The following is a 455,030-nucleotide window of genomic DNA, read 5'->3' on the forward strand; positions in this document are numbered from 1 at the left end:
GTCCGAGCCGAGCAGGATGCCGTGGCTGAGGCAGTTGCGGAACGCCGGCCGGTCGAACAGCGCGGTGGCCAGCACGTGCATGGTGTAGAACCAGCCGCGGGTCTGCCCGATGTACTCGACGATGAAGTCACCCGGGTAGTGGTGCTCGAACCAGTCCGCGTTCTCGAACGGGTAGTGCACCTGGGCGAACGGCATCGACCCGGACTCGAACCAGCAGTCCAGCACCTCCGGCACCCGGCGCATCATCGACTGACCGGTCGGGTCGTCCGGGTTGGGGCGGACCAGGTCGTCCACCGCCGGCCGGTGCAGGTCGGTCAGGCGTACGCCGAAGTCCCGCTCGATCTCGGCGAGCGAGCCGTAGACGTCCAACCGGGGGTAGTTCGGGTCGTCGGACTTCCACGCCGGGATCGGCGAGCCCCAGAACCGGTTCCGGCTGATCGACCAGTCCCGGGCGTTGGCCAGCCACTTGCCGAACGAGCCGTCCTTGATGTGCCCCGGCGTCCAGTTGATCTCCTGGTTCAGCTCGACCATCCGGTCCCGGAACGTGGTCACCGCGACGAACCACGACGACACCGCCTTGTAGACCAGCGGGGTGTCGCAGCGCCAGCAGTGCGGGTACGAGTGGGTGTAGGTGTCCTGCTTGAGGACCACCCCCCGCTCCTTCAGCTCCCGGATCACCGGCTTGTTGACGTCGAAGACCTGCTCACCCTGGTACGGCGGGACCAACGCGGTGAACCGGGTGTGGTCGTCGACCGTGACGATGGTGGGGATGCCGGCGGCGTTGCAGACGTTCTGGTCGTCCTCGCCGAACGCCGGGGCCAGGTGCACGATCCCGGTGCCGTCCTCGGTGGTGACGAACTCCGCGCCGAGCACCTGGTACGCGTTCTCCCCGGCCTGCTCGACGAGGAAGTCGTACAGCGGGGTGTAGCGGCGCCCGACCAGGTCACGGCCGTACACCGTGCCGACCTGCTCGTAACCGTCCAGTTCCTTGGCGTACGCGGCCAGCCGCGCGGCACCCACGACGTAGCGCTGGCCGTCGCGTTCCAGCACCGCGTACTCGATGTCCGGGCCGACGGCGAGCGCCAGGTTCGACGGCAGGGTCCACGGCGTGGTGGTCCAGACGCCCAGCTTGACCGGCCCGCGCACCAACTCCGGGGCGGACTCGTCGGCGGTCAGCCCGAACCACACCGACAGCGTCGGGTCGTGCCGGTCCCGGTAGACGTCGTCCATCCGGGTCTCGGTGTTCGACAGCGGCGTCTCGCAGCGCCAGCAGTACGCCAGCACCCGGAAGCCCTCGTAGATCAGACCCTTGTCGTGCAGGGTCTTGAAGGCCCACATGACGCTTTCCATGTAGTCCAGGTCGAGGGTCTTGTAGTCGTTGGCGAAGTCGACCCAGCGGGCCTGCCGGTTGATGTACCGCTCCCAGTCCTGGGTGAACTCCAGCACGGAGGCACGGCAGGCCTCGTTGAACCGGGCCACGCCCAGATCGATGATCTCCGCCTTGCTGGTGATGCCGAGTTGCTTCTCGGCCACCACCTCGGCGGGCAGGCCGTGACAGTCCCAGCCGAAGCGCCGCTCGACGTGCCGACCGCGCATGGTCTGGTAGCGCGGCACCACGTCCTTGACGTAGCCGGTGAAGAGGTGGCCGTAGTGCGGCAGGCCATTCGCGAACGGCGGGCCGTCGTAGAAGACGTACTCGTTCTTGCCGTCGTCGCCGGCCGGACGGGCCTCGACGCTGGCCTCGAAGGTCTTGTCGGCCGTCCAGTGCTCCAGCACCCGGCGCTCGACCGCGGGCAGGTCCGGGCTCGCCGGGACACCGGCGGCAGTCGGGTCGTGCAGTGGATAGGCCATCGGGGGTCGCTCTCCTCGCGCAGCTCACTCAACAGTGGGTCTGCGAGGACGAACCTTCCGGGTACGCCTCAGACGGCGCTCCCGGGTGGTCCGCGGTACCACCCCGCTTGGCGGTCAGGATCGACCGCCCGCTCATTGCCGGCTGTGACGGGCCGCACCCGTCCGGTTCTACTGGGCCGGTTGCCCGGCTGTTCTTCCGGAGGCTCACCGGTGATGGCCGGGTCATCGCCTTACGGTGCTCAACGATACAAGACCACCCCACCACCCCGCCCCCGAGTAATCCCACCCACCCCGGCCCGCACCCCGGCCTCACCCCACCCCGACCCGGTTGATCATGAAGTTGTTGCCCGCCGCAGCGGCGTGTCGTGACAACAGCTTCATGATCAACGCAGGAAGGGCGGGGTTAGGGGGGCGGGCGGGAGGGTGGTGGACCAGAGGGAGGCGCCGTCGCGGTTGACCCCGTCGGTCTACCGGCCGGAGATTGCCGCGATCGGCGGTCCGGGTGACGCGGGTCGGAACGCCGGTTGTCCGGACGGGACGGGGTGCGGTCGGCGCGGCTTGACCCCGGTGGCGCGCTCGCGCAAACTTCGCCGGTGCGTTCGCTGCGATACGACGAATTCCAGGCCATGCGCCGATTCCCCGCGCTGGACGGGCTGCGGGCTCTGGCCGCTGTCATGGTCATCGCCTTCCACTACGGCGGCCCGTCCTGGAAGTGGCTGACCGGCTGGATCGGCGTACACCTGTTCTTCGTGCTCTCCGGCTTCCTGATCACGACGTTGCTGCTGCGCGAGGAGCACCGCTACGGCAAGGTCTCGCTGCGCGCGTTCTACCTGCGGCGGTTCTTCCGGATCATGCCGGTCTACCTGGTGGTGCTATTCCTGTACTGGGGGCTGGCCCGGATCAACGGCACCGCCGAATCGGTCGAGCGGGGAATGAAGTACTACCTGCTCTTCCTCAATGAACTTCTGGCGCCGGACGCACCGTTCCTGCACTCCTGGACGATCGGCATCGAGCAGAAGTTCTACCTGTTCTGGCCGGCCATCGCCTTCGTGGCGGTCGCCGCCGTCTTCCGCCGCCGCCTGGTGCTGACGCTCTGCCTGCTCGTAGTTCTCATCGCACTGATCCCGCCGGACATCGCCTGGCTGAACTGGCCGATCCACTACGTGGCGATCCTGCTCGGCTGCCTGGCGGCGATCATCATGCACAACCCCCGAGGCTTCGCCCTGATCCGGCCGCTGACCCACCCGGTGACCGCCACCGTCGTCATCCTGGCGTTCGTCGTGGTCCAGGTGTGCGTGCAGTTCTGGCCCACCCGCCTCGGTCAGGAGGCGTTGATCGGCAGCTACGCCGCGGCGACAGCGGTGCTGCTGCCGGCCCTGCTCTCCCGCAGCGTGCTCGCCCGCGGGCTGGGGTTGCGACCACTGGTCTTCGTCGGCGAACGCTCGTACTCGTTGTATCTGATCCAGGCGATCGCCGCGCGGGCGGCGGCCGGAATGATGCCCGCGATCGCGGGCCGCAACACCGCCTTCTTCGTAGCGACGACGGTGGTGGCGCTGCTCTTCGCCGACCTGATGTACCGGTGGATCGAAGTGCCCCTGATCGAGGTGGGCCGGCGGCTGGCCGCCCGGGTGACCCGGCGCGGTCCGCACGGCAGCGACAGCACCGGTCAGCCCGGTACGACAGGTGACGTCGCTGAGACTCGCACGGCCGCGCTGATCCCCCGTCAACGTGAGGTGCTGGCGGACACCGTCCCGGCGCCGCGCGGCTGACCTCGTCCCGGTCCGCCCCGACGGCATGAGCGGGCTCACACCCGCCGGCTGTCACGGCGCACCCCGGCCGACCGTCGTGAGGGTGTCGGACCGATCAGGGAGGTTGTCATGCAACGGATGAACCCGTCCGAGGTGGTACCGCAGGCGTACAAGGCCGTGATGGGGTTGGAGAAGTACGTCCAGACGAACGTCGACCACACCGTGCTGGAGCTGATCAAGCTCCGGGCGTCGATGATCAACGGATGCGCGTTCTGCGTGGACATGCACAGCCGGGACGCGCTCGCCAGCGGGGAGTCGAGCCGCCGGCTGTTCGCGGTCGCCGCCTGGCGGGAGGCCCCGTTCTTCGACGAGCGGGAGCGGGCCGCTCTGGCGCTCACCGACGCGGTCACCAAGCTCGGTGAGCACGGGGTGCCCGACGAGGTGTGGGATGACGCCGCGAAAGTCTGGTCGGAGAAGGAACTGGCCGACCTCGTCGTCGCGATCGCCACAATCAACGTGTGGAATCGGATCGGCGTGACGATGCGGTTGGAGCCTCCGGCCCAGGCGTGACCACCACCGAGGCAGCAGAGGCGGCCGGTGCGCTCCAGGCGCACCGGCCGATGCTGCTTGGGCTCGCGTACCGCCTGCTGGGCAGCCGGCACGACGCGGAGGACGTGCTCCAGGAGACATACCTGCGGTGGCTGGGTGTGGACCGCTCGACGGTCGAGGAGCCGCGCCGGTACCTGTCCCGGGTGGTCACCCGTCTGGCTCTGGACCGGTTGCGGGCCCGGCAGGCGGCCCGCGAGACGTACGTGGGCACGTGGCTGCCCGAGCCGGTCCCGACCACGCCCTCGCCGTTCGGGCCGTTGGACCGCGTGGAACTACGCGACTCGCTATCCACCGCGTTGTTGCACGTCCTGGAGCGGCTCACCCCGCCCGAGCGGGCGGTCTACGTCCTGCACACGGCCTTCGAGCTGCCGTACGCCGAGATCGCCGAGATCCTGGACCGGTCCGTTGAAGACTGTCGGCAGCTGCACCACCGGGCGACCGCCCGGGTACGGCAGGAGCAGCGCCGGTTCACCGCCAGCCGGCTCGACCGGGAGCGGTTGCTGGAGGCGTTCCTCGCTGCCGCCCGCGACGGTGATCTGGCGACGCTCACCGACCTGGTCGCCTCGGACGCCACCGCATGGAACGACGGCGGTGGTCGGGTACGGTCCGCCCTCAACCCGGTCCTGGGCGCGGACCGGATCGCCCGGTTCTACGCTGGGATCTACGGCCCCCGCCGTCGGTGGACGATGCGCCCCCTGGAACTCAACGGGGAACCCGCCGCTCTGCTGACCAACGCGAACGGCAACCACTACACGCTGACCGTCGCCGCGGCCGACGGTCGGATCACCGGGATCTACGTGGTCGGCAACCCGGCGAAACTGCCGCCGGTCGACTGAACCCCGGCGCCGCCGGTCGGCCCCGGCCGGTGCGCGGGCGTCAGCCCAGCTCGGGGAACCAGAGCGCGATCTCGCGCTTGGCGCTGTCCGTCGAGTCGGAGGCGTGCACCAGGTTCTCCCGGTTGGACAGGGACAGGTCACCCCGGATGGTGCCAGCGGCGGCCTTGCGCCCGTCGGTGGCACCGACCAGCCCACGGACCACGTCGATGACCTGGTCGCCGGAGAGCACCAGGGCGACCAGCGGGCCGCCGGTCATGAAGTCCTTCAGCGGCGGGTAGAACGCCTTGTCGACGTGCTCGGCGTAGTGCTCGTCGGCGAGCGCGGCGTCCATCGTCCGGTGCGCCATCGCGTCGATCCGCAGCCCCTTGCGCTCGAAGCGGGAGAGGACCTCGCCGACCAGGCCGCGGCGAACCGCGTCGGGCTTGATCAGAACGAGGCTGCGCTCATCCGGGCTGTTGCTGGACACGCTGGGTTCCTCCTGTACGCGCTGAACGCTTGGGGTCGGTACGGTCAGCCTAGCGACCCGGTCCCGGCGCCGGCGCGGCGGCCGGTCCTTCCTCCGGTGGCCGATCCGGCCTAGCCTGGCCCTGACCCCCGGGAGGTCCACTGTGGCGAATGGCGGGAACCGACCCATCGCGCCGGTACGCAAGCTGATCGGCACGGTGCTGGGCACCGTGGCCACGTTCGTCGTCCTCTTCGGGCTGGGCATGACCAGTTGGGCCATCGTGGCCCTCGGGGTCGCCCTGCTGGTGCTGGCGATCGCGCTGGCGACCGTACGGGGCGGCGGGCGCACCTGGGTGATCGGCGTCGGGCACGTACACAGCGCGTCCGAACCACCCACCCAGTACGCGTTCGGCCGCTGCGAGCTGCAACTGGTGATCGACGCGCCTGGTCTGCCGCCGCGATCCAAGAAAATCATCGAGCCGCGGGTGCCGGTGTCCAAGTGGCCGACGCTGGGCCAGACCCTGCCGATCCGGGTCGCGTTGGATGACCAGCGGCACGTCAAGGTCCTCTGGGACGAGGTGCCGACCCACGCCGAAACCGCCGCCGCCGTCGCCGACCTCCCCCCGGAGTTCGCCGACGCCGACGCGATGGACGAGGTGCTGATCCAGCAGGATGCCCCGCCGTGGGCCGACCGCGCGCCGGACGACGACTTCCGGGACGACTTCCGGGACCCGCTCGGCGACCCGCTGCGTGACCCGCTTGGCCCGGACCACCTGCGCCCCGACCACCTCCGCAGCGACGCTCTGCGCCCCGACCACCTGCGCGACGACCCGGGCGTCGTGCCCGAGGAGCGCGAGCCTGTGGTGATGCACCAGAGTCCGGGCGGCCCGGTGGTCTTGGAGGGCGTCCTCGTCGAGCAGGCCAGTGGTGGGCTGCCCCGGCGGGCCACCCCGGCACCGCGCCCACCCGCCGAGGAGCGCTTCGACGAGCCCGCCGCCGACCGGTTCGACCTGCCGGAAGACGACCGGGTGGGCCCCGCGCCCGCCGCGGAGCGCGTCGACGAGCCCTCGGCGCAGCGTTTCGACCCGCCGCCCGCGCAGCGGTCCGGTCCGGGCGCGGCCGACCCGCTGGACCCACTCGACCTTCCGCTGGACGATCCCTCCCCCGCCGGGGCGGCGCGCGAGACCATCACCGATGAGGAGCTGGACAAGGCGATCTTCGGCTTCGACGCGGGCGCGGCCGCGGACCCGGCCGCACCGATCAGCGGGGTCGGGCTCACCCTGCTGGTGACCGACCTGTCCCGGTCCCTCGGTTTCTACCGGGACGTGCTCGGCTTCAGCGAGGTCGACCAGGGCGCCGGCAACGCCATCCTCGCCTCCGGCACGACCCGGCTCGTCCTGCGCGAGGTGACCGGGGCGGCCCCGATCAGCCGCCGGCTGGTGCACGTCAACCTCGAGGTGAACGACATCGAAGCGGCGTACGAGCGGTTGCGTGAGTCGGGCGTCCGCTTCACGTACGCCCCCCGGGTGGTCAACCGGGGCACCAAGCTGGAGGTGTGGGCGGCGGCTTTCCGAGACCCGGACGGCCACGGCATCGCGCTCACCCAGTGGCGCGAACGCGCCGACGCCTGACCCCCGCCCGGGTCGGGCGTCAGCCGAGGATGACCCGGCGAACGTGCAGCGCGTACGCCCAGACCAGGGCGAAGATGATGCCCAGCCCGAGCAACGACCAGTGCAGCAGACCGCCCAGCATGAGCAGGCCCTGGAGCACGGTGCCGGCGTGCCAGGCCCAGGGGCGGCGCATCATGCCGGCGAGCACGACGGCGGCCACCGCCAGTGCCACCACGGCCCCGATCGCGGCACCGCTCAGATCACCGCCGACCACCCGGATCGGCTGGATCGCCAGCAGCAGCACCAGCGCCTCCAGGCTGAGCGTGCCAGCACCCAGGCCGCGTACCGCCCGCTCCGGGTTGCGCAACCCGGAGCGTCGCGGCTGGTCGGCCGCGTGCTCTTCGCCGGCGGGCTGATCGGCCGGCTCGCCGGCCAGGCCCTCGGTGGTGCGGGGCTCCCGCTCCGGGCCGGTCATCGCTTCAGCAGCCGACGGGCGTCGGCGACCGTCACCACCGAACCCGTGACCAGCACCCCGACCCCGCTGAGCTCGCCGGGGACGTCCTCCTCGGCCAACGCCACCGCCAGCTCGATGGCGTCCGGCATGTCCTCGGCCACCGCCACCCGGTTTTCGCCGAAGACCTCGACGGCCAGCGCCTCGAGTTCCGTCGCCGGCAACGCCCGGGGCGAGGAGTTGGTCGTCAGCACCAACTGGTCGACGACCGGCTCCAGCAGCTCCAGCAGGCCGGTCGCGTCCTTGTCGGCGAGCACTCCCAGCACCGCCACCAGCTTGCTGAACGCGAACTCCTCCTGGAGCGCCTTGACGGTTGCGGCCATGCCGTGCGGGTTGTGCGCGCCGTCCAGGAGGATGGTCGGGGCGTTGCGTACCCGCTCCAGCCGACCCGGGGAGCTGGTCGACGCGAAGCCCTCCCGGACCGCCTCCAGGTCGAGCTGCCGCCGAGCACCGGCACCCAGGAACGCCTCGACGGCGGCGAGCGCCACCGCCGCGTTCTGCGCCTGGTGCGCGCCGTGCAGCGGGATGAACACCTCGTCGTAGACGCCGCCGAGCCCCTGCAGACTGAGCACCTGGCCGCCGACCGCGATGGACCGGCTCAGCACACCGAACTCGGTGCCCTCGCGGGCGATCGTCGCGCCCACCTCGGCGCAGCGATCCAGGAGGGGACCGGCAGCCTCCTCCTCCTGTGCCGCCGCGATCACCGTGGCGCCCGGGTGGATGATGCCGGCCTTGGCCAGCGCGATGTCCTGAAGTGTGTCGCCGAGCCACTCGGTGTGGTCCAGCCCGATCGGGGTGATCACACAGACCCCGGCCTGGATGACGTTGGTGGCGTCCTCGGCACCGCCGAGGCCCACCTCGACCACCGCGATGTCGACCGGCGCATCGGCGAAGGTGGCGAACGCCAGCGCCGTGGTCATGTCGAAGTACGTCAGCGGCTCGTCCGACCGCGCGTCGACCAACTCGGCCAGGGGTTTGATCTCCCGGTACACCGACGCGAACCGCTCCTCGCTGACCGGCTCCCCGTCCAGACTGATCCGCTCCCGGACGGTCTCCAGGTGCGGGCTGGTGTACCGGCCGGTGTGCAGCCCGTGCGCGCGCAGCAGCGAGTCGATCATCCGCGCGGTGGAGGTCTTGCCGTTGGTGCCGGTCAGGTGGATCGCGGGGTACGCCCGCTGTGGGCTGCCGAGCAGGTCGAGCAGCGACTCGATCCGGTCCAGCTCGAAGACCATGCGGGTGAAACCCCGAGCGGCCAGCTCAGCCTCGACGGCGGCGAAATCGGTACGGTCGGTCACGAGGGAAGCGTCTCCAGAGCAGCGTCGATCCGGACCAGGTCGGCCTCGGCGGTGGCGAGCCGGTCGCGGATCTTCGCGACCACCGGCTCGGGGGCCTTGCCGATGAAGGCAGGGTTGTCGAGCTTCGCCCGAGCCTGCGCGACCTCCTTCTCGGCCGCCGCGCGGTCCTTCGTCAGCCGGGCCCGCTCGGCGGCCACGTCGATCGACCCCCGGGTGTCCAACGCGACACCGACCGCGCCGGGCATGGCCAGCGTGGCGCTGGCCTGGAAGTCGTCACCGGCCGGGTCCAGCCGGACCAGCGAACGGATCAGCGGCTCGTGGGCGGCGATGCCCGCGCCGGACAGGCCGTCCAGCCGGGCGGCCACCCGCTGCGTGGGGCGCAGCCCCTGGTCGGAACGGAACCGGCGGATCTCGGTGACCACCCGCTGGACAATGACCAACTCGGCCTCGGCGGCGTCGTCGACCAGCGAACTGTCGGCCACCGGCCAGGCAGCGGTCTGCACCGTCTCGCCGCCGGTCAGCGCGAGCCACAACTCCTCGGTGACGAACGGGATGACCGGGTGCAGCAGCCGCAGCAGCTGGTCCAGCACGTGCCCGAGCACCCGGCGGCTGGTCTCCGCCCGCTCACCGCCCTCGGCGAGCACCGGCTTGCTCAGCTCGACGTACCAGTCGCAGACGTCGTCCCAGGCGAAGTGGTAGAGCAGGTCGCACACCTTGGCGAACTCGTACGCCTCGAACTGCTCGTCGACCTCGGCGGTCACGTGCGCCAGCCGGGACAGGATCCATCGGTCGACGGTGGAGAGCTGCTCGGTCGGCGGCAGGTCGCCAGTGGTGTGCGCACCGTTCATCAGGGCGAACCGGGTGGCGTTCCAGAGCTTGTTGCAGAAGTTGCGCGAGCCCTGGCACCACTCCTCGCTGACCGGAACGTCCTGGCCGGGGTTCGCGCCGCGCGCCAGGGTGAACCGGGTCGCGTCGGCACCGAACCGGTCGATCCAGTCCAGCGGGTCGACCACGTTCCCGAACGACTTCGACATCTTCTTGCCGTGCTCGTCGCGGACCATGCCGTGCAGGGCCACCACGTCGAACGGCTGCTTGCCGTCCATCGCATAGAGGCCGAACATCATCATCCGGGCGACCCAGAAGAAGAGGATGTCGTAGCCGGTGACCAGGACGCTGGTCGGGTAGAACTTGGCCAGGTCCGGGGTCTGCTCGGGCCAGCCGAGCGTGGAGAACGGCCAGAGCGCGCTGGAGAACCAGGTGTCCAGCACGTCCTCGTCCTGCCGCCAGCCGTCGCCGGTCGGCGCCTGCTCGTCGGGGCCGACGCAGACGATCTCGCCCGCCGGGCCGTACCAGACCGGGATCCGGTGGCCCCACCAGAGCTGGCGGGAGATGCACCAGTCGTGCATGTTGTCGACCCAGGCGAAGTAGCGCTTGGACAGCTCGGCCGGCTCGATGCGGACCCGACCGTCGCGCACCGCGTCACCGGCGGCCTGGGCCAGCGGGGCGGTGTTGACGAACCACTGCAGCGACAGCCGCGGCTCCACGGTCGTCTTGCAGCGCGAGCAGTGCCCGACCGCGTGCACGTACGGGCGCTTCTCCGCCACGATCCGACCCTGCTCGCGCAGCGCCGCCACGATCGCGGGCCGGGCCTCGAACCGGTCCAGCCCCTCGAACGGGCCGGGCACGGTGATCACGCCCCGCTCGTCCATCACGGTCAGGGCGGGCAGGTCGTGGCGCTGGCCGATCTCGAAGTCGTTGGGGTCGTGCGCCGGGGTCACCTTGACCATGCCGGTGCCGAAGGACGGGTCGACGTGCTCGTCGGCGACGATCGGGATGCGGCGGCCGGTGAGGGGCAGCTCGACCTCCGTGCCAATCAGGTGCTGGTACCGCTCGTCGTCGGGGTGCACCGCCACGGCGGTGTCGCCCAGCATCGTCTCGGCCCGGGTGGTGGCCACCACGACCTCGTCGCTGTACCGGATGGAGATCAGCTCACCGTCGTCGTCGGTGTGTTCGACCTCGATGTCGGAGAGCGCGGTGAGGCAGCGCGGGCACCAGTTGATGATCCGGTTGGCCCGGTAGATGAGGCCCTCGTCGAAGAGCTTCTTGAAGATCGTCTGGACGGCGCGGGTCAGCCCCTCGTCCATGGTGAAGCGCTCGCGGTCCCAGTCGACGGAGTCACCGAGGCGCCGCATCTGCCCCAGGATCGCCCCGCCGGACTCGGCCTTCCACTGCCAGACCCGTTCGACGAACTTTTCCCGGCCGAGATCGTGTCGGGACAGACCCTCGCCGGCGAGCTGCCGCTCCACCAGGTTCTGGGTGGCGATGCCGGCGTGGTCCATGCCGGGCAACCACAGCGCCTCGAAGCCCTGCATCCGCTTACGCCGGGTCAACGCGTCCATCAGCGTGTGCTCGAACGCGTGGCCCATGTGCAGCGAGCCGGTGACGTTCGGCGGCGGGATGACGATGGCGAATGGCGGCTTGTCGCTGTCGGCGGAAGCCCGGAAGTGCCCGGCGGCTACCCACTGCTCGTACCGTCGCTGCTCTACCTCGCCGGGCTGGTACTGGCCGGCAAGGGTCGGGGCGTCGGGGCGTCGGGCATCCAGTCTCTCGGTCACCTGACAAGTCTACGGAGGGCTTCGGCGGACCTGACGTGCGCCACCTGTGGTTCGCGTACGGTGTCGGCTATGTCCGACGCACATCTCACTGAGCGGTCGCTCGACGGCGGCCGCGAGCCGGTGGAGCTGACCGAAGAGCCGATCCAGCTCAGCACCCGGGACTCCGGGGGCGATCCCGATGAGGGGCCGGGCGGCTGGTCCCGGCGGCGCAAGATCGGTTGGACGGTCGCCCTGCTCGTCGGTCTCGCGGGTGCCGGCGTGCTGGGTGTCGGTGGGTGGCGCGTGGCGCAGCAGAAGGACACCCAACTGACGTCGCCCGAGCAGGTGGCGGGCCTGACCCGGGACGACAGCGAACGGGCGAAGAGCACGGCCGACTACCTGCGCAGCGGCCTCGCCGCGGACATCGAGCTGGACCGCAGCTTCGGTACGGTCTACCGCGACCCGGCCGACGACAAGCGCTCGGTGCTCATCTTCGGGGGCTCCACCCTGCTCTGGCAGCCGGAGCGCGACCTGGACAGCCTCTTCCGCCTCATGTCGGACGAGACCGGTGCGGTGAGCGGCCTGCGCGAGGTTCCGGCCGGCGACCTGGGCGGCGTGATGAAGTGCGGCAGCACCAGCGGCGAGGGTGGCGACTTCGCGGTGTGCGGCTGGGCCGACCACGGCAGCGTGGTGATGGCGATGTTCCCGGGGCGGTCGGTCAGCGACGCCGGCGGCCTGCTGCGCAACCTCCGCGCCGACATTCAGACCCGAGACTGACCAGCGGGCCTGACATCAGGCGCCCCGTCGCTGATTGCCCTTGGCGCCCTGGCGACACGCGGATACGCAGAAAGGGCCACCCTCACGGGTGACCCTTTCTGGAAAGATTGTCCGGCGGCGTCCTACTCTCCCACACCCTCACGAGTGCAGTACCATCGGCGCTGGAGGGCTTAGCTTCCGGGTTCGGAATGTGACCGGGCGTTTCCCCTCCGCCATGACCGCCGTAACTCTATCGACATATCAAACAACACCACACACACAGTGGGTCTGTTGTTCGTTTATCGAGAGTTGCACAGTGGACGCGTAGCAGCTTAGTAGTCAAGTCCTCGGCCTATTAGTACCGGTCAACTGAACCCGTTACCGGGCTTACATTTCCGGCCTATCAACCCAGTCGTCTAGCTGGGGGCCTTACCCCACAAAGTGGGTGGGATACCTCATCTTGAAGCAGGCTTCCCGCTTAGATGCTTTCAGCGGTTATCCCTTCCGAACGTAGCTAACCAGCCGTGCCCTTGGCAGGACAACTGGCACACCAGAGGTTCGTCCGTCCCGGTCCTCTCGTACTAGGGACAGCCCTTCTCAAGTATCCTACGCGCACGGCGGATAGGGACCGAACTGTCTCACGACGTTCTAAACCCAGCTCGCGTACCGCTTTAATGGGCGAACAGCCCAACCCTTGGGACCTGCTACAGCCCCAGGATGCGACGAGCCGACATCGAGGTGCCAAACCATCCCGTCGATATGGACTCTTGGGGAAGATCAGCCTGTTATCCCCGGGGTACCTTTTATCCGTTGAGCGACACCGCTTCCACTCGCAAGTGCCGGATCACTAGTCCCGACTTTCGTCCCTGCTCGACCTGTCAGTCTCACAGTCAAGCTCCCTTGTGTACTTGCACTCAACACCTGATTGCCAACCAGGCTGAGGGAACCTTTGGGCGCCTCCGTTACCTTTTAGGAGGCAACCGCCCCAGTTAAACTACCCACCAGACACTGTCCCTGAACCGGATAACGGTCCGAAGTTAGATACCCAAATCAACCAGAGTGGTATTTCAAGATTGCCTCCACCCATACTGGCGTATGGACTTCACCGGCTCCCACCTATCCTACACAAGCTAATTCGAGTACCAATGTCAAGCTATAGTAAAGGTCCCGGGGTCTTTCCGTCCTGCCGCGCGTAACGAGCATCTTTACTCGTACTGCAATTTCGCCGGGCCTGTGGTTGAGACAGTGGGGAAGTCGTTACGCCATTCGTGCAGGTCGGAACTTACCCGACAAGGAATTTCGCTACCTTAGGATGGTTATAGTTACCACCGCCGTTTACTGGCGCTTAAGTTCTCCGCTTCGCCCCCGAAAGAGCTAACAGGTCCCCTTAACGTTCCAGCACCGGGCAGGCGTCAGTCCATATACATCGAATTACTTCTTCGCATGGACCTGTGTTTTTAGTAAACAGTCGCTTCCCCCTGCTCTCTGCGGCCATACAACGCTCCACCCGCGCGGGGCTTCACGTCTCCGGCCCCCCTTCTCCCTAAGTTACGGGGGCAATTTGCCGAGTTCCTTAACCACAGTTCGCCCGATCGCCTCGGTATTCTCTACCTGACCACCTGTGTCGGTTTGGGGTACGGGCCGCTAAGAACTCGCTAGAGGCTTTTCTCGGCAGCATAGGATCACTGACTTCACCTGAATCGGCTCGGCATCACGTCTCAGCCTTATATGTGTTGCGGATTTGCCTACAACACGGCCTACACGCTTACCCCGGCACAACCACCGGCCGGGCTCAGCTACCTTCCTGCGTCACCCCATCGCTTGACTACTACCCATCAGGTTCCCACGCTCCCCACCATCCGTCCGAAGACATCAGGCAGCTCGGGTGGTTAGCACAACGAGGTTCATCAGGGACGCTCTTTCGCGGGTACGGGAATATCAACCCGTTGTCCATCGACTACGCCTCTCGGCCTCGCCTTAGGTCCCGACTCACCCAGGGCGGATTAGCCTGGCCCTGGAACCCTTGGTCATCCGGCGGAAGGGTTTCTCACCCTTCTTTCGCTACTCATGCCTGCATTCTCACTCGTGCCGCGTCCACAACTGGGTCACCCCGCTGCTTCACTCGCGGCACGACGCTCCCCTACCCATCCACACACCTGCACAAGGAATCAAGTCCAAGCGAGGTTAAAATGTGAATGCCACAGCTTCGGCGGTGTGCTTGAGCCCCGCTACATTGTCGGCGCGGAACCACTTGACCAGTGAGCTATTACGCACTCTTTAAAGGGTGGCTGCTTCTAAGCCAACCTCCTGGTTGTCTGTGCGACCCCACATCCTTTTCCACTTAGCACACGCTTAGGGGCCTTAGCTGGTGATCTGGGCTGTTTCCCTCTCGACTACGAAGCTTATCCCCCGCAGTCTCACTGCCGCGCTCTCACTTACCGGCATTCGGAGTTTGGCTGATTTCGGTAAGCTTGTGGGCCCCCTAGACCATCCAGTGCTCTACCTCCGGCAAGAAACACGCGACGCTGCACCTAAATGCATTTCGGGGAGAACCAGCTATCACGGAGTTTGATTGGCCTTTCACCCCTAACCACAGGTCATCCCCCAATTTTTCAACATTGGTGGGTTCGGCCCTCCACGCGGTCTTACCCGCGCTTCAGCCTGCCCATGGCTAGATCACTCCGCTTCGGGTCTAGGACACGCGACTGAATCGCCCTATTCAGACTCGCTTTCGCTACGGCTCCCCCACACGGGTTAACCTCGCCACATGCCACTAACTCGCAGGCTCATTCTTCAAAAGGCACGCCGTCACCCCGCAAGGCTCCGACGGATTGTAGGCGAACGGTTTCAGGTACTATTTCACTCCCCTCCCGGGGTACTTTTCACCATTCCCTCACGGTACTTGTCCGCTATCGGTCACCAGGAAGTATTTAGGCTTACCAGGTGGTCCTGGCAGATTCACGGCAGATTTCAGGGGTCCGCCGCTACTCGGGAACACCCACAGAAGGTCAGCAACTTTCACCTACCGGACTTTCACCGTCTACGGTCAGCCATTCCAGACTGTTCGACTAGCCACTAACTTTGTAACTTCTCGAACAAGTGTCAGCTTGTTCAGCAGGGTCCCACAACCCCGACCACGCAACCCCTGACAGGTATCACACGCAGCCGGTTTAGCCTCGATCCGCTTTCGCTCGCCACTACTCACGGAATCACTAAATTGTTTTCTCTTCCTACGGGTACTGAGATGTTTCACTTCCCCGCGTTCCCTCCACACACCCTATGTGTTCAGGTGTGGGTGACACCACATGACTGGTGCCAGGTTTCCCCATTCGGACACCCTGGGATCACAGCTTGGTTGACAGCTCCCCCAGGCCTATCGCGGCCTCCCACGTCCTTCATCGGCTCCTGGTGCCAAGGCATTCACCGTTCGCCCTTGACAACTTGACCACAAAGATGCTCGCGTCCACTGTGCAATTCTCAACAAACGACCAACCCACAACCCGATCCGCCCCACACCAAACCCGACAACCGCCGGCGGTATATGAGGCCAGGCCATGCCTGGCAACCTCGCGAAGCTATAACGCTTCGCTCAAGGCTCTGAAACAACAACACGATGGTTGTTCCTTCAGGACCCAACAGGGTGCTAGCGCCTCCACCCAGCCGCACCAGGACCCACCCGTTCCCACCACCCCAAAAGGGTGGCTGTACTAGGAAGTCCCGGCCGTTGCCGAGGAAAAACTTGCCAGTGTCTCCGCCATCTGAGCACCCCACCACCACAGACGGGCAGCGCGGGCTCCATACCGGCTTTCACCGGATGGTGCTCCTTAGAAAGGAGGTGATCCAGCCGCACCTTCCGGTACGGCTACCTTGTTACGACTTCGTCCCAATCGCCAGCCCCACCTTCGACGGCTCCCTCCACAAGGGTTGGGCCACCGGCTTCGGGTGTTGCCGACTTTCGTGACGTGACGGGCGGTGTGTACAAGGCCCGGGAACGTATTCACCGCAGCGTTGCTGATCTGCGATTACTAGCGACTCCGACTTCACGGGGTCGAGTTGCAGACCCCGATCCGAACTGAGACCGGCTTTTTGGGATTCGCTCCACCTCGCGGTATCGCAGCCCATTGTACCGGCCATTGTAGCATGCGTGAAGCCCTGGACATAAGGGGCATGATGACTTGACGTCATCCCCACCTTCCTCCGAGTTGACCCCGGCAGTCTTCGATGAGTCCCCGCCATAACGCGCTGGCAACATCGAACGAGGGTTGCGCTCGTTGCGGGACTTAACCCAACATCTCACGACACGAGCTGACGACAGCCATGCACCACCTGTGACCGCCCCCGAAGGACCTCACATCTCTGTGAGTTTTGCGGCCATGTCAAACCCAGGTAAGGTTCTTCGCGTTGCATCGAATTAATCCGCATGCTCCGCCGCTTGTGCGGGCCCCCGTCAATTCCTTTGAGTTTTAGCCTTGCGGCCGTACTCCCCAGGCGGGGCGCTTAATGCGTTAGCTGCGGCACAGGAAACCGGAGAGGTCCCCCACACCTAGCGCCCAACGTTTACAGCGTGGACTACCAGGGTATCTAATCCTGTTCGCTCCCCACGCTTTCGCTCCTCAGCGTCAGTATCGGCCCAGAGACCCGCCTTCGCCACCGGTGTTCCTCCTGATATCTGCGCATTTCACCGCTACACCAGGAATTCCAGTCTCCCCTACCGAACTCTAGCCTGCCCGTATCGACCGCAGGCTTGGGGTTGAGCCCCAAGTTTTCACGGTCGACGCGACAAGCCGCCTACGAGCTCTTTACGCCCAATAAATCCGGACAACGCTCGCACCCTACGTCTTACCGCGGCTGCTGGCACGTAGTTGGCCGGTGCTTCTTCTGCAGGTACCGTCACTCTCGCTTCGTCCCTGCTGAAAGAGGTTTACAACCCGAAGGCCGTCATCCCTCACGCGGCGTCGCTGCATCAGGCTTCCGCCCATTGTGCAATATTCCCCACTGCTGCCTCCCGTAGGAGTCTGGGCCGTGTCTCAGTCCCAGTGTGGCCGGTCGCCCTCTCAGGCCGGCTACCCGTCGTCGCCTTGGTAGGCCATTACCCCACCAACAAGCTGATAGGCCGCGAGCCCATCCTAGGCCGAAAAACTTTCCACCCAACCTCATGCGAGACCAAGTAATATTCGGTATTAGCCCCCGTTTCCGAGGGTTATCCCAAAGCCTAGGGCAGGTTGCTCACGTGTTACTCACCCGTTCGCCGCTCGAGTACCCCGAAGGGCCTTTCCGCTCGACTTGCATGTGTTAAGCACGCCGCCAGCGTTCGTCCTGAGCCAGGATCAAACTCTCCAACAAAAAATTAGTTGAACAGCATCCTGACAACAAACAAATGTTGCCAAAGGAATCCCAACCAGCCAGACAAAAGCCTGACCAGTCCGGGGTATAAATCATAATTGGCACTGGCTTTTAAAGCACCCTGTTGAGTTCTCAAAGAACAACCACACACCGATCAACAAGCCCCACTCCGTGGGGCCCCATCCCGGGGCTTATTTGTTAAGCGTTCCAGCGCTTTCCAGCGCCAGGCACTTTTACTACGTTACCCGCTGGTTTCCGCCGTGTCAAACCGGTGTTTCGCGGTTCGTCGTGCTTCACCCGATAATGCGGATATCATTGCTCGTTCGCATCCACGATGACGCACGCCGTTACCGGCGGTCGTTTCTTTCGTGGGAAGCCGCAGACCGGCCGATCACCGCTTCGCGGCTCTCCGCCCGGCTCCTGCCGGCTTCAGAACTCTACCCGGTCGGCTTCGCGTTCGCAACTCCGTATCCGGAGTGTTCCGCACCGCCCGATCCTCAGTCTCGCTCGGCGTTCCCGCCACGATCCTGGCGCCCGTTCTCGGCCGGTTTGTCCGGCCTCCCCCGTGCAGAGAGAAAGTTACGCGGACGGCCCGTAGAAGGCAAATCAGGGTTCATCACTGGTTTGACCGACCGGCTCGCGATGGTCTTCGGCGCAGGGCATGCGATGGTCCTCGGCGCAGCCGGCGACGCGGAACCTTCTGACATGCCAGAGTGTCAGGCATGGATGAGTCCGGGCTCCGCGCCAGGGTGTTCGCCGAGGAAGCGCTGCTCGGCATTCTCCTGCCGTTCTGGCAGGTGGTGATCGGTGCGGTGGTGCTGGTCGTCCTGGTGCTCTCGGTGGGACGACTGGCCCGACGGGGTAAATCCCGGATGACCACCGCGCTGCTGGTCACCGCCGTGGCCATCGCCGGGTTCGCAGTGATCGGTGTGCTGCTCGAGGGTTGAGACTCAGAGCCGGCGGTTGGTCAGGCTCGGCAGCTCGGCCCGGATCACGGCGAGCCGATCGAGGTCCAGGTCGACGACGGAAACTCCTGGGCCATCCGGCAACTGGGTGAGGACCGTCCCCCACGGGTCGAGCACCATGCTGCGCCCGAAGCAGGTGCGACCTGGCTCGTGATCGCCGGTCTGGCCAGCCGCCGCCACGAAGCACTGGTTCTCGATCGCTCGGGCCCGCAGCAGGACCTCCCAGTGGTCCCGCCCGGTGTGCATCATGAATGCCGCCGGAACCACCAGCAGCTGTGCGCCGCCATCGGTGGCCAGCAGCCGGTACAGCTCCGGGAAGCGCAGGTCGTAGCAGATCGACAGGCCGACCCGCAGACCCTCGACGTCCACCACTACCGGTTGAACCCCGGGCGCGACACTCGCCGACTCCCGGTAGGAGACACGACCGGGGATCTCCACGTCGTACAGATGGATCTTGCGGTAGCTGGCGGCCAGATTGCCGGAGCGGTCGAAGACCAGCGACGTGTTCCAGGTGTGCTCCGGGTCCGGGCCGGCCTCGTGGAACGAGCCGGCCACCAGCCAGATCCCGAGCCGCCGGGCGATCCCGGCGAAGAAGCTGCCAACCTCCCCGTCCACGGGCTCCGCCTCGGGTAACCCGGCGGCGGGGCCGAGGTAGTCGACGTACTCCGGCAGGACGGCGAGGTCCGCGCCGCCGGCGGCGGCGCGTTCCAGCAGGACCTCCGCGGCGGCCAGGTTGGCCTTGCGGTCGTCCCGGGCGTTCAGCTGGCAAACGGCGACGCGCATGAGCACAGGGTACGGCCGGAAGGGCCAGCGCGGACAGCGTCAGAGGCTGGCCAGCACCAGAGCCCCGGCCGCGAAGCCGAGCCCGGCGATCTGTGCTCCGCGCAGCCGCTCCCGGTCGACGGCCAACGCCAACAGCACGGTGCTGGCCGGGTAGAGCGCGGCGACCGCCGCGATGATGCTCAGGTGGCCACGGGCGGCGGCCGCCAGAAAGAGCGCGTTGGCGGCGCCGTCGAGCAGACCGGCGACCGCCGCCCAGCCCAGCACCCGTCGCCCGAGCCGCAGCCGCACCCCCGTACCGACGGCCAGCGCGAGGCCGAACGCGATCGAGCTGGCTCGAACCGCCGCCACCGGCCACATGCCAGCGCTCTCGTCGGCCTGCCCGAGGAGGGTGTAGAAGACACCGAACAGCGCCCCGGCGGCGAGGGCGAGCCCGATCAGCCGTGCCGGGACGACCCGTCGGCCGCCGCTCTCCCCGAGGCTGACGAGGGCGATCGCCAGCACCGCGAGGCCGGCGCCGGTGAGTGCCAGGGCACCCGGGAAAGACGCGGTGAACAGGCCTGCGACGATCGGCACCACTGCGGCGGTGATCGCGGTGATCGGCGCCACCACGGCCATCATCCCGCCGGCGAGGGCTCGGTAGAGCAGCATGACGCCGCCCGCGCCGGCCACCCCCGCGAGCAGCCCCCAGCCGACGTCTCCGAGGTTTGGGGACCCGGGCACGACCAGGAGCAGGACGACCAGCAACGGGACGCTCAGCAGCTGGGAGATCACGGTGACGGCAATGGGGTCGGCGTAGCGGGACGCCTTACCGCCGGAGAAGTCCGCGGTGCCGAACGCGACTGCGGACAACGCAGCTAGGACAATGGGGAACATGCGCCTGTCGTACCATAATAGTGACCGTGAAGGATAGTATGATGACCGAGCTCGGATCGGATCGGGTGGGAGCGGTAACCGCCGCGGTGGCCCGACAGGTGCGCGAACTACGGGCCGCCCGAGGCTGGTCCTTCGAGGAGTTGGCGGGCCGGTCCGGGGTGAGCAAGGGGATGCTCGTGCAAATCGAGGGCGCGCGCACCAACCCGAGCGTCGGCACGCTGTGCCGGGTCGCTGACGCGTTCGGCGTCAACATCGCCCGGCTGGTCGAGCCGACCGAGGAACGGCCCGTAAAGATCACCTCGACCGCCGAGGCGCCCGTGCTCTGGCAGGGCGAGCACGGCGGCACGGCCCAGCTGTTGAGCGGGTTGGGCGAGCCGGACCTCGTCGAGCTCTGGGACTGGCGGTTGGAACCCGGCGAGGCGCACCGCTCCCCCGACCACCCGCGCGGCACCCGGGAGGTGCTGCACATCCTCGCCGGCAGCGTGGTCGTCAGGGTCGACGGGCAGGACCACCCCGTCCGGTCCGGCGAGACCATCGAGTTCCACGCGGACCGGGAGCACGGCTACCGCAACGACAGCGACGAACAAGCCCGGCTGATGATGGTGACGATCACCCCGTCGGGCGAATGGGACCGCCGAACGCGTTCACGCCGGCCGCGTCAGGACTGAGCGACCGGCGTGACACAGGGAGGATCAGGCCGACTTCTCCTCGCGGTCCCGCCGGGCCCGACGCCCGGTGAACTCGCGCGGCACGATCGTTGGGTTGACGTTCTCCAGGACCACCTCGCGGGTGATCAACACCCGGGCGGCGTCGGGGTTGCTCGGCACCTCGTACATCGCGGAGAGCAGAACCTCCTCGATGATGGCCCGCAGGCCACGGGCACCGGTGCCCCGCAGCATCGCCTGGTCGGCGATCGCCTCCAGAGCCGGCTCGTCGAACTCCAGCTCCACGCCGTCCAGCTCGAAGAGCCGCTGGTATTGCCGGACCAGGGCGTTGCGCGGCTCGGTGAGGATGCGCACGAGGGCGCTCCGGTCCAGGCTGCGCACGTTGGTGATCACCGGCAGTCGGCCGACGAACTCGGGGATCAGCCCGAACTTGAGCATGTCTTCCGGCATGACCTGGCTGAAGATGTCATCGGTCGACCGATCGGAGACCGACCGGAGCCGGGCACCGAAGCCGGTGCCGCCCTGACCGGTGCGGGACTCGATGATCTGATCGAGACCGGCGAAGGCGCCACCACAGATGAACAGCACGTTGGTGGTGTCGATCTGGATGAACTCCTGGTGCGGGTGCTTGCGACCGCCCTGCGGTGGCACGTTGGCCACCGTGCCTTCGAGCATCTTGAGCAGAGCCTGCTGCACGCCCTCACCGGAGACGTCCCGCGTGATCGACGGGTTCTCCGACTTGCGGGCGATCTTGTCGACCTCGTCGATGTAGATGATGCCGGTCTCGGCGCGCTTGATGTCGTAGTCGGCGGCCTGGATCAGCTTGAGGAGGATGTTTTCCACGTCCTCGCCGACATAGCCCGCCTCGGTGAGCGCGGTGGCGTCGGCGATGGCGAACGGCACGTTCAACATCCGCGCGAGGGTCTGCGCGAGGTGGGTCTTGCCGCACCCCGTCGGGCCGAGCAGCAGGATGTTGGACTTGGCCAGCTCGACGGCGTCACTGCCGGAGCCCGGCGCGTTGGCCGCCTCTGCCTGGATCCGCTTGTAGTGGTTGTAGACCGCGACGGCGAGCGCCTTCTTGGCCTGGTCCTGTCCCACGACGTAGTTGTCGAGGAACTGGCAGATCTCCATCGGCTTGGGAAGCTCTTCCCACTTCACCTCGCCGGACTCGGCCAACTCCTCTTCGATGATCTCGTTGCAGAGATCGATGCACTCGTCGCAGATGTAGACCCCTGGGCCCGCGATGAGTTTCTTGACCTGCTTCTGCGACTTGCCGCAGAAGGAGCATTTCAGTAGGTCGCCGCCGTCACCGATCCGTGCCACCTACGTTCTCCCTGCACTCATCGGCCGGAGACCCGGCCCTGACCTGCGGGCGCTGCGCGCCGCCCGGCTTAGTTCACCCCACCGGCTCAACCGGCGAAGCGGTACGGACCCGACGTTACCCGCTGGCGGAGCATTCTCCGACCCCCAAAACGGGTGTGTCAGAGGTCGGCCGGGAACGGAGCCCCGGCCAACCTCTGACCCGGTATTGCTCAGCTGGCGGCGTGGGTCGCCAGCAGACCCTTCTTGCGGCTGGTCAGGATCGTGTCGACCAGCCCGTACTCCTTGGACTCCTCGGCCGTCATGATCTTGTCACGGTCGATGTCCTTGCGAACCTGCTCGATCGGGCGGTTGCAGTGGCGGGACAGCATGTCCTCCAGCTGCGTACGCATGCGCAGGATCTCCCGGGCCTGGATCTCGATGTCCGAGCCCTGCCCGTAGCCGCCCTCGGTGGCCGGCTGGTGGATGATGATCCGCGAGTTCGGAAGAGCCATCCGCTTACCCGCAGTGCCCGCCGACAGCAGCACCGCTGCCGCGCTGGCGGCCTGCCCGAGGCAGACCGTCTGGATGTCCGGGCGGACGTACTGCATGGTGTCGTAGATCGCCGTCATGGCGGTGAACGAGCCACCCGGCGAGTTGATGTACATGATGATGTCGCGGTCCGGATCGGTGCCCTCAAGCGTCAGCAGCTGGGCCATCACGTCGTTGGCCGACGCGTCGTCCACCTGGACGCCGAGGAAGATGATCCGGTCCTCGAAGAGCTTGTTGTACGGGTTCGACTCCTTGACCCCGTACGACGTGCGCTCGACGAACGACGGCAGCACGTAACGGTTGTGCACGGCCGCGAACTGGGGCGGCAAGCTCAGATCGGTCATCGTCAGCTCCTCAGCTCAGGGTCCCGGCGCCATCCGGAACCTGAGCGGCTCCGATGATCACCTTGTCGATGAAGCCGTAGTCCATGGCCTCCTGGGCGGTGAACCAACGGTCCCGGTCCGAGTCCGCCTCGATCTGCGACTGGGCTTGGCCGGTGTGGTGCGCGACCCGCTCCTGGAACATCCGCTTCGTGTAGAGCATCTGCTCCGCCTGGATGGCGATGTCGGACGCCGTGCCACCCAGACCACCGGACGGCTGGTGCATCATGATCCGTGCGTGGGGCAGGGCGTAACGCTTGCCCTTGGTGCCCGCGCAGAGCAGCAGCTGGCCCATCGAGGCCGCCATGCCCATCGCCACGGTCGACACGTCGTTGTCGATGAACTGCATGGTGTCGTAGATCGCCATGCCGGAGTAGACCGAGCCACCCGGCGAGTTGATCCACAGGTTGATGTCGCGGTCCGGGTCCTCCGCGGCGAGCAGCAGCAGCTGCGCGCAGATGCGGTTGGCGACCTGGTCGGTCACCTCACTGCCCAGGAAGATGATGCGTTCCTTGAGCAACCGGTTGTAGACCGAGTCGTCGAGGTTGCCAATGGAGTCGCCACCGCGCGCGTCAATCGCCCGGAGCGACTTCTTGGGGATGTGCATGTCGGTCATGGCAGCCCTTCGCTCTCCGTACCGTCTTTCCCGACACTAACCGCTGTGCGGGGCGGCAGAGTCCCGGTCGGGGCACTGTTCGCTCTCAGCGCAGCTGTGTCGGGCGTACCCGCGGCGCGGGCTCCGGGCGTACCCGGAAAAGGATTCGGCCGCCATCCACCGCACAGCGGCGGATGGCGGCCGCACCCGACGATCAGTGGTTGTGCTCGGCCTCGTTGGCCGCACGCAGCGCGTCGAGGGTGACCTCGTTGCCGGCCGAGTCCTTGATCTTGATCCGCTCCATGACGGCCGCGAGCGCCTTGCCCCGCCGCACATCCCCGAAGACCGCGGCGGCTGCGCCGGAGCGCACCAGCTGGTCGTAGTACTGCTGAGGGGCCATCCCGGCGCGCTGCGCCCGGTGCACGATCTCGTGCCCGAACTCGTCGTCGGAGACCTGCACGTCCTCCGCGTCGGCCAGAGTGTCCAGCAGGAGCTGGACCTTCACGCCCTCGGTCGCCGCCTCGGTCAGCTCGGCGTCGATCTGCTCCTCGGTCTTGTCCTCGGCGGCGAGGTATTCCTCCATCGAGGCGCCGATCCGCTCCAGCTGGTCGACCATCGCCTGCTTGCGGCTCTCGACCTCCTCGCGGACGACACCCTCGGGGGCCGGAATCTCGGCGGCCTCGACCAGCTGCGCGAGCGCCTTGTCGCGAGCGGCGTAGATCTGCTCGACCTGCTTGCCCTGGGTGACCCGCGCCCGCAGGTCGCCGCGCAGCTCCTCGATCGTGTCGAACTCGCTCGCCATCTGGGCGAACTCGTCGTCCAGCTCCGGCAGCTCCTTCTCCTTGACCGTGCGCACGGTCACCGCCACCTCGGCGTCCCGACCGGCGAAGTCGCCACCGACCAACTGGGTGGTGAAGGTGGTGTCCTCGCCGGCGGCGAGGCCGACCACGGCCTCGTCGAGGCCCGGCAGGAGCTGCTTGCTGCCCACCTCGTGGGAGATGTTGCTCGCCTGGCCGCCCGGCACGTCCTCGCCGTCGACGGTGGCGTTCAGGTCGATCTGGACGTAGTCGCCCTCGGCGGCGGCCCGCTCGACGGTCTTCAGGGTCGCGAAACGCTCCCGCAGGCTCTTCACCTGCTCGTCGATCTCGCTCTCGTCGATCTGCAGCTCGTCGACGGTCACGTCGATGGTCGTCGCGTCCGGGATGGTGATCTCCGGACGAACGTCGACCTCAGCGGTGAAGTTCAGCGAGTCACCGTCGTTGAACTCGGTGATCTCGACCTCGGGGCGCCCCAGCGTCTTCAGGTCGTGCTCACGCACCGCGGCGAGGATGTTCTCCGGGATGGCCTCCTGGACCGCCTCATTGAGGACGGTGCCCCGGCCCACCCGCTGGTCGATCACCGCGGTCGGCACCTTGCCCCGGCGGAAGCCCGGAACCTGGACCTGCGAACCGATCTCCCGGTACGCCTTCTTGAGGCTCGGCTCGAGCTCGACGAACGGCACCTCGATGGCGAGCCGCACGCGCGTCGGGCTCAGAGTCTCGACGGTGCTCTTCACAGGCGTACTCCTTGACGGATCTCAGTTGAGTCTGGGCGTGATTCAGCCCATCGAGTGTAGGTGAGCCGGCCTGACGCACCGGCAGCGCCCGGGGACCGCACTGGGCGGCACCCGGGGCGACGCGGCCGCGGACGACAGTCGGGGTGGCGGGATTTGAACCCACGGCCCCTCGCTCCCAAAGCGAGTGCGCTACCAAGCTGCGCCACACCCCGTGGCGACGTGCAGTCTATGCCGTCGCCACGGCTCAGGCGGTGCCGGGGCATCCCCCTCCCGGACAGATCCCCCAAAAGCACCCTTACCGCCCACCTGCGCCCTCCCCCGCCACCCCGCCTCGCCCGGCCCTCGCGCTCTGGCGTCAAGATCCGCGCAACTTCGGGGAAAGTGCTGCTTCCGAACCGCGTCGAGGCCACAACATCCCTGATGTTGCGTGGATCTTCAGGCCGGCGCGGTGGTGCGGCTGCGCGGTCGGCACCGGGATTGGGTACGCTGTCAGCGCGTCCCGCACTGGCGGGGTGCACGCGGGCGTAGCTCAATGGTAGAGCTTCAGTCTTCCAAACTGACTACGCGAGTTCGATTCTCGTCGCCCGCTCAACGCTCGAAAGCCCAGGTCAGAGGCGGGGCAAGCCTCCGAGCCTCGCCCGCTCGACCACTCCCCCGCTTCGATCTTGCGGGCCCGTCCGTGGTCACCTTGGACCGCCCGGAGAAGAGCGCCAACCATGATCCTTCCGAAGGTTCGGGACTCGCGCTTCATCACGCTTCGTCGTGGCGGAACGCTCACCGATTCGGATCACCATCTCCTCGCAAGCTGCCGCGCCGGAAGGCGAGCGTGGGGCTCAGAGCCCACCCCAGGCTCATCCGAATCTGCCGCTGGCCGGGCGTCCGGAATGTGATCTTCGCCGATACGGGTCCTGCGGAGACCACGCCCGATGGCCGAGACTGTAGCGATGTCGCGAGATGTCGGGGGTGCGCCGCGTAGGCAGGTAGCGATCGCCGCTCTCCTCATCGGCGCTGGCGTGCTCATCCTCTTCGTCCCCGCCAGTGGCGAGGGCAAGGTCCTCGTGCCCCTCAGCGAGGGCCACGGACTCTCCGCCGTGGACGCGGTCGGCGCAGCATTGCTGGCGTTGGGCGGCACCTGGCTGGAAGTGCTCGTGGTCCGGCGCATGCCGCACCTCGCCCTGCCCCCACGGGTCTTGTTCGCACTCGGCCTGCTGGCCGGCCTCGGCATCGGGCTTCTGATCGCCTCGGTCTTTTCGGGGTTCTTCTGGTGGTGGGCTGTCGGTGCCACCGCGCTTGGCGTTGCCGCCCTCGTCCTCGTGCCCCTTACGGCACGCCGTTGAGGTCGCTGGCCGACCGTGGGTCGCGCCTCGACATCTGGCGCAGCCGCTCGTGATGAACGGCCACTGCCGCCGTCACGGATCAGCCGTCCCGTGTCACTAGGCGCGCGGCAGCGCGAGCCAGTCCTGCCAGGTGATGTCACGACCCAGACAGCGGGGCTGCTGGAAGGGCCAGTCGGCGGCGATCCACTGCGGCACCAACGCATCCAGCGCGCGTTCCACCTCACTGCCGACCAGGTCGTCCACCACCCACCAGGCGACCTCGCCGTCGGAGCCGCTGCGCTCGGGCGGGTCGATGTAGACGCAGCCGAGGATCGCCGTCTCCTCCTCGTCCAGCAGCGCGTAGTTGAACGACTGGTGCGCGGCTATCTCCTTCTCGTGCCGCAGAAGGTCGATGCGGTCCTCTTCGTAGGTCATCGACTCCGGGGGCCACGCCCAGGCCGGGCCGAAGATCTCCCACAAGCGCTCGCGGGAGCCCATTACGGCGGGGTAGTCGAGCGCGGTGTCCGCCTCCCGGATCGGCCGCAGGTGCAGCGTGGTGTCGGGCACGGGCACGTAGACCGGGTGGACGAAGTCGTCAGGCAGCCAACTCACAAGGGCCGAGGCTACAAGTCGCAGTCGAGCAGCCCGAGCCGGAAGGCGAGCCAGTCGACAGTGTCCTCCGGGCGGCCTCCGGCAGGAGCAACCGCCGCCCACGGTGCCGGTAGTCGGGTCGCCCCGACGCGCGAGCCCGTCGAACCGCCGTGCGAACAGCGGCTCAACGAGCCTCGCGTGTCACTTCAGGTGGAACCGTTCGTCGACCGCGAGGGCCGCCAGCTGAGGCACGGAGAACGGCAACCGCGTCAACGCCGGACGGCTCTCGTCGAGCTTCGCGCCCTGCGCCACGAAGACCACCACACCATCCGGGTGCCGGTAGGCCGACCACTGGTCGAGCCGATCGTCGTTGCCCGGACGGGCCACCACACCGACCTGCGCCGCGCCGACGGTCTCGACCCGGCAGTCGCCCTGCATGCCCCAGAAACCTCGGGCCAGCGCGCACGGGTCGGTCGGCAGTTGGTTGCCGGCGTCGTGCACCTCGACGAGCACTCGCCCGGTGCCCTTGCCCTGGGCCACGGCGACCGAGGACAGGTAACTCCACAGGTCGACGCCGTTCACCTTGTCCTCGAATTGCGCCTGGTGGGTCCGCAGCGTCCTCTGCTCGGCGGGCTGGTTGGCTGGGTCCTCCGGCTTGGTGTAGCCGGCGGGTACGACAGCGACGACCTCACTGAGCAGGCGGAGTCCCTGGTCGTGCTTGGACCCGGCCCGCGCGGTACGGTCCTCCTGCGGGCGACCGTCCGGCCCGGTCGGCCACGCCTCCTTGGTGTCCGCCGACGAATCCGGGGTTGCCAGTGGCCCGGAACCCGCCGGTTGGTAGACGTGACCGCCCGGAGTGGCGATGGCCGCGAAGCCGGTGACCGCCAGGACGACGGCCGCCGACCCGAGAGACGCCCACACGGCACGGCGGCGGAACTGCGCCCGCCGCGCCGCGCCGAGCGTGGCCCCCGTACTCGATGGTGGTGGTGGGGTGGTGTTCGCCATTTCGCTGCGCAGCCCCTCGCGCAACTCTTCTTCCTTCATCGCTCCCCCATCTCGGTCCCGCTGTAGGTGGGTGCCAGGAGGCCGCGCAACGTGTCGAGCCCGCGTGCCGACTGGCTCTTCACCGTCCCTGGAGAGCACTCCAGCAGCGTCGCGACATCCTCGATCGACAGGTCCTCCCAGTACCGGAGAACCAGGACGGCCCGCTGGCGCGGCGCCACGGAGGCCAGCGCCTGGAGCAGCAGCAGTCGGCTCTCCGGCGAGTCGGGCGGGGCCACCTGTTCGGTGCTCTCGCCCCCCACCCGTTCACGCCGCCACCAGCCGCGACGCCGCTCATCGAGGAATGTCCGGATCAGGATCTGGCGCACGTAGCTGTCGAGCACCTCGTGTCGGGAGATCCGGCTCCAGACGCGGTAGAGCTTGACGAACGTGGTCTGGACCAGGTCTTCCGCCCGGTGCCAGTCGCCGCACAGCAGGTACGCGGTGCTGCGCATGGCGCCGGACCTTGCCGCGAAGTACTCGGCGAACGCCTCGTCGCGATCGCTCATTCAGGCCTCCGATCCCCGTTTCGAGATAGTCACGCGGGGTCTGGCTCGCAGGGTTGCTCCTGAACTCGCGCACATGTCACGGGGATCAACGCCGAACGGCGTCCGGAGGCTACAACCGCGTAGGTCCAGATGTTTGGATCATCGACGAGATTCCTTGACAGATAACGATCTATGCACTGGTGTAAGGACCAGAGACATCGATGTCCGTCAGGAGGGCACATGATCGTCCGACGACGGTGGACAGCTGCCGCCACCACAGCGATCCTGTTCAGCGCAGTGTTGTCCCACCCTGGTCCGGGAACCGCGGCCCCCGCCGATCCGGCCCCACCGATCACCCTGAGCGCCACCGAAACCGCCCTGGTCCGGGTGCAGTTACGCGATCAGGCGCAGCTCGACCGGCTGGTCGCCTCCGGTGCGGACCTGGCCAACCGACCCCGGGCCCGGGACGGGCGGGTCATCGCCGACCTGGTGCTCACCGGCGCGCAGCTCGCCGAGCTGACCGCACAGGGCGCCACGGCCGTGCAGATCGTGCAGCGCGCCGAGGACGGCAGCCGGAACTACGCCGACAGCGTCCGCGCGGCGCAGGCCCGCACCGCAGCCGGGCTACGCGCCTCGGCCACCAGCCAGCGGACGACCGCTGCCGCCACGGCGGTGGACACTCTCCAGGTCCAGCAGGCGTACTGGTGGACAACGGGTGGACAGACGTTCCTGCAGGCGCAGGTGGCCACCACCGCCACCGACGACCCGGATGTCGAGATCACCGTCAACTGGCGAGCGGCGGACGGCACCACAGGGTCGTTCCCGTTGTACCGGTTCGAGGACTCCGGCGAGTACCAGTACCACTACACGCTCCCCCAACCCGTACCGAGTCGACCGGTCCAGCTCAGCGCCACGTCCAGCCTCGGCGGGGTCAGCCGCGTGGTCACCCCGACGCTCTGGCCGAACGCCACCCCACCGCCGCTGCCGGCCGGCTACCAGAAGGACTTCATCGACGCCTACCTGACGCCGGTCGACATCCAGGCGCGGATCAAGCGGCTGGCCCGCCAGTACCGGGACCTGGTCGACGTGATCGACCTGCCGAACCGGACCCAGGGGTACCGACGCACCGCCGCCGCGTACCTCGGTGACCCGACGGTGGCCGCCGTGGTCGTGGAGTCGATCCGCTTCGGCGACCAGAACATGAACGGCGTACAGGTGCGGACGATCGACCCGGGCCGGCCGAACCGGCCGCTGACCGTCGGCTACCGCGATCGCGTTCTCACGGTGTCACTGGCAACCGACACCGCGGGCAAGACCGTGAGCACCACCGACGAGGTGGCGGCCGCGATCAACGCCCGCCAACCGAACCGGTTCCGGGCCACCGTCGAGGACGGCTCGACCGGGCTGCCGATGCCGGTCGCCGGTCCGGCCCGGCTCGACGACGGGCTGCAGGGCACCGAAGTTCCGGCGCGGCCGTGGACCGTACAGGCGCTGCGCCTCGGCGTGCACCGCGACGGCTCCCGGGTCGGGGTGCTGGCGTACTCGCAGGAACACGCCCGGGAGTGGGCCACCCCGCTGGTGACGCTGGAGTTCGCCGAGCGGATGCTGGCCAACTACCGCACCGACCCAGCCACCCGTGAGCTGCTGGAACAGGTCGACGTCTTCGTCATCCCGACGGTCAACCCGGACGGCGCGAACTATTCGTTCAACGACTTCAACTTCCAGCGCAAGAACCTGGTCAACCACTGCACCGGGCCGGCGCGCGACCCGAAGAACCGCACCGCGTGGGGCGTCGACATCAACCGCAACTACACCGTCGGGTCGTACTTCGACGGGTACGTGGGCGCGAGCGCCAACTGCCTCTCCGGCAACTACGCGGGTCCGGCGGAGTTGTCCGAGGCCGAGAGCGGCAACGTGATCGCACTCGCCAAGGACCACCCGAACATCAAGTTCGCGATGAACGTGCACTCCTACGGCGGGTACTTCATGTGGCCGCCGGGGGCGTACCGGGCCGACGGCAGGGTCACCCTGCCCCGGCCGTCGATCGACGAGTCGACGCTGTTCCTGAACAGCGCCCGGCGGATCGTCGGCGCCATCGCGCAGGAACGCGGCACCGTCACCTGGCCGTCGCAGACCGGGCCGGTCGCCGACGTGCTCTACTCCGCCGCGGGCAACTCGGCCGACCAGCTCTACTACGAGCTCGGCATCTTCGCCTGGGACTTCGAGGTCGGCAACGACCGGTGGAACCCGGCCACCAGCCAGTGGGAGGGCGTCGGCTTCCAGCCGCCGTTCGACGAGGCGCACGGCGAGTCCCAGGAGTACGCCGGCGGGCTGGTCGAGCTGGTGCGGGTGGCCCGCGACCACGCGGCGGCCCAGCCGGCTGGCTGATCCCTCAGCGGTGCCGTGTCCGCCGGGCGCGGCACCGCTGGCCGGATTTCAGTCGTTTCCGCCAATGGCTGGAGGGTAGGGCCTTCACATGGACACGGACACCACGGCCCACCTGCTTGGCGGCCCCCGAGACGGCAGCACCCACGAGACCGGCAATGAGGCACTCGTCGAGGTGGAGATCGACGGCATGATGCATCGCTACATCAAGACCACCAAGCAGCACGACGACGGCCGACCGCTCTACAACTACGACGGGATGGTCGCCCCCGACGGCGGCGAGCCCGGCGTCGAGGACCCGGCCGCCCGGGTCGCGTCGCCCCGAGCCGACGCCGAGGGGCACGGCGGCACACACTGACCGTCGCACCGGCGGAACCGAGCAGCCCCGGACGGGGTACCAGTCGGACCGGCCGGCCACGGATGAACCGTGGCCGGCCGGGTAAGCAGCGGCCTGGCCTGGTGGGGAGACGACCGGTGTCGCGGTGTGCCGCGACGGGGCGCGCGGGCGGGCGGCGGATGCCGACCCGCCCCGCGTTTCCCCGGTCGTCAGTTCGACGAGATCCAGTTCCAGGCCGACACGACCCACTCGGTCTGCTGGAGCCAGGTCACACCGAGGCCGGCGAGGAACACCGCGGTCGCCAGGTGGGCACCTCGGGCGCTGCGGCGGACCCGTCCCAGCTGCCGCTCCAGCACCACCCGGCCGATCAGACGGAACAGGGCGAACAGGCCGATCGCCACCAGCAGGCTGAGCACCAGCACCAGCAGCGGACCGGACAGGTCGCCCTGACCGGAGAGCGCCCAGATCCCCCAGCACACGAACGCGAAGAGCCCGGCCACCGTGCTCCACTCACCGCCGCGACGCAGCTGGGCCATCCGCGAACTCAGCGATCGGCGCGGCGGGACCGGCCCGCCCGGCCAGCCGGTGCCGGTCGGCTCCTGCTCGACCACCGGGAACGGCTCGGTCCGCGGCTGCGCGGCTGACCCACCGGGGCCACGCCCCTGCGGAACCCGTCGCGCTGCTGCGGCACCCCGACGCCCGCCTGCGGTGGCACCTCCACCGTCCGCTCCGCCCACGGCTGCGTCTGGTCTGCCATCTCGTCCTCCCCCTGACCGACGACATCACCGCCGCCTGAATCCGAGGGTAGCCAGCCGGCAAATCGGTCGCCGAACCCGCCCGAGACGCCGACCGACGCGACGGTGCCGATTCCCACGCCGGGCAGGGTACGGTCGGCTGATGGGTGACCCCGACCGACGACGGCGACGACTGCGCCACCACCCCGACCCCGAGCCGGCCGGAAGGGGCACCGACGGCCCGACGGCCAGCACCGCGAGCGTGCACGACGGTGACGACCCGCCGCCGCGCCGCAGGAGCCCAGGCGGCGACGAGCGTGACGGCGAGCGGGGGCTGCGCGGGTTGGTCGGTTCCGGCTCGTCCCAGGTGGGGCTGAGCGCCGCGCTGCGGGCCCGGGACGCGGCCCGACCCAGCGAGGACGACCTGGCCGAGGCGGAGGCCCGGGTGGTGGTCGTCCGACGTAACTGGGTGCCCCGCGAGGAGCTGCCCCGCTCGCCGCGCTGACCGACAGGTGGGTCAGGGCAGGTCGGGCAGTTGCCTCGTCCGCTCGTACTCGGCCACCTGGTTGATCCGACGGGCATGCCGCTCGTTGCCGGAGAACGGGGTGTTCAGGAACGCCTCGACGATGGCGGTGGCCTCGTCCAGCGTGTGCTGGCGGGCGCCGACCGCGACCACGTTCGCGTCGTTGTGCTGGCGGGCCAGCTGAGCGGTCTCCACGTTCCAGGCCAGCGCGGCGCGAACCCCGGCGACCTTGTTCGCGGCGATCTGCTCACCGTTGCCGGACCCACCGATGACCACCCCGAGGCCCGTCCCGTCGGCCACCACCTGGTCGCCGGTGTGCAGGCAGAACGTCGGGTAGTCGTCGTCCGGGTCGTAGCCCCGCGGACCGACGTCGACCACCTCGTACCCCTGCATGGCCAGGTGGTTGGCCAGGTGCACCTTCAACTCGAAACCGGCGTGATCGGATCCCAGGTAGACGCGCATACCGGGCAGTCTGTCAGGCCGCGCTCGGGGACGTCGCAGGGGCGGCGTCCCCGAGCCGGGTTCGTCACACGGTCGTGGGTGCGGCAGCTCAGCGCGGCAGCTCAGCGCGGCAGCTCAGCGACGACCAGGCCGCCGCGCGCCTTCGGGGTGAACCAGGTGCTCTTGCGGGGCATCTTCTCCCGGGCCAGGTTCACCGCGACGAAGTCCGACACGGTCACCGGCGCGATCAGAATCGCCAGCTCCGCCCGACCGGCGTCGACCTCACCGGTGAGCCAGCTCGCCGGGTAGTCACCGCCGACGTACGTGATCCGCTTGTCGCCCGGGTCCAACCCGAGCGCGTCGCGCAGCAGCAGCCGTTCGACCAGGGCGTGGTCCAGGTTTTCCAGGCGCCCGGAGGCCGTGGCGGGCAGGCGCACCGCGTACCCCTGGCCGTCGAGGCGGAGGTGCACGGAGCCGCCGGCCGCCGGGACCTCGACCGGGCCGTCGATCGGCTCGACCTCGGCGCCCGCGGCCCGCAGCCGGTCGAGCAGCTCGGCCGGTGTGGTGGTCAGCTCGCTGACCAGCCGGTTGTACGGCTGGATGGCCACCGACGCGGGCGTGGTGACCACGGCCAGGAAGCGCGACAGCCCGCCGGTCTGGGCGGCCAGGCTGCGGTGGTTGCCGTCCGCGACGACCAGATCGCCGCCGCCGGCGAGGGCAGTCAGCGCGGCCTGCTCCGGGCCCGGGCCGAGCAGCCAGATGGCGTGCGTGCGCCCCGCCTGGTCGGTGTCCGTTGCGGCGGGCACGCCGGCCGTGTCGGTCGCCGCCGCGAGCGCGGCGTGCAGCTCGTCGCCACGCCCGGTCTGCAGCAGGAGTACGGGTGAGAGCAGGTGGCCCAGCGCCTCGGCCAGCGCAACCCGCTCGCGCACCTTGGCGATGAAGACGTCCTCGTTGCGGATGACCAGGCCCGGCTCGTCGGCCCGGGTGGAGATCTGGTCGGTGTCCACCATCGCGAACAGCCCGTACGCCGGCTCTTCACCGGGCGCGCTGATCCGGTAGAGCACCACCACCTGCTCGGCGGGGGTGTAGCTGCCGTCGGCCTTGGCCTCGGCGAAACGGGCCACCGCGTCCGGCAGCGCGTCGAGGAACGACTTGCCCAGGCTCTGCGGGGCGCGATGCGGCATCTCGATGCCGAGGGCACTGTGCGGGTTCGACTCGATGATCGCGGTGATCTCCGCGTCGTCGGCGAACTCGTCATAGTTTTGCGCGCCGGTGCCACCAGTGGTGACCCAGGCCCGGGAGATCGGATGCACGACCGTCATGCCCACTGACGCTACCGGCGACGGTGCCGCCGCCGCCGGGGACCCACGGGGCGTCCACCAGATGAAAGCGCCGAGCCGGGCAGGGTGCTCAGCCGGCGCGGCCGGATGTGCCCCGACGGTGCCGGCCAGCGGATGCCGGCCCACCGTTGCCCCGTCGGCCAGTCGCGGCCGGGCCGGTGGGCACGGTGCGGCGGGGTGACGCGGGCGGCCCCGGCACGGGACGTTCGGGGGCGGCGACGGCACGGGCCGCGGGCTCAACGGCGGCGTCGGCACCGGACGCGGGGCGGCGGGTGCCGGCGGAGGCGGCGCGGGTTCGGCCGGTGCCGCCGCCGACGGCGCGAGTTCGGCCGCTGCCGGCGCGAGTTCGGCCGCTGCTGCCGGCACGGGTTCGGCCGGTGCCGCCGGCACGGGCAGATCTGGAGCGGAGGTCGGGAGATCGACCGGCACGGTGTCGACGGCCGACGTCAGCGGGTCGGCCGACACGGGCGGGGTGAGCCGGGAGGTCACCGGCACCCGGGCCACGCCCACCACGATGGGCGGGGCGAGCAGGTCCACCAGGTGGGCGGGTAGGTCCGGGCGGACCGCCGGCCAGCGGGAGTCGTCGACGGACCAGTAGGCCGCGCCGGGAGTCTCGATCACCCCCTGCCGGGTCAGCTGATCGTCACCGGACGCACGGTGCTTGGCCATCGGGATTGCCTCCACGAACTGCGGGGTGCGGCCCTGCGGGTCGCTGCGGCGGACACCGAGGGAAACGACGCCGCCCGCCCACCGGTGACGCCACGACCGTCCTCCGACCTCACAGCCGCACTCGGCGTCCGACCTGACGCGCCCCCGCCCGGGCAGCCGATGCAGTCCGGACGGGGGCGCGTGGTGGTCGTGGATCAGTCGAAGATCGGGCCCTGCTCACGGGTGCGCTTGAGCTCGTAGAAGCCCGGGGTGCCGGCGACCAGCAGTACGCCGTCCCAGAGTCGGCCGGCGGCCTCCCCCTTCGGAGCCGGGGTGATGACCGGGCCGAAGAACGCGACCGGGCTGCCGTCCGGGCCGGGCGCGTGGACGACCGGGGTGCCGACGTCCTGCCCGACCGGGCGCATGCCGGCCTCGTGGCTGGCGCGCAGCGCCTCGTCGTAGTCGGTGCTGTCCGCGGCTGCGGCCAGCGCCGGGTCCAGGCCGGCGTCGGTCAGCGCGGCGACGTAGAGCTCCGGACCCCGCTCCTCCTTGCCGAGGTGGATCCGGGTGCCGAGCGCGGTGTAGAGCGGGCGCAGGACATCGCCGCCGTACCGCTGCTCGGCGGCGATGCAGATCCGCACCGGGCCCCAGGCGGTACGCAGGAACGTCCGGTATTCCTCGGGCAGCTCGTCCCGGCCCTCGTTGAGCACGGCCAGGCTCATCACGTGGAAGCGGATGTCCACGTCACGGACCTGCTCGACCTCCAACAGCCAGCGGGACGTGATCCACGCCCACGGGCAGGCCGGGTCGAACCACATGTCGGCGGTGACACGATCGGTCACGGTGAGGTCCCTTCGCGACGGGTGGCGCCGGCAGTCCGGCGTCTCACCGAATCTTCACCCCGCAGCGCATCGACCGGCACCCGAATGAGAGCGTGACCTCGGCCACCGCGGGCTGCCCGTACGTGGAAGACTCGAATCGGGCTGGCCGTCACGAGCGGTTGGCAAACGGGCGCCGCCGGGCGTACGGCGAGATGTGGGATGGAGACGAACAGTGCCGGGAGTGCGTAACCTGACGCAGGTCGAGGCAACCGAGCGGGCGCGCCTGCTCAACGTGACGGGGTACGACATCAGTCTGGACCTGTCGACCGCTGTGCTGGCGGCTGACGGCCGCACGTTCCGGTCGACGACCGAGGTCCGCTTCCGTTGCGCCGAGCCGGGCGCGAGCACGTTCATCGAGCTGGCCGCCGAGTCCGTGCGCTCCGCGACGCTGAACGGCGCACCGGTCGACCTCTCCGACTGGTCGGCCGAGAAGGGCCTGATCCTGTCCGACCTGGACAGCGACAACACCCTGGTGGTCGACGCCGACTTCGGTTACTCCAACAGCGGTCAGGGTCTGCACCGCACGGTCGACCCCGTGGACGGCGAGACGTACCTCTACAGCCAGTTCGAGACGGCCGACGCACAGCGGGTGTTCGCCTGCTTCGACCAGCCCGACCTGAAGAGCGTCTACACCTGGCACGCCACCGTGCCGGCGCACTGGCGGGCGGTGTCCAACATGCCGGTGCAGCGGGAGGAGCCGGCGGGTGAGGGCCTCAAGACGCTGCACTTCACCGAGTCGCCCCGGATGAGCACCTACATCACGGCGATGTGCGCCGGGCCGTACCACGAGGTGCGCGACAGTCACGACGGCATCGAGCTGGGGGCGTTCTGCCGGGCGTCGATGGCGCAGTATCTGGACTCCGACGACCTGTTCCTGATCACCAAGCAGGGCTTCGACTTCTTCCACGAGAAGTTCGGCGTGCGCTACCCGCTGCCGAAGTACGACCAGCTCTGGGTGCCCGACTTCAACGCCGGCGCGATGGAGAACTTTGGCTGCGTGACGCACGCCGAGTCGCACTACCTGTTCCGCTCGCAGGTCACCGACTTCGAGTACGAGCAGCGGGCCAACACGATCCTGCACGAACTGGCCCACATGTGGTTCGGCGACCTCGTCACCATGCGCTGGTGGAACGACCTGTGGCTGAACGAGTCGTTCGCCGAGTGGGCGAGCCACTGGTGCAACACCAACGCGACCCGGTTCACCGAGGCGTGGACGACGTTCCTGTCCATCCGGAAGAACTGGGGCTACCGGCAGGACCAGCTCTCCTCCACCCACCCGGTCTACACCGAGATGCCGGACATGGAGGCCGTCGAGGTCAACTTCGACGGCATCACCTACGCCAAGGGCGCGAGCGTGCTCAAGCAGCTCGTCGCGTACGTGGGCGAGGAACCGTTCGTGGCCGGGCTGCGGGCCTACTTCGGCAAGCACGCCTGGGGCAACGCCACCTTCGACGACCTGCTCACCGAGCTGGAGGCCGCGTCCGGCCGGGAGCTGCGCAAGTTCGCCGCGCAGTGGCTGGAGACCGCGCAGGTCAACACGCTGCGGCCGGAGGTGACGATCGGCGCGGACGGGACGTACGAGCAGGTGGTGGTGCGGCAGGAGGCGCCAGCGGAATATCCGACGCTGCGGACGCACCGGATCGGCGTGGGCCTGTACGACCTCACCGACGGGCGGCTTGTCCGTCGTGAGCGGCACGAGGTGGACGTGACCGGCGAGCGGACGGACCTCGCCGAGCTGCGCGGCGTCCGTGCGGCCGACGTGCTGCTGCTCAACGACGACGACCTGAGCTACACCAAGCTGCGCCTCGACGACCGCTCGATGGCGACCGTGGTGCAGCACATCGGCGGCTTCGAGTCGTCGCTGGCGCGGGCGCTGTGCTGGACCGCGGCTTGGGACATGATCCGCGACGCCGAGCTGTCGGCCCGTGACTACGTGGCGCTGGTGCTGGCCGGGCTGCCCGCGGAGACCGACATCAACCTGGTCATCGCGACCCTGCGGCAGGCGACCACCGCGATCACCCTCTACGCCGACCCGGCGTGGGCGCCGACCGGCTGGGCCGATCTGGCCCGTACCGCCCGTGACGCGCTCGCCGCCGCCGAGCCGGGCAGCGGGTTCCAGCTGGCCTGGGCCCGCGCGTACACCTCGGCGGCCCGCTCCGAGGAGGACCTGGCCACGCTGCGCGGCTGGCTGGACGGCACCGGCATCCCGGCCGGGTTGACCGTGGACACCGAGCTGCGCTGGTCGGTCCTCGGGTCGCTGGTGGCCAACGGCGCGGCCGGTGCCGCCGAGGTCGAGGCCGAACTGGCCGGCGACCGCACCGCCAGCGGCGAGCGGGAGGCCGCGTACACGCACGCGCTGGTGCCGACGGCCGAGAACAAGGCCGCCGTGTGGGCGCTGCTCACCGGCGCGGAAACGCTGCCCAACTGGCGCCACCGGGCGCTGTTGCAGGGCTTCACCCACCCGGCGCAGGTGGAGCTGGTCGCCCCGTACCGGGAGCGGTACTTCGCGGCGGTGGGCCAGGTGTGGGCCACCCGGGACAGCGAACCGGCGCAGGAGTTCGCCCAGCTGGCATACCCGACCTACCTGGTGGAGGACGACACGGTGGCGGCCACCGACGCGTGGCTGGCCGGTGACGGGCACCCCAGCCCACTGCGCCGGCTTGTCGCCGAGGGCCGCGACGGCGTGGTGCGGGCGCTCAAGGCCCGCGCGAAGGACGCCCAGCAGAGCTGAGCAGGGAGTACGCGGCCCGGTGCCGGCGTGGACGCGAGTCCTCGCCGGCACCGGGCCATTATGGTTGCGGAAGGAGGTGGACGTGATGGCACAGCCGACCTACCAGTGGCAGCCCCCGGAGCGGGGCTGGCGCGAGCAGGATCTGTTCGACCTGCCTGAGAACGGCAACCGCTACGAGATCATCGACGGGAGCTTGCACGTGACCCCTCCAGCCGGTCCCGAGCATCATGAGCTGGCGGACGAGATCCGGATGGCGCTTCGCCAGGCGGCTCCCACCGACTGGCGTGTGATCCGGGAGATCGGGGTGCGGGTCCCCGGCGGCAATCTCATCCCGGATCTGACCGTGCTACGACCAAGCGCACCGCGCGAGCGGATGTGGGCCGAACCGGTGGACATCGCGCTCGTCGGAGAAGTCGAGTCGACGGGGAGCCGTCGTCATGATCGCTTCACCAAACCGGCCCTCTACGCCGAGGCAGGCATCCCGCACTACTGGCGGGTGGAACGGGGCGACTTCGGCCCGGTGGTCTATCGCTATCGGCTCGGCAAAGGCGACCATTACGAGCTGTTGGGCACCATCGGTCCGGACGACGCGGTGACCGTGGACGAGCCGTGGACGATGAGGTTGGACCCGAGCGCCTGGCCGCGCTGAGGCAGCCCAGACACACCGAAGCCCGGCCCGCTGGAAAGCGGGCCGGGCTTCGTCGTACGAGGAAGGGCTCAGCCCTTGCCGGCGTGGCTGGCGAGCTGGTCGAGGCCGTTGATGATGCCGCCGGCCAGGTCGCCGCCGCTGAACGCGCCGGCCATGGAGAGCGCGGCCAGCTTGGCGTACGTGTCGGGGATGCGCTTGCGGGCGTACCGCCCGGTGACGATCTCCAGCTGGCGCTGGTTGGGTGACACGGCGATCAGCACCGACTTGTCGGGGTCGGCGAGCTGGCGGTGCATCCGCTGGGCGTGCTCACGGATGGGCTCGTCCAGTCCGCCGACGAAGACCGAGAAGACCAGGCCGGTGCCCTGGTCGGCCAGGCGCAACGCCTCGTCGATGCGCAGCAGCTGGCGGGTTGAGAACGGCCCGTCCAGCACCTCGGGCGGATTCTCCGACCCGGCCTGCTTCTCACCAACGGTCACTTGCGCCTCCGGTTCCACCGGCCGGCGCCTCGACGCTGGCCTGCTCAAGCTTGTGGCTGGTCAGCGCGGGCGCCTGCGCCCCCGCCGTCAGCGCGGTGCCGGCCGAGTCGGCCAGCTGCTCCGGGCGGCCCAGGAACCAGACCGGAGTGAAGTCGAAGGGTCGGCCCGGCCGGTAGCGCTTGGTGCCACCACCGCCGCCGGTGGCACCACCACGGCTACCGGCGTACGACAGGCCGGCGATGACCAGCACCGCGGCCAACGGGATGCCGACGAAGACCAGCAACGTCTCGGTAACAGACAATCCCAACGCCCCCAGGCGGAAGAAGGACGACCTTGAACAACCGGGTCGGATGGACGATCATGACGCCGACCGCCCGACTCCGTCGCCATTCACGTTAGCGGAGTCAGCGGCCCGCCAGATTGCGGGGTGGCGATCCCATCCGTCACTGGAGTTCTCCAGTTGCGCAGCAGTCGCGATGAGCCGCGCGTCGTCACCGTACCGGCCGGTGAGCAGCACCCCGACGGGTAGCCCGTCGGTCGTGGTGCCCAGCGGCAGGGAAACGGAGGGATCGCCGGTGACGTTGAAGATGGCGCAGTAGGGCGAGAACCGGCGTTGCCGGTCGAAGTCGGCCGCCGGATCACCGTCGGCGGTGAACCAGCCGACGGGCGCCTGCGGGGCGGCCAGGGTGGGACAGAGCAGCAGATCGAAGCCGGCGGTGCGGTGGGCACCGAGGCGGACCTGCGCCTGCAACTCCCCGAGAGTGGCGGCCAGGGTGCCGGCGGAGATCTCGGCGCCCCGGGCCCGCAGCAGCCGGGTCAGCGGCAGCAGCTCCGCCTCCCGCTGTGGCGGCACCGGGGCGAGCGCCAGCACGTACCAGAGGATCTCGAACAGCGGCCACGCCGCCGGCCCGAGCGGCGGTGGCACCTCGACCACCTCGTGGCCGGCCGCGGTGAGCAGCTCGGCGGCCCGGTCCACGGCGGCCACGCAGTCGGGGTGCACCGGCTCGTCGGCGAGCATCGGCGTGGTGAACCGGCCGACCCGCAACGGGCCGGGCTCGGCCCGGCGTGCGGCGGCAAGGTAGCCACCGGGCGGCGCGGGCGGCGGCAGGTAGGGCTCGCCGGGGACCGGGACGGCCATGACGTCGAGCAGCGCGGCGACGTCGGTGACGGTCCGCCCGAGCGGGCCGCTGGTGGGCAGGCCGAACGCGCCGGAGCCGAGCGGCCCGCCGGAGACCAGGCCGCGGCTGGGCTTGTAGCCGACGAGGCCGCAGAGCGACGCCGGGATGCGCAGCGAGCCGCCGCCGTCGGACCCCTGGGCGACCGGGACCAGCCCGGCCGCGACCGCCGCCGCCGCGCCGCCGCTGGATCCGCCCGCGGTGTACGCCAGCTGCCACGGGTTGCGGGCCGGGGGCGCGACCCGGCCCTCCGAGTAGAGCGAGCAGCCCAACTCGGAGGTGGTCGTCTTGCCCAGGCTGACCAGGCCGGCGGCCTTGATGAACCGGACCACGTCGGCGTCGACCGGCGGGACGAAGTCGATGAAGGCGGCCGAACCGAAGGTGGTGCGGACCCCGGCGGTGAGCGTCAGGTCCTTGATCGCGGTCGGTACGCCGTGCAGCGGACCGCGCTCCTCGACGGGCACGGCGTCGGCTGCGCGTGCGGCTTCTCGGGCCAGGTCCGGCGTGACCGTGACGAACGCCCCCACGGTGTCGCCGATGGCTGCCACCCGGCGTAGGTGGTGCTCGACCAGGTCGACGCTGGACAGCTCGCCGCGAGTGATCGCGGCGGCCTGCTCCAACGCGGTCAGGTCGTGCGGCTCGGCCATCCCCTCATCCTGCACGCTGGGAGCGGCCGTCGGCGGCCGACACGGCGTCGGCATTCCCGCGGCGACTCTCGTATCCAACTGACACACCGCCGACCCCGCAGCAGCACCGTGCGATGGCGGCGCGCGCTCCTCAGCCGCGCAGGAAGCGCAGGGCGTTGGCGGACAGGAGCTTGGCGCGCTGATCGTCGGTGAGGAAGTCGGCGTCGTGAACGACCGCGCCGGCCGGGCGTTCGCCCAGCGGGTACGGGTAGTCGCTGCCGACCAGCACCCGGTCCTCCCCCAGCGTGTCGACCAGCAGCCGCAGCGCGGGCGGCGCGAAGACCACCGAGTCGACGCTGAACCGGTCGAGGTAGCTGCTGGGCGGGCCGACGGAAGCCCCACGGACCAGGTCGCCCCGGCGGTGCCAGGCGTTGTCAGCGCGGCCGAGCCAGAACGGGAAGCTGCCGCCGCCGTGCGCGAAGCAGATCCGCAGCGTCTCCGGCACCCGGTCGAAGACGCCGCCCAGGATCATCGCCAGCACCGACAGGTGCGTCTCGGCGGGCATCCCGGTGAGCCAGCGGGCCATCCACCGGTCCAGCCGTGGACCGCCCGGCATGTCCCACGGATGGACGAAGACCGGCGCACCCACCTCGGCGCAGTGCTGGAGGAACGTGACCACACCGGCGTCGTCGAGGTCCCGATCGCCGACGTGGTTGCCGATCTCGACCCCCACGTGCCCGGCGGCCAGGCTGCGGTCCAACTCGGCGCAGGCGGCGTCCGGGTCCTGCAGGGGCACCTGGCAGAACGGCACCAGTCGGTCACCACCGGCCGCGGTGACCTCCAGGGTCAGGTCGTTGAAGATCCGGGCGACCTTCACCGCCTGGTCGGCCGGGCGTTCGTAGCTGAAGAAGACCGGCGTGGGCGAGACCACCTGCACGTCCACGCCGTCGGCGTCCATGTCGGCCAGGCGTCGCGACGCGTCCCAGCACTCGGCGCCGACCGGGCGGAACTCCGTCTCCCCCACCATGATCATTGCGGCGCGCTCGGAGTCGACCCGCAGCCACGGCCAGCCGGACCCACCGCACGCCGCGCCGAGGTCCGGCCACCCCTTCGGTACGACGTGCGTGTGCACGTCGACCACACCTGCCGGCATCAGCCCTTGCCCGGGTGCAGGGTGCCGCAGTTGGCGCAGGTGCGTGCCTGCTCGTCGGCGTAGAACGCCTGGAACACCGGCGGCAGATCGGCGGCGATGTCGCGGACCTGCAACTCGACCTCGTGCACCTTGCTACCGCACTCGGGGCAGTACCACTGGAACGTCTCCAGCGTGCCCTCCTCGCGGACCCGCTCGACGACCACACCGATCGAGCCGGCCTCCGGCCGCTGCGGCGAGTGCGGGGTGTTGCGCGGCAGCATCCACATCTGACCCTCGCGCACGTGCACCGTACGCGGCCCCTCCGGGGTCATGAGGTTGATGTGCATGTTGCCCTTGACCTGGTAGAAGAACTCCTCGTACGGGTCCACGTGGAAGTCGGTGCGCTGGTTGGGCCCGCCCACGACCATCACGATGAAGTCGTCCCCGCCCGGGAACATCTCCTTGTTGCCCACCGGCGGCTTCAACAGGTGCTGGTTGTCCGCGATCCAACCCGGAAAGCTGAACGGTTCGGCGATCTCACTCACGACTGACCTCCCGAGGGAAGAAGGGCCACGGCCTGGATCTCGATGAGCAGGTGCGGGTGCGGCAACTGGTGCACCGCCACCGTCGTGCGGGTCGGCCCCGACGCGTCGAAGAACTCCGCCCACACCTCGTTGTAGCCACCGAAGTCATTCATGTTGACCAGGTACGACGTCACCTGGACGAGGTCGGCCAGGTCCGCGCCGACCGAGCGCAGCAGGTCCCGCACGTTCTCGATGACCGCCCGCGTCTGTACCCGGATGTCGAGGTTGGTCGTACCGAACTCGTCGACCGACACACCCGCGAAGCTGTTGTCCGGTCGCCGCGACGACGTACCCGACACGAAGACGAACCCGCCCGCGACCTTGACGTGCGGGAACGCCCCCCGCGGAACGGCCTTGCCGGCCACCACCCGCGCGGTCACGACGAGGCCCGCAGCGAGGCCGTGCCGAGCTTCTCCACGACCGCACGGACATGGGCGCCAGGACGAAGCGGGACAGCCGCGGTGGCGGCGCCGGCCAGGAAGACCCAGCCGGCCTGCAACCGCACCCCGTGCCGGCCGGCCAGCCGGATGCCCTCGTCGAGGGCCCGACGCGGATCGCCGAGGATCGCGGCGGTCGAGCCGACCTGCGCGACGCGCCCGTCGACCTCCAGCAGCACGCCCAGGTTGTCCAGACCCGCCGGCACCGGCGACCACGGCCCGATCACGAACGCGGCGGCGGAGGTGTTGTCGGCGATCACGTCCGGCAGCGAGAAACGGAAGTCGGCGTACCGGGAGTCGATCAGCTCGATGGCCGGGGCGACCGCGCGGACCGCGCTGGCGAAGTCGCCGACCGGTTCACCCGGCTCGGGCAGCCGGTCCAGCAGGAACGCCACCTCCGGCTCGACCCGGGGATGGATGTACGCGGAGGGGTCAACGGCACCCCCGTCGGGCACCCGCATCGCGTCGGTGAGCCGTCCCCAGATCACCTCGTCCACGCCGACCTGGACCATCTTCGCCCTGCTGGTCAGCCCCATCTTCAGCCCGACCAGCCGCTCGCCCCGGTCCAGGCGGCGCTGCACCAGCGCCGCCTGCACCCCGTACGCGGTCGGCACGTCGAGCCCCACCTCGGCGGCGAGCTGCGGAATCGCGCTGGCGGTGTCCGCCGCCTCGCCCAGCTTCGCCGCGATACCCGCGGTGTCCACGCCGATCATCGAACGATCTCCTCCTTACGCTGACCCACCAGATCCAGCGCCACGTCCACGATCATGTCCTCCTGGCCGCCGACCATCCGGCGCCGGCCCAGCTCGACCAGGATCGACCGGACGTCCACGCCGTAGCGCGCCGAGGCCCGCTCGGCGTGCCGCAGGAAGCTGGAGTAGACCCCCGCGAACCCCAGGGAGAGCGTCTCCCGGTCCACCTGGACCGGCCGGTCCTGCAGGGGGCGGACGATGTCGTCGGCGGCGTCCATCAGCGCGAACACGTCGCAGCCGTGCCGCCAGCCGTGCAGCTCGGCGACGGCGACGAAGACCTCCAGCGGCGCGTTGCCGGCGCCCGCGCCCATGCCGGCGAGGGAGGCGTCGACGCGGACGGTCCGGCCGGGGGGTGCGTCGGAGCCGGCCGGGCCGGACCCGGTGACCCGGCCGTGCTCCACGGCGAGCACGCTGTTGGCCACTCCGAGCGACAGGTTGTGGTGGGCGTGGATGCCGATCTGCGTCTCCGGGGCGAGGACCTGCCGGTACGCGTCGACCCGCTGCGCCACGTCGGACATCAACAGCCGACCGCCGGAGTCGGTGACGTAGACGCAGTGCGCCCCGTACGACTCCATGAGCTTGGCCTGCCCGGCGAGCCCGGCCGGGTCGTTCATGTGCGACATCATCAGGAACCCGGCCACGTCCATGCCGTTCTCCCTGGCCCAGGAGATGTGCTGGGCGGAGATGTCCGCCTCGGTGCAGTGGGTGGCGATCCGGACGCTGGTCACCCCGAGCGCCTTCGCGGCCTTCAGGTCGGCGATCGTGCCGATGCCCGGCAGCAGCAGGGTGGTCAGCTTCGCCGTGGTGAGCACCTCGGCAGCCGCGGAGATCCACTCGGCGTCGCTGGCGGCACCGTGGCCGTAGTTGACGCTGGAACCGGCGAGCCCGTCACCGTGCGCCACCTCGATCGCGGCCACACCGGCGGCGTCCAGCGCGGCGGCGATGGTGCGTACCTGCTCGACGGTGTACTGGTGGGCGATGGCGTGCATGCCATCGCGCAGCGTCACGTCCTGGATGTACAGCTCGGTCATGCCACCGCTCCCTTCACCCGCAGCGCCACCAGTCGCTCGGCGGTGCGCAACGCGGCGGAGGTCATGATGTCCAGGTTGCCGGCGTACGCCGGCAGGTAGTGCCCCGCACCGGAGACCTCCAGGAAGACCGACACCTGCAACGCGGTGAGCTGCCGCCCGAGCGTCGGCAGGTACGCCTCGACCCGCTCGAACTGCACGTCCTGCTTGAGCCGGTAGCCGGGGACGTACTCCTGCACCGCCGCCACCATGTCCGCCACCGAGGCGGCGATGGCGTCGGTGTCAGCGTCGGCGTCCGGGCAGAGGCAGTAGACGGTGTCCCGCATGAGCAGCGGCGGGTCCGCCGGGTTCAGCACGATGATGGCCTTGCCCCGTTCGGCGCCGCCGACCACCTCGATGGCCCGGGCCGTGGTCTCGGTGAACTCGTCGATGTTGGCCCGGGTGCCCGGGCCGGCCGAGCGGGACGCGATCGACGCGACGATCTCCCCGTACGCCACCGGGGTGATCCGGCGCACCGCGGCGACGATCGGCACGGTCGCCTGCCCGCCGCAGGTCACCATGTTGACGTTCGGCTCGTGCAGGTGCTCGTCCAGGTTGACCGGCGGCACCACGTACGGGCCGACCGCGGCCGGGGTCAGGTCGACGAGCGTGCGGCCGTGCGCGCGCAGCACCTCGTCGTGGCGCCGGTGCGCGCCGGCCGAGGTGGCGTCGAAGACCAGCTCGACGTCGGCGAACTCGGGCATCGCGACAAGCCCGTCCACGCCGTCGGCGGTGGTGGCCACGCCGAGCCGGCGGGCTCGGGCCAGGCCATCGGAGGCCGGGTCGATACCGGCCATCGCCACCATCCGCAGCTGACTACTGAGGCGCAACACTTTGATCATCAGGTCGGTGCCGATGTTGCCGGAACCGAGCACCGCCACTCCGGTCACCGAGGCTGTTCCATCTTTCGTTCGCGACTGCGGGGCTCGCAAAACCGGCTCACTCCTCGCGCTCACTGGTCCGCCTTGCTGAAACAGGTCCGTACCGAGCCGAGCCCGGAGATCCGCGCCTCGTACGCGGCACCGGGGGTGACCGGCACCATCGGGCCGAGCGCCCCGGAGAGCACCACGTCCCCGGCGCGCAGCGGGTCACCGGCGCGGGCGAGGGTGTCGGCCAGCCACTGCAGGGCGTGCAGCGGGTTGCCCAGGCAGGCGGCGCCCGCACCCACCGAGACCGGCTCGCCGGCATGCTCCAGCACCATCCCGCACAGCCGCAGGTCGACGTCGGCGAGCCGGCGCGGCGTGGTGCCGAGCACGAAGAGCCCGCTGGAGGCGTTGTCGGCGACGGTGTCCACGATGGAGATGTCCCAGCCGGCGATCCGCGAGTCGACGATCTCGATCGCCGGCAGCACGTAATCGACCGCGCGGATCAGGTCGACCGTCGTGATCTGCGGGTTCGGGAGATCCTTGGCGAGCACGAACGCGATCTCCGCCTCGACCCGCGGTTGGAGCAGCCGGTCGATGGCCACCTCGACGCCGTCGCCGACCGCCATGGCGTCGGTCAGCATGCCGAAGTCCGGCTGGAACACCCCGAAGGTCTCCTGCACCGCCCGGGAGGTCAGCCCGATCTTCGCGCCGACCCGACGTTCGCCGCGGCCCTGCCAGGCCCGCGCCTGGAGCTGCTGCACACGGTACGCGGACTCGACGTCGCCCTCCGCCAGCAGCCGGCCGCGTAGCGGTGGGCACGGCTTGCCGGTGTGGCGGGCGTCGGCCAGCTCCCGGTTGGCGGCCTCGATGTCAGGTTTCATGCCCGCTCCTCGCTGCGGTGCGCTCACGACAGGTCCACGCAGACGTTGGTGAGTTCGGAGTAGAAGTTCAGCGAGTGCACGCCGCCCTCGCGGCCGATGCCGGACGCCTTCACCCCGCCGAACGGGGTGCGCAGGTCACGCAGGAACCACGTGTTGACCCAGACGATGCCAGCGTCGAGCTGCGCCCCGGCGCGGTGCGCGACGCCCACGTCCCGGGTCCACACGGTCGCCGCCAGGCCATACTCGGTGCCGTTCGCCAGGGCGTACGCCTCGTCCTCGGTGTCGAACGGGGCGACGTGCACCACCGGGCCGAAGATCTCCTCCCGGTTGGTGCGGGCGTCCGGGCCGAGCCCGGTGAGCACCGTCGGCTGCACGTACGACCCGCCGTCGCGGGCGTCACCGAAAGTGGGCGTGCCGCCGCCGGTGAGCACCTCGGCGCCCTCGGTCCGGGCCAGCTCGTACGCGCCGAGCACCTTCGCCCGGTGCTGGTGGGAGATCAGCGGCATGGTGGCGGTGGCCTCGTCGGTCGGCCAGCCGTACGCCAGTTCGCCGGCCCGCTTCGCGAGCCGGGCGGTGAACTCCTCGAAGACCGGGCGCTGCACGTAGAGACGTTCCGTGCAGAGACACACCTGGCCACCATTGGTGAAACTGGAACGCACCGAACCGGCCACCGCGGCGTCCAGGTCGGCGTCGGCGAAGACCAGGCCGGCGTTCTTGCCGCCCAGCTCGAAACTCACCGCCTTCACCCCGTCGGCGGCGGCCCGCATGATCGCGCCGCCGGTGGCCGACTCGCCGGTGAAGGTGATCGCGTCGACCCCCGGGTGGCGGGTGAGGAACTCACCGGCCGAGTCCGGCCCGAACCCGTGCACCAGGTTGAACACCCCGGCCGGTACGCCGGCGGCGGCCATCACCTCGGCGAGCAGCGTCGCCGAGGCGGGCGTCTCCTCGCTGGGCTTGACCACGACGGCGTTGCCGCAGGCCAGCGCCGGGGCCACCTTCCAGGTGAGCAGCAGCAGCGGCAGGTTCCACGGCACGATGACCGCGACCACGCCGACCGGCTTGCGGAGCGCGTAGTTGAGCGCCCGGCCGCCGGTCGGGGTGACCGTCGTGAACGACTCGGTGGGCGCGGTCGCCACGATCTCCGCGAACGCCCGGAAGTTCGCCGCACCGCGCGGGATGTCCAGCGTGCGGGCCTGGGAGATGGACTTGCCGGTGTCGGCGACCTCGGCGGTGACCAGATCGTCGAAGCGGCGCTCCAACTCGTCGGCGACCCGGCGCAGCACCTCGGCGCGTTCCCGCTCGCCCATCCGGCCCCACGGACCGCGCATCGCCGCCCGGGCGGCGGCCACCGCGTCGTCCACGGTGGACTTCGACGCCTCGACCACCTCGAAGACCGGCTCCCCGGTCACCGGGCTGGCCTTGGTGAACGTCGGCCCGCCGTCGACGAACTCGCCGGCGACGAAGTTGCGCAACCGCTCCGGACCACTCGGTGCGTGGCCGGTCATCAACCGCGAATCCCAGGTGCCGGTCATGCGCGCCTCCCTCGGCTCAGTGCAGCGCCGACCGCTCCGACCAGCAACAACGCGGCCCCGCCGACGACCGCGCCGAGCACCGAGTGCTGTCGGCGCACCCGGCGGCGAACCTCCGCGTACGGCGTGGTGGAGAAGGACACCAGCTCGTACTGGGAAACGTACCGGCCGGGCAGTGCCCGTTCCAGTGCGTGCTCCACCCGCCGCCCGAGCTGGAAGACCGGGGAGGCGACCTTGTCCCGCATCTCCACGAAATTGGTCAGCGCCATCGTCGCGATGGCCTCGGCGTTCTCCTGCCGGCGGCGCTGGAACAGCGGCAGCGCCGCCAACCAGTCGTCGGCGCACTCGTCCAGGCAGCGGTCCAGCTCGACCACGTCCTCGAAGGCGCAGTTCGCGCCCTGGCCGTAGAAGGGCACGATCGCGTGCGCCGCGTCGCCGAGCAGGCCGACCTTCCCAAAGACCTGCCAGGGGGTGCAGCGGACCGTGCCGAGCACGCCCACCGGGTTGTGCTGGTAGTCGTCGACCAGGTTCGGGGCCAGCGGAACGACGTCCGGGTAGTGCTCCGCGAAGTGCCGTTCGATCTCCGCCGGGCTGCTGAGTGAGGCGAAGCTGCCAGCACCATCGTTGGGCCAGAACAGCGTGCAGGTGAAGGAGCGGTCCGGGTTCGGCAGCGCGATCATCATCGAGGTGCCGCGCGGCCAGATGTGCAGCGCGTCCGGGTCCAGGGCGAAGTCCCCACCCAGCGGGGGGATCGTCAGCTCCTTGTAGCCGTAGTCGAGGAAGTCCACGCTCTCGTTCAGCAACCCGTACGCGAGCAGCTGCCCGCGCACCGCGGAGCCGGCGCCGTCGGCACCCAGCACGACCGACGCCTTGGCGGCGACCGGGCCCTGCGGGGTTTCGAAGCTCAGGGTGCCGTCGGTCGGATCGAGCCCGACCAACCGGTGGTCGAAGACGATCCGCACCCCGGGCAGCGCGGCGGCCTCGTCCAGCAGCGCGTTGTTCAGCGCACCCCGACTGATCGAGTTGATCGCCCGGTCACCGGCGGCGCTGTACGACTGGAACTGCTGCTCCCCCTCGACCGGGTGGATCATCCGGCCGCGCATCGGCAGCGCGTCGGTCATCACCTGCTCGGCCAGCCCGATCCGACGCAACGCGTCCAGCCCACGCTCGGAGAGCGCCAGGTTGATGGAACGACCTCGCTCCGCCGAGCCCGAACGCGGGTCGGACCGGCGCTCGTAGAGGGCCACCGGGTAGCCACGCCGGGCCAGGAAGCAGGCGGCCAGACAGCCGGCCAGCCCCGCACCGATGATCGCGATCTCGTCGCGGCGCGCGGTCATCGGGCCACCTGCCCAACCGTCGCCGCGAGCGCTGCGGCGGCCCGCCAACAGTCGTGATACGTGGAGTAGAGCGGCACCGGTGCGAACCGGATGATGTCCGGCTCACGGGCGTCGGCGATGACGCCGTGTTCGTACCGCAGGCGTTTGGTCAGCTCGGCGGCGCTGCCGGAGCCGATGCGCACCGAGAGTTGGCAACCCCGGCGGGCCGGGTCGCGCGGGGTGACCACGCGCAGCGGCCGGTCCGTGACGACCTCGTCCAGCAGCGACTCCAGCCAGGCGGTGAGTCGCAGGCTGCGTGCGCGCAACGCCGGCATGCCGACCGCGTCGAACAGCTCCAACGAGGTGCGCACCGGGCCCATCGCGAAGATCGGCGGGTTGGAGATCTGCCAGGCCTCCACCGTGGCCGGCGGCCGGGACACCGGGGTCATCTCGAAGCGGGTGGCCGTCGAGGTGCTCCACCAACCCTCGAAGCGGGGCAGGTCCGGGTCGCCGAGGTGTCGCTCATGCACGAAGACGCCCGCCAGGGCACCCGGGCCGGAGTTCAGGTACTTGTAGGAGCACCAGGCGGCGAAGTCGACGTCCCAGTCGTGCAGGGCCAGCGGCACGTTGCCGGCCGCGTGGGCCAGGTCCCAACCGACCACCGCGCCGGCCGCCCGGCCGGCTGCCGTGATCGTCGGGATGTCCAGCAGCTCACCGGTGAGGTAGTTGACCCCGCCGAGCAGCACCAGCGCCACCCGGTCGCCCTCGGCGGCCAGGTAGTCGGTCACGTCCTCGGTGCGCAGGGAGTCCTCGCCGACGCGCGGGCGCAGCCGGACCACGGTGTCGTCCGGGTCCAGGCCGTGGAAGCGGGCCTGACTGCGCACGGCGTAACTGTCCGAGGGAAACGCGGAGTCCTCGATGACGATGCGGGTGCGGGCGCCGGCCGGGCGGTAGAAACTCACCATCAGCAGGTGCAGGTTGACCGTGAGCGAGTTCATCACCACGGTCTCCGCGGGCCGGCCGCCGACCAGTCGCGCGGCCGGCGCGGTCAACAACTCGTGGTACGGAAGCCAGGCGCGCTCCGCATCGAGGTGCCCCTCGACGCCGAGCCGCCCCCAGGCGTCCAGGTCGGCGAGGAGTTCATCGCGGGTGGCCCGGGGTTGCAGGCCGAGCGAGTTGCCGGCGAGGTACGCCGATTCGGGATGGTCACCGCCGTCGGCCGGTGGCACGTGGAACAGGTGCCGGTGGCCCGGGTCGGCTTCGTCGAGGCGGTGCGCCTCGTGTTCTGGGGTGTTCACAGGGGTGTCTCGCTCTCCGGTCACATCGCCGTGCGGGCCGACCACAGCTCCGGGAAAACCACCCGGGCCATGCTGCGCTGCAACCACGCCAGGCCGGCGGAGCCGCCGCTGCCCACCTTGGCACCCATCGTCCGCTGCACCGCCTTGACGTGGTTCCAGCGCCAGTCGCCGAACTCCTCGGCGACACCGCTCAGCGCCTCGCCGAGCAGTCGCAGGTGATTGTCCGGGCCGGTGTCGGTGTAGATCTGCACCCAGGCGGCCTCGACCGACGGCTGCGGGTCGTGCTCGATGGCCACGTCCCGGTCGAGCAGGTCGGCGGGGAGGTCGAAGCCACGCCGGGCGAGCAACGCGAGCACGTCGTCCCAGAGGCTCGGGGTGGCCAGCGCAGCGGTCAGCGCGGCGTGCACATCGGTCTGCCGGCGGAACGGGCGGATCAGCGTCGGGTCGCGCAGCCCGAGCAGGAACTCCAAATGCCGGTACATGGCCGACTGGAAGCCGGAGCCTTCGCCGAGCAGGTTGCGAAACCGGTTGAAGTCGGCCGGGGTCATCCAGCGCAGACCCTGCCAGGCGGCGTTGAGCCCTTCCAGGTGCAGCGCGGCGCGGCGCAGCGGGGCCAGCGCCTCCCACACCTGGTCGGCGCGGATCAGCCGCTGCGTCTCCCGCAGCTCGTGGCAGGTCAGCCCGAAGTACAGCTCCATGATCTGGCTGACCATCAGGAAGGACATCTCGCCCGGGTCGCTGCTGAGTGGCTGCTGTAGCTGGTGCAGGGTGCTGGCCTGCACGTACACGTCGTACGGCACCCGCTCGGCGAACTCCAGTGTCGGCTCGCCACCGTTGCGTACGGCGCGGGCGGCCCGCTGCCGCGGGGTCACCGGTCGCACCAAGGCAGGGCGGTTCGGCGCCTGCCGCTCCGTCTGATCCACCATTTGTCTCCCTCCCCGGACTAGCGACGTCATGATCTCGCGGTCGGATCGGCTTACGGAATGCCGGATCAACGGCTCTGACCTCGTTCTCCTGGCAAACCAAAGGCAACTAGGCGAAGTCGGTTCACGAAAGTAAGGTCTGAGCGTGGACGACATGGACTGGGCGCTGCTGCGCGAGTTGCAGGCCGACGCGCGGCTCTCCTTCAGCGAGCTGTCGCGGCGGGTGCACCTGTCGCCGCCGGCGGTCGCGGAGCGGGTTCGCCGGCTGGAGGAGACCGGAGTCATCACCGGCTATCACGCCCATGTCGACCTGAGCCGAGCCGGCCGGACCGTGGTCGCGCTGATCAGGATGTCCTGCTACGGCGCGCGATGCATCCTGCACGATCCGGCGGTGACCGGCTGGCCGGAGATCCTGGAGATCCACCGGATAACCGGGGACGCGTGCAGCATGCTGAAGGTGGCCGCCGGTTCGATCGGCGCGTTCGAGGGGGTCATCGACCGACTCGCACCGTACGGCCAGCCCTCCAGCACGATGGTCCTCTCCTCCCCCCTGGACTGGCGCCCCATCACCCCGCTCCCCTCCACCGGCGCCACCCCGCGCCAGCGCTGACCCGCCTTCCACCCCCGCGACCTTGCATTTTGTGTCGGTGAAATGCCGGGTGTGGACGTCTTTGTCAGGACAGGAAGTGCAAGATCGCGGCAAATCGGGGACACGGCCCCTCGGGGCGGTCCGGGTTTGCCTCCGCGCCAGCGGGAAAGCAGCGCGCGTGCCCAGGGGAGGGTTCCGGCGGTCGTCGCCGGTTGGGGGGAAATCATGCAGGGTATCCGCACGATCAACCGCGCGCTCTCGTCCGCACTGACACTGGTGGGACTGGTCGGGGCGTTCGTCCTGATGTCGGTCGCGCCGGCGCGTGCCGGCGAGAACGTCTTCGTCGAGGTGACGCCGAACAGCGCCCAGGCCGGTAGCCGCGTCTCCATCAAGGCCAGCTGCGACAACGACAACAACAACCGGCAGTCCAGCGTGCACTCCGATGCGTTCGGGAACGTGACGCTCAGACCGGACAAGGGCTTCCTGACCGCTCAGGTCACCATTCCGCGTGACAAGCAGGCCGGTGACTACCCGGTCGACCTGCGCTGCGAGAACGGCCAGACGGCCTCGACCACGCTGACCGTGCTGAACATGGCCTCGCCCAGCAAGGGACCGGCGACCGGGGGCGGCGGGACGGCCGGCGGTCGCGGTACCGGCTCACTGCTGGTGCTCGGCGGCGTGGCGCTGGTGGCCACCGCGATCGCGCTCGGAATGGCGGGCGGCCGGCGCCGGACCGGAGCCGGCTCCTGAGCCGGATGACCCATGACCCGCAGATCCGCGCGTGCGCGGCGGGACCGCCGCGCCCGCTTCCGGGCCTGGCCGGCGCTGCGCGCTTCCGGCCGGCTGGTGGCCCGCGCCTCCAGCCGGCTACGCCGGGTCGCCGGGCAGGCCGTGTCGGCCAGCGTCGCCACCACCGATCCGGCCGTCCGCCCGCTGCCACCGCGCCGCCCGACCGGGTCACCGCTGGCCCGACGCCGTCTCGGTAGGGGACCGGGGTTGCCGGTGCTGGCCGTCGCCGCGCTGATGGTGCTGATCGTGGCGATGCTCGGCGTCGAACAGGTGACCGGAATGAGCCTGTTGCCGGACCAGCTGAGCGCCGGCCTGCGACCGCCACCGAAGAAGTTCCCGGTGCTGTCGGCCAGCCATCCCACCAGCCTCGCCATCGAGAAGATCGACCTGGAGGCGCCCGTGCACGACGTGGGCATCGCCCCGGACGGCACGATTGCCGTGCCGGACGCGGCCCGCGCCCAGGAGGCCGGCTGGTACGACCAGGGGCCAACCCCCGGCCAGTACGGCCCAGCGGTGATCGTCGGGCACGTCGACACCACCAGCGGGCCGGCGGTCTTCCACAAACTCCGCGAGCTGCGCGACGGCGACCAGGTCGAGGTCACCCGCACCGACCGGAGCGTGGCGATCTTCGAGGTGAATTCGGTGGAACGGTTCGACAAGGGGCGACTACCGGTGGACGAGGTGTACGGCGACTTCAGCCGCCCGAGCCTTCGGCTGATCACCTGCGGCGGCCAATGGGTCGGCGGTGAGAGGGGCTACTCGGACAACGTCGTGGTCTTCGCTTCGTTGGTCAAGGCGCGTGCTGGTTGAGGATTGGGGTTTCGCTGCGACAGGAACGTACGGCCATCAGTGCGTTCGCACGGTGGGCCTGGTGTCGGCGTCGATGTGTTCGGCGAGCCGGGCGGCCCCGGTGAGCATTGCCTGGCCGCGCTCGCTGAGCCGTTCACGCCACTGGCGCAGCGACGTGGCGAGAGGTCCGGCGCCGCCGGCGTCGCGCACTCGACGCAGCACGTCGGCGATGTGGTCGAGCCGATACCCGCCGCGACGCAGCAGGTGGGCGAGTTCGGCGTCGCGGACGTCGTCCGCTGAGTAGACGCGGTAGTCGGTCACCGGATCACGCACCGGCTGCAGAATCCCGGCCCGCTCCCACTTCCGCAGGGTGGCGGGCCGTACACCGAGGCGGTGTGCCAGCACGCTGATCGGCACGGCTTTCCGGCTCTCCGGCTGTGGCGTCGTCTCGGTGAGAATCGCAACCGCCGCCTCGACCGCGTCCAGGGTCTCCCGGTCGCGCTGCAGCAGGGCGTGGCTGTGGTCGATCGTGCGTAGTGCCGTGTCGATCTCGCCCCGGTTGACGGCACGCATGATGTCGCCGCTGGCCGCGTAGCCGTGGCCCGCGATCAGCGCGAGGTAGGCGCTCAGCGCCGTGGCGTGCACCTCGGTGTACCGGCGGTAGCCGTTCGAGGTGCGCTCAGCCGGCGGCAGGACGCCATCTCGTTCGTAGTTGCGCACGGCCTGCGCGGACAGCCCGTGTACGCGCGCGAGGTCGACTGGTCGGCGTACCCCGTGATTTGAGGGTTTCGTGGTTGTCACCGCGCTCCATCGCTCGTAAGCCTCAACCGCTGGTTCAACGATACGGTTGATGGAGTGACTAACCTTCTCGACCTGCTTGCTGGATCTCCGACCCTGCTCGCGCTCGGCGAGCCGACACATGGTGAATCCGCCTTCCTGCAGATCCGCAATGAGGCCTTCCTGTCGTTGACCGAGCATGGCTACCGGTCGATAGCGCTGGAGAGCGACCGGGCGGCGGGACTGATCGCCGACGAGTTCGTGAAAGGTTCCGACGCCGTCACGCTGGACCGTGCGCTCACCGAAGGGTTCAGCCACGGGTTCGGCGCCGCCCCGGCCAACCGCGACCTGCTGCTGTGGATGCGCGAGTGGAACGACGGACGGCCCGTCGCCGAGCGCCTGACGTTCCACGGCTTCGACGCTCCGCTGGAGATGGAGAGCGCTCCGAGTCCACGGCGCTACCTCACCCGGGTCTGTGACTTCCTCGGCCTCGACCGGTCAGCGGAGATCGACGACCTGATCGGGGACGAGGCTCAGTGGAGCGATACGGCCGCGATCTGGGAGCCGGGCAGGTCGATCGGGCGCTCGCCCGACGCCCAGCGTCTGCGGGTGATCGCCGACGACCTCCTGACCGAGTTGTACCTGCAGGCACCCCGACGGCCCGAGGGCTGGCAGGCGGCGTTCACACACGCCACGTCCGCGGTCGCGTTGCTGCGCTACCACGCTGCGGCCGCCGCACCACTGGCGCAGGAGGAACGTTTCGCGCGCCTGGCCGGGGTCCGGGACGCGCTGATGGCCGAAAACCTACTCGCGATCCGGGCGACCGAGGCACACCGCGGGCCCACGCTGATCTTCGCGCACAACACGCACCTCCAGCGCCATCCGAGCACGATGACGATGGCCGGAACCGAGGTGTCGTGGGCCGGCGCCGGCGCGATCATCGCGTCCTTGCTGAATGACCAGTACGTGCTGATCGTCGGCAGCCTCGGCGCGAGTCCCGCGCTCGGCATCGGAGCACCCGCCACGTCGACATACGAAGGCAGACTCCAGCAGAAGACCAGCCAACCCGGCTACGTCCACGCGTCCGAGATAGGACCGGCCGAGCAGAGAGCACACGACTACCGCTACTTTCCGCTGGATCAGGCCACTGTCGCGCACGCCGACGCGGTGCTGCACATCCCGACCGGCGTCAACGCGACCATGCTCGCCGATCGGATTCTCGCGCTGCCAGGCGTCGAACACGTCGTGGCGAGCGAGGAGAACGGAGCACCCGAGGGGGCCTGGGGCGACCGGTTCTTCTACGTCGGCCAGGACCGCCGCCAGCCGTTCGCCACCATCGTCGAGCACGACGTGCCCGGCTTCGACGAGGCCTCACAGCTCGACCGTCCCGGTGTCTTCCGCCTCAACCTGGACCTGGGTCGAGCCGAGTTCGAGAGGCTGTTCGGTTTCCCGCCCAAGGCATTCGAGGACCACCGGCACACATTCGACTTCGCCCGGCTGGACACCCTCGTGCCGCACCCGGGTTACGCGCTATACGGCTTCGGCAGCATCGTCATGCCCGGCCCGCAGATGCTGCCCGAGGTCGACCGGCTCCTCGCGATCGCTCACAGCCGAGCGGCCGGCCGCCACGAGCGCGCAGCCCGCCGAGCGGCCGACCAGCTGGACTGAGCCGGTGACCAGCACCGGCGACGCTGACCAGTCGTACAGCCACCAGTCAGCGGCGGTCAGGCGGCGACTTCGGGCTCCCGCAGGTCCAGCCAGTCGGCCCAGCGGGGGTCGGGGGCGCGGTGCCCGAGGACCCGCCAGGCGGTGCCCTTCGGCGCGGCGGGCGACGCGTGTAACCGCCAGCCCATCTCGGCCGGGGTCTTGTCGCCCTTGCTGTGGTTGCAGCGGGCGCACGCGGCGACCACATTCTCCCAGGCGTGCCGGCCACCGCGGCTACGCGGGAACACATGGTCGATGGTCTCGGCCGGGCCCCGGCAGTAGGCGCACCGCCAGCCGTCCCGAGCGAAGATCGCCCGCCGGGACAGCCCGACATGCGTTCTGTACGGCACACGGACGAAGCGGGTCAACCGAACCACGGACGGCACCGGAAGCGCGTCGCGAGCGCTGTGCAGAATGCCGTCACCATCGGCGACACAGACCGCCTTGGCGGAGAGGACGAGGATCGCGGCACGGCGCACCGACACGACACACAGCGGCTCGTAGGTGGCGTTGAGGACCAACGCGCCGGAGCCCACCGTGGGTCGTATGTCAGGCATCGCGCTCACCCTCCCGGTTCAGCGGCTGTTGCGTACCGCCGCCGACCGGGTCCGGGCACGACGGCCCACACGGTCGACGCCGGCCGATCACCGACGTCCGTTGGGCCAATAGTCCCTGATCGGACCCCGGATTGCACGTACTAATCTTGCTTCTGATAAGCGGATCACCCGGATCGGGACGGATCGCCGCTCCGGCCGCCGGAGGCATGCCCACCCATGGCCACTCCTGCTCCTGGCGCAGAGGCGAGCAACAAGCGGCACTCCTGCCGACCGGGCTCGGCATCATGCCTTGGGCGCCAGGTAGCCCGGCCGGTGGGTCGGCGACGGGCGCGCGGGCTCCTTGCGGTACGAAGACAGGGTGAGTGCCGCCAGCGTGACGCCCCTAGCCCTGTCCGACGCCGTATCGGTGAACTGTCAGGGCAGCACCTCCTGCGAATGGATTTACGGGATCACCAAGTCCGCCTGGTTCGCTGAGGGCAGTTACTGGATCGTGCTCAAGCCTCTACGGGTGCTGCTGATCGTGGCGCTGGCGATGGTGGCCCGCTGGGCGCTGCACCGGACGATCGACCGGTTGGTCCGGACGACCACCGACGGCGCGGTGCCGACGATGCTGCGGCCGCTGCGCGAACGGGTGCCCAGCGCCGCGGTCGATCCGGCCGAGTTCGTGCCCGAGCGGCGACGGCAGCGGGCCGAGGCGATCGGTTCCGTGTTGCGCAGCCTGACCACCGCGTTCGTCTTCGGCATCGCGCTGCTGATGATCCTGCGCGAGTTCAGCTTCGACCTGGCTCCGCTGCTGGCCAGCGCGGGGATCGCCGGCGTCGCGCTGGGCTTCGGCGCGCAGAGCCTGGTCAAGGACCTGATCGCCGGTCTCTTCATGTTGATCGAGGATCAGTACGGCGTGGGCGACAACGTCGACCTGGGCGAGGCGATGGGCGTTGTCGAGTCGGTCGGGCTACGGGTCACCACCGTGCGCGACGGTCGCGGTGTGCTCTGGTACATCCGCAACGGCGAGATCATCCGGGTGGGCAACAAGAGTCAGGGCTGGGCCCTCGTGGTGGTGGACCTGCCGATCGGTTTCAGCAGCACCGAGGAGGCCACCGCCGTTCTGCGTACCGCGGCTGCCTCGATCGCCATGGACCCGGAACTGTCGCCGGAGATCGTGGAAGCACCGGAGGTATTGGGTGTCGAGCAGGTGACGGTGGACGGCGCGGTCATCCGGACGGTGGTGAAGACGACCGCGGACGGACAGTTCGCGGTGGGCCGGGAGTTGCGTCGGCGGCTCGCGGAAGCGTTGGAAAATTCGGGAATCACCGCGCAGATCGCGGCCGCCCGCATTTATCCAGGGCTGCCGACCCGGCCGCTGCCCGACGGTGAGACTGGTCAGGGCGGCGCTACCTGACCCAGCCGGCACTGTCCTCCAATTCAGGGGTCGCGGGCCTCCCGGCCCCTCAGGTATCGTCCGTTCGTTTAGTCGGGGAAGCGACGAACGATCCGTTCGGCCTAGCCAGTTGTCAGACGATCGGGCAGAATCCGGAACACGCGTTCCCGCCGGAGCGTGATCACATCCTCGCTGATCCGCAGATCTGACGAGTGCTTCCGGCCGGGCTGCCACGAGCGGCCGACCCGGGGGCCCATGGAGGCGACGGTGCCCGACGAGCGACCTTCCACGGAAGGCCCCGCCACATTTCGCGAGGTGTTCGCCCAGCACGAGTTCCGGGCCGTGCTGGTGGCCGGTGCGCTCTCCTGGGTCGGCGACTACGTCGCGAAGGCCGCCGTCACCCTGCTCGTCTACCAACAGACCAGATCCGTCGCGCTCTCCGCGGCCGCCTTCGCGGTCAGTTTCCTGCCCTGGTTGCTCGGTGGTCCCGTGCTCGCCGCGCTCGCGGAGCGGTACCCGTTCCGACGGGTGATGGTGGCGTGTGACGTCATCCGCATGGTGCTGATGCTGCTCATCGCCATCCCGAACCTGCCGTACCAGGCGGTGTTGGTGCTCATCTTCGCCGCCACGCTGGCCAATCCGCCGAGCCAGGCGGCGAAGTCCGCACTGATACCGCAGCTGCTCACCGGGGACCGGCTGGTGCTGGGGCTGTCCCTGAACAGCAGCGTCGGGCAGGCCGCCCAGGTCGTCGGCTACGTGTCCGGCGCCGCTGTCGCCGCGATCAGCCCGGAGATGGCGTTGCTGTTCAACGCGGCCACCTTCGGCCTCTCGGCGCTGCTGGTCCGCCTCGGCGTGCGGGACCGCCCGGCGATGCTGAACCCGGAGCACCGCAGCCACCTGCTGCGGGAGACGTACCAGGGGTTCACCATCGTTTTCCGTACACCGGTGTTGCGGGCGATCGCGGTGCTGGTGTTCAGCGCGATGCTCTTCTCGGTCGTTCCCGAGGGACTGGCCGCCGCCTGGGCCAACGAGGGGGGCCGCGGCGACATGAGCGCGGGCACGGCCCAAGCAGTGATCATGGTCGCCAACCCGGTCGGTTTCATCCTCGGCGGGTTGTTGGTGAGCCGCCTGTTCGGGCCGGCCCGCCGACTGAGGCTGATGCGGCCGCTCGCGGTGATCGCCCCCCTGGTGCTGGTGCCCGCGCTGCTCGACCCGCCACCGCTGGTGGTGGCATTGCTGGCCGGCCTCTGCGGTTTCGCGGTCGCCGGCATGCTGCCGATGGCCAACGGGCTGTTCGTTCAGGCACTGCCCAACGGTTTCCGAGCCCGCGCGTTCGGTGTGATGGCTACCGGCGTACAGGTCATCCAGGGTCTCGCGGTGCTGGTCACCGGGTTGCTCGCCGAGCGGATCCCCATCCCGGTGGTGGTCGGGGTGTGGAGCGCAGCCGGGGTGGTGCTGATGGCGGTGGCCACGCTGCGCTGGCCGGACCGGCAGACGGTGGATGACGCGATCGCCGCAGCCTCCGCGGCCAACGCCGAGCCACCTCCCCGCCCGGCCACAGGCGCTCCCGAGCCGCGCGCTGACGACGGGCACCGCCGGCACGCGGTCACCTGACCCGGAGAGCCGACGTCGACACGAGCAGGCCGGACGCACGGCCTCCGGGCGCCGTCGGCCCGGCGTGATCCGACGCACGGTGTGCGGGTCGGGCCGGTACGGAGCGCACCTGGCAGGATGGAACGGTGAACCCCGCAGGTGAATCCGACCGTCCCGGTGCGTCGATGACCCTCTTCGAAGCGGTCGGTGGCGAGCCCACCTTCCGCAAATTGGTGGACGAGTTCTACGTCGGCGTCGCCAGCGACCCCCTGCTGCGGCCGATGTACCCGGAGGAGGACCTGGGGCCGGCCGCGGACCGGATGACCCTGTTCCTCATGCAGTACTGGGGTGGGCCGAACACGTACTCCGCCCAGCGCGGTCACCCGCGGCTGCGGATGCGGCACGCGCCCTTCCGGATCGGCGCGGCCGAGCGGGACGCCTGGCTGCGGAACATGCGCCGCGCCGTGGACCGGCTCGACCTGGAGCCGGAGATCGCCGGCACGCTCTGGGACTACCTGGAGCGGGCCGCGTACTTCATGGTCAACGCGACGGACGACCCGGCCGACGGCGTCTGACCCGCCCGCACCACGGGCAGCGTCAGAGCAGCGCGCCCTCGTCGTGCAGCCAGTCCACGAAGCTGGTGGCGACCGCCGCGCCGCAGTCGAGCATCTCGACCAGCAGCGCGTCGTGGGTGCCCGCGCCGAGCGGCACCTGAAGCTCGGCGTAGATCGGTAGCTGCCCGCGCTCGGTCGGGTCGCCAATGTATGCCTTGCAGAACCGGCGGGTGTGGTTCCACTCGTTGACCACCCGGTATGCCCGGTCAGCCCAGTCCGGTGGGACGGTGGCGTGCGGACGTGCCCGCATGACCAGGATCTCGTCCTCCGGCCCTTCGAGGGTGACCAGCACGGCGTGCCGCTCCCACATGGCCAGCAGGTTGCCGTCGCCATCGGCCAGGTAGCGCACGTCGAGCAGGTCGAGTGCGTCGCAGACCCGGCGCAGACTCACCGGTTCGACGGTGGCGGGCATCTCGGTCAGGGCAGGCCGCTCGTTGGCCGGGCAGTCGTCCCCCGGCTGGCGAGGGCTCGGCGGCCCGACCCGGACCGCGCTCTCCATTGTGATCCCGCTTCGGGTTTCCGGATCGCCGCCGTCGGCGGGACCGGGGCGCCATGACCACCACGGCATCGCTCGCGCACCTCACTCCCCAGCGGATCCAGCCGCCTACGGTGCGTTGGATCCGAGGATGGACGGTACCCGGACAGCCGAGTTGAAGCACCCCCCCAACGACCGCCCCAGCCCAGAAGAATGATCCCGGGTCATCCGTTCGGACGAGTACCCACGGGTGTCACGGCAAGATCCGTGGCCTTCTGCAACCATGCCGCTCCGTATGGTCCCACCAGGCCGACCCAACGACCGGCCACCCGCACCTGAACGGCGGGCTCATCGTGGCCGGCGACCGGGCCGGCGACCGGGCCGTCGGCGGCGCCGAGGAAGCCCATCCGGACCACCCCCTGCACCAGCCGCTGCGGCACCTCCACCGGCGACGCGGGCGCCCCGTCCGGAGTGACCCGCACCGCCACATGGTCGAGCAACGCGTCGCGCAGCGCCCGCTGACCCACCGCACGGCCGGCCACACCCTGCTCGCTCGCCGTACGGAGGGTGCCCGCCGCCGCGTCCGCGATCCGTCGCAGCTCGGCAACGGGCAGCGCCTCCACCTGCCGGCTGTGCGCCGGCGGCAGCGGCCACCGCCACTGCGCGTCCCGGCGGGTCGGCAGGGCCGCGCCACCACGCTCCAGCTCGGCCAGCAGCTCTGCGGCGGCCACCGTGACATCCTCGGCGGGGCCGTCGGCCGGCCCACCGGCCACCGTGCGGACCACCAGGACCTGCCACGGCAGCCGGGCCCAGAGGGCGACCCGGCCGGGACCACCGGCCGGCCGCAGCCGGACCGGTGCGATCGGATCCAGCCGGACCAGTCGGGCCAGGAAGGCACCCGCGTCCGCCACCCCGGCGACACCGTGCGTCGGCACCGACGCACGGCCAGGCTCAGCCGTACCCGGCCGAGTCATGCCACGTCGCTCTGCGGTGCGTACGTCAGCAGGAACTCCCGCTCCTCGGGGGTGATCCGCCGGGGCACCTGGCGGGTCAGGTCGAACGGCACCAGCACCGAACGGGCGCGGCTGGCCAGCACCTCGCCGTCGTACAGCTCGTAGGCGACGGTGAACCGGGAGGCCCGGATCTCCTCCACCCACAGCTCGATCCGAACCGTGGGCGCCGCCTCCGCGGTGGCCCGGCCCAGCGCGTAGTCGACCGGGCGCAGGTAGTCGACCTCGTGGCGGCGGATCACCACCCCGTCGGCGAACGAGCCGACTCCCCAGGCCCGGCCGCCGGCGAACATCAACGCCACCCGCGCCTCCTCGTACAGGGTGAGGAAGCGCGAGTTGTTGATGTGGCCGTACGCGTCCAGGTCGGACCAGCGCAGCGTGCAGTGGTAAACGAACCGGTCAGACACCTTCTCGGCCGGTCAGTCGCGGGTCAGCTTGCGGTAGGTCACCCGGTGCGGCCGGGCGGCCTCCGCGCCGAGGCGGTCGATCTTGTTCTTCTCGTACGCCTCGAAGTTGCCCTCGAACCAGAACCACTTGGCCGGGTCCTGGTCGTCGCCCTCCCAGGCCAAAATGTGCGTGGCGACCCGGTCCAGGAACATCCGGTCGTGGGAGATGACCACGGCGCAGCCGGGGAACTCCAGCAGCGCGTTCTCGAGGCTGGACAGCGTCTCCACGTCCAGGTCGTTGGTCGGCTCGTCGAGCAGGATGACGTTGCCGCCGATCTTCAGGGTCAGCGCCAGGTTGAGCCGGTTGCGCTCGCCGCCGGAGAGCACCTTGGTCGGCTTCTGCTGGTCCGGCCCCTTGAAGCCGAACGCGGCGATGTACGCCCGCGACGGCATCTCGACCTTGCCCACCATCAGGTAGTCCAGCCCGTCGGAGACGACCTCCCAGACGGTCTTGTCGCCGTTGAGGCCCTCCCGGTTCTGGTCGACGTACGACAGGGAGACGGTCTCGCCGACGCGCACCTTGCCGTCGGTCGGCTGCTCCAGCCCGACGATGGTCTTGAACAGCGTGGTCTTGCCGACGCCGTTGGGGCCGATGATGCCGACGATGCCGTTACGCGGCAGCGAGAACGACAGGTCGTCGATGAGCACCCGGTCGCCGAAGCCCTTGGTGAGGTGGGCCGCCTCGATGACCGTGCTGCCCAGTCGCGGACCCGGCGGGATCTGGATCTCTTCGAAGTCCAGTTTGCGGGTCTTCTCCGCCTCGTTGGCCATCTCGTCGTACCGGTCCAGGCGGGCCTTGGACTTGGTCTGCCGGGCCTTGGCGTTGGAGCGGACCCACTCCAGCTCCTCGGTGAGGCGCTTCTTCATCTTGGCGTCGCGGCGACCCTCGACGGCGAGCCGAGCGGCCTTCTTCTCCAGGTAGGTGGAGTAGTTGCCCTCGTAGCCGATGGCCCGGCCGCGGTCCAGCTCCAGGATCCAGCCGGCCACCTTGTCCAGGAAGTACCGGTCGTGCGTGATCGCCATGACGGTGCCGGCGTACTTGGCCAGGTGCTGTTCCAGCCAGGAGACGCTCTCCGCGTCCAGGTGGTTGGTGGGCTCGTCGAGCAGCAGCAGGTCGGGTGCCTCCAGCAGCAGCTTGCAGAGCGCGACCCGCCGGCGCTCACCACCGGAGAGCTGGGTCACGTCGGCGTCCGGCGGCGGGCAGCGCAGCGCGTCCATGGCCAGTTCGAGCTTGGAGTCGACGTCCCAGGCGTCGGCGTGGTCCAGCTCCTCCTGGAGCTTGCCCATCTCCTCCATCAGCTCGTCGGAGTAGTCGGTCGCCATCTGCTCGGCGATCTTGTTGAACCGCTCCAGCTTGGCCTTGGTCCCGGCGACCGCCTCCTCGACGTTGCCGAGCACGGTCTTGGCCTCGTTGAGCGGGGGCTCCTGGGCGAGCATGCCGACGGTGTAGCCGGGCATGAGCCGGGCCTCGCCGTTGCTCGGCTTGTCGAGCCCTGCCATGATCTTGAGGAGGCTGGACTTACCGGCGCCGTTCGGACCGAGCACACCGATCTTGGCCCCCGGCAGGAAGCTCAACGTGACGTTGTCGAGCACGACCTTGTCGCCGTGCGCCTTGCGCGCCTTTTCCAGGACGTAGATGTACTGGGCCACGGTGCGGGCTACCTCCGTCGGTTGGTGTCGCTGATCGGCGGCGCGGCGCGGGCTGCGAGGACCGCCCGCCGCCGCCGGCCGGTAGCCGGCCGCGCGCACGCCATCGTCAATCCTGACAGGTACGGCGCGCTTCGCCCACATCACCCCGCCCCAGGAGTACGCGGGCAAGCCCCGTTGCCTCTGGCTGACCAGCTCCCCACCGGTGGTTGTCGACAAGATCACCTTCAGGATTCGGCGCATACGAGGCGGGTAGGAGACTCCGGCACGGGGCACCAGACGCCGCAGCTACGCTCAGTACGCTCATCGCGGTGGACCCGTCAGTACCCGGAGGTGGCCGATCGTGACCGTCCGTAGCTCCTTTGTCGTAGTGGCGAATCGTCTGCCGGTCGACGAGGTGAGCACACCCGAAGGACGGCAGTGGCGTCGCAGCCCCGGCGGGCTGGTCACCGCGCTGCATCCCGTTCTCGCCGAACACCAGGGCACCTGGGTCGGCTGGGCCGGTGGCACCGGCGCAGCCCCGGAGCCGTTCGACCTGGAGGGGATCCGACTACACCCGGTCCCCCTCAGCGCCGAGGAGTTGGAGCGCTACTACGAGGGCCAGTCCAACGCGACGATCTGGCCGCTCTACCACGACGCGGTGGAGACGCCGGCCTACAAGCGCCGGTGGCGGGAGGCGTACCGCCTGGTCAACGCGCGGTTCGCGGAGGCCGCGGCGGACGTGGCGGCCGAGGGCGCGACGGTCTGGGTGCAGGACTACCAGCTCCAGCTGGTCCCGGCGATGCTCCGTGAGCTGCGCCCGGACCTGCGGATCGGGTTCTTCCTGCACATCCCGTTCCCGCCGATCGAGCTGTTCATGCAGATGCCGTTCCGCACCGAGATCCTGCGCGGCCTGCTCGGCGCCGACCTGGTCGGTTTCCAGCAGCGGCTGGCCGCGCAGAACTTCGTCCGGCTGGCCCGGCACCTGCTCGGGCTGCGCTACGAGGGGCAGATGATCCAGGTCGACGGTCGGCAGGTGAAGGCGGGCGCCTTCCCCATCTCGATCGACACCCAGGAGATGGAGCGGATGGCCGCCGACCCGGCGATCCAGGCCCGGGCCAAGCAGATCCGCGCCGAGTTGGGCGATCCGAAGACGATAATCCTGGGCGTGGACCGGCTGGATTACACCAAGGGCATCGAGTTGCGCCTCAAGGCCTTCCGCGAACTGTTGGCTGACGGAAAGTTGACAGTTCCGGACGCGGTTATGGTGCAGGTGGCCACACCCAGCCGAGAGCGCGTCGAGCACTACCAGGCACTTCGGGTCAAGGTAGAGCGCGAGGTTGGTCGGATTAATGGCGAATTCGGCAGGGTCGGCGTGCCGGCCGTGCATTACCTGCATCAGTCGTACAGTCGCAGTGAGCTGGCCGCGATGTATGTCGCTGCCGATGTGATGATGGTGACCCCGCTGCGAGACGGTATGAATCTGGTCGCCAAGGAGTACGTCGCGTCGCGCGCAGACCAGGGTGGCGCGCTCGTGCTCAGTGAGTTCGCCGGTGCCGCAACGGAGCTGCGCCAGGCATTTTTGTGTAACCCGCACGATCCGGACGCGGTCAAGGACGCCCTGCTCCGGGCAGTGCACGTGGAGAAAACCGAGGCACGCCGCCGGATGCGGACAATGCAACGTCACCTGCGTACCCACGACGTGGGCCACTGGGCCAAGTCTTTCCTCTCCGAGCTCGGAGATTCCGAGGCGGAGGCCGAGTGAACACGACCGTCAACGATGGAGCGGCAATCGCCACCGGGGTGATGGACCCCGAGTTGCGCTCCGCCATCGGCCGGATAGCCCGGGTTCCCCAGCTCCTGATCGCCTGTGACTATGACGGCACGCTGGCGCCGATCGTTGAGGACCCGAGCACGGCCGTCCCGCTACCCGAGTCGGTGGCCGCGGTTCGCGCGCTCGCCGCGCTGCCGCAGACCACCGTGGCGGTCGTCTCCGGCCGGGCACTGCGCGACCTGGCCGCACTCTCCCGGCTGCCCAGCGAGGTGCACCTCGTCGGCAGCCACGGCTCCGAGTTCGACATCGGCTTCGTCGAGCGGCTCTCCCCCGAGCTGGTCGCGGTGCGCACCCAGGTCCGGAACGCGCTGCGCGAGATCGCCTCCGAGCACCCTGGCATCCGGCTGGAACGCAAGCCGGCCAGCGTCGCGATGCACACGCGCGGAGTCGACCCGCAGGTGGCCGCCGCAGCCATCGAGGCGGTCCGCAACGGCCCGGCCACCTTCGACGGCGTCACGGTGACCCAGGGCAAGGAGGTCATCGAGCTCTCCGTCGTGGCCACCCACAAGGGCACCGCGCTCGACCAACTGCGGACCCAGCTCGCCTCCAGCGCGGTGCTGTTCATCGGCGACGACATCACCGACGAGAACGCGTTCGGCCACCTGCACGGTCCCGACCTCGGCATCAAGATCGGCCCCGGGGACACCCAGGCCGGCTACCGGGTGGCCGATCCGCTGGAGGCTGCGCGCACGCTGGCGCTGCTGCTGGAAACCCGGCGGCACTGGCTGTTCGGCGAGCGGGCGGTGCCGATCGAGCGGCATTCCATGCTGGCCAACGGTCGTACCGTCGCACTGCTCACCCCGGAAGCCAAGGTGAGCTGGCTCTGCCACCCCAAACCGGACTCGGCGGCGATCTTCGCCGACCTGGTCGGTGGCAGCCCGGCCGGTCACTTCAGCGTCGCCCCGGAACGTGGCGGCATCCCGCTGGGCCAGCGCTACCGTTCCGGCACGATGACCGTGGAGACCCGGTGGTCCGGGCTCACCGTCACCGACTGGCTGGACAAGCCGGCCCGGGAGACCACCCCGGACGGCCCGGCGGTCGTCACCGGTGACTCGACTCTGATACGGGTGCTCACCGGCAGTGGCAAGGCCCGGGTGGAGTTCGCGCCGAGGCCCGAGTTCGGTCAGGTCGCCGTGCAGTTGCAGCCGCTCGGCGACGGCCTGCTGGTGCTCGGCTCCAACGAACCGGTCGCGCTCTACTCCCCCGGCCTGCAGTGGGAGGTCGGCAACGACGGTGGGTACGAGACCGCCAAGGCGGTCGTCGACCTCTCCGCCGCTGGCGGGCAGGTCGTGCTGGAGCTGCGCTTCGGCACGCACAGCCTGGAGCACCACCGGGTGCCGATCCACGAGCGGCAGGCCGCCGCCGAGCAGCCGTGGAAGGACTGGGTGGCGTCGCTACGGCTGCCGTCCACCGCCCGTGACCTGGTCGCCCGCAGCGCGCTCACCCTGCGTGGGCTCTGCCACGAGGCCACCGGCTCGATCCTGGCCGCGGCGACCACCTCGCTCCCGGAGGAGTTGGGCGGCGTCCGCAACTGGGACTACCGCTACTGCTGGCTGCGCGACGCCGCGCTGACCGCCCGCGCGTTGGTCGACCTGGGCTCCGTCGAGGAGGCCGAGGCGCTGCTGCGCTGGGTGGACGGCTGCATCGAGCGCACCGGCGGTCACCCGGAGCGACTGCATCCGCTCTACACCATCGACGGCTACGAGCTGGGTGCCGAGGCGGTCATCGACACGCTGCCCGGGTATGCCGGCTCCCGGCCGGTCCGGGTCGGCAACCTCGCCAACCACCAGTTGCAGCTGGACGTCTTCGGTCCGATCGCCGACCTGATCGCGGCCGTCGCCGACGCTCGCGGCTCGGTCCGCGACGACGAGTGGCGAGTCCTGGAAAACATGGTCGAGGCGGTCCGTCGGCGCTGGCACGAGCCCGACCACGGCATCTGGGAGGCCCGGCTGCCACCTCGGCACCACGTCTTCTCCAAGGTGATGTGCTGGATGACCGTCGACCGGGCGCTGCACGTGATGCGCGAGCACGGCGGCGAGGACCGGCCCGAGTGGAAGGACCTGCGCGACCGGATCGGCGCCAACGTGCTGGAGCACGGCTGGCACTCCGACGTCGAGGCGTACAGCGTCGCGTACGGCGACGAGGACATGGACGCCTCGTCCCTCTGGATCGGGCTCTCCGGCCTGCTCCCGGGTGACGACCCGCGCTTCCTGTCCACCGTCCTCCGGATCGAGGCGGACCTGCGCAGCGGCCCGGTCGTCTACCGCTACCACTGGGACGACGGCCTGCCGGGCCGTGAGGGCGGTTTCCACATCTGCACGGCGTGGCTGATCGAGGCGTACCTGCGCACCGGCCGCCGCACCGACGCCGAGGAACTGTTCGCGCAGATGGTGCTCACCGCCGGCCCGACCGGGCTGCTCCCCGAGCAGTACGACCCGCTCGCCGAGCGCGGCCTGGGTAACCACCCGCAGGCCTACAGCCACCTCGGTCTGATCCGCTGCGCATTGCTGCTCGACAACATGCTCAAGCAGTAGTTCGACCGCACGTGAGGCAGGGCCGGAGCGCAATCGCTCCGGCCCTGTCGTCGCTCGCGGGCCGGGTCGGCTCAGCGATCTTGCAGTTTCGGTCGTCGTTCTGCGCGGAATTTCCCCCTTATTCGAGGGCGGAAAGTGCAAGATCGCGCTGGGGAGGGGGGCTCACAGGGCTCGGGCGTCGAGTGCACCCACCACGTCACCTACCACCACTACGGCGGGCGGGCGCAGGCCGGCGGTGAGCACGTCGGCGGCCACCGCGCCCAGCGTGGATCGCAGCGCCCGTTGCGCGCCGGTGGTCGCCTCCTGGACGACGGCGGCCGGCGTCTGCGGCGACCGGCCGTGGGCGATCAGCCTGGCCGTGATGGCGGCCAGGTTCTTCAGCCCCATCAGGATCACCAGCGTCCCGCGCAGACCGGCGAGGGCCTCCCAGCTCACCAGCGAGGCCGGCGAGTCGGGTGCCACGTGCCCGGAGACCACGGTGAACTCGTGCGCCACCGCCCGATGGGTGACCGGGATTCCGGCCGCCGCCGGAGCGGCGATCGAGCTGGTCACCCCGGGGACCACGGTCACCGGCACACCGGCGGCCGCGCAGGCCAGCAACTCCTCGCCGCCCCGGCCGAAGACGTACGGGTCGCCGCCCTTGAGCCGCACCACGAAGGCACCAGCCAGGGCACGGTCGACCAGGATCCGGTTGATCTCCTCCTGGGTCCGGGACGGGCCGTAGGGGATCTTCGAGGCGTCCACCAGCTCGACGTCGGCGCGTAGTTCGTCCAGCAGCAGGCCGGGCACCAGCCGGTCAGCCACCACCACGTCGGCCTCGGTGAGCAACCGCCAGCCCCGCACGGTGATCAGCTCCGGGTCACCCGGCCCCGCCCCGACCAGCGCCACCCGCCCGCCGACGGTGTCAATAAGGGGCCCCTGCCCCACCTGAGGCGTCAATCGGGTGCCGCTCCGTGCGGCGAGGAGGTCGCGGATCGCGTCGCGGACGGTCATCGCACGGCGGGGGTCGCCGCCGCCGAGCACCGCCACGGTGACGGGGCCGTGGCGGGTCACCGCGGGGTCCAGGCCGTGGCGGCCGTCCGGTCGTCGGCCCGGACGCAGAAGATCCGCCGTTCGGCGGCGGCGACGCTGACCGACTCCGCCGCGGCCGGGTCGTCGATCGCGACCTGGACCAGCCACGCCCCGTCCAGGTCCTCGGGCGCGAACCGGCGCGGCACCCAGCGCAGTCGGCCCGCGTCGGCCCGGGCGCGCAGCGCCGGGGTCAGCTCCGGTGCCACCAGCAGGACGTCCGCACCGGCGTCCAGCAGCGCGGGCACGCGCCGGGTGGCGACCGCCCCACCGCCCACCACGACCACCCGCCGCCCGTCGAGCCGCAGGCCGAGGGGGTACGGATTGGTGGTCACTTCTCGGCCACACCGGCGGAGTCGAAGGTGGCGACCTCGTGCAGCACCCGGACCGCGCCGGTGACCACGGGCAACGCCAGCAGCGCGCCGGTGCCCTCACCGAGGCGCAGTCCCAGGTCGATCAGCGGGTCGAGGCCGAGGTGACGCAGTGCCACCGTCGCGCCCGGCTCGGCCGAACGGTGGCCGGCGACCATGGCGCTGACCGCCGCCGGGGCGAACGCGGCGGCGGCGAGCGCGGCCGAGACCGCGATCACGCCGTCCAGCAGCACCGGCGTGCGACGGGCCGCGGCGCCCAGGATCAACCCGGCCAGGGCGGCGTGCTCCAGCCCACCGACGGCAGCCAGAACACCCAGCGGGTCGGCCGGGTCCGGCAGGTGCCGGGCCAGCGCCGCCCGCACCACCCCCACCTTGCGGGCGTACGTCGGGTCATCGACCCCGGTGCCCCGGCCGGTGGTGTCGAGTGGGTCGGCGCCGGTGAACGCGGCGATCAGCGCGGCCGCCGGGGTGGTGTTGCCGATGCCCATGTCGCCGGTGAGCAGGATGCCGGCCCCGGCGTCGATCAGCTCGTCGGCGATCCGGATCCCGGTCCGCACCGCCGCCAGCGCCTCGTCCCGGGTGAGTGCGGCGGTCACCGCGAGGTCGCGGGTGCCCCGGCGGACGGACGCGACGACAAGTCGGGGCGCGGACGGGTCGAGGACGGCCGCCTCGGCGGCGGGCTGAGCGGGCAGGGGCGTGGCCACACCGACGTCGACCACGGTGACCGAAGCGCCGGCCTGCCGCGCGAACGCGTTGACCACCGCACCGCCGGCCAGGAAGTTGCCGATCATCTGCCCGGTGACCTCCTGCGGCCATGGGCTCACCCCTTGGGCGTGCACCCCGTGGTCACCGGCGAAGATCGCCACCGCGGCCGGCTCGGGCAGCGGTGGCGGGCAGGCCCCGGCCAGGCCGGCGAGGCGTACCGAAAGCTCCTCCAGTGCGCCCAGCGAGCCCGCCGGCTTGGTCAGTCGGCCGTGCAGCTCGCGGGCAGCGGCCATGGCCGTCTCGTCCGCCGGGCGGATCGCCGCGATCGTGGTCTCCAGCATCATGCCTCCATGGTCTCGCGCAGCACCTCGATGAACGCGTCGGTGGTGTTTCGATCGCGCACCGCCACCCGCAGCCAGTCCGGCCCCAGGCCGGGGAACGTGTCGCCTCGGCGCACCGCCCAGCCCCGCTCCCGCAGGGCGGCCCGGATCGGGGTCGCGCCCGGCAGGTGCAGCAGGACGAACGCGCTGGCAGGGCGGCCGACGACGCGTACACCGGGCAGGGCGGCGAGGCGGGCGACCAGGTGGTCGCGGTCGGCGGCGAGGTCGGCGGCGATCGCGCGTTCGGCCTGGACCGCGACGGCGCTGGCGCAGGCCGACGCGGCGGCCAGCGCGGGTGTGGACACGGCCCAGAGCGGCTGGACGGCGGCCAGTCGGGACAGCAGCTCCGGAGCGCCGAGCAGGTAACCGATCCGTAGGCCGGCCAGGCCCCACGTCTTGGTGAGGCTGCGCAGCACGAGCAGCCCGGGTAGGTCGCGCCGCTCGGCCAGCGACTCCGGCTCGCCGGGGTGCCCGGGGGCGATGGTGGTGTCGGCGAACGCCTCGTCGACCACCAGCACCCGGCCGGGGCGGGCCAGCGCGGCCACCGTCTGCGCCGGGTGCAGCACCGAGGTCGGGTTGGTCGGGTTGCCGATCATCACCAGGTCGGCATCGTCGGGCACCCGGGACGGGTCGAGGCGGAAGTCGTCGGCGGGGTCCAGCAGCACCCGCTCGACCGGGTGTCCGGCGGCTCGCAGTGCCGCTTCCGGCTCGGTGAACTGGGGGTGCACCACCACCGGCCGACGAACGCCGCGCAGCGCCTGGGCGATCAACACGAAGCCCTCGGCGGCGCCGGCGGTGAGCAGCACCTCGTTCGGGTGACGGCGGTGTCGGGCGGCGACCGCCGCCCGGGCCTGCGCCGGGTCCGGATAGTGGGCCAGGTCGGTCAGGGTCGCGGCGATCGGACCGGACAACCAGGCGGGAGGTCGCGCCTGACGGACGTTGACGGCGAGGTCGATCAGGCCGTCGCCGACCTCCGCGTCGCCGTGGTGCGCCAGATCTGGCTCGGGGTAGGCCGTCGGCACGACCTCGGCGACCGGCACCGCTCCGTTCGGCTGATCAGACATGTCCGCGATCCTGCCGGGAAGGTGGCCGGCGGGACAGTCGATCTCGGCGTAAGCCGCGTCACCACCCACCGGTTTAAGAGTTCTTCTCAGGTATGAATCGGAAATGTCATAACTTGTCCATGTGAGCAACCGACCCCTTGCTGCCGCTGGTCGACTCGTCCCTCTACTCCGCGCCGGACTGATCGCCGCAATCGTGATCGCCGCAGCCGCGTACCCACTCGTGGCCCTCACCGGGCTCGGCGCGAAGGCCACCGCGCACGCCGTGGACCAGAAAACCAGAGTGCTGGCCACCGCCATGCCCGCCGAGACCTCCTACGTCTACGCCCCGGACGGCAAGACCGTGCTGACCATGTTCTACGAGGAGTACCGGCAGTACACCAAGCTGTCGGACATGTCGCCGAACATCCAGCAGGCGATCGTCGCCGCCGAGGATTCGCGCTTCTACCAGCACCACGGCGTCGACCCGAAGGGCGTCGCCCGTGCCTTCGTCTCCAATGCCCGCTCCAGCGGGGTCTCCCAGGGTGCCTCGACCCTGACCATGCAGTACGTCCGGATGGCCCTGCGGGACAGCGCGACCACACCCAAGGAGGTCCAGGAAGCCACCCAGCAGACCAGCCTGCGCAAGGTCAAGGAAATGCGGATGGCGCTGGACCTGGAGAAGGAGATGAGCAAGGAACAGATCATGGAGCGGTACCTGAACTCGGCGTACTTCGGGCACCGGGCGTATGGCATCTACGCGGCCAGCGAGATCTTCTTCTCCAAGACCCCGAAGAACCTCACCCCGGTCGAGGCCGCCACCCTCGCCGGGCTGGTCAAGTCCCCGTCGGAGTACGACCCGGCCGACTCCGACCAGAAGGAGGCCACCGGGCGGCGCAACTACGTGCTGGACCGGATGAGCCAGCTCGGGTACCTCTCCCCCGACTCGGTCGCCGCCGCCAAGTCCGAGCCGATCCGGCTGAAGCTGACGACCCCGCCGCACGACTGCGCCGCAGTGTCGGAGAAGTACAACAGTTGGGGCTTCGCCTGCGACTACCTGAAGAACTGGTGGAGTACGCAACCCGCATTCGGGGCGAACCGGCTGGAGCGGATGGACAAGCTGCGCCGGGGCGGCTACCGGATCGTGCTCAGTCTCGACCCGAAGATCCAGGAGGCGGCGGAGAAGAACGTCGGTACCAAGGAGGCCACCGGCAGCCCGTTCGCCAACGGAATCGTGGTCTCCGAGCCGGGCACCGGGCGGGTCAAGGCGATGGCGGTGAACCGGACGTACTCACTGGACCTGAGCGAAAACCCACAGAGCTCCAACCCCGAGGCCGGGCCAAAGGTGAAGGCCAACTACCCGAACACGGTGGCGCCCCTGCTCGGCGGCGGTGACCTGGCGGGCTACCAGGCCGGGTCGACGTTCAAGATGTTCCCGATGCTGGCCGCGCTCGACTCGGGGATGACACTCTCGACATCGTTCAACGCCCCGTACCGCTACAAGTCAGCCGTCTACGACGGTTGGGCTCCCTCCAACGCCAGCGGCGCGATGACCGGCCAACAGACCATGTGGTCCGGCTTCGGCAAGTCGGTCAACACGTACTTCGTATGGCTGGAGGAGAAGGTCGGAGCGGACCGGGCGGTCCGGCTGGCCGAGCAGCTCGGGCTGCGGTGGCGCACCGACGTCGACCGGGAACAGGCGTCCCCGACCAAGGTGAAGAAGTGGGGCGCGTTCACCCTGGGTGTCTCCGATGCCACCCCGCTGGAGATGGCGAACGCCTACGCCGCCGTCGCGGCCGACGGCCGCTACTGCGAGGCGATCCCAGTGTCGGCGATCATGAACCGGGACGGCACGCCAGCCACGTACGCCACCCCTGGCGGCATCCATCGCGAGGTGGCCAAGCCACGCTGCCGTCAGGTGGTCAGCGCGGACGCCGCTCGGGCGGCCACCGACGCGGCCCGCTGCCCGACCGGGGACACCCCGGCGCGCGGCAGCTGCGGCGGCTGGTCCACCGCCGACAGCGTGCGGGGCACGGTCGGGCGCCCGGTGGCCGGCAAGACCGGTACCACCGACAGCACCCGGTCCGCCTGGTTCGTCGGCTACACCCCGGAGTTGGCCGCGGCGAGCTTCATCTCCGACCCGGACAATCCGTTCAACGCCGTCGGTGACGGGCAGTCCCAGATCCCCATCAAGGCGGTCTCGGAGACCCTGCGCGACGGACTGAAGGGCACACCGACCCGGCAGTTCACCCCACCATCGGACGCGATCGTCGGCTGACGTCAGCGCAGGTCGGCGGCGACGAACGACCAGACCTCGAGATCCACCCGTCCACCGCTGACGAACCCGGCGTTACGCAGCAGACCCTCGTAGCTGAACCCAGCCTTCTCGGCGACCCGGCGCGAGGCCAGGTTGCCGGGCGCCACCCGCAGCTCGACCCGTTGGAAGCCATGCTCCAGGATCAACGCGATGGCCACCGCGTCGACGGCTTCGGCGGCGAGACCGAAGCCCCGCGCGTGTGGTGCCATCGCATAGGAGATCTCGGTGAGGCGGGCGCCCCAGTCGGTGCGCCGCGTCCACAGCGACCCCACCATCTGGTCGTCCTCCCGCCGGAGGACCGCGTAGTGGTCACCCTCACCGCTGTCCCGCCGCTGCCGGGCCAGCTCGGTGCACCAGGCGTGCCCGTCGATCGGACCGGAGTCGCCGGGCAGCGGCAGCCAACGCCGGGTCAACTTGTCGGCGAAGATCTCCCCGGCCGCCGCCGCGTCCGCCGCGGTGAGCCGGCGCACCTCGGTGCGGGGAGTGGAGACGGTCAGGGCCGGGAACCGGCGCACCGCCACCTGACCGATCACACCGACACCCCGCCGGGCTGCGCGGGCACCACCTCGTTCGTCGGGTCGGCCGCCGCCGCGGCGACCAACCGGGCGGCCGTAGCCGGATGACCGGCCCAGTGCAGGGTGAGCTGCGAGGCGTGCACATTGCGCCAGACGAAGCCCTCCGGCGCGCCACCATCCCAGCTCCACGCCGGGCGCTGACCGGCGCGGGGGGTGAGCACGGCACGGTGCGCCTTGTGGCCGACCAGCACCGTGCCGTGGGCGGCCACAACACTGTCGGTCTGGGCGGTCGCCTCCCGGTAGCCGGCCACCAGGCCGTCCCGGCTGACACCGACCGCGTCCAGGACACCGCACATCGGCAGCCCGTCCAACTCCCGGGCCAGCCAGAGCAGCCCCGCGCCCTCGGCGACCACCGGACGCCCGGTACGCGCCAACTCGGCCACCGCGATGCAGAGCCGCCGGTTGGCCGACAACTGCTCGGCGTACGTCTCGGGCAGCGCGCCCCCGACGACAAGCGCACGGGTGCCGACCGGCAGTGCCTCGTCGCGCAGCGGATCGACGGTGACGACCTCGGCGCCGGCGGCCCGCAGCAACTCGGCGGTCTCCGCGTGGCTGAAGCTGCCGCCCGGCCCACCCGCCACTGCCACCAACGGGCGCTCCGCCGGGGCGGTGAACGCACCCAGGGCCTCCTCGGGAGACCAGGCCGGTGCCGGCAGTGGCGGGGCGGAGCGGGCCAGCCCGAGCAGCCGCTCCAGGTCGACCGTGGCGGCGACGGCCTCGCCCAACCGGCGGACCGCGCGGACGGCGTCGGCGGACCCGTCGACCACCGGCGCCACACCATGCCGCCGCGACGGCAGCACCGCCGGCAGGTCGTGGCGGCGCAGCGCGCCGTAGACCGGCACACCGACGTCGTCCAACGCCTCACGCAGCATGTCCTCGTGCCGGGAGGACGCCACCCGGTTGAGGATCACCCCGCCAAGCCACAACTGCTCGTCGTACGAGCGGAAACCGTGCACGAGGGCCGCCACCGACTGACCCATCGCGGCAACATCGACGACGAGCACCACCGGGCTGCGTAGCGCGGCGGCCGCGGCGGCCGTGGACTCCTGCTCCGGGCGGCCACCGACGGAGTCGTACAGCCCCATGCTGCCCTGCACCACGGCGAGCCCGGCACCGGCGGCGCCGTGGGCCACCAGCGGAGCGAGCCGGTCGATGCCGACCAGCCGGGGATCGATCACCCGACCTGGCCGGCCGGAGGCGAGGCCGAGGTAGGCGGCGTCGACGTGGTCCGGCCCGAGCTTGAACCCGGCGACGTCGACACCCCGCTCGGCCAGGGCGGCGAGCAGCCCGATCGCCAGCGCGTTCTTACCGTGCCCGGAGGACGGCGCGCTGAGCACCAGGCGCGGCACGACGGTCATCATCGACTCCTCGCGAGCGGCAGCGGGTACGCGACGGGACGACCGGGGCCGATCCGTCGGCGTGACGATACCCGTCCGACTGAAGACGCGAGCACCGCCAACCGGGGCCAGCGGACCGCTCCCGGCACGGATCCGGCCCGGTCCAGCTCAGTGGCGCCGGTCATACGAGTAGCCTCGGTGCCGTGTACCGGTTCCTGCTGAGCCCACGCTGGCTGGGCGCTCTCGCGCTGACCCTGGTAGCGGCTGCCGTCATGGTGTTCCTCGGCAACTGGCAGCTGGACCGCTACCGGGGGCGTACCGAGGTCAACGAACAGATCGACGCGGGCCAGCGGATGGCCCCGGCACCGCTGGCCAACGCGCTGCGCGTCCCCACCGGCGGCGCCGGGACGGTGGGCCCGGCCCCCGCCAAGGACAAGGTCTGGACCCGGGTCACCGTCACCGGCCGGTACGACCCGACGAACACCGTGCTGGTCCGTGGCCGGACGGTGGACAGCCGGGTCGGCTTCGAGGTGCTCACCCCGCTGGTGCTCGCCGACGGCTCGGCGCTGCTGGTGGACCGGGGCTGGATCCCGCCGGCGCCGGGTGGGGCGACCGCCCAGCCGCCGGTGCCCGCCTCGCCGACCGGCGACGTGACGGTGGTCGGTCGGGTGCACGAAACGGAGAGCGGCGCTGGCGCGGTGGCGCGGCGCGACGGGCGGCTGGAGATCCGACGGATCGGGGTGTCGCGGCTGGCCGGCGAGCTGCCCTACCCGGTCTACGGCGCCTACCTGCTGCTCGACGAGCAGACCCCGGCGGCTGACCCGGTGTTCAAGGCGGTGCCGGTCGGGCACGCCAACAACTGGCAGAACTTCGGCTATGTCGTGCAGTGGTGGCTCTTCGCGGTGATGGCCCTGTTCGGCTACGGCTGGGTGGCTCGCCGGGAGGCCCGCCGCGCCGCCGGCATCGGCGCCACCCCGGTTCCGCTGGACCGGGCGGCTGAGCCGACGCCGAGCGCGTCCGCCTGACCCGGCCCGCTCCGCTCGGTCAGTCGGTGGGGCGGCCGGTGTGGATGGCACGGACCGCGTCGATGGTGTCGGCCTCGGCGGCGGACTTGTCGTCGCGATACCGCGCCACCCGGGCGAACCGCAGCGCCATTCCCCCGGGATAACGGGAGCTTGTCTGCACCCCGTCGAAGGCGATCTCCACCACCTGCTCGGGGCGGACCCGGACCACCCAGTCGCCGCGCTCCACGGCCAGGTCGAGGAAGCGCTCGGTCTGCCAGCGCAGCAACTCGTCGGTGAGCCCCTTGAACGTCTTGCCGAGCATGACGAAGTCGCCGGTGTGCGGGTCACGCGCGCCCAGATGCAGGTTGGACAGCCAGCCCTGTCGTCGGCCACTGCCCCACTCGACGGCGAGCACCACCAGGTCGAGGGTGTGCCGGGGCTTGACCTTGACCCAGGCGGCACCGCGCCGGCCGGCGTCGTAGGGGGCGTCCGGTGCCTTGACCACCACGCCCTCCTGCCCGGCGTCGAGCGCGGCGGCGAACGCGGCTGCGGCCTGCTCGGGGGTGTCGACCTCCATGCGCCCCACCAGCAGCGAGGCGTCCACCGCACCGGCGAGGGCAGCCCACCGCTCCCGGCCAGGCAGGTCGATCAGATCCTGACCGTCGAGGTGCAGCAGGTCGAAGAAGTACGGAGTGAGCACGGTCGTGCCGGTGCTGGCGGCCGCCGCGAGCACCGCCGGGGCGACCGGTGTGCGCCCGGTGGTGCTGGGGGTGGTGCGTCGGGCGGCCCGGCTCGACGTCTGCTGGAACGGCAGCGGGCGGCCCGTCTCGTCCAGGCCGATCGCCTCGCCGTCGAGCACCAGCTCCCGGCCCGGCAGGGCACGGACCGCGGCGACCACCTCGGGCACCCGGGCGGTGATCTCGTCGAGGCTGCGGGTGAAGACGGCGATGTCGGCGCCGGAGCGGTGCACCTGGATGCGGATGCCGTCGAGCTTCACGTCGACCACCGCCGGCGTGCCGGTCGCGGCGAGCGCCTCGTCGACCGAGGGGGCGCTCTGCGCGAGCATCGGCGCCAGCGGCCGGCCGACCTGCAGACCGAACCCGGCCAACTCGGCGGCCCCTCCGGCCAGCGCGGCCACCGCGACGGCCCGCAGGTCACCGGCGAGGAGCAGGGCCCGTCGGACCGTCGCCACCGGCACTTCGGCGGCCCGGGCCACCGCGTCGGCGAGGAGCCCGGCCTGGGCACCCTGGCGCAGCTCACCGCTGAACAGGCCGGTGAGCAGGCGCTGCTCGTCGGCCGTCGCCGCCGCGTAGAGAGCGCCGAGCAGCGCCCGACGCCGAGCCTGCGAGCCCGAACCATGCACCGCGGCGATCTGCGCGATGGCCGCGTCGACGGCGGCCACGGTCAACGTCGGCTCGTCGGCCGGTGGCGGCAGGTCACGCAGGCTCGCGTAGCCGACCCCGGTCTGCCGTTGGCGCAGCTCACCGGCGAGATAGCCGGCGCCGGGCTCGACCTCGGCCGGGTCGAGGCGGCGCAACGCATCAGCGAGCAGCTCCACCTTGGCCCGCCGGCCGCTGGTGGCGCCGACGGCGGCGGAGGTGGCTGCCAGGTCGAGGAACCGCACGCAGCCCATCCTGCCAGTCACCTCCGACACCGCCCGGGCATTGCCGTGCCCGGGCGGTGTCGGCAGGGTGCCGCCCGCCTCTGCGCGGACGACGGATCAGGCGGAGACGGGCTCCTCGATGCGCAACCCCCGGGCACGAACCTCCCCGGCGACCCGGGAGAGCACCGAGTCGAGGGCGACCAGGGCGGCGGAGAGCTCACCGAGCTGTTCGTTGAGCGTGTCCTCGGACCACGCGGAGACGTCGACGTCTCCCAGCGCGCTGACAGCGGCCCCCAACCGGGCCATCACCTCGTTCGTACTCATGTTCGAAAGGCTATAACAACCAACCGTTCGACACGCCGTAAACTCCCAGATCAGGGCCAAAGTTGCCGTTCCGACACCTAAATGCCCACTGCCGCCACCTTGCCCAGCAGCAGCGCCTCGGCGAGGCAGACCCGGGCAAACTCCCCCAGGTGCAGACTCTCGTTCGGGCCATGCGCACGGGCGTGCGGGTCCTCCACGCCGGTCACCAGGATCGCCGCCTTCGGGAACATCTCCTGGAAGGTGGCGATGAACGGGATCGAGCCGCCGACGCCGATGTCCACCGGGTCGGTGCCGTCCCAGGCGGCCCGGAAGGCCGAACGGGCGGCGTCGAACATCGGCCCCGACGCGTCGATCACGCACGGGTCACCGTCGTGCTCGAAGCTGACCGTCACCTGGGCGCCCCACGGCGCGTGCCTCTCCAGGTGCGCGCGCACCGCCGCGTACGCCCGCTTGGGGTCGTCGCCCGGAGCGAGGCGGACGCTGAGCTTCGCCTTCGCGGCCGGGACCAGGGCGTTCGGCGCCTCGCCGGTCGACGGCGCGTCGATGCCGAGGACCGCCAGGGCGGGCTTGGTCCAGAGCCGGTCGGTGATCCGGCCGGTGCCGATGAACTGCACGCCATCGGCCAGCCCAGCCTCGGCCCGGACCCGGTCCTCCGGGTAGTCGACGACGGCGCCCTCACGGCCCACCAGCCCGTCCACGGCCACGTCACCGGCGTCGTCGTGCAGGGTCGCCAGCAGCCGGACCAGCGCGGTGAGCGCGTCCGGCACGGCACCGCCGAACATTCCGCTGTGCACCGCGTGGTCCAGCGTGCGCACCTCCACGAAGCAGTTGACGATGCCGCGCAGCGAGGTGGTCAGTGCCGGCACGCCGATGTCCCAGTTGCCGGAGTCGGCGATCACGATGACGTCCGAGGCGATCTCGTCGCGGTGCTCGATCAGCAGCTGCTCCAGCGAGTCCGAGCCGTACTCCTCCTCGCCCTCGATGAAGAGGACCACGCCGACCGGCAGCGCGTCACCGTACGCGCGCAGCGCCGCGACGTGCGCCATGATGCCGGCCTTGTCGTCGGCCGCGCCCCGCGCGTAGAGCCGGCCGTCCCGCTCCACCGGCTCGAACGGGTCGGACTCCCACAGCGACCGGTCGCCGACCGGCTGGACATCGTGGTGGGCGTAGAGCAGCACGGTGGGCGCACCGGGCGGGGCGGCCCGACGGCCGATCACCGCAGGCTGGCCGCCGGAACGCACGATGTCGACGTCCAGGCCACAGCCGCGCAGCAGCTCGGCGACCGCCTCGGCGGAGCGTTCCACGTGCGAGTGGTCGAAGCCCTCGAAGGCGATGCCGGGGATGCGGACGAGGCGCTCCAGGTCGGCTCGTACGCCGGGCATCTCCCGCTCGATGGCAGCCCGCACCTCGGGCTCGGACATGATCGGAGAGGTCATGACCGGCATCGTATGCCGGCCTTACCGTGGCGTGCCGGCGGAGCCCGCACCGTCACCGAACCGGCCGCCCATACGCCGCTCAGCGGATGCGCACGTAGTAGCGGTCCGCATCGTGCGGCAGCGTCGGCGCGCCATCCACCAGCAGGTCCGCCCGGGTCGCCGTGTCGTCGACGGCGAAGTGCGCCTGCTCCCCGGCGTGCCAGCGACGCAGCTCCGGCAGGATCCCCGGCCCGTCACGGACGACCGCGCGGGTCAGCCGCAACGACGCGGGTGCGGTGACGAACACGGCCAGGGTCAGCTCCGGCCGGACGACGGCACGCGCGGCGCTGACCCCCTCCAGCACCAGTACCGGCGCCACCGGCACCGGCACCGGCCGCGGCAGAAAGCGTTGCCGGACCCAGCTGTAACGCCGGTAGGCACCGGGCTCCGCCCTGCGCAGCGGGGCGAGCACCCACTCGTCGAGCCGGGGCCAGAAAGTGACCTGGTCGTCCCAACCATCGAGCAGGTCGTCGGTGTGCACCACCGGCGGTCGGCCGCCGGGCAGCGCCGCCAGGGCATCCGCGAGATGCGCCGCGAACCGGCTCTTGCCCGCGCCGCTCGGCCCGTCGACCGCGACAAGCCGGGTCCGCCCCAACCGCGCCGGGCCCGCGAGCACCCGACGAGCCAACTCGGCGTACGCCTCGACGACCGCCACGGGCGGCCTGCCGGGCAGTTCCTCGACGGTCCCGGCCCCATCCGGCAGCCCTCCGACGTCCACGGCCTCGGGGCCCGATGTCGACCAGCCGGGTTCGGGGCCCCCGGCCCCATCCGGCAGCCCACTGACGTCCACGGCCTCGGGGCCCGATGCCGACCAGCCGGGTTCGGGGCCCCCGGCCCCATCCGGCAGCCCACTGACGTCCACGACCTCGGGGCCCGAGGCCGACCGACCGGGTTCGGGGGGCACCGCGGCCTCGTCTCGGGGGTCACCGCGGCCTCGCGTGGTCCCTCGGCTGGCGGGTTCGTACACGACCGAAGTATGCCGCCGCCACCCGCAGCCGGGGTGATCGACTCCAGATCACTGATAGCGCGGTATCCCGCCGACAGGGATACCGCGCTATCGCAGAAGCCGAGTGGATCACGCCGCAGCAGCCGCCAGAGTGGGCCGGGCTGACACGTCCGGCTGACCGCCCTCGTCGGGCACCATCACGTCCGGGGGAATTGGGGCGGCGACGGGTGACGGGCGGCCCGTTCGCCGCCCGTGGTGCTACCGAATCGGCATGATCGGGTGGTGCTCCGAGACGTGATGAGCCCCGGTATTGACGCCCTGCTCGAACAGGCCCGCGCCGGGTTGCACCGACTGACTCCGCAGCAGACCGTCGAGGCGGTCCGCGGCGGTGCACTGCTGGTCGACACCCGTACCGAACTGCAGCGCCGCGAACAGGGCGACCTGCCGGGCGCGGTCGTCGTCGACCGGACCGTGCTGGAATGGCGACTCGATCCGGCCAGCGCCTGGCGGATCCCGGAAGCCACTGGCTACGACCGGGAGATCGTGCTGGTGTGCCGGCAGGGCTACAGCTCCAGCCTGGCCGCCGCCAGCCTGCAGACCCTCGGGCTACGCAGGGCCACCGACATGATCGGTGGCGTCGACGCCTGGCTCGCCGCCGGCCTCCCAACAACCGACCGCCCCGCCGACATCCGCCCCTGACCCCCGACCCCCAACCACCCACCCCGTCCCGGTCCCTCCCCTCCGTCCCGCCCCACCCCCGGTCCCCACCCCACCCCACCCCCACCCCTGCGTCGATCATGGAGTTGTGGTGGGGGATGAAGGTAACTAAACAGGGCAGGCCGGGCACCATTACTCCATGATCGACGCGGTCCGGGAAGGGCGGTCGGCTTTACGGATGGCTGATGGGGCGATCAGGACGGTGGGGGCCGGGTGGGATGAAGGGGAGGTTCCCGGGCGGGCCGGTTTCGATGAGGCGCCAGAGGGCGCCGGTGTCCAGGTGTTCCTCGACCAGGTCACCGAGCAGGTCGAGCGAGCGTTCCCGGGCGGCGGCGAAGCTGGTGGCCGGTGCGACCCGGAAACCGGTGCGGCCGGCCAGGCGAGCCGCCTCGGTGAGGAACCACCGGCGGAACCCGTCGGACTCGAACGTTCCGTGCCAGTGCGTGCCGTGCACCACGCCGAGCACAGCTCCCTCGCCGATGCCGTCGTCGCCGGTCAGCAACGGGGCCAGGGTGGGGTCGGTCTGCGAGACGTACCCGTGGTGGATCTCGTAACCGCGCACCGGGAGGTCGCCGTGAGCGGTGCCCACCGACTGCCGGACGGTCTTACGTGGATCGAAGGTGACCTCGATGGGCAGCATGCCGAGCCCTGGCACGCTGCCCCGTCGGCTCTCCACCGGGTCGTGGATGGCGCGACCGAGCATCTGGAAACCGCCGCAGAGGCCGAGCAGTGGCTTGCCGGCTGCCACGTGTGCGGCCACCGCGTCGGCGAGGCCGGTTTCGCGCAGCCAGGCGAGGTCGGCGACGGTGGACTTGGAGCCGGGCAGGACGACCAGGTCGGCGGCGGCCAACTCGGCCGGTTCGATGGTGAGCCGTACGCGGACACCCGGCTCGGTGGCGAGCGCCTCCACGTCGGTGGCGTTGCTGATCCGGGGTAGGCGGACGACGGCCACGTCCAACCACTCGGTGCCGTGCGGGGCGGCGGGACGGCCCAGCACCCGGCCGTAGGCGAGTGAATCCTCCGCGTCGAGCCACAGGTCCAGTGCCCAGGGCAGCACCCCGTACGTGGGACGGCCGGTGACGTGACGCAACATGTCCAGCCCCGGCTGGAGCAGCCCGAGGTCACCGCGGAACTTATTGATCACGAAGCCGGCGATCAGCGCCTGGTCGGCCGGGTCCAGCAGGGCCACGGTGCCGAACATCGAGGCGAAGACGCCGCCCCGGTCGATGTCGCCGACCACGATGGTGGGCAGGTTGGCGTGCCGGGCCAGCCCCATGTTGACGTAGTCACCGGCCCGCAGGTTGATTTCCGCAGGGCTGCCGGCGCCCTCACAGATCACCACGTCGTACGTGTCCCGCAGCTCGGCCAGTGCCGCGTACGCGGTCTCGGCGAGCCGGGGACGCAGATGCCGGAAGGTGCCGGCGGTGATCGTGTCGACCGCCTCGCCGAGCAGCACCACCTGACTGGCCAGGTCGCTGCCCGGCTTGAGCAACACCGGGTTGAACCGCAGATCGGGTGCGAGCCCGCAGGCGGCCGCCTGCATGGCCTGGGCTCGTCCGATCTCGCCGCCGCGCCCGTCCGGACCGACGACCACGGCCGAGTTGTTCGACATGTTCTGCGCCTTGTACGGCGCCACCTTCACGCCCTGCCGGTGCAGCCAGCGGCAGATGCCGGCGGTGAGCACGCTCTTGCCGGCGTCGGAGGTCGTGCCGGCGACCAGCAACCCGCCGCTCACCGACCGCTCCCCCGCCCCGCCCCACCAGCCCGGCCCGGCCCGACGCCCCGCGCCCCGCGCTCTCCGGCGGCGGCCGCGACCGGCCCACGCCGCCCCCGGTCGCGGCGACCAACCCGCGCCGGCCCAGAGCGCCCACGAGACGGCCGAGGGTCACCGGGTACGCGGCGGCCAGCCCGAGCGCGGCCAGCCCGACCGCGCCGGAGATCTGGGCGGCCCGCTTCAGGTGCCGCCCTTCCGGACGGGGGCCGTCGCCGAGGAACGGCCGGACCTCGGAGCGCCCGAAGTAGACGTTGCGGCCACCGAGGCGGACGCCGAGCGCACCGGCCATCGCCGCCTCGCACTGGCCGGCGTTGGGGCTCGGGTGGTCGTTGCGGTCACGTCGCCACACCCGCCAGGCCCGCTGCCGATCCCCGTTCGCGACCGGCGCGACGGCGATGGTCAGCAGCCCGGTCAGCCGGGACGGCACCAGGTTGAGCACGTCGTCCAGCCGCGCGGCCGGGGTGCCGAACCGCGCGTAGCGCGCCGACCGGTGCCCGACCATCGCGTCGAGGGTGTTCGCCGCGCGGTAGCCCAGCAGCCCGGGCAGGCCGGCGACCGCACCCCAGACCAGCGGAGCGACGACCGCGTCGGAGGTGTTCTCCGCGACCGACTCGACGGTGGCGCGGGCCAACTCCGACTCGCCCAGCGTCGACGGGTCCCGCCCACAGAGGTGACCGAGGCGTCGCCGGGCAGCGGGCAGGTCACCGTCGCGCAACGTCCGACCCATGACGGTGGCTTCGTGCCGTAGCGTGCGGCCGCCCAGCACCGTCCAGGTGCCGGCGGCCACGAGCACCGCCCGGGTCACCGGCCGGTGCCGGGTAGCCGCCGCGGCGACCGCCCCGAGCAGCACCGGCCCACCCACGGCCAGCGCGGTGAATGCCGCACCCGCCGTTCGGTCCGGTCGGTAGAGGCGGTGCTCCAACGCTCCCGCGGCCTGCCCGAAGCCGGCCACCGGGTGCCACCGGCGTGGGTCGCCGAGCAGCCTGTCCAGCGCGTATCCGGCCAGCAGCCCCACCGCGTTCGCCATCGGCGCTGTCCGTCGCACCCGCACCACCCCCGGCCGGCCAGCCTAGACGAGCGCCCCGTGAACCCGGCCCGACCCACGGCGCTCCAAGAAACGACGAGCGCTTCGTGAACCAGCCCGACCCCGGTGCTCTAACAGACGACGAGCGCCCCGTGAACCAGCCCGACCGGCCTTCACCAGCACTGACCCTGCCGTCACGCGGGGTGACGACGCTGGTCGCGCCGCCACCCCGCCCCCGTCGTGCGGTGTCGTGTGCTGCCGCGCCGCCGGAGCGCCCGCGACCGGCACGGGACCTCAGGCAGCTCGGTTGCCGCCCGAACCTCGATGGCCGATCCGATCGGTCACGCTGGCTGCGGAACCCGGCCCCGACCACGCCGTCCCCGACCGGACTGCGCGGGCTCCGGCTGACCCTCGTCCGGAACCGGCCCCAACTCGTCGTCCAGGTCGTCGTCGGCGTTGTCGTCGTTCTCCTCGGGTGGAGGGGCCAGCTCGTCGTCGAGGCCCGACGGGACGGTGGCCTGCCCGATCTGCCCGCCGTTCGGGGAGAGATCGTCGTCCACCGGACCGTCGGCGAAGGCGCTGGTTCGCAGCGCGGCGTAGTCGGGCGGCTCGAAGTCGTCGTCCATCGGGCGGTCGTCGGGCAGCACGGGCGCCTGACCGGCCAGCACCGGCTCGGTGGGCTCGCCGCGCACCCGACTCTCGGCCTCCGAGTCCTCCACGGTGCTGGTCGTCATGCTCGGCCGGTTACGCAGGAACCGGGCCCGGCCCCGGGACAGGTCGTGGCCGACGGCGACCGCCTCCAGCTCGTAGAGGGTGCGGTGGTTGCCGGCGTCGTCGGTCCAGTCGCGGGTGTAGAGCCGGCCGCAGACCACGACCGGATCGCCGACCATCACGGAGGCGGCCACCCCTTCGGCGAGCTTGCGCCAGCAGTTGACGCGGACGCGGAGCGAGTTGCCGTCGACCCATCGGCCGCTGTCCCGGTCCAGCCGACGGGCGGTCGAGGCGACCTTGAAGTTGGCCACCAGGGTGTTGCTCTGGGTCGTACGCCGCCACTCGGGCGTAGTCAGTACATTGCCGACAATTGTTACGTAAGTGTCGAACATCGTCCCTCCAGGGGATCGGGGCTTGCTGCCAGCGCGAGTCGACTCGACACCGAGCCTGTGCCCTGAGGGCGACCATCACCAGCGCCCTCCCCCGCCCTGTGGACGACGAAGCGACCTGTGGACAACGCCCTGATCACGCCCCGATGTGGTAGGGCCGACGCGCCCGGGTGGGCGTCGGCGGTTTCCAAGTCCGACCAGAGTGGGTATGTACATGATCAACGCACCACCGACAGCTCCACGTCGACGAGAGGTCAGCGCCATGATGATCACTAAAATCGGCTCCGCGAACGCTTCCGAGGCGCAGCGATGAGCGCCGTGGCGAACCCGGCCACCGTTGCTGAGTGCCTGCGTGTGGGTGCCGGGTTCTCGCAGGGTGACCGCAACTGGATCGCCGAGCAGTTCGCCACTCTCGACGCCCGGCTGGCCAGCTTCCACGCTGACGCCACCGAGCTGGAGGTGTCGGTGAAGGACCGGGAGGCCCGCGGCCAGAAGGTCACCCTGGAGTGCTGGATCGCCGGCCGACAGAAGATCGTCACCACCTCCGCGGAGGAGGACCTGCACGCCGCGCTCAACGACGTCCGCGACGACCTGCGCCGCCGGCTCAACGACGCCAAGACCCGCCAGGAGCCGCGGCACAACAAGCACCTGCGCGACGTCCCGCAGCCCCAGGTCCCGACCGACGACCAGGACCAGGACCCCGTAGCCGACCCAACCCGAGCCGACGCAGAAACGGCCTGACCCACCCACCCCCGTCCCCGCGATCTTGCACTTGCGGACCCCGAAACGCGGCTATCGCGCGTTATGCCACGGCACCAAGTGCAAGATCGCGGGGCAGGGACGGGGGCGGGGCAGGGGCGGGGGTGGGCGCGGGCTACCGCTGGGTAGGTTGGCGGCGTAGCGTCGCGGTCGTGGAACCGGACGTGTTGGGGCCGCCGTACGAGCGGCAGACGATCGACCTGGGCATTGACGACGAAGGACCTGTCGTCGCGACCCTGGTCCGGCGGCGGGCCGAGCGCCCCACCGGGCGGGCCGTGCTCTACGTGCACGGCTTCGTCGACTACTTCTTCCAGACCCACCTGGCCGATTTCTTCGCCGAGCGGGGTTGGGACTTCTACGCGCTCGACCTGCGCAAATACGGCCGCAGCCTGCTCCCGGGCCAGACCCCGAACTTCTGCCGCGACATCAGCGACTACTTCCCTGAGCTGGACGCCGCCGCCGAGATCATCCGCAAGGACGACGGGCACGACACCCTGCTGGCGATGGGCCACTCCACCGGCGGCCTGATCATCTCGCTCTGGGCGGACGCCCGCCGCGACGCCGGCACCGTCGACGGCCTGGTGCTCAACAGCCCGTTCTTCGACCTGAACGCCCCCTGGGCGGTGCGCCGACCCCTCGCGGCCGCCGTCTCCCGCCTCGGCCGCAGGGCGCCGCACCGCATCGTGCCGTTCGGGCTGGGCACGGTGTACGGCGAGAGCCTCCACGCCGACCACCGCGGCGAGTGGACCTACGACCTGGCGTGGAAGCCGCTGGCCGGGTTCCCGGTCACTGCCGGCTGGCTGAACGCGATCCGTACCGGTCAACGCCGGCTGCGCGCCGGGCTGGACATCCAGGTGCCGGTGCTGCTGGCCTGCTCGACCCGATCGTTCCGGGGCACCAAGTGGCACGACAACGCGACCCTGGCCGACGCCGTGCTGGACGTCGAGCACATGGTCCGGTACGCGCCCCGCCTCGGCCGCCACGTCACCCTGGCCCGCTTCGACGGCGGGATGCACGACCTCACGCTCTCCGGCCCCGCCGTACGCCGAAAGGTCTTCGACGAGGTCGGCCGCTGGGCCGAGGCGTTCCTCGCCGCCGGCCCCACCGCCCCGGCCGAGACGGGAACAGCCGACCCCGCGCCAGCGGAAACGGCCACAGCCGACACGGCCCCGACCGGCACGGCCAAAGCCGACCCCCCGCCGGCCGACCACCCGCCGGCCGTCGGAGCCCCGACTGACACCGACTCGACCGCTGGGGAGGCCCGACCGCCGGAGAGCCGACGTCCCACGGCCGACACGGCAGGTGCGGCGACGCCCAGCGGCTGACCAGGTCGGAAGGCGAATCGCGGCTCAGACGTCGCCGGGTGTCGCCGGGAGGACGGCGCGGATCCGGTCGAAGGTCGCCACCGGGTGACCGCCGACGCCGGGTAGCACCAGGCCGAGGCAGTACAGCGAGACCTCCCCGGTGGCGTCGTGCTGAACGACGAAGACCGGCGCGCCTACGTAACCCGGCGGCAGTTCCGTGGTGATCCGCACGGCGTCCCCGTCGCGGACCACCCGCTCGATCGCGACCTCCAGCGGACGCGACCCGTCCTCGCGTACCCCATGGGCCAGCACGAAAGCGGAACCGGCGTCGGCGCCGAGGCGGGCGACCACCTCGGGCCCGGCGGCGATCCCCGGGCACCGGCTGGACCCGCCACCGCCAGCCGCCATCGCCGGCGTAGCGGTGCAGGCCGGCGGTCGGCAGCACCGCGACCCCGTCGCCCGGGAAGCGGGCCCAACCGGGCACGATCTCGACCTCGGAGACGGCGGCCGGGGCAACCCCGGCCGGCTCGGTGACGCTCGAGCGCAGCCCCAATTCACCGCCAGACGTGCCGACCAGGTCGGCCGCCGTCAGCAGCGACTCCCCCACCGGGTCGTCGCCGCCCTGGAAGAAGAACGCGGTGCCGTACGCGTGGTCGTCGCCGTCCGACGACCGGTACGGCAGGATGGCGCGACCGACGATCTGGCACAGCTCGTAGGCGACGTCGTTCTCGGCGTCAGGATCCAGCAGCACCAACCAAAGGTACGGTCCGAGGCCAGGCCGGCCCGTGGGAACCCAGATGCCCGCCGCACGGCCGACGTGAGACCCTGCTCGGCGACGTGGACGCGGGCACCCTTTTCGCCACCGGGCAGCGGGACGGCGGTACCCTCTGGGCGCGACATCCACGCCACACGCGCCCGTAGCTCAGCGGATAGAGCAGGGGACTTCTAATCCCAAGGTCGTAGGTTCGAACCCTACCGGGCGCACCCCTCATCACCGCAGGTCGGCGGCTTCCCGCCTCCGGCCCGAATGATCACCACGACGCTCGTACAGCCGTTCGTACAGCGAAGTCAGCCGAAGAGAGGTCCTTAGCGGCCTCGTCCGATGCCGTCACCAAAACCTGGTCCATCCTGGACTCCACCAGCACGGTCCTGCTCGGTGACGTTACAAGCCGGATCGCGGGGATGTCATATCGCCTGGCGGCCTGGCAGAACCCGCCGATGACCTCGTTGGTCTCCCCCGGATTCGAGGCTATGCCAACAGATCTCTCCGCAGGAGTACCGCCGCTTGGCGCCGACGCGTGCTCGGACCCTCCGGCAACGTGTTGCGCCATCAGACGAAGATCGGCTGGTGGAGAAGCGACGGCGCGCCCCGACGAGACCGCCCGCGAATGGCATCCGTCCGCGAATGCAGGTCCTGGGCATGGGGCTGGCCATGCTGCTGCCGGGTCTGGGCCTGGCCGGTGGTGCCCTGGCCTACCGGTGGCATGTGTCGTCCGAGGCGGACCGGTTGCGCTCCGACGGTGTACCGGTCACGGCCAACGTGTCCGACCGGGCCGGGGGCAGCGGTCGAGGCAGCGGGATCGACCGGATCGAGGTCTCCTATCTGTACGAGTCGAAGCAGTACAGCACGTGGATCCCCTGCGCTGGCGGGACCGGCTGCCGGAAGACTCCCGGGCCGAAGATGGCCGTCTGGGTCGACCCGGCCGCCCCGGAGAAGTTCGTGGCGGAGAACGGGCACACCAACGGCTCGCTGTCGTTCCTGATGTCCTGGACCGCCATCCCGGGTGGACTGGTTTTCGCCGCGGTCGGGACCGTCATGCTGGTGATTGTCATCCGCTCCAAGGACGACGAATGGGTGCGGCGATAGACCGGGACAGGCCAGCCGCCGGCCCGGACTCGCCCGTCAGGCTGCGGTCGCGGCGACGCAGAACTCGTTGCCCTCGGGGTCGGCCATGACCACGTGGTGCTGGTCGACCTCTTCCAGGACACTCCCGCCGGCCGCCACCAGCCGCTCGGCCTCGGCCCTGATCCGCGCCCACCGCTCGTCAGGGCTGCCGTTGCCCGGCACCCGGATGTCCATGTGGAGCCGGTTCTTCGCCGTCTTGGGCTCGGGGACGTTGAGGATGGAGAGGTAGGGGCCGACGCCATCCGGGTCGCACAGCCACGCGCCGTGCTCGGGAAGGTCGTCCTCTGGCGGGTCGAACTGGGCGAACCACTCCTCGCGCGTCGCGAAGGGCGGTGGCGGCGGCTCGTCGATGTAGCCCAGGGCCGTCTTCCAGAACGCGGCGAGCACCTGCGCGTCGGTGGAGTCGAGTGTCAGAGTGATTCTGGCTGCCATGAACGGACCGTAGCGCGCACCTCCGACTTTCCCGGGTTCACCGCTACCGCCGGCTCAGAGAAGCCCCAGCAGAGCGGCCAGCGTGTCGTCGCCCTGGCCGAGTTGCGCCCCACCCGTCGGCGGTGCGACCAGGAAACGTTGACAGCCGTCGAGTTCCACGTAGCGGTCGGGACCGACGTCGTTCAGCGGGCGCAGCACCGCGAAGCGGGACGCCGGGGTGGCACAGTCGGCCACCGCTCGACGGTTGGCCAGCCCTCGGAGCACGCCCGCCTGGCGCTCGGGCGGTAGTGGCCCGCCGTACACGAAGTCGCCCGCCGGTTTTGCGCTACCCCGCTCCGACGCGGGCACCTGGTAGACGCAGAGGCGCAGCGGCCCGGCGGCCAGAGACGTGGGCGGCCCGGGGCGACCGTTTGTGGTTTCCACCCACACCATGTCCGCCCACTGCTGCGCGCACCCGGCGGCCTCGGCCGCCGGGGATTCGACCTGCCCGACGGTACGAGTGTCCACCGTGGTCCACGGCAGCCCGGCCAGTGCGGCGTTCACCTCGGCGCGCGGCTTGTCGCAGGAGTCCGTCGGCAGGTACGGCCGCAGCCAGCGCCCCCGCTCGTCGAGCAGGGCCAGCCACGGCGGGATGACCATGTCGAGGGTGCAGGCGACGTCACCGTCCACCTGCTGGTGGGGCAGGCGCAGCGCGGTGAGCAGCGGTGCGATCTCCTCGGTGTGCCGCTCGGTGGCGACCTGTTCCTGGCCGCCGGTGGCGCCTGGCCGGATCTCGCGCCCGCAGAGCACGGCGGCGATCGGGGTGAACGCGGGGTCGATGCGCCCGATCTCCGGCTCGTCCACGGCCGGTGCCGGCGTCCCTGTGCCGGGCACCGTCAAGACCTCGCCGGCCCGTGGTGCCGCCTTGGCGCAGGAGGTCCACGCATCGACGATCTGAGCTGGGCCGGGCTCGTCCGCCGCGCCCGGCCCGATGTCCGCGCCCCCACAGCCAGCAAGCGCCACGCCGAGCACCACCACCGCCAGTACCGTCCGACCCGAGCGCATCCGGCTCACCACCCTTCCGCCAGCAATGGGACGGACACCCGGCACGCCCGGTTCCGGCAAGGGGCAACGGAACCGACACCCGCCGTTCGGCGTCACAGCGGGATGGACAGAAACGTCTTCCTGCGTGCCGCGGTCCTCAGCGGTACGGCGTTCGTTGCCGTGGTGGGCTGCGCCGGGCCGAGCGCAGCGCCGGATCCCCCGTCGACAGACGCGGCGCCGAACCCAGCGATATCAAGCCTGACCGCGCCCGCCGTCCGCCTCGTCGAGGAGCACCAGGCCGACCTGCACCTCTGGGTGAGCAACCAGTCGTTCACGGACGACCCGGTCGTCCTCACGGTCAGCATCGACGGCACCGAGATCGTCGATCGACGATTCGCGGTCGAGGGCCAGCACAACTTCGTTCTGTTCCCGGTGCAGGTCCCACCGGGTCGCCACGTCGTGCGCGTCGTCTCGGGCACGGGCGTCGACGTCCAGGAGACCTTCACGATGCCCGAGGCCGGGCGCCAGTACGCGGCGATCGGCTACGTGAACAGCGTCGACGGCCGTGGTCGGGACGTCGACTGGTTCATCCAGTCCACCCCGATCGCGTTCGCCTGAGTGACCGGCGGCGTGACGCGGGTGACCGGCGGGGACGCCGTCAGGTGGGCCCGGAGCACCCGCCGGCAGAATGACCGAATGGCACATCTGGGACTTGTCGCGCTGCTGGTGAGGGAGTACGACGAGGCGATCGACTTCTACGTCGGCGACCTCGGTTTCGAGTTGCTGGAGGACACCGCCCGACCGGACGGTTCACGCTGGGTGGTGGTCCGTCCGACGGGCGCGCGGGAGACGGCGTTGCTGCTGTCCCGGCCGAGCACCGCGGAGCAGCGTGCCCGGGTCGGCGACCAGACCGGCGGTCGGGTCGGGCTGTTCCTGTACACGGAGGATTTCGCCCGGGACCACGCCCGGATGGTGGCGGCCGGGGTGCGTTTCCTGGAGGAGCCGCGCCACGAGGCGTACGGCTCGGTAGCGGTCTTCGCCGATCTCTACGGCAACCGGTGGGACCTGCTCCAGCCCCGCAGCACAGAGTGACGCATTAGCGACACTCCGCACACGGCGGGTCATCGCTCGTTGCGGAACATGCTATTGTCCGATGTCGATCTCCGTTGTGCGGACCCGGACCGGGTCGTTGTCGGAAGGACACTTCCCGATGCCGGCCGTTGCCACCCGAACCGTGCCGCCACCCACGCTGGACAATCCGGCTGGTGGCGCGTTCGGCCTCATCTTCACCACGCTGCCGGCGTTGCTGCGGCTGACCTGCGGGTTGGTCGGCGCGGTGGTGGCTTTGTCGGTGCAGGGTCCGCCGGTCGAACCAGCCCTGCTGTTCCCCGGTGTGGCCGCGCTGACCGGCTGGTCGCTCTGGTACGCGCACCGCGCGTTGCGCCACGGGATCACCCCGGTACTGGTCGCCGGTGACGTCGCGGTCACCGCGGCGGCCTGCCTCCTCATCCCCGTGCTGGTGGCACCCGGAGTGCTGCCCGGCGAGAGCAGTTGGATCGCGGTGCTGGCCAGCACCACGGTGATCAATACACAGGCCACCGCCCCGGCGCGCTGGTCGATCCCGGCGGGGCTGCTCATCGTCGCCACGTACGCGACGGGCGCGCAGGCCGCCGGCAACCCCACGGAGGCTCGGGCGCACGCGACCACTCTGCTGGTGCAGACCGCCTGCACGGCGATGATGACGGGGGTGATGCGGCGACGGATCGGTCGTGCGGACCGCGCGTTCGCCGAGCATCAGCGGCTGACCCGGGAGGCGTTGGTCGCCCGAGCCGCCCGCGACGCCGAACGCCAGCAGAATCGTGACCTGCACGACACTGTGCTCGGCACGCTGACCATGGTGGGGCTCGGCGCGGTGGCCGGGCCCTCAGCGGCCTTTCGTGACCGATGCGCGGCCGACCTGCGTACCCTCGTCGCGCTCACCGACGTCGGCCCGGTGGCCGGTGACGGCCCGGTGCCGCTGGACGGGCGGTTACGGCTGGTGGCGGGCCGTCTGCCCGAGCTTCCGGTGAGCCTGGACCTGGCCTCGTGCACGGTCCCCGCCGGGGTGGCCGACGCCATCAGCGAGAGCGCCTACGCGGCGTTGTCCAATGTGGTCCGCCACGCACCGGGCGCGCGGGCCACGCTGCGGCTGAGCCGGGACGCGATCGGCGTCGTGGTCGAGGTCGCCGACGACGGCCCCGGCTTCGACCCGGCCACCGTCCCGCCCCACCGGTACGGGTTGCGCGAGTCGATCCGCGGCCGGATGGCGGCGGTCGGTGGCCGGGCCGCCGTGCACTCGGCAGCCGGCGCGGGCACCCGGATCCGACTGGAGTGGCCCGGTGTCGGCTGACCTCGGCGCCCCGGCGCACCCGACCCGCGTACCGGAGGCACCGGACCTGACCCGCGTGCCGGCGCCCCGGGAGCCGGTGTCCACGGCCGAGCTCGCCGCGCCGGCCGCCGTGGCGCACGCGTCCGACCGGGGTGCCCGGATCGTCGCCGTCGCCATCGCTCTGGCCTGGCACATCGCGATCGGGCTGCCGGCGGTGCTGGCCGCCCGCGCGGAGTTCGCCGCGCCAGCTGTGGTGCTCGGCGCCTGGGCGCTGGTCGCCCTGGCCGGCGCGGTGGCCGGGGTGCGGCTGCTGCGCGGCTCGCCGCTGCCGCCGTGGCCGTTGGCCGGGCTGCTCCTGGCCGTCGACGCCGCCGTCTTCCTCGCGGTCGGCGAGCGACAGTTGTTCGCCGCCGCCAACTGGGTGTGGGGCACGCTCGGCTGGTTCTTCGTGCTGGCGCTGTGGGGTCGGCGGATCGCGGGGCTCGTCGCGCTGCTGAGCACGCACGCGTTGATCGCCCTGGTCGCCGTGCTCGGGCACGGCCCCGGCCCGGCCGACGTGGCCCGTTACGTGATGTACGTCTACGGCACGTTCTCGCTGCCGGTGGCGGTGTTCGTGGGCAGCGCGGCGATCGTGGGCCTGGCTCGGGAGCGGGCCGCCGTCTCGGCCGCCGGCCACACGATGGCCGCGGAGCGGGATGCAGCCGAGCGTGGCCGGCGTGAACGCCACGAGCGGCTCGCGCTGGCCAGCTCAGCAGCCGGGCGGGTGCTCGGGGAGTTGGCCGCCGGTCAGGCCAACCCGGACGACCTGGAGGTGCAGCGCCGGTGCATGCTGGCCGCCGCCCGGCTGCGCCGACTGATCGCCGAGTCCGACGACGTGCCCGACCCGCTGCTGCACGAACTGCGGGCCGCCGCCGACCTGGCCGAACGCAACGGTCTGCCGATCGACCTGGTCACCATCGGCACCCCGCCTCCGCTGCCGGTGGAGATCCGACGCCGGCTGGCCGACCCGCTCACGGGCATCCTCGCCGACGCCCAGGGCTGGGCCCGACTGACCGTGGTCTCCGACTCGAGTGAGGTGGTGGTCAGTCTGGTCACACCGGACCGGGAGGGGCCGGAGGCGACCGGCCCGCCGCTCGGGGAGCATGACGATGGGCCGGTGCAGCACCTCTACGAACGGGACGGGAACATCAGATGGGCGCAGACCCGGTGGCGGCGGTGACCGGCGACCGGCCGGTCGGGGTGGCGATCGTCGACGACCACCCGGTGGTGGTCGAGGGGGTTCGCGCCTGGCTCGCCACCGAGCCGCGGCTGACGGTGCTGGCCACCGGGGACGACCCGGACGAGGTGCTGCGGGCCGCGCCGGACGCCGACGTCGTGCTGCTCGACCTGCGCCTGCACGGGCGGATGGCGCTGGACAAGTTGGCCGAGCTGAGCGCCGCCGGGCGGCGGGTGGTGGTCTATTCGGAACACACCGATCCGCAGACGATGCTCGCCGCACTGGACGCCGGGGCGGTGGCGTTCCTGGCCAAACACGAGGGCCGGGAGCACTGCGTGGCGACCGTGCTGGCCGCCGCGAGCGACCGCCCGTACGTGCCGCCCGCGCTGGCCGGCGCGATGGTCGGCGACCCACGGCCGGACCGGCCGATGCTGTCCGACAAGGAGCGTGAGGCGCTGCTGCTCTGGTTCCAGTCGATGTCCAAGGCGTCGGTGGCCCGCCGGATGCGGATCAGCGAGCACACGGTGAAGCAGTACGTCGACCGGGCGCGGATCAAGTACACCCGGGCGGGGCGGCCAGCCGCCACAAAGGCGGCATTACTCGCCCGGGCGATCGAGGACGGCCTCGTCCGCCCGGAGGAAATCGGCATCTACCGGTCACAGGCGGCGCACGACCAGCCGACCCCCTAACAGGCGTCATGACAGCGGCCCACAGGTCCGTCAGGCTTGACCACACAACCAGCTGACCGGGAGGTCGTGACGATGCAATCCGACGCGTCCCCCTTCTTCATCGGTCCCCACCGGTTCGACGCTCCGGACGACGACATGGGGCCGAGCCTGGATCGCCGCTACAACCTGCGTCCGGTGCCCGGTGAGCGGGTGCTCGGGCAGCACCGACTACGGGTCGCGGGTTACCTGCTCGGGCCGACGGAAGCGCAGCGCGGCTGGTGGTTGCCCGGGCCCGTCACGGTGACCGTCACCGACCAGCGGATCTGCTGGGTGGGCAGCGGCTCGCAGTTGTCTCTGGTCGTCGACGACACACCCCGGTCCCGGCCGCCCGCCCGGCTGAACGGTCTGATGAGCGGGCAGATCCGCTGGCAGTGGCCGTCCCGGTTGGAGCTGCCGGCAGCCGAGCAGGACGCGTCGGCGCAGTTGCTGATCGTCTGTGACGCGTTGCGCACCATCCAGCAGCCGGCGTTGGCCCTCGGCGGGCCGGCCGGTGAGGTCGCCGCGCTGGCCCGGCAGGTCCGCCGGGCGGTTGCCGAGTTCCGGCTCACCCGCCCGGAACTGGTCGACCTCTCGGCTCAGGAACGCGACGTGCTGCTGCTGCGGGCCGGCCCCGGCCTGCTCGCCGGGGACACCCGGGTCACGCTGCCCGGCTCACTGCCGGTGGAGTTCCACTCCCGGGACGACTACTACCGCTCGGGACCGGAGCCGACCTCGTGGAGCGGGCTCGCAGGCGGCGCAGCATCCGGGCATCGGTGAAGCCGACGATCCGCGCGGCCGCTTCCACGGTCGCGCCGTGCCCGATCAGGTGCTCGGCACGTTCCACCCGCAGCTGCTGCTGGTAGCCGAGCGGGGTGAGCCCGGTCGTCGCACGGAACAGCCGGGTCAGCGTCCGTTCGGCCACGCCGCCGGCGGCGGCCAGATCGGCCAGTGGCAGTGGCTCGGCGTAGCGGCTGTCGATCAGATCCTGCACCCGGTGCACCGAGTCGGACAGATGGGAGCGGTGCCGCATCAACGCGCTGGCCTGCGGCTCGTTCCCGTTGCGGCGGGCGTAGACGACCAGCGTGCGGGCGATCTGCGCGGCGGTCGCCGGGCCGTGCCGGGTAGCCACCAGGTGCAACGCCACGTCGATGCCACTGGCGATGCCCGCCGAGGTGACCACCCGGTCGTCGACGACGTACAACACGTCGCGGGTGACCCGGGCCGCCGGGTGCCGGCGGGCCAAATCGTCCTGCACCTCGTGGTGCGTGGTGCAGCGTCGGCCGTCGAGCAGCCCGGCCCGCCCGAGGGCGTACGCCCCGGCGCAGACGCTGGCCACCGTGCCACCGGCCGCGTGGTGCTCGGCCAGCCGCCGCAGGTCGCCGGGCGACACCGGCCCCTCCGGCCCGTGCGCCGCCGGCCGCCAGCCGGGCACGATCACCAGGTCGTCCGGGGCCAGCTCAGGCCACCCCGTGTCGGCGACAAGTGGTACGCCCTGCACGGTCGGCACCTGCTCCCGCTCGGCGACGTAGTGCAGCCGATAGTCGTACCCGAGGTCGGCGGCGGTGGAGAAGACCTGGGCCGGCCCGGCGAGGTCCAACAGGTGCAGTTGCGGGACCAGCAGGAAGACGACCCGGGTCATCGCGTCAGCCCCGAGCGCCGGCGAGGGTCGCGCCGGTCACCTCGTCCACGGTGCGGATGGTCGCGAAGCGGCCAGCCAGCGCGTACTCGGTGCGGGTGACGATCTCCTCGTTGGTCAGGGTGCGCGGGTCGGCGAGGATCTCCGCGACCGTGGCGGTCTCCGGCAGGTCCCGGTGTGGGATGGGGAAGGTCAGCGTGGCGTCGGTGACGAAGGTCATCCGGTAGCCGAGGTCCGCGCCGACCCGGGTGGTGGTCTCCACGCACTGCTCGGTACGGATGCCGCAGACGGTGATGTCGTGGATGCCGCCCTGGGTGAGCAACTGCTGGAGGTTCGTGGTGGTGAACGCGTTGTGCGCGGTCTTGATCAGCGTCGGCTCGCCCTCGGCCGGGACCAGCCCGTCGATCAGCCGCACGTGCCCGAGTGCGGGATCGAACAACCCGCCCGAGCCGGGCTCGGAGTGCAGGACCCAGACGACCAGGTCGCCGCGCTCCCGGGCAGCGGCGACCAGCCGTTCGACCTGTCGGATCATGTCGGGGTTGGAGCCGTGCGCCCAGATCGGGCGTTGGCGGAAGGACTCCTGTACGTCGATCACGACGAGTGCTGCTCTGTTCATGACTGAAGATCCTGGCCGGACGGGGGCCGCGCCGGCAGACACCATCATGCCCGGGTGCGGAACGATCCGGCCAGATCGGCGTCAGGCGCTGGGGGTGCGGTGCTCGGCGGCGGCGTCCAGAGCCATGGCCTCCTCCGGCGTGGGCGCGCTGCCGCCCAGGTGCGCGGGCAGCCACCAGGTGTCGTCCGGGCCGGCTGGCACGTCCGGGTATTCCCGCTGGGCCCGGTCGACGAGCGCGCTGAGCCGGGTGGTCAGCTCGGCGGCCAGCACGTTCGGGTCCGGGAAATCCGGAGGGTTGATCGGTTCGCCGACCAGGATGGTGATCGGCGTGTGCCGGCGTGTGAGCGTGCGCGGGCGGCCCTTGGTCCAGAGCCGTTGGGTGCCCCACACGGCGACCGGCAGCACCGGCACCTTCGCCGAGCGGGCCATCCGGACCGTGCCGCTCTTGAGCTCCTTCACGGTGAACGACCGGCTGATCGTCCCCTCGGGGAAGACGCCGACGACCTCGCCGCGCTTGAGCGCGTCCACCGCAGCGCGGAACGAGGCCGCGCCGGCCTGCCGGTCCACCGGGATGTGCTTCATCCCGCGCATCAACGGGCCACCGATCCGGTCCGCGAAGACCGACTGCTTGGCCATGAACCGGACCAGCCGACCCGAGGGGTTCGCGCCCAGGCCGGCGAAGATGAAGTCGAGGTAGCTGACGTGGTTGCTGGCCAGCACCGCCCCGCCGGTGCGGGGTACGTGGTGGGCGCCCTCAATGTTGATCTTCAGGTCGAGGACCCGGAACATCGTCTTGGCGGCAGCGATAACGGGCGGGTACACGAGCTCCGGCATTCGCAGAATCTACCCTGCCGGTCTGTGGATCGCCTGGGTGGAGACCCGACGGCGACGCCGGACTGCGCGTCGCCGCCGGGTCTGCTTCGAGTCGGTCAGTCGGCGAGGTTGCCCAGGTCCAGTCGGCCTCGGGCGAACGCGTCCACCCGCCCCCAGCGACCCGGGATGTCCAGCACCTCGATCCGGCCCATCCCCACCGGCAGCCGCGGCTCGACCGCCAGGTGACCCTCGTGCGGCTCCAGACCGAGCATCGTCCGCAGCAGCAGCAGTGGCGTGCCGGTCGACCAGGCCTGCGGGCTGCACGCCGTCGGATACTCCACCGGGAACTTGGTCAGCTCCCGCGGATAGCCGCCGAACGCCTCCGGCAACCGACCATCGAAGTACGTGGCCGCGTCCAGGATGCCGCTGGCGATGGTGGCGGCCTCCTCGGCGAAGCCGTACCGGCGCAGGCCCCAGGCGATGAACGAGTTGTCGAACGGCCAGATCGTGCCGTTGTGGTAGCCGATCGGGTTGTACCGGGCCTCACCCTCGGCCAACGTACGCACCCCCCAGCCGGTGAAGAGCCTCGGCCCCACCAGGTGTTGCGCGAGCTTCTCCGCCCGCTCGGGTTCGGCGATCCCGCTCCACAGCAGGTGGCCGATGTTGGAGCTGAGGACGTCGCACTGACGACCGTCCGGGTCCAGGGCCAGTGCGTAGTACTCACCGTCGGCCACCCACCAGTCCCGGTTGAACCGCTCCTTCAGCTGCATCGCCTCCCGCTCCAGCTGGTCGGCGAACTCCGGGTCGTCCCAGAACTCGCGGGCCATCCGGGCCGCGCGGATCTTCGCGTCGTACGCGTACCCCTGCACCTCGCAGGTGGCCCGCGGAAACGGTGGCAGCGTGCCGTCGGAGTAGGAGATCGAGTCCCAGGAGTCCTTCCAGCACTGGTTCTCCAGGCCGGTGTCGGTGTTGCGCCGCTCGTACCAGATGTAGCCGTTGCCGACCAGGTCGGCGTAGGTGTCGATCCATCTCAGCGCCGCCCGGGACTCCTGCTCCAACTCCTTGACCAGCGCGACGTCCCCGGTCCACCGCTCGTACTCGTCGAGCAGCACCACGAACAGCGGCGTCGCGTCCACCGAGCCGTAGTAGGGCGAGTGCGGCTGCTCCTCGAAGGCCGCGGTCTCGCCGTAGCGCATCTCGTGCAGGATGCGCCCCGGGTCCTCGTCCCGGAAGTCGTCGAACCGGCTGCCCTGCAGGGAGGCCAGGATGCGCAGCGTCGTCTTCGACAACTGCGGGGTGAACGGCAGCGTCTGCAGGCAGGTGAGGATGCTGTCCCGGCCGAACATGGTCATGAACCAGGGCAGGCCGGCGGCCGGCAGGGTGGCGCCGCCCAGCGACAGCGGCGAGAAGCGCAGCGCCGCCAGGTCGATCAGACTGCGCCGGTACGTGCTGGCCACCCGGCCGTGCTCACTGTTGACCTTGGGTGCGTCGGCGATCCACTGCTCCAGGTCGTGCTGGAGGGCGAGCCGCTCGGTGCCGTGCACGCGCAGTCCGAAACGCAGGTCCCGGCCGCCGGGCCCGACTGCGTGCGTCTGGACGTCGATCGAGGCGTCCCACTGCTCGTTGGGCTCCAGGTGGACGGTGTACGCGAACCCCTTGCTGTCGTACCGGGCCGACATCGACGACGAAATGGTCGTCTCGCGCCGGTAGTTGCCCCGGCGGTATCCCAACCGCAGCCGGTCCGACTCCACCTCGGAGTAGATCTCGCCCTTCTTGTTCAGAATCTCGTCCTTGACCTGGAACAGGTCGGCGAAGTCCGCCGCCGCGTCCATCCGAACTTCCAGGTCGACCGGCTTCTCGTCGTGGTTGAGGATGGTGAGCTGCTCCCGGAAGCTGCCGCCCACCGCGCGTTCTCGGATGATCGACAGCTTCGCGTCCACGTAGTGCGTGGCCATCCCCGGCACCAGGAAGAATCGGGACTCGAAGTACTGCAGGTCGTCGTACGAGAGCGAGTTGAGCCGCTCACCGTTGATGGTCAGCACCCACGTCGACAGGAATCGGGTGTCGAGGGAGAAGAGCCCGGTCGGCTCGCTCGGCGTCGCCTCGATGTCGCCGGTGTCCTCGCAGACGACGAACGTGTTGCCGTCGAGGATCCGGACCGTGTTGCTCTGGCCCATCAGTGGCCCTCCCCTACGAAGCGGCGACGGGGCCCACGGGCATCCGGGGACCCAGGGAAGATGCGTTCCACCTGCACGACCAGCCGGGCGTCACCCGACACCGTCATGTCCCCGCGAAACAAGGCGGCCAGGCCGTGCTCGCGGCCGGCCGCTATGTCGTCGAAGAGCGCCGGGCTGGCCCCGATGACCGTGTCGGCCTCCTGGTCCTCCTGACTGACGTTCAGCCGGCCGTGGTCGATCCTCAGCAGCCAATGCCGGGTCTGCGCCCCCTCGTGCAGGTCGATGCGCAGTGTCCCGGAGGTCTTCGCCAGCAGGGGTTCGTACCCCCGCCGGTCCAGATCCTCGAAGAACCTCGTGGTCGCGTCCACCATCGGGTCCACTCCTCCCAGTTGCCGGGCCCGGGATCCCACCCACCGCGCTCGCGTCGCGCGGACGGCCGGCGTTGCACGTCCCCGCACGGGTCCCCGCCGGTTCCCCGGTCAACCTCGCCCGGATCGGGTGAGCGGCCGGGCGTTGTCCGGCCAGCCGGGTAGCGTCCCGGGCGAAGAGGGGACGTCCAGGACGGGGGCACATGCCGGTGCAGACGCCAGAGGTCGACCGGCGGCAGGTGCTCGCCTACCGGGTAGCGGCCCAGCAGCTCGACCGCTCTGGCGACTTCCGTCCAGGCGACCTGGCCGTATTGGGTCTCGGCGTGCAGGACACGCCCTACGGCAGCGCGCGGCAAGCGCTGGCGGCACGCGGCGTGACCGGGCCGGACGACCGTCTGGAGCTGGTCTGGTCGATGCGCGGCGCCCCGCACCTGCACCGCCGAGCCGAGCTGCCGGGGCTGGCCGCGGCGCTCTGGCCGCTCAGCGACACCGATGCCACCCGGCGGATCCCGGGCCAGATCCGCGCGGGGGCGCGGCTCGGGCTCGCCGCGTTCCGGGCCACGGCCGAGGCGTTCCACTCGGTGGTCACCACCGAATTGGACCGCGGCGTGGTCAGCCGGGCCGTCTCCGATCGAGTTCCCGTCGAGCTGACCTACGACTGCCGGGTGTGCCAGGCCCGACACATCTCCGGGGCGGTCTTTCAGCAGGCCGGGCTCGCCGGCGGGGTGCGCCTCGTCGTGTCCGGCCGGGCCGCCAGGCTCGCCCCGTTGCCCGAGCGCCCCGACCCGCCCGCCGCCGCCGCGCACACCGCTGAGCTGGTCACGACATACCTGCGGCTGCTCGGCCCGGCCACCCCGGCCGACGCCGCCGGCTTCCTCGGTTCCTCGGCGACGGAGCTGCGTCGGGTCTGGCCGACGGGCCTGGTCGAGGTCCGGGTGGACGGCCGACCCGCCTGGCTCCCGGCCGACGCGGCCAAGGCGCTGACGAGCACGCCGCCACCCCGGCTGGTGCGGCTGCTGCCGCCGGGCGATCCCTTCCTCGCCGGCCGTGACCGTGACCTGCTGGTGCCCAGACGGGAGCACCAGCAGCAGTTGTGGCGGGCCATCGGCAATCCTGGCGCGCTGCTGGTGGACGGGGAGGTGACCGGCACGTGGCGGGCGCGGCAGGCCGGAAAGGGGCGGCTGACGCTGACCGTCAGCCCGTGGTCGCCGCTGTCCGCCCGGGTCCGGCGGGAGGTCGACGCCGAGGCAGCGACGGTGGCCGCCGCCCGCGCTGTCACCGACGTGCGGCTCGAGTTCGACCAGCCCTGACCACTCGACCAGCCCTGACCACTCGACCTGGTCCCGACACCGCAGCGCCGGCCCTCCCGCAAGGGGAGGGCCGGCGCGCACGCGGCGGATGGTCAGTTGTTCGGGTCGTCGGCGCTGATGTCCGCGAGCACCGACTGCGGTTCGCGCTCGACCGCGAGGTCACCCATCGAGACCAGGCCGACAAGGCGCCCGTCGTCAATCACCGGGAGCCGGCGTACGGCGTACGTACGCATCAGGTCCGCGGCGGCCACGACATCGTCGTACTGACTCACGGTGATCACATCGCGGGTGGTGATCTGGCTCAGCCGGGTCGAGCCCGGATCCATGTTCTCCGCGACACCTCGGACCGTGATGTCCCGGTCCGTGACGATGCCGACCACGCTGTCGCCGTCGGTCACCACCACGTCACCAATGGCACTGTCACGCATCTCCTGCGCGGCTGCGATGAGCGTGTCGTTGCCGTCCATCGTCACCAACCGGGTCGTCATGAACTCTCCGACCGTTGTCATGGTGCTCCCCTCTCGGTGTCGGCACGGTCCGTCTACCCGCCGCCCGGGACGGGGTAACGCCGACTGCCGGTGGCTATCCGGGGAGTGCCGCAGGCGCCCATCCCACCCCTCCCCCGATGTCCCGCGACGGCGATGCAGGCACGGGAAGGGCCGTATACCCGTCAACGCGCCGCACACCCGGTGGAGGGCGGCACGCCCCGGCTTCGCTGCCTACCCTGAGGGGATGACGGGCGAGGGGGAGCTGCGGGAGTTGGTCGCCGGCAGCGGTTGGCTCACCCGGGCGCTGACCGTGACACGTGACTCCGGACTGCCGGATGCCTGGATCGGCGCGGGTGCCCTACGCGACCTGGTCTGGGGCGAGCGGTACGGCGACGGGTTCGACCCGACCACGGTCCGGGACGTGGACGTGGTCTTCTTCGACCCGACGAGGCTGACCCGCGACGACGACCACCGAGCCACCGCCCGCCTGATGGCGGCCTGGCCGGAGCCTCCGTGGCAGGCACGCAACCAGGCGGCGGTGCACACCTGGTACGCGGCGAAGTTCGGCGGCGACCCGATCGAGCCGTACCGCAGCGTGGCCGAGGCGATCGCCACCTGGCCGGAGTACGCGACCGCGGTGGCTGTCCGGCTGGACCCCGCCGACCGGCTGGAGGTCTGCGCCCCGTACGGCCTGGAGGATCTGCTGGGCGGGATCTGGCGGCACAACCCGGCCCGGGTGGACGTGGCCCGGTCCCGGCAGCGGTTGGCCCGGCACCGGCCGGCGCAGCGCTGGCCCGGGGCGACCGTGATCGAACCGGGCTGACCGTGCGGCGGCGGGCGCGTCAGCTGCGGGGCGGCATGCCGTAGATCCGCTCCACGTGCAGGCGCAACACCAGCCGCCCCTCGTCGACCATGGCCTGCCGGTACTCGTCCCAGTTGGGGTGTTCGCCGCGCAAGCCCCGGTAGAGCGCCACGAGTTCCTCGACAGTCTCATCGGCGGGCTCGGCGGCCGGCGTGGTCAGCTCGGCGCGACCCTCGACCACCGCGTACGCCCAGCCGTCGTCGCTGCCGACGTGGAAGCTGGCCCTCGGGTCCCGGCGCAGGTTGGCGGTCTTGGCCCGGCCGTCGGTGACCGAGACCCGGATCAGGCCCGCGTCCCGGTCGAAGGAGTAGACCACGGTGGACAACTGTGGCCGCCCGTCCCGCTTGATCGTCGCGAGGACGCCCATCGAGCGACCGGCGACCAGATCGGTCAACGCCTGCTGGGTGCGGTCATCCGGCACGGTTTCCTCCAGGTGGGACGGTCGGCTTCGATCCCATCCAAGCACGCCCGACCGCCGCGCCCGACACCATCAGCGGCCAGCCGGAACGAACCCGAGCCCCCGCCGACGTACGGCGAGGGCTCGGTGATGGTGACAGCGACGGCGACGGTCAGCGACGTTCGGCGGCGACCAGCTCGGCGATTTGCACCGCGTTCAGCGCGGCGCCCTTGCGCAGGTTGTCGTTGGAGCAGAACAGAGCGAGCCCGTACTCGGCGGTCTCGTCGGCGCGGATCCGCCCGACGTAGGTGGGGTCCTGGCCGGCGGCCTGCAACGGCGTCGGCACGTCGGTCAGCGCCACCCCGGGCGCGTCGGCCAGCAGCTCGTGGGCGCGCTGCGGGGTGAGCGGCCGGGCGAACCGGGCGTTGATCTGCAGCGAGTGGCCGGTGAAGACCGGCACCCGGACGCAGGTGCCGGAGACCAACAGGTCGGGGATCTCCAGGATCTTGCGGCTCTCGTTGCGCAGCTTCTGTTCCTCGTCGGTCTCGAACGAGCCGTCGTCGACGATCGAACCGGCCAGCGGGAGGACGTTGAAGGCGATCGGCTGGGCGAACGAGCGCGGCGCGGGGAACTCCACGGCCGACCCGTCGAAGGCCAGCCCGGCGGCGTGCTCGGCGACCTTGCGGACCTGCTCGTCCAACTCGGCGACGCCGGCCAGCCCGGCACCGGAGACCGCCTGGTACGTGGAGATGACCAGGCCGACCAGGCCCGCCTCGGCGTGCAGCGGGCGCAGCACCGGCATCGCGGCCATCGTGGTGCAGTTGGGGTTGGCGATGATGCCCTTCGGGCGGTCGAGGGCCGCGTGCGGGTTGACCTCGGCGACCACCAGCGGCACCTGCGGGTCCATCCGGAAAGCCGAGGAGTTGTCGATCACCACGGCACCGGCTTCGGCGACCCGGGGTGCCAGCTCCAGGGCGGTGCCCTTACCTGCCGAGAAGAGCACGATGTCCAGCTCGGAGTAGTCCGCGGTCGCGGCGTCCTCGACGGTCACCTCGCCATCGCGCCACGGCATCGTACGCCCGGCGGACCGCGCCGAGGCGAACAACCGCACCTGCTCTGCCGGGAACTCCCGCTCTGCCAACACCTGCCGCATGACGCCACCGACCTGGCCGGTGGCCCCCACAATGCCGATCCTCATGCCCGCGAGGCTACCCAGCCCACCCCCACAACCGGGACCCCTTTCCCACCCCCCGGGTCCCGCATCACACCCACCCCCACCCCCAACCCGCCGAACCTCCCCCTCCGTTGATCATGAAGTTGTTGTCCCGACACGCCGCTCCGGGTGACAACAACTTCATGATCAACGAGGCGGGTGGGGTGAGGCAGGAGGGTTGGGGGGTTGGGGGGTGGGGGTGGGGTGGGGTTAGGGGTGGTCGATCAGGTCGCCTAGGGCTGCGGCGGTGAGGTTGTCGCGGATGAGGGCCGCGTCGCCCTCGATGACCAGGGTCAGCGCGTCCGGGTGCAGGTGGGTGGCGGCCGCCGCCGAGACCTGGTCCACGTCGGCGGCGAGCAGCGACTCCCGCAACCGAGCGTGGTAGTCGTCCGGCAGGTCGTGCACGACCAGCGTGGTCAGCGCGGAGGCGATCGCCCGAGGGCTCTGCAACTCGACCGAGAGCTGCCCGGCCCGCCAGGAGCGGGCCACCGCCAGCTCGTCCTCGGTCACCCCGGCGGCCTGGGTACGGGTGATCTCGCCCACCGCCTCGACCAGGGCCGGCGCGGTGACCGCGGTCTGCACGCCGGAGCTCACCGCGAACCGACCGAACCGGCGGGACGAGGCGAAGTCACCCCGGATCCCGTACGTGTAGCCGTGCACCTCGCGGAGCAGGTGGTTGAGCCGGGACGTGAACGCCCCACCGAGGACCGTGCCGGCGAGCGTCATCGACACGTGGTCGGGGTGCGCCCGGTGCGGCGACGGGTGACCCAGCCGCAGCGTGGACTGCACCGAGCCGGGCCGGTCCACCAGGATGATCCGCCGGCCGGTGTGCAGCGGCACCTCGATGGGGCCGCCCCGCTGGGCCGGGCCGCCACCGGTGCCGGCGAACGCCGCGGCGGCCAGCGCGTCCAGGTCGATCCGCTCCAGGTCGCCGGCGACGATCAGGGTGCCGGGGCGCAGGAACCACTCGGAGTGGAAGACCGTCACGTCCTCCACGTCCAACCCGGCGACCGACTCCGGGTCGCCGTGCATCGGCCGCCCCCAACGGTTCTCCGCGCCGAACAGGTCGGCGCGCAGCGCGGCGTCGGCGCGCGGGCCGGGGTTGGCCCAGTCCATCCGGAGCGCGGTCGCCTCGTCGTCACGGACCCGACGCACGTCGGCGGGATCCAGCTTGGGCGTCCGGACCGCCTCGGCGAGCAGCTCCACGGCCGCACTGAGCCGGTCCACCGGGATCACCACACTGGCCTGGAACGAGTCCCAGTCCAGCCCGGTCATCAGCGCGGTGCCGAGCCCTTCGACGGCCAGCGCGTACGCGGCGGCGTCCCGCTGTGCGGTGCCCTCCTCCAACGCCTTGGCCAGCACCCCGGAAAGGCCCTCCTTGCCGACCGGCTCCTGGCCCGCGCCCACGTCGAGCAGCAGCAGCGCCACGGCGAGGTTCTGCCCGGGCAGGTGCGCGGCGACAACCTGACCACCGGCCACGGCGCGGCGGACCACCGGCGGGAACCGGTACGGGCGGGCCGCACCCGGGCCGGGACGGTCGGCGATCAGCGTCATGAGGTCTCCTCGGGCAGGTAGGTGAGGGTCACCCGGTCGGTGGCGAGCACCTCGGCGGCGGCCTCGGCGATCTGCTCGGCGGTGACCGCGAGCAGGCCCGGCAACTGGTCCGCGAGGCGGGCCGGGTCACCGAACTGCGTGGCGTACCGGCCGAGCAGGTCCGCGCGGCCGTCCACCGTGGACAGTTGACGCCACCAGCCGGTGCTCAGCAACGCCTTGGCCCGATCCAGCTCCGAGGCGGTGACCGGCACGGTGGCCAGCTCGTCGACGACCTCGGCCAGCCCTTCGGCCAGCCGCTCGGCGCTCACTCCGGGGCGGGCGGTGGCGGTGGCGATCAGCGGTGCCGGGGCGTGCGCGAGGTCCACCCCGTACGCCCCGACCAGGTCCGGCTGGGCGATCCGCTCACCGTCGGCGAGCCGCTGGTAGAGCCGACTGCCCCGGCCACTGCCGAGGACGGTGGCGAGCACGGTGATCACGTTGTATTCCGGGCTGCCGAACGCGTAGGTGCGGTGGGCGATGTACACCCGTGGCGCCGGCACGTCCGCGCTCACCGACTCGGCGGCCGCCTGCCCGGTCGCCGGGACGCTACGGCCGTCCGGGGCTGGCGGGATGTCATCGCGCGCGGGCAGCGCGCCGAAGTATTTGTCGGCGAGCGCGAACACATCGGAGGCGGTGGCGTCGCCGACCACGGTGAGCACCGCGTTGTTGGGCGCGTAGTACGTCTGGTGGAACGCCTGGAAGGTGGCGAGGTCGGCGGCGTTCAGGTCGGCCATCGAGCCGATCGTCGCGTGATGGTACGGGTGCCCCGACGGGTACAGCAGCGGCAGCAACCGCAGCCAGGCGTCCCCGTACGGGACGTTCTCGTAGCGCTGCCGGCGCTCGTTCTTGACCACGTCCCGCTGGTTGTCCAGCGTCTCCTGGGTGAGCGCGGGAACCAGGCCGCCCATCCGGTCGGCCTCCAACCAGAGCGCCAACTCCAGGTGCTCGGCCGGGACCGTCTCGAAGTAGTTGGTGCGGTCCGGATTGGTGGTGGCGTTCAGTGAGCCGCCGGAGCCCTGGATCAGCTTCATGTGCTCGGTCTTCGCGACGTTCACCGAGCCCTCGAACATCAGGTGCTCGAAGAGGTGGGCGAAGCCGGTCTGCCCGGCCGGCTCGTGCCGGGAGCCGACGTCGTACCAGAGGTTGACGGCCACGGCGGGCGCGGTGCGGTCCTCGCTCACCACCACACGCAGGCCGTTGTCCAGTCGGGACGTCTCGATGGGCCAGGGGTAACCACTGTCGGGCATGCCCCGACGCTATCTGATCTCGCAGGCGGAAAGGTGACGCGCGGTCGGTCGGCGAGCCGACCCGCTGGCATCGAGGCCGTCGGTCGGGGTACCGGAGGGGAATGACCCCGCCGACCGCCACCCCGCCCGCGTCCCCGACCGTCGAGCGGGCCGCCACCGCCGTCGAACGCGCCAGCGCCGCGCTCAGCCGGCTGCGCCGCGGCCGCCTGCTGCATCCGGCCGGTCGCTCGTTCGCCGGCGAGATGATGATCTGGGGTACGCCCGGACCACCCACCGGGGTCGGTCTGCTGGACGACCCCGGCCGGTACCGGGCCACCGTGCGCCTCTCCAAGGGAACGCCCACGCCCGGCAGTTGGCCGGACGTGCTGGGCCTCGCGCTGCGCCTGCACGATGACGCCGGCCGCCCGTTCGACCTGCTGGTCAGCTCCAGCGGCGCGGCTCCCCTGCTACGGAACCTGCCGCTGCCCCGACGCTGCTTCACCGGGACGTACAGCACGATCATGTGCTACCGCGTGGGCCCACGCCGACTCTGGCTGGCCGCGCTGGCCGACCCCGACTCGGTGAACCTCGGCCGCAGCCTGGCCACCGTCGCCGCCGCGGCCCGGACGGACACGCCACGCCTGGTGCTCGCGGTCGCGTCCGCCGTGGGGCCGTGGCGGCCGTTCGGGCAGGTCAGCATCGGTACCCAGCTCAGCACCGAGGAGGACGCGGCGCTCGCGTTCGACCCGGTGCGCAACCTGCCACCCGAACTGCGGGTGGCAGGCCCACTGGCCTGGCTGCGCGAGCAGACCTATCGGGGGTCACGCCGGGCCCGCGGGGCGAGCGCTCAGTCCGGGGGTTCGACGGCGACCACCGTCTGATCCGAGGTACGACGTTCCAGCACCGTGTCCGGTGCCGCGTTCTGGTCCTCCTCACGGATGTCGGACTCGGTGAGGATGGCCTCGGCCTGCGCCTCCGGGTCGTCGCTGCCCACCGCCGCCTCCTCGGGCAGGAGGTGCGCGCGGGACTCCACCCGGCTCTGATCGCTCTGCTCGTCAGTCATGGCACCCCTGTTACCCCGACCTCGCCCTCGGCACGCGATGTCCGCCCCGCATCTTGGGACGACGCGGCCGGCGTCCGCGACCGGTCGGGTAGGCTGGGCGACGTGACGCGTTCGTATCGATGGTTTAGGCAGCCGGCTGGCACGCCGGTGACTTCACCATGAACTGACGTCACCACGGACCAAGCCGGCTGGGCAGGAGCTGTCGTTCCTGCCCTTTTGCGTACGAGCAGCCGGCTCGTCCCGGGCACCGGCCCCGGGCACGGTCGGCGGAAGGATGCCCACCGTGACGACCCCGGAGACCGATCGGGTCAGTGATCAGCGGATCGACCGTGTCGTGCCGCTGACCACACCCGCCCTGCTGCACCACGAGCTGCCCCTGGACGCTCCGCTCGCCTCGGCCGTGCTGAACGGCCGTCGCGCGGTGGGTCGCGTGCTGGACCGCGAGGACGACCGCCTGCTGGTGGTGGTCGGCCCCTGCTCGGTGCACGATCCGGCCGCCGCGCTCGACTACGCCCAGCGCCTGCGCACGGCAGCCGACCAGCTGGCCGACGACCTGCTGATCGTCATGCGGGTCTACTTCGAGAAGCCGCGCTCCACGGTTGGCTGGAAGGGCCTCATCAACGACCCGGGCCTGGACGGCAGCGGGGACGTCAACACCGGCCTGCGGCTGGCTCGGGCGCTGCTGCTCGACGTGCTGCGCCTCGGCCTGCCGGTGGGCTGCGAGTTCCTCGACCCGATCACACCGCAGTACATCGCGGACACGGTGGCCTGGGGTGCGATCGGCGCCCGCACCGTGGAGAGCCAGGTGCACCGCCAGCTCGCCTCCGGCCTGTCCATGCCGATCGGCATGAAGAACCGCCCGGACGGCAGCATCGGCACCGCCGTGGACGCGATCCGCGCCGCCGGGGTGCCGCACGTCTTCCCCGGCATCGACTTCTCCGGCACCCCGGCGATCATGCACACCCGGGGTAACACGGACGGCCACCTGGTGCTGCGCGGCGGGGGCGGCCGGCCCAACTACGACGCGGAGTCGGTCGCCGGCGCGCTCGACCTGCTCCGTGCGGCCAATTTGCCGGAGCGGCTGGTGATCGACGCCAGTCACGCCAACAGCGGCAAGGACCACCGCAACCAGCCGAAGGTCGCCGCGGACGTGGCCGCCCAGTTGGCGGCCGGCCAACGCGGAATCACCGGCGTGATGCTGGAGTCGTTCCTGCTGCCCGGCCGGCAGGAACTCGACCCCACCCGGGAGCTGGTGTACGGCCGGTCGGTCACCGACGCCTGCCTCGGCTGGGACGACACGGCCGAGGTGCTCGACCACCTGGCCTCCGCCGTGCGGGCCCGCCGGGCCACCCTGCCGACCACGGTCTGACGGTGTGACGGCCGACACCGACGGCCGCGGAACACGGGCGGGGGTCGGCTCGTTGACAGGGGTGTCGGTGTGTCCAGTGTCCCCGGGCCTCACCTAAATAGCCTTCGCGGAATACCGTCCGGCTGGAGCCGCGTAGTGCCACTCGCCGAGAGGCGACCTGCACGCCGACACCAGCGCCGCCCCCGGCCCACCAGCCGGGGGCGGCGCTGTCTGTACGCCCAGACCCACGTGGACGGCACCCTGGCGTGACGTTTGACCGATTCCGGCCCGGGTAGCTGATCGGCGTGACCGACGACGCATCCGTGGCCGGCGAGCCGGACACCCGGGCCCTCGACGACCTGCTCGACGACATCTACCGGGGTCAGGAGCGGGTCACCCAGGCGGACATCTACCGCCGGGCGGTCGCCGCCGAACTCCCGCCGGGCCTGCTCGCCCGGATCGACGCGCTGCCCGAGGGCGAATACGCGGTGGACGAAGCCAGCGACCTGCTCGGCGGCTCCATCGCATGAGCGACCCCAGAAGGGACACCGACATGACGCACCACGAGGACCACGACGAGAAGATGCCGGCGCTGGGTCAACCGCCGAAGGGCAGAGACACCACGCCCGAGCCGGACTTCGCCAACGAACACGACCGCACCGCTGTGGACCGGGACATCATCACCGGGGCGGACGAGGACGAACGGGAGCCGGAGTCGCCGCACGGCTGGTCCGGCATGCAACGCTGAGGCGTACGTGCAGTGGGGGCCGGCGGAAGCCGGCCCCACTGCGTTCAACCCGTCAGTCGTCGTCGTGCCCGCCCTCGGCGGCCTGCTGCGCTGACGCGTACGCCATCTGCAGGAAGTCGGACGCGGCGACCGCTGTCAGCGCGGTGGCCACCAGCCGGGTCAGCCGGGGCGCGAGCACCAGGCCACCGGTCAGCCCGGTGGCCACCCAGACCGCCAGGCAGAACGGGCAGCTCAGCAACTCGCCGATGGCGTGCCGGGTAGGGCTGCCCGAGTCGCGGACCTGCTCCATCACCTCGCCGCTGCCGATCGGATGGTCGTAACGGGTGAACGGTGCCCGTAGAGGGCTGGTCACCGCGTCCTTGGACAGCAGCCGACTCAGCTTGTGCGTGGCGATGGAGAGCAGCACCACGTCGGACGGGGCGGGACGCTCCGGCACCGGCCGACCGGTGACCTTGACCAGACCGGCGAGCGCGCCGGTCACCCCGGCGTAGGCGCCCATCGCCACCAGGTAGCCGCCGAGCGGCCGGTGTTCGTGCGGCGCGTACGCCCTTCTCAGCCGCGCAGCCTTCTGTCGCAGGCCAGTGTCGCTCACCCGATCTCCTCATATCTTGTGGTGGTGCGGGAGCGGCGTCCCGCGCGGCCGGCTCAGCCGGCCTGGAGGTTGTCGGCGACCTCGCGAGCCAGGTTGGTGAGCGCCTGGTCGGCCAACTGGTCCGGGCCCGACCCGCCCGACCCGTCGGTCAGGTCGAGCTCGATCCGTGCGCCGCCGGAATCCGCCGGCTCCACCCGGATCTCAGCGGACCAGGCATCGGTGCCGTCGGCACCCCATCGGGCCCGCAACTCGTCACCGCTGATCTCCGCGGCGGGGCTACCGTCGCCGCGCAGCGGCTCCGGTAGCCAGGCCGAGGCGCGGTTAGGGTCGGTCGCCGTGTTGAAGACCACCTCGGGTGGCGCGGACATGCCGCGCACGGCACGCGCCGGCATCACGCGTCCCGCAGTCGGCTGGGGTCGACCTCCCGGCCCGGGTGACGGGCCAGGTACTCGGTCTCCAACTCCGCCGTGCGGCGCAGGTGGTTGGCGAGGGCAGAGTCCGCCGCGTGCCGCAGGGTGTCCAGGCGGGTGCGGTGCAGGCTGTGCATCTCGCGGATGAGATCCTCGTCGGTCAACTCCGTCGGGTCGATGCCGAGCAGGTCGCCGTCGAGATTCGTGGCGCCCGCCGGGTCGGCGAGTTGATCGCCGTCCCACTCGGGCACCCGCTGCTCGGGGCTCATATCCGCGCTGCCGCTGGACGCAAAGCCGTCCTCACGTATCGATCCGGTCATCGTCGCCCCCCTTGATCTCGTTTGGGCTGGCGTCTAGACGAATGCCCAGGCGTGGTGACGCCAAACCATCCCCGCCGACGTGGCAACTACGACACGGTGTCGGAGACCGGCAGCGCCCCCGGTACCCTCGATGCCATGAGGCGGCTCTGGACCCCGGCGTGGATCGCGCGTCACGTGGCCATGGTCGTGCTGGCCGTGAGCTTCCTCGGGCTGGGCTGGTGGCAGATCAGCCGGGCCACCGCCGGCAACAGCCTGAGCTGGGGGTACGCGGTCGAGTGGCCGATCTTCGCCGGCTTCGTGGTCTACGTCTGGTGGCGCGAGGTGAAGCTGGCCCGCCGCAGGGCGGCGGAGGCCGACGCGCCGCCGGCGAACCCGGCCGATGTCCCGGCCTCCGAGCCGGCGCCGGCTGTCACCATCGGGTCCCGACCGGCGGTACGCCGACCGGTGCGGGTGTCCCGGGTGCCGGCCACCGGCGACGCCGTCGAGGACACGGACCTGGCCGCCTACAACCACTACCTGTCATGGTTGAACGCCAATCCGGGCGCCCGGCCCGGTGACTATCCCGGCTGAAGCCGGGCTCGGAAGGACGGACGAAGGTGGGCGCTGCCCTTACCCGGTACCGCGTGATCGCCTGGATCGTGGGCGTGGTGCTGATCGTGCTGGTCGTGATCGGCATGCCACTGAAGTACGTGTTCGACAACCCCGTCGTGGTGGAGACGGTGGGGCAGGCGCACGGCTTCCTCTACATGGTCTACCTGCTGGCCGCGTTCGACCTGAGCCGCCGAGCCGACTGGCCGCTGAAGCGGATGCTGCTGGTGATGTTGGCCGGCACTGTGCCGTTCGTCTCGTTCTTCGCCGAGCGCCGAGTCAGCGCCTGGGTGGCCGCGCCGCAGGAGGAACGGGCTCCGGAGCCCGTCGCCCACTGAACGGCCGGTGGGCCGACGCCAGCTCGGCGCCGGCCCACCGTCTTCCGGTCAGCGGCTGGGCCGCCACGGGTCGGCTGAGGCGAGCGGGTCGACCCAGCCGCCGTACCGGTTGACCTCCCGGGCCCGCAGCAGCGCCCGGGTGACCTGGCCGAACTGCCGCTCGTCGTCGGCGCTGAACAGCAGCGCCTCCGCTCCCTGGTACCACCCCCACAGCTCGTACGACGGTGGGCGCCAGCGATCGCCGACCAGGGCGAGCGCAGCCGGAATCAGGAACACCGCACCGAGGATGAGGTACGCCCCGGCGGTCAGGTGTTGCAGACCTCCGGTGAAGCCGAGCAGCAGCCCGACACCGCCGAGCATGGTGGCGGTGATGACGACGGCCCGGACGGCGATCCGATCGTGCGGGCCCCGGGTGGTACGCAGGTGGGTCAGGTCGGCGACCCGGTAGCTGGTCCGGCCGACGGTGAACCGGTCGACGGTCACGATGATGCCGGGCCGCGCGTAGAGCAGGGTCGACCGGGCGCCCGGCACCGTTCGCGGCGGTCGCATCTTTGCGCCTTCACGATTCACGGTTCCTCCCGATTGGGACGGTTGGCCGAGTTGATCCGCTGGTCAGAGGCATCACTGCCTGTCGACGGGATTCCCGGCTCCGGTCCTCATTGTGTTGGGGCACCGCCAGCCGGTCTGGGCATTTGCGGGCTTTCGACAGCTCCCCCAACCGGGGACATCGCCGAGAAACAGCATCCATTTCAGGTTTTATCCGTTATGGACGGCAGCATTCCGACGGCATGCGTCCGGAACGACGAAAGTCGTATATCCGTCAGTCGCTCATGAAGCGGGCGTCGCACGCTCTGCCGGAGGTGTCATGAGCCACGATGACGCCACCCAACACACGGGCACGACGAGCCACTCTCCCAACTTTCGCCCCTGCTTCAACTGCGGGCGACAGCCGTCCCGGGTTAGGTTGGGCAGGCCGGTCCGGCCCAGTGCCGTCCGCCCGGGTGGCCCCGGCCGGTGTCGCCGAGGGCATCAGCAGCCCCGGCGGCCGTGGGAGAGGGGCCTTCCGCTCTTGTCATCCCTGAGAAACCTGCTGCGCACCGTGGCGCTGGCCGGCATGTCGGCCGCGCTGATCGCCCCGACGGCGGTGGCCCGCGCCGAGCCGTCCCCCGCCGACCTGACCCGCCGGATCGAGACGTCCTCGGCCGAGTTGGAGCGGGTCGTCGAGTCGTACAACAAATTGCGCGAGGACATGAAGACCAACGAGGCCGCGGTGGCCCGATTATCGGCCCGCATCGGCCCACTCGAACAGCAGGCCGAGCAGAGCCGGGCCGATGTGGCCGAGTTGGCCTCCACCGCGTACAAGAGCGGCACCCTGCGCACCGCGGACGCCCTGCTGCGTCCCGGCGGCTCGGCCGCGCTGCTGGACCGTCTTGGCACCCTCGACCAACTGACCCGCCAGCGGCAGGAGCGCATCTCCGGCTTCACCGCCGACCAGCAGCGGCTGCTCGACGAGAAGTCCCGCCTGGACACCACGCTGACCCGGCAGGCCGCACAGGCCCGTCAGCTCGCGACGGGCAAGAAGCAGATCGAGCGGGACCTGGCCGAGCTGTACGAGCTACGCCGGCAGGCGTACGGGGCGGCCACCGAGCGACCCGAACCCAAGACCGCGGCGACCGAGGCCAAGAACGTGCCCACGGTGGCCGGTGCTGCCGGCACCGCGGTGCGGTACGCGTTCGGTGCGCTGGGCAAGCCGTACGTCTGGGCAGCCGACGGGCCGAACGGCTACGACTGCTCGGGGCTCACCTCGGCGGCCTGGCGGGCGGCCGGGAAATCCCTGCCGCACAACACCCGGCTCCAGTGGGGCGCGGTCGCCCACATCAGCCGGGGCGACCTGAGCCCGGGTGACCTGGTCTTCTACAGCGGGCTCGGGCACGTCGCCCTCTACGTGGGCGGCGGCCAGGTGATCGACGCGCCGAGCGCGGGACGCAACGTGCTCAAGCGGGGCATGAACATGATGCCCATCCAGGGTTACGGCCGGGTTCGCTAGCTGCGACCGGCTACGGCGAACGGCCGGCGTCCCCCTATCGGACGCCGGCCGCTCGCCGTAATTAATACCAGGTCAGGCTGCTTGCAGCCCCTCCGCCCGAGCCAGCTCACGCAGCCGACCGAGGGCCTGGATCTCCAGCTGCCGGATCCGCTCGCGGGACAGCGAGAACCGGGACGCGACCTCGGTGAGCGAGTGCTCCCGGCCGTCCTCCAGCCCGTAGCGGGCCCGCATGATGCCGGCGGAACGGTCGTCGAGGTGGTTGAGCAGACCCTCGATGCGCTGCCGCTCCAGGCCGCTGAGGACGATGTCCTCCGGCGACGGCGCGTCACTGTCGGCGACCAGGTCGCCGAGGCTCGTGTCGCCGTCGTCGCCCACCGGGGTGTCCAGCGAGACGGTGTCCTGCGACCAGCGGCGCAGCTCGTTCACCCGCTCGACGGTGACGCCGAGGGATGCCGCGATCTGCTCCGGCTCCGGGTCGGCGCCCAGCTCGCGGGTCAACTGCCGGGCCACGTTGCGCATCCGGTTGACGTCCTCCACGAGGTGCACCGGCAGACGGACGGTGCGCTCCTGCTGAGCGATCGCCCGGCTGATCGCCTGGCGGATCCACCAGGTGGCGTAGGTGGAGAACTTGTAGCCACGCTCGTAGTCGAACTTCTCGACCGCCCGGACCAGGCCGGTGTTGCCCTCCTGGATCAGGTCCAGCATGGGCATGCCCGAACGCACGTAGCGACGGGCGATCGACACGACCAACCGGAGGTTGGCGCGGATGAAGAGGTCCTTCGCACGCTCTCCCTCGACGACCAGCCACTCCACGTCGGCCCGATCGACACCGGCGGGAACGGCGTCCTCACCGAGCAGGTGCTCGGCGTAGAGGCCGGCCTCGATTGCCCTGGAGAGATCGACCTCCATGGCGGCGTCCAGCAGTGGCGTCCGAGAGATCTCGTGCAGGTAGACGCCGACCAGGTCGCGCTCCTCGGCAACCTCGTCGGTTCGCATGCCGATTTTCTTGTCCACGTTGCCCACGGTCCCCTCGCTCGCGCCGGTTGCCCGGTTCCTTGCCATTCCCCACGTCCGTCAGCCCCTGGTAACTTCTGCTGTGCCCATCGGTGCTGACACCTACACAACAGATGAGACGTGTCGGGGATTCCATCGCGTGAGTCGAAAGTGTCACGAATGCCTGAGTGATAGCTGAGAGCACGGTCCATGTTTGCTGTCAGCACCCCGTCGGGTGGCTCGCCGCTGGGCACACCACGCACGGGTCCCAACCATGGCAACACCGCCCGCCGCGGGGGCACAGCGACCCGGGTCACCACCACGCTGCGATCCTGGTCACTGCCAGATACGCACCGGTGGCCCGGTCGGTTCATCCATGGAGGTGTTATTACCCCCCGGCCAGATGAACAATCCGGAGCCCCGTTCGCTTCCCGAGGCGCGGGAGGCTAAGAGGCGAGCAGGGCGAGGGCACCCCGGACCTGGTCGGCGGATCTGGCCAGCGCGGCTCGGGCGGCGTCCACCTCGGCGCCGGAGACCAGGGAGACGAGCGCGGTCTTCAGGTCACCGTCAGCCTCGGCGAAGGCCCGCTGGGAGACCTCCTCCGAGCAGCCGGTGGCCTCCATCAGAATCGAGATCATTCGTCCGCGGAGCTTCGCGTTGGTCGCCACCATATCGATCATGAGGTTCGAGTAGACCCGCCCCAGGCGCACCATGACGGCGGTCGAGAACGTGTTGAGCACCAACTTCTGCGCCGTGCCCGCCTTCATCCGGGTCGACCCGGTGACCACCTCGGGTCCGGTGTCCACCCCGATGAACACGTCGACCGACCGGGCGGCCTCCGCTTCCGGATTGGCGCAGAGCAGCACCGTCGAGGCGCCCTTGGCGCGGGCCGCGGCGAGCGCCCCGAGGACGTACGGGGTGCGTCCGCTGGCCGCCAGACCGACCACCAGGTCACCGGCACGCACACAACTGGCCGCCTCGGCCGCCCCGCCCCGATCGTCGTCCTCGGCGTCCTCCACGGCCCGCCAGATGGCGTCCGGGCCACCGGCGAGGTGGGCGCAGAACCAGTGCCGGGGCGAATTGAACGTGGGGGCCAGCTCGGCCGCGTCGAGGACACCCAGCCGGCCGGAGGTGCCGGCCCCGAAGTAGTGCACCCGGTGACCGCCGCGCAGTGCCGCGACCGCCAGGTCGACGGTGGCGGCGATCTCGTCGAGCACTGCGGCGACCGCCGCCGGCACCCGCCGGTCCGCCTCGTTGATCACGGTGAGCACGTCCCGGGTCGACATCAGGTCGAGGTCGACGCTGAGCGGGTTGCGCCGTTCGGTGGGGGCGCCCACCCGGACCGCCGGGCGGGCGGGCGGTGCTGGCACGTCCTCGTCCGGCTCCACCGAACCGGGCGTCATGCCCGCCTCCGGTTGGCACCCACCCGGTGCGACTGGACCGCCTCGGCGGTCGCCTCGAGGGCCTTGCGGGCTCGTGCCCGGTTACGGGCGGCCACCCCGACGAAGAGGCAGTCGACCACGGTGAGCTGGGCCAGCCGACTGGCCGTCGCGCCGGAGCGGTAGGTGGTCTCCCGGGCCGCCGTGGTCAACACGAAGTCCGCCACCTCGGTGATCGGCGAGCGCGGGAAGTTGGTCAGCGCCACGGTGGCCGCGCCTCGCGTACGGGCCTGCTCCAGCACCTCGATGACGTCGGAGGTGGTGCCGGTGTGCGAGATGCCGATCGCCACGTCTCCGCGACTGAGAAGGGCGGCCGAGGTCAGCGCGGTGTGCACGTCCGGGAAGTAGAAGGCGATCCGGCCGATGCGGTGCAGCTTCTGCTGGAAGTCCGAAGCGACGAACCCACTGGCGCCGGCGCCGTAGATGTCGATCCGACCGGCACCATTGATCGCCTCGACGACCTGCTCGCAGACGGCGGGGTCGAGCTGCTCGGCAGTCTCCTCGACCGCACGGGCGTCGTTGAACGCGATGGTGGCGATGATCTGGGCGAGGTCGGCACCGGGCGGGATGTCACCGCCGACCACCCGGGCGTCCGGCGGCTCGATCCGGCGGGCGGCCTCGGCGGCGAGCCGGATGCGCAGTTGGGGGTAGCCGTCCATGCCCACGGAACGGCAGAACCGGATGACTGTCGCTTCCGACGTCTCCGCCGCGGTGGCGAGGTCGGTGATGGTCCGCCGGGCGGCGGCGGCCGGATCGGACACGACCAGCCGGGCAACCCGCTGCTCGGCGGGCGACAGCGACGGCAGCAGTCCACTGATGTGGACGATCAGCCCACCGGGCTCCTGGCTCGCAGAAATCTTCGGACTCTTCGCCACGGATGAAACTTACTTTCACCAGGCGTGAGCGTCAACTATGACGGTCCGGAGTGGGAGAAACTCCCGTCGGCTGGGATCACCGGCTTCGCACAGCCTGCCACTCCCGCAGTACCGCCACCTCATCCGCCGGGTCGAGTCCGCCCTGCCGTACGGCGGCCGGGTGTGCTGTCATCCAGGACGCGGTCGCCCGAACGGTGTCGGCCAGCGGACGGACCGCCAGCCCGGCGTCCAGAGCCGGTCGGGCGTCCCGGTCCATCAGGCCGCCCCACTCCGGTAGCCGCACCCAGAGCGGCAGCGCCCGCTCCCCCGACCACTCGCGTACGTCCTGGGACAGCAGGAACTCCTGATCGACCCAGGTGAGGTCCGGATCGGCGACGCCCAGCCCGGCGGCAACCCCGGCCAGCAGGTCGGCCCGGGACATCGCCGGCCCGGTGCCGTCGTACGTGCCGCTGAGGCGGGTGCCGGCGGCGCGCAGCAACCAAGCCGCCAGATCGGCGACGTCCACGAACTGCACCCGGTCGGTCGGCCGTCCAGGCGCGAGAACCTCTCCCCCGGCCGACAGCCGCCGCACCCAGTAGGGAAAGCGGTCGCTCGGGTCCTCCGCGCCGACGATCAGCCCCGCCCGGCAGATGAACGAGCGGTCCACGCCCACCCGCTCCCGAACCGCCTGTTCGATGCTCACCTTGCACTCGCCGTACCAGCGGTTGTCCGGGCCGACCGGACCATCGACGTCCGGCGGGGCCGGTGCCAGCACCGGCGCGTCCGCCGCGGTCTGACCCGGGGTGGTGTTGTCCGCGTACACCGAGATCGTCGACACGAACGACCAGTTGTCGACGTGGTCAGCCAGGGCGGCGAGCGCGTACCGGGCGTGGCTGACCTGGCGGGTCACATCGACCACGGCGTCGAAACCCTCATCGGCGAGCGGCACCAGCGCCTCGGAATCGTCTCGGTCGACCGGCACGAAGCGGGCCTTCGCCGGCGCGACGCCGGACACGCCCCGTGCCGCGCAGGTCACGTCGTGGCCCTGCTCGATGGCGAGCTGCGCCACCGCCCGGCCGAGGAATCGGGTGCCACCAAGAATAAGGATCCGCATCCGCTGATCCTGCGCGGTCGACGGGCGATTCGGCCAGCCAGTCTGCTCTCGGCAGAGCGCCGGCAGCGGGCCACCGGGCGATGCCCAGTAACCGGGGCACTAGCGTGAGCGCATGGCGGAGCGCAGCGTGTTGGTGACCGGAGGTACCGGCGGGCTCGGCGGGGCGGTCGTCGCCGCGTTCGTCGAGGCGGGCTGGCGGGTGGTCGTACCGGGACGGGAAGCCCGGCCCGGCTCGGAGCCGGCGGCGGACGGCGTGGTCCGGCTGGTCGCGGACCTGAGCGACCCGGCGGGCGCCGCGCGGGTGGTCGAGGCCGCCGCCGGTGAGCCGGCAGCGCCGCTGCGGGCGGTGGTCAACCTGGTCGGCGGGTACGCCAGCGGTGGACTGGTGCACGAGACGCCGGTCGAGGATTTCGAGCGGATGCTCACCGTCAACCTGCGACCGACCTACCTGGTCACCCAGGCCGCGCTGCCCCACCTCGTGGCGGCCGGCGGCGGCGCGGTGGTCTGCGTCTCGGCCCGCGCAGCGGTCGCCCCGTTCCCCGGTGCGGCCGGCTACGTGACGGCCAAGGCGGCGGTGCTGGCCTTCGCCAACGCGGTCGCGGTGGAGTACCGGTCGCGCAACGTGCGCTGCAACACCGTGCTGCCCAGCGTCATCGACACCCCGGCGAACCGGGTCGCCCAGCCCGACGCCGACCACTCCCGCTGGGTGACCCCGGACGAGATCGCGCCGGTGATCCGGTTCCTCGCGTCAGCGGAGTCCGCCCCCACCAGCGGTGCCACCGTCCCGGTCTACGGGCGGGCCTGAGCCACCAACGGGCCGCTGTCACCCGGCGCCGGATCGGAGGACGGGGGCAGCCAGGTCTCCAGGTGAGCCTGGATCTGCTCGGTCACCTCCTCGGTCGGGCGGCCCGCGTCGACCAGCACGAAGCTCGGGTACTCAGGAAGGGTTCGGTAGGCGGTGTCCGCCGCGGTCAGCCAGCCCATCGTCTCGTGGTCGGTGCCGCGCTCCTCGATGCGCCGGTACGCCTCCGCCGGGTCGACGGCGAGCAGGAAGGTCACCTGCGGCGTCGGGAACAGGCGGTAGCCGGCGCGGGCCAACCGCTCCCAGCGGTGCCCACCGTGCGCCCGGATGCTCGCGTACTGGCAGGCCGAGTAGCGATCCATCACGGCCGTCCGGCCGGTGAGCAGGCAACTGAGCAGGGCTACGGCGATGGCGAGCCAGCGCAGCACGGACTCCACGGCCAGCACACCGTCGCGCCCGACGAGGCGCTGAGCGTCCGGCCGCCCGAGCCGGTGGGCGAGCCGTCCGAGCCACCGCCGCCCGCTGGCGTTGCGTCGGTATTTCGCGGGGCGGCCGGCGGCGGTCAGTGCGTCGGCCAGCCGGTGCGCCTGAGTGGTCTTGCCCGAACCGTCGATGCCGATCAGGGCAACGGTGCGCAACCGGGCCCTGCCGCGTCGCATCCCTGATCTGGCCACCCTCGACAGGTTATCCGACCCACGCACCGAGTCCGCGAGGTTTGTGGTGCTTCATCCCGGTTGGGGCCCGACCGGGACGCGCGCAGGTGTGGCCGACCGGAATGCCGGGTACCGGAGTTCGAAATCCAACCGCCGGTCCACCAACATGACGACGGGAGAACCAGATGGCTGAGCACGGGGACGAGAGTCTGGTGCACACCCTGAAAAAGGTCGCCGCCGTGCTCAAGCAGTCCGAGATCCCGTTCGCCCTGGGCGGCAGCTTCGCCGTCTACGCCCACGGCGGCCACTCCAGCGAGCACGACGTCGACTTCCTGATCCGGGAGTCGGACGTGGAACGGTCGCTTGAGGCCCTGGTGTCCGCCGGATTCGTCGCCGAACGTCCACCGGAGGACTGGCTGGTGAAGGTCTTCGACGACGGGCGCATGGTGGATCTGATCCACCGGCCGATCGAGACGCCGGTGACCGAGGAGACGTTCGCCGACACGGTCATCCGGCCAGTGGACGCGATCCAGATGCCGGTCCTGTCCGCCAGCCAGCTGATGGTGCACAAGCTGCTCAGCTTCTCCCAGCACTACTGCGACTTCGCCCGCGGCCTGCCACTGGCCCGGTCGCTGAGGGAGCAGATCGACTGGGAAAGGGTACGCAAGGAGACGCAGCACTCGCCGTACGCCGAGGCGTTCCTGGTGCTGCTGGACCGACTGGAGGTGGTGCCGGCCGCCGGCACCCAGCCAGGAGAGGGGACATCGTGACCCACCATCGGGACATCGGCGCCGGGCCACCGGACGAGTACGTCGAAGCGGAGATCCAACGGCTGCTCGCCGAGGACCCCGCCGTCGCCGAACAGGGGATCACCGTGGTCCGACGGGAACGCGCCCTCGTGCTCCACGGCGAGGTGGAGAGCCCGCACCGGCGGGAGGAGATCCTGCGCCGGGTGTCCGAGCGCTTCCCGGACGTGCCGATCACCAGCGACATCGGGGTGATCCGCGTCCAGGCGCCCACGGAGATCGAGCAACTGCCCTGAAGGAGGTTTCATGGTGATCCGGATCGCCGCCGTGGGCGACGTGCATCTGGACCAGGACGTGGTCGGCCGATTCCGTCCCGCATTGGAAGAACTGCCGGACTGCGCCGATGTGCTGCTGCTGGCCGGGGACCTGACCCGGCACGGCACCGAGGCCGAGGCGCGCTGCGTGGCAGAGGAGTTCGGTGGGTTGGCCGTGCCGGTGGTGACCGTGCTGGGCAACCACGACCACCAGTGTGACCAGGTGCCGCAGGTGGTCAAGGTGCTCGAGGACGCGGGCATCACCGTGCTGGAGGGCAACGGGGTGGTGCTGGACTGCGCGGGCGGCCGGCTCGGCATCGCCGGCGTCAAGGGCTTCGGCGGCGGGTTCGCCGGGCGGTGCGCGAGTGACTTCGGCGAGCCGGAGATGAAGTCGTTCGTGCGGACCACCACCGACAGCGCGGACCGCCTCGGTGCGGCGCTGCGCTCGCTGGACTGCGACATGCTGGTGGCGCTCACCCACTACGCGCCGGTGCCGGACACGCTGGTCGGCGAACCGCTGGAGATCTACCCGTTCCTCGGCTCGTACCAGTTGGGTCAGGCGATCGACTCGGCGCCCACGGCGCTGGCCCTGCACGGGCACGCGCATGCCGGCACCGAGCGCGGCACGACCCCCGGCGGGGTACGCGTCCGCAACGTCGCGCACCCGGTGATCAAGCAGGCGTACAGCGTCTTCCACGTTGGCGATCAACTTGACACCGACCAGGTTTCCCCGATCGGCCAGTCGGGTAGTCAGAGGTCATGGAGCTGATTCTCTGGATTCTCGCAGTCGTACTCGTGGTCGCCGGCATCCTCGCGCTGTTCCGCCGGCAGATCCTGTGGGGCATCGTCCTCATCGTTGTCGGGCTGTTGGTCGGCCCGGGTGGTGTCAGCATCTTCAATTAGCGATCGCACCTTCAACACCGGGACCCGCCGGGGTCGCCGCGACCGGAGCTTCGTCCTCCCGACAGGAGCACCGGACACGGCGATCCCGGCGCCTTCTTTTCCGCGTGTTCGACGGGCGGTCGAAGGGAGATATCTCGACCATGAAGACATTGCAGAGGACGCGACCCACCTCCGGCCGGCGGTCCTGGTGGGCCCTCGCCGGTTTCGCGGCGGCCGTGTTCGTCGCGGCCGCGATCGGCGGGCTGGGCGTGCAGGGCACCACCGGCGAGTACGCGAGCCTGCGGCAGCCCGGTTGGGCGCCGCCCTCGTGGTTGTTCGGCCCGGTCTGGTCGCTGCTCTACGCACTGATCGCGGTGGCCGGCTGGCTGGTGTGGCGCCGGGTCGGCTTCGGTCCGGCCCTCTGGGCATGGACCGCCCAACTGGTGCTCAATGCGATCTGGACCCCGCTGTTCTTCAGCGCGGGGCAGTACGGGCTGGCGTTCGCCGAGATCGTGGTGATGTGGCTGGCGATCGGGCTCACCGTGGTGCTGTTCGCCCGGGTGTCCCGAGCTGCGGCTGCGCTGCTGCTGCCCTACTGGGCCTGGGTCACCTTCGCCGCCGCGTTGAACCTGTCGATCTGGCGGCTGAACGCCTGACCGCCGGTCTCCGGCGAGCACCGCCCACCGGAGACCGCCGTCGTTGCGTGGTCAGCAGCGGGGCACGCCGGGGATGTAGCCGTCGTGCCCGGTGTACACGTACGCGTCCGCGATGAACCTGCCGGAGCCGATCCGGTCCCAGATCGAGCTGGTGCCGTACGTGCCGGTGACCGTGGTGCCGCTGGTCTGGCAGGCGATGGTCACCCGGGCGCCGTCGGCGACGGTGCCCACCGAGGCGTACCCGGTGCCGGGGCCGGAGCGGACGGTCAGCGGGGTGCCGCTGGTGTCGACCGTGCCGTTGCCGCTGCCCGAAGAGCACCCGTTGTCACTGGTGTAGGTCTTGGTGCCCCAGTACAGGCCCAGGGCGCCGTTGAAGCGGACCTGGATGTCGGCGCCGTTGAGGCGCTGCTCGTAGTGCAGGTGCGGGCCGGTCGAGCCACCGGTGCTGCCGACCCAGCCGAGCACCTTGCCGTAGCCGACCGTCTGCCCGACCGAGACATTGAAGCCGTTGAGGTGGGCGTAATAGGTGCTGTAACCGCCCCCGTGGTTGATCCGGACGTATTTGCCGTAACTGGTGCCGCCGAGGTCGGTCACCCGGTCGACGGTGCCGGGGGCGCTGGCCACCACCGGGTCCCCGAGGTCGTCGGTGCGGTTGAAGTCGACGGCGTTGGCCGGACTGTGACCCGACCGGGTCTGCCCGGACCAGGACTGATTGCACGGGAACGGCACCTTGAAGGTCGGCGCGGCCAGGGCCGGGCTCGCCGGCACCAGTGCTCCCCCGACGAGCAGACCCGTCACCAGCAGGCTGATCCATCGCTTAGGCATACAACCCCTCCTATGTCGAAAACCTTCGATGCGAGGCGTTCAGCCTGACAGATATCGTCATTCTTCGAAAGACTCGAAGATCTGGCTCGGGAGCGCGCCCACGAGGCGGCCCGGAGGTTTCTGGATTGTTACTCGCTCGTGTCTGACAGGGGCTGGACCGGACCGGATGCAAGCGCTTACATGTGTGCACGCCCATCGGGACCGGCGCCGGGCCTCTGAGCACGACCGCGCCGGCTAGAAAGGAGGACGGCATGGCGGTCTTCACCAGACCACGCCAGGCCTTCGCGATCGCCGGCGTACTCGGGCTGGCGCTCAGCGCCACCGCCTGCGGTACCGGCGACGACAAGAAGAGCGACAACGCGGGCTCCGCGGAGTGTGCCGCATACGACAAGTACGAGGGCCACGACGGCAAGAAGGTCTCCATCTACGCGTCCATCCGTGACGCGGAGGCCGACCTGCTGGAGCGGTCGTGGGCGCAGTTCACCGACTGCACCGGCATCGAGATCGACTACGAGGGCAGCGGCGAGTTCGAGGCGCAGCTCCCCGTCCGGGTCGACGGCGGCAACGCCCCCGACATCGCTTTCGTGCCCCAGCCGGGCCTCGTGAAGCGGTTCGCGGACGCCGGCAAGCTGAAGTCCCTCGGTGCCGACACCAAGGCCCTGGCCGAGCAGAACATGCCGGCCGACTGGCTGAAGTACGGCACCGTGAACGGGACGCTCTACGGTGTGCCGCTCGGCGCCAACGTGAAGTCCTTCGTCTGGTATTCGCCGAAGACGTTCAAGGAGAAGGGCTGGGAGGTCCCGACCAGCTGGGACCAGCTGATCGCCCTGAGCGACAAGATCGCCGCCAGCGGCATGAAGCCGTGGTGCGCGGGTGTCGAGTCCGGTGACGCCACTGGCTGGCCGGCGACCGACTGGATCGAAGACATGATGCTGCGGACGCAGACCCCCGAGGTCTACGACCAGTGGACGACCCACGCCATCCCGTTCAACGACCCGAAGGTTGCCGAGGCGGTCGACCGCGCCGGCACCATCCTCAAGAACGAGAAGTACATGAACGGCGGGTTCGGCGGCGTCAAGAGCATCACCACCACCTCCTTCCAGGAGGCGGGCGTGCCGGTCACCAACGGCAAGTGCGCCATGCACCGGCAGGCCTCGTTCTACGCCAACCAGTTCCCCGAGGGCACCAAGGTGGCTGAGGACGGCGACGCGTTCGCCTTCTACTTCCCGGCCATCGACCCGGCCAAGGGCAAGCCGGTGCTGGGCGCGGGCGAGTTCGTCGTCGCGTACGCCGACCGTCCCGAGGTCCAGGCGGTGCAGACCTACCTCGCCTCCGGCGAGTACGTCAACAGCCGCGCGAAGCTCGGCAACTGGGTCACGGCGAACAACAAGCTGGACATCGCCAACGTGGCCAGCCCGATCGACAAGCTGTCCGTCCAGATCCTCCAGGACAAGACCGGCGTCTTCCGCTTCGACGGCTCCGACCTGATGCCGGCCGGTGTCGGGGCGGGAACGTTCTGGAAGGGCATGGTCGAGTGGCTGAACGGCAAGGCGACCGCCCCGGTGCTCCAGGGCATCGAGAGCAGCTGGCCTAAGTGATCCCGGCGGTGGCCCGGCCCGCGCTCGCGGGCCGGGCCACCGGCCGAGTAGACCCGGAAGGGAGGGTTGATGGAGTTCGACTTCGCCGATCAGCAGCCGAAGCTCCTCATGCTGATGTACGGGCTGATCGCCTTCGTGGTGGTGGTGGGCGGTCTGCTCCTGCTGCTCGACGTCGTACCGGCCTGGTTCGCACGGCGACGCGAGGCGCAGCTCGTCGCCGCGTCCGCGAGTGGAGCGCCGATCACCCGGCGACTCAAGCAACGCGAGGGTCTCTTCGCCCTCTTCTTCCTGCTGCCGACGCTTCTGCTGCTCGCCATCGGCCTGGTCGTGCCAGCCATCCGCACCGTGTCGCTCTCCCTGATGGACAGGGAAAGCAACAACTGGGTGGGGCTGCGCAACTACGGCTGGATGTTCTCTGACGACTCCATCGTCCGGGTCCTGGTCAACAGCCTGGTCTGGGTGCTCCTGGTCCCTCTGGTGGCGACCGCGTTCGGCGTGATCTACGCCGTTCTGGTGGACAAGGCCCGGTTCGAGGTCGTCGCCAAGTCCCTGATCTTCCTGCCGATGGCGATCTCCTTCGTCGGCGCGAGCATCATCTGGAAGTTCGTCTACGCCTACCGCGGTGAAGGCGACCAGATCGGTCTGCTCAACCAGATCGTGGTCACCCTCGGCGGTGAGCCCAAGCAGTGGCTGCTCGAATCACCCCTGAACACGCTGCTGCTGATCGTCATCATGATCTGGATCCAGGCCGGTTTCGCCATGGTGGTGCTCTCCGCCGCGATCAAGGCCATCCCCGGGGACATCGTGGAGGCCGCCCGGCTCGACGGGGTCAGCCCGTGGCAGATGTTCTGGCAGATCACCATGCCGAGCATCCGGCCCGCGCTGATCGTGGTGGTGGTGACCCTCTCGATCGGCTCGCTCAAGGTCTTCGACATCGTCCGGACCGCCACCAACGGCAACTACGACACCAGCGTGATCGCCAACGAGATGTACAACCAGGCATTCCGGTACGGCGAGAACGGCCAGGGCTCCGCGCTCGCGGTCTTCCTCTTCATCCTGGTCATCCCGATCGTGATCTACCAGATCCGCAACCTCCGTCAACAGCGGGAGGGCTGAGATGACGACCGCAACGCCCACCGTCGCCGTTGGCACGCAGAAGACCGACGGCCCCACGTCGACCGCCGGGCGGGTTCGCAAGCGGTTGAACAGCCGTACCGCGACGCTCGTCTCGATCGTCATCGCGGTGGTCTGGACCATCCCGACCTTCGGCCTGCTCGTCTCCTCCCTCCGGCCGGAGGACGAGATCAAGACCACCGGCTGGTGGACCGCCTTCACCAACCCGCAGTTCACCCTGGAGAACTACCAGCAGGTCCTGTTCGGACGGTCGTCCTCATCCGGGCAGCTCGCCGGGTACTTCATCAACTCCCTGGCGATCACCATCCCGTCGGTGCTCTTCCCGATCGCCTTCGCGTGCCTGGCCGCGTACGCGCTGGCGTGGATCAACTTCCGCGGCCGGGACTGGCTCTACATCGCGATCTTCGCGCTGCAGATCGTGCCGTTGCAGATGGCCCTGGTCCCGCTGCTGAAGTTCTTCTCCACCGGCGTCTCCCTCGGCGGCGTCACCATCATGCCGGCCTGGGATCTGGTCGACGAACAGAAGTTCGCCCAGGTGTGGTTCGCGCACACCTGCTTCGCACTCCCGTTCGCCGTCTTCCTGCTGCACAACTTCATCTCGCAACTACCGGGAGACCTGATGGAGGCGGCCCGGGTCGACGGTGCCACCCACCCGAAGATCTTCCGCACCATCGTGCTTCCACTGATCACCCCCGCGCTGGCGGCGCTCGGCATCTTCCAGTTCCTCTGGGTCTGGAACGATCTGCTGGTCGCACTGATCTTCGCTGGCGGCAGCGACGAGACCGCCCCGCTCACCGTCCGGCTCGCCGAGATGGCCGGCACCCGGGGCAACGAGTGGCAACGACTGACCGCTGGCGCGTTCGTGTCGATCGTCGTACCGCTCATCGTGTTCCTGTCCCTGCAGCGCTACTTCGTGCGAGGCCTGCTCGCCGGCAGCGTCAAGGGCTGACCCGCTTGCCCGCCGCCGCCTGGCCCCTCGGGCGGCGGCGGGCGCTCCGGGCACCGAGCGGGGGAACCGTGACGAAGATTGATGATGTGGCCCGGCTGGCCGGAGTGTCCACGGCCACCGTCTCGCGGGCCCTGCGCGGGTTGCCGACGGTTTCGGCCGCCACCCGCCGTCGGGTGCTCGCCGCCGCCGAGCAGCTCGACTACGAAGTCTCGCCGAGCGCGTCCCGGCTCGCTGGTGGCCGGACCGGCACAGTCGCGGTGGTGGTTCCCCGGATCACCCGCTGGTTCTTCAGCACCGTCGTCGAGGCGGTCGAGGAGTATCTCCACCAGTCCGGCTACGACCTGTTGCTCTACAACCTGGGCGGCCGGGAACAGGTCCGCCAGCGAGTCCTGCGTACGGCCAACCTGCACAAGCGGGTGGACGCGATGATGCTGGTCGCCACGCCACTGCGGCCGGCCGACCTGACCGCGCTGGCCACTCTGGACCTGCCCGGAGTGACCATCAGCTCGGGGAGCAGGGTGCCCAACTGGCCGTGCGTACGGATCGACGACGTCGCGGCCGCCCGAGCCGCCACCCGGCACCTGATCGACCTCGGCCACCACCGGATCGCGCACATCTCCGGCGATCCGGACGACGAGTTGGCCTTCACCACCCACCTCGACCGACGCCAGGGATACCAGGCGGAGCTGCGGTCCGCCGGCCTGCGGCCCGAGCCGAGCCTGGATGTCGAGTCCAGCTTCACGATCGACGGCGGCAACCGGGCCACCGCGGAGTTACTGGCCCGCGGCGAGCCGCCGACCGCGATAGTCGCCGCCTGCGACGAGATGGCGATGGGCGCGATGACCGCGCTGCGCGACGCCGGGCTGCGGGTGCCGCAGGACGTCAGCGTGATCGGCATCGACGACCATGACCTGGCCGGTGTGCTCGGGCTCAGCACCGTCGCGCAGCCCGCCGCCGAGCAGGGCCGGCTGGCCGCCCGAATGCTGCTCGACCCGCTCGGGGCACGCCCGCTGGGCCCAGTCGTGGGTCGACAGAACACCGGTTGCGACACGCCGGTGATCCTGCCCACTCGGTTGGTGGTCCGAGACTCGACCGCACCGCCCCGGGCAGACTGAACTCCAACCATCCGCCGACGGCCGACGGCTGGCGGCGACGCGGCCGGCAGCAGCACCGCCGGCAGTCCACCCACAGCTCCGACACGGGAGACCACCCTGAACACCGATCCGACGCAGCAGGCCCCCTCCGATCACCCGATCACGGGCTGGTGGACCGAGGCGACCATCTACCAGATCTACCCCCGCTCGTTCGCCGACTCGGACGGGGACGGGATCGGTGACCTGCCCGGCATCACCGCCCGACTCGACCACCTGGTCGAGCTGGGCGTGGACGCGGTGTGGCTCTCCCCCTTCTACCCGTCGCCGCAGGCCGACGCCGGCTACGACGTGGCCGACTACCGCGACATCGACCCGCTCTTCGGCACCCTCGCCGACGCGGACAAGCTGATCGCCGAGGCCCGGTCCCGCAGCCTGCGGGTGATCGTCGACCTGGTGCCGAACCACACCTCCTCGGCGCACCGCTGGTTCCAGGCCGCGCTGCCCGCCGCGCCCGGCAGCCCGGAACGCTCCCGATACATCTTCCGGGACGGCCTCGGCCCGGGCGGCGACCAGCCGCCGAACGACTGGCAGAGCGTCTTCGGCGGCCCCGCCTGGACCCGGACCGTGGACCCGGACGGGCAACCCGGCCAGTGGTACCTGCACCTGTTCGACACCGGCCAGCCGGACCTCAACTGGGACAACCCGGAGGTGCACGCGGAGTTCCTGGACGTGCTGCGGTTCTGGCTGGACCGTGGGGTGGACGGCTTCCGCGTCGACGTGGCGCACGGCCTGATCAAGCAGGCCGACCTGGCCGACTGGCAGGAGCCACAGGAGATCCTCTCCGGCAACGAGGTCGACAAGCCGCGCCCGCCGATGTGGGATCAGGAGGGCGTGCACGAGATCTACCGGCAGTGGCGGCAGGTTCTGGACAGCTACCCCGGTGAGCGGGTGCTGGTCGCCGAGGCATGGGTGGAGCCGGCCGAGCGGCTGGCCCGCTACGTCCGCCCGGACGAGATGCACCAGGCGTTCAACTTCGAGTATCTGCTCGCCTCCTGGACCGCACCGGCCCAGTACGCGGTGATCACCCGCTCGCTGGAGGCGACCGACTCGGTCGGCGCGCCGACCACCTGGGTGTTGTCCAACCACGACGTGGTGCGGCACGCCTCCCGGCTCGGCCTGCCGATCGGCACCGTACGACCCAACGGCATCGGCATCGGCGACCCGCAGCCGGACGCCGCGCTCGGCCTGCGCCGGGCCCGGGCGGCCACCCTGCTGATGCTCGCCCTGCCCGGCTCGGCATACCTGTACCAGGGCGAGGAGTTGGGGCTGCCCGAGCACACCACGATGCCCGACGAGGCCCGACAGGACCCGACCTGGGCGCGCAGCGGGCACACCCAGCGCGGCCGGGACGGTTGCCGGGTGCCGATCCCGTGGGAGGCCGACGCCCCGTCGTACGGCTTCGGGCCCACCGACGCGAGTTGGCTGCCGCAGCCTTCGCTCTGGGCGGAGTACGCGCTGGACCGCCAGCGCGACGTGCCCGGCTCGACGTACGAGCTGTACCGCACGGCGCTGCGGCTGCGTCGCGCCCACGGGTTGGGTCGCGGCACCCTGGAGTGGTTGTCCTCCGGCGACGAGGTGCTGACCTTCCGCAACGCGGAGCTGACGGTGCTGACCAACTTCGGTGACGCCCCGGTGCCGGTGCCGGCCGGCGCCGAGGTGCTCGCCAGCAGCGCGCCTCTGAACGACGACGGCGCAATCTCGACCGACGTGACGGTCTGGCTGCGCTCCGCCTGATCAACGCTGCGGGGAAGGGCCTCTCGTCAACGAGAGGCCCTTCCTCACAGGCGGTCGGCGCGGGCGTGCAGCAGGTCGTGCACGTTGTCGATGTCCGCCGGTGAGGTCCGCGAGGCGAGCCAGTACATGACACCGGTGGGTATGAAGAAGAGCTGGAACGCGGCCAGCCCCACGGCGAAGTTCAGCGGCGGCGGGAAGGCCGCTCGCAACCCCTGGAACGCCACCCCGACCAACCCGTTGCCGGCGGCGCGACCGACTCCGTTGACCAGGTTGCCCAGGCTGTAGACCGTGCCCCGGTGCTCCGGTGGGTTGACGTCGGCGATCAGCGCGAACCAGTTCGGCGAGTTGGCCGAGGTCAGCGCGAGCGCCACGATCGCGGTGAGCAGGCTCAGCCCCACCGACGGCTCGGTGAACACACTCGCCAGCACCGCACCGACCACCGCACCGCCGCTCGCGCCGTCCGGCACGTCGATGGTCACCGGAACGAAGAACAGCACCAGGTAGAAGGGCAACGCGGCGAGGATGCCGACCGCGGCGACCAAAGCCCGCCCTCTCGGCGTACGCCGCTGCACCGCGTCGCCGATGAGCCCACCCACGATGGAGAGCACCCCGCCGAGCTGGAACAGCGTGGCGAACACGCTGCCCACCACCACTGCGGTCGACGCCGAGTAACCCTGGGCCTCGGCCCGTTCGGCGAAGAGCACCGGCAGCCAGACCAGCGAGCCGAACGCCGCCTGCGCGGTCAGACCCTGCAGGATCAGCCACCGGTTGGTCCGGCGGGCCAGGATGCGCGGCAGGTCGGCGCGGCTGATCCGATAGTCGTATTCGGCGCCGGCGTCCAGCCTGTCGGCCAGCTCCGGCTCGCTCTGGCCACGCTGTATGTCGTACGTGAACAGGTAGGCCAGGGTGGCGACCAGGCCGACGCCCGCCAGGAGCAGGAACGGCCGCCGCCAGTCGGTCGCCCCGAGCAGCCCGCCGACGAGCGTGCCCGCCAGGGTGCCGACCCCCTGGGAGAGCCCCCAGAAGCTCATCACCAGCCCTCGCCGGGTCGGTGAGATCAGGTCGGTGACCACGGAGAAGCCCACCGAGCCGACCGCGCCCAAACCGACCGCCGCGACCAGCTGCGCGGCGAGGAACGTCAGGTACCCGCCGGCGAGTGCACTGCCGCCGGTGCCCGCCGCCCAGAGCAGCGTGCCCACCATGAGCAGCGGCTTACGGTTGGTCCGGTCGCCGACGTACGCCCAGCCGACCGCTGCCACCGCGCTGACCAGGAAGCTGCCCGCGGTGACCAGACCGAGCAGCCGTCCCGACACGTCGAACGCGTCGGAGATCGGGCCGTACAGCGGCGGGACCAGCCCGATCGCCACGTTGTCCAGTGAGGCGAGCAGCACGAACACCACGACGCTGTACAACCGGTGCGCCGGGCCACCGCCCCGACCGTGCGGGCGTTGGCCGGGCTCCGCCCGGCCCCGGCCGGGCCCGCCACTGGTCACCGTCATGACGGGCAGCCAATCAGACTCCGCTGACGAGGTCGTCACGCGGGTGGGTGCCGGTCAGCTTCCCGCCGGCACCCACCCGCGTCGATCCCGACGGTCAGCGCCGGTCGAGGACCAACCCACGAGCCGCGGCGTACTGGTCACGGACGGCGGGGACAGGCTCGCCCGCGTACTCCTCGGTGCCCTCGACCGCCCAGACCGGCGGCGTGGGACCGCCCAGGGCGACCCAGGCGGCCTGCCGTGCGGCGCCGTCGGCGACGTACTCGCCGGCCGGCGGGACGACGACCGGGCAGCCGAAGACCTGCGGCGCGATCCGACGCACCGCGGCCGACCGGGCCCCGCCGCCGACCAGGATGACCCGGCGGACGGTGGCACCCTGCGCGGTCAGCGCGTCCAGTCCGTCGGCGAGCGCGCAGAGCATGCCCTCCACGGCGGCCCGCGCCAGGTGCGCGGGGGTCGACGTGCGCAGGGTCAGCCCGTGCACCGCGCCGGTGGCGAGCGGCCGGTTCGGCGTCCGCTCACCCTCCAGGTAGGGCACCATGACCAGCCCGTCCGCGCCGGCTGGCGCGGAGAGCGCCAGGTCGGCCAGCTCGTCCAGGCTGACGCCGAGCATCGCGGCGGCGGCATCCAGCACACGGGCCGCGTTGAGCGTGCAGACCAGCGGCAGGAAACGACCGGACGCGTCGGCGAAGCCCGCCACCGCACCGCTCTCGTCGGCAGCCGGCACGTCGGCGACGCTGAAAACGGTGCCGGACGTGCCGATCGAGACGACCACGTCACCCGGGCCGGCACCGACGCCGAACGCGGCGGCGGCGTTGTCCCCGGTGCCCGCACCGAGCAGCGCGCCGCCCGGTCCACCCAGCTCGTCGGCCAGCTTGCCCGCCGACTCACCCGGACCGAGCACCTCGGGCACCACCAACCGCCGGCCGAAGCCCCGCTCCAGCAGGTCCAGTCGGTAGTCGCCGATAGCCGGCGACCAGTAACCGGTGCCGCTGGCATCACCCCGGTCGGTACGCAGCGCGCCCAACCCCGGCGCGCCGGCCAGCCGCCAGGTCAGCCAGTCGTGTGGGAGGCAGACGGCGGCCACCCGGGCGGCCAGCTCCGGCTCGTGCCGGGCCAGCCAGCGCAGCTTCGTGATGGTGAAGCTGGCCACCGGCACACTGCCGACTGCCTCGGCCCAGAACCGACGCCCGGCCGCGCCGCCGCCGGCCTCCTCAACGAGATCGGCGGCGGCGTCGGCGGATCGGGTGTCGTTCCACAGCAGCGCCGGGCGGACCACCCGGCCGTCCTCGTCGAGACACACCATGCCGTGCTGCTGGCCGGCGACGGAGATCGCCGCCACGTCGGCCAACCCGCCGGCCTGGTCGGCGGCGCTGCGCAGCGCCTGCCACCAGGCTTCCGGGTCGACCTCGGTGCCATCCGGGTGCGGTGCCCGGCCCTGCCGGAGCAGGGCACCGGTCTCCGCGTCCCGGATCACCACCTTGCAGGACTGGGTGGACGAGTCAACGCCTGCGACCAACGGCATGGCGGGCCTCAGCGAGCGCCGAGCAGGTGCTCGACGGCGAGTTGGTTGAGCCGGACGAAGCCGAAGCCCCGGGCGGCCACCGCGTCGACGTCGACATCCTCGAACGCGGACCGGTCGGCCAGGAACTCGTCGTAGCCCTCGCCCGCGTTCAACGTGGGGGTGTTCAGCTCGCCGACCTTGCTGGCGGCGAGTGCCTCGACCACCTCGGGGTCAGCGCGGAACGCCGCGGCCCGCTCCTTGAGCAGCAGGTAGGTGCTCATGTTGGCCGCCGCCGACGCCCAGACCCCGTCCATGTCCTCGGTGCGGGAGGGCTTGTAGTCGAAGTGCCGTGGCCCGTCGTAGGTCGGCCCGCCGTTCGGGCCGCCGTTCTCCAGGAGGTCCACCAGGGCGAACGCGTTCATCAGGTCACCGTGGCCGAAGACCAGATCCTGGTCGTACTTGATGCCGCGCTGGCCGTTGAGGTCCAGGTGGAACAGCTTGCCCTGCCAGAGCGCCTGGGCGATGCCGTGGGCGTAGTTGAGCCCGGCCATCTGCTCGTGGCCGACCTCCGGGTTGAGGCCGACCATCTCCGGGTGGGCCAGCTGGGAGATGAAGCCGAGCGCGTGCCCGATGGTGGGCAGCAGGATGTCGCCGCGCGGCTCGTTGGGCTTGGGCTCCAGCGCGAACCGCAGGTTGTAGCCGCGGTCGATGACGTATTGGGTGAGCAGGTCCACCGCCTCGCGGTAGCGGTCCAGCGCGGCGCGAACGTCCTTGGCGACGTCGTACTCGGAGCCCTCGCGGCCACCCCACATCACGAAGGTGCTCGCGCCCAGCTCGGCGGCCAGGTCGACGTTGCGCAGCACCTTGCGCAGCGCGTACCGGCGGATGTCGCGGTCGTTGCTGGTGAAGCCGCCGTCCTTGAAGATCGGGTGGGTGAAGAGGTTGGTGGTGACCATGGGCACCACGAGGCCGGTCTCGTCGAGGGCCTTGCGGAACCGGGCGATGTGCTGGTCACGGGTGGCGGCGTCGACGCCGAACGGGATCAGGTCGTCGTCGTGGAAGGTGATGCCGTACGCGCCGAGCTCGGCGAGCCGGTGCACCGCCTCGACCGGGTCGAGCTCGGGGCGGGTCGCGTCACCGAACGGGTCGCGGGCCTGCCATCCGACGGTCCAGAGCCCGAAGGAGAACTTGTCGGCGGGAGTGGGACGGGGTGCCATGAGCGACCTCCGGGGTGGTGTTGTCCGCTATTTGTTCAGCGATTGAATTATTTGCTCGACCTATGGCACTGTCAAGGGGTGAGCCTCACCCACGCCCCGGCCGGCGCAGTCCGTCAGGGCAGCCTGCGCGAGCTCAACCTCGCCCTGGTGCTCGGCCGGATCGCCGCAGCCCACCGCCCTCCGTCCCGGGCCGACCTGGCGACCGCGACCGGCCTGACCAGAGCCACGGTGTCGGCGGTGGTCGAGGACCTGCTCGCCGGCCGGCTGGTCTGCGAATCCGACCCGGCGCCCCGCTCCGGCGCCGGCCGCCCGGCACGCGGGCTGGTCCTGGCCGACCAGGGGCCGGCCGGGCTCGGCCTGGAGGTCAACGTCGACTACCTGGCGGTCTGCGTCGTGGACCTCGCCGGCCAGGTCCGGCACCGCACCGTGCACCGGGCCGATCTGCGCCCGGTGGCCCCCGCCGACGCCCTGGCCCGGCTGGTCGAGATGGCCGAGGCCGCCCGCGACGACGCTGCCGAGCAGGACCTCACGCTGGTCGGGGCCGCGCTCGCGGTGCCCGGCCTGGTGGACGACGCCGGGCTGGTCCGGCTCGCGCCGAACCTCGGCTGGCGCGACGTGCCGGTCCCCGCGCTGCTCGCCGAGCACCCTCCGCTGGTCGAGCAGGTGCCCGGTATCCCCGCGCTGGTGGTGGACAACGAGGCCAACCTCGCGGCGCTCGGCGAGCTGCACTCCCAGCCACCCGGCCCGTCCAGCTTCCTGCACATATCCGGTGAGGTGGGCATCGGCGCCGGCATCGTGCTGGACGGGGCGCTGTTCCGCGGCGCCCGCGGCTGGAGCGGCGAAATCGGGCACCTTCCGGTCCACCCCGAGGGCCGCCCGTGCCGCTGCGGCGGGCAGGGCTGCCTGGAGCAGTACGCCGGTCAGGAGGCGATCGTGACTGCCGCCGGGCTGGCCCGGGCGGAGCTTCCCGCGGACACCGCGACGGCGCGGCTGGCCGAGTTGGCCGAGGCCGGCGACGCTGACGCACTGCGGGCGCTGCACGACGCCGGAACCGCGCTCGGCGTCGCGGTGGCCAGCGTCGTCAACCTGCTCGACCTGGACACCGTGGTGCTCGGTGGGGGTTACGCGGCGCTGGCACCCTGGCTGTGCCCTCCAGTGCTCGCCGAGATCGCCGGCCGGGTGCTGACCGCCGCCTGGTCGCCGGTCACGGTCCGGCCGTCGAGGCTCGGCGCGGAGGCCGCCGCGGTGGGCGCCGCCGGCTCGGTGGCCCGCCGGATCGTCGCCCAGCCCGCCGGCTGGCTGGCCCGCTCCGGCTGACCGACGCCCCACGCTCTGTGCCTCCGTCGGAGTGGATCGGTACCCTTGCACCCAGGCAACGATTTCCGGGTGAGGAGTCGAGAAGCAGCATGCGCACAGGTCGTCAGACGCGGGCCGACGTCCAGCGGTGACCACGACCGGGCAACCCGGCGGCACTCCGCTGCCGGCCGACTCGCAGTTGGCCCGTGAGCTGCTCGACGGGCTCGCCGAGGCCGTGCTGACGACGGACGAGACCGGCCGGGTCACCCTGGTCAACGCCATGGCGGCGGAGCTGCTCCCGGAGATCAGCGCCGGCGCCGAGCTGTCCCGATGCGCGGTGGCGGGCCTGGCCCGGGCGGTCGTCGGCGACGCCGACCGCTTCGACGCCGACCACCACGGCCGGCGTCTGCGCGGCGCCCGGCGGCAGCTCGCCGGCTCCCGGTACGCGTGGTACATCCGCGACGTCACCGAGGAGCAGGTCCGCACCGACGCCCTGCTCGCCGAACGCTCCCGCACCGCGTTCCTCGCCCAGGCCGGCAGCCGACTCGGGCTGTCCCTGCGCCGGGACCAGGTGCTCCTGGCCACCACCACACTCGCCGTTCCATACCTGGCCGACGTCGCCGTGACGCTGCCCCGACCGGCCGCGCCGGCCGAGCCGCACGCCCGTTGGATCCGGTACGCCGACGGTGAGCCGGCCCCGGTCGCCGGCCTGGCCGGGTCGGCGCTGACCAGCACCGTGCCCGGGCTCGCCGAGGCGCTGGCCGGCGGTCTCGCCGAGCCGAGCCCCTGGCTGGACGCCCAGCCCGCCGAACTGGCAGCCCTGCTGCCACCCGGGTTCGGCCCCCCGGGCATGGTGCTGGTCAGCCCGATGCCCAGCGCCGGTGGGTCGGCCGGTGCTCTGCTGCTGATCCGCCGAGCCGGACGGGCCGGCTTCAACCGGCGCGACACGGAGTTGGCCCGCGAGTTCGCCGCCCGGGCCGGTGCCGCGCTGGCCACGGCCGATCTCCACGGCGAGCAGGCTCACCTGGCCCGGGTGCTGCAGACCAGCCTGCTTCCGCCCGAGCTGCCGAACGTGCCCGGCGTTACCCTGGCCGGCGGCTACCGGGCAGCCGAGGACACCCTGCGCATCGGCGGCGACTTCTACGAGGTGTTTCCGCACCCTCGCGGCGCGCTGTTCGCGCTCGGCGACGTGTGTGGCAGGGGCGTGGGCGCGGCCGTGCTGACCGGCCGGGTCCGTCAGTCGTTGCAGACGCTGCGGCTCGTCGAGCAGCGCCCGCTGGAGCTGGTCCAGCTGCTCAACCAGGCGCTGTTCGACGCGCCGGACGCGGCGCGACGCAGCCAGTTCACCACCCTGCTACTCGGCTCTCTGGAGCGCGGGCCTGCCGGCGTGGACGTCCGGATCGCCGGCGGGGGGCATCCGGCGCCACTGCTGGTCACCACCGACGGCACGGTCACCCCGGTCCCGGTCGGCGGCATGCCGGTTGGCGCACTGACCGCCGCGCGATTCGCCGAGGCTCGGGTGCACCTCGACCCGGGCGACCTGCTGCTCGCGTACACCGATGGGGTTACCGAGGCGCGCGGCCCGCGCGACGCGGCGACGTTCGGCGAAGCCCGGCTACGTGCCACGCTCGCGGCGGCGGCCGGGCAGCCGCCGGCGGCGCTGATCGACCGGGTGCTCCAGGCGGTCGACGACTGGCTGGACGGGCAGGCCCACGATGACATCGCCATGCTGGCCGTGTGCGCGTCGGCGCCGGTGTGATCGGCGGCTCCGACCAGGGCGGGATGCCGGCCCGAACGGCTTGATCAGGCGGTCCGCGCCACCGGCGGGTCGCCGGCCGGCCAGTCCCGAGTGGTGCCGAGCGACCGTTCCGCGCCGCCCGCCGGACCCGTCCACACCGCGCGGGTCTTCCGGTCCGGATCGACCGGCCAGTCCCCTCCCGACCGCCCACCGGGCCCGTCCGGGCCGTCCGGCACGTCTCCCTGCCCCGTCGACGCGCCCGGTGCCGATGCGCTCCGCGCCTGCTGTCGGCGAGCGCTCTCGTCGAATGCCCGCATCCCGCGCAGCAGCGCGTCGCGGCCCTCGGAGCTCATCCCGGCCAGCACGGCGGCGAGCTGCGCCTGACGGTCGGCCCGCAGCTCGGCGAGGAGCCGGCGGGCCTCCGGGGTGAGGTGCAGGGAGATCTCCCGCCGGTCGAAGCGGCCCGGCTCACGCTCCAGCATGCCGGAGGCGACCAACCGGTCGCAGAGGCGACTCGCTGAGCTGAGCAGCATGTCGAGCCGGGTGGCGAGCCGCCGCAGGTTGATCCCGTCGTACTGCTCCACCACCATCACCGCCCGTAGCTGGGCACCCGACACGCGGTTGGCGGTCCCCTCCCGGGCGGATTCCCAGATGCCCAACAGGGCAGCGGCCGCCTCGTCCAGCGCGGCAGCCATACTCGTCTCAGGGTCCGACGGACCGTTCAGTTCGGCCATGGTGGCCCGAGACTACTCCGAACCCACAGGTGGTCGAGCTTTCAGTAAGGGAGTGATGATGAGCGAACCGGTCAGTCAGGCACGACGTGCCCTGAACGAGACACCAGCCGACCGGCTCGTCGGCGGCGTCGGGGACGTGCTCGTCCGGTCGTACGGAATCACCGACGTCGAGCTGTTCCAGGTCGACTACCGGCTCTCGGAGCTCCTGCCGCTCACCGAGGGTGACCCGATCACGAGTCCCGGGCATCCCGCCTGGCGCGCCTTCGACCACCAGTCGCCGATCCACACCGACGGCACCGCCTGGTTCCCGGTCACGATGCGTGGCGAGCGCCGGGGCGTGCTGCGACTGTCGCCCGTTCCGGACGACCAGGAAGTCCTCGCTGCGCTGGCCGAGATCGCCACCGCACTCGCCCACGAGCTGGCGGCGGTCTCCGCCGGCACCGACGTCTACCGGGCGGCGCGGCGCTCCCAGCGCCTCACCCTGGCGGCCGAGATGCAGTGGGACCTGCTCCCCGGCCGCAGTCGGATCCGACCCTCGTTCAGCCTGGCCGGGCAGTTGGAGCCGGCGTACGCGGTGCACGGCGACAGCTTCGACTGGTCCGACGACGGGCAGCGGCTCTGGTTGTCCACCATCAACGGCACCGGTGAGGGTGTCGCCGCCTCCCTGCTCACCTCGTTGGCCACCCACGCGCTGCGCAACGCGCGCCGGGCCGGGCTGAGCCTGGCCGACCAGGCCGCCCTTGCCGACCAGGCCCTCTACGACCTGTACCGGGGCAAGCAGCACCTCTCCGCGTTGCTGATGGAGCTGGACCTGCGTTCCGGGATGATGACCGTGGTCGACGCGGGCTCACCACGACTGGTCCTGCTGCGCCACGGGGAGGTCACCGAGCAGCCCCTGGAGGCGCAGTTCCCGCTCGGCATGTTCGAGGCGACCGACTACCACGAGCAGAAGTTCCCGATGCAGCGCGGCGACCGGGTCTTCGTCGTCAGCGACGGGGTGGTGGAGGCCACCGGGCAGCAGGTGCGCTACGGCGAGACGGCACTGGACCGGTTCCTGCGACGGACCGGGCCGATGGCGCCACTGGACGCCGTCCGGTCGTTGATCGGTGATCTGCGCGCGTTCGTGGCCGGTGACCTGGTCGACGACGCGGTGGTCGTCTGCCTGGACTGGACCGGCCCGCAACCGTGACCGTGACCGGGGGTCAGTAGGCTCCGCGACCGTTCAGGACCGCGCCGAAGGTCTTCCAGAGGATGGTGAGGTCGGCGGCGAGGGACCAGTTCTCCACGTAGTAGAGATCGAGCCGGATGCCGTCCTCCCAGCTCAGGTCGGAGCGCCCACTGACCTGCCACAGGCCGGTCATGCCGGGCTTGACCAGCAGCCGCCGAGCGACGTCGCCGTCGTAGCGGGCCACCTCCGAGGGCAGCGGCGGGCGGGGCCCGACCAGGCTCATCTGCCCCAGGAGCACGTTGACCAGTTGCGGCAGCTCGTCCAGCGACCACTTGCGCAGCAGCCGGCCGACGCGGGTGACCCGGGGGTCCTGGCGCATCTTGAACATGAGGCCGTCGGTCTCGTTGCGGGCGGTCAGCTCGGCGAGCATGGCGTCGGCGTTCACCACCATGGTGCGGAACTTGAACACGCCGAACTCCTGCCCGCCCCGGCCGACGCGGACCTGTCGGAACAGCACCGGCCCCCGGCTGTCCAGTTTGATGGCCAGGGCGATGAACGCGATCAGCGGCAGCAACACCGCCAACGCCAGCGATGAGACGGACCGGTCGACGAGGCCCTTCACCAGCTTGCGCGCACCGCGGAACTCGGGCGCCTCGACGTGGATCAGCGGCAGGCCGGCAACCGGGCGGGTGTGGATCCGCGGGCCGGCGACGTCGGTCAGCGCGGGTGCCACGACCAGGTCGACGCCGGTGCCCTCCAACTGCCAACCGAGGCGGCGCAGCCGGGTCGCGGTCAGCTCGCCCGAGGCGGTCACCGCGACAGTGTCCGCGCCGATCGCGGTGGCGGCCTCCGGGATACCCCGGAACGACCCCACCACCGGAACGTCGCCCAGCCGCTGCGCCACCGGCGCCAGCAGCGCGTCGGGGATGCAGGCGCCAACGACCTGGTAGCCGGCGTACGGCTCGCGGCGCAGCGTGTGCACCAACTCCAACACGTGGGCGGTGTCGCCGACCACCAGCACCTTGCGGGACCAGCCGACGCCCAGCGAGCGGGCCCGGTGCAGGCGCTTACGGGCGGCGAACCGCGCCACCTCCAGCCCGACGGTGCCCACCGCGAAGGAGATGCCCAGGAAGCCCCGGGAAACGCCGACGTCGGCGATGTAGCCGAAGATGGCTATCGCACCGGCCAGTCGCAGGCTGGCGGAGCTGACCCGCCGGTACTCGTCCGCCCCGTAGCCGATCACCCGGTCGTCGTAGCAGCCGAGCGCCTTGAGCGAGATCAGCCAGGCCAGCACCAGCCCGGGGGCAACCAGCACGTACGGGATCTCCGAGCCGGTCGGCTCGTCGTCACCGAAGCGGGTGACATACCCGATGAGCAGCGCGAGGATGAGGACGGTGGTGTCCAGCACCACCAGAACCCGGACGTAGGACCGTTCGTCGGCACGGGCCACCAGCCCGGCACGACGGCCGTTCGGCTCCGCCGACGTGGCGGGGGTCAACAGTGTCGCCGCGCTCACCGGCCCTCCCACTCTGTTCAGGATGGCCCCGGTCGACGGGTCGGACCGGAGGCGGACCGAATCTGCCGGAACAGTAGGCATCCTGCCTCGACAACTATGACGGCCGATTGCTTCGGACGTATTGCCGTCACTTTTCTTCAACCTGGTGGCCGAAAAGGGGCCTGCCACACCGGATCGACGGTACGGCAGACCCCTTCGCGTCTGAGCTTCGGATCAGCGCGGTGCGGGCGGACGCCGCGCGATGGCGCTGAGGAAGATGCTGCCGATCTCGCTCGGGTCCTTGGTGACGAAGACGTCGCCACCGGTCACCTTCGTGATCGACTCCAGCTCGGCCTTGCTGACGCCCTCGCCGATACCGATCATGATGACCTGGACCGGCCGCTCCGGGTCGGCGGTCTGCTTGAGCTTGGCGAGCAGTTGCTGCTGGTTGAGGCCGTTGTCGTCCTCGTTCTTGCCGTCGGTGAACAGCACGATCGAGTTGACCCGGCCGGGTTGCCAGTCTTCCTGCACCGCCTGGTACGCGGCCAGCGTGGTGTCGTAGAGGCCGGTGTCGCCGCTTGAGGGCTTGACGGTGGCGAGCGCCGCCTCCAACTGGGCCCGCTGGCCGGAGAGCGGCCCGATGGGGATCAGCTGTCGGTAGTCCCGGTTGCCGACCAGTTTGGTGGAGAAGGTCCAGAGGCCGATGGACCAGGAGTCGTCGAAGAGGCCGAGGCCGCGACGGGCCGCGTCCACGGTGACCTCCTCCCGGCTTCGGTTGTTGGCGGAGGGCACCGGCTCCTTCATCGAGCCGGAGACGTCGATGACGGCCAGCATCCGGCCGGACTGGGTGGCGATCGACCAGCTGGAGACGACCCGCTGGATCGCGGCCGGGTCCAGGCCGCCCGCCGCACTGCCGCCGTTCGCCGGTGCGGTCGGCGCGCCGCCGGACGGGCTCGGGGCACCCTGCGGCGCCTTGAAGCCATCGCCCCAGTTGCCGTCCGGCGAGCGCAGCGACTGCGCCGCGAGCCGGTCACGGAAGGCGGGCCCGGTGAGCAACTCGAACAGCACCCGGGCCGCCGACGCCTTGCTCGGCTCGATACCGGGCAGCACCGCGTACGGGTAGTCCAGCGGCATCGGCGCCGGCTCCATGTAGAGCGCGGCGAGCGGCACCGGCGGCTTCTTGCTGTTGTAGGCGATCACGTCTTCTTCGGACAGGGCCGCCGCGCCGAGACCACTGGCGATGGATGTCGCGTCGTTCGCGGTCGGGAAGCGGGCCAGCAGATCGTTGCGGAGCGAGGAACGCCCGGTGGCCAGTGCCCGAAGCGCACCGACGGTGTTGCGCTGGGCGTCGCCGCCGGCACCGTTGGCGGCCGCGGTCAGCGAGAGCAGGCCGGACAGGCCCGCCGCGTCGCGGGTCGGCTCGACGATCCCGGTGCGCAGGGGCGCGCTGCTGTTGTTGACCTGCTTGAGGAGGTCGGTCCAGTTGAACTTCTTGTCCGGCCAACCCAGCCGGGTCGCGATCGGCTCGGGCATCGCGACGACGATGGGGCTACGCGCGATGGACGCGCCGTTGGTCGGAGCGAACGCGGTCGCGTCCTTCTTCAACCGCAGCAGCCAGGTCGAGGAGTCAGGCACCCAGACGTCTGGGCTGACGGCCGTGCCGCTGGCCTGCCCCACGCCGGCCAGGACAGCGCCGTGTTTGGCCGCCACCACGGCAGCCACGTCGACCGGGTCGGACGCGGAGACGTCCACCCGGATGCAGGTGGGGCCTACCGCAGCGCCGTCCTTGACCCATTGGGACGCGGCGGCGTCCACCGCCGGCGCAAGCTCGGAGGCGACCGCCACGGCGAGCCGGATCTCCCCCGAGCAGCTGGGCTGGATCAACTCACGGTAGCCGAACCACGCGCCGGTCGTGACGACGAGCACCGTCGCCGTCGCGGCGGCGGCTGCTAGATGGAGTTTCGAACGCATGCGATGGCGGCCTGCTGACACGGTGACCATCTTGCGTACAAGGTGCCGTCTCTGCCACACCCGTTCGGACGAAAGTTACGGAGGAGAAACAGTTGACCGCCAATTAGCGACGCAGAGTGACGCACCGGCCCCAGGGCGTTGCCGAATCAGTGCCACCCTCACTTTTCGACTCTCGGGTTCATGGCAGCACGCACGTCGGGCTCGGCACCGCCACCGGCTCACCGACTGCCTCGGGGACGCCGGTTTCGGCGTCACGCCGAAACACCCGCACCATGTCCGCCCGTTCATCGGCGACGTAGAGGTGCTCACCGATCAGTGCGAAGTGCCGGGGCCACCCGCCGCCGGTGTCCACTTCGGCCACCAGTTCCGGCAGCTCGCCGGCCAGGGTGAAGACCGCCAGGGTCCCCACCCCGCGGTTGGCGACATAGAGGAACCGACCGTCCGGGCCGACCGCGACCTCCGACGGCTGGACATGACCGGACCGTTCGCTCGCCTCGACCCGACCGCGCTGGTGCAACGCGCCGTCGTCGGTCAGCTCGTACGCGGTGACCGAGGCGTCCAGCTCACCGACGAGGTAACAGCGCCGTCCGTCTGGGTGACGGGCCAGGTGCCGGGGCCCGGTGCCGGGCGCCGTGCGGATCCGCGGCGCACGGGGCACCAGTCGCCCGCTCGCGTCGTCCAGGTCGTACCGGTAGACCGAGTCGGTGCCGAGGTCCACCGTGAGGAGCGGCCCCCGGCCCGCGCCCGGGGACACCATGTGGGCGTGCGCGTGGTCCTGGCGCTCCGGGTCCGGGCCGTGCCCCTCGTGCACCACCAGGTCGGTGCGCTCGCCCGGCACGCCCTGCGGGTCGAGCGGGAAGACCGCGACGCTGCCGCTGCCGTAGTTGGCCGCCGCCAGGTGGCCGCCGCCGGGCAGCACCGCCAGGTGGCAGGGCTCGGCACCGCCGGTCGACCAGTTGCCGAGCGGATCCAGCCCGCCGTCCGGCCCGACCTGCCAGGCGCTGATCTCCCCGTCCGTCAGCTCGTTGACCGCGTAGAGCACCGGGTGGGTGGGGTGCCGCGCCAGGAAGGAGGGGGACGGAGTGACCGCCACCGTGCCGAGTGGGGCCAGCGCCCCGGTTGCCGGGTCGCGATGAGCCGCGATGATGCCGCTGCCCCGCCCGCCACTCTGCGCGGTGTAACCCCCGATGTGGACGACCTCACCCTGAGCACTCACGTCCAACTCCTCTGCCGGCATCCTCCGTTGATCCAATCAGAGGCTGCCCGCCATGCCCGCCCGTTAACCCGCTTTCCAACCCGGAACTCAGGCCGCCGGCACCGGCTCTCCGCGCTGACGGGCGACGTGTTCGACCAGAGAGATCAACACCATCTTTCCCGACTGCCGGTCCCGGGCGTCGCAGAGCACCATCGGCACGTCCGGGTCCAGGTCGAGCGCCCGGCGTACGGTCTCCAGGTTGAAACGGCGGGAGTCTTCGAAGCAGTTCACGCCCACCACGAACGGGATACCACGCTGCTCGAAGTAGTCGATGGAGGGGAAGCAGTCGGCCAACCGACGGGTGTCGGCGAGCACCACCGCTCCGAGTGCGCCGAAGGCCAACTCGTCCCAGAGGAACCAGAACCGATCCTGACCCGGGGTGCCGAACAGGTAGACCTGAAGGTCGTCGTTGATGGTGATCCGGCCGAAGTCCATCGCCACCGTGGTGGTCGACTTTCCCTCCACCCCGGAGATGTCGTCGGTGCCGATCCCGGCACCGGTCAACACCTCCTCGGTCTGCAGCGGACGGACCTCGCTCAGGGCGCTCACCAACGTCGTCTTGCCTGCCCCGAACCCTCCCGCGATGAGGATCTTCAGTGCCAGCGGGATGGTGGTGCTGGTGCCCGCATGGTCATAGCGCACGGAGTCCACTGACCACCGCCTTGAGGATGTCGTCGTCGGGAAGGATGCTGGCGGCCGGCGGCTCGTGCACCGCGACCAGGCCCTCAGCCAGGAGATCGCCGAGCAGTACCCGCACGACACCGACCGCGAGGTCCAGCTCGGCTGCCAACTCGGCCACCGACACCGGACGGCGGGCCAACGCGACCAGCCGTCGATGCTCCGGGAGCAGGTGCGGATGGCTCTTCGCGTCGACGTCCGACCCGGCCAGCACGAACGCGACCAGGTTGAAAGCGTCGACGGCGGAGCGTACCCGGCCTCCGGTGAGGGTGTACGGCCGCACTACCGGGCCGGCGTCGCCGTCCAGCCACTCGTGCTGCGGCCCGGGCGGCTCAGCCCGCATCACCGGCTCCCGTCGATGATCGGGCCGGCGCGGCGAGGCTCTCCCCCACCCGGATGACCAGCATCGCCATCTCGTACGCGACCAGGCCGATGTCCGCGTCGGCATCGCTCACCACCGCCAGGCAGGCACCCTGCCCGGCGGTGGTGACGAAGAGGTACGCCGACTCCATCTCCACCACCGTCTGCCGGATCGGTCCGCCGTCCACGTGCCGGCTCGCGCCCCGGGCCAGGCTGGAGAAGCCGGCAGCGAGCGCACAGAGGTGCTCCGCGTCGGAGCGCTCCTGCTCGGCCGAGCAGCCGAGCAGCAGCCCGTCAGCGGAGAGCACCACCGCCTCCCGGGCGGCCGGGACCCGTTGCACCAGCTCGTCGAGCAACCAGTCGAGGCCGGCGCTCTGCTTCGTCGAATGCCGCACTAGGCGTCCCTCTCAGTCGCGGTCGGGGATTTCGGGGGTCGTCGCCGGGTTGGTAGGGGCCGCCGGGCCGGTTGGCGCCGCCGGTGCTGCTGGTGCCCCCGTAGCCGCCGGAGCCGCCGGCATGATGACGGTGGCGCGTCCGCGAGCCGTGCCGGCCTGCAGAGCAGCCATCACCCGACGCACCTCCTCGGGAGATCGAGGTGTCGGGGTGTCGGTAACTGTCGACCGGGGCTGGGCTGCTGGGGTCTGACGTCGCACCCGGCGGGGCAGGCCGTCCAGCTCGTCGGCCGTCTCGTCGGAGGACGCCGCATCAGCGAGCTCCACGACCGGCGACGTGTCCGAGGTCGGTGCCTCGGTGGACGGGGCGGGCGGGGCTGCGGCGGACGGGGTCGTGGGCCGCCGGGTGCGGGGCACGGCACCCCGGCGAGCCGTCCGAGCCAGCCGCCGGCCCGGGTCGGCCGACACGGCACCCAACGTGGCAGGGTCGGGGCCGGCCGGCGGCTCGGTCGTGACCAGGTCGGTAGGGACCAGCACCACGGCGGTCACCCCACCCTCCCCGGAGGAGCGCAACCGGACCCGTACGCCGTGCCGGGCCGCGAGCCGTGCCACCACGAACAGCCCGAGTCGGGCGCTCTGCGCCGGGTCGAACTCGGGCGAGCTGGCCAGCCGGGTGTTGGCGGTCTCCAGCGCCGCGGCGGACATGCCCAGCCCCTGGTCGGTGATCTCCAGGGCGTACCCGTTGGCCACCTGTTCCCCGGCGACGGCGACCCGGGTGTCCGGCGGGGAGAAGGCGGTGGCGTTCTCGACCAGTTCGGCGAGCAGGTGGATGATGTCGCCGACTGCCCGGCCCAGCACGCCGGCCGGCTGCACGGCGGGAATGTCCACCCGGTCGTACGCCTCGACCTCGGAGATCGCGCCGCGGACCAGGTCGACCATCGCGACCGGGTTTCGCCAACCGCGGCCGGGCGCGGAGCCGGCGAGGATGACCAGGTCCTCGGCGTGCCGGCGGAGCCGGGTTGCCAGGTGGTCGACCTGGAACAGCTCGGCCAGCTCGTCCGGGTCCTCGGCGCGCCGCTCCATCCGGTCCAGCAGGTGCAGCTGACGGTGCACCAGGCTCTGGCTCCGGCGGGCGATGTTGAGGAAGACCTCGTTGAGCCCGCGACGCAGGGTGACTTCGTCCACCGCGGCCTGGACGGCGGTGCGCTGCACCTCGGTGAAGGCCCGCCCGACCTCACCGATTTCGTCGTTGCCGTACTCCAGCGGCGGCGCCTCCCGGGCGACGTCGACCTGCTCGCCCCGACGCAGCCGGGTCACCACGTCCGGCAGGCGGTGCTCGGCCAGCTCGATCGCGGCGGTGCGGACGCCGCTGAGCCGCTGCACCAGGGTCCGACCGACCCGCAGCGCCACCAGCACCGAGACCACCACGGCGACGAGCCCGAGCACGCCGGCTGCGCCGAGCCGCACCAGGATGCGGACCGCCATCGGCACCGAGCGGTCGGTGAGACCGTCGGCCTCGGCCAGCTCGAAGTCGCGCAACTGCTGTTGCACCGCGTCGTGGCTGGCCTGCCAGGCCGTCGCGTCGACCGAAGGCCGACCGGACCGGTTGGGCGCGACCAGCGCATCCTGCATCGTGCGCAGCCGGGTGAACGCCTCGCCCTCGGTCAACCGTTGGTAGGCGACCCGGCTGGTTTCGGGCAGGTCGGCCACGGCGCTGTCGGTAAGCCACCGTTGGTTGCCGATGGCCTGCACGAGCTGGATGTGCTCCCCCTCGGCGAACCGTCCGGCGGCCAGTGCTCCCGCCAGCAGCGCGTCGCTCTGGCCGAGGAGCTCCCGGGAGCGACCCAACGCGGTGAGTGCCAGTGCCTGCCGGTTGAGGTCCGGGTCGCTCAGGGTCGCCATGCCGGCGAACGCCTGGAAGGCCGAGGCGACCATGCCGCTGTACAGGCCGAGCGCACCGGCCCGGTCCATCTTGCGGTCGTCGATGAAGTCCCGGCCGGCCGGCAGCGCCGCCAGGGCGGTGACCAGTTGGTCGACCCGGGCCTCCAGCAGGTCGTCCGCGGCGTCGCGCAGAGCCTCCCCGTCGACCCGGCGGCGTAGCTCGGCGACCGCCCGGTCGGTGCGCTCGCGCTGCTCGACCAGGGCGGGCAGCTCGGTGGTGCCGGCGAGCTGCACCATCGAGAGTCGGCGTTCCCGTTGCAACTCGGTGACCACGGTCTCGCCGGGGCGACCCAGGTCGTACAGCAGGGTGCGGGCGGAGAGCAGATTCAGGGCGGGACCGAAGGTCAGCGTGGTCGCGAAGATCCACAGTGCCAGGAGCGCGGTCACCGGCGCGACGACCAACGCGGTCAGCTTCGAGCGGATCGGCCAGTCGCGGGTTCTCATCAGACCTCGCCCGTACAGGGGTGGCAGGAGGGGTGCCGGCACCGCCGGGCAACGCGCCCGGCCGGCTGTGTGCCCGGCCGTGACGCCGGGCACCGGCGCGAGCGCCTTGGGCAGGATACGTAATCGAGGGCCGTTGCACTACCGCCTGTCGCGCCGACATCGACGCTCCGGGAGCCGCTCCGGGGCAACGGCGAACGCCCCGCCGGCGGACCGGCGGGGCGTTCGTCGTGCTGCGGGACGGATCAGGCGTTGTCGGCGATGCCGAGCCCTTCGGCGACCCGCCGGCCGTAGGCGTCGTCGCACTGGCTGAAGTGCCAGACCATCTTCTCCTGGATGTGCTTGTCGCACTGACCCAACAGGTTGATCATGTTTTTCACCAGGTCGTCGCGCTCCCACTGCGGCATGGTGCGGAAGCGCTCACCGGCCTGGGCGTAGTTGTTCTGCCGCTCGATCGGCGCCCGCATGACCTGGCCCGAGACGAACGGGCGGTACTCCCGGTACGACTCGTCGGCCTGTTGGAGACCGGCCACGGACGACGGCTCGAAGTTGATGTGCGGGTTACCGCCCCGGTTGTCCACCCCGTACGACATCTGGCCGCCGTCCTGGTTGGTGTTCACCTGGACGTCCTCGCGCGGAGCGTTGATCGGCAGCTGGAGGTAGTTCGGGCCGACCCGGTAGCGCTGGGCGTCCGAGTAGGAGAACGTCCGCCCGACCAGCATCTTGTCGTCGGAGAAGTCGAGGCCGTCGACCAGCACGCCGGTGCCGAACGCGATCTGCTCGTTCTCGTTGTGGAAGTTGCTGACGTTGCGGTTGAGCGTCATCATCCCGACCGGGCGCAGCGGGAACGCGTCCTCCGGCCAGGTCTTGGTGTCGTCCAGCGGGTCGAAGTCCAGCTCCGGGTGCTCGTCGTCGCTCATGATCTGGACGTTGAGCTCCCACTGCGGGCACTCGCCGCGCTCGATCGCCTCGTAGAGGTCCTTGGAGGCGTGGCCCAGCTCGCCCGCCTGGATGGCGGCGGCCTGCTCCTCGGTCAGCGACTCGATGCCCTGCTGCGACTTCCAGTGGTACTTGACCAGCACGCCCTCGTCGGCGGCGTTGACCATGCGGTACGTGTTCACGCCGAAGCCGTCCTGCGTCCGGTAGTTGGCCGGGATACCGCGTGGGCTGAACAGCCAGGTCAGCATGTGCATCGACTCGGGGGTGTTGGCCATGAAGTCGAAGATCCGGTTCGGCTCCTGACGGAAGGTCACCGGGTCCGGCTTCAGCGAGTGGATGACATCGGGGAACTTGATCGCGTCCCGGATGAAGAAGACCGGGAGGTTGTTGCCGACCAGGTCCCAGTTGCCGTCCTCGGTGCGGAACTTCACGGCGAAGCCACGCGGGTCGCGGGTGGCTTCGGAGGAGTCCCGGCCGCCGATGACGGTGGAGAACCGGAGGCTCACCGGGGTCTTCGTGCCCCTGGTCTGGAACAGCTTGGCCCGGGTGTACGTCGCGGCCGGCTCATCGCCGATGGCCCCGTACGCCTCGAACTCGCCGTGCGCGACGAAACCGCGCGCGTGCACCACCCGCTCCGGGATCCGCTCCCGGTCGAAGTGGCTGATCTTCTCGAGGAAGTGGTAGTTCTCCAGCGTCGCGGGGCCGCGCGAGCCGACCGTCCGCTGCTGCTGGTTGTTGTGCACGGGGTGACCCTGCCGGGTGGTGAGGATCGGCTTGCTGGTCTGTGGGTGCATCACCCCACCCAAGCGCGTTTTCTGGAACGAGTCAAGTTTTAGCCGTGCCCCGGGCTGTGGCCCTCGTCATCACCCCCGCACGAAACCACGTCTGCCGACCCCGGAACGCGAATCGGGCGAGGAAAGTCCCCCGGATCGGGATTGGCGATCAGTGCGCGGAGGGAATACCAGGTGACGAAGGAGGAGCCCATGTCGCCCACGCAGGTAATCGTCATAGTGCTCGTCGTGCTGGTGATCGTCGCGGTGCTGGCCCTGGCCGCCCGCGCGCTCAGCCGCCGCCGCGCGCTGCGCAACCGGTTCGGGCCGGAGTACGACCGGGTGGTGGCGGAGCAGGACAGCCGGTCCGCCGCGGAGCGCGAACTGCGCGACCGGGAACGCCGGCACGCCGAGCTCACGCTCACCCCACTCAGCCCGGAGTCCCGGGCCCGCTACAGCGCCGCCTGGGAGGAACTCCAGGTCCGCTTCATCGACTCGCCCGGCGAGACCGTGGGCGACGCGGACGAACTGGTCACCCGGCTCATCGAGGAGCAGGGTTACCCGACCGGGGACTTCTCCGACCAGATCGCCCACCTCTCCGTCGAGCACGCCCGCACGCTGACCAACTACCGGGACGCGCACGAGATCCACCTGCGCAACTCCCGGGGCGAGGCCAGCACCGAGGAGCTACGGCAGGCGGTCGTGCACTACCGGGCGCTCTTCGCCGACCTGCTCGGCGAGGAGCCGGTCGGTCACCATACGCCCGAACAGCGCCACCACCCGGACCACGACGCCACGAGCCGCTGAGGAGGCCCATCAATGCGCCAGGAAGAGCAGCAGGTGAGCAACGACCACCCGGAGGCCGTCCGGTCCGCGCCCGTCCCGGTACCGCCGTCAGGCGACCGGGCCGGCCGCTCGGACGTACCCGAGGACGCCCTCGACGAGCGGGGCACCTTCGACGACCAGACCGACGGCCCCGAGCGGACGAACCGCACCGAACCGGATGCCATGCACGACACGGCTGACGACGAGCGGGCCGACGACTCCGATCCGCGCCACCCGCGGGACGACCGGTCCACCGACGAGGGCGGTTTCAACGAGCCGGGGCCACTGCCGACGGTGTTCGGCGCCACCACGGTGGCCGACGCGGTAGCCGCCTCCGCGCTGGCCAGCCCCAACCCGCAGGACCAGCCGGACCCCCGGGCCGAGCGGACGGCCCAGCCGGACGACGGTGTCGACGGCGGCGAGCGGGTGGGTCTGCGGGCCGACCCCACGGCCGAGTTGCACCGCCGCGACACGGACGTCGATGCCGACGGCCACGTCGATGACGACGACCACGTCGATGACGACGACCACGTCGATGACGACGACCACGTCGATGACGACGACCACGTCGATACGGTTGGCTACGGCAGCGCGACACCGGACATGGTCGATCCGGACGCGGACGGCGAGCCGGTCACCACCGCCGGCACGGCAACCTCGCTGGAGTCGGCCGGGACGTCCCGAGACGCCGGGTCGACCGTCGCGGCGGAGCCGGCCACCCTCCTGGACGCGGACACCGCGCAGGGATTCCAGGACCGTTGGCGGGACGTGCAGCTGCGTTTCGTGGACGATCCGCAAGCCGCAGCCGGCGAGGCACAGTCGCTGGTGGAAGAGGCGATCCAGGCGCTCGCCTCGGCCCTGGCCGCGCAGAAGAACACGCTGGGCGGATGGCAGGACACCGGCTCGGCGGACACCGAGGAACTGCGGATGGCGGTACGCCGCTACCGGGACTTCCTGGACCGCGTACTGGGTCGCTGAGCGACGCACCCGAAGACGCCCCGGCCAGTCGGCCGGGGCGTCTTGGTGTCGGTGATCGGTGGTGTCTGACCGATTCGACAACCGGGAGTGAAACCGTGCGTACGGGGTAATACGGCGCGCGCGTTCCACCACGGGTCAGCGGGACGAAGGGTGACGGGGATGGACGATGGTGGCGGTCTTCGCCTGAACATGAACGGCCTGGACTACCTCATCCTGGGTCTGTACTTCGTCACCGTCCTCGGGGTCGGCTTCGCCGCGCGTCGGGCGATCCGGACCAGCGTCGACTTCTTCCTCTCCGGCCGTTCCCTGCCGGCCTGGGTGACCGGTCTCGCCTTCGTCTCAGCGAACCTGGGCGCGTTGGAGATCATCGGGATGGCCGCGAACGGGGCCCAGTACGGTGCCATGACGCTGCACTACTACTGGATCGGCGCGGTCCCGGCGATGGTCTTCCTGGGCATCGTGATGATGCCCTTCTACTACGGGTCGAAGGTCCGCAGCGTGCCGGAGTACCTGCGGCTGCGCTTCAACCGCCCCACCCACCTGTTCAACGCGCTCAGCTTCGCCGTCGCCCAGGTGCTGATCGCCGGGGTGAACCTCTACGCGCTGGCCCTGGTCATGCAGGCACTGCTCGGCTGGCCGCTCTGGACGGCGGTCGTGGTCGGCGCGGCGATCGTGCTGGCGTACATCACCATCGGTGGTCTGTCCGGGGCGATCTACAACGAGGTGCTCCAGTTCTTCGTCATCCTGGCCGGTCTCATCCCGGTCACCGTGATCGGCCTGGTCAAGGTCGGCGGAGTGAACGGCCTGATGGACGCGGTGCGCGACTCCAAGCTCGGTGAGGCCGGGCTGCACACGTGGCAGGACACCGCGAGCACCGCAAACCCCCTCGGCGCGCAGTGGATCGGCATCGTCTTCGGCCTCGGCTTCGTACTCTCGTTCGGCTACTGGACGACGAACTTCGCCGAGGTGCAGCGCGCCCTCTCGGCGAAGAACATGAGCGCCGCCCGGCGTACGCCGATCATCGCCGCGTACCCGAAGCTGTTCATCCCCCTGGTCACGGTGATCCCCGGCCTGGTGGCCCTCGTCACCGTGAAGGGTCTCGGCGCGGAGAGCGGCGACCTGCAATACAACAACGCGATCCCGCTGCTGATGCGCGACCTGCTCCCCAACGGTGTGCTCGGGGTGGCGGTCACCGGCCTGCTCGCCTCGTTCATGGCCGGCATGGCAGCCAACGTGAGCGGCTTCAACGCCGTCTTCACCTACGACATCTGGCAGGCGTACATCCGTCCCGGCCGGTCGGACGAGTACTACCTCCGGATCGGCCGGTGGGCGACGGTCGCCGCCGTGGTGGTCGGGATCGGCACCGCGTTCATCGCGGCCGGGTTCAGCAACATCATGAACTACATCCAGGCGCTCTTCTCGCTGTTCAACGCGCCGCTGTTCGCCACGTTCATCATCGGCATGTTCTGGAAGCGGATGAGCGCCCTGGCCGGCTTCTGGTCGTTGCTGTTGGGCACCCTGGCGTCGCTGGTGACGTATCTGCTCTACAAGGGCGGGGTGATCGGCTTCAACTCCGACCTGGAGGAGAGCTTCTGGGGCGCCGGCATCGCGTTCGTCACGGTGGCGATCGTCGCCGTGATCCTCACTCCGCTCACCGCGCCCAAGCGCGACGAGGAGCTGCGCGGGCTGGTGTACGGGATGGGCGGCGTCGACGTGAAGGGCGACGTGCTCGCTGGGGACGCCGTCTGGTACCGGTCCCCCGTGCTGCTCGGTGTGATCGCGGTCGTGCTGGCCGCCCTCTTCTACATCCCGGTCTTCTAGGAAAGGGGTCGGCAGATGGACAACCACAGCCAGCCGGCACAGGATCCGCTGATCGACGAGGCGCAGGCGGAGCAGCGGCGGTCCGCCGCGGCCCGGCTGTTCGACATCCGCCGGGTGATCGGCGGGCTCTTCGTCGCGTACGGGATCATCGTGACCTTGATCGGCGTCTTCGACAGCCGGGCTGAGATCGACAAGGCCGAGGGTGTACGGATCAACCTGTGGGCGGGGTTGGCGATGCTCGTCTTCGGCCTGCTCATGCTGCTCTGGCAGTGGCTGCGCCCGGCGGAACCGCCGGCCCCCAACGAGCAGCAGCCCGGCACCTGAGGGCCGGTCCGTGCGGCATGAGCGCGGCACCAGGGGGTACGCGAGGGAAATCAGGCACCGTGTCGGACCCAGGAGGCAGCACCATGACCGATCGCGATCGCCAACCGCCGTTGGAGGACAGCCCGGAGGTGGCCTCGGCGGTGGATGATGACGCCAGCGTCCCGCAGCTGCGGACCGGCGGTGGCCCGGACCGGGACACCCCGGCCTTCTCCGAGCCCCGCAGCCGGCCGGACGACCTCGCGCCGGGCACCGACGAGCTGATCGGTGACCCCTACGCTGCCGGCACCGGGGCGACCGGCACCGGCACCGGCGCTGGCGGGGACAACATCCGCACCGGGGCGGAGCAGCCCTGGGAGCCGGAGGACCTGGTGATGGCCCGCGGGCAGGACCTCACTCCGGAGAACCTGGACAAAGCCCGCCGCGACCTGGCCGAGCAGGGTCGGGCGGCGATCGAGCGCACCGTGCCCTGACCGGGCACGAGGGGGGTCCCCGACCCGACCGTGATGGTCGGGCCGGGGACCCGGGGGAACCTGCCGCCGGCGGTGCCTCACCTACCGCCGGCGGCGGGTGGTTGCGGAAGCGATCCGGTCAGAGCGCCGGGTACGCGTTGCGCATGAGCTCCTGGAACTGGGCGGAGAACCACGCGCCGGAGATCGGCGCGTTCGCCAGCGCTCCGGACGGGTTGTTGCCGTTGCGGGCGTTGCCGCCGTACGTCGGGTCACACATCCGGTCGAAGCCCTTGCCCTCGTTGTTCGGGATCTCCTTGCTGGAGCCGTCGGACTCACCCGGCGGCTTCACCCAGACGTAGGCGTCGATGCCGGGCTCCGGGTTGGCCCGGGGACGCTCGCCGAGGCCGGCACCGGACTGGTTGCACCAGTTGCCGAGGTGGCCCCGTCGGTCGATGCGGCCCCCGTTGACATACGTGTCGACACTGGTCGTCGCGCCCGGTCCGGTGGGCCGCGCGGAGCCACCCCAGCCGTTGCGGGACGTGTCGATCAGCATGCCGATGCCGGAGTTGAAGCCGATCGAGACGAGCTTGTCGCGGAACGCCTGGGCAAACGACAGCTCGTCGACGTAGTAGTTCCAGTCGACCCACTTGGACTGCCGCACCGTCTGGCCGTTCACGTTGTCGGTGACCTTGAAGTACGGCTCGCGCAGCGCCGAGTAGTTCGCCGTGTTGACGATGAACCCGTGCACGTTGTTGACCGTGCTGCCGGAGGCGACCGCGGCGGTCTTCAGGATGTCGGCGGTCGGGCCGAAGTTGGTGTCCCAACCGAGCCAGCCGTGGTGGCCGGCGTCGATGTAGTTGTAGACGTTGCCGATCGAACCGAGCTTGGCGAGGGCGTAGCCGACACCGTTGACGTACGCGCCGTTGGCCTTGACCGTGTCGCACATGACCGTGCCACCGGCCTGACCGGAGGTGTTGGTGATCAGGTTCGGCAGCGAGTCGATCTCGATGACGTTGATGATCCGCAGGCTGCTGTACTTCGACTCACCCTGGATCGCGGCGATCGGGTCGATGTACTCGGCCTTGTACCGGGGCAGCTCGTTCGGGCCCAGCTCACCGTTGGAGGCGAGCGCGGAGCAGTCCCGGCCGGGCAGGTTGTAGATCACGAACTGGATGTACCCGGCGCCCTGACGCAGCGCCTCGTCCAGGTGCTGACGCACCCCGAAGGCGCCGTTGGAGCTGCTGTCCGGCGTGCCGTTGATCGCGGCGATCCGGTCCAGCCAGACGGCGGTGGGGTTGTTGGAGACCCGACTGCCGCCGGACTCGGCGTCCGCCTTGGCCTTCCACTCCGGGTTCACGTACCCGCGCACCCCGGCGTAGGGGTTGTCGACCTTGGTGCCGGGCGGCGGGGTGGTGGGCGGAGGCGTGGTCGGCGGGGGCGTGGTCGGCGGGGGCGTGGTCGGCGGCGGGGTCGTGGGCGGCGGGGTCGTGGGGCTGCCGCCGTTGCAGACCACGCCGTTCACGGTGAACGACGTCGGCTTGGGGTTGCTGCCGCTCCACGCGCCGTTGAAGCCGAGGCTCGTCGACGCACCGGTGGCGAGGTTGCCGTTGTAGGACAGGTTGCGCGCGGTCACCTGGCTGCCGGACTGACTGAACTCGGCCGACCAGCCCTGCTGCACCCGCTGACTGGAGTTGGGGAAGGTCCAGCTCAGCGTCCAGCCGTTGATCGGGTCACCGAGGTTCTTGATGGTGACGTTCCCGGTGAAGCCGCCGGGCCAGTCGTTGGTCGTGTAGGCGACGTCGCACTGCGTCGCGGCCTGCGCCGCGGTAACCGGGATCATCACCATGCCGCTGGCGACCAGGACGCCCGCGCCGGCGAGCGCTAGGCCCCGGCGTGGGCCGGACAGCCTTCTCCACACATTCATGCCACTGATCTCCTTGGGCGAGACCGGGCTCGCATACGGCCCGGCGAGACGGCCCGGTGGGCGTCCTGCACGGACGGCCGCCGGCACCAACAGGATTCTTCGGGGTGCCCGACCCGGACGGGCATTGGTGGTGGTGGCGCATGACCGGCGCAACGACCGGTCGATCTGCGGCGGGACGTCGCCCGGTGAACCGGTGCCCTCGACTCCCCTGCCTGCGCGGTTTGGCTTCCCGAACCGCGTGCGCCGATTCTCGCATGGGAGCGCTTCCATGGCAATGGCTCGATGCGTTGGCGGGCGGACGGCCAACCCGAACCCGTTTCGGACGATACCCCCGAGCGCGCCCGACCGGCACGTGCGAGACCGGCACCGCCGCTACCGGATGAGCCAGGCAGGCGGGGAACGGCGAGCACCGAACACCGTGGGCCGCGCCTAAAGACGTTCGGCGCCCGAGACGACGTGTGACACGGCGGAAAGCCGCGTAGCACCCCTTCATCTCTTACTTGGCCCAAAGGTTAAAACGCGAATCTTTCACTTCATAAGTCGTGAAACGGTCTAACGTCGGTCTTAGCTCGGTTGTCGCCGGGCTCAGGACAACAGGGATGGAGTGACGCAGGTCATGGCTAAGAAGATGCTCGGGAAAGTCGTTGCGGGTGCTGCGCTCGGCGGCGCATCGCTTCTGGTGTTCGCGCCGGGGATCGCGTTCGCCGACGGCCACAACGACGGCAAGGTCTACGCCAAGCCGCACGTCGTCAAGGCCGGCGACGAGGTCAAGCTCCTCGAGATCTGCCCGGATCGGCAGGAGCACGCGTACGTGTGGTCCAAGGTCACCGGCAAGGTCAAGCTCAAGCCGGCCGACGAAGACCGGGGCGAGGACCGCGAGTGGCGCGAGGAGGACTCCAAGGGCCACGAGGGCAAGGACGAGAACGGCAAGGACGAGCACGGCAAGGACGACAAGGGCAAGGACGAGAACGGCAAGGACGAGCACGGCAAGGACGACAAGGGCAAGGACCACGAGGGCAAGGACGAGAACGGCAAGGACGAGCACGGCAAGGGCGAAGACGGCAAGGGCGAAGACGGCAAGGACAAGCCGCAGCCGCCCGCCGCCCAGCCCGGCGGCCAGGGTGGCGGCGCTGCCGCCGACGCCCATGGCGACGAGGACAGCAAGGACTGGAAGGGCGAGGAGCACAGCCAGGACGCCGAAGACAGCCGCGACAAGAAGGACTCGGACTCCAAGGACGAAGGCAAGAAGGACTGGGAGTCCAAGGACGAAGGCAAGAAGGACTGGGAGTCCAAGGACGAGGGCTCGAACGAGTACGGCTCGGACAAGGGCTGGGAGAACAAGGGCCACGGCTCCGACGAGTACGGCTCGGACAAGAGCTGGGAGTCCAAGGACGAAGGCTCGAACGAGTACGGCTCGGACAAGAGCTGGGAGTCCAAGGACGAAGGCTCGAACGAGTACGGCTCGGACAAGGGCCGGGAGTCCAAGGACGAGGGCTCGAACGAGTACGGCTCGGACAAGGGCTGGGAGAACAAGGGCCACGGCTCCGACGAGTACGGCTCGGACAAGAGCTGGGAGTCCAAGGACGAGGACGAGCGCGGCTCCGACAAGGGCTGGGAGAAGGAGCGCGAGTTCGTCTACTACGGCGAGGCCAAGGTCGACGAGGACGCGAAGCCGGGTCGCTACGAGCTCAAGGGCTCGTGCGGCGAGGGCGAGCTCGTCGTGCTGCCGCACGGCGGTGTCGACGGTGGTGACGGTGGCGCCAGCACCGGCACCGACCGTGGCCTGGCCACCGGCGGGGCGAGCGTGCTCGGCGCTGCCGCGCTGGGCGGGATCGTGCTGATGCGTCGTCGGCGGACCGATGGTTCGCTCGTCTGACGTGACGACGACACGGGCCGGCGGCCGTCACGGGAGACCGTGGCGTGCCGCCGGCGCGGCCGTCGTCGTCACCATGGCCATGATTGGCGCCGGCATGATCGGCGCCGCCCTGAAGACCACGCCCGCTCCCCGACCGCCGCAGCCGCTGGCCCAGGCCGGTCCCGAGGTCACCGGGGGGTCCACCGCAAATGACGCTCCGGCGATCGACGGGCAGCCCGTCGGCCAGGGGGACCCGCCAGCCGGGCTGGCCCGTTCGGCACCGACCAGCATCGAGATCCCCCGGATCGGTGTCGACGCGACGATCATGTCGTTGGGCACCAACCCGGACGGCACCGTCCAGGTTCCCCCGCTCGAACAGGCCGAGCAGGCCGGTTGGTACGAGCCCGGCGCGAGCCCCGGCGAGACCGGCAACGCGGTGATCGTCGGGCACGTGGATTCGGCGGTGCTCGGCCCGGCCGTCTTCTTCGACCTCGGCGCTCTCACCCCCGGCGACACCGTCATTGTGCGGCGGACCGACGGACTGGCGGCCACCTTCAAGGTCGACTCGGTGAAGTCGTACCCGAAGACCGCCTTCCCCACCGAGTTGGTGTACGGACCCAGCGACCGGCCCAGCCTGCGGGTGGTCACCTGCGGCGGCCAGTTCGACAAGGCCGCCAAGAGCTACCCGGACAACGTGGTCGTCTTCGCCACCCTGGTGGCGTGACCCGCGACGAACGAACGCGGCCCGGCCGGTCGGGGTGACCCGATCGGCCGGACCGCGTCCGGCGTACCTGACTCAGGCGGCTGCGGAGGTCCGCACCAGGGTGCGGATCTGGCGCAGCAGCACCGACAGGGCGGCGAGATCCGCCCGCGACTCGTCGAACTCCCCCATCGCCCGCCGGGCGCGGTGGATCGAGGTCGCGTTCGACTGCTCCCACTGCTGCACCCGCTCGTGCGGCGGCAGGTCGTCCGGAGTGGAGTCGAGCACCTCCGCGGTGAGCGCGGCCAGCGCGGCGTACAGGTCGTACCGCAGCGCCATCCGGGCCAGCGTCTGCCAGCGGTCCTCCCTCGGCAGCAGGGAGATCTTCGACAGCAGCGAGTCCACCCGGAACAGGTCGGACAGCACGAAGTAGACCGAGGCCACCTCGCCGACGTCCCGTCCGCTGCTGTTCGCCGTCTCCACCACGTCCATCAGGCCGAAGCTGTACATCAACCGGGTCGCCCGCTCCGCCAGCTCGCGGGGCAGCCCACGCTCGGTCATCGAGTCCATGTGCGCGACGATGCCCTGCCGCTCGTTGCCGTAGAACAGCTCCTCGAGCCCTGGCAGCAACCGAGCGACCCCGTCGCGCAGCCGGGCAATCTCGGCCGGCACGTCGATCGGCGAGCGCCGGTTGGAGACCAGCCACCGCACCGCCCGGTCGAGCAACCGGCGGGTGTCCAGGTAGACGCTGGTCTGCAGCTCCGGCGCAACCTTGTTGTCCAGCGCCTCGACCGCGTCCCACAGGTCGCGCAGGCCGAACACCTCGCTGACCACCACGTAGGCCCGGATCACGTCCGCCGCGCTGGCCGCGGTCTCTTCGACCACCCGGAAGATGAACGAGATGCCACCTCGGTTGATCGCCTCGTTGACGAGCACGGTGGTGACGATGTCCCGGCGCAGCCGGTGCCGGCCCATCCGGTCGGCGAACCGCTCGCGCATCGGCGTCGGGAAGTAGTTGACCAGGACCTCGGTCGTCCACTCCTCGTCGGCCAGACCCTCGGTGAGGATCTCCCGCTCCAGAACGATCTTCACGTACGCGAGCAGCACCGCGAACTCCGGCGCGGTCAGGCCGGATTCGTTGCGGACCGCCAGTTCCTCGTCCGGCGGCAGCGCCTCCAGCGACCGGTCCAACGCACCCGAGCGCTCCAGCTCGTTGATCATCCGCCGGTGCACCGGGAGCAGCGAGGCGGCCTGGGCCTGGGCGTTGTTGATCGCCCGAGCCTGGTCGTAGTTGTCCCGCAACACCAGCTCGGCGACCTCATCGGTCATCCCGGCCAGCAGCTCGTCCCGGTCGGCCGTGGTCAACTCCCCGTCGGCCACGGCGGTGTTCAGCAGGATCTTGATGTTCACCTCGTGGTCGGAGGTGTCCACCCCGGCCGCGTTGTCGATGAAGTCGGAGAAGATCCGGCCACCGGTCAACGCGTACTCGATCCGGCCGAGCTGGGTCCAGCCCAGGTTGCCGCCCTCGCCCGCCACCCGGCAGCGCAGGTTGCGCCCGTCCACCCGGATCGCGTCGTTGGACTTGTCGCCCACCTCGGCGTTGGTCTGCGTCGACGCCTTGACGTAGGTGCCGATGCCACCGTTCCAGAACAGGTCCACCGGAGCGGTGACGATCGCCTTCATCAGCTCCTGCGGCGAGAGCTGCGTGACGTCGTCGTCCAGGCCGATCGCCGCCCGGACCTGCGGCGTGATCGGGATGGACTTCGCGGTACGCGGGAAGATGCCGCCGCCAGCCGAGATCAGCTCCGGGTTGTAGTCCTCCCACGAGGACCGGGGCAGGTCGAACAACCGCCGACGCTCCGCGTACGAGGTGGCCGCGTCCGGCTCCGGGTCGAGGAAGATGTGCCGGTGGTCGAAGGCCGCCACCAGCCGGATGTGCTCGGAGAGCAGCATTCCATTGCCGAACACGTCACCGGACATGTCGCCGACGCCGACCACCGTGAAGTCCTGGGTCTGGGTGTCCAGGCCCAACTCCCGGAAGTGCCGCTTGACCGACTCCCAGGCGCCCCGGGCGGTGATGCCCATCTTCTTGTGGTCGTAGCCGGCCGAACCGCCGGAGGCGAACGCGTCGCCCATCCAGAAGTTGTGGGCCTTGGAGATCTCGTTGGCGATGTCGGAGAACGTCGCCGTGCCCTTGTCCGCCGCCACCACCAGGTACGGGTCGTCGCCGTCGTGCCGGACCACATCCTCCGGCGGCACGATCTGCCCGCTGACGATGTTGTCGGTGACGTCCAGCATCGCGCCGACGAACTCCTGGTAGCAGGCGACCGCCTCGTCCCGGTCGCCCGGCTTCTGCTTCAACACGAAGCCGCCCTTGGCGCCCACCGGCACGATCACGGTGTTCTTCACCATCTGCGCCTTGACCAGGCCGAGCACCTCGGTGCGGAAGTCCTCCCGACGGTCCGACCAGCGCAACCCGCCCCGGGCCACCGGCCCGAACCGCAGGTGCACACCCTCGAACCGGGGCGAGTAGACGAAGATCTCGAACTTCGGTCGCGGCGCCGGCAGGTCCGGGATGGTCTGTGGGTCGAGCTTGAACGCCACGTACGCCTTCGGCCGCCCGTTGGCGCGCCTCTGGTAGAAGCTCGTCCGCAGGGTCGCTTCGATCAGCGTCAGGTACGAGCGCAGGATCCGATCCTGGTCGAGGCTCGCCACGTCGTCCAGCGCACCCCGGATCGTCTCCACCAGCTCACCACTGCGCTGCTGACGTTGCTCGGCACTGAGCCCGCCCGGCGCGAACCGGGTCTCGAACAGCTCCACCAACAGCGCGGCGATCTTCGGGTAGGCGATGAAGGTCTGCTCCATGTAGTCCTGTGAGAAGACCGTGCCAGCCTGCCGCAGATACTTCGCGTACGCCCGCAGCACCACCACCTGCCGCCAGGTCAGCCCGCCCCGCAACACCAGCTCGTTGAACCGGTCCACCTCGGCCTCACCGCGCCAGGCCGCCGCGAACGCGTTCTCCACGTGCGGGCGCACCTCGGACAGCTCGTGGTGCCCCTCGGGCAGCATGAGGCCGAAGTCGTACAGGTAGACCCGACCGTCGATCCGGTCCACCTCGTACGGGTGCTCGTCGACGACCCGTACGCCGAGTGAGTGCAGCACCGGCAGCACGGCGGAGAGCATCATCGGTTCGCCGTACCGGTAGACCTTGAACCGGACGTCCATGGCCTCGGCCAGGTCCGCACCGGGAACCCGGGTGCCGGGTCGGGGCGCGAGCTGCTTGCGGAACAGGTGCATTTCCAGCTGGCCGGGCTCCTCCAGCAGCTCCAGCTTCGCCAGGTCCTTCATCGCCTCGTACGGCGTGTGCCCGTCCTTGTAGCCCTCCGGAAACGCGTCGGCGTACCGGGTGAACAGGTGCTTGGCCTGCTCGTCGCCGAGCTTGCGCTCCAGCACCAGCCGGTAGTCGTCGTCCCAGAGCCGGGTCGCGTCGGCCAACTCCTCGGCCAACAGGTCGGCGTCGATGTCGCCGGGCGGCCGGGTCGGGTCGGTACGGACGATGAAGTGCACCCGAGCCAGCATCGACTCGGTGACCCGGGTGGTGTAATCCACCCCGACACCGTTCAGCTCACGCAGCAGGATGTCCTGCATCCGTAGCCGGTTCTGCGTGGTGAACCGGTCCCGGGGCAGATAGATCAGGCAGGAGATGAACCGTCCGTACGCGTCCCGACGCAGGAACACCCGCAGCTGCCGGCGGCCGGCCATCCGCAGCACACCGATGACCGCGTGGTACAGGTCGTCGGTCTTGATCTGGAACAGCTCGTCGCGCGGGTAGGTCTCCAGGATCTGGATCAGATCCTTGCCGGAGTGGCTGCGCTGACTCAGACCGGAGCGGTCCAGCACCTCGGCCACCTTGCGGCGTACCACCGGCAGCTCGCGGACGCTGGTCCGGTAGGCGGCCGTGGAGAACAGGCCCAGGAAGCGCCGCTCGCCGATCACCTCGCCGTCGGAGTTGAAGACCTTGAAGCCGATGTAGTCCAGGTATGCCGAGCGGTGCACGGTTGCCCGCGAGTTGGCCTTGGTGATGATGAGAAGGCGCTTTTCCAGCACCTTCTCATGCGCCTCGGGCGTCATTGACGCCAGCGACCGCGCCTCCGGCGAATCGGAGCGCAGGATGCCCAGACCGGTGCCGAGCACCGCCTCCAACGCCTTGCCGTCGACGGGGTCGGTGGCGTCACCGCCGGGGACGTCCACCAACCGGTACTCGCGGTAGCCGAGGAAGGTGAAGTGGTCGTGCGCGAGCCAGCGCAGCAGTTCCACCGAGTCCGTGATGTCCTTCTCCGGCACCGGTGGGCGGTTGTCGGAGGTGCGGGCCGAGGCCAGCTCGTCGGCGAGCGCGAGGGCACGCTGACGCATCTTCGGCCAGTCCTCCACCGCCTCCCGCACATCGGTGAGCACCCGCTGCAACTCGCGGCGCAGCCGGTCCCGCTCAGCCGCGTCCCGGACCGGGTCGATCTCGACCCGCATCCAGCTCTCGATGATGTCACCGGCGATCGCGTCGTCCGGCTCCACGTCCGCGGAGACCTCGGTGAGCCGGCCCAACGGCTCACGCCGGACCACCACGAGCGGGTGCACCAGCAGGTGCACATCCAGGTGGTACGAATTGAGCAGCGCGGTCACCGAATCGACCAGGAATGGCATGTCGTCCGTGACGATCTCGACGACGGTGTGATGCTGGTCCGCGTGCGGTTCGTGGATCCGCAGCTTCAACTCGCCAGGCACCCGCTGCTGGGCGAGGTCCCGGTGCGCCCGGGCCGCGTCGAGCATTTCTTCCGCCGTGAAGCCGACCAGCTCCTCGTCCGGGGCGAACCGCCAGAAACGGCCGACAAGTGTCGCCGCGTCATGGTCGTCCCCGGCGAGCGCGACAGCCTGGGCCACCAGGCGCTCCGCGTTGGGAACTGGTTCGTCGAGCTCGGCGTCCTCCACGTCGTCGGCCAACGCCTCAGCGGGCAGGCCCAGATCGTAGAGGGTGTCGATGCTCGACCCCGTCAGCCCGGTGACGCCCGTGTCGAGCCGGCCGTAGCCGTCCCCGTCGGTCGCCGAATCGAAGCTGTCGTCATCCCGGCCGGAGTCATCCTGCCGGAGGTCGGGTTCCGGTTTGATCGCCGGACGCCGGTCCATCGGTGCCACTCCCCTCGACCCACCGCGTTGTGGGTCACTCTGCCGCCCAGCCTAGGCCCTGCCGCTCTGCGCCTTCGTCGGCGGACCACTGACCAGACGTCCGGATCGGGACTTTGTCCTTTCACCCGTTGCGGGTCCGAGGTTGGCCGGCTCCGGGATACCCGCCACGCGATGTTCATCACACGGGTGCGGCCTGTCTTTAGGCGCGGCCGCCCCGCTGCGGGACGCTGCGGACATCGTTCGCGTACTACCGTGCGGAGGCAGCCTGAGATCGGAAGGACCAGCTCCATGCCCCTGTCGTACCCCCGGCCCCACCGGCCGAATCCCGCACGCCGGCTGGTCGCGGCCCTCAGCACGGCGCTGCTGACGGCCGGCGTTCTGGCCGGCTGCTCGGGAGACGACGGGCCGCAGCGCACCGTCGACGCCTTCCTCAGCGGTTGGCGCAGCGGCGATCTCCAGGCGGTCGGCCTGATCAACCCGACCGGCACCAAGCTGCCGGCGGCCGAGGTGACTCGCGAGATCAAGGAACTCTCCGGTGAGCTGGCGGCCACCCCGCCCACGCTGACGCGTCGCGGCGAGCCGAAGGTCGAGGCGGACATCGCGACCGCGACCGTCCAGGTGGAGTGGAACCTGCCCGGTCAGACCCGTTGGGCGTACGACCGGCAGGTACGTCTCGCCCAGGGCGACGGCGACCAGTGGCAGGTGATCTGGGAGCCCAGGGTGCTGCACGAGCAGCTCACCACGGGCGACCGGTTGGCGCTGCGCCGCGACGCCAGCACCCGGGCCGGGGTGCTGGACGCCGCTGGGAACCCGATCGTGACCCCCCGCCCGGTGGTCCGGGTGGGCGTGCAGCCCAACGCTGTCGCCGATCTCAAGAAGCTGGTCAAGGACCTCGACGCGGCGTTCAAGGCGATCCGCCCGGCGCTGGTCCCCGCCGTCGACCTGGCCGACCTGCCCGAGCGGGTGGCCAAGGCCGACCCGGGCGCCTTCGTCGAGGTGGTGTCGCTCCGCGAAGAGGCATACCTGCAGATCAAGCCCCGGATCTACGACCTGCCCGGCACCAAGTTCGTCTCCGACAAGGTCGACCTGGCGCCGACCCGGGAGTTCGCCCGGGCGGTGCTCGGCACGGTCGACCCGGCACAGGCCGACGACCTGACCGCGCACCCCGACCGGTACGTCGTCGGCGACCTGGTCGGGCACGGCGGGCTGCAGGGCCGCTACGACGAGCAACTGCGCGGCGGCCCCGGGCTGACCGTGGTGGTCGAGCGTCCCGCCGAGGGCGGCAAGCTGGAATCCACCGGCACCGAGTTGTTCCGCCGGGAGCCGCAGCCCGGGCAGGCGCTGAAGACCACGCTGGACGTCGCCGTCCAGAACGCGGCCGACGGTGCGCTACGCGCCGAGTCGCGCCGATCCGCGCTGGTGGCGCTTCGGATCAGCGATGGCGCGGTGCTCGCCGCCGCCAACGGCCCCGGACCGGTCGGGGAAAATCTGGCCTTCAACGCCCAGGTGCCGCCGGGCTCCACGTTCAAGATGGTCAGCACACTGGGCCTCCTGGACCGCGGCGCGGTCACTCTGGACGGGCCGGTGGACTGCAAGAAGACCTTCACCGTGGACGGTCGGTCCTTCAAGAACTCGGACAACTTCGAGCTCGGCTCGGTGCCGTTCCGCACGGACTTCGCCAAGTCCTGCAACACCGCGTTCGCCTCGCTGGCACCGAAGCTCGACGGCGACGGGTTGGCCGCCGCGGGCCGCTCGTTGGGCCTGGAGGGTCAGTGGGACCTCGGCACGGACGCCTTCACCGGCAAGGTGTCGACGGGCGGCAGCCTGGCCGAGCAGGCAGCGGCCTCGTTCGGGCAGGGCACCACGCTGGTCAGCCCGCTGGCCATGGCCGGTGCCACCGCCGCCGTCGCCCGTGGCCACTTCGAGCAGCCGAAGCTGCTGATCGACCCGGCGCCGGCCAAGCCAGCCCCGGCGGGTGAGCAGCTCAAGCCAGAATCGGTCGCTGCGCTGCGCGCGATGATGCGCGAGGTGGTCACCACCGGCACCGGCAGCGCGCTCAAGGACGTGCCCGGCGAGGTCTACGGCAAGACCGGCACCGCCGAGTACGACGACAACCCGGCGAACACCCACGCCTGGTTCGTCGGTTGGCGGGGCGACGTGGCGTTCGCCGTCTTCGTGGAGAAGGGCGGCGCCAGCACGGCCTCAGCCGTCCCGATCGCCGAGCGCTTCCTCCGCGCCCTCCCCACCCCCTGACCACCAGTGCCACTCAAGCGCCTGACCCCGCCTACCGCTCACGCGTTGATCCACTCCGGCTCAATGAAATCGGGGTATCCCGCCAACCGGATACCCCGATAACACCAAAGCCGTGACGATCATGCCCCCGCGCGGGTGGGACGGCCTATGGCCGGGCGGCCCCAGCGGCGTGAGGCCGCACGGACGCAGCCGCGGTAGCCGCGTGGCCGGGCGGGTGGATCAGGCCGTGTCGGCGTTGGGGTGGTCGGCGGCGTCCGGAACGGGCGGCGACGGGCGCCGCAGCATGCCTGGGCCTGCCGACGCGGGTGGGCCGACCGGCTCCCGCTCGGCCGCACCCGGGACGCCGGCCGACCCGGAGTGGCTCGGGCCGAGGATGCCGAGCGGGTCCGACTCCGCCGGGGCCAGGCCACCGAGGGGCAGCCGGCCCGCAACGTCGGCACCGGCGCGCTCGGCCGCACGCACTCCGGAGAGCCCGCCCGGACGCACGCCGGAGGGCTCCTCCGCGCCTTCGCCCGACAGCTCGGCCGGACGCACGCCAGACGGCCCAGCCGCACGCACGGCAGACGGCTCTCCCGCACGCACGCTGGTCAGCTCCACCGCCCGCACACCAGACGGCTCTCCCGCACGCACGTCGGACGGCTCTCCCGCACGCACGTCGGACGGCTCGTCGTCGGCCGTCGAACCGGCATCGACGGAGAAGTCCGGGGCGGCGTACTCAGACTTGTCGCTGGGCGCGGTGCGCGGGCCGTTGAGTCGCTCGCTGGCGGCCGTGTTCCGGCCGTTACCGCGCCGCGGGCCAGGGGTCGTCCGGGCTGACAGCAGCCGGGGCGGCACCGCTTCCGGGGCGGTGACCGGGGCGAGGCCGGCGACCACGGTGTTGACGATCTCGGCCGCGTACGAGCCGTCCGGGTCGTAGTCGGGGTCGAAGACGGTCAGCTCCACGCCGAGGCAGTGCGGGGTGTCGACCAGGCCGGCGAGCAGGATCTCCAGCTCGGCGAAGGCGATCCCGCCCGGGTCGGGGGCGTCCACGGCGGGCATCACCGCGGGGTCGAGCACGTCCACGTCGATGTGCACCCAGTATCCCGCGCAGTCGGCGAGCTGCTCGTGAGCCCACTGTGCCGTCCGGGCGGCGCCTTCGGCACGCAGCGCCGGCACCGGTCGGGTGGTGATCCCGGCGGCCTGGAGATCGAGCCGGTACTCGTCCTGTGCACGAATGCCGAGCACCACCACGTCGATGTCGCGGAAGTAGGGCCGGCGCCCCTCCAACGCGGCCAGGTCGGCCTGCCCGCGCCCGGTGACGAGGGCCAGGTCCTCACCGGCGGCCGCGCCGACGTAGGAGGCGTTGCCGGGGTGCCGGAAGTCGGAGTGCCCGTCGACGAAGACCAGCCCGATCCGCCCGCCGACGGCCTCACCGAGACGGTGCATGGCCAGCGCTGAGCCGAGCAGCACGGAGCAGTCGCCGCCCAGCACCACCGGGAACTCGCCCCGGTCGATGATCGAGCCGATCCGTTCGGCGAGGGCCAGCGAGTAGTCGGCGATCTCCCGGGCGTGGCACACCCCGTCGCCGGGTCGCCAGTCGCCCGGGTCGTACCGGGCCGGGGTGACGCAGCCGGCGTCGCGGGCGCGCAGCCGGGCCAGCAGGTCATGGTCGCGCAGCGCGCCGGGCGCCTTGGCGCAACCGGGGACCGACGTGGACGTCGGCGGCCGCAGACCGAGATTTGTCGGCGCGTCGAGGACGGCGATCCGGCGCATCATGAGCTCCCGTCCTCGGTGGTCGGGCGGGCCGGCCGGAACGCCGGCCCGCGCTGGCGTGCTACGAACTCAGAACAGGGCGCTGGCCAGTGCCCGGCGTGCCGAGGCGACCGCCGGATCGTCCGGGCCTGCGATGGAGAAGAGCGAGACCAGGTGCTGACGGACCGTCTCGCGGTCCTCTCCGGCGGTGCGCCGGACCAGACCGACGAGCCGGGCGTACGCCTGCTCGGCCAGGCCGCTGAGCACCTCGATGTCGGCGGCCAGCAGCTGGGCGGCCACGTCGTCGGGGGCGCTCTCGGCAGCGGCCAGCGCGGTGGCAGGGTCGGCGCCGGCCACCCGGCGGGCCACCCCGACCTGGGCCAGCCCCGCCGTGGCCGCGGCGTCCGCCGGTGCGTCGGCCAGGATCTTCCGGTACGCCTGCTCGGCGGCGTCCAGATCGCCGCTCATCAGGGCGTCGTCCGCCTCGTCGAGGCGGGGGTCCTCCGGCTCGGCCACGGCCACTCCGCCGGCCTTGAGCACGGCCTGGAGCCACTGCCGCAGCTGCGCCTCGGGCACCACTCCGGAGAAGGCATCGACCGGCTGACCGCCAACGACCGCGTAGACCATGGGGATGCCCTGGACCCGGAACATCTGGGCGATTCGCGGGTTTTCCTGCACGTCGACCCGTGCCAGCACCCAGGTGCCGCCGCCCTCGGCGTTCAGCCGCTCCAGGACCGGGGCGAACTCGTCGCTCTCCGGGAAGCCGGCCGCGCCGAAGAACACGACGACGGGTGTGGCCATCGACCGATCGAGCACCTCGGACTGGATTGTCGCTTCGGTGACGTCGACGATGGCGGTGTCACCGCCGGCGGTTGACGCGCCGGGGGTGCCGTTGGACGGGCCGCCCTGCGGGGGCGTGCCGGGGCGGGTACTGGCTGGTGCGGGGCCACGCAGCGTGCTGAGGTCGACCGCGCCGCGGGTGAAGATCGACGAGGTGATCCGTGGGTCGCTCATGGTTACCTAGTCTCGCACGTGAGCCCCCGATCTCTGCTCACCCGCAACCCCGACGTTGCAACTCTCACCCCGCCATCCCGCCCCACCCCCAAACCCGCCCCGAGCCCCACCCCAGACCCCGGCCCACCCACGCGATCTTGCACTTTCTGCCGCCAGAAAGCGGCATTCACACCGTTTGCCGGGACAGCAAATGCAAGATCGCGGGGGTGGGGTGGGGTGGGGTGGGGTGGGGTGGGGTGGGGTGGGTTAGAAGCGGGCGGGTTCGCGGTAGGTGCCCCATTCGGCGCGGAGCGCGTCGCAGATCTCGCCCAGGGTCGCTTCGGCGCGGACCGCGTCCAGCATGGCGGGGATCATGTTCTCGTCGGTACGGCTGGCGTCGACCATCCGGGTCACCGCCGCGCGGACCGCCGACTCGTCCCGGGCACCCTTGCGCTCGGCGAGCACCCGGCGCTGCTCCAGCTCCACCTCGTGCGAGATGCGCAGGATCTCCAGTTCCTTGGCGACCGTGCCGGCGTGGCAGTTGACCCCGACGATCTTCTTGTCGCCCTTTTCGAGGGCCTGCTGGTAGACGAAGGCCGACTCGGCGATGTGCCCGGTGAACCAGCCGTCCTCGATGCCACGCAGGATGCCCGAGGTCATCGGACCGATCTGGTGCGGCCCGTCCCCGCCGAGCTGCCGGATCCGGGCGAAGATCTCCTCCGCCTCGGCTTCGATCTTGTCGGTCAGCGCCTCGACGTACCAGGAGCCGCCGAGCGGGTCGGCCACGTTGACCACGCCCGTCTCCTCCATCAGCACCTGCTGGGTACGCAGGGCGATCTCGGCGGACTCGTCGGTGGGCAGCGCCAGGGTCTCGTCCAGCGCGTTGGTGTGCAACGAGTTGGTCCCACCGAGCACCGCCGCCAGTGCCTCGACGGCGGTCCGTACGACGTTGTTGACCGGCTGCTGCGCGGTCAGCGACACTCCGGCGGTCTGCGTGTGGAACCGCAGCCAGAGGGCCTTCTCGCTGGTCGCGCCGTAGACGTCGCGCAGCCAGCGGGCCCAGATCCGGCGGGCGGCGCGGAACTTGGCGATCTCCTCGAAGAAGTCGAGGTGCGAGTCGAAGAAGAAGCTCAGCCCCGGCGCGAAGACGTTCACGTCCATGCCTCGCGAAAGGCCCAGCTCCACGTAGCCGAAACCGTCGGCCAGCGTGTACGCCAACTCCTGTGCGGCGGTCGAGCCGGCCTCGCGGATGTGGTAGCCGGAGACCGACAGCGGCTTGTAGCGCGGGATCTCCCGGGCGCAGTATTCCATCAGGTCGCCGATCAGGCGCAGGTGCGGCTCCGGGTCGAAGAGCCACTCCTTCTGCGCGATGTACTCCTTGAAGATGTCGGTCTGCAGCGTGCCGTCCAGCTTGGACAGGTCGGCGCCCTGCCGCTCGGCGGCGACCAGGTACATGCAGAACACCGGCACGGCCGGGCCGGAGATGGTCATCGAGGTGGTGACGCCGGCCAGGTCGATGCCGTCGAAGAGCGCCTGCATGTCGGTGGCGGTGTCGATGGCGACGCCGCAGTGGCCGACCTCGCCGAGCGCCTGCGGGTCGTCGGAGTCGCGGCCCATCAGCGTCGGCATGTCGAACGCGACCGAGAGGCCACCGCCGCCGGCGCCGAGGATCATCTTGTAACGCTCGTTGGTCTGCTGGGCGTTACCGAAGCCGGCGAACTGACGGATCGTCCAGGTCCGCCCGCGGTAGCCGGTCGGATACAGACCCCGGGTGTACGGGTATTCGCCCGGCCAGCCGATCCGTTCAAAGCCCGGGTACGCGCTGCCCTCCGGCGGCCCGTAGACCGGCTCCACCGGCATCCCGGAAAGCGTGGTGAAGTCCGCGTCCCGTTTGCGCGCGGCGTCGTACCGGGCCTGCCAGCGCGCCCGTCCGGCGTCGATCTCGTCGGCGTCCATGAGCAGGGCTCCTCCTCGGGTCCTCGACTGCACGTCGAGTGTAAGGCCCCCACCTGAACGATCGCTAAGTCACGTCGTACCCGTGGGTAACGTGAATTCCAGGTCGGCCGGCAGGCCGAGTACGTGGGCCCGACCAGAGTCCAACTCCCGCCAGGTGCCGGTGCGACGGTGGCCGTTGCCACCGTCGCACCGGAATGAGGCGTCTCCGGTGCCACGACGGACGGACGTATGTCATCCCCGCACGATTGCCACCGGCGGCCCACCGCCAGCCGAGGTCAGGAGACCGATCTCAGTAGCGGGTCTTCACGAGGAACATGTAACCAACCACCACGGTGCCGTTGTAGTTGTACATCGGCCAGCACTGCTGGGGCGACGTCCACGACGACACGTACGTCGGCCGCGCCGCCTTGCACGCCGCCATCGTCGGGTACATCGGGCTGTTGTAGTCCGCAAGAGCGGGCGAGGCGGTGCCCAGCACCAAGCCGCCGGCCAAGGCGGCAGCAGCGATGAGGGTGCGGCGGCGGGGATGACGCGAACTCTTCGCCATCTTTACTCCATCCTGGTGAGATCGTCCATTAAGGATCTTGACGCCAGGAGCATAGGGGCACCCACCGGGACACGCACGCTGGGCGGCTACCTCTACGGCCGACGCTGTCTTCGCCGCCCTCACCGCAGCATGGAGCCCACCGTCACGCCCGACAAGCTTCTTCGGCCGGCATCTAGCCAGTCCGACCTGTCGTGGGTCAGGCCGTCGGAGCTGCGGGCGCGTCCATCGCCACGTCGTCGACCCGGATGTTGACCTCGTCGACCCGCAGCCCGTACGCCTCGACCGCCTCGGTCACCCGGGCCCGCACCTGGCCGGTGATCTCCGGCACCGGCTGACCGGCCTGGATCACCAACACCAGGTTGACCACGGCGGCGTCCCCGGTCACGTGGGCCGAGCAGCCACGCCGGGCGTCGCCCACCTGATCCAGCCCGACCCGGTCGAGCACCGAGTTGAAGAACCGGGCCACGTCCCCGCCCAACTCGGCCACACCAGGCACCGCGCGGGCCGCCGCGACGGCGATCTTCTCGATCACCTCGTCGGAGACCTGCGTCGTCCCGCCGGCCGCCGCCGACGCCGTGGTCAGCTCCTGCGTCGCCTCGTGGTCCACGTCCCGCTCCCGCCCTCACCAACGACTGCCGGCCTCCGGCCGCACGCGAAGCGACCTCGCGCATCCGCGAGCTTACCGCCTCGTCGATCTAGGGACTATCGTCGTTCGTGGAGATCAACTCACGACAACCAGCCCTAGATCGGCGCGGCGGGGGTCAGCGGGCTAGCTGGGCGAGCAACTCGTTCGCTGCCGTGTACGGGTCATTCGCGCCCTCGGCCACCTGGGCGGCGAGTGTGGACAACTGCGTACCGTCGCGCAGTGAACCGATCCGGGCGCGGAGCACGCCGAGCGCGATCGCCTCGACCTCGGCGGCGGCCCGCGCCTCCTGGCGGCGGCGTAGCTCGCCGTGCTCGACCAGCCAGCCCCGGTGCTTGTCGATCGCCGCGGCGATGTCGTCGATGCCCTCGCCCCGCGAGGCGACCGCGCGGACCACCTGCGGTCGCCACTGCCCCGGGCCGCGCTCACCGAGGGCGATCATGCCCTGGATGTCACGGACCGTGGCGTCGACGCCGTCCCGGTCGGCCTTGTTGACCACGAACACGTCGGCGATCTCCAGGATGCCGGCCTTGACCGCCTGGATCGCGTCGCCCATGCCGGGGGCGAGCAGCACCAGCGTGGTGTCGGCCAGCGAGGCGACCTCCACCTCGGCCTGCCCGACGCCGACCGTCTCCACCAGCACTACGTCGCAGCCGGCGCCCTCAAGCACCCGGACCGCCTGCGGCGTCGCCGCCGCCAGCCCGCCGAGGTGCCCCCGGCTGGACATGGACCGGATGTAGACGCCCGGATCGGTGGCGTGGTCCTGCATCCGCACCCGGTCGCCGAGGATCGCCCCGCCGGTGAACGGACTGGACGGGTCGACCGCCAGCACGCCGACCCGGTGCCCACGCGCCCGCAGCGCGCGGACCAGCTCGTTCGTGGTGGTCGACTTACCCACCCCGGGCGAACCGGTCAGCCCCACGACCTGCGCCTGCCCGGCGTACGGTGCCAGCGCGGCGGCGATTGCCGGCAGCAACGCGTCGCCGTTCTCCACCAACGTGATCAGTCGGGCCACCGCGCGGGGGTCGCCCGTGCGGGCACGTTCGACCAGCAGCGGTACGTCCCGACTGCGGCGCACCGACGTGGTGCCCGCTGCCGGGACGTGCTCAGCCGCTTCGCTCACTGCGCCGTCTCTGTTCGCGACTGCGGGGCTCGCAAGATCGGCTCACTCCTCGCGCTCACTGGTTGTTCTCAGCCTTGCCCGGAACGTGGATGATCAGCGCGTCGCCCTGGCCACCGCCGCCGCAGAGCGCCGCCGCGCCGGTGCCGCCGCCGCGCCGCTTCAGCTCCAGGGCGAGGGTGAGTACGAGACGCGCGCCGGACATGCCGATCGGGTGCCCCAGCGCGATCGCGCCGCCGTTGACGTTGACCTTGTCCGGGCTGATGCCGAGGTCACGGGTGGACTGCACACCGACCTGCGCGAACGCCTCGTTGATCTCGATGAGGTCCAGGTCCGCGACGCTCAGGCCGCCCTTCTTCAGGGCGTGGTTGATCGCGTTCGACGGCTGCGAGTGCAGGGAGTTGTCCGGGCCCGCCACGTTGCCGTGCGCACCGATCTCTGCGAGCCAGGTCAGCCCCAGCTCCTTGGCCTTGGCCTTGCTCATGACGAGCACCGCGGCGGCGCCGTCGGAGATCGGCGACGAGCTGCCGGCGGTGATGGTGCCGTCCTTGGCGAAGGCGGGGCGCAGCTTGGCCAGCGACTCGACGGTGGTGTCCGGGCGGATGCCCTCGTCCTCGCTGATCACCAGCGGGTCACCCTTGCGCTGCGGGATCACCACCGGGGCGATCTCCTCGGCGAAGTGGCCGTTCTTCTGCGCCGCGGCGGCCCGCTGGTGGCTGGCCGCGGCGAAGGCATCCTGCTCGGTGCGGGAGATGCCGTGCTTGGTGCCGAGCCGCTCGGTCGACTCGCCCATCGAGCAGCAGTCCCACGCGTCGCTGAGCCCGTCGTGCGCCATGTGGTCCTTGACCACCACGTCGCCGTACTTGTAGCCGGTGCGCTGGCCCATCAGCAGGTGCGGGGCGTTGGTCATCGACTCCATGCCACCGGCCACCACGATGTCGAACTCGCCGGCACGGATCAGCTGGTCGGCCAGGGCGATGGCGTCCAGGCCGGAGAGGCAGACCTTGTTGATGGTCAGCGCCGGCACGGACATCGGCACGCCGGCCTCGACCGCGGCCTGCCGCGCCGGGATCTGACCGGTGCCGGCCTGCAGCACCTGTCCCATGATCACGTATTGGACCTGGTCCGGGCTGACGCCGGCACGCTCCAGCGCCGCCTTGATGGCGATCCCGCCGAGCTTCGTGGCCGGGAGGTCCTTGAGGTTGCCCAGCAGCCGGCCCATCGGGGTCCGCGCGCCGCTGACGATCACCGAAGCCATGCCTGCCTCCGAAGGGGTGCCGAGCTGTACGCCTTAACGATTGTTCGGTCAGACTAGCGCCATGGCTGAGAACTCCCCCGTCGAGCCCGGTGCGGACTACGTCACAGACATCGGGCTCCGCAAGATTGACCACGTCGGGATCGCCGTGGCCGACCTGGACGCCGCGATCGACTTCTACCAGCGAACGTTCGGGATGCGCTGCGTACACATCGAGACCAACGCCGAGCAGGGCGTCCGGGAAGCGATGCTCTCTGTCGGGCCGACCACCGAGGGCGGCTGTGTGCAGCTGCTCGCCCCGCTCACCCCGGAGTCGACGATCGCCAAGTTCCTGGACCGTAACGGGCCGGGCGTGCAGCAGGTCGCGTACACCGTGGTGGACATCGACGCGGCCTGCGCGGCGCTGCGCGCGCGGGGGATGCGGCTGCTCTTCGACGCACCGCGACGTGGCACCGCGGACTCGCGAATCAACTTCGTGCACCCGAAGGACGCTGGCGGCGTCCTCGTCGAACTCGTCGAGCCCGCCGCCTCCCACTGACCGCCCGAGCGCGCTCGCCCCGACCTCGGGCGGACCCGCGCCGGGCCCCGACGTCAAGATCCGCACAACTTCAGGGATGTAGTGGCCTCAGGCGCGGCGGAGGCACCTACATCCCTGAAGTTGTTGGCACCCGTACCCCCGTGAAGTCCGTTTGCGCGCACGTCAGTGCGCGGTTGGCGGGGCGGCCGGACACCTTCACGCATCGGCCGATGCAGTTTTTCACAGAGGACTTCCCGGCCTAGCTACCGTTCAGTAACGTCCGGCCCCACAGGAGCGCGACCGGTGCCGGATGTGTCGAATGCCGACATGGCGGTCGTGCCCACCGGCGCCGACGATGGCAGCACCCAGGCCCGTGCGGGTGCGGACGAACCGGAGGTCACCGTGCAGGACATCCTCGAAGCGATCATGGCGGCGGAGGAATCGAACGATCCAGACCGCGAGCTCGCCAGCGTCGCCAGGCTGCCCGTACCAGAGAGCTACCGGGGTGTGGTGGTCCGCGCCGAAGAGGCCCGGATGTTCGACGGCATGGCCACCCGGGACAAGGACCCCCGCAAGGCGCTGCACGTGCAGGAGGTGCCGACGCCGGAACTCGGGCCGGGCGAAGCCCTGGTCGCAGTGATGGCCAGCGCCATCAACTACAACACGGTGTGGACCAGCATCTTCGAACCGCTGCCCACCTTCAAGTTCCTCCAGCGCTACGGCCGGATCTCCGAGCTGACCCGCCGGCACGATTTGCCGTACCACGTGGTCGGCTCGGACGCGGCCGGCGTGGTGCTGCGCACCGGCCCCGGGGTGACCCGGTGGGCACCCGGCGACGAGGTGGTCGCGCACTGCCTCTCCGTCGAGTTGGAGGACGCGGCGGGGCACGACGACACCATGCTCGACCCGCAGCAGCGGATCTGGGGCTTCGAGACCAACTTCGGCGGGCTCGCCGAGCTGGCCATCGTCAAGGCCAACCAGCTGATGCCCAAGCCGCGGCACCTGAGCTGGGAGGAGGCCGCCAGCCCCGGGCTGGTCAACTCCACCGCGTACCGGCAGCTCGTCTCGCACCACGGGGCCAACATGAAGCAGGGCGACGTGGTGTTGATCTGGGGCGCCTCCGGTGGCCTCGGCGGGTACGCCACCCAGATGGCGCTCAACGGCGGCGCGATCCCGGTCTGCGTCGTCTCGTCGCCGGAGAAGGCCGAGTTGTGCCGCAAGATGGGCGCTGAGCTGGTCATCGACCGGGCGGCGGAGGGCTTCCGCTTCTGGAAGGACGAGGAGACCCAGGACACGGACGAGTGGCGGCGCTTCGGCGAGCGGATCCGTGAGTTGACCGGCGGCGAGGACCCGGACATCGTCTTCGAGCACCCGGGTCGGGAGACGTTCGGTGCCAGCGTCTACGTGGCCCGGCGCGGTGGGACCATCGTCACCTGCGCATCCACGAGCGGCTTCTTGCACCAGTACGACAACCGCTACCTGTGGATGCACCTCAAGCGGATCGTCGGCAGCCACTTCGCCAACTACCACGAGGCGTGGCAGGCCAACCGGCTGGTCGCGCTCGGCAAGGTGCACCCGACGGTGTCCCGCACGTACCCGTTGGAGCAGACCGGCCAGGCGGCGTACGAGGTGCACCGCAACGCCCACCAGGGCAAGGTCGGGGTGCGCTGCCTCGCACCCACCGACGGGCTGGGCGTACGCGACGGGGAGTTCCGGGCCCGGCACGAGGACGCGATCAACCGGTTCCGGGGGCACTGACCGGCACCGCCGGTTCCAGAGGCACTGACCGGCACCGCCGGTTCCAGAGGCACTGACCGGCACCGCCGGTTCCGGGGGCGCACCGGCACTGCCGGTTCCGGGGCACTGACCGGCACCACCGGACGGACGGTTGAACGCTGGATGGCCAATGCGGTGATCGGCCATTGTTCTTCCGCCCCATTAGCGGAAACCCGCACGGATCGAACAAAGGGCCTCGGGGTAACCCCCCGGGGCCCTTTTCCGCGTCACGCTCCGTGGCGTCCGACCTGCCCGGGACCTGCCAAGATCGCCGATTGGTCCACCCCCGCCGATCGCGGCAGTTGACCATGTAAAGAGGGCACGAAAGCTTCGCACCGCTCTTGCGAAGCACCCTGGGGCGTCTGCCAGTATGTCCCAATGCCCCAGCAGCAGTCCTCCCCTCTCGCGTTCTTCGATAACGCGAACTCGCAGCCAGATTTCACCGTCGGCCTGCGCGGATACAACACTCACCAGGTCGACGACTTCCTCGGCCGGATGACCGCCGCGCTGACCCAGTCCGAGCAGGCCCGTGCCGAGGCCGAGCAGCGGATGAACGACGCCCAGCGTCGGCTCCGCCAAGCCGAGCAGCGCATGAGTGCGCTGGAGCAGAAGCTCACCGACACGAACAAGCAGCTCGAAGAGAACAGCCGACCCACCCTCTCCGGGCTCGGCACCCGCGTCGAGCAGATCCTCCGGCTCGCCGAGGAACAGGCCAACGACCACCGCAACGAGGCGAAGCGCGAGTCGGAGGGCATCCTCTCCGCCGCCCGCCTCGAGGCCCGCGAGATCACCGACAAGGCGCGCGCCGAGGCCGCGGCCATGAAGGCCAGCGCCGAGCGCGAGGCGGGCAACCTGCGCACCGCTGCCGAGCGCGAGGCCGCCGAGGTCCGGGTGCAGGCCCGCCGTGAGGCTGACACCCTGCGCGCGGACGCCGACCGCGAGACCAAGCAGCTGCGTACGGTCACCGCGCACGAGGTGGCCGAGCTGAAGTCGACCGTCGAGCGGGAGGTCGCCACCCTCCGGGCCACCGCCGAGCGGGAGATCACCCAGCAGCGGGCGAAGGCCGCCCGCGAGGCCGAGGAGAAGCGCGCCGAGGCGACCAAGCTGCTGACCGACGCGCGGGACAAGCGTGACAAGGACCTCCAGGCTCTGGAGCTCCAGCTGGCCGAGCGCCGTGAGAAGTCCGAGCGTGAGGAATCCGAGCGGCACGCCGCCCAGGTGTCGCAGACCCAGAAGATGGTCAGCGAGGCCGAGCAGCGTGCGCGGGCCGCGCAGGAGCGGGCCAAGGAGATCGAGCAGCGTGCCGAGGCTCGGCGGGTCGAGTCGGAGCGCAACGCCGCCGAGACGGTGGACAAGGCCAAGGCACACTCCGAGAAGACGCTCAACGAGGCGAAGGCCGAGTCGCAGCGCCTGCTCACCGAGGCCCGCACCGAGGCCGAGCTGACCACGCAGGCCGCCCGCCGCGAGGTCGACGACCTCACCCGGCAGAAGGACGCGGTCACCTCGCAGCTGGGCCAGATGCTCTCCGGGCTCGCCGGCATCGTCCCGGGTATGCCGGCGGCGGCCGCTCCGGCGGCCAAGCCGGAGGCGAAGAAGACCGAGGGCGGTCAGGAGCGGGTGCCGGCGGAGACCGCCGGCTGACCCGAGGGCGTCGAGTTTGGGGCATCGACGGCGCGAGGTGACACTGGGTAACCGGTGCCACCTCGCGCCGTATGCGTTTCCCAGCCCGTGGTCTCCCCTGGCCGGAATGGAGTGAAGTAGCTCCCACAAGGGGCGTCCGTATCGCCCCAGCAGGGCCCGTTGCGTGTGAGGATGGGGGCATGTCGCACGGCGAGGAACTGTTCGCTCTCGGCGGGGACGTGACGACGGAGCCCAGCTTCGAGTCCGCTCTGCGGGGGTATGAGAAGAAACAGGTCGACCGGTATGTCGCGCGTGCCGAGCACGAGATCGCGACCCTCGCCTCCGAACGGGAACAGGCGTATACACAGATCCACAAGCTCGCCGGCCAGGTCGAGGTGCTCCAGCGCGACCTGACCCAGGTGCGCAAGCAGATGAACGTGGTCGACCGGGCCTCGTTCAAGCACCTCGGTCCCTTGGTCGGCTCGATCGTCACTCAGTCCGAAGAGCTGGCCGAGCAGATCCTGTCCGATGCGAACGTGGAGATCGAGGCCCGCCGTGCCGCGGCCGAGCACATCATCGAGGAGGCCCGCGAGCAGGCCGCGCGGGCACTGAAGGACTTCGAGATCGCCCTCGCCGCACGGCGTACCGAGGAGGAGCGGCACAGCGCCGCCCGCCGGGCCGAGGCGGAAGCGACCCTGCGGTCAGCCAAGGACGAGTCGGCGCAGCTGCTCAAGACGGCGCAGGACGCCCTGGCAAAGGCCCAGCAAGAGGCCACCCAGCTGCGGGACACCGCCAAGGAGATCCACACCCGGGCCCAGCAGGAGTCGACCAAGCTGCGCGAGACGGCCCGCGAGACGCTGGCCAACGCTCGGCAGGAGGCCAACGACCTGCGGGAGACCGCCAAGGAGGTGCACGCCAAGGCCCTGCAGGAGGCCAAGCGGCTCACCGACACGGCGACCGAGGCCGGTCGGGCCACCCACGCCAAGGCGCAGCAGGAGGCCAAGCAGATCATCGACGACGCGTCGATGGCAGGGCGGGCCACGCGCGCCAAGGCGCAGCAGGAGGCGGAGCGGCTGACCACGCAGGCCTCCGAGTCGGCCAAGCGCAGCCGTGCCGACACCGAGGCGTACGTGCAGCGGATGCGCGCCGAGACTGAGGCGTACGTGCAGCACTCCCGGGCGCAGACCCAGGAGGAGCTGGGCGCGTGGCGGGCCGGCGTGGAGCAGGAGGTCAACTCCCGTCGGGAGGCCGCCGACCGGGAGCTGGCGCAGCGGCGGTCCACGGCCGAGCAGGAGTTCGCCAAGCGCCGCGATGAGCTGGACAAGCAGCACACGTCCCGCCAGCAGGAGCTGGAGACCGCGTTCACCAGCCGTCAGCAGGAGTTGGATACGGGTTTCACCACCCGCCGCGACGAGCTGGAGGCCGAATACTCCGGCCGCAAGAACGAGCTGGAGACCGAATACTCGACGCGCAAGGACGAGCTGGAGACCACGTACACCGCTCGTAAGAACGAGATCGAGCAGGGCGCGGCCGGAATCCGCCAGGCGGCCGAGCAGGACGCGGCGGCGCTGCGTCAGCGGTCGGAGGCGGAGGCCACCGAGTTGCTGCGCGGGGCCGAGACCGAGGCCGGTGACAAGCGCCGCAAGGCCGACGAGCATGTCGCGGCCTCCCGTCGGCAGTTCGAGGAGTACGCGGCCACCACCCAGCAGCACCTGGCCACCACCCAGCAGCACCTGGCGGCCACCCAGCAGGAGTCGGCAGCGGGCCGGCAGCAACTTGCCCAGGTGATGTTGGAGATCGCCCAGGCCCAGCAGCAGCTTGCGGACCTGCGGCAGGAGACCTGGAAGTCCCGGCAGGAGTCCGACGAGCTCCAGCGGCAGATGGCCGAGCAGCGGTTGCAGAGCGTGGCCGGCCCGATCGACGGCCCGACCGCGAGCGCGCCGGCCACCGGCGACGGCGTGGGCAGGAGCGTGCCCGGCGGCGGGGACGACGGCGCGACGGTGACCGCCGACGTCGATTCGGTGACCGCCGATGCGGGCACGGCGTCCGGCTCGGGTGTGGGCACCGGACTCAAGGCCGAGCCCACCGACGTCAGGCAACCGGTGAATGCCGGTTCGGGGGACGCCGGGCAGTCCACGACCCGGCCGGTCGCCGAGCCGGTGACCACGGTGGACGGCGGCACGGCGAGCGCCGGGGTGGACGGCGAGCCGACAGTCGCCGCTGTTCCGGGCGTGGGTGGCCGAGACGCCAAGCCCACCAAGATCACCAGCACCGGCGAGAACGGCAAGCGGCCCACCAAGCCGACGACCGACGAGCGCAGCGCCAAGCCCAGCAAGGTCACCATCGAGAAGGATTGACCGCTGTCCGACGTGGCGCGGTGAGCCCCGGTCGCGGCCCAGAGTCATGATCGACACGACATTGCCAATGTCGGGGTATCCCGCTGCCCGGACACCCCGATATCAGCGATGTCGAGTGAATCCGGTCATGGTGTGGTGCGGTCCGGGGGTGGGTCGATAATCGGGCGACGGAATGGGCCCCACGCCACGAAGCGCTCGAACAGCTCCCTGGGCGCCGGCCCGTCGTAGGGGTTGAGCTGGTACAGGTCGTGCGCCGCCTCGTGGTAGAGCCCAGCGAGATAGATGGTCAGCGCCGCCGGGTCCGCGTCGAACTCGGCCTTGAGCAGCAGCCGGGCGTCCGCACAGGGCCAGGGCTGGCCGTCGGCGCGGCAACACCACATCGGGCGCAGCGGGGTGTGCGGCGTCCGGGCGCCGCAGGGTCGGGGAAGCATGGGGTACGGCCCGAGCCGCGGCTGCGGCAGCCCGGACATCGGCAAACGCGCCTGACCACCTGGTCTGGAGCCCGGCGGTGTGCAGCCGCTGGACGACCGCGACGACGAGGTGACGGTGACGGGCAGCGACCGGCCGGCATGGCGAGACGTGGGCATGAGGTGACCTCCTCGACAGGAAACACAGGTGTCGCCGGGCGACAGGGCTTCGGCACGGCGGAAGCCGGTCATCCGGTACGTGACAGTCTGCTGAGGACACCGCTACGGTCGGAAGGCATCGTCGCGTCTGGCGGCGTGACTGCGTCAATGACGTGGCCCGCCGGGCCGGCCGGTGGAGACAACCCCCCAACTGCGGAGGCACTGTGGAAGGCGACGCCGCGCCGACGGCCGACATGATCCGCGCCCAGTTGCGCCGGCTACGGACCGCCGCCGGGATGAGTCAGGAGGACTTCGGCCGGCTGGTGCACTACTCCGGCTCGATGGTGTCCGCGCTGGAGCTGGGTCAGCGTCCGCTGGACCGGCTCTTCCTGGCCCGCGCCGACGAGGTACTGACCACCGGCGGCCTGCTCGTCTATCTGCTCAAGCTCGCCGAGCGGGACGGCCAGCCGAGCTGGTTCCGGCCCTGGCTGGACGCCGAGCGCAGCGCCCGCCAACTGCGCTGCTTCCAACCCACGCTGATCCCCGGCCTGCTTCAGACCGAAAACTACGCCCGCGCCGTCATCCGCTGCGACGATCTACTCAGCGACGAAGAGGTGGAACGACGGGTACACGCCCGCCTGGATCGCCAGTCGCTGCTGGTTCAGCCGGAGCCGCCGCAGTTCATCGCGGTCATTGACGAGTTGGTGCTGCGGCGTAGCGGAGAAGACATTCGAGGACTGATGGTCGAGCAGATCACCCAACTGGTCGCCAGCCTGGCACGACCCCACGTCAGCTTGCACATCGTTCCGGCCGAGGTCGGATTGCACGTTGGCCTGTCGGGTCCGTTCAACCTGGCCCGCGGCGCGGACGGCGGTTGGGTGGGGCACATGGAGCACCAGATTGACGGCCTCGTGGTCGATGGCGACCATGAGGTGGCTACGCTGCTGGCGCGTTGGGAGATGATCAGAAACACTGCACTGCCCCGCCAGCAGTCGATCGAACTGATGAAGGAAGTTGTGACGTCATGGACCTGACCGACGCACGTTGGCGTACGTCCAGCCGCAGCGGTAACGGCGAGTGCGTCGAGGTGGCGGACAACCTGCCCGGGGCCGTCGGCGTACGGGACAGCAAGGACCCGTCCGGTGCGGTGCTGGTGTTCGCGCCGGCCGCCTGGCGGGCGTTCGTCGCTGTCGCCCGTCGTCCCACCGCCTGACCAGGGAGTCGTGATGCCTCAGCACGGCCCGTCAGCCGACGATCCGGACGCGCCCCCCGGTCCTCCGCCAACTGGAGCGCCGACGGCCGAAACACCACCGGCGGAAACGCCGCCTCCGGTGCCGGTCCCCGCGCCGGGGATCGACCCGGATGAGCCGCCAGCCGTCCCGTCCGGAAAGTTCGGTACGCCGGGCCGTCCGCTGCGCCGCAGCAGTTTCCTGATCGGCTTCACGGGTGCGCTGGGCGTGCTGCTGGCGTACACCCTCTATCTGGGGATTCGCAATGCCGGCGGCATCCTGGTGCTGGTGGTGATCGCGCTCTTCCTCGCGGTCGGCCTCAACCCGGCGGTGGTCCGGCTAACCCGCTGGGGCGTGCCGCACGGCCTGTCGGTGGCGGTGGTCGCGTTGACCGTGGTGCTGCTGCTCTGCGGTGGCGTGGTGGCGCTGGTCCCGCCGATCGTCACTCAGTCGGGGCAGTTCATCGACCAGATCCCGAGCCTGCTCGACGAGTTGCGCCGCAACCCGACGGTCAATGACCTGGTGGAGCGGTACGACGTGGTGGAGCGGGTGCAGAGCGCGGCCAACGCCCAGACGGTGGGTCGGGCGCTGGGCGGGGTGCTGGGCGGCGCGCAATTGATCTTCGGCACGGTGTTCCGGACGCTGACGGTGCTGGTGCTGACCATCTACTTCCTGGCGTACTTCAACCGGCTGCGTTCCCTGGGCTACTCGTTGGTGCCCCGGTCGCGGCGGGAGCGGGTGCAGCTCATCGGCGACGAGATCCTGGCCAAGGTGGGCGCCTACATGGTCGGCGCGCTGAGCATCGCGGTGCTGGCCGGCGCGACCACCTTCGTCTTCGCGCTGATCGTCGGGCTGCCGTACCCGTTCGCGCTGGCCGTGGTGGTCGCGGTGACCGACCTGATCCCGCAGATCGGGGCCACCCTGGGCGCGGTGATCGTGAGCCTGGTCGGCTTCGCCTCCGACCTGCCCATCGGCATCGCCTGCGCGGTCTTCTTCCTCATCTACCAGCAGGTGGAGAACTACCTGATCTACCCGAAGGTGATGCGGCGCTCGGTGGAGGTCAACGAGGTGGCCGCCCTGCTGGCCGCGCTGCTCGGGGTGGCGCTGCTGGGCGTGGTGGGCGCGCTGATCGCCATCCCCACGGTGGCCGCGCTGCAACTGATCCTGCGCGAGGTGGTGCTGCCCCGTCAGGAGATCCGCTGACGGCCCGGGTCAGTCAGCCTGATCCGCGAGCGGACCGGGGACGGGCGTGTCGGCGAACGAGGCGACCGTCCGGTCGGCGTACGCGCTGACGTCACCGGCCTCCATCGGGCCGTCCCAGGTCGTTGGCAGCGGCACCTCGACGGCGGGATTGACCCTCCGGACGATCTCGTCGAGCACCGTCTCCGCGTCGCCCACCCAGAGGTGCTTGGCATCCGGCACCCCGACGACCTCGGCCTGCGGCACCGCGGCGAACCGCTCCCGCGCCTCGGCCGGACGCAGGTAGTCATCGAACTCCGGCACCAGCGCCACCACCGGCCGACCGGAGGCGGCCCAGGTGGCCAGGTCCTCCGGGGCCGAGAAGCGCAACGGCGGGGAGAGCAGGATCGCCCCCGCGATCGCCGGATCGCAGCCGTACTTCAAAGCCAGGTCGGTGCCGAACGACCACCCCACGAGCCAGATGTTGGGCAGCTCGGCGAACTCCGCGTACTCGATGGCGGCGGCCACGTCGTACCGCTCCCCCACCGCGCCGTCGAACGCTCCCTCGCTGGTGCCGCGCAGGCTGCTGGTGCCCCGGGTGTTGAACCGCAGCACGGCCAGGTCGGCCAGCGCGGGCAACCGCCAGGCCGCCTTGCGGAACACGTGGCTGTCCATCATCCCGCCGTGGGTGGGCAGCGGGTGCAGGCAGACCAGGGTGGCCACCGGCGGCCGGTCGGCCGGCAGGGCCAGCTCACCGACCAGCCGTAGACCGTCGGCGGTGTGCAGCTCGATGTCCTCCCGGCGGCCGGGCAGGATCGACGACGCGCGGATCGCTGTGCTCACCACCCAAGTCTGTCCCGAACTCGCCGCCGCCGCCCGCCCAGGCACGAACAGGGTGATCCAGGTCGCTAAGCCCGGGGCGCGGGGCCCCAGCCGGGATCGCTCAGTAGCGCGGGGCGCCCCGGCCGCGCTGCACCGCCGGGCCGCGTCGCTCCCTGGCACGCCAGCAGCCGCTGTGCCAGTGCCGCCGGTCGGTCAGGTCACCCAGGCCGTCCGCCGGCCAGGCCACCAGGTGCGCCACCCCGGGTGGGATCTCCTGGTTACAGCCGGGGCATCGGTACGTCTTGACCGACGCGCCCGCGCCGATCCCGCGTACCTGCCAGGCGCCGTCGGTCCACTGCTGCACCGAGGCGACGCCCTGCCGGACGCGGTCGGCGTCCAGGTTGGCGTTGTCGTCCCGGCGAGGGCGATTGCGACGGGGGCTCACAGTCACCAAGCGTACGGTCCGTCGGGCGGGACCGACCCGGGGCGGTCACCAGGTCTCGGGCTGGTCCAGGTGCTCGGCCACCTGCGCCCCCTCCAGCACGGTGGCCGCGTCCTCCTCGGTGTACCCCTGCGCTGGCCAACCGAAGTCGACGCTCAGATGAGAAGCCTCGGAGAGGCCCAGCAATTCGAGGTAGTCGCCCTGGGGAGAGCGGTAGACCGGTTTGCCGCCGATCGTTCGGTTGCCCTTGTTGCGGGCCTCGGCGACGCCGATCGTGTGACCCAGATCGACCCGGATCCCGGGCGCGCTGGCCCGGGCGACCATCAACAGAACGGCGAGCCGGCCCGGGAGCTCTCCCACCCACGCCTCGCAGCCGGTGATCTGGGTGCCCGGCGGCAGTGCCGTGAGCCGCAGCGGCCCCCCGCAGCGGTACGCCTGGTCCAGCCGCAGCGCGGCGGCGACGTCGAACAGGTCCCTCTGGTCCTTGGCGACCACGCCCGCCCGGGCATACACCCCGGGGGCTGGCTGCCAGTGCCGCAGCCAGATCGGCACACCGTTCAGGCCATCGTCGCGCGACACCGATCCGTCGAAGACGCCGTTCCTGGACAGCTCCGGCACCATCGCCAACACGCCCTGGGCGCCCCTGCGCAGTACGTCGGCCGACGCGGCCAGCTCCAGGGTGACCGTTCGCCCGCCTACGTCGAGTTCGGCGCTCTCCACACCGTCCCGCACCGACCAGTTGAGGTACCGGGGCCCGTTCGGGGCGAACCCGAAGTGCAACACTCCCGCGTCGGCGCCAACCAGGTCCGGGCGGTCGGCCGCTCCCGCTACGCCGTCGGCCCGGGGCGGCATCGCGGCAACCACGGCGTCGGCCGGCCGGCCGAGCCCTGGCGGGACGTCGTCCGAGTCCGAGCCGTGGAGCCCCATCGGACCGATGGCCACGCCCACGCCGAGCACGGCCACCAGGCCGAGGGCGGTGCCAGCGGCGGTACGCCGGCGGCGTAACCGGGTGCGACCCCGGCCCACTGCGGCGGCCAGCAGCCGGTCGGTGTCCACGCTGCCGTCGGCGCGCTCCCGCAGCGTCCGGTTGATCCGCTCGTCGAGGTCGGTCACGATCGGCTCCCGTTCGTGGCCGGGGCACCGCAGCGCGCCCGGAGGTTGGCGAGCGCCCGCATCGCGTGGGTGCGGACGGTGATCGGCGAACACTCCAGGATCTGGGCGATGGTCGCGTCGTCGAGGTCCTCGTAGTAGCGCAGCACCAGCACCGCCCGCTGGCGGTCGGGCAGGCCGAGGATCAGCCGCCACATGGCGTCGCGGTCGGCCGCCTCCCCGCCGACGTCCGCACGGTGTGGCCGGTCGGCGAAGGTGTCGACGGCCACTTCGCGGTTGGATCGGCGGCGCCACCAGGAGTTGTTGGCGTTGACCAGCATCCGGCGCACGTACAGGTCGGGCCGGTCGGCGCGGGAGATCCGACGCCAGTGCACGTACGCCCGGGACAGCACCTCCTGGGTGAGGTCCTCGGCCCGGTGCTCGTCACCGGTCAGCAGCCGGGCCAGCCGGAACAGGGCCGGGCCGCGGCTGCCGACGTACTCCTCGAAGGTCACACCCAGCAGACGCCGCCGGAGCCCTCGGGCGTTGACCTGGTCAGCGGTGCGAGTGGTCGCGGAAGCCGCGGCGGGTCTTGCGGCCCAGGTAGCCGGCGGTGACCAGGTGCTCCAACAGCGGCGCGGGCGCGAAGCCCGGCTCGCGCAGCTCCAGGTACAGCTCGCGCTGAATGGCCAGCGAGACGTCCAGCCCGACCACGTCGAGCAACTCGAACGGGCCCATCGGGTAGCCGCAGCCCAACTTCATCGCGTGGTCGATGTCGTCGGCCGTCGAGTAGCTGGCCTCCAACATCTTCACCGCGTCGTTCAGGTACGGGAAGAGCAGCGCGTTGACGATGAACCCGGACCGGTCGCCGCAGACCACGCCGGTCTTGCCGAGCGTGGCGCAGACCGCCCGGGCGGTGGCGGTGGCCTCCGGCGAGGTGCGGATGGTGCGGACCACCTCGACCAGCGGCATGATCGGCGCCGGGTTGAAGAAGTGCAGCCCCACCACGTCAGCCGGCCGGTGGGTGGCCATCGCCACGTCGATCACCGGCAGCGACGAGGTCGTGGTGGCGAGCACCACGCCCGGCTTGCAGATCTCGTCGAGGCTCGCGAAGAGCGCCTTCTTCACGCTCAACTCCTCGACCACCGCCTCGACGACCAGGTCGACGTCGGCGAGGTGGTCGAGCGCGGCCGACCAGCTGATCCGGCCGAGCGCGGCGTCCCGGTCGGCTTCGGCGAGCTTGCCGCGCACCACGCCCTTGTTCAGCGAGGTCTTCACCGCCTCGCAGACCTTCGCGGACTTCTCCATGCCACGGGTCACCGAGACGACCTCGTAGCCGGCCTTCGCGAAGACCTCGATGATCCCGGTGGCCATCGTCCCGGAGCCCACCACGCCGACCTTGGTGATGGCTCGCGCACCGTCGGCGACCGCCGCCTCCGTGGCCACCGGCGTCGCCTCATCCGGTACGACCACCGGCGAGCCGGGCCGCTCGTAGGTGTAGAAACCCCGACCGGACTTCCGGCCGAGCAGCCCCGCCGTCACCATCTGCTTCAGCAGCGGCACCGGGGCGTGCCGGCGGTCCCGCCCGCCGCGCCGGTACATGGTGTCGAGGATTTCGTACGCGGTGTCCAGGCCGATCAGGTCCATCAGCGCCAGCGGGCCCATCGGCAGGCCGCAGCCGAGCTTCATGGCGGCGTCGATGTCCTCCCGGGTCGCGTAGTGCGACTCGAACATGCTGACGGCGTGGTTGAGGTAGCCGAAGAGCAGCGCGTTGGCGATGAAGCCGGCCCGGTCGTTGATGGTGACGTCGACCTTGCCGAGCCGGGCGCAGAGCGCCTCCACGTCGGCGACCACCTCGGGCGAGGTGACGACCGTGCGGACCACCTCGACCAACTTCATCACCGGCGCCGGGTTGAAGAAGTGGATGCCGATCACCTGGTTGGGCCGGGTGGTGGCCACCGAGATCTCGGTGACGCTCAGCGACGAGGTGTTGGTGGCGAGAATGGTCTCCGGCCGGCAGACCCGGTCCAGCTCCGCGAAGATCCGCTGCTTGAGGTCCAGGTGCTCGGGCACCGCCTCGATGACCAGGTCGACGGAGTGCAGCGCGTCCAGCCCGACCGCGAAGTGCACCCGCTCGTGCAGGGCGTCGCGGTCCGCCGCGGCGAGCTTGCCCTTGGCCACCGCCCGGTCGGTGGAGCCGGTGAGGGTGGCCCGACCACGTTCCAGCGCCGGCTCGGAGATCTCGACCGCCAGCACATCGATGCCGTTGCGGGCGAAGACCTCGACGATGCCTGCACCCATGGTGCCCAGCCCCACCACGCCCACGGTGCTGAACTCGCGCGCCATGACCAGCCTCCCCAGAGACTCCGCACGACCACTGAACGGCCGCTAAGGTTATGCGCGCGAGTCTGCCACGTGACGCTGGGTTGTCGAGGCGCCGTGGCATATTTCACCCACGGCTGCGCCCCGTGACCCGGGCCCGCCTCTAGGCGGCGGGCACGGTGGTGAGGGCCAGCAGCTCCGCGACGAACTCCGCCGGGCGCTCCAGGTGCGGGCTGTGACCACAGCCGGGCAGCACCACCTCGTGGTACGCACCGCCGGCCGCCGCGTACCGCTCCAGCACCGCCCGGGTCTGGCCGACCATCGGCTGCGGCGGGCAGGCCTCCTCGCCGGGCCAGCCGGGCACGAGACCCAGCGAACCCAGGTACGCCAGGTCGAACAGCGAGGTGTCCGAGACGATGACGTCGGCGTCGCCGCGTACCCAGGTGATCGAGGGTTTGTCGGCGACGGCCACCAACTCGTCGGCGAGCCGGAACCAGGTCGGCGCGAGCGCGTTGAGCACGCCGCGCTCCCCCGGCGCGGTGCCCGGCCAGTTATCCGAGGGCACCGCCGTTCCGGGGTAGTTGTCGTCCCCGGTGGCGGTGGAGAGCACGGTGTCCAGCAGCAGTTCCTCGTCCGTGCCCAGCGAGGCCGGATCGGCCACGTAGGTGGCCCGCAGCACGGCGCGCGGGCTCGCCGGAGCCTCGGTCTCACGGTCGCCGGCGGCGAGCCGGGCGACGAAGTCCGGGTTCGCCGTGCCGGCGCCGGTGCCGGCGAAGTCGGGGGTGGTCGGCGTGCCGGCCAGGTCGCGGGTGCCGCCGAAACCGTACGGGGAGACCGGTGCCGCGAGCAGCAGCGCGCCCACCCGGTGCGGATGGTCGACCAGCAGTCGCATCGCCACTCCGCCACCGAGGGAGTGCCCGACCACCACCGGACGAGCGTCGGCACCGAAGAGCGTCGGATCGTCCAGCAGGGCGGCTACATCGTCGGCGAAGTCCCGCAGGCCTCGGGTGGCGTCAACCGGGGCCGTCTCGGAGTCGCCGTACCCCCGCAGGTCGGGGGCGACCACCCGCAGCGTCGGCGGCAGACGCCGGACCAGCGGCTCCCAGAACAGCGCGGACGAGCAGTTGCCGTGGATCAGCAGCACCGGTGTGCCATCCGGCGGGCCGGCCACCCGTACCGCCTGGGTGATGCCGTTCGCCGTCACGGTCCGCTGCTCGGTCTCCATCCGCGGCATGCTGCCACGCCGGCCTTCGCCGGTCCAGGTGCCGGAGAGCCACCCGGCGGCGCTGCCCGGTGTGGCCGACCGCCAGGACATCCCGGCGGGTGCCGGCGCGCGGTCAGCGCCGCGCGCTGGGCGGCGTGGCCAACGGCAGCGGCAGTGTCGGTCGGACGTCCCGCCGGGACGGACCGAAGCTGAGCCCCACCGGATCGGTGTGCGCCACCCCGGGATCGAACAGGCGCAGCTCGGTACGGCCGAGCCGGATCACGTCGCCGTCGGAGAGTCGTTCCACCTCGGTGATCCGGCGATCGTTGAGCCAGGTGCCGTTGGTGGAGCCCAGGTCCCGCAGTGACGGGCCTTCCGGGGTCAACCACACCTCAGCGTGGCAACGGCTCAGGTGCGGGTCGTTGATCACCACGTGGCAGGTCGGCGCCCGGCCGATCACCTGCGCTTCGACCCGCAGTCGAAAGCTCGCCCCGCGCATCGGCCCACCCGCGACCGTCAACAGCGGCATCAGTTCCGGACGTTCCTCCATGGACAGTCAGCCCTCCACCCCGCACCGTCACTCCGCGCGTCAGCTTGCCATCAGACAGTAGTCGGCAATACCGACCGGCCGGTCAGCTCCTCGTCACCTCCCGGCCATCTACCGTTCGACGATTCGGGCGGGCCGCACTCGTCATCACTTCCCTGACCTGCACTGATCAACGATCGGTCGGGGCGGTGCGACGCCGGTCACACCGACCCGGATCGGAGACCTACCGGCGAGTAATTCTCGGGTCTAGACTTCCGCCATGACGGCTGTGCATGTCCCGGGTGTCCCGGTCATCGAGGCGGGCCGGCTGGTTTCGACCAGCCCGGCCACCGGCGCTGAGGCCGGTCGCCTCCCGGTCGCCACCGACGACGACGTGCGGCGGGCTGTCGACCGCGCCCGCGCGGCCAGCGAGTGGTGGGCCGGGCTCAGCTTCACCGGCCGCCGCGAACGGCTGCTGCGGTGGCGCGCTCTGCTCGCCAAGCGGATCGAAGAGTTGGCCGAGCTGGTGCACGTCGAGGGCGGCAAGCCGATCGCCGACGCCATCGTCGAGATCGTCACCGCGATCGAGCACATCGACTGGGCCGCCCGCAACGCCGGCCGCGTGCTCGGCCCGCGCCGGGTGCGGTCCCGGCTCATCCTCGCCGAGTTCTCCGGGCACCTCGAATACCAGCCGTACGGCGTGGTCGGCGTGATCGGGCCGTGGAACTATCCGGTCTTCACGCCGATCGGCTCCGCCGCGTACGCGCTGGCCGCCGGCAACGCCGTGGTGCTCAAGCCGAGCGAGTACACGCCCGCCGTCGGCCAGTGGCTGGTGGACAGCTTCGCCGAGGTGGTGCCCGAGCAGCCGGTGTTCACCGCCGTGCACGGGTTGGGCGACGTGGGCGCGGCGCTGTGCCGGTCCGGCGTCAACAAGCTGGCCTTCACCGGCTCAACCGCCACCGCCCGGAAGGTGATGGCCGCCTGCGCGGAGACGTTGACCCCGGTGCTGATCGAGGGCGGCGGCAAGGACGCCATGATCGTCGACAGCGACGCCGATCTGGACGCCGCCGCCGAGGCGTGCGTCTGGGGCGGCATGACCAACGCCGGTCAGACCTGCATCGGCATCGAGCGGGTGTACGCCGTCGACTCGGTCTTCGACGCCTTCGTCGACAAGGTGGTGGCCCGCGCCGGTCAGCTGACCGTCGGGGCGGAGGGCACCGACATCGGCCCGATCACCATGCCCAAACAGCTCGACGTGATCCGCCGGCACATCGACGCGGCGATCACCTCGGGCGGACGTGCCGTGCTCGGCGGCCCGAGCGCGGTGCAGCCGCCGTACGTCCACCCGACCGTGCTCGTGGACGTCCCGGAGGATTCGGCCGCCGTCCGCGAGGAGACCTTCGGCCCCACGCTGACCATCAGCCGGGTCCGCGACGCCGACGAGGCCGTCGCCCGCGCCAACGCCCTGTCGTACGGCCTGGGCGGTTCGGTCTTCGGCCGACGGCGCGCGGTGGCCATCGCCCGGCGGCTGCGCTCCGGAATGGCCTCGATCAACTCCACCCTGACCTTCGCAGGCATGTCCACCCTGCCGTTCGGCGGGGTCGGCGACTCCGGTTTCGGGCGGATCCATGGGGAGGACGGGCTGCGCGAATTCGGCCGGGCCAAGGCGATCACCCGGCGTCGCGCACGATCGCTACTGCCGTCGATGACCTTCGAACGGACCCCGACCGACGTGGCCCGACTCGTCAAGGCCATCAAGGTGATGTACGGAAGGTGATTGTCGGATAGCCGATCTTCAACAAAGATCGGCGTATCCGCATGTTTGTACCCCGTGTTCACGGCGGTACATTGCGTTAAATGGGCCACAATCGATTGCGCTACCGCCTTGTCGACAGTGACCAGTCATGGAGCGCCCGGCGGCGTCGCCACCGCGCGGACTGGCTGGCACGCACCTTCCCCGACATCGGCGACATGCACGTGGTCGATCTCGGCGGCCGGCTCGGCACCTGGCACCGCGCCACCGTCCGGCCAGCCCGGGTGACCGTCGTCAACCTGGAGCAGCCGCCCGCCGTCGTGCCGGACTGGGCCCACGTCGAACAGGCCGACGCCTGCGACCTGCCGTCGCACCTCGCCAAGGGCGACTACGACATGGTCTTCTCAAACTCCGTGCTGGAGCATGTGGGCGGGCACGAACGCCGGCTGCGCTTCGCCGCCACCACCCGCTCACTGGCCGACCGGCACTGGGTGCAGACGCCCTACCGCTACTTCCCCATCGAGCCACACTGGATCGCACCCGGGATGCAGTTCCTACCGGTACGCCTACGCACCGCGCTCGCCCAACGCTGGCCGTTGGGGCACAAGCCGACCCGCAGCCATGACGTCGCCATCCACCAGGTGCTCTGGACCGAACTGCTGGACCGCTCGCAGATGCGCCACTACTTCCCCGACTCGAGCATGCTGGTCGAGCGGGTGTTCGGCCTACCCAAGTCTCTGATCGCGGTGCGTACCGGGAGCTGAGCCGATCAGAAGAGGGTCAGCTCGTCCTTCTCGATGCCCCGCAGCTTGTCGTAGTTCACGACCACACACCGGATGCCCCGGTCGGTGGCGAGCACCCGGGCCTGCGGCTTGATCTCCTGGGCTGCGAAGACGCCGGCAACCGGGCTGAGCAGCGGGTCACGATTCATCAACTCGAGATAGCGGGTCAACTGCTCCACCCCGTCGATGTCGCCACGCCGCTTGACCTCCACGGCGACCGCACCGGAGTTCGCGTCCCGGCAGAGCAGGTCGACCGGGCCGATCGCCGTCATGTACTCGCGGCGGACCAGCGTGAACCCCTCGCCCAGGGCGCCAGGGTTGGCGGCCAACAACTCCTGCAGGTGCGCCTCCACCCCGTCCTTGCGCAGGCCCGGATCAACACCCAGCTCGTACGAGGTGTCCTGGAAGATCTCCTCCAGGGTGATCCGTAGCTCCTCGCCAGCCTTGTTGACCACCCGCCACACACCGGGGGCCTCCTCCAGCCGACACGGGGGGCTCATCCAGTTCAACGGCTTGTACGCCCGGTCGTCGGCATGAATCGACACCGACCCGTCCGCCTTCACCATCAGCAACCGGGTGGCCAGCGGCAGGTGAGCCGAGAGCCGTCCGACGTAGTCCACCGAGCACTTCGCAATGACCAACCGCACCCGACGAGGGTAACCGAGTACCCACCAGTCGCCAGCGAGCGGCACTGGCGCGTCGATGCGATGCTGGGTTCGTGTTCGAAGTCCTCACCGGCACTGGCCTCGCCGCATCGGCGGGCCTGAACGCCTACATACCCCTGCTCATCCTCGGTCTCCTCGGCCGCTACACCGACCTGATCGACCTCCCCAGCGGCTGGACCTGGCTCGGCAACGGCTGGGTCATCGTCATCCTGGCCGTGCTGCTGGTCGTCGAGACGGTGGCGGACAAGGTGCCCGTGGTCGACCACATCAACGACGTGGTGCAGACCATGGTCCGGCCCACCGCCGGCGGCCTGGCCTTCGGCGCCGGATCCTCGTCGGAGACGGTGACGGTCAGCGACCCGGGGAGCTTCTTCTCGTCCCATCAGTGGGTGCCGGTCGTCACCGGCGTGCTGCTGGCGTTGGGTGTGCACCTGCTCAAGTCCGCGGCACGACCCGTCATCAACGCGACCACCGCCGGGTTCGGCGCCCCGGTCGCCAGCACCGCCGAGGACGCCACCAGCGTGGTGGTCTCCCTGGTGGCGATCATCCTGCCGGTGTTGGTGCTGGCTTTCCTGCTGGGCCTGGTGGTCTTCATCTTCTGGTTCTTCCGCCGACGCTCCGAACGCCGCCGGGAACGCGAAGCGGCTCGCGCCGCCGGTTTCCGAGTCTGACAAGGTCGTACGCCGCTGGCCGGCACCCGGGACCGGGCGGGATGGCTTGATCGACTCGGGTTCCTGGAATCCGGGGCGTCCCGGGCGTCGGGACACCGCGCCGTCAAGGAAAGCGAGTCGATCAAGTCGTCGCGGGGCGTTCGGGCGCGGATCTGCCGATCGGCCGGGGGCCATATCGGGGCAGGAAAGAGCGACAAAAGCCTACGATCGGGCAAAAGACTAGAGGAGGTTGGCATGACTGCAGCGTTGGAGATGCCCCGAGTCCAGGAATGTGTGGTCGCCGCGTGCGCGTACAACCAGTCGGGTGACTGCCACGCCTTCGCGATCACGATCGGCAGCATGGATCACGCGCACTGCCACACCTTCGTCGAGTCGCCGATCCGGGGCGGTGTGGACAGCCTGATCGCCCAGGTTGGCGCCTGTCAGCGCTCCGACTGCCGGCACAACGAGCAGTTGGAGTGTCACGCGGCGTCCATCCGGGTCGGCCCGGACAACGACATGGCCGACTGCATGACGTACGCCGGCCGCTGACCCAGCGAGCTCTGAAGCAGAGCCGGATCAGGGCAGGTCGTTGGCGCTCCGGATGACCGTCACCAGGTCGTCGATGATGCCGGTGAGGGCGAAGTCCCTCGGGGTGAAGACCCGGGCAACCCCGGCGGCCCGGAGCGTGTCCGCGTCACCGGCGGGGATGATGCCGCCCACGACCACCGGTAGGTCCGCCCGGCCGGCGGCGCGCAGCCCGTCGAGCACCGCGGGCACGGCGGCCAGGTGCGACCCGGAGAGCACGGACAGCCCGACCAGGTCGACGTCCTCCTCGACGGCAGCGGCGACGATCTGCCCTGCGGTCAGCCGGATGCCCTGGTAGATGACCTCGAAGCCGGCATCGCGGGCGCGTACCGCGATCTGCTCCGCGCCGTTGGAGTGCCCGTCCAGGCCGGGTTTGCCGACCAGGAGCCGCAGCCGACCGCTGCCCAACTCCCGGGCGGTGGCGGTGACCCGCTCGCGGACGGCCGCGAGGCCCGGGTCGCCCGCGCTGCCGGTGGCGCCGGCCAGGCCGGTCGGCGCCCGGTACTCACCGAAGACCTGACGCAGCGCGCCGGCCCACTCGCCGGTGGTCACCCCGGCACGCACGCACTCCAGGGTGGCCGGCATCAGGTTCGTGGTGGTCGCGGCGTCCGCGCGCAGCCGGGAAAGAGCCGCGTCGACGGCGGTCGCGTCCCGGTCGGCCCGCCACCGGTGTACGCCGTCAGCGGCGGCCGCCTCGACCGCGGGGTCGACCTGCTCGACGGCTTCCGCACCGGCGGCGGTCAGCGGGGAGGGTTCCGTCTCGGCGTACCGGTTGACCCCGACCACGACGTCGGCCCCGGACTCCATTCGGCGACGGCGCTCGGCCAGTGCGGCGACCAGGGCGCTCTTGAGGTAGCCGGTCTCCACGGCGGCGACCACACCGCCCAACTCCAGCACCTTGTCCAGTTCGACCCGCGCCCCGGTGACGATCTCGTCGACCAGCGCGGTCATCACGTGCGAGCCGGCGAAGAGGTCGGGGTATTCGAGCAGATCCGACTCGTACGCCAGGACCTGCTGCATCCGCAGTGACCACTGCTGGTCCCAGGGGCGGGGTAGGCCGAGCGCCTCGTTCCAGGCTGGCAGTTGCACCGCACGGGCCCGGGCATCGCGGGACATCGTCACGCCGAGCATCTCCAGCACGATGCGCTGGATGTTGTTCTCCGGCTGCGCCTCGGTGAGGCCGAGCGAGTTGACCTGCACGCCGTAGCGGAACCGACGTTGTTTGGCCTCGGTGACCCCGTACCGGTCCCGGGTGATCTGGTCCCAGAGCACGCCGAACGCGCGCATCTTGGCGATCTCCTCGACGAAGCGCACCCCGGCGTTGACGAAGAACGAGATCCGCTGGACCACGTCGCCCATCCGCTCGGCCGGCACCTGACCGGAGTCGCGGACCGCGTCGAGCACGGCGACGGCGGTAGCTAGCGCGAAGCCGACCTCCTGCACGGGCGTGGCGCCGGCCTCCTGGAGGTGGTACGAGCAGATGTTGACCGGGTTCCACCGCGGCATCTCGCTCAGCGTGTATGCCACGACGTCGGCGGTCAGCCGCAGCGACGCCGCCGGCGGGAAGATGTACGTGCCCCGGGACAGGTACTCCTTGATGATGTCGTTCTGCGTGGTGCCGGCGCAGCGGGCCAGCTCGGCGCCCTGCTCCAGCCCCACGGTGCCGTAGAGGGCGAGCATCCACATCGCCGGGGCGTTGATGGTCATCGAGGTGTTCATGTCGGCGAGCGGAAGGCCGTCGAAGAGGGCCCGCATGTCGCCGAGGTGGGCCACCGGCACACCGACCCGGCCGACCTCACCGGCGGCCAGTTCGTGGTCCGGGTCGTACCCGGTCTGGGTGGGCAGGTCGAAGGCGACCGAGAGGCCGGTTTGCCCCTTCGCCAGGTTGCGGCGGAAGAGGGCGTTGGTCGCCGCGGCCGACGAGTGGCCGGCGTAGGTGCGCATCACCCACGGGCGGTCCCGCTCGGGCAGTCGAGGCGAAGATGCCGTCTCATCCATGGCCGGAGTTTAAGTTACCGTTCAGTAAAAGGGGCTGTGGAAAACCACACAGGTCCATGTCGGGGACGTCCGGGTGCCAAACGGGCGCAATGGCGCGGACCGCCATACCCGGGGCACCAGGCAGCCCTGGTCAGGCGCACACTGGACGCCATGGATGATGAGTTGGCGATCTCCGTACGGGGGCTGCGCAAGGCGTACGGCGAAAACGTGGCGGTTGCTGGCGTGGATCTCGACGTGCACCGTGGCGAGGTGTTCGCGTTGCTCGGCCCGAACGGCGCCGGCAAGACCACAACCGTGGAGATCCTGGAGGGTTACCGACACCGGGATGCCGGCGAGGTCTCCGTGCTCGGCGCGGACCCGGCCAAACCTGACGCCGACTGGCGCTCCCGGGTCGGCATCGTGCTCCAGGGCACCGGCGAGTTCGACGAGCTGACCGTGGCCGAGGTGATCCGGCACTTCTCCGGCTTCTACCCGGACGCCGACGACCCGGAGAAGGTGATCGAGCGGGTCGGGCTGGCCGGCAAGGCGAAGGCCCGCACACACACTCTCTCCGGCGGGCAGAAGCGCCGCCTGGACGTGGCCCTGGGCATCATCGGCCGCCCCGAGTTGCTCTTCCTCGACGAGCCGACCACCGGCTTCGACCCGGAGGCCCGCCGCGAGTTCTGGGAGCTGATCCGCGACCTCGCGGCGGCCGGCACCACCATCGTGCTCACCACCCACTACCTGGACGAGGCCGAGTCCCTCGCCGACCGGGTCGGCGTGATCGCCGGCGGTCGGCTGGTCGAGGTGGCCGCTCCCAACCGGCTGGGCAATCGGCAGGAGGCCCTGGCGACGGTCTCCTGGCGTACCCCGGAAGGGACGCTGGAGAGCGCGCAGAGCGCGACGCCGACGGCCTTCGTGGCCGACCTCGCCGCGCGTCACGGCGGCGAGGTCCCCGGGCTCACGGTGACCCGGCCAACCCTGGAGGACGTCTACCTCACCATGATCGGACACGCGCGATGACGACCACGACGAAGCCGGCGACGCCGGTCACCGCGACCCGCGGCCGGCGGCCGGGGGCGGGCGCGCTCGCCCTGCGCCAGGGTCGGCTGGAGATCACCCAGTTCCTGCGCAGCCGGGAGTCCGTGGTCTTCACGATGGGCTTCCCCATCATCATGATCCTGATCTTCGCGGCGATCTTCGACGGCACGATCGGCGGCGGGGTCAAGTTCACCCAATACTTCATCACCGGCATGATCGCGACCGGCCTGATGACGGTGAGCTTCCAGAACCTCGGCATCTGGATCCCGATCGAGCGGGACCGGGGCGTGCTCAAGCGCTACCGGGGCACGCCGATGCCGAAGTGGGTCTGGTTCGCCGGCAAGGTGATCATGGTGGTGGCGATCGGCATCGCCGAGACCGCGCTGCTGCTGGCCGTCGCGGTGGCGCTGTTCGACCTCGACCTGCCGGGCACCGCCGGCAAGTGGCTCACCTTCGGCTGGGTCGCCGTGCTCGGGGTGACCGCGTGCACGCTGTGCGGCATCGCGATCTCGTCGCTGGCCCGCACCGCCCGCAGCGGCTCGGCGGTGGTCACCCCGGTCGCCCTGGTGCTCCAGTTCATCTCCGGGGTGTTCTTCGTCTTCACCGACCTGCCCACCTGGATGCAGCAGGTGGCGGCGCTGTTCCCGCTCAAGTGGATGTGCCAGGGGCTGCGGTCGGTCTTCCTGCCCGAGAGCTTCGGCGCTCAGGAGCCGGGCGGCTCGTTCGAGCTGGGCCGAGTCGCGCTAGTACTGGCCCTGTGGTGCGTGATCGGTGTGGTGCTCTGCATGACCACCTTCCGCTGGACCACCAAACGAGACGGCTAACCGCCCCACCCCCACGCCCCGCCCCTCCCCTCCCCGCGCCCGCGCCCCTCCCCGCCGATCTAGGGCTCGTTGTCGTTTGTTGATCTCCAACGACAGCGCTTTGCCCTAGATCGACGGGGAGGGGCGGCGGGGAGGGGCGGCGGGGCGCGGGGCGGTGGGTTTAGTACGTGTAGAAGCCCTTGCCGGTTTTGCGGCCCAGGTCACCGGCGGTGACCATCCGCTGGAGCAACTCCGGCGGGAAGAACTTCTCGTCGGCGGTGTCGGTGTAGATGTTCTTCGAGGCGTGCAGGAGCACGTCCACGCCGGTCAGGTCGGTGGTGGCCAGTGGGCCCATCGCGTGACCGAAGCCCAGCCGGCAGGCCGTGTCCAGGTCTTCTGCGGACACCACGCCGGACTCGACCAGCTTGACCGCCTCCACCACCAGGGCGGAGATCAGCCGGGTGGTGACGAAGCCGGCGATGTCCCGGTTGACCACCACCACCGTCTTGCCGATCTCCTCGGCGAAGGCCCGTGCGGTGTCCAGCGTGGCGTCGCTGGTCTTGTAACCGCGAACCAGCTCGCAGAGCTGCATCATCGGCACCGGGGAGAAGAAGTGGGTGCCGACGACCGCCTCGGGCCGCTCGGTCACGGCGGCGATCTGGGTGACCGGAATGGCCGAGGTGTTGGTGGCGAGCACCGCGTCCGACTTGCAGATCTTGTCCAGGGCGCGGAACACCTCGTGCTTGATCTCCAGCCGCTCGAAGACCGCCTCGACCACGATGTCCGCGTCCGCCGCCGCCTCCAGATCGGTGGTCGGGGTGATCCGGGCGAGCGTCTCCTCGACCTCGGACGCCTCGATCCGGCCCTTCTCGGCGAACTTCTCCAGCGACTTCCGGATGCCGCCGAGCCCTCGGGTGGTGGCGGCCTCGTCCAGGTCGCGCAGCGTCACCTGCCAGCCCGCCTGCGCCGCCACCTGGGCGATGCCAGAACCCATCAACCCAGCCCCGACGACCGCGAGTCGACCCGCCATCTACTTCTCCCTCGCTGCGATTGAGTGCCTGCCTGCACCCTAGTCGGCGAGCCTGAACGACGACTAAGGGGCTGTCGGGAGACCCAACAGCCCCTGGCCTGGTCGGCGTCGGCGTCAGATGTCCAGCGAGGGTTCCTCCGGCGTGGTGCCCCGCTCGACCGCCACCCCGAGTGCACGCAGGTCGGCCACGAAGTCCGGGTAGCCCCGGTCGACGTGGTGCACGTGGGAGACCTCGGTGACCCCCTCGGCGCAGAGCCCCGCGATGATCAACCCCGCGCCCGCGCGGATGTCGGTGGCCCGCACCGGGGCACCGGAGAGCCTGTCCCGTCCGCGGACCACCGCGTGGTGCCCGTCGGTCTTGATGTCCGCGCCGAGCCGCATCATCTCGTTGGCGAACATGAACCGACCGTCGAAGATGTTCTCGGTGATCAGGGAGGCTCCGTCGCTGACCGCCGCCAGCCCGATCGCCATCGGCAGCAGGTCGGTGGCGAAGCCGGGATACGGCAGCGTCACCACGTCCACCGCCCGGGGTCGGTCGTCCATTCGTACGCGGAAGCCGTCCCCCCGGGTCTCCACCAGGCCGCCGGCCGCCACCACCTTGTCCAGCGCGACCTCCAGGTACGCCGGATCCAGCCCGGTCACCGTCACGTCTCCGCGGGTCATCGCCGCGCCGAACGCCCAGGTGCCGGCGACGATCCGGTCCCCCACCGTGGCGTGCCGCACCGGGCGCAGACCGGGCACCCCGGTGATCCGCAGCGTGGATGTGCCCGCGCCGGAGATCCGCGCGCCCATCTCGTTGAGCATCGTGCAGATGTCGACGATCTCCGGCTCCCGGGCCGCGTTGTCGATCATCGTGGTGCCCTGGGCCAGCACCGCCGCCATCACCAGGTTCTCGGTCGCACCGACACTGGGGAAGTCCAACACGATGTCCGCGCCGCGCAGCCCGTGCGGGGCGGAGGCGATGACGAACCCATGTTCACCGGAGATCTCCGCGCCCATCCGGGTCAGCCCGGAGACGTGCATGTCCAGCCCACGTGACCCGATGGCATCGCCGCCGGGATGGGCCACCCGCACGTACCCTCGGCGGGCCAGCAGCGGGCCGAGCACACAGATCGACGCCCGCAACCGTCGGACCAGGTCGTAGTCGGCTTCCGCGCCCGGCTGGTCGGGCACGTCGATGGTCACCGAACGGGACCGGGCCACGCCACCGCGAGCGACCATCGGGTCGACCGGGTCGTCCGCGTCGAACTGGACGTCGCAGCCCAGCCGGCGCAGCACCTCCCCCATGATCGCGATGTCGGTGATCCGTGGGACGTTCGTGATCACGCTGCGGCCCGGTGCGAGCAGCGCGGCGGCCATCAGTTTCAGCGCCGAGTTCTTGGCGCCAACCACGTGCACCGTGCCGGCCAGTCGGGCGTCACCGTGGACCCGGATGACGTCGACATCGTTGACCGCCGCATCGCCAGCGTCGCCAGGGCCCGCCACCACCGGCCAACTGGCGGTGCTGTCCGGCCGCACCGGGATCGTCAGATCGGGAATCCGTAGGCTGTGCGTCATGGCCGTCCACCTCACGCGCATCTACACCAAGGCCGGCGATGCCGGCATGACCAGGCTGAGCAACAACGAGCAGGTGCCGAAGACCGATCCACGGATCGCCGCGTACGCGGATGTCGACGAGTGCAACGCGGCGATCGGCGTCGCGCTCGCCCTGGGCGAGCTCGACGACGAACTGCGCGGTGTGCTGGGGTCGGTGCAGAACGACCTGTTCGACGTCGGCGCCGACCTGTCCACCCCGGTCGAGCCGGAGCCGAAGTATCCGCCGCTGCGGGTGACCGAGGAGTACGTCGAGCGCCTGGAGGGCTGGTGCGACGAGTACAACGCACGCCTGAGCAAGCTCGACTCCTTCATCCTCCCCGGCGGCACCGCGGGTGCGGCGCTGCTGCACGTGGCGCGGACCGTCGCCCGGCGTGCGGAACGGGCGGCGTGGGCGCTGGTCAGCCACGATCCGGAACGGACCAGCACGCTCCCGGCAAAGTATCTCAACCGGCTCTCCGATCTGCTCTTTATCCTGTCAAGAACGGCAAATCCGGCTGGAGATGTGTTATGGGTGCCGGGCGGCAAGCGCTGAACGTCGGTGCTCTGCACCACGTCGAGGTGTGTGTTCCCGATCTGACCGCCGCCACGCGTAGCTGAGGCTGACTCCTCGCCGTACGGCTGACGCTGCTCCAGGGCTGGCGGTCCCGTGATCAACTCCCGATCAGCAATGTCGGGGTGTCCAAGCCACCAGGACACCCCGACATCGCCAATACCGTGTTGATCACGCCCGCTCGACAACCCCGGCGCGAGGGGTCAGGCAGCCGGCCAGTCCTGGGAGGCCACACGCGGCGAGACCGCCCCCGGAGGGGCGGCCTCGAGCCAGGAGAGGAAACCGGTCACGGTCGACCGCGCCATGGCGATCTCCACCGGTGCGTGGTGACTGGTACAGCGGAGGATCACCCAGTCGGCCGGCATGGAGAGCCGTTCCTGACCCTCGGGCAACCGGCGGCGCTCCACCGCCAGCCCCTTGCGCGACAGCACCCGCTTGGGCCGGATCGCGAAGCTGAACATCCGGTACCAGCGCAGCTCGTCACCGGCGAACCGGCCGAAGCCGGGCGACCAGCCACGGCCGTCGAGCATAGTGGTGACCCGGACGCTGAGCCGGATGATGCCGCCGCTGCGGGTGACCAGAGCTCGCCGGCCGAAGAGGATGAGCAGCGCGCCGAGGATGACGAGAACGCCGATCCCGAACCCTTCGACGATCTCCATCCCCGGTATGACTCAGCGGCTCTGTGCGGAAACCGGGGTTGCGCTCTCAGCCAGCACGGTGACGCCGTCTGCGCTCACCGAGAGGAAGCCGCCGGCCACGTCGTAGGAGACCTGCTCACCGCCAGCAAGCTTGATGCGTACCTGGCCAGGCTCGGCGAGTTGGCCGAGAAGCGGCGCGTGCCCCGGCAGGACACCGAGCTCGCCTTCGGTCGTCCGAGCGACGACCATTTCGGCGTCACCCGACCAGACCTTCTCCTCGACGGCGACGAGCTCGACGTGAAGCTGCTGTGCCACGCTGTCTCCTTGCTGCGGCTACGGATTGCCGAAAGTCTAGCCTGACGCCGCCGCGCCCCCAACACGGGTTGGGGAGAACTGCGCCACGCCTACTTGGTCTTGTTCAGGAATTCCGGGTGCTCCAGCAGGAACGGGTCGAGTTGCTCGCCATGCAGGGCGGTGAAGAAGTCTGGGACACCTGCTTGGAACTGCTCGCCCAGGTATTTCTTGCCGTCGAAGACCCCACCACCGGGGAGCTTGATCATCTGGATGGTGTTGGGGCGGATGTCCTTCAGGGCGAGCCCGAAGTCGACCACGCTGTTGCCCCGCCCGTTGAAGATCAGCGACTGGCCCGCCGCACGGAGCACCTTGTCCAGCTTGATCGGGTTGGCCACCACGTCGGAGCTGAACGCCTGGCCGACCATCGCCTTGACGAACTGCTGCTGGTGGCGCTGCCGGCCGTAGTCGGAGTCCGGGACGCCGTTCTTCGGGTAACGCTGCCGGACGTAGTCCAGCGCCTGCCACCCGCTGAGGTGGTGGTTGCCCTTCTTGTAGATCGCCTGCGGGCCGACGTAGCCCTCGCCGCGCGTATTGCCCGGCCGTGGCTTACCGTCCGGCTGCTTGTGCTCGGACTTCACGTCCCGCTCGATGTACATGTCGACGCCGCCCATGGCATCGACGATCTTCTGGAACCCGGTGAAGTTGATGATCGCGCCGGCGTCGAAACGCTTGATGCCCGTCACGTTCTGCACCGTGGTGGCCAGCAGCTCGAAGCCCCGCGCCGCGTCGGGGTTGCCCCCCGGCACCTTACTGCCGAACGACATGGCCGCGTTGATCTTCGTCGTCTCGCCGAGGAAGTCGGCCTTCTTGAACGCCGGGATGTGCACGTAGAGGTCTCGCGGCAGCGAGAACAGGTAGGCGCGGTCCATCGACGCCGGCACGTGCAGCACCATGATCGAGTCGGCAAGGGGCGCCGCCGTCGGCGTACGCGGGTCGATGCCGACGAGCAGGATGTTGAGCGGGCCCTTGATTTCGCTCTTCTTCGCCTGGGCACCCGCCGCCTGATCGCCGAACAGGTCGGCCTTGCCGACCGCTCCCTCGTAGCGCGCCATGAGCACCTCAGTGCCGACCAGCACCGCCCCGCTGAGCACGGTCAGCACAGTGCCGAACACCGTGCAGATCCTGGCCCAGCGCGGCACACCCCGCCAGACGGACCTCTTGCGGCCACTCTTGCCGGCCTTACCCACGAGCATCTCCGTTCGTTACGCCCACGAGGAGGAAGACGGGCGCACGTCGCCGAAAGGTTGCAAAGATCAACGCTCGTTCAGGTGAGCGCGCGGACCGACCGTATCTCGGGTGGGTCGGGACCGACGACCACGAGTAACGGACCGCGACGATGGTAAGACGCGAACATGAACAAAAGACTGCCCCGGCATTGCCGGGGCAGTCTTTTTGTTGCAGATTCGATCGAGCTGTCAGTCCTTCATCAGCTCCGCAGCCTTGGCCTCAAGGTCCTCGAGACCGCCACACATGAAGAACGCCTGCTCGGGGAAGTGGTCGTACTCACCCTCGCTGATCTTGCGGAACGCCTCGATGGTCTCCTTGATCGGGACCGTCGAGCCCGGCACGCCGGTGAACTGCTCAGCAGCGTAGGTGTTCTGCGAGAGGAAGCGCTCGATCCGCCGGGCCCGAGCCACGGTGATCTTGTCTTCCTCGGAGAGCTCCTCGATACCGAGGATGGCGATGATGTCCTGCAGGTCGCGGTAGCGCTGCAGGATCCGCTTCACCTCGGTGGCGACCTGGAAGTGCTCGGCGCCGACGAACTCCGGGGCGAGGATCCGGGACGAGGACGCCAGCGGGTCCACGGCCGGGTAGATGCCCTTGTCGGAGATCGACCGCTCCAGGTTGGTGGTCGCGTCCAGGTGGGCGAACGTGGTGGCCGGGGCGGGGTCGGTGTAGTCGTCCGCCGGCACGTAGATCGCCTGCATGGAGGTGATGGCCTGGCCCCGGACGGAGGTGATCCGTTCCTGGAGCTCGCCCATCTCGTCGGCCAGGGTCGGCTGGTAACCCACGGCGCTCGGCATACGGCCGAGCAGGGTGGACACCTCCGAACCGGCCTGCGTGAAGCGGAAGATGTTGTCGATGAAGAGCAGCACCTCCTGCTTCTTCACGTCCCGGAAGTACTCCGCCATGGTCAGCGCGGAGAGCGCCACCCGCAGCCGGGTGCCCGGCGGCTCGTCCATCTGGCCGTAGACCAGCGCGGTCTTGTCGATGACGCCGGACTCGGTCATCTCGGCGATGAGGTCGTTGCCCTCACGGGTGCGCTCACCCACGCCGGCGAACACCGACGTACCACCGAAGTTGCGGGCCACCCGGGTGATCATCTCCTGGATGAGCACCGTCTTGCCCACGCCCGCGCCGCCGAACAGGCCGATCTTGCCGCCCTTGACGTACGGGGCGAGCAGGTCGATGACCTTGATGCCGGTCTCCAGCATCTCGGTCTTCGGCTCCAGGTCCGCGAAGGCCGGGGCCTTGCGGTGGATGCCCCACCGGTCGTCGGCCTGGAGCGTCTCACCCTCGGTGAGGTTGAGGCACTCGCCGATCGCGTTGAACACGTGGCCCTTGACCGCGTCGCCCACCGGAACGGTGATCGGCTCACCCCGGTCCTTCACCTCCGCGCCACGAACCAGGCCGTCGGTCGGCTGCATCGAGATGGCACGGACCAGGTTGTCACCCAGGTGCTGGGCAACCTCCAGGGTCAGCGTCTTCTCACCGCCCGACAGGTTCACCTTGACGTTGAGGGCGTTGAACAGGGCCGGCATGGCGTCGCGCGGGAACTCGGCGTCGACGACCGGGCCGATGACCCGGACCACGCGACCCGTGGCCGTCTTGGTCTCTACTGGTGCAGTCATCACACTTCACTTCCCGACGCGGCCAGCGCGTTCGCGCCGCCGACGATCTCGCTGATCTCCTGGGTGATCCCGGCCTGCCGGGCCGAGTTCATCTCACGCGTGTACTTGTCGATCATGTCTTCGGCGTTGTCGGTGGCGCTCTTCATCGCCCGCCGCCGTGCCGCCGACTCACTCGCCGCCGACTCGATCAACGCCGCGTAGATCCGCGTGTTGATGTACCTCGGAAGGAGCGCGTCGAGCAGCGCCTCCGCCTCCGGCTCGAACTCGTACGCCGGCAGCAGCCCCTCGGAGCGCGGCCGGTCCTCCACCTGCATCGGACCGATGACCTTGGTGACCGGGGTCTGCGTCATCAGCGAGTGGAACTCGGTGTAGACGATGTGCAACTCGTCGACGCCGAGCACCCCGTCCGCCCCGGCACTGCCGTCGACGTCGTCCGCACCGGCCGTGAACGCCTTGATCAGCGTCTCACCAACGGTACGGGCGTCCTCGAACGACGGCTGCTCGCTGAACCCGGTCCAGTTCGCCTCGATCGACCGGTCGCGGAACCGGTAGAACCCGACGCCCTTACGCCCGATGACGTAGAGCACCGGCTCCTTGCCGTCCGCCTTGAGCCGAGCGATCAGCGACTCCGCCATCCTGATCGCGTTGGAGCTGTAGCCGCCGGCCAGGCCACGGTCGCTGGTGACCACCAGGACGCCCGCCCGCCGCACCCGCTCGCGCGGGGTCAGCAGCGGGTGGTCGATCCGCGCGTTGGACGCCAGCGCCGTGAGCACACCGGTGATGGCCTGGGCGTACGGCAGGGACGCCTGCACCCGGGCCTGAGCCTTGGCGATCCGGCTCGTCGCCACGAGCTCCATCGCCTTGGTGATCTTCTTCATCGACTTCGCCGAGCGGATTCGTTGACGAAGAACGCGTACCTGAGCGGCCATGGGATCAGCTCTCGGCCGGGCGGTCGGTCGCGCCGTCGCGGAAGCGGGTCACCGTCTCGCGGTTCTCGTCGCCCTCGAGCGGCTTGGCCGGCTCGTCGTTGACCCGACGCTCGTCCTCCTTGCCGAGGAAGACCTGCTTGAACTCGCTGATCGCGGTGTCCAGGGAGCCGATGATGTCATCGTTCCACTGGTTGTCGGCGATTCCGGCCAGCACACCCGCGTGCTTGTGACGCAGGTACTGGAGGAACTCCGACTCGAAGCGCTTGACCTCACCCACCGGGATGTCGTCCAGCTTGCCCTCGACGCCGGCCCAGACCGAGACGACCTGCTCCTGCACCGGGTACGGCGAGTAGTTCGGCTGCTTGAGCAGCTCCACCAGGCGCGAACCGCGGTTCAGCTGGTTCTGCGAGGCCCGGTCCAGGTCGGAGGCGAAGGCGGCGAACGCCTCCAGCTCGCGGTACTGGGCAAGGTTGAGCCGCAGCGAACCAGCGACCTTCTTCATCGGCTTGACCTGCGCGGCGCCGCCGACCCGGGAGACCGAGGTGCCGACGTTGATCGCCGGACGAACGCCCTGGTTGAACAGGTCGGTCTCCAGGAAGATCTGGCCGTCGGTGATCGAGATGACGTTGGTCGGGATGAAGGCCGAGATGTCGTTGGCCTTCGTCTCGATGATCGGCAGGCCGGTCATCGAGCCGCCACCCAGCTCGTCGGAGAGCTTCGCGCAGCGCTCCAGCAGGCGGGAGTGCAGGTAGAAGACGTCACCCGGGTACGCCTCACGGCCCGGCGGACGACGCAGCAGCAGCGACACGGCCCGGTACGCCTCGGCCTGCTTGCTCAGGTCGTCGAAGACGATCAGGACGTGCTTGCCGCCGTACATCCAGTGCTGCCCGATGGACGAGCCGGTGTACGGGGCGAGGTACTTGAAGCCGGCCGGGTCGGAGGCCGGGGAGGCCACGATGGTGGTGAACTCCATCGCGCCCGCCTCCTCGAGCTGCCCCTTGATGGAGGCGATCGTGGAGGCCTTCTGGCCGATGGCGACGTAGATGCAGCGAACCTGCTTCTTCGGGTCGCCGGTGCGCCAGTTGTCCCGCTGGTTGAGGATGGCGTCCAGGGCGACCGTGGTCTTACCGGTCTTCCGGTCACCGATGATCAGCTGCCGCTGACCCCGACCGATCGGGGTCATCGCGTCGATGGCCTTGATGCCGGTCTGCAGCGGCTCGGAGACGGACTGCCGGGACATCACGTTCGGAGCCTGCAGCTCCAGCTCGCGGAAGCCCTCGTTGGCGATGTCGCCAAGCGCGTCGATCGGCTCGCCAAGCGCGTTGACCACGCGGCCGAGGAAGGCATCGCCGACCGGAACGGAGAGAACCCGCTCGGTGCGCTTGACGCGCTGCCCCTCCTCCAGCTTGGCGGAGTCACCGAGAACGACGACACCGATCTCCCGGACGTCGAGGTTCAACGCCACGCCGAGCGTGCCGTCCTCGAACTCCAGGAGCTCGTTGGTCATGGTCGAGGGCAGGCCCTCGACGTGGGCGATACCGTCGCCGGTGTCGGCGACGGTGCCGACCTCCTCGCGGGAGACGTCGGACGAGTAAGAGGAGACGTAGCGCTCCAGGGCGCCGCGGATCTCCTCCGTCGAGATGGTCAGCTCGGCCATCCTCTGCTTCCTTAAAATTCAGGGGCCCGGGATACCTAGTACCAACCGGTCCGAATGGCGTCTGTCAATCCGGGCGCTGCGCGGCGGGCCGCCCCATCGCTGGGCGGCAGAGCCGCTCAGCGCTTCGCGAGCGCGTTGCGGGTCTCGTTGAGGCGGCGCAGGATGGTGCCGTCGTACAGGTCGGAGCCGACCCGAACGCTCACGCCGCCCAGGACCGCGGGGTCGACCGTCTGCTTGACGGAGACCTCTCGACCGTATATCGCGGCGAGGCTCGCACCGAGCCGGCGCTCTTCCTCGTCACTCAACGGGGCCGCCACGGTGACGTACGCCACCTGCCGGTCCCGCCGTTCGGCGGCGAGTTCCACGAGCCGGGTGAGCGATCCGCCGAAGGAGCGCCCCCCGAAGCCGGACAGCGCCACCTCGATGAGACGGACGGTGGCCAGGCGAGTCTTGCCGGCCAACAGCTCGCCGACCAGGACCCCCCGCTGGTCCACCGGAGCCGCGGAGTTGGACAGCACCGCCGAGAGCGCGGGCTGGCCGGCGACGACCTGCCCGAAGCGGAACAGCTCGTCCTCGACCTCGCCCAGGTCACCGGCGGCTTCGACGCTGGCCAGCACCGCCTCCACGCCGAGCCGCTCGACGGCGTCGAGCAACTCCGACGGTGCAGACCAGCGGCCGGAGACCAGCGTGGCGAGCAGTTCGAGCGCGCCATCGCCGACCTTGCCGCGCAGCATCCCGCCGAGCAGTTCGGCGCGGTCCGCGCCGGACCGGGCCGGGTCCGAGAGCGCCCGGCGCAGCCGAGGCTCCCGTCGCAGCAGCCCGGCCACGGCAAGCAGGTCGTTCGCGGCATGAGCCACGGCGACCGCGTCGGTGCCGCGGACGTACGCGTCGAGGCGCTCGGCCGCGACCTTGTACGACTCCCGGCTGGCGGCCTGCATCAGCGGGCCCCCGTGCTCTCAAGGCCGCCCAGGAACCGATCGACGGTGCCCTTGCGCCGCGCCTCGTCGGCCAGCGACTCACCGACGATCTTGCTGGCCAGGTCCACCGCGATCGTGCCGACCTCGATGCGCAGCTCACGCACGATGGTGGCCCGCTCGGCGGCGAGCGCGTCCTTGCCAGCCTGGATGACCCGGTCGGACTCTTCCCGCGCCTTGGCGAGGATGTCCTGCCGGATGCCCTCGGCGTCGGCCCGAGCGTCGTCACGGATCTTGGCGGCGTCGGTCCGAGCCTCAGCGAGCTGGGCGCGGTATTGCTCGAGCAGCTGGTTCGCCTCGGCCTGGGCGGCCTCGGCGCGCTTGATGCCGCCCTCGATCGCGTCGACCCGAGCCTGGAACGTCTGCTCCATGCGCGGGAAGACGAACTTCATCAACACGAAGCAGAGCACGGCGAAGGCGACCGAACCAACCACGATCTCCTGCCAGAGCGGGATGATCGGGTTGTGGGTCGACTCACCACCCTCAGCGGCGAGGAAAAACATGGTTACCTCCCGGTCGAAGGGCGGAATCAGGCTGCAGTGCCGGCCCAGATGAAGCCGAAGGCGATGCCCAGCAGCGCCAGCGCCTCGATGACGGCGAAGCCGATCCAGACGTAGGGCAGGGTCATCCGGGACGACTCCGGCTGACGGGCGGTCGACTGGATGTAGGCAGCGAAGACCAGGCCAACGCCGATGCCCGGGCCGATGGCGGCGAGACCGTAGCCGATGGCAGCGGTGCTACCGGTGACCTCGGCGAGAACGCTAGCGTCCATTGGTGTGGTTCCTCCTGGTTATCACACGTGACTCTCACGCGGGACGACAACGGATGGTGCGGTGGATCAGTGCTCGTCGGCGAGCGCGCCCTGCACGTAGCTGGCAGTGAGGACGGTGAAGACGTATGCCTGCAGGCAGATCACCAGGAACTCAAGGAAGGTGAGCGCGATGGTCATCACCCAGGAGAGCACCGAAACCGGAGCCAGCCAGGCGTTTGCGCTCAGCATGGCGAAGCCGCCGAGCGTGAAGACCAGCAGGAGCATGTGACCGGCGAACATGTTCGCGAAGAGACGAACCGCGAGCGAGAACGGCCGGACGATGAAGGTCGAGAAGAGCTCGATCGGGATCAGCAGCGGCAGGATGTACCACGGTGCCGGCGGGATCAGCGAGTTCTTGAAGTACTTCACGAAGCCGTGGTGCCGGATGCCGATGTAGTTGAACAGCACGTAGCTGATGATCGCGAGGATCGCCGGGAAGGCGATGTGCGAGTTCGGCGAGATCTGGAAGAACGGGATGATCGCGAACGCGTTCGTCAACAGCACGAAGCAGAACAGCGTCGTGAAGTAAGGGGCGAACCGCACACCCGCGTGACCGATCATGTCGACCGCGATGTTGTTCCGCACGAAGCCGTAGATCGACTCGGCGAACCACTGCTTCTTGGTCGGCACCAGCTGCGGGTTCCGGTAGGTCGCCAGGAAGAAGATGATCAGGACGCCGACCGCGATCCAGACCATCGCCGTGATCTTGGTGAACCAGTACGAATTTTCTGCACCCCAGGGCAGGATGCTGGGCAGGTAGAAGTCCTCCACACTGGGTGGGAATGCCGCCTGGCCCGCTGCCAGAACGTTCGCCTGTCCGAACACCGCGTCCCTTCCTAAGTAGGCGTGCCGAGCCGGCGGACGACGAGGATGATCCCCCCGGCCATGCCGAGCACGACGCCGATCCCAGTGGCGACGCCACCGGTGTCGAGCCACTGGTCAACCAGCCAGCCGATGAAACCCCACACGAGCATGCCTCCGATGAGGTAGCTGAGCGCGGTCCAACCCTGACCGGCGCCGGACGGATAATCGTCCGGTTCACCGGCGGGACGGGGGGTTTGGTCACCAGCCATGACGGGGCGAACGATATCAGCCGGGAAGACGAGGCTGTGCCTCACCCCCCGCACAACCGTGGTTGTGTGGGCATCTCGTGGGCGCCGTCGTCTGTGGGCACGCTACTCCCCTTCCGCCCGTCGGAAAATGACCGGAGGCCGACACATTGCGGCGCGTCCGCTGGTTGGGACGACGACCGGCCGACGGCCAGGTCAGCCCCGCGGCCGACGGGCGTGCACCGTGGTCAGCCACCAGATGTGCACCGCCGTCCACACTGCCACCCCGGCGACGATGCCGAGGCAGAGCGGGATCAACCCGGGCCAGCCGGTGGATGCCACCGCCACCATCACCACACCCAGCAGGGTGAACTTCAGCACGTACAGGCCCAGCCCGAGCGGCAGCAGCAACTGCGGGTTGATCTGGTCGGCCCGGGCCAACACCACTGTGGTGAGGGTGTAGCTGAGCACCGTGACGCCGACGCCGGCCGCCCCGCCGAGCGCGGCCGTCGCGCCGCCGGTCACCCCGCCCACCACGGCGGCGACCGCGGCGAGCGCCGCCGACGCGGCCAGGAGCACCGGCAGGTGTCGCAGCCGCCAGCGCCGGTCGGCGTCCGCCTCGACCATCCCGGGCTCAGCCACGGGGGTACGCCGGGAACGCCGCAACCAGCTCAGCCACCTCGGCACCGACCCGGGTCAGCTCGTCGGCGCCGCCCGGTGCCCCGGGATCGGCCCGCACGGCACGGGCGATCAAGGTCGCGACCTGCCGCAACTCCCCCTCCCGCATTCCCTGCGTGGTGACGCTCGGCGTGCCCACCCGGATGCCGGAGGCCACCATCGGCGGCTGCGGGTCGTACGGGATGGCGTTCTTGTTCAGGGTGATCGACGCGGCGTCGCAGCGTCGCTCGGCGTCGGCGCCGGTCACCCCCAGCTCCCGCAGGTCGATCAGGGCGAGATGGGTGTCGGTGCCGCCGGACACCGGGCGCATCCCCTCGTCGGCCAACCCGGCGGCGAGCGCCTGGGCGTTGCCGACCACCTGCCTGGCGTACGTCTGGAACTCCGGTTGGGCGGCCTCGCGCAGCGCGACCGCCTTCGCGGCGACCGCGTGCATCAGCGGGCCGCCCTGCGTGAACGGGAAGACCGCCTTGTCGATCCGCTGGGCCAGCGACTCGCGGCAGAGGATCATGCCGCCGCGCGGGCCGCGCAGCACCTTGTGGGTGGTGGCGCAGACGACGTCGGCGTACGGCACCGGGGACGGGATCGCCCGGCCGGCGACCAGGCCGATGAAGTGCGCGGCGTCCACCATCAGGTACGCGCCGACCTCGTCGGCGATCTCCCGGAACCGGGCGAAGTCGATCAGGCGGGGGTACGCGGTGGCACCACAGATGATCAGCTTGGGCCGGTGCGCCCGCGCCAGGTCCCGTACCTCGTCGTAGTCGAGCTGCTCGGTGTCCGGCCGGACCGGGTAGCCGACCGGGTGGAACCACTTGCCGGAGAAGTTCACCCGGCTGCCGTGGGTGAGGTGCCCACCATGCGGCAGGTCCATCGCCAGCACCGTGTCCCCCGGCTGCACCAGCGCGGCGTACGCGGCCAGGTTGGCGCTCGCCCCGGAGTGCGGCTGGAGGTTGGCGTGCTCCGCCCCGAAGAGCTCCTTGGCACGGGCGATGCCGATCTCCTCGGCCCGGTCCACCTCGGCGCAGCCGCCGTAGTAGCGCCGGCCCGGGTAGCCCTCGGCGTACTTGTTGGTCAGCGTCGAACCGAGCGCGGCCAGCACCGCCGGCGAGGTCAGGTTCTCGCTGGCGATGAGCTGCAGGCCGCCCCGCAACCGGTCCAGCTCGCCGAGGACCACCCCGGCGATCTCCGGGTCGGTGGCTCTGAGCTGCGCGAAATCCGGCCCCCAGAAGGTGCTCGTCTCGGTGTCCACAGCGAACGAGTCTAGGGGGCAGCACACTGGAACCCGTGAGATGCCTCGTCACGGGAGCCACGGGATACATTGGCGGGCGGCTGACGCCGCTGCTGCTCGCCGACGGGAACACCGTCCGCTGCCTCGCCCGCAAGGCCGGGCGGCTGCGCGACGTGCCCTGGGCCTCAGCGGCCGAGATCGTCGAGGGGGACCTGAGCCGGTCGGAGACGCTGCCCGCCGCGTTCGCCGACGTGGACGTCGCCTACTTCCTGGTGCACTCGCTGGGCCGGCCCGACTTCGAGGAGGCCGACCGGACAGCGGCGACCAACTTCGCGGCGGCGGCCCGCGCGGCCGGCGTACGCCGGATCGTCTACCTGGGCGGCCCGGAGCCGGCGTCCGACGAGGAGGTCCCCTCCCCGCACCTGCGGTCCCGGGCCGAGGTGGGCCGGATCCTGCTGTCCAGCGGGGTGCCCACGGCGGTGCTCCGCGCCGCGGTGATCATCGGCTCCGGCTCGGCGTCGTTCGAGATGCTGCGCTACCTGACCGAACGGCTGCCCGCCATGGTCACCCCACGCTGGGTCCGCAACCGGATCCAGCCGATCGCGGTCCGAGACGTGCTGCGCTACCTGGCCGGCTGCACGTCGCTGCCACCGGAGGTCAACCGGGGCTTCGACATCGGCGGGCCGGACGTGCTGACCTTCCTCGACATGATGCAGCGCTACGCGCGGGTGGCCGGGCTGCGACGGCGGATCATCGTGCCGGTCCGTCCGCTCACCCCGTCGCTCTCCTCACACTGGGTCGGCCTGATCACCCCGGTGCCGAACGCGATCGCCCGTCCCCTGGTGGAGAGCTTGATCCACGAGGCTGTCGCACACGAACACGACATCGCCCGGTACGTGCCCGACCCACCCGGAGGGCTGACCGGTTTCGACGAGGCGGTGGCTCTGGCGCTCGCCAAGGTGCGCGATGCCCAGGTGGAGACCCGCTGGTCGACCGCGAGCGGCCCGGACGCGCCCGCCGAGCCGCTGCCCACCGACCCGGACTGGTCCGGCGGCACCGCCTACACCGACGTCCGGGAGAGGGCAGTGGATGCGCCACCCGCGGCGCTCTGGCGGGTCATCGAGGGCGTCGGCGGCGAACACGGCTGGTACTCGTTCCCGCTCGCCTGGTCGATCCGGGGCTGGCTGGACCGGCTGGTCGGCGGCGTCGGGCTGCGTCGGGGCCGACGCGACCCGCATCGCCTACAGGTCGGCGAGGCGCTGGACTTCTGGCGGGTCGAGGAGATCATTCCGGGCGAGTTGCTGCGGCTGCGCGCCGAGATGCGGCTGCCCGGCCGGGCCTGGCTGGAGATGCGGGTGCTACCGGCCGACGGCGGCCGCAGCCGCTACCAGCAACGCGCGGTCTTCCTGCCACGCGGGCTGAGCGGGCACGCGTACTGGGGATCGGTGGCACCCTTCCACGCGGTGGTCTTCGGCGGAATGGCCCGCAACATAGCGCGCAACGCAGAACAAACCCCCTGATCCCCCCACCCCACCCACCGCTCCCCGCCGCCCCCCCACCGCTCCCTGTGTCGATCATGGAGTTGTGGTGCCCTACAAAAGGGGTGTTTGTGGAGCTAGCGCCCACCACAATTCCATGATCGACTGGACTGGACTGGGCGGGGGGCTGGGGGGTTAGTTGCCGGCGCGGGCTTCGGTTACCTGGAAGGCGGTTCGTTCGCTCGGCGGGACGAAGTCGCGGACCGGTTGGTTGCGCAGGGCGGCGGCGAGCACCTCGCCCACCGCGTTCACCATCTGGGCCTGCACCGCCTGACCGACCGCGTCCCGGGGATCGTCCGGGTTCGCCGCCATCGAGGCGACCGCGAGCTGCGGCGTGAACGCCACCACCGTCTCCGTCTCGTAGCGCTCCGAACTGCCGGTCTTACCCGCCACCGGACGACCGAGCTTCGCGCGCAGGCCGGATGCGGTGGCACCGTCGCAACGCCCGTACATCGACTGGTCGCCGACCGGGCAGCGGGCCGCGTCGGTGGCCGCCCGGGCCACGTCGGCGTCGAGCACCTGCCGGCAGTCCGGCTTGGCGGCGTCGACCGGCCGCCCGCCCGAGTCGGTGATCGAGACCACCGGCAGCGGCGCGCACCAGGTTCCTTCGGCCGCCACCGTGGCGTACGCGCTGGCGAGGTCCAACGGTGTGGTCGCGGCCACGCCCAGGGTGAACGGACCCCAGTTCTTCGCGCCGTAGCGGGCCAGCTTCGCGTCGGAGTCGGCCCGCAGCATGATGCCGAGCCGCTCGGCCATCTCCACCACCCGGTCGGCGCCGACCTTCTCGGTGAGCCAGGCGAAGTACGTGTTCACCGAGCGGCCGAACGCGCTCCACATGTTCCGGGGACCATCCATCGACGACGGGTTGGCGTTCGCCGGGCACCAGTGACCGTCGCAGCTCGCCTCTCCGGTCACCGGGAAGCGGGTGAGCAGTTGGGTCGGAGCCACGAAATCGGTCGACAGCGGCAGGCCGGACTCCAACGCGGCCAGCATGGCGAAGAGCTTGAACGTGGAGCCGCCCTGGTACCCCTCGATCGCACCGCCGCCGGCGATCAACTGGTTGACCGTGTTCGGGCGGTTCTTCTGCCCGACCGGGTTGTCCGCCACGCTGTAGGTGCGGTTCACCGACATCGCCAGCACCCGCCCGGTGCCCGGTTGCACCACCGCGGTCGGCGCCGCCTCGGCACTCGTCGGCCGGTAGATCTTCAGCACCTGCTCGGTGGTGACCCGCTGCACCCCCGGATCCAGCGACGAGACGATGGAGAACCCGCCCCGGCGCAGGGTGCGCTGCCGCTCGTCGGCCGTCGCCCCGAACGCGGACTGGTTGCTCCACCAGCGGGTGAACCAGTCGCAGAAGAAGCCCCAATCATTGTGGGCTTCGGGCACCCCCGTGCAGTCGTTCGGGGTCTCACTGGGCCGTAGCTGCAATGGCTCGTTGTGCGCCGCCGCCGCCGCGTCCGCCGGCACCTGCCCCGACTCCACCAGCCGCTCCAACACGTACGACCGCCGCACCAGCGCGCTGTCGGCGTCGCCGTTGATCGGGTCGTCGCTGTCCGGCGACCGGACGAGGCCGGCCAGCAGCGCCGCCTGGGCCAGGGTCAGCTCGGCCGGGGACCGGGAGAAGTAGCGCTTGCTGGCCGCCGCGATGCCGTACGCCCCGGCGCCGAAGTAGGCGATGTTGAGGTAGCGGGCGAGGATTTCCTCCTTGTCGAGCTCCCGCTCCAGCGCGAGCGCGTACCGCATCTCCTGGATTTTGCGGACGGTGGTGACCTCGGTGGCGGCCTCGCGCTGCGCCTCGGTCAGCCGGGGGTCGTTGCCGAGCACGTTGCGGACGTACTGCATGGTCAGCGTGGAGGCACCCTGCCGGGTCCGGCCGTCGCGCTTGTTGACGGTGAACGCCCGCACCACGCCTCGCAGGTCCACCCCGCTGTGCTGGTAGAACCGGACGTCCTCGGCGGCCACGATCGCCTGGCGCATGACCGGGGCCACCTCGCGCAGCGGCACGTCCACCCGGTCCTCCTGGTAGAAGGAGGTGATCAGGGTGGTGCCGTCGTTGGCGTAGAGGTTGGATCGCTGGGCAGTGGGTGGCGTACGGAGCGTGTTCGGCAGCTCCGAGTACGGCGTGGACAGGGCGCTGAAGCCGATCCCGAGGACCAGGGCCGCCGGCAGGGCGGCTGCGGCCAGCAGCAACCCGGCCAGTACACCGGCGATCGCCACGGTCAGCAGTTTGTCGAGTCGGGCCCGGATCATCAGCTCTCCCCGCAGGAGCCGGTCACGCTAGGACCCGTTCAGAATGACCCGGAACGCCCCTTTAGCCCTGGGTTTTCCCCAAACCCGGAGGAAACTCGCACCGCGCTCAGGGCAGCAGTGCGCCGGCCAGCGGGTGGACTGTCTCCTCGATCTCGTCAGCGACCCGGCTGAAGCACTGGTCGCCGCGACCCCACGGGTCGTCCAGATCATCGGTGGGCAGCGCCGAAGCGCCCAACCGGGCATCGTGCGCCGCCGCCACCAGGGCCACACCCCTGGCGTACACGGCCTCCGGGGTCGCGTCGCCCGGCGGCAACGCGGCGGCGTCCACCGCGGCCAGCAGCCGGCCGAACTCACCCAGCACGAACGTGCGGGCGGCCGCGTCCGGGCGCAGCGCCACCACGTACTCCTGCTGGTCGGCGGTGGCGGTCAGGACCAGGTCGGCGGCGTCGATGTGGTCCGAGCGCAGCTTGCGCGCGGCGAACCCCTCGACGTCCCCACCACGGCCGGTGACCTGCCGCGCCGCCGGCGGGTTCATCTCCTCGCCCGCGTGCCAACCACCCGTGCCGGCGCTGTGGCTGTGCACCAACTCCTCGGCCCCAGCGGGGTCCTGGGCACGCCGCGTCAACCGTTCCCGCACCGCGAGGGCAAGCAGCCGCTCCGCCATCGGCGAGCGGCAGATGTTGCCCATGCAGACGTGCAGGACCGTGAACGGGGGCACTCAGACCCCCCGGCCGTCGATGAGATCCGGCACCACGTCGCGCAGCTTCTCCAGTGGGATCGCCCCGGCCCGCAACAGCTGCGGCACCTCACCGGTCAGATCCACGATCGTGCTGGGCACCGGGTCCGGGCACGGCCCGGCCTCCAGGTATGCCCGCACCGAGTAGCTGAGCTGGTCACGCGCCTCCTCGGCGGTCACCGCGGCGGGCTGGCCGGTCTTGTTGGCCGACGAGACCGCCATCGGGCCGGTCTCGCGCAGCACCTCCAACGCCACCGGGTGCAGCGGCATCCGCACCGCGACCGTGCCCGTCTTGTCGCCGAGGTCCCACTGCAGGCTCGGCGAGTGCTCGACCACGATGGTCAACGCGCCAGGCCAGAACGCCTCCACGAGGTCCCGTGCGGCCGTGGGCAGCGAGAAGACCAACCCGTCCAGGGTGTGCCGCGAGCCGATCAGCACCGGCGGCGGCATCTGCCGCCCCCGGCCCTTGGCGTCCAGCAGCGCCTTGACCGCGTACGGGGTGAACGCGTCCGCGCCTATCCCATACACGGTGTCCGTCGGAAGAACGACCAGCTCGCCGTTCTTGACCGCCTCGATCGCCGCAGCGATGCCGCGGTCCCGATCGGCGGGGGACCGGCAGTCGTAGAGCATCACGAGGAGTCAGTCTGCCACGCCGCGCCGATCGGGGCGTGCTGGCCGTCCGCCCGTCGGGACGCGGTGGCGTAGCGGGGGCGTCCGGTGAGGTCCTGATGCTCCGTGACGGCGGTGAACCAGCCCTCCTCGGCGAGCAGCCTGGGCACCGCCGCGCCGTGTGTGTCGTCGTGCTCGACACCGAACACGCCGCCCGGCCGCAGCAGCACCGCCGCCCGGGTGACGACCGGCCGGATCACCGCCAGCCCGTCCGCTCCGCCGAAGACCGCCTCCGCCGGGTCGTGCCCGGCGACCTCCGGCGGGACCACCACAGCGTCCGGCACGTACGGCGGGTTGCAGAGCAGCACGTCCACCCGGCCCACCAGGGCCTCCAGCAGGTCCGGCGCGGTCACGTCGGCCTCGACCACCTCGATCGGCCGGTCCCCCGCCGCGGCCCGCTCCGCCGCGTTGCGCCGCAACCAGACCAACGCCGCCGGGGACCGCTCCACCGCGATCACCCGTGCCCCCGGCAGCTCCTGAGCCACCGCCAGCGCGATCGCGCCCGAGCCGCTGCACAGGTCGACCACCACCGGGTCGGGCCGGCCCTGGGCCTGCTCGACGCCCCAGCCGGCCAGCAGCTCGGTCTCCGGCCGCGGCACGAAGACACCCGGGCCGACCGCCAGTTCGAGGTGTCGGAACCCGGCCCGGCCGGTCAGGTGCTGCAACGGCTCGTGCCCGGCACGACGGCGGGTCAGGCCGTCGAGCCGCGCCACCTGATCGGCGTCGAGGTCGTCGGCGAGCGCCAGCCGACCCCGGGGCACCCCCAGCACGTACGCGGCCAGTAACTCGGCTTCCACCCGGGCCGAGCCGACCCCGGCGGCGGCGAGCGCGCGGGCCGCTCGGGCCACTGCGGCGGACGGGCGGGTGGGACCTGTCCCTTCGGGGGGGTGTTGCGGCAGAGTACTCACGACATAATCATGAAGCGTCGCGGGCGACGTGACGAAAGGTGCGCCCAGGCGCGCACGACAGGAGGTTCGCGAGTGGGCTGGCTCGACCGGGTCGATGACCAGGTTGACGCCCTCACGCACGCCCGGGCGTTGCAGGAGGCCAGTCGTTCCGCAGAGTCGTACGTCCTGCTGGAGCGTGTGATCCGCACCACAACCGACCCGGCGGCGCGAGCGGACGCGATGGTGCAGCGACTCTCCGCGCTGATCAATCTCGGTCGGACAGCGGAGTTCACCCGAGCCATCGAGGAGGCGTCGGCGGCGGTCCGTGACCTCGCCGAGCCATACCTGCACGGGCACCTCAACGCGCTGGCCGCGCTCGCCGCCCACCACCAGGGTGCACTGGACCGCTGCGTCACGCACCTCGTCAGAGCCGCCCGGGCACTCGGCGCCGTGGAAGACCCGGACCGGGACACCGCCTGGGGCTGGCACGACCTGGCCATGGCCTACAGCTACCTCAGCTTCCACGGGTACGCGCTGGGCGCCATCGAGCGGGCCCGGCAGCTCGGGCTGACCGCCGGAATCCCGGAGGAGACGTTCGCCGCGCCGGGCATCCGGCTGCGTAACGCCGTGGCACTGGACCACAACGGCGACAGCGACGGCTGTCTGCGGGTGCTCCGGGACGTGGCCGCCGACCTGGCCCGCTTCGTCCGCACCGGGCGGGCCGGCCGGTTGCGCCCGAGCAGCCTCGCCGCGTACGGCTACGCGGCGGCCCGACAGGCCGCGCTCGGCGACCAGGTGGAAACCGACGGGGACGCCGAGCCAGCCCGGTTGATCAGCCACGGTGGGGACAGCGCCCGCGCCCGCGACATGCGTCAGCTCGGGCAGGTGTGCCTCGCCGTCGCCGACGGGCGGCCGATCGAGGCGGTCACCCGGTTGGACACGATCCAGGTGTCCACCGAGACGCTCGGGGCGGCCGAGCCCGCGCGGCTGCGCAGCATCGCGCTGGCCCGCGCCGGGGACCACGCGGCGGCGCATCGGGCCGACCGGCTGGCGTTCCGGCTCGCCGCCCAGCGCAACGACCGCCTGCGGGACGTCTACATCGACGGCATCGCCGCCCGCATCGACCACGAGGAGATGCGCCGCGAAGCGGCGCGGTTCGAGGGCGAAGCGTTGACCGATCCGCTCACCGGGCTGCCCAACCGGCGCCGGTTGGAGCGGTACATCACGGCCGTGGTCACCCGCGGCGAGCGGGTGGTGATCGGCGTCTGCGACCTGGACGGCTTCAAGGCGGTCAACACCCGCCACGGCCACCACTCCGGCGACCTGGTGCTCCAACGCATCGCCGGGGTGATCAACCGGGTGATGCGCCGGGGCGACTTCGTGGCCCGCTACGGCGGTGACGAGTTCGTGGTGGTGCTTCCGGACACCGGCATGGCCGAGGCCGCCGAGGTGGCCCGCCGGATCGAGGCCGCCGTCCGACTTGAGGACTGGGAGTCGCTGGTGCCGGGGACCCCGGTCGGGGTGAGCATCGGCTTCGCGGAGGTCTCCGGCGGCAGCGGGCTACGAAACGCGCTCAGCGTCGCCTTCGAGCAGGCCGACCGGGAAATGCTCCGCGCCAAGTCCCGACCCCGCGCGAGCTGATCGCCCGCGCCGACGACGTCGCGCCTGGCTGGATGGCCGCGCATGGCCGCCGCGCGCCTGGCTGGACGGCCGCGTGTGGCCGTCAGCGGCGGGTGAGTTCCGTGTCGCCGGCAAGGCGGGCCGCGCGGTCGGCCTCGGTGAGGGCGTCCAGCACCCCGTCCAGCTCGCCGGCGAGTGCCAGGTCCAGGTTGTACGCGGTGTAGCCGATCCGGTGGTCGGTGATCCGGTTCTGCGGGTAGTTGTAGGTGCGGATCCGCTCCGAGCGGTCCACCGTGCGCACCTGCGCCTTGCGGGCATCCGAGGCGGCGGCGTCAGCCTGCTCCTGGGCGGCGGCGAGCAGCCGGGCCCGCAGGATCCGCATCGCCTGCTCCCGGTTCTGCAACTGGGACTTCTCGTTCTGGCAGGAGACGACGATGCCGGTCGGCAGGTGGGTGATCCGCACCGCCGAGTCGGTGGTGTTCACCGACTGGCCGCCCGGGCCGGACGAGCGGAACACGTCGATACGCAGGTCGTTCTGGTCGATGGTGACGTCGACGTCCTCGGCCTCCGGCAACACCAGCACACCGGCGGCGCTGGTGTGGATGCGGCCCTGCGACTCGGTGACCGGGACGCGCTGCACCCGGTGCACGCCGCCCTCCCACTTGAGTCGCGACCAGACGCCGTTGCCGCCCTCCGGCACACCCTTGGTCTTGATCGACAGGGAGACGTCCTTGACCCCGCCGAGGTCGGAATCCTGTGCGTCGATCACCTCGGTGATCCAGCCGTGCCGCTCGGCGTACCGGGTGTACATCCGCAGCAGGTCACCCGCGAAGAGCGCCGACTCCTCGCCACCCTCACCGGCCTTGATCTCGACGATCACGTCCTTGGCGTCGTGCGGGTCGCGCGGAATGAGCAGCTCGGCGAGGCGCTCCTCCAGCACCGGCAGGGACACGGCGATGGCCTCCGCCTCACCCGCGAACGACGGGTCCTCGGCGGCCAGCTCGCGAGCCGCGGTCAGGTCGGCGCGGGCCTGCTCCAGCTCATCGGCGGCCTTGTGCAGCGGCACCAACGCGGCGTACCGGCGGCCGACCCTGCGCGCAGTGGCCTGGTCGGCGTGGATGGCCGGATCGGCCAACCGCTTCTCCAGCTCCGCGTACTCGTCGAGGAGGCCGGCCAGACGCTCGCTGCTCATGCTGCGGATGCTCCTTCGACGGTGCGTGCCAAAAACTGCGCGAAATGCGGACGGCGCCCGCGTCCGGCATGAAACCGGACGCGGGCGCCGAACGAGGAGTTACTTGGCCTTCTTGGCCTGAACCTTGGCGTACTTCTGCTGGAACTTCGCGACCCGGCCGGCGGTGTCGAGAACGCGCTGCTTACCGGTGTAGAACGGGTGGCAGGCGCTGCAGGTCTCGGCGTGGATCGCCCCGCCCTTGGCGGTGCTGCGGGTCGTGAACGTGTTGCCACAGGAGCAGCTGACCTCGGTGGTCACGTACTCCGGGTGGATGTTTGCCTTCATCTCGCTCGGTCCTCTCGTTGGTGGTCGCCGGGTCGCCGTCATCGCTCGTCGCGCCGTACGCGACGGGCTCGGGCGTGAACCGGAACCGGTGGCCGATTGACCAGTGTGCCATGGGCCTGAGCCGACCCGGTAATCGGGCCGCACACCTCGTCCGGCATCGTCAACACGTGCCTCCCCGTCCGCATTCCCGCCCCCCGGCCGGGCATTCGCCCACCCGGCGGACCGCCGCCCGGTACCCCGTGAGGGGTACGCCCGTCGAGCCGGAGGTGTGCCGATGACCCGCCTGATCGCCACCCGGGGACTGCCCGCCTCGGGTAAGACGACGTTCGCCCGCACGCTCCAGCCGTCCGTTCTGCGGGTCAACCGGGACGATCTGCGCCGAATGCTGCACGGCGAGCGGCTCTTCACCCAGTGGGCCGAGGCGCAGGTGACCGCCGTACAGCGGGCCCAGGTCGAGGCGCTGCTGCAGGCCCGAGCGGACGTCTGCGTGGACGACACCAACCTGCGCGCACGGACGCTGCGAGGCTGGGCCGATCTGGCCGCCCGCCACGGCGCGGAGTTCGAGGTGCACGACTTCACCGACGTACCGCTGGCCGAGTGCCTGCGCCGCGACGCCGCCCGCCCGGCTGCCGACCAGGTCGGCGCGGACGCGATCCGCCGGCTGCACGAGCGGTACCTGGAGGGGCGGGCACTGCCGTTGCCGGTGCCGCAGGCCCGCACCGGGCCCCCCGCCGTCGTGCACCCGCCGTCGACCGAGCCACCGGAGATCGTCCTGGTGGACATCGACGGCACCGTGGCGCTGGCCGTCTCACGCAGCCCGTACGACATGACCCGGGTCGGCGAGGACCAGCCGAACACCGCGGTGATCGCGGCGGTCCGGGCGATGCACGCCGCCGGATACGGGGTGGTCTTCTGCTCCGGGCGGGACGGCTCCGCCCGCGCGGCCACCGAGGCGTGGCTGGCCCGCCACGTACGGGTCCCCTACCTCGGCCTGCACCTGCGCGCTGTCGGCGACTCGCGCAAGGACTCGATCGTCAAGCGGGAGATCTACGACCGGGAGATCCGGGACCGCTACCGGGTGGCCGGCGTCTTCGACGACCGCGTCCAGGTGGTCCAGATGTGGCGAGCCCTCGGCCTCACCGTCTTCCAGGTGGCCGACGGCGACTTCTGAGGTGTGCGGGCCCCCCGCTGTAGGCGATAGCGAGGGGCCCACACCTCAGCGGGTGAGGGCGACGGTGGCCTCGGTGCGGACGTTGTTGACGTCGACCGTCAGGCGTATCGGTGCGCCGGGGCGGAGCGCGGTCAGCGTGCCGGTGGCCGGGTCGAAGCGGGCGGTGTGCCACGGGCGCACTCCCGCCGCCGAGCCGATGTGCACCCCCGGCGAGGCCGACCAGTCGGCGCTGACCGGTGCGGCCACCGGGACCGTACGCCCGCCGGGCTGGGTCAGCGTGGCGGTGACCTCGGCAGGGGTGCCGACCGCGACGCTGGCCGGGGCGGTCACCGTGAGCCGGTCGACGTGCGCGTGGAACTCCGCGTCCACCCAGCGTGCCCCCTCGGCGAGGGGGTCACGGCGGGCCCGGTCGGCCTCGGCCGGGGTCACCGGGTCCACGCCGAACTCCGTCCAGCCGGTGAAGCCGCCCTGGTCGGCGGGGGTGGACGGTGTCTTGCCCGCGTTGCCGTTGATCACGTACGGCACCCCGTCCACCCGGTCGGCATGGAAGGTGCCGACGTGCCCGCCCACGAACAGCGCGCCCTTGCCGGTGCGGTGCTGGAAGTCGGCCAGCCACTGCTCCAGCAGCGCCGCCTCCTTGCGGTCGCCGAGCTGGCTGGCCTGCGCCGGGCTGGGGTCGCGTGCCGGGTGGTGGTGCAGGACGACGACCGAGCCGACGCGCCGGTCGGTGGCCGCCGCGTCGAGCGTCTCGCGCAGCATCCGTACCTGGTCGAAGCCGCCGCCGCGTAGCGTCCCGCTGGACGAGTTCAGCGTGACGAACCGGGTGCCGTTGTGGTCGAACACCCGTGAGGTGGCACCGAACGCGGCCTCGAAGTTGCTGATCGGGGCCCCCATGATCTCGTGGTTGCCGGGCACGTAGTACCAGGGCAGCGCGTCGCCCAACTCCTCATCGAGGATCCGTCGGGCCAGCGCGAAGTCCGCCGGGTAGGCGGTGTCCACGAAGTCGCCGTTGATCAGGAGGAAGTCCGGCCGGGCCGCCCGCACCTCGCGCAGCGTCCGCCGGGCCTGGGCGACGAGGTCGCTGTCCGGTTCGGCGGCGACGAACTGGGCGTCGGAGAGCACCGCGAACCGCCAGGGCGCGCCGTCCACCGTGCCGTCGCGGACCACCACCCGATCGGTACGCGGGGCCACCGCCGGCACGTCGACCGTGGGCGGCACCTTCGCCACCAGGTCGTCGATGATTACCTCGCTGGTGTACTGCGCGGCGGCGTTCGTCTCGGCCACGTAGAAGCGACGCACCCGGACCGGGTACTGCACTCCGGCCGGAACCGCGAACTCCACGTACCGCCAGCCGGTCCAGGTGATCAGCGGGCCACGCAGCACGTGCTGGGTGTCCTGGGCGTCGTGCAGGTGCAGGCTGGGCCACTCCCCGGTGCCGTTGCCGTGGATCCACATGCCGAAGGCCTGCGGCTGGCCGGGCACCTCGATCCACGCGGGCGGATCGGCGTACGCGGCCCGGGTGCCGGTGGACTGGCTGAAGTCGTACGACATTCGCAGGCCGGTGCCGGTGTGCCCGGGCGCCGGCGCGACCGACCCGCTGGCCCGGGCCTGGCTGAACCGCCAGGACGCGGCGTCGTCGAAGCCGGCGACCGGAACGTCGGTCAGCCCGACGGTGACCGGCAGGACGGTGCTCCTGCGTCCGACGTGAACGGTTACCAGGGCGGAGCCGGTGTCCCGCAACGCGGTGACGGTCAGGTTGCCGTCGTCGGTGGGAGTGATCCGCAGCAGGTCCCGGTCGTAGTCGAGGGTCATGTCGGCCGGCTCGATCGGCGCGGTGTTGCCTTCGCCGTCGTACCCGACCACGCCGACCAGGGCGTTGCCGTCCCGGCCGGTCAGACCGACCCGCTGTGCGGTGGTGCCGATCCGGGCCAGCGGGCCGAGCACGGTGAGGCCCAGCGAGCCGGTGACCCGGCCACGCGAGGCGGTGACCGTGCTGGCCCCCGGTGCCCCAGCGTGGAACACCCCGTCGCGATCGACCCGGCCGCGTACCGCCGGGGTGGCCCGCCAGGTGGGCTCGCCGGCCGCCGGACCGTACGTCTCGTCGTAGCCGGCTGCGGTGAGGGTGCGGGTCAGCCCGGGGAACACCCGGTCGGGCCGGCCACCGCGCACAGGTGAGACTCCCGGGGCGGCGGTGGGGTCGCTGGCCGTTTCGACCCAGTAGCCGGTGAGTCGGCCGCTGCCCTTCGGCGCGTAGATGGCCAGACCGTTGGGCACGGCCCGTTCGCTGCCGTCGGAGGGGCCGTTCTCCACCTGCACGGCCGGCGCGCCCGGCTCCCGGGCCAGCAGCGTGGATGAGCCGCCACCGTCCAGGTTGAGCGCGTGGTGGGCACCCATCTCGGCCATCATCCGGCCCATCTCGGTCTGCGTCACGCCGCGGCTGTCGGCCTGACGCCCGTCCACCGTCAGCATGATCATTTTCCGGCCGTCCGCGGTGAACCCGACCGCCGTGCGTGGGGCGAGCGTCGGGTCGGCGATGCTCTGCACGACGCCGTCGCGGACCAGGACGTTGCCGCCCCCGATCGCCGCGTGCAGGGTGCTGCCGTCGGACGGCTTCGGCCGCCAGGCCACCGTCACCGGGTCACCGGTGCGGAGCCCGGCCAGCGCGTCCGCGCCGGCGTCGCGGCCGAGCAGCACGGTGCTGCCGGCGACGATCGGGCCGCTGCCGGCCACGCCGGTCACCGCGGCCACCCGACCGCCGGTCACGGTGACCTCGACCACGCGGGCCGCGCCCTCCACGGCACGCTGCCGGGAGTACGTCCCCCACAGCTCGGTGAACGCGCCGATGCCGTCGGCCTGCACCATATTGTTGAACTGGGTCAGCGGGACCGGCCCAGTGGGCAGGGTGGCGCTGCCGTCAAAGTTCACCTCGATCACCCGGCCGAGCCCGTTCGCGGTGACCGCCACCGCGTTGCGGTGACCGCTGACCGCCGACTGGACCAGCTCGCCGTCACGGACGCCGACGCCCTGGGCGGCCCCGGAGTTGTTGATGTCGAAGAAGTCGCCGTTGACGGCAGCAACCGCGCGCGAGTCGTCCACCGCTTTCCGCAGTGGCTCGGCCCGGCTGACCGCACCGGAGTTGACGTAGTCGACGGTCGAGCCGCCGGCGAGGTCGGTGGTGAGCGCGTCGGCGCGCAGCCAGCCGTCGGCGTCGTACCGGTCGAAGGACGTGAGCTGCACGCCCGGCGCGACCGGCCGGGTGGACTTCGTGGTCTCCAGACCGCCGGCCGGTTCCAGACCACCCACGGCGGCGGTCGGGGAGGTCGCGGATGCGGGGTCGGCAGCCAGGCTGACCGAGCCGGCCGGCCGGGACGACGCGGGCGGCGCGTCCTCAGCGATGGTGGACGCGGCGATGGTGGAGGCGGCAATGGTGGACGCGGCGGCGCCGGGCGGCGCCGGTGGCGCGGCGGCGGCCGGCAGCGGCGCGGCCAGGGCGAGCAGCGGCGTCAGCAGCAGGACGCCGGTGGTGCGACGGGCGGATCGTCTGCGGGTACGCATGGACGACAGTCAACCCGGCAGTGAATAGAAGTTTCAAGACCTCTCGACTGAACCGAAGGAAAATTCCACCAACGGCGGGCTCCGGCCGCCCTCACCGCGGGCGGACACGACGAAGGGGCACGGCCGCTGTGGCCGTGCCCCTTCGTCGTCAACCGGGGATCGTTACTCCCCCGGCGTCGACTTCGCGATCTGCATCAGGAACTCGATGTTGGTACGTGTCTTCTTGAGCTTGTCGAGCAGCAGGTCCATCGCCGCCTGCGAGTCCAGCGAGTGCAGGACCTTGCGCAGCTTGTGGAGGATGGCCAACTCCTCCGGCGCGAGCAGGACCTCTTCCTTACGGGTACCGGACGGGTTGACGTCGATGGCCGGGAAGGTGCGCTTGTCGGCGATCTTCCGGTCCAGCTTCAGCTCCGCGTTGCCGGTGCCCTTGAACTCCTCGAAGATGACCGTGTCCGCCATGGATCCGGTCTCCACCAGCGCCGTGGCGATGATGGTCAGCGAGCCGCCGTTCTCGATGTTGCGAGCCGCGCCGAGGAAGCGCTTCGGCGGGTAGAGGGCGGTGGAGTCGATACCACCCGACATGATCCGGCCGCTGGCCGGCGCCGCCAGGTTGTACGACCGACCGAGGCGGGTCACCGAGTCGAGCAGCACGACGACGTCGTGCCCCAGCTCAACCAGGCGCTTCGCCCGCTCGATCGCCAGCTCCGCCACCGTCGTGTGGTCCTGCGGCGGACGGTCGAACGTGGCCGCGACGACCTCGCCCTTGATCGACCGCTGCATGTCGGTGACCTCTTCGGGCCGCTCGTCCACCAGCACCACCATCAGGTGGCACTCCGGGTTGTTGTGCGTGATCGCGTTCGCGATCGCCTGCAGCACCATCGTCTTACCCGCCTTCGGCGGTGACTGGATGAGTGCCCGCTGACCCTTGCCGATCGGCATCACCAGGTCGATGACCCGGGTGGTCAGGATGTGCGGCTCGGTCTCCAGACGCAGGCGCTCCTGCGGGTAGAGCGGAGTGAGCTTGTAGAACTCCGGCCGGCGTCGCGCCTCCTCCGGCTCCATCCCGTTGATCGTGTCCAGCCGCATCAGCGGGTTGTACTTGTCGCGCCGCTGGTCGCCGCTGTTGCCGGCCTCACGGGCCGCCCGCACCGCACCGGTGATCGCGTCACCGCGGCGCAGGCCGTACTTCTTGATCTGGGACATCGAGACGTACACGTCGTTCGGGCCGGCCAGGTAACCGGTCGTCCGCACGAAGGCGTAGTTGTCCAGCACGTCGATGATGCCGGCCACCGGAACGAGAACATCGTCCTCGCTGACCTGCGGCTCACGCCCACCGGTGTCGGTACCGGTCTCGGTGCGCTCGCCGCGCCCGCGGCGACGGTCCCGAAAACGGCTGCGCCGGCCGCGCCGGCCGCCGCCCTCGTCGTCGTCGTCGCTGTCCCGCTCGACACGCTCGACACGCTGACCACGGTCGTTACGGTCGCCCCGGTCGTTGCGCTCAGGACGGTCGTTGCGCTCGCCACGGTCGGAACGCTCCGAACGGTCGTTGCGCTCGCCCCGCTCGGCACGCTCGCCACGGTCGTTGCGCTCGCCACGGTCGGAACGCTCGCCACGGTCGGCACGCTCGCCCCGCTCCGGACGCTCGGCCCGGTCGGCACGCTCAGCGCGTTCCGGACGCTCGGTCCGCTCGGTCCGCTCCGGACGCTCGGTCCGCTCGGTCCGCTCGGCACGCTCCGGACGCTCGGCCCGGTCGGTCCGCTCGGCACGCTCCGGACGCTCGGCCCGGTCGGTCCGCTCGGCACGCTCCGGACGCTCGGCCCGCTCGCGGCGGTTCTCGCCACGGTCGGCCCGCTCGCCGGCTTCCGCCTCGTCGGTACGCGCCTCGCTGGTACGCGCCTCGCTGGTACGCGCCTCGGTAGGACGCGCCTCAGTTGCGCGCGCCTCAGTGGGACGGGTCTCCGCCGCTGCGGTCCGGCTCCGCCGGGTGCGACTACGGCCCTCGGTCTCGGCGGCCGGCTCGGACGGCGCCTGCTCGGCACTGCGCCCTTCGGCTGCCGGCCGGTCGGCGGTTTCCCGCACCTCGGCGCGCACCCCTCACGGGTCGGAGCGGCCGCGGCAGCGACCTCGGCCCGCGGTCGAGGGGTCCCGGCGGCGTTGCCGCCCTGCCGCTCGGAAATCGCGGCGATCAGCTCGCCCTTGCGCATGCGAGCCGTGCCGGAGATTCCGAGCGACGCAGCCAGGCTCTGCAGCTCTGGCAGCAGCATCGCCGACAGACCGGTGCCGCTACGCCGACGACGGGCGGGAGCGGCGGCGGTGGCATCGCCAGCGACGTTGGAAACATCCGACGTCACGTCGGTGGTGTCGCTCAATGGATTCCTTCCCTCGATAAAGGCCGGGACTGCCCGGAGTCGGTGCTCAGGTGGCCGGGCGGCCTCGGTGCACCCGCCTCGCAAGGACGCGTCGCGGGAGTCTGTGACACAGCAGCCGGTCGGTATCCCGACTCACCAAAGTCGGTGAGCAGGTCTCGCCGTCTGCGGCGACCTGTGGAAACTGCGGTGCGGCGTGGGCCTTTGGCAGGGGTGACGGGCTTACCGCCGAGAGCTTCGGGGTGCGCCGACCCGCAGGAGATCGCGTGCTTCGCGGCTGTGCTAGGTCTAGAGCGTAATCAACTCTTCCGACCTGCGGCAACAGGGTCCCGCTCGGCGTGTCCAAGTCTACCCCACGCAAGCCGGGCGCCGCTGACGTCTATCGGTAACTGCCAGATCTGCCAGTCTGTTCCCACTGGGAAGCCCGCCGGGGGCTCGCTGAGCGCCAGCACAGTCGGACCCGCCCCACTGACCACAGCCGCCACACCGGCCGCTCGCAACGCGCTGACCAGGGCAGATGTGCCTGGCATGCCGGCTGCGCGGTAATCCTGGTGGATCCGGTCGACGGTGGCCGGCAGCAGCAGGGTCGGGTCGGCGGTGAGCGCGTGCACCAGCAGTGCCGCCCGCCCAGCGGTCAACGCGGCGTCGCCGTGGGGCACGGTGGCCGGCAACGCGGCCCGCGCGGTCGCGGTCAATCCACGCTCGGCCGGGACGAAAACAGTTGGCCTGACCCCGTCGGCGACCGGCAGGGACACCGCCCGGGCACCGGTCGACTCGGACCAGGCCAACGTGAAGCCGCCGAGCAGGCACGGCGCGACGTTGTCGGGATGGCCCTCGATCTCGGCGGCCAACCGGAGCGCGCCCGCGTCGTCCAGCAGGTGCTCGCCGTCGGTCACCAGGGCACGGGCCAGCAGCACCCCGGCGACGATCGCGGCGGACGAGGAGCCCAGCCCACGCGCCTGGGGGACCCGGTTGACGCACTCCACGCTCAGCCCGTCGGGGTGAGCGCCGAGCACGTCGAAGGCGGCCCGCATGGCCCGCACCACCAGGTGCCGGTCGTCGTCGGGCAGCTCGCCGGCACCCTGCCCGGTCACCGTCACCCGGACCCCACCCGACGCGACCTCGGCGGCCACGTCGTCGTAGAGCCCGAGGGCGAGACCCAGCGCATCGAAGCCCGGGCCCAGGTTGGCGCTGGTCGCGGGGACCCGGACACGGACCGGCTCGGCGGTGAAGTTCGTCGGCACGCGCTCATGCTAGGTCCCGGCACCGACTGTTCGGTTTCGAGCCCGCAGCATGGGACCGCCCGTGTCAGCCGGCCGGGTTCGGAACCGGCTCGGCGGCCGGGTCGGTGAGCGAGAGCCCGCGGGTGGCGATCCGCCAACCAACCGCGTACACGAGGGTGACCAGCCCGCAGCCGGCGAGGACCACCCGTTCGTCCACCACGTCCACCACCAGGGCCACCGCCAGCTGGCTCACCGAGATCGCCAGCGTCGCGAGCATCATGTCGGTGGCGAAGACCCGCCCGCGCAACCGGTCCGGAACTTCGCCCTGCAGGGCGAAGTTCGACATCACCCAGTTGCTGCCGCCCGCGAAGTGCGCCACGAAGACCAGCAGCAGGACCAGAGGGAACCAACGGACCACCGATGCGCCCAGGTAGGACAGGCCGTAGAGCGACATCGACAGCGCGAGCCCGGGCAGCAGCCAGGCTCGGTTCGTCAGCACCCGACGCATCAGGATGGGCCCCACCAACGCCCCGGCCCCGCGCACCGCGAAGAGCAGGCCAGCTCCGAGCGGGCCGACGCCGTACACGCCGGCCAGCAACGGGAACACGGTCAGCACGCCGTTGCCGAGACCCACCGCCGACTTCACCGTGACCAGCGCGAGCACCCGGGGACGGTGACCGATGTAGCCGAGCGCCTCGCGAACGGCTGTCCAGGTCCGCTGGGCCGGTTGGTCGGCGTCCCGCGGTGCCTGCAACGGCCGGCGGATCCGCGTGGCGAGGCCCGCGGCCAGCGCCAGGCCCACCGCCGCCACCCAGAAGCAGACGTACGGGCCGGCAACGGTGCTGAGCACGCCACCGAGCGAGGCGCCGACCACGGTCATGGTGCCCCAGGCCGAGCCGGCCACGGCGTTACCGGCGGCCAACTCGTCTGGTTCCAGCACGTTGGGCAGCGCCGCCTGGGCGGCCGGCGAGTAGAAGGCCTTGGCGACCGCCACCACGCCGATCGCGACCAGCGCCAGCCACGCCGTTCCGGCGCCGCGCACGCCGAGTAGCAGCAGGACGCCCGCCAGCGCGGCCACGTTCGCGGCAACCATGATCTTCCGGCGGTCGAAGCGGTCGGCGATCGTGCCGGTGTACGGCAGCAGCAGCGCCACGATGCCGGTGTCCACCGCCAACACCAGCGCGCCCCAGACCCCGCTGCCGGTCAGGTGCGGCAGCAGCACCAGCAGCGGCACCATGACGAACCAGTCGGCGCCGAAGACCACCAACTCGGCGAGGAACAGATTGCGAAAGCTCCGATTGCCGGTGAGGACCGAGAGGGTGCTTGCCACGGAGCGGGACCCTACCCGTTCCGGGTGCGGGCTAAGCCCGCCCCAGCAGCGCAGAGACGGTGACGAACGTGTAGCCGCGTGACCGAAGCCCGTTGATCATGTCGGGCAGGCCGCGCAGTGCGACCAGCCGCCGCCGCGCTCCCACATCGTGCCCGAGCACGATCGTTCCCGGTCGGACACCGGCCACGATCCGTTGGGCGTGGCCGACCGGATCGTCGGGAAACTCGCGCTCCACCATCTGCAACGACCAGAGCACCAACCGATAGTCCAGCCGGGCCGCCGCGTGCAGCACCGCCCCACCCAGGTGGCCGTACGGCGGCCGAAGCAGTCGGGGTGGCATCCCGGTCGCGTCGGCGATCGCGTCGTGGCTGCGGCGCAGGTCGTCGTACGCCTCGGCGGCGTCCAGTTCGGCCAGGTCCCGGTGTTCCCAGCTGTGGTTGCCCACCTCGTGCCCGGCAAGCCGATCGCGGATGACGTCGGCGTGCCTCCTGACCTGCGACCCAACCAGGAAGAAGGTGGCCGGAACGCGGTGCTGGGCCAGGGTGTCGAGCACCATCGGAGTCCACTGTGGGGCCGGGCCGTCATCGAAGGTGAGGGCCACCAGTCGCTGCCCGGTCGGTCCCGACCAGACGACCTCCAGTGCGCCGGGCCCGACGTCCTGCTGCCCGTTACCGGAGGTGGTACTGGCTGAGCCACCGGCGAGCGGCACCCGACGATTGGTGATCCACCACGCCTCGGACGTCCCTGCGCCGATGGCCACCCCGCTGGCGACCAGCAGGCCACGGCGCAACAGGTCGCGCCGCCCCCACCCGCGCCCACCCTTGGTCATCCGCCCGCCCTGCTTCGCCCGCCACCCACACGCCTACTAGGAGTATGCAAGAAGTGACGCAAAGTGTAGGGTCGGTCGGATCGGAGTGTCTCGGCTGGTGAACCTGGAACGCCCCCGGCAGAACCCTGCCGGGGGCGTTCCGAGATGCGGTCCGACCTACTCGGTCGGCTCCGACGGAGGCAGTGGCGAGGTACGGCTACGGGGCAGCCGCAGCACCTCGAACTGGTCCGTGCCATCCACCAGCGCGCCGGACGGAGCCGGCCGCCCGGCCGACTGCGAACCCCCGGCCGTCACCGGGGCAGGGGCCTCGCTCGGCACCGCGACCTGGTTCGGGCCCGCCGCCTCGTCGGTCTCCCCCTCGGTCACCGCCGGCTCGCCGGAGCGCCGCCGACTGCGCCGATCCCGCAACGACTCCTTGGTGCGCTCCACCATCGTGTACAGCGTCGGCACCAGGATCAGCGTGAGCAGCGTCGAGCTGAGCAGACCACCGATCACCACGACCGCCAGCGGCTGAGAGATGAAGCCACCCTCACCCGTCAGGCCGAGCGCCATCGGCAGCAGCGCGAAGATGGTCGCCACCGCGGTCATCAGGATGGGGCGCAGCCGGCGCCGGCCGCCCTCGACCACCGCCTCGCGGACCCCCATGCCCTGCGCCCGGTACTGGTTGATCAGGTCGAGCAGCACGATGGCGTTGGTCACCACGATGCCGACCAGCATCAGCACACCGATCAACGCCGGCACGCCCAGCGGCGTCCCGGTGGCCAGCAGCAGGCCGATCGCGCCGGTCGCCGCGAACGGGATGGAGATCAGCAGGATCAGCGCCTGGGTGAGGCTCCGGAAGGTGGCCACCATGATCAGGAAGACAATCGCGATGGCGGCAAGGACCGCCAGGCCCAGGTCGCCGAAGGCGTCCGCCTGGTCCGCGCTGACGCCGCCAATGGTGAAGGTCGCCCCCGGTACGTTGATCGCGTCCAGCCGCTTCTGCAGCTCCGTGCTGGTCGCCCCGAGGTTCGAGCCGGTCGCCGTGCCGGACACCGAGACGCTGCGTTCGCCGTCGATCCGGGTGACCTGCTGCGGCCCCTCGGCCCGGCTGACCTTCGCGATGTCGCCCAGCTTGACCGGGCCGATCGGCAGGGCGTTCAACTGCTCCACCGACATCGGCGACTGCGTGCCCAGCCGCAGCACCACGTTCTGCTGCTGGCCATCGAGCGCGACCTGACCCAGCGGCGCCCCACGGAACGCCTGCGCCACGAACTGACCCACGGCGGCCTCGGTGAGCCCGGCCCGACCGGCGGCGACCCGGTCGACGGTCACGTCGACCCGCGGCACCCGCTCGGCAAGGCTGGTGGAGACGTCCTCGACGTCCGGGACACCGGCCATCGCCGCCCGCGCCTCCTCGGTGGCCCGGGTCAGCACCTCCGGGTCGCTGCCCTGGACGATCACCTCGAGCTGGTTGGTCGACGCCTCCTGCCCGCCACCGAACTTGATCTCGCCCAGTCCCGTGCCGAGCTTGTCGAACTCCGTGCGCAGCACCTCACGCATCCGCTTCGCGTCGGTGTCACCATCGAGCGCCAGAGACCACGTCGCGATGTTGTTGCCGCCGCCCGCGAACGGGTTGTCCCCGCCGCCGGCGGTCACCTGGTACGTCTCCACACCCTCGGTACGGGACAGCACCGACTCGACCTGCTTGGCCGCCGCGTCGGTGGCCGCCAGGCCACTGCCGGCCGGCAGTTCCTGGCTCATGTTGAGGGTGTCCTGGCCGGAGTCGTCCAGGAAGTTGGTCTCCAGCTTCTGCGCGAGGCCGAAGGTGCCGAAGAGCACCAGCAGGCCGAGCCCGACGGTGATCCAGCGGGTGGACCGCTTGCGGGTGGCGAACCCGATCACCGGCAGGTACGCCCGCTGCAACGGGCTGCGCAGCTCCTTCTCCTCCGCGCCGCGCCGCACCGCCTCGTCGTCGGCGGTGCCGCCGCGCGGCTTGAGGAACCAGTACGCCAGCACCGGGATCACGGTCAGCGACACCAGCAGCGACGCCAGCAGGGCCACCGTCACGGTGATCGCGAAGGGCGCGAAGAGCTGCCCGACGAACCCGCCGACCAGCGCGATCGGCGCGAACACCGCCACCGTGGTGAGGGTGGACGCGGTCACCGCACCGGCCACCTCTCGGACGCCGGTGATGATCGCGTGCTGCTTCTCCTCGCCGTACTCCAGGTGTCGTTTGATGTTCTCCAACACCACGATCGAGTCGTCCACCACCCGGCCGACCGCGATGGTCAACGCGCCGAGGGTGAGCAGGTTGAGCGAGTAGTCACCGATCCACAGGGCGATCAGCGCCACCAGCACGGAGAGCGGGATGGAAACGGCGGTGACCACCGTCGAGCGCACCGACAGCAGGAAGACCAGGATGACGATGACCGCCATAACCAGGCCCAGCAGGCCCTCGGTGGTCAGCGACTCGATCGACTTCTCGACGAACGGCGCCTGGTCGAAGGCCACGGTCAACTCCGCGCCGGAGGCGTCCTTCAGGTCAGCGAGCCGGTCGCGGATCTCGTGCGAGATCTGCACGGCGTTGCCGTCCGGCGCGGCGGTGACCGCGATGCCGAGGCTGTCCTTGCCGTTGGTGCGGGTGATCGCGGTGGCCGGAGCGAGCTGCTGCTCGACGGTCGCCACGTCCGCGAGACGAACGGGTGCCGCGCCCGGGGCGACCACGATGCCGCGCAGGTCCTCCAGGGTGGCGATCGGCGTGCCGACCTGCACCGGGAGGGCCAGTGCGCCGTCGGCCACCGCACCGGCCGGAATCGCCACGCCGTTGGTCTTCAGCGCCGTGCCGATCGCCGTCGGCTGGATCCGCGCGGCGGCCAGCTTCGCCGGGTCCGGGGTCACCACCACGATGTCGTCGCGGGTGCCGGTCACCTCGACCGTGCGAACCCCCTCGATGCCCTCCAGCTCCGGCACCACCGTCGCGCGCAGCTTCTCGGCGAGCGCCCGCTCGTCCGCCGCACCGGTCGCGGCCAGCACGACCGCCGGCAGGTCGTCGGTGCTACCCGCGATGACCTGCGGGTCGACGCTCTCCGGCAGCTGAGCGTCGATCCGGCTCAGCGCGGTCTGCATCTTGTTGACCACGTCGTCCAGGTCGATGCCGAACTCGTACGTGACCTGGACGGTGGCCGACCCCTCACGGGACGTGGAGGTGACCTGGTCGAGCCCCGGGATGCCCTGGAGTGCATTCTCGATCGGCTCGGTTACCTGCGACTCGACGATCTCGGGTCCGGCACCGGGGTAGGGGGCCACGATGAACGCGGCCGGGAACTCGAGCGACGGCAGCAGTTGCTGCTTCAGCGATGGCACGGCGAACGCCCCGAACGCCGTGATCACCACCGCGATGAGGGCGACGAGCGCTCGGTTGGCGAGGCTGAATCTGGCGAGCAGCGACATCGGCCTGGTTCACTCCTGAACGAGAATGCGGGCGGGGATACCCGAAAGTGTGCCGGACTCGATCACCCCGACCCCCGCCGCCCCCACGCCGTTGCACCGCCGGCTGCCGCCCGCCGGTCACCACCTGCCCGCACGGGCGGGCGGTGGCGGCACTCAGGCCAGGTCGAGGGCTCGGGCCGCGGCCATCGGGTCGTTCGCGATGGTCAACGGCGCGGGCGCTGTGGAAATCGCCCACTCCGGGTCCTTGAGGCCGTGACCGGTCACCGTGCACACCACCGTCGAGCCCGGCGGCACCGCTCCCGCCGCGGCCTGCTGGAGCAGGCCGGCCACGCTCGCCGCGCTGCCCAACTCGACGAAGACCCCCACTTCGCGGGCGAGCAGCCGGTACGCGGAGAGGATCTCCCGGTCGGTCACCGCAGCGATCAGACCACCGGAGGCGTCCCGGGCATCCAACGCCTTGGTCCAGCTCGCCGGGTTGCCGATCCGGATCGCGGTGGCGATGGTCGACGGCTCCGGCACGACCTGACCTGTCACGATCGGGGCCGCCCCGGCGGCCTGGAAGCCATACATCTTCGGCGTCCGGGTGGTGGCGCCGACGGCCTGCTCCTCCGAATATCCCATCCAGTAGGCGGAGATGTTGCCGGCGTTGCCGACCGGCAGGCAGTGGATGTCGGGCGCGTCACCGAGCGCCTCGACGATCTCGAAAGCGGCGGTCTTCTGGCCCTGCAGCCGGTCGATGTTGACCGAGTTGACCAACGCGACCGGGTGATCCTGGGCCAGCTTGGCCGCGAGCGCCAGGCAGTCGTCGAAGTTGCCGCTCACCTGGAGCAGCTTCGCGCCGTGCACCAGCGCCTGGGCCAGCTTGCCCAGCGCGATCTTGCCCTGCGGCACCAGCACCGCGCAGGTCAGCCCGGCGCGGGCCGCGTACGCCGCGGCGGAGGCGCTGGTGTTGCCGGTGGAGGCGCAGATGATGGCCTTGTTGCCGGCCTCGACCGCCTTGGACACCGCGAGGGTCATCCCCCGGTCCTTGAACGAGCCGGTCGGGTTGGCGCCCTCCACCTTGAGGTGCACGTCGCACCCGATCCGGGCGGACAGCACCGGCGCGGGCAACAGCGGGGTGTTCCCCTCGTACAGCGTGACGACCGGCGTGGCCGCGGTGACCGGCAGCCGATCCCGGTACGCCTCGATCAGACCACGCCACATGTCGCTCTCCTCGCCTCTACCGCCGTGCCGACCCGAGCATCAGGCCACCTTGGACCAGCCTGCCGGAGCGATCGATGGCACACCCCGGCCTACCCACCTGGCGGGACGGGGTAGCCGTATGCGGAACGCGCCCCACCACCGGGACAAACGACTCAGACCCCGCCCTCGACCCGCAGCACACTGGTCACCGACCGGACAATGTCCAGGCCGCGCAGCTCGCCAACGGTCGCGGCGAGCGCGGCGTCCGGAGCCACGTGGGTGACGATGACCAGCTCGGCGTCGCCGTCGCGGCCGGGCGACCCACTCGCCGAGCCCTGCCGCACGGTCGCGATCGACACGTCGTGCCGGGCGAACACGCTCGCCACCGAGGCCAGCACACCTGGGCGGTCGGCCACGTCGAGGCTGACGTGGTAGCGGGTCAACGCCTCGCCCATCGGCCGGACCGACAGATCCGCGTACGCGCTCTCACTGGCCGCGCGCACCCCGGCGAGCCGGTTGCGGGACACCGCGACCACGTCACCGAGCACGGCGCTGGCGGTCGGCGCGCCCCCGGCGCCCCGACCGTAGAACATCAGCTGCCCGGCCGCGTCCGCCTCCACGAAGACCGCGTTGAACGCGTCGCCGACGCTGGCCAGCGGGTGGCTGCGCGGGATCATCGCCGGGTGCACCCGGACGCTGACCGTCTCCCGGCCGGTGGAATCGACGCCCCGGGCCGCGATGCAGAGCAGCTTGATCGTGCAGCCCATCGCCTGGGCGCTGGCCATGTCCGCGGCGGTCACCTCGGTGATGCCCTCGCGGTGCACGTCGGCAGCGCCGACCCGGGTGTGGAACGCCAGCGAGGCGAGGATCGCCGCCTTCGCCGCCGCGTCGAAACCCTCGACGTCGGCGGTCGGGTCGGCCTCCGCGTACCCCAGAGCGGTGGCCTCCTCGAGGGCCTCGGCGAAGCCTGCGCCGGTCGCGTCCATCGCGGAGAGGATGAAGTTGGTGGTGCCGTTGACGATGCCGGTGACCCGGTTGATCCGGTCCCCGTGCAGCGACTCGCGCAGCGGGCGCAGCAGCGGGATGGCCCCGGCCACGGACGCCTCGTAGTAGAGGTCGCCACCGCCCTCGGCCGCCGCCTCGTGCAGGGCCACGCCGTCCTCGGCGAGCAGCGCCTTGTTGGCGGTGACCACGCTCTTGCCGGCGCGCAGCGCCTCGACCAGCCAGCCTCGGGCCGGCTCGATGCCGCCGACCACCTCGATCACGACGTCCACGTCGTCGCGCTTGATCAGGCCGAGCGCGTCGGTGGTGAACAGGCCCGGGTCGACCGGCAGGTCGCCCCGGTCACGGCCGAGCCGACGGACGGCGATGCCGGCGATCTCCAGCGGAGCGCCGATCCGCGCGGCCAGGTCGGCCGACTGCTCGTGTAGCAGTCGGACCACCTCCTGGCCGACCGTGCCACAACCGAGCAGTGCCAAGCGCACAGGTGACGTCATCCCACATCCAAAGCGAGCAGGTCCTCTTCGGTCTCCCGCCGGACGATCAGGCGCGCCTTGCCGTCGCGCACCGCGACAACCGGTGGCCGGGGCACATGGTTGTAGTTGCTGGCCATGCTCCGGCAGTACGCACCGGTGCCGGGCACCGCGACAAGATCTCCGGGCTGCACGTCGGCGGGCAGGAATTCATCCTTCACCACGATGTCCCCGGACTCACAGTGCTTTCCCACCACGCGGGCGAGCATCGGCTCCGCACCCGAGGCGCGGGAGGCCAGCGTCGCCGAGTAGGACGCGTCGTACAGGGCGGTGCGGATGTTGTCGCTCATTCCGCCGTCGACGCTGACGTACGTCCGGATGCCGTCGAGATCCTTGACCGTGCCGACCTCGTAGAGGGTGAACACGGCTGGCCCGACGATGGCCCGCCCCGGTTCGATCGACAGGTGCGGCACGGCCAGGTTCTCCGCCGCGCACTCCGAGTCGACGATCTTGCGCAGTCGCTTGGCCAGGTCCTGTGGAGTGGCCGGGTCGTCCTGGGTGGTGTACGCGATGCCGAAGCCGCCGCCCAGGTCCAGCTCGGGCAGCTCCGCCCCGCGCGCGTCGCGGATCTGCGACTGCAGGGCGAGCACCCGGCGGGCCGAGACCTCGAAGCCGCTGGCGTCGAAGATCTGCGAGCCGATGTGCGAGTGCAGGCCGCGCAGCTCCAGCACACCCTCGTCGAGGATCTTGAAGGCGGCAGCGGCGGCGGCCCCGCCGGCCAGCGAGAAGCCGAACTTCTGGTCCTCGTGGGCGGTGGCGATGAACTCGTGGGTGTGCGCCTCGACGCCGACGGTGACCCGGACCAGCACCCGGGGCCGGACCCCCCGCTCGCGGGCCAGCGCCGTGAGCCGGTCGATCTCGGTGAACGAGTCGACGATGATCCGACCCACCCCGGCGTCCAACGCCCGGCTCAGCTCGGCGACGGACTTGTTGTTGCCGTGGAAGCCGATCCGCTCCGGCGGCATTCCGGCCGAGAGCGCGGTGGCCAGCTCACCTCCGGTGCAGACGTCCAGGTGCAGCCCCTCCTCGGCGATGATCCGGACCACCGCCCGGCAGAGGAACGCCTTGCCCGCGTAGAAGACGTCCTCCGTCGGGAAGGCCGCCCGGAAGTCGCGACAGCGCGAGCGCAGGTCGGCCTCGTCGAGGACGTACACCGGGGTGCCGAACTCGGCCGCGATGTCGCGGACGCTCAGGCCCGCGACGGCGAGGGCGCCGTCGGCGCCGCGCGTCACCGACCGCGGCCACAGCGTCGGCAGCAGGGCGTTGACGTTCTCCGGGGTACGCAGCCAGGCCGGCCCGCTGTTGCTGATGTCCGCGTGCAGCGCACCAGCCTCGTGAGCGCGCATGTCGTCACATCCTCTCGGGGGCGGACACGCCGAGCAGGTGCAGGCCGTTGGCGATCACCGTGCGGGTGGCGTTGTTCAGCCAGAGCCGGGCGCGGTGCAGGTCGGTGACCTCCTCGTCGCCCAGCGGCAGCACCCGGCAGTTGTCGTAGAACCGGTGGTAGGAAGCCGCGACGTTCTCCTCCAGGTAGCGGGCCACCCGGTGCGGCTCCCGCAGCTCGGCGGCGGTCGCCACCACCGCCGGGAACTCGGCGAGCGCCTTGAGCAGCTCGTTTTCCTTCTCGTGATCGAGCAGCTCGGGGCGGAACGCGTCGGCGTCGCCCGGGACCAGCCCCACCTCGGCGGCGTTGCGGGCCACGCCCGCCGTCCGCGCGGCGACGTACTGCACGTAGTAGACCGGGTTGTCGCGGGTCGCCCGGGTCCACAGCTCGACGTCGATGTCGATCGGCGAGTCGCTGGAGTAGCGGGCCAGCGCGTACCGGGAGGCGTCGACGCCGATCGCGTCGACCAGGTCTTCCAGGGTGACCACGGTGCCGGCCCGCTTGCTCATCCGCTGCGGGGCGCCGTCGCGCAGCAGGTTGACCAGCTGCCCGATGAGGATCTCCAGGTTGCGCTCCGGGTCGTCGCCGAAGCAGGCGGCCATCGCCTTCATCCGGCCGATGTAGCCGTGGTGGTCGGCACCCAGCATGATCACGACCCGCTCGAAGCCGCGCTCCCGCTTGTCCAGGTAGTAGGCGCAGTCCGCGGCGAAGTACGTCCACTCACCGTTGGACTTGCGCAGCACCCGGTCCTTGTCGTCGCCGAAGTCGGTGGTGCGCAGCCAGGTGGCGCCCTCGGACTCGTAGAGGTGGCCCTGCCCGCGCAGCCGGTTCAACGCCAGGTCCAACTCGCCCCGGTCGTGCAGGTCCTTCTCGTTGAAGTAGGTGTCGAACTCCACCCCGAAGTCGTGCAGCGAGGAGCGGATCTCGTCGAACATCAGCGCGACGCCTTCGACCCGGAAGATCTCCTGGGCGGCGTCGTCGTCGAGAGTCAGCACCTCCGGCCGGCGGGCCTGCACCTCGGTGGCGATCTCAGCGATGTACGCCCCGCCGTAGCCGTCCTCCGGCGCCGACTCCCCCTTGGCGGCGGCGAGCAGCGACCGGGCGAACCGGTCGATCTGCGAACCGGCGTCGTTGAAGTAGTACTCCGTGCCGACGTCGGCGCCGGTGGCGCGCAGCAGGCGGCTCAGCGCGTCGCCGACGGCCGCCCACCGAACCCCACCGATGTGCACCGGCCCGGTCGGGTTGGCCGAGACGAACTCCAGATTGATCTTTTCACCGGCGAGTCGGTCGCTGCGGCCGTACTCCGCGCCGGCCTCGACGATCACCCGGGCGAGCTGACCGGCCGCGGCTGCGTCGAGCCGGATGTTCAGGAAGCCCGGACCGGCGATTTCGACTGATTTGACACCCGGTGCCCGGCCCAGCTCGTCGGCCAGGGCGGCGGCCAACTCCCGGGGCGGGACGCCCACCTTCTTGCTCAGCTGCAGAGCGAGCGTCGAGGCGTAGTCGCCGTGCTCGGGGTTGCGCGGTCGCTCGACCACCGTGCGCTCCGGCAGAGCTGCGCTGTCGAGCCCACGCTGAAGGAAGACGGCGTGGGCGGCGGCAAGGACGACCGAGGCGAGTTCTGCAGGAGTCACCCAACCATGTTATCGGGGGTAGACTCGGGCACTCGGTGGCTACCCTGCGCGTCATCCGGCCCGCCACTCCCCTGACCGACCGACTTGACGAGGCACGATGAGCATCAGCACCCCCGGTGGCCCTGAGCGCCGCCCGACCGTGGTCAGCACCGGCAAGAAGCCGGCAGCGGGCCGGCCGGCGTCCGGCGCCAAGGCCGGTCCCGCCAAGCCGGCGGGCTCCCCGCGGGCAGGTGGCAAGGGCCCACGCAAGCCGATCACCCCGGTCAAGGTGAGCCAGGGTCGGGCCTGGGGCCCGATCGCGCTCTTCGTGGCGGTGGGCGTGCTCGCGGCCGGCATCATCGGCTACGGCGCCTGGGCGTCGTTCCAGGGTGCCAAGCCGTGGGACAAGCGGGCCAACGCCATCGACGGCATCGTCAACATCCGCAAGTCCGACCCGGACAGCCTGAAGTACGAGGCGCACAAGGCGGGCCCGCTGACCTACAAGTACTCGCCGCCGGTGGGCGGGGTGCACAACGCCACCTGGCAGAACTGCATGGGTGACGTCTACGACGCCCCGATCGCCAGCGAGCACGCGGTGCACAGCCTGGAGCACGGCGCGGTGTGGATCACCTACCGCCCGGACCTGCCCCAGGACCAGGTCGCCAAGCTCGCCGGCAAGGTGCGCGGCGTCGAGAAGATGCTGCTGAGCCCGTACGAGGGCCTGGACAAGCCGATCTCGCTGCAGGCGTGGGGCTACCAGCTCAAGGTCGACAACGCCGACGACTCGCGGATCGACGAGTTCATCAAGGACCTGCGGGTGAACGCCTCTGTCGAGGGCCCGACGGCGCTGTGCAACACGGGTATCACCGCCACCGGCACCACGCCGCGTGAACTTCAGCAGCAGCCGACCCAGTAAGGACCGCGATGACTGCTCCCGCCACCACCGACAGCGAACACGACGAGTTCCCGGCCGCCCTGGACGAGGGTGGCCGGGCCCCGGCGCGGCGCTACGGGGTGCTCGCGCTGGCCGTCCTGCTGGTCGTCGGGTTGCTCCTCGGGTTCGCGGGCGGTCTGCTCACTCCGCGGCTCACCCGACCCGGTGACGCCTCCGTCGAGGCGGGCTTCGCGCGGGACATGACGACGCACCACGCGCAGGCGGTGGAGATGAGCCTGATCGCGTACCGGTCGGCGACGCTGCCCGAGGTGCGGCAGATCGCCGTCGACATCGCCACCGGGCAGCAGGGCGAGATCGGGGCCATGCAGACCTGGCTGCGTGAGTGGGAGCTGAGCCCGACCGGGTCGCAACCACCGATGTCGTGGATGTCCGACGGGGCCACCGTCAAGGACGGGCTGATGCCGGGAATGGCCACACCGCAGCAGATGGCCGCCCTGCGCGACGCCAAGGGCATCGAGGTCGACCGGCAGTTCCTGGCCTTGATGTACAACCACCACCTGGGCGGCATCCACATGATCGACGCGGCGCTCGGCGAGACCGACAACGCCGAGGTCCTGCGGGTGGCACGGACCATGAAAGCCACCCAGCAGACCGAGCTGAACAACCTCCGGCAGCTCCAGGCGCAGGCCAAGGGCTGATCGACCGGACGGGCGCACCGGGCCCGCGTCACCGCCGTACACCGGCGGGGCGCGGGCCCGCGTCATGTGTCGGCGCACGGCGAGACGCCCGTCCGGGGCGCAGACGTTGATCGCCACCCCTGTCCCCTATGGGCGTTTTGCGCGGCACAGGCGATTACGTTGCTTAGAGAGTTTTCTCCGCACATATCGTGACCAGTTGCGATTCGTGCTCGTTGCCCAAGACGTGGGGGTTGCACTCAGAGACGCACGGCGTTCGGTCACCAGCTGGTGCCGACGCCACACCATCGGTGGTGACGGGGCGGTGGCAGCCGTCCGTCGCGGACAGCGGCAGAGCGAGCCGGGAATGCTCAGCCGCGAACAGGAACTCGAACTGATCGACACACTGCGGGGCGTCCACCCCGACGAGTTCGGCCTGGACGAGGAGTTGTGGACTCGGCAGAGCCTCACGACGCTCATCCAGCGGCGATTCGACTTGCCGCTGGACGTTGGCGCGGTCGGGGCGTACCTGCGGGCCTGGGGGTTGGGTCCGCGGGAGCCGCGCGAGCGGGCCTGTGGGCTCTGCGTCAGCGCGGTTGAGCGCTGGGTCCGCAGCGAGTACCCAGCGATCACCCGAGGCGCTCAGGAGCACCTCGCGGAGGTCTACTGGATCGGCCGGATCAGACTGCGCGGCACCATGCCCGCAGCCGACGTGATCTCCGCGGTCTCTTCCCGCGGCCGGGTCCGCTTCATGATCACCACGCCGACCGTCGACCCGCCGCTCCCCCGCGACTTCGTGTTGCGGCTCAGCGGTGCGGAGCAGCGCACCGTGCACCTCATCGTGGACGGTTCCTGGCCGCGCAACGAGTGGCCGCGCCGGCTTCCCCGGCGAATCGTCCTGCACCCGCTGCCCAGTTGCGGGCGGGCGATCGCGGCCTGAGCGCCGGGTGAGCCGATTGCCGACACGATCGGCTCACCCGATACCGATTCGGCGTACACCGAGGAGGTTTGCTAGTCTTCTGCAGTCGCTGAGCCCCCGTAGCTCAGGGGATAGAGCACCGCCCTCCGGAGGCGGTGGCGCAGGTTCGAATCCTGCCGGGGGCACCAGAAAGATCTACCGACTTCGACCGGGCGCAGGAGCATGTTGGCTCCCCGCGCCCGGTTCTTGGTGTTGCCTGGGTTGAAGCAGAGCAAAGGTGTTTACCACCAGAGGGATCCCCTCCGGTCCGTCATCCTGATGCACTGGCGTAGCGGCGGGCGAGCCCGGCGAAGGCGGCCTTGAGCTCTGCGGGTCCGATGACCTCGATGTCGGCATCGAACCTGCCGAGGGCTGCGGCGAGACCGGCCCAGGACCAGGAGCCCTGAACGAGTTTGCAGCGGTCGGGGCCGAGTCCTTCGACGAGTCCGTCGCGGGTGTACGCGGCGACGACGGTGGCGGGAAGGTCGAGGATGACCTCGCCGACACATGGCCACGCCGGGGTGTCTGTGGAACCTCGGAACCGGCCGGTGATGAACGTGGCCACGTCTGCCGTGGGTAGTTGTCGTGGGGTGAAGCGTGGTCCGGTCGGGGTACGCGGGCTGATGCGGTCGACCCGGAAGGTTCGCCAGTCGTCGCGGTCGAGGTCCCAGCCGACGAGATACCAGCGTCTGTTCCAGGTGACGAGGTGGTGGGGTTCCACGCGTCGTGGCGGCGCGTCCGTGTCGGCGGTCGCCGAGGCGTAATCGAAGCAAAGACCGTCGTGGGCGTGGACGGCCGCGCCGATGGCGGTCAGCACGGTGCTGTCGACCGGGCAGTCCGGGCGGGTGGTGGGTTGTTCGACGGCGGTGACCTCCAGTGAGTCGATGCGGCGCCGCAGCCGACTCGGCATGACCTGCCGCATGGTGTTCAGCGCCCGCACCGCGCCCTCCTGGATGTCCGCCCCGGAGACGGAGGCCAGTCGAAGTGCGACGGCGATGGCGACCGCCTGCTCGTCGTCGAACAGCAGCGGTGGCAGCTGAGCTCCGGCGTCGAGCCGGTACCCGCCGTCCGGTCCCTTGAAGGCCCTGATCGGGTAGCCGAGTTCGCGCAGCCTGTCGACGTCGCGCCGCACCGTACGAGGGCTGACATCCAGCCTTTCGGCCAGTAGGCCGCCCGGCCAGTCACGGCGTGCCTGGAGGAGCGAGAGCAGTGACAGCAGTCTCGCCGAAGTCTTGGGCATGCATCCGATTCTCCACAGGTAGCGGCCACAACCTGACCTCTACCGCTGTCATCGTCTTCTCGTACCGAAGCAACAGCCACGGGGTCCACGACACGTCACAGGAGATTCAGCAATGAGCATCAACACCGTCGCGCACATCAACCTTCGAGGCAACGCGCGGGCTGCTCTCGAGTTCTACCGGTCCGTGTTCGGCGGGGACCTCGCCGCCGTCACCTACGCCGATGCCCACAACGTGCAGAACCCGGATGAGGCCGACCAGATCATGTGGGGCCAGGTCACGTCCGCCGAGGGTTTCCAGATCATGGCGTACGACGTGCCGTCCGTGCGGCCGTGGAGCCAGGGCGAGAGCCCGTTCTTCGTCTCGGTCCGCGGCAGGGACGCCGACGAGATCACCGGCTACTGGAAGAAGCTCAGCGAGGGCTCGACCGTGGTGGTCGACCTCGCACCCGCCGGCTGGGCACCCCTCTACGGCATGCTCACCGACCCGTTCGGCATCACCTGGGTGCTCGACGTCGCCGTCGCGTACAACCCCTCCTGACCACGGAGAACAGCCCACCGCCGATCCCGAGGGATCGGCGGTGGGCCTCGATTCCGCTCAGTGCGCCTCGGCCGGCACCAGCTTCGAGGGCATCTCCGGTGCCGAACCAGCGTCCGGGCCGTCGGCGCCCAAACGGCGCTCACGGCGTTTCAGCCACTGGTCGATCACCAGGTTCAGGACGAGTCCGGCAGCGCCCCAGATGGCGATGACCACCAGGTTCTGTCCGACGCCGACGCCGTCGAAATATTGCAGTGATCGGGCGATGTCGACCGCCGCGGGCAGTGGCAGCACGTCCTGGAGAGGGCGGAACACCTCGGGGACCAGGTACACCGACATGCCACCGCCGGAGGCGGGTAGGCCGGCCATCATCAGCACCACCATCATCGGGATGATCCCGGCCAGGCCGATGGTGCGGGTGAGGACTCCGGTGGCCAGGGAGACCGAGAAGATGGTCAGGGCACCGTAGCCAATCGTCTCCAGGGCGCTGCCGCTGATCGCGCCGATGAGGACGTCGAAGAGGAACCACAGCCAGACGGACATGCCGATCGCCCAACCGCCCAGGAGCGGCAGGAACTGGGGCAGGCGGCGCACGTGCGGGGCACCGCCGCGCAGGACGGCCAGGAACAGGAAGCCGGCCATGATCCAGGACATGCCGACGTACATGCTGTTGCTGCCGCCGGTGTCGGTCTCGCTCAGGGGTTGCACGTCGGTCAGCGTGAGCGGGAGGCCCTGGGCCGCAGTGATCGGCTGGAAGATCGAGCGGATGGTGGACTGCTGGCTGGCGTTGGCGGCGGAGGCCGAGTACAGCGTCGCCGGGGTGTCCGGTGCCGACGGCAGGACGAAGGCGGCGACCACGTCGCGGGAGCGGATCTGCTCGGTGGCCTCTTCGGTGGTGGCCGCGACGGTGACGTCGAGGATGCCGTCGAGCTGTGTGTTGAGACCGGCAGCGGTCTCCTGGGCCACCCCGGGGGCGGCGGCGACCACGACGACCGGGATGTCGTGCGGTTGCGGTTTGTGCATGGAGAACCCCATGGCACCCACGACGACCACGAGGATGGCCAGCGGGAAGCCGGCCGCGGCCACGTACCGGAATCGCTTGGAGCGCGGCGGCCCGCCGGCCAGAGCGGGGGCCTTCGCGTCGGGGTCGGCGATCGGTGGGACGCCGGGGATGACCTTCCCGCTCGCGCTGCGCTCCTTGAGCAGGCAGAGCGCGAGGGCGGCCACGATCCACCCGGCCAGCACGATCAGGTGGGTGCCCAGACCGTTGCCGTCGAAGTACAGGACCGAGCGCAGCGCCTCACCGGCCGCCGGGAGCGGCAGCACGCCATGCAGGAACTGGAAGAACCCGGGCATGTTGTGCACGGACAGGGCAAGGTTCGACGCGGGCATGCCGAACACGACCCAGAGCAGCATGCCGGGCAGCACCGCGAGGGGCCCGACCAGCTTGGAGAGCAGCAGCTGGGCCAGTCCGACGGCCGCGGTGGCGAGCATGCCGACGCCGAGGAAGGTGAGGTAGTGGCCCTCGACGGCACCCACTATGGGCCCGAGGATGAGCCAGATGATCGAGCTGGTGACCGCGGACCAGCCGGCCAGCACGGGCAGGAACCGTCGCAGCCGCAGCAGGTGGGGGACGCCCATCACCATGATGCTCAGTGGCACGTACCCGGCCAGCATCATGCCCATCGCGGCGAACAGGACCGCGATGCCGGCCCGGTCACCGTCGGGTAGCGGCGCGACGTCCTCGGTGGTGGCCTGCCAGTTGTTCTGGACGGCCACCGGCGCGAGCAACTGCTGGACGGTGGCGCCCTGCGAGGCTCCGGCCGCCGAGGCGGTGAGGATGGTGGCGTTGGCGCTGCCGTCGGTGGGCAGGACGAGCGCGCCGGTGGCTTCCTGGTCGTGCAGCAGGTCGACCGCGTCGTCGCGGGTGGCCACCAGCGTGGCCTCGGTGCTGTCACCCGGAGCGGCGTTGAGCCCGTCGACGACGGCCTGCGCCGTGGCGCCGCTGCCGACGACCGCTACCGGCATGTCCCGGGGGTGCGGTGAGTGCATGGTCGACATGTAGGTCGCGAACATCATCGTGACCATGAGGAACGGCATCACGAACAGGGCGACCATGCGGATGATCTGTTCCTTGCGGTCCGCGCCGGGCGGGCGGCCGTCCACCACGTCGGCAGCCTCGATCACGGCTTCGGTATCCATGCACGCTCCAGCTCATGTTTGTACGCCAGTTGACTTATAAACTGTAGGCGGCGGATGCCGGGACCGGGAATCCGGCTAGGTTGACCTGAGTCACATCCGGGCGAGGACACGAGGGGGCCGGTCATGAGGCGGTCCGAGGCGGCACGCACCGCGCTGCTGGACGCGGCGGAGCGGCTGTTCGCCGAGTCGGGAGTCGCCGAGGTCTCCGACCGCAGGGTGGCCGAGGCTGCTGGCAACACCAACCACTCGGCGGTGCGCTACTACTTCGGCGGGCGCGAGGGGCTGCTGAAGGCGCTCATGGCCCGCCACGTGCGCGACGTCGCGGAACAACGCGAGGGAATGCCCCCACCCGAGGACTCCGTCCTCGGCGACATCCGCGGTCTCGTGGAGCCGAGCATGCGGGTCCTCGACCAGTTACCGCGCCCGAGCTGGCGGGCCCGGTTCCTTGAACACATGCTGCACAACCCCGCCACCCAGCCGATCATGCGGGAAGCCCAGGACACCACGCCACAGGCACTGGAACTGCGCGATTCACTGGCCTCGCGGCTACGGCACCTCGACCCGGAGGTGGTCGCTGGCCGGGCGCTCCTGATCACCCGCATCGTCAGCACCACGACGGCCGAGGTCGAGGCACGCGCCGAACGCAACGGCGAAGACCCCCGATGGCCCGAGGTCGGCGACTTCCTCGTCGACGCCATCACCGGAATGCTCAGCGCCCCCATCAGCCGGCCACGCCGAGCGGAGGGCTGATCGCCGGTCGCCGCCCAGGGGCTCACCTGCCGACGTACGCCGCCAGGTGTTCGCCGGTGAGGGTGGAGCGGGTGGCGACGAGGTCGGCCGGGGTGCCCTCGAAGACGATCCGACCACCGTCGTGGCCGGCACCGGGGCCGAGGTCGATGATCCAGTCGGCGTGCGCCATGACCGCCTGGTGGTGCTCGATGACGATCACCGACTTACCGGCGTCGACGAGGCGGTCGAGCAGGCCGAGCAGTTGCTCGACGTCGGCCAGGTGCAGGCCGGTGGTCGGCTCGTCGAGGACGTAGACGCCGCCCTTCTCGGCCATGTGGGTGGCCAGCTTGAGTCGCTGCCGCTCGCCGCCGGACAGGGTCGTGAGCGGCTGACCCAGGCTGAGGTAGCCGAGCCCGACGTCGGCGAGCCGGTCGAGGATGGCGTGCGCGGCCGGCGTACGCGCCTCGCCGGCGCCGAAAAACTTCTCGGCCTCGGTCACCGACATCGCGAGCACCTCGCTGATGTCGCGACCGCCGAAGCGGTATTCCAGCACCGATGCCTGGAACCGCTTCCCCTCGCAGTCCTCGCAGGGGGCGGCGACCCCGGCCATCATCCCCAGGTCGGTGTAGATGACGCCAGCGCCGTTGCAGCTCGGGCAGGCGCCCTCGGAGTTGGCGCTGAACAGCGCCGGCTTCACACCGTTGGCCTTCGCGAACGCCTTGCGGATCGGGTCGAGCAGCCCGGTGTACGTGGCCGGGTTGCTCCGTCGCGAACCACGGATCGCGCCCTGGTCGATCGACACCACACCCGCGCCGGCGGGGATCGACCCGCGCACGAGCGAACTCTTGCCGGAGCCTGCGACACCGGTCACGACGACGAGCACCCCGAGCGGCACATCGACGTCGACGTCGTGCAGGTTGTTGGCCGTCGCGCCACGGATCTCCAGTTTGCCGGTGGGCGTACGCACCGTCTCCTTGAGAGCCGCTCGGTCGTCGAGATGACGGCCGGTGATGGTGCCGCTGGCGCGCAGGCCGTCCAGGGTGCCCTCGTAGCAGACGGTGCCGCCGTCCGTACCGGCTCCGGGCCCGAGATCGACGACGTGGTCGGCGATGGCGATGGCCTCCGGCTTGTGCTCCACGACCAACACGGTGTTGCCCTTGTCGCGCAACTGCAGCAGCAGCTCGTTCATCCGCTGGATGTCGTGCGGGTGCAGCCCGATCGTCGGCTCGTCGAAGACGTAGGTGACGTCGGTGAGCGAGGAGCCGAGGTGACGGATCATCTTGGTGCGCTGCGCCTCCCCGCCCGAGAGGGTGCCCGACGGGCGGTCGAGCGAGAGGTATCCCAGACCGATCTCCTCGAACGAGTCGAGAAGGTGTTGCAGCCCCGCCAGCAACGGGGTCACCGACGACCCCTCGATCCCGCGCACCCAGGCGGCCAGGTCGCTGATCTGCATCGCGCAGACGTCAGCGATGTTCTTTCCCTTGATCTTCGACGATCGGGCCTCCTTGCTGAGCCGGGTGCCGGCACAGTCGGGGCAGGTCGTGAAGGTCACCGCCCGCTCCACGAAGGCACGGATGTGTGGCTGTAGCGCGTCGATGTCCTTGGAGAGGAAGGACTTCTGGATCGACGGGATCAGCCCGGCGTACGTCAGGTTGATGCCGTCGACCTTGATCTTGGTCGCTTCCCTGTGGAGCAGGTCGTGCTGCTCCCGCTTGGTGTATTTGCTGATCGGCTTGTCCGGGTCGAAGTAGCCGCAACCACGGAAGATCCGGCCGTACCAGCCCTCCATGCTGTAGCCCGGGATCGTGATCGCGCCCTCGTTGAGCGACAGGCTGTCGTCGTACAGCGCTGACAGGTCGATGTCGGTGACCGCGCCCATGCCCTCGCAGCGCGGGCACATGCCGCCGAGACGGGTGAAGGTCGCCTTCTCGGTCTTCGTCCTGCCAGCGCCGCGCTCGACGGTGATCGCACCGGTGGCCTTCACCGAGGGGACATTGAACGAGTACGCGTTGGGCGAGCCGATGTGCGGCTGCCCGAGCCGGCTGAACAGAATGCGCAGCATCGCGTTGGCATCGGTGGCGGTGCCCACGGTGGATCGGGAGTTCGCCCCCATCCGCTCCTGGTCCACGATGATCGCCGTCGTCAGGCCATCCAGCAGATCGACCTCGGGCCGTGCCAACGTCGGCATGAAGCCCTGCACGAAGGCGCTGTAGGTCTCGTTGATCATCCGCTGCGACTCGGCGGCGATGGTGCCGAACACCAGCGAGCTCTTGCCCGAGCCGGAGACACCGGTGAACACCGTCAGCCGCCGCTTCGGGATCTCGACGCTGACGTCCTTGAGGTTGTTCACCCGCGCGCCCTGCACCCGGATCAGGTCGTGGCTGTCGGCGACGTGCGGCGCGGACGGCTGGATGGCCGTGCTCATCGTCTCTCCATCTGTCGGGCCGGACGGGTCAGCGCACTTCCTGGATGCGGATCATGTTGCCCGCCGGGTCCCGGAAGGCGCAGTCCCGCACGCCGTACGGCTGCTCGGTCGGCTCCTGGACGACCTCGGCGTCGCTGGCCTCGATCGTGGCGAAGGTGGCGTCGAGGTCGGTGGTGGCCAGGTTGACGCCGAAGTAGCTGCCCTTGGCCATCAGCTCGAGGATGGTCTGCCGTTCGTCGTCGGTGATGCCGGGATTGGCGGCCGGCGGGTGCAGGACGATGGCGGTGCTGGGCTGGCCGACCGGCCCGACCGTGATCCACCGCATCCCCTCGTACCCGACGTCGAGGCGGACCTCGAAGCCGAGGATGTCGCGGTAGAAGACCAGCGAGGCCTCCGGATCGGTGTGCGGCAGGAAACTCGAATGAATGGTGATGTCCATGCTGGTCACGCTAGTTGCGGCTCGGTGACCCGCGCTTCTCGATTCCTGACCGGTCTGGTCACCTGCTTCGCCACGCACGACGGCATTCCCGCCGTCGCCTGTGCGGCCTGCCGCCGGTAGACGCTGGGCGGCACGCCGACCAGCTCGGTGAAGCGGGTGCTGAAGGTGCCCAACGACGAACAACCGACCGCGAAACAGACGTCGGTGACGCTCAGGTCGCCACGGCGCAGCAGGGCCATCGCCCGCTCGATCCGTCGGGTCATCAGGTAGCTGTAGGGCGATTCGCCATAGGCGAGGCGGAACTCACGGCTGAGGTGCCCCGCCGACATGTGCGCGCCACGGGCGAGCGCCTCGACGTCCAGCGGCTGCGCGTACTCCCGGTCGATCCGGTCGCGGACCCGGCGCAGCCGCGCGAGGTCGGCCAGTCGCTGGGTCGCGTCAGGTTTGCTGGTCACCTGGAAAATCGTGCCACAACCCACCGACAATCCGCCGCTCACCGGGCGTGAGCGGGGGTCGAGCCGTTGCCGAGCGGGGGCCGACGAGCCGGTCAGCCGGCCTCGCGGCGGGCGCGGGCCCGGCGCTTCCCCTCGTGCATGGCCTGTACCCGGGCCACCGGGATGGTCCGGCCCTCGGCCACCAGGTCGGCGGGAAGAGGTTGCGGGGCCGGCATCAGCGCGGCCCACGGGTCGCCGTCGGCGAGCAGTGCGGGCGCGGTCCGGATGGTGAAGTCGGCGGGGGTCACCTCGGCCAGGTCGGCCCAGTCGACCGGGAACGAGACCGGCATCCCGGGACGCAGCCGGGGACTGTACGCGGCGGCCACCGTCGCGCCGCCCGCCCGGGTGGCATCCACGAAGACACGACCACCCCGCTCTTCCTTGATGTACGCCGTGGTGGCCAGCGCCGGGTCGAGCCGCTCGGCGCGGACGGCGAGCGCCCGGGTGGCGGCGGCCAACTCCTCCGCCGTGGGCTCGTCGGCCACCGGAACGAACACGTGCACGCCCTTGGCGCCACTGGTCTTGACCGCACCGGCCAGGCCGGCGTCGGCGAGCGCCTGGCGGACCAGCAGGGCAGCGGCGACCGCCGCGCGGAACCCGTCGCCCTCGGGCGGATCCAGGTCGAGCACCAGGTGGGTCGGGCGGTGCGGATCCGCCGCGGTGGCCAGCGTCGGGTGGTACTCCACCGCCCGCTGGTTGGCGAACCAGAGCAGGGTGCGCCGGTCGTCGCAGAGGGCGTACGAGATCTCCCGGTGCGACGCCTCCGCCCAGACCGGCACCCGGCGCACCCAGTCCGGGGTGTAGCGAGGCAGGTTCTTCTGCATGAACGGCGGCTGGCCGGGGCGGACCCTGATCACCGACAGCGGCCGACCCCGCAACTGCGGGAGGATCTGCTCACTGACCGCGTCGAGGTAGTCGACCAGGTCACGCTTCGTCGCGTCGTCACGGTCGGACAGCGGCTGGTCCAGGTTGGTCAGGGCCACGCCGTCCCGGGTCTCGTCAGCCTCGCTCACCCGACCACCCTCCCGGCCCCGGTCTCGTCGGTCAACCTGACGTGCCGATCGGTGCCGGCGGGCCGGGCGCCGGGCAGCGTGGTCAGCGCGACCAGCAGGGCGGCGACCACCAGGGCAGCGGCGACGGCGAACGCGGTTCGGTAGCCGCCGGCGAGCGCGGCCGTCTCGGCCCAGCCAGCGGCCCGTAGGCCGTCGGCCCGGGCGGCGGCCAGGGTGGCCAGCACGGCCAGGCCGACCGCACCGCCGACCTGTTGGGTGGTGTTGGCCAGGCCGGAGGCGAGCCCGGCGTCGGTGTCGGTCGCGCCGGCCATGGCCAGGGTGGTGACCGCCGGCAGGGTCAGACCGCCGGCCGCCCCGAAGACCAGCATCGCGGGGAGTACGTCGGCGACGTAGGCACCGTCGGCGGGCAGCCGGGCGAGCAGGAGGAAGCCGACGGTTGCCATACCGAGCCCGAAGAGCAGCACGGTCCGGGCACCCCACCGGGCGATCAGCCGACCGGCCAGGCCGAGCGACACCACCGCGATCACCACCGGGGTGGGCAGGAAGGCCCAGCCGGTGGCGGCCGCATCCAGTCCGAGCACGAGTTGCAGCTCCACGGCGAGCAGGAACTGGAAGCCGAAGTACGCGGCGACCATGAGGAACTGCACGGTGTTCGCCGCGACCAGACCCGGTACGCGCAGCACCCGGGCCGGCAGCAGCGGAGTGGCCGCCACCCGTTGACGCACGGCGAACCCGCCGAGCAGCAGTGCCGCGAGCGCCGTCGCGCCGAGGGTGCGAGGGCTGGTCCAGCCATGCTCACCGGTCCCCACGATGCTGAGCACGGCGGCCATCAGGCCGGCGGTGGCGAGCAGCGCGCCGGGTAGGTCCAGGCCGGCCCGCAGGCCGATCCCCCGCTCGGCCGGGAGCTTGCGGACGGCGGCGAGCAGGATCGCGGCCCCGATCGGGAGGTTGACCAGGAAGATCGACCGCCAGCCGGCCAGGTCGGTAAGCACCCCACCGGCTACGGTGCCGACGGACGCTCCGGCCGCCCCGGTGAAGCTGAACACGGCGATCGCGCGGGCCCGCTCGGCCGGCTCGGGATAGAGCCGGACGATCATGCCAAGACTGACCGCCATGGCCAGTGCGCCACCGACGCCCTGACCGAAGCGCGCGGCGACCAGCAGGGCCGGCCCGGTGGCGACCGCGCAGGCGAGCGACGCGAGGGTGAACAGCGCGACGCCGGCGAGGAAGACCCGCCGCCGGCCGAGCAGGTCGCCGAGGCGGCCGGCGAGCAGCAGCAGCCCGCCGAACGCGACCAGGTAGGCGTTGACCACCCAGGCCAGGCCGGCGGCGGTGAAACCCAGATCGCGTTGTACGGCGGGCAGTGCCACCGCGACCACACTGCCATCCAGAATGATCATCAGGCTGCCGGCGCAGAGCACCAGAAGTGCCGGCCAGCGAGACGGGACGACGCGATCCATGAAACCCCTCCTTGGTGCACGGTTTGTTACCGAGGTCATCGTCTGTGACCATGGACCGGAGCGGAAGGAGGCACTCTTATGTCCCAGAGGAACAGCGATGTGTCCGCGCTGGTCAAGGCCGAGTTGACCTGCGCTGCCGGCGACGTGCCGTTCACCCCGGGGCAGGCTCGCGCGTGCACCGTCCGCGAGGTGCTCGACCGGGTTGGCGGCAAGTGGAGCATCGGCATCCTCGTGGCCGCCTCGAACGGCCCGGTGCGCTTCACCGAGCTGGAGCGGCACATCGAGGGGATCAGCCGCCGGATGCTCACGCTGACCCTGCGCAACCTGGAACGCGACGGCCTCCTGCACCGCCGGGTCTACCCGACCGTCCCGCCCAAGGTCGAGTACACCGCCACCTCGATGGCGCTCGAGCTCTACGAGTCGCTGGTCGCCTTGACCAGCTGGGCCGAGCGCCACCGCCCGGCCATCGCCGAGGCGCGGACCAGTTACGACGCCGAGCACGCCGTCTAAACCGGTACGGGGTGTGGGGAACGCCACCAAGGTTCTCTGACCGATCGGTCAGGTCTGACCGATCGGTCAGGCATGCTGGTTTGCGGAGGTGGACCAGTGATGGCCAGAGCGGTGTCCGAGACGCACGGCGAGATCCTCGCCGCGGCGGCGCGACAGTTCGGGGTGACCGGCTACCGCGGCACCTCCCTGCAGGACATCGCCCGCGAGGTCGGCTGCTCCAAGGCCACGGTGCTCTACCACTTCGCCAACAAGGAAGCCCTGCTCGCCGAGCTGATGGCTCCCGCGATCGGGGTGCTGCGCGACCTCGACGACCAGCTCACCGGCCTGACCGGCGCGGCCGCCCAGGAGGTCGCCGCGACCGGCTTCGTCGACCTCGCGGTCCGGTTCCGACGAGAGATCGCGGTACTGCGCGGCGAATTCCCGGAGCTGCTGTGCCAGCCGGCCTTCGCGCACATCCAGCAGATCTCCGATCGGCTGCGGGACGCGTTGGCCGGGCATTCCGACCGGCCCGGTGCCCGGATCGCCGCGCTGGTGCTGCTCGCCGGCATCTCCGAGGCATGCGCCGAGTTCGTCGACATCCCCGACGACGAACTGCGCCCCGCCCTGCTCACCCTCGTCCGGCGGGCCATCGAACCCGTCGACGCACCCCTGCCCCAACCACCCACGACCGAGGACAAGGACTCCTGATGGCCACCCTGCTCTACCGGCTCGGCCGGGGCGCGTTGCGCCGGCGACGGCTCGTCGTCGCGCTCTGGCTCGTCGTACTCGTCGTCGCCGGCCTGGCCGCGGCGACCCTGCGCGGCCCGACGGCGAGCAACTTCACCATGCCCGGCACCGAGAGCCAGCGCGCGCTGGACCTGCTGGCCGAACAGTTCCCCGCGGCCAGCGGCGCCACCGGCACCATCGCGGTCAAGGCACCGGCTGACGGCCAACTGGGGACCCCGCAGGGCCAGGCCGTGGTGCAGGAACTGGTCCAGGAGGCCTCGACACTGCCCGGCGTGGTCGGCGCGGTCGACCCGCTCCAGGTCGGCGCGGTCTCGCCCAACGGCCGGTACGCGCTGGTCCAGGTCCAGTTCGCCACCGGCGGCGACGAGGTGACCGACGAACAGCGCGCCGCGTACGAGGAGGTCGGCGCTTCCGTTGAGGCGAAGGGTTGGCAGGTCGCCCCGGGCGGCGAGGTGCTGGGTGGTGAGCCGGAGATCGGCTCCACCGAGGCGCTCGGCGTACTGGTCGCCGCGATCGTCCTGATCATCACGTTCGGTTCACTGGTCGCCGCCGGAATGACCATGCTCAACGCGCTGATCGGCGTGGGCGTCGGCATGGCCGGTCTGTTCGCGCTGAGCGGCGTCATCGAGTTGACCAGCACCGCGCCGATCCTGGCGCTGATGCTCGGCCTCGCCGTCGGTATCGACTACTCGCTGTTCATCACCTCTCGGCACCGACAGAACCTGCTCGAAGGGCTGTCCCCGGAGGAGGCGGTCGGCCGGGCCGTGGGTACCGCCGGTTCCGCCGTGGTCTTCGCGGGCGCCACCGTGGTCATCGCGCTGGCCGGGCTTGCCGTGGTGAACATCCCGTTCCTCACCGTGATGGGCCTCGCCGCTGCCGCCACGGTCACCATCGCCGTGCTCGTGGCGATCACCCTCCAGCCCGCACTGCTGGGCTTCGCCGGCAACCGGGTGCTCCCGCGCCGGCTGCGCTCCGCGGTCGACGCCGCCGCGCCGAACGACCCGGTGGGCGAAGAGACGCTGCCGGTCGAGGACCGCTCCGGGTTCGGCTTCCGCTGGGCACGGTTCGTCACCCGCTTCCGGGTGCCGGTCATCCTGGTCTCGCTGCTCGGCCTGGGGCTGCTCGCGCTGCCCACGCCGGACATGCGGCTGGCCCTGCCGGACGCCAGCGCGGCTACGGTGGGCTCCCCCGCCCGGGTGGCGAGCGACCTGACCACCGAGGGCTTCGGTCCGGGCTTCACCGGCCGGCTCGCGGTGGTCGTGGCGGGCGACGACGCGCAGGCGACCGCGGCTGCGGTGCCGCAGGTCACGGCAATGATCCAGCGAACCGAGAACGTCCTCGCGGTGGCGCCGCCGCAGCTGAGCCCGGACGGCCGGACCGCGCTGCTCGGAGTGATACCGAAGACCGGCCCGACCGACGAGGCCACCGAGACCCTGGTGCACGAGGTTCGCGATGCGGTCGGCGGGGTCAAGGGCGCCGAGGTGCTGCTCACCGGCGCCACCGCGGTCGGTATCGACGTCTCGGAGAAGCTCTCCGACGCGCTGCCGATCTACCTGCTGCTGGTGGTCGGGCTCTCGGTGCTGCTGCTGATGCTGGTGTTCCGCTCGCTGCTGGTGCCGCTCAAGGCGGCACTTGGTTTCCTGCTCACCGTGGCCGCCACGTTCGGCATCACGGTGGCGATCTTCCAGCAGGGCCACCTCGCCGACCTGGTCGGCCTGGACACCCCGGCCCCGCTGGTCAGCTTCCTACCCATCTTGCTGATCGGCATCCTGTTCGGGTTGGCCATGGACTACGAGGTGTTCCTGGTCTCCCGGATGCGGGAGGACTTCGTGCACGGCGACAGCGCGCGCGAGGCCACTATCAGCGGCATGGGCCACGGTGCCCGGGTGGTCACCGCCGCCGCGCTGATCATGATGTCCGTCTTCGGCGGCTTCGTGTTCCTCGACGACCCGATCATCAAGTCGATGGGCTTCGCGCTCGCCATCGGCGTGGCCATCGACGCGTTCGTGGTCCGGATGACCATCGTGCCTGCGGTGATGTCCCTGCTCGGTGACCGCGCCTGGTGGCTTCCCCGCTGGCTCAACCGAGCCCTTCCGAACGTCGACATCGAGGGCGAGGGCCTGCGCGAGCACCTAACGGACCGCACCCCGACGCGGGTCTAACCGCACCCTCGCCCCACTCTCGCCCCACCCGGTCGATCATGGAGTTGTGGTGCCCGTTGTGCCCCGATGAGAGGCATTCGCCCAGCACCACAACTCCATGATCGGCGCGGCAACCTCGGTCAGACCCCGGCTGGGTACGTTTCCATCTCGCCGGGGAGCGCCGTGACCGGCAGCGGGTGCAGGGCGGTGGTCTCGTCGCACCAGATGAAGGCGTCGTACCGGTCGCCGAGCCGCGTCGGCACGTAGTTGCCCCAGGACTCGAAGGACGGGTCGTAGACGACCCCGATCGCCCGATGGTCCGCGGTGTCGGTGACCCAGCCCGGCTGGTCGTCGCCACCGAAGATCAGCACCGCCCGCTCCGGCATCAGCTCGTGCAGCCGCCGCTCGACCGACCCCTCCCGAGCGGGAGGCACCACCATCGGCTCGGGAGGCGAACCCCAGCGGGGTGCGGCGATCACCGTGCCCCGGTAGCTACCGAAGCCAATCAGGGCCACCGCGTCGTCGCCGTGCCGTTCCCGGGCCAACTGACCAATGTTGACCATCCCGTCCGCAGCCATGTCGGTGGCCCGTGCGTCGCCGACATGCGTGTTGTGTGCCCAGACGATCCCCCGCGCGTCCGGGCCGTACCGGTCCAGCAGCCGGTCCAGGGTGTCCTGCATATGGGTGTCGCGGATGTTCCAGGAGTCCGGACCACCAGCCACCATCGCCCGGTAGTAGCGCTCCGCGCCGGCCACCACCTCCGCGTTCTGCCAGGCCGAGAAACGGTCCGGACCGTCGGAGAGGGCATGTTCGCGGGTCCGCGCGAGCAACCGGACCACTTCCTCCTCGCACCGGGCGGAGACGAACCGGCTGGCCGCGCCGTACTCCTCGACCCGCTTGCCGTACGGCTCGAAGCAGCGGTACGCGTCCTGCGCCGCCTCCAGCGACAGCGGCTCCTCCTCCCCCAGGTAGTCGAAGATCGCCTGCATCGACTCCCAGAGGCTGTACACGTCGAGCCCGTGGAACCCGGCGCGTTGATCCTCCGGCCGCTCCACATTCCAGGCCCGCAGCCAGCTGGCGAACCGGGCCACCTCGGCGTTGGCCCACATCCAGGTCGGCCAGCGCTCGAACTGGTCGAGCGCGCGCTGCGGTTCGAGTGCGCCTCCCGGCGCGGCGGTCACCGAGCGGTGCACCCGGTCACAGTCCGGCCAGTCGCCCTCCACCGCCACGAAGGAGAAGCCGCACTCCGCGATCAACCGGCGGGTGAGCTGCTCACGCAACCGGTAGTAGTCGTAACTGCCGTGGGTGGACTCACCGATCATCACCACCCGGGCGTCCCGAACGCGCTCCAGCAACGGGTCGAAATCGCTCGGCGCGCCGAGCCGCTGAACCAGCATGCCAGCGGCTACCCGGCCGCCGCTGCGGCAAACCGTGGGCGCGTCGCGGGCCGACACGCCGGCCGCCGGGCCGGTGTACGGCCACAGCGAGTGGGTAGCCGGCCGGCATGACCGTCACCGGGGTTCAGTTGCAGGAGTACCTGGCCGGGCTCGACTACCCGGTGTCCCGGCAGGATCTGATCCGCTGGGGGCAGGAGAACGGGGCCAGCACGCCGATGTTGCAGATGTTGCAGTCGTTGCCAGCAGAGCAGTTCGACTCACCAGACGAACTGAACGCCGCGCTAACCACCCTCTCCTAACCACGCGCCCCCGTTCTCGTCGATCTAGGGCATATCGCTGTCATCGGAGATCATCCAACGACGATATGCCCTAGATCGGCGGGGCAAGGGTGGCGCGGGGCGGGGGCGCGGGGCGCGCGGGGCAGGGGTGGGCGGCGCGCGGGGCGCGCGGGGCAGGGGCCCGCGGGGCGCGCGGGGTGGGGGTTAGGGGATGGGGATGGTGCGGGATTCGGTGCGGGCGGTTTCGGCGGCGGCGAGGATGCTGACGACCTCACGCCCGAAGCGGACGTCGCAGCGGTGATCTCGGGTACCGGCCTGCACCTGCTCGACGAGCTGGTCGATCGCGACTCCGAACGCCGTGGCGGCGTCGTTCTCGCCGAACGGGACGGTCTCGATGCCGTTCTCGCCGTAGAAGACGAACTCCCGGGCCATCGACTCGGTCGGGGCGTCCAGGGAGAGCGAGGCGCTGCTCGTGGCGCCGCCCTCGTGGGTGAGCAGCAGGTGCACCATCCCGCTCGGCCCGTCCATCGCTGCCACCTGGGTCACCCGACCCAGCACCGGCAGGAGGATGGAGAGCGCGTGCGGGGCGATGTCCCAGAGTGCGCCGTGCTCCCGGCGCCACAACGAGCCGCCGTACGGGCTGCCGTCCTGAAAGATCGAGGCGAACGCGGTGGTTCGACCGTGCTGCCAACCCCCGGCGGCGGCGGTGGCGGCGAGGAAAGCGGTCACGTTCGGCTGGAACCGTTGGGTGAAGAAGACGACCGAGGCGACCCCGGACTCCTCGGCGGCGGCCACCACCCGGTCGGCATCGGCCACGCTGAGCGCCAGCGGCTTGTCCAGCAGCAGGTGCCGGCCGGCGGCGGCCGCCCGGACCGCGATGTCGGCCTGGATGTCCGGCGGCAGCGCGACGGCGACCGCCTCGCACTCCTCGATCAGCGCATCGATGTCGGCGAAGGCAGGCACCCCGTACAGCTCGGCCAGCACCGAGGCCCGCTCCGGGTTACGGCCCCACACTCCGACCAGCTCTGCGTCCGGGTGTGCGTGCAGCGCCTTCCCGTGCGTCTCGATCGCCCAGTGACCGGTGCCGAACAAGCCGAACCGCAGCACGTGTACCTCCGCCTATTTCCTTCGCCGTGGCATCGCCACGGACGTGATCCACGCTAGTCGCCCCGCCCGCCGCCCCGGCGGAGGGTCGACCAACCGACCCGTCCAGTTCGCTCCGCAACGCCCCCGCAGAAGCATTCCAAGATCCGCGCAGCTTCAGGGATAGTGCTGATTCAAGACGCTCGGAGGCAGCAGTTTCCCCGAAAGTGCGCGGATCATTGGACCCGCCCGCGGCCTGGGTGGACGGGCGTCGGGCGGGCTCGGCGGGCGGTGCCGAGACGGGGGTCAGCCGCTTACTACGACGGTTAGTAGGCTGTGCCGGTGACCGAGGCAACGACCAGGTTCGGCCGATGACCAGCGCGGCGGCGGCCAACTCACCGGTGGACGGGATCCTGGCGACGACATCGATCGTGCTGTCGCTGCTCGTCGCGGCATGGGCGCTGGTGGCGACGGTGCGCCACCGACCGCCGGACCGGGTGCAGTTCATCGGCCTGGCCATCCTCGAACTGGCCCTGCTCGTGTTGAGCGTGCTGGCGCTGGTCGCGGTCGGCGGTGGGGACCGACCCGGTGAGCCCGGTGCCTTCTTCGGCTACCTGGTCACGCTGGTGTGCCTGCCGCCGTTGGCCTGGGTGCTGGCCCGGATGGAGCCGACCCGTTGGGGCTCGGCGATCGTCTGCGCGGTCTGCCTGGTGGCCCCGGTGGTGGTGGTCCGGTTGCAGCAGACCTGGGAGGTGCTCGGTGGTTGAGACACGACCGGGCGGACGCGCCACGAACGCCGGCCCGGGCCGGCTGCTGATCGCGGTCTACCTGCTCTTCGCCATCGCGGCGACAAGCCGGGCCGGCCTGCAGATCGCCACCAAGCTCGACGAGGCGCCCGTGGCGTACCTGCTGTCCGGTGTGGCCGCGCTCATCTACATCGTGGCGGCGGTGGGGTTGGCCCGCGCCGGGCACACCGGCCGACGGGTCGCGTTGGTGTGCTGCTCCGTGGAGCTGGTCGGGGTGGTCGCGGTCGGCATCCTGAGCCTGGTCGACAAGGAGCTCTTCCCCGACGAGACGGTCTGGTCGCAGTTCGGCAGCGGGTACGGCTACATCCCGCTGGTGCTGCCGGTGCTCGGCCTGATCTGGCTCTGGCGCACCCGCCGCAGCCCCGCCTGACCCAGCGACGAGGGCGTCCCCTCCGCGAAGGAGCGCCCTCGTCGGGAGTACGGGTCAGTCCCGTGGGCCGCCAGCGACGTAGATGACCTGGCCGGAGACGAAGCCGGCACCCTCGCTCGTCAGGAACGAGATGGTGTGCGCGACGTCGTCCGGCCGGCCCGGGCGACGGACCGGGATCTCGGCTGCGGCGTGCTTCTGGAAGTCGTCGAAGTCGACCTTCATCCGGGCGGCGGTGGCCGCGGTCATGTCGGTGACGATGAAGCCGGGCGCGACCGCGTTGACGGTCACCCCGAACGGCCCCAGCTCGATGGCGAGCGTCTTGGTGAAGCCCTGCAGGCCGGCCTTGGCGGCGGCGTAGTTCGCCTGGCCCCGGTTGCCCAGCGCGGAGGTGCTGGAGAGGTTGACGATCCGCCCCCACTTGCGGTCCACCATGTGCTTCTGGGCGGCCTGGCTGAACAGGAACGCGCCGCGCAGGTGCACCCCCATCACGGTGTCCCAGTCGGCGTTGGTCATCTTGAACAGCAGGTTGTCGCGGAGGACACCGGCGTTGTTGACGAGAACGGTGGGCGCGCCCAGTTCGGCGGCGACACGGCCCACCGCCGCCTCGACCTGGTCCCGGTCCGAGACGTCGGCGCCCACACCGAGCGCCCGACCACCGGCACTGGCGATGGCATCCACCGTCTCCTTGGTGGCCGCCTCCTCGATGTCGACCACGGCGACGGCCATTCCGTCGGCGGCCAACCGCCGGGCGGTGGCCGCGCCGATACCGCGTGCGGCTCCGGTGACGATGGCGACGCGGGGCTCCTCCGACATGATTACCTCCCGGTAACGTGGGGTCGATCGGAGGAGCTTAACGTCAACAGGCCGGCCCTCGGCATAGGCGAATCCACCGGTATCCGTGGCCGGAGACCTTCACCGCGCCGAGCTTGCCCAGCTCCCCGTAGCCGCGGTCGGCGAGCACGTCGATCGGCAGGTCGGCCTCCGGCTCGAGACTGCTGAGGTCCACCTCGACGTCCTCGGTGCCCAGGTTGTGCACGAACACCATCGTCCCGGTCGGCCCGTCCGCCCGGTGTGCGAGCACTCCGGCCGGCATCGCCACGTCGATGTGGGTGGTCGAGCCGGAGCCGATCTCCGGGGCCTCGCGCAGCGTACGGATCATGCGCTCGAACCAGGCGAGCAGCGACTTCGAGTCGCCCCGCTGGGCGGTGACGTTGACGTTCTGGTAGCCGAACTCACCCTTGTCGATGATCGGGCGGACCAGCTTCTCCGGGTCCGCCGTGGAGAAGCCGGCATTCGGCTGGTACGACCACTGCATCGGGGTACGGATCGCCTCCCGGCCGGGCAGCGACAGGTCCTCGCCCATCCCGATCTCCTCGCCGTAGCGCAGCACCGGCGTGCCGCGCATCGAGAACTGCAGGGCGTACGCCAGCTCGATGCGCCGCCGGTCATTGCCGAGCATCGGGGCGAGCCGGCGACGGATACCCCGGTCGTAGATGCGCATGTTCTCGTCCGGGCCGAACTCCGCGTACACCTGGTTGCGCTGTTCGGTGGTCAGCCGGGACAGGTCGATCTCGTCGTGGTTGCGCAGGAAGGTGGCCCACTGGCCGCCGACGGGAAGCTTCGGGGTGTCGCGTAGCGCCTCGATCAACGACTCCGGGTCCTGCCGGGCCAGGGCCAGCATGAGCCGCCCGTTGAGCATGAAGTCGAAGAGCATGTGGATGCGGTTGCCGGAGCCGCTGGCGTCACCGAAGAAGGTCGGCAGTTGGTCCGGCTCGACGTTCGCCTCGGCCAGCAGGACGGCGTCGCCGCGCCGCCACTGCACGTGCTGGCGCATTTCGGTGAGGAACTCGAAGTCCTTCGGGGAGTTCGGGTTGCCCGGCTCGGTGAGCTCGATGATGAACGGCACCGCGTCCATCCGGAAGCCGGAGACGCCGAGCTGGAGCCAGAACGACATGATCTTCTTGATCTCCGCCCGCACCTGCGGGTTGCCGAAGTTGAGATCCGGCTGGAACTTGTAGAACCGGTGGTAGAACCACGCCTTGGCGGTCCGGTCGTAGCTCCAGGTCTCCTTCTGCTCACCGGGGAAGACCATGCCCTGGTGCCGGTCGTCCGGTTCGGTGTCGGACCAGAGGAACCAGTCACGGTACGGCGAGTCCGGCGAGGAACGGGCCGACTGGAACCACGGGTGCTCGTCGGAGGTGTGGTTGACCACAAGGTCGATGATCACGCGGATGCCCCGGTTCTGTGCCTGGTGCAGCAGCTCGGCGAAGTCGCCCAGGGTGCCGAAGCGCGGGTCCACGTTGTAGAAGTCGGTGACGTCGTAGCCGTCGTCGCGGTTGGGCGACGGGTGGATCGGGTGCAGCCACAGGCAGGTCACCCCCAGCCGGGCCAGGTAGTCCAGCCTCCCGATCAACCCACGAATGTCACCGACCCCGTCGCCGTCTGAGTCGGCGTACGTGTCGATGTCGAGGCAGTAGACGACGGCTTCGGAATACCAACGGTCACCCATGCCGGAGAAACATCTCCCGTTGATCATCGCGGCAAACCAGCTCCGCGGGCCACAGACCACGGTGGGTTACCGTGCCGAGCATGGAGATCGACCTCGTACCGTCGAGCGAACCGTTGGACTGGTCCCGGGGCAGTTGGCTGCACCCGCCGGTACGCGTCGAGGAGGGCCCGTCCGGTGAGCTGGTCGTCGAACCGGCGGCGGAGAGCGACTTCTGGCGGCGGACCAGCTACGGCTTCGTCCACGACAACGGACCGGCCCTGCTGGCACCGCTGCCGGTCGGCTCCGCCATGGAGGTGAGCTTCCGGCTCGACTTCTCGGCGCAGTTCGACCAGGCCGGTGCGCTCGTCCGCGTCGACGAACGGACCTGGACCAAGGCCGGCGTCGAGATGAGCGACGGCGAGTCGCAGCTCGGCGCGGTGGTGACCCGGGAGTTCTCCGACTGGTCGGTGGCGCCGGTGCCGGAGTGGGCAGGCCGGGAGGTGACCGTCCGGGTCAGCCGGGCCGGCGACGCGTTGACCGTCCGCGCCAGAGCCGACGACGAGCCGTGGCGACTGGTTCGGCTCACCCCGCTGGACCCGGCGGCCGAGGCCATGGCCGGCCCGTTCTGCTGCGCGCCGTCCCGGGCCGGTCTTACCGTGGTGTTCACCGGCTGGCGGCAGGGACCGGCGGACACCGCGCTGCACCCGGAGCACTGACCGGCAGGTGTGGACGACACGTCAGTGGGTATGACAGTCCGATCCCCACAGCCGACGCGGAAGGACGACCAATGGCGTACGTCCAGGCTGGCGACCCGTCCGAGTTCACCGGGTTGACCGGTTGGGTGGCCACCGTGATCGAGGCGATGGGCCCGGTCGGCGTGGCGCTGCTGGTCGCGCTGGAGAGCATCGTCCCGCCGATCCCCAGCGAAATCGTGCTGGCGATGGCCGGCTTTCTGGCCCACGAGGGCCAGTTCAACGTCGTGGTCGTGACGCTGGCCGCGACGGCCGGCTCGCTGGTCGGCGCGTTGGTGCTCTACTGGCTCGGCGCGGCGCTCGGCGAGGAACGGCTCAAGCGCTGGCTCGACCGCATACCGTTGGTGGACCGCGACGACCTGGAGAAGGCCGACCGCTGGTTCGAGCGGCACGGCCGGTGGGCGGTGCTGATCGGCCGGGTGGTGCCGGTGGTCCGCAGCCTGGTCTCCGTGCCGGCCGGGGCCAACCGGATGCCGCTGGGCGAGTTCATCCTGCTCACCACCATCGGCAGCGGGGTGTGGAACGGTCTCATCGTCGGGGCCGGCTACGCGCTCGGCAGCCAGTGGCAGGACGTGGCCCAATACAGCGACTGGTTCAACTACGCGATCGTCGCGATCTTCGTCGTCATGGCGGCCAGTTGGGTGATCCGTAAGGTCCGCCGGCGCCGGGAGCGCGACGACCGGCGGTCGGTGACCGCCGGTCGCTGATCCGCGCTACCGGTTACCGCTGGCACCCTGGACGGACGCCAGCGAGGGCTGTCAGGGCAGGGTGTCCAGGTGCGGGGCCACGGTGCGGGCAAAGCCGTTGCCGTTGCTGACGTCCCAGTTGACCGACCAGGTCATCGCGCCCCGGATGCCGGGATAGGTGCGCGGCGGGCGGAAGCTGCCGCAGTTGGTGCCCCGGGCCAGGCAGTCCAGGGCGGCGTTGACCACGCTGGGCGCGACGATGCCGCCACCGGCCGCCCCGGCTCCGGCGGGCAGGCCGAGGCCGACCTGGTCGGGGCGGAGCCCGGCCTCCAACTGGATGCAGGCCAACGCGACGATGAAGTTCACCGTGCCCTGGGCGTACGCGGCATTCTGGTCGCAGCCGAGCATCGCCCCGGAGTTGTAGAACTGGGTGTTGACCACGGTGAGGATGTCCTTGATGTCCAGGGCCAACTTGAAGTAGCCGCCGGCTGGGGACTGCATGTCGATGGTCTGCGGCGCCATTGCGATGATCAGACCGGCTCCGACCTTGGCCCGGAGCGCTCGCAGCGCCTGGGCCATGTACGTCGGGTTGAGCCCGTTCTCCAGGTCGATGTCGATCCCGTCGAAGCCGTAACGGGCGATCAGCGCGGCAGCCGTGTCGGCGAACGCGGTGGCCGAGGCGGTGTCGTTCACGGTGACCCGGCCGGTTTCACCGCCGACCGAGAGGATCACCCGTGTGCCGCGTGCGTGCAGGGTGCGGACGTCCGCGGTGAAGTCCGCGTCGGTGTAGCCGCCGAGCGACGCGGCGAGCCCGGGGTCGATGCCGAAGGTGAGCGCACCGGGCGTCGCGGTGGCCTCGGCGAAGGCGACCGCCACCAGGTCGTAGTCGGCGGGGACGTCGCGTAGCCGCAGCTCGACGGCGGGGTTGTCGAAGTTGTGCCAGTACCCGGTGAGCAGGTGCTTCGGCAGCCCACCGGTGGGCGGCGGGGTCGTCGGAGGTGGGGTCGTCGGCGGCGGGGTCGTGGGAGGCGGGGTCGTCGGAGGCGGCGTGGTGGGCGGTGGCGTGGTGGGCGGTGGCGTGGTGGGCGGTGGCGTGGTGGGCGGTGGCGTGGTGGGCGGGGTGCCGCCGCCGCAGGCCGCACCGTTGAGCTGGCAGCCGCTCGGCGAGCCGGAGCCGCTGGCCAGGAAGCCGAAGGAGACCGAGGCGCCCGGGGCGATGCTGCCGTTCCAGGACCTGTTGGTGAAGGTGTGCCGCTGGCCGGAGGAGCTGAGCAACGCGTCCCAGTAGCTGCCGAGGGTGGTGCCGGCCGGCAGGTCGAAGGCGAGGCTCCAGCCGTTGATGGTCGAGCCGCCGCCGTTGGTGATGGTGTACTTCCCCTCCCAGCCGGCCCCCCACTCGGCGGTCTTGACGAAACTGGCGGTGGGCCCGGCGGCGAAGGCCGGCAGCGCCACCCACGCCGCGCCGAGCGTCGCCGCGAGTGCGGCGACCAGGGACAGGACAAGGGATCTGGCAGGTTTCATGCGACCCTCCACGCCCGGGACGGGCATTCATGGACATCAACGTTGGCGCTAATTATTAAGACAGTTAACTGTTTCTGTCCAGAGGTCGACGCGGCGATCGGGTCTCCCGCCGCGCGGCCACGCGGCGGGAGACCCGGAAGGCGCCCGCCTCAGCGGCGGAAGGTGAACCAGTTGACGTTGACGAAGTCGTTCGGTTGGCCGCTGGTGAAGGTGAGGTAGACGGCGTGCCGGCCGGTCACCGCGCCGACATTGCCGGGCACCGAGCGCCAGCTCTGCCAGCCGCCGGTGTTGCCGATCGCGAAGCTGCCGATGGGCGCCGCCGTCGGGCTGTCCAGCCGCACCTCGACCAGACCGCTCACCCCGCTCGCCGCGCCGGAGGCCACCCGCGCCACGAAGTCCCGTGCCGGCGTGGAGCCGAACTCGACGTTGTCGTAGCGCACCCAGTCCCCGTTACGCAGCGCGCCGATGTTCTGCCCACCCTCAGCGCACGCCTCGACGATCACGCCGTTCTGCGCGCTGAACGCCTCGGCCTGGATCTGCCCGTACGCGTCCCTCGTGCCGCTGGGCGGCGGCGTGGTGGGCGGTGGCGTGGTGGGCGGCGGGGTGGTCCCGCCACCGCGGCGGTACACCGCCACGTAGTCGACCAGCATCGGCCGGCCCGGGACGGTCGACGCGGTGGGCGTGCCGCTGCCGGCCACACCGTTCGGGAACGCGCCGCCCATCGCCACGTTCAGCAGCAGGAAATAGCCCGCGTGCGAGGTCATCTGCGACCAGGCCGGCTCGCCGACCCGACTCTGGGTGACGGTGTGGAAGAGCTGTCCGTCGACGTACCAGCGCAGTTGCTGTGGGCTGATCGAGGCGTCCCACTCGAACCGGTAGGTGTGGAAAGCGGACTGGCAGCTGGCACCCGGGCAGGCCCGGGACGCGCCGATGCCGTTGAACTCGTCGCACGGCCCGCCCGGGGCGACGCCGCAGTGCAGCACGCCCCAGACCGAGTTGATGCCGTTGACGTTCTCCATCACGTCGAACTCGCCGATGCCCGGCCAGTTCTGGTAGTTGCCCCGGTAGGGGGCGCCGAGCGCCCAGAACGCGGGCCAGTAGCCGGCCGCCGCGGCACCGGTGACGTTCGGCATCTGGATCCGACCCTCGATGGCCAGCACGCCACCGGCCGGGGCCTTGAAGTCGCTGCGCACGGTCTCGATCCGGGCGGAGGTCCAGCCGCCCCCACCGTCGCGCAGTGGCGTGATCCGCAGGTTGCCGCCGCCGTCGTGGCTGACGTTGGCGGTGCTGGCGGTGTAGTTCTGGATCTCGCCGGTGCCCCAGTTGGCCGGGCCGCCGGGATAGTTGTGCCCGGTGTCGATGATCCAGTTGGCGGCCGACGGCAGGGTACCGGCCGCGCCGGTGAAGTCGTCGCTCCAGACCGTGCTCCAGCCGGCGGCGGGGGGCGGAACGGCGGCCTGCGCGGTCACGGTGATGCCGGCCAGGGCGGTAGTGGTGGCGACAAGCAGGACGGACGCCAGCAGGCGTCGTCGGACGGGCGGGGCGGCGGTGGCCGCCGGAGGAGGTGCCATGGACGTGCCTCTCTGCGGGGACGGGTCGAGAGAGCGCTCTCTCAGAGTTGTACGTCTCGCGGGGAGAGTTGTCAACGTCGATCTGTATCGATGCTCGACGGAACCGCCTGCGGTCGGCGGAGCACCGCCTGCTCGATCGCCGACCACACGCTCGTGGTCACCAGGTAGATCACCGCAGCGAGTGGCAGCACCAGCGCCACCAGCACCGTCGTGAACGGCAGCAGGGGCAGCAACCGTCCCAGCACGGCCGCGCCCGGCCCCTCGGTCGGCGTACCGGCCACCGTGCCCACGGCTGCCGACGCCCGGCGGGCCCTCCGGGACGACCACCACGCCACCGCCACGAGCACAGCCAGCAGCACGGCGAAGAGCGGACCGGCCGCCCCGGACAGGCCGTCGCTGAGATGGTGGCCCAGCGACACCCCGGCAAGCCGCTCGTCCAGCAGCCCGGTGCCGCCCTCACTCGTGGTGAATAGCCGGTAGAGGACCAGCAGGAACGGCGCCTGGAGCAGCAACGGCAGGCAGCCGGCGATCGGGTTGGCGCCGGCCTCCCGGTACAACGCGAACACCTCACGCTGAAGCGTCGCCGGGTCGTCGGCGTACCGCTGCTGGAGGTCACGCACCTGTGGGGCGAGCGCCGCGCGGCGTCGCTCGCCGCGGACCTGCGCGACGGTGAGCGGCGAGATCAGCAGTCGGACGGCGATGGTGAAGAGGACGATGGCGACGGCGGTCGCCATGCCGCCGGCCAGCGGTTCGAGCAGATCGGTGAGCCAGGACAGCGCGGTGCCGGCAGCGCCGACAGCGCCGTGCAGTGGTGCGAAGGCAAGCATGGGAAACCCCTCGGGTCCGATTCCGGTGAGGCCCTCCCCGCTCAGCAGGGGGACCGGTGACGGCGGGATCGGCCGCGCGGCGGCGTGGCGCTACGCGGCCGAGGGGTGTCCCGGGGCACGGGGACGAGGTCGACCGGCGGCGTCCGGATCGATCTGCCGGGGCACTCGGCGACCACGGGAGCGGGCCCGTAGACCGGCCCAACGCGGCGCGGCGCCGGGCGCACCCGAGCGACCGCGCACCCCCGCCGCCAGCACCACGGCGAGCAGCACCAGGGCGGTCAGCGCGGCACCCGCGAGCAGGTCGACCGGCCGACCGGAGAGCAGGGTGAGCTGGGCGAACGCGGACATCCACGCGACCCCGAACAACCCCAGCGACACCGGCACGGGCTCAGCATAGGACCCGGTGTCACGCCGTCTGACCGAATCGCGGCCCTACCTGACCGGTCCGTCGAGGACGACGTGCCGCCGCCACGTTTCCCGGCATCACCACGTTGGGTAACCAAACGAGGGACCGACGCGGACGGACCGCGAACGGTAGGAACGGACGGTGGTGTCGATGACCGGCCAGGTGGCGGAGGCGCCCAGCGAGATCGCTGCGGCGACCGGGTTGCTCACCGTGGGAGTCGAGGAGGAGTTCCTGCTCGTCGACCCGCACACCGGGGCCGCGGTCCCGGCAGTCGACCTGGTCATGGAGCAGGTGCCGGCGGAGCTGCGCGGGCAGGTGGAGCGGGAGTTCCAGACCAGTCAGATCGAGATCGGCAGTCCTCCCGGCCTCGAACTCTCGTCGATCCGGCACTCCCTCGGCGTGCTACGTCGGTCGCTCGCCGACGCTGCCGAGCGGGCCGGCGTACGCCTGCTCGCGATCGGCACCGGCCCGGTGGACGGCCCGGTGCCGCCGGTGGTGGACAAGCCCCGCTTCGACCGGATGATCGAGCGTTTCCGGCTGCTCGTCCCGGGCCCCGGCAACAACGGCATGCACGTACACGTCGGCATACCCGACCCGGATACCGGTGTGCAGGTGCTCAACCACGTACGGCCGTGGCTGCCGTTGCTGCACGCGGTGACCACCAACTCCCCGTTCGCCCGTGGTGAGGAGACCGGCTACGCCAGTTGGCGCTCGGTGGAGTGGGAGCGCTGGCCGTCGGTGGCCCCGACGCCGTGGCTGGAGTCGCACGAGCACTACCAGCGGCTGATCCGTCAGTTGATCTCCAGCGGGGTGATGCTCGACGAGGGGATGCTCTACTGGTACGCCCGACTGTCGGCGAAGTACCCGACGGTGGAGCTGCGGATCGGCGACGTCTGCCCGTCGGTGGACGACGCGGTGCTGGTCGCCGCGCTGGTCCGGGCCCTGGTGGCCACCGCCATGGCGGATGTCGAGGCCGACCGGCCGGCGTTGCGGACCGATCACCACCTGCTGGTCGGCGCGCACTGGCGAGCCGCCCACGACGGCCTGGAAGGCGACGCCGTCGACGTGACCACCGGTGAGCTGCGCCCGACCTGGGAGCTGCTGGACCAGTTCGTGGAGCGGCTGCGGCCGGCGCTGGAGCAGCACGGCGACTGGGCCGAGGTGACCGACCTGCTGGGAGGGTTGCGCCGGCACGGCAGCGGAGCGGCACGGCAGCGCGCGGTGTACGCGCGCACCGGACAACTCACCGACGTAGTGCAGGACGTCGCACGGCAGACCCGCGGCTGATCAGCGTGACAGGATGAACCCGTGGCGCAACGGCTGATTGTCATCGGCGGGGACGCCGCCGGAATGTCGGCGGCGTCCCAGGCCCGACGCCGCCGCGATCGTGACGACCTGGAGATCGTGGTCTTCGAGCGGGGCCACTTCACCTCCTACTCGGCGTGCGGCATCCCGTACTGGATCAGCGGGCTGGTGCCCGGTCCGGACGCGTTGATCGCCCGGGATCCGGAGACGTTCCGCACGACGTTCGCCATGGACGTCCGGATGCGCCACGAGGTCACGGCCATCGACCTGGAACGCCGCGAGGTCGTCGCCCAGGACCTGGAGGGCGGCGGCGAGGTCCGCGAGCGCTTCGACGACCTGATGTACGCGACGGGCGCGGTGCCGGTGAAGCCTCCGTGGGCGGACACCGACGCGGGCGGCGTGTTCGGCATGCAGACCCTCGACGACGGAGCGGCGCTGCGCGAGTGGCTGGACGACGAGCCGAAGCCGCGCCGGGCCGTGGTGGTCGGCGGCGGGTACATCGGCGTCGAGATCGCCGAGGCCCTGATCCAACGCGGCCTCTCCGTGACGCTCGTCGAGGCGGCAGACCAGCCGATGGCAACGGTGGACGGCGACATGGCCGAGTTGGTCGCCGACGCGATGCGCGGCCTCGGCATCACGATCCGCACCGGCCTGCGGGTGACCGGCCTGGAACAACAGGACGGCCGGGTGTCCGCGGTGGTCACGGCCGAGGGGCCGATGCCGACCGACGTCGTGGTCCTGGGCCTGGGTGTACGCCCCAACGCCGCGCTCGCCGAGGCTGCCGGGTTCCCGATCGGGCCGACCGGGGGGATCCGGGTGGACCGCCGGATGCGCGTGCCAGGGCTGCCCGGGATCTGGGCGGCCGGCGACTGTGTGGAGACGCTGCACCGGGTCAGCGGGATGCCGGTGCACGTGCCGCTGGGCACGCACGCCAACAAGCAGGGTCGCGCGGCCGGGATCAACATCGGCGGCGGGTACGCCACCTTCACCGGCGTGATCGGCACGGCGGTGACCAAGGTCTGCGACCTGGAGGTCGGTCGGACCGGCCTGCGTGAGAGGGAAGCCGCTGAGGCCGGCTTCGAGTTCGTCTCGGTGGTCACCGAGTCGACGAACCGGGCCGGCTACTACCCCGGTGCCCGACCGATGACCGTCAAGCTGATCGCCGAACGGCCCAGCGGCCGGTTGCTCGGCGCGCAGATCGTCGGCTGGTCCGAGGCGGCCAAACGGATCGACACGCTGGCCGTAGCTCTCTGGAACGGCATGACGGTGGACGATATGACGTCGCTCGACCTGGGCTACGCTCCGCCGTACGCGCCGGTGTGGGATCCGGTGCTCATCGCCGCCCGAAAAGCGGTCGATGCGCTCGCCGCGCTCGACCGCTGACCCGCGCCCGTCGTGGAGGACCACCCCGTGACCCAGACTCCGACCCGGCCGACCGCGCGTCGGCGCCCGACGATGGTCGACGTGGCCCGGCGCGCCGACGTCAGCCTGAAGACGGTCTCCCGGGTCGTCAACGACGAGCCGGTGGGGCAGGAGCTGGTCGGCCGGGTGCTGGCCGCCATCGCCGAGCTGGGCTTCCGGCGCAACGACATCGCCCGCAACCTGCGCTCCCGGCAGCTCAACGCCACGGTCGGGCTGCTCATCGAGGAGATCGCCAACCCGTTCTACGCGACCATCGCGAGCGTCGCCGCCGAGATCGCCGCCGCCCACGGCACCATGCTGATCACCGCATCCTCGGAGGAGGACCCGGAGCGGGAACGCGCCCTGCTCCAGGATTTCACCCAGCGCCGGGTCGACGGGCTGCTGGTGGTGCCGGCGGGCCTCGACCACTCGTTCCTGCGTCGTGAGGTCGAGCTGGGGATGCCGGTGGTCTTCCTGGACCGGCCGCCGCAGGGGCTGCTGGCCGACGCCGTGCTGTTGGACAACCGGGGTGGCAGCCACGCCGGCGTCGGCGCGCTGCTCGACGAGGGACACCGACGGGTGGGCCTCCTGCTCGGCGCGCCGACCGTGCCCACGATGCGGGAGCGGCTGGCCGGGGCGCGGGCGGCGCTGGACGAGGCTGGGATCGAGCCGGACGAGTCGCTGCTCCGTGAGCGGCTCATCGCTCCCGAGGAGGCCGGGCTGGCGGTCGCCGCGCTGCTCGACCTGGCGGACCCGCCCACCGCCTTCTTCTGCGCCAACAACCGGCTCACGGTCGGCGCCCTCCAGGAGCTGCATCGGCGGGGCAGTGACGCAGCGCTGGTCGGCTTCGACGATTTCGAGCTGGCCCACCTGATGCCCCGGCCGCTGACCGTCGTCGCCTACGACACCCGGGAGCTGGCGAGGGTCGCAACAGAGCGCCTCTTCCAGCGGATCGCCGGCGACGACGACTCCCCACCATCAACAACGGTGCTCCCCACCAGACTCCTACCCCGAGGCCTAACCCCCACCCCTGACCCCCACCCCCACCCCCCGCGCGATCTTGCACTTGCTGTCGCCGATTTGCCCAAGATGGCAAGTTTTGTCCGGCCAGAAAGTGCAAGATCGCGGAGTGGGGTGGGGTGGGGTGGGTCTGGGGTGGGGTTAGCTTGTTGGGGCTAGCAGGGCGTCGACCTCGGCTTGGGTCGGCGGGTCGGCGCCTCGGCGGCCACACGTCAACGCGGCCACCGTGGCGGCCTGCCGGAGCACCGCACCCCACTGCGGCGCGGTCACCGCGGCGAGCCGGTCGGCCGGCCGGTCACCGAGCGCGTCGAGATGGGCCAGCGCGGCCAGCAGACCACCGGTGAACGAGTCGCCGGCACCGACGGTGTCGACCACGGTGGTGCGTACCGCCGGTTCCTCGTGCAGCGAGCCGTCCGGGGCGAGCAGCCACGCGCCCTCACCGCCCCGGGTCACCACCGCGCACGACACCCCGGACGCATGCCATTCGGCCATCACGTCGGCCGCCGACCGGTCCGGGTAGAGCCAGTCCAGGTCCTCGTCGCTGGCCTTGACCAGGTTCGCGAGGGGCACCTGCCGGCGTACCCGCTCCTGCTCTGCCGCCCGGTCGGTGACGATGCTCGGCCGCAGGTTGAGGTCGATCGAGACGGTGAGCCCGTTCCGGCGGCATTCCCGGGCCAGCAGGTCCTCCAGCACCTGCGCACCGGGTGCCAGCGCGAGCGCGAGGGACCCGGTGTGCAGCGCGGTCGCCGGTGACCCGGCCAACTCGGGCAGTTCCTGCGGCGTCCACTGCCAGTCCGCAGCGCCGGCCAGCCGGAATTCGTAACTGGCCTGCCCGGTGGCGTTCAACGTGGCCACCGCCACCGAGGTGGGCTCCTCGGCGCGGACCGACCACCCCAGGTCCACCCGGTTGACGCGCAGGTGCTCGGCGAGTTGCCGACCGTACTCGTCGGTGCCGAGCCGCACCAGCAACCGTACCGGCTGGTCGAGCCGGGCCAGGGTGACCGCCACGTTCGCCGGGGAGCCACCCGGCACGGCCCGCTGCCCTTCCGCGGTGACCACCAGGTCGATCAACGCCTCACCCGCGACCACGATCACGCGGTCACCTCGCCCGGCGCGAGCGGGCCGGGGCCGCCGAGCCCGCCGGCCGAGCGGGACAGCAACACCACCTGGTACGCGTGGTAGACGTCCGGCCGGCCGTGCCAGACCGTGTCGGCGGGCAGGTTCTGCGCGTCCAGCTCATGCCGCCAGCCGGTGCCGTCGATCAGATAGCGGCGGGCGTACGCCCAGAAGACCCGGTACCAGTCCAGGTAGACCGCGTCCCCGGTGCGGCGGTGCAGGGTGACCGCCGCACCGATGGCCTCGGCGAGCACCCAGTGCATCCGGGAACGCACCACCGGCCGGTCGTCCCAGTCGATGGTGTAGATGAAACCGTCGGCGCCGTCGACCGCCCAGCCGCGACGCACGGCGGCGGCGAACAGGGCACGGGCGTCGTCGAGCAGCCAGCGGGGTGGCTGCGGCAGGACCGCCTCCAGTTCCAGCAGCAGCCGGGCCCACTCCAGCCAGTGGCCGATGGTGGAGCCGTACGGCCGGAAGGGATCGGCGGGCTGGTCCCGGTTGTAGTCGGGCAGCGGCGTCCAGTCGGTGGTGAAGTGCTCGGGCAGCCGCCAGTCGTGCCGGGCGGCCTCCCCGTGCACCAGGTGGGTGGCGATCTGCAGGGCCCGGTCGGCCCAGCTCGCGTCGCCGGTGGCGGCGGTAGCGGCGAGGTACGCCTCGACCATGTGCATGCTGCTGTTGGCGCCGCGGTAGTCCTCGGTGGCCGTCCAGTCCCGGTTCCACGATTCACGGACCGCGCCGGCGTCGGCGTCCCAGAACCGGTCCCGCACCACGGCCTGCACATCGGCGAGCAACTGGTCCGCGCCGGGCCGTCCGGCACGCGCTGCGCTGGAGGCGGCGAGCAGCACGAAGGCGTGGTCGTAGCCGGCCTTGCGATCGTCGAGGGGTGCACCCTGCTGGTCCACGGCGCTGAACCAGCCGCCGTACCGGTCGTCGCGCAGCAGTGTGCTGAGCGCGGCTACACCGTGGTCGACCAGGGCGGCAGCGTCCGGGTCGCCGTTGCGGTGGGCGAGGGCGGCCACGTGGGTCATCCGGCAGGTGATCCAGGTGTATACCGGTTCGCCCCGGTCCGGGGTGCGGTCGTCGGTCAGCCACCAGAAGCCGCCCTCGGGCCGGACCGCGCGGCGGGCCGTGTCGAGCAGTGTGTGGGTCTGGTCGGCGAGGAACTCGTCCAGATCGGGCAGGTCGGGTGACCCCGAAGGAGCGGGGGTCGTTGCGGCGTCGGATCGGGGCACGTCGGTCATCTCAGCTGGTCACCGTCGGGTAGGGAAGGGACATACGGCCAGGATCGGCGGGCGGACCGGGTCCGCGCCGGGAAACCGTCAACGGGACGTCGCGAACCGGCTGGCCGCACCGGATGCACTGCGAAGAGAATCATGTGTACGATTCCTACCTTTTGCCCGTTGACATCGTTGTCAGGTCTCAACCCTGCTCCGGCAGCCGGTCGACTGTCAATTCCGCCTGCGTCACACCGCTCGGGGCCACCCGCCGCACGATCGATGCCCCAGGATGGCCGAATGGAGCTGCCTGAGGGACTTGACTGGGTACGCGGGTCACCGGCCGGCCGGGTCTGGCTGGCCACCCTCCCGACGTGGCTGGCGGAGTGCGCCGAGCGGTGGTCGCTGCGACTCGGGCCGCCCTTCCGGTACGCGTACGCCTCACTGGCGCTCACCGTGGACCTGCCCGACGGCACGGCGGCGGTGCTGAAGCTCCAGTACCCCGACGAGGACAGCCGGCACGAGGCCGACGCGCTGGCGCACTGGAACGGCGACGGGGCGATCCGTCTGCTCGCACACGACACGGAACGGCGCGCCCTGCTGGTGGAGCGCTGTCAACCCGGCACTCCGCTGCACGAACTGCCGATGGATCGGGCGCTGGACGCCGTGACCGGGCTGCTGCCCCGGCTCTGGCGACCGGCCGACGCGCCGTTCACCCCGTTGGCAGAGGAGGCCGCCGGCTGGATCGACCGGATGCCCCGGCGGTGGGAACGGGCCGGCCGGCCGTACGAGAGGCGACTGCTCGACGCGGCGCTCGCCCTGCTCACCGGCCTGGCGCCGAGCCAAAGCGAACAGGTGCTGGTCAACCAGGACCTGCACGCCGGCAACGTGCTCGCCGCAGACCGGGAACCGTGGCTGGTGATCGACCCGAAGCCGCTGACCGGCGAGCGGGAGTTCTCGGTCGTGCCGATGGTGCGCGGTCGGGAGCTCGGTCATTCGCCGGCCGCCGTCCGGCACCGGCTGGACCGGCTCAGCACCGAGCTGGGGCTGGACCGGGAGCGGGTCCGGGGTTGGACGATCGGGCACACGCTGGCCTGGAGCGTCGCCGACGAGGGCGTCTTTCCGCACCAGATCGAGGTGGTCCGTTGGCTGCTCGACGGGCAGTGACAGAGCGGATCAGCCGACCTGGCAGGTACGGCACCAGTAGAGGTTGCGGCCAGCCAGCTCACCGCGGCTGACCTCGGTGCCGCAGACGTGGCAGGGCGCGCCGGGACGGCGGTAGACGTAGACCTCACCACCGTGCCGGTCCACCCGTGCCGGCCGGCCCATCGCCTCCGGCAGGTGCGTGTCGCGCACGGTGTCGATCCGGCCGTGCTCGACCGCGAGCCGCATCAGCCCGACCAGGTCGGCCCAGAGCGCGTCCCAGCCGGCACGGGCCAACCCACGGCCAGGCATCGTCGGCGGCAGCCCGGCCCGGAACAGCGCCTCGGTCACGAAGATCAGCCCGGTGCCCGCCACCACCGACTGGTCCAGCAGCAGCGCGGCCAGGGGCGTCGGGCTGCGCGAAATTCTGCGGTACGCCCGCTCCGGGTCGGCGTCGGCGCGCAACGGATCCGGCCCGAGGCGGTCCCGCAGCGCGGCCACCTCGGGTGGGGTGAGCAGCTCGCAGGCCGTGGGCCCGCGCAGGTCGAGCCAGTGCCGGTCGCTGGCCAGCCGCAGCCGCACCTGACCGACGGGCTCCGGCGGCTCCCCCGGCCCGTCGGTGAACTTGCCGTACAACCCGAGGTGTACGTGCAGGGTCAGCTCGCCGGCGTAGTGGTGCAGCAGGTGCTTGCCGTACGCCTCGGTGCCCTCCAGCACGGTCCCGGAGAGCCGGGCGGCACCTTCGGCGAAGCGGCCCTGCGGGCTCGCGGCGTGCAGCTTGTCGCCGGCGAACAGCTCGGCGTGCCGGGCCGCCAGGCGGTGGATCGTGTGTCCCTCTGGCACGGGTGCCAAGCATAGACAGCGGTTGTCAGAAATACCGACTGGCCTGCGAGAACGTGACCGCCGTCAACCGCTGGCCAGACCTGGCAATCTCGGGCCGGTGTGGGGCCGGGGTCGAGCGTACGTCCACTTCTGTCGCGCGCCTGGTACGGCCAGGTACGGCCAGGTAGGGCCAGGTAGGGCCAGGTACGCTCGGTGCCAGAACACCCCGAACCCCTGGGACTGCCCTCGGCTCGCTGACCAGCCCGCACGGCGGGACGGACCAGCGGCATGAGGCACCGGCCCGTCGTCACCATGCGTGGCGGGAGGAGTCCTTACGTCGGTGCTTTTGTCGTCTTGGGCTCTCCCGCCGGAGGGGGGGTAAGCGTTGAGCACCTGGCATTCGCCGAAGGCGGTTGCCGAGCGGCTGGGCATCAGTGTCCGGTCCCCGGCGTCTGCCGGCCGGCGGGCGCGGTCGAACCCCGCAAGGCATGGCGCGGACCGGGGCCAGCAGGTAGAGGCAGCCGACGTACGCCACCAACCGCTCACAGCTTCCACCGCGTTGGTACATGCCGCATACTCTCACCGGTTCCGCCGACGTCTCGGCGGACGACGGGCGGGGGGAGAACGGTCGGATGTCGGTCGGCCACACGACGTACGAGCAGCAGCGGGCCGATCCGGTCGGTCCAGCGCCGACCGCGAAGCCGGCCACGTTCCGCCCAGACGTGCAGGGGTTGCGGGCGGTCGCGGTGCTTGCCGTCATCGCCGACCACCTCGTGCGGTACCCGTCGGGCGGGTTCGTCGGCGTCGACGTCTTCTTCGTCATCTCCGGCTATCTGATCACGTCGCTGCTGCTGCGCGAGCACGATCGCACCGGGACCATCTCGTTCCGGGGCTTCTACGTCCGCCGGATCAAGCGGATCATCCCAGCGTCGGTACTTGTCCTCGTCAGCACCGTCGTCGCGGCGTCCTTCCTGCTCGACGCCGTGCGGTTCGGTCAGCTGGTGCGCGACGTGGTCGCCTCATTCTTCTTCCTGGCGAACTGGCGGTTCGCCCGCGAAGGCACCGACTACTTCCAGGAGGGGTTGCCGCCGTCGGCGGTGCAGCACTTCTGGTCCCTCGCCGTCGAGGAGCAGTACTACGTCGTCTGGCCCTGGCTGATGCTGGGCATCCTGCTGTTCGGGGTCCGCCGCTTCGCGTGGGGTCTACGTGCACGGCGGCTGGCGGTCGGCACCACGATCGGTGCGATCACCGTCGCCTCGTTCGCATGGGCGGTGTGGGAGACCCGTACCGACACGACCATGGCGTACTTCTCCACGTTCTCCCGCGCCTGGGAACTCGGGGTCGGGGCGCTCGTCGCGGTCCTCGGCAGCGCTCTCGCCATCCGGTCGGTGGCCGGCCGTACGCTGCTCGGCTGGCTCGGCATGGCCGGCATCGTCGCCTCGCTCTTTCTCGTGCCGGCGACGCCCGGCTTCCCGGCGCCGTGGGCGACCCTGCCGGTGCTCGCCACAGCCCTCGTCATCGCCGCCGGTGCTGGGGGTGACCAGCCGTACCTGTGGCCGCTGACCAACCCGGTGAGCCGCTACGTCGGCGACATCTCCTACTCGCTGTACCTCTGGCACTTCCCGGTCGTCGTGCTCCTCGCGGCGCTCATGCCCAGCGACAGCGTGGCCTACTACGTGACCGCAACGGTGCTCATCACCGCACTCTCCGTCGTCGGGTATCACGGCGTGGAAGACCCGCTGCGCAAGGCGACCTGGGGCCGCCGCCCGGCGGCCGGGACGGCGCCTGCCGCGTATCCGGCCTCGCGGATCCCCACCCACAGGGCGCCGCGTCCGCCCCGGCCCGGTGGGCTCACCGCCGTCCTGCGGCCAGGCCTGGTCGCCGCAGCGCTCGTGTTGTCGGTAACCGTCGCCGCGGCCACGCCGGTGTGGAACACCACGCCGGCGGAGGCAATGCCGCCCGCTGGTGCCGAACGCTGCCTCGGTGCCGCCGCCCGGGACGCGAGCCTCGGCTGCCCGCCGGTGCAGGGCAACTTCATCCTGCCGGCCTCGGCCGACCTGACGAAGGACACCGCCGGTGCCTTCGACTGCTGGATCGCTGAGCGGGCACCGATGCGCACCTGTACCTACGGCGAGTCAGGCCCGGGGACCACCTCGGTCGCGCTGCTCGGCGACAGCCACGCCGCGATGCTGCTGCCGGGGCTTCGGACCCAGCTGGCGACGTACGGCTGGAAGCTCGACAGCTACGTCGGCTGGGGCTGCCAATGGATCCAGACCGGCACCGGCAGCACCTGCGACGAGACGATGAAGGACATTCAGCAGCGGCTGGTCACCGGCCCGCGGTACGACATCGTCATCGTCACCGCGGCACGGCACAAGACCGCGCCGGACAAGGACTGGGTGTCGCGGATGTACGCGGAGGCATGGAAGCCAGTCGCCGCGCGAGGGACGAAGATCGTTGTCGTGGCCGACAACCCCGGCGTCTCCGAGGCGGCCCTGGAGTGCGTGCGACGGGTCAACTTCTCGGTCCTCGACCACAACTGCGCCACCCCTGTGTCGCGGGCGTACGCCGAGACCGACAGTCTCGTCGCGGCGGCCGCGATGGTGCCTGGCGTCGAACTGGTGGACCTGCGGCCGTACTTCTGCGACGCGACCTCGTGCCCGGCCGTGACCGGCAACGTGATCACTTACCGGGACACAGTCGGGCACATCACCGGGACGTTCAGCCGTACCCTCGGGCCCTACCTCGCCAGGGCGGTCCATGACGCAGCGGCCGCGTGACAGGCCAGGCGGCAGTGGTGAGCCATGGGCGAGTCGGTCGGGGTGGTGGGCGGGACGGTCAGCAGTGGCAGTGCCCCTTGACGCCGCCCACGAACGCGGCCCAGGTGGCCGGGGTGAAAGCCAGCGCCGGGCCGGTCGGGTCCTTGCTGTCCCGTACGCCCACGACGCCGGGGAGGTTGTCGGCCACCTCGACGCAGTCACCGCCGCTCCCGCCGCTGCGGGTGCTCTTGCGCCAGGTGGCACCGGCAAGGTCAGTCATGATGCTCCTCGATGATCGAAGTGATCATTTTCTCTGATTCTGCCTCACCCGACGCGAGCGCTTCCAGGTCCGACCAGACATGTTCGTAGGCGGCCACCTCGGCCGGCTTGTCCAGATACAGCGCTCCGGTGATGTTCTCGACGTAGACGGTGGTCGGCTCGGTCGACGCCCAGTTCGCCGGCGATCGGGCGCTGCGCCTTCGACTGGTGAGCGTGGACCCGCGTCCGACCTACCAAGCGGGAGGTGTTCGTCCAACAGGCCGGCGTGCGGGTGCTCCGTGCCGCGCCCGCGCTCACGCCCGCACCCCGAACGCGTGCCCCCGCCGAGAGTCCGCACCCGGGCAAGTCCACGCGACCGGCCGTTGAGCCCGTACCCAGGATTGGTGTCAAGAAACGCCCAGGTGGGTATTTGAAGGGCGACACCGCGTGGGTGCCACCCTTTCCGTCGGCCACCACGCATTCATCAGGAGGTGTGTAGTGGTCAGGATTCCTTCGCTGTCCCGCCGGTCCGAGCCGGCACCGACGCGGGACGAGAACCTCGACGGCCGCGTGGACGGCCGCGACATCCCGGTCACCGAGACCGGCCAGTCCGACGACACCGTCGGCCGCCCGGTGGTCACCGACCGGGACACCGACCAGACGACGTACCGCAGTGCCGGCACGACCGGCGGCCAGACCAGCGAGGCCGAGCGGCGGGCCAACGAGCGGGCGGCGGTGGCCCGAGCCGCCACCGCGCGACCGGCGGAGACCAACCCTGGGGCCGGCGCCACCCGCCCGGTCGCGCCCGAGCCAGCGAACGGTACGACCCGCCCCGTCGCGCCCGAGCCGTTGAACGGCACGACCCGTCCGGTCACCCCCGAGCCTCGCAAGGTGGAGACCGAGTCCCGGCCCGCCGTCGCCCCGACCACGGCGAAGACCGCCGAGCGGGACGCCGACCTCGACGGCACCACCCGCCGGCCCGACACCACCGACCGGGACACCACCGACCGGGTCACCACCGACCGAGTCGCCACCGACCGTCCGGTCGACCCGACCCCGGACGTGACCACGCCCGAGCCGCCGGTGACGCGTGGCCCGAAGCCGCGCGCCAGCCTGCTCGCCACCCTCGGCCTGATCGTCTCGGTTGTCGGCGCGATGTTCGTGCTGACCGGGACCCTGGCCGGGTACGGGATCGGGCTCGGCGCGTTCGGTGCGGTGCTCTCGGTGCTCGGCCTGATGGCCACCCGTCGTCGGCACGTCGCCGGCAAGACCGACGCGCTCTTCGGCGTGCTGATCGGGCTGGCCGCGGTCGTGGTCGGAGTGCTCGCGATGACCGGCCAGTTCGACTGGCCGACCACCGACGGCGACTGGGTGCCGCGCTTCCGGGAGTGGCTTGACTCACAGTTTGTGGATCGTTTCTAGCGGGCACTGTTCCGCTCGCCGGCGATGCACCGGCGAACAGCCGGCGGTTCGCCGGCAGCCCGATCAGTCCGGTGGTTCACCGGCCGGGCGACACCCTTTCAGGGGCGGCGGTTCGCCGCCCCTGAAGTGTTTCCGGCGTTCGACGCCTCCGGTTCAGGTCGCCGAGCGGCGTCTTCGTACGTCCCCGCAGCCGGGAGAACCACGTACACCATCCACCATCCTTTGCTCTGCATACCTATATGCGACACCGGGCGTCCGGCAGGCACCGTCGCGCGGCGCCGGAGAGTGGCCGGCTACTCCGGTACTCGTCGGTGAGGATGGCCCCCGCCTGGTGGTGCACATGAGGCAGCAGAGCAAAGGCTGCGAAGGAGCCCAAGCGTCGTCCCCCGGGCCTCGGGCGTCGGGCGTCGGCTCTCGGCCCCCTGGTCCCGACCTTCGGCATCACACCCGCCGCCTCCACGCTCCTACGCAACGAATCACGTCTGAAAGCCCTCCAGAGGCAACGGATCTACGGTCTGTGCAACTCTCAATGGTGGATCCTGCCGCTGAAGCCGCATACCGTTGAGCAACGGCGCCAGCCCGTGGGCCACGGTGGCCGGGCGCGCCCGACCCCTTGGAGCAGGACAATGACGATGGACGCCACCAGCCAGCGCCTGTTGATGTGCCGGCCGACGTACTTCGCCGTCGACTACGCGATCAACCCCTGGATGGACCCGAGCGCGCCGGTCGACGCCGCGCTGGCCGTCCGGCAGTGGGAGCAGCTGCGCCAGACATACCTGGACCTGGGCCACACCGTCGAGGAGATCACTCCGGTGCCCGGCCTGCCCGACATGGTCTTCGCCGCCAACGGTGGCACCGTGATCGACGGCAAGGCGATGGCCGTGCAGTTCCGCGACCCGCAGCGCGCCGACGAGGCACCGGCGTACCGGGCCTGGTTCGAGGCCGCCGGCTTCGAGATGTACGACCCGAAGCACGTCAACGAGGGCGAGGGCGACGTCCTGCTGGCCGGCGACCACCTGCTGGCCGGCACCGGCTTCCGCACGGCACACGCCTCGCACGCCCAGTTGCAGGAGGTCTTCGGCTACCCGGTGATCACCATGCAGCTCGTCGACCCGCGCTTCTACCACCTGGACACCGCGCTGACCGTGCTCGACGAGCAGACTGTGGCGTACCTGCCCGAGGCGTTCACCCCCGGCAGCCAGGCCGTGCTGCGCCGGCTCTTCCCCGACGCCGTGCACGCCACCCTGGCCGACGCCGAGGTGCTGGGGCTGAACGCGGTCAGCGACGGGCGGCACGTGGTGCTGCCCGCGCAGGCCACCGACCTGGCCGCCAAGCTGCGCGACCGGGGCTACGAGACCATCGGTGTCGACCTGTCCGAGCTGCGTAAGGCCGGCGGCGGACCGAAGTGCTGCACGTTGCGACTCCGTCAGGGAAAGGCAAGCAAGTGATCGTGGATGACATCCTGCGGACGCCGGGAGCGGTCCGGGACGCCGAGCGCTGGACGGCGCACAACTACCACCCGCTGCCGGTGGTGATCTCGTCCGCGGAGGGTGCCTGGCTCACCGACGTGGACGGCCGCCGCTACCTGGACTGCCTGGCCGGCTACTCCGCACTGAACTTCGGCCACCGGCACCCGCAGCTGATCGCTGCCGCGCACGCACAGCTGGACCGGCTGACGCTGACCAGCCGGGCGTTCATCCACGACCAGTTCGCCGACTTCTGCCGGGAGCTGGCCGAGCTGTGCGGCAAGGACCTCGTGCTGCCGATGAACACCGGCGCCGAGGCGGTGGAAACCGGGATCAAGGTGGCCCGCAAGTGGGGCTACCAGGTCAAGGGCGTGGCCGCCGGGCAGGCCAACATCGTGGTCGCCGAGGGCAACTTCCACGGGCGGACCACCACCATCGTGAGCTTCTCCACCGACGAGGACGCCCGCGCCGACTTCGGGCCGTACACCCCGGGGTTCACGGTCGTGCCGTACGGCGACCTGGACGCTCTGGCCGCCGCGATCGACGAGAACACCGTGGCCGTGCTGCTCGAGCCGATCCAGGGCGAGCAGGGTGTGGTCGTGCCGCCGGAGGGCTACCTGCCGGGCGTACGCCAGGTCTGCACCGAGCGCAACTTGCTGTTCATCGCCGACGAGATCCAGTCCGGCCTGGGGCGTACCGGCGAGACCTTCGCCTGTGACCACGAGGGCGTCGTGCCGGACATGTACCTGCTCGGCAAGGCGCTCGGCGGCGGCATCGTGCCGGTGTCCGCGGTGGCCGCGAACGCCGACGTCCTCGGCGTGCTCAAGCCCGGCCAGCACGGCTCCACCTTCGGCGGCAACCCCCTCGCCTGCGCGGTGGCCATCGAGGTCGTCCGACTGCTGGCCACCGGCGAGTTCCAGCGCCGCTCGGCCGAGCTGGGCGAGCGCCTGCGGGCCGGCCTGGAAGGGCTGCTCGGCAAGGGTCTCGTCGGGGTACGCGTCCGCGGCCTGTGGGCCGGTCTCGACATCGACCCGGCGCTGATGAGCGGACGGGAGGCGTGCGAGCGGCTCGCCGCGCGCGGAGTGCTCGCCAAGGACACCCACGGCTCCACCATCCGCCTAGCCCCACCACTAGTAATCACCGAGGAGGAGATCGACCTAGCGCTAACCCAGCTAGCCGAGGTGCTGGCCGCCTGACCCCCGTTCTCGTCGATCTAGGGCATATCGCTGTGATCGGAGATCATCCGACGACGATATGCCCTAGATCGACTGGGGCTAGGGCGGCGCGGGGGCAGCGCGGGGCAGCGGGGGGCAGCGCGGGGTTAGGGGCGGGGTAGGCGCATGGCCATCGTGGGGGCCTCGGCCATCACTGAGGTGGGGGTGAACGGGGCGCCGGTGGGCAACTCCTCGGCACGGCCGATCTGCACCCCGGGGTAGAGCTCCACCATGTCGTTCTCACCCAGCACACGGGACTGCTGCGGGGCCAGGGGGATGCGGTCCGACTCGGCCATCGAGCCGGCCGGGCGGATGCCCGAGCCGTTGGTGCTGACGTCGGTCACGATGACCTCGCCGACCCGCAGCTCGAAGTGGACGTGGCCACGGCTGATCCATCGCCGGGCCTCGTCGTTGAGCCACTGCCCGAGCATGATCCCGCCGTCCTGCTCCGGGGCCCGGCCAGCGACCAGCGGCTGATCCTCGCTCAGCACGAACCGCCGCCGGACCAGGCCGCCGACGCGCACCGCGAGCACCTCCGTACGCGGCCGAGGGCCGCCGTCACCGAGCCGTACGCCGTGCCGGGGGCAGGTCGGAACGCCGTTGCGCAGCGCGGGCGGCGGCTGCGCGGCGGGGCTGCGGTCGGCACCCCCGGCCAGGTCGGCGAACGCGCCACCCCCACCACCGCCGCCGAACAGCGCGCAGCCCGACTCCGGGCAGCGCCACTGGCGGGCCAGCAACTTCACGCCGGTCGGCGAACGCTTGCCGGCCACCGGCGAGTGCCCACCACCGACGTGCGCGATGAACACCGGCCCACCGGCACCCGGCACCGGAGCGACCACCCGACCGGGCTGCTCGACCAGCCACGGGAACCGACCGCGCAGCCCGTCGAAGCGAACCCGGCTGAGCACCGGCAGCCCGAGCAGGTCGGCGACCTCCAACATCCGGTCGCCCGGGTTGTCGAGCACCTCGACGAGCCCGTCGTCGGCCCAGCGGCGGACGACCATCCGCTCGTTGGAGGTGAGGTCGGCGTCGGAGAGTAGCGCCCGGTGGACCACCGCGTAGACCTGGACGCTGTCCTCCTCCAACTCGCGGGAGAGGGCGTCGATGACCATGCCAAGGCGCAGCAGGCTGGCTGGCCGGCCGCCGTCGATGTCCTGGTAGCGGATCACCTCGGCCAGGTCGACCACGGCCCGGGCCAGCGAAGGGTCGGTGCACACCCGTCCCTCGATGGCGTCCAAAACCTTGCTGATCTCGAATCTCATGCCGCGCTCCGGACGATGTCGTCGATCCGCCGGGCCAGCGCGATGTCCCGGTGGGTGACCCCACCGGCGGAGTGCGTGACACAGCGGAAGGTCAGGGTCCGCCATCGGATGTCGATGTCGGGATGGTGGTCGAGCTCCTCGGCCACCGTCGCCACCCGGTCCACCACCGCGATGGCGTCCGGGAAACTGCCGAGCTGAACGGTACGACCGATGCCGGTCGGGTCGCCCGACCAGTCGGTCAACCCGCTCAGCTCTTCTCGCACCGCATCCGCGGTGAGCAGGTCTGCCATGACCAGACCCTACCGGTGGCGCGTCCGACTGGCCGGACGCGCCGTCGTGCGCCGGATCCGCGGTGTCCAGAAATGCGGCGGCGGGGCCGCATCATCGGATGCCGCCCCGCCGATCAACCTTCATGTCGGCCGCGTGGCGGCCGTGCCTGTTCAGCCGCGTGGCGGCCGTGCCTGTTCAGCCGCGTGGCGGCCGTGCCTGTTCAGCCGCGTGGCGGCCGTGCCTGTTCAGCCGCGTGGCGGCCGTGCCTGTTCAGCCAAATGGCGGCCGTGCCTGTTCAGCCGCATGGCGGCCGTGCCTGTTCAGCCGCGCAGCGGCTGACCAACCGCGTGCAGGTGACCGAGTGCCTGTCGGTACGACTCGACCAGCCCGGTCTCGGCGTACGGGATGCCCTGCTCGGCGCAGTAGGCGCGCACGATCGGCTGGGCCCGGCGCAGGTTGGCGCGCGGCATGTTCGGGAACAGGTGGTGCTCGATCTGGTAGTTGAGCCCGCCCAGCGTGGTGTCCACCAGTCGGCTGCCCCGTACGTTGCGGGAGGTCAGCACCTGCTTACGCAGGAAGTCCAACTCGTCCTCGGCAGTCGGCATCGGCATGCCCTTGTGGTTCGGCGCGAACGCGCAGCCCATGTAGAAACCCCACAGCGCCTGGTGCACGGCGGCGAAGAGGAGCGCCTTGACCGGCGACATGACCGTCAACAGCAGTGCCACGTACCCGGCGGTGTGCGCGACGAGCAGCACCGCCTCGACCGCCCGGCGTCGCATCGGGGTGGTGTACCGGCCGTCCGGCTCCCGCCCGATGATCGCCCGGATGCTCGCCACGTGCAGGCTCAGGCCCTCCAGGAGGAGCATCGGGAAGAAGAGATACGCCTGGCGCTTGGCCAGCCAGCGATTGACTCCCCGGGTCTCCAGCGCCTGCTCGGGCGTCCACACCAGGGCACCCGCGCCGACGTCCGGGTCCTCGTCCTCGTGGTTCGGGTTGGCGTGGTGCCGGTTGTGCTTGTCGACCCACCAGCCATAGCTGATCCCCACCGCCACGTTGCCCGCGAGCAGCCCCACCAACTCGCTGGGACCGCGCCGACGGAACATCTGGCGGTGCCCGGCGTCGTGGCCGAGGAATGCGACCTGGGTGGTGGCCACCGCCATCAGGGCCGCGAGCGGCAGCTGCCACCAGGAGTCGCCGAGCAGGAACACCGCCACCCAGCCGGCCACGAAGGCGCCGAGGGTGAGCGCGATGCGGGTGACGTACCAGCCGGGGCGACGCTCCAGCAGGCCCGCCTGGCTGATCCGTCGGGACAACTGTGCGTAGTCACTGCCTCGCCGTTGTACCGGCGGTTCCGCCACCGCTCCGAGCGCCATTGGTGCTCCCGTTCCGCTTACGCCCGTACCGGGGTGGTTCGGGCTTAATGTCAAGTCTCCCGGTCACGGTCGCGCTGAGTAACCCAGACAACCCCCGAATGGGGGGTAGGGAGAGCCCTACCCCCCTGTGGTCCGGCTCAGCCCAGCCGGCCCACGGCGGCGCGCAACCGAGCCAGGTCACGCCGCCGCCGCTCGTAGGTGGCGGCGAGCCCGACCAGCGCCAACCCGCCGACACCGAGGTAGATCCACCGGGGCAGCAGGTCCCATCCTCGGGCCAACTCGTGCAGCGCCAACAGCGCCAGCACCCCGCCGCCGAGCAGCACCGGCGCCTGCCATCGGCGGGTCGCGCCGGCCAGCACCGCGCCCAGCGCCGCCGCGCCGAGGAGCAGTCGCCGCCACGGCTGCGGGTCCGCGCCGGCAAGTACCGAAACGAGGCTCGGCAGCAGCGCCGCGACCAACCCCGGGCCGAGGGCCGGCCAGCTGGTCAGCCTGGGTCGGATCCGCATCGCCAGCAGACCTGCGCCGAGTGCGAGCGCCGCGGCCGGCAGGGTGTACGCCTCCAGCACGGTCACGCCGCCGGCGGCCAGCAACACCCACGCCCCGAGCAACTCGCTGCCGGCGGCGATGCCGGCGAACGCCCACCGCCGGCCGGCCGGCTCACCGCGGCGTAGCAGCCGCAACGCGACGGCGGCACCCCAGAGCACGCAGACGGTGGCGAGGTGCCGCGCCACCTCGACGGCGAGCACCGCCGCCACCAGCGCCACCGCCTGCGCGGCAGCGTCCAGCACCCGCCCGACCCGCGCCCCCGGGGCCGGCATGGCCGCGACCGCCTGCGGCAGGGTGGTTGCGTCGGCCGGCGACGGGGTGGTTGCGACCGCCCGCGCCGGGGTGGTCGCGGCGGCGACGGCCAGCACCAGCGCGGCCACCGCGAGCAGTGGGTACGCGGCCGCCCGCAACGGCAGCCCTGCGGCGAGCGGGGCCGTCACCGCCAGCGCGGATGCCGCACCCACCGCGGCGAGGCAACCGGCGACACGCACCTCGACCATGCGCGCCCCGACGGCAACGACCACCGCCGCCACCAGCAGCACCCCCTCGGCGGCGAGCGTCCCGGCCCGGGTGGCCAGCAGCCCCACCACACCGGAGGCGACCAGCACCGCCCCCACCGGTACGGCGACCGTTGCGAGCGCCGGGCGAGGCGCGGCCAGAGCGGCGAGCAGCAGCGCGGCCAACCCGGCGAGCAGGACGGCGGCCGGCAGCACCGGCCACGGCGCGCCGACCGCGATGAGCAGCACCGGAAGCGCCGCCGCGACGAACGGCAGCGCGGGCAGCACCGCCGGGCGGACCCGTCGACCGACCAGCACGGCGGCCACCGCCAGCACGACCAGCGCCAACCCGACGGGAAGCACCGTCGGATCGGCCAGGACCGTGGGCACCCCCGACCACACCCGCCCCCGGCTGCCGTACGGGGACACGAGCGCGGCCAGCACCGTCGGCAGGGCCGCCAGGACAGCGACCGCCGCCAGCGCACCACCTGCCGCCACCACCACACCCGACCGGCCGGTCACCGACGGCCCCCCGACCGCCAGCCCTCCAGCCGGCGTCGCCCCGATCGGCGATCCAGCTTCCTTCGGCTCGCCCGACCGGACCGACTCGTGATCGGCGGCCGGCGGCCGGTCCCAGAGGGCGACGAGCGCGACGCCCAGCGCCGCCAACGCGGCGTACAGCGCCAGCGGCTCGTTCCCCGCCACGACCAGCGGCGCGAGTCCCGGCACGGTCACCGCGACCACGGCGCCGGCCACCGCGTACCCGGTCAGCTCCACCCGGTGGCGACGCGCCGCGAGCACCGCGACCAGCGGCAGCGCGGCGGCGGCCAGCGCGAGACGCGCCTGCCACCACGGCGGCGCGCCCGCGGCGAACAGCGCCGCCACCACGGCCCAGGGCAGCGCGAGCTGCGCGACCAGCAGACCCACGCCGGCCACCTGACGGTACGGCCCGGTGCCCCGTCGTACGGCCAGCGCCAGCCCGACCACGGCGATGGCGCCGAGCGCCACCAGGACGCCGGACGCGGCGGCCAGGGCGACCAGCAGCCCGTGCCCGAGCAGGGCGGCACCGCCGAGCGCGCGGGTGTGCAGGGAGGGCGGGCGGGTCGCCGGGCGGGCCAGCACGGCGAGCAGCAGCACGACCCCGCCGACCAGGTCGACGGCCACCACCTGCGGCCAGGAGGCCGTCCAGCCGGCGGGCACGGCGAGCAGCACTGCCACCGCGCCGGCCGTGGCGAGCACCGGCCGCGCACCCCGGGGCATCAGCAGCACCGTCGCGCCGATCGCCAACGCCACGGTGGGTGCCAACTGCCAGCCCCAGTCCAGGTCCGATCCCGTCCCGGCCCCGCCCCACGGCGGCAGCGACCGGCCGACGGCGGCCACCGCGAGCGCGGCGGTGACCAGCACGGCCACCTGCGCCGTGCACGCCGCGACCAGCAGCGCACCGGCACGCGGGCCGGTCCGCCAACCGCCGACATCGGGCACCCCGATCCAGCCCATGTCGGCCGCTGCCGCGCCGGCACCTCCGGTCCGGCCATGTCCGGCAGCAGCCGCACCGCCGCCGCCAGACCGACGGCCACCGTCGCCGCCGCGATCAGCAGCAGTGCCGGCCGCAGCTCGGCCACCGGACGCAGCAGGGCGACGGCGAGCACCGGCACCAGCAGCCCAGCGGCCACCGACCGCAGCGCCCGCCCACCGACCAGCCAGGCCGCACCGAGCCCGGTGAGCGCGACCAGCAACAGCGGCAGGCCGGCCAGCAGTGGCGAACCCGCCGCCCGCCCGAGGATCAGCGGCACCAGGGCGCAGCTGGCGGCACCGACGAGCGCGGCGACGTGGCCGATCCCGGCCAACACCCGGCCGACGAGCTGCGCCACCCCGTCCCGGCCGCGAAGCGCGGCCAGCACGGCCAGGTTCAGCAGCGCCACCCCGAGCAGGACCAGCGCCCAACCCCCGCACCCGGTTCGGCCTCGGCGGCGAGCAGCGGCAACGCCGGCTGGGCAGCCACCAGAGCGGCGAACCAGGGCCCGGTCAACCTGCTCCACCGGCCGTACGACACGGCGACCGCCGCGCTGGCCCCCCGACCAGCGCGGCGTACCGGCTGCCCGGCCAGCCGGCCACACCGGCCAGGTCCACCGACCAGGCCGCGTAACCGTCCAGCACCACCAGCAGCAACCCGACCGCGGCGAACGTCTCCGCCGTGCCGCGCAGCCCTCGGCGGACCGCCAGCAGCGGTACGGCCAGGGCGAGCGCGGTGAACGCGGCCAGGATCAACGCCCGCCCGCCGACCCCCACCGCCGCCCAGGCCACCGCGGTGAACACCACCGCGGCGGTACCCAGCAGAAGTCCACCGAGGACGAAGAGCAGACCCTGGACGGTCCGAGTCGAGGTTTCCGCCGCGCCCGGCGCCGATTCCGCCGAGGCACCCGGGCCGATGGGCGGTGCCGACCCGACGAGAGCCACCGGCCGCGCCACGATGGGAGCGGCCAACCCGGCGCGGACGACCGCTGCCAACTCGGCCCGCCGCCGCGACGTGGCCGACAGACGGCCGGCCAGTTCGGTGTACGTGCGACGGGCCCGGTCCACCTCCGGCTCGAGCTGGGCGACCTCCCGGCTCAGCCGGACCACCTCGGCGGCGATCGGGTCGGGCGCGCGCCCGCAGCCGGTGCAACCGGTGCTCAGATCCGCCGGGGCACCGCAGGCGGGGCAGGGATAGCGGGTGTCATCCACCCGGTCATCATCGGCAGCCGACCGGGGCGCGGCCCAGAGTGCGCGTACTCAGGGGCGGGTGTGCTCGAACACCCAGGTGGCGTAGTCGGGATTGCCGCTCTCCACCCTGGACACCAGGATCTCCGGCACCTCGTACGGGTGACTGACCCGGATCTGGTCCACCAGCGCGGAGAGCCGATCGGGCGAGGTCTTGAACTGCACCGACCATTCGGTGCTGGTCTCCACTCCGGACCGCCACCAGTAGGTGCTGTCCACCTGGCCACCCACCTGGGCGCAGGCGGCGAGCCGACCGGCGACGGCTGCGGCCGCCAGCACGTCGGCAACCGAACGCGCATCCACCACCGTCGTTACCACGCAGATCTGGTCCACGACCGCACCCTACGCGGCATTGTCCCGATTGGCCGCGATCCACACGTCGATCTGCGCCCACCAATCGAAGAGCCAGTCGATACGTTGCTGCCGTCCGGTCGGTACGTCCTCCGGCGGCACCGACCAGAACCGCATCACGATCCGCTTGTCCATCGGCAGTTCCCGCCACACGTCCGCGACGGTGAGCATCCGGTCCAGCCCGGTGTGGGCGACGAAGATGACCCCGGCGTCCGGGGCGGCGTCCAGCGCGGCGAGCATCCCGCCGGGCTGCGGGGCGAGCACGTGGCGCATCCGCTCGGCGCGCAGGGCCATCCGTTCCAGCCCGAGGGAACGCAATCGGGCAATGGCCCGCAGTCGTCGCTTGGGGGTGAAGTTGCCACCCTCAGGGAAGATCACGAACGCGTCGTTGTCGTCCAGGCCGGCGGCCAGCTGCCCGACCTGGCGTACCGTCTCCTCGCCGCGCTCCGGCGTCGGCGCGATGAACCGGTTGGGCAGCCGGTTGAGCAGCACGTCGATGGCCGGGTCCCACTGGAGGCTGTCCTTGAGCACGATCCGCGGCTCCCGGTCGAACCAGTTGACCAGCCCGTGGATCAGGATGAACGAGTCGCCCGGCCCGGCGTGCCGGCAGAGCACCAGCTCGGGTCGGCCGGGCAGCGCAGTGTCCGGGTCGGTGCCCACCACGTCGATGGACAACCGCAGTGCCCACTGAGCCTGCCAGAACAGCACCCGCAGGAACCAGCCGGCCAGCACGTAGTGTGCGCGCTGGAAGGCCGGGGACCGGGCCCGCCAGCCGAAGCCGGAGGCGACCCAGAGCAGGAAGAGCGCGAGCAGCGCGGCGGCATCCCAGACCAGGTAGAGGCAGCCGATCCAGAGCAGCCGCAGCGGGCGCAACCGGCCCGGGACCAGCGGCGAGGCGGCCGCGGCGAGCAGCGCCCAGACCGGCAACGTGGTGACCACGACGAACGCGAGCACCACCACGGCGGGGGCGATCAACAACCGACGCAGCCACCTGGGGGGCAGCGGCATCACCGCTCCACGTTGGTGGCGAGGTAGCGCCGGGAGGCGGTGTACGCCCGGCTGATCCGCCGTCCCACCGCCGCCATGTCCCGGTACGCCCATGGGGTGTCGTCGCCGGGGTTCAGCCCTCCGGTCGGCAGGACGTGCACCTCCACCCCCTCGGGCAGCGCCGCCATCTCCCGGAAGAAGCGGTGCCGGCGGGAGATCTCGAACGCGACCTGCGCGATCTCCCACGGCCGTCGGGGCGGCGTCAGGTCCCGTTCGATCCGACCCACCTGGAGGACGAAGATCTGGCGGGCGCCGACGGCCACCGCCTCGCCGATCGGGATGGAGTTGACGATGCCGCCGTCCACGTAGTGCGCGCCGTTGATCTCCATGGGTGGAAGCAGACCTGGCACCGAGGCCGACGCCAGCACCGCCGGCACCACCGGGCCACTGTCGAACCAGTGCTCGGCGGCCCGCTCGATGTGTGCGGCGCAGCAGCGGAACGGCACCCGCAGATCGGCGAAGGTGGTATCCACCCCCAGCTCGGTCTCCAGCAGGCGGCGCAGCGGCCGGGGTGAGTGCAGGTGTGTGCGGGCGGCGAAACGGCGCAGTTGCCGGGCGACCGAGTCGCCGTACACCTCGCTCGCCTCCGGCGAGGCCCAGAGCCGGACCAGCCGGTCGGTCACCGCCTCCGACGGGTCGGCGGCGACCAGCGCGCCGTTCACCGCGCCGATCGAGGTGCCGAGCACCATGTCGGGTTGGATGCCGGCGCGGAACAGCGCTCGCAACATGCCCACCTCGACCGCGCCGAGCACTCCCCCGCCGCCGAGCACGAATGCCACCGGTCCCCCCGCCATGCCTCTCATCCTGGCACGGGCCCGCAGCCCGCCGGTCGGCCGCCGTCGGCGGGCGGTAGGCGCACGCCAGGCACCGTCCGTCGAACGGGTACGGCGACGGCGTTGACAGGCCGGACACATTCGCGCAACCTGATACCGCTCCCACCCCTGAGGCAGGTGCGATCGGTGAAGGCAGCACTGCATCCGGGCCGGTTGCTGGCCCGCAGATACCGACTTCTCGACCAGATCGGCGCCGGCGGCATGTCAGTGATCTGGCGTTCCCGGGACGAGGTGCTGGACCGGGTCGTCGCGCTCAAGGTGCTCGCCCCGTCGCTGGCCGCCGACGCGCGATTTCGGGGCATGGTGCGCGATGAGGCCCGGGCCGCCGCCCAGTTGGTGCACCCGCACGTGACCTCCGTGCACGACTACGGCGAGACGGTCGCCCCGGACGGCTCGATCACCTCGTTCGTGGTGATGGAGCTGCTCAGCGGCGAGGAGTTGAAGCTGCGACTCACCGAGGGGCCGTTGCCGTGGGCCGAGGCGGTCCAGGTGGGCGCGCAGGTCGCGGATGCTCTGGCCGCCGCTCACCGGCTCGGCATCGTGCACCGGGACATCACCCCGGCCAACGTGATGATGACCGGGACGGGTGTCAAGGTGCTCGACTTCGGCATCGCCACCCGGATCGGCGCGCCAGACGAGGACGAGGACGGCGAGACCTTCGGCACCCCGGCGTACGTCGCACCGGAACGGCTCGACGGCGCACCGGCCCAGCCGTCCACCGACGTCTACTCGCTCGGCGTACTGCTGCACGAGGCGCTGACCGGCCGGGTCCCGTACCCGGCGGACACCTGGGAGCAGCTCAGCGCCGCGCTGGCCAGCGGCCCGCCGCCGACGTTGGCCGAGCTGCCGGAGCTGCCCCCACCGGTGGCCCGGATCTGCCTGCTCAGCCTCGCCCGGAATCCTGCCGATCGGCCGACCGCCCGGCAGGTGGCCACCGCGCTACGCGACCAACTGCTGCCGGCCGATCCTCCGGCCGCGACCATCCGGGTGCCCACCCGGCCCCTGCCGTCACGGCCGGCCGCCGTCCCGGTGGTGGCCAGGGGGACGGCGGCCGGGTCGGACGAGACGGCGGCCGAGTCGGGCTGGTCCCGACGGCGACTGGCGCTGGTGCTGGTCTCCGCGGTCCTGGCGGTCGGGGCGACCCTGGCCGGGGTGGCCCTGCTGCCCGATGAGCAGCCGACACACCGGACGCAGCCCACGGTCGGCCCGGTGCCGACGCCGTCGACCGACCCGCCGCTCTCCGCGTCGCCCGAGCCGACCGCCGCATCGCCAACGAGGCCGAGCACCAGGTCACCCACCTCGGATCCGGGCACCCTGGTCGAGGCCGCCAACCGGGTCGACGGGCTGATCGGCGCCGGGCTCAGTGCCGGTGAGATCCGTGTCGACGTTGGTCTCGACCTGCGCAACGAGCTGCGCAACCTGACCGTCGCGGTCAGCTCCGGCCGCGACGAGGCGGCGCCGCTGGTGGCCCGGCTGCGCGAGAAGGTCGCGGTTCGCCTCGGTGAGGGCGGCATCAGTCCGGCGTACGCGGAGCGGCTCGACGCCGCCATCGCCGAGCTGGGTGCGGCCCGGGTCTGACCGGACGGCGACGCCGCGGGTGGGAGCGTCAGCGGGCCGACACCCGGGCCGGTTCGCGGATGTCGTGTCGCCCGGCAGCGAAGCGCCGGTAGACCTCCGCGTAGCCGTACGCCATCCGCTCGACCGAGAAGTTCTCCGCGACGTGTGCCACGCAGTCTTCCGGGGCGAGCTGCTCGGCAGCGAGCAACGCCGCGGGTAGCTCCTCCGGCCGCTCGCAGACCAGCCCGGTCAGCCCCGGCCGGACCAGCTCCGGCACCGCACCCCGGTTGAGCGCGACCACCGGTGTGCCGGTCGCCATCGCCTCCAGCATCACCATGCCGAACGGCTCATCCCACTGGATCGGCATGATGAGGCAACGGGCGTCGACCAGCATCCGTAGGGTCTCCGGGCGGTCGGCGTTGAGCACGACGGTCACGTCATCGTCGACCAGCGGCGCGACGACCTGCTCGTAGTAACGGCGCTCGGCCGGCTCGTTGCACTTGCCGGCCAGCACCAACGGCAACCCGGCTGCCCGGCACGCCCGGATGGCGACGTCCGGGCCCTTGTCCGGGCTGAACCGGGCCAACCACAGCACCGGCCCCGGGCCGGGCTCGGTCTTACGCGGCAGGCCACGGATGTCCAGTGCGTTGTGCACCGTGCCGGCCCAGGGCAGGCCAGTGTTCAGTCGGCGTTGGGCGTGCGAGATCGCCACCAGAGCGACACCCGAGTCGATGTCGCCGAGCACATCGCCGTACTCCCCCACGGGGTTGCCGTGCACGGTCGTGACCGTCGGCACGGCCCGGCGGCCGGCGACCAGCGGGCCGATCGTGGTGTGGTCGTGGATCACGTCGAAGTCGGCCGCCGTGATCAGCCGGTTCACCCGGGCCAGGTGGGCCAGCTCCGGCAGTGACTCGCCGAGCCGCTCGTACTGGACCTCGGGAACGGTGGAGACGAAGCCGTCGGCGGCGGTGCCGTGTTGGCTGCCGGCGCCGAACAGGGTCACCGCGTGCCCCTGGCTGGTCAGCGCGTCCACCAGTGCGGCGACGACCTGCTCAAGGCCGCCGTAGCCGGGCGGTGGCACGGACAACCAGGGCGGAACCACCATCGCGATACGCAACAACCGCTCTTTCGGGCGGCCCGCAGGCGGATGGTTCACGGCCACGAGTCCTCCCCGTTGGTCCCCGGTGCGGCGGCGGCGCCGCCGGTCGACGTGGTCGGCGGCGGGTTCCCTGTGGCGTCCCGGGTAAACCGGACAAGGCGGACGCTCACCCGCCGACCAGGAGTTGGTCGTGAACGACCCGCACCCCCGGCGCGGACCAGGCCACACGCTCGACCTGGTCGCGTTCCCACCAGGAACGGACCACCCCGGCGAGCACCAGGGTGTCGCCATCAACCTCGACGGTCACCCGCTCGGCGCCGATCGTGCGCAGCAGCGCCCGCTGGACGTCCCGACGCAGCCGTTCAGCGGGTGGCGCCGGTGGTCGTACCTCGATCAGGTTGGTGATCCCCCGTACGCCGTCGAGCCGGCGCAACTCCCCCTCGGCGGCGCGCCGTTGCCACCCGAACTCGACCTCACCACGGAGCATCAGCCAGCCATTGGCCACGGTCAGGTCCAGCCGCTCGGCAGGCACGAAGCTGTCCCACTCCAGCGCGCGAGAGGCGGCGAGGGCGACCTCGGCGTCGGTACGCCCCGGCGTGCCGGGCAGCCGCACCTCGATCTCGTCGGCTACCACGCGTACGCCGCGAACCCGCTGTGCGCACCGGGTCGCGGCCCAACTGCGGGCGGCGCCGTCCACGAACCCGGTCAGCGTGACCACGCCCTCGTCGACGGTCACGCCGATCTCGTTCGGTTGCAGCCGGGCGTCCCAGGCCAGCTCCGCCAGGACGTCGCGTTGGATCCGCTCGTCGTCGCGGACATCCACCACCTCGGTCATGACACCCCCCGGTTTCGGTTACGCGCCCACCGAATTTGTCGGACACACGGGTGACGGCGGTTCACCCGATCCGGGTGAACCGCCGTCCGGGCGGAAAAAGCGGCGGGTGACGGAGCCGACCCCCTCGGCCCCGCCACCCGCCGCCAGAGGGAGGAGGCAGGTTCAGATATCCGTCAGGACGTCTCGGCAAGCGTCACGGTTGCCGACTTCTCGACGCCGTTCCGCTTGAACTGCACCTCGACCCGGTCGCCGACCTTGCCGGCCTGCACCGCGCCGACCAGGTCGTCAGAATCGTTGATCGGCTTGTCACCGAACCGGGTGACGACGTCGCCACGCTGGAGGCCGGCCTTCTCGGCCGCGCTGCCCGTGGTGACCGACGCGACGAGCGCCCCGCCGCCCTCGGCCTGGTTGACGCCCACCCCGAGCGACGGGTGGCTGACCTTCTCGCCGCGCTGGAGCTTGTCCGCGACGTCCTTGGCCTTGTTGCTGGGGATGGCGAACCCGACGCCGATGTTGCCGGTGCTCTGCCCGGAGGTCGCGATGGCGGTGTTGATGCCGATCACCTCGCCCCGGGTGTTGACCAGCGCGCCGCCGGAGTTGCCGGGGTTGATCGGTGCGTCGGTCTGGAGCAGACCGGAGATCGAGCTGACGGGCTGGCTCTGCTGGGTCGGGTCCTGCTGCTGGCCCTCGCCGGCCCGGATGGTGCGGTCCCGGGCGCTGAGGATGCCCGAGGTCACCGACCCCTGCAGGCCGAGCGGGCTGCCCAGGGCGAGCACCTGGTCGCCGACCTGCATGGCGTCGCTGTCGCCGAGTTTGGCCGGCTTGAGGTCGCTCACCCCGTTGGCCTTGACCACGGCCAGGTCGGTCTTCGGGTCAGTACCGATGATCTTCGCGTCGGCGGTCTTGCCGTCGGCGAAGACCACCCGCACGACGTCGCCAGCGGCGGAGGCGACGACGTGGTTGTTGGTCAGCACGTACCCGTCGGCGCTGAGCACCACCCCGGAACCCTCACCGCTGTCGGTGGTGATCGAGACGACGCTGTCCTGCACGGACGCGGCGATCTTCGGCAGGTCGGCGCCGTCGATCACCGGGGCCGCGGAGTAGGTGCGGGTGATACCGCCGCCGCCGTCACCGTCGATGGCGAGCGCGAGCGCTCCGCCGGCCACTCCGGAACCGAGCATCAGGGCGAACACCGCGACGCCGGCGCCGGCGAACTTGGCGATCCGACCCGGCCGGGGGCCGCTGCCGGGCGGCGCGACCTGCGGGCCCCACCGCGGAACCGGCTGACCCGGGTGCTGGGCGTGCTGCCCGGGGTGCTGGGCGTGCTGCTGGTGCGGCGGGTACGCCATACCCGGCTGCCCCCCGCCAGCCCAGCCGGACTGCTGACCCGCTTGCCAGTGGGCACCGGGGTACTGGCCGGCGGTCGGCTGCGGGTAGCCGGGCTGGCCGGCTGCCGGGTAGCCGGAGACCGGGTACGGCGGTGCGGAAGGGGTGGCGGCCGGGGCTCGTACCCGGTCGGCTGGGCGGCGGCCGGCGGCGCGCTGGCCGGCTGCCCGGCGTACGCGGCGGGGGCGGCCGGTGTGGCGGGCGTGAAGGCAGTGGTCTCCGAGTCACCGGTGGTCGACACGACCGGGACGGGAGTGGTCGGGGAGTCGGACTGCGCGCGCTCGTCGCGCGGCAGCTCGGCGGTGGGGTGCGACGGCTCGGCGTCGGTGGGGGCCGGCCGGCGCTGCGGGTCGGACTCGAACTCGGTCATGGCACTACCTTCTCCCCTGGCACTGCGATCAAGCTGGAACCGTCCTGGAAGTTCCCTGAAAGTCAGTCGCCCACTCCGTCGACCTGTGGCAGCAGCGGCAGCCGGACCCGGAAGGTGGCCCCACCGCCGGGCGTCTCGGCCACCTCGACCGAGCCGTGGTGGGCGGCGACCAACGCCGCCACGATCGCCAGGCCGAGGCCGGTGCCGGTGTTGCTGTCGGCCCGCCGCGTGCGCGCCGCGTCGGCCCGGTAGAACCGCTCGAAAACCCGTTCCGCCTGCTCCGGCGAGAGGCCTGGGCCGGTGTCGGCCACCTCCACGACGGCGAGGTCCCCCGGTTCGGCACGCAGCCGTACCCGGATCTCGGCGTCCGGCGGGGTGTGGGTCAGCGCGTTGGTGACCAGGTTGCCGATCACCTGACGCAGCCGCGCGTCGTCGGCCGAGACGACGAGCGGGCCCGATTCAGGCTCGATCTCCAGCTCGATCCGCCGATCCGGAGCCATCGCTCGGGCGGCGTGCACGGCGTCGGAGGCGAGCACCGGCAACTCCACCGGAGTCAGCGAGAGCGGCCGTTCCCGGTCCAGGCGGGCGAGCAGCAGCAGGTCCTCCACCAGCAGCCCCATCCGGGCCGCCTCGTCCTCGATCCGGCGCAGCAGGCCGGCGGTCTGCTCCGGCGCACGGGCCGCGCCCTGCCGGTACAGCTCGGCGAAGCCGCGGATGGTGGTCAGCGGGGTCCGCAGCTCGTGCGAGGCGTCGGCGACGAACTGCCGCATCCGCTCCTCCGAGCGGATGGCCCGCGCCTCGGACGCCTGAGCGGCGACGGCGGCGTCCCGGGCAGCACTCTCCGCCCAGCGCGCCGCGGTCTCCGAGGCGGCTCGGGCGGTGAACGCCGCTTCGATCTGGGTGAGCATCGCGTTCAACGCACGCGAGAGTCGGCCCAGCTCAGAGGTCGGATATTCCTGCCCCTGCTCCGGGTCGGGCACCCGGCGGGTCAGGTCCCCGCCTGCGATGGCGGCAGCGGTCTGTTCCATCTCGACGAGGGGCTTGAGGCTGGTCCGGACGATCGCCGCGCCCACCGAGGCCAGCATGATCAGCACGGCGCCGCCGACCAGGAGGTCGATCCAGACGAGCTGCTTCACCGCCCGATCCACGTCGGTCAGCGGCTGCCCCACGGCGAGTACCGAGCCATCACGCTGGGGGGCGTAGTACACGCGCCACCGGGTGTAGCCGTCGTGGGATGCGACGGTCTGCGGCTCGCCCTCCTCCGCCTCGAAGCCCGCGCGGCTGGTGGGGAACGTGGGCAGCTGGTCGAGGTCGAGACTGCGCTCGTCGTATTTGGGGGCGTACACCTGCTGCTCGTCGGCCACGATCACGACGTAGTCGCTGGGCAGCATCGCGTTGACCTCACCGCTGCGCAGCTTCGGGAGCAGCTGGCCGAGACCCTGCGCGGTCGACCTGATCTGGCCGTCCACCTGGCCCTCCAGGTAGTTGCGCAGGAAGTAAGCGGTCAGCGAGCTGATCACCAGCAGCGCGACGGCGACCAACGCCAGCACCGAGGTGACCAGCTTGACCCGCAGCGGAACGCTGCGTACCCGTCCCTTCGCCTGCTGGACCGCGTTCACGCCGCCGGCTTGCGCAGCACGTACCCGACGCCACGCAGGGTGTGGATCAGCCGGGGTTGGGTCGTGTCGACCTTGCGCCGCAGGTAGGAGATGTAGGACTCGACGATGTTGTCGTCGCCACGGAAGTCGTAGTTCCAGACGTGGTCGAGGATCTGCGCCTTGGACAGGACCCGGTTGGCGTTGAGCATCAGGTAGCGCAGCAGCTTGAACTCGGTCGGCGAGAGCTGCACGCGCTGGCCGGCCCGGTGCACCTCGTGGGTCTCCTCGTCCAACTCGAGGTCGGCGAAGGTGAGCCGGGACGGGGTCTGCTCGCCGGTCGTGGTGCGACGCAGCACGGCGCGGATCCGGGCGGTCAACTCCTCCAGGCTGAACGGCTTCGTGACGTAGTCGTCGCCGCCCAGGGTCAGCCCACGGATCTTGTCGTCGGTGGCGTCCCGGGCGGTCAGGAAGACCACCGGGGTACGCGTGCCGCCCTCGCGGAGCATCCGGATGACCTCGAAGCCGTCCAGGTCCGGCAGCATCACGTCGAGCACCACCAGGTCGGGCCGGTGATCCTTGGCGGCGTTGAGCGCGGCGCTCCCACTTGTCGCGGTGGCCACGTCGAAGCCCGCGAACCGCAGGCTCGCGGAGAGCAGTTCGAGGATGTTGGGGTCGTCCTCGACGACGAGCAGACGCGCCTCGGTCTGGGTAGCGGGCATGTGCCCATCATCGGTGACGTCACTGCGTCGGCGCTGGACGCTTCCTGCAAAAACCCTGTGAGTCGCCGGCCGATCCGCCGGCCCTCGGCAGCGCCGGTCAGCGCAGCAGGCGGCGCAGCCCGTCCAGGGCGCCGTCGAGCAGCCGGATCGCGGTGCGCAGCTGGCCGTCGCTGAACTGCCGGGCGCGCACCAGCCGGCCCACCTCGGCGCTGAACGCGGTCAGCCGCTGGTCGACCTCGTCGAGCAACGCGGTGTGCGGCCCGGCGGCCGACGCCGGCCGGTGAGCCGGTGCCGGCGCTTCCCAGCGGGTACGCCGGGTCTGCCGGGTGGCCTCGCTCAGCTCCCGCTTGAGGTCGCGTGCCGAGCCGCGTACCTCGCTGCGGATCTCGCCGGCCAGGGTGGAGAGGTCCGCCACCGAGGCCGCGATGTCCGCCTCCAGCGCGGTCAGCTCGCCGGCCCGCTGGCGCAGCTCGTCACGGCCGGCGTCGGTGATCTCGTACGTCTTGCGGCCACCGGCCGCGGTGTGGCTCACCAGACCCTCGACCTCCAGCCGTTGCAGGCGGGGGTAGATGGTGCCGGCACTGGGGGCGTAGAGCCCGAGGAACCGATCCTCCAGCAGACGGATCAGCTCGTACCCGTGCTTGGGGCCGTCGTCGAGGAGCTTGAGCAGGTAGAGCCGGAGCCGTCCGTGGCTGAACACGGCCGTCACGGCAGCTCCTCCCCATCGTCGTCGACAGCTCGGGCGAGCAGGGCGATGCTCCCCGAGGTCGCGGAAGCCCAGAGCTTACCTTCGCCCGCGCCGAGCACTCCCTCGCTGTTGAACAGTGGAAACGTCGAGGTGCGCACCTGCGGGAAGCCACTGGTGATCCGGCCCGAAGCGCTCTGTAGTTGGACGGCAAGGTCGCTGTCCTCGCGGACCCGGACGGTGATGCTGCCCGAGATGGTGGTCAGCCGGATCTCGCTGCGCCGAGGATTGTCCAGGTCGCACGTGATGGCACCGGAGACGGTCTGCGCCCGCACCCGATCGGCGGCGCTGTCGGCGATGATCACCTCACCGGAGACCGTGTCCAGAGTGAGGTCGCCGCGTACGCCGAGCGCCTCCACCGGGCCGGAGGTGATCCGCGCGGAGGTGTTGCCGCCCAGGCCCATCAGGGTGATCTGGCCGGCGACGACGTGGACCGTGGTCTGCCGGCGCAGGCCGGAGGCGACCAGCGATCCCGCGACCAGGCCCAGGTCGGCGAGGACATCGGTGGGCACGGCGACGGAGACGTCCACCCGGGGATAGCGGTGGATCATCCGGAACCACCGCAGGACGTCCGACCAGCCCCGGCCGCGCTCCTGGCGGATGCTGAGCCGGCCGTCGGAGTGATCGATCAGGACCGGCCGCCGACCGACCTGGGTGACGTCGATCCGGGTCGGGCCGTCGGTGGCGACCACGTTGAGCCGTCCGCTCACCAGGCGGACGTCCAGCCGGGTGACCGGGCCGTCCATGGTGAGCCGCTGCGGGCTCTCGACCGTCCATTCGGCCATGGCGTCCCCCTTTCGACGGCGCGCGGACACGCGCCTGACAGGGAGCACAGTAACGCGATACATCGCGACAGCACAAGACAGGTCGCGAGTTGGTCACCGGACGGAACCTCCGCCCGCGCCGCTCCCCTCAGGCCGCCAGGTCCAACTCCCGGCCGGTGACCGGCGTCGGCACGGGAACGGCCGGGGTCACCGTGGGCACCGAACGCAGCCGGGCCCGCGCCACGGCACCCGCCGTGGGCAGCAGGTGTACGGCCGACTCGGCGGCCCGGGCCAGCAACCGCCGGTCGGCGTCACGGGCCGGGTGCAGCGCGGCGGCGATGGTCACCGACACCACCAGTTCCCGCGCCGCGACCACCCGGGCCACCGACCGCAGCAGGGTGTCCGCACCGAGGAAGGCGGCGGCCGTGGTGGTCGTCCCGGTGGCCTCGCAGCGATAGGCGAGCCGCAGCGGCACCACCGGGCTGCCCGTGTCGATGGCCGCCTGGAACGTCGCGGGCCGGAAACCGCCACCGGGGCGGCAGTCGGCAGCGCTGTCACCAGCGCACCAGGTCGTACCCTCCGGAAAGACCGCCACCGACCGGCCGGCGCGCAGCGCGTCGGCGACCCGGCCGACGGTGCTCGGCAGCGCTCGCGGCCGGGAACGGTCCACGAACACCGTGCCCGCCGCCGCGGCCAGCAGACCGACCACCGGCCAGGAGCGGATCTCCCGCTTCGCGACCATCCGGGTGGGCGCGACCGCCAGCACCGCGAGGATGTCCAGCCACGACACATGGTTGGCGACCAGCAGCGCCCGCCGCCGGGGCAGCCGACCCCGGATCACGAGCCGGACGCCGAAGGCGCGCGCGGTGGCCCGAGCCCAGCCGCGTACCGCCGCCTGCCGTTCCCGGGTCGGGAGCACGGGCAGCAGCAGCACCAGGCCGACCCCGGCCAGCAACATGCCGGTCGCGGCGACCAACCGGAGCACCCGTCGAGCCACCGGCACCGAGGGCACCTCGCCGGCCCCCGGCAGGCAGTCGTCGTCGCAGCCCGACGAGGGCCGCCACAGCTCGTGCGGCACGGCGGTCACCGCTGCGCCCCCTCGCCCAGGAAGTGCCGCAGGTAGCGCGGGTTCATCCGGTCCAGGGAGAAGAGCACGTAGAAGTCCGCGCACCCGAAGTCGGGGTCGTACGACGGCTCGCCGCAGATCCATGCGCCGAGCCGGAGGTAGCCCCGCAGCAGCGGCGGAACCGCTACGCGCCCGGCCTGATCGGCGGCGGCGGACGGAGCGGTGGCGGCCCGGTGGAGAGCGGCGGCCGGGTCGGTGAACCAGGGCCGCAGCGGGCGGACCCGCAGCGGAGGCGGAGACAGGTGCCGGGTCTGAGTCTGGGTCCACACCTCGGCCACCGCCCGCCCACCGTCGGCCACCGGCACCGAGGCGCAGCCACCGAGCCAGCGGGAGCCCCGCAGGTGCAGGTACCGGGTGATGCCAGCCCACATCAGATTGATCACCGCGCCCGAGCGATGATCCGGGTGTACGCAGGACCGGCCCGCCTCGACCAGGTCGTCGCGGAGGGGGTCGAGCGCGGTCAGGTCGAACTCGTCCTCGGCGTACCGCCGGTTGGTGCGGCCGGGCGGCAACAGCCGGTACGTGCCGACCACCTCGCCCGTGCTGTCCTCGCGGACGATCAAGTGGTCGCAGTACGCGTCGAAGGGGTCCACGTCCAACCCGGCCGCGCCGGGAAGGAGGGTGGCGCCGAGCTCAGTGGCGAACACCTCGTGACGCAGGCGTTGCGCGGCCGCGACCTGGATGGGGTCGTCGGCGATCAGCAGGGTGTATCCGCTGGTCGTCAGGGGTGCGCCAGCGGCATGCAGAACAGCCATGGGATCTGTGTAGGTGCCCGGGTTGCCATCCACGGGGACCACCGGTGTCGATCGGATGAACGCCGGTCGGCGGATGGGTCCGACCACCTCCGTGCGAGGCTGCCGATACGGAACCGGCGACGGCGCCGGCACGCCCCACCGGAGGTCGACGATGCGCATCGAGTCCCGCTACAACGGGCCACCCGGTTCCGGTAACGGCGGCTGGAGCGCGGGGGTGTTCGCCGCCGAGGCGGGCGGCACCGGACCGGTCGAGGTGACGCTGCGCCGGCCACCACCTTTGGAGACCGCGCTGAGTCTTGTCGACGGCGAGGTCCGTGACCCGGCCGGCGAACTGGTGGCCGAGGTGCGCCCGGTCGGGTTGGTCGATGCCGTCGTACCCCCTGTCGACCTGGACACCGCGGTGGCTGCGGCGGCCCACTACCCCGGCCTGGTCGAGCATCCGTTCCCCGACTGTTACGTCTGTGGGCCACAGCGGGCGGACGGGCTGCGGATCTTTCCTGGCCGGCTGCCGGACGGGCGGACCGCCGCGCCGTTCCGGGCGCCCGAGCAGGTCAGCGAGGCCACGGTCTGGGCCGCGCTGGACTGCCCCGGCGGTTGGACGGTGCTCGCGCCGGGCCGCCCGTACCTGCTGGGCCGGATCGCCGCCGTGGTCGCGGCGCTGCCAGGGCCGGGCGACCAGTGCGTGGTGACCGGGGCTCTGCTCGGTGTCGACGGGCGCAAGGCGCTCGTGCACACCAGCCTGTACGGCCCGAACGGCGCCCTGCTCGGCGCGGCACGGGCAACCTGGATCGCGCGCTGAACTCCGGCCGTCGTCCCTGGGGATGAGTCGCCTCCACCCTGCGACGGACCGCAAAGTACGGACCGCGCCTGATTGACCTTGTTGCCACGGGCCGTCACGCTGTGCCACGGCGTACCTCTACGCCACGCACGGGAGGAGAACGATGACTGACGGGCAGCGAAGCCCCACCAGCGACGGTCAGATCGTGGTGTCCGGTCTGACGAAGCAGTACAAGAACGTTCGGGCGGTGAACAACCTGTCCTTCACCGTGGCGCCGGGGCGGGTGACCGGCTTCCTCGGCCCGAACGGCGCTGGCAAGACCACGACCCTGCGCATGCTGCTGAACCTGGTCACGCCCACCGCCGGCACGGCCACCATCAGCGGCAGCCGGTACGCCGACCTCGCTGACCCGCTGCGGCACGTCGGCGCGGTGCTGGAGGCGTCCAGCGCGCACAAGGGCCGCACCGGCATCAACCACCTGCGGGTGATCTGCGCGGCGGCCGGGCTGCCCAAGCAGCGGGCCGACGAGGTGTTGGCCCTGGTCGGGTTGACCCCGGCGGCGAAGCGCAAGTTCAAGGGCTACTCGCTGGGCATGAAGCAGCGGCTCGGTATCGCCGCCGCGATGCTCGGTGACCCCCGGATGCTGATCCTCGACGAGCCGGCCAACGGGCTGGACCCGGAGGGCATCCGGTGGATGCGCGGGTTCCTCAAGAACCTCGCCCACGAGGGCCGTACGGTGCTGGTCTCCAGCCACCTGCTGTCGGAGATGCAGCTCCTCGCCGACGACGTGGTGATCATCGCGGCCGGGCAGCTGGTCCGGCAGGGTCCGGTCGATCAGGTGCTCGGGTCGATGGCGCAGGGTGCCCGGATCCGGGTGCGCACGCCGCAGGCCGAGGCGTTGATCGCCGCTCTGAAGGCGCAGTCGGCCACCGTCGACACCGACGAGCAGGGCCTCCTGCTGGTCGGCGGGGTGGACGCCCCGACAGTCGGCCGGGTCGCCCTGGCCGCTGGCGTGGAGCTACACGAACTGACCCCGGAACGGCCCGATCTGGAACGGGTCTTCCTGGAGCTGACGGCCGGAAAGGCGGACATCCGATGAACCTGGTCCGATCCGAGCTGCTCAAGATCCGTACCACCAGCACCTGGTGGTGGCTGGCTATCGGCGCGTTCCTCTCGATCGCCCTGGCCTTCGCGGTCAATGCGTGGTTGGCCGTCACGGCGCTCGGCGGCGACGCCGAGGAGATCGGCGTCAGCGCTGAGCAGGCGACCGCGCCGGCGCAGGCGGCGAACCTCTACACCTCGGGCCAGTACCTCGGGCTGATGTTCGTGATGCTCATCGGCATCCTGATGGTCACCAACGAGTTCTTCCACCAGACCGCGACCACGACGTTCCTGACGACTCCCCGGCGAACGTCGGTCATCGTCAGCAAGCTCGCCGCCGCCAGCCTGCTCGGCTTCATGTTCTGGCTGGCGACCACGCTTATCGACCTGGCCGCCGGCGCGATCTTCCTGTCCGCGAACGACTACGGCACTCAGCTCGGTGAGTGGCCGGTGCAGCGGGCGCTGCTGTTCAACCTGCTGGCCTACGCCATCTGGACGATCCTCGGGGTGGGCATCGGCACGCTGATCACCAACCAGCTCGGTGCGGTGATCACGGCGGCGGTGCTCTATCTGATCGGCACCCAGGTGGTGGGGCTGCTCTTCCTGCTCCTGTCGAACCTCCTCGACAGCGAGGCGGTGCTCAAGTGGCAGGTGATCTGGCCCGCGGTGGCGTCCCAGGTCATGATCACGGAGGGCACCTCGGAGTTCACCCCGTCCTGGTGGGTCGGGGCCCTGGTGCTGATCGGCTATGCGCTGGTCAGCGGAATTGCCGGAGTTCTGCTCACCCGGCGGCGCGACATCGCCTGATGGCGTCTGCGACCCCGGGGCGGCAACGACAAGCTGGCCGCTCCGGGGTCGGGCGTCACCCTTCGGCGACCGGCCGCGCGGGAGCCGGGTTACCAGTTCGACACCGTGCGCGCAGGCGTTGCTGAACTTCTGGCATCTTCTGTGAAACCGGCCACGGGACCGAGGCGGAAATGCCGGCGGGATCTCCACGGCGTAGCCTGGGAGTCGTCCAGTCCGTGCCCCTAATCGGGCGCGAGGGACACACCGCGTGCCACACAAACCCGCGTGAAAGAGGCGATTACCGGCCGTGTCGACCCAGCAGACTTCGCAGGAGAACCCACTAGCGGGTTTCGGCCCGAATGAGTGGATCGTCGAGGAGATGTACCAGCGCTACCTCGCCGACCCAACGAGCGTCGATTCGGCCTGGCACGACTTCTTCGCCGACTACCGCCCGGCGCCGGGCGCAGGCACACCGCGTGGGGCCGAGGCGTCGGACAAGCCGGCCGCCCCGCCGGAGCCGGACGGCCAGCCGGAGGCAGCCGCCAAGGTCAGCCAGCCGAGCGCCACGGCGCAGCCGAAGACCACGAGCAAGCCGGCCGCCGCCCAGTCGGCACCGGCCAAGCCCGCCGCCGCGCCCACCACGGCCAAGGCCGCACCGGAGAAGGCCACACCGGCCAAGCCGGCCGCGAAGCCCGACGCGTCGAGTGCCGACGGCCCGCAGACCACTCCGCTACGCGGTGTCGCCGCGAAGATCGTCCAGAACATGGACGCCTCGCTGAGTGTGCCGACCGCGACCAGCGTTCGCGCGGTCCCGGCCAAGCTGCTGGTGGACAACCGCATCGTGATCAACAACCACCTCGCCCGAGGGCGCGGTGGCAAGGTCAGCTTCACCCACCTGGTCGGCTACGCGATGGTCCGCGCGCTGGTCCAGCACCCCGAGATGAACAACTCCTTCGCCGAGGCAAACGGCAAGCCGGCGGTGGTCCGCCCGGCACACGTCAACCTCGGCATCGCGATCGACCTGGCCAAGCCGGACGGCAGCCGCAACCTGGTGGTCCCCTCCATCAAGGGCTGCGAGAAGATGGACTTCCGGCAGTTCTGGCAGGCGTACGAGGACGTGGTCCGGCGGGCGCGGCGCAATGAGCTGACCATGGACGACTACTCCGGCACCACGATCTCGCTGACCAACCCGGGCGGCATCGGCACAGTGCACTCGATGCCGCGGCTGATGCAGGGGCAGAGCGCGATCATCGGCGTCGGCGCGATGGAATACCCGGCCCCCTACCAGGGCATGTCCGAGACCACCCTGGCCGAGCTGGCCGTCAGCAAGATCATCACGCTGACCAGCACGTACGACCACCGGATCATCCAGGGCGCGCAGTCCGGCGAGTTCCTCAAGGTGATGCACGAGCTGATCCTTGGCGAGCACGGCTTCTACGACCAGATCTTCACCTCGCTGCGCATCCCGTACGAGCCGGTGCGGTGGATGCGCGACGTGGCGGTCAACTCCGAGGGCCAGATCAACAAGACCGCCCGGGTGCACGAGCTGATCCACGCGTACCGGGTGCGCGGTCACCTGATGGCCGACACCGACCCACTGGAATTCAAGATCCGCAAGCACCCCGACCTGGACGTCCTCCAGCACGGGCTCACCCTCTGGGACCTGGACCGCGAGTTCCCGGTCAACGGCTTCGCCGGCCGGCAGCGGATGAAGCTGCGCGAGATCCTCGGCGTGCTGCGCGACTCATACTGCCGCCGCGTCGGCATCGAGTACATGCACATCCAGGACCCGGAGGAGCGGCGTTGGGTCCAGGAGCGGATCGAGCGCAAGTACGAGAAGCCGGCCGCCGACGAGCAGAAGCACGTCCTCAACCGGCTCAACGCCGCCGAGGCGTTCGAGACCTTCCTGCAGACCAAGTACGTCGGCCAGAAGCGCTTCTCGCTGGAGGGCGGCGAGTCGCTGATTCCGCTGCTCGGTGAGGTGCTGGAGTCGTCCGCCGAGAACGGGCTGGACGAGGTCGTCATCGGCATGGCCCACCGGGGTCGGCTCAACGTGCTGGCCAACATCGTCGGCAAGCCGTACGAGAAGATCTTCTCGGAGTTCGAGGGCCACCTGGACCCGCGTTCGACGCAGGGCTCCGGCGACGTGAAATACCACCTGGGCCAGAACGGCAAGTTCACCACCCCCGACGGCGAGCACGCGGTCAAGGTGTCGGTGGTGGCCAACCCGTCGCACCTGGAGGCTGTCGACCCGGTGCTGGAGGGCATCGTCCGGGCCAAGCAGGACCGGATAGACCTCAAGCTGGAGGGCTACACCGTGCTGCCGCTGGCAGTGCACGGTGACGCCGCCTTCGCCGGACAGGGTGTGGTCGCCGAGACGCTCAACCTGTCGCAGCTGCGCGGCTACCGCACCGGTGGCACCGTGCACGTGGTGGTCAACAACCAGGTCGGCTTCACCACCGCCCCGGAGTACAGCCGATCCAGCCTCTACAGCACCGACGTGGCCCGGATGATCCAGGCGCCGATCTTCCACGTCAACGGCGACGACCCGGAGGCCGTGGTCCGGGTGGCCCGGCTGGCCTTCGAATACCGGCAGACGTTCAACAAGGACGTCGTGATCGACATGGTCTGCTACCGCCGGCGCGGACACAACGAGGGCGACGACCCGTCGATGTCCAACCCCCAGATGTACAAGATCATTGATTCGAAGCGCTCGGTGCGCAAGCTCTACACCGAGGAGCTGATCGGTCGCGGCGACATCACCGTGGAAGACGCGGAAGAGCTGCTGCGTGACTACCAGGCGCAGCTGGAGAAGGTCTTCAAGGCCACCCGGGACGCCGCCTCGGCACCACGTCAGCTCAACCGGCCGCGCCGCGAGGAGGAGCCGGAGCCGCAGGTCGACACCGCTACCGATGTCTCCGTGGTGAAGGCGATCGGCGAGGCGCACGTCAACCTGCCGGAGGGCTTCACCCCGCACAAGCGGATCCAGCAGTTGCTCGACCGGCGGGCCAAGATGTCCGTCGAGGGCAACATCGACTGGGGCTACGGCGAGATCATCGCGCTCGGGTCGCTGCTGCACGACGGGATCACCGTCCGGCTGGCCGGGCAGGATTCCCGGCGCGGCACGTTCGTCCAGCGGCACGCCTCGGTGGTCGACTCCCGCACCGGCGACGACTACCTGCCGCTGAAGTCGCTCACCGGCGATGGCGAGCGCTCCCGGTTCTTCGTGCACGACTCGCTGCTCAGCGAGTACGCGGCGATGGGCTTCGAGTACGGCTACTCGGTGGAGAACATCAACGCGCTCGTCGCCTGGGAGGCCCAGTTCGGCGACTTCGTCAACGGCGCCCAGTCGGTGATCGACGAGTTCATCTCCTCCGGCGAGGTGAAGTGGGGCCAGCGCTCCGCCATCACCCTGCTGCTCCCGCACGGCCACGAGGGCCAGGGCCCGGACCACACGTCCGGCCGGCCGGAGCGGTTCCTGCAGATGTGCGCCGAGGACAACATGCGGGTGTCCATCCCGACCACTCCGGCGAACTACTTCCACCTGCTGCGCCGCCAGGCCCTGTCGCCCAAGCGCAAGCCGCTGGTGGTGTTCACGCCGAAGTCGCTGCTGCGGCACAAGCTCTGCGTCTCGTCGGTGGAGGACTTCACCACCGGCACCTTCCAGCCGGTGCTGCAGGACACGGCTGCCCCGGCACCGGAGGCGGTGAAGCGGGTGCTGCTCTGCTCCGGCAAGGTCTACTACGACCTGTTCCAGGCCCGCCAGGATCGCGGCGTCACCGACACCGCGATCATCCGGATCGAGCAGCTGTACCCGCTGCCGGTGGAGGAGATCCGGGCCGCCCTCGCGCAGTACCCGAACGCGGAGGACTTCGCCTGGGTGCAGGAGGAGCCGGCCAACCAGGGCGGCTGGTCGTTCGTGGCGCTCAACCTGTTGGAGCACCTCACCGACGTCCGGCTGCGCCGGATCTCCCGCCCGGCGGCGGCGGCCCCGGCGGTCGGCTCCGCCAAGACGCACGAGGTGGAGCTGAACGCGCTGATCGAGGCAGCCCTCCCCCGCCCATAACCTGCCCGCCGGTCCCGTTCCCCGCCCCGCGGAGAACGGGACCGCCCCCTTTCCCCCGCCGATCTAGGGCTTATCGTCGTGTTCGGAGATCGATTGACCGCCACGTGCCCTAGATCGGCGGGGTCCCGGTGCCGACGTAAGAGGACGTAGTCATGTACTTCACCGATCGTGGGATCGAGGAACTGGTCGAGCGTCGGGGTGACGAGCAGGTTTCCCTGGAGTGGCTGGGCGAGCGGCTGCGGGACTTCGTCGACCTCAATCCCGAGTTCGAGACGCCGATCGAGCGCTTCGCCACCTGGCTGGCTCGCCTTGACGACATCGACGAGGACTGAGGAGCCACCCGGTGGCCGGTGGCGCGGCGGGAGTTGAAAGCTAACCCGCGGTCCGGGAGGCAGCCGGTTCCAGGCCGGTGCGCCGCAGTTTCTGCCAGCCCAGCCGGCCGCCGGTCAACGCGGTGACCACCGCCTGGATCATCACCAGGTACATCAACTGCCGGTAGACGAACTGCTGGAGCGGTAGCACCCACAGAACCCCCAGCTTCTCCCGGTCCAGCCGGAACGCCACCACTGCGGTGACCAGCTGCACGCCGAGCATGACCAGCCAGGCAACCGCCGTGGCGGTCCGGTCGAGGAAGAACAGGCCGTACAGGGCCAGCAGGTCGATCACCGGCGCGAACAGCGGCAGCAGCACCCCGAAGAGGCTGAGGAAGAACAGGCAACGCCGGGTGAACCGGCCCGACGCGCCCCGGTCGAACACGGAGCGGCGATGCTTCCACATCGCCTGCATGGTGCCGTAGCTCCACCGGTAGCGCTGTTTCCAGAGCTGGCCGATGCTCGTCGGCGCCTCGGTCCAGGCGCGGGCCGTCTCCTCGTAGACGACCTTCCAGCCGGCCCGGCCGAGGGCGATGGTGATGTCGGTGTCCTCGGCCAGGGTGTCATCGGTCATCCCACCGGCGTAGCGCAGCGCCTGCCGCCGGAAGGCGCCGATCGCCCCGGGCACCGTCGGCATGCAGCGCAACGTCTCGTAGAGACGCCGGTCCAGGTTGAACCCGATGACGTACTCGATGTGCTGCCACTTGGCGATCAGGCTGCGCCGGTTGCCGACCTTCACGTTGCCGGCCACCGCGCCCACCTGCGGGTCCGCGAAGGGCTGCACGAGCCGGCGGACGGCGTCGGGCTCGAAGACGGTATCCCCGTCGACCATCACGATCAGGTCGTGCCGGGCCAGCGCCACGCCGGTGTTCAACGCGCTGGGCTTGCCGCCGTTGGGCTTGCGGACCACCCGGACGTTGGGCAGACGGAGTGCGTCGACGATGTCCGCGGTCCCGTCGGTGGAGCCGTCGTCGACGACGAGAACCTCGATCCCGCCGGGATGGTCGCCGCCGGCCAGTGAGCGGACCGCCGCGGCGATCCCCTCCTTCTCGTTGTACGCGGGGACGATGACCGACACCGGGGCGGTGACCGGCGGCCCCCACGTCCAGTCCTTGGCTCGACGGCGGCGGGCGTGCCGCCCGGCGAGCAGGAACAGCACGACGGTACGTCCCAGCGTGAGCACGCCGACGACCACGAAGAGGATCCCGAACGCGTTCAGCACGTGGTCGGCGCCCCGCACCGCCCAGACCAGCATCCGGCCGCGCCAGCGGTCCCCGGCGGCGGCGGCCGCACCGGAGTCCACCCGGTGGTCGACACCTGCGGCGGTGAAGGCGAGGTTCACTCCCTCGGTAGCGGTGACGAAGCGGTATCCCCGTTCCTTCATCATCGGGATGAAACGGTCGAGGGCGGCGACGGTCTGTGCCCGGTCGCCGCCGGCGTCGTGCCAGAGGGTGATGGCGCCCGATGTGCCGTTCGGGGTCGCATTCTCGACGATCTTGTCTACGCCGGGCAGCGCCCAGTCCTGACTGTCGGTGTCGTTGAGCACCGTCAGGTAGCCCAGGTCGCCGGCGGCGGTCAACACCGGCCAGTCCTCGTTGTCGATCGCGTCGGCATGCGAGGAGTACGGGAACCGGACCAGCGAGGTGCGCACGCCGGTGACGGCTGCCAGGGCGAGCTGCGTCTGGGCGTACTCCAGGTCTCGCCGCCATCCGGACAGTTCGGCGAGGTCGGGGTGGGTGAACGTGTGCACACCGAGCTCGTGGCCTCTGCCGACCAGGTCCCGGGCCACGTCGGGGTGCCGGGCGGCCTGTGCACCCAGCACGAAGAACGTGCCCTTGACCTGGTGGTGGTCCAGGACGCGCAGCACCTCGGGGGTCCAGACCGGGTCGGGGCCGTCGTCGAAGGTGAGCGCGATCGTCCGGTCCGGCAGCCGGTAGGAGCGGACCTGCTCGCTGTTGGCGCTGATGATCGGTCCGCCGGTCACGATCGAGGTGGGGACGTCGCGTTGCCCCCGGTTGCTGTGCTGGTGGTCCGGGGTGAAGGACGCGTTGGCGTACGCGTTGACGAGGAGCACGCAGGCCAGGACGGTCAGCAGCATGCCCAGCAGGATCCAGCGCGGTGGTGGTACGGCCCGGCGGCGACGGCCCAGTGGGATCGGCGGCTCAGCCATCGGCGGGGTCGGCCTCGTCGGGCAGGTCGTCGGGGGCGGCGGGCGGGGGCGGCGGGTCCTCGGTCGAGGGTGAGACGGCGGGCGTCGGCGCCACCGAGACGGTCGGCGTCGGCCTGGGCGGGGTCGGCGCGCTGGCGGGGCTGCCGCTCGGCGAGCGGGTGGCGCTCGGTGACCGGGTGGGGGCGACCGAGCGGGGGGTAGCCGGGACGACGGTGGGGGCCATGGTGGCCGCCGGCGTACGGGGGACGGCCGTCGACGGCTCGGGGACGGTGGTGATCGCCTCGGTCTGCGGCGACTGGGACCGTTCAGGCTGCTCGGCCTCGTCCACGAAGGGGAGCACCGTGTGCGGTTCCACCATGCCGCCGGCGAAGCTGACAGCCACCAGCCCGGTGTAGATCAGGCCCAGCAGACCGGCTGCGTATGCGAGCCAGCGCAGCCGGGAGCGGCGTCGGCCGCTGGGGTCGACGAACACCGGCGGCGGCCGGGATACGGCGGCGATCAGCGCGGTGGGGTCGTCGGGCCGGCTGATCAACGTGGTCGGCTCGTCGATCGGTGCCGCCGGTCCGGCCGGGGCCCCGCCGACCATGCCTGTGGGCGCCGACCTCCCGGTCGGCGTATCGTCGCTGCTCACGCGCCCGGCAGTCATGGAACGGGAGTCTAGACATGAGACTTTCTCGGTTCTCTTCTCGTTCAACAGATGAGACGCCGACCGCACCGTCGGACCCGCCGGCGAGGTTGCCGCGACCAGCAGGGTCGTTGGACCCGGGCGGGTCAGGCGGTGATCTTCTAGGGTGGGGTTGTGGCTCGCAGCGTGTATCTGACCAGCGTCGGTTCGGGCGGGGGCAAGTCGACCATCGCCCTCGGGTTGGCGGAACTGCTGTCCCGCCAGGTCGGGCGGATCGGCGTGTTCCGGCCACTGGTGGCCGACACCGGCCCGGACCCGATCCTCGCCTTGCTCAGCGAGCGTTACCGGGTCGAGGTGCCGCTGGCTGAGCTGGCCGGGGCGAGCTACGCCGAGGCCGCAGCGCTGGTCGCCGACGGCCGGCGCGAGGAGCTCATCTCCGCGGTCGTCGAGCGCTACCGGGCGGTGGAGCGGCAGTGCCCGGCGATGGTCGTGGTGGGCAGCGACTTCGACGACCCGGGCGACCCGGCCCATCCCCGGGAGTTGGCCTTCAACGCCCGACTGGCTACCGAGTTCGGCAGCGTGGTGGTGCCGGTGGTGGACGGCTTCGGGCAGGAGCCAGCCGCGGTCGCGGCGGCGGTCCGTGGGGCGTACCACGATCTGGCCGACCTGGGTGCGACGGTGCTCGCGGTGATCGCCAACCGGGTGCCCGGGCCGATGACGCTGCCCGACCTGCCGGTGCCCGCGTACGCCATCCCGGAGGTGCCGAGCGTGTCGGCGCCGACGGTGGCCGAGGTGGCGGCGGCGCTCGGCGCCACCCTGCTGGCCGGTGACGACGCGGCACTCAGCCGGGACGTGCTGGACTTCGTGGTCGGCGCGGCGCATGTGCCGACCCTGCTGGGCCACCTCACCGAGGGCGCCCTGGTGATCACCCCCGGGGACCGGGCCGACCTGCTCGTCGCCGCGAGCGCCGCGCACGTGGCCGGTCAGGTGTCGGTGGCCGGGCTGGTGCTCACCCTCGGCGAGCAGCCCGACCCCAGGGTCATGCGGCTGGTGGAAGGGCTGAACACGGGGTTGGCGGTCCTGTCCGTGCGGACCGACAGCTACGACACGGTGGCCGCGTCCAGTCGCATCGAGGGTCGGCCCAGCGCGGCCAATCCCCGCAAGGTGGAGGCCGCGCTGGGCGCGTTCGAGCGTTGCGTGGACACCGACGACCTGGCCCGCCGGCTGCGGGTCAGCCGGTCGGCGCGGGTCACCCCGCTGATGTTCGAGAACGAGCTGATCGACCGGGCCCGCTCGCAGCCCCGGCACCTGGTGCTGCCGGAGGGCACCGAGGAGCGGATCCTGCGCGCGGCGGAGATCCTGCTCCGTCGTGGGGTGGCCGAGCTGACGCTGCTCGGCCGGCCGGACGACATCGCCCGGCGGACCCGCGAGCTGGGCATCGACCTCGGCGACGCGCACGTCGTCGACCCGGTCACCAGCGGGTGGCGGGACGACTTCGCGGCCGAGTACGCCCGGCTGCGCGCCCACCGGGGCATCACCGCCGAGTTGGCGCACGACATCGTGGCCCAGGCCAACTACTTCGGCACGCTGATGGTGGCCACCGGACGGGCCGACGGCATGGTCTCCGGCGCCACGCACACCACCGCCGCGACCATCCGACCGGCGTTCGAGATCATCCGTACCGTCCCGGGGGTCTCGGTGGCGTCCAGCGTCTTCTTCATGCTGCTCGCCGACCGGGTGCTGGTCTACGGCGATTGCGCGGTCAACCGCGACCCGGACGCCGCCCAGCTCGCCGACATCGCGATCTCGTCGGCCGACACCGCCGCCCGGTTCGGCATCGAACCCCGGGTGGCCATGCTGTCGTACTCCACCGGCAGCTCCGGCGAGGGCGCGGACGTGGAGAAGGTCGCCACGGCCACCGCGCTGGTCCGGGAGCGCCGGCCCGACCTGCTGGTCGAGGGGCCGATCCAGTACGACGCGGCGATCGACCCAGCGGTGGCGGCGACGAAGCTGCCGGGCAGCACGGTCGCCGGTCGGGCCACGGTCTTCATCTTTCCGGACCTGAACACCGGCAACAACACGTACAAGGCGGTGCAGCGCTCCGCCGGGGCGGTCGCCGTCGGCCCGGTCATGCAGGGCCTGCGCCGACCGGTGAACGACCTGTCCCGTGGCGCCACCGTGCCGGACATCGTCAACACCGTGGCGATCACCGCCATCCAGGCGGCCACCGAGGAGGCCTCATGAGTCGGGTGCTGGTGCTCAACTGCGGGTCGTCGTCGGTGAAGTGGCGCCGCTACGACGGCGACCGGGTGCTCGACCAGGGCACCGTCGAGCGGATCGGTGAGCCTGGCGGTGGCCCGGCGGACCACACCAGTGCCGTCCGGCAGATCCTGGATGGGCTGGACCTGACCGGGCTGGCGGCGGTGGGGCACCGGGTGGTCCACGGTGGACGGAAGTTCACCGCCCCGGTGCTGGTCGACGACGCGGTGCTCGCCGCGATCAAGGACCTGGTGCCGCTCGCCCCGCTGCACAACCCGGCCAACCTGGCCGGCATCGAGGTGGCCCGCGCGGCGCTACCGGACGTCCCGCAGGTTGCCGTCTTCGACACCGCGTTCCACCACACCCTGCCGGAGGCCGCCGCGACGTACGCGATCGACCGGGACACCGCCGAGCGGTACGGCATCCGCCGGTACGGCTTCCACGGCACCTCGCACGCGTACGTGTCCCGCCGCACCGCCGAACTGCTGGGCCGCCCGTACGAGCAGCTCAACACGATCACCCTGCACCTGGGCAACGGGGCCAGCGCCTGCGCGGTCGCGAACGGTCGCAGCGTCGCCACCTCGATGGGCATGTCCCCGTTGGAGGGGCTGGTGATGGGCACCCGCAGCGGCGACCTGGACCCGACCGTGATCTTCCACCTGCGCCGGGAGGGTGGGCTGTCGGTGGACGACATCGACGACCTGCTCAACCACCGCAGCGGCCTGCTGGGAATGACCGGCGTCAACGACATGCGCGAGGTGCTCCAGCGCCGGGCGGCCGGGGACCCGGCAGCGGAGCTGGCCTTCGACGTGTACTGCCGGCGCATCACCGGATATGTCGGTGCGTACTACGCGCTGCTCGGCCGGGTCGACGCGATCACCTTCACCGCCGGAGTCGGTGAGCATGCGGCCCCCGTCCGGGCCGCCGCGCTGGCCGGCCTGGGGCGGCTGGGCATCGCCGTGGACGAGGCCCGCAACGACGGCGACGGCGACCGGCTGATCTCGCCCGAGGGCGCCGAGGTGAGCGTCTGCGTCATCCGCACCGACGAGGAACGGGAGATCGCGCGGGAGGCCCGGGACGTGGTCGGCGGCCGCTGACGATCGGACGGTGCGGGCCCGAATGCCTAGGCGAGCCAGGCGACGAGAGCCACCACCAGCACGACGGCCGCCACCGCACCGACGATCAGAGGGGTGCGGGACGGGGCCTCCGCCGGCGCTGCGGCTTCCGGCGTCTGGCTGAAGGCGCGGAACGCCTCGGTGTTGCCACTGGGGTCGGTGTAGTTGTCAGGCATGCCGGTGACCCTAGCGAAACCGGCTCCGCTGCACCGCCCCCGGCCCACGTCGTCCCGGGTTGGACCCGGCCGGCGGAGGTGAACCGCCCGGGTGGCGGGTGCGGCTGGGCCGGACGGTGGGGTGGCTACGCCCACCCGGGCACCTACCGTGGAACGATGGGGGCGGCACGGCTGATCGCCGTACTGGTGACGGCTCTGCTGGCTGGCTGCGCGCCGGCCACGGCCGTGGCGGGCGGGTCCAGCGGGCCGCCGTCGGCGCGTCGAGCGCCCGAGGGGTCGTACGCCGTCGGCGTGCGTACGCTCACCCTCGATCCGCGCTCGGCGCGCCCCCTGCCGGTGACGATCTGGTATCCGGCGTCGACCGACGGGGTGGCCGCCGGGCGGTTCCCGGTGGTGGTCTACAGCCACGGGCTGCACAGCCGGCCCGACCTGCACGCCGGCCTGACCACCCGCTGGGCGGCGGCCGGTTTCGTGGTGGCCGCTCCCGCGTTCCCGCACACCCGACAGGGTGCCGCCCACTTCACCCGGGCCGATGTGCGCAACCAGCCCGCCGATGGTTGGCGGCTGATCCGACACCTGGGCCGCCTCGACCGGGACCGCGAGGATCCGCTCGCCGGCCACCTGGACCTGACGTCGGTCGCGGCCGCCGGACACTCGGCGGGCGGCTTCACCACCTCCGGGATGTTCAGCGAGGGGCACCCGACCCGATTGCGTTCCGGGATCGTGATCGCCGGGGGTGGGTTGCCGGGCAGCTTCGCCGGGCCCGCCGCACCGGTGCTCTTCGTGCACGGCACGGCCGACGCGGTGGTGCCGGTGACGGTCGGGCGGGCGGCGTACGGGCGTACCCCCGGGCCGGCCGCGTTCCTCAGTCTGCTCGGGCAGGACCACGGCGCGTACCTGACGCCGGGCAACCCGGGGTTCGCCCCGGTCCTCGCCACCACCACCGACTTCCTCCGCTGGACTCTCTACGGCGACAAGGCGGCCGGTGCCCGCCTCCCCGCCGACGCCCGCACCGCCACGCTGACCAGCTACGAGTCCCGGCCAGCCCGCTGATGCCGCCGCGCCGGTACGGTGGCCCGGTGGACGATCTCGCGCACCGCCAGTTCGCGAGCATCGCCGAGGTGGTCGCGGTGACCGGGACGGCCGACATCCCGGTGTGGCTGCGCGGTGGCTGGGCGATGGACTTCCACCTCGGCACGGTGACCCGCCCCCACGTCGACGTCGACTGGTACTGCTGGCGGGAGGACGCGGACCGGCTGGCGGCCCTGCTGCTGGCCCGGGGCTGGCGCCCCGACCCCCGGATGCCGGTCGAGCTGCAACTGGACCTGTTCATCGCCGACGTGGAGGTCAGCTTCGCGTACCTGGGTCGGGACGACGCCGGTCGACCGACGGTGGGTGCCGGGTCCTGGGCCGGCACCCCGCTGCCGGCCGGGATGCTGGACGCGCCACCCGGCCGGATCGGCTCGCTGAGCGTGCCGACGATCTCGGTGGCGGCTCAGATCGAGTTCAAGCAGATGTACCCGGTGTGGATGCCGGAACGTCCCCGCCGACCGAAGGACGCCGACGATCTGGTTCGGCTGGGCGCTGGTCCTGATCGAGCAGGTCCTCGTACACCCCGACCTTGAAGGTGATCAGGTCCAGGCACTGGGTGAGCCTGCCGATCTGGTCAGTGACGCGCACGTGGTGTTCGAGGAGAAGCGCGAGGCGTTCCTCCTCGTTACCGGCGCCTTCCCGGACGAGGTCGGCGTACCGGCGCAGCGCGGGAAGCGGCATCCCCGAGGCGCGGAGAATGATGCAGACGGTCAGCCAGTCGACGTCATCCTGGCTGTAGATGCGACGCCCGCCGGATCCGCGGCGTACGGGGCTGACGAAGACGCCCTCCTGCTCGTAGAAGCGGAGTGCGTGCACGCTCAAGCCGGTGCGTTCGGCGACCTGTCCGATGCTCAGAGTCGCGGTGACCTCAGCCATGCCGAGCAGGATAGCGAGGGTTGACCTAGAGCCGACTCTAGCTCCTAGGGTGCGCGCAGATCGCTACTGAATCAGCCAAGGAGCATCGGCATGCGCTATCGCACCCTCGGCGGCACCGGCATCGAGGTGAGCACCCAGTGTCTCGGGACCATGATGTTCGGTGCCGTCGGCAACCCCGACCACGACGACTGTGTCCGCATCATCCACATGGCTCTCGACCAGGGCATCAACGTCGTCGACACCGCAGACATGTACGGCGGCGGTGAGTCCGAACAGATCGTCGGGAAGGCGCTGCGGGGGCGCCGGGACGACGTCGTACTCGCCACCAAGGTGCACTTTCCGATGGGCGAAGGCCCCAACCAGGGTGGCAACTCGCGGCGTTGGATCCTCAAGGCGGTCGAGGGGAGCCTCCGGCGTCTGAACACCGACTGGATCGACCTCTACCAGGTCCACCGTCCCGACCCCTCGACCGACATCGAGGAGACGCTCTCGGTGCTCACCGACCTTGTCCGCGAGGGGAAGATCCGCGCCTTCGGCTGCTCGACGTTCCCCGCCGAGGAGATCGTCGAGGCGCACCAGGTTTCCGAGCGTCGCGGGCTCGGGCGGCTGCGCACCGAGCAGCCGCCGTACTCGATCCTGGCCCGCGGGGTCGAGACCTCCACCCTCCCGGTCTGCCAGCGCTACGGCATGGGAGTGCTGGTCTGGAGCCCTCTCGCCTTCGGGTTCCTCAGCGGCAGATACCGCAGGGACCAGCCCATCGACCTGTCGACCGGGCGTGCGGTACTCCGGCCGGCACAGTTCGATCCCGCTATCGCCGAGAACGCCGCCAAGCTCGACATCGTCGAGCAGCTCGTCGACCTCGCCGCAAGCATCGGCTGCACGCTTCCGCAGCTCGCCATCGCCTTCACCGTGGCCCATCCGGCCGTGACCTCGGCGATCATCGGACCGCGGACCATGCAGCAACTGGAGGATCTGCTCAAGGGCGCCACGCTCACCCTGGACGATGCGACCCTCGACCGGATCGACGAGATCGTGCCGCCCGGGACGAACCGGTACAACCCCAACGCCGCCTTCCCTCCGCGTTCACTGACCGACACCGCACGGCGGCGGCGCCCCCTCGCCGAACGCGCCGCGGCCTGAGGCCGGCTGCGCAGCGCCCGGTGATCGGGCGGGCACAGCGCGCCGAAGGATGCCGGTCGGGCCGGCCGGAGGAGGCACAATCTGATTCATGTCGCGTCGCGCCACTTCCGCACTGATCGCCAGTACCGTGCTCATGGCCGGTCTGGTCGGCTGCTCAGCGGCCACCCGCCCGAGCGAAAGCTGGCAGACGCCGCCGGCCGAGCCGAAGCCCGCCGCCACGCCGACACCGCAGGTCCCTGCCGGGACCGCCCCGCAGCGCGCCTTCGCGGTCGGCGTACGCCAACTCAAGCTGGACCGGGACGGCCGTGCGCTGCCGGTGACGCTCTGGTACCCGGCGGCCGGGGAGGCCGGCGGTGCGGCCAAGCGGTCGGCCTCGGCCGCGAGCGGCCGGTTTCCGGTGGTGATGTTCAGCCATGGCCTCGGCGGCCGACCGGACGACTACGCCACGCTGCTGACGCGGTGGGCGGCGGCGGGTTTCGTGGTGGCCGCGCCGACCTTCCCGCACACCTCCCGGGGCGCGGACGGCAACGTCCTCGATGTGCTCAACCAGCCGGCCGACGTGTCGTACGCGTTGGACCAGGTGTTGGCGTTGGACGGCAAGGCCGGCGACTCGTTGCGCGGCCGGTTGGACGCCGACCGGGTGGCCGCGGCCGGGCACTCGGCGGGCGGGGTGACCACCATCGGCCTCTTCACCGCCAGCCGCGACGAACGGCTGGACGCGGGCGTGGTGTTCGCCGGCACGGCGCTCGGTGTGGGCACCGCGTTCGCCGGCGCGTCCGCACCGCAGCTGTTCGTGCACGGGGAGCTGGACGAGGTGGTCGAGTACGCGGCGGGTAAGGCCGCGTACGACAAGGTGCCCTGGCCGAAGGCGATGCTGAGCCTGCCGAAGGGCGACCACGGACGGGCGCTGCTCAGCGACGGCGCGACGCTGCGGGTGGTCTCGGACACGTCCGTCGAGTTCCTCCGTTGGTCGCTGTACGGCGACGCGGCGGCCAAGAAGCGCATCCACACCGACGCGACGCGCGGCGACATCGCCACCTTCGACGACCACCTGTAGCCGTCAGGCCTCGTGGTCGATGACGATCTTGCCGAAGGCGTCGCCGGAGTGCATGCGCGCGAAGGCGTCCTCGACCCGGCTGAACGGGATGACGCTGTCCACCACCGGGCGCACCTCGTTGTCGGAACAGAACGCCAGCAGCTCGTACAGCTCGCCGGGCGTGCCCATCGAGGTGCCCAGGATCTCCAACTGCATCGCGAAGACCCGGCGCAGGTTGACTGCCGGTTCGTGCCCGGCGGTCGCGCCGGAGACCACGATCCGGGCCATCGGCGCGGCCGACTTCAGCGAGTGGTCGAAGGTGGCCGCGCCGACCGTCTCGATCACCACGTCGACCCGTTCGGGCAGCCGGGCGCCGGGTTCCACGGCGGTGGCGCCGAGGGCGGTGATCCGTTCCCGCTTGGCGGCGTCGCGGCTGGTCGCGTACACCCGCTTGCCCATCGCGACGGCGAGCGCGACGGCCGCGGTGGCGACGCCGCCGCCCGCGCCCTGCACCAGCACGCTGTCCGCGTCCGCGACGCGGCCCTTGGTGGTCAGCATCCGCCACGCGGTCAGCCAGGCCGTGGGCAGGCACGCCGCGTCGGTCGCCGCCATGCCGTCGGGCAGCGGGATCAGGTTCGATCGGGGTACGGCGACACGCTCGGCGAGCGTCCCGGAGAAGTGCTCGGAGAGGATGGAGACGCCGCGCGGGTCACCCGGAGTGACCACCACCGGGTACACGACCACCGGGCGCCCCTCCGGGTCCAGCCCGACCGCGTCGCAGCCGAGGATCATCGGCAGCTGGGCCTCGGTCAGCCCCACCCCGCGCAGTGACCAGAGGTCGTGGTGGTTGAGCGAGGTGGCCCGCAACTGCACGGTCACCCAGTCGTCGGCCGGATGGGTCGGCTCGGGCTGCTCACCGACGGTGAGCGCGGCGAGCGGATCGGCGTCGTCGAAGCGGGAGGCGAAGGCGGCACGCATGATCGGCACGGTAACAAGCTGAGCGCCCGTTAAGAAGTGCTGGCCCTACCTGCGGGCGACGCCGTCACGGCGGGCGGCTTCGGCGACCGCCTCGGCGACGGCCGGCGCGACGCGCGGGTCGAGCGGAGATGGGACGATCGCGTCCACGGTCAGCGACTCGGCCACCACACCGGCGATGGCGTCCGCGGCGGCGACCTTCATCGCCTCGGTGATCCGGGTGGCGCCGGCGTCCAGCGCACCGCGGAACACCCCCGGGAACGCCAGCACGTTGTTGATCTGATTGGGGTAGTCACTGCGTCCCGTGGCAACCACCGCGACGTGCCGGGCGGCCACCTCGGGGTGCACCTCCGGGGTCGGGTTCGCCAGCGCGAAGACGATCCCGCCGGGTGCCATTCCGGCCACTGCGGTCTCGGGGATCTGCCCACCGGAGACCCCGATCAGCACGTCCGCGTCGCGCAGGGCCTCGGTGATGTCGCCGCGGCGGCCCTCCGCGTTGGTGCTCGCCGCCAGCTCGGCCTTGGTGCCGGTCAGTTCGGTGCGGTGCGACCCGATGATTCCCTTGGAGTCGCAGACCACCACCTGGTCGGAATTGACGCCCCCGGCGACCAGCATCTTCGTGACGGCCACGCCGGCCGCGCCCGCGCCGCTCACCGCCACCCGCAGGTCACCGAGTTTGCGGTTGAGCAGGGTGGCGGCGTTGCGCAGCGCGGCGAGCACCACGATCGCGGTGCCGTGCTGGTCGTCGTGGAAGACCGGGATGTCCAGCGCCTCGTCGAGTCGCCTCTCCACCTCGAAGCAGCGCGGCGCGCTGATGTCCTCCAGGTTGATCCCGCCGAACGAGGGGGCCAGCGCCCGCACCACGGCCACGATCTCGTCCACGTCCTGGGTGTCCAGACAGATCGGCACCGCGTCCACCCCGGCGAACTGCTTGAACAGCACCGCCTTGCCCTCCATCACCGGCAGCGCGGCGCGTGGGCCGATGTTGCCGAGCCCGAGCACCGCCGAGCCGTCAGTGACCACCGCGACCGTGTGCGACACCCAGGTGTAGTCGTCCACCAGGGTGGGGTCGGCGGCGATCGCCTCACACACCCGGGCCACCCCCGGGGTGTACGCCAGGGAGAGATCTTCCCGGCTGGTGAGCGGCACGGTCGAGGTGACGGCCATCTTGCCGCCCCGGTGCAGCAGGAAGACGGGATCAGCGGGGTCCACGGTGGACGAAGACATGGTGGTGACTCCAGGATCTGTCGAGCAGACGGGGCGGCCGGCCCGGCCGCGAGGTGGGCGGCGAGCGGTGGCACGCGGTGCGGGGGGTCACCCGGGCACTTCCGAGCATAGTGTCGGCACTGCTGCTCGGATGTGAGCAGGGTCATAACCGGCGACGAGGAACCCGTCCGGGGCGCGGCCAGTAGCGGGCCACCACCCTCCCCCGCACGTCGGCCACTCCGTACGCCCGGGAGTCATCGGTGATCAGGTCGTTGTCACCATGCAGCCACCAGCCGCCGTCCTGCGGCCGGACCGCCCGCTTCACCACCAGCAACTCGGGCCGGGTCCGGAAGACCGCGACCACCACATCTCCGGGTCGGATCGGGCGACCACCGGGGCGAACCAGCACCGCGTCGCCGTGCCGCAGCGTCGGCGCCATGGACGGTCCGGTCACCAGAACTGCGGTGAGCGGCCTCCGCAACCGGGCGGCCTCAGCCGGGTGATCGGTGGTCATTGGTTTCACCTCCACCCGGTTCGGGGAGCACTCCCAGGAGTAATGTCGCCTTTGATCATCGCAAACTTCCCATGGAGGATCCCGATGCGACTTCCGCGCATCCTTGCGCCCCGCGTCACCGCGAGCGCTCACTGCGACCTGCCGTGCGGTGTCTACGATCCGGCTCAGGCTCGGATCGAGGCCGAGTCGGTCAAAATGATCTGCGAGAAGTACCAGGCGAACACCGACCCGGAGTTCCGCACCCGCTCCATCATCATCAAGGAGCAGCGCGCCGAGTTGGTCAAGCACCACCTCTGGGTGCTCTGGACCGACTACTTCAAGCCGCCGCACTTCGAGAAGTACCCGAACCTGCACAGCCTGTTCAACGAGGCCACCAAGCTCGCCGGCGCCGGTGGCGTCAAGGGCAGCCTCGACCCGGCCACCGCCGACAAGTTGCTCGCGAAGATCGACGAGATCTCGAAGATCTTCTGGGAGACCAAGAAGGCGTGACCTCACCCGTCACACCAACGATCCGGCCGGCACGTCCCGAGGACGTGCCGGCCGTCGTCGCCATGGTGCACGAGCTGGCGGAGTACGAACGTGCCCCCGACCAGTGCCACCTGACCGTCGAGCAGTTGACCTCGGCCCTCTACGGTCCCGCTCCGGCGCTCTTCGGCCACGTCGCGGTGGACCAGCACGACGAGCCGATCGGCTTCGCGCTGTGGTTCCTCAACTTCTCCACCTGGGCCGGCGTGCACGGCATCTACCTGGAGGACCTCTACGTCCGGCCGGCTGCCCGGGGCACCGGGGCGGGTCGACTGCTGCTCGCCACCCTGGCCGACATCTGCGTACGACGCGGCTATCGGCGGCTGGAGTGGTGGATGATCGACTGGAACCCGGCCGCCGGGTTCTACGCCTCGATCGGCGCCGAGCAGATGAGCGAGTGGATCCCCTACCGGCTCAGCGGCGACGCGCTCCGCGAGCTGGCCGACCATGCCACCACCGCCGGCACGCGTACGGGCGACTGACCGGGTAGAGTCCCCGACCGGGGGGATGAGGCGTGACTCAACTGACTGGCCAGCCAGCGATCGACGACGACGTGGTGCACCTCACGGTGCCTGCGGACGGCGGTTACCTCAGCGTGCTCCGCACCGCCACCGCCGGTCTGGCGGCCCGGTTGCAGTTCGCGCTCGACGAGATCGAGGATCTGCGGATCGCGGTCGACGAGGCGTGCGCCATGCTGCTCGCGATCGCCACCCGCGACGCCGAGCTGGAGTGCCGCTTTGCCGTCACCGAGGACGCGTTGAGCGTCGAGGTGACCGTGCCGACCGTGCGCGGTGCCACGCTCCCCGCCGAGGCGTCCTTCGCCTGGAAGGTGCTCACCGCGCTGACCACCTCGGCGTCCGCCACGGCCACCGATGGTCGGGCCACCATCGCGCTGCTCACCCGCCGCTCCGGCGGTTACTGACCGGCACAGCGCCCGCCGGCACCGTCACTCGAAGCCGAGGGCCCGGGTCGTCGGAGGGCTGACCAGCAGCCAGCCCACACCCAGGCCGAGCGCCATCAACGGCACGCCCAGCCAGCCCAGCCCAGCCTGGATCATGAACCACCCGATCGGCAGCAGCATCAGCTGAAGCACGATCGCGGGGGCGCGTGCGCCCGCCTGACGGCGCAGCAGCGCACGGCCCAGCGCCCAGAGCGCGACCGCCGCACCGATGGCGAACGCGGTCACCAGCAACGCCGACGGAAGATCGGTGATGGTGGCCGTGAGGTCGGACCAGACCAGCCAGGCGGCGATCAGCCCGACGGCAGCCGCCTCCGCCCACAGCAGCCGGACCGCCCAGCGGAGCGTGACGGGTAACGGGGCCGAGTCGATGGTCACGCGCGCCACGATACCCGGGCTTCTGAGAGGTAAAGTGCCGCCCATGCGGGCCGTCCTGGTGGTCAATCCAAAGGCCACCACCACCAGCGAACGCAGCCGGGACGTGCTTGTCCGGGCGCTGCGCAGCGAAGTCGACCTCAGCGTGCGCTACACCCGCCGACGCGGGCACGCCATGGCGCTGGCCCGGGAGGCCGCCGCGGAGGGGGTCGACCTGGTCGTCACCCTTGGTGGCGACGGCACCGTGAACGAGGTGGTGAACGGCCTGATGACGGCCGACCCCCCGAGTCGCGCCGACGACGCCCCGATGGCCGAGCGACTGCCCGCGCTGGCGACCGTCCCGGGTGGCTCGACCAACGTGTTCGCCCGCGCGTTGGGCCTGCCCCGGGAGTGGCCGGAGGCGACCAGCATGATCCTCGAAGGGTTGCGGCTGGGCCGGAGCCGGACGGTTGGGCTGGGCCGCGCGGACGACCGCTACTTCACCTTCTGCGCCGGGTTCGGGCTGGACGCCGCGGTGATCCACCGGGTGGAGCAGGCCCGGCGCAAGGGCCGGGTGTCCACGCCGACGCTCTATCTGCGCTCGATCATGAACCAGTACTTCCTCGCCTCGGACCGGCGCCATCCGGCGATCGTCCTGGAGCGTCCGGGCGAGCCGGAGGAGGCCGAGCTGGCCACCGTCATCATCCAGAACACGGCACCCTGGACGTACCTGGGCGACCGGGAGGTCAACCCGAACCCGGCGGCGTCGTTCGACCTCGGGCTGGATGTGCTGGCGTTGCGTCAGCTCCGGGTGGCTAGCACAACACGGACCGTGACGCAGTTCCTGTCTCGGCAGCCGAATCCACGCGGTCGGCAAGTGTTACGACTCCATGACACGCCGGAGTTCACGCTGGTCTCCGGCCGTCCGCAGGCGTTCCAGCTGGACGGCGACTATCTCGGCGAGCGGGAGAAAGTCAGATTCACCTCCGTTCCCGCCGCACTGAGAGTAATCTGCTAGGTCTCGGGGTACTGCCTCAGGTCGACACGGTGGTCACAACCGCATCGACACGGTCGCGCCACACCGAGGGGCAGGTGCCGGAAATGTCAGCAATGTCACGCGCACTGTACTATATTGATCCTCGACTGTGGCACGGCGGGTAACCAGGAAAGCACTGGAACCCGGACAAATGGGTTGTGGGCTTGCTCACCGCTCGGAGTTTTTCCGAGCGTCACCCTTGACATCGTGAATGTTCGTGAAAGTATTCACAAGCGAACTTGAGTTACCGGGACATTGCCTGGATATGCTCGTCAGGTTGAGCTCTTCCAGCAGGTCCCCGGCGCGAACCGCCTGCTCACGCACTGCCGAATGGACAGACGCTAACTGTCACCACCGGCACTGCGGATGCATATAGGAAAAGCACGACAAGCAATTGTTTGCCACCCATCCAGAATGAGGAGTGTTGCCGCCATGGACTGGCGTCACCATGCTGTCTGCCGCGACGAGGACCCGGAGCTGTTCTTCCCAATCGGGACGTCCGGACCGGCTCTCCTGCAGGTCGAGCAGGCCAAGGCCGTCTGCAGGCGCTGCTCCGTGACCGACCAGTGCCTGCAGTGGGCACTCGAGTCTGGTCAGGACGCCGGCGTCTGGGGCGGAATGAGCGAGGAGGAGCGGCGCGCTGTCAAGCGGCGCGGCGGCCTCCGGGTGCTGCGCGCTCACTCCGCCTGATCCCCAACGACACAGCTGTACGCCCCGGTGGGTTCGCCCACCGGGGCGTTCCGCTGTCCAGCACCGGAACAGGTCAGCCCACCGGTGCCACCACGTGCCGGCCGGGCGGGTCGTCCACCCGGCGCAGCACCAGCTCGACCAACTCCGGCGCATCGGTCAACGGCGCCGCGACCGCCACCGCACCGGCCACCCGGGCTGCCTCGGCCACCGCGTCGTGGAACAGGCCCGGCGCCAGGAAGTACGCCGACACCGCGACCCGGCGTGCGCCGGCCGCCCGCAGCCGGGACACCGCCACGCCGGCCGCCGGTGGAGCCGCCGAGGCGTACGCCACCCGGCAGGGCACCCCGAACTCCACGCCGAGCGCGTCCGCGACCCGGCCCACCGAGCGGCGTGCCCGCGCATCCCGGGTCCCGGCCGCGGCCAGCACCAGCGCGTCGAAGCGGCCCGGATGCGCCTCACCGAGCCGACGGCGCAGCCCGGCCAACAGCCCGAGATCGACGGTTCCGTCCGCCGGGCCGAGCACATCGGTCACGCGTACCGCCAGCGGTGGCCCGGCCTGCGCCGCCGCGACGATCGCCGCCGGAATGTCCACCCGATGGTGGTACGCGGCGGTCAGCAGCAACGGCACCAGCACCGCCCGACGGTGACCGGCCACAGCCAGGTCGCGCAGCACCTCGGCCGGCCCCGGCTCGGTGTGGTCCAGCCAGCTCGCCCACACCGGGGTGCCAGGCCGGGCCGCCGACATGGCCCGGGCCAGCGCCCGGGTGGCATCCGCCGCTCGTGGATCGCGGCTGCCGTGCGCGACAAGCACCACCGGGTCCGCCCCGCCGGCCGCACCGGGGCCGGTCGGGGTCGTCGCCGGGGAGGTCAGACGTGCAGCCCGCACTCGGTCTTCTCGAACATGGCCCACCGGCCGGCCCGCGCGTCCTCGCCGGCCTTGGTCCGGCGGGTGCACGGCCAGCAGCCGATCGAGCCGTAACCCTGCTTGAACAGCTCGTTGACCGGCACGTTGAAGCGGGCGATGTAGGCATCCACATCCCCCTGTGACCACGCCGCGATCGGGTTGACCTTCACCCGGCCGCGCCGCGCGTCGAAGGTCACCACCGGCGTGTTGGCCCGGGTCGGCGACTCGTCCCGACGCAGGCCCGCGGCCCAGGCGTCGTACCCGGTCAGCGCCCGCTCCAGTGGCTCCACCTTGCGCAGCTGACAGCAGTCGTCCGGCGACTTGTTGAACAGCCGGGGGCCGTACTGGCCGTCCTGCTGGCCGACGGTGAGCCGGGGTCGGATCGAGCGGACGTTCACCGGCAGCGTCCGGGCAACCTCGTCCCGCACCCGTAGCGTCTCGGGGAAGTGCAGGCCGGTGTCGAGGAAGACCACGTCCACCCCCGGGGCCACCCGGGACACCAGATGGGCCAGCACGGCGTCGGCCATCGAGCTGGTGACGCAGAACCGGTCACCGAAGGTCTGCGCCGCCCAGCGGGCGATCTCCAGTGCCGGGGCGCCCTCCAGGTCCCGAGCCGCCTGCTCGGCCAGGGCCCGCAGCTCGTCCGGGCTGCGCCGGGCCGGGTCGGCCGGCGTCGGAACATCCGGGCCGACCAGGCCCAGGCCTGCGGCGGAGACGAGGCTCATCGGGTCACCGACCGCGAGAGCAGCCCGGTGAACTTCACCGAGAAGACCCGGGTGCAGGCGTGGCACTCCCAGGCGCCGTGCCCCGCCTCGTGCGGCCGCAGGTCCTCCTCGCCGCAGTACGGGCAGTACAGAGGTGCCGCTCGGTTCTCGCTGCTCATCGCAGTTCCTCCTCGTCGACTCTGATCACCCAGTTGGCGAACGTCTCGCCCTCGCTCCGACCGGCCAGGTAGCGGCGGGCCAGCCGTTCCACGTACTCCGGAAGGTCCTCGGCGGTGGTCTTCAGGCCACGCAGCTTGCGGCCGAAACCGGCGGTCTGCCCCTGGGCCATGCCCAGCCCGCCGCCCAGGTGCACCTGGAAACCCTCCACCTGCCGACCGTCCGGGCCGACCACCAACTGGCCCTTGAGCCCGATGTCGGCCACCTGGGTGCGCGCGCACGCGTTCGGGCAGCCGTTGATGTGGATCGAGATGTCCGCGTCGAAGTCGCGCAGCCGCTGCTCCAGCCGGGCCACCAACTCCTCACCGCGGGCCTTCGTCTCGACGATGGCCAACTTGCAGTACTCGATGCCGGTGCAGGCCATCGTGCCCCGCCGCCAGGCCGACGGCCGAGCCTCCAGGCCGATCCCGCGCAGCGCGTCGACCAGCGACTCCGTCCGCTCCGACGGCACGTCGAGCACCAGCAGCTTCTGGTACGGGGTGAGCCGCACCCGTTCGCTGCCGTGCGCCTCGACCACGTCGGCCAGTTGGGTGAGCTGCGCGCCGGACACCCGCCCGACCACCGGGGCGGCACCCACGTAGTGCCGCCCGTCGGCCTGCTCGTGCACACCAACGTGGTCGACCGGCTTCGCCGGCAGGATCGGCGCCGGGCCGTCGAGCAACGTACGGCCGAGGTAGTCCTTCTCCAGGACCTCGCGGAAACGCTCCACGCCCCAGTCGGCCACCAGGAACTTCAGCCGGGCACGGTTACGCAGCCGGCGGTAGCCGTAGTCGCGGAAGATCCCGACCACCCCGGCCCACACGTCCGGCACCTCGGTCAGCGGCACCCAGACGCCGAGCCGCTGGGCGAGCATCGGGTTGGTGGCGAGACCGCCGCCGACCCAGACGTCGAAGCCGGGGCCGTGCTCGGGGTGGTCGACGCCGAGGAAGGCGATGTCGTTCGACTCGTACGGGGTGTCCACCAACCAGGAGATCGACGTCTTGAACTTGCGGGGCAGGTTGGAGAACTGCTTGTCCCCGACGTACCGGGCGACGATCTCGTCGACCGCCGGGGTGGGGTCGAGCATCTCGTCGCGTGCCACCCCGGCGACCGGGCTGCCCAGCACGATCCGGGGGCAGTCGCCGCACGCCTCGGTGGTCTGGAGGCCGACCGACTCCAGCCGGCGCCAGATCTCCGGCATGTCCTCGACCCGGATCCAGTGGTACTGGATGTTCTGCCGGTCGGTGATGTCGGCGGTGTCCCGCGCGAACTCCCGGGAGATGTCCGCGATCACCCGCAGCTGGGCCAGGCTGAGCTGACCGCCGTCGATGCGGACGCGGAGCATGAAGAACTCGTCCTCCAGCTCGTGCGGCTCCAGCACGGCGGTGCGCCCGCCGTCGATGCCCGCCTTGCGCTGGGTGTAGAGGCCCCACCAGCGGAACCGGCCGCGCAGATCCTGCGGGTCGATGGAAGCGAAGCCGCGGTGGGCGTAGATGTTCTCGATTCGGGCCCGGACGTTGAGCGGGTCGTCGTCCTTCTTGATCCGCTCGTTGGGGTTGAGGGGCTCGCGGTGGCCGAGCGCCCACTGACCCTCACCCCGCGGCCGGCGTGGCGCCCGGACCGGGCGGGCCGTCGGGTCCTCGGAACGGGCCGGGATGCTGCTGACCGCCATCGCGGCGTCCTCCGTTGTCTGCTGTGCCTCTGGGCACGCGCGGGGCGCGGCGGCCAGCCCCGGGAGCGGGCGGGACAACGGTGTCTGAGACAGCCGGCGCAGAGCGCGCCCGAGACGGATTGGTCGGGCGTCGTCAGTAGGCCGGACAGATCGCGCTGCGGACGCGGCCGTAATCGACGTGGCGACGGGCCACGAAGCGGCGGATGACAGCGGCGGTCATGGGCCTATGCTGCCACACCCCATGGTGGCCGGCCAATGTCCGCGTGCCGGATCCCACATCACGGGCCGAGTTCTCGGCAGCACCGTGGGAGGCTCGGACCGTGGGCACGTTGTCCGAGCAGTCGACCAGGTCGGGGTGGGACCGCCTGCGCCGCGTGCCGGTCTGGCTCCCCCCGGCGCTGCTGACCCTGGCGGTGACCCTGACCGGGTTGGGCTCCGCCCAGCTCTGGCGCGACGAGCTGGCGACCTGGAGCGCGGCCACCCGGTCGCCCGACGACCTGGCCCGGTTGGCCGGCACCATCGACGCCGCCACTGGCCCGTACTACCTGCTGATGCACGTCTGGACCACGGTCGTCGGCGACTCCACGATCGCCCTCCGCGTGCCGGCCGTGCTGGCGATGACCGTGGCCGCCGGGTTGCTCGCCGTGCTCGGCGCGCGGCTCGTCGACCGGCGCGGCGGCCTCTTCGCCGGGCTGCTGTTCGCGGTGCTCCCCGGCACCTCCCGCTATGGGCAGGAAGCCCGCCCGTACGCCCTGGCCACCATGCTCGCGGTGCTCGCCACCCTGCTGCTGGTGACCGCGCTGCGCCGGCCGAGCTGGGCCCGTTGGGCCGGTTACGCCGCCGCCGTCGCCGCTCTCGGACTCGTCCACCTGATCGCGCTGACCCTGCTCGCCGCGCACGGGCTGGTCGTCCTGCTCGCCTGGTGGCGCGGCCCGGCCGCAGCCGGCATCGCCACCCCGGGCCACCCCACGGTCGAGCGGGACCGGCGGGTGTGGCGGTGGGTGGTCGCCGTGGTGCCGGTCGCGCTGCTGGCCGGTCCGCTGTTGCTGAAGGCGCGGACACAGCAGTCCCGGCAGTTGAACTGGGTCGGCCTGGCACGCCTGGACGACCTGACCGCGCTGCCCGGCGGCGTGGCCCAGAGCAGCGTGGTGGGCGGCCTGCTGGTCGGGGTCGCCGCGCTGGGCGCGGCCCGGCTCGGGCGGCGCGCCCTGCTGCCGGTGAGCGCGGTACTGCTGCCCGTGCTGCTGCTCTTCACCGTCGGTGCGGCCGTACCGCTGTGGGTGCCCCGGTACCTGGTCTTCGTGGTGCCCTTCGCGTGCCTGCTGGCGGGCGCCGCGCTGGCCGCCGTGGCCGCGCCGGCCGCGCTCGTCGTGGTCGTCCTGGCCGGGTTGCTCGGCCTGCCCGACCAGGCGGCGCTGCGGCGAACCCACGAGTGGCCACGCAGCGCGCCGGTGGACTACACGGGTGTGGCGCGGGTGATCGCCGACGGTCAGCGACCGGGCGACGCGGTGGTCTACTCGCCCCGGCACAGCTGGCTCTTCCTCGACCTCGGCATCGAGTACCACCTCGCCAACCCACCCAGGGACGTGCTGGTCACCGAGGACGAGGTCCGCCGGGGCGACCTGTGGGCCGCCGAGTGCCCCCAACCGGCACAGTGCCTGGCCGGCACGCCACGGGTGTGGCTCGTCGTCACCGGCCGGCACGCCGAGCCGCTGGGTGCCGTGCCGGGCGCCAAGGGCGACGCGCTACGCGCGGACTTCACCGTCACCCAGGTCTGGCAGCGGCCCGGCCTGACCGTCGCCCTGCTGACCAGCCGTCCCGGTCGCTGACTCGTCGCCCCGGGCGCCGTCTGACCACGCCCACCCCGGTCACGGCTTGCGTTCCAGCAGCACGACCCGGACCCGGTCGAACCGCTTGACCTCCTTGATCAGGAACTTCTGCCGCAGTAGCGCCTCCCGGGCCGGCGGCAAGCCGGCCAGGCTGTCGTTGAGGTGACCCGTCTCGACGAGCCAGATCCGTTTGGTGTCGCCGACGCAGACCACCGGGTCAGCGCACTCTCGGGCGGTCAGCCAACCGGTGTCCCGGGCCGGCACGGACGAGAAGACGTCCCGGGGGCGGAGTTGGTCACGCAGGCTGTAGTCGGTCGCTTTGCGGGCCACCTCGCCGGTGCCGCCGAACCCGTCGTTGTACGCCATACCGTCACCGGGCTGCACCCGCGACCCGAGATACCGGACGGCGTCCAGGTAGTGAGGTTGCCCGTCGGCCTCGTTGGACCGCACCTTCTCCTGCGCCGGCATCGTGTGCCAAGCCAACGTCGGCAGCAGGAGCAGCGCGCCCACCAACCCGGCGGCCGGAAGGCGGCTCCGAGTCACCAACCGCAGCGCCTGGCAAACCCCGAACGCGGCGAGCAGGGTCCAGGCCGGCACAGTGAAGAGGAAGTAGCGAGCCAGGAAGAGGTGCAGCCAGGTGAAGGTGAGATAGCCCGCGATCGGCGGCAGCACCGCCCAGACGGCCAGCATCAGCGCGGCCGGTCGCCGGCGCGACCCGGCCGTGGTCACCGCGACCACGGCGAGCGCCACCGTCACGACCAGGGCGGCCCTGGTGCCGGTCAGGTTGTCCAGTAAGCGCAGCACCGCGTCCCCGTCGTTCTTGACCCAGGAGATCTGCCCGGACTGCCGGCTGCCGAGCATCAGCAGGGGAAGGACGAACAGGCCGGCGATCCCGGTGGAGGCAGCCCACCGCCAGCGCAACTCCGCGCCGGGCACGGAGCGCCAGAGGTAGAGCAGATGGGCGGCCACCACCAGCAGCGCGACGAAGTGCAGCCAGCCGACCAGGACCAGCGCGATGCCGTACGCCCACCAGCGGGCTCGCGACGACTGGCCGATCGCTCGGAGGAGGAGCCAGGTCGCCGCGGTCGCCGCGAGCGTGACCAGTGCGTAGGAGCGGGCTTCCTGGGCGTACCGGGAGACGGTGGGGAGCAGGGCGAACAACAGCCCGGCCAGTACGCCGACCGGAGTGTCGAACAGCCGCCGCCCGATCAGCGCCACCAGCCCTGCGGTGAGCCCGATCGCGACCACCGAGGGCAGCCGCAGCGCGATGGCCGAATCGCCGGCCAGCGCGGTGACAGCCGACATGAACAGGTAGTAGAAGGCGTGCACCAGGTCGATGTTGCCGATCAGCATCCGGAACTGGTCGACCGACAGCGAGGTGGCGTGCCAGGTGACCAACTCGTCGTTCCACAGGTCCCTGGCACCGAGCCGCCACCAGCCGAGCCCCAGCGCGACGGCGACCGGCAGCAACGCCCACCAGCCGTCCCGGCGGCGGCCTCGAACGGTCGCGGTGGCAGCCGCGGTCTCCGCCGAGGTGGCCTGCCCAGTCCACTCGATGGCCGGGGCGGTCACTTCGCGGTCCGTACGTCGAAACCGAAGACCGCCGTGGCGGCGCCCCTCTTGTACGACCGGCGAGCAGCCGAATCCTTGTCGATGTTCCACTTCCCCGAGCCGTTGATGTTGAAGTAGGCGACGCCGATCATGTCCTTGCGTCGAGCGACGTTCGAGAGCAGGTCGGTGATCTGCGCCGGCCGACGCGTACTCGGCTCCGCACCGGTTTCCACGATCAGCAGCGGCCGCGAGGTGAACGTGCGGATCTCCCGGATGGTCGGTCCGAACAGACTGTCGAACGTCTTCTGCCCCTTGATGGTGTAGTAGCCGTCCATGCCGACCCAGTCGACGTACGCGTCACCCGGGTAGAGCGCCTTGATGCTCGTCTTTCGCAGGTAGTTGATGACGTTCGGGGTCCACGTCCAGATCACGTTGGTGGCGTCCTGCTGGGCGAAGATCTCGTGCAGGTGCCGCCAGGCGGCGACGTACTCCGCGGCCTTGTTTGCTTTCGTGCCCCACGAGTACCAGGGACCGTTCATCTCGTGGGCGAAGGTGAGCGCGATGGGCAGGTTCAGCATCCGGACCGACGCCGCGAACTCCTTGACGTACGCGTCGTGCTTACCGGCCGCGATGTCACGCATCGGGATGTTGAACGGCTCCCAGCGGATCACCGCCAGGGCGCCGTACTGATGCAGCTCGCGGACTTCGCTGGCGGCGAACTTGTCGTCAAAGCTCTCGAAGACGGCGACCAGGTTCGGCTTCTTGCCGGTCTCGGTGGCGAACGACGTGATCCGGTCCATCTCGGCACCACCCTGCACCGAAACGCCCAGGTACTTGCCCTTCGGGGATCGCAGCGCCGTGACGTCGTACGCGGGCGGCGCCTCAACCACGGCGGCGGGCCCACCGCCGTCCGGGGCTGCGAGGCTACTGGAGCTGACCCTGATGTCGACCGTACGCAGCACGGCGACCTCGGTGAGGGCCAGCGCGAAGATCACCAGGAAGGTGATCAGGTACTTGGTCTTCACCGCACGACCTCGACGTCCTTCTCAGGCTTGACCACTAGCGCCTGTCCGACGATGGCCAGGTAGAAGACGGCGCTGAGGAACGCCGGGGCGAAGATCAGCGGGTCAGGCTCGACGAACATTCGCCAGGCGGCAAGACCGGCCCAGACGACGCCGCTGCCGGCTGTCCAGACTCTCATTCCGGTCCAGAGTCGCTTGGTCTTGCTCTTCTTGGCGGTGCCGCCGGTGGGCTGCCAACCCATCCGCCGACCTCGGAGGATATCGATGATCGCGAAGGCATGCGCCCACCCGTAGATCATTTTTACCGTCCAGCTCTCCAGGCCGTACCGGGTCCGGTGCCAGAACGGGAAAATCACCATGTTGTAGATGACGCTGGGCAGGATCAGCAGATAGTTCGCCAGCGCGATCTCGTGCGCGAACGCGGTGAGCATCAGCACCGGGACGATCGGCGCGACGAAGGTGAACAGCCCCGTGTGCAGGTAGTAGCAGAAGCCGGAGATGTAGCTCAGCCGGGCACGCCAGCGCAGCTTCGTCGACCAGAACTTCTTCGACGCGAGCAGGCTCATCGAGCCGGCGCACCAGCGGTACTGCTGGGTGAAGAACGAGTCGACGTCGGACGGGCAGAGCCCAGCGGCCAGCACCACCGGGATGTAGCGCAGTTTCCAGCCCTTCATCCGCAGGTCGAAGCCAGTGTGCACGTCCTCGGAGTGCTCGATGAGGGTGGATCCGCCGATGGAGAACAGCGCGTCCCGCCGGTACATCGCACAGCTGCCGACGCAGATCGCGGAGTCGTGCGCCTGCCGGGAGACCTGAACCGAGCGGTAGAACAGTTCCTGCACCGCGCCGGCGCCGCGCTCCACCCAGGTCTGGCCCCGGTGTACCCGGAAGTACTGCGGCGACTGCACGATGCCGGCCTGCGGCTCGGCGTCGAACCAGGGCAGCATCTGGTCGAGCATGTCCCTGCGGGGGACGAAGTCGGCGTCGAGGACCAGGATGAAGTCGCTCATCGTGCGCTCGAACGCGTAGCGCATGTTGCCGGCCTTCTTGAACCAGCCCCGGTTGGGCCGGCGCTGGTAGACGAAGCCGAAGGCCAGTGCCGTCCGTTCCATCGCCTCGTTGGGCGAGTCGTCGAGCACGTAGACGGTCACGTCGCCCCGGTAGTATCCGCCCATCGCGCGGACGTGTTCCCAGGTGTTGCGCAGCACGTGCGGCGGCTCGCCGCAGACCGGCAGGAAGACGTCCACCGTCGGGTACCGGGACGGCTTCCAGCTGCGTACCAACTCCCGGTGCCGGGCCATGTCGAAGCCCGGCGTGAAGAGGTTCACGCAGAGCGAGATGACGTAGTAGGCGACGGTGAAGAGGAGCAGCGGGGCGAGCAGCCAGAGCAAGGGATCGAGCCGGACGAAGAGCAGCTGGCTGGCGATCAGGCAGCCGAAGCTGACCAGCGAGGGCAGCACCAGCGCGGGCATCCGCCGCTTGCGGTAGGAGACCATCTCCTCGTCGGTGGGGGGCAACGGCACCAGGGCGTACGCGGGACGGGTTGGCGTCTCGCCGACACGCCGCGGTGTCCACTTCGACAGGGCTGCCGGCACCCGGAATTCGGCGGTCTGCAGGGACGGAGCAGGCGGGGTGTCCGCCTCCGTTATAGGTGGCGAGGTCATCGCTTCGGTCTCCCCCGTTTCGACAAGCAGCAGGCTCATCCGGGGACAGCGGGCAGGCAATCGCCGATCGCGCCCGGGAAGCCGTGCACGGTAGCTGGACCGTGCCTGCCTGGTAGTTGAAAGGGGAAACTATTCAGCCGCTTTCAGCGTGTCAAAGCTCTGAAATCCGCATAAGCCGCAGTAGGCCTCGGACCGGCCCGTTGATCACCTCACATCGGCCTGAACGGACGGGCCGACCGGCCCGGAAAGCGGAAGGCCTATCAGCCCCTGGCCAGCGGGACCACCAGCACCGCCTCGGTGCCGCCGTTGGCACCGGCGCGCAGCTCGATGGTGCCGCGCAACTCACCGGTGACCAGTGCCCGGACGATCTGGAGGCCGAGCCGGCTGCCCCGTTCGGCGTCGAAGTCGGGCGGCAGCCCACGCCCGTTGTCCGTGACCGAGACGTGCAGCATCTTGCGGAACCGGTGCGCCGAGACCACCACCTCCGGGCGCACCGACGGGTCGACCTCGGGGACGACGGGCACCAGGCCCGGGGCGGCGGCGGGCACGGCGGCCTCGTCCGCCTCGTCGGCCGGCGGGAAGCCGTGCTCGACGGCGTTGAGCAGCAACTCGTTGAGGACCATCACCAGCGAGGTGGCGATCTCCGCCGGCAGCACGCCGAAGCTGCCCCGTCGGCGCATGCCGACGCTCACCTCGGTCGCCGCGACCTCGGTCGCCGCGCTGGCCACCCGGTCGACGATGCCGTCGAACTCGACCGCCTCGTCGCTGGACATGGAGAGCGTCTCGTGCACGAGGGCGATCGAGGCGACCCGGCGGACCGATTCCTCCAGCGCGACCCGCGCCTCGGGCATGGAGACCCGGCGGGCCTGCAACCGCAGCAGCGCGGCAACGGTCTGGAGGTTGTTCTTCACCCGGTGGTGGATCTCCCGGATGGTGGCGTCCTTGGTGATCAGTGCGCGGTCGCGACGGCGGACCTCGGTGATGTCCCGGACCAACACCAGCGCGCCGATCGGCACCCCGGCGGGCATCAGCGGCAGCGCCCGGGTGAGCATCGTGGCGCCGCGCGCGTCGATCTCCCGTCGGGGTGGCGCCTCACCGCGCAGCGCGGCCAGGATGCCGTTCGACGCCTCGGTGCCGTCCAACGGGTCGCCGGCCAGCCGGCGGTGCAGCGCGGCCAGGTCCTCCCCCACCAGGTGGGACGCGTAGCCCAGCCGCCGGTACGCGGACTGCGCGTTCGGGCTGGCGTAGGTGACCTTGCCGCCGGCGTCGAGCCGGACCAGACCGTCGCCAACCCGGGGCGCGGAGGTGGTCTCGCCCGGATGCCGCGGCGGCGGGAAGGTGCCGTCCGCGATCATCTGCGCCAGGTCGTCCGCCGTGGTCAGGTAGTTGAGCTCCAACTGACTGGGGGTACGCGCGGTGGAGAGGTTGGTGTCCCGGCCCACCACGGCGATCACCTCGCCGGCCTCGCCCTCGGCGGTCCGCAGACGAACCGGAATCGCCTCGTGCCGGGCGGGTACGTCGCCATACCAGACCGGGTCGCCCTCCCGCCAGATCCGGCCCTGGGAGTACGCCACCCCCAGGTGGGCCACCTCCGGCCCGCCGACGATCCGCCCCACCTGGTCGTCCTGGTACGCGGTGGGCGCGGTGGTCGGGCGGACCTGGGCGACGCAGAGGAACGTGCCGTCGGCGTCGACCGGCACCCAGAGCAGCAGGTCGGCGAAGGACAGATCGGAGAGCAGTTGCCAGTCGCCGGCGATCCGGTGCAGGTGGTCGATGTCGGCCGGACGGAGGTGGGTGTGCTCCTCGGCGAGGTCGCGCAGCGTGGACACGGTGACCAGGGTGCCACGCCGCACCTCACATCGTCGCGGTGACCTTCTTCAACCCGCGTGGCGCGTCCGGGTCCTCACCTCGGGTGAGCGCCAGGGCCAGCGCCAACCGCTGCAACGGCAGGATGTCCAGCAGCGGGGCGTACCGCTCGTCGACCTCGGGGACGGCGAGCCGGGTGGCGCCCGGCACGTCGGCGGAGCCGACCACCACGACGTCGGCGCGGCGTTCGCCGAGGCGGGGCAGCACCTCGCCCATGGACCGTCCACCTGGACCTGAGCCGACCACGGCGAGCACCGGGACCTCGGGGTCGGTCATCGCGAGCGGGCCGTGCAGCAGGTCGGCGCCGGAGAACGCGAGCGCCGGCAGGTACGAGGTCTCCATCAGCTTCAGCGCGGCCTCCCGTGCGGTCGGGTAGGCGTACCCCCGGCCGGTGGTGACCAGCTGACGAGCGAACCGGTAGCGCGGTGCGAGCTGGGCCGGGGTGTCGTCGGCCAGGGTGCGGGCGGCCAGCTCGGGCAGCGCGTCGAGCGCCTCCCGTTCGGCCGCCGGGAGCACACCGTCGCCGGCCCGGATCCCCTCCACCAGCATCAGCAGGGCGAGCAGCTCGGCGGTGTACGTCTTGGTGGCGGCCACCGCCCGCTCGTGCCCGGCGGCGATGTCGACGCTCAGCTCGGCCACCTCGTCCAGCGGGGAACCGGGCGCGTTGGTCACCGCGAGGGTCAGCGCCCCGGAGGCGCGGGCGGCGCGCAGCACCTCGGCCAGGTCGGGCGAGCCGCCGCTCTGGCTGACCCCGACGACCAGCGCGTCGGACAGGTCGGGGCGGGCCCCGAACAGGGTGACCACGCTGGGCGAGGCGAGCCCGGCGGGCAGGCCGAGCCGGATCTCGGTCAGGTACGCCCCGTAGAGGGCCGCGTGGTCGGAGGTGCCCCGGGCGGTGAAGACCACGTGCCGCGGGCGGCGTTCGGCGATGACCGCCGCCACCCGAGCGATCTCAGCGGCGTTGGCGGCGGAGAGCAGGCGTGCGTAGCCAGCCGGCTGCTCGTCGATGTCGGCGGCCATGCCAGCCCCTGCACGTGTCACGGAAACTCCTCCTCTTGCGCGATTACCGCGCGGTTCCTGCTCAGTCTTGCACCTTTGAACGCGTCTGAGCAATCGAACGAGCAGGAGTGCGCAGATGATCACCAAGTGATCTCAATATCAACTACGCTTGCGCCGCTGCACACGGTCTAGCCCGCGACGAGAGGACGACGTGCCCGAGGGAACGGACGACCCCGCGCTCTCCGCGACGGAGGAGCTGGCGCTGGCCCGGCTGGCACTCGACGAGGGCGACCTGCACCACGCCGCCGGCCACCTCGCCGGCGCGCTGGCGCGGGCACCCACCCTCCCGGAGGTGCACGAGACGTTGGCCCGGCTCGCCGCGACGAGCGGCGGTGGCCTCGACCTCTTCCCCATCAACCACCACACCTTCGTGGGGGCGGTCGTCGCCCGCGCGCACCTGCTCGCCACCGCCGGCCGGCCCGCCGAAGGGCTGGAGCTACTGGCCGCAGCGACCGCGTACGCGCCCGGCACCCAGTGGGCCGGCGTTCCGTGGGTCACCGCGCCCGAGTTGGCCGAACGGCTGGACCCGGAGCACATCGCCCGCGTCCTCATGCAGGTCTGCGCCGCGCTGCCCGACCCCGTGCCGCGGCTCGGCCGGGGCGCCCTGACGCCGTACCTCACGCTGGCCCGCAACGCGGTCACCATCCACACCGAGCACGGTCTGCTGCTGGGCGCGGCGTCCGCGCTGGCCCGGCGTCTCGGCGAGGTCGCGCTGGCGGTCCGCTGGGCCACCCGAGGGGTACGCGCACAACCCTCGAAGATGGGCGAGGTGTGGCTCGGGTACGCGTACCGCAGCGCGGGCCGGACCCGCGACGGCCTCGCGGCCCTCGGTCGGGCCGTCAAGCTGGACCCGGACGACCTGGCGATCTACGCGGACATCGCCGGCACCCTGGCCGAGATCGGCCGGCTGGACGAGGCGCTGGAGTGGACCGAGCGGGCGCTGGCCCGCGACCCGTCGTTCGACTGCGCGGTGCACACCGCCCACCGCCTGCGGCACCTGCGCGACGGCGACCTGACCCACCTGGTCGCGCTCGCCGACTTCGTCCGTGACCACCCCGACGACAGCCACGAGCACGGCGACCTGGCCCAGTGCTGCCGAGGCCGACCCTGGCTCGGCCAACTGACCCCGGCCGCCGGTCCCCTTGTCGACGCGATGCGCCAGGCGGTAGCCGACGACGACAACGGTCTCGGCAGCGCCGTACGCCTGCCCGCCGCCGCACCGCCGAGCGCCGTCCGGACGGCGACGTCCACCGCCCCCGGGCTGCGGATCGAAGTCGTCGGTGCGCTCGATCCGGACCCGCGCGAGCCCCGACGGGCATCCGCCCAGCGGTTGTGGCACTACGCGGACGACGTCCCCACACCCGCGCTGCCGGCACCCTCGGCTACGGCGGTCGAACGGATCGGGCAGGTCGCACACCCGGCGTGGCCACACCCACCGGCGGCGTACGACGCGGCGGTGGGCCTGGCCGGCCTCGACGTGGCGGACCTGCTCGGCCTGCTGGTGCACCCGCCGGCCGCGCCAGCCAACGCGGTGGGTCGGCTGCTGGCCGCCCACGACCCGTCGGTCTGGGTCCGTGGCGTGCAGGTGTGGGCCTGCCTGGGGCTGTTACACCACCGCACCGACGAGCCGTGGGAGGGCTCGACGCGGCGACGCGTGCTGCTCGATCTGATCTGGGGCGTCGAGGACTGGGTCACCGAGGCAGCGCTGTTCGCACTGGTCACCGCCGCCTGGGTGGATCCTCCGGTACGGCCGGACGTGGCGCGGGTGGTGGCGGAACGGCTCGCCGACGCGGCCGCGGTGGCTCGGGACCGACCGGTCCCGATCGCAGCCTCGCTGGCCCACCTGGCCCTCGCGGCCCCGGAGCTGGACCCGGCAACCGCAGCCCTGGCCACCGAACTGCTCGGCGCACGATCCCCCCAACTCCCCCGCCCCCGAAACCCCCTACGCCGCCTCTGGCACCGCCTAACCAGCCCCCGCAACCCCTAACCCCACCCCCCACACCCCCGCGATCTTGCGCTTGCTGTCGCTGGTTTGTCGGGAACGGGGCTTATGTCGGGGCACAAAGTGCAAGATCGCGGGGTAAGGCGCGCCGCGCCGGCCCGTCAGGGCTGGCGCGGCGCGGGGGAAGGGTTGTGGGTCAGGCCACCGGGGCCTTGCGGAGGGCTACCTCGGCTTGCTCCTCGGGGGTGGCCTGCGGCGGTGCCTCGTTCACGGTGCGCAGCGGGATCTCCTTGATGAACCAGGCGAGCACCGGGATCGCGATGGTGAACAGCACCGCCCAGAGGAAGACGTGCGAGATTGAATCGGCGAGACCACCGAGCACCAGCTCGCGTGCCTGGGCGGGCAGTTCCTTGAGCTTCTCCAGGTCCATCTCGCCGCCGGACTCGCCGCCGAAGGCCCCGCCAGCGGCGGAGTCGGCCAACCGGTTGGCGAAGATCGCGCCGAACAGCGAGATGCCGAACGAGCCGCCGATCGACCGGAAGAAGGTCGCCGCGCCACTGGCCGCGCCCAGGTCCTTCTGCTCCACGCTGTTCTGCGCGATCAGCATCGACGTCTGCATGAGGAAGCCCATACCGACGCCGAGCACGACCATGTACAGCGAGGACATCAGCTTGCTGGTGTCGGTGTCGAGCATGGACAGCAGCGCCATGCCCGCGGTCATCACCACGCCACCGATGATCGGGTACGCCCGGTACCTGCCGTTCCTGGTGATCGCCCGGCCGATGACCAGCGAGACGACCAGCATGCCAAACATCAGGGGCAGCAGCAGCAGACCACTGTTGGTCGCCGACGCCCCCTGCACGGTCTGCTGGTAGAGCGGTAGGAAGTTCATGGCACCGAACATCGCGAAGCCGAGCAGGAAGCCGATCACGGAGATCAGCGCGAAGTTGCGGTTGGCGAAGAGCGCCAACGGGAGGATCGGCTCCTGGACGCGGCGCTCCACCACGCCGAACGCCACCAACGCGAGGACGGCCAGTACGGCCAGGCCGAGGATCTGCGGCGACGTCCAGTCGTACTCGTTGCCACCCCAGGTGGTGATGAGCACGATCGCGGTGATGCCGACCGAGAGCAGCCCGGCGCCGAGCCAGTCGATCCGGTGCTCGGTGCGGTACTTCGGCAGGTGCATCGTGGTGATCAACACGAGCAGCGCGACCCCACCCAGCGGCAGGTTCACGTAGAACGCCCACCGCCACGAGAGGTGGTCCGTGATGAAGCCACCGGCCAGCGGGCCGGCGACCATGGCGATGGCCATGATGCCGGCGATCATGCCCTGGTAGCGCCCGCGCTCGCGGGGCGGAACCAGGTCACCGATGATCGCCATCACGCCGACCATGAGGCCACCGGCACCGAGGCCCTGCACGGCCCGGAACGCGATGAGCTGGACCATGCCGTCCTGTGGGCCGCCGAGCATCGCGGAGCCGGCCATGCCACAGAGGGCGGAGCCGACGAGGAAGACGACGACCGAGGTCAGGAAGACCGACTTGCGGCCGTAGAGGTCACCGAGCTTGCCCCAGATCGGGGTGGAGACGGTGGTGCCCAGGACGTACGCGGTAACCACCCAGGTGAAGTGGTTGAGGCCGCCGAACTCGCCCACGATCCGCGGTAGCGCGGTGCTGACGATCATGTTGTCGAGCATCGCGAGCATCATCGCGATCATCAGCCCGAACAGCACGACCCGTATGTTGTTGGGTCGCACGCCGGTCTGCGTTGCCTGAGTCATGGGTAAGCTCCCCCCGAGGAATGCCGTACTTACTTGCCGCCCGGCTAGTCACCTTACTAGCCGCACGGTAAGTTGGGTGTCAAGCAACGGTCAAGCCATTTGGGGGGCGTGGGTGAGGGAGAGCACAGGCGGGACGCGGGACCGGATCAAGGCCGTCGCGCTCGAGCTCTTCACCGAGCAGGGATACGAGAAGACCTCGCTCCGGGAGATCGCCGAGCGCCTCAATGTCACCAAGGCTGCGCTCTACTACCACTTCAAGAGCAAGGACGACATCGTCGCCAGCTTCGTCGAGGAGCGACTGGAGCGGATGGACACGCTGAACGCCTGGGCCGCGACGCAGCCGGCCACCCTGGCTACCCGGCGCGAGCTGATCTCCCGATACGCCGACACGATGTTCGACGGCACGCAGCCGTCGGTGATGCGCTTCTTCGAGCAGAACCAGACCGCGCTCAAGAGCCTCACGGCCGGCCAACAGATGCGCGGTCGGATGATGGAGCTGGCCAACGCGCTCTGCCGGGGCGATGACTCCCCCTCCGCCCAACTCCGCGCCGCGCTGTCACTGTTCGCGGTGCACAGCAGCTGGTTCGCGGTCCGCGCGCCGCACATCACCGACGACGAACGCCGCAAGATCGCTCTGGATGTGGCCGACGAGTTGCTGGCCGCCATCGGCACGGAGCCCGACAAGAAGCTTTAGCCGCGCGTCAGATCCAGTCGTAGGCCGAGCAGGTCCACGCCCGTCAGCGGCGACCAGTCCTTCTCCGGCGAGCGAACGAACCCGAGCCGCGCGTAGAGCCGGTGCGCCGAATCGGCCATCCCGGCCCGGACGCAGATCACCACCGCCGTGCAACCCAGCTCGGCGGCGCGGTCGACGCACGCCCCGGCCAGCGCGGCACCGACACCCCGCCCCTGAGCACCCGGGTCGACCGCGAGCATCCGGAACTCTGCCTCGCCCGGCCCGGCCAGCTCGGCGAACGGGGTGCCCGGCAGCACGAAGGTCACCGAGCCGAGCACCGCGTCGGTCACCTCGTCGACCGCGACAAGCACGTCGCCGCTGGACGCCCGGGTCGACACGTCGGCCAGCACGTCGCCGTACCCGTGTTCGCCCTTGAGCTGGCCGTCCGCCTCGTACGCGGCCACGGTCAGCCGGGCCACCGCCGGAAAGTCGCCCGGCTCAGCGCGACGGACCCGCAACCCGGTCAACCGATCACCGCGATCAGGTCACCGTCCTGCACGACGTCACCCTCGTTGACGACGAGCTGCTCGATCACACCATCGGACTCGGCGATGACCGGGATCTCCATCTTCATCGACTCGAGGATCACCAGGGTGTCGCCCTCGGCCACGGTGTCACCGGCCGTAGCGACAACCTTCCAGACGTTCGCCACCATCTCGGCGCGGATCTCCTCGGCCATGTCCAGGCCCTCCCTTTTCGCGATGTGCCTGCCGACGTATCCAATCATGCGACGGCCGGCCGTGGGCGCGCAGCGGCCTGGCAGGGATGGCGCGACCGCCCTGGGGAAGGCGGCGGGTGTCGGCCGCACTACCATCAGCGGGTCGGACCCGATGCCGGGCCGCCGGTGGGTACACCGGCGCCGAGGTCGTGGGCAGACGGATCCGACCCATCACGAGGAGGTCAGCATGGCGAAGAAGTCCCGGAAGAAGAAGGCCCGCAAGAAGAACGCCGCGAACCACGGCAAGCGTCCCAACTCCTGAACGGGTCGACGGGCCGGCGGCCCGTCACCGATCAGCCCGACCCGGCCGACGCCGGGTACACCGGTGGCCCGGGTCGACATCGACCCGGGCCACCGGTCTCTGGTCCGTCAGATGGGCCGACGCTCAGTCGGCCAGCTCGCGGGAATCGCTGGTCTCGAAGACCACCAGCTCGGTGAGCTTGATCCGCAGCCGCTCGCGCAGCTCGTCCGGCGCGGTCTCGTTGCCGCAGCAACGCGCCACCAACGCCCGCACCTCCTGCTCGAGCCCGTACTCGCGCAGGCAGGGCCCGCACTCGTCCAGGTGGTGCCGGATCAGTGAGCGCCGCTCGTCGGCGCACTCCAGATCCAGGTAGAGGTAGACCTCCGCGAGCACTTCGCGGCAATCCGTCTCGTGCGGCTCCCCACAGCTCACGTCAGACCTCCCGACCGGCAGCGGCGGCAGTCGAGCCCTTCGATGAGCGGGCCGCACTGAAGCCCCGCTCCCCGGCGTAGCGCTCGAGCAACTTGCGCAGATTACGACGGCCCCGGTGCAGACGCGACATCACGGTGCCGATCGGCGTGCCCATGATGTCGGCGACCTCCTTGTAGGAGAAGCCCTCGACATCGGTGAGGTAGACGGCCAGGCGGAACTCCTCCGGCAACTGCTGGAGGGCCTCCTTGACGTCGCTGTCCGGCAGCCGGTCCAGCGCCTCGGTCTCGGCGGAGCGCAGCCCACTGGAGGTGTGCGACTCGGCCTCGGCGAGCTGCCAGTCGGTGATCTCCTCGGTGGGCGCCTGGATCGGCTGGCGCTGCCGCTTGCGGTAGGAGTTGATGTAGGTGTTGGTCAGGATCCGGTAGAGCCAGGCCTTCAGGTTCGTGCCCTGCTCAAACTGGTGGAAGGCCGCGTACGCCTTCAGGTACGTCTCCTGGACCAGGTCCTCGGCATCCGCCGGGTTGCGCGTCATTCGCAGCCCAGCAGCGTAGAGCTGATCGACGAATGGCATCGCGTCCCGCTCGAAACGGGCCCTGCGCTCGTCCGTCTTCTCGGTGGTCAACCGCACATCCCCTCGCGTCGGATGCTTTCCCGCCGAGGATACGCGCACGGACCTGCCCGCAGATTCACTTCCGGCCGGTGTGCCCGTACTCACCGCACCCAACCCGCCCGGTCCTGCCGTCGCGGGCCACTCCGGGCCATCCAGCAGCTGCTGCAGCTGCCGGGCGTCCCGCTCGTCCCGTTCCAGGCTTCGTGTCTCGGTCGGCACCGGTCACCCCCCTCGCAGAAAAGTCGTCCGGGGGCTGTAACGCGAGATGCCCACTGAGGCATTCCGGCCGGCCCTCCCGTTCCTGGTCCCGGCCCCGACGGCGGCCGGCGCTGGGACCAGGAAGGGCCTGGGAGGACTGGCACCGCCTGTCCGGATCGGGCCGGCGGCACCATCGGATGCAACGACCCGCGCCCGGCACCGGAAACGGTCGCCCGGGCGAGCCGGTCAGTCCACGGCGCCGAGCCGCGCTGGGCCGAGTGCGCCGGCGAGCGGCCGCGACGGAATCAGTCGGCCACCCAGCCCTGGGCGTGCAGCCAGTCCCGCACGACGGCTGCGGTGCCGGCCGGATCCCGCCGCAGGTCGTGCGTCTCCCCCGGACGGATCACCACCTGCACGGGCGGCCTCGCCTCCGGCGTACCGAACGGGTCCCGGTCGCCGTTGACGACCAGTGTCGGCAGTCCGGTGTCCAGTTCGGCGGCCCGCGAGCGCTCCGGCCGCCCGGGCGGATGCAGCGGAAAGGCCAACGCGACGACGCCGGCCGCGCCCACCGCACGGGCGGTCCGACAGGCCACCCGCGCACCGCTGGAACGACCACCGACCAGCACCGTCGGCACGTCGGAGTGCCTGTCACACAGCGCGGCCAGCACCGCCGTCCAGGCCTCGTCGAGGTGACCTGCCGGTGCCGGCGCACGTCGACCGGCGACCCGGTAGGGCTGGGTCACCCGGACCACCGCCAGGCCGGCCGCGATCGACGCGTCCCGAACCGCGAGCAGGTCCGGGGCGTCGACGCTGCCGCCCGCTCCGTGCCCGAGCACGAGCAGAGCGGTGGCCGGGCGGGCCGGCAGGTCGGTGTCGATCCGCGCCAGACCGCGCGGGGTGTCGATGTCGTCGCTGGGCAGCACCGACCCATTCTCGCCGCCTGACCGGCGATGGGTGCGGACCGGGCCGCTGATCAGCTCAGCGGGACCAGCGTGAGTAGGCGATCCCGCACCGGCGGGCCGGCGTCGTCGACGGCGTCCGGGTCAGGTTCGACCTCGCCCCGCCAGGCGACCAGCATCGCCCGCCGCTCGCGGGGCGTGGTGGCACCCCACACGCCATGGCAGTCACCGACGTCGAGGGCCCAGGCCAGGCAGGACCCCTGCACGTCACAACCGCGGCACAGCGCGACGGCGGCGTCTGCCGGCTCGTTCGGTGCCGGAAAGAACGTCTCCGGATCGACGCTCTGACAGGTGCCTCTGGTGCGCCACGCGTCGTCTTCTCGCCGCTCCCGCACGGCCCGCAGCAGTCGCGGATCTCGCCGCGCCGCTGCCACCTCGTGCGGACGGGGCATACGCGCCCGTGTCATCCACCCACCTCCCCCGTGGGACCGGCAAGATCGGTGGACGTCGTCCGCCCCGTGCGAATCGACAGCCACTACCGGCGCTGTGTTCTATCGCACTTCACGACATCGGGACAAGGGTCTGCCGGGAACATGACTGAATAGCCAGGAGACGAATCGCGTGCAACCCTGGCAAATCGGCGCACGACGATGCAGGTCGGTCTCAGAACAGGGTCAACTCCTGCGGTGTCACCGTCGGCGCTACCGACACCCGGGCGGTCAGTTCCGGCCCGTCGTTACGAACGTCGCCCACCGCCGCCCCCACCGGGCGGATCTCCAACCCACCCAGCCACTCCGCCGAAGCCGGGGTGAGCAACAGTTCCGGCTCGTCGGTCGGCGCCAGCCACGACGACCAACGCTCGGGCGGCAGCAGCACCGGCATCCGGTCGTGCACCTCGGCCAGGTCGCCGAGCGCCTCGGTGGTCAGCACGCTGAAGGTGAGCCGGGAATCGGTGCCGGATTCCCAGACCGACCAGATGCCGGCCAGGGCGAGCACCGAGCCGTCGCTGGGGGTCATGAAATATGCCTGTCGCCCGCCGTCGGGCTGACGGACCCACTCGTACCAGCCGTCGGCCGGGACGAGGCAACGGCGACGGGAGAACGACCCGGAGTACGCCCGACTGGTGGCCACCGTCTCCGCCCGCGCATTGATCATGCGGGCGGCCCCGGCGGCCGACCGGGACCAGTGCGGCAGCAGACCCCAGCGACCGACACAGAGGCTCCGATGCCCCTCCGGGCTGACCCGGACCAGCGGCACCGGGTCGGTCGGCGCGACGTTGTGATCAGGTCGGACCAGGCCATCGGTGTCGTCGGACGACTCGAACAGCGCGCTCAGCTCGCCGGAGCTGCGGGTCGTCGCGTACCTGCCGCACATGGGGCACACGCTAACGCGTCGGAGACCCCGTCGGCTGTCCCGCCAACCGGGAGTACGACCGCCGGTTCCCGCCGCCCGCCGGCTGACACGGCAGAATGTAACCGTGGGGAACCTGACCGCGACCCGGCCGCCGCAGCCGTGGACCGCACCGACCGCGTCCGACCCGGTGGCGGCGACGCTGCGCCTACCCGGTTCCAAATCGATGACCGCGCGTGCCCTGGTGCTCAGCGCGCTGGCCGCCGGCCCGTCGACGCTCGCCGGGCCGCTACGCGCCCGCGACACCGAGCTGATGGCCGCCGGCCTGCGGGCCATGGGCGCACACGTGTCGATCAGCGACGACGAGCGCTGGCTGGTCCGGCCGCACCCGCTGGTCGGCCCCGCGCACGTGGACGTGGGGCTGGCCGGCACGGTGATGCGGTTCGTGCCGCCGGTGGCCGGGCTCGCCGACGGGCAGGTCACCTTCGACGGCGACCCGCACGCCCGCACCCGGCCGCTCGGCCCGCTGATCGGTGCGCTGCGCTCGCTGGGCGTCCGGATCGACGTCACCGGCGGCGGCAGCCTGCCGCTGACCGTGTTCGGCACCGGCCGGGTGACCGGCGGCGAGGTCGTGATCGACGCGTCCGCGTCCAGCCAGCTCGTCTCCGGGCTGCTGCTGGCCGCCCCGCGCTTCGACCGGGGCGTCGTGGTGCGGCACGTCGGCCCGCCGGTGCCCTCCGCGCCGCATCTTCGGATGACGGTGCGGATGCTGCGTGCCGCCGGCGCGGCCGTCGACGACACCACCCCCGACGTGTGGACCGTCGAGCCCGGCCCGCTCACCGGGCGCGGCTGGGAGATCGAACCAGACCTCTCCGGCGCGGTGCCGTTCTTCGCCGCCGCCCTGGTCACCGGCGGCGAGGTGACCCTGCAAGGCTGGCCACACAGCAGCGCGCAGCCGGTCGAGCAACTCCGCTCGCTGCTGCAACGGATGGGCGGCGAGGTCACCCTCTCCACCAGTGGGCTGACCGTCCGGGGCACCGGCGTGGTGCACGGCCTGACCGCCGACCTCTCCGACGTCAGCGAGCTGACCCCGGCGCTGACCGCACTGGCCATGCTGGCCGACTCGCCGTCGGTCTTCACCGGCATCGGGCACATCCGTGGCCACGAGACCGACCGGCTGACCGCGCTCGCGCGCGAGTTCACCGCACTCGGGGCGGACGTCAGCGAGGCGCCGGACGGGCTTGAGATCCGGCCCCGACCGCTGCGCGGTGGCATGTTCCGCACCTACCACGACCACCGGATGGCGCATGCCGCCGCGGTGGCCGGGCTCGCCGTCCCCGGCATCGACGTGGACGACGTGGGGTGTACCTCGAAGACCATGCCCGAGTTCCCGGCACTATGGTCAGCGATGGTGACCGGCAAGAGCTGACGCGAGAAGAGGACAGGTCCTGGCGACCAAACGGCGGGAGTACGACGAGGACGACGTACGGGTCCGACCCGGGAAGTCGTCGCGCCCACGTACGCGCACCCGCCCCCAGCACGCCGACGCCGTGGACGGCTTCGTCATCGCCGTCGACCGGGGGCGCTACACCTGCGTACTGGCCGGGGCCGAGCGCGGCGTGGTCGGGGCCGAACTGCCCACGGTCACCGCGATGCGGGCCCGCGAGCTGGGCCGCAAGTCGGTGGTGGTGGGCGACCGGGTCAGCCTGGTCGGCGACACGTCCGGCGCGGAGGGCGCCCTCGCCCGTATCGTCCGGATCGCCGAGCGCCGCTCGGTGCTGCGCCGCACCGCCGACGACGACGAGACCACCGCCGAGGGTCGGCTGGAACGGGTGGTGGTGGCCAACGCCGACCAGTTGGTGATCGTCAGCGCGCTGGCCGATCCGCCGCCGCGCACCGGGTTCATCGACCGCTGCCTGGTGGCCGCGTACGACGCGGACGTCGAGCCGCTGCTCTGCCTCACCAAGGCCGACCTGGCCGGGCCGGAGGAGGTGCTGGGCTACTACACCGAGTTGGAGCTGCCGTACGTGCTGAACCGCCCCGACGCCGACCTGGGCGCGCTGCGCGCACTGCTCGGAGGCCGGGTCTCGGTGCTGGTCGGGCACTCCGGGGTGGGCAAGTCGACGCTGGTCAACCGCCTCGTCCCGGACGCGCTGCGCGCGGTCGGCGTGGTCAGCGCCATCGGCCGTGGCCGGCACACCTCCACCAGCGCGGTGGCGCTGCGGCTGCCACCGGTGCCCGGCGTCGACACCGACCCGGGTTGGATCATCGACACCCCCGGGATCCGCAGCTTCGGGCTGGCGCACGTCTCGGCCGACAGCCTGCTGCACGGCTTTCCGGACCTGGTCGAGGGCACCGTCGACTGCCCGCCCAACTGCCAGCACACGGCCGACGAGGCCGACTGCGGGCTGGACGCCTGGGTGGCTGCCGGCAAGGCCGACCCGCGCCGGCTGGCCTCGTACCGCCGGCTGCTCGCCTCCCGCGCCGGCGAGGGTGACTCGCGCGGCGAGAGCGACCAGCGCGGGCCCGGCGAAGGTGACCGGCGCGGGCCCGACGAGTGAGCCGACGGGCGTGGGCTAGGTTGCCGGCATGACCGGGTACGCCGACGACCTCGCCCTCGCCCACCTGCTCGCCGACCGGGCGGACGCCATCGCCACGGCCCGGTTCCGCGCGCTCGACCTGCGCGTCGAGTCGAAGCCCGACCTGACGCCGGTCTCGGACGCGGACACCGCCGTGGAGCGGGAGATTCGCGCCCTGCTGGCCGAGCACCGGCCGGCCGATGGGCTGCTCGGTGAGGAGTACGGCGCGCAGCCGTCCGCCGACCCGAACGGCCGCCGGTGGATCATCGACCCGATCGACGGCACCAAGAACTTCGTCCGTGGCGTTCCGATCTGGGCCACCCTGATCGCGCTCTACGACGGCGACCGGCCGGCGGTCGGCGTGGTGTCCGCCCCGGCGCTCGGACGACGCTGGTGGGCGAGCGCGGGCGCGGGCGCGTACGCCGGACCGGGCCCCGCCGCCGGCGAGCGGATCGGGGTGTCCGCGGTGCGCCGGATCGCGGACGCCAGCTTCTGCTACTCGTCCCTCAACGGCTGGGAGAGCGCAGGGCGGCTCGACGCGGTGCTCGACCTGATGCGGGCCAGTTGGCGCAGCCGGGCGTACGGGGACTTCTACGGCTACGTGCTGTTGGCCGAGGGGGCACTGGACGTGATGGTCGAGCCGGAGTTGTCACTGTGGGACGTGGCAGCACTGGTGCCGATCATCACCGAGGCGGGTGGCACGGTCACGGATCTGTTCGGCCAACCGGCCCCGGCTGGCGCCCCGGGCACCGACAGCAGCGTGGTGGCCACCAACGGTGTGCTGCACGCCGACATCCTCGCCCGCCTCGATCGACCAGCCGAGCGCTGACCCCCGGCAACCTCTATCCTCGCCAGGTGGTCTCCTCCAGTTGGTGCTTCCTCGCGGCGATGATCGTCGCGTACGGCTTCGCCAACCTGCTCCAGTCGGTGGCGGCGGCCCGCACCACGGTCCACAACACCTTCGATCCGGGCCTGCTGCTGCGCCTCGCCGGGCACCGGACGTACCTGGTCGGCCTCGGCTGTCAGATCGGCGGATTCGTGCTCGCCTTCCTGGCCCGGCGGGACCTGCCGCTGTTCCTCGTGCAGGCCAGCGTGGCCGCCGGGCTCGGGGTGACCGCCATCCTCGGGGTGCTGGTGCTGAAGTGGCGGCTGCCGGCGGCGGAGGTGGTGCTGCTGGCGCTGCTCTTCGCGGGGATCACCGCGCTGGTGCTGTCCGCCCGGCCGGCGCCGTCGAAGCAGCTCGGCATCGCCGGCTCGATCGCCCTGCTGGTGGCGCTCGGCGTCATCGCGGTGCTCGGCTTCTTCGCCGTCCGGTTGTGCGGGGCACCTGGTTCGGTGGCCCTCGGATCGCTGGCCGGGCTGGCGTTCAGCTCAGCCGCGGTCGCCGCTCGGCCACTGGCGTCCGCGCCGTCCGCCGAGGCGTTCCTCGCCGACCCGCTGTTCTACCTGCTGATCGCCCACTCGATCGTCGGTCAACTGCTGCTCGGTCTGGCCATGCAGCGCGGCTCGACGACCGCCGCGGTCGCCGCGATGGACGCCGCCGGCGCGGTGCCGGCCGCGATCGTCGGCCTGCTGCTGCTCAACGACAAGATCTGGCCGGGTCGGGAATGGCTGGCCGCGGTCGGCTTCCTGGTCACCCTGGCCGCGGTGATCGGGCTGACCCGGTACGCCGAACCGCAGCAGCAACGCTCGGTGGAGCGCCGCCGCGACCGGGCCATGGTCGGCGCCGGCCAGCCCGGCTGACGAACCGGGCCGGCCGACAGCCCGCTCAGGCCTCCACCGGCTTGCGGCGGCTCACCACCCGCTCGTAGAGCCGCTCCAACGCACCGGCGGTCCGCTCCCACGTGTAGCTGCTGCGCACCCGGTCCACCGCGGCGTGCCCGTACGCGAACCGGCCGGCGTTGTCGGCGAGCAGCCGGCGCAGCGAGACTCCGAGTGCCCGCACATCGCCGGGGGGAACCAACCGGCCGGTGACCTCGTCGACGACGGCGTCCGCCAGGCCACCCATCGCGTAGCCGATCACCGGCACACCGCAGGCCATCGCCTCCAGCGAGACCCGCCCGGCCGAGGAGTAGTGCGGCGTGCAGGCGACCACGTCCGCCGACCTGTACCAGGTGGCCATCTGGTCGTGCGGTACACCGCCGACGAGCCGCACCTGGTCGACGACGCCGATCTGCTCGGCCAGCTTCCGCAGCCGTCGCGCCTCCGCGTGGTTGACCAGCTGGTCGGCCGGCGGTCCACCGGCGATCACCAGCTCGGCGTCGCCGACCAGACGCATCGCCCGGATCAGGTCCTCCTGACCGTGCCCGGCGGAGAGCGAGCCCACCGACAGGATGCGGGCGCGCTGTTCGCGTGGTGCCGCCTCGCCGTCTGGGTGGAACTGCTCGATGTCCACGCCGGCCGGCACCAACGCGACCGAGCTGCGTTGCAGGCCCATCCGGGTCAGCTCGTCGACTTCGTCGTTGGACTGGGCCACGGCGATGTCCACCGCCCGGGTCAGCGCGCGTTCCAGCGTGATCCGCTCCCCCGGCCCACCGTAGTGGCCGCCCAGGTGACGCAACTGCTCGACGCCGAGCGAGTGGAACGTCTGCACCACCGGGATGTCGGTCTCCCGAACGGCGTGCGCTGCCGCCAGGCCACCGATCCAGTAGTGCCCGTGCACCACCTCGGGCCGCCAGGCACCGGCCCACTCGTCGGCCAACCAGCGGCCGAACTCCGTCACGTGCGGGATCAGCTCGGCGGTGGCCAGTGGGGTGGGCGGGCCAGCGGGCACCTGGTGCACCTGGTAGCCATCGACGTCGACCGTCACCGGCAGCCCCGGGTCGTCCCGGCGCTCGTAGAGCCGGACGTCGTGGCCGCGTTCGGCCAGCTCGGCGGCGACCCGTGCGATGTGCTGTCGAGTGCCGACCGGTGGGCCGTCGGCGTGGCGGTACGAACTGGCGTGCGCGCAGACGAGGCCGACGCGCATGGGTCACCTCCCTGCGATCTTTCCTCGGCGTCCTCCCGTTTCAGAGCGTCCCATTAACCTCGGGACCCGGAGTCGAAACCTGGCAGATCGGAACAGTCCCCGCGAGTGCCGCCGAAACTTGCGCCACGACAACCACAGGGCGTGGGCCTGGCCACACCGCGGGCGGCCCCCGATGATCGACAAGCGGTCCTTGGTATGACCAGGTCCAGGCGGGGGTACCGCTCAAGAATGCCGCTAACCCGCAGCCTCGACGATTCGACCGTGGTGATCACCGGCGCGTCCAGCGGGATCGGCACGGCGACCGCGTACGCGTTGGCCCGCCGGGGTGTCGCCGTCGTGCTGGCCGCTCGCAGTGAGCCGGCCCTACGACAGGTCGCGCAGCGCTGCCGGGAGTTGGGTGGCGAGGCGCTGGTCGTTCCGACCGATGTGACCGATCTGGAGTCGGTGCAGCGACTGGCCGAACGGGCTGCGGCCGAATTCGGCCGGATCGACGCCTGGGTGAACAACGCCGCGGTGAGCGCGGTGGGTCTGTTCGACGAGATTCCGGTCGCCGAGTTCCGCCGGGTGCTGGAGGTCAACCTGCTCGGGGCGGTGCACGGCATCAAGGCGGCTCTGCCGTACCTGGGCGCGGCCGGTGGCGGTGTGCTGGTCAACAACGCCTCGGTGCTGGCCGAGGTGGCCATGCCGTACCAGTCGGCGTACAACGCCACCAAGCATGGCATCCGAGGGTTGGCCGACACGGTCCGGCAGGAGCTGCGGGTCACCGGTCGCGGTCAGATCTCCGTCTGCACCGTGCTGCCGGCCACCATCGACACCCCGTTCTTCCGGCACGCGGCCAACTACAGCGGCCGCGAGCTGGTGCCACCACCTCCGATCTACCCACCGGAGGTGGTCGCCGAGACCATCGTCCGGCTGCTGCGTCGGCCCCGCCGCGAGGCGTACGCCGGTGGCGCAGCCCGGCTGCTCGGCCTGCAGTGGCGGCTGGCGCCCGCGCTGATGGAGCGCGCTCTCGGCTGGTACGCCCACCGCACCCAGTTCGGGCCGGGCGCCCGGGTGGACAGCACCGGCAACGTCTTCCACGCCGACGCCCAGGCCAGCCGGGACGGTGGCTGGAACGGACGTCGCCGCCAGTTGGTGCGGATGACCGCCGCGTTCGGTCTCGCCGCCGCCGGCACTGCGGTCGGCACGATGGCGGCCATCAACCGTCGGTCCCGGTCGGACCGCTGATGCCCAGCATCGAGCGCCCGAATGCGCGAACCGTCACCGGCGCGCACAATGGGGCGATCATGTCGAGCTGTCTCGTGGAAATCGACGAGTCGTCAGCGGTGGTCCGGCTGACCGGTGTGCTCGACGCCGCCGGAGCCGAGGCGGTCCGCGGCGCGCTGCTCGCCCGACTCTGCGACCGACCCGGTCCGGTGGTCGCCGACGTGACCGGGCTGCGGGTCGCCGACGCGGCGGGGCGGGGCGTCTTCGCCGAGGTTCGCCTGGAGGTCGCCGACTGGCCCGCCGCGGATCTGCTGCTGTGTGACCCGGTGGTCGACGGGCCCGACCACGCGGACGCTGGGGTGCCGACCTGGCCGACCGTGGACGGCGCGCTGGCCGCGATCGCGGCAGCACCGCTGGCGGCGGTGCTCACCGCGGATCTGGCCCCGACCGTGGGAGCCGCCCGGCAGGCCCGGGATCTGGTCAGCACCGGTTGCCGACGATGGGACATGCCGACGCTCACCGACCCCGCGTGCATCGCCATCACCGAGATGGTCAACAACGTGGTGGCGCACGCCCGCACCCCGATGACGGTGCGGCTGGCACCCCAGGACAGCACCCTGCATCTGGCGGTCCGCGACCACTCCCCGCTTCGGCCGACGTTCGCCGGGTTGGCCCCGCCGACCCGGGCCGGTGGCCGGGGCCTGCTGCTGATCAACTCGATGGCCCGTCGCTGGGGCAGCAGCGTCGTACCGGACGGCAAGGTCGTCTGGTGCGTGCTGCACCCGGACGACGAGGCCTCTCTCCTCGACTGACGGGGCTTTTCGCCTCCGCTGCCGGTTTCGCCGTGGCACGGCCGACGGTGCTCCGGTTACGGCGGGAGGGCAGCGGGTAGTGATCAGACATGCGCGACAACGAGTTCCCGACCCCCGTGTCCGACACCGAGGCCCAAGGGCTGCCCGACACCGCCGATGACGACTCGACCGCCAACGACGACGTGCTCACCGGGCGCGAGGCGGACGGCCCGGACCCGGCCCAACTGCCCGGCGACCGTACGCCGGTCGCGGTGGACCGGTTCGGGACGACCGCCGAGGAGCAACTGGACGGCGAGTCGTTGGACTACAAGCTCGACCGAGAGGTCTACGAGCGCCCGGCGGACGACCCGCTGGCCGGAACGATCGACCCGAAGATCGCCTTCGAGGCGGACAACCTGGAAGCCGCGGCGGAGGCCCAGCTGGACGCCGACGTGATGAACCCGGGGCCCACCTCGGACCCGAACTCGCCGGTCTCCCTCTACGACCACGGTCAGCTCGGCACGGTGGCCGACGCCACGGTGGGTCGGCTGGTGGAGCCGGACGAGGGGGCGCACACCGACCAGGAGACCAACTCGGTGGCGTACGACGCCGGAGCGGCCGGCGGCGGGGCGACCGCCGAGGAACTGGCCATCCACGAGACGGAGCCGCCGCGCTCGGTCTGACCGGGGTCAGTCGTCCAGGCCGCGTTCGATGGCGTACCGGGTCAGCTCGACCCGGTTGTGCAGTTGCAGCTTGCCCAGGGTGTTCTGCACGTGATTCTGCACGGTGCGGTGCGACAGCCCGAGCCGCTGCGCGATCTGCTTGTACGACAGCCCCTTCGCGACCAGCCGCAGCACCTCCGTCTCCCGGTCGGTGAGCTGGGGCGTCGCGGGCTCCGCGTTGCCGGCCGGGTCGGCCCCCTGCCCCGGCCCGGCGGCCAGCCGGCGGTACTCACCGAGGACGAGCCCGGCCAGGCCGGGGGTGAAGATCGCGTCGCCGGCCGCGGTACGGCGGACCGCCTCGAGAAACTCGGCGGGCGCGGTCGACTTCACCAGGTAACCGGTGGCCCCCGCCTTGACCGCGTCCAGCACGCTCTGCTGTTCGCCACTGGCGCTGAGCATCAGCACCCGGACGTCGGGCAGTGCCGCGCGCAGCCCCAGGATCACCTCCACGCCGGAGATGTCCGGTAGTTGCAGGTCGAGGACGACCACGTCGGGCCGGGCGGCGGCGGCCACCCGGATGGCCTGTCGCCCCTCGCCGCTTGTCGCCACGACCAGGAATCCGGCCTCGGTCAGGTCGCGGGCCACGCCCTCGCGCCACATCGGATGGTCGTCGACCACCATCACCCGGGTCGGGTTCACCGCTGTGCCCTGGGCACGGTCAGCTCGATCTCGGTGCCGGCTTCGGGGGCCGACACGATCCGCACCGTCCCACCCAGGTCGGCCACCCGACCCCGGATCGACTGGGTCACGCCGAGCCGGCCCTGGGCGGCCGCCTCGGCGAGCCGGCCGTCGGGGATGCCCGGCCCCTCGTCGCGAATCGACACCGTCACCGTCGCCCCCTCGTCCTCGATCAGCACCCAGGCCCGCCCGCCGGCATGCCGCCCCACGTTGTCCAGGGCCGCGCCGGTGGCGGCGGCCAACTCTCCGGCCACCCGCCGAGGCAGCGGCACGGGGGTGGCCGGGGCGGAGAGCGCCACCGCCGACGAGGCGTACCGGCCGAGCAGGGTTCGCAGGTCCACCGCGGCGGCCTCGGGGCCGTCCGGGAAAACGGCGGCGGTCGGGCCGGTGCCGGCGATCAGCGCCCGCAAGGCGGCCTCCTGCTCGCCGGCCAGCCGAGCCAGCTCGCCGGCCTCACCGGGCAGGTCCGCGCCGCGCCGCTGCACCAGCGCCAGCACCTGGAGCACCGAGTCGTGAATGCCCCGGGCCAGCCGCTCCCGCTCCCGGGTGGCGGCCTCCAACTCGACCGCGCGTTGCAGCCGTTCCTCGGCGATTGCCGCGAGCCGGGCCACGTGCCCGACCACCACTCCGGCGAGCAGCATCAGGATCACCCCGGTGAACGAGGACTGGCCGATCCGTTCCCGGGTGGCCAGGTCCGCGCCGGCGACAAGCAGTGCGGCGACAGTGCCCCGCCGCCGGCCGCCGGCGACGGCCCAGGCCAGCACCGGGCCGGCCATCCAGGCCACCCCCATGGTGGGTACGCCGGTCGCCAGCGCGGCCCGACCGACCACCCACGGGGTGGCCAGCACGACGGCCAGCACCACCCCGAGGTCGGCCAGCAGCAGCGGCCAGCGCCGCCAGGTCGGCCGGGCGTACCAGATCGCGGTCGTCCCGGTCCAGGCGATCATCACCAGGATCAGGGCACCGACGGCGTACGGGTGGGCGTACCGGTCGGCGTCGCGCACCGCGAGGGCGCAGACGTACGCCAGGGATGCCAGCCTGAACACCGTGAGCGCACGCCACAGCGGCACCTCGAATCCACCTGACGGCGACGGCATGGCGGTCAGGATGCCACAACCGGGCCAGCCGCGCGGCGAGCAGCGAGTGCGGTTCGGGAAACCCTGACGTACGGTGGAAAAGCCGCGAAATACTCCGAGATTTGCCGCCGGGACGGGCCCATGACGAACGCAGATGCACACGCACCGCGTACGGTTGTGCCCATCGAACCTGCCCTCCTGATCGCCGACGCCTTCAACCAGGCCCAGGTGACCGAGATTCGACACTCGGTCACCTCTTGTGCGTACGCGTCCGGGCTCACCGGCCAACGGCTGGACGACTTCGTGCTCGCGATCAACGAGTTGATCACCAACGCGGTGCGGCACGGCGGTGGGCACGGGTGGCTACGGCTCTGGAAGGAGTCGGGCCTGCTGGTGTGCGAGGTCGCCGACCACGGGCACGGGATCAGCCAGCAGCGGCTGGGCGACCGCAGTCGGCCGGCCCCGGACACCGCGGGCGGCTGGGGCCTCTGGCTGGCCCGCGAGCTGACCGACAACATGGAGGTCAGCACCGGCGCCGCCGGCACGACCGTCCGCGTCACCACCCGCCTCTCCAGCCACAACCGCACCCCGCGCTGATCCCCGTGTCCGCGCCGTACGGCTGCGCGGCTCAGGCGAACAGCGCCGAGACGGATTCCCCGTTGTGGATCCGGCGCATGGCTTCGGCCAGGGCGGGGGCCACCGACAGGACCTGCAACTTGGGGACCCGTTTGGCGGCCGGGATGGGCACCGTGTTGGTGCAGACGATCTCCAGGACGCCGTCCTGGTCGCTGAGCCGCTGCAACGCGTCGCCGGAGAAGAGGCCGTGCGTGCAGGCGATCCGGATCGACCGGACCTTCAGACCACGTAGATGCTCCATCAGCTCGACCACCGTGCTGCCCTTGGCGATCTCGTCGTCCAGGACGATGACGTCCTTGTCGGTCACCTCGCCGATCACCGCGCTGATCTTGACCAGGTCGTCGCTGAACCGCTGCTTCGCCCCGGCCGCGACCGGCGTGCCGAGCAGCCGGGCGAAGGCCGCCGCCTCCTTGGCATTGCCCAGGTCGGGTGAGACCACCACGGTGTTGCTGAGGTCGTAGCGGCGGAAGTGGGTGGCCAGCTCACGCAGCGCGTGCAGGTGATCCACGGGGACGCTGAAGAAGCCGTGCACCTGCGGCGAGTGCAGGGTCATCGCAAGCACCCGGTCCGCACCGGCCGACGTGAGCAGATCGGCGACGAGCCGTGCGCCGATCGAGATCCGCGGCGCGTCCTTCTTGTCCGAACGGGCGTATGCGTAGTGCGGCAACACCACCGTGATCCGGCCGGCGGACGCACCTCGGGCGGCGTCGATCATCAGCAGCAGCTCGACCAGGTGCTCCTGCACCGGCGGCACCAACGGCTGGATCAGGAAGACGTCCCGCTCCCGGCAGTTGGCCTGCAACTGCACTTCCAAACAGTCGTTGGCGAACCGGGACACCCGCACCGGATGCAGCGGCACCCCCAGGTGAGCGCAGATCTCGGCAGCCAGGTCGGGATGGGCAGTTCCACTGAAAACGGCGATGTCGCGCACGTTCGCAGATCGTAGGCGAAGCGGCCGACGGCGGACGGCGGCGGGCCGTATTCGGCCGTGACGCCTGTCGCACCGCGCCGCCGGCACGGGTACGGTGCTGCGGTGACCCCCCAGTACGTCGCCGCCATCGACCAGGGCACCACCTCCTCGCGGTGCATCGTCTTCGACCGGGCCGGGGAGATCGTCGCCGTGGCCCAACGCGAGCACCGGCAGATCTTCCCTCGACCCGGCTGGGTGGAGCACGACGCCGAGGAGATCTGGGACAACGTCCAACAGGTGGTCTCCGAGGCGCTGCGGGCCGCCGGCACCGACGCGGCCGGGCTGGCCGCCGTCGGCATCACCAACCAGCGGGAGACAACCGTCGTCTGGGACCGGGCCACCGGCCGCCCGGTGGCCAACGCCATCGTCTGGCAGGACACCCGGACCGGGCCGCTGCTACGCGAGCTGGCATCGGCGTACGGCGAGGAGCGGTTCCGGTCCCGTACCGGCCTGCCGCTGGCCACCTACTTCGCCGGGCCGAAGCTGCGCTGGCTGCTGGACGAAGTCGACGGCCTGCGCGAGCGCGCCGAGCGCGGCGAGGTGCTCTTCGGCACCATGGACAGCTGGCTGATCTGGAAGCTGACCGGCAAGCACGTCACCGACGTGACCAACGCCAGCCGGACCATGCTCATGGACCTCACCACCCTCAACTGGGCCCCGGACCTGCTGGACGCCATGGGCGTTCCGGCGGCGATGCTGCCGGAGATCCGCTGCTCCGCCGAGGTGTACGGCCACGCCACCGGTGTGCTCCCCGGGGTGCCGGTGGCCAGCGCCCTCGGCGACCAGCAGGCCGCCCTGTTCGGGCAGACCTGCTTCCAGCCGGGCGAGGCGAAGTGCACCTACGGCACCGGCAGCTTCCTGCTGCTCAACACCGGCGCCAGCCCGGTCCCGTCGACGCACGGCCTGCTCACCACGGTCGCCTACCAGATCGAGGGTCAACCACCGGCGTACGCCCTGGAGGGCGCGATCGCCGTCACCGGCTCGCTGGTGCAGTGGCTGCGGGACAACCTCGGGTTGATCTCCACCGCCGCGGAGGTGGAGGACCTGGCCCGCACCGTGGACGACAACGGCGGCTGCTACGTGGTGCCGGCGTTCTCCGGGCTGTTCGCCCCGCACTGGCGCAGCGACGCGCGTGGCGTGATCGCCGGCCTGACCGGCTACATCACCAAGGGGCACCTGGCGCGGGCGGCGCTGGAGGCGTCGGCGTGGCAGACCCGCGAGGTGGTCGACGCGATGAACTCCGACTCCGACGTGGCGCTGCGCCGACTCCGGGTGGACGGTGGGATGACCGCCAACGGGCTGCTCATGCAGTTCCTCGCCGACGTGCTCGACGTGCCGGTGATCCGGTCCCGGATCACCGAGACCACGTGTCTGGGCGCCGCGTACGCGGCCGGTCTGGCGGTCGGCTTCTGGCCGGACCTCGCCACCCTGCGCGCACAGTGGCGCTCCGACGCGCAGTGGGAGCCGGCCATGGCCCCCGAGCTACGCGACCGGGAGCTGCACAACTGGCGCAAGGCAGTGCAGCGCACCCTCGACTGGGTCGAGTGACCCGTGCCATCGACCCCGGCTCAGCTCCAGCGGTTGCCGGTGAGCTTCTCGTAGACGTCGATGTAGCGAGCCCGGGTCGCTTCGACCACCTCGGCTGGCATGTCCGGGGCCGGGCCCTGCTTGTCCCAGCCGCTGCCGGTGGCCCAGTCCCGCACGTACTGCTTGTCGTAGGAGAACTGCACACGGCCAGGCTGGTACGACTCGGCCGGCCAGAACCGCGACGAGTCGGAGGTGAGGAGTTCGTCGGCGAGGACCAGGGCACCGTCCGGTGCCCAGCCCAGCTCGATCTTGGTGTCGGCGACCAGGATGCCCCGGTCGGCGGCCAGTTCGGCGCCGCGCCGGTAGATGTCGAGGGTGATCTGCCGCAGCCGCTCGGCGGTGGCCTGGCCCACCTTGTCCACCACATCGTCGTACGTGATGGGCTCGTCGTGCTCGCCCATCGGCGCCTTGCTCGACGGGGTGAAGATCGGCTCGGGCAGGATCGACGCCTCGCCGAGCCCTCGCGGCAGTGGTACGCCGGAGACCGAACCCGTCTTCTCGTACTCCCGCAGGCCGCCGCCCGTGAGGTAGCCCCGGGCCACGCACTCGACCGGGACCATGTCCAGGCGCTGGCAGCGGATCGCCCGTCCGGCGAATTCGGCGGGCACGTCGGTGGCCGAGATGACGTGGTTCGGCACCAGGTCGGCGAGCTGCTCGAACCACCAGAGCGAGAGCGCGGTGAGCAGGCGACCCTTGTCCGGGATCGGCGTCGGCAGCGCCACGTCATAGATCGAGATGCGGTCCGAGGCCACCAGGATCAAATCGTCGCCGTCGGCGTAGACGTCCCGAACCTTGCCCGAGTGCAGAAGTTCCACGCGCCCTAGTACACCACGCGACATCGGAAGGCCCGATTCGACCACCCGCGCCGGGGGTGACCGGACGGACGTTGACACCTTCGTGCGCTGCCTGCGTGAATGGTCCGACCGTCGCCCCCGCAGGTCCAGGAGACCCCCGTGCCCGTTGTTCGACCCCCGATCGACCGCCTCGGCGCCGACCCGGGCCGGCGCCGACTGCTCGGTGCGCTGCTCGGTGCACCCCTGCTCGCGTCCGGTGGGCTGGCGGGATGCAGCGACGGTGCCGCCACATCAACCCAGGACGGACCGGTCGAGCTGTCGGTCTTCTGGTGGGGCGGCACCAAGCGGGCCGAGCTCACCGAGAAGGCGCTGCGGCTCTACTCGGATCGCAATCCCCGGGTCACCTTCCGGGTCACCTGGCAGGGCGCTGACGGCTACTACGACCGGCTGGCCACCCAGGCGGCCGGCGGGAACGTGCCGGACCTGGTCCAGATCGACGACGCCATGCTGACCGAGTACGCCCAGCGCCAGATCATCCTCGACCTCACCGACCGGGTCGCCGACCACCGCCTGGATCTGCGGGGCCTGCCGGAGGGTCTGATCCGCTACGGCACGGTGGAGGGGCGGATGATGGCGGTCGCCGCCGGGCAGACCCACGCGGGCGTGGTCTTCAACCGGACCCTGCTGCAGGAGCTGCGCGTTCCGGAGCCCCGCGGTGGCATGACCTGGCCCGACTACATCTCCTGGGCGGAACAGGTCACCGAGGCCAGCGACGGTCGGGTGGCCGGCACCATGGACGCGTCCAGCGACTATCGGGCGCTCTGGCTCTGGCTGCGGTCGCAGGGCGGCGAGTTCTACCGGGGCAGCCAGCTCGGTTTCGGTGCGGAGGAACTGGTCGCGTGGTTCGAGCTGTGGCAGCGCGCCCGCAAGGGGCGGGCCACACCGGGCGCGGCGCTGGTCGAGCAGGCCGACAGCGGAGAGCTGGCCCGGCAACCGGTGGTGACCGGGTTGACCGCCGCGTCCTTCGCCTGGTCCCATCAGCTACCGGAGCTGCAGCGGCTCACCGAGGACGAGTTGGGTGTGACCGGCTTCCCGGGGCCGCCCGGCGCGCAGTGGGCGCGGGCGTCGATGTACTGGGCCGCGTTCCGGGGCACCCGCCACCCGGACACCGTCACCGACGTGATCAATTTCCTGACCACGAACGGCGAGGCCGGCACCGTCCTCGGCCACGAGCGTGGCCTGAACGCCAGTCTCCAGGTCCGCCGCTACACCGAGGGCAGCATCACCGACCCGGCCCAGCAGCGCGCCGCCGTGTTCGGCGCGAGCATCGCCGACCAGCTCGGGCCGGCGCCGGCGCCACCGCCGAAGGGGCACGCCAGGGTGCGCGCCCTGCTGGTCACCACCGCGGAGAGCATCCGCGTCAAGCGGGCCGGCACGCGGGCGGCCACCACGCGCTTCGTCGCCGAGGCCAACGCCGCCCTGGCAGGGTGACCACGGGCGGCCGGCCGCGTGGCCGGCCGCCGTCGATCGGCCCCAGAGGTCGAAGCTTGTCGGGTCAGCGCGGCGGGCCGCCCCGGCGGTTGCGCATGAGGCGCAGCACCAGGAACACGACGATCGCGACCACCACCAGGCAGCAGAGCAGCGGGAGGACACCGAAGCCGCTGCGGCCACGCCGCCGGGCCGCCTCCACCACGAGTTCGCCGGTACCCGTGGACGCCCACGCCGCGACGGGCACGAAGACCGCCAGTACGACCGCACCGAGGACCGCGCTGAGGCGGCCCCACCACTTACCGAATGAAGACATGTGCCCATCCTCGCCGAAGGGCGCAACCTCGGCATGTTGGTCCACGCCGAATCATGGGATCGAGATCTTCCTGCAGTACGCACGCACGCTGGTCCAGTTGGACCACGGAACCGCGAGGCGCCGGCTCCTTCGTGGTCCCTCGTCCGGCAGGGCAGCAAAAAAGCCCGGCCCCCACATTGTGGGGGCCGGGCTTTTTTCACTTCCAGTTGTAGCGGGGACAGGATTTGAACCTGCGACCTCTGGGTTATGAGCCCAGCGAGCTACCGAGCTGCTCCACCCCGCGTCGACTTGTTAAGACTAACCCATGCCGTTCGGGCATGATCAGTGGGGGTCACCAACCTCGCCAACACCCGTGCCCGACAATGTCGAAAGCCCGCCTCCGGCATCCGGAGGCGGGCTTTTCGAACTGGTGTTTCTCTCGTAGCGGGGACAGGATTTGAACCTGCGACCTCTGGGTTATGAGCCCAGCGAGCTACCGAGCTGCTCCACCCCGCGTCGGCTCGCTAACCGTAGCGCACCGACACGGGGCACCGCAAAGCGACGCCGATACCGCTGCCGCCGACACCCCTGACCTGGACCGCTGTCAGTCGAGCCAGGTCTCGATCGCCGCCACCGCCCGCCGACTGTCGGCATCAACCTGGGTCCGCTCGGCGGCCGTGTACTCCCAGCCCTGCTCCCACAGCACCGTCACCACATCGCCGATCCGGACCGCCCGGACCAGCCGAACCTCGTCCGCACCCGGCTCGCCCATCCCGTCCGGGTACGGGGCCCGCATCTCGAACAGCACCGACTCGTCCCCGTACTCCCCCGCGGCCAGCAGCCGCTGCCGCCAGGTCCTGGTGTCGTCGGACAGTTTCTGGTCGGGGCAGTCGCGAACGGCCTGCCGCAACTCCCGCAACGCGTCGTCGCCGCGGCCCGCGCGGTAGATGGTGATGGTGTGCCGGTAGCTGCCGTCCGGAACGTTCCCCGCCGGCGTTCCCGACAGCTTGTAGGCCAGGTACCGGCCGCGGCGCTGGACCACGGCCGAGTCGCTGGGATAGCGGGCCGCGCAGAGCGCCGGCAACGCCGCACCCTTCGCCTGCGACTCCATACCTGTCCGGTTGGCCGCCGCCAGCACGAAGAAAGCTCGATCCGGGATCGAGGTGGGCGGCCGGGGCGCCGCCGCGCCGGTTGTCGGGGCTGGCGGCGTACCGCTGAAGGTGCTTGTCCCCGGTGGCGGCGCCGGTGGCGACGACAGGTGTGGTGTGCGGGACGGCGACGGGTGCGGAGCCGCCCCGGTCGGTATCGGGCCGGGCGTGTCGGCGGGCGGTGGCAACGGCGCGACACCGTCCGCCGGAAACGCCAGCCGACCGCTGACGGCCACCCCGCCGACGAGCAGCGTCACCGCGAGCGCGGAGCCGACGACCCGGACTCGCGCCCGCCGGTCGGCGAACCGCCGAACCCGCTCGGGGTGAGCGAGCTCCTGGCCGTCGGCGACATCGCTGAGCGACCGGTACAGGTCAGAAAGTTCAACGGACATCGTTCACCTCCAGCTCCACGGTGGAGAGGTCGGGCAGCAGCGCGGCCAGCCGGGACCGGCCCCGGGACAACCAGGACTTCACGGTGCCGACCGGAACGTCGGTCTCCCGGGCGATCTCCTCGACCGACATGTCGAACAGGTAGTGCAGGGCCAGCGCCTGCCGGTAGGCAGCGGGCAACTGGCGGAGCGCGCGGACCAGGAGCACCCAGTCCTCGCTCGGCGGGGATGCGACCGGCGGTGGCCCGGTACGGCTCAACACCGCCCGCCAGCGATGCAGGTGCCGCCAGCGGTCGGTCGCCAACCGGGACACCACCAGCCGCAGCCACGCCTCCGGCGCCGGATGCGTCGACAGCCGCCCCCACTGCCGCCAGGCCCGGGTGTACGCCTCCTGCACCAGGTCCTGCGCCTCGCTGTGGTCGCCAGCGACCGCACAGCCGTACCGCACCATCCGCCTCGCGGTGCTGCGGTAGAAGTCGTCGAAGCTCTGCGCGTCCCTCACGACTGCTCCCCCTCGCTCCCACCCCGTTGCAAGGAGGACGGCGGACCGGGGTCACAGGTTGCGGGGCCGGCCCGGCCTGTCGGCGACGCGACAAACGAGCACACACCCGGACACAGCGGAGCCCCCGCCGTCAGGACCGGTGAGGTCCGACGACGGGGGCTTCGAGCTGAACTCCCGGCGGTGGCGGGTCAGCCTCCAGCGCTCGGGCTGACACTCGGCGACGGGCCACCGCTGGGCGTACCGGCCGGGTTGGCGGCCTGCTGCGCCTGCTGGAACGCGGTGAGCGCCTCATCCAGCGCCTTGAGAGCGCGACCGTACCGCTCGAAGTCGCCGGACGTCTGCGCGGCCCGGACCTCGACGATCGCGGTCTGCACCCGGTCCGCAGCGGTGGCCAGTTCACCGGTCGGCGGCGGGGTGCCGGTGCCGGCGCTCGGCGTCGGCGTCGGGGTCGTCGGGGTCGTCGGGTTGCCCCCGGTGGTCGGAGGCGGCGACGTGCCCTGCCCCGCCCGCTTACCCTGCTCGACCAGCTGCTTGATGCCGTCGTTGATGTTGTCGGCGAGCGCCACGAAGGAGCCACCGTCACCGTAGGAGAGCAACACCTTCTGCAGCAGCGGGTACGCGTCCTGCTGGTTGCTCTTCACGTAGACCGGCTCGACGTAGAGCATCCCGTCGGCGAAGGGCAGCGACAGCAGGTTGCCGTACTGCACCTGCGCCTGGTTACTGGAGAGCAGGTTCAGCTGCTGGCGGATGTTGGCGTTGTTGGTCATCTGCTGGTGCACCTGCACGGGGCCGGAGATCCGGGTCTGGTCCGGCAACTCCAGCACCTCCAGCCGGGGCTGCCCATCGACGTACGACCCGGAGATCAGCGCGGCGAGGTTCTGCCGGCCGTTCGGGGTGACCGCCGAGGTGAGCTGGAACCGAGGGCTCTCCTGCCCCGGGAACTGGGTGAACAGGTAGTACGGAGGCTGCTTCTGGCCGCTGTCCGGAGCGTCCGGCACGTTGGGCACCTGCCAGAAGTCCTGCGCGGAGTAGAAGTCGCCCGGGTTGGTCACGTGGAACTTGGTGAGCAGGTTGCGCTGCACCTTGAACATGTCCGCCGGGTAGCGGAGGTGCTCGCTCAGCTCAACCGGAATTTCCGCCTTCGGCACCACCAGGTCACCGCCGAACGCCTTGTTCCACGCCTTGAGGACCGGGTCGGTGTCGTCGTACTCGTAGAGCTTCACGGTGCCGTCGTACGCGTCGACGGTGGCCTTCACCGAGTTACGCATGTAGTTGACGTTCTCCCGGGCCAGCTGGAAGGTGCCCCGGTTGGTCAGCTCATCGGTGGTCTCGGTCTGCAGGTTGACCCGCTCCGCGTACGGGTAGGTGGCCGCCGTGGTGTAGCCGTCGACGATCCACTGCACCCGACCATCGACGACCGCCGGGTACGGGTCGCCGTCCAGGGTGAGGAACGGCGCGACCTTCTCCACGCGGTCCCGCGGGTTGCGCACGTAGAGCAGCTTGGAGTCCTTGTTGACCGCCTCGGAGAGCAGGAAGTTCGACTCCTGCTCCTTGATGGCGTACAGCAGACGTCGGGCGAAGGAGCCGATCTCGACGCCGCCCTCACCGGTGTAGGTGTAGGACTCGCCGCCACCCTCACCGACGGGCCGGTCGAACTCGGCCTTCCTGTTCGGGTCGGCCTGACCGACGATCGCGTAGTCGTCGGCCGCCATCCGCTCGCCGTAGTAGATGCGCGGCTGCTTGGCCGGGATCTGCTCGGTCTGCGAGGAGCACGCCTCCTGGGCCTTCTCGCCGAGGAAGCCGGAGACGAAGAACGGCTGCCCGCCGCAGACCACCTGGTTGGCCGGGGCGGCCACCAGCCCGAAGCCGTGGGTGTAGACGGTGTGCCGGTTGATCCAGGTGTTCTGCTGGTCGGTCAGCTCGCCATAGTTGATCTCCCGGACGCCGACCACGTAGTCGGAGACGTTCCCGTTCACGCCGTACCGGTCGATGTCGAGCTTGGGGCCGAAGTCGTAGAAGCCACGCACCTGCTGGAGCTGGGTGTACGTCTCGCTGACCAACTGCGGGTCGAGCAGCCGCACGTTCGACACCACGGAGGTGTCGGTGGCCAGGTTCGCCGGCGGGTTGAGGTTGCTCGCCGCGTACGGGGTCGTTTCGGTGGCCGCCAACCCGAACGCCGCACGCGTCGCGTCGATGCTGCGCTGGATGTACGGCGCTTCCTTGTCCTTGGCGCTCGGCTTGACCTCGAAGGTCTGCACCGCCCAGGGGTAGATGCCGCCGATGGCCACCGCGGACACGCCGAGCAGTGCCAGCGAGATCCCCGGCCAGACCAGGTTCCGCATCCAGGCGTTGGAGAAGACGATGATCGCGATCGCCACCACGATCGAGATGTAGGCCAGGATCTCCTTCGCCGGCAGCAGCGCGTTGACGTCGGCGTAGCCGGCGCCGTACAACTTGGCGCCCTCGTTGTACTCCAGCAGCATCGCCCGGCGGTCCAGCACGTACGCGAGGGCCTTCAACAGCACGAAGACCGCGACCAGGCTGCTCAGGTGCGCGCGGGCCGCGTTGCTCATCCGGTCCCCGATGCCCTGCAGGCGGACCCCGCCGAAGAGGTAGTGCACCGCGAGCGCGCCGATGACCGCCAGCACCACCGCCGTGAAGGCGACCCCGAGCAGGTAACGCCAGAACGGCAGTTGGAAGACGTAGAAGCCGATGTCCACCCCGAACTCCGGGTCCTTGATCCCGAAGTCACCGCCGTTGCGGAAGAGCAGCCACTGGTTCCACCGGCTCTGCGCGGAGAGGCCGGCGAAGAGCCCGACCACCGCGGCGGTCAGCAAGATCCAGGTGCCGAGTCGGGGGCCGAGCGCCATCCGGTAGCGCTCCAGGGTCGCCTGCTCCACCGAGTGCGGACGCAACCGCGGGCGCAACCGGTAGGCCAGCCACAGGTTGCCACCGACGATCACCGCCATGCCGAGACCGACGGCGAGGAAGAGCACCAGCCGGGTGAGCAGGACACCGGTGAAGACCTCGGTGTAGCGGACCTCGTCGAACCAGAGCCAGTCGGTCCACGCCTGGACACCCCAGCCGAGCAGGGTGAAGAGCACGAACACCCCGACCAGGACAGCGATGGTGACGCGCCCGCGCCGGCTCATCCTCGGAAGGGGGCTGCTGCTACGCATGACCACTGTTGGCTCCGCACGCTCGATATGATCGGCTCCGACCAGGCACCCAGAGTACGGGGTGTTCCTGGATGTGTCGGGGCACGGTCACACCAGTCAGCAGCGAACCGCCTGGCCGCCCTCGCGCACCCTCTCCAGAGCAGTCATCGCCTCGTCCAACGAACCCACCCGCAACAGCGGCAGATCGGGCTGCGGATTGCGGACCGCCTCGGCGCAGTTGTCCGCCGGCACCAGGAAGACCTTGGCGCCTGCGCGTTTCGCGCCGACCAGTTTCTGGGCGATTCCGCCGATCGGGCCGACGGTGCCCTCGTCGTCGATGGTGCCGGTGCCGGCGATGACGAGACCGCCGGTGAGATCGGCCGGGGTCAGTTTGTCCACGATCCCCAGGGCGAACATCAGGCCGGCACTCGGCCCACCGATGTCCTCCAGGTCGATGCCGAGCGTGAACGGGTGCGGCTGCTGCTGATCGATCTCGACGCCGATCCGCGGTCGGCCGTCCTGCTCCCGGCTGGTCACCGTCGCGGTGGCCGGCACGCCGTCCCGGGTGTAGCCGATGGTCAACGCCGTGCCGACCGGCTTTGCCCGGATGAGCTCGGTGACCTTCGCGGCCGCCGGCACCGGCTGACCGTCGACCGAGGTGATCACGTCGCCAGCCTTCAGCGCCCCGGCGGCCGGACCATCCCCGGCCACCGTCTTGATCACCACCTGCACCGGAAAGCCCAGCTCCCGCAGCGCGGCGGTCTCCGCGCTGGTCTGCGACGCCTTGAAGTCCTCCGCGTTGCGCTGCTCGACCTGCTCCGTCGACTCCCCGGGCGGGTAGACCAGCTCACGCGGCACCACCGCCTCATCGTCGGAGAACCAACCCGCGATCGCCCCACGCAGCCGCACCGTGGGCTGCACCCCCACCGTGGTCAGCCGCAACTGGCCCGCGGAGGTCGAGGTCTCCCGTCCGGAGACCTGGATGACCTCCTTCCCATCGGTCGTACCGAGGGTGTTGACCGTCGGACCCGGACCGAGCACCACGTACGGGATCGGCACCCGGAGCACCCCGATGCTCAGCAGGGCGGTGAACAGGGCACCGATCAGGACCGTCAGGCCACGACGTCTCATGCCGCAGAGCGTACCGACCGGCCGAGCGCCTCCTGCCGGATGCGCCGCGCGACTTCGCCCTCAGCGCAACGCCAGCGGCGGCGACCTGGGGCGCGGCCCGCGTACCGTAGACGTCGTGCCTGATATTCCGTTCGGTTTCGCGCTTCCGGGTGGGCAGCCACCAGACCCCAACGATCCCGCGCAGATGCAGCAGTTCATGTCGCAGTTGCAGCACCTGCTCTCCGCGCCGGGCAGCGGGCCGGTCAACTGGGACCTGGCCCGGCAGGTAGCTGCCAGCCAGCTCGCGGCCGCCGGCGACCCGGCGGTTTCACCGTATGAGCGCAACGCGGTCGAGGAGGCGCTGCGCCTGGCCGACCTGTGGCTGGAGCCGGCCTCGGCGTGGCCCTCGGGCATCCAGTCCCCGGTTGCCTGGAACCGCAATGAGTGGATCTTCAAGACGCTGGACGTGTGGCGCAAGCTCTGCGACCCGATCGCCAGCCGGATGGTCGGCGCGATGGGCGACCTGGTTCCGCCGGAGGCGCGCGCCCAGCTCGGCCCGATGCAGTCGATGGTGGCCACCCTCGGTGGCGCGCTCTTCGGCGGTCAGCTGGGCCAGGCCCTCGGGTCGCTCGCCGCGGAGGTGCTCTCCGCCGGCGACATCGGGCTGCCGCTCGGCCCGGCCGGCACGGCCGCGCTGATCCCGGCCAACATCCGGGCGTACGGCGAGGGCCTCGAGCTTCCCGAAGATGAGGTCCGCCTCTACGTGGCGCTGCGCGAGGCCGCCCACCAGCGGCTGTTCCAGCACGTCCCGTGGCTGCGCGGGCATGTGCTCACCGCGGTCGAGATGTACGCGTCGGGCATCCGGGTCAACCGGGATGCGATCGAGGAGGCGATGGGCCGGGTCGACCCGAGCGACCCGGAGTCGATGCAGGCGATCGCCCTGGAGGGCATCTTCACCCCGGAGGACAGCCCGGCGCAGAAGGCCTCACTGGCCCGACTGGAGACCGCACTCGCCCTGGTCGAGGGCTGGGTGTGCCACGTCGTGGACAGCGCCGCCAGCGACCGGCTGCCCAACGTCGTCCGGTTGGGCGAGGCGTTCCGCCGTCGCCGGGCCGCCGGCGGTCCCGCTGAGCAGACCTTCGCCGCGCTGGTCGGCCTGGAGCTGCGCCCGCGCCGACTGCGCGAGGCCGCGGCGCTCTGGGCCGCGCTCACCGAGCACCGCGGCATCGAAGGCCGCGACGCCGTCTGGGGTCACCCGGACCTGCTCCCGTCGGACGACGACTTCGCCGACCCGGTCGCCTTCGCGATGAACGACATGGACCTGAGCGAGCTGGACAGCTTCGACTTCAGCGCTCCCGGCGGTGCCGAGGAGAAGGCCCCGGGCCAGTCCGACGAGACCGACGGCGAGGGCGACGCCAAGCCCTGACACCAGCGCAGCGCCCGGGGTGCCCGCACTGATCGACGGCGGGCACCCCGGCGTGCCGGTGGCCCTTGTCAGACGGGGCTGGCTGGTCAGGCACGGCTCGCTCATGAGGCGGCCTCGCCGGCCAGGGGTTCACCGGCCAGGCGGGCTGGCGGCCTCGCCGGCCAGGCGGTGTGAGCGGCTCGCCGGCCAGGCGGTGTGAGCGGCTCGCCGGCCAGGCGGGCTGAGCGGCTCGCCGGCCAAGCAGGCTCGGCAGGCTCGCCGCTCAAGCGGGTCGGCCCGAGCCCGAGAGAAGGGCGCGAGTGGCTTCCCACCCCTCGAAGGCCGGGTCCAGCGTCGCCAGGTCAGCCGGGCCGCGCAGCCTTCGCCAGCCGGTGGTGACCGCAACGTCCCCTGGTCGAGGGGCGCCGGAACGCGCGTCAGCCGGCGTCGCCGTGTCCAGGTCCAGCGGAGGTAGCCAGCCCGGCACGGGCAATCGCACCGCCACCCCGAGCAGGCCCGGGCCACCCTCTATCGGGGCCACCGCGACCGGTCGGGTGGTGAGCGGGCGCAGCAGCTTGCCGACGGTCAGTGCGGGCAGGTCAGGCACGTCGCCGACCAGCACCGCTGCCTGGTCGTAGCCCTCCAACGCGGCGAACACGGCGTTCGGCGTCGGCTCGGCCACCTCGTAGACGGCCGTGCCGGGCCATACCAGCGCGTCGGCCAGAACACGATCGGCCGGGGTCACCGCGACCGCGACCTCCACCTCGTTGAGTGTGGCGAGCAGGTCGATGACGTCTTCTGCGAGAGCCGCTCGCCACTCTGCCCGGTCGACGCCGGGCGGCGACCAGTGGACCGGCCCGAGCAACGCCACCACCATCCGTCGTGCCACACCCCGACCCTAGCGCGCACCCCGACCTCGACCGAGCCTGCCTGCCCCTCGGCCAGGGCCTGATCGACTCGGTTTCCTTGAAGTCGCGCTATCTGCGGCTCCGGATACCGCGTCTTCAAGGAAACGGAGTCGATCAAGGAGGAGGTCCCGGCGCGGACCGCCGGGGTCAGGTGGGGAGTGGGGCACCGGAGGCGGCCGCAACACCTTCGAGGTAGCCGCGGGCGCGTTCCGCCTTCGGGTAGCGGCCGACCAACGCCCAGAACCGGGCGTTGTGGCTGGGCACGATGAGGTGCGCCAGCTCGTGCAGCAGCACGTAGTCGATCACCCAGTCGGGCATCTCCTGAACTCGGTGCGAGATCCGGATGCTGCGGTCGGCGGGCGTGCAGGAGCCCCACCGGCCGTTCTGGTTGGTGACCCATCGGACGCTGGCCGGCACCGCCTTCGTGGCGTACCCGGGGAGGTAGAGGTCGATGAGCCGGGTGGCTCGGTCCAGCAGCTCGGCATCGGAGCGGGCGAGGCGCCCCTCCCGGGCGGCGAGCCGGGCGAGCATCCGGTCGACCCACTCGCTCTCCTCCGCACGGGAGAACTGGTCGGGGATGAGGACGACGACTCGCTCACCGTCACGGTACGCAGACACCGTGCGTCGTCGGCGCTGGCTGCGCCGTACCTCGACGACCGGCTTGCGCGTCCCCGCCATCACTGGCCCGCGCAGCCTCGGCTACGTGTCACGAAGGAAAGCTAATGCCCACTGACCAGGGGTCCGCAAGAGTCAACCGCACGACACGCGCCCAGAAGATGGTGATTGGTCGCCAGGCGTCCCGAAAATTTCTTGACCGCAACGCCATCGCGCCATCTCGTCACCCTTCGTGAACACCGATGGCGCGGGTACGCGGCACCTCTCCACCGTAGGTGATCACCGTCCGGGATGCTGCGCGGGGGCACCCGCACGGGTGGCTGTGAGGCTTTGGTCGGCGTGTCCCCGCCAAACTGACTTATCCGACCTATTTCGCCGTGCACACTCTCGACGTCGACTTGCTCACAGTGTCGATGCACAGCTGACATGGAACTACCCAGACCTGGGTAGGGTCCGCGAACCAGCGGTCACGTAGGTGGCCGTGGAGTGAGACCCAGCGCCGGGGCCCCGTTTGGCCCGCCGCCGGGCACCCCGCCGGGTCGGCATCGACCGGCGGACGAGACGAGGAGGGCACCGTGGCCGACCAGGCCCAGACGACCTACAACGGTTACTGCGTGAAGTGCAAGGAGAAGCGGGACTTCGAAGGGCATGTCGAGGTCTCGAAGACCGGAATGAACATGGCCAAGGGCAAGTGTCCGGTATGCGGAACAACAGTGAACCGCATCCTGGGCAAGGCCAAGGTCTGACCCGTACGGGTGGCGGGGGCGGGATGGCCGGTGGCCATCCCGCCCCGTCGCCGTTTCGGGATGTCGGGGCGGACCGTCGACGGTTGTCGGGTGACCGACACCCGCACCGGCGGGCTGTGGAAAACCCGGCGAATCCTGTGGACAACCCTGGACAGGGGCTTGGCCGCCTGTGGACAACGATCGACCGAACGCGAGGTTGCGATCACGATTCGTGACCATGAGCCGCACCGTACTGCCCCGCCCCACGCTGCTACCCGGCCTCAACCGGCTCTGGCGGGATCGGCACACCCTCCAGCTCGGTGTCGGTCCCGGGCCCGCCGTGCTGCTGGAGTTGGCCAATCCGCGCGCAGCCCACCTGCTCGACCTGCTCGACGGCACCCGCAGCGAACGCGCCGTCCTGGCCCAGGCAGCCACCGCCCGGGTCGCTGCCGACGACGCGCGTACCCTGCTCGACGCCCTGCGTGCGGCCGGCCTGCTGGTGCCCGCGCACAGCCTGCTCCCCCGCGACCTGGCTGGCCCGGTCCGTGCCCGGCTCGCGGCGGAGGCCGGCGCGCTGGCCCTGGCCGCCGCTCGACTGCCCGGCACCCCCGCGCAGGTCCTGCGGCGGCGGCGGGCCGCCCGAGTCCTGCTCACCGGCGCCGGGCCGCTCGGCGGGCCGCTGACGGTGGCGTTGGCCCAGTCCGGCGTCGGGCAGGTCAACCCCCAGCTCACCGGCCCGGTGCGTTCCGTCGACCTGGTCGGCACGGGCATCCCCGCCACCGAGCTGGGCCACCCGCTGGCACCGGCGGTACGGGCCGCCGTCAAGCGCGTCGCGCCGGGCACCGGCACCCACCCGGGCCGGGTCGGACGGGTGGACCTGGTGATCCAACTCGGCACCGACCGACCGCCCGCGCTGCTCGCCGCCGGTTTCGCCCAGCGCCGGCAGCCGCATCTGCTGGTCACCCTGCGCGAGGGCGTACCGGTCATCGGGCCACTGGTCCGCCCGCCCGCCGGGCCCTGCCTGCACTGCGTCGAGCTGCACCGGGCCGACCGCGACCCGGACTGGCCGCGGCTCGCCGCCCAACTCGCCGCCGCCGACCCGGTGGCCGCCGGCGCGACCGGCACGCTGCTCGCGGCCACCGGGTACGCGCTGGCCGAGGCGCTGACGCAGCTCGACGGCGGTCAGCCGGAGACGCTGGGCGGAGCCATGGAGATCACCGGTGCGGGCCGTTTCCGTCGTCGGGGCTGGCCGCCACACCCGGTGTGTGGGTGTTCGCAGGGCAGAGTGTCCGCACCAGCCCGGGCGCAGAGCAGCAGCGGGGCCCTTCGGTCGGTAACAATGACCGTGTGACCGACATCCCGCGCCGCGCCGTGTCCCGCACCGCCAAGCTCGCCGCCCTGCCGCTCGGCTTCGCCGGCCGGACCGTTCTCGGCATGGGAAAGCGCGTCACCGGGCTCGCCTCCGACGTGATCTCCGCGGAGATCCAGCAGCGCACCGCCGAGCAACTGTTCAGCGTGCTGGGCCAGCTCAAGGGCGGGGCGATGAAGTTCGGCCAGGCGCTGTCGGTCTTCGAGGCGGCGTTGCCGGAGGAGATCGCCGCGCCCTACCGGCAGGCGCTCACGAAGCTCCAGGAGGCGGCGCCACCGCTGCCGGCCGCCAGCGTGCACAAGGTGCTGGCCGAGCAGCTCGGCCCTGACTGGCGGGACCGGTTCGTCGAGTTCAACGACACCCCGGCCGCCGCCGCCAGCATCGGCCAGGTGCACCGGGCACGGTGGCGGGAGCCGGGGTTCGACGAATCGGGCGCGCCGAACAGCCGCGACGTGGCTGTCAAGATCCAGTATCCGGGCGCCGGCGACGCGCTGCTCAGCGATCTCAAGCAGCTCTCCCGCCTCGGCGGGATGTTCCGGGCCATCCAGCCCGGTCTGGACGTCAAGCCGCTCCTGGTCGAGTTGCGCGAGCGGATCACCGAGGAACTGGACTACGAGCTGGAAGCCGAGTCGCAGCGCGCCTTCGCTGCCGCGTACGCCGGCGACCCGGAGATCTACATCCCGGGGGTGGTCAACGCGGCGCCCCGGGTGCTGGTCACCGAATGGGTGACGGGCACCCCGCTGGCCGACATCATCCGCGAGGGCAGCGAGGAGGATCGGGACGAGGCGGGCCGGTTGATGGCCACCCTCCACCTCTCCGCGCCACAGCGGGCTGGGCTGCTGCACGCCGACCCGCACCCGGGAAACTTCCGGCTGCTGCCCGACGGCCGACTCGGGGTGATCGACTTCGGTGCGGTGGCCCGGATGCCGGAGGGCACGCCGGAGCCGATCGGCCGCATCGCCGCCATGGCCCTGCGCGGCGACGCCGACGAGGTGGTGGCGGGACTGCGGTCAGAGGGGTTCATCGGCTCCGCCGAGGTGATCGACGCCGAGGGGGTGCTCGACTTCATCCGTCCGATGCTGGAGCCCATCGCGGCAGACGGGTTCCGGTTCACCCGGGCCTGGCTTCGTGCGGAGGCGGGCCGGCTGGCAAGCCCTCGCTCCCCCACGTACCAGCTGAGCAGGCAGCTCAACCTGCCACCGTCGTACCTGCTGATCCACCGGGTGACGCTCGGGTCGATCGGGGTGCTCTGCCAGTTGGAGGCGAAGGCGCCGTACCGCAGCATCCTGGAGCGTTGGCTGCCCGGCTTCGCCCCGGTCGCCTGACGACGCCAAGAAGGGCGGGTGCCGACCGGCACCCGCCCTTCCGCATGGGGTGGTACTAGAGAACGCCCAGTTCGCGAGCCGCCTGGTTGCGGCTGTTCATGGCGACGGTACGGGCGGAACGGGTTGCCTCAGTGCTCGTGGTGGTACGACCGGCCTGAGGCTGGCGCATTCGAGCCCGGGACAACGCTTGGTGAAGTAGTTGCATCTCGAAGGCTCGGGACGGGACGTTCAACATCGTCTTCTCACTCACTGCCGGTGTGTCACCGGCGTAGTTGGTACGGGTCGGGAACATGTCAGGCTGCCAGCCGGACCGCGCCACGCACCTCGGACAGCCCACTGGCCGCCAGGCGCGCCTCGGCCTCGACCCGAAGCTCGGCGTCACGAGCGACGTCTTCCTTACGCGGACGGCCACGGGGCCGCTTACGCGGGACAACCGCGCCACGCTCGAAGATCTCGCCGCCCCAGACGCCCCACGGCTCCGCTCGCTCCGCCGCCCCAGCCAGGCACTCGACGCGCAGCGGGCAGTCCCCGCAGAGCGACTTGGCCAGCTCGAGCTCGGCAGGCGAGTCGGAGAACCACAGGTCGGGGTCGAACTTCCGGCAGGGCAGGTTCGCCTCCATCTCGACGCTCACGTCGAGGGGGGCCAACGCCAGACTCATCTCCCGGTCACCTCTCTCTCACTTCGATCTCGTGGATCGCATTCCGACGTACTTACGGCGGGCAAAAAACTGAGGCCGCGGATCCCGGTAAACGGGTTCCGCGGCCTCGAGGTGAGCCGGTGTCTGATGGTCAGACCGGTCTACCTCGAGGTGGAACGCCGCGGACATCCATGCGCTTCTTGGCGACCTGAATGCCATTGCCCGTGAAGCCACTGGTCCCCTCGACTCCGGCGGGTGCGACGGTCAGGATCAGCTCGGCCTGAACCTGGTGCACCTGTGGAACCGACGGTCGTGCAGCCAAAAGGGCCACCCGGACAGTCGACAGCGGAGCGTGGACAGACGGCATCACCGCCAGACGCTCATAGGTGAAGATCTTCACGGTGCACCTCCCTCACGTTCCTCGAATCGACTGGACCAACCCCGTGAGCAGCCGGAATGGCGCCGCTCGCGTGGTGTGTTCTGAGGCTATTCCTCGCGCCGGGGCGAGGGCAAACGAATTTACGACGAGATTTCGAAAGTTTTCTCCGGGCAGACATCGTCCACCCCGGCGCCCCCCACCAGCGCCAGCACGGAATCCCCGTAGAGGCCCAGCTTGCGGGGGCCGATACCGGCGATGGCGATCAACTCCTCGGGCCGGCCCGGTCGCCGCTCGGCCAGCGCGATCAGCGTCGCATCGGTGAAGACCACGTACGCCGGGACCTTCTGCGCCCCGGCCACCCGCCGCCGCCACTCGCTCAGCCGTTCGTGCAGCTCCTCGTCGATGTCGGACGGGCAGGTGGGGCAGCGACCCAGCTTGCGGTCCGGGCCGGCGAGCAGGGTGGCGCCGCAGATCCGGCAGGACATGATCTGGGTTCGACGCCGTTCGGGGCGTTTGGCCGCCGGGCTGCCGCCGGTCGCCCGTTCGGCGCCGCCGGAACGATCCAGTTGGGGCAGGAACCGCGACGGACGCCGGGCCCGTCCGCCCGGTGAGCGTGCTGCGGCGTACGACAGCCAGAGCCACTGCCGCGCGCGGGTGATCCCGACGTAGAGCAGGCGGCGCTCCTCCTCGACCTGCTCGACGGTCTTGGCGTACGTGGTGGGCAGAGTGCCCTCGGCGAGACCGACCAGGAAGACCGCGTCCCACTCCAACCCCTTGGCCGAGTGCAGCGAGGCGAGGGTCACCCCGTCCACCGTCGGTACGTGCTGCTGGGCGGCCCGGCGGGCGAGTTCCTCGGTGAAGTCGGAGAGGGTGACGGGGCGTTCCACCGACGCGGCCTCGCCGATCGGCACCACCTCGGGGGTGGCCGCGTACTCCTCGGAGAGCTGGACCAGCGCGGACAGCGCCTCCCACCGCTCGCGGGCGGCGCCACCGGCCGGGGGCGCGTCCGGGGCCCAGCCCACCGCGGTGAGCGCCTCGACGACGGCGGTCGGCAGTGGCGTCTCGCCGGGGATCGATCGGGTGGCGGCGCGCAACGCGACCATCGCCTGGCGCACCTCGGTCCGCTCGAAGAACCGCTCCGCACCCTGCACGACGTACGGCACCGCGGCCTCGGTGAGCGCCTTCTCGTACGCCTCGGACTGCGCGTTGATCCGGAACAACACGGCGATCTCCTTCGCCGGCGTGCCCGCGTCGATCAGCGACCGGCAGCGCGCGGCCACCGCGTTCGCCTCGGCCGGCTCGTCGGTGAAGATCCGCAGGTCCGGCTCGGGGCCGGGTGGGCGCTGCCCGCTCAACTCCAGCCGCAGGCGCGCCTCGGTGCCCCGGGCCTGGGAGATCACCGCGTTGGCCAGCCCGACCACCTGCGGGGTGGAGCGGTAGTCGCGGACCAGCCGGACCACGGTGGCGTTCCGGTGCCGGCGGGGGAAGTCGACCAGGTACGCCGAGGTCGCCCCGGTGAACGAGTAGATCGTCTGGCTGGCGTCGCCGACCACGGTCAGGTCGTTGCGGCCACCCAGCCAGGCGTCCAGCAACCGCTGCTGGAGGGGGTTGACGTCCTGGTACTCGTCGACCACGAAGTGCCGGTACTGGCCACGGACCTGCTCGCCGACGTCCGAGTGCTCCTCGATGCCCCACACCGCGGCGCGCAGCATGTCCTCGAAGTCGATCACGCCGTTCGAGCGCTTGACCTGCTCGTACGCGGTGAACACCTCGGCCACCTTCGCCGGCTCGTGCGGTGTGTCGCGCAGCGCCCGGGCCGCCGACACCACGTACTCCGATGGCTCGACCAGCGACGACTTGGCCCATTCGATCTCACCGGCCAGGTCCCGCGCGGCGGCCCGGTCGGTGCGCAGGCCGACCCGGGCGGCGGCGAGGGTGACCAGCCGCACCTTGCTGTCCAGCAGTTCGGGCATGGCCCGGCCGGCCAGCAGCCGGGGCGCGAAGTATCGCACCTGGCGCAGCGCCGCCGCGTGGAACGTGCGGGCCTGCACACCGCCGACCCCGAGCACGGTGAGCCGACTCCGCATCTCGGCAGCCGCCCGGGCGGTGAAGGTGACCGCGAGGACGTGCCGGGGGGAGATCTCACCGGAGAGCGCCCGGTGGGCGATCCGGGAAGTGATCGCCCGGGTCTTGCCGGTGCCGGCGCCGGCCAGGATGCACACCGGGCCGGCGGGTGCGGTCACCGCGGAGCGTTGCTCCGGGTCCAGCCCGGCGAGCACCTTTTCCGACCCTGAGTGAACCACCACAACCAGGAATCATCTCAGCTCCCCCGAGCGTTGCAGCGAACAGCCTCGGCTTGATCCGCAAGCCGCGGCCGGAGGAGTTGGAGGATCCGACCATGCTGACGATGTATTCCACCCCCTGGTGCGGCTACTGCCACCGGCTGAAGTCGCAGCTCGACCGGGAGGGCATCGGTTACGAGGTGGTCGACATCGAGCAGGACCCGAAGGCCGCGGAGTTCGTGATGAGCGTCAACGGCGGCAACCAGACGGTGCCGACGCTGCACTTCGCCGACGGCAGCGCCCTGACGAATCCCTCGATCACCCAGGTCAAGCAGCACCTGGAGACCCTCAGCGCCTGACCGCCGGGGCACTGTCGACGAGCGGCCGTCCCACCCGGGGCGGCCGCTCGTCGTGTCCGGAATCGGTCACCGTGGCGGCGGTCGGTGGGTGCCGGTCGCCACGGTGCGGTCAGCGTCCTCGGCCGGTCGCCGGGGTGCCGGGAGCGTCGGGCGGGTCGGCGGCGTGGGCGGACGGGCGCCGGACGGCGCGCTCAGGTGCCGGCCTCGCCAGAGATAGCTGCCAGCGGCCAGGGTGGCCACCCCGACCAGCGCGAACAGCACCCGGTAGTCCAGGAAACCGACCAGCAGGGCGCCCGTCCCGATGGAGAACGCCTGCGGCCCGCTGACCACCGCCTGGGTGGCCGCGGCCACCCGGCCGACCAGCGCGGACGGGGTCCGACGCTGGATCAGCGTGTGCAGTCCCACCATCGTCAGCGGGAGCGAGACTCCGGCCAGCAGCACCGCCGCGAACCCGAGCCGGAGATCGGGATACGCGAGCGCGAGCGCGGCCGGGGCGAAGAAGGCGACCCCGGCGGCCATCGTGCCGACCTCCCCGAGCCGGCGGACCAGCGTCGGTGAGCAGAGCCCGCCGAGCAGCCCGCCGACTCCCTGCACGGTGACCAGCACCCCCACGAACGCGGCATCCCGGTTCAGCCCCTGGTCGACGTAGGCGAAGATGAGCGACTCGCTGAAGCCCATCACCAGCGACCCGAGCCCGTAGCCGAGCAGGGCCCGACGCAGCGCGGGCTCGCCAGCCAGGTGCCGCAGACCGGCGCCCAGCTCGGCTGGCCAGCGCAGCCGCACGGCCGGCGGCACCGGTTGCGGGGTGGGCAGCACGGTCACCACCGCCGCCGCGGTCAGAAATCCGACCATGCCGATCCCGGCCAACGCCCACCCGCCGAGCGCCGCGTAGAGCGCCGCGCCGGCCAGCGGGCCGATCAGCCGCATCCCCTGGCGTACGGTCTGCAGCAGGCCGTTCGCCTCGGCCAGCAGCTCGACCGGCACCAACTCCCGAATGAGCCCACTGAGCGCCGCGCCGAGCGTGATGGACGACAGTCCGTACAGGGCGGCCACCAGGTAGACGATCCAGACGTCGCCCGCGTCCCGGACGGTGAACAGCGGGGTGAGCAGGGCCGCGGTGACCACGTTCGCGGCCACGAAGAACGGCCGGCGCGGGTACCGGTCGACGAACCAGCCGACCAGCGGTGCCAGGGTCATCGGCGCGATGACGGCGAAGATCGTGGCACCGGCCAACCCGTTCGAGCCGGTCAGATCCTTGACCCAGATGGCGAGCGCCAGCAGCAGGATCGACTCGGCGGTCATGCTGGCCAACAGGCCGCCGAAGAGCAGGCGGAAGTCGGGTCGGCGCAGGACGGTGCGCATGGGGTCCCTCCGGCGGGATGGCCTGCCCAGGTGGGCGGGGTCGACGAGGCCGCGACCGTGGGTCCGTCATCGTCCGGCGTACCCGTGGTCCATTTTTCGCAAGACACGCCCCCGCCGGAACCTCCGACACCGGTCGCGCCGTCCATACTGACCGTGGGGGGCGAATTTCATACAGTTACCGTCGCGTGTGCGTCGGTCGACGGGAAAGAGGACACTGTGCCTCCTGCCGCACCCAGCCCGATCCTGCGTCGTCGCCGGTTGGGCGTCGAGCTGCGCCGCCTGCGTGAGGCCGCGGGCCTCACGGGCGACCAGGTAATCGAGCGTATCGGTTGGGCCTCCGCGTCCAAACTGTCCCGTTTGGAGAATGGCCGCAGCCGACCGGACCCGCAGGACGTCGGCGATCTGCTCGATCTCTACGGCGCCGACAAGACCGTGCACGACGAACTGCTCGGCATCACCAGCGAGGCCGGCGACATGCGCGGCTGGCTGAAGAACTTCCCGGTGATGACGCAGCAGCAGCGCAGCTGGGCCGAGTTGGAGGCGGGCTGTGCGGAGATCTCCGAGTACAACCCGGTGCTGGTTCCCGGCCTGTTGCAGACCCCCGGATACGCCCAGGTCCGGATCGTCTCGGCCCGGCAGGTGGGCGAGGGTGCGGGCGAGCCGGAGCCCGACGACGAGCCGGAGACCGAGGTGCAGGCGCGGCTGGCCCGCCAGTCGCTGTTGACCCGGGAGCCGCACGCGCCCCGCTACACCGCCGTGCTGGAGGAGGCGGCCCTCGGCCGCCGGGCCGGGCCACCCGAGGTGCTGCACGAGCAGTTGCTCCAACTCTGCGAGCTGGCCCTGCTGCCCAACGTGAGCCTGCACGTGCTGCTCCGGGACACCCAGGTCGGCAATTGGTACCTTCCGCCGACCGCGTTCTCGGTCTACCGGTTCGCCGATCCCCTCGATCCGGAGACATTGGCCATCGAAGGTGGCTTCACCGACGTCATGTCGACCGAGGCAATCGCGCTAAATCGCTATAAAGTGGTGTTCGAGTGGCTATGCACGGCGGCACTTAACGCTTCGGACACCCTCTCCTGGCTGATCGAGGCGACGGGACGGCTGACCGAGGCGACGCCCCCTTCCACAGTGGCGTTCGGGCCGGCAACGGCGCCGACCCAACGCCGCCGGGCCTCGGGGCGGCTGACGGAACGGTGATCCACGGGGGACCCTCCGTCGGGGCGTGCGGCACCACTCGTCCCATCGGATCAGTTCACATCAGGAGCAGAACCATGAACGACATCCGCAACACGCCGTCCGTCTCCGCCCACTCGTTGGCGGATGCCCCGTGGCGTACCAGCACGCGCAGCCAGACCTCGAACTGCGTCGAGGTCGCCCCACTCAGCACCGGCCCATCGGCGGTCGCCCTGCGCGACAGCAAGGACCGAGGCGGCCCGGTGCTGCTGTTCAACCGCACCGGGTGGCTCGGTTTCATCACCGGAGCAAAGAAGGGCCAGTTCGATCTGAACTGATCTGGTGACTCGCACGGGGCCGTCGGCGCGCTGCCGGCGGCCCTGTCGCGTTTGACGCCGCCGACCCCGCTGAGCAGCCATCCGCCGATCGGACGAGGCTTGAAACCGATAGGCGCGTTTCAGTTGCTGGGACGAACACGGGGCGTAACATGGCCTCGAGTACGTGGAACTTCCACACTGGCTCATCAGTCGCGGTTCATCCGGAGACCCTCATGCGGTTCCTGATCGTTCGCACCGACATCCGCGCCGTCGCCGACGGGGACATCGCCGCCGCCTGGGCGGACGGCCACCGACTTCGCGACGAGACGACCACGCCTGAGTCGCGACGGCAGATCGTGCACGCCGAGGACCGGGACGCCGCGCTGCTGCTGGCCCGCGCCCTGGCCACGGTCGGCGCGGTCCGCGCCGGCAAGCAACGGGTCAAGGTCCTGCCGCTGAGCGAGCCTCGACCCGCCTTCCGACACAGACCGGGCCGCATCGGCACCTGATTCCACAGGACGTCCGTCGTGGTCGGACCGGCTCCCCCGCCGCGTTTTTCGCACCCGCCGACCACGACGGCCCGTGTTCCCGGCTCGTGACCGCCGCGGCAACGGCGGCCACGGGCCGGGACCGTGCTCAGCGGTCGCCGTCCACCCAGCCGTCCAGCCAACGGTGAATGAGGAACAGCGCGATCGACGACGGTGGCGGCAGGATCAGCCGGGCACCGTCGCCCACGTCCACCGTCTGCCCGGCCAGCGCCGCCCCGATCTCCCGGCGGGAGAACCACCGGGCGTACGCGATCTCGGACGGGTCGACCTGCACCGGATCGCTCGGGTTCGCGGTGGCCAGGAAGCCCAACATCAGCGAACCGGGGAACGGCCACGCCTGGCTGCCCACGTACCCGATGCGCTCGACCTCGATGCCCACCTCCTCGCGGACCTCGCGCAGCACGGCTGCCTCCGCCGACTCGCCCGGCTCGACGTAGCCGGCCAGGCAGGAGTAGCGCCGTTCGCCCGGAGTGCCCGGCCAACTGACGTTGTTGCCGAGCAGGCAGCGCCCATCCGAGCCGTCGACGCCGTCGTGCACCAGCACGATCATCGCCGGGTCGGTACGCGGCCAGATCCGCCCACCGTTGCGGTCCACCCGGGACCAACCGGCCTCGTCCATCGCGGTCGGTGCCCCGGTACTCGTCGAGTAGCCGTGCCGGATGTGCCAGTTGACCAGCGCCAGGGCGGTGGTGAAGATGCCGGCCTCCCGATCGGCGAGCAGGTGGCCCACCTCGCGCAGGTTGACCGCCCGGGTCCCCGGTAACGCCGGCAGCGGCGCGTCGACCGCGAAGACCGGCACCCCGTCCGGCTCGACACCGAGAAACATCGCCATCGACTCGGACCCGGCGGGCACGTCCGCCGCGCCGAAGAGCACCAACACCGGAGGCGACGTGTCGGTGCGGGCCAACGTCCGACCCTCGTCGGTCGAGTCGAGCAACAGCACCCGGGCACGCAACCACGCCTCGGTCAACCACTGCGCGTCACCCCGCCGGTGTGCCGCCCGATCCAGCGTGGACCGGGCCAACGGTGGAGCCGTCTCCCCGCTCACGCCAGCGCTCCACTGCTGAGCCTCATGGCTCGCTCGCTGCGCTCGCTCACGACACGGGCTCGGTGCGGACCGTGGTCAGCGCGGCCAGCCCCGGGGTGACCCGCTCCGCGTCGCCGAGCACCACGATCGCCGCCCGTGCCGGTGCCAGGTAGCGGGCCGCCGCCTGCGCGACGTCGTCGATGCTCGCCTTCGCCAACCTCGCCGCGTACTCGGCGAGGAAGTCCAGCCGCAGCCCGTTGCCCGCGTACGCGCTGGTCAACGCCGCCAACCCGGCCTGGGTGGACATGCCGAGCTGAAGAGTGCCCAGGGCGTACTGACGGGCCTGCTCCAACTCCTCGGGCTTCGGTGGCAGCGACGCCAACCGACCCAGCTCGTACGTCGTCTCCAGCAATGCCGGCCCGGTGACCTCGGTGGCCACCTCGGCGGCGGCAACCAGCACCGACCCGGCGACGGAGTGCTCGATCCCCGAGTGCGGGCCGTAGGTGTAGCCCTTGTCCTCGCGGATGTTCTCCACCCAACGGGACGAGAAGTAGCCACCGAAGATCAGGTTGGCCAGTTGCAGCGGCGCGTGATCGGGGTCGGTGCGGGACACCGCCGGAAGCGCGATTCGCAGCGACGACTGCACCGAGCCGGGCCGGTCGACCAGCAGCAGCGGCCCCGGCTCCAGCGGCGGAGTCGCCGGTAGCTCGGCAGTGCGCCCGGCACCGGCCCAACCGCCGAGGGCCCGCTCGGCCGCGTCCAGGGCCTTCTCCGGCTGCACGTCACCGACCAGCACCAACTGCGCGCCGGCCGGGTGGACCCGCTCCGAGTGCAGGGTGCGCAGCGCCGCCGGCCGGACGGCGCGGATCTGGCCGGGCTCCGGGGTCTGCGTCGCGTACGGGTGCCGGCCGTAGATCCGCTTCAGCAGCGCCTCCCGGGCCAGGTGCGCCGGCTGACTCTGCGCCACCTGGATCCGGTCGACGAGTCGGTCCCGTTCGGTGGCCACCTCGTCGCTGGGGTAGCTGGCGCTGGTCAGCACCTCGGCCAGCAACTCCAGCATCCGGTCCAGGCCGGTGACCAGGCCCGCGCCGGAGAGCATCAGCCGGTCCGGGTCGACGCCCGCGGAGAGCCCGCCGCCCACCTTCTGCAACTCGGCGGCGATCTGCACGCTGGTCATCGACTCGGTGCCGGAGAGCATGGTCTGCGAGAGCATCGCACCGCGAGCCAGGTGCACCCGACCGAACGGGACCCAGAGCCGCATCTCGACCAGGGGCACGGCGGGCCGGCGTACGGCGATCACGGTCAGGCCGTTGCGCAGCGTCCGCTCGGCCTGCTTGGGCACCTTGAGCTTGCGGGTCGGTCCGAGCGGGGGCAGCGTACGCGGCCCGGCCGGAGTGGTGGTGGTCGTCATCGGGCACCTCCGGCAATGACCTCGATCGCGGCCCGGCGCTCCGGGCGCAGGGTGGCCGCGGCGGCCCGAACCTGCTCCTCGGTGACCTCGCCGACGAGCCGGGGCAACTCGTTGAGCAGGCCGGGTTCGCCGCGTTGCTGCTCCAGCACGGCCATTTGCAGCGCCCGGCCGAGCACCGCGTCGGTGTCCCGCAGCAGGTGGGTCGCCATCCGGGCCTGGGTGCGGGCCAGCTCGCCGTCGGTCAGCCCGTCAATGGCCAGCCGGTCCAGTTCCTCGTCGATGGTGCGCAGCACCTTGTCCACGTCGCCACCGGGTGGCAGGTGCGCCTGCAACAGCAGCGCGGTGGGGTCGCGTACGTCGAACGGGTCGCCCATGAAGCCGAGGTATCCGCCGAGGCTGCTCACCGTGCGGTCCCGCTGCACCAGGCGCTCGACCAGCCGCGACGCGTCGCCGTCGGTGAGCACCTCGGCCAACACCACGTACGGCAGGTAACCGGCGAAATCGGTGACCGGGTCGGGCACGCGCCAGGCGCCGGCCACCGCCGGCAGCGGTGCCAGAGCATCGGTGTACGAGGTACGACGCTCGGCGGTCAGGTCGGGCTCGGTGAAGTCGGGCCGCTTCGGAGCCGGCCGGGCGGGTACGTCCCCGAAGTGCCGGGTGACCAGCTCGGTCGCCTCGGCCACGTCGATGTCGCCGCTGACGGCGAGGACCGCGTTGCCACTGGCGTAGTAGCGGCGGAAGAAGTCCGCGGCGTCGGCGACGGTCGCCGACTCCAGATCGTCGAAGGAGCCGTAGCCGTCGTGGGCGTTCGGGAATGTGTCGAACATGACCGGCGGCAAGGTCAGCCAGGGAAAACCGCCGTACGGCCGGTTGAGGACGTTGACCCGGATCTCCTCCTTGACCACGTCGACCTGGTTACGCAGGTTCTCCTCGGTCAACCGGGGGCCGCGCATCCGGTCCGCCTCCAGGAACAGCGCGCGTTCCAGCGCGTTGCTCGGCAGCGTCTCGAAGTAGTCGGTGTAGTCCAGGTGGGTGGAGCCGTTGAAGGTGCCACCCGCGCCCTGCACGTGCCGGAAGTGGGCCAGCTTCTCCAGGTTTTCCGAGCCCTGGAACATCAGGTGCTCGAAGAGATGGGCGAAGCCGGTGCGCCCCTCCGGCTCGGAGCGGATCCCGACGTCGTAGACCACCGCCACCCCGATCACCGGGGCACTGCGATCGGGGGTGAGCACCACCCGCAGGCCGTTGTCGAGGGTGAACCGCTCGACCGGATACTTCGTCGCTGGAATTCTGGATCTCCGCGAAGCCACGGAACCGACCCTAGCGCGTCGACACCCCCACCACCCGCGACCTCAGCGGAGCCGCCGCGACCGGGGCGCTGACGAGGGGCAGCACCTCGGCACCAACCCGCTCGGCCTCCTCCCGGTGCGGCCAGCCGGAGAGGATGAACTCGTCGACGCCGAGGGCGGCGTACTCATCGATGCGGGCCGCGACCTCGGCGTAGCTGCCGACCAGCGCGGTGCCGGCGCCCTCGCGGACCAGGCCGACGCCGGCCCAGAGATTCGGTGCGACGGTGAGCCCGTCGGTCCGGCCGGCGTTCAGTGCCGCCATCCGGGACTGGCCCACCGAGTCCATCCGGCGGAACCTTGCCTGAGCGGCGGCGATCCGGTCCGGGCTCATCCCGGCCAGCAGGCGGTCGGCTTCCGCCCACGCCTCGGCGCCGGTGGGTCGGGCGATGACGTGCAACCGAAGGCCCGTACGCAGGGTGCGGTCGTGCTCGGCGGCGAGCGCCCGGATCCGGGTGACCCGGGCCGCGATCGCGGCTGGCGGCTCGCCCCACATCAGGTACACGTCGGCCTGCCGGGCGGCCACCGTCTCGGCGGTGGGGGACGCGCCGCCGAAGTAGACCGGCGGCGGGTCGGCGAGCGGGGTGGCCAGGCCGCCGCCGTCGACGCGGTAGTGCTTCCCCGCGTAGTCGAAGGGCCGTCCGGCCCAGGCGCGGCGGAGCACGTCGATGAACTCGCCGGTGCGCGCGTAGCGGTCGTCGTGCCCGAGGAAGTCGCCGTACGCCCGCTGCTCGGCCGGGTCGCCGCCAGTCACGATGTTGAGGGACAGCCGGCCACCGGAGATGGCCTGGAACGCCTCGGCCTGCTGGGCGATCAGGGTGGGCAGCGCGAAGCCGGCCCGGACCGCGACAAGCATGCCGAGCCGCTCGGTGTGCTGGGCGACCGCCGCGCAGACGATCCACGGGTCGGGGCAACCGGCGCCGACCGGCGTGAGCACGGCGGTGAAACCGTGCGTTTCGGCGGCCCGGCCGACCTCAGCCAGGTACGCCACGGTGGCGGCCCGGTCGTGCCGGGCGGCACCCGCGGTGACGGTGGCGGCACCGACCTGGTCGCCGTCGCCGGAGGTGGGCAGGAACCAGTGGAAGGTCATCGCGAAGTCGCCTCTCTGCCGATCACCGAGTGCCAGTTACCCTAGCAAGCTGGTAGGAAATACCGACATAACTGAGACGCACCATCCCGCCATGTGGATGAGCCTTGACGCTGACCGCAGCCTGGCCCACTCTTCCTACCAACTAAGTAGGAATACTGCGGATTGGATGGACGATGAGACGGCTCCCCCTGCGCCGGTTGGTCACCCTGGCCACCCTCGCCGTGGTCGGCGCGGCGACCCTGGGCAGCACCGCCGCGTGCGGCGACGACAGCGAGGGCGCGAGCGGCAGCTCCGGCCCGGTGACGCTGCGCCTCGGCTACTTCCCCAACATCACCCACGCGTCGGCGGTCGTCGGCGTGGAGAAGGGCATCTTCGCTGAGAAGCTCGGTGCCAACGTCAAGCTGGACCCGAAGACCTTCAACGCCGGCCCGGCCGCCATCGAGGCCGTTTTCTCCGGCGCGCTGGACGCCACCTACATCGGTCCGAACCCGACCGTGAACGCCTTCTCCAAGTCCAAGGGCGAGGCCGTCCGGGTCGTCTCCGGTGCGGCCTCCGGCGGCGTCGCGCTGGTGGTCAAGCCCGGCATCACGGGCGCACAGGACCTGAAGGGCAAGAAGATCGCCACCCCGCAGCTGGGCAACACCCAGGACGTGGCGATCCGTTACTGGCTCAAGCAGCAGGGCCTCACCACCACCAAGGAGGGTGGTGGCGACGTCAAGATCGTGCCGCAGGAGAACGCCCAGACGATCGAGACGTTCAACAGCGGCGGGATCGACGGCGCCTGGGTGCCCGAGCCGTTCGTCTCCCGCCTGGTCAACGCCGGCGGCAAGGTGCTGGTCGACGAGCGTGACCTGTGGCCGGACAAGAAGTTCGTCATCACCAACCTGTTGGTCAGCACGAAGTTCCTCAAGGCGCACCCGGACGTGGTGCAGAAGCTGGTCGACGGCCAGGTGGCCGCCAACGAGTTCGTCAACAGCAAGCCCGACGAGGCGCAGCAGGCCATCTCCGACGCGATCGGCAAGATCACCGGCAAGCCGCTGGACCTGAAGCTGATCAAGCAGGCGTGGCCGACCTTGGAATTCACCAACGACCCGATCTCCTCCTCCCTGAAGGCCGGGCTCGACCACGCCGTCGACGTGGGACTGACCGAGCCGGTGGACCTCAAGGGCCTGTACGACCTGACGTACCTCAACAACGCGCTCAAGGCGCAGGGGAAGCCCGAGGTCGTCCAGCCATGACGTCGACCACGACGGCGCCGGGGAGCGCGACCACCGCGGTCGCGCTCTCCGGCGTGACCAAGGTGTACGGGCGCGGGGCGAACGCCGTCCTGGCCCTGGACGGTGTGTCGCTGGACGTCGCGCCCGGCGAGTTCGTCTGCCTGGTCGGTGCGTCCGGCTGCGGCAAGAGCACTCTGCTCAACCTGGTGGCCGGGCTGGACCGGGTCAGCGGTGGGCAGATCACCCTGGCCCGCGACGCCAAACCGGGCCTGATGTTCCAGGAGCCGGCGCTCTTCCCGTGGCTGACCGTCGACGCCAATGTGGAGGTGCCACTAAAGCTGCGCCGGCTGCCCCGAGCCGAGCGACGTAAGCGGGTCGCCGAGCTGCTGCGTACGGTGCACCTGGCCGACTTCGGCCGTAAGCGCCCGCACGAGCTCTCCGGCGGGATGCGGCAGCGGGTCGCGCTGGCCCGCACCCTGGCCCTGGACACCCCGGTGCTGCTCATGGACGAGCCGTTCGGCGCGCTGGACGCGATGACCCGGGACATCCTGCACGACGAGCTGGAACGGATCTGGTCCGAGCGCAAGCTCTCGGTGCTCTTCGTGACGCACAACGTCCGCGAGGCCGCTCGGCTGGCCGACCGGATCATCCTGCTCTCCAGCCGGCCCGGTCGGATCATCTACTCCACCGAGGTGAACATCCCGCGCCCTCGTCGGATCGACTCCCCCGAGGTCGCCGCCATCGCCGCCGAAGTCACCGAGCGGCTCCGTACGGAGGTGGGCCGGCATGGCCAGTGACACCCTCACCAGTTCGGCGCGTACCGACGCAGAGATCACCGGCCTCGACGCGCTGGAGATCGCCGGCCGGGACAAGGAGGTCTCCCGGGGCGCCCGGATCTGGGCAGCCACCTGGCCCAAGCTGGCCGCGCTCGCCATCGCCATCGCCACCTGGCAGTTCGTGGTCTGGTCGGGCTGGAAGCCGCCGTACTCACTGCCGGCCCCGCTGGAGGTCGGCCGCGAGCTGGTGGCCCAGGCCCAGGGCCCGCAGCTCTGGGACGGCCTGCTCACCACGCTGCAGCGGGCCGCCCTCGGGTACGTTTTCTCGGTCGCCGTCGGCCTGCTGCTGGGCCTCGCGGTGGCCCGGTCCACGGTGCTGCGCGCCGCCATCGGCTCGATGATCACCGCGTTGCAGACCATGCCGTCGATCGCCTGGTTCCCGCTGGCCATCCTGCTCTTCGAGCTGAGCGAGAAGGCGATCTTCTTCGTGGTGGTGCTCGGCGCGGCGCCGTCCATCGCCAACGGGGTGATCTCCGGCGTGGACTACGTGCCGCCGCTGCTGCTGCGCGCCGGCCGCAACCTGGGCGCCCGAGGGCTCAACCTCTACCGGTACGTCATCGCGCCGGCCGCCCTGCCGGCGATCGTCGCCGGGCTCAAGCAGGGTTGGGCCTTCTCCTGGCGCAGCCTGATGGCCGGTGAGCTGCTCGTGAGCGGAATCTCGCAGACCTCGCTCGGCGCCCAGCTCACCTACTCCCGCGAGTTGTCCGACGCGCCCTGGCTGCTCTCCACCATGATCGTCATCCTGGTCGTCGGCCTGGTTGTGGACGCCGCGTTCGGCGCGGCGGACAAGGCGATCCGGCGTCGCTGGGGCGTGCTCGACCAGGCGGGCAACTGACCCGTGTACGTCTCCGCGCGCAGCGACTATGCGCTCCGGGCGATGCTCGCCGTCGCCGCCGCCAGCCGCGGTGGCGACGGCGACGGCGGTGGTGGTGGCGGCGGGTTGGTGAAGGCGGCCAGTCTGGCCGAGGTGCAGGACATCCCGCTCAGCTTCCTACAGGGCATCCTGCTCGATCTGCGCCGAGCTGGTCTGCTGCACAGCCATCGCGGCGCCGACGGCGGGTACGCGCTGACCCGCCCACCCGACCAGATCACCGTCGGGGACGTGCTGCGCGCGGTCGGCGGCTCGCTCACCACGGTGCGCGGTCTGCCGGCCGAGCGCGCCGGTTACCACGGGGTGGCCGCGGGGCTGACCGATGTGTGGCTGGCGGTGCACGGGGCCATCGCCACGGTGGTCGACAGCACCACCCTGGCCAACCTGCTCACCCACAACTCGACCGACCACGCCCCCACCACCTCGTGAGCGGCGGAGGCGATGTGGTCGGGTCGGTGCCCCGCCAACCCGACCACACCTCGTACCGATCCTGACCGGGCCTGCCCCTCCGCCGGCACCGGTAGGCCGGTCGCTGCTCAGCCCACGTGTGCGACCGACGGGCCGGAGCCCGGGCCGCCAGGGCTGTGCAGCTCCACCAGACCGGCGGGAGCATTACCCGCCGGGGTGGCGTGCCAGGGCGCGAAGGCCGCAACCATGGCGAGCAACAACCCGGCGAGCGCGACCGCGACCACCAGGATCAGTTCGCGCAGTGCACCCGAGCCGGCTCCGCCCGCCATGGTCACCCCTCCCGTGCCGGGCCCCCCGCCCGACTTCCCCCCGCCGGTCAGCTTCGACCACGCCCAGCCGCCGCGCAGTCGGCCAGCCGACCCAGCGGAGGCTGATTACCGACTCAGAAACGTGGGCCGTGCGGCGCGTCCCGCTGTCCGGTCGGGCCGCACGGATAGCCAACCGGCCCGCGCAGACAAAACCGACCCGCCCAGCCGAAGCGGGGCGGGTCGGTCGAGGCTTACAAGATCAGACGGTGCGGGGGCGGCGCGGGCGGCGGGACCGACCCGACGCGCGGTGCGCCGGCCGGGCGCCACCGTCGGCAGCCGAGCTGCCGGCCGTACGGACCCGACCAGCAGGCGCCGGCGGGGCCACGATGGTCACCGGCACTCCGGACGGCTCGCGAGCACCGGTCACCCGGGCCAGCGCCTCGCCATCGGAGCGCACCTGGACCGACTCGGGCCGGATACCGGCGGTGGCCATCAGCCGGGACACGTCCCGGCGCTGCTCGGGCAGGACCAGGGTGACCACGGAGCCGGACTCGCCGGCCCGGGCGGTCCGGCCGCCCCGGTGCAGGTAGTCCTTCGCCTCGGTCGGCGGGTCCACGTTGACCACCATGTCCAGGCCATCCACGTGGATGCCCCGGGCCGCCACGTCGGTGGCGACCAGGGCGGTCACCTGGCCGTTGCGGAACTGCTCCAGGATCCGGGTGCGCTGCGGCTGGGACTTGCCGCCGTGCAGCGCGGCCGCGCGTACGCCCTTGGAGAGCAACTGGCGGGCCAGCCGGTCGGCGCGGTGCTTGGTGCCCATGAACAGGATGGTGCGGCCCTCACGGGCGGCGATCCGGGTGAGCGCGTCGGGCTTGTCCAGCGCGTCGACGTGCAGCACGTGGTGGGTCATCGCGGTGACGGTGGCCGTGCCCGGGTCGACCGAGTGGGTCACCGGGTTGCTCAGGAAGCGGCGGACCAGCCGGTCCACACCGCCGTCCAGGGTGGCGGAGAACAGCATCCGCTGCCCCTGCGGCGCGACCTGCTCCAGCAGCTTGGTGACCTGCGGCAGGAAGCCCATGTCGGCCATCTGGTCGGCCTCGTCCAGCACGGTGATCTCGACCTGGTCGAGCCGGGCGTCACCACGGTTGATCAGGTCGTGCAACCGGCCGGGGGTGGCGACAACCACCTCGGCGCCAGCGCGCAGCGCGTCCGCCTGCCGCTGCAACGACAGACCGCCGACGACGGTGGTGCAGCGCAGCCCGACGGCGCGGGCGTACGGGGCCAGCGCGGTGGTGACCTGCTGGGCCAGCTCGCGGGTCGGCACCAGCACCAGGGCCAGCGGGCGACCCGGCCGGGCCTTACGGCCGGCGGTGCGGGACAGCAGCGCAAGCCCGAAGGCGAGGGTCTTGCCGGAGCCGGTACGACCCCGGCCCAGCACGTCCCGGCCGGCGAGCGAGTCGGGCAGCGTCGCCGTCTGGATCGGGAACGGCTCGGTGATGCCCTGCGCGGTCAGCGCGGTGAGCAGCGCCGGTGCCAGGTCGGTATGAGCGAAAGAAGGAATAACTGTGGTCATGCGGAAGCCTTCCTCGACGCGGCACGTGTCGAGGGAGGGCGCCGAAGTCGGCGCTGTCAACCGGCGGCACGAGGCAGCCAGGACTCACAAGCACGAACCGATTGGAGTACGGGCCGGCCCGCCGCCGGGCCGCCGCCTGCGTATGCAGACGGCGGCGAGGCGGGCCGGTCCCGTCACCGTCACACCCGGAGGGCGCGACAGGTAATGCTGACCAATCCGAAGATCAGATCGGGCGGATGTTCTCCGCCTGCGGGCCCTTCTGGCCCTGGGTGACCTCGAACTCGACCCGCTGGTTCTCGTCCAGGCTCCGGTAGCCGGAGGACTGGATCGCCGAGAAGTGGGCGAAGACGTCAGCGCCGCCGCCGTCCGGGGTGATGAAGCCGAAGCCCTTGTCAGCGTTGAACCACTTCACGGTGCCAATAGCCATGTGTTTCGTCTCCTTGACGGAACGTCGGACTCGCACTTGTTGCGTGCCCGAAGAGGAGCGCTCCGCGCGGGGATGCGCGAATCGCCTGTCGCTTCTGGTCGCCCCGCCCGGAGAACTCCGGACACAACAAAGAGCGCCTGGGGCCACAATCCCGCCAGGCGCACACAGAGTCTCTGGTAACCAAAACTGCAACCCGGTCAACCTACCACGGATTTTCCCGCCGCGGTCAATGTTGGGCGGAATCTTCGGGCAACTGGGCGATCATGGCCGTGAGCCCCGTCACATCCAGCAGATCGGCGGGCCGGACCGTCACCCCGTGCCGGACGTAATGGAACGCCGCGCCCACCCGGTCGACCGGCACACCCGCCAGCTCCGCCCAGGCCAGCCGGTACACGGCCAACTGCACGGCGGCCACCTCCGCGGCCGTCCCGGCGGGCTGCGCGCCGGTCTTCCAGTCGACCACGTCGAACCGTCCACCCGGCCGGGCGAAGACCGCGTCCATCCGCCCCCGCACCACGACTCCGGCGATCACCGTGGCGAACGGGACCTCCACCTCCACCGGTGACCGGTCGGCCCACTCGCTGGCCAGGAACCGCTCCTGGAGCTCGACGAGCGCCTCGTCGGGCGCGGCATCCGCGTCGGCCGCACCGGGCAGCTCGTCCAGGTCCAATAGGCGGTCAGCACCGAAGCGCTGCTCCAACCAGGCGTGGAAGGCGGTGCCTCGGCGGGCGTACGGGTTGGGCTCGGCCGGCACCGGGCGGCGCAGCGTACGGGCCAGCGCCGCCGGGTCGCGCCGCAACGCGACAAGCTGGGTGACGCTCAACTGCCCGGGCAGGGCCACCTCGACCGCACCGGAGAGCCGGGTCAGCTCGGCCCGCTCAGCCAGCAGCAGGTCCGCCTCGCGCTGCCAACGCGCCACCTCCGGGTCCACCCCAGAGTCCAGCTCGGGACCGACCTCCGGGTCGTTCGACACCACCGGCCCGGCGACCACCGCAGCCGGACCGTCGGTCATCAGGCGGCGCACCAGCCCGGCGGCCTCGGCCAGCGCCGGCCGGCGCCCGCCCAGCGGGTCGGCCGGCCACTCGGCGCGGAGCACCACCTCAGCCGTGGGGTTCGTCGCATCCGGGGTCGGCTCCGGCGCCCACGCGTCGATCAGGTGCCCCGGCCCGCCGTCGAGGCAGGCGTCGTACACCTCGCGGAGGAAGACCGACGGACCTCGCGGCCGCTTCGTGCCCTCGCCCCACCAGTAGCCGGAGCAGAGCAGCAGCCGGCGCGGCCGGGTGACCGCCACGTACGTCAGGCGGCGTTCCTCCCGCTCGTCGTGGGCCCGCCACGCGTCGGTGAAGTCGGTCACCGCCCGAGCCACCGCCCGCTGGTCCGCCGCCTCGTCGAGCGCCAACTCGGGCAACCCGTCGGCGTCGCCGCGCAGGGGGAACGGCAGCACGCCCAGCCCGCCCAACCAATGGTCGGAGTTGCGTACCGGCCCCGGCCACAGCCCACGGCTCAGCCCGGCCACCGCCACCACGTCCCACTCCAGGCCCTTGGCGGCGTGCGCGGTCACCACCTGCACCGCCCCCTCCACCACCTCGACCTCGCCCGGCGCCAGACCCCGCTCCTCGTCCTCGGCGGCGGCCAGATAGGACAGGAACCCGGAGAGCGTCGCGCCGGGCGTCTCCCCGCTGAACCGGGCCGCCACGTCACCCAGGGCGTCCAGGTGACCCCGGGCCAGGCCGGCGTCGCCAGCGCCGTCCCGGCCGGCCCGCACCGCTACCTCCACGTCCAGGCCGATGGTCCGCTCGATGTCCGCGATCAGGTCCGGCAGGGCCTGGTCCAACCGGTAGCGCAACAGCGCCAACTCCCGGCCGTACGCGCGCAGCCGCGCGAAGCCCTCCGCCGAGTACGCCTGCGCCGGCCCGAGATCGGCCAACGCCTCCACCAGAGTCGCCTCGTCCAGCAGGTCGGGGCTGATCTCCGAGGTGTCGTCGGCGGCCACCTGTCGCCGCGCGTTGGCGATGGCCCGAGCCCGGCGGTGCAACGCCACCAGGTCGCGCGGCCCGATCCGCCAACGGGCGCCGGTGAGCAACCGCAGCAGCGCGGCACCGTCGGTCGGGTCGGCCAGCACCCGCAACGTGCAGACCACGTCGCGTACCTCGGGGGTGTCCAGCAGGCCGCCCAGCCCCACCACCTCCACCGGGAGGCCGCGCTCGCGCAGCGCCGACTCGATCGCCGGAATCTGACTGCGGACCCGGACCAGCACGGCGGTCGTCGGGCGCTGCGCCACCGGGATGTGCTCGGGGGCCGCGCCCGGCAGCCGGGCCGCCCCACGCCAGGCGGCGAGGACACTGTCGGCGATCCAGCCGGCCTCGTCGGCGTACGTGGGCAGCATCGCGCAGTGCACCGTGCCGCCGGCCGCACCACCCGGGCTGCGGTGCGGGATCGGGTCCTGGACGGTCAGCGCGGAGCGCAGCTCCGGCACCTGGGCACCCGCCGCCCGCAGCGGTGTCGACAGCGCGTTCGCCACCCGGAGGATCTCCGGGCGGTTGCGCCAGCTCGTGGTGAGCCCAAGCGCCTGGGCCGGCTGACCGTCGGTGCGGGCGAACTCGGTGGGGAACCGGTCCAGGGTGCCGGCACTGGCCCCCCGCCAGCCGTAGATCGACTGACACGGGTCGCCCACCGCGGTCACCGGGTGCCCGCCACCGAACAGCGCGTTGAGCAGCACCACCTGGGCGTGACTGGTGTCCTGGTATTCGTCGAGCAGCACCGCCCGGAAGCGGTCCCGCTCGATCTCGCCGACCCCCGGGTGATCCCGGGCCACCCGGGCCGCCCGCGCGAGCTGGTCGGCGAAGTCCATCGCCTCGAAGTCCTCCTTGCGCCGGGCGTACGCCCGCACCAGCGGCAGCAGGCGCAACCGGGTCTGCTGCAGGTTGAGCGCCTTGCGCACGTCGGCGTACACCCGACCCGGCCGGGACTGAACCTCGGCGAAGAACCGACCGGTCCAGGCCGCCAGTTGGTCCGGCGCGACCAGGTGCTCGTCCAGCTCCCCCGCGAGCGCCAGCACCGCGTCGGTGATGGTGCTCGGCATCCGGTCCACCTCGGACATGTCGCCGTCGTAGTTGCGCACCAGCAGGTCGACCAACTGCCAGCGGGACGCCTCGGTGAGCAGCCGGGTGGACGGCTCGTAACCGGCGCGCAGCCCGTGCTCGGTGACGATCCGTCCGGCGTACGAGTGGTACGTGGAGACGGTGGGCTCACCGGCGAGCGGGTCGTCCAGCGGATCCCGTCCCTGCCGGCCGAGGCGGCGGATCAGTTGGTCGAGCCGGGCCCGTACGCGGTGAGCCAGCTCGCCCGCCGCCTTACGGGTGAAGGTCAGCCCGAGGATCTGCTCCGGGCGCACGTACGAGTTGGCCACCAGCCAGACGACCCGCGCGGCCATCGTCTCGGTCTTGCCCGACCCGGCTCCCGCGACCACCAGCAGCGGCTCCACCGGGGCGGCGATGATCGCGGCCTGCTCCCGGGTCGGCGCCGGCAACCGCAGCAGCTTGGCCAGCTCCATCGGCGTGTACCGGGGCCCGGAGTCCGCCAGCCGGGGCGCCGGCGCGGGACCCGCGCCGAACAGGGTGGGTTGGCTCACGGTGCTGTCTCAGGTCGCAACACCGGCTCACTCCTCGCCCTCACGGTTTCGGACGGTTGGCGGCTCGACCACCTGACGCCCCTGCCCGGAGACCGGGCAACTGGTGCGCACCGGGCAGACCCGGCACTTCGAGTTGGCCACCGCGGCGAACGTGGCGGCTGCCATCGTATCGGCGGTCCGCCGGACCAGCGCGGTCGCCCAACCGGCAGCCGGCCCCTCACTGGCCGCCGGCTGATTCTGCTCCCTGGCATCCTTGGCGGAGGTGCCGAGCTGCACCAGCGCGGCGCCACCCGACTCTTCACCGAACTCGGCGAACGCCCCCGCCTCCACCGCCGCCTGGTAGGCGCCGAGCTGCGGATGCTCAGCCAACTCGGTGCCGGTGACAGCGGTGGACTTGCCGGTCTTCAGGTCGATCACCACGAGCCGCCCGGCCTCGTCGACCTCCAGCCGGTCGACCCGACCGGTCAGGTCGACCGGCCGGTCCGGGTCGTCCAGGCGGACCGCGAACTCGTGCTCGATGGCGAGCAGCCGACGCGGGTTGGTGGCCAGCCAGCGCAGGAGCTTGTCGACCATCGCCTCGGCGCGCTCCCGCTCCGGCCCGGCCATCCACCGGGCCGCCAGCTCGATCGCGTCGAACCGGGCCGCCACGTAGTCGAGCAGAGCGCCCCGGTCGGCGCTGGCGTCCTCGGCGAGCATCGCGGCGGCGTGCACCAGGTTGCCCACCCCCTGCGCGGTGCTGGTCGGGCCACTGCCGCCGTGCCGTTCCAGCAGCCACCGCAGGCTGCACCGCAGCGCGCTCTCCATCGCCGACGGGGTGACCCGCACCGGATCCCCGTCGTCGACGAGTGGCCGATCGTCGGAGAGCGCGCGCAGTCCCCACCAGTCGTCCGGATGCGCACCGGGAACCCCGGCGGCGGCGAGCCGGGCCAACTCGGCCGCCGCAGCGCGCCGCCGGGCCGGCGGGGCGGCCGGGTCGGTGATGGCGGTACGCAGCTCGGCGACCAGCGCCGGCAGGGTGAGCGCCCGAGGTGGACGGGTCACCGGCAGCGCCCCAGGACGGTCCGGCTCGCCGTCACCACCGCTCACGCCATCGGTCGTGCCGCCGGTCGTGCCGTTGGTCGTGCCGCCGGTCGCGCCCTTGGTCGCGCCGTCGCCGGAGGGCGTGGCATTCGCTGGGCTGACGGCGGGATCCCCGGCCTGCGGGCCGCTGCGTGGGCCGGGCGGTGTCGTCGGGTCGGGCGGTGTCGTCGGGTCGGCCGGCCCGGCACCGCTCGACGGTCTGGGCGGCGCGGCGGGGGCCAGCTCATGCAGGAACCGGCTCGGCTGCTCCTCGTGGTCGTCACCGCCGACGGCGGCCGATGCCACGGCGCTGACCAGCAGCCGGTGCCGGGCGCGGCTGATGGCGACGTGGAAGAGCCGGCGTTCCTCGTCCAGCAACGCCGAGGTCTGACCCACCACGTTCGCCGCGGTGGCGCCGCCGACGGACCGGCCGGCCAGCACGTCGACCAGGCGCTCGGAGCCGAGCAGACTGCCGCGCAGTCGCAGGTCCGGCCAGATGCCCTCCTGCACGCCGGCCACCGCGACCAGGTCCCATTCCAGACCTTTCGCGGCGTGCGCGGTGAGCAGGCGTACCGCTGCGCCCCGGTCGGCGGTCGGGGCGATGGTGTCGGCCGGCAGGTCCTGGGCGAGCACGTGGTCGAGGAAGACCTCGGTGCGGGCACCGGGCAGCCGGTCGGTGAACCGGGCCGCCGCGTCGAAGAGCACCAGCACGGCGTCCAGGTCGCGGTCGGCCGCTTCGGCCCGCCGCCGCCGGGACAGGTCTCCCTCGCCGGCCTCCGGCCGCCCCTGGTTGATCGCGCCCGCCCAGCGCTCGGCCAGACCACTGGCGTGCCAGACGGCCCAGAGCAGGTCCTCGGCGGTCGAACCCGGCCGGGCGGCGGCGTCCCGTGCGGTGGCCAGCAGCGCGGCCACCGTCTGCGCCGGCTCCGCCCAGCGCCGGTCGATGCCGGCCAGCTCCGCCGGATCGCGCAACGCCTCGACGATCAGCTCCCCGGAAGGGCGTCGGTCACCGCCAGCCAGCGCGAGCGCACGCAGGCCCTGCCGCAGCCGCCGCTCGGCCAACGGGTCGGCCCCACCCAACGGCGAGTGCAGCAGCGCGACGGCCGTCTCTTCGTCCAGTCGGTCCGGCTCCAGCGCGCAGCGCAGCAGGAGCAGCAGCGGCGCGACCGCCGGTTGCAGGTGCAGGGGCAGGTCCTCGCCGTGCACCACGGTGGGTACGCCGGCAGCGTGCAGTGCCCGTCGCAGGGTGGGCAGCTGCAACGCGGTGGACCGCACCAGCACCGCCATCCGCGACCAGGGCACGCCGTCGAGCAGGTGGGCCGAGCGCAGCGCGTGGGCCAGCCAGGCGGCCTCGCTGGTCGCCGAGCGGAACGTGTGCACCTCGACCGTCCCGGGGGCGCGTCCGGCAGCGGGTGCAGCCGGCGGTGCGCCGAGGGCCGCGCAGCCGGCGGCCCAGTCGGGCGATCGCGGCGAGCAGACCCGGCCCGGCCCGGTACGACGTGGTGAGCAGCACCTGCGCGGCCGGCGCTCCGGACGCGGTCCGGAAGCGGTGCGGGAACGTGGTCACCCCGGCCGGGTCGGCGCCCCGGAAGGCGTACGTGGAGGAATCCGGATCGGCGAACGCGACAAGCGACTTGCCACCGCCGGCGATCACCGAGAGCAGCTCCAGCTGGGCGGGGTCGGTGTCGGCCAACTCGTCGAGGTACACGTGGGCGAGCCGCCGGCGCTCGGCGGCCAGCAACTCCTCGTCGTCGCGCAGCAGCCCGGTGGCCGCTCGGACCAGCTCGGCCGGGTCGTACGCGATGGAGCCCCGGTTGCTGACGTCACGCAGCGCGAGCACGGCGACGTACTCCCGCAGGAAGCGGGCGGCGGCCGGCCAGTCGGCGCGGCCGAGCTTCTCGCCGAGCCGGGCCAGGTCGACCGGACCCACGCCGCGCTCGGCGGCGCGCATGAGCAGGTCGCGCAGCTGACCGGCGAAGGCCCGGGTCCGCAGGGCGGGGCGCAGGTCGGTCGGCCAGCCGACCGGGTCGTCCTCGGGCTCCTCGCCCACCACGTCGAGCAGCTCACGGATGATCAGATCCTGCTCGGGGCCGGTGAGCAGCCGGGGGGACGGCTCGCCCCGTTCGGCGGCGGCTCGGCGGAGCAGCCCGAAGGCGTACGCCGGGAAGGTGCGGACCAGCGGCTCGCGCAGCACCCGGTGGCCGTCCTGCGCGACCCGGGCCTCAATGCGCTGACGCAGCGCGGTGGCGCCTCGGCGGCCGAAGGTCAGCACCAGGATCCGTTCGGGGTCGACCCCCTCGGCCACCCGGGCGGCGACCGCCTCGACAAGCGTGCTGGTCTTGCCGGTGCCCGGTCCACCGAGCACGAGCATCGGCCCGTCGGTGTGCCCGACCACCTCCGCCTGCACCGGATCGACCCGCCGGACCATCCCCTCGGCGGGCAGGACGGCGCCCACGGACGCGCCGCTGCCGGCGGCCACGGTGCCACCACCCGGCCCGTCCCCCGGCGCCGGCCCCGAGGACCGCCGCACCAACCGGTACGCCTGCATCAGCTCATCCCATCACGCCCATACGACACCAACCCCCGCCAACCCACACCCCCAACCCCACCCCCTCTCCCGTCGATCATGAAGTTAGCGGCGCGACACGCCGACAGCCGCGCCGCTAACTTCATGATCGACGGGAGAGGGGGGCGGAGGGCCGGGTGAGGTCAGGTTAGGTGGGACTCCAGGGTGTCCAGGGCGGCGGGGACGGACGTGGCCACCGTCAGGAGATTGCGGCCGGCGGACTTGAGGAAGTTCTGGTCGGCCAGCGCGTCGAGCCAGTCCAGGAGTGGACGGTAGAACCCGTCGGTGTCGATCAGCACCATCGGCTTCGAGTGCAGAGCGAGAGTCGCGGTGGTCCAGACCTCGAACAGCTCGTCCAGGGTGCCCAGTCCGCCGGGCAGGGTGAGGAACGCGTCCGACTTCTCGATCATCAGGGTCTTGCGGCTGGCCATCGAGTCGGTCACCAGCAGCTCGTCCGAGGCCAGGTCGGCGACCTCCAGATCGACCAGCGACTGTGGGATCACCCCCACGGTGCGCCCACCGGCGGATCGCGCGCCGTCGGCCAGTGCGCCCATCATGCCGACGCAGCCGCCACCACTGACCAACGTGTGCCCGCGCCGGGCCAGCTCCGCACCGGTCTCGGCGGCCAGGTCCAACCAGCGCTGATCGAGGGTGCGGGAGGAGGCGCAGAAGACGCAGATCGCCGCCATCAGTTGTCCCGCGGCTGCTCGGCGGCCTGTTCGGCGGCGGCCTGCTGGTCCGCGCCGGTACGGGCGACGGCCTCGTCGCGGACCGCCTCCTGCTCGACGGAGAGTGCGGCCTCCGCCTCGACGATGTGCCGGACCGCGGCGTTGACGTCGTCGGTGAGGCAGATCAGGTCCAGATCGACCGGCCCGATCTTGCCGTCGGCGGCCATCGTGTCGCGCAGCCAGTCGAGCAGGCCCTGCCAGTAGGCGACCCCCATGAGCACCACCGGGAACCGGGTGACCTTGCCGGTCTGCACCAGGGTGAGCGCCTCGAACAGCTCGTCCATCGTGCCGAACCCGCCGGGCAGTACGACGAACGCCTGGGCGTACTTGACGAACATCGTCTTGCGGGCGAAGAAGTAGCGGAAGTCGATGGCGAGGTCGACCCACTCGTTGATGCCCTGCTCGAACGGAAGCTCGATGCCGAGCCCGACGGAGAGCCCGCCGGCCTCGCTGGCGCCGCGGTTGGCGGCCTCCATCACCCCCGGCCCACCCCCGGTGATCACGGCGTAGCCGGCTCGGGCCAGCGCGGCGCCCACCTGCTCGGCCAGCTGGCACTCGGCGCTGTCCGGCCCGCTGCGCGCGGAGCCGAAGACGCTGACCGCCGACGGCAGGTCGGCGAGGGTGTCGAAGCCTTCGACGAACTCGGAGAGGATGCGCAGCGCGCGCCACGCGTCCTTGGTCTTCCAGTCGCCCCGACCACGTGAATCCAGCAACCGCTGATCGGCGGTGCTGCTCGGGATCGCGCCTCTGCGCAGCGTGACCGCGCCCCGGTGCCGCTCTCGTCCCGGACCGTGACCGGCCTCCCGCCCGTTGCTCTGGCTCATGGGGCAACCGTAGTGGAGCCGCACCTTCCGGGTGCGCGGGGCGCGGACGCCGAGAAATAGTTTGGGATCATGGGCAACTATTCCGCTCCCCCGTACGTCTTACTATTCACATACCGGGTATGCCCCGGCGCGCGCCTTCGGGGGAGGAGACAGCGTGATCAGCAACAGCGAGATGATCCGGATCCGTCGCCAGATGCAGCGACGGATCCGAGACGTGGTGGCCGAACGCCGCCGCACCCGCCAGCAGGACCCAGTCCCCCTATCCCTCACCTCCCCCGCAACCCCCGCCCCATCCGCAGCCGATCAAGAGGTTTGCGTCGCCGACAACGGGCCCGGCTGACGCAAGCCTCTTGATCACCCGGCGCGACCGGCACGGCCGGGTCGGGGTCAGGCTGGGGCCAGCCAACGGTGCAGGGTTGCCGCACCGTCACGGATCTTGCTGATCTCGACGTGCTCGTCCTTGTGGTGGGCGAGGTTGGGGTCACCCGGACCGAAGTTCAGCGCGGGGATCCCCATGGCCGCGAACCGGGCCACGTCCGTCCAGCCCAGCTTGCCGATCGGCGCCGCGCCCACCGCCGCCAGGAACTCCTTAGCCGGAGCCGCCTCCAGCCCGGGGGCTGCACCGGCCGCCGCATCGGTCACCGCCACCTCGAAGCCGGCGAAGACCTCCCGCAGGTGCTCCTCCGCCGCCGCCGGGTCGCGGTCCGGCGCGTACCGGTAGTTGACCTCGATCTCGCAGCGATCGGGGATCACGTTGCCGGCGACGCCACCGTTGATCCGCACCGCGTTCATTCCCTCGCGGAAGTCGCACCCCTCGATGGTGACCCGGCGTGCCTCGTACGCTTGGAGCCGCCGCAGCACCTCACCGGCCGCGTGGATGGCGTTCACACCGTGCCAGGAGCGCGCCGCGTGCGCCCGCTCACCCGTCGTCGTCACGATGGCCCGCATGGTGCCCTGACAGCCCGCCTCGACGATGCCGTACGTCGGCTCCAGCAGCACCGCGAAGTCCGCCTCCAGCCACTCCGGGTACGCCTGGTGGACCAGGTTGAGCCCGTTGTACTGCGACTCGATCTCCTCGGCCTCGTAGAAGAAGTACGTCACGTCGTAGCGCGGGTCGGGCAGCGTCACCGCCAGGTGCAGCGCGTACGCGACACCGGACTTCATGTCGGAGGTGCCGCAGCCGTACATCAGGTCGCCGCGCATGGTCGACGGAAAGTTGTTGTTCAGCGGCACCGTGTCGAGGTGCCCGGCCAACACGACGCGCTGCGACCGACCGAGGTCGGTGCGCGCCATCACCGTGTTGCCGTGCCGGTGAGTCGTCAGGTGCGATACGCCCCGCAGCACCTCTTCGACACAGTCGGCGATCGCCTTCTCGTTCAGGGATACGGACTCTATGTCGACCAGAGCGCGGGTCAGCTGCACCGGATCGGCGAGGACCTCGGGGGTCAGCGGGTTCTCCATGGTTCGCACGGTACCTTCAGGTCTGTCAGCGTGATGAGCGAGCTTGCGGCCATCCCGGCCGCGACCGAGGGGTGTAACAGTGACGTCCGCAGATTCCGCCTGGGGCATCGGCCTGGCCACGGTCACCGCAGACGAGCAGGTGCTCGACACCTGGTACCCGACCGGCAAGCTGGGCCTGGGCGAGCTGCCACTGGTCGCCGGTGAGGACAAGGCGGACGTGCTCGACCTGCCGCCGGCCGCGCTCGGTGACCGGTCACTGCCCGGTCTGCGTACCGTCCAGGTGGTCACCGTGATCGGCTCCCTGGACGATCCGATCAAGGACGCCTCGGACGCGTACCTCCGGTTGCACCTGCTCTCGCACCGCCTGGTCCGACCCAACCAGCTCAACCTCGACGGCATCTTCGGCAAGCTGGCCAACGTGGCCTGGACGTCCGCCGGGCCGTGCCCGCCGGAGCGGGTGGACGAGCTGCGGGTGATCGAGCGGGCGGCGGGTCGCCACCTGGCGGTGTACGGGGTGGACAAGTTCCCCCGGATGACCGACTACGTGGTCCCCTCCGGTGTGCGGATCGCCGACGCCGACCGGGTCCGCCTCGGCGCGCACCTGGCCGCCGGCACCACCGTGATGCACGAGGGCTTCTGCAACTTCAACGCCGGCACGCTCGGCACCTCGATGGTCGAGGGACGGATCGTGCAGGGCGTGGTGGTCGGCGACGGCTCCGACGTGGGCGCGGGCGCATCGATCATGGGCACCCTCTCCGGCGGTGGCACCGACAAGGTCCGCATCGGCGAGCGCAGCCTGGTCGGCGCGAACGCCGGCATCGGCATCTCCCTCGGCGACGACTGCGTGGTCGAGGCCGGCTGCTACGTCACGGCCGGCTCGAAGATCACCCTGCCGGACGGCCGGGTGGTCAAGGCCCGGGAGCTGTCCGGCGTCGACGGTCTGCTGTTCTGGCGCAACTCGGTGACCGGCGCGCTGGAGGCCCGGCCGCGCACCGGCCGCGGCATCGAGCTGAACGCCGCCCTGCACGCCAACGACTGAGCGACCCGCCGGGTCGCGGCACTCGGCCGCGGACCCGGACGGGGTACGCCTCAGCGCAACCGGTACGCCTGAATGATGCGTTCGGTCACCGTGTTGCCAGCGGCGTCCCGGGCGGTGGCCCGCAGGGACGCGTAACCGGTCCCGGCGGGATGCCGGACGGTGGCCGTCCAGCCGTGCCCTCCGTGCCGGACCCGAGCGGGCTGCCAGCTTCGTCCGCCGTCGTAGGAGACGTCCACGGTCAGCTTGGTCAACCGCGACCCGGCGGCGCCGGGTTGCCGCTGCACCTGCACCGGGATGACCAGACGACGGCCGGCGGCAGCGCTGTTGTCCGCGTTGAGCGGCGGTGCGAACCGGATGGCCGACACCGGCAGCCTGCGATAGTCGTCGCCGGTGACGTGTCGGGAACGGAACGTCCACGCCGTGCTGACCTCGGTGCTGAGGTCGGTGAAACTCCGCGTCGACGACACCTCCAGTCGGTAGCTGGCATTGCCGGGCGGCACGGTGAACTGCCCGAAACCCGGCTCCGGCGACTCGCCGACCAGTTTGCCGTTGCGGTAGAGGGCGGTCCGGGCGGCGTCGGAGACCGACCCACCGGCGTGCCCCTCGGCGTCGCTGTGCAGGGGAACGTCCACCCGGATCTCGTCACCGATTCGGGTGACGCCCTGGCCCGGCCAACGCGGCGTCGGGAACGACGTCCCGTACGGCGCGCTGTTCCAGCTCTCCCGGGTGTGCCAGCCGGCCCGGTACGCCCTCGGTTCGGCGATCAGCACCGCCTTTCCGTCGAGCCACCCGTCGTCGGTGGGCACCCCGAACATCAGCTCCGAGTACCACCGCACCCCACGGGTGTTGTAGTGCTCGACCCGCTGCCCGGGCACCGCGGTGGGCAGATTGACCGCCCAGCTGCCCACGTCGGGGTCGAGCTGCGCGAAGACCACCCGGTCCGCGATCAGACCCGGATAGCCGCCCCGGAACTGGTGCGTGACGCTGGCCAGATCCTTACTGCGGTACGTCTTGTCGAACCCGGTCGGCATCCGGCCGGGGAAGGTCTCGGCGAGCGCGTACAGGTAGGGGCTGCTGGCCACCTCCAGTTGTGCCCACTGGCTGCTCACCGTCGCGACGAACCGTTCACGGGACACCGCTCGGCCGAGGTGCCCGGTGGCCAACCCGGTGAAGTCGGACGAGAGGATGCCGAACCCGTGGTAGCTGCCGTCGTCGCCGAAGAAGATCGCTCCGATGTCCACCAGTGCCGGCGCGGCCGATCGCTCCGGAACGGCCATCCGCACCGGTCGGGCTTTCCGGGCGTCGACGGTGACCGCCGTGTCGCTGTCGACGACCAGCTCCGGTTGGGCCAGCTGGGCGAGCCCGTTCTCGGCGAAGAGAATGCTGACGAGCCCGTAGCGGCCCTTCGGCACCCGGATGTCGACGGTGCCGTCCGGGTCGTACAGGTCGTAGGAGACGGAGTTGTCCAGGTTGACCAGCGCGGTGACGTGTTCCGCGGCAGCCGCTCCCGTGGCGTCCAGGTGGCGCACCGTGACCTGGTAGCTCTCCACCTCCCGGTTCACCGCCACCGGGGTGACCACAACTGTCGTCCCGGAGCGGGCCACGATCCGCCCGGCCCAGTAGCCGTCCGTGCCGATCCGGGTGTCCACGGTGACCGTGGTGCCGGCGGTGCCGCCGGCCGGCACGGTGACCTGGCCCGCCGCCAGGGTGAACAGGCCGGCAGGCGCAGGCTGCCCGTCCGGTCCGGTCACCTCGAGGGTCAGGTCCAGGGTGATCGGGTCCGGCCCGTCGTTGCGCCAGCCGACCTCCCGGGTGGTCGGGATGTCGTCGTCGTGCGGCCAGGCCGGCTGCCCGAAGGCGAGGCTGACCGGGTCGCTGACCACCCGCTGGGTGATCGCACGGGCCACGTCGACCCGGCCGGCACCCTGCTGGAAGGAGGTCTGCTCCGGGTGCGGCTTCGCCGAGGCCATCAGGGTCGCCTTGAGCTGGGGTGCCGCCCAACCGCTGTGCTGCTGGGCGAGCAGCGCCACCGCGCCGGTGACGTGCGGCGCGGCCATCGAGGTGCCGGAGAGCGCGACGTACTTCTCCCCCACCGGGTCGCCGAGCAGCGTGCCGTCGCCCCGGGCGGCGACGATCTCCACCCCGGGTGCGGTCAGGTCCGGCTTCAGCCCGCCGTCGCCCACCCGAGGGCCGCGGCTGGAGAAGTCAGCCAGCGCGTCGTCGCGGTCCACCGCGCCCACCGACAGCGCGGCATCCGCGGTGCTCGGTGAGCCGACCGAGCCGTCCGTGCCGGCGTTGCCCGCCGAGATCACGAAGAGCGCGCCGGTCTGGGCGGTCAGTGACTCGACGGCCGCCTCCAACGGGTCGACGTCGGGCGTGTCGGGACCGCCCAGGCTCAGGTTGATCACGTCGGCGTGCTGGTCGACGGCGGCCCACTGCATGCCGGCCAGAATCGCGGACTCCGCGCAGCCCTGGTCCTCACAGACCTTGCCGTTGAGCAGCGTGGCGTCCGGGGCGACGCCCCGATACTTGCCACCGGAGGCGGCACCGCTGCCGGCGATGATCGAGGCGACGTGGGTGCCGTGACCGACGGTGTCACCGGCATCGGTGGCCTCGGTGAAGTTGTGCGACTCGCCGACCCTGCCCGTCAGGTCGGGGTGGCCGGCATCGATACCGGTGTCCAGCACCGCGACGCGGACGCCCTGACCGGTGAACCCCGCCTGGTGCGCGGCGGGCGCGCCGATCTGCGGCACGCTGTGATCCAGGGTGATGTGTCGTTGGCCGTCGAGCCAGATCCGGTCGGCACCCCCCGCCGTGCCGACCCGGGCGCCGGTCCCGGTGAGCGCCGCCCAGACCGCCGTGGCGCGCTGCTTGTCCGCCGTCGCGGCCACCCCGCCGATCGCGGGCAACTGCGCGGTGACGGTCAGCCCGGTGGGCGCGGCAACGCGCTGCCGAGCACCCGCGCCACTGGTGACCAGCACCGGCAGATGGTCCCGGCGGGCGTCGTCGTAGCCGGCCGCGATCAGCCCGGTCACGTTGAACAGTCGCCGGTCGACCCGGCCGGACCGGACCAGCGGTAGGGCGTCCTGCGGCAGCACGGTGAGCTGGCCACGGTCGCGGGTGGTGAAGAACCGCAGATGAGTACGACCGGGCGCGGGTCGGACCGCGGCGGACCCGGACGCGGTGACGGTGACCCGATCGCCGGTGAGCAGGGTGACCGTCTTCGTGGTGGCGGCGCCGGTCGCGGAACGCGGGGCGGCGCCAGGGGCGGTGGTGGATGGGTTGGCCACGGCGGTCACCGGAGTGCCCAGTACGAGGGCTGCTACGGCGGTGACGGCGGCGGCCATTCTGCTGCGTCGATGCAACGGATCCTCCTCGGTGGAGCGTTGATATCCATGAGAGGCATAGACCGCCGCCAGTATTACATACCCGGTATGCAAAATAGGGGTCGAAAATATGACGGACCTGCCAACCGACGACGGGATCGGCGGGCATCATCGACCGGGTGACCTCCATGAAGGACCGAATGCTCGCCGGCGAGCCGTACCTGGCGGATGATCCCGAGATCATCGCCGACCTGGACCGAGCTGCCCGGCTGATGGAACGCTTCAACACCAGTGCCGCAGCCGACCCGCAGGCCCGCCTCACGGCACTGCGTGACCTCCTCGGCGACGTGGGCGAGGGCACCTGGATCCGCCCACCGTTCTACTGCGACCACGGCTGGCAGATCCGCATCGGGCCCCGCAGCTTCGTCAATTACCACGCGGTCTTCCTCGACGTCGCACCGATCACCATCGGTGCCGACGTCCAGATCGGACCGAACGTGCAGCTGCTCACACCGACCCATCCGGTGGAGCCCGGTCCGCGCCGCGACAAGTGGGAGGCCGCCAAGCCGATCGTCATCGGCGACAACGTCTGGCTCGGCGGCGGCGCCATCGTGCTGGCGGGCGTGACGATCGGCGCGAACACCGTCGTCGGCGCGGGCGCGGTGGTCACCCGGGACCTGCCCGCCAACGTGGTCGCGGTCGGCAACCCCGCCCGGCCGGTCCGCGAGCTCGACTAACGCCTGGGCTCGACGTCGTGGAGTAACGCAACCCGGTGCGCCCCGGCGGTCTCGGTCAGGCCGCCGGAGGCTCGGTCAGGCGGACCACCAGATCGGCATGGTCGGCGGTGGGGGTGATGAGGGCGGCGTTCGACTCGTCGCTGCCCAGCGCCCACGCCCGTGCCTGCTCCGGCGACCGGCCAAACGCCTCGTGCCGGGAGGCCAGCCGACGCTGCCGCACCTCGACGTCCAGGTCGAGGAACCACGCCTCGTGCAGCAACGAACGGATCTCCTGCCACGGGAAGTCCGGCAGCAGCAGATAGTTGCCCTCGGTCACCACCAGTCGGATCGACGGCGGGACCTCGATCGCCCCGGCCACCGGCTCCTCCAACTCCCGCCGGAACTCCGGTGCGTAGACCGAGGTCGGCTCCAGCCAACGTAACCGGCGCAGCAGCGAGACGTAGCCATTGGCGTCGAAGGTGTCCACCGCACCCTTGCGGTCGGCGCGTCCCAGCCGGACCAGCTGCGACTGCGCCAGGTGGAAGCCGTCCATCGGCACGAGCCGGGCGGCCGATCCGACCTCGGCCACGATCCGCTGCGCCAGCGTGGACTTCCCGGCGCCCGGCGCACCAGCAATGCCGAGCAGCTGTCGCGGACCAGCCTCGGCCAGCGCGCACGCCCTCGCCACCAACTCCTCGACGGACAGCACCCGGGCCGGCGGCATCAGCCCAGAACCGGGTCGCTGATGGTGAACCGCGCCTGCACCGCCGCCTGCACGGTCTGCGGCTGCGGGTCCAACTCCAACTCCGGTGCGCCGCCACCCGCGCCGCCTCCGACGTCGAACGCCGCACGGGCGAACATCGGCCGGTCGGCCGAGCCGGCGTCGGCCAGCTCGATCAACGAGGTGACCTGGGCACCGAGCGCCTCCGCGTACTCCCGTGCCCGCAGCAGCGCGTCGTTGATCGCGGCGTGTCGGGCCTCGCGGTGCGCGGGGCTGTCCGGGCGAAGCTCCCACCAGGGCCCGGCCACCTCGACCTGGTCCTGGTCGGCCAGCCGGAGCATCAGCTCGCCGAGGGCGGTGAAGTCGGTGACGGTGACGGTGGTGGTGACACTGCCGTGCCAGGCGATCACCCGCTCGCCCGAGCGGCGGGTCTCCGGCCGCACCCGCAGGTCACCGGTCTCCCGTCGCGCCACCGCCGGCCCGGAGCCGTCCAGCAACACCCGGACCGCGGCGGCACGCTCGGCCAGCCGAGTCAGGGTGGCTTCCCGGTCCCGATCTCGCGCTGTCGCGGTGACCGCGAACCGGGCCAGCTCGGGCGGCACCTCCCGGTACGCCTCGCCGCGCACCTGCACCACCGGACTGTCCACCGCCATGCCCCTCAGCCTAGTCAGCTACCGGACGCCACGCGGCGTAGGAGACCGCGTCCGAGCCGACCTGACACCCCGTCAGGTGCCCCCCGGCGTCACCCAACCCTCGCAGCCAGGTCACCTCGGCGTCGTGGTCGCCGCCGGTCGGGAATTCCCGGGCCTGACCGGCGAACCGCCGGTCCAGCAGCGCCGACCGGGCCGCCCTGGCTTCCGCGTACCGGGCGATGAGCGCCGGTGCGTCGTCGGCCCGCAACGCGGCGGCCAGCCCGTCCAGGAACGCGCGGACCCCGGCCAACTCGTCCAGCACCCGGTCGCGGTTGCCGAGGAGCATGTTCGCGGTCCGCTCCGCCGGGGTACCGGCGACCCGCGTGCCGTCGGAGAAGCTGCCCGCGGCAAGCGCCAGCACCGCGTCGCGCAGCGGCGCCCGCTGTGCCGCCCCGGCCAGCGCACCGGCCAGCAGGTGCGGCACGTGTGAGGCGAGCGCGGCCACCGAATCGTGTGCCGGTGCCGACATTGGCACGACCCGGGCGCCGAACAGCTCCACCAGCAGCCCGGTCAGCCAGCGAAAGGCGTCCGTCGCGGCGCCCGTCGCCGGGCAGAGCACCCAGGCGGAACCAGCCAGCAGGGTCGGCGAGGCGGCGGGCAGGCCGGCGGACTCCGCACCGGCCATCGGGTGCCCGGGAACGAACCGGTCGGCGAGCCCGAGCCGATTGGCTGCCTCGGTCACCTCGACCTTGGTGCTGCCGACATCGGTGAGCACGCAGCCGGGCGCGGTCAGCTCGGCCACCCGGGCCAGGGTGCGCGGGAGCGTGGGCAGCGGGCCGCAGAGGAAGACCACGTCCCGGTCGGCCACGGCCTGCTCGATCGTGGCCGGGGCGATCACCCCCCGATGCTGGGCCCGCTCACGGGTCGCCGGGTCCGGATCCCATCCGGCAACGTCCAGGCCGGCATCGGCCAGGCGCAGCAGCACCGAACCGCCGATCAGGCCGGTGCCGATCACCGCCGCCCGTACCCGCGCACCGGGCCTGTCCACCATCCGCGCACCTCGGCCTTCCTGCTGGGGTGCGGGGCCGACGCGGCCCCGACCAGGTCCGGGGCCGAGGATATCGCCAGGGCCGAGCCACGGACGCGGGTCAGTCCTCGACGGCCATCGCGTCGTCACGCCACGCGATGAACGGGATCGCCGGATTGCCGTTGATGTACTGCCAGGGCCAGGCGGTCACCTGATCGCCGATCACCTCGAACTGGCCGGCGGCGGATCGTAGGTCCCCGACCTTCGAGAAGCCCATCGCGAAGGTGTTGTGCACGCTGGCCCAGCCCGGCTGGCGCCGGTAGTCGGGGTGACGCACCGAGTGGTCGGCGGCGGCGGCGAGTTCTGCACGCACCGCGTCATCGTCCAGGTACTCGTCGTCCTCGCCGACGGGCAGGTCCAGCCACTTCTCCAGGTGCGCGACGACGACCAGGTGCCCGAGCGCCGAGCCGGCCGGCGACTTTGCCACCGCCGCCCGTGCGAACTCGAACATCTCCTCGTGGCTGCCGTACCACTTGTGGCAGCGGTACTGGAGCATCTGCTCGTGTGCGATCCGGTGCCACGGGTGCCGGGTGACCACGTCGTCGAAACGCCGGGTCGCCTCGGCCCGGTCCACCTGGCGGCCGCGTGCCGAGGTGACCAGGAAGGTGCGCGCGGTGGTGTCACCCGGGTCGCGGTCGACCACCTCGTCCAGGCAGTTCTCGGCCAACCGCAGCCGCCGCCAGAACTCCTTGAACTGATCCTCGCTCACCTGCGAGGCACGGGCGCTGCTGCGGGCCTCCCAGGCCCAGTAGACCGCATGCGCCCCACGGACCAGCACCGGCAGCGTCGACCGCGGTTCGGCCTCGATCCACTCACCGATCCAGTCCTGTAGGCCGTCCACGTTGGCAACCGCCGAGACGTAGAAGGCGTGATCGTCCGGATCGGTCACCGGGGTGAGCAGATCACGGATGGCTCCCCAGTCCCGCCGCTCGCCGGCCTCCCGCAACGCCCGCGCGGTCGGGTCACCCTCCGTCGGGTCCACGGTCAGCGTGGGCACCGCCACCTGCTTGCTGCTACGCCGGAACGGCCACATGCCGAATTTTCCTCTCACCCCGTGACGACCGGCAGATCGTAGATCTTGACGAGGCCGATCCGGAAGGGGGTTGTCCTCTTCAGACCGACGTCGTACGGTCCGCTCCGCCCGCCGCTTCGACGCGGGCTCACAGCGGGGGAAGGAAACGAAATGTCCGCGACATACCGGGCGCTCGCCTCGGTGGTCATGTTGATTGGCTTCTACGTCGTCGCGCTCCTACAGCTCGCCGCCGTAGCCGCGCTCGGGGTCTGGCTGTATGGCCACACCAACGGGCTCGTCACCGGGAAGCTCCTGCTGCCCCTGGTCGTCGCGCTGGGCGCGGTGGCCGTCGGGCTCTGGCGCGCCATCCGTACGAAGAACGAACCGGCACCTGGTCTGATCGTCACCGAGCGCGAGGCCCCGGGGTTGTGGGCCAACGTACGCGAGCTGGCCACCGCGGTCGGCACTCGCGCGCCGGACGAGATCCGGCTGGTGCCGGAGGTGAATGCGGCGGTCGCCGAGCAGAGCCGACTGCTCGGCCTCGTCGGTGGACGGCGCACCCTGTATGTCGGACTGCCGCTGCTCCAGGCGATGCGGATCGACCAGTTGCGCTCGGTGCTCGCGCACGAGCTGGGCCACTACTCCGGCAAGCACACCCGCCTCGGCGCCGTGGCGTACCGGGGCCGGCTGGCGATCGCGGAGACGCTGGAGCGGATCAGCCCGCGCAACCCGATCGGCTGGGTCTTCAAGGGCTACTCGAAGCTCTACCTGATGGTGGACAACGCCGCGTCGCGGCGGCAGGAGTTGGAGGCCGACCGGTCCTCGGTGCTGCTGGCCGGGCACGACGCCGCGGCCTCCGCGCTGCGTACGCTGCCAGCGCTCGACGCGGCCTGGGGCTTCTTCATGCGCCGGTACGTCGAGCCGGGCTGGTCTGCCGAGCTGGTGCCGGACGACCTCTTCGGCGGTTTCGGCCAACTGCTCCAGGCACGGCGGGATGAAATCACCGAGCTGCGGGAGAACGCCGCCGATCGGGAGCCGTCGCCCTGGGACACCCACCCGCCGATCGGCGTCCGGGTCGCCGCGATGGCGGCCCTCCCGGCGGGGACGGTCACGCCGGACGAACGGCCGGCCGCGCTGCTGCTCGCCGACATGGCCGCCGCCGGAAGGCAGTTGCAGGGCATCGTGGTCGACCACGGCCGCCGGCAGGCGCTGCCGTGGACGCAGTTCACCGCCGCGTCGGTGGCGGCCGGGGTGCAACAGCAGGCGGACGGCATCTATCGGGCAGCGGGGCGGTTCACGGGCGTCACCGGGCCGGGCCTCACGACGGTGCTGGACCTGGTGAGCTCCGGCCGACTGGGCGAGTTTGCCGAGCAGTTCTTCGGCGACGCCACCCGCAAGGAGGCGAGCGCCCGGTTCGCCGGGCCGATGGAGACGCTGCTCGACAACGCGGCCGTCCGGTCCGGCCAGGCCCACTGGCAACTCTCCTGGTCCGGCCCGGCGCAGCTCGTCGGCCCGGACGGGCAACCGTGGGACCTCGCCGAGATCGCCAAGCTTGCCGTCGCGCCGCAAACCCTGGACGTGGCGCTTGCCCGCCTGGCCGAGCTGGGCATCGACCCCTCCGGGGCGACAGTGGTGGAGGAACGGGTCTCCGGGCGGGACGCCGATCTGATCGGCGCGCTGGCCAACATCAAGATCGACGGCAAGGAGCACGACGTACTCATCCTCGACCGGGGGCTGGTCTTGATCGTCGACCCCGGCAAGGCCAGCCAGGGCGAGAAGCGGCTGCGCGCGCTGGTCGACTCGGTGCCGATCGCGGAGCTGGCGGCCCGGCACACGTTCCTGCCGTACGAGGAGATCGTCTCTGTGGGCGTCAAGCGGGAGGTGCCGCTGAAGGCGGAGCTGACCCTGCACGACGGCCGGGTGATCACCATGCAGGAGCTGATGTCCAGCGAGCTGCTGGAGAAGCAGAGCCGGAACACCCTGCTGCGGGTCTTCCGCCGGATCACCGACTGACGCCGTCCGGGCGGTCGGCTCGCAAGGGTCGACCGCCCGGACCGCGATCAGGCGTAAACGAGGCGGGCCGCGACCGCCGCGACGTGCTCGTCGGACTCGGTCAGCGCAACCCGGACATACTGTCCGGCGGTGGGACCGTAGAAGACGCCCGCGGCCACCAGGATGCCGCGCCGGGCCAGCCAGTCGACCGTCTGCCAGCAGTCCTCGCCTCTGGTGAGCCAGAGGTAGAGGCCCGCCTCGGAGTGCTCGACCGTGAACCCGGCACCGGTGAACGCGGCGGTCAGCACCTCCCGCCGGGCGCGGTAGCGCTCCCGCTGCTCCTCGGCGTGTCGTTCGTCCTCCAGTGCGGCCACCATGGCCGCCTGCACCGGCGCGGGCACGATCATGCCCGCGTGCTTGCGGACCTTCAGCAGCTCCGCGACGAGCGCCGGGTCACCGGCGACGAAGCCGGCCCGGTAGCCGGCCAGGTTGGAACGCTTGGACAGCGAGTGCACGGCGAGCACCCCGGCATAGCTGCCGCCGCTGACCTGCGGGGACAGCACCGAGACCGGCTCGGCCGACCAGCCGAGCGGCAGGTAGCACTCGTCGCTGGCGACCACCGCGCCCCGCTCCCGGGCCCAGTCGACCACCTTCTTCAGGTGCGCCGCGGGCAGCACCCGGCCGGTCGGGTTGCCGGGCGAGTTGACCCAGACCAACCGGACCCGCGAGGTCGGCCCGACCGAGGTGAGCGAGTCGGTACGGACAACGGTGGCGCCGGCCAGCCGGGCGCCGTCCTCGTAGGTCGGGTACGCGATCGACGGCACCACCACCACGTCACCCGGGCCAATGCCGAGCAGGGTGGGCAGCCAGGCGACCAACTCCTTCGAGCCGATGGTCGGCAGCACGCCGAGACCGTCGACCCCGGCGCCACAGGCCCGGGACACCCACGCCGCGATCGCGGCCCGCAACGCCGGGGTGCCGGCGGTCAGCGGGTAACCGGGAGCATCGGACGCGTCAGCCAACGCCCGGCGGATCACCTCGGGCACCGGATCGACCGGCGTACCCATGGAGAGGTTGATCAGGCCCTCCGGATGCGCCGCGGCCAGGGTGGCCGCGGCGTCCAGGGTGTCCCAGGTGAACTCGGGCAGCCGCGACGAGACCGGCGCGGGCCGGTTCAGTGGCCCTCGCCGCGCGGCGGCTGCGCGGCGACGAAGGTGGCGTCCTTCTCCACCTTGCCGATCTTCGAGGCGCCACCGGGCGAGCCCAGCTCCTCGAAGAACTCGTAGTTGGCGCCCGTGTAGTCCTTCCACTGCTCCGGGACGTCATCCTCGTAGAAGATCGCCTCCACCGGACAGACGGGCTCACAGGCACCACAGTCGACGCACTCGTCGGGGTGGATGTAGAGCATCCGATTGCCCTCGTAAATGCAGTCGACCGGGCACTCCTCGATACATGCCTTGTCGAGCACATCCACGCACGGCTCGGCGATGATGTAGGTCACCGGTCTTCTCCTCCGCAAGACACGCCGCGATCTCCCGCGACGGTAAGAGCCTAGTATCTCGCCGGGGAGGGGGTCGATCGTGCTCCGACAGCAGGATGTGGGACACCGGATCGTGGTCCGCCGGATTGTGGGGATTCGCGAAGGCCGGCCGCTCTTCTCCGACGCCCTCGGCGAGTTGGTCGAGCTGAGCGAGACTCATCTCACGCTGGCCACCGCGCAGGGCCAGCTGCGGGTCCCGGTGGCGCAGGTCCACCGAGCCAAGCGGGTGCCGCCGACCCGTCGGCCGACCGCCGCGGCGGTGGTGGCGCTGGAACGGGCCGCCGACGAGGCCTGGCCGGCACCGACGCGGGGCCGGCTCGGTGACTGGTTGCTCCGGTCGGCTGACGGCTGGACCGGGCGGGCCAACTCGGCGCTGCCGATCGGCGACCCGGACCGACCGCTGCCCGCCGCTGTGGACGCGGTCGAGCGCTGGTACGCCGAGCAGGGCCAGCCTCCGATGATCAACACGCCGCTGCCACTCGCCGCGCCGGTCGGCGCCGAGCTGGACGCCCGCGGCTGGGGCGTCCGACCGCCGACCCTGGTGCAGACCAGGCCGCTCCCCGTGGCCGAACCGGCCGGCGCGGCGGGCGGGCACACCGGCGCTGCCGCCGACCAGGCCGGTGCCGCCGCTGGCACGGCCGCCGAGCAGGCCGATGCCGCAGGCGGGGAGGCGAGGGCGGCCGCCGACGAACCCGGTACCGCTACCGGGAAGGACGGCAGGGCCGGTGCCGTCGGCCGGCAGGCCGGCGAGTGGGGCAGTGCGGTCGTTGAGCTGGCCACCGCGCCGAGCGAGGAGTGGCTGGCCATCGCCGCCGGCCGCAAGGGCGGCCTGCCGGAGGCCGCCCGGCACGTGCTCACCGCCGTGGACCAGGTCCGCTTCGCCCACGTGTACGCCGACGGCACGCTGGTGGCAGTCGGCCGAGGCACGGTGACCGGCCAAGGGCGCTGGTTGGGCCTCAGCCTGATCGAGGTGCTGCCGGTGGTCCGCCGGCAGGGGCTGGGCCGCAGGGTGATCCACGAGCTGGCCGCCTGGGGCGTGTCCAGCGGCGCCACGCACGCGTTCCTCCAGGTCGAGCAGCGCAACATGGCGGCGGTCGCGCTCTACCAGCGGCTCGGCTTCACCACCCACCACACCTACCTGACGCGGGTCGCTCCGCACTGACCCTGAGCGCCCTTGATCGACTCGCCTTTCACGATGTCGCGGTATCCGAAGGCCCGGGACACCCCGACATCAACGAACCCGAGTTGATCAAGCCGCACGGCCCAGCGGCGTACGCCCAGCGGCCCACGCCCAGCCAGCCCGGCGGCGGGTCAGCGGCGGACGACTCGGCGCGGTTTGGCGGCATTGACCTCGGCGTACTGCTTGAGTTGCCGGGAGCGATAGTCACGCCCGAGCGCGGTGAGCACCAGGTAGCCGATCAGTAGGCCGGCGCCGGCGGCGAGCAGGTAGAGCCAGATCTGGGCAAGGAACGTCGCCGCACCGCCAGCGAACGGGTTGTGACCGACCAGCAGAGGCCCGACCAGTACGGTCAGCGCCATCGCCACCGGCACCACGAGGGCCATGTCGGCCGCCCAGCCCGCCAGCGTTCGTTGACCACCCCAGCGGAAGGCGACCACGGCCAGGATCAGCCCGATCACCACGAACATCGCCAACGAAACCCGGTCGGCGACGGTGTCGTCACCGTCGTAGCCGAACCGGATGATCAGCCGGGCGACCACGTTGACCGCGAACAGTGCTGCTACGAGCACTCCGACGTCGCGCCACCGTCTGTCCATCGCAGGACCTCCTGCCGTTCGCCCCGTCGCGGGGCCCGTATCCCTGGCAGGAATATCTACCACCCTTACCTGGGTGCCGTCATCAGCCGTGCAGAGCGAGCGGCGGGGCGAGGATCTGCCGGAAGCCCATCACGGCGAACGTCATCGCGCCGGCCACGATCATGGCCAGGCCGACCCAGTTGTCTCCGGCCAGCAGCAGGTCGCCCTCGTTGGTCCGGATGGCGGCCACGGCCATCAGCGCGAACCATGGCACCGCCGGCAGCGCCACCGCCCACCTGCGGCCGACCGCCTCGTACGCGAACCAGCTCAGCACGATGTTGGCGCCGATGGCGAGGAGTGCCGACACGCCGATCAGTTGCCCGCCGACGCGGACCGTGGCGAGCAGCAGTTCCAACACCCCGGTCAGCACTCCGGCGACCACCACGACGATCGCGCCGGCCAGCCGCAGGCCCAGGTCCAGTAGCCGCGGCGGCGGCCCCGCCGGGGGCGGGGTGTCCGGGGCGTCGACGACCGTCATCGGTACGGCGGGCAGGGTCACCGGAGACCGGCCGCCGCGACCGGGGACCGGTCCGGGGCGGTCTCCTCGGGCAGCCCGGCGAAGAGGTCGTCCTCCCAGCCGTACGGCCCGACGCCCGGGCCCTTCTCGCCGACCGCGAGGGTGAAGAATTCGACGCCCATGAACTCGCCGCCGAAGTTGCCGGCAATCGAGTAGAGCCAGGAGGTGGCCGGGATCTGGGTGCCGTGCGCCCGCATCGCGGCCTCCTTGGCCGTGTGCTGGTCGGTGCCGTCGATCCGGGCGGCGATCTGGGCGTCCGGGGTGCCGAAGGGCAGGTCGGCAATGTCCTTGATGCCGCCGAACGGGTTGTCGGAGGACTCGGCGAAGTGCGTCATGCCGGCCTCCAGCACGCTGAGCGGCATGGCCGTCCAGTAGACCTTGAGCGGGGCGCAGCCCTCGGCGGCGGCCAACTCGACCGCGCGCATCGCCACCCGGTGCGCCTGGATGTGGTCGGGGTGGCCGTAGAAGCCGTTCGGGTCGTACGTGATCAGCACCTGCGGGCGTACCTCCCGCATGATCTCGACCAGGTGCCCGGCGGCCTCGTCGAGGTCGGCCTGCCAGAAGGCGCGGGGGTGCTCGTTGGTGGCGAGCCCCATCATTCCCGAGTCGCGGTAGCGGCCGGCGCCGCCGAGGAAGCGGTAGTCGCTGACGCCGAGCGCGGCGCACGCGGCGGCCAGCTCGGTGATCCGGTATCCGCCGAGCTGGTCGGCCTCGGCGGCGGCGAGCTGGGCCAGCGCGGGCACGTGGATCTCGCCCTCCTCGCCGAGGGTGCAGGTCACCAGCGTGACGTGCGCGCCGTCCGCGGCGTAGTGGGCCATCGTCGAGCCGGTGCCGATCGACTCGTCGTCGGGGTGCGCATGGACCAGCAGCAGGCGGCGGTCGGGCAGCATCGTCACGACGGTCACTCTAACTGGCGGTTCCGCCCGGCTGACGCTGACGCGTCCGCCCAGGTCGGCCACATCACCCCCGGTACCGCTCTACGATTTGGCGTGTGGACTTTCCGGAGCTGGCCGCCCGCACCCGCCGGTTCAGCCATGGCGCTCCACGCGCTGTCTCCGTGGCTGAGGACGGCTCCCGTGTGATCTTCCTGCGCTCTGCCGGCCCGGAGGATCCGGCGGACGCGCTCTGGCTGCTGGACGTGGCCACCGCCGAGGAGCGCGTGGTCGCCGATCCGGCAACCCTGCTGGGCGAGGGTGGGGATGTCAGGTCCCTCTCCCCCGGTGAACGCGCGCTGCGTGAGCGGCTGCGGCTCAGCGCCGCCGGCATCGGCTCGTACGCGCTGGACGCCGCCGGGCGCGTTGCGGTGTTCGCGCTGGCCGGGCGGCTGTTCCGGGCCGACCTGGTGCACGGCGACGTGGTGGAGGTGGCCGCCGTCGGCCCGGTGCTGGATCCCCGTCCGGACCCGAGCGGGCAGCGGCTGGCGTACGTGACCGATGCGGCCGAGGGTGTGCGCCGGGGCGAGCTGCGGTTGATCGAGGCCGACGGCACCGACAGCCTGCTGGCCGGCGAGGACGCCGGGGTGAGCTGGGGGTTGGCCGAGCACATCGCGGCTGAGGAGTTCGGTCGGTATCGGGGCTACTGGTGGGCGCCGGATGGCCGTTCGGTGCTCGCCGCCCGGGTCGACGAGTCCCGCCTGGACCGCTGGCACCTGCACGACCCCGCCGAGCCGGCCAGCCCGCCGACCGCCGTCGCGTACCCCCGGGCTGGTGGGCCGAACGCGGAGGTCAGCCTGCACCTGCTGGACCTGGACGACGGCTGGGTCGACGTGCACTGGGACCGGGAGACCTACCCGTACCTGACCGCGGTCAGCTGGATGGAGGGAAGCCCGCTGATCACCGTGCTGCGCCGCTCGCAGCAGCACGGTCTGGTGCTGGCGGTGGACCCACGAACGGGTGAGACGCAGGTGCACGCCGAGCTGGCCGATCCGCGTTGGGTCGAGCCGATCGCCGGCACACCTGCACACCTGCCGGACGGCCGGGTGCTGGTCGGTGGGGAGCTGGCACACGACGGGTACGACGCGCGGTGCCTGTTCGCCGACGGCACCCTGCTCACCCCGCCGTCGCTGTACGTGCGGCGGGTGGTGGGTCGGCTGCCGGCCGCCGCCGGACCCGCCGACCTGCTGGTGGAGGCGAGCGACGGCGAGCCGAGCGAGCGGCACCTGTTCCGGGTCCGCACCACCATCGGCGGCGGGGTGGACGCGCGGCGGCTCACCACCGACTCCGGCTGGTACACCGCGGCGGTGGGCGGGGACGTGCTGGTGGTCGGTATGGCGTCGCTGGACCATGCCGGGGTGCGCTGGACGGTGCGTCGCGGCGATCAGGAGCTCGCCGAGTTGCGGTCGTTCGCCGCCACCCCGCCGTATTCTCCGCTGCCGCTGCTGGAACGGGTGACCGACCGGCGGCTGCCGGCGGCGGTGCTCTACCCGGACAACCACGTGACGGGCCGGCGGCTGCCGGTGCTGCTGGACATCTACGGCGGGCCGGGGCACCAGGAGGTCGTGGCGGCGCGGGCGGCCTGGCTGGAGCGGCAGTGGTGGGCAGACGCCGGGTTCGCGGTGGTGACCATCGACAACCGGGGTACGCCGGGGGTGGCCCCGTCGTTCGAGAAGGCGATCCACCGACGGGTGGCCGACGTGATCCTGACCGACCAGATCGACGCGCTGACCGCACTCGCCGGCAAGCACCCGGATCTGGACCTGGGTCGGGTGGGGGTGCGCGGCTGGTCGTTCGGGGGGTGGCTGGCCGGGTTGGCGGTGCTGCGCCACCCGGAGCTGTTCCGGTGCGGGATCGCGGGCGCCCCGGTGACCGACTGGGCGCTGTACGACACCGCGTACACCGAGCGTTATCTGGGGTTGCCGGAGGACGGCACGGACCTCTACGCGCACCATTCGCTTGTCGAGTTGGCCGCCGAGCCGGTCACCAGCCCGGACCAAGCCCGACCGTTGCTGCTGGTGCACGGTCTGGCCGACGACAACGTGGTGGCCGCACACACGCTCCGGCTCTCCGCGGCCCTGCTGAGCACGGGCCGCCCGCACGCCGTGTTGCCGCTGACCGGGGCCACGCACATGGCCGCGAACGGCACCGCCGAGCGCCTACTTCCGCTGGAACTCGACTTCCTCCGTACCCATCTGGGCAACTCCGCGACGCCGTAGCTGTGAATCTTGGACAGTTTCCGTTCGCGCGGAACGGAAACTGTCCAAGATCTCATGCTGGCGTCACCGCTGTCGTTCACTGTCCGAGAGTGCGGTAGCGGAGGTGTACGACGCCGTTTCGGAATCGGCGCTCATCGAGGAGCTCGAGGTTGGCGCGCATGCCGGTCGGCAACCCCGGCTTGCCGCCGCCGACGACAACGGGGCAGACGATCAGCTGGCACTCGTCGACCAGCCCGGCCTTGAAAGCCTGCGTCGCAAGGTTGGCACCTCCTACGGTGAGATCGCTGCTGGCCGTGGCCTTCAGTTCGTGTACTGCGGCGGGGTCGAAACGGCGTTCGAGTCGGGTGTCGGCAGTTGACACCGCGGGAAGGGTCGTGGAATACACGACTTTGCTCGCCGCCTGCCAGGCGTTCGCGAAGTCGGCCGTGAGGTCGGACTGCGCGGCCAGAGCGGTGTCGGTCTCCCAGACGGCCATCGTCTCGTACAGGCGCCGCCCGTAGAGAAGCGTGCCCACGGACCGCAGGAGGTCGGTGTGGAACGCGAATACCTCGTCGCCGAGTGGAAACCAGTCGAACGCGCCGCGTTCGTCCTCGATGTAGCCGTCAAGCGACACGTTCGTCACGTAGATCAGCTTTGCCATGCCTATACCTCTCGATGATTAGCTGCAACAGCGTGGACATTCATCAGCCTGGCGTCCAGCTTGGTGAACGCCTGGCGCCAACCCTCCTCGCTGGGGCGCGCCAGATGTTCGGGGAGCCACTGGCGGATCTCGAGTCGCGTCCGTCCGTCCGCCTCGTCGTGGAACTCGACCCGGAGTCTCGTCTCGAACGGCTCGATGCCCTCCTGCAGACGGCCACCGACGTGCATGACGCCTTCGAGCAGTTCGCCGTCGGCAACGTCGGTGAGGTCGACGTGGATGTGCACGCGAAGCTCGGGTTGGGCTGCACTGACCTCCGTCCACCGTTGAAAGCCGCCGGGGCGTACGTCGAACTCGATCTCGTCGCGCGGTAGTGAGTTGCCGGTCGGGCCCCACCATGCCGCCAGGTGGTCGGGATCGGTGAAGGCCCGGTAGACGAGCTCCCGCGGCGCGTCGAACACGCGGGAGATGACGAGCTGTGGAGTTTCCGTTTTCATTCGAGCTCCCTGGGGTCGTCGGCCATCCGGTCCGTTGCCCGTCCGGCGGCCTGCACCGCGGCAAGGTGGGCATCGAGGCGGGTGAGGGACGAGTCCCAGAACCGCCGGTAGCGCTCGATCCAGTCGGCCGCCTCGCGCAGCGGGGCAGATTCGAGGTGGCTCGCGCGCCACTTGCCCGACCGCGACCGCGAGATGAGCGCGGCGCGCTCGAGCACTTTCAGGTGCCGTGACACCGCCGGCATCGAGATCGACAGAGGAGCGGTGAGCTCGGTGACCGTGGCGTCGCGTTCGGCCAACTCGGCGATGATCGCCCGTCGAGTCGGGTCGGCGAGCGCCGAGAACACCGCGCTGAGCTGATCGGTGCCAGCCATCGGAAGGGCCCTTCACTTAACCACTATGTTAAGTGTATTGAGACGCGAGCGAGGTTGTCAACGGATGGGTCGCCAGGCCGGCTTGGTCCCGCCGCCGACGTGCCGCCAAACGACCTGCGGCAAGACGGTGTCCGCTTCTGCGGCAATGGGCGCGACTCGCACCAGGGACCTGTTCGGCAGAGACAGAAGGGTCCCCTCCCGACGGCGTTGTCGGTAGGGGACCCTTCTTGCCTGCGGTGTGACTTACGGCTTGACGTGCGCGTTCACGAACGACGGGTAGCCGAAGACGCTGGAGATGAAGACCCCGCCAGCCTTGGACCCGTGCACGTTGTAGGCCACGTCGACGAAGAGAGGCACCACCGGGGCGTGCTCTTTCATGATCCGCTCGTCGAGCTTGGCCCACTCCGGGCCCTGGTCGGCCGGGGCCAGCGCCAGGATGCGGTCCATCTCGGCGTTGATCGTCGGGTCGTTGAAGAACGCGCTGTTGCTGTTGCCCTCGGCCTTGATGGTGCGGCCGTCGTAGAGCACCGGCAGGATGGAGGCGCCGCTGGGCCAGTCCGCCGCCCAGTTACCGATGTACAGGTCCCAGGGGTTGTCCTTCTTCTTGGTTTCGTCGAGCTTCGCGTCGTCCGAGATGTTCCGCAGGGTGATCTTGAAGCCGGCCCGCTCCAGGTTGGCCTTGAGCTGGGCACCCTCCTGCTGCTCGGTGGTGTTGTCGGCGACACCGAGGACCAGTTCCGGCGTCTGCCCGCCAAGCAACTCCTTGGCCTTGGCGACATCGCCGTTGGGGCCCGCCGGGTACGCCTCGTACGCCTTGTAGCCGATGGTGGCCGGCGGCATGAGCGTGGTCAGCGGCGCGGCGACGGTCTGACCGCCGAGCGCCTTGATCATCCCCTCCCGGTCGATGGCGTAGTTGAGCGCCTGACGGATCTTCAGGTCCTTGACCCGCTGGTTGTTGATCACCAGCTGGTTGGCGCTGGGGGTCGGCGAGAGAATGCTGCGCGACTTCAGCGAGGCGTCCCCGGCCACCCGGGCGACAAGCGATGCCGGCACCGCGTTGAAGGCGAGCGCGCTCTGGTCGGCGCCGTTGTCGGCGATCACCCGGTTGTTGGCGGCGTCCGCGGTCGGGCCGAAGCTCCACACGAACTGATCCGGGTACTGGTGCCGGACCGGGTCGGTGTTCGGGTCCCAGTTGGGGTTGCGGTCCAGGGTGATCTGCACGCCGACCTGGTTCTTGGCGACCTTGTAGGGGCCGGACGAGAACGGCTGCTTGTCCAGGTTGACGCCGGTGTCCTTGTCCGCCGGCAGCGGCGCGGTGGTCGGCAGCGAGACCGCGAACGGCAGGTCACAGCGGGGCTTGGCGAACTCGAAGCGCAGCGTCTTGGCGTCCGGCGTGCTCAGGCCCGGCGGCAGCGACGTCTTGTTCTTCTTGAAGTCCCACTTGGTGTCGAACTGCGGGGTGTCGGCCAGCCACTCCTGGATGTAGGTCGGGCCGCCGGAGAGATCCGGGTCGAAGGAGCGGGCGATGCCGTACGCGATCTCCTTGGAGGTGATCGGGCGGCCGTCCTCGAATTTCACCCCGTCCTTGACCTTGAACTCCCAGACCTTGCAGTCCTTGTTGACGTTGGTGCCCGGCGTCTCCGCCAGGTCGCCGACGAGGACGAGGCCGCCCTTGCCGTCGTCCTTCCAGGTGGTCAGATAGCGAGCGAAGAGCGGGTTCGTCATCAGGCCCGCGAACGAATACGTCCGCTGCGGGTCCAGGTGGGAGATCGGCGTCTCCCGGAGGATGGTGAAGGTGCCGCCCTTCGCGGCCCCGCTCACCTCGGCCGCCGGACCCTGCGAGTCCTTGGGGTCGGTCGCGATGACCCCGGTCTGCGTCCGGTCGGTGTCCACCGTGGTGCCCTCGCCCGTGTTCTCCGAGCACGCACCCAATGTGACAACCAGAGCGATCGCGCCGCCTGCGGCGGCCGCTACGCGTAGTCGCATGAAGTACCTCCTTCACCCATGTGCCGTGCGGTCCGTCGGGGCGAGAACCGCCGACGTCCCGAGGATCGTAAGGAAGAAAACCTACGGATTGTGTAACAGTTGTTGATAAATTTCGCCATCGGTGGGTGTGGCGGACACCCGGACGTCAGCGCAGCCGGACCCGGGGGTCGATGGCCGCGTAGAGCAGATCGACCAGCACGTTCGCCAGCACCACGAAGACGGCCGCGATCAGCACGGTCGCCATGATGGTGGGCAGGTCACCGGAGCGCACGGCGTCCACCGCCGTGCGACCCAGTCCCTGGATGCCGAACGTCGTCTCGGTGATCACCGTGCCGCCCAGCGCCCCACCCACGTCCAGTCCGGCGATGGTCACCACCGGGGTGATCGCCGCGCGCAGCGCGTGTCGCCCGTACACCTTGGGTTTGGCCAGGCCCTTGGCCCGCGCGGTGCGGACGAAGTCCTCCGACAGCGTCTCCAACATCTGCGCCCTTGACAGCCGGGCGTAGATGGCCGAGAAGAGGAACGCCAACGCCACCCAGGCCAGCACGAGCCCGCTGGCCCACTTCGCCGGATTGTCGAAGAGGGAGGTGTAGCTGGGCACCGGCAGCAGCCGCAGGTTGTAGACGAACACCAGCAACAGGACCGCGCCCACGAAGTAGAGCTGCAACGAGGCGCCGGTCAGCGAGAAGCCGATGGCCACCCGGTCCAGCCAGGTGCCACGTCGCAGCGCGGAGACCATGCCCAGGCCGACCCCGAGCAGCAACCAGAGGATCGCCGCAGGGATCACGATGCTCAGCGTTACCGGCAGCACCCGGGCGATGGTGTCCGAGACGGCCTCGTTGGTGACGTACGACCAGCCCAGGCAGGGCGCGTCGCACCGGCCACCCTGGGCGCTGCCCAGGTCCCGACCGGTGACGATGCCCTTCATGTAACCGGCGTACTGGCTGATCAACGGGTCGTTCAGGCCCAACTCGGTGCGGACCCGCTCCAGCCGCTCCGGGTTGCAGTTCTTCGGGCACATGCCGGTCACCGGGTCGCGTGGCAGGGCGAAGAACATCAGGAAGGTCAGCACGCTCACCGCGAAGAGGGTCAGCGTGGCCGAGAAGAGCCGCTTGATCAGAAATCGCGCCATGATTTCCCCCTACCGGGACGACTTCGGGTCGAGCGCGTCACGCAACGCGTCGCCGAAGAGGTTGAAGGCGAACACCAGCGCGAAGATCATGATGCCCGGGAAGAACACGTAGGCCGGGTCGGTCTGGAGGAAGTCCAGACTGTCGTAGATCATCCGGCCGAAGCTCGGAGTCTCGTCGCTGAGACCGACACCGATGAACGAGAGCGCGGCTTCGCTGGTGATGAACTGCGGCACCGCCAGGGAGAACGACACCAGGATCGGTGCCCAGATGTTCGGCAGCAACTGTCGGAAGATGATGTGCCCCAGCCCGGCGCCGCTGGCCTTGGCGGCCTCCACGAACTCCCGTTCGCGCAGCGCGATCACCTGCCCGCGTACCAGCCTGGCCGTGCCGGTCCAGCCGAAGATGGCGAAGACGGCGATCAGGACGCCCACCCCGAAGGCCGACGACACCTGCCCCCGCTCGCCATAGAAACGCAGCGTCAGCGTGGGGGTCAGCGCCAGCGCGATGATCAGGAACGGCATGGCCAGGGTCAGGTCGGTGATCCAGGTGATCACCGCGTCGAGCCAGCCACCGAGATAGCCGGCGAGAGCCCCGAGCACGACGCCCATCGTCGCGGTGATCAGGGCCGCGGCGAACGCGATGAACAGCGAGGTCCGCAGCCCGTAGATCAATCGGATGAAGATGTCCCGACCCAGGTTCGGCTCGAGGCCGAACCAGTGGTCCCCGGTGACGCCGCCGGCGTAGCCCAGCGGCATGCCGAAGCCGTCCAGCAGGTTCTGGAACTGCTCACGCGGGCCGATCCCGTAGACCATCTCGATCAGCGGGGCGGCCAGCGCCAGCAGCATGAAGAAGACGAGTAGCACGCCGCTGACCAGGGCCGTCCGATCGCGGCGCAGCCGCAGCCAGGCGAGCTGACCGGGCGAGCGGCCGACGACGCCCTTCGCCGCGGGCTCGCCCCCGCCCGCGCCGGACTCGATCTCGGCCAGCGCCACACCCTCCACCGGGGACAGGCTCATGACGACACCTCCTCGACGACCTGGGCAGTCGACCCCGCGGGTTCCGGGAAGTGACACGCGGTGGCCTGTCTGCCCCCGTCGCGTGGGACCAGCGCAGGCTCCTCGGTGGCGCAGATGTCCTGCGCCTTCCAGCAGCGGGTGCGGAACCGGCAGCCCGACGGCGGGTCGAGCGGGGTGGGAACGTCACCGGTCAGCCGGATCCGGCCCGCCGCGCCGAGCTTCGTGACATCCGGGATCGCCGAGAGCAACGCCCGGGTGTACGGGTGCTGTGGGCGCTCGTAGATGTCCGCCCGATCGCCGATCTCCACGATCCGACCCAGGTACATCACCGCGACCCGCTGGCAGAAGTGCCGGACCACGGCCAGGTCGTGCGCGATGAACACGAACGCCAGGCCAAGATCGCGTTGCAGGTCGCGCAGCAGGTTGACGACCTGCGCCTGGATCGAGACGTCCAGCGCGCTGACCGGCTCGTCCGCGACGATGAGCTTGGGCCGCAGGGCAAGCGCACGGGCGATGCCGATGCGCTGGCGCTGCCCGCCGGAGAACTCGTGCGGGTACCGGTTGTAGTGCTCCGGGTTCAACCCGACCAGTTCCAGCAACTCCTGCACCCGGGCCTTGATCCCACCCGGCGGCTTGATCCCGTTGACCTGCAACGGCATCGCCACGATCCGGCCGACGGTGTGCCGGGGATTCAGGGACGCGTACGGGTCCTGGAAGATGATCTGAAATTCCTGGCGCAACGGCCGCAACTCCCGGCGGCCGGCGTGGGTGATGTCCCGCCCGTCGAACTCGATGCTGCCGCTGGTCGGCTCCAGCAGCCGCACCAGCATCCGGCCGGTGGTGGTCTTGCCGCAGCCCGACTCCCCCACCAGGCCAAGCGTCTCGCCCGGGCGCACGTCGAAGTCGAGCCCGTCCACCGCCTGCACCAGGCCGGTGGAGCGCAGCCCCTGGCGTACCGGGAAATGCTTGGTCAGGCCGCGTACCCGCAGCAGTGGTTCATCGGTCATCGGGCCACCCCCACGGATGCGATGTCCTCGGCGTAGAGCGCGGCGCGCTCATCGGCACCCAGGTGGCACGCGACCAGGTGGTCGGCTGAGCCCGCTTCGCCGGTTGAGCCCGCCGGGCGCAGCTCGGGGACCTCGGTGCGGGACCGGTCGCCGTTGCGGTCCGCGTAGCGGCAGCGCGGGTGGAACGCGCAGCCGGGAGGCAGGTTGATCAGGCTGGGCGGGTTGCCCCGGATCGGCAACAGGTCCGCGTCCGCGTCGCCGTGCAGCGACGGCACGCTGGAGAGCAACCCCCAGGTGTACGGATGCTGCGGCGAGCGGAGCACCTGCTCGACGCTGCCCCGCTCGACGGCCCGACCTCCGTACATGACCAGCACGTCGTCGGCGACCTGGCCGACGACGCCGAGGTCGTGGGTGATCAGGATGATCGCGGAGTGGAACTCGGCCTGTAGGTCGGCGAGGAGGTCCAGGATCTGCGCCTGCACGGTGACGTCCAGCGCGGTGGTCGGTTCGTCGGCGATCAGCAGCGCCGGGTCGTTGACCAGGGACATCGCGATCATCGCCCGTTGGCGCATGCCGCCGGAGAATTCGTGCGGGTACTGGTCGAAGCGGCGCGCCGGTTGCGGGATGCCGACCCGGTCCAGCATGTCGACCGCTCGCTGGCGGGCCTCCCGCCGGTTGGCCTTCGGGTGGTGCACCCGGTACGCCTCGGCGATCTGCCGACCCACCGTGTAATAGGGGTGCAGCGCCGACAGTGGATCCTGGAAGATCATCGCCATGTCGCGGCCGCGCAGCCGGCGTACCTCCTCGTCGGGGAGGCCGACGACCTGCCGGCCGCCGACGGAGATCTCCCCGGTGATGGTGGTCCGCTTGGTGTCGTGCAGGCCGAGGATGGCGAGCGAGGTGACGCTCTTGCCGGAGCCGGACTCGCCGACGATGCCGAGGGTGCGGCCCCGCTCGACGGCGAACGACACCCCGTCGACCGCGCGCACCACACCGTCCTCGGTGTCGAACCGCACCCGCAGGTCACTCACCCGCAGGTAGGCGTCCTCGTTGCCGCGCTGCGCCGGCACGGCGGGATGGTCGTCCGGTTCCCCGGACGGCGCCGGATTCGAGCTGTCCACGGCCGCCTCCCTCAGTGACGAAGAGAACTTACAGGAAAGTCCCGAGGGTGAAAATAAGCTACAAAGTCGGCACCTGTCAGCGGGCCAGAGCGTAACGAGTCGGCATCGGCCTGAACACCCCTCACCTCGCCATCCACGCCCATTCATGCCGCGCGCCGCGCGCCGCGCCGCGCCTCGCGCCTCGCGCCTCGCGCCTCGCGCCAAGATCTTCACAACATCCCCGAAGTTGCTGCCTGAGGCGCGGCGGAGGCAGCAACATCCCCGATACTGCGCGAATCTTGACGACGAACACCGCCCCCGACAGACCGGAAGCGGAGTTTGGGGCGCCCCCCGCCGCCAAGGTCACTCTCGAACCAGGATCTAGTGGCATCACCGACGCGCCGATACCACTACATCCAAGATCGAGCGCGATCTTGTAACTCAGCTGAGTTATCTGCACCACCCCCGATGCGCCTTGCCTGCGACGGCAGGGACTGCCGCGACTCAGGGGCGATCAGGTGAGGTGCAGATGGCCGTGGCAGTGGCCGAAGCCCCGCCGCTTCACCGACCGCGCGGTGTGACGATGACCTGGGCGCCAACGGCCACGATCTGCTCGCCAGTCAACATCGCTGGCGCCTGAAGGTGGAAGGCGGTCCCGTCGGGCAGCGGGACCTGCAGGAACCACCCGTTGAGCGTCTGCACCAGATCACTTTCCCTACCGTTGACCTGCACCGTTTTAATCCGCTTCGCGCCGCTCACCAAGCCCATCAGATTTGTTTCGGGAGCTTCGACGAGATTGACACTGAGTTCCTCGCCAGACACGGGGGCGCGCAGGGTCACGATCTTGTTGTCCTTGAAGGCTGCCAACCGCCAGCCCGCTGGAGCGAGACGCACCTGCAACGGCACCGGCTGGGCATCATCCGCCACGGTCGCAGCCAGCGCCCGCACCGCCGTTTCGCTGCCGAAGCGACCATGGCCGGTGAGCGTGACCCACTGACCGGACCGGCGCTGCCAACTCAGCACCACCGACGTGCCGGACTGTGCCTGATGTTCGACCACGAAGCCGGGCACGCCCTGCAACGTGACGGACCGGACCCGCTCAGGCGCGTCCTGTGGCACATACCGATCGCCGACGCCGAGGTAGACATCGCTGACGCCATCAGTCGCCGGGAAGAGCGCCGTCATCACCGGCCGGTCGTTGCCCTGCTCGTCGCGGGCAACACCGCCACTGAAGGTCGGCGCCGCCAGGCCAGCGGGGCGAGGACGCAACCCGATGGGGTACACCGGCGCGTCGAACGCAACGAGCTGCACGCCCGTCGAATTGCCTGCCGGCGCACGATGCTCCGACAACACGAATGAACCGCCAGCCGCCGCGGCGACCACGACCGCAACGGCGAAGCTTAAGTCAACCCGTCGATGTTGAAGCGCCCAGCTTGCACGTCTCCAGCCCCACCCAGGGTGGGCCGGCGCAATCGCGATCACCTCGGCCATCAGTCGGTGACGAGCACTGGACAAGGCCGCCGAAGAAGCCGCCGGCGCGTCCGGACCATAGTCGCTTAGCAATTCGAGATCATTCATAGCAACTCCTCGTTGATCATCGCCGAGCTGAGGGATTCACGAGTCAGGCGTCGGGCCCGGTTCAGCCGGGACCGGACAGTGCCGACAGGTATGGCGAGCACCCCGGCGATCTCGACGTAGGACAACTCGGCCCACGCCGTCAGCAACAACACGTCCCGGTCCCCGCGCTTCAACCGCGCGAGAGCCGCAGCCAACTGCTGGCGCAGGGCCTGCGCGTCCGTGCGCTCGACGGCTTCATCGTCGCTCGACGTCACATCGGTGGGGATGGCGGCCAACCGGGCCAACATGCGGTACCGGCGCTCCTCCTGCCGCGCCTGTCGGTGCAGCACGTTCGTGGCGATGCCGTACAGCCAGGCCCGCGGATCAACGCCCTGCGATCGATAAGTCGCCCTCTGCCTAAACGCAATCAGGAACGTCTCAGCCAGCAGGTCGTCCGCCGCACTACCGACCCGGCGCGCCAGATACCGGTGAACGGCCACAGCATGTCGGTCGAACAGGGCCGCGAACCGCTCAGGACACTCGACCGACTCGCGCATCAACAGGTCATCGCTCACCAGTTGCGACGGCTCCACGAGCTGCACCGGTGGAGGCCGCTCCGATCGAGGGCCGGCCGGCTCGCCCAAAGAAATATCCCTCACTTCGTACGTTGCGCTCACACCTGTTTATGCCCGCAGAGCGCCACCGGGTTCACGCCGCCGCCTACGGAACTCGGCGGCCCACACCACCAGGAATACCAGGCACACGTCCACTTACCCGCCGACATACGGCGAGCATCGAACACCACCCGCTCACGACGCCGCGCACTTGAAAGAAAGAGCTCTCCCGGTACTTCGAGTCTCGCGCTGACGCAACAAACCTTTGCGATCACAACGTCTGAGCGGGCAAGTCATCTCGTGCTCGCACGTCGAGTGCGACGTTGGCGATCCCCATGAGTTGCACTGGCGGCATGCTTCCCGACGGAATTCTTGGCCGTGCGCTGCCCTGGACCGAGTCCGACTACCTTGCCCTCGGTGAGACGGCCCAGCGAATCGAACTCCTCGACGGCGGACTGCGTGCCGGCGGATGCGGTCCTGCTGGTCGGTGAGGTCACCGCGCCCCACACCGCCCTGATCGACCGCGTGCTGAAGCCGCATTTGTACGCCACAGCCGGCATCGAGTGGTATCTGCTCGTCGAGCAGGACCCGCTGGCCCTGTACCTCCAGCAGCGGCAGGGCGGCCACTACGTGGAGAGGGCAACGACGAAGCGCGGCGAGGTTCTGGAACTGACCGAGCCGGTGCGGGCCACGATCCGGCCGGAGGACCTCGTCCCCTGACGGGTGTCGGTCGGCTGGCCTAGGGTCGGTCGCATGACCGAGTTCGACGCTGCCACCGCCGCCGTCCAGGCCGCCCTCGACGCGGGCGCCCGGTACGCCGACGCCCGGGTGATGCACCGCCGCTACGAGTCGATGACCGCGCGCAACGGCGACGTGGAGGAGCTGACCCAGGACGAGAGCATCGGGCTCGGTGTCCGGGCGCTGGTCGGGGCCAGTTGGGGCTTCTACGCCGTACCCGATCTCTCGGACGCCGCGGCCCGCGACGCCGGCCGTCGTGCGACGCGGACGGCCATGGCGAGCGCCCGGGTGCCCGGCCCGCCGGTCGACCTGGTCGCGGTCGAAGCGGTCACCGCGAGCTGGGCCTCCGGTTGTCAGATCGATCCGCTCGGGGTGCCCCTGTCGGACAAGGGCGATCTGCTGGTCGGCGCGACCCGCACGATGGCCGAGCACGGCGCGGACCTGGCCGAGGGCCTGTACCAGATCTGGGACACCGCGAAGTGGTTCGTCTCCAGCGAGGGCCACCGGATCGACCAGCGGATCCGCGAGTGCGGCGGCGGCATCTCCGCCACCTCGATCGGCGATGGTGAGACGCAACGCCGGTCCTGGCCGAGTTACCGGGGGCAGTACGGCACCACCGGCTGGGAGCTGGTCGAGTCGCTCGACCTGGCCGCGCACGCCGCACAGATCGCCGAGGAGTCCCGGGCTCTGCTCACCGCGCCGCTCTGCCCGGCCGGCGAGACGGATCTGATCCTCGGCGGCGAGCAGCTCGCCCTGCAGATCCACGAATCGGTCGGGCACGCCATCGAGCTGGACCGGATCCTCGGCTGGGAGGCCGCGTTCGCCGGCACGTCCTGGCTGGACCTGGCCCAGCTCGGCTCCCTGCGCTACGGCTCGGAGCTGATGAACATCACCATCGACCCGACGATCCCGGGCGCGCTGGGCAGCTTCGGCTTCGACGACGAGGGCTCCCCGGCGGTCAAGCGGGACGCGGTCCGCGACGGTCGCTGGGTGGGTGTGCTCGCCGGCCGGGACTCCGCCGCCATGGCCAGCCTCGACTACGGCGGCAGCGTCCGGGCCGACGGGTGGGCCCGGCTGCCCATGGTGCGGATGACCAACGTCGGCCTGGAACCCGGCCCGCACACCCTGGAGGAGATCATCGCGGCCACGGACGACGGCGTGTTGATGGACCTCAACCGGTCCTGGTCCATCGACGACAAGCGGCTCAACTTCCAGTTCGGCTGCGAGGTCGGCTGGGAGATCAAGAAGGGTCGGCGGGGGCGGATGCTGCGCAACCCCACCTACACGGGGATCGGCCCGCTCTTCTGGCGGTCGATGGACATGCTCTCCGGCGAGACGGTCTCCTGGGGGACGCCCAACTGCGGCAAGGGCCAGCCCGGCCAGGTCGGGCACACCGGCCATCCGGCCGCGCCGGCCCGCTTCCGCAACGTCCGGGTGGGGGTGTCGGCGTGAGCGCGAATCGGTCGACGGAGTTGGAGCTGGCCGGGCAGGTCATCGAGCTGGTCCGGCGCCTCGGCGGTCCGGGCGCGCAGGCCGACGCCGTGGTGACTCGGGCGGACCTGGCGCTGACCCGGTTCGCCAATTCGGCCATTCACCAGAACGTCGCGGAGTCGTCCGTCGGGGTCCGGCTGCGGCTGCACGTCGACGGTCGGACCGCCGCCGGCAGCGGCAGCGTGGTCACGGCCGACGGGCTGCGCGCCCTGGTCGAGCGCACCCTGGCCGCGGCGCGGCTCTGCCCGCCCGACCCGGGCTGGCCAGGGCTGACACCGCCCACGCCCACACCGGACGCGCCGCCCGTCGACGAGGCCACCGCGCACGCCGAGCCGGATCAGCGTGCCGACCGGGTCGGCGCGTTCGTGGCCGCCGCCGGGGGCCTCAGCACGGCCGGCTACTGCCGCACCGCGCACCGCTCGTCGGCGTTCGCCAACTCGGCCGGGCACACGGCGTACGGCCGCTCGGTGGAGGCCGCGATGGACGGCATCGCCCGCCGCGACGGCGCGGACGGGGTGGCCCGGCGCTGCGCCGACCGGCTGTCCGACCTCGACGGCGCCGAGTTGGGCGCGCAGGCCGCGGCGAAGGCGCAGGCGGCGGCCGACCCTGCTGAGCTGCCGCCGGGGCGCTACGAGGTGGTGTTCGAGCCGGCTGCCGTGGCGGACCTGTTGCAGAACCTCTCCTGGTACGGCTTCAACGGCAAGCGGTACGCCGAGCGGCAGTCGTTCGCCGAGCCGGGGGCGGCCCAGTTCGACTCGACGGTGACCCTGGTGGACGATCCGCTGGGCGCGTCGGGGCTGCCGTTCGACGCGGAGGGCACCGCTCGACGGGCGTTGACCCTGGTCGAGGCGGGCACCACCCGGGCGCTGGCGCACGACCGACGGACCGCTGTCGAGGCGGGTGCGGAGTCCACCGGGCACGCGGTCGCGGGCGGTGCCACCTGGGGCCCGATGGCTCGCAACCTGCGCCTGTCCGGCGCGGCGGCCGGTCCGGCCAGCGCGGTGGGCCGCAGCACCACCGGCGGGGCCGCCGGCGCGGTGGTCGACGCGGACACCGCGGCACTGGTCGCCGGAGTACGCCGAGGGTTGCTGGTCACCGATCTCTGGTACACGCGGGTGCTCGACCCGAAGAGCCTCGTCGTCACCGGGTTGACCCGCAACGGCGTCTGGCTGATCGAGGACGGCACGGTCGTGCGCGCGGTCCGCGACCTGCGGTTCACCGAGTCGTACCCGCGGGCGCTCGGGCCGGGGGCCGTGTTGGGGCTGGGCACGCGGGCGGTGCGCCAACCGGATCGGGTGGACGGTGCGTGGTGGGCGGCGCCCTCGCTGCGACTGGCCTCCTGGCACTTCACCGGAGGAGCCTCCGGCTGAACGGGAGTGACGTTCTTAACAACGCTCCATCGATCGGCGTGCCGAGGCTTTTCCGCAGGCCAGACACACGGGACACTCCCTTGCGCGGACGGCCCGCAGAGATCGGCGTAACGTGTGTCACTTAGCTGCGTCGGTCGATCCGGCGTGGTCGTTGGTGTGCGCATGACGTGGCAGCGGGTGCGGGTTCGCCGGTCCGCGTGCCGACCGGAGAAAGATCAGCCCGCCCGTACGGGCCCGTCGAGGAGACGACTCGAATGACTTCAACGGCAACGAAGCCGCGGGGAGCGCGGGCGCGCGCTGCCATCGCGGCGAAGACGTTGCGTACCGACCGCTGGTGGTTCGCCCCGCTGATCACCGTGATCGGGCTCAGCGCCTGGGTCGCGTACGCGACGGTCCGGGTCTTCATGCACAAGTGGTACTGGGTGGACCAGTACCACTACCTGACCCCGTTCTACTCCCCGTGTGTGACCGACCGGTGTGTCGAGGAAGCCTCGCACTTCGGCCGGTTCCTGCCGGGCTGGTGGATCATCCCGGACGCCGCGCTGACCCTGCCGTTCCTGCTGCTGTTCCGGCTCACCTGCTACTACTACCGCAAGGCCTACTACCGGTCGTTCTGGCTGTCGCCGCCGGCCTGCGCCGTCCCGGACGGTCACAAGGAGTACGGCGGTGAGACCCGCTTCCCGCTGCTCGGTCAGAACCTGCACCGCTACTTCTTCTACGCCGCCGCGATCATCTCGCTGATCAACACCTGGGACGCGATCCTCGCCTTCCACTCGCCAAAGGGCTTCGGCTTCGGGCTGGGCAACATCATCCTGCTGCTCAACGTGGTGATGCTCTGGGCGTACACGATCTCCTGCCACTCCTGCCGGCACATCATCGGCGGCCGGCTCAAGCACTTCTCCAAGCACCCGGTGCGGTACAAGGCCTGGACGTTCGTCTCGGCGTTGAACGTCCGGCACATGCAGCTCGCCTGGATCACCCTCGGCACCCTGGCGCTGGCCGACTTCTACATCATGGCGCTCGCTGCCGGCTGGTTCTCCGACCTGCGGTTCATCAACTAAAGGGCCCCTGACATGACCACAACCACTCGCATCGAACGACACCACTACGACGTCGTCGTCATCGGGGCCGGCGGCGCCGGTCTGCGCGCGGCCATCGAGGCCCGGCTCGCCGGCAAGAAGACCGCGATCATCTCCAAGTCGCTCTTCGGCAAGGCGCACACGGTGATGGCCGAGGGCGGCGCGGCCGCCGCGATGGGCAACGTGAACAGCCGGGACAACTGGCAGGTGCACTTCCGCGACACCATGCGCGGCGGCAAGTTCCTCAACAACTTCCGGATGGCCGAGCTGCACGCGAAGGAGTCGCCGCAGCGGATCTGGGAGCTGGAGACGTACGGTGCGCTCTTCGACCGCACCAAGGACGGCAAGATCTCCCAGCGCAACTTCGGCGGCCACGAGTACCCGCGCCTGGCGCACGTTGGCGACCGGACCGGCCTGGAGCTGATCCGCACCCTCCAGCAGAAGATCGTCTCGCTCCAGCAGGAGGACCAGCGGGAGTTCGGCTCGTACGACGCCCGGATCAAGGTGTTCTCCGAGACCACCATCACCGAGCTGCTGCTCGACGGTGACCGGGTCGCCGGCGCGTTCGGCTACTACCGCGAGTCCGGGGAGTTCGTTCTCTTCGAGGCGCCGGCCGTCGTGCTGGCCACCGGTGGCGTCGGACGCTCCTACAAGGTCACCTCGAACTCCTGGGAGTACACCGGGGACGGGCACGCGTTGGCGCTGCGCGCCGGGGCGACGCTGATCAACATGGAGTTCCTCCAGTTCCACCCGACCGGCATGGTCTGGCCGCCCTCGGTGAAGGGCATCCTGGTCACCGAATCGGTACGCGGCGACGGTGGCGTGCTGAAGAACTCCGACGGCAAGCGGTTCATGTTCGACTACGTCCCCGACGTCTTCCGCAAGCAGTACGCGGAGACCGAGGAAGAGGCGGACCGCTGGTACACCGACCCGGACAACAACCGGCGTCCGCCGGAGCTGCTGCCCCGCGACGAGGTGGCCCGCGCGATCAACAGCGAGGTCAAGGCCGGCCGGGGCTCCCCCGCCGGTGGCGTCTTCCTGGACATTGCGAGCCGGCGCTCGGCCGACGAGATCCGCCGACGGCTGCCGTCGATGTACCACCAGTTCAAGGAACTGGCCGACGTCGACATCACCGCTGAGCCGATGGAGGTCGGGCCGACCTGCCACTACGTGATGGGCGGCGTGGAGGTCGACCCGGACTCGGCTGCGGCCTTCGGCCACGTACGCGGGCTGTTCGCCGCCGGTGAGGTCTCCGGTGGCATGCACGGCTCCAACCGACTGGGCGGCAACTCCCTGTCCGACCTGCTGGTCTTCGGCAAGCGGGCGGGCGGGCACGCGGCCAGCTACGCCGACGGGCTGGCCGCCCGGCCGAAGGTGGCCGTGGACGCGGTCGAGGCTGCCGTGGAGACCGCGCTCGCGCCGCTGCAGCGGGACACCGGCGAGAACCCGTACACCCTGCAGCAGGACCTCCAGGCGGTCATGGGTGACCTGGTGGGCATCATCCGGCGCGAGGGTGAGCTGGCCGACGCGCTCGTCCGGCTGGCCGAGCTGCGGGAGCGGGTGGCCAAGGTGAGCGCGGCCGGCGGCCGTCGCTACAACCCGGGTTGGCACCTGGCTCTGGACCTGCGCAACATGCTGGTGGTCTCGGAGTGCACCGCGAAGGCGGCGCTGGAGCGGCAGGAGTCGCGCGGCGGGCACACCCGGGAGGACTATCCGGCGATGGAGCCGAAGTGGCGGCAGGTGAACCTGGTCTGCGCGCTGGACGGCGACACCGTGCAGCTGACCCGCAAGCCGCTGCCGAAGATGCGGCCCGAGCTGATCGGCCTCTTCGACCGGGTCGAGCTGGGCAAATACCTCACCGACGAGGAGCTCGCCGACTTTGACGCTCTCGTCGCCGACGCTGGAGAGGCGGACAACCGATGAGCGCGAAGCGTCAGTTCCGGATCTGGCGGGGCGACGAGACCGGCGGGGACCTGCAGGACTACATGGTGGAGGTGAACGAGGGCGAGGTCGTCCTCGACGTCATCCACCGTCTGCAGGCGACCGACGCCCCCGACCTGGCCTGCCGGTGGAACTGCAAGGCCGGCAAGTGTGGTTCCTGCTCCATGGAGATCAACGGCAAGCCCCGGCTGGGCTGCATGACCCGGATGTCGACCTTCGGCGAGGAGGAGACCGTCACGGTCACCCCGCTGCGCACCTTCCCGGTCATCCGGGACCTGGTCACCGACGTCTCGTTCAACTATGAGAAGGCACTGGAGACCCCGGCGTTCGCCCCGCCGGCGGACGTCGCACCGGGTGACTACCGGATGCAGCAGGTCGACGTCGAGCGCTCGCAGGAGTTCCGTAAGTGCATCGAGTGCTTCCTGTGCCAGACGGTCTGCCACGTGATCCGCGATCACGACGAGAACAAGCAGGCGTTCTCCGGCCCCCGGTACTTCATCCGGGCGGCCGAGCTGGACATGCACCCGCTGGACACCCGGACCGACCGCAAGGAGTACGCGCAGGCCGAACAGGGCCTCGGTTTCTGCAACATCACCAAGTGCTGCACCGAGGTCTGCCCCGAGCACATCAAGATCACTGACAACGGGATCATCCCCATGAAGGAACGGGTCGTCGACCGCAGGTACGATCCCCTTGTGTGGCTTGGTAGCAAGATCTTCCGTCGGGGCGAGACTCCCCAGACCAGCGTGACCACCGCCCGTCAGGGCTCGACGTCGCCGGCTGCGGCCAGGGGCGGGGTGCACTCGCACGCGGGTGGCTCCCACGACCCGCGCGCCGAGGCGCAGGCGCAGAGTGGCGTCAACTGGGACCGGGAGGTGCCCCACCCGACCGCTCCGGCGGTCGACGACCGGGGCCGGTTGCCGCTGACCGAGCTCACCTTCGACCGGGCCGCCGCGCCGTCGCCGTTCGGCGACGACGTGACCTTCCCGCTGCCTCCGGAGCACCTCAACTTCGCGCACCCGGACCAGGACAACAAGCACTGACGAAGACCCACCTGAACGAGGGCTACCGGCACTGCCGGTAGCCCTCGTCCCGTCTCCACCCCCGACCCTCGTGGTTGATCATGAAGTTATTGCCGCGCTCTACGGCGTGTCGCGGCAATAACTTCATGATCAACGAGAGCTGGGGGTGGGGGTCAGGGGTTAGGGGGTTAGGAGGGGGCGGAGGGCCGCCACGATGGGAGCGTCGGCGGGGAGCCACGTGACCGAGTCCAGTTCGTCGGCAGCGAGCCAGCGGAGCCCCTCGTGTTCCAGGGCCTGCGGCTGGTCACCGCCGATCAGGCGGGCGGCGTAGACCTTGAGCACCGAACGGCCGTGCGCCATCCGCACATCGCGGCCGACCCGGTCGCCGATCTCGACGCGTACGGCCAACTCCTCGGCGCACTCCCGGACCAGCGCGTCGGTCTCGGCCTCCCCCGGCTCGACCTTGCCGCCCGGAAACTCCCACATTCCTGCCACCTCTGGCGGGGCGGCACGCGCACAGGCGAGCACCCGCCCGTCCCGGATGATCGCCGCACCGACGATCACCTTCAGGTCCCGTCGCTCGGCCTGCCCGCCACCATTCGCCCGTTCGGTCCGCACGGGCGTCCAGGGTGCCAGATCAATCGGCGGTTTGGGTACCGTAGCCGTCCGCTAGGCCAATAAGACACGGAAGTGTGGGCGTGGACACCCCTTCCGAGCAGCGAGAGACTAGAGGACACCGACAAGACACGGGATGGCGACGATTTGGCCACGAGCCGGCAACGGCGCTTGGGGGGTGCGGTGATGCGCGTGCTGTTCAACAGCAGGGCCAAGCACGACTACCTTGCCGACGCGTTGACCTTGCTATCTGGTTGGACACGCGAAGGGGAGCAGATCCGACGGACGCTCGCGATCGACGATACCCAACACGCGGCACTAACTGAACGGGTCAAGGTGGTCGCGGATGCGCTGCATCTGCGACCCGAGATCAGCCGTGGGTCCGACAGCACCCAGATCCGGGTCGGGCACGGCAACGGCGAGCCGCTGACCGAGGGCGAGGTCCTGTTGGCCGCCCGCATCGAGGACGCATATCGAGCAGTCACCGAGTCCTGAGGTTTCCCTGAAAGGCACCAGGGTACGTATTCGGTGCGGGAGCAGACAACATGGTTGCAACCCGGACTGATTTCCCCTTTTGCACTTCAGGAGCTGATATGACCACCCCCACGCCCACGAAGAACCACGGCACCGACCACGTCGAGCACGCTGGCCAGCACGATGTCCGCCGCGTGCACCGCCACGGCGACGAGACAAAGCCCTCGTGGAAGACCACCGAGCTCGCGATCTACGTGCTCGCCGTCATCGGCGTGCTGATCGCTTCGAACGCCGTCGGCGATGGTGCCGCCGACAACGGCGCGGACTACTTCGCCGCCGACAAGGCGTGGTGGTACATCACCCTGCTCACCATCGGCTACCTGGTGAGCCGCGGTCTGGCCAAGTCCGGCAGCCGCAGCGCGGACCACGACCCGCGCAGCGACCACTGACGTACCCCAGAAGCCCCGCGCTTCCCGTTCTTGGACGGGAGACGCGGGGCTTCCGCATGTCGCCGGGCAGTTCGGGGCTCATTCGCCGGCTCCGGCGTCCTGCGGGTACCAGCGCAACTCCACCGAGTTGCCGTCCGGGTCCTGCACGTAGATCGAGGTCGCCGACCCGCGGGCGCCGAACCGGCCGACCGGCCCGGTCAGCACCGTGAAGACCCCCGATTCGATCACCCGCGCCCAGTCCAGCGGCGCCACCACCAGGCAGAAGTGGTCGACGTTCGTGCCCTGCCGCTCCCCTCGGACGAGGTCGATGATGCACTCGGGACCGACCCGCACCGACGGAAACGGCACCGCGCCGGCCCGCCACTCGTCGACCCGGACCGGTGACAGTCCGAGCCGGCCGCAGTAGAAGGCCAGGGCCCGCTCCACGTCGGCGACGGTCAACACCAGGTGGTCGAAACCAGTCACCCGCACCGCGCTCACTCCTCCTCCAGGTCGGCCGCCGAGCGCAGCCAGTCGGTGAACAGCGCCGGGTCGATGTCCGCGACGCCGCGCAGCTTCACCGCTGCCATCGCCCGCGCACCGGGTATCAGCCGCCCGGACGCGTCGGCGATCTCCTGGCCGCGCCACAGCCCGAAGGTGACGTACGACCCGTACGCCTTGACCAGGCAGATTGGCCGCTGGCCAGGCCGGTCGCCCAGGCCCCAGACCGGGTGGCCGTGCCACATCGCGCCGGTCGCCCCGGGCAGGGCCGTCGCGATGATGGGCGTCAGCTTCTCCCCGATCTCGCGCAGCGGACCGGCCAGGCCGGCCAGGTAGTCGTCGATGCTCATCTCGCAGCCTCTCGGTCGGGTAGTTCTCTGCCGCGTTCACGATCCGCTGCTCGGAGTCGCCGACCAAGACCGACTGCCGCTACGATCGTTGACCACAGGTCAACGGTGGGAGCGGTGTGCTGGAGCGGTACGAGGTCGAGACGTTCCTGACCCTCGCCGAGGAGCTGCACTTCGGCCGGACCGCCGAGCGGCTCACCGTCAGCACGGGCCGGGTCAGCCACGTCGTCAAGAAGCTGGAGCGCCAGATCGGTGCACCGCTGTTCGCCCGGACCAGTCGGGTCGTCCGACTCACTCCGATCGGCCGGCAACTCGCCGACGACCTGGCTCCACTTGTCGCCGGGATGGAGGAGGCGGTCCGCCGCGCGGTCGACGCCGGCCGCGGCGTCACCGGGACGCTACGGGTCGCGTTCCTCGGCGAGTGGACCGCGCCGGTTCTGCTCCGGGCGGTGGCCCTGTTCACCGAACGGCACCCCGACTGTCGGGTGGAAGTGCACGAGGCGCAGCTGTCCACCACCCGGTCCGGCCTGCTGGACGGCTCCACCGACGTGCTGATCGCCTCGTACCCCTTCGACGGGATGGCCACCGGCCCGGCGCTGCTCTCCGAGGACCGGGCGCTGGCAGTGGCCGCCGGGCATCCGCTCACCCGGGAACGGTCCGTCTCGCTGGAGGTGCTCGCCGACCACCCGGTGGTGCAGTACCCGACGGTCACCTCGGTGGAGTTCAAGCGGGACCGCACCCCGGAGCGCACCCCGTCCGGTCAGCCGATTCCCAAGGGCCCCGCCGGCAACACCTTCTCCGAGATGCTGTCCCTCGTCGCGCTGGGCCGGGGCGTCCTGCCGGTGGGCGAGCACACGCGGCGCTACTACCCGCGCCCCGACGTGGCGTACGTGCCCATCCACGACGCGCCCCCGATCGAACGAGGACCGGTCTGGCTACCCAGCAACACCACCACCCGGGTACGCGAGTTCGTCCGTGCGGCGGCCGACGCGAACGCGCAATGAGGCACGGCGAGTTCCGCCACCGTCGCCCACGCCGGGCGGCTGGCGCCGGTTTTCTAGCCTGGGACGCATGGCGAACATCGCGTACGACCGCAAAGAGCAGGTCCAGCAGATTGAGAGTGGCCTCCTCGAGGGTGAGCAGATCATCGCCGTCTACGACGCGGTCGGCACCGGCACCGGGTTCATCGGGCTGACCGACCGACGGGTGATCATCCAGGACCGCTCCTTCGTCGGAAAGCGGTTCGCGATCACCAGCATCCCGTACTCGAAGATCACCAGCGTGAGCGTGGTCAGCAACAAGTCCTGGGGTGGCTCGTTCTTCTCCACCGGTGCGATCGCCATCCACGTCGGCACGCACACCTACGAGGTGGAGTTCCGTGGCGCGCAGAAGAGCCACCACGTGCACAACGTGATCCTGCACCACATCTCCTGACCGCCCGACCCGCCGGCGGCCCGGCTGGCGTAATTGCCTTGCCGGGCCGTGGCGCCCTCTGGTGTCCTGAGTCGACAGCCGCGCGAAGGGAGCAGCCACCATGCCAGTCCCGACGAAGTCCCCCGAATCGACCGTCATCCGACCTGATGAATCGAGGCTTCGTGAAATCTGCTCCCCTGCCGACGGCGCGGCTACGCGCCACTGACACCAAACCCGGAGGCCGCTGATGTCGGTCTTCGACGATCCCGGCCTCTTCGGCCGGCTGTGGGCCGCCGGGTACGACGGCGACGCCAACCCCGACCCCGCGCCAGCCGTCGATTTCCTGGCTGATCTGGCCGAGGGCGGTCCGGTTCTCGAGTTGGCGATCGGCACCGGCCGGGTCGCACTGCCGCTGGTCAGGCGCGGTCTCACCGTGCACGGCGTCGAGGCGTCCGAGGAGATGCTGGCGCAGTTGCGGGCCAAGCCCGGCGGCGATCAGATCCCGGTGGTCGTCGCCGACATGGCGGACGTGCCGGTGCCGGGTGAGTTCCGGCTCGCGTACCTGATCTTCAACACGCTGTTCAACCTGGTGGATGCCGAGCGGCAGGCGGACTGCTTCCGCAACGTCGCCCGGGTGCTGTCGCCCGGTGGCGCGTTCGTCATCGAGACTTTCGTGCCCGACCCGCGCGACTTCGACTCCGACGAGCAGGTGCAGGTGCGCAGCGTGACCGAGGACTCCGCGACGATCCGGTTGCACCGGTACGACCGGCCGGCGCAGAGGTTCATCCGGCAGACCATCACCTTCGACGGGGACGGCGTACACCTGAAGCCGTTCGCCATGCGGTATGCCTGGCCGCACCAGATCGACGCGATGGCGCAGCAGGCAGGGCTCCGGCTCACCGAGCGGTACGCGGACTGGCAGCGGCGACCGTTCGACGCGGACAGCACGGCCCACATCTCCGTCTACCGGGCGGAGTAGCGGCGGTTGGTCGACTCCGGTTCCGGGAACCCGTGGTGTCGAGGTCTCCTTGACCCCCCGACTTCAAGGAACCGGAGTCGATCTCCGATCTGGCGAGGTGGTGAACGGGGCCGTACGAGTTCCCCGGTGGTTGTCGGTTCCACTTCACCGATCCCAGCGGCAACGAACTGGGCGTCTGGGCCGAGCACTAGCCCGTCGGCGGACGGGCAGCCGGCCGACGAGATGGCCTTGCGCCGTGAGCGGATTCTGCTGTTGGCAGTCATTGTTGATCCGCAGGGCTCGCGCCGGGTCAGCTGGCAGCATGCCATCGGACGCCGCCCGTTTCCCGCGCTCCTCGCCCTACTGGCCAGTGGTCAGTCACCCACAGCTCCGCCGCGTTCTGCCCGGGCTTGCCGTGTCCGCGTTGGGCGACGGCATGGCGGTGGTCGCGGTGATCTGGCTCGCCATCCAACTCGCCCCGCACGATCAGCGTTTTACCTGGATCGCGGTCGCCATGGCGGCGTACACCCTGCCCAGCGCCGCTGGGACCGTCGTCTTCGGCCGACTGCTGCGGGGGCGCGGCGGCGCCCAGCTCGCTGGATGGGACGCGATCCTGCGGGCGACCGCGCTCGCGGCGATTCCCGTCGCCCACCTCGCCGGCGCGCTCACCATCGGGCTGTACGTGGTCCTGCTCGCCGCGTCGGCGTTGCTGCACTCGTGGGGTTCGGCGGGGCGGTTCACCCTGATCGCCGAACTGCTGCCGCAGCGGCACCACCTGCCGGCGAACGCGGTGCTCACCACCATCGGTGGGTTCGCCACCATCGTCGGCCCGCCGCTGGCGGGGATCCTGATCGGCTGGGCGGGGCCGGTCTGGGTCATCGCCATCGACGCCGCCACCTTCGCCGCGCTGGCCCTCACGTACCGCCTCGCCCTTCCCACCACCGACCGTGCCGACCGGTCCGAGCCCGCCACCTCGCGGACCGCCGGCTTCGCCGTCATCCGCCGCAACCCCACGCTGCTGGGCCTCCTGGTGCTGAGCCTCGGTTTCTTCTTCCTCTTCGGACCGGTGTACGTGGCGATGCCGATCCACATCACCGATGACCTGCACGCCTCCGCCACGCTGCTCGGCATCTACTACACCGCCTTCGGCGTCGGCGGCCTCGTCGGAGGTCTTGTCGCCGGCCACCTTCGCCGCTGGCCGCTGCGGGCCACCACCATCGGCATCGTCGTCGGGTTCGGAGTCGCCATCCTGCCACTCGGCCTGGGTGCACCCGTCGGCCTGTCGCTGCCCGCCTTCGCCCTCGCGGGCCTGATCTGGGCGCCGTACATGGCAACGTCGATGGCGCTGTTCCAGCGCAGCACGTCGACCACGCAGCTACCTGCGGTGCTCGCCGCGAACGGGGCCATCCTCGTGCTGGCGGTGCCACTGGGCACCATGCTGGGCGGGCCCCTGGTGGGTGCCATCGGCGCCCGCCCGGCGCTGCTGCTCTGCGCCGTGGCGATCGTGGCCCTCGGCCTGATCGCCGGGGGGTTCGCGATCTCGCGGCGGAGCGCGCGATCCCCCGGCGGTCCAGCCGTCCCCGAGATCAGTGCCAGTCGCTGATGCGGACGTCGTCCGGCGCCGGCCTGCCGCGACCGGTCTCCACCAGCTCCTTGAGACTCATCAGGAAGATCGCCCACTTGGTGCTGCAGTGGTGCATGAATTCGACCGGCTCGCGCCAGCCCTCGTGCGTGAACTGGACGATGGTGTATTCGCCGCGCTGGTCGAGACGCCAACTGACCTCGGTGCCGACCCATTCCTGAGGGCCGTCGACGACCCGCCACCGCACCCGGCCTGCGGGGTCCAGCTCAAGGACCTCCATGTCGAATCCACCGGCGTCGCCGAACCGGAAGGCCAACTGCCCACCGACCTCGCTCTTGCCCACCGTGTCTGTCGTCCACCAGCCGGCGAGCCCTTCTGGAGTTGCCACCGCTCGGTAGACGTCGTCGAGCGGGGCGACGACGCCAACCCGGTGCAGAATGTCGACCATTCTCATGCTCCTTCGTTGTTGTGGCGGCTGCGTTCGATCGCCTCAGCGATCCGCTTGATCCGGCGGAGTCGGGCGTCCCAGCTGGAGCCGACCGCCGACAACTGCGCGACGGCTCGGGCGAGCTGCGCCTCGTCGACCTGGTAGTGACGCTCGCGACCGGCCGACTCGGCGTGAATCAGCCCGACCCGGTCCAGGACCGCCAGATGCTTCGAGACGGCCTGGCGAGTGACGGGCAGCCGCCTGCTCAGTGACGTTGCAGTGCCGGGGCCGTCGGCAAGAAGAAGATCGATCATCGTACGCCGAGTGGGGTCGCCGATCGCGGACCACAGCTCATCGTCGACCGCCGTACTCACGGGGTCGCGACCAGCCGCGCGACGTACGTGCCCAGCCTGGGGATGTAGTGGTTCCACCCGTTCTCGTGGTCGCGGTACTGCTCCTCGAGGACGGCGATCTCCCAGCCCATCTCGCGGAACCCGGTCTCGGTCATCCGGATCAGGGTCCCCGCACCACTGGGGACCAGGTCGAAGGTGACGAGCAGCGCCTGCCCACTCCGTTCCGGCTCCGTGAAGCACCACCGGAAGGAGAATCGCTTCGGGGGGTCGACCTCGACGACGGCGAGCGCGACGGTCGTCGTCTCGCCCGTGTCAGCGTTGCGCCACACCAGCTCACCGGGGGCGCCCGCGACCGACTCGAACCGTGCGTCGTCAGGCCACCACTCCCGCATGTGCTCGGGCTGGCTGACGACCTCGAAGACCACCTCGGGTGAAGCGTCGACCTGGATGTCGCGCTCGATGGTTCCCTGCTCCATGCGTATCAACCTTTCGCAACCTTTGGTTGCACCTAACCTACGACACCCGCCAGCTAAGCGCAACCTTTTGTTGCGCAATGACGGTGCAGGCGATGCCACTCCGCTGCGGGAACAGCGGGAAACCTCCAGGCGCTAATCCACGCCGTCAGCAGCCGGGGGGTGTGATCTCCAGACCTGCGCGGGGTTGAAGACGCAATCGGACCGATGCGTTAGGGCGGCGGTCGTGGTGGCAACCCCTCCGAAGACCGCTCCTGACGTCGAGTGTCTGACCCGAACGTCGGACGAGGGGGTCGGCACCTACGCATCGCCTCCTTTGCTCTGCTTCAACCCAGGCAACACCGCGCGTCCGATATCCGAACACCGGGTGTTGCCTCCGCTGAAGCAGAGCAAAGGAGGACCCGAACACCCTCGCCACCGGAGGGATGGCCAGTTACCAAGCCCTTGCCTCGCCGACCCCGCACCAAACGCAACAGCGTTGACATCCAGGATCGAGGGTGACCTTGGCGGGCCACGACGTCTGAAGCCTTGGTCGAACCTCGGACGGTCCGCGAGGGTCAGCCACGGCTGGCATGCAGGTACACGGTTACCACGTCCGGTGCGTCGAGACTGAACAGGACGGACCTGGACGAACCGTCGGCGGCGGGTTGCTCCTCGATGATGCCGGAGACGGCCTTGGCGGTTTCGGGGTCCCACAGGTTGCCGCCGCCGACGTTGTGTTTCGCGTCGACCGCCCGAAGACCCGGTACGGGAGCCGCGGTGAACTTTGCCTCGGCAACGAAGGCGTCGAGCGCGGTACGGGGAATACGGAACTTCACCGAGAGCCTGGTCTCCAGGCCGTTGCTGTAAGCGGCGGACAACAGCACGGTGCCGGGAGGCAGAGTCACATGGGCAACGGCTTCCACCTGAGCCGCGCTGGCGACCTGCGGCTCAGACTGCACCGGGAGCAGATCTAGTTCGTTGTTGACGACGAAGACCAGCCCGGCCACACCGCAGGCGACCAGCGACAACACCAGGCTGATGCAAGCAAGCACGAATGCGCTGTTGCTGAGCCGATTGCGGGTCGGCCGGGCAGCGGTCTCGATCATGGCCAACACGATAAGGGGAGAGCCGAGAGCCAGCCTCGGGCGGTTCACCCCCGGGGCGGCGGCTCAACCGCGTGACCTGCAAACACAGGCCAGACTCAGACGTTGAAGCGGAACTGCGAGCCGTAATCGGCTCACCAGCGGGAACTGCGCTCGGCACCTGCTCACAGGGCCTCGCAGGCTGCCAGGGCTACTCACTGATCGACAACGTTGACAGTGTCTCGTGGCCCCCTGTGTGCCCCAGACAGCCGTGCGTCACCAGGCGTAACCGACCGACCTGGCAGGATCAGCCTGGTGATGAGGTCCGCCGGGTTGCTACGCTGCGAGGCGATTGCATGGGTCGACGAAGACTGGCCAGGGTGGGTCCGTGTGCGGCTGGTCGACGCCGACGGACGAACCCGGTTCTTCGTCGACAAGGTGCCGATCTTCTTCGTGGATGACGACATCCTTCCCGGCGTTGCTCTGCCCCGGCCGGCGTTCGTGAGGTGCCATGTCGTCGGTCAGCAGGAGGACCAGGTCCTTGTCGTTAGCACTGCTCCCGACCACGTGGAAGCCGAGGACGGAGCCACTCAGTTCCGGGTCCGCCCGAACCAGCTAGAGCGGGCGAACCGGTCCTGATCCAACTGAACTGTCAGCTTGGGAAGCGCGTTGATCTACACGGCGAGTAACGGCTGGAGTTAGGTGCGGACCACCGACCGTGATCGTTCACCCTCCGGCCTTGCCCATGCTGCCCTTCGTTGACCACTCCATCGGGCACGAAACGGGCACGGACCGGCGGCCTCCTAGGGCCGGGGTGGTTCCTCATGGCGGTGGAGCCATTGCGCGAGAACCTGCTCAATGCGTCCTTGCTGTCGCGCCCGCCGAACCAGCAGCGCGACAGCAAGTAACAGAACCAGGGTGGCCCACTTGGGTACACCCGCTTTCCAGGCAAGCCTCCCAGCAAGCATGGCGACCAGGAGCAGAAGCCACTCCGCCCTGCCCGGGGTCACCCACCGGACCACCCATGCACGAGTCACCCACACACCGAACCACAACTCCGGTTTAGCCGCCTCAACCGATCAGTGCAGATGGATCAACGGTGACACGAGCAGTGCCTCTTCGTCCCGAAGGAATTATCGCCCGTCAATGAGCTGCGCGAGTAGCAGCGCTGAACACACCGAACGGTTCATCAGCGTCCATGAGCGTCCGGCCTCGGTCGCGTCCGTCGTCACCCAGTTGGTCACCCAACCCGACCGTCAGACGTTGAAGCGGAACTCCACGACGTCGCCGTCCTGCATGACGTACTCCTTGCCCTCGATGCGGACCTTGCCCGCCGCCTTGGCCGCCGACATCGAGCCGTACTCGACCAGGTCGTGGTACGAGACCACCTCGGCCTTGATGAACCCGCGCTGGAAGTCGCTGTGGATGACGCCCGCGGCCTCCGGCGCGGTGGCGCCGACCGGGACGGTCCAGGCGCGTGCTTCCTTGGGGCCAGCCGTGAGGTACGTCTGGAGGCCGAGCGTGCGGAAGCCGACCCGGACGAGTTGGTTGAGGCCGGGCTCGTTCTGCCCGATCGACTCCAGCAGCTCGCGCGCCTCGTCCTCGGGCAGGTCCACCAGCTCAGACTCGATCTTGGCGTCCATGAAGACGGCCTCGGCGGGGGCGACCAGGGCGCGCAGCTCGTCGAGGAACGACTCGTTGGCCAGCTCGGCCTCGTCGACGTTGAAGACGTACAGGAAGGGCTTGGTGGTGAGCAGGTGCAGCTCGCGCAGGTGCTCCAGCTCGATCTTCGCGGCGGCGGCCCCGGAGTAGAGGGTGGTGCCGCCGTCGAGCAACTCGATGGCGGCCTTCGCGGCGGCGACCGCGGCGGCCCGGTCCTTGCGGAGCTTGGCTTCCTTCTCCAACCGGGGCAGCGCCTTGTCCAGGGTCTGCAGGTCGGCGAGGATCAGCTCGGTGTTGATCGTCTCGATGTCGTCGGCCGGGGAGATCTTGCCGTCGACGTGCACGACGTTCGGGTCGGAGAAGGCCCGGACGACCTGGCAGATGGCCGAGGCGTCCCGGATGTTGGCCAGGAAGGCGTTGCCCCGGCCCTGCCCCTTCGACGCGCCGCGAACCAGGCCGGCGATGTCGACGAACGACACCGGGGCGGGCAGCACCTTCTGCGAGGAGAAGATCTCGGCCAGCTTGCCCAGCCGCTCGTCGGGGAGCCCGACCACGCCGACGTTGGGCTCGATGGTGGCGAACGGGTAGTTCGCCGCCAGCACGTCGTTCTTGGTCAACGCGTTGAAAAGCGTGCTCTTGCCGACGTTGGGCAGGCCGACGATGCCGATGGAAAGACTCACGACCAGCCAGCTTACGCGGGTGCCGGCCGGGCCGGTCCACGCGGCTCCGATCCGGCCGCGCCGGGCGGTCGATCGTCGCTTCCGCGAGGCCCCGGCATGCGTTGCTACTCTCCCGAT

Annotated in this window: 410 protein-coding genes, 6 tRNA genes, 3 rRNA genes and 13 pseudogenes (1 of these 432 only partly in view); 170 read left to right on the forward strand and 262 right to left on the reverse strand. The window is 71.0% G+C overall.

The annotated features are described in order from the left end of the window. On the reverse strand, positions 1-1,851 hold the 5' portion of the coding sequence (gene ileS, locus PCA76_RS26070; RefSeq protein ID WP_272613070.1) for an isoleucine--tRNA ligase. Its footprint begins 1,296 nt before the window's first position; only the first 1,851 of its 3,147 coding nucleotides appear in the window; the start codon lies at positions 1,849-1,851; its stop codon lies beyond the left edge, outside the window. 593 nt (positions 1,852-2,444) lie between these two features. Between ileS and PCA76_RS26075 the strand changes: the two genes are divergently transcribed. The 3 genes from PCA76_RS26075 to sigJ all read left to right on the forward strand — a co-directional run bounded on the left by PCA76_RS26075 (position 2,445) and on the right by sigJ (position 5,044). Continuing rightward, positions 2,445-3,620 carry an acyltransferase family protein gene (locus tag PCA76_RS26075; RefSeq protein ID WP_272613071.1) on the forward strand — a complete coding sequence of 392 codons (1,176 nt, stop codon included), beginning with the start codon at positions 2,445-2,447 and terminating at the stop codon, positions 3,618-3,620. Positions 3,621-3,728: 108 nt separating this feature from the next. Continuing rightward, entirely contained in the window at positions 3,729-4,169 is a 441-nt protein-coding gene (locus tag PCA76_RS26080; protein WP_272613072.1) for a carboxymuconolactone decarboxylase family protein, read from the forward strand. Further along, complete coding sequence (gene sigJ / locus PCA76_RS26085) at positions 4,166-5,044, forward strand: RNA polymerase sigma factor SigJ (RefSeq protein WP_272613073.1); 879 nt, start codon at positions 4,166-4,168, stop codon at positions 5,042-5,044. The genes PCA76_RS26080 and sigJ overlap by 4 nt, the downstream gene beginning before the upstream one ends. Positions 5,045-5,084: 40 nt before the next feature. Here the strand turns inward: sigJ and ndk are convergent, their stop codons facing one another. Next, positions 5,085-5,510: a nucleoside-diphosphate kinase gene (gene ndk, locus PCA76_RS26090; protein ID WP_088949743.1), complete on the reverse strand. Its 426-nt coding sequence runs from the start codon at positions 5,508-5,510 to the stop codon at positions 5,085-5,087. 142 nt (positions 5,511-5,652) lie between these two features. Here ndk and PCA76_RS26095 point away from each other — a divergent pair, with 142 nt between their 5' ends. Continuing rightward, positions 5,653-7,119 carry a VOC family protein gene (locus PCA76_RS26095; RefSeq protein ID WP_272613074.1) on the forward strand — a complete coding sequence of 489 codons (1,467 nt, stop codon included), beginning with the start codon at positions 5,653-5,655 and terminating at the stop codon, positions 7,117-7,119. Positions 7,120-7,138: 19 nt separating this feature from the next. Here PCA76_RS26095 and PCA76_RS26100 read toward each other — a convergent pair whose 3' ends face one another. From PCA76_RS26100 to PCA76_RS26110, 3 genes are read right to left on the reverse strand one after another with little or no spacing between them, the layout of a single operon-like run. Next, positions 7,139-7,573 carry a DUF4233 domain-containing protein gene (locus PCA76_RS26100; RefSeq protein WP_272613075.1) on the reverse strand — a complete coding sequence of 145 codons (435 nt, stop codon included), beginning with the start codon at positions 7,571-7,573 and terminating at the stop codon, positions 7,139-7,141. Next, a complete protein-coding gene (locus PCA76_RS26105; protein ID WP_272613076.1) occupies positions 7,570-8,904 on the reverse strand; it encodes a bifunctional folylpolyglutamate synthase/dihydrofolate synthase in 1,335 nt (444 codons plus the stop codon). Before PCA76_RS26105 ends, PCA76_RS26100 begins: the two co-directional genes overlap by 4 nt. Further along, positions 8,901-11,519, reverse strand: coding sequence for a valine--tRNA ligase (locus PCA76_RS26110; protein ID WP_272613077.1), 2,619 nt, complete (start codon positions 11,517-11,519; stop codon positions 8,901-8,903). The genes PCA76_RS26105 and PCA76_RS26110 overlap by 4 nt, the downstream gene beginning before the upstream one ends. Positions 11,520-11,588: 69 nt before the next feature. On the opposite strand from PCA76_RS26110, the gene PCA76_RS26115 reads away from it, so the two are divergent. Continuing rightward, on the forward strand, positions 11,589-12,275 hold the full coding sequence (locus tag PCA76_RS26115) for a hypothetical protein (RefSeq protein ID WP_272613078.1): 687 nt from the start codon (positions 11,589-11,591) through the stop codon (positions 12,273-12,275). Positions 12,276-12,384: 109 nt separating this feature from the next. On the opposite strand, the gene rrf is transcribed toward PCA76_RS26115, so the two are convergent. From rrf to PCA76_RS26130, 3 genes are all read right to left on the reverse strand, one after another. Then, positions 12,385-12,501: ribosomal RNA gene (gene rrf, locus PCA76_RS26120) — 5S ribosomal RNA — on the reverse strand. An 88-nt stretch (positions 12,502-12,589) separates the two neighbouring features. Then, positions 12,590-15,701, reverse strand: a 23S ribosomal RNA gene (locus PCA76_RS26125). A 381-nt stretch (positions 15,702-16,082) separates the two neighbouring features. Next, positions 16,083-17,597: ribosomal RNA gene (locus PCA76_RS26130) — 16S ribosomal RNA — on the reverse strand. The 16S, 23S and 5S rRNA genes sit together here, the layout of an rRNA operon. Before the next feature lie 722 nt (positions 17,598-18,319). Between PCA76_RS26130 and PCA76_RS26135 the strand changes: the two genes are divergently transcribed. Beyond that, positions 18,320-18,544 carry a hypothetical protein gene (locus PCA76_RS26135; protein ID WP_272613079.1) on the forward strand — a complete coding sequence of 75 codons (225 nt, stop codon included), beginning with the start codon at positions 18,320-18,322 and terminating at the stop codon, positions 18,542-18,544. 3 nt (positions 18,545-18,547) lie between these two features. Here PCA76_RS26135 and PCA76_RS26140 read toward each other — a convergent pair whose 3' ends face one another. Beyond that, on the reverse strand, positions 18,548-19,345 hold the full coding sequence (locus PCA76_RS26140) for a carbon-nitrogen hydrolase family protein (protein ID WP_272613080.1): 798 nt from the start codon (positions 19,343-19,345) through the stop codon (positions 18,548-18,550). A gap of 39 nt (positions 19,346-19,384) precedes the next feature. Continuing rightward, positions 19,385-20,218 carry a DMT family transporter gene (locus PCA76_RS26145; RefSeq protein WP_272613081.1) on the reverse strand — a complete coding sequence of 278 codons (834 nt, stop codon included), beginning with the start codon at positions 20,216-20,218 and terminating at the stop codon, positions 19,385-19,387. 41 nt (positions 20,219-20,259) lie between these two features. Between PCA76_RS26145 and PCA76_RS26150 the strand changes: the two genes are divergently transcribed. Next, positions 20,260-20,886 carry a helix-turn-helix domain-containing protein gene (locus tag PCA76_RS26150; RefSeq protein WP_272613083.1) on the forward strand — a complete coding sequence of 209 codons (627 nt, stop codon included), beginning with the start codon at positions 20,260-20,262 and terminating at the stop codon, positions 20,884-20,886. A gap of 24 nt (positions 20,887-20,910) precedes the next feature. Here PCA76_RS26150 and clpX read toward each other — a convergent pair whose 3' ends face one another. From clpX to PCA76_RS26175, 5 genes are all read right to left on the reverse strand, one after another. Continuing rightward, a complete protein-coding gene (clpX, locus tag PCA76_RS26155; RefSeq protein WP_007464107.1) occupies positions 20,911-22,206 on the reverse strand; it encodes an ATP-dependent Clp protease ATP-binding subunit ClpX in 1,296 nt (431 codons plus the stop codon). A gap of 209 nt (positions 22,207-22,415) precedes the next feature. Beyond that, positions 22,416-23,078, reverse strand: a complete 663-nt coding sequence (locus PCA76_RS26160; protein WP_272613084.1) for an ATP-dependent Clp protease proteolytic subunit — start codon at positions 23,076-23,078, stop codon at positions 22,416-22,418. A gap of 10 nt (positions 23,079-23,088) precedes the next feature. Beyond that, positions 23,089-23,730, reverse strand: coding sequence for an ATP-dependent Clp protease proteolytic subunit (locus PCA76_RS26165; RefSeq protein ID WP_252419736.1), 642 nt, complete (start codon positions 23,728-23,730; stop codon positions 23,089-23,091). A 193-nt stretch (positions 23,731-23,923) separates the two neighbouring features. Further along, positions 23,924-25,264: a trigger factor gene (gene tig / locus PCA76_RS26170; protein ID WP_272613085.1), complete on the reverse strand. Its 1,341-nt coding sequence runs from the start codon at positions 25,262-25,264 to the stop codon at positions 23,924-23,926. A gap of 138 nt (positions 25,265-25,402) precedes the next feature. Beyond that, a tRNA-Pro gene (locus PCA76_RS26175) sits at positions 25,403-25,476 on the reverse strand. 306 nt (positions 25,477-25,782) lie between these two features. Here PCA76_RS26175 and PCA76_RS26180 point away from each other — a divergent pair. The 3 genes and pseudogenes from PCA76_RS26180 to PCA76_RS26185 all read left to right on the forward strand — a co-directional run bounded on the left by PCA76_RS26180 (position 25,783) and on the right by PCA76_RS26185 (position 26,601). Continuing rightward, positions 25,783-25,853 (forward strand) — tRNA-Gly (locus tag PCA76_RS26180). A gap of 127 nt (positions 25,854-25,980) precedes the next feature. Further along, a pseudogene (locus PCA76_RS32895) lies at positions 25,981-26,067 on the forward strand (putative immunity protein); the annotation flags it as partial. A 141-nt stretch (positions 26,068-26,208) separates the two neighbouring features. Then, entirely contained in the window at positions 26,209-26,601 is a 393-nt protein-coding gene (locus PCA76_RS26185) for a hypothetical protein (RefSeq protein ID WP_272613086.1), read from the forward strand. A 96-nt stretch (positions 26,602-26,697) separates the two neighbouring features. Here PCA76_RS26185 and PCA76_RS26190 read toward each other — a convergent pair whose 3' ends face one another. The 3 genes from PCA76_RS26190 to PCA76_RS26200 all read right to left on the reverse strand — a co-directional run bounded on the left by PCA76_RS26190 (position 26,698) and on the right by PCA76_RS26200 (position 28,721). Continuing rightward, positions 26,698-27,192 (reverse strand): GNAT family N-acetyltransferase, encoded by a 495-nt coding sequence (locus PCA76_RS26190; protein WP_272613087.1) that lies wholly within the window; start codon positions 27,190-27,192, stop codon positions 26,698-26,700. Positions 27,193-27,372: 180 nt separating this feature from the next. Then, complete coding sequence (locus PCA76_RS26195) at positions 27,373-28,215, reverse strand: hypothetical protein (RefSeq protein WP_272613088.1); 843 nt, start codon at positions 28,213-28,215, stop codon at positions 27,373-27,375. Continuing rightward, on the reverse strand, positions 28,212-28,721 hold the full coding sequence (locus PCA76_RS26200; RefSeq protein ID WP_272613089.1) for a SigE family RNA polymerase sigma factor: 510 nt from the start codon (positions 28,719-28,721) through the stop codon (positions 28,212-28,214). Before PCA76_RS26200 ends, PCA76_RS26195 begins: the two co-directional genes overlap by 4 nt. Positions 28,722-28,940: 219 nt before the next feature. Between PCA76_RS26200 and PCA76_RS26205 the strand changes: the two genes are divergently transcribed. Further along, positions 28,941-31,088 carry a M14 family zinc carboxypeptidase gene (locus tag PCA76_RS26205; protein WP_272613091.1) on the forward strand — a complete coding sequence of 716 codons (2,148 nt, stop codon included), beginning with the start codon at positions 28,941-28,943 and terminating at the stop codon, positions 31,086-31,088. Between the two features lie 88 nt (positions 31,089-31,176). Beyond that, positions 31,177-31,443, forward strand: coding sequence for a hypothetical protein (locus tag PCA76_RS26210; protein WP_272613092.1), 267 nt, complete (start codon positions 31,177-31,179; stop codon positions 31,441-31,443). 188 nt (positions 31,444-31,631) lie between these two features. Here the strand turns inward: PCA76_RS26210 and PCA76_RS26215 are convergent. Continuing rightward, a pseudogene (locus PCA76_RS26215) lies at positions 31,632-32,179 on the reverse strand (hypothetical protein). Between the two features lie 140 nt (positions 32,180-32,319). Here PCA76_RS26215 and PCA76_RS26220 point away from each other — a divergent pair. Next, positions 32,320-32,661: a hypothetical protein gene (locus PCA76_RS26220; RefSeq protein WP_272613093.1), complete on the forward strand. Its 342-nt coding sequence runs from the start codon at positions 32,320-32,322 to the stop codon at positions 32,659-32,661. 12 nt (positions 32,662-32,673) lie between these two features. Here the strand turns inward: PCA76_RS26220 and PCA76_RS26225 are convergent, their stop codons facing one another. The 3 genes from PCA76_RS26225 to PCA76_RS26235 all read right to left on the reverse strand — a co-directional run bounded on the left by PCA76_RS26225 (position 32,674) and on the right by PCA76_RS26235 (position 35,950). Further along, on the reverse strand, positions 32,674-33,141 hold the full coding sequence (locus PCA76_RS26225) for a ribose-5-phosphate isomerase (RefSeq protein ID WP_272613094.1): 468 nt from the start codon (positions 33,139-33,141) through the stop codon (positions 32,674-32,676). Between the two features lie 101 nt (positions 33,142-33,242). Continuing rightward, a complete protein-coding gene (locus tag PCA76_RS26230) occupies positions 33,243-34,442 on the reverse strand; it encodes a DUF1015 family protein (RefSeq protein WP_272619622.1) in 1,200 nt (399 codons plus the stop codon). Between the two features lie 881 nt (positions 34,443-35,323). Continuing rightward, positions 35,324-35,950 (reverse strand): mycothiol-dependent nitroreductase Rv2466c family protein, encoded by a 627-nt coding sequence (locus tag PCA76_RS26235; protein ID WP_272613095.1) that lies wholly within the window; start codon positions 35,948-35,950, stop codon positions 35,324-35,326. Between the two features lie 220 nt (positions 35,951-36,170). On the opposite strand from PCA76_RS26235, the gene pepN reads away from it, so the two are divergent. Continuing rightward, positions 36,171-38,720 (forward strand): aminopeptidase N, encoded by a 2,550-nt coding sequence (gene pepN / locus PCA76_RS26240; protein ID WP_272613096.1) that lies wholly within the window; start codon positions 36,171-36,173, stop codon positions 38,718-38,720. Between the two features lie 19 nt (positions 38,721-38,739). Continuing rightward, the gene (locus tag PCA76_RS26245) at positions 38,740-39,369 is read left to right on the forward strand and encodes a Uma2 family endonuclease (protein WP_272613097.1); all 630 of its coding nucleotides are present in this window, start codon (positions 38,740-38,742) and stop codon (positions 39,367-39,369) included. Between the two features lie 68 nt (positions 39,370-39,437). On the opposite strand, the gene PCA76_RS26250 is transcribed toward PCA76_RS26245, so the two are convergent. From PCA76_RS26250 to PCA76_RS26315, 14 genes are all read right to left on the reverse strand, one after another. Further along, positions 39,438-39,845 carry a DUF5130 family protein gene (locus PCA76_RS26250; protein WP_272613098.1) on the reverse strand — a complete coding sequence of 136 codons (408 nt, stop codon included), beginning with the start codon at positions 39,843-39,845 and terminating at the stop codon, positions 39,438-39,440. Then, positions 39,832-40,152, reverse strand: coding sequence for an aa3-type cytochrome oxidase subunit CtaJ (gene ctaJ / locus PCA76_RS26255; protein ID WP_442930162.1), 321 nt, complete (start codon positions 40,150-40,152; stop codon positions 39,832-39,834). Before ctaJ ends, PCA76_RS26250 begins: the two co-directional genes overlap by 14 nt. Before the next feature lie 51 nt (positions 40,153-40,203). Further along, positions 40,204-41,667 (reverse strand): amidase, encoded by a 1,464-nt coding sequence (locus PCA76_RS26260; RefSeq protein ID WP_272613099.1) that lies wholly within the window; start codon positions 41,665-41,667, stop codon positions 40,204-40,206. A gap of 130 nt (positions 41,668-41,797) precedes the next feature. Continuing rightward, a complete protein-coding gene (locus PCA76_RS26265; RefSeq protein ID WP_272613100.1) occupies positions 41,798-42,799 on the reverse strand; it encodes an amidohydrolase family protein in 1,002 nt (333 codons plus the stop codon). Further along, the gene (locus PCA76_RS26270) at positions 42,799-43,323 is read right to left on the reverse strand and encodes a 3-hydroxyanthranilate 3,4-dioxygenase (RefSeq protein WP_272613101.1); all 525 of its coding nucleotides are present in this window, start codon (positions 43,321-43,323) and stop codon (positions 42,799-42,801) included. Before PCA76_RS26270 ends, PCA76_RS26265 begins: the two co-directional genes overlap by 1 nt. After that, entirely contained in the window at positions 43,320-43,742 is a 423-nt protein-coding gene (locus PCA76_RS26275; protein ID WP_272613102.1) for a RidA family protein, read from the reverse strand. Before PCA76_RS26275 ends, PCA76_RS26270 begins: the two co-directional genes overlap by 4 nt. Then, positions 43,739-44,512, reverse strand: a complete 774-nt coding sequence (locus PCA76_RS26280) for a 2-keto-4-pentenoate hydratase (RefSeq protein ID WP_272613103.1) — start codon at positions 44,510-44,512, stop codon at positions 43,739-43,741. The genes PCA76_RS26275 and PCA76_RS26280 overlap by 4 nt, the downstream gene beginning before the upstream one ends. Further along, entirely contained in the window at positions 44,509-45,582 is a 1,074-nt protein-coding gene (dmpG, locus tag PCA76_RS26285) for a 4-hydroxy-2-oxovalerate aldolase (protein ID WP_272613105.1), read from the reverse strand. The genes PCA76_RS26280 and dmpG overlap by 4 nt, the downstream gene beginning before the upstream one ends. Next, positions 45,579-46,508 carry an acetaldehyde dehydrogenase (acetylating) gene (locus PCA76_RS26290; protein WP_272613106.1) on the reverse strand — a complete coding sequence of 310 codons (930 nt, stop codon included), beginning with the start codon at positions 46,506-46,508 and terminating at the stop codon, positions 45,579-45,581. Before PCA76_RS26290 ends, dmpG begins: the two co-directional genes overlap by 4 nt. Positions 46,509-46,570: 62 nt before the next feature. Further along, entirely contained in the window at positions 46,571-47,365 is a 795-nt protein-coding gene (locus PCA76_RS26295) for a 2-keto-4-pentenoate hydratase (RefSeq protein ID WP_272613109.1), read from the reverse strand. Positions 47,366-47,388: 23 nt separating this feature from the next. After that, complete coding sequence (locus tag PCA76_RS26300; RefSeq protein ID WP_272619626.1) at positions 47,389-48,870, reverse strand: 2-hydroxymuconic semialdehyde dehydrogenase; 1,482 nt, start codon at positions 48,868-48,870, stop codon at positions 47,389-47,391. Between the two features lie 23 nt (positions 48,871-48,893). Beyond that, on the reverse strand, positions 48,894-50,231 hold the full coding sequence (locus tag PCA76_RS26305; RefSeq protein ID WP_272613110.1) for an FAD-dependent oxidoreductase: 1,338 nt from the start codon (positions 50,229-50,231) through the stop codon (positions 48,894-48,896). Continuing rightward, positions 50,228-51,553: a kynureninase gene (kynU, locus tag PCA76_RS26310; RefSeq protein WP_442930163.1), complete on the reverse strand. Its 1,326-nt coding sequence runs from the start codon at positions 51,551-51,553 to the stop codon at positions 50,228-50,230. Before kynU ends, PCA76_RS26305 begins: the two co-directional genes overlap by 4 nt. Then, the gene (locus PCA76_RS26315) at positions 51,529-52,431 is read right to left on the reverse strand and encodes a tryptophan 2,3-dioxygenase (RefSeq protein ID WP_272619628.1); all 903 of its coding nucleotides are present in this window, start codon (positions 52,429-52,431) and stop codon (positions 51,529-51,531) included. Before PCA76_RS26315 ends, kynU begins: the two co-directional genes overlap by 25 nt. Positions 52,432-52,576: 145 nt before the next feature. Between PCA76_RS26315 and PCA76_RS26320 the strand changes: the two genes are divergently transcribed. The 3 genes from PCA76_RS26320 to PCA76_RS26330 all read left to right on the forward strand — a co-directional run bounded on the left by PCA76_RS26320 (position 52,577) and on the right by PCA76_RS26330 (position 54,619). After that, positions 52,577-53,041 (forward strand): Lrp/AsnC family transcriptional regulator, encoded by a 465-nt coding sequence (locus tag PCA76_RS26320; RefSeq protein WP_272613112.1) that lies wholly within the window; start codon positions 52,577-52,579, stop codon positions 53,039-53,041. 252 nt (positions 53,042-53,293) lie between these two features. Continuing rightward, on the forward strand, positions 53,294-53,770 hold the full coding sequence (locus PCA76_RS26325) for a hypothetical protein (RefSeq protein WP_272619630.1): 477 nt from the start codon (positions 53,294-53,296) through the stop codon (positions 53,768-53,770). A 75-nt stretch (positions 53,771-53,845) separates the two neighbouring features. Then, complete coding sequence (locus PCA76_RS26330) at positions 53,846-54,619, forward strand: class F sortase (protein WP_272619632.1); 774 nt, start codon at positions 53,846-53,848, stop codon at positions 54,617-54,619. Positions 54,620-54,655: 36 nt separating this feature from the next. Here the strand turns inward: PCA76_RS26330 and PCA76_RS26335 are convergent, their stop codons facing one another. Next, a complete protein-coding gene (locus PCA76_RS26335) occupies positions 54,656-55,399 on the reverse strand; it encodes a MerR family transcriptional regulator (RefSeq protein WP_272613113.1) in 744 nt (247 codons plus the stop codon). 54 nt (positions 55,400-55,453) lie between these two features. Here PCA76_RS26335 and PCA76_RS26340 point away from each other — a divergent pair, with 54 nt between their 5' ends. Beyond that, entirely contained in the window at positions 55,454-57,043 is a 1,590-nt protein-coding gene (locus PCA76_RS26340) for a DUF6194 family protein (protein WP_272613115.1), read from the forward strand. A 56-nt stretch (positions 57,044-57,099) separates the two neighbouring features. Here the strand turns inward: PCA76_RS26340 and PCA76_RS26345 are convergent, their stop codons facing one another. Continuing rightward, complete coding sequence (locus PCA76_RS26345; protein WP_272613116.1) at positions 57,100-57,636, reverse strand: HNH endonuclease; 537 nt, start codon at positions 57,634-57,636, stop codon at positions 57,100-57,102. 340 nt (positions 57,637-57,976) lie between these two features. Here PCA76_RS26345 and PCA76_RS26350 point away from each other — a divergent pair, with 340 nt between their 5' ends. The 3 genes from PCA76_RS26350 (at position 57,977) to PCA76_RS26360 (ending at position 61,182) form a co-directional block, all read left to right on the forward strand. Beyond that, complete coding sequence (locus PCA76_RS26350) at positions 57,977-59,035, forward strand: mechanosensitive ion channel family protein (RefSeq protein WP_442930164.1); 1,059 nt, start codon at positions 57,977-57,979, stop codon at positions 59,033-59,035. A 234-nt stretch (positions 59,036-59,269) separates the two neighbouring features. Next, a complete protein-coding gene (locus tag PCA76_RS26355; protein WP_272613117.1) occupies positions 59,270-60,628 on the forward strand; it encodes an MFS transporter in 1,359 nt (452 codons plus the stop codon). 125 nt (positions 60,629-60,753) lie between these two features. Beyond that, positions 60,754-61,182, forward strand: coding sequence for a globin (locus PCA76_RS26360; protein ID WP_272613118.1), 429 nt, complete (start codon positions 60,754-60,756; stop codon positions 61,180-61,182). Positions 61,183-61,204: 22 nt separating this feature from the next. On the opposite strand, the gene PCA76_RS26365 is transcribed toward PCA76_RS26360, so the two are convergent. The 4 genes from PCA76_RS26365 to ettA form a co-directional block, all read right to left on the reverse strand. After that, positions 61,205-61,789 carry a YbjN domain-containing protein gene (locus PCA76_RS26365; RefSeq protein WP_272613119.1) on the reverse strand — a complete coding sequence of 195 codons (585 nt, stop codon included), beginning with the start codon at positions 61,787-61,789 and terminating at the stop codon, positions 61,205-61,207. Between the two features lie 131 nt (positions 61,790-61,920). Next, on the reverse strand, positions 61,921-62,670 hold the full coding sequence (locus tag PCA76_RS26370; RefSeq protein WP_272613120.1) for a hypothetical protein: 750 nt from the start codon (positions 62,668-62,670) through the stop codon (positions 61,921-61,923). Beyond that, a complete protein-coding gene (locus tag PCA76_RS26375) occupies positions 62,667-63,113 on the reverse strand; it encodes an acyl-CoA thioesterase (protein ID WP_272613122.1) in 447 nt (148 codons plus the stop codon). The genes PCA76_RS26370 and PCA76_RS26375 overlap by 4 nt, the downstream gene beginning before the upstream one ends. A 12-nt stretch (positions 63,114-63,125) precedes the next feature. After that, positions 63,126-64,802: an energy-dependent translational throttle protein EttA gene (gene ettA / locus PCA76_RS26380; RefSeq protein WP_272619636.1), complete on the reverse strand. Its 1,677-nt coding sequence runs from the start codon at positions 64,800-64,802 to the stop codon at positions 63,126-63,128. Positions 64,803-65,142: 340 nt separating this feature from the next. Between ettA and PCA76_RS26385 the strand changes: the two genes are divergently transcribed. Both PCA76_RS26385 and otsB read left to right on the forward strand, forming a co-directional pair. Further along, the gene (locus PCA76_RS26385) at positions 65,143-66,543 is read left to right on the forward strand and encodes an alpha,alpha-trehalose-phosphate synthase (UDP-forming) (RefSeq protein WP_272613124.1); all 1,401 of its coding nucleotides are present in this window, start codon (positions 65,143-65,145) and stop codon (positions 66,541-66,543) included. A 41-nt stretch (positions 66,544-66,584) separates the two neighbouring features. Then, complete coding sequence (gene otsB / locus PCA76_RS26390) at positions 66,585-69,146, forward strand: trehalose-phosphatase (RefSeq protein ID WP_272619638.1); 2,562 nt, start codon at positions 66,585-66,587, stop codon at positions 69,144-69,146. Between the two features lie 162 nt (positions 69,147-69,308). Here otsB and cobA read toward each other — a convergent pair. From cobA to cobC, 3 genes and pseudogenes are all read right to left on the reverse strand, one after another. Beyond that, positions 69,309-70,549, reverse strand: a pseudogene (gene cobA / locus PCA76_RS26395) (uroporphyrinogen-III C-methyltransferase). Beyond that, positions 70,546-71,631, reverse strand: coding sequence for a nicotinate-nucleotide--dimethylbenzimidazole phosphoribosyltransferase (gene cobT, locus PCA76_RS26400; RefSeq protein WP_272613125.1), 1,086 nt, complete (start codon positions 71,629-71,631; stop codon positions 70,546-70,548). The pseudogene cobA and the gene cobT overlap by 4 nt, the downstream one beginning before the upstream one ends. Next, a complete protein-coding gene (gene cobC / locus PCA76_RS26405) occupies positions 71,631-72,734 on the reverse strand; it encodes an Rv2231c family pyridoxal phosphate-dependent protein CobC (protein WP_272613127.1) in 1,104 nt (367 codons plus the stop codon). Before cobC ends, cobT begins: the two co-directional genes overlap by 1 nt. A 121-nt stretch (positions 72,735-72,855) precedes the next feature. On the opposite strand from cobC, the gene PCA76_RS26410 reads away from it, so the two are divergent. Continuing rightward, a complete protein-coding gene (locus tag PCA76_RS26410) occupies positions 72,856-74,988 on the forward strand; it encodes a transglycosylase domain-containing protein (RefSeq protein WP_272613128.1) in 2,133 nt (710 codons plus the stop codon). Between the two features lie 2 nt (positions 74,989-74,990). On the opposite strand, the gene PCA76_RS26415 is transcribed toward PCA76_RS26410, so the two are convergent. After that, positions 74,991-75,560, reverse strand: a complete 570-nt coding sequence (locus tag PCA76_RS26415) for a GNAT family N-acetyltransferase (protein WP_272613129.1) — start codon at positions 75,558-75,560, stop codon at positions 74,991-74,993. Continuing rightward, positions 75,557-76,960 carry a cobyrinate a,c-diamide synthase gene (locus PCA76_RS26420; RefSeq protein ID WP_272613130.1) on the reverse strand — a complete coding sequence of 468 codons (1,404 nt, stop codon included), beginning with the start codon at positions 76,958-76,960 and terminating at the stop codon, positions 75,557-75,559. The genes PCA76_RS26415 and PCA76_RS26420 overlap by 4 nt, the downstream gene beginning before the upstream one ends. Before the next feature lie 182 nt (positions 76,961-77,142). Between PCA76_RS26420 and PCA76_RS26425 the strand changes: the two genes are divergently transcribed. Beyond that, positions 77,143-77,964, forward strand: a complete 822-nt coding sequence (locus PCA76_RS26425; protein WP_272613132.1) for an SURF1 family cytochrome oxidase biogenesis protein — start codon at positions 77,143-77,145, stop codon at positions 77,962-77,964. Positions 77,965-77,983: 19 nt separating this feature from the next. Here the strand turns inward: PCA76_RS26425 and PCA76_RS26430 are convergent, their stop codons facing one another. From PCA76_RS26430 to PCA76_RS26445, 4 genes are all read right to left on the reverse strand, one after another. Beyond that, the gene (locus PCA76_RS26430; RefSeq protein WP_272619640.1) at positions 77,984-79,576 is read right to left on the reverse strand and encodes an ATP-dependent DNA ligase; all 1,593 of its coding nucleotides are present in this window, start codon (positions 79,574-79,576) and stop codon (positions 77,984-77,986) included. Between the two features lie 87 nt (positions 79,577-79,663). Next, positions 79,664-79,870, reverse strand: coding sequence for a hypothetical protein (locus PCA76_RS26435; RefSeq protein ID WP_030333429.1), 207 nt, complete (start codon positions 79,868-79,870; stop codon positions 79,664-79,666). A gap of 77 nt (positions 79,871-79,947) precedes the next feature. Further along, positions 79,948-81,291 (reverse strand): dipeptidase, encoded by a 1,344-nt coding sequence (locus PCA76_RS26440; RefSeq protein ID WP_272619642.1) that lies wholly within the window; start codon positions 81,289-81,291, stop codon positions 79,948-79,950. Positions 81,292-81,385: 94 nt separating this feature from the next. Then, on the reverse strand, positions 81,386-82,249 hold the full coding sequence (locus PCA76_RS26445; RefSeq protein WP_272613135.1) for a uridine kinase family protein: 864 nt from the start codon (positions 82,247-82,249) through the stop codon (positions 81,386-81,388). 339 nt (positions 82,250-82,588) lie between these two features. Between PCA76_RS26445 and PCA76_RS26450 the strand changes: the two genes are divergently transcribed. Continuing rightward, positions 82,589-82,990 carry a rhodanese-like domain-containing protein gene (locus tag PCA76_RS26450; RefSeq protein ID WP_272619644.1) on the forward strand — a complete coding sequence of 134 codons (402 nt, stop codon included), beginning with the start codon at positions 82,589-82,591 and terminating at the stop codon, positions 82,988-82,990. 190 nt (positions 82,991-83,180) lie between these two features. Here the strand turns inward: PCA76_RS26450 and PCA76_RS26455 are convergent, their stop codons facing one another. The 3 genes and pseudogenes from PCA76_RS26455 to PCA76_RS26465 form a co-directional block, all read right to left on the reverse strand. After that, the gene (locus PCA76_RS26455; RefSeq protein ID WP_272613136.1) at positions 83,181-84,743 is read right to left on the reverse strand and encodes a cobyric acid synthase; all 1,563 of its coding nucleotides are present in this window, start codon (positions 84,741-84,743) and stop codon (positions 83,181-83,183) included. Positions 84,744-84,852: 109 nt separating this feature from the next. Continuing rightward, positions 84,853-85,809: pseudogene (locus PCA76_RS26460) on the reverse strand (cobalamin biosynthesis protein); the annotation flags it as partial. A 338-nt stretch (positions 85,810-86,147) separates the two neighbouring features. Continuing rightward, positions 86,148-86,909, reverse strand: coding sequence for a single-stranded DNA-binding protein (locus PCA76_RS26465; RefSeq protein ID WP_272613137.1), 762 nt, complete (start codon positions 86,907-86,909; stop codon positions 86,148-86,150). 306 nt (positions 86,910-87,215) lie between these two features. On the opposite strand from PCA76_RS26465, the gene PCA76_RS26470 reads away from it, so the two are divergent. After that, positions 87,216-87,647, forward strand: a complete 432-nt coding sequence (locus PCA76_RS26470; RefSeq protein WP_272613138.1) for an HPF/RaiA family ribosome-associated protein — start codon at positions 87,216-87,218, stop codon at positions 87,645-87,647. Between the two features lie 170 nt (positions 87,648-87,817). Then, positions 87,818-88,757 (forward strand): annotated as a pseudogene (locus PCA76_RS26475) (alpha/beta hydrolase); the annotation flags it as partial. Positions 88,758-89,014: 257 nt separating this feature from the next. On the opposite strand, the gene PCA76_RS26480 reads toward PCA76_RS26475, so the two are convergent. Next, entirely contained in the window at positions 89,015-89,377 is a 363-nt protein-coding gene (locus PCA76_RS26480) for a hypothetical protein (RefSeq protein WP_272613139.1), read from the reverse strand. Between the two features lie 158 nt (positions 89,378-89,535). Here PCA76_RS26480 and PCA76_RS26485 point away from each other — a divergent pair, with 158 nt between their 5' ends. The 3 genes from PCA76_RS26485 to PCA76_RS26495 all read left to right on the forward strand — a co-directional run bounded on the left by PCA76_RS26485 (position 89,536) and on the right by PCA76_RS26495 (position 90,836). Then, a complete protein-coding gene (locus PCA76_RS26485) occupies positions 89,536-89,685 on the forward strand; it encodes a hypothetical protein (protein ID WP_272613140.1) in 150 nt (49 codons plus the stop codon). 195 nt (positions 89,686-89,880) lie between these two features. Then, a tRNA-Arg gene (locus PCA76_RS26490) sits at positions 89,881-89,953 on the forward strand. Between the two features lie 421 nt (positions 89,954-90,374). Then, positions 90,375-90,836, forward strand: a complete 462-nt coding sequence (locus PCA76_RS26495) for a DUF3592 domain-containing protein (protein WP_272613141.1) — start codon at positions 90,375-90,377, stop codon at positions 90,834-90,836. 36 nt (positions 90,837-90,872) lie between these two features. Here the strand turns inward: PCA76_RS26495 and PCA76_RS26500 are convergent, their stop codons facing one another. Continuing rightward, positions 90,873-91,307, reverse strand: coding sequence for a VOC family protein (locus PCA76_RS26500; protein ID WP_272613142.1), 435 nt, complete (start codon positions 91,305-91,307; stop codon positions 90,873-90,875). 54 nt (positions 91,308-91,361) lie between these two features. Beyond that, positions 91,362-92,351, reverse strand: a complete 990-nt coding sequence (locus PCA76_RS26505; RefSeq protein ID WP_272613143.1) for a hypothetical protein — start codon at positions 92,349-92,351, stop codon at positions 91,362-91,364. Positions 92,352-92,453: 102 nt separating this feature from the next. Between PCA76_RS26505 and PCA76_RS26510 the strand changes: the two genes are divergently transcribed. The 6 genes from PCA76_RS26510 (at position 92,454) to PCA76_RS26535 (ending at position 97,398) form a co-directional block, all read left to right on the forward strand. Then, positions 92,454-92,948: a hypothetical protein gene (locus tag PCA76_RS26510; protein WP_272613144.1), complete on the forward strand. Its 495-nt coding sequence runs from the start codon at positions 92,454-92,456 to the stop codon at positions 92,946-92,948. A gap of 78 nt (positions 92,949-93,026) precedes the next feature. Next, the gene (locus PCA76_RS26515; protein WP_272613145.1) at positions 93,027-93,422 is read left to right on the forward strand and encodes a VOC family protein; all 396 of its coding nucleotides are present in this window, start codon (positions 93,027-93,029) and stop codon (positions 93,420-93,422) included. A gap of 118 nt (positions 93,423-93,540) precedes the next feature. Further along, positions 93,541-94,719 (forward strand): sensor histidine kinase, encoded by a 1,179-nt coding sequence (locus tag PCA76_RS26520; protein WP_272613146.1) that lies wholly within the window; start codon positions 93,541-93,543, stop codon positions 94,717-94,719. Next, positions 94,709-95,917 carry a hypothetical protein gene (locus PCA76_RS26525; protein ID WP_442930165.1) on the forward strand — a complete coding sequence of 403 codons (1,209 nt, stop codon included), beginning with the start codon at positions 94,709-94,711 and terminating at the stop codon, positions 95,915-95,917. The genes PCA76_RS26520 and PCA76_RS26525 overlap by 11 nt, the downstream gene beginning before the upstream one ends. Further along, entirely contained in the window at positions 95,890-96,603 is a 714-nt protein-coding gene (locus PCA76_RS26530; RefSeq protein WP_272613147.1) for a response regulator transcription factor, read from the forward strand. The genes PCA76_RS26525 and PCA76_RS26530 overlap by 28 nt, the downstream gene beginning before the upstream one ends. Positions 96,604-96,675: 72 nt before the next feature. Further along, a complete protein-coding gene (locus PCA76_RS26535) occupies positions 96,676-97,398 on the forward strand; it encodes a hypothetical protein (RefSeq protein WP_272613148.1) in 723 nt (240 codons plus the stop codon). Here PCA76_RS26535 and PCA76_RS26540 read toward each other — a convergent pair. The 5 genes from PCA76_RS26540 to PCA76_RS26560 all read right to left on the reverse strand — a co-directional run bounded on the left by PCA76_RS26540 (position 97,280) and on the right by PCA76_RS26560 (position 102,234). After that, positions 97,280-98,260, reverse strand: a complete 981-nt coding sequence (locus tag PCA76_RS26540) for a GlxA family transcriptional regulator (protein ID WP_272613149.1) — start codon at positions 98,258-98,260, stop codon at positions 97,280-97,282. The two genes, PCA76_RS26535 and PCA76_RS26540, sit on opposite strands and share 119 nt — an antisense overlap. A gap of 4 nt (positions 98,261-98,264) precedes the next feature. Then, entirely contained in the window at positions 98,265-98,873 is a 609-nt protein-coding gene (locus tag PCA76_RS26545; protein ID WP_272613151.1) for an isochorismatase family protein, read from the reverse strand. Positions 98,874-98,954: 81 nt separating this feature from the next. Continuing rightward, entirely contained in the window at positions 98,955-99,707 is a 753-nt protein-coding gene (locus PCA76_RS26550) for a lysophospholipid acyltransferase family protein (RefSeq protein WP_272613152.1), read from the reverse strand. A 95-nt stretch (positions 99,708-99,802) separates the two neighbouring features. Beyond that, positions 99,803-101,863, reverse strand: a complete 2,061-nt coding sequence (locus tag PCA76_RS26555) for an amylo-alpha-1,6-glucosidase (RefSeq protein ID WP_272613153.1) — start codon at positions 101,861-101,863, stop codon at positions 99,803-99,805. Then, positions 101,863-102,234: an SCP2 sterol-binding domain-containing protein gene (locus tag PCA76_RS26560; RefSeq protein ID WP_272613154.1), complete on the reverse strand. Its 372-nt coding sequence runs from the start codon at positions 102,232-102,234 to the stop codon at positions 101,863-101,865. The genes PCA76_RS26555 and PCA76_RS26560 overlap by 1 nt, the downstream gene beginning before the upstream one ends. 206 nt (positions 102,235-102,440) lie before the next feature. Between PCA76_RS26560 and PCA76_RS26565 the strand changes: the two genes are divergently transcribed. Next, positions 102,441-103,541 carry a DNA glycosylase AlkZ-like family protein gene (locus PCA76_RS26565; protein ID WP_272613156.1) on the forward strand — a complete coding sequence of 367 codons (1,101 nt, stop codon included), beginning with the start codon at positions 102,441-102,443 and terminating at the stop codon, positions 103,539-103,541. Positions 103,542-103,633: 92 nt separating this feature from the next. Here the strand turns inward: PCA76_RS26565 and PCA76_RS26570 are convergent, their stop codons facing one another. Further along, the gene (locus PCA76_RS26570; protein WP_272613157.1) at positions 103,634-104,050 is read right to left on the reverse strand and encodes a CBS domain-containing protein; all 417 of its coding nucleotides are present in this window, start codon (positions 104,048-104,050) and stop codon (positions 103,634-103,636) included. Between the two features lie 223 nt (positions 104,051-104,273). Between PCA76_RS26570 and PCA76_RS26575 the strand changes: the two genes are divergently transcribed. Next, entirely contained in the window at positions 104,274-104,852 is a 579-nt protein-coding gene (locus tag PCA76_RS26575) for a nucleotidyltransferase family protein (protein ID WP_272613158.1), read from the forward strand. Positions 104,853-104,871: 19 nt separating this feature from the next. Here the strand turns inward: PCA76_RS26575 and PCA76_RS26580 are convergent, their stop codons facing one another. The 4 genes from PCA76_RS26580 to PCA76_RS26595 form a co-directional block, all read right to left on the reverse strand. Then, on the reverse strand, positions 104,872-105,312 hold the full coding sequence (locus PCA76_RS26580) for a PPOX class F420-dependent oxidoreductase (RefSeq protein ID WP_272613159.1): 441 nt from the start codon (positions 105,310-105,312) through the stop codon (positions 104,872-104,874). A 148-nt stretch (positions 105,313-105,460) separates the two neighbouring features. After that, on the reverse strand, positions 105,461-106,486 hold the full coding sequence (locus tag PCA76_RS26585; RefSeq protein WP_272613160.1) for an aspartate-semialdehyde dehydrogenase: 1,026 nt from the start codon (positions 106,484-106,486) through the stop codon (positions 105,461-105,463). 225 nt (positions 106,487-106,711) lie between these two features. Then, positions 106,712-108,055: a M16 family metallopeptidase gene (locus tag PCA76_RS26590; protein WP_272613162.1), complete on the reverse strand. Its 1,344-nt coding sequence runs from the start codon at positions 108,053-108,055 to the stop codon at positions 106,712-106,714. After that, the gene (locus PCA76_RS26595; protein WP_272613163.1) at positions 108,052-109,341 is read right to left on the reverse strand and encodes a M16 family metallopeptidase; all 1,290 of its coding nucleotides are present in this window, start codon (positions 109,339-109,341) and stop codon (positions 108,052-108,054) included. The genes PCA76_RS26590 and PCA76_RS26595 overlap by 4 nt, the downstream gene beginning before the upstream one ends. 101 nt (positions 109,342-109,442) lie before the next feature. Between PCA76_RS26595 and PCA76_RS26600 the strand changes: the two genes are divergently transcribed. After that, positions 109,443-110,201: a phosphodiesterase gene (locus PCA76_RS26600; RefSeq protein WP_272613165.1), complete on the forward strand. Its 759-nt coding sequence runs from the start codon at positions 109,443-109,445 to the stop codon at positions 110,199-110,201. On the opposite strand, the gene PCA76_RS26605 is transcribed toward PCA76_RS26600, so the two are convergent. After that, the gene (locus tag PCA76_RS26605) at positions 110,168-110,383 is read right to left on the reverse strand and encodes a hypothetical protein (RefSeq protein ID WP_272613166.1); all 216 of its coding nucleotides are present in this window, start codon (positions 110,381-110,383) and stop codon (positions 110,168-110,170) included. The genes PCA76_RS26600 and PCA76_RS26605 overlap by 34 nt on opposite strands. Before the next feature lie 274 nt (positions 110,384-110,657). On the opposite strand from PCA76_RS26605, the gene PCA76_RS26610 reads away from it, so the two are divergent. From PCA76_RS26610 to PCA76_RS26620, 3 genes are all read left to right on the forward strand, one after another. Beyond that, positions 110,658-111,752, forward strand: coding sequence for a 3-deoxy-7-phosphoheptulonate synthase (locus PCA76_RS26610; protein WP_272613168.1), 1,095 nt, complete (start codon positions 110,658-110,660; stop codon positions 111,750-111,752). Between the two features lie 275 nt (positions 111,753-112,027). Continuing rightward, on the forward strand, positions 112,028-112,261 hold the full coding sequence (locus PCA76_RS26615; protein WP_442930282.1) for a hypothetical protein: 234 nt from the start codon (positions 112,028-112,030) through the stop codon (positions 112,259-112,261). 23 nt (positions 112,262-112,284) lie between these two features. Then, positions 112,285-112,479, forward strand: a complete 195-nt coding sequence (locus tag PCA76_RS26620; protein ID WP_272613170.1) for a hypothetical protein — start codon at positions 112,285-112,287, stop codon at positions 112,477-112,479. A gap of 52 nt (positions 112,480-112,531) precedes the next feature. Here the strand turns inward: PCA76_RS26620 and PCA76_RS26625 are convergent, their stop codons facing one another. Genes PCA76_RS26625 through PCA76_RS26635 form a run of 3 tightly spaced genes read right to left on the reverse strand, consistent with a single transcriptional unit; the run spans position 112,532 to position 113,801 of the window. Then, positions 112,532-113,071, reverse strand: a complete 540-nt coding sequence (locus PCA76_RS26625; RefSeq protein WP_272613171.1) for a DUF1360 domain-containing protein — start codon at positions 113,069-113,071, stop codon at positions 112,532-112,534. Between the two features lie 53 nt (positions 113,072-113,124). Then, positions 113,125-113,463, reverse strand: a complete 339-nt coding sequence (locus tag PCA76_RS26630) for a hypothetical protein (RefSeq protein WP_272613172.1) — start codon at positions 113,461-113,463, stop codon at positions 113,125-113,127. After that, positions 113,463-113,801 carry a DUF6158 family protein gene (locus tag PCA76_RS26635; RefSeq protein ID WP_272613174.1) on the reverse strand — a complete coding sequence of 113 codons (339 nt, stop codon included), beginning with the start codon at positions 113,799-113,801 and terminating at the stop codon, positions 113,463-113,465. The genes PCA76_RS26630 and PCA76_RS26635 overlap by 1 nt, the downstream gene beginning before the upstream one ends. A gap of 135 nt (positions 113,802-113,936) precedes the next feature. Here PCA76_RS26635 and PCA76_RS26640 point away from each other — a divergent pair, with 135 nt between their 5' ends. Then, complete coding sequence (locus PCA76_RS26640; RefSeq protein ID WP_272613176.1) at positions 113,937-114,371, forward strand: hypothetical protein; 435 nt, start codon at positions 113,937-113,939, stop codon at positions 114,369-114,371. A gap of 26 nt (positions 114,372-114,397) precedes the next feature. Next, on the forward strand, positions 114,398-114,727 hold the full coding sequence (locus PCA76_RS26645) for a DUF3817 domain-containing protein (RefSeq protein WP_272613177.1): 330 nt from the start codon (positions 114,398-114,400) through the stop codon (positions 114,725-114,727). Between the two features lie 48 nt (positions 114,728-114,775). Here PCA76_RS26645 and PCA76_RS26650 read toward each other — a convergent pair whose 3' ends face one another. Then, the gene (locus PCA76_RS26650) at positions 114,776-115,276 is read right to left on the reverse strand and encodes a DUF6232 family protein (RefSeq protein WP_272613178.1); all 501 of its coding nucleotides are present in this window, start codon (positions 115,274-115,276) and stop codon (positions 114,776-114,778) included. 520 nt (positions 115,277-115,796) lie between these two features. Between PCA76_RS26650 and PCA76_RS26655 the strand changes: the two genes are divergently transcribed. Beyond that, entirely contained in the window at positions 115,797-116,774 is a 978-nt protein-coding gene (locus PCA76_RS26655) for a C40 family peptidase (RefSeq protein ID WP_272613180.1), read from the forward strand. Positions 116,775-116,846: 72 nt separating this feature from the next. On the opposite strand, the gene PCA76_RS26660 is transcribed toward PCA76_RS26655, so the two are convergent. The 4 genes from PCA76_RS26660 to PCA76_RS26675 all read right to left on the reverse strand — a co-directional run bounded on the left by PCA76_RS26660 (position 116,847) and on the right by PCA76_RS26675 (position 121,174). After that, positions 116,847-117,836 carry a sigma-70 family RNA polymerase sigma factor gene (locus PCA76_RS26660; RefSeq protein ID WP_272613182.1) on the reverse strand — a complete coding sequence of 330 codons (990 nt, stop codon included), beginning with the start codon at positions 117,834-117,836 and terminating at the stop codon, positions 116,847-116,849. A gap of 377 nt (positions 117,837-118,213) precedes the next feature. Then, on the reverse strand, positions 118,214-119,170 hold the full coding sequence (gene murQ / locus PCA76_RS26665; protein WP_272613184.1) for an N-acetylmuramic acid 6-phosphate etherase: 957 nt from the start codon (positions 119,168-119,170) through the stop codon (positions 118,214-118,216). Beyond that, positions 119,167-120,081 carry a MurR/RpiR family transcriptional regulator gene (locus tag PCA76_RS26670; protein WP_272613185.1) on the reverse strand — a complete coding sequence of 305 codons (915 nt, stop codon included), beginning with the start codon at positions 120,079-120,081 and terminating at the stop codon, positions 119,167-119,169. Before PCA76_RS26670 ends, murQ begins: the two co-directional genes overlap by 4 nt. A 76-nt stretch (positions 120,082-120,157) precedes the next feature. Then, complete coding sequence (locus PCA76_RS26675) at positions 120,158-121,174, reverse strand: NAD-dependent epimerase/dehydratase family protein (protein WP_272613186.1); 1,017 nt, start codon at positions 121,172-121,174, stop codon at positions 120,158-120,160. Positions 121,175-121,286: 112 nt separating this feature from the next. Here PCA76_RS26675 and PCA76_RS26680 point away from each other — a divergent pair, with 112 nt between their 5' ends. Continuing rightward, positions 121,287-121,979: an SDR family NAD(P)-dependent oxidoreductase gene (locus PCA76_RS26680; RefSeq protein WP_272613187.1), complete on the forward strand. Its 693-nt coding sequence runs from the start codon at positions 121,287-121,289 to the stop codon at positions 121,977-121,979. Here PCA76_RS26680 and PCA76_RS26685 read toward each other — a convergent pair. Continuing rightward, positions 121,964-122,635 carry a dTMP kinase gene (locus PCA76_RS26685; protein WP_272619649.1) on the reverse strand — a complete coding sequence of 224 codons (672 nt, stop codon included), beginning with the start codon at positions 122,633-122,635 and terminating at the stop codon, positions 121,964-121,966. The two genes, PCA76_RS26680 and PCA76_RS26685, sit on opposite strands and share 16 nt — an antisense overlap. A gap of 179 nt (positions 122,636-122,814) precedes the next feature. On the opposite strand from PCA76_RS26685, the gene PCA76_RS26690 reads away from it, so the two are divergent. The 5 genes from PCA76_RS26690 to PCA76_RS26710 all read left to right on the forward strand — a co-directional run bounded on the left by PCA76_RS26690 (position 122,815) and on the right by PCA76_RS26710 (position 125,227). Beyond that, positions 122,815-123,399: a nucleotidyltransferase gene (locus PCA76_RS26690; protein WP_272613188.1), complete on the forward strand. Its 585-nt coding sequence runs from the start codon at positions 122,815-122,817 to the stop codon at positions 123,397-123,399. Continuing rightward, positions 123,396-123,671 carry a hypothetical protein gene (locus tag PCA76_RS26695; RefSeq protein WP_272613189.1) on the forward strand — a complete coding sequence of 92 codons (276 nt, stop codon included), beginning with the start codon at positions 123,396-123,398 and terminating at the stop codon, positions 123,669-123,671. Before PCA76_RS26690 ends, PCA76_RS26695 begins: the two co-directional genes overlap by 4 nt. Positions 123,672-123,681: 10 nt before the next feature. Further along, entirely contained in the window at positions 123,682-124,458 is a 777-nt protein-coding gene (locus tag PCA76_RS26700; RefSeq protein WP_272613190.1) for a metallophosphoesterase family protein, read from the forward strand. Further along, positions 124,449-124,592, forward strand: coding sequence for a GPGG-motif small membrane protein (locus PCA76_RS26705; protein ID WP_007464364.1), 144 nt, complete (start codon positions 124,449-124,451; stop codon positions 124,590-124,592). Before PCA76_RS26700 ends, PCA76_RS26705 begins: the two co-directional genes overlap by 10 nt. A 140-nt stretch (positions 124,593-124,732) precedes the next feature. Beyond that, positions 124,733-125,227 (forward strand): TspO/MBR family protein, encoded by a 495-nt coding sequence (locus PCA76_RS26710; protein ID WP_272613191.1) that lies wholly within the window; start codon positions 124,733-124,735, stop codon positions 125,225-125,227. A 51-nt stretch (positions 125,228-125,278) separates the two neighbouring features. On the opposite strand, the gene PCA76_RS26715 is transcribed toward PCA76_RS26710, so the two are convergent. After that, the gene (locus tag PCA76_RS26715; RefSeq protein WP_272613192.1) at positions 125,279-126,052 is read right to left on the reverse strand and encodes a M23 family metallopeptidase; all 774 of its coding nucleotides are present in this window, start codon (positions 126,050-126,052) and stop codon (positions 125,279-125,281) included. 251 nt (positions 126,053-126,303) lie between these two features. Here PCA76_RS26715 and PCA76_RS26720 point away from each other — a divergent pair, with 251 nt between their 5' ends. The 5 genes from PCA76_RS26720 to PCA76_RS26740 all read left to right on the forward strand — a co-directional run bounded on the left by PCA76_RS26720 (position 126,304) and on the right by PCA76_RS26740 (position 132,621). Continuing rightward, complete coding sequence (locus PCA76_RS26720; RefSeq protein ID WP_272613193.1) at positions 126,304-127,650, forward strand: ABC transporter substrate-binding protein; 1,347 nt, start codon at positions 126,304-126,306, stop codon at positions 127,648-127,650. A gap of 69 nt (positions 127,651-127,719) precedes the next feature. Then, the gene (locus PCA76_RS26725) at positions 127,720-128,766 is read left to right on the forward strand and encodes a carbohydrate ABC transporter permease (RefSeq protein WP_272613194.1); all 1,047 of its coding nucleotides are present in this window, start codon (positions 127,720-127,722) and stop codon (positions 128,764-128,766) included. Between the two features lies 1 nt (position 128,767). Beyond that, positions 128,768-129,733 (forward strand): carbohydrate ABC transporter permease, encoded by a 966-nt coding sequence (locus tag PCA76_RS26730; protein WP_272613195.1) that lies wholly within the window; start codon positions 128,768-128,770, stop codon positions 129,731-129,733. A gap of 68 nt (positions 129,734-129,801) precedes the next feature. Further along, complete coding sequence (locus tag PCA76_RS26735) at positions 129,802-130,848, forward strand: LacI family DNA-binding transcriptional regulator (protein WP_272613197.1); 1,047 nt, start codon at positions 129,802-129,804, stop codon at positions 130,846-130,848. A 96-nt stretch (positions 130,849-130,944) separates the two neighbouring features. After that, positions 130,945-132,621 (forward strand): glycoside hydrolase family 13 protein, encoded by a 1,677-nt coding sequence (locus PCA76_RS26740; protein WP_272619651.1) that lies wholly within the window; start codon positions 130,945-130,947, stop codon positions 132,619-132,621. Between the two features lie 44 nt (positions 132,622-132,665). Here PCA76_RS26740 and PCA76_RS26745 read toward each other — a convergent pair whose 3' ends face one another. The 3 genes from PCA76_RS26745 to xylA all read right to left on the reverse strand — a co-directional run bounded on the left by PCA76_RS26745 (position 132,666) and on the right by xylA (position 136,838). Next, positions 132,666-134,120, reverse strand: coding sequence for an MFS transporter (locus PCA76_RS26745; RefSeq protein WP_272613198.1), 1,455 nt, complete (start codon positions 134,118-134,120; stop codon positions 132,666-132,668). Between the two features lie 94 nt (positions 134,121-134,214). Then, complete coding sequence (gene xylB / locus PCA76_RS26750) at positions 134,215-135,642, reverse strand: xylulokinase (protein ID WP_272613199.1); 1,428 nt, start codon at positions 135,640-135,642, stop codon at positions 134,215-134,217. Between the two features lie 8 nt (positions 135,643-135,650). Then, positions 135,651-136,838: a xylose isomerase gene (xylA, locus tag PCA76_RS26755; RefSeq protein WP_272613201.1), complete on the reverse strand. Its 1,188-nt coding sequence runs from the start codon at positions 136,836-136,838 to the stop codon at positions 135,651-135,653. 78 nt (positions 136,839-136,916) lie between these two features. Here xylA and PCA76_RS26760 point away from each other — a divergent pair, with 78 nt between their 5' ends. Together PCA76_RS26760 and PCA76_RS26765 are read left to right on the forward strand one after the other, a co-directional pair. Continuing rightward, positions 136,917-138,155, forward strand: coding sequence for an ROK family transcriptional regulator (locus tag PCA76_RS26760; RefSeq protein WP_272613203.1), 1,239 nt, complete (start codon positions 136,917-136,919; stop codon positions 138,153-138,155). A 127-nt stretch (positions 138,156-138,282) separates the two neighbouring features. Beyond that, a complete protein-coding gene (locus PCA76_RS26765; RefSeq protein ID WP_272613204.1) occupies positions 138,283-139,893 on the forward strand; it encodes a SpoIIE family protein phosphatase in 1,611 nt (536 codons plus the stop codon). A gap of 44 nt (positions 139,894-139,937) precedes the next feature. Here PCA76_RS26765 and PCA76_RS26770 read toward each other — a convergent pair whose 3' ends face one another. Then, positions 139,938-140,606, reverse strand: a complete 669-nt coding sequence (locus PCA76_RS26770) for a MarR family winged helix-turn-helix transcriptional regulator (RefSeq protein ID WP_272613205.1) — start codon at positions 140,604-140,606, stop codon at positions 139,938-139,940. A 58-nt stretch (positions 140,607-140,664) separates the two neighbouring features. On the opposite strand from PCA76_RS26770, the gene PCA76_RS26775 reads away from it, so the two are divergent. Continuing rightward, on the forward strand, positions 140,665-141,795 hold the full coding sequence (locus tag PCA76_RS26775; protein ID WP_272613207.1) for a PP2C family protein-serine/threonine phosphatase: 1,131 nt from the start codon (positions 140,665-140,667) through the stop codon (positions 141,793-141,795). Between the two features lie 13 nt (positions 141,796-141,808). Here PCA76_RS26775 and PCA76_RS26780 read toward each other — a convergent pair whose 3' ends face one another. The 8 genes from PCA76_RS26780 to PCA76_RS26815 all read right to left on the reverse strand — a co-directional run bounded on the left by PCA76_RS26780 (position 141,809) and on the right by PCA76_RS26815 (position 152,040). Continuing rightward, positions 141,809-143,290 carry a sugar transferase gene (locus tag PCA76_RS26780; RefSeq protein WP_272613208.1) on the reverse strand — a complete coding sequence of 494 codons (1,482 nt, stop codon included), beginning with the start codon at positions 143,288-143,290 and terminating at the stop codon, positions 141,809-141,811. 213 nt (positions 143,291-143,503) lie between these two features. Then, positions 143,504-145,261, reverse strand: a complete 1,758-nt coding sequence (locus PCA76_RS26785) for a substrate-binding domain-containing protein (protein WP_272613209.1) — start codon at positions 145,259-145,261, stop codon at positions 143,504-143,506. Positions 145,262-145,418: 157 nt separating this feature from the next. Further along, positions 145,419-146,477: a lactonase family protein gene (locus PCA76_RS26790; RefSeq protein WP_442930166.1), complete on the reverse strand. Its 1,059-nt coding sequence runs from the start codon at positions 146,475-146,477 to the stop codon at positions 145,419-145,421. 66 nt (positions 146,478-146,543) lie between these two features. Next, the gene (locus PCA76_RS26795) at positions 146,544-147,146 is read right to left on the reverse strand and encodes a GTP-binding protein (protein ID WP_272613213.1); all 603 of its coding nucleotides are present in this window, start codon (positions 147,144-147,146) and stop codon (positions 146,544-146,546) included. Further along, positions 147,127-147,516 carry a DUF742 domain-containing protein gene (locus PCA76_RS26800; RefSeq protein WP_272613215.1) on the reverse strand — a complete coding sequence of 130 codons (390 nt, stop codon included), beginning with the start codon at positions 147,514-147,516 and terminating at the stop codon, positions 147,127-147,129. The genes PCA76_RS26795 and PCA76_RS26800 overlap by 20 nt, the downstream gene beginning before the upstream one ends. After that, the gene (locus PCA76_RS26805; RefSeq protein ID WP_272613217.1) at positions 147,506-147,928 is read right to left on the reverse strand and encodes a roadblock/LC7 domain-containing protein; all 423 of its coding nucleotides are present in this window, start codon (positions 147,926-147,928) and stop codon (positions 147,506-147,508) included. The genes PCA76_RS26800 and PCA76_RS26805 overlap by 11 nt, the downstream gene beginning before the upstream one ends. A 12-nt stretch (positions 147,929-147,940) precedes the next feature. Then, positions 147,941-150,310 carry a sensor histidine kinase gene (locus PCA76_RS26810; RefSeq protein ID WP_272613219.1) on the reverse strand — a complete coding sequence of 790 codons (2,370 nt, stop codon included), beginning with the start codon at positions 150,308-150,310 and terminating at the stop codon, positions 147,941-147,943. A gap of 242 nt (positions 150,311-150,552) precedes the next feature. Further along, entirely contained in the window at positions 150,553-152,040 is a 1,488-nt protein-coding gene (locus PCA76_RS26815; RefSeq protein ID WP_272613220.1) for a catalase, read from the reverse strand. Between the two features lie 189 nt (positions 152,041-152,229). Between PCA76_RS26815 and PCA76_RS26820 the strand changes: the two genes are divergently transcribed. From PCA76_RS26820 to PCA76_RS26840, 5 genes are all read left to right on the forward strand, one after another. After that, positions 152,230-152,823 (forward strand): hypothetical protein, encoded by a 594-nt coding sequence (locus PCA76_RS26820; protein WP_272613221.1) that lies wholly within the window; start codon positions 152,230-152,232, stop codon positions 152,821-152,823. Between the two features lie 12 nt (positions 152,824-152,835). After that, positions 152,836-153,819: a hypothetical protein gene (locus PCA76_RS26825; protein ID WP_272613223.1), complete on the forward strand. Its 984-nt coding sequence runs from the start codon at positions 152,836-152,838 to the stop codon at positions 153,817-153,819. Between the two features lie 159 nt (positions 153,820-153,978). Next, positions 153,979-155,640, forward strand: a complete 1,662-nt coding sequence (locus PCA76_RS26830) for a sodium:solute symporter family protein (RefSeq protein ID WP_272613225.1) — start codon at positions 153,979-153,981, stop codon at positions 155,638-155,640. 15 nt (positions 155,641-155,655) lie between these two features. Next, on the forward strand, positions 155,656-155,964 hold the full coding sequence (locus tag PCA76_RS26835) for a hypothetical protein (protein ID WP_272613226.1): 309 nt from the start codon (positions 155,656-155,658) through the stop codon (positions 155,962-155,964). A gap of 83 nt (positions 155,965-156,047) precedes the next feature. Beyond that, positions 156,048-156,434, forward strand: a complete 387-nt coding sequence (locus PCA76_RS26840) for a hypothetical protein (RefSeq protein WP_272613227.1) — start codon at positions 156,048-156,050, stop codon at positions 156,432-156,434. Positions 156,435-156,552: 118 nt separating this feature from the next. Here PCA76_RS26840 and PCA76_RS26845 read toward each other — a convergent pair whose 3' ends face one another. Beyond that, the gene (locus PCA76_RS26845; RefSeq protein WP_272613229.1) at positions 156,553-158,337 is read right to left on the reverse strand and encodes a glycoside hydrolase family 6 protein; all 1,785 of its coding nucleotides are present in this window, start codon (positions 158,335-158,337) and stop codon (positions 156,553-156,555) included. A 616-nt stretch (positions 158,338-158,953) separates the two neighbouring features. Between PCA76_RS26845 and PCA76_RS26850 the strand changes: the two genes are divergently transcribed. Together PCA76_RS26850 and PCA76_RS26855 are read left to right on the forward strand one after the other, a co-directional pair. Further along, positions 158,954-160,213: a hypothetical protein gene (locus PCA76_RS26850; protein WP_272613231.1), complete on the forward strand. Its 1,260-nt coding sequence runs from the start codon at positions 158,954-158,956 to the stop codon at positions 160,211-160,213. A gap of 1 nt (position 160,214) precedes the next feature. Beyond that, on the forward strand, positions 160,215-160,916 hold the full coding sequence (locus PCA76_RS26855; RefSeq protein WP_272613232.1) for a class F sortase: 702 nt from the start codon (positions 160,215-160,217) through the stop codon (positions 160,914-160,916). Positions 160,917-160,988: 72 nt separating this feature from the next. Here the strand turns inward: PCA76_RS26855 and PCA76_RS26860 are convergent, their stop codons facing one another. After that, the gene (locus PCA76_RS26860; protein ID WP_272613233.1) at positions 160,989-166,070 is read right to left on the reverse strand and encodes an NAD-glutamate dehydrogenase; all 5,082 of its coding nucleotides are present in this window, start codon (positions 166,068-166,070) and stop codon (positions 160,989-160,991) included. A gap of 288 nt (positions 166,071-166,358) precedes the next feature. Between PCA76_RS26860 and PCA76_RS26865 the strand changes: the two genes are divergently transcribed. Beyond that, a complete protein-coding gene (locus tag PCA76_RS26865) occupies positions 166,359-168,323 on the forward strand; it encodes a penicillin-binding transpeptidase domain-containing protein (protein ID WP_272613234.1) in 1,965 nt (654 codons plus the stop codon). A 788-nt stretch (positions 168,324-169,111) separates the two neighbouring features. Here PCA76_RS26865 and PCA76_RS26870 read toward each other — a convergent pair. The 7 genes and pseudogenes from PCA76_RS26870 to PCA76_RS26900 all read right to left on the reverse strand — a co-directional run. Beyond that, a pseudogene (locus PCA76_RS26870) lies at positions 169,112-170,078 on the reverse strand (arginase family protein); the annotation flags it as partial. Positions 170,079-170,144: 66 nt separating this feature from the next. Continuing rightward, positions 170,145-171,068 carry a tetratricopeptide repeat protein gene (locus PCA76_RS26875; RefSeq protein WP_272613235.1) on the reverse strand — a complete coding sequence of 308 codons (924 nt, stop codon included), beginning with the start codon at positions 171,066-171,068 and terminating at the stop codon, positions 170,145-170,147. Positions 171,069-171,314: 246 nt separating this feature from the next. Next, positions 171,315-173,003 (reverse strand): acyl-CoA mutase large subunit family protein, encoded by a 1,689-nt coding sequence (locus PCA76_RS26880; RefSeq protein WP_272613236.1) that lies wholly within the window; start codon positions 173,001-173,003, stop codon positions 171,315-171,317. Between the two features lie 289 nt (positions 173,004-173,292). After that, a complete protein-coding gene (locus tag PCA76_RS26885) occupies positions 173,293-173,550 on the reverse strand; it encodes a hypothetical protein (protein ID WP_272613237.1) in 258 nt (85 codons plus the stop codon). A gap of 196 nt (positions 173,551-173,746) precedes the next feature. Next, positions 173,747-174,157, reverse strand: coding sequence for an Asp23/Gls24 family envelope stress response protein (locus tag PCA76_RS26890; RefSeq protein WP_272613238.1), 411 nt, complete (start codon positions 174,155-174,157; stop codon positions 173,747-173,749). Between the two features lie 154 nt (positions 174,158-174,311). Beyond that, positions 174,312-175,316, reverse strand: a complete 1,005-nt coding sequence (gene meaB / locus PCA76_RS26895; RefSeq protein ID WP_272613239.1) for a methylmalonyl Co-A mutase-associated GTPase MeaB — start codon at positions 175,314-175,316, stop codon at positions 174,312-174,314. A 55-nt stretch (positions 175,317-175,371) separates the two neighbouring features. After that, positions 175,372-176,571 (reverse strand): acetyl-CoA C-acetyltransferase, encoded by a 1,200-nt coding sequence (locus PCA76_RS26900; protein ID WP_272613240.1) that lies wholly within the window; start codon positions 176,569-176,571, stop codon positions 175,372-175,374. Positions 176,572-176,632: 61 nt separating this feature from the next. Between PCA76_RS26900 and mce the strand changes: the two genes are divergently transcribed. From mce to PCA76_RS26920, 4 genes are all read left to right on the forward strand, one after another. Further along, positions 176,633-177,106, forward strand: coding sequence for a methylmalonyl-CoA epimerase (gene mce, locus PCA76_RS26905; protein ID WP_272613241.1), 474 nt, complete (start codon positions 176,633-176,635; stop codon positions 177,104-177,106). 381 nt (positions 177,107-177,487) lie between these two features. Next, a complete protein-coding gene (gene ccrA / locus PCA76_RS26910; RefSeq protein ID WP_272619653.1) occupies positions 177,488-178,843 on the forward strand; it encodes a crotonyl-CoA carboxylase/reductase in 1,356 nt (451 codons plus the stop codon). A 396-nt stretch (positions 178,844-179,239) separates the two neighbouring features. Then, on the forward strand, positions 179,240-180,502 hold the full coding sequence (locus PCA76_RS26915) for a DivIVA domain-containing protein (protein WP_272613242.1): 1,263 nt from the start codon (positions 179,240-179,242) through the stop codon (positions 180,500-180,502). A 179-nt stretch (positions 180,503-180,681) separates the two neighbouring features. Then, positions 180,682-182,838, forward strand: coding sequence for a hypothetical protein (locus PCA76_RS26920; protein WP_272613243.1), 2,157 nt, complete (start codon positions 180,682-180,684; stop codon positions 182,836-182,838). A 125-nt stretch (positions 182,839-182,963) separates the two neighbouring features. Here PCA76_RS26920 and PCA76_RS26925 read toward each other — a convergent pair whose 3' ends face one another. Continuing rightward, complete coding sequence (locus PCA76_RS26925) at positions 182,964-183,308, reverse strand: hypothetical protein (RefSeq protein ID WP_272613244.1); 345 nt, start codon at positions 183,306-183,308, stop codon at positions 182,964-182,966. Positions 183,309-183,658: 350 nt separating this feature from the next. Here PCA76_RS26925 and PCA76_RS26930 point away from each other — a divergent pair, with 350 nt between their 5' ends. The 3 genes from PCA76_RS26930 to PCA76_RS26940 are packed head-to-tail and all read left to right on the forward strand — an operon-like array spanning position 183,659 to position 185,836. Further along, entirely contained in the window at positions 183,659-184,438 is a 780-nt protein-coding gene (locus PCA76_RS26930; protein ID WP_442930283.1) for a helix-turn-helix domain-containing protein, read from the forward strand. After that, a complete protein-coding gene (locus PCA76_RS26935) occupies positions 184,429-184,617 on the forward strand; it encodes a DUF397 domain-containing protein (RefSeq protein ID WP_272613246.1) in 189 nt (62 codons plus the stop codon). The genes PCA76_RS26930 and PCA76_RS26935 overlap by 10 nt, the downstream gene beginning before the upstream one ends. Positions 184,618-184,630: 13 nt before the next feature. Next, a complete protein-coding gene (locus PCA76_RS26940) occupies positions 184,631-185,836 on the forward strand; it encodes an AI-2E family transporter (RefSeq protein ID WP_272613247.1) in 1,206 nt (401 codons plus the stop codon). Positions 185,837-185,845: 9 nt separating this feature from the next. On the opposite strand, the gene PCA76_RS26945 is transcribed toward PCA76_RS26940, so the two are convergent. From PCA76_RS26945 to PCA76_RS26975, 7 genes are all read right to left on the reverse strand, one after another. Further along, complete coding sequence (locus PCA76_RS26945; RefSeq protein WP_272613248.1) at positions 185,846-186,655, reverse strand: alpha/beta hydrolase; 810 nt, start codon at positions 186,653-186,655, stop codon at positions 185,846-185,848. A 100-nt stretch (positions 186,656-186,755) separates the two neighbouring features. Continuing rightward, positions 186,756-187,079: a hypothetical protein gene (locus tag PCA76_RS26950; RefSeq protein ID WP_272613249.1), complete on the reverse strand. Its 324-nt coding sequence runs from the start codon at positions 187,077-187,079 to the stop codon at positions 186,756-186,758. Between the two features lie 45 nt (positions 187,080-187,124). After that, complete coding sequence (locus PCA76_RS26955; RefSeq protein WP_272613250.1) at positions 187,125-188,189, reverse strand: hypothetical protein; 1,065 nt, start codon at positions 188,187-188,189, stop codon at positions 187,125-187,127. Beyond that, the gene (locus PCA76_RS26960) at positions 188,186-188,680 is read right to left on the reverse strand and encodes a SigE family RNA polymerase sigma factor (RefSeq protein WP_272613251.1); all 495 of its coding nucleotides are present in this window, start codon (positions 188,678-188,680) and stop codon (positions 188,186-188,188) included. The genes PCA76_RS26955 and PCA76_RS26960 overlap by 4 nt, the downstream gene beginning before the upstream one ends. Positions 188,681-188,720: 40 nt before the next feature. After that, entirely contained in the window at positions 188,721-190,511 is a 1,791-nt protein-coding gene (locus PCA76_RS26965; RefSeq protein WP_272613252.1) for a 3-hydroxyacyl-CoA dehydrogenase family protein, read from the reverse strand. 139 nt (positions 190,512-190,650) lie between these two features. Further along, positions 190,651-191,721, reverse strand: a complete 1,071-nt coding sequence (locus tag PCA76_RS26970) for an alpha/beta fold hydrolase (RefSeq protein WP_442930284.1) — start codon at positions 191,719-191,721, stop codon at positions 190,651-190,653. Between the two features lie 103 nt (positions 191,722-191,824). After that, positions 191,825-192,241, reverse strand: coding sequence for an FHA domain-containing protein (locus PCA76_RS26975; protein WP_272613254.1), 417 nt, complete (start codon positions 192,239-192,241; stop codon positions 191,825-191,827). 256 nt (positions 192,242-192,497) lie between these two features. On the opposite strand from PCA76_RS26975, the gene PCA76_RS26980 reads away from it, so the two are divergent. After that, entirely contained in the window at positions 192,498-193,994 is a 1,497-nt protein-coding gene (locus PCA76_RS26980; protein ID WP_272613255.1) for an aldehyde dehydrogenase family protein, read from the forward strand. Between the two features lie 80 nt (positions 193,995-194,074). Next, entirely contained in the window at positions 194,075-194,734 is a 660-nt protein-coding gene (locus tag PCA76_RS26985; RefSeq protein ID WP_272613256.1) for a class I SAM-dependent methyltransferase, read from the forward strand. Positions 194,735-194,739: 5 nt separating this feature from the next. On the opposite strand, the gene nucS is transcribed toward PCA76_RS26985, so the two are convergent. Continuing rightward, on the reverse strand, positions 194,740-195,399 hold the full coding sequence (gene nucS / locus PCA76_RS26990; RefSeq protein ID WP_272613257.1) for an endonuclease NucS: 660 nt from the start codon (positions 195,397-195,399) through the stop codon (positions 194,740-194,742). Positions 195,400-195,470: 71 nt separating this feature from the next. Between nucS and PCA76_RS26995 the strand changes: the two genes are divergently transcribed. Further along, positions 195,471-196,088 carry a DUF4126 domain-containing protein gene (locus PCA76_RS26995; protein ID WP_272613260.1) on the forward strand — a complete coding sequence of 206 codons (618 nt, stop codon included), beginning with the start codon at positions 195,471-195,473 and terminating at the stop codon, positions 196,086-196,088. 234 nt (positions 196,089-196,322) lie between these two features. Next, positions 196,323-196,619, forward strand: coding sequence for a DUF1540 domain-containing protein (locus tag PCA76_RS27000; RefSeq protein ID WP_272613262.1), 297 nt, complete (start codon positions 196,323-196,325; stop codon positions 196,617-196,619). Positions 196,620-196,646: 27 nt separating this feature from the next. Here the strand turns inward: PCA76_RS27000 and PCA76_RS27005 are convergent, their stop codons facing one another. After that, positions 196,647-198,653 carry a protein meaA gene (locus PCA76_RS27005; protein ID WP_272613264.1) on the reverse strand — a complete coding sequence of 669 codons (2,007 nt, stop codon included), beginning with the start codon at positions 198,651-198,653 and terminating at the stop codon, positions 196,647-196,649. Between the two features lie 150 nt (positions 198,654-198,803). Between PCA76_RS27005 and PCA76_RS27010 the strand changes: the two genes are divergently transcribed. Further along, positions 198,804-199,655 carry an ABC transporter ATP-binding protein gene (locus tag PCA76_RS27010; protein WP_272613265.1) on the forward strand — a complete coding sequence of 284 codons (852 nt, stop codon included), beginning with the start codon at positions 198,804-198,806 and terminating at the stop codon, positions 199,653-199,655. Next, positions 199,652-200,497: an ABC transporter permease gene (locus PCA76_RS27015; RefSeq protein WP_272613266.1), complete on the forward strand. Its 846-nt coding sequence runs from the start codon at positions 199,652-199,654 to the stop codon at positions 200,495-200,497. Before PCA76_RS27010 ends, PCA76_RS27015 begins: the two co-directional genes overlap by 4 nt. A gap of 160 nt (positions 200,498-200,657) precedes the next feature. On the opposite strand, the gene PCA76_RS27020 is transcribed toward PCA76_RS27015, so the two are convergent. Continuing rightward, positions 200,658-201,506, reverse strand: coding sequence for a 3-hydroxyacyl-CoA dehydrogenase family protein (locus tag PCA76_RS27020; RefSeq protein ID WP_272613267.1), 849 nt, complete (start codon positions 201,504-201,506; stop codon positions 200,658-200,660). A gap of 114 nt (positions 201,507-201,620) precedes the next feature. Continuing rightward, the gene (gene murA / locus PCA76_RS27025; protein WP_272613268.1) at positions 201,621-203,063 is read right to left on the reverse strand and encodes a UDP-N-acetylglucosamine 1-carboxyvinyltransferase; all 1,443 of its coding nucleotides are present in this window, start codon (positions 203,061-203,063) and stop codon (positions 201,621-201,623) included. Here murA and PCA76_RS27030 point away from each other — a divergent pair. Further along, entirely contained in the window at positions 203,062-203,634 is a 573-nt protein-coding gene (locus PCA76_RS27030) for a cob(I)yrinic acid a,c-diamide adenosyltransferase (RefSeq protein ID WP_272613269.1), read from the forward strand. The genes murA and PCA76_RS27030 overlap by 2 nt on opposite strands. Before the next feature lie 221 nt (positions 203,635-203,855). Here the strand turns inward: PCA76_RS27030 and PCA76_RS27035 are convergent, their stop codons facing one another. The 13 genes from PCA76_RS27035 to glyA all read right to left on the reverse strand — a co-directional run bounded on the left by PCA76_RS27035 (position 203,856) and on the right by glyA (position 214,840). After that, the gene (locus PCA76_RS27035) at positions 203,856-204,311 is read right to left on the reverse strand and encodes a DUF2550 domain-containing protein (protein ID WP_272613270.1); all 456 of its coding nucleotides are present in this window, start codon (positions 204,309-204,311) and stop codon (positions 203,856-203,858) included. Positions 204,312-204,323: 12 nt separating this feature from the next. Beyond that, positions 204,324-204,605: a F0F1 ATP synthase subunit epsilon gene (locus PCA76_RS27040; RefSeq protein WP_272613271.1), complete on the reverse strand. Its 282-nt coding sequence runs from the start codon at positions 204,603-204,605 to the stop codon at positions 204,324-204,326. An 89-nt stretch (positions 204,606-204,694) separates the two neighbouring features. Next, positions 204,695-205,837, reverse strand: coding sequence for an LCP family protein (locus tag PCA76_RS27045; protein WP_272613272.1), 1,143 nt, complete (start codon positions 205,835-205,837; stop codon positions 204,695-204,697). A gap of 222 nt (positions 205,838-206,059) precedes the next feature. After that, positions 206,060-207,496, reverse strand: a complete 1,437-nt coding sequence (gene atpD, locus PCA76_RS27050; protein WP_272613273.1) for a F0F1 ATP synthase subunit beta — start codon at positions 207,494-207,496, stop codon at positions 206,060-206,062. After that, a complete protein-coding gene (locus PCA76_RS27055; RefSeq protein WP_272613274.1) occupies positions 207,496-208,425 on the reverse strand; it encodes a F0F1 ATP synthase subunit gamma in 930 nt (309 codons plus the stop codon). Before PCA76_RS27055 ends, atpD begins: the two co-directional genes overlap by 1 nt. Before the next feature lie 4 nt (positions 208,426-208,429). Beyond that, positions 208,430-210,082 carry a F0F1 ATP synthase subunit alpha gene (gene atpA, locus PCA76_RS27060; RefSeq protein ID WP_272613275.1) on the reverse strand — a complete coding sequence of 551 codons (1,653 nt, stop codon included), beginning with the start codon at positions 210,080-210,082 and terminating at the stop codon, positions 208,430-208,432. Positions 210,083-210,198: 116 nt separating this feature from the next. After that, entirely contained in the window at positions 210,199-211,020 is an 822-nt protein-coding gene (locus PCA76_RS27065) for a F0F1 ATP synthase subunit delta (RefSeq protein WP_272613276.1), read from the reverse strand. Next, entirely contained in the window at positions 211,020-211,559 is a 540-nt protein-coding gene (locus tag PCA76_RS27070; protein WP_272613277.1) for a F0F1 ATP synthase subunit B, read from the reverse strand. Before PCA76_RS27070 ends, PCA76_RS27065 begins: the two co-directional genes overlap by 1 nt. Before the next feature lie 26 nt (positions 211,560-211,585). Beyond that, positions 211,586-211,828 carry a F0F1 ATP synthase subunit C gene (locus tag PCA76_RS27075; protein WP_272613278.1) on the reverse strand — a complete coding sequence of 81 codons (243 nt, stop codon included), beginning with the start codon at positions 211,826-211,828 and terminating at the stop codon, positions 211,586-211,588. 66 nt (positions 211,829-211,894) lie between these two features. Further along, a complete protein-coding gene (gene atpB / locus PCA76_RS27080) occupies positions 211,895-212,692 on the reverse strand; it encodes a F0F1 ATP synthase subunit A (protein WP_272613279.1) in 798 nt (265 codons plus the stop codon). Between the two features lie 11 nt (positions 212,693-212,703). Continuing rightward, the gene (locus tag PCA76_RS27085) at positions 212,704-212,940 is read right to left on the reverse strand and encodes an AtpZ/AtpI family protein (RefSeq protein WP_088991414.1); all 237 of its coding nucleotides are present in this window, start codon (positions 212,938-212,940) and stop codon (positions 212,704-212,706) included. Positions 212,941-213,132: 192 nt separating this feature from the next. Then, the gene (locus PCA76_RS27090) at positions 213,133-213,543 is read right to left on the reverse strand and encodes a hypothetical protein (RefSeq protein WP_272619655.1); all 411 of its coding nucleotides are present in this window, start codon (positions 213,541-213,543) and stop codon (positions 213,133-213,135) included. A 7-nt stretch (positions 213,544-213,550) separates the two neighbouring features. Beyond that, on the reverse strand, positions 213,551-214,840 hold the full coding sequence (gene glyA / locus PCA76_RS27095; RefSeq protein WP_272613280.1) for a serine hydroxymethyltransferase: 1,290 nt from the start codon (positions 214,838-214,840) through the stop codon (positions 213,551-213,553). Between the two features lie 35 nt (positions 214,841-214,875). Between glyA and PCA76_RS27100 the strand changes: the two genes are divergently transcribed. Further along, the gene (locus tag PCA76_RS27100) at positions 214,876-216,339 is read left to right on the forward strand and encodes an SDR family oxidoreductase (RefSeq protein WP_272613281.1); all 1,464 of its coding nucleotides are present in this window, start codon (positions 214,876-214,878) and stop codon (positions 216,337-216,339) included. Positions 216,340-216,492: 153 nt separating this feature from the next. Here PCA76_RS27100 and PCA76_RS27105 read toward each other — a convergent pair whose 3' ends face one another. The 4 genes from PCA76_RS27105 to prmC form a co-directional block, all read right to left on the reverse strand. After that, positions 216,493-218,607, reverse strand: coding sequence for a transglycosylase domain-containing protein (locus PCA76_RS27105; protein WP_272613282.1), 2,115 nt, complete (start codon positions 218,605-218,607; stop codon positions 216,493-216,495). Between the two features lie 106 nt (positions 218,608-218,713). Then, positions 218,714-219,325, reverse strand: coding sequence for an arsenate reductase/protein-tyrosine-phosphatase family protein (locus PCA76_RS27110; protein WP_272613283.1), 612 nt, complete (start codon positions 219,323-219,325; stop codon positions 218,714-218,716). Further along, positions 219,326-219,973, reverse strand: coding sequence for an L-threonylcarbamoyladenylate synthase (locus PCA76_RS27115; RefSeq protein WP_272619657.1), 648 nt, complete (start codon positions 219,971-219,973; stop codon positions 219,326-219,328). Continuing rightward, positions 219,973-220,920, reverse strand: a complete 948-nt coding sequence (gene prmC, locus PCA76_RS27120) for a peptide chain release factor N(5)-glutamine methyltransferase (protein ID WP_272613284.1) — start codon at positions 220,918-220,920, stop codon at positions 219,973-219,975. The genes PCA76_RS27115 and prmC overlap by 1 nt, the downstream gene beginning before the upstream one ends. A 72-nt stretch (positions 220,921-220,992) precedes the next feature. Between prmC and PCA76_RS27125 the strand changes: the two genes are divergently transcribed. Beyond that, positions 220,993-222,540: a GGDEF domain-containing protein gene (locus PCA76_RS27125; RefSeq protein ID WP_272613285.1), complete on the forward strand. Its 1,548-nt coding sequence runs from the start codon at positions 220,993-220,995 to the stop codon at positions 222,538-222,540. 82 nt (positions 222,541-222,622) lie between these two features. On the opposite strand, the gene prfA is transcribed toward PCA76_RS27125, so the two are convergent. Next, positions 222,623-223,711, reverse strand: coding sequence for a peptide chain release factor 1 (gene prfA / locus PCA76_RS27130; protein WP_272613286.1), 1,089 nt, complete (start codon positions 223,709-223,711; stop codon positions 222,623-222,625). Between the two features lie 99 nt (positions 223,712-223,810). After that, positions 223,811-224,035 carry a 50S ribosomal protein L31 gene (rpmE, locus tag PCA76_RS27135; protein WP_030333150.1) on the reverse strand — a complete coding sequence of 75 codons (225 nt, stop codon included), beginning with the start codon at positions 224,033-224,035 and terminating at the stop codon, positions 223,811-223,813. 274 nt (positions 224,036-224,309) lie between these two features. On the opposite strand from rpmE, the gene PCA76_RS27140 reads away from it, so the two are divergent. Continuing rightward, positions 224,310-225,206 carry a phosphatase domain-containing protein gene (locus PCA76_RS27140; protein WP_272613287.1) on the forward strand — a complete coding sequence of 299 codons (897 nt, stop codon included), beginning with the start codon at positions 224,310-224,312 and terminating at the stop codon, positions 225,204-225,206. A 45-nt stretch (positions 225,207-225,251) separates the two neighbouring features. On the opposite strand, the gene PCA76_RS27145 is transcribed toward PCA76_RS27140, so the two are convergent. The 11 genes and pseudogenes from PCA76_RS27145 to argS form a co-directional block, all read right to left on the reverse strand. Next, positions 225,252-228,761 (reverse strand): phosphodiester glycosidase family protein, encoded by a 3,510-nt coding sequence (locus PCA76_RS27145; RefSeq protein ID WP_272613288.1) that lies wholly within the window; start codon positions 228,759-228,761, stop codon positions 225,252-225,254. A 162-nt stretch (positions 228,762-228,923) separates the two neighbouring features. Further along, positions 228,924-230,840, reverse strand: a complete 1,917-nt coding sequence (gene rho, locus PCA76_RS27150) for a transcription termination factor Rho (protein WP_272613289.1) — start codon at positions 230,838-230,840, stop codon at positions 228,924-228,926. Positions 230,841-230,974: 134 nt separating this feature from the next. After that, positions 230,975-231,025, reverse strand: a pseudogene (locus PCA76_RS32900) (hypothetical protein); the annotation flags it as partial. Between the two features lie 401 nt (positions 231,026-231,426). Next, the gene (gene thrB, locus PCA76_RS27155) at positions 231,427-232,371 is read right to left on the reverse strand and encodes a homoserine kinase (protein ID WP_272613290.1); all 945 of its coding nucleotides are present in this window, start codon (positions 232,369-232,371) and stop codon (positions 231,427-231,429) included. 64 nt (positions 232,372-232,435) lie between these two features. Continuing rightward, positions 232,436-233,680, reverse strand: a complete 1,245-nt coding sequence (locus tag PCA76_RS27160; RefSeq protein ID WP_272613291.1) for an MFS transporter — start codon at positions 233,678-233,680, stop codon at positions 232,436-232,438. Between the two features lie 31 nt (positions 233,681-233,711). After that, complete coding sequence (locus PCA76_RS27165) at positions 233,712-234,509, reverse strand: polysaccharide deacetylase family protein (protein ID WP_272613292.1); 798 nt, start codon at positions 234,507-234,509, stop codon at positions 233,712-233,714. A gap of 375 nt (positions 234,510-234,884) precedes the next feature. Further along, a pseudogene (locus PCA76_RS27170) lies at positions 234,885-237,941 on the reverse strand (efflux RND transporter permease subunit); the annotation flags it as partial. Between the two features lie 153 nt (positions 237,942-238,094). Then, positions 238,095-239,144 (reverse strand): threonine synthase, encoded by a 1,050-nt coding sequence (gene thrC / locus PCA76_RS27175; RefSeq protein ID WP_272613294.1) that lies wholly within the window; start codon positions 239,142-239,144, stop codon positions 238,095-238,097. Positions 239,145-239,296: 152 nt separating this feature from the next. Beyond that, positions 239,297-240,607, reverse strand: a complete 1,311-nt coding sequence (locus tag PCA76_RS27180) for a homoserine dehydrogenase (RefSeq protein ID WP_272619658.1) — start codon at positions 240,605-240,607, stop codon at positions 239,297-239,299. Between the two features lie 8 nt (positions 240,608-240,615). Beyond that, positions 240,616-242,001, reverse strand: a complete 1,386-nt coding sequence (lysA, locus tag PCA76_RS27185) for a diaminopimelate decarboxylase (RefSeq protein ID WP_272613295.1) — start codon at positions 241,999-242,001, stop codon at positions 240,616-240,618. 4 nt (positions 242,002-242,005) lie between these two features. Next, on the reverse strand, positions 242,006-243,673 hold the full coding sequence (argS, locus tag PCA76_RS27190; RefSeq protein ID WP_272613296.1) for an arginine--tRNA ligase: 1,668 nt from the start codon (positions 243,671-243,673) through the stop codon (positions 242,006-242,008). A gap of 97 nt (positions 243,674-243,770) precedes the next feature. Between argS and PCA76_RS27195 the strand changes: the two genes are divergently transcribed. From PCA76_RS27195 to PCA76_RS27210, 4 genes are all read left to right on the forward strand, one after another. Further along, positions 243,771-244,568 carry a DUF3105 domain-containing protein gene (locus PCA76_RS27195; protein ID WP_272613297.1) on the forward strand — a complete coding sequence of 266 codons (798 nt, stop codon included), beginning with the start codon at positions 243,771-243,773 and terminating at the stop codon, positions 244,566-244,568. A gap of 8 nt (positions 244,569-244,576) precedes the next feature. After that, positions 244,577-245,245 carry a DUF305 domain-containing protein gene (locus PCA76_RS27200; protein WP_272613298.1) on the forward strand — a complete coding sequence of 223 codons (669 nt, stop codon included), beginning with the start codon at positions 244,577-244,579 and terminating at the stop codon, positions 245,243-245,245. 223 nt (positions 245,246-245,468) lie between these two features. Continuing rightward, entirely contained in the window at positions 245,469-246,161 is a 693-nt protein-coding gene (locus tag PCA76_RS27205; protein WP_272619660.1) for a winged helix-turn-helix domain-containing protein, read from the forward strand. 92 nt (positions 246,162-246,253) lie between these two features. Then, positions 246,254-246,328, forward strand: a tRNA-Arg gene (locus PCA76_RS27210). Positions 246,329-246,450: 122 nt separating this feature from the next. Here PCA76_RS27210 and PCA76_RS27215 read toward each other — a convergent pair. Then, positions 246,451-247,419, reverse strand: a complete 969-nt coding sequence (locus tag PCA76_RS27215; RefSeq protein ID WP_272613299.1) for a helix-turn-helix transcriptional regulator — start codon at positions 247,417-247,419, stop codon at positions 246,451-246,453. A 112-nt stretch (positions 247,420-247,531) separates the two neighbouring features. On the opposite strand from PCA76_RS27215, the gene PCA76_RS27220 reads away from it, so the two are divergent. Next, positions 247,532-247,957, forward strand: a complete 426-nt coding sequence (locus tag PCA76_RS27220; protein ID WP_272613300.1) for a VOC family protein — start codon at positions 247,532-247,534, stop codon at positions 247,955-247,957. Positions 247,958-248,014: 57 nt separating this feature from the next. Here the strand turns inward: PCA76_RS27220 and PCA76_RS27225 are convergent, their stop codons facing one another. Next, positions 248,015-250,156 (reverse strand): ABC transporter permease, encoded by a 2,142-nt coding sequence (locus tag PCA76_RS27225; protein WP_272613301.1) that lies wholly within the window; start codon positions 250,154-250,156, stop codon positions 248,015-248,017. 123 nt (positions 250,157-250,279) lie between these two features. Between PCA76_RS27225 and PCA76_RS27230 the strand changes: the two genes are divergently transcribed. Continuing rightward, on the forward strand, positions 250,280-250,906 hold the full coding sequence (locus PCA76_RS27230; RefSeq protein ID WP_272613302.1) for a TetR/AcrR family transcriptional regulator: 627 nt from the start codon (positions 250,280-250,282) through the stop codon (positions 250,904-250,906). Between the two features lie 22 nt (positions 250,907-250,928). Here PCA76_RS27230 and PCA76_RS27235 read toward each other — a convergent pair whose 3' ends face one another. The 5 genes from PCA76_RS27235 to PCA76_RS27255 all read right to left on the reverse strand — a co-directional run bounded on the left by PCA76_RS27235 (position 250,929) and on the right by PCA76_RS27255 (position 256,716). Next, entirely contained in the window at positions 250,929-253,310 is a 2,382-nt protein-coding gene (locus tag PCA76_RS27235) for an excinuclease ABC subunit UvrA (RefSeq protein WP_272613303.1), read from the reverse strand. Positions 253,311-253,338: 28 nt separating this feature from the next. Further along, on the reverse strand, positions 253,339-253,749 hold the full coding sequence (locus PCA76_RS27240; RefSeq protein WP_272613304.1) for a VOC family protein: 411 nt from the start codon (positions 253,747-253,749) through the stop codon (positions 253,339-253,341). A gap of 5 nt (positions 253,750-253,754) precedes the next feature. Then, positions 253,755-254,204, reverse strand: coding sequence for a helix-turn-helix transcriptional regulator (locus PCA76_RS27245; protein ID WP_272613305.1), 450 nt, complete (start codon positions 254,202-254,204; stop codon positions 253,755-253,757). Positions 254,205-254,296: 92 nt separating this feature from the next. Further along, a complete protein-coding gene (locus tag PCA76_RS27250) occupies positions 254,297-255,256 on the reverse strand; it encodes a DNA polymerase domain-containing protein (protein ID WP_272613306.1) in 960 nt (319 codons plus the stop codon). After that, positions 255,253-256,716, reverse strand: a complete 1,464-nt coding sequence (locus tag PCA76_RS27255; protein ID WP_272613307.1) for an MFS transporter — start codon at positions 256,714-256,716, stop codon at positions 255,253-255,255. Before PCA76_RS27255 ends, PCA76_RS27250 begins: the two co-directional genes overlap by 4 nt. A gap of 78 nt (positions 256,717-256,794) precedes the next feature. On the opposite strand from PCA76_RS27255, the gene PCA76_RS27260 reads away from it, so the two are divergent. The 3 genes from PCA76_RS27260 (at position 256,795) to PCA76_RS27270 (ending at position 260,114) form a co-directional block, all read left to right on the forward strand. Beyond that, the gene (locus PCA76_RS27260; RefSeq protein WP_272613308.1) at positions 256,795-257,226 is read left to right on the forward strand and encodes a winged helix-turn-helix transcriptional regulator; all 432 of its coding nucleotides are present in this window, start codon (positions 256,795-256,797) and stop codon (positions 257,224-257,226) included. A 99-nt stretch (positions 257,227-257,325) separates the two neighbouring features. Next, positions 257,326-257,913: a TetR/AcrR family transcriptional regulator gene (locus tag PCA76_RS27265; RefSeq protein ID WP_272613309.1), complete on the forward strand. Its 588-nt coding sequence runs from the start codon at positions 257,326-257,328 to the stop codon at positions 257,911-257,913. Further along, positions 257,913-260,114: an MMPL family transporter gene (locus tag PCA76_RS27270; protein WP_272613310.1), complete on the forward strand. Its 2,202-nt coding sequence runs from the start codon at positions 257,913-257,915 to the stop codon at positions 260,112-260,114. The genes PCA76_RS27265 and PCA76_RS27270 overlap by 1 nt, the downstream gene beginning before the upstream one ends. Before the next feature lie 119 nt (positions 260,115-260,233). On the opposite strand, the gene PCA76_RS27275 is transcribed toward PCA76_RS27270, so the two are convergent. Further along, positions 260,234-261,490, reverse strand: coding sequence for an erythromycin esterase family protein (locus PCA76_RS27275; RefSeq protein ID WP_272613311.1), 1,257 nt, complete (start codon positions 261,488-261,490; stop codon positions 260,234-260,236). Positions 261,491-261,597: 107 nt separating this feature from the next. On the opposite strand from PCA76_RS27275, the gene PCA76_RS27280 reads away from it, so the two are divergent. Further along, positions 261,598-261,789: a DUF2795 domain-containing protein gene (locus tag PCA76_RS27280; protein ID WP_272613312.1), complete on the forward strand. Its 192-nt coding sequence runs from the start codon at positions 261,598-261,600 to the stop codon at positions 261,787-261,789. A gap of 183 nt (positions 261,790-261,972) precedes the next feature. Here PCA76_RS27280 and PCA76_RS27285 read toward each other — a convergent pair whose 3' ends face one another. Beyond that, the gene (locus PCA76_RS27285; RefSeq protein WP_272619662.1) at positions 261,973-262,872 is read right to left on the reverse strand and encodes a Gfo/Idh/MocA family protein; all 900 of its coding nucleotides are present in this window, start codon (positions 262,870-262,872) and stop codon (positions 261,973-261,975) included. Between the two features lie 350 nt (positions 262,873-263,222). Between PCA76_RS27285 and PCA76_RS27290 the strand changes: the two genes are divergently transcribed. Further along, complete coding sequence (locus PCA76_RS27290) at positions 263,223-263,618, forward strand: hypothetical protein (RefSeq protein ID WP_272613313.1); 396 nt, start codon at positions 263,223-263,225, stop codon at positions 263,616-263,618. Then, the gene (locus tag PCA76_RS27295) at positions 263,611-264,027 is read left to right on the forward strand and encodes a hypothetical protein (protein WP_272613314.1); all 417 of its coding nucleotides are present in this window, start codon (positions 263,611-263,613) and stop codon (positions 264,025-264,027) included. The genes PCA76_RS27290 and PCA76_RS27295 overlap by 8 nt, the downstream gene beginning before the upstream one ends. Before the next feature lie 54 nt (positions 264,028-264,081). Here the strand turns inward: PCA76_RS27295 and fabG are convergent, their stop codons facing one another. Both fabG and PCA76_RS27305 read right to left on the reverse strand, forming a co-directional pair. Next, positions 264,082-264,840 (reverse strand): 3-oxoacyl-ACP reductase FabG, encoded by a 759-nt coding sequence (gene fabG, locus PCA76_RS27300; protein ID WP_272613315.1) that lies wholly within the window; start codon positions 264,838-264,840, stop codon positions 264,082-264,084. Between the two features lie 43 nt (positions 264,841-264,883). Then, a complete protein-coding gene (locus PCA76_RS27305) occupies positions 264,884-266,536 on the reverse strand; it encodes an alpha-amylase family protein (RefSeq protein ID WP_272619665.1) in 1,653 nt (550 codons plus the stop codon). Between the two features lie 80 nt (positions 266,537-266,616). Between PCA76_RS27305 and PCA76_RS27310 the strand changes: the two genes are divergently transcribed. Together PCA76_RS27310 and PCA76_RS27315 are read left to right on the forward strand one after the other, a co-directional pair. Beyond that, complete coding sequence (locus PCA76_RS27310; protein WP_272613316.1) at positions 266,617-267,231, forward strand: DUF1349 domain-containing protein; 615 nt, start codon at positions 266,617-266,619, stop codon at positions 267,229-267,231. A gap of 71 nt (positions 267,232-267,302) precedes the next feature. Then, positions 267,303-267,974: a DedA family protein gene (locus PCA76_RS27315; protein ID WP_272613317.1), complete on the forward strand. Its 672-nt coding sequence runs from the start codon at positions 267,303-267,305 to the stop codon at positions 267,972-267,974. A 51-nt stretch (positions 267,975-268,025) separates the two neighbouring features. On the opposite strand, the gene PCA76_RS27320 is transcribed toward PCA76_RS27315, so the two are convergent. The 4 genes from PCA76_RS27320 to PCA76_RS27335 all read right to left on the reverse strand — a co-directional run bounded on the left by PCA76_RS27320 (position 268,026) and on the right by PCA76_RS27335 (position 272,256). Beyond that, positions 268,026-269,474: a chitinase gene (locus PCA76_RS27320; protein ID WP_272613318.1), complete on the reverse strand. Its 1,449-nt coding sequence runs from the start codon at positions 269,472-269,474 to the stop codon at positions 268,026-268,028. A 149-nt stretch (positions 269,475-269,623) separates the two neighbouring features. Beyond that, entirely contained in the window at positions 269,624-271,045 is a 1,422-nt protein-coding gene (locus PCA76_RS27325) for a carbohydrate-binding protein (protein WP_272613319.1), read from the reverse strand. Between the two features lie 71 nt (positions 271,046-271,116). Then, complete coding sequence (locus PCA76_RS27330) at positions 271,117-271,872, reverse strand: YidC/Oxa1 family membrane protein insertase (protein ID WP_272613320.1); 756 nt, start codon at positions 271,870-271,872, stop codon at positions 271,117-271,119. A 90-nt stretch (positions 271,873-271,962) separates the two neighbouring features. Further along, positions 271,963-272,256, reverse strand: a complete 294-nt coding sequence (locus tag PCA76_RS27335; protein WP_272613321.1) for a DUF6412 domain-containing protein — start codon at positions 272,254-272,256, stop codon at positions 271,963-271,965. A gap of 172 nt (positions 272,257-272,428) precedes the next feature. Here PCA76_RS27335 and PCA76_RS27340 point away from each other — a divergent pair, with 172 nt between their 5' ends. The 3 genes and pseudogenes from PCA76_RS27340 to PCA76_RS27350 form a co-directional block, all read left to right on the forward strand. Continuing rightward, positions 272,429-273,565, forward strand: a complete 1,137-nt coding sequence (locus tag PCA76_RS27340) for a carboxylate-amine ligase (protein ID WP_272613322.1) — start codon at positions 272,429-272,431, stop codon at positions 273,563-273,565. 21 nt (positions 273,566-273,586) lie between these two features. Continuing rightward, positions 273,587-274,966 (forward strand): FAD-dependent oxidoreductase, encoded by a 1,380-nt coding sequence (locus tag PCA76_RS27345; RefSeq protein ID WP_272613323.1) that lies wholly within the window; start codon positions 273,587-273,589, stop codon positions 274,964-274,966. Positions 274,967-275,038: 72 nt separating this feature from the next. After that, a pseudogene (locus PCA76_RS27350) lies at positions 275,039-276,004 on the forward strand (LacI family DNA-binding transcriptional regulator); the annotation flags it as partial. 141 nt (positions 276,005-276,145) lie between these two features. Here PCA76_RS27350 and PCA76_RS27355 read toward each other — a convergent pair. Further along, the gene (locus PCA76_RS27355; RefSeq protein ID WP_272613324.1) at positions 276,146-277,099 is read right to left on the reverse strand and encodes a carbohydrate kinase family protein; all 954 of its coding nucleotides are present in this window, start codon (positions 277,097-277,099) and stop codon (positions 276,146-276,148) included. Further along, on the reverse strand, positions 277,096-278,361 hold the full coding sequence (locus tag PCA76_RS27360) for an AGE family epimerase/isomerase (RefSeq protein ID WP_336298024.1): 1,266 nt from the start codon (positions 278,359-278,361) through the stop codon (positions 277,096-277,098). The genes PCA76_RS27355 and PCA76_RS27360 overlap by 4 nt, the downstream gene beginning before the upstream one ends. Positions 278,362-278,634: 273 nt before the next feature. On the opposite strand from PCA76_RS27360, the gene PCA76_RS27365 reads away from it, so the two are divergent. Next, positions 278,635-279,501, forward strand: a complete 867-nt coding sequence (locus tag PCA76_RS27365; protein WP_272613325.1) for an aminoglycoside phosphotransferase family protein — start codon at positions 278,635-278,637, stop codon at positions 279,499-279,501. Between the two features lie 9 nt (positions 279,502-279,510). On the opposite strand, the gene PCA76_RS27370 is transcribed toward PCA76_RS27365, so the two are convergent. Continuing rightward, a complete protein-coding gene (locus tag PCA76_RS27370; protein WP_272613326.1) occupies positions 279,511-280,320 on the reverse strand; it encodes an Fpg/Nei family DNA glycosylase in 810 nt (269 codons plus the stop codon). A gap of 545 nt (positions 280,321-280,865) precedes the next feature. On the opposite strand from PCA76_RS27370, the gene PCA76_RS27375 reads away from it, so the two are divergent. Beyond that, the gene (locus tag PCA76_RS27375) at positions 280,866-283,079 is read left to right on the forward strand and encodes an acyltransferase (RefSeq protein WP_272613327.1); all 2,214 of its coding nucleotides are present in this window, start codon (positions 280,866-280,868) and stop codon (positions 283,077-283,079) included. A 58-nt stretch (positions 283,080-283,137) separates the two neighbouring features. Here the strand turns inward: PCA76_RS27375 and PCA76_RS27380 are convergent, their stop codons facing one another. Both PCA76_RS27380 and PCA76_RS27385 read right to left on the reverse strand, forming a co-directional pair. Beyond that, on the reverse strand, positions 283,138-283,338 hold the full coding sequence (locus PCA76_RS27380) for a DUF397 domain-containing protein (RefSeq protein WP_272613328.1): 201 nt from the start codon (positions 283,336-283,338) through the stop codon (positions 283,138-283,140). After that, positions 283,331-283,486: pseudogene (locus tag PCA76_RS27385) on the reverse strand (Scr1 family TA system antitoxin-like transcriptional regulator); the annotation flags it as partial. The pseudogene PCA76_RS27385 and the gene PCA76_RS27380, both read right to left, overlap by 8 nt. Before the next feature lie 328 nt (positions 283,487-283,814). On the opposite strand from PCA76_RS27385, the gene PCA76_RS27390 reads away from it, so the two are divergent. From PCA76_RS27390 to rocD, 3 genes are all read left to right on the forward strand, one after another. After that, positions 283,815-284,738, forward strand: a complete 924-nt coding sequence (locus PCA76_RS27390; RefSeq protein WP_272613329.1) for a DMT family transporter — start codon at positions 283,815-283,817, stop codon at positions 284,736-284,738. Positions 284,739-285,370: 632 nt separating this feature from the next. Further along, complete coding sequence (gene ddaH, locus PCA76_RS27395) at positions 285,371-286,186, forward strand: dimethylargininase (RefSeq protein ID WP_272619667.1); 816 nt, start codon at positions 285,371-285,373, stop codon at positions 286,184-286,186. Next, the gene (gene rocD / locus PCA76_RS27400; RefSeq protein WP_272619669.1) at positions 286,186-287,400 is read left to right on the forward strand and encodes an ornithine--oxo-acid transaminase; all 1,215 of its coding nucleotides are present in this window, start codon (positions 286,186-286,188) and stop codon (positions 287,398-287,400) included. Before ddaH ends, rocD begins: the two co-directional genes overlap by 1 nt. Positions 287,401-287,525: 125 nt before the next feature. Here rocD and PCA76_RS27405 read toward each other — a convergent pair whose 3' ends face one another. From PCA76_RS27405 to PCA76_RS27440, 9 genes are all read right to left on the reverse strand, one after another. Then, positions 287,526-288,680, reverse strand: a complete 1,155-nt coding sequence (locus PCA76_RS27405) for an FHA domain-containing protein (protein WP_272613330.1) — start codon at positions 288,678-288,680, stop codon at positions 287,526-287,528. Further along, positions 288,677-288,970, reverse strand: coding sequence for a 4a-hydroxytetrahydrobiopterin dehydratase (locus PCA76_RS27410; protein ID WP_272613331.1), 294 nt, complete (start codon positions 288,968-288,970; stop codon positions 288,677-288,679). Before PCA76_RS27410 ends, PCA76_RS27405 begins: the two co-directional genes overlap by 4 nt. A 300-nt stretch (positions 288,971-289,270) precedes the next feature. Next, positions 289,271-290,323, reverse strand: coding sequence for a fatty acid desaturase family protein (locus tag PCA76_RS27415; protein ID WP_272613332.1), 1,053 nt, complete (start codon positions 290,321-290,323; stop codon positions 289,271-289,273). Between the two features lie 137 nt (positions 290,324-290,460). After that, positions 290,461-292,626 (reverse strand): SCO7613 C-terminal domain-containing membrane protein, encoded by a 2,166-nt coding sequence (locus PCA76_RS27420; RefSeq protein ID WP_442930285.1) that lies wholly within the window; start codon positions 292,624-292,626, stop codon positions 290,461-290,463. Then, positions 292,626-293,405 carry a hypothetical protein gene (locus tag PCA76_RS32905; RefSeq protein ID WP_442930167.1) on the reverse strand — a complete coding sequence of 260 codons (780 nt, stop codon included), beginning with the start codon at positions 293,403-293,405 and terminating at the stop codon, positions 292,626-292,628. The genes PCA76_RS27420 and PCA76_RS32905 overlap by 1 nt, the downstream gene beginning before the upstream one ends. Then, positions 293,392-294,090: a hypothetical protein gene (locus PCA76_RS27425; RefSeq protein ID WP_272613334.1), complete on the reverse strand. Its 699-nt coding sequence runs from the start codon at positions 294,088-294,090 to the stop codon at positions 293,392-293,394. The genes PCA76_RS32905 and PCA76_RS27425 overlap by 14 nt, the downstream gene beginning before the upstream one ends. A 48-nt stretch (positions 294,091-294,138) precedes the next feature. Beyond that, the gene (gene cutA, locus PCA76_RS27430) at positions 294,139-294,459 is read right to left on the reverse strand and encodes a divalent-cation tolerance protein CutA (RefSeq protein ID WP_272613335.1); all 321 of its coding nucleotides are present in this window, start codon (positions 294,457-294,459) and stop codon (positions 294,139-294,141) included. A 9-nt stretch (positions 294,460-294,468) separates the two neighbouring features. Continuing rightward, positions 294,469-295,485, reverse strand: a complete 1,017-nt coding sequence (locus PCA76_RS27435; RefSeq protein ID WP_272613336.1) for a 1-acyl-sn-glycerol-3-phosphate acyltransferase — start codon at positions 295,483-295,485, stop codon at positions 294,469-294,471. Then, positions 295,485-296,318, reverse strand: coding sequence for a patatin-like phospholipase family protein (locus tag PCA76_RS27440; RefSeq protein ID WP_272613337.1), 834 nt, complete (start codon positions 296,316-296,318; stop codon positions 295,485-295,487). Before PCA76_RS27440 ends, PCA76_RS27435 begins: the two co-directional genes overlap by 1 nt. A 165-nt stretch (positions 296,319-296,483) precedes the next feature. Between PCA76_RS27440 and PCA76_RS27445 the strand changes: the two genes are divergently transcribed. Then, a complete protein-coding gene (locus tag PCA76_RS27445) occupies positions 296,484-297,935 on the forward strand; it encodes a serine/threonine-protein kinase (protein ID WP_272613338.1) in 1,452 nt (483 codons plus the stop codon). A gap of 28 nt (positions 297,936-297,963) precedes the next feature. Here the strand turns inward: PCA76_RS27445 and PCA76_RS27450 are convergent, their stop codons facing one another. The 9 genes and pseudogenes from PCA76_RS27450 to PCA76_RS27490 form a co-directional block, all read right to left on the reverse strand. Beyond that, positions 297,964-299,019 carry a glycosyltransferase gene (locus tag PCA76_RS27450; protein ID WP_272619671.1) on the reverse strand — a complete coding sequence of 352 codons (1,056 nt, stop codon included), beginning with the start codon at positions 299,017-299,019 and terminating at the stop codon, positions 297,964-297,966. A 160-nt stretch (positions 299,020-299,179) separates the two neighbouring features. Further along, positions 299,180-299,848 carry a BON domain-containing protein gene (locus tag PCA76_RS27455; RefSeq protein WP_272613339.1) on the reverse strand — a complete coding sequence of 223 codons (669 nt, stop codon included), beginning with the start codon at positions 299,846-299,848 and terminating at the stop codon, positions 299,180-299,182. 173 nt (positions 299,849-300,021) lie between these two features. Next, positions 300,022-301,604 (reverse strand): annotated as a pseudogene (locus PCA76_RS27460) (trypsin-like peptidase domain-containing protein). Between the two features lie 62 nt (positions 301,605-301,666). Further along, complete coding sequence (locus tag PCA76_RS27465; protein WP_272613340.1) at positions 301,667-303,223, reverse strand: sensor histidine kinase; 1,557 nt, start codon at positions 303,221-303,223, stop codon at positions 301,667-301,669. Further along, the gene (locus PCA76_RS27470) at positions 303,220-303,921 is read right to left on the reverse strand and encodes a response regulator transcription factor (RefSeq protein ID WP_184178241.1); all 702 of its coding nucleotides are present in this window, start codon (positions 303,919-303,921) and stop codon (positions 303,220-303,222) included. Before PCA76_RS27470 ends, PCA76_RS27465 begins: the two co-directional genes overlap by 4 nt. 97 nt (positions 303,922-304,018) lie before the next feature. Continuing rightward, the gene (locus PCA76_RS27475) at positions 304,019-304,630 is read right to left on the reverse strand and encodes a PadR family transcriptional regulator (protein ID WP_272613341.1); all 612 of its coding nucleotides are present in this window, start codon (positions 304,628-304,630) and stop codon (positions 304,019-304,021) included. Next, a complete protein-coding gene (locus PCA76_RS27480; RefSeq protein ID WP_272613342.1) occupies positions 304,627-305,451 on the reverse strand; it encodes a DUF4097 family beta strand repeat-containing protein in 825 nt (274 codons plus the stop codon). Before PCA76_RS27480 ends, PCA76_RS27475 begins: the two co-directional genes overlap by 4 nt. A 127-nt stretch (positions 305,452-305,578) precedes the next feature. Then, a complete protein-coding gene (locus PCA76_RS27485) occupies positions 305,579-306,517 on the reverse strand; it encodes a lysophospholipid acyltransferase family protein (protein ID WP_272613343.1) in 939 nt (312 codons plus the stop codon). Next, positions 306,514-307,311, reverse strand: coding sequence for a GNAT family N-acetyltransferase (locus tag PCA76_RS27490; RefSeq protein WP_272613344.1), 798 nt, complete (start codon positions 307,309-307,311; stop codon positions 306,514-306,516). Before PCA76_RS27490 ends, PCA76_RS27485 begins: the two co-directional genes overlap by 4 nt. A 151-nt stretch (positions 307,312-307,462) precedes the next feature. Between PCA76_RS27490 and PCA76_RS27495 the strand changes: the two genes are divergently transcribed. The 5 genes from PCA76_RS27495 to PCA76_RS27515 all read left to right on the forward strand — a co-directional run bounded on the left by PCA76_RS27495 (position 307,463) and on the right by PCA76_RS27515 (position 314,374). Beyond that, entirely contained in the window at positions 307,463-308,110 is a 648-nt protein-coding gene (locus PCA76_RS27495) for a hypothetical protein (RefSeq protein ID WP_272613345.1), read from the forward strand. Between the two features lie 142 nt (positions 308,111-308,252). After that, the gene (locus PCA76_RS27500) at positions 308,253-309,188 is read left to right on the forward strand and encodes an ABC transporter ATP-binding protein (protein ID WP_272613346.1); all 936 of its coding nucleotides are present in this window, start codon (positions 308,253-308,255) and stop codon (positions 309,186-309,188) included. Then, positions 309,185-309,997, forward strand: coding sequence for an ABC transporter permease (locus PCA76_RS27505; RefSeq protein WP_272613347.1), 813 nt, complete (start codon positions 309,185-309,187; stop codon positions 309,995-309,997). Before PCA76_RS27500 ends, PCA76_RS27505 begins: the two co-directional genes overlap by 4 nt. A 286-nt stretch (positions 309,998-310,283) precedes the next feature. Beyond that, complete coding sequence (locus tag PCA76_RS27510) at positions 310,284-314,042, forward strand: multifunctional oxoglutarate decarboxylase/oxoglutarate dehydrogenase thiamine pyrophosphate-binding subunit/dihydrolipoyllysine-residue succinyltransferase subunit (protein ID WP_272613348.1); 3,759 nt, start codon at positions 310,284-310,286, stop codon at positions 314,040-314,042. Between the two features lie 152 nt (positions 314,043-314,194). Beyond that, the gene (locus PCA76_RS27515; RefSeq protein ID WP_272613349.1) at positions 314,195-314,374 is read left to right on the forward strand and encodes a DUF6104 family protein; all 180 of its coding nucleotides are present in this window, start codon (positions 314,195-314,197) and stop codon (positions 314,372-314,374) included. A 40-nt stretch (positions 314,375-314,414) separates the two neighbouring features. On the opposite strand, the gene PCA76_RS27520 is transcribed toward PCA76_RS27515, so the two are convergent. Further along, the gene (locus PCA76_RS27520; protein WP_272613350.1) at positions 314,415-316,583 is read right to left on the reverse strand and encodes a bifunctional polysaccharide deacetylase/glycosyltransferase family 2 protein; all 2,169 of its coding nucleotides are present in this window, start codon (positions 316,581-316,583) and stop codon (positions 314,415-314,417) included. Then, positions 316,576-317,229: a hypothetical protein gene (locus PCA76_RS27525; protein WP_272613351.1), complete on the reverse strand. Its 654-nt coding sequence runs from the start codon at positions 317,227-317,229 to the stop codon at positions 316,576-316,578. Before PCA76_RS27525 ends, PCA76_RS27520 begins: the two co-directional genes overlap by 8 nt. A 153-nt stretch (positions 317,230-317,382) precedes the next feature. Here PCA76_RS27525 and pta point away from each other — a divergent pair, with 153 nt between their 5' ends. Both pta and PCA76_RS27535 read left to right on the forward strand, forming a co-directional pair. After that, positions 317,383-319,452, forward strand: coding sequence for a phosphate acetyltransferase (gene pta / locus PCA76_RS27530; protein ID WP_272613352.1), 2,070 nt, complete (start codon positions 317,383-317,385; stop codon positions 319,450-319,452). Continuing rightward, the gene (locus tag PCA76_RS27535; protein ID WP_272613353.1) at positions 319,449-320,564 is read left to right on the forward strand and encodes an acetate/propionate family kinase; all 1,116 of its coding nucleotides are present in this window, start codon (positions 319,449-319,451) and stop codon (positions 320,562-320,564) included. Before pta ends, PCA76_RS27535 begins: the two co-directional genes overlap by 4 nt. A 26-nt stretch (positions 320,565-320,590) precedes the next feature. On the opposite strand, the gene PCA76_RS27540 is transcribed toward PCA76_RS27535, so the two are convergent. Further along, positions 320,591-320,758, reverse strand: coding sequence for a hypothetical protein (locus PCA76_RS27540; protein ID WP_272613354.1), 168 nt, complete (start codon positions 320,756-320,758; stop codon positions 320,591-320,593). A 156-nt stretch (positions 320,759-320,914) separates the two neighbouring features. On the opposite strand from PCA76_RS27540, the gene PCA76_RS27545 reads away from it, so the two are divergent. Then, complete coding sequence (locus tag PCA76_RS27545) at positions 320,915-321,811, forward strand: alpha/beta hydrolase family protein (protein ID WP_272613355.1); 897 nt, start codon at positions 320,915-320,917, stop codon at positions 321,809-321,811. A gap of 26 nt (positions 321,812-321,837) precedes the next feature. Then, positions 321,838-322,383 carry a nucleotidyltransferase domain-containing protein gene (locus PCA76_RS27550; RefSeq protein ID WP_272613356.1) on the forward strand — a complete coding sequence of 182 codons (546 nt, stop codon included), beginning with the start codon at positions 321,838-321,840 and terminating at the stop codon, positions 322,381-322,383. On the opposite strand, the gene PCA76_RS27555 is transcribed toward PCA76_RS27550, so the two are convergent. Next, complete coding sequence (locus PCA76_RS27555; protein ID WP_272613357.1) at positions 322,265-322,726, reverse strand: MerR family transcriptional regulator; 462 nt, start codon at positions 322,724-322,726, stop codon at positions 322,265-322,267. The genes PCA76_RS27550 and PCA76_RS27555 overlap by 119 nt on opposite strands. A 90-nt stretch (positions 322,727-322,816) precedes the next feature. Here PCA76_RS27555 and PCA76_RS27560 point away from each other — a divergent pair, with 90 nt between their 5' ends. Both PCA76_RS27560 and PCA76_RS27565 read left to right on the forward strand, forming a co-directional pair. Continuing rightward, positions 322,817-323,866, forward strand: a complete 1,050-nt coding sequence (locus PCA76_RS27560) for an aldo/keto reductase (protein WP_272613358.1) — start codon at positions 322,817-322,819, stop codon at positions 323,864-323,866. A gap of 88 nt (positions 323,867-323,954) precedes the next feature. Beyond that, positions 323,955-324,923, forward strand: a complete 969-nt coding sequence (locus tag PCA76_RS27565) for an alpha/beta hydrolase family protein (protein WP_272613359.1) — start codon at positions 323,955-323,957, stop codon at positions 324,921-324,923. A 3-nt stretch (positions 324,924-324,926) separates the two neighbouring features. On the opposite strand, the gene PCA76_RS27570 is transcribed toward PCA76_RS27565, so the two are convergent. From PCA76_RS27570 to PCA76_RS27580, 3 genes are all read right to left on the reverse strand, one after another. Next, a complete protein-coding gene (locus PCA76_RS27570; RefSeq protein WP_272613360.1) occupies positions 324,927-325,889 on the reverse strand; it encodes a zinc-binding dehydrogenase in 963 nt (320 codons plus the stop codon). A 36-nt stretch (positions 325,890-325,925) separates the two neighbouring features. Beyond that, positions 325,926-327,104 carry an NAD(P)-dependent malic enzyme gene (locus PCA76_RS27575; RefSeq protein ID WP_272613361.1) on the reverse strand — a complete coding sequence of 393 codons (1,179 nt, stop codon included), beginning with the start codon at positions 327,102-327,104 and terminating at the stop codon, positions 325,926-325,928. 142 nt (positions 327,105-327,246) lie between these two features. Beyond that, positions 327,247-327,597, reverse strand: coding sequence for a S24/S26 family peptidase (locus PCA76_RS27580; RefSeq protein ID WP_272613362.1), 351 nt, complete (start codon positions 327,595-327,597; stop codon positions 327,247-327,249). Between the two features lie 84 nt (positions 327,598-327,681). On the opposite strand from PCA76_RS27580, the gene sodN reads away from it, so the two are divergent. From sodN to PCA76_RS27595, 3 genes are read left to right on the forward strand one after another with little or no spacing between them, the layout of a single operon-like run. Further along, positions 327,682-328,086, forward strand: coding sequence for a superoxide dismutase, Ni (gene sodN, locus PCA76_RS27585; protein WP_272613363.1), 405 nt, complete (start codon positions 327,682-327,684; stop codon positions 328,084-328,086). Next, on the forward strand, positions 328,083-328,604 hold the full coding sequence (locus PCA76_RS27590) for a GNAT family N-acetyltransferase (protein ID WP_272613364.1): 522 nt from the start codon (positions 328,083-328,085) through the stop codon (positions 328,602-328,604). The genes sodN and PCA76_RS27590 overlap by 4 nt, the downstream gene beginning before the upstream one ends. A 32-nt stretch (positions 328,605-328,636) precedes the next feature. Further along, positions 328,637-329,044, forward strand: a complete 408-nt coding sequence (locus tag PCA76_RS27595) for an ATP-binding protein (RefSeq protein ID WP_272613365.1) — start codon at positions 328,637-328,639, stop codon at positions 329,042-329,044. Positions 329,045-329,068: 24 nt separating this feature from the next. Here PCA76_RS27595 and PCA76_RS27600 read toward each other — a convergent pair whose 3' ends face one another. Next, positions 329,069-329,458, reverse strand: coding sequence for a hypothetical protein (locus PCA76_RS27600; protein ID WP_272613366.1), 390 nt, complete (start codon positions 329,456-329,458; stop codon positions 329,069-329,071). A gap of 43 nt (positions 329,459-329,501) precedes the next feature. Between PCA76_RS27600 and PCA76_RS27605 the strand changes: the two genes are divergently transcribed. Together PCA76_RS27605 and PCA76_RS27610 are read left to right on the forward strand one after the other, a co-directional pair. Next, entirely contained in the window at positions 329,502-330,452 is a 951-nt protein-coding gene (locus PCA76_RS27605; protein WP_272613367.1) for a diacylglycerol/lipid kinase family protein, read from the forward strand. A gap of 450 nt (positions 330,453-330,902) precedes the next feature. After that, a complete protein-coding gene (locus PCA76_RS27610; RefSeq protein WP_007072794.1) occupies positions 330,903-331,160 on the forward strand; it encodes a WhiB family transcriptional regulator in 258 nt (85 codons plus the stop codon). 73 nt (positions 331,161-331,233) lie between these two features. Here PCA76_RS27610 and PCA76_RS27615 read toward each other — a convergent pair whose 3' ends face one another. Genes PCA76_RS27615 through PCA76_RS27630 form a run of 4 tightly spaced genes read right to left on the reverse strand, consistent with a single transcriptional unit; the run spans position 331,234 to position 334,656 of the window. After that, positions 331,234-332,046 carry a sirohydrochlorin chelatase gene (locus PCA76_RS27615; protein ID WP_442930168.1) on the reverse strand — a complete coding sequence of 271 codons (813 nt, stop codon included), beginning with the start codon at positions 332,044-332,046 and terminating at the stop codon, positions 331,234-331,236. Next, positions 332,028-332,789, reverse strand: coding sequence for a phosphoadenylyl-sulfate reductase (locus PCA76_RS27620; RefSeq protein WP_272613368.1), 762 nt, complete (start codon positions 332,787-332,789; stop codon positions 332,028-332,030). Before PCA76_RS27620 ends, PCA76_RS27615 begins: the two co-directional genes overlap by 19 nt. Further along, positions 332,786-332,947: a hypothetical protein gene (locus tag PCA76_RS27625; protein ID WP_272613369.1), complete on the reverse strand. Its 162-nt coding sequence runs from the start codon at positions 332,945-332,947 to the stop codon at positions 332,786-332,788. The genes PCA76_RS27620 and PCA76_RS27625 overlap by 4 nt, the downstream gene beginning before the upstream one ends. After that, the gene (locus tag PCA76_RS27630; protein WP_272613370.1) at positions 332,944-334,656 is read right to left on the reverse strand and encodes a nitrite/sulfite reductase; all 1,713 of its coding nucleotides are present in this window, start codon (positions 334,654-334,656) and stop codon (positions 332,944-332,946) included. Before PCA76_RS27630 ends, PCA76_RS27625 begins: the two co-directional genes overlap by 4 nt. Positions 334,657-334,976: 320 nt before the next feature. Between PCA76_RS27630 and PCA76_RS27635 the strand changes: the two genes are divergently transcribed. Continuing rightward, positions 334,977-336,485, forward strand: a complete 1,509-nt coding sequence (locus PCA76_RS27635) for a glycosyltransferase family 39 protein (RefSeq protein ID WP_272613371.1) — start codon at positions 334,977-334,979, stop codon at positions 336,483-336,485. Between the two features lie 39 nt (positions 336,486-336,524). Here the strand turns inward: PCA76_RS27635 and PCA76_RS27640 are convergent, their stop codons facing one another. From PCA76_RS27640 to PCA76_RS27660, 5 genes are all read right to left on the reverse strand, one after another. Then, positions 336,525-338,057 carry a glycosyltransferase family 39 protein gene (locus PCA76_RS27640; protein ID WP_272613372.1) on the reverse strand — a complete coding sequence of 511 codons (1,533 nt, stop codon included), beginning with the start codon at positions 338,055-338,057 and terminating at the stop codon, positions 336,525-336,527. Further along, positions 338,054-339,061 (reverse strand): glycoside hydrolase family 26 protein, encoded by a 1,008-nt coding sequence (locus PCA76_RS27645; RefSeq protein ID WP_272613373.1) that lies wholly within the window; start codon positions 339,059-339,061, stop codon positions 338,054-338,056. The genes PCA76_RS27640 and PCA76_RS27645 overlap by 4 nt, the downstream gene beginning before the upstream one ends. Next, on the reverse strand, positions 339,058-340,758 hold the full coding sequence (locus tag PCA76_RS27650; RefSeq protein WP_272613374.1) for a glycosyltransferase family 2 protein: 1,701 nt from the start codon (positions 340,756-340,758) through the stop codon (positions 339,058-339,060). Before PCA76_RS27650 ends, PCA76_RS27645 begins: the two co-directional genes overlap by 4 nt. Before the next feature lie 221 nt (positions 340,759-340,979). Then, positions 340,980-342,548: a PAS domain-containing sensor histidine kinase gene (locus tag PCA76_RS27655; protein WP_272619675.1), complete on the reverse strand. Its 1,569-nt coding sequence runs from the start codon at positions 342,546-342,548 to the stop codon at positions 340,980-340,982. A 25-nt stretch (positions 342,549-342,573) separates the two neighbouring features. Then, positions 342,574-343,605, reverse strand: coding sequence for an SIS domain-containing protein (locus PCA76_RS27660; protein WP_272619677.1), 1,032 nt, complete (start codon positions 343,603-343,605; stop codon positions 342,574-342,576). Positions 343,606-343,795: 190 nt separating this feature from the next. On the opposite strand from PCA76_RS27660, the gene PCA76_RS27665 reads away from it, so the two are divergent. Next, positions 343,796-345,631 (forward strand): tetratricopeptide repeat protein, encoded by a 1,836-nt coding sequence (locus PCA76_RS27665; protein ID WP_272613375.1) that lies wholly within the window; start codon positions 343,796-343,798, stop codon positions 345,629-345,631. A gap of 151 nt (positions 345,632-345,782) precedes the next feature. Here the strand turns inward: PCA76_RS27665 and PCA76_RS27670 are convergent, their stop codons facing one another. Then, complete coding sequence (locus tag PCA76_RS27670) at positions 345,783-347,366, reverse strand: MDR family MFS transporter (protein ID WP_272613376.1); 1,584 nt, start codon at positions 347,364-347,366, stop codon at positions 345,783-345,785. 112 nt (positions 347,367-347,478) lie between these two features. On the opposite strand from PCA76_RS27670, the gene PCA76_RS27675 reads away from it, so the two are divergent. Next, a complete protein-coding gene (locus PCA76_RS27675) occupies positions 347,479-348,060 on the forward strand; it encodes a TetR/AcrR family transcriptional regulator (protein ID WP_272613377.1) in 582 nt (193 codons plus the stop codon). Here the strand turns inward: PCA76_RS27675 and PCA76_RS27680 are convergent. Then, positions 348,057-348,566, reverse strand: coding sequence for a GNAT family N-acetyltransferase (locus PCA76_RS27680; protein WP_272613378.1), 510 nt, complete (start codon positions 348,564-348,566; stop codon positions 348,057-348,059). The genes PCA76_RS27675 and PCA76_RS27680 overlap by 4 nt on opposite strands. Beyond that, complete coding sequence (locus PCA76_RS27685) at positions 348,563-348,784, reverse strand: biotin/lipoyl-binding carrier protein (RefSeq protein WP_272619679.1); 222 nt, start codon at positions 348,782-348,784, stop codon at positions 348,563-348,565. The genes PCA76_RS27680 and PCA76_RS27685 overlap by 4 nt, the downstream gene beginning before the upstream one ends. 220 nt (positions 348,785-349,004) lie before the next feature. On the opposite strand from PCA76_RS27685, the gene PCA76_RS32910 reads away from it, so the two are divergent. Beyond that, positions 349,005-349,079, forward strand: coding sequence for a 50S ribosomal protein bL37 (locus PCA76_RS32910; RefSeq protein ID WP_372433306.1), 75 nt, complete (start codon positions 349,005-349,007; stop codon positions 349,077-349,079). 123 nt (positions 349,080-349,202) lie between these two features. Here PCA76_RS32910 and rsrA read toward each other — a convergent pair whose 3' ends face one another. The 5 genes from rsrA to PCA76_RS27715 all read right to left on the reverse strand — a co-directional run bounded on the left by rsrA (position 349,203) and on the right by PCA76_RS27715 (position 352,571). Further along, positions 349,203-349,490 carry a mycothiol system anti-sigma-R factor gene (gene rsrA, locus PCA76_RS27695; protein ID WP_272613380.1) on the reverse strand — a complete coding sequence of 96 codons (288 nt, stop codon included), beginning with the start codon at positions 349,488-349,490 and terminating at the stop codon, positions 349,203-349,205. A 1-nt stretch (position 349,491) separates the two neighbouring features. Then, entirely contained in the window at positions 349,492-350,319 is an 828-nt protein-coding gene (locus PCA76_RS27700; protein ID WP_272613381.1) for a sigma-70 family RNA polymerase sigma factor, read from the reverse strand. A gap of 284 nt (positions 350,320-350,603) precedes the next feature. After that, on the reverse strand, positions 350,604-351,221 hold the full coding sequence (locus PCA76_RS27705; protein WP_272613382.1) for an alpha/beta hydrolase family protein: 618 nt from the start codon (positions 351,219-351,221) through the stop codon (positions 350,604-350,606). Positions 351,222-351,271: 50 nt separating this feature from the next. Next, entirely contained in the window at positions 351,272-351,664 is a 393-nt protein-coding gene (locus PCA76_RS27710) for a WhiB family transcriptional regulator (RefSeq protein WP_272613383.1), read from the reverse strand. A 196-nt stretch (positions 351,665-351,860) separates the two neighbouring features. Continuing rightward, entirely contained in the window at positions 351,861-352,571 is a 711-nt protein-coding gene (locus PCA76_RS27715; protein ID WP_272613384.1) for an SOS response-associated peptidase, read from the reverse strand. A gap of 103 nt (positions 352,572-352,674) precedes the next feature. On the opposite strand from PCA76_RS27715, the gene aroA reads away from it, so the two are divergent. The 4 genes from aroA to PCA76_RS27735 all read left to right on the forward strand — a co-directional run bounded on the left by aroA (position 352,675) and on the right by PCA76_RS27735 (position 356,869). Next, positions 352,675-353,976, forward strand: a complete 1,302-nt coding sequence (gene aroA, locus PCA76_RS27720) for a 3-phosphoshikimate 1-carboxyvinyltransferase (protein WP_272613385.1) — start codon at positions 352,675-352,677, stop codon at positions 353,974-353,976. A 121-nt stretch (positions 353,977-354,097) separates the two neighbouring features. Continuing rightward, entirely contained in the window at positions 354,098-355,108 is a 1,011-nt protein-coding gene (gene rsgA, locus PCA76_RS27725; protein ID WP_272613386.1) for a ribosome small subunit-dependent GTPase A, read from the forward strand. A gap of 28 nt (positions 355,109-355,136) precedes the next feature. After that, on the forward strand, positions 355,137-355,955 hold the full coding sequence (gene hisN / locus PCA76_RS27730; protein ID WP_272613387.1) for a histidinol-phosphatase: 819 nt from the start codon (positions 355,137-355,139) through the stop codon (positions 355,953-355,955). 59 nt (positions 355,956-356,014) lie between these two features. Then, a complete protein-coding gene (locus tag PCA76_RS27735; RefSeq protein WP_442930286.1) occupies positions 356,015-356,869 on the forward strand; it encodes a hypothetical protein in 855 nt (284 codons plus the stop codon). Between the two features lie 25 nt (positions 356,870-356,894). On the opposite strand, the gene PCA76_RS27740 is transcribed toward PCA76_RS27735, so the two are convergent. Continuing rightward, positions 356,895-358,094, reverse strand: coding sequence for a glycosyltransferase (locus PCA76_RS27740; RefSeq protein ID WP_272613389.1), 1,200 nt, complete (start codon positions 358,092-358,094; stop codon positions 356,895-356,897). A gap of 228 nt (positions 358,095-358,322) precedes the next feature. On the opposite strand from PCA76_RS27740, the gene PCA76_RS27745 reads away from it, so the two are divergent. The 3 genes from PCA76_RS27745 (at position 358,323) to PCA76_RS27755 (ending at position 360,774) form a co-directional block, all read left to right on the forward strand. After that, the gene (locus tag PCA76_RS27745; protein WP_272613390.1) at positions 358,323-359,321 is read left to right on the forward strand and encodes an SDR family oxidoreductase; all 999 of its coding nucleotides are present in this window, start codon (positions 358,323-358,325) and stop codon (positions 359,319-359,321) included. Then, positions 359,321-360,112 carry an ATP-binding protein gene (locus tag PCA76_RS27750; protein WP_272613391.1) on the forward strand — a complete coding sequence of 264 codons (792 nt, stop codon included), beginning with the start codon at positions 359,321-359,323 and terminating at the stop codon, positions 360,110-360,112. Before PCA76_RS27745 ends, PCA76_RS27750 begins: the two co-directional genes overlap by 1 nt. An 89-nt stretch (positions 360,113-360,201) precedes the next feature. Beyond that, the gene (locus PCA76_RS27755) at positions 360,202-360,774 is read left to right on the forward strand and encodes a DUF5709 domain-containing protein (protein ID WP_272613392.1); all 573 of its coding nucleotides are present in this window, start codon (positions 360,202-360,204) and stop codon (positions 360,772-360,774) included. 6 nt (positions 360,775-360,780) lie between these two features. On the opposite strand, the gene PCA76_RS27760 is transcribed toward PCA76_RS27755, so the two are convergent. Together PCA76_RS27760 and macS are read right to left on the reverse strand one after the other, a co-directional pair. Further along, positions 360,781-361,434: a response regulator gene (locus PCA76_RS27760; protein ID WP_272619681.1), complete on the reverse strand. Its 654-nt coding sequence runs from the start codon at positions 361,432-361,434 to the stop codon at positions 360,781-360,783. Between the two features lie 14 nt (positions 361,435-361,448). Beyond that, positions 361,449-362,588 (reverse strand): MacS family sensor histidine kinase, encoded by a 1,140-nt coding sequence (macS, locus tag PCA76_RS27765; protein WP_272613393.1) that lies wholly within the window; start codon positions 362,586-362,588, stop codon positions 361,449-361,451. 120 nt (positions 362,589-362,708) lie between these two features. Between macS and PCA76_RS27770 the strand changes: the two genes are divergently transcribed. Next, the gene (locus PCA76_RS27770; RefSeq protein WP_272613394.1) at positions 362,709-363,164 is read left to right on the forward strand and encodes an ATP-binding protein; all 456 of its coding nucleotides are present in this window, start codon (positions 362,709-362,711) and stop codon (positions 363,162-363,164) included. Between the two features lie 31 nt (positions 363,165-363,195). On the opposite strand, the gene PCA76_RS27775 is transcribed toward PCA76_RS27770, so the two are convergent. Then, on the reverse strand, positions 363,196-364,134 hold the full coding sequence (locus PCA76_RS27775) for a ribose-phosphate diphosphokinase (protein WP_272613395.1): 939 nt from the start codon (positions 364,132-364,134) through the stop codon (positions 363,196-363,198). A 102-nt stretch (positions 364,135-364,236) separates the two neighbouring features. On the opposite strand from PCA76_RS27775, the gene glpK reads away from it, so the two are divergent. Next, a complete protein-coding gene (gene glpK / locus PCA76_RS27780; protein WP_272613396.1) occupies positions 364,237-365,721 on the forward strand; it encodes a glycerol kinase GlpK in 1,485 nt (494 codons plus the stop codon). Positions 365,722-365,741: 20 nt separating this feature from the next. Here glpK and PCA76_RS27785 read toward each other — a convergent pair whose 3' ends face one another. After that, positions 365,742-366,575, reverse strand: a complete 834-nt coding sequence (locus PCA76_RS27785; RefSeq protein WP_272613397.1) for a phosphoribosylaminoimidazolesuccinocarboxamide synthase — start codon at positions 366,573-366,575, stop codon at positions 365,742-365,744. 138 nt (positions 366,576-366,713) lie between these two features. Here PCA76_RS27785 and PCA76_RS27790 point away from each other — a divergent pair, with 138 nt between their 5' ends. Further along, entirely contained in the window at positions 366,714-368,045 is a 1,332-nt protein-coding gene (locus tag PCA76_RS27790) for an ABC transporter substrate-binding protein (protein WP_272613398.1), read from the forward strand. A gap of 64 nt (positions 368,046-368,109) precedes the next feature. Here the strand turns inward: PCA76_RS27790 and PCA76_RS27795 are convergent, their stop codons facing one another. The 7 genes from PCA76_RS27795 to PCA76_RS27825 all read right to left on the reverse strand — a co-directional run bounded on the left by PCA76_RS27795 (position 368,110) and on the right by PCA76_RS27825 (position 374,665). After that, positions 368,110-368,358 carry a hypothetical protein gene (locus PCA76_RS27795; protein WP_272613399.1) on the reverse strand — a complete coding sequence of 83 codons (249 nt, stop codon included), beginning with the start codon at positions 368,356-368,358 and terminating at the stop codon, positions 368,110-368,112. Between the two features lie 209 nt (positions 368,359-368,567). Beyond that, a tRNA-Met gene (locus tag PCA76_RS27800) sits at positions 368,568-368,641 on the reverse strand. A 138-nt stretch (positions 368,642-368,779) separates the two neighbouring features. Continuing rightward, a tRNA-Met gene (locus PCA76_RS27805) sits at positions 368,780-368,853 on the reverse strand. A gap of 88 nt (positions 368,854-368,941) precedes the next feature. Further along, entirely contained in the window at positions 368,942-369,877 is a 936-nt protein-coding gene (locus tag PCA76_RS27810) for a hypothetical protein (RefSeq protein WP_272613400.1), read from the reverse strand. Continuing rightward, complete coding sequence (locus tag PCA76_RS27815) at positions 369,867-370,376, reverse strand: SigE family RNA polymerase sigma factor (RefSeq protein WP_272613401.1); 510 nt, start codon at positions 370,374-370,376, stop codon at positions 369,867-369,869. The genes PCA76_RS27810 and PCA76_RS27815 overlap by 11 nt, the downstream gene beginning before the upstream one ends. Positions 370,377-370,564: 188 nt before the next feature. After that, on the reverse strand, positions 370,565-373,555 hold the full coding sequence (locus PCA76_RS27820; RefSeq protein ID WP_272613402.1) for a UPF0182 family membrane protein: 2,991 nt from the start codon (positions 373,553-373,555) through the stop codon (positions 370,565-370,567). 96 nt (positions 373,556-373,651) lie between these two features. Next, positions 373,652-374,665 (reverse strand): YlbL family protein, encoded by a 1,014-nt coding sequence (locus PCA76_RS27825; protein WP_272613403.1) that lies wholly within the window; start codon positions 374,663-374,665, stop codon positions 373,652-373,654. A gap of 115 nt (positions 374,666-374,780) precedes the next feature. On the opposite strand from PCA76_RS27825, the gene PCA76_RS27830 reads away from it, so the two are divergent. Next, positions 374,781-376,070 (forward strand): zinc-dependent metalloprotease, encoded by a 1,290-nt coding sequence (locus tag PCA76_RS27830; protein ID WP_272613404.1) that lies wholly within the window; start codon positions 374,781-374,783, stop codon positions 376,068-376,070. Positions 376,071-376,332: 262 nt separating this feature from the next. On the opposite strand, the gene PCA76_RS27835 is transcribed toward PCA76_RS27830, so the two are convergent. Continuing rightward, positions 376,333-376,938, reverse strand: a complete 606-nt coding sequence (locus tag PCA76_RS27835; protein WP_272613405.1) for a hypothetical protein — start codon at positions 376,936-376,938, stop codon at positions 376,333-376,335. A 166-nt stretch (positions 376,939-377,104) separates the two neighbouring features. Then, on the reverse strand, positions 377,105-377,635 hold the full coding sequence (locus PCA76_RS27840; RefSeq protein WP_272613406.1) for a M48 metallopeptidase family protein: 531 nt from the start codon (positions 377,633-377,635) through the stop codon (positions 377,105-377,107). Between the two features lie 512 nt (positions 377,636-378,147). On the opposite strand from PCA76_RS27840, the gene PCA76_RS27845 reads away from it, so the two are divergent. The 3 genes from PCA76_RS27845 to PCA76_RS27855 all read left to right on the forward strand — a co-directional run bounded on the left by PCA76_RS27845 (position 378,148) and on the right by PCA76_RS27855 (position 380,991). Next, the gene (locus PCA76_RS27845) at positions 378,148-378,318 is read left to right on the forward strand and encodes a DUF5679 domain-containing protein (protein ID WP_167457767.1); all 171 of its coding nucleotides are present in this window, start codon (positions 378,148-378,150) and stop codon (positions 378,316-378,318) included. 217 nt (positions 378,319-378,535) lie between these two features. Next, complete coding sequence (locus tag PCA76_RS27850) at positions 378,536-379,648, forward strand: TOMM precursor leader peptide-binding protein (protein WP_272613407.1); 1,113 nt, start codon at positions 378,536-378,538, stop codon at positions 379,646-379,648. Continuing rightward, positions 379,645-380,991, forward strand: coding sequence for an ABC1 kinase family protein (locus tag PCA76_RS27855; protein WP_272613408.1), 1,347 nt, complete (start codon positions 379,645-379,647; stop codon positions 380,989-380,991). Before PCA76_RS27850 ends, PCA76_RS27855 begins: the two co-directional genes overlap by 4 nt. Before the next feature lie 293 nt (positions 380,992-381,284). Here PCA76_RS27855 and PCA76_RS27860 read toward each other — a convergent pair whose 3' ends face one another. The 3 genes from PCA76_RS27860 to PCA76_RS27870 form a co-directional block, all read right to left on the reverse strand. Continuing rightward, positions 381,285-381,650, reverse strand: a complete 366-nt coding sequence (locus PCA76_RS27860; RefSeq protein WP_272613409.1) for a WhiB family transcriptional regulator — start codon at positions 381,648-381,650, stop codon at positions 381,285-381,287. A gap of 130 nt (positions 381,651-381,780) precedes the next feature. Next, the gene (locus tag PCA76_RS27865) at positions 381,781-382,029 is read right to left on the reverse strand and encodes a hypothetical protein (protein WP_272613410.1); all 249 of its coding nucleotides are present in this window, start codon (positions 382,027-382,029) and stop codon (positions 381,781-381,783) included. 119 nt (positions 382,030-382,148) lie between these two features. Further along, complete coding sequence (locus PCA76_RS27870; protein WP_272613411.1) at positions 382,149-384,314, reverse strand: ATP-dependent DNA helicase UvrD2; 2,166 nt, start codon at positions 384,312-384,314, stop codon at positions 382,149-382,151. 92 nt (positions 384,315-384,406) lie between these two features. Here PCA76_RS27870 and PCA76_RS27875 point away from each other — a divergent pair, with 92 nt between their 5' ends. Beyond that, positions 384,407-384,649: a mycoredoxin gene (locus tag PCA76_RS27875; protein ID WP_272619683.1), complete on the forward strand. Its 243-nt coding sequence runs from the start codon at positions 384,407-384,409 to the stop codon at positions 384,647-384,649. Positions 384,650-384,715: 66 nt separating this feature from the next. Here PCA76_RS27875 and PCA76_RS27880 read toward each other — a convergent pair whose 3' ends face one another. Next, on the reverse strand, positions 384,716-386,011 hold the full coding sequence (locus PCA76_RS27880) for an MFS transporter (protein WP_272613412.1): 1,296 nt from the start codon (positions 386,009-386,011) through the stop codon (positions 384,716-384,718). A 216-nt stretch (positions 386,012-386,227) separates the two neighbouring features. Between PCA76_RS27880 and PCA76_RS27885 the strand changes: the two genes are divergently transcribed. The 3 genes from PCA76_RS27885 to PCA76_RS27895 all read left to right on the forward strand — a co-directional run bounded on the left by PCA76_RS27885 (position 386,228) and on the right by PCA76_RS27895 (position 388,010). Further along, positions 386,228-387,208: a helix-turn-helix domain-containing protein gene (locus PCA76_RS27885; protein WP_272613413.1), complete on the forward strand. Its 981-nt coding sequence runs from the start codon at positions 386,228-386,230 to the stop codon at positions 387,206-387,208. 74 nt (positions 387,209-387,282) lie between these two features. Next, positions 387,283-387,522 (forward strand): DUF397 domain-containing protein, encoded by a 240-nt coding sequence (locus tag PCA76_RS27890; protein WP_272613414.1) that lies wholly within the window; start codon positions 387,283-387,285, stop codon positions 387,520-387,522. 212 nt (positions 387,523-387,734) lie between these two features. Next, entirely contained in the window at positions 387,735-388,010 is a 276-nt protein-coding gene (locus PCA76_RS27895; RefSeq protein ID WP_272613415.1) for a hypothetical protein, read from the forward strand. A 127-nt stretch (positions 388,011-388,137) separates the two neighbouring features. On the opposite strand, the gene nudC is transcribed toward PCA76_RS27895, so the two are convergent. The 4 genes from nudC to PCA76_RS27915 are packed head-to-tail and all read right to left on the reverse strand — an operon-like array spanning position 388,138 to position 392,920. Then, positions 388,138-389,097 carry an NAD(+) diphosphatase gene (nudC, locus tag PCA76_RS27900; RefSeq protein ID WP_272613416.1) on the reverse strand — a complete coding sequence of 320 codons (960 nt, stop codon included), beginning with the start codon at positions 389,095-389,097 and terminating at the stop codon, positions 388,138-388,140. 46 nt (positions 389,098-389,143) lie between these two features. After that, the gene (locus tag PCA76_RS27905) at positions 389,144-390,487 is read right to left on the reverse strand and encodes a M16 family metallopeptidase (protein ID WP_272613417.1); all 1,344 of its coding nucleotides are present in this window, start codon (positions 390,485-390,487) and stop codon (positions 389,144-389,146) included. Continuing rightward, positions 390,484-391,794, reverse strand: a complete 1,311-nt coding sequence (locus tag PCA76_RS27910; protein ID WP_272613418.1) for a M16 family metallopeptidase — start codon at positions 391,792-391,794, stop codon at positions 390,484-390,486. The genes PCA76_RS27905 and PCA76_RS27910 overlap by 4 nt, the downstream gene beginning before the upstream one ends. 10 nt (positions 391,795-391,804) lie before the next feature. Then, positions 391,805-392,920, reverse strand: a complete 1,116-nt coding sequence (locus tag PCA76_RS27915; protein ID WP_272613419.1) for an LLM class flavin-dependent oxidoreductase — start codon at positions 392,918-392,920, stop codon at positions 391,805-391,807. A gap of 173 nt (positions 392,921-393,093) precedes the next feature. Between PCA76_RS27915 and PCA76_RS27920 the strand changes: the two genes are divergently transcribed. Genes PCA76_RS27920 through PCA76_RS27935 form a run of 4 tightly spaced genes read left to right on the forward strand, consistent with a single transcriptional unit; the run spans position 393,094 to position 396,273 of the window. After that, the gene (locus PCA76_RS27920) at positions 393,094-394,158 is read left to right on the forward strand and encodes an ABC transporter substrate-binding protein (protein ID WP_272613420.1); all 1,065 of its coding nucleotides are present in this window, start codon (positions 393,094-393,096) and stop codon (positions 394,156-394,158) included. Continuing rightward, on the forward strand, positions 394,155-394,934 hold the full coding sequence (locus tag PCA76_RS27925; RefSeq protein ID WP_272613421.1) for an ABC transporter ATP-binding protein: 780 nt from the start codon (positions 394,155-394,157) through the stop codon (positions 394,932-394,934). Before PCA76_RS27920 ends, PCA76_RS27925 begins: the two co-directional genes overlap by 4 nt. After that, positions 394,924-395,808: an ABC transporter permease gene (locus tag PCA76_RS27930; protein ID WP_272613422.1), complete on the forward strand. Its 885-nt coding sequence runs from the start codon at positions 394,924-394,926 to the stop codon at positions 395,806-395,808. The genes PCA76_RS27925 and PCA76_RS27930 overlap by 11 nt, the downstream gene beginning before the upstream one ends. A gap of 3 nt (positions 395,809-395,811) precedes the next feature. After that, on the forward strand, positions 395,812-396,273 hold the full coding sequence (locus PCA76_RS27935; RefSeq protein ID WP_272613423.1) for an RrF2 family transcriptional regulator: 462 nt from the start codon (positions 395,812-395,814) through the stop codon (positions 396,271-396,273). Between the two features lie 107 nt (positions 396,274-396,380). Here PCA76_RS27935 and PCA76_RS27940 read toward each other — a convergent pair whose 3' ends face one another. The 8 genes and pseudogenes from PCA76_RS27940 to dapE form a co-directional block, all read right to left on the reverse strand. Further along, complete coding sequence (locus tag PCA76_RS27940; protein ID WP_272613424.1) at positions 396,381-396,581, reverse strand: hypothetical protein; 201 nt, start codon at positions 396,579-396,581, stop codon at positions 396,381-396,383. A gap of 238 nt (positions 396,582-396,819) precedes the next feature. Next, complete coding sequence (locus PCA76_RS27945; protein ID WP_272613425.1) at positions 396,820-398,133, reverse strand: DEAD/DEAH box helicase; 1,314 nt, start codon at positions 398,131-398,133, stop codon at positions 396,820-396,822. Positions 398,134-398,356: 223 nt separating this feature from the next. Next, on the reverse strand, positions 398,357-398,560 hold the full coding sequence (gene cspE / locus PCA76_RS27950; RefSeq protein WP_101369720.1) for a transcription antiterminator/RNA stability regulator CspE: 204 nt from the start codon (positions 398,558-398,560) through the stop codon (positions 398,357-398,359). 226 nt (positions 398,561-398,786) lie between these two features. Next, the gene (locus tag PCA76_RS27955; RefSeq protein ID WP_272613426.1) at positions 398,787-402,191 is read right to left on the reverse strand and encodes an ATP-dependent helicase; all 3,405 of its coding nucleotides are present in this window, start codon (positions 402,189-402,191) and stop codon (positions 398,787-398,789) included. Between the two features lie 27 nt (positions 402,192-402,218). Then, a pseudogene (locus PCA76_RS27960) lies at positions 402,219-405,678 on the reverse strand (ATP-dependent helicase). A 281-nt stretch (positions 405,679-405,959) separates the two neighbouring features. After that, a complete protein-coding gene (locus tag PCA76_RS27965) occupies positions 405,960-406,505 on the reverse strand; it encodes a TIGR00730 family Rossman fold protein (RefSeq protein WP_272613427.1) in 546 nt (181 codons plus the stop codon). Continuing rightward, positions 406,505-407,368 (reverse strand): TIGR00730 family Rossman fold protein, encoded by an 864-nt coding sequence (locus PCA76_RS27970; RefSeq protein ID WP_272613428.1) that lies wholly within the window; start codon positions 407,366-407,368, stop codon positions 406,505-406,507. The genes PCA76_RS27965 and PCA76_RS27970 overlap by 1 nt, the downstream gene beginning before the upstream one ends. A 387-nt stretch (positions 407,369-407,755) precedes the next feature. After that, positions 407,756-408,829: a succinyl-diaminopimelate desuccinylase gene (gene dapE / locus PCA76_RS27975; RefSeq protein WP_272613429.1), complete on the reverse strand. Its 1,074-nt coding sequence runs from the start codon at positions 408,827-408,829 to the stop codon at positions 407,756-407,758. A gap of 79 nt (positions 408,830-408,908) precedes the next feature. On the opposite strand from dapE, the gene dapD reads away from it, so the two are divergent. After that, positions 408,909-409,868, forward strand: a complete 960-nt coding sequence (gene dapD / locus PCA76_RS27980) for a 2,3,4,5-tetrahydropyridine-2,6-dicarboxylate N-succinyltransferase (RefSeq protein WP_272613430.1) — start codon at positions 408,909-408,911, stop codon at positions 409,866-409,868. A 50-nt stretch (positions 409,869-409,918) separates the two neighbouring features. On the opposite strand, the gene PCA76_RS27985 is transcribed toward dapD, so the two are convergent. Beyond that, positions 409,919-413,233, reverse strand: a complete 3,315-nt coding sequence (locus tag PCA76_RS27985) for a S8 family serine peptidase (protein ID WP_442930169.1) — start codon at positions 413,231-413,233, stop codon at positions 409,919-409,921. 140 nt (positions 413,234-413,373) lie between these two features. Between PCA76_RS27985 and PCA76_RS27990 the strand changes: the two genes are divergently transcribed. Continuing rightward, positions 413,374-413,931, forward strand: a complete 558-nt coding sequence (locus tag PCA76_RS27990; protein ID WP_272613431.1) for a sugar O-acetyltransferase — start codon at positions 413,374-413,376, stop codon at positions 413,929-413,931. Positions 413,932-413,986: 55 nt separating this feature from the next. On the opposite strand, the gene PCA76_RS27995 is transcribed toward PCA76_RS27990, so the two are convergent. The 4 genes from PCA76_RS27995 to PCA76_RS28010 all read right to left on the reverse strand — a co-directional run bounded on the left by PCA76_RS27995 (position 413,987) and on the right by PCA76_RS28010 (position 417,383). Beyond that, entirely contained in the window at positions 413,987-414,634 is a 648-nt protein-coding gene (locus PCA76_RS27995; RefSeq protein WP_272613432.1) for a nucleoside/nucleotide kinase family protein, read from the reverse strand. After that, positions 414,634-415,284 carry an SIMPL domain-containing protein gene (locus PCA76_RS28000; protein WP_272613433.1) on the reverse strand — a complete coding sequence of 217 codons (651 nt, stop codon included), beginning with the start codon at positions 415,282-415,284 and terminating at the stop codon, positions 414,634-414,636. The genes PCA76_RS27995 and PCA76_RS28000 overlap by 1 nt, the downstream gene beginning before the upstream one ends. A 10-nt stretch (positions 415,285-415,294) precedes the next feature. Next, positions 415,295-416,314 (reverse strand): prephenate dehydrogenase, encoded by a 1,020-nt coding sequence (locus PCA76_RS28005; RefSeq protein WP_272613434.1) that lies wholly within the window; start codon positions 416,312-416,314, stop codon positions 415,295-415,297. Positions 416,315-416,411: 97 nt separating this feature from the next. Next, on the reverse strand, positions 416,412-417,383 hold the full coding sequence (locus tag PCA76_RS28010) for a DUF4034 domain-containing protein (RefSeq protein WP_272613435.1): 972 nt from the start codon (positions 417,381-417,383) through the stop codon (positions 416,412-416,414). A 150-nt stretch (positions 417,384-417,533) separates the two neighbouring features. Here PCA76_RS28010 and PCA76_RS28015 point away from each other — a divergent pair, with 150 nt between their 5' ends. Then, entirely contained in the window at positions 417,534-419,375 is a 1,842-nt protein-coding gene (locus PCA76_RS28015) for a M48 family metallopeptidase (protein ID WP_272613436.1), read from the forward strand. 47 nt (positions 419,376-419,422) lie between these two features. On the opposite strand, the gene dapC is transcribed toward PCA76_RS28015, so the two are convergent. Together dapC and fdxA are read right to left on the reverse strand one after the other, a co-directional pair. Beyond that, positions 419,423-420,532 (reverse strand): succinyldiaminopimelate transaminase, encoded by a 1,110-nt coding sequence (gene dapC / locus PCA76_RS28020; protein ID WP_272619686.1) that lies wholly within the window; start codon positions 420,530-420,532, stop codon positions 419,423-419,425. After that, positions 420,529-420,855, reverse strand: a complete 327-nt coding sequence (gene fdxA / locus PCA76_RS28025; RefSeq protein WP_091422126.1) for a ferredoxin — start codon at positions 420,853-420,855, stop codon at positions 420,529-420,531. The genes dapC and fdxA overlap by 4 nt, the downstream gene beginning before the upstream one ends. A gap of 79 nt (positions 420,856-420,934) precedes the next feature. Here fdxA and PCA76_RS28030 point away from each other — a divergent pair, with 79 nt between their 5' ends. After that, the gene (locus PCA76_RS28030) at positions 420,935-422,056 is read left to right on the forward strand and encodes a GNAT family N-acetyltransferase (RefSeq protein WP_272613437.1); all 1,122 of its coding nucleotides are present in this window, start codon (positions 420,935-420,937) and stop codon (positions 422,054-422,056) included. Positions 422,057-422,205: 149 nt separating this feature from the next. Here the strand turns inward: PCA76_RS28030 and PCA76_RS28035 are convergent, their stop codons facing one another. The 3 genes from PCA76_RS28035 to mshB all read right to left on the reverse strand — a co-directional run bounded on the left by PCA76_RS28035 (position 422,206) and on the right by mshB (position 424,131). Further along, positions 422,206-422,670: a hypothetical protein gene (locus PCA76_RS28035; RefSeq protein ID WP_272613438.1), complete on the reverse strand. Its 465-nt coding sequence runs from the start codon at positions 422,668-422,670 to the stop codon at positions 422,206-422,208. Positions 422,671-422,752: 82 nt separating this feature from the next. Further along, a complete protein-coding gene (locus PCA76_RS28040) occupies positions 422,753-423,187 on the reverse strand; it encodes a hypothetical protein (RefSeq protein ID WP_272613439.1) in 435 nt (144 codons plus the stop codon). 17 nt (positions 423,188-423,204) lie between these two features. Then, positions 423,205-424,131 (reverse strand): N-acetyl-1-D-myo-inositol-2-amino-2-deoxy-alpha-D-glucopyranoside deacetylase, encoded by a 927-nt coding sequence (mshB, locus tag PCA76_RS28045; protein ID WP_272613440.1) that lies wholly within the window; start codon positions 424,129-424,131, stop codon positions 423,205-423,207. Between the two features lie 86 nt (positions 424,132-424,217). On the opposite strand from mshB, the gene PCA76_RS28050 reads away from it, so the two are divergent. Further along, positions 424,218-426,377: a S9 family peptidase gene (locus tag PCA76_RS28050; RefSeq protein WP_272613441.1), complete on the forward strand. Its 2,160-nt coding sequence runs from the start codon at positions 424,218-424,220 to the stop codon at positions 426,375-426,377. A 76-nt stretch (positions 426,378-426,453) separates the two neighbouring features. On the opposite strand, the gene PCA76_RS28055 is transcribed toward PCA76_RS28050, so the two are convergent. The 10 genes from PCA76_RS28055 to PCA76_RS28100 all read right to left on the reverse strand — a co-directional run bounded on the left by PCA76_RS28055 (position 426,454) and on the right by PCA76_RS28100 (position 436,238). Then, positions 426,454-427,017: a dihydrofolate reductase family protein gene (locus tag PCA76_RS28055; RefSeq protein WP_272613442.1), complete on the reverse strand. Its 564-nt coding sequence runs from the start codon at positions 427,015-427,017 to the stop codon at positions 426,454-426,456. Positions 427,018-427,019: 2 nt separating this feature from the next. Next, complete coding sequence (locus PCA76_RS28060; protein ID WP_272613443.1) at positions 427,020-427,475, reverse strand: SRPBCC family protein; 456 nt, start codon at positions 427,473-427,475, stop codon at positions 427,020-427,022. A 32-nt stretch (positions 427,476-427,507) separates the two neighbouring features. Continuing rightward, positions 427,508-427,882, reverse strand: a complete 375-nt coding sequence (locus PCA76_RS28065; RefSeq protein ID WP_272613444.1) for an ArsR/SmtB family transcription factor — start codon at positions 427,880-427,882, stop codon at positions 427,508-427,510. Between the two features lie 243 nt (positions 427,883-428,125). Beyond that, positions 428,126-429,868 (reverse strand): ABC transporter substrate-binding protein, encoded by a 1,743-nt coding sequence (locus PCA76_RS28070; protein WP_272613445.1) that lies wholly within the window; start codon positions 429,866-429,868, stop codon positions 428,126-428,128. Positions 429,869-430,013: 145 nt separating this feature from the next. After that, entirely contained in the window at positions 430,014-431,000 is a 987-nt protein-coding gene (locus tag PCA76_RS28075; protein ID WP_272613446.1) for an ABC transporter permease, read from the reverse strand. A 9-nt stretch (positions 431,001-431,009) separates the two neighbouring features. After that, positions 431,010-432,017, reverse strand: a complete 1,008-nt coding sequence (locus PCA76_RS28080; RefSeq protein WP_272613447.1) for an ABC transporter permease — start codon at positions 432,015-432,017, stop codon at positions 431,010-431,012. Then, positions 432,014-433,024 carry an ABC transporter ATP-binding protein gene (locus PCA76_RS28085; protein WP_272613448.1) on the reverse strand — a complete coding sequence of 337 codons (1,011 nt, stop codon included), beginning with the start codon at positions 433,022-433,024 and terminating at the stop codon, positions 432,014-432,016. The genes PCA76_RS28080 and PCA76_RS28085 overlap by 4 nt, the downstream gene beginning before the upstream one ends. Further along, on the reverse strand, positions 433,021-434,094 hold the full coding sequence (locus PCA76_RS28090) for an ABC transporter ATP-binding protein (RefSeq protein ID WP_272619688.1): 1,074 nt from the start codon (positions 434,092-434,094) through the stop codon (positions 433,021-433,023). The genes PCA76_RS28085 and PCA76_RS28090 overlap by 4 nt, the downstream gene beginning before the upstream one ends. Before the next feature lie 591 nt (positions 434,095-434,685). Next, entirely contained in the window at positions 434,686-435,702 is a 1,017-nt protein-coding gene (locus PCA76_RS28095) for a hypothetical protein (RefSeq protein ID WP_272613449.1), read from the reverse strand. Then, complete coding sequence (locus tag PCA76_RS28100; protein ID WP_272619690.1) at positions 435,699-436,238, reverse strand: RNA polymerase sigma factor; 540 nt, start codon at positions 436,236-436,238, stop codon at positions 435,699-435,701. The genes PCA76_RS28095 and PCA76_RS28100 overlap by 4 nt, the downstream gene beginning before the upstream one ends. Positions 436,239-436,712: 474 nt before the next feature. On the opposite strand from PCA76_RS28100, the gene PCA76_RS28105 reads away from it, so the two are divergent. The 6 genes from PCA76_RS28105 (at position 436,713) to PCA76_RS28130 (ending at position 443,957) form a co-directional block, all read left to right on the forward strand. Continuing rightward, entirely contained in the window at positions 436,713-437,015 is a 303-nt protein-coding gene (locus tag PCA76_RS28105) for a Uma2 family endonuclease (RefSeq protein WP_336298025.1), read from the forward strand. Positions 437,016-437,048: 33 nt separating this feature from the next. Then, positions 437,049-438,485, forward strand: a complete 1,437-nt coding sequence (locus PCA76_RS28110; protein WP_272613450.1) for a TldD/PmbA family protein — start codon at positions 437,049-437,051, stop codon at positions 438,483-438,485. Continuing rightward, entirely contained in the window at positions 438,482-439,894 is a 1,413-nt protein-coding gene (locus tag PCA76_RS28115) for a TldD/PmbA family protein (protein WP_272613451.1), read from the forward strand. The genes PCA76_RS28110 and PCA76_RS28115 overlap by 4 nt, the downstream gene beginning before the upstream one ends. 254 nt (positions 439,895-440,148) lie before the next feature. Next, positions 440,149-440,955, forward strand: a complete 807-nt coding sequence (locus PCA76_RS28120) for a hypothetical protein (RefSeq protein ID WP_272613452.1) — start codon at positions 440,149-440,151, stop codon at positions 440,953-440,955. Between the two features lie 12 nt (positions 440,956-440,967). Further along, positions 440,968-442,896, forward strand: a complete 1,929-nt coding sequence (locus PCA76_RS28125; protein WP_272613453.1) for a fumarate reductase/succinate dehydrogenase flavoprotein subunit — start codon at positions 440,968-440,970, stop codon at positions 442,894-442,896. Next, positions 442,893-443,957, forward strand: coding sequence for a succinate dehydrogenase/fumarate reductase iron-sulfur subunit (locus PCA76_RS28130; protein ID WP_272613454.1), 1,065 nt, complete (start codon positions 442,893-442,895; stop codon positions 443,955-443,957). The genes PCA76_RS28125 and PCA76_RS28130 overlap by 4 nt, the downstream gene beginning before the upstream one ends. Before the next feature lie 159 nt (positions 443,958-444,116). On the opposite strand, the gene PCA76_RS28135 is transcribed toward PCA76_RS28130, so the two are convergent. Further along, complete coding sequence (locus PCA76_RS28135) at positions 444,117-444,554, reverse strand: (deoxy)nucleoside triphosphate pyrophosphohydrolase (protein WP_272613455.1); 438 nt, start codon at positions 444,552-444,554, stop codon at positions 444,117-444,119. A 183-nt stretch (positions 444,555-444,737) separates the two neighbouring features. Between PCA76_RS28135 and PCA76_RS28140 the strand changes: the two genes are divergently transcribed. Next, on the forward strand, positions 444,738-445,046 hold the full coding sequence (locus PCA76_RS28140) for a 4a-hydroxytetrahydrobiopterin dehydratase (RefSeq protein ID WP_272613456.1): 309 nt from the start codon (positions 444,738-444,740) through the stop codon (positions 445,044-445,046). Between the two features lie 98 nt (positions 445,047-445,144). After that, a complete protein-coding gene (locus PCA76_RS28145; protein ID WP_272613457.1) occupies positions 445,145-445,474 on the forward strand; it encodes a hypothetical protein in 330 nt (109 codons plus the stop codon). Between the two features lie 78 nt (positions 445,475-445,552). Here the strand turns inward: PCA76_RS28145 and PCA76_RS28150 are convergent, their stop codons facing one another. Continuing rightward, complete coding sequence (locus PCA76_RS28150; protein ID WP_272613458.1) at positions 445,553-445,945, reverse strand: VOC family protein; 393 nt, start codon at positions 445,943-445,945, stop codon at positions 445,553-445,555. 5 nt (positions 445,946-445,950) lie between these two features. Continuing rightward, the gene (locus PCA76_RS28155) at positions 445,951-446,304 is read right to left on the reverse strand and encodes a DUF1801 domain-containing protein (protein WP_272613459.1); all 354 of its coding nucleotides are present in this window, start codon (positions 446,302-446,304) and stop codon (positions 445,951-445,953) included. A 116-nt stretch (positions 446,305-446,420) separates the two neighbouring features. On the opposite strand from PCA76_RS28155, the gene PCA76_RS28160 reads away from it, so the two are divergent. The 5 genes and pseudogenes from PCA76_RS28160 (at position 446,421) to PCA76_RS28180 (ending at position 450,275) form a co-directional block, all read left to right on the forward strand. Continuing rightward, a complete protein-coding gene (locus PCA76_RS28160) occupies positions 446,421-447,305 on the forward strand; it encodes a LysR family transcriptional regulator (protein WP_272613460.1) in 885 nt (294 codons plus the stop codon). Between the two features lie 67 nt (positions 447,306-447,372). Then, positions 447,373-447,735 (forward strand): PH domain-containing protein, encoded by a 363-nt coding sequence (locus tag PCA76_RS28165; protein WP_030337500.1) that lies wholly within the window; start codon positions 447,373-447,375, stop codon positions 447,733-447,735. A 226-nt stretch (positions 447,736-447,961) separates the two neighbouring features. Beyond that, positions 447,962-448,693, forward strand: a complete 732-nt coding sequence (locus PCA76_RS28170) for a class I SAM-dependent methyltransferase (protein ID WP_272613461.1) — start codon at positions 447,962-447,964, stop codon at positions 448,691-448,693. A 107-nt stretch (positions 448,694-448,800) separates the two neighbouring features. Then, a pseudogene (locus PCA76_RS28175) lies at positions 448,801-448,884 on the forward strand (VOC family protein); the annotation flags it as partial. A gap of 110 nt (positions 448,885-448,994) precedes the next feature. Then, positions 448,995-450,275 (forward strand): MFS transporter, encoded by a 1,281-nt coding sequence (locus tag PCA76_RS28180; protein ID WP_272613462.1) that lies wholly within the window; start codon positions 448,995-448,997, stop codon positions 450,273-450,275. Here PCA76_RS28180 and PCA76_RS28185 read toward each other — a convergent pair. From PCA76_RS28185 to PCA76_RS28200, 4 genes are all read right to left on the reverse strand, one after another. Continuing rightward, positions 450,259-450,702 carry an SRPBCC family protein gene (locus tag PCA76_RS28185; RefSeq protein WP_272613463.1) on the reverse strand — a complete coding sequence of 148 codons (444 nt, stop codon included), beginning with the start codon at positions 450,700-450,702 and terminating at the stop codon, positions 450,259-450,261. The two genes, PCA76_RS28180 and PCA76_RS28185, sit on opposite strands and share 17 nt — an antisense overlap. 2 nt (positions 450,703-450,704) lie before the next feature. Then, positions 450,705-451,055 (reverse strand): ArsR/SmtB family transcription factor, encoded by a 351-nt coding sequence (locus PCA76_RS28190; RefSeq protein ID WP_272613464.1) that lies wholly within the window; start codon positions 451,053-451,055, stop codon positions 450,705-450,707. Next, complete coding sequence (locus tag PCA76_RS28195; protein WP_272613465.1) at positions 451,052-451,510, reverse strand: SRPBCC domain-containing protein; 459 nt, start codon at positions 451,508-451,510, stop codon at positions 451,052-451,054. Before PCA76_RS28195 ends, PCA76_RS28190 begins: the two co-directional genes overlap by 4 nt. 554 nt (positions 451,511-452,064) lie before the next feature. Then, entirely contained in the window at positions 452,065-452,601 is a 537-nt protein-coding gene (locus tag PCA76_RS28200) for a hypothetical protein (RefSeq protein ID WP_272613466.1), read from the reverse strand. Positions 452,602-452,961: 360 nt separating this feature from the next. Here PCA76_RS28200 and PCA76_RS28205 point away from each other — a divergent pair, with 360 nt between their 5' ends. Next, entirely contained in the window at positions 452,962-453,210 is a 249-nt protein-coding gene (locus tag PCA76_RS28205; protein ID WP_272613467.1) for a hypothetical protein, read from the forward strand. Positions 453,211-453,827: 617 nt separating this feature from the next. Here the strand turns inward: PCA76_RS28205 and ychF are convergent. Continuing rightward, the gene (gene ychF / locus PCA76_RS28210) at positions 453,828-454,913 is read right to left on the reverse strand and encodes a redox-regulated ATPase YchF (RefSeq protein WP_272613468.1); all 1,086 of its coding nucleotides are present in this window, start codon (positions 454,911-454,913) and stop codon (positions 453,828-453,830) included. Positions 454,914-455,030 lie beyond the last annotated feature (117 nt).

The organism is Micromonospora sp. LH3U1 (assembly GCF_028475105.1).
In the GTDB taxonomy this organism is placed as follows: Bacteria; Actinomycetota; Actinomycetes; order Mycobacteriales; family Micromonosporaceae; genus Micromonospora.

Excerpts from the sequence above, each read along its gene's own strand:
- PCA76_RS26080 (WP_272613072.1), top strand. The coding sequence starts at position 3,729 with ATGCAACGGATGAACCCGTCCGAGGTGGTACCGCAGGCGTACAAGGCC.
- PCA76_RS26100 (WP_272613075.1), bottom strand. The coding sequence starts at position 7,573 with ATGACCGGCCCGGAGCGGGAGCCCCGCACCACCGAGGGCCTGGCCGGC.
- PCA76_RS26115 (WP_272613078.1), top strand. The coding sequence starts at position 11,589 with ATGTCCGACGCACATCTCACTGAGCGGTCGCTCGACGGCGGCCGCGAG.
- PCA76_RS26135 (WP_272613079.1), top strand. The coding sequence starts at position 18,320 with ATGGATGAGTCCGGGCTCCGCGCCAGGGTGTTCGCCGAGGAAGCGCTG.
- PCA76_RS26140 (WP_272613080.1), bottom strand. The coding sequence starts at position 19,345 with ATGCGCGTCGCCGTTTGCCAGCTGAACGCCCGGGACGACCGCAAGGCC.
- PCA76_RS26145 (WP_272613081.1), bottom strand. The coding sequence starts at position 20,218 with ATGTTCCCCATTGTCCTAGCTGCGTTGTCCGCAGTCGCGTTCGGCACC.
- PCA76_RS26150 (WP_272613083.1), top strand. The coding sequence starts at position 20,260 with ATGACCGAGCTCGGATCGGATCGGGTGGGAGCGGTAACCGCCGCGGTG.
- PCA76_RS26160 (WP_272613084.1), bottom strand. The coding sequence starts at position 23,078 with ATGACCGATCTGAGCTTGCCGCCCCAGTTCGCGGCCGTGCACAACCGT.
- PCA76_RS26165 (WP_252419736.1), bottom strand. The coding sequence starts at position 23,730 with ATGACCGACATGCACATCCCCAAGAAGTCGCTCCGGGCGATTGACGCG.
- PCA76_RS26185 (WP_272613086.1), top strand. The coding sequence starts at position 26,209 with ATGTCGCGAGATGTCGGGGGTGCGCCGCGTAGGCAGGTAGCGATCGCC.
- PCA76_RS26195 (WP_272613088.1), bottom strand. The coding sequence starts at position 28,215 with ATGAAGGAAGAAGAGTTGCGCGAGGGGCTGCGCAGCGAAATGGCGAAC.
- PCA76_RS26200 (WP_272613089.1), bottom strand. The coding sequence starts at position 28,721 with ATGAGCGATCGCGACGAGGCGTTCGCCGAGTACTTCGCGGCAAGGTCC.
- PCA76_RS26205 (WP_272613091.1), top strand. The coding sequence starts at position 28,941 with ATGATCGTCCGACGACGGTGGACAGCTGCCGCCACCACAGCGATCCTG.
- PCA76_RS26210 (WP_272613092.1), top strand. The coding sequence starts at position 31,177 with ATGGACACGGACACCACGGCCCACCTGCTTGGCGGCCCCCGAGACGGC.
- PCA76_RS26220 (WP_272613093.1), top strand. The coding sequence starts at position 32,320 with ATGGGTGACCCCGACCGACGACGGCGACGACTGCGCCACCACCCCGAC.
- PCA76_RS26225 (WP_272613094.1), bottom strand. The coding sequence starts at position 33,141 with ATGCGCGTCTACCTGGGATCCGATCACGCCGGTTTCGAGTTGAAGGTG.
- PCA76_RS26230 (WP_272619622.1), bottom strand. The coding sequence starts at position 34,442 with ATGACGGTCGTGCATCCGATCTCCCGGGCCTGGGTCACCACTGGTGGC.
- PCA76_RS26260 (WP_272613099.1), bottom strand. The coding sequence starts at position 41,667 with ATGGCCGAGCCGCACGACCTGACCGCGTTGGAGCAGGCCGCCGCGATC.
- PCA76_RS26265 (WP_272613100.1), bottom strand. The coding sequence starts at position 42,799 with ATGCCGGCAGGTGTGGTCGACGTGCACACGCACGTCGTACCGAAGGGG.
- PCA76_RS26280 (WP_272613103.1), bottom strand. The coding sequence starts at position 44,512 with ATGATCGGCGTGGACACCGCGGGTATCGCGGCGAAGCTGGGCGAGGCG.
- dmpG (WP_272613105.1), bottom strand. The coding sequence starts at position 45,582 with ATGACCGAGCTGTACATCCAGGACGTGACGCTGCGCGATGGCATGCAC.
- PCA76_RS26295 (WP_272613109.1), bottom strand. The coding sequence starts at position 47,365 with ATGAAACCTGACATCGAGGCCGCCAACCGGGAGCTGGCCGACGCCCGC.
- PCA76_RS26300 (WP_272619626.1), bottom strand. The coding sequence starts at position 48,870 with ATGACCGGCCACGCACCGAGTGGTCCGGAGCGGTTGCGCAACTTCGTC.
- PCA76_RS26305 (WP_272613110.1), bottom strand. The coding sequence starts at position 50,231 with ATGACCGCGCGCCGCGACGAGATCGCGATCATCGGTGCGGGGCTGGCC.
- PCA76_RS26345 (WP_272613116.1), bottom strand. The coding sequence starts at position 57,636 with ATGCCTGACATACGACCCACGGTGGGCTCCGGCGCGTTGGTCCTCAAC.
- PCA76_RS26355 (WP_272613117.1), top strand. The coding sequence starts at position 59,270 with ATGGAGGCGACGGTGCCCGACGAGCGACCTTCCACGGAAGGCCCCGCC.
- PCA76_RS26365 (WP_272613119.1), bottom strand. The coding sequence starts at position 61,789 with ATGCCGTGGTGGTCATGGCGCCCCGGTCCCGCCGACGGCGGCGATCCG.
- PCA76_RS26370 (WP_272613120.1), bottom strand. The coding sequence starts at position 62,670 with ATGACTCGGCCGGGTACGGCTGAGCCTGGCCGTGCGTCGGTGCCGACG.
- otsB (WP_272619638.1), top strand. The coding sequence starts at position 66,585 with ATGGACCCCGAGTTGCGCTCCGCCATCGGCCGGATAGCCCGGGTTCCC.
- cobT (WP_272613125.1), bottom strand. The coding sequence starts at position 71,631 with ATGCTGGAGACCACGATCGCGGCGATCCGCCCGGCGGACGAGACGGCC.
- cobC (WP_272613127.1), bottom strand. The coding sequence starts at position 72,734 with ATGTCTGATCAGCCGAACGGAGCGGTGCCGGTCGCCGAGGTCGTGCCG.
- PCA76_RS26420 (WP_272613130.1), bottom strand. The coding sequence starts at position 76,960 with ATGACCGTCGTGCCGCGCCTGGTGCTCAGCGCGCCGTCCTCCGGGCAC.
- PCA76_RS26430 (WP_272619640.1), bottom strand. The coding sequence starts at position 79,576 with ATGGGCTGCGTGCGGTTCCTCGACCTGGCAGCCACCTCCGCCGCCGTC.
- PCA76_RS26435 (WP_030333429.1), bottom strand. The coding sequence starts at position 79,870 with ATGAGTACGAACGAGGTGATGGCCCGGTTGGGGGCCGCTGTCAGCGCG.
- PCA76_RS26440 (WP_272619642.1), bottom strand. The coding sequence starts at position 81,291 with ATGTCCGAGCCCGAGGTGCGGGCTGCCATCGAGCGGGAGATGCCCGGC.
- PCA76_RS26450 (WP_272619644.1), top strand. The coding sequence starts at position 82,589 with ATGAGCCCCGGTATTGACGCCCTGCTCGAACAGGCCCGCGCCGGGTTG.
- PCA76_RS26465 (WP_272613137.1), bottom strand. The coding sequence starts at position 86,909 with ATGTTCGACACTTACGTAACAATTGTCGGCAATGTACTGACTACGCCC.
- PCA76_RS26470 (WP_272613138.1), top strand. The coding sequence starts at position 87,216 with ATGAGCGCCGTGGCGAACCCGGCCACCGTTGCTGAGTGCCTGCGTGTG.
- PCA76_RS26480 (WP_272613139.1), bottom strand. The coding sequence starts at position 89,377 with ATGGCGGCTGGCGGTGGCGGGTCCAGCCGGTGCCCGGGGATCGCCGCC.
- PCA76_RS26495 (WP_272613141.1), top strand. The coding sequence starts at position 90,375 with ATGCAGGTCCTGGGCATGGGGCTGGCCATGCTGCTGCCGGGTCTGGGC.
- PCA76_RS26500 (WP_272613142.1), bottom strand. The coding sequence starts at position 91,307 with ATGGCAGCCAGAATCACTCTGACACTCGACTCCACCGACGCGCAGGTG.
- PCA76_RS26505 (WP_272613143.1), bottom strand. The coding sequence starts at position 92,351 with ATGCGCTCGGGTCGGACGGTACTGGCGGTGGTGGTGCTCGGCGTGGCG.
- PCA76_RS26510 (WP_272613144.1), top strand. The coding sequence starts at position 92,454 with ATGGACAGAAACGTCTTCCTGCGTGCCGCGGTCCTCAGCGGTACGGCG.
- PCA76_RS26515 (WP_272613145.1), top strand. The coding sequence starts at position 93,027 with ATGGCACATCTGGGACTTGTCGCGCTGCTGGTGAGGGAGTACGACGAG.
- PCA76_RS26520 (WP_272613146.1), top strand. The coding sequence starts at position 93,541 with ATGCCGGCCGTTGCCACCCGAACCGTGCCGCCACCCACGCTGGACAAT.
- PCA76_RS26530 (WP_272613147.1), top strand. The coding sequence starts at position 95,890 with ATGGGCGCAGACCCGGTGGCGGCGGTGACCGGCGACCGGCCGGTCGGG.
- PCA76_RS26535 (WP_272613148.1), top strand. The coding sequence starts at position 96,676 with ATGCAATCCGACGCGTCCCCCTTCTTCATCGGTCCCCACCGGTTCGAC.
- PCA76_RS26540 (WP_272613149.1), bottom strand. The coding sequence starts at position 98,260 with ATGACCCGGGTCGTCTTCCTGCTGGTCCCGCAACTGCACCTGTTGGAC.
- PCA76_RS26545 (WP_272613151.1), bottom strand. The coding sequence starts at position 98,873 with ATGAACAGAGCAGCACTCGTCGTGATCGACGTACAGGAGTCCTTCCGC.
- PCA76_RS26550 (WP_272613152.1), bottom strand. The coding sequence starts at position 99,707 with ATGCCGGAGCTCGTGTACCCGCCCGTTATCGCTGCCGCCAAGACGATG.
- PCA76_RS26555 (WP_272613153.1), bottom strand. The coding sequence starts at position 101,863 with ATGGGCCAGAGCAACACGGTCCGGATCCTCGACGGCAACACGTTCGTC.
- PCA76_RS26560 (WP_272613154.1), bottom strand. The coding sequence starts at position 102,234 with ATGGTGGACGCGACCACGAGGTTCTTCGAGGATCTGGACCGGCGGGGG.
- PCA76_RS26570 (WP_272613157.1), bottom strand. The coding sequence starts at position 104,050 with ATGACAACGGTCGGAGAGTTCATGACGACCCGGTTGGTGACGATGGAC.
- PCA76_RS26575 (WP_272613158.1), top strand. The coding sequence starts at position 104,274 with ATGACGGGCGAGGGGGAGCTGCGGGAGTTGGTCGCCGGCAGCGGTTGG.
- PCA76_RS26585 (WP_272613160.1), bottom strand. The coding sequence starts at position 106,486 with ATGAGGATCGGCATTGTGGGGGCCACCGGCCAGGTCGGTGGCGTCATG.
- PCA76_RS26590 (WP_272613162.1), bottom strand. The coding sequence starts at position 108,055 with ATGACGCTGATCGCCGACCGTCCCGGCCCGGGTGCGGCCCGCCCGTAC.
- PCA76_RS26595 (WP_272613163.1), bottom strand. The coding sequence starts at position 109,341 with ATGCCCGACAGTGGTTACCCCTGGCCCATCGAGACGTCCCGACTGGAC.
- PCA76_RS26600 (WP_272613165.1), top strand. The coding sequence starts at position 109,443 with ATGACCCCGCCGACCGCCACCCCGCCCGCGTCCCCGACCGTCGAGCGG.
- PCA76_RS26605 (WP_272613166.1), bottom strand. The coding sequence starts at position 110,383 with ATGACTGACGAGCAGAGCGATCAGAGCCGGGTGGAGTCCCGCGCGCAC.
- PCA76_RS26610 (WP_272613168.1), top strand. The coding sequence starts at position 110,658 with ATGCCCACCGTGACGACCCCGGAGACCGATCGGGTCAGTGATCAGCGG.
- PCA76_RS26620 (WP_272613170.1), top strand. The coding sequence starts at position 112,285 with ATGACGCACCACGAGGACCACGACGAGAAGATGCCGGCGCTGGGTCAA.
- PCA76_RS26630 (WP_272613172.1), bottom strand. The coding sequence starts at position 113,463 with ATGCCGGCGCGTGCCGTGCGCGGCATGTCCGCGCCACCCGAGGTGGTC.
- PCA76_RS26635 (WP_272613174.1), bottom strand. The coding sequence starts at position 113,801 with ATGACCGGATCGATACGTGAGGACGGCTTTGCGTCCAGCGGCAGCGCG.
- PCA76_RS26640 (WP_272613176.1), top strand. The coding sequence starts at position 113,937 with ATGAGGCGGCTCTGGACCCCGGCGTGGATCGCGCGTCACGTGGCCATG.
- PCA76_RS26650 (WP_272613178.1), bottom strand. The coding sequence starts at position 115,276 with ATGCGACCGCCGCGAACGGTGCCGGGCGCCCGGTCGACCCTGCTCTAC.
- PCA76_RS26660 (WP_272613182.1), bottom strand. The coding sequence starts at position 117,836 with ATGGCAAGGAACCGGGCAACCGGCGCGAGCGAGGGGACCGTGGGCAAC.
- murQ (WP_272613184.1), bottom strand. The coding sequence starts at position 119,170 with ATGACGCCCGGTTCGGTGGAGCCGGACGAGGACGTGCCAGCACCGCCC.
- PCA76_RS26675 (WP_272613186.1), bottom strand. The coding sequence starts at position 121,174 with ATGCGGATCCTTATTCTTGGTGGCACCCGATTCCTCGGCCGGGCGGTG.
- PCA76_RS26680 (WP_272613187.1), top strand. The coding sequence starts at position 121,287 with ATGGCGGAGCGCAGCGTGTTGGTGACCGGAGGTACCGGCGGGCTCGGC.
- PCA76_RS26685 (WP_272619649.1), bottom strand. The coding sequence starts at position 122,635 with ATGCGACGCGGCAGGGCCCGGTTGCGCACCGTTGCCCTGATCGGCATC.
- PCA76_RS26690 (WP_272613188.1), top strand. The coding sequence starts at position 122,815 with ATGGCTGAGCACGGGGACGAGAGTCTGGTGCACACCCTGAAAAAGGTC.
- PCA76_RS26700 (WP_272613190.1), top strand. The coding sequence starts at position 123,682 with ATGGTGATCCGGATCGCCGCCGTGGGCGACGTGCATCTGGACCAGGAC.
- PCA76_RS26705 (WP_007464364.1), top strand. The coding sequence starts at position 124,449 with ATGGAGCTGATTCTCTGGATTCTCGCAGTCGTACTCGTGGTCGCCGGC.
- PCA76_RS26710 (WP_272613191.1), top strand. The coding sequence starts at position 124,733 with ATGAAGACATTGCAGAGGACGCGACCCACCTCCGGCCGGCGGTCCTGG.
- PCA76_RS26715 (WP_272613192.1), bottom strand. The coding sequence starts at position 126,052 with ATGCCTAAGCGATGGATCAGCCTGCTGGTGACGGGTCTGCTCGTCGGG.
- PCA76_RS26720 (WP_272613193.1), top strand. The coding sequence starts at position 126,304 with ATGGCGGTCTTCACCAGACCACGCCAGGCCTTCGCGATCGCCGGCGTA.
- PCA76_RS26725 (WP_272613194.1), top strand. The coding sequence starts at position 127,720 with ATGGAGTTCGACTTCGCCGATCAGCAGCCGAAGCTCCTCATGCTGATG.
- PCA76_RS26730 (WP_272613195.1), top strand. The coding sequence starts at position 128,768 with ATGACGACCGCAACGCCCACCGTCGCCGTTGGCACGCAGAAGACCGAC.
- PCA76_RS26745 (WP_272613198.1), bottom strand. The coding sequence starts at position 134,120 with ATGACGGTGACCAGTGGCGGGCCCGGCCGGGGCCGGGCGGAGCCCGGC.
- xylB (WP_272613199.1), bottom strand. The coding sequence starts at position 135,642 with ATGCCGTTGGTCGCAGGCGTTGACTCGTCCACCCAGTCCTGCAAGGTG.
- xylA (WP_272613201.1), bottom strand. The coding sequence starts at position 136,838 with ATGGCACCCCGTCCCACTCCCGCCGACAAGTTCTCCTTCGGGCTCTGG.
- PCA76_RS26770 (WP_272613205.1), bottom strand. The coding sequence starts at position 140,606 with ATGGCCGAACTGAACGGTCCGTCGGACCCTGAGACGAGTATGGCTGCC.
- PCA76_RS26775 (WP_272613207.1), top strand. The coding sequence starts at position 140,665 with ATGAGCGAACCGGTCAGTCAGGCACGACGTGCCCTGAACGAGACACCA.
- PCA76_RS26790 (WP_442930166.1), bottom strand. The coding sequence starts at position 146,477 with ATGCCGGCAGAGGAGTTGGACGTGAGTGCTCAGGGTGAGGTCGTCCAC.
- PCA76_RS26800 (WP_272613215.1), bottom strand. The coding sequence starts at position 147,516 with ATGCGGGCTGAGCCGCCCGGGCCGCAGCACGAGTGGCTGGACGGCGAC.
- PCA76_RS26810 (WP_272613219.1), bottom strand. The coding sequence starts at position 150,310 with ATGAGAACCCGCGACTGGCCGATCCGCTCGAAGCTGACCGCGTTGGTC.
- PCA76_RS26815 (WP_272613220.1), bottom strand. The coding sequence starts at position 152,040 with ATGCACCCACAGACCAGCAAGCCGATCCTCACCACCCGGCAGGGTCAC.
- PCA76_RS26820 (WP_272613221.1), top strand. The coding sequence starts at position 152,230 with ATGTCGCCCACGCAGGTAATCGTCATAGTGCTCGTCGTGCTGGTGATC.
- PCA76_RS26825 (WP_272613223.1), top strand. The coding sequence starts at position 152,836 with ATGCGCCAGGAAGAGCAGCAGGTGAGCAACGACCACCCGGAGGCCGTC.
- PCA76_RS26830 (WP_272613225.1), top strand. The coding sequence starts at position 153,979 with ATGGACGATGGTGGCGGTCTTCGCCTGAACATGAACGGCCTGGACTAC.
- PCA76_RS26835 (WP_272613226.1), top strand. The coding sequence starts at position 155,656 with ATGGACAACCACAGCCAGCCGGCACAGGATCCGCTGATCGACGAGGCG.
- PCA76_RS26840 (WP_272613227.1), top strand. The coding sequence starts at position 156,048 with ATGACCGATCGCGATCGCCAACCGCCGTTGGAGGACAGCCCGGAGGTG.
- PCA76_RS26845 (WP_272613229.1), bottom strand. The coding sequence starts at position 158,337 with ATGAATGTGTGGAGAAGGCTGTCCGGCCCACGCCGGGGCCTAGCGCTC.
- PCA76_RS26850 (WP_272613231.1), top strand. The coding sequence starts at position 158,954 with ATGGCTAAGAAGATGCTCGGGAAAGTCGTTGCGGGTGCTGCGCTCGGC.
- PCA76_RS26860 (WP_272613233.1), bottom strand. The coding sequence starts at position 166,070 with ATGGACCGGCGTCCGGCGATCAAACCGGAACCCGACCTCCGGCAGGAT.
- PCA76_RS26865 (WP_272613234.1), top strand. The coding sequence starts at position 166,359 with ATGCCCCTGTCGTACCCCCGGCCCCACCGGCCGAATCCCGCACGCCGG.
- PCA76_RS26875 (WP_272613235.1), bottom strand. The coding sequence starts at position 171,068 with ATGAGCGACCCACGGATCACCTCGTCGATCTTCACCCGCGGCGCGGTC.
- PCA76_RS26880 (WP_272613236.1), bottom strand. The coding sequence starts at position 173,003 with ATGGACGCCGACGAGATCGACGCCGGACGGGCGCGCTGGCAGGCCCGG.
- PCA76_RS26885 (WP_272613237.1), bottom strand. The coding sequence starts at position 173,550 with ATGGCGAAGAGTTCGCGTCATCCCCGCCGCCGCACCCTCATCGCTGCT.
- PCA76_RS26900 (WP_272613240.1), bottom strand. The coding sequence starts at position 176,571 with ATGGCTTCGGTGATCGTCAGCGGCGCGCGGACCCCGATGGGCCGGCTG.
- mce (WP_272613241.1), top strand. The coding sequence starts at position 176,633 with ATGGCTGAGAACTCCCCCGTCGAGCCCGGTGCGGACTACGTCACAGAC.
- PCA76_RS26915 (WP_272613242.1), top strand. The coding sequence starts at position 179,240 with ATGCCCCAGCAGCAGTCCTCCCCTCTCGCGTTCTTCGATAACGCGAAC.
- PCA76_RS26920 (WP_272613243.1), top strand. The coding sequence starts at position 180,682 with ATGTCGCACGGCGAGGAACTGTTCGCTCTCGGCGGGGACGTGACGACG.
- PCA76_RS26925 (WP_272613244.1), bottom strand. The coding sequence starts at position 183,308 with ATGTCCGGGCTGCCGCAGCCGCGGCTCGGGCCGTACCCCATGCTTCCC.
- PCA76_RS26930 (WP_442930283.1), top strand. The coding sequence starts at position 183,659 with ATGATCCGCGCCCAGTTGCGCCGGCTACGGACCGCCGCCGGGATGAGT.
- PCA76_RS26935 (WP_272613246.1), top strand. The coding sequence starts at position 184,429 with ATGGACCTGACCGACGCACGTTGGCGTACGTCCAGCCGCAGCGGTAAC.
- PCA76_RS26940 (WP_272613247.1), top strand. The coding sequence starts at position 184,631 with ATGCCTCAGCACGGCCCGTCAGCCGACGATCCGGACGCGCCCCCCGGT.
- PCA76_RS26965 (WP_272613252.1), bottom strand. The coding sequence starts at position 190,511 with ATGGCGCGCGAGTTCAGCACCGTGGGCGTGGTGGGGCTGGGCACCATG.
- PCA76_RS26970 (WP_442930284.1), bottom strand. The coding sequence starts at position 191,721 with ATGCCGCGGATGGAGACCGAGCAGCGGACCGTGACGGCGAACGGCATC.
- PCA76_RS26975 (WP_272613254.1), bottom strand. The coding sequence starts at position 192,241 with ATGGAGGAACGTCCGGAACTGATGCCGCTGTTGACGGTCGCGGGTGGG.
- PCA76_RS26980 (WP_272613255.1), top strand. The coding sequence starts at position 192,498 with ATGACGGCTGTGCATGTCCCGGGTGTCCCGGTCATCGAGGCGGGCCGG.
- PCA76_RS26985 (WP_272613256.1), top strand. The coding sequence starts at position 194,075 with ATGGGCCACAATCGATTGCGCTACCGCCTTGTCGACAGTGACCAGTCA.
- PCA76_RS27000 (WP_272613262.1), top strand. The coding sequence starts at position 196,323 with ATGACTGCAGCGTTGGAGATGCCCCGAGTCCAGGAATGTGTGGTCGCC.
- PCA76_RS27005 (WP_272613264.1), bottom strand. The coding sequence starts at position 198,653 with ATGGATGAGACGGCATCTTCGCCTCGACTGCCCGAGCGGGACCGCCCG.
- PCA76_RS27010 (WP_272613265.1), top strand. The coding sequence starts at position 198,804 with ATGGATGATGAGTTGGCGATCTCCGTACGGGGGCTGCGCAAGGCGTAC.
- PCA76_RS27015 (WP_272613266.1), top strand. The coding sequence starts at position 199,652 with ATGACGACCACGACGAAGCCGGCGACGCCGGTCACCGCGACCCGCGGC.
- PCA76_RS27020 (WP_272613267.1), bottom strand. The coding sequence starts at position 201,506 with ATGGCGGGTCGACTCGCGGTCGTCGGGGCTGGGTTGATGGGTTCTGGC.
- PCA76_RS27030 (WP_272613269.1), top strand. The coding sequence starts at position 203,062 with ATGGCCGTCCACCTCACGCGCATCTACACCAAGGCCGGCGATGCCGGC.
- murA (WP_272613268.1), bottom strand. The coding sequence starts at position 203,063 with ATGACGCACAGCCTACGGATTCCCGATCTGACGATCCCGGTGCGGCCG.
- PCA76_RS27035 (WP_272613270.1), bottom strand. The coding sequence starts at position 204,311 with ATGGAGATCGTCGAAGGGTTCGGGATCGGCGTTCTCGTCATCCTCGGC.
- PCA76_RS27045 (WP_272613272.1), bottom strand. The coding sequence starts at position 205,837 with ATGCTCGTGGGTAAGGCCGGCAAGAGTGGCCGCAAGAGGTCCGTCTGG.
- atpD (WP_272613273.1), bottom strand. The coding sequence starts at position 207,496 with ATGACTGCACCAGTAGAGACCAAGACGGCCACGGGTCGCGTGGTCCGG.
- PCA76_RS27055 (WP_272613274.1), bottom strand. The coding sequence starts at position 208,425 with ATGGCCGCTCAGGTACGCGTTCTTCGTCAACGAATCCGCTCGGCGAAG.
- atpA (WP_272613275.1), bottom strand. The coding sequence starts at position 210,082 with ATGGCCGAGCTGACCATCTCGACGGAGGAGATCCGCGGCGCCCTGGAG.
- PCA76_RS27065 (WP_272613276.1), bottom strand. The coding sequence starts at position 211,020 with ATGCAGGCCGCCAGCCGGGAGTCGTACAAGGTCGCGGCCGAGCGCCTC.
- PCA76_RS27070 (WP_272613277.1), bottom strand. The coding sequence starts at position 211,559 with ATGTTTTTCCTCGCCGCTGAGGGTGGTGAGTCGACCCACAACCCGATC.
- PCA76_RS27075 (WP_272613278.1), bottom strand. The coding sequence starts at position 211,828 with ATGGACGCTAGCGTTCTCGCCGAGGTCACCGGTAGCACCGCTGCCATC.
- PCA76_RS27085 (WP_088991414.1), bottom strand. The coding sequence starts at position 212,940 with ATGGCTGGTGACCAAACCCCCCGTCCCGCCGGTGAACCGGACGATTAT.
- PCA76_RS27090 (WP_272619655.1), bottom strand. The coding sequence starts at position 213,543 with ATGGTCGAGGCGGACGCCGACCGGCGCTGGCGGCTGCGACACCTGCCG.
- PCA76_RS27105 (WP_272613282.1), bottom strand. The coding sequence starts at position 218,607 with ATGATCCGGGCCCGACTCGACAAACTGCTGACCGTGGCGATCGCCGGT.
- PCA76_RS27115 (WP_272619657.1), bottom strand. The coding sequence starts at position 219,973 with ATGCTCTACGACTGCCGGTCCCCCGCCGATCGGGACCGCGGCATCGCT.
- prfA (WP_272613286.1), bottom strand. The coding sequence starts at position 223,711 with ATGAGCAGCGAGCGTCTGGCCGGCCTCCTCGACGAGTACGCGGAGCTG.
- rpmE (WP_030333150.1), bottom strand. The coding sequence starts at position 224,035 with ATGAAGGCAAACATCCACCCGGAGTACGTGACCACCGAGGTCAGCTGC.
- PCA76_RS27140 (WP_272613287.1), top strand. The coding sequence starts at position 224,310 with ATGACCCGCCTGATCGCCACCCGGGGACTGCCCGCCTCGGGTAAGACG.
- PCA76_RS27145 (WP_272613288.1), bottom strand. The coding sequence starts at position 228,761 with ATGCGTACCCGCAGACGATCCGCCCGTCGCACCACCGGCGTCCTGCTG.
- PCA76_RS27165 (WP_272613292.1), bottom strand. The coding sequence starts at position 234,509 with ATGACCAAGGGTGGGCGCGGGTGGGGGCGGCGCGACCTGTTGCGCCGT.
- thrC (WP_272613294.1), bottom strand. The coding sequence starts at position 239,144 with ATGTGGCGTGGTCTGATCGAGGCGTACCGGGATCGGCTGCCGGTCACC.
- lysA (WP_272613295.1), bottom strand. The coding sequence starts at position 242,001 with ATGCGCGCTCACGAGGCTGGTGCGCTGCACGCGGACATCAGCAACAGC.
- PCA76_RS27195 (WP_272613297.1), top strand. The coding sequence starts at position 243,771 with ATGAGCATCAGCACCCCCGGTGGCCCTGAGCGCCGCCCGACCGTGGTC.
- PCA76_RS27200 (WP_272613298.1), top strand. The coding sequence starts at position 244,577 with ATGACTGCTCCCGCCACCACCGACAGCGAACACGACGAGTTCCCGGCC.
- PCA76_RS27215 (WP_272613299.1), bottom strand. The coding sequence starts at position 247,419 with ATGCCCAAGACTTCGGCGAGACTGCTGTCACTGCTCTCGCTCCTCCAG.
- PCA76_RS27220 (WP_272613300.1), top strand. The coding sequence starts at position 247,532 with ATGAGCATCAACACCGTCGCGCACATCAACCTTCGAGGCAACGCGCGG.
- PCA76_RS27225 (WP_272613301.1), bottom strand. The coding sequence starts at position 250,156 with ATGGATACCGAAGCCGTGATCGAGGCTGCCGACGTGGTGGACGGCCGC.
- PCA76_RS27230 (WP_272613302.1), top strand. The coding sequence starts at position 250,280 with ATGAGGCGGTCCGAGGCGGCACGCACCGCGCTGCTGGACGCGGCGGAG.
- PCA76_RS27235 (WP_272613303.1), bottom strand. The coding sequence starts at position 253,310 with ATGAGCACGGCCATCCAGCCGTCCGCGCCGCACGTCGCCGACAGCCAC.
- PCA76_RS27240 (WP_272613304.1), bottom strand. The coding sequence starts at position 253,749 with ATGGACATCACCATTCATTCGAGTTTCCTGCCGCACACCGATCCGGAG.
- PCA76_RS27255 (WP_272613307.1), bottom strand. The coding sequence starts at position 256,716 with ATGGATCGCGTCGTCCCGTCTCGCTGGCCGGCACTTCTGGTGCTCTGC.
- PCA76_RS27260 (WP_272613308.1), top strand. The coding sequence starts at position 256,795 with ATGTCCCAGAGGAACAGCGATGTGTCCGCGCTGGTCAAGGCCGAGTTG.
- PCA76_RS27265 (WP_272613309.1), top strand. The coding sequence starts at position 257,326 with ATGGCCAGAGCGGTGTCCGAGACGCACGGCGAGATCCTCGCCGCGGCG.
- PCA76_RS27270 (WP_272613310.1), top strand. The coding sequence starts at position 257,913 with ATGGCCACCCTGCTCTACCGGCTCGGCCGGGGCGCGTTGCGCCGGCGA.
- PCA76_RS27275 (WP_272613311.1), bottom strand. The coding sequence starts at position 261,490 with ATGCTGGTTCAGCGGCTCGGCGCGCCGAGCGATTTCGACCCGTTGCTG.
- PCA76_RS27280 (WP_272613312.1), top strand. The coding sequence starts at position 261,598 with ATGACCGTCACCGGGGTTCAGTTGCAGGAGTACCTGGCCGGGCTCGAC.
- PCA76_RS27290 (WP_272613313.1), top strand. The coding sequence starts at position 263,223 with ATGACCAGCGCGGCGGCGGCCAACTCACCGGTGGACGGGATCCTGGCG.
- fabG (WP_272613315.1), bottom strand. The coding sequence starts at position 264,840 with ATGTCGGAGGAGCCCCGCGTCGCCATCGTCACCGGAGCCGCACGCGGT.
- PCA76_RS27305 (WP_272619665.1), bottom strand. The coding sequence starts at position 266,536 with ATGGGTGACCGTTGGTATTCCGAAGCCGTCGTCTACTGCCTCGACATC.
- PCA76_RS27310 (WP_272613316.1), top strand. The coding sequence starts at position 266,617 with ATGGAGATCGACCTCGTACCGTCGAGCGAACCGTTGGACTGGTCCCGG.
- PCA76_RS27315 (WP_272613317.1), top strand. The coding sequence starts at position 267,303 with ATGGCGTACGTCCAGGCTGGCGACCCGTCCGAGTTCACCGGGTTGACC.
- PCA76_RS27320 (WP_272613318.1), bottom strand. The coding sequence starts at position 269,474 with ATGAAACCTGCCAGATCCCTTGTCCTGTCCCTGGTCGCCGCACTCGCG.
- PCA76_RS27325 (WP_272613319.1), bottom strand. The coding sequence starts at position 271,045 with ATGGCACCTCCTCCGGCGGCCACCGCCGCCCCGCCCGTCCGACGACGC.
- PCA76_RS27330 (WP_272613320.1), bottom strand. The coding sequence starts at position 271,872 with ATGCTTGCCTTCGCACCACTGCACGGCGCTGTCGGCGCTGCCGGCACC.
- PCA76_RS27340 (WP_272613322.1), top strand. The coding sequence starts at position 272,429 with ATGACCGGCCAGGTGGCGGAGGCGCCCAGCGAGATCGCTGCGGCGACC.
- PCA76_RS27360 (WP_336298024.1), bottom strand. The coding sequence starts at position 278,361 with ATGACCGACGTGCCCCGATCCGACGCCGCAACGACCCCCGCTCCTTCG.
- PCA76_RS27365 (WP_272613325.1), top strand. The coding sequence starts at position 278,635 with ATGGAGCTGCCTGAGGGACTTGACTGGGTACGCGGGTCACCGGCCGGC.
- PCA76_RS27375 (WP_272613327.1), top strand. The coding sequence starts at position 280,866 with ATGCCGCATACTCTCACCGGTTCCGCCGACGTCTCGGCGGACGACGGG.
- PCA76_RS27380 (WP_272613328.1), bottom strand. The coding sequence starts at position 283,338 with ATGACTGACCTTGCCGGTGCCACCTGGCGCAAGAGCACCCGCAGCGGC.
- ddaH (WP_272619667.1), top strand. The coding sequence starts at position 285,371 with ATGGACGCCACCAGCCAGCGCCTGTTGATGTGCCGGCCGACGTACTTC.
- PCA76_RS27405 (WP_272613330.1), bottom strand. The coding sequence starts at position 288,680 with ATGAGATTCGAGATCAGCAAGGTTTTGGACGCCATCGAGGGACGGGTG.
- PCA76_RS27410 (WP_272613331.1), bottom strand. The coding sequence starts at position 288,970 with ATGGCAGACCTGCTCACCGCGGATGCGGTGCGAGAAGAGCTGAGCGGG.
- PCA76_RS27415 (WP_272613332.1), bottom strand. The coding sequence starts at position 290,323 with ATGGCGCTCGGAGCGGTGGCGGAACCGCCGGTACAACGGCGAGGCAGT.
- PCA76_RS27420 (WP_442930285.1), bottom strand. The coding sequence starts at position 292,626 with ATGCCCCGGGGTGCGCGGCCGGTGCTCGCCACGGCCGGCGCGGTGGCA.
- PCA76_RS27435 (WP_272613336.1), bottom strand. The coding sequence starts at position 295,485 with ATGCCGCTGCCCCCCAGGTGGCTGCGTCGGTTGTTGATCGCCCCCGCC.
- PCA76_RS27440 (WP_272613337.1), bottom strand. The coding sequence starts at position 296,318 with ATGGCGGGGGGACCGGTGGCATTCGTGCTCGGCGGCGGGGGAGTGCTC.
- PCA76_RS27450 (WP_272619671.1), bottom strand. The coding sequence starts at position 299,019 with ATGGTGGTTCCGCCCTGGTTGTCCGTGCCACCGCCCGGCTACGGCGGC.
- PCA76_RS27455 (WP_272613339.1), bottom strand. The coding sequence starts at position 299,848 with ATGACCGAGGTGGTGGATGTCCGCGACGACGAGCGGATCCAACGCGAC.
- PCA76_RS27470 (WP_184178241.1), bottom strand. The coding sequence starts at position 303,921 with ATGCCCGCTACCCAGACCGAGGCGCGTCTGCTCGTCGTCGAGGACGAC.
- PCA76_RS27480 (WP_272613342.1), bottom strand. The coding sequence starts at position 305,451 with ATGGCCGAATGGACGGTCGAGAGCCCGCAGCGGCTCACCATGGACGGC.
- PCA76_RS27490 (WP_272613344.1), bottom strand. The coding sequence starts at position 307,311 with ATGGCTGTTCTGCATGCCGCTGGCGCACCCCTGACGACCAGCGGATAC.
- PCA76_RS27495 (WP_272613345.1), top strand. The coding sequence starts at position 307,463 with ATGCGCATCGAGTCCCGCTACAACGGGCCACCCGGTTCCGGTAACGGC.
- PCA76_RS27500 (WP_272613346.1), top strand. The coding sequence starts at position 308,253 with ATGACTGACGGGCAGCGAAGCCCCACCAGCGACGGTCAGATCGTGGTG.
- PCA76_RS27505 (WP_272613347.1), top strand. The coding sequence starts at position 309,185 with ATGAACCTGGTCCGATCCGAGCTGCTCAAGATCCGTACCACCAGCACC.
- PCA76_RS27515 (WP_272613349.1), top strand. The coding sequence starts at position 314,195 with ATGTACTTCACCGATCGTGGGATCGAGGAACTGGTCGAGCGTCGGGGT.
- PCA76_RS27520 (WP_272613350.1), bottom strand. The coding sequence starts at position 316,583 with ATGGCTGAGCCGCCGATCCCACTGGGCCGTCGCCGCCGGGCCGTACCA.
- PCA76_RS27525 (WP_272613351.1), bottom strand. The coding sequence starts at position 317,229 with ATGACTGCCGGGCGCGTGAGCAGCGACGATACGCCGACCGGGAGGTCG.
- PCA76_RS27535 (WP_272613353.1), top strand. The coding sequence starts at position 319,449 with ATGAGTCGGGTGCTGGTGCTCAACTGCGGGTCGTCGTCGGTGAAGTGG.
- PCA76_RS27540 (WP_272613354.1), bottom strand. The coding sequence starts at position 320,758 with ATGCCTGACAACTACACCGACCCCAGTGGCAACACCGAGGCGTTCCGC.
- PCA76_RS27545 (WP_272613355.1), top strand. The coding sequence starts at position 320,915 with ATGGGGGCGGCACGGCTGATCGCCGTACTGGTGACGGCTCTGCTGGCT.
- PCA76_RS27555 (WP_272613357.1), bottom strand. The coding sequence starts at position 322,726 with ATGGCTGAGGTCACCGCGACTCTGAGCATCGGACAGGTCGCCGAACGC.
- PCA76_RS27560 (WP_272613358.1), top strand. The coding sequence starts at position 322,817 with ATGCGCTATCGCACCCTCGGCGGCACCGGCATCGAGGTGAGCACCCAG.
- PCA76_RS27565 (WP_272613359.1), top strand. The coding sequence starts at position 323,955 with ATGTCGCGTCGCGCCACTTCCGCACTGATCGCCAGTACCGTGCTCATG.
- PCA76_RS27575 (WP_272613361.1), bottom strand. The coding sequence starts at position 327,104 with ATGTCTTCGTCCACCGTGGACCCCGCTGATCCCGTCTTCCTGCTGCAC.
- PCA76_RS27580 (WP_272613362.1), bottom strand. The coding sequence starts at position 327,597 with ATGACCACCGATCACCCGGCTGAGGCCGCCCGGTTGCGGAGGCCGCTC.
- sodN (WP_272613363.1), top strand. The coding sequence starts at position 327,682 with ATGCGACTTCCGCGCATCCTTGCGCCCCGCGTCACCGCGAGCGCTCAC.
- PCA76_RS27605 (WP_272613367.1), top strand. The coding sequence starts at position 329,502 with ATGCGGGCCGTCCTGGTGGTCAATCCAAAGGCCACCACCACCAGCGAA.
- PCA76_RS27610 (WP_007072794.1), top strand. The coding sequence starts at position 330,903 with ATGGACTGGCGTCACCATGCTGTCTGCCGCGACGAGGACCCGGAGCTG.
- PCA76_RS27620 (WP_272613368.1), bottom strand. The coding sequence starts at position 332,789 with ATGAGCCTCGTCTCCGCCGCAGGCCTGGGCCTGGTCGGCCCGGATGTT.
- PCA76_RS27625 (WP_272613369.1), bottom strand. The coding sequence starts at position 332,947 with ATGAGCAGCGAGAACCGAGCGGCACCTCTGTACTGCCCGTACTGCGGC.
- PCA76_RS27630 (WP_272613370.1), bottom strand. The coding sequence starts at position 334,656 with ATGGCGGTCAGCAGCATCCCGGCCCGTTCCGAGGACCCGACGGCCCGC.
- PCA76_RS27650 (WP_272613374.1), bottom strand. The coding sequence starts at position 340,758 with ATGAGCCTGCTGCTTGTCGAAACGGGGGAGACCGAAGCGATGACCTCG.
- PCA76_RS27660 (WP_272619677.1), bottom strand. The coding sequence starts at position 343,605 with ATGGCCGCCGACATCGACGAGCAGCCGGCTGGCTACGCACGCCTGCTC.
- PCA76_RS27670 (WP_272613376.1), bottom strand. The coding sequence starts at position 347,366 with ATGACTCAGGCAACGCAGACCGGCGTGCGACCCAACAACATACGGGTC.
- PCA76_RS27710 (WP_272613383.1), bottom strand. The coding sequence starts at position 351,664 with ATGACACGGGCGCGTATGCCCCGTCCGCACGAGGTGGCAGCGGCGCGG.
- PCA76_RS27715 (WP_272613384.1), bottom strand. The coding sequence starts at position 352,571 with ATGTGCGGCAGGTACGCGACGACCCGCAGCTCCGGCGAGCTGAGCGCG.
- hisN (WP_272613387.1), top strand. The coding sequence starts at position 355,137 with ATGACCGGGTACGCCGACGACCTCGCCCTCGCCCACCTGCTCGCCGAC.
- PCA76_RS27735 (WP_442930286.1), top strand. The coding sequence starts at position 356,015 with ATGATCGTCGCGTACGGCTTCGCCAACCTGCTCCAGTCGGTGGCGGCG.
- PCA76_RS27740 (WP_272613389.1), bottom strand. The coding sequence starts at position 358,094 with ATGCGCGTCGGCCTCGTCTGCGCGCACGCCAGTTCGTACCGCCACGCC.
- PCA76_RS27745 (WP_272613390.1), top strand. The coding sequence starts at position 358,323 with ATGCCGCTAACCCGCAGCCTCGACGATTCGACCGTGGTGATCACCGGC.
- PCA76_RS27750 (WP_272613391.1), top strand. The coding sequence starts at position 359,321 with ATGCCCAGCATCGAGCGCCCGAATGCGCGAACCGTCACCGGCGCGCAC.
- PCA76_RS27755 (WP_272613392.1), top strand. The coding sequence starts at position 360,202 with ATGCGCGACAACGAGTTCCCGACCCCCGTGTCCGACACCGAGGCCCAA.
- PCA76_RS27760 (WP_272619681.1), bottom strand. The coding sequence starts at position 361,434 with ATGGTGGTCGACGACCATCCGATGTGGCGCGAGGGCGTGGCCCGCGAC.
- macS (WP_272613393.1), bottom strand. The coding sequence starts at position 362,588 with ATGCCGTCGCCGTCAGGTGGATTCGAGGTGCCGCTGTGGCGTGCGCTC.
- PCA76_RS27770 (WP_272613394.1), top strand. The coding sequence starts at position 362,709 with ATGACGAACGCAGATGCACACGCACCGCGTACGGTTGTGCCCATCGAA.
- PCA76_RS27795 (WP_272613399.1), bottom strand. The coding sequence starts at position 368,358 with ATGTCTTCATTCGGTAAGTGGTGGGGCCGCCTCAGCGCGGTCCTCGGT.
- PCA76_RS27810 (WP_272613400.1), bottom strand. The coding sequence starts at position 369,877 with ATGTCCGTTGAACTTTCTGACCTGTACCGGTCGCTCAGCGATGTCGCC.
- PCA76_RS27820 (WP_272613402.1), bottom strand. The coding sequence starts at position 373,555 with ATGCGTAGCAGCAGCCCCCTTCCGAGGATGAGCCGGCGCGGGCGCGTC.
- PCA76_RS27825 (WP_272613403.1), bottom strand. The coding sequence starts at position 374,665 with ATGAGACGTCGTGGCCTGACGGTCCTGATCGGTGCCCTGTTCACCGCC.
- PCA76_RS27840 (WP_272613406.1), bottom strand. The coding sequence starts at position 377,635 with ATGGCGGGGACGCGCAAGCCGGTCGTCGAGGTACGGCGCAGCCAGCGC.
- PCA76_RS27850 (WP_272613407.1), top strand. The coding sequence starts at position 378,536 with ATGAGCCGCACCGTACTGCCCCGCCCCACGCTGCTACCCGGCCTCAAC.
- PCA76_RS27860 (WP_272613409.1), bottom strand. The coding sequence starts at position 381,650 with ATGAGTCTGGCGTTGGCCCCCCTCGACGTGAGCGTCGAGATGGAGGCG.
- PCA76_RS27875 (WP_272619683.1), top strand. The coding sequence starts at position 384,407 with ATGCTGACGATGTATTCCACCCCCTGGTGCGGCTACTGCCACCGGCTG.
- PCA76_RS27880 (WP_272613412.1), bottom strand. The coding sequence starts at position 386,011 with ATGCGCACCGTCCTGCGCCGACCCGACTTCCGCCTGCTCTTCGGCGGC.
- PCA76_RS27890 (WP_272613414.1), top strand. The coding sequence starts at position 387,283 with ATGAACGACATCCGCAACACGCCGTCCGTCTCCGCCCACTCGTTGGCG.
- PCA76_RS27895 (WP_272613415.1), top strand. The coding sequence starts at position 387,735 with ATGCGGTTCCTGATCGTTCGCACCGACATCCGCGCCGTCGCCGACGGG.
- PCA76_RS27905 (WP_272613417.1), bottom strand. The coding sequence starts at position 390,487 with ATGACGACCACCACCACTCCGGCCGGGCCGCGTACGCTGCCCCCGCTC.
- PCA76_RS27915 (WP_272613419.1), bottom strand. The coding sequence starts at position 392,920 with ATGACCTTCCACTGGTTCCTGCCCACCTCCGGCGACGGCGACCAGGTC.
- PCA76_RS27920 (WP_272613420.1), top strand. The coding sequence starts at position 393,094 with ATGAGACGGCTCCCCCTGCGCCGGTTGGTCACCCTGGCCACCCTCGCC.
- PCA76_RS27925 (WP_272613421.1), top strand. The coding sequence starts at position 394,155 with ATGACGTCGACCACGACGGCGCCGGGGAGCGCGACCACCGCGGTCGCG.
- PCA76_RS27930 (WP_272613422.1), top strand. The coding sequence starts at position 394,924 with ATGGCCAGTGACACCCTCACCAGTTCGGCGCGTACCGACGCAGAGATC.
- PCA76_RS27940 (WP_272613424.1), bottom strand. The coding sequence starts at position 396,581 with ATGGCGGGCGGAGCCGGCTCGGGTGCACTGCGCGAACTGATCCTGGTG.
- PCA76_RS27945 (WP_272613425.1), bottom strand. The coding sequence starts at position 398,133 with ATGACCACAGTTATTCCTTCTTTCGCTCATACCGACCTGGCACCGGCG.
- cspE (WP_101369720.1), bottom strand. The coding sequence starts at position 398,560 with ATGGCTATTGGCACCGTGAAGTGGTTCAACGCTGACAAGGGCTTCGGC.
- PCA76_RS27965 (WP_272613427.1), bottom strand. The coding sequence starts at position 406,505 with ATGGCGGCGATCTGCGTCTTCTGCGCCTCCTCCCGCACCCTCGATCAG.
- PCA76_RS27970 (WP_272613428.1), bottom strand. The coding sequence starts at position 407,368 with ATGAGCCAGAGCAACGGGCGGGAGGCCGGTCACGGTCCGGGACGAGAG.
- dapE (WP_272613429.1), bottom strand. The coding sequence starts at position 408,829 with ATGGAGAACCCGCTGACCCCCGAGGTCCTCGCCGATCCGGTGCAGCTG.
- PCA76_RS27995 (WP_272613432.1), bottom strand. The coding sequence starts at position 414,634 with ATGCCGCCGGCCCGGGTGCTGTCCGTCGAGGAGTTGGTGGCGAGGGCG.
- PCA76_RS28000 (WP_272613433.1), bottom strand. The coding sequence starts at position 415,284 with ATGGCGGTGGACAGTCCGGTGGTGCAGGTGCGCGGCGAGGCGTACCGG.
- PCA76_RS28005 (WP_272613434.1), bottom strand. The coding sequence starts at position 416,314 with ATGGTGGACAGGCCCGGTGCGCGGGTACGGGCGGCGGTGATCGGCACC.
- PCA76_RS28010 (WP_272613435.1), bottom strand. The coding sequence starts at position 417,383 with ATGTGGCCGTTCCGGCGTAGCAGCAAGCAGGTGGCGGTGCCCACGCTG.
- PCA76_RS28015 (WP_272613436.1), top strand. The coding sequence starts at position 417,534 with ATGTCCGCGACATACCGGGCGCTCGCCTCGGTGGTCATGTTGATTGGC.
- PCA76_RS28035 (WP_272613438.1), bottom strand. The coding sequence starts at position 422,670 with ATGGACAGACGGTGGCGCGACGTCGGAGTGCTCGTAGCAGCACTGTTC.
- PCA76_RS28040 (WP_272613439.1), bottom strand. The coding sequence starts at position 423,187 with ATGACGGTCGTCGACGCCCCGGACACCCCGCCCCCGGCGGGGCCGCCG.
- PCA76_RS28055 (WP_272613442.1), bottom strand. The coding sequence starts at position 427,017 with ATGGCAAAGCTGATCTACGTGACGAACGTGTCGCTTGACGGCTACATC.
- PCA76_RS28065 (WP_272613444.1), bottom strand. The coding sequence starts at position 427,882 with ATGGCTGGCACCGATCAGCTCAGCGCGGTGTTCTCGGCGCTCGCCGAC.
- PCA76_RS28070 (WP_272613445.1), bottom strand. The coding sequence starts at position 429,868 with ATGCGACTACGCGTAGCGGCCGCCGCAGGCGGCGCGATCGCTCTGGTT.
- PCA76_RS28075 (WP_272613446.1), bottom strand. The coding sequence starts at position 431,000 with ATGGCGCGATTTCTGATCAAGCGGCTCTTCTCGGCCACGCTGACCCTC.
- PCA76_RS28080 (WP_272613447.1), bottom strand. The coding sequence starts at position 432,017 with ATGAGCCTGTCCCCGGTGGAGGGTGTGGCGCTGGCCGAGATCGAGTCC.
- PCA76_RS28085 (WP_272613448.1), bottom strand. The coding sequence starts at position 433,024 with ATGACCGATGAACCACTGCTGCGGGTACGCGGCCTGACCAAGCATTTC.
- PCA76_RS28095 (WP_272613449.1), bottom strand. The coding sequence starts at position 435,702 with ATGAATGATCTCGAATTGCTAAGCGACTATGGTCCGGACGCGCCGGCG.
- PCA76_RS28100 (WP_272619690.1), bottom strand. The coding sequence starts at position 436,238 with ATGCGCGAGTCGGTCGAGTGTCCTGAGCGGTTCGCGGCCCTGTTCGAC.
- PCA76_RS28110 (WP_272613450.1), top strand. The coding sequence starts at position 437,049 with ATGACCGAGTTCGACGCTGCCACCGCCGCCGTCCAGGCCGCCCTCGAC.
- PCA76_RS28120 (WP_272613452.1), top strand. The coding sequence starts at position 440,149 with ATGACTTCAACGGCAACGAAGCCGCGGGGAGCGCGGGCGCGCGCTGCC.
- PCA76_RS28125 (WP_272613453.1), top strand. The coding sequence starts at position 440,968 with ATGACCACAACCACTCGCATCGAACGACACCACTACGACGTCGTCGTC.
- PCA76_RS28130 (WP_272613454.1), top strand. The coding sequence starts at position 442,893 with ATGAGCGCGAAGCGTCAGTTCCGGATCTGGCGGGGCGACGAGACCGGC.
- PCA76_RS28140 (WP_272613456.1), top strand. The coding sequence starts at position 444,738 with ATGCGCGTGCTGTTCAACAGCAGGGCCAAGCACGACTACCTTGCCGAC.
- PCA76_RS28145 (WP_272613457.1), top strand. The coding sequence starts at position 445,145 with ATGACCACCCCCACGCCCACGAAGAACCACGGCACCGACCACGTCGAG.
- PCA76_RS28155 (WP_272613459.1), bottom strand. The coding sequence starts at position 446,304 with ATGAGCATCGACGACTACCTGGCCGGCCTGGCCGGTCCGCTGCGCGAG.
- PCA76_RS28165 (WP_030337500.1), top strand. The coding sequence starts at position 447,373 with ATGGCGAACATCGCGTACGACCGCAAAGAGCAGGTCCAGCAGATTGAG.
- PCA76_RS28170 (WP_272613461.1), top strand. The coding sequence starts at position 447,962 with ATGTCGGTCTTCGACGATCCCGGCCTCTTCGGCCGGCTGTGGGCCGCC.
- PCA76_RS28180 (WP_272613462.1), top strand. The coding sequence starts at position 448,995 with ATGCCATCGGACGCCGCCCGTTTCCCGCGCTCCTCGCCCTACTGGCCA.
- PCA76_RS28185 (WP_272613463.1), bottom strand. The coding sequence starts at position 450,702 with ATGGTCGACATTCTGCACCGGGTTGGCGTCGTCGCCCCGCTCGACGAC.
- PCA76_RS28195 (WP_272613465.1), bottom strand. The coding sequence starts at position 451,510 with ATGGAGCAGGGAACCATCGAGCGCGACATCCAGGTCGACGCTTCACCC.